This window comes from Enterobacter asburiae, assembly GCA_011754535.1.
Classification (GTDB): Bacteria; Pseudomonadota; Gammaproteobacteria; order Enterobacterales; family Enterobacteriaceae; genus Enterobacter; species Enterobacter cloacae_N.
On sequence record JAAQVN010000001.1, the window covers coordinates 3,971,365 to 4,427,417 of the forward strand.

At 56.2% G+C, this 456,053-nt stretch carries 449 protein-coding genes, 7 tRNA genes, 4 rRNA genes, 2 other RNA genes and 1 riboswitch (1 of these 463 running past the window's edge); of the genes, 201 read left to right on the forward strand and 261 right to left on the reverse strand.

The annotated features are described in order from the left end of the window. The first annotated feature begins 301 nt into the window (after window positions 1-301). Window positions 302-1,111: a hypothetical protein gene (locus HBM95_18790; GenBank protein ID NIH44955.1), complete on the forward strand. Its 810-nt coding sequence runs from the start codon at window positions 302-304 to the stop codon at window positions 1,109-1,111. Window positions 1,112-1,732: 621 nt separating this feature from the next. Here the strand turns inward: HBM95_18790 and HBM95_18795 are convergent. Together HBM95_18795 and HBM95_18800 are read right to left on the reverse strand one after the other, a co-directional pair. Beyond that, window positions 1,733-1,806 (reverse strand) — tRNA-Gly (locus tag HBM95_18795). Between the two features lie 80 nt (window positions 1,807-1,886). Then, window positions 1,887-2,654: a peptidoglycan DD-metalloendopeptidase family protein gene (locus HBM95_18800; GenBank protein NIH44956.1), complete on the reverse strand. Its 768-nt coding sequence runs from the start codon at window positions 2,652-2,654 to the stop codon at window positions 1,887-1,889. 139 nt (window positions 2,655-2,793) lie between these two features. Here HBM95_18800 and idi point away from each other — a divergent pair, with 139 nt between their 5' ends. After that, entirely contained in the window at window positions 2,794-3,336 is a 543-nt protein-coding gene (gene idi, locus HBM95_18805; GenBank protein NIH44957.1) for an isopentenyl-diphosphate Delta-isomerase, read from the forward strand. Window positions 3,337-3,373: 37 nt separating this feature from the next. On the opposite strand, the gene lysS is transcribed toward idi, so the two are convergent. From lysS to xerD, 5 genes are all read right to left on the reverse strand, one after another. Continuing rightward, window positions 3,374-4,891, reverse strand: a complete 1,518-nt coding sequence (lysS, locus tag HBM95_18810; protein NIH44958.1) for a lysine--tRNA ligase — start codon at window positions 4,889-4,891, stop codon at window positions 3,374-3,376. A gap of 9 nt (window positions 4,892-4,900) precedes the next feature. Further along, window positions 4,901-5,999, reverse strand: a protein-coding gene (gene prfB, locus HBM95_18815) for a peptide chain release factor 2 (GenBank protein NIH44959.1) whose coding sequence is annotated in 2 segments (ribosomal slippage) — window positions 4,901-5,923 and window positions 5,925-5,999 — 1,098 coding nt in all. Because the reading frame shifts where the segments join, the coding sequence is not laid out codon by codon here. A 90-nt stretch (window positions 6,000-6,089) separates the two neighbouring features. Beyond that, window positions 6,090-7,823: a single-stranded-DNA-specific exonuclease RecJ gene (gene recJ, locus HBM95_18820; protein NIH44960.1), complete on the reverse strand. Its 1,734-nt coding sequence runs from the start codon at window positions 7,821-7,823 to the stop codon at window positions 6,090-6,092. Between the two features lie 5 nt (window positions 7,824-7,828). Then, the gene (gene dsbC / locus HBM95_18825) at window positions 7,829-8,542 is read right to left on the reverse strand and encodes a bifunctional protein-disulfide isomerase/oxidoreductase DsbC (GenBank protein NIH44961.1); all 714 of its coding nucleotides are present in this window, start codon (window positions 8,540-8,542) and stop codon (window positions 7,829-7,831) included. A gap of 28 nt (window positions 8,543-8,570) precedes the next feature. Beyond that, entirely contained in the window at window positions 8,571-9,467 is an 897-nt protein-coding gene (gene xerD / locus HBM95_18830; GenBank protein NIH44962.1) for a site-specific tyrosine recombinase XerD, read from the reverse strand. Between the two features lie 101 nt (window positions 9,468-9,568). Between xerD and fldB the strand changes: the two genes are divergently transcribed. Further along, entirely contained in the window at window positions 9,569-10,090 is a 522-nt protein-coding gene (gene fldB / locus HBM95_18835; GenBank protein ID NIH44963.1) for a flavodoxin FldB, read from the forward strand. Window positions 10,091-10,096: 6 nt separating this feature from the next. Here the strand turns inward: fldB and HBM95_18840 are convergent, their stop codons facing one another. Then, on the reverse strand, window positions 10,097-10,507 hold the full coding sequence (locus HBM95_18840; protein ID NIH44964.1) for a hypothetical protein: 411 nt from the start codon (window positions 10,505-10,507) through the stop codon (window positions 10,097-10,099). After that, complete coding sequence (sdhE, locus tag HBM95_18845) at window positions 10,488-10,754, reverse strand: FAD assembly factor SdhE (GenBank protein NIH44965.1); 267 nt, start codon at window positions 10,752-10,754, stop codon at window positions 10,488-10,490. The genes HBM95_18840 and sdhE overlap by 20 nt, the downstream gene beginning before the upstream one ends. A 294-nt stretch (window positions 10,755-11,048) precedes the next feature. Between sdhE and ygfZ the strand changes: the two genes are divergently transcribed. Beyond that, the gene (ygfZ, locus tag HBM95_18850) at window positions 11,049-12,029 is read left to right on the forward strand and encodes a tRNA-modifying protein YgfZ (GenBank protein ID NIH44966.1); all 981 of its coding nucleotides are present in this window, start codon (window positions 11,049-11,051) and stop codon (window positions 12,027-12,029) included. Between the two features lie 74 nt (window positions 12,030-12,103). On the opposite strand, the gene HBM95_18855 is transcribed toward ygfZ, so the two are convergent. Beyond that, a complete protein-coding gene (locus HBM95_18855; GenBank protein ID NIH44967.1) occupies window positions 12,104-12,763 on the reverse strand; it encodes a hemolysin III family protein in 660 nt (219 codons plus the stop codon). A gap of 265 nt (window positions 12,764-13,028) precedes the next feature. Here HBM95_18855 and HBM95_18860 point away from each other — a divergent pair, with 265 nt between their 5' ends. Next, window positions 13,029-13,760, forward strand: a complete 732-nt coding sequence (locus HBM95_18860; GenBank protein ID NIH44968.1) for a MurR/RpiR family transcriptional regulator — start codon at window positions 13,029-13,031, stop codon at window positions 13,758-13,760. Window positions 13,761-13,876: 116 nt separating this feature from the next. After that, a complete protein-coding gene (gene bglA / locus HBM95_18865) occupies window positions 13,877-15,310 on the forward strand; it encodes a 6-phospho-beta-glucosidase BglA (GenBank protein NIH44969.1) in 1,434 nt (477 codons plus the stop codon). Window positions 15,311-15,357: 47 nt separating this feature from the next. Here bglA and HBM95_18870 read toward each other — a convergent pair whose 3' ends face one another. From HBM95_18870 to HBM95_18905, 8 genes are all read right to left on the reverse strand, one after another. Further along, window positions 15,358-16,101, reverse strand: coding sequence for an SDR family oxidoreductase (locus HBM95_18870; protein NIH44970.1), 744 nt, complete (start codon window positions 16,099-16,101; stop codon window positions 15,358-15,360). A gap of 68 nt (window positions 16,102-16,169) precedes the next feature. Next, window positions 16,170-19,043 (reverse strand): aminomethyl-transferring glycine dehydrogenase, encoded by a 2,874-nt coding sequence (gene gcvP, locus HBM95_18875; GenBank protein ID NIH44971.1) that lies wholly within the window; start codon window positions 19,041-19,043, stop codon window positions 16,170-16,172. 124 nt (window positions 19,044-19,167) lie between these two features. Continuing rightward, window positions 19,168-19,557 (reverse strand): glycine cleavage system protein GcvH, encoded by a 390-nt coding sequence (gene gcvH / locus HBM95_18880; protein ID NIH44972.1) that lies wholly within the window; start codon window positions 19,555-19,557, stop codon window positions 19,168-19,170. Between the two features lie 23 nt (window positions 19,558-19,580). Beyond that, window positions 19,581-20,675 (reverse strand): glycine cleavage system aminomethyltransferase GcvT, encoded by a 1,095-nt coding sequence (gene gcvT, locus HBM95_18885; protein NIH44973.1) that lies wholly within the window; start codon window positions 20,673-20,675, stop codon window positions 19,581-19,583. A gap of 397 nt (window positions 20,676-21,072) precedes the next feature. Continuing rightward, window positions 21,073-22,275: an FAD-dependent 2-octaprenylphenol hydroxylase gene (gene ubiI, locus HBM95_18890; protein ID NIH44974.1), complete on the reverse strand. Its 1,203-nt coding sequence runs from the start codon at window positions 22,273-22,275 to the stop codon at window positions 21,073-21,075. Window positions 22,276-22,287: 12 nt separating this feature from the next. Further along, entirely contained in the window at window positions 22,288-23,466 is a 1,179-nt protein-coding gene (ubiH, locus tag HBM95_18895; GenBank protein NIH44975.1) for a 2-octaprenyl-6-methoxyphenyl hydroxylase, read from the reverse strand. After that, a complete protein-coding gene (gene pepP / locus HBM95_18900) occupies window positions 23,463-24,776 on the reverse strand; it encodes a Xaa-Pro aminopeptidase (protein ID NIH44976.1) in 1,314 nt (437 codons plus the stop codon). The genes ubiH and pepP overlap by 4 nt, the downstream gene beginning before the upstream one ends. 31 nt (window positions 24,777-24,807) lie before the next feature. Next, entirely contained in the window at window positions 24,808-25,386 is a 579-nt protein-coding gene (locus HBM95_18905) for a YecA family protein (protein NIH44977.1), read from the reverse strand. Between the two features lie 167 nt (window positions 25,387-25,553). On the opposite strand from HBM95_18905, the gene zapA reads away from it, so the two are divergent. The 3 genes from zapA to HBM95_18920 all read left to right on the forward strand — a co-directional run bounded on the left by zapA (window position 25,554) and on the right by HBM95_18920 (window position 26,729). Continuing rightward, a complete protein-coding gene (zapA, locus tag HBM95_18910) occupies window positions 25,554-25,883 on the forward strand; it encodes a cell division protein ZapA (protein ID NIH44978.1) in 330 nt (109 codons plus the stop codon). A 41-nt stretch (window positions 25,884-25,924) separates the two neighbouring features. Beyond that, a non-coding RNA gene (ssrS, locus tag HBM95_18915) (6S RNA) lies at window positions 25,925-26,108 on the forward strand. Between the two features lie 24 nt (window positions 26,109-26,132). Continuing rightward, window positions 26,133-26,729: a 5-formyltetrahydrofolate cyclo-ligase gene (locus HBM95_18920; GenBank protein NIH44979.1), complete on the forward strand. Its 597-nt coding sequence runs from the start codon at window positions 26,133-26,135 to the stop codon at window positions 26,727-26,729. A 102-nt stretch (window positions 26,730-26,831) separates the two neighbouring features. Here HBM95_18920 and serA read toward each other — a convergent pair whose 3' ends face one another. Both serA and rpiA read right to left on the reverse strand, forming a co-directional pair. Then, a complete protein-coding gene (serA, locus tag HBM95_18925; protein ID NIH44980.1) occupies window positions 26,832-28,064 on the reverse strand; it encodes a phosphoglycerate dehydrogenase in 1,233 nt (410 codons plus the stop codon). Between the two features lie 266 nt (window positions 28,065-28,330). Next, window positions 28,331-28,990: a ribose-5-phosphate isomerase RpiA gene (gene rpiA, locus HBM95_18930; protein ID NIH44981.1), complete on the reverse strand. Its 660-nt coding sequence runs from the start codon at window positions 28,988-28,990 to the stop codon at window positions 28,331-28,333. 127 nt (window positions 28,991-29,117) lie between these two features. On the opposite strand from rpiA, the gene argP reads away from it, so the two are divergent. Beyond that, on the forward strand, window positions 29,118-30,011 hold the full coding sequence (gene argP / locus HBM95_18935) for a DNA-binding transcriptional regulator ArgP (GenBank protein ID NIH44982.1): 894 nt from the start codon (window positions 29,118-29,120) through the stop codon (window positions 30,009-30,011). Between the two features lie 48 nt (window positions 30,012-30,059). On the opposite strand, the gene HBM95_18940 is transcribed toward argP, so the two are convergent. From HBM95_18940 to tkt, 7 genes are all read right to left on the reverse strand, one after another. Further along, window positions 30,060-30,800, reverse strand: coding sequence for an oxidative stress defense protein (locus HBM95_18940; protein ID NIH44983.1), 741 nt, complete (start codon window positions 30,798-30,800; stop codon window positions 30,060-30,062). Between the two features lie 92 nt (window positions 30,801-30,892). Next, window positions 30,893-31,528 carry an arginine exporter ArgO gene (gene argO, locus HBM95_18945; protein ID NIH44984.1) on the reverse strand — a complete coding sequence of 212 codons (636 nt, stop codon included), beginning with the start codon at window positions 31,526-31,528 and terminating at the stop codon, window positions 30,893-30,895. 145 nt (window positions 31,529-31,673) lie between these two features. Beyond that, window positions 31,674-32,528 (reverse strand): small-conductance mechanosensitive channel MscS, encoded by an 855-nt coding sequence (gene mscS / locus HBM95_18950; GenBank protein ID NIH44985.1) that lies wholly within the window; start codon window positions 32,526-32,528, stop codon window positions 31,674-31,676. A gap of 186 nt (window positions 32,529-32,714) precedes the next feature. Further along, window positions 32,715-33,794, reverse strand: coding sequence for a class II fructose-bisphosphate aldolase (gene fbaA, locus HBM95_18955; protein NIH44986.1), 1,080 nt, complete (start codon window positions 33,792-33,794; stop codon window positions 32,715-32,717). 92 nt (window positions 33,795-33,886) lie between these two features. Next, the gene (gene pgk, locus HBM95_18960) at window positions 33,887-35,050 is read right to left on the reverse strand and encodes a phosphoglycerate kinase (protein NIH44987.1); all 1,164 of its coding nucleotides are present in this window, start codon (window positions 35,048-35,050) and stop codon (window positions 33,887-33,889) included. A gap of 49 nt (window positions 35,051-35,099) precedes the next feature. Next, on the reverse strand, window positions 35,100-36,119 hold the full coding sequence (epd, locus tag HBM95_18965) for an erythrose-4-phosphate dehydrogenase (protein NIH44988.1): 1,020 nt from the start codon (window positions 36,117-36,119) through the stop codon (window positions 35,100-35,102). A gap of 340 nt (window positions 36,120-36,459) precedes the next feature. Beyond that, window positions 36,460-38,451 carry a transketolase gene (gene tkt, locus HBM95_18970; protein NIH44989.1) on the reverse strand — a complete coding sequence of 664 codons (1,992 nt, stop codon included), beginning with the start codon at window positions 38,449-38,451 and terminating at the stop codon, window positions 36,460-36,462. Between the two features lie 270 nt (window positions 38,452-38,721). Between tkt and HBM95_18975 the strand changes: the two genes are divergently transcribed. Both HBM95_18975 and HBM95_18980 read left to right on the forward strand, forming a co-directional pair. After that, on the forward strand, window positions 38,722-39,480 hold the full coding sequence (locus HBM95_18975; protein NIH44990.1) for a M48 family metallopeptidase: 759 nt from the start codon (window positions 38,722-38,724) through the stop codon (window positions 39,478-39,480). A 210-nt stretch (window positions 39,481-39,690) separates the two neighbouring features. After that, entirely contained in the window at window positions 39,691-40,959 is a 1,269-nt protein-coding gene (locus HBM95_18980) for an OprD family porin (protein NIH44991.1), read from the forward strand. A gap of 54 nt (window positions 40,960-41,013) precedes the next feature. Here the strand turns inward: HBM95_18980 and HBM95_18985 are convergent, their stop codons facing one another. From HBM95_18985 to HBM95_19050, 14 genes are all read right to left on the reverse strand, one after another. Further along, on the reverse strand, window positions 41,014-42,654 hold the full coding sequence (locus HBM95_18985) for a thiamine pyrophosphate-binding protein (GenBank protein NIH44992.1): 1,641 nt from the start codon (window positions 42,652-42,654) through the stop codon (window positions 41,014-41,016). A 13-nt stretch (window positions 42,655-42,667) separates the two neighbouring features. Beyond that, window positions 42,668-44,137, reverse strand: coding sequence for an aldehyde dehydrogenase (locus tag HBM95_18990; GenBank protein NIH44993.1), 1,470 nt, complete (start codon window positions 44,135-44,137; stop codon window positions 42,668-42,670). A 9-nt stretch (window positions 44,138-44,146) separates the two neighbouring features. Then, complete coding sequence (locus HBM95_18995) at window positions 44,147-44,917, reverse strand: aspartate dehydrogenase (GenBank protein NIH44994.1); 771 nt, start codon at window positions 44,915-44,917, stop codon at window positions 44,147-44,149. A 9-nt stretch (window positions 44,918-44,926) separates the two neighbouring features. Then, window positions 44,927-45,721, reverse strand: a complete 795-nt coding sequence (locus tag HBM95_19000) for an SDR family oxidoreductase (protein ID NIH44995.1) — start codon at window positions 45,719-45,721, stop codon at window positions 44,927-44,929. Next, entirely contained in the window at window positions 45,705-46,475 is a 771-nt protein-coding gene (locus HBM95_19005) for an alpha/beta hydrolase (GenBank protein NIH44996.1), read from the reverse strand. Before HBM95_19005 ends, HBM95_19000 begins: the two co-directional genes overlap by 17 nt. Before the next feature lie 9 nt (window positions 46,476-46,484). Then, entirely contained in the window at window positions 46,485-47,015 is a 531-nt protein-coding gene (locus tag HBM95_19010) for a cupin domain-containing protein (GenBank protein ID NIH44997.1), read from the reverse strand. Between the two features lie 10 nt (window positions 47,016-47,025). After that, window positions 47,026-48,282, reverse strand: a complete 1,257-nt coding sequence (locus HBM95_19015; protein NIH44998.1) for an MFS transporter — start codon at window positions 48,280-48,282, stop codon at window positions 47,026-47,028. A gap of 21 nt (window positions 48,283-48,303) precedes the next feature. Further along, a complete protein-coding gene (locus HBM95_19020; GenBank protein ID NIH44999.1) occupies window positions 48,304-49,491 on the reverse strand; it encodes an FAD-dependent oxidoreductase in 1,188 nt (395 codons plus the stop codon). Beyond that, window positions 49,488-50,414 (reverse strand): glyoxalase, encoded by a 927-nt coding sequence (locus tag HBM95_19025; GenBank protein ID NIH45000.1) that lies wholly within the window; start codon window positions 50,412-50,414, stop codon window positions 49,488-49,490. The genes HBM95_19020 and HBM95_19025 overlap by 4 nt, the downstream gene beginning before the upstream one ends. Window positions 50,415-50,492: 78 nt before the next feature. After that, on the reverse strand, window positions 50,493-51,281 hold the full coding sequence (locus HBM95_19030; protein ID NIH45001.1) for an IclR family transcriptional regulator: 789 nt from the start codon (window positions 51,279-51,281) through the stop codon (window positions 50,493-50,495). Between the two features lie 12 nt (window positions 51,282-51,293). After that, window positions 51,294-52,043 (reverse strand): SDR family oxidoreductase, encoded by a 750-nt coding sequence (locus tag HBM95_19035; GenBank protein ID NIH45002.1) that lies wholly within the window; start codon window positions 52,041-52,043, stop codon window positions 51,294-51,296. Then, window positions 52,043-53,065, reverse strand: coding sequence for an aromatic ring-hydroxylating dioxygenase subunit alpha (locus HBM95_19040; protein NIH45003.1), 1,023 nt, complete (start codon window positions 53,063-53,065; stop codon window positions 52,043-52,045). Before HBM95_19040 ends, HBM95_19035 begins: the two co-directional genes overlap by 1 nt. 10 nt (window positions 53,066-53,075) lie before the next feature. Continuing rightward, window positions 53,076-53,384, reverse strand: coding sequence for a hypothetical protein (locus HBM95_19045; protein ID NIH45004.1), 309 nt, complete (start codon window positions 53,382-53,384; stop codon window positions 53,076-53,078). Continuing rightward, window positions 53,381-53,704, reverse strand: coding sequence for a non-heme iron oxygenase ferredoxin subunit (locus tag HBM95_19050; protein ID NIH45005.1), 324 nt, complete (start codon window positions 53,702-53,704; stop codon window positions 53,381-53,383). Before HBM95_19050 ends, HBM95_19045 begins: the two co-directional genes overlap by 4 nt. Window positions 53,705-54,118: 414 nt before the next feature. Here HBM95_19050 and HBM95_19055 point away from each other — a divergent pair, with 414 nt between their 5' ends. Next, the gene (locus tag HBM95_19055) at window positions 54,119-55,330 is read left to right on the forward strand and encodes an MFS transporter (GenBank protein ID NIH45006.1); all 1,212 of its coding nucleotides are present in this window, start codon (window positions 54,119-54,121) and stop codon (window positions 55,328-55,330) included. Between the two features lie 3 nt (window positions 55,331-55,333). On the opposite strand, the gene speB is transcribed toward HBM95_19055, so the two are convergent. The 3 genes from speB to yqgB form a co-directional block, all read right to left on the reverse strand. Continuing rightward, window positions 55,334-56,254 carry an agmatinase gene (speB, locus tag HBM95_19060; GenBank protein NIH45007.1) on the reverse strand — a complete coding sequence of 307 codons (921 nt, stop codon included), beginning with the start codon at window positions 56,252-56,254 and terminating at the stop codon, window positions 55,334-55,336. Window positions 56,255-56,517: 263 nt separating this feature from the next. Next, window positions 56,518-58,494, reverse strand: coding sequence for a biosynthetic arginine decarboxylase (speA, locus tag HBM95_19065; protein NIH45008.1), 1,977 nt, complete (start codon window positions 58,492-58,494; stop codon window positions 56,518-56,520). Window positions 58,495-58,502: 8 nt separating this feature from the next. Beyond that, entirely contained in the window at window positions 58,503-58,634 is a 132-nt protein-coding gene (yqgB, locus tag HBM95_19070) for an acid stress response protein YqgB (GenBank protein NIH45009.1), read from the reverse strand. Window positions 58,635-58,737: 103 nt separating this feature from the next. Here yqgB and HBM95_19075 point away from each other — a divergent pair, with 103 nt between their 5' ends. Further along, window positions 58,738-58,854 (forward strand): hypothetical protein, encoded by a 117-nt coding sequence (locus HBM95_19075; GenBank protein ID NIH45010.1) that lies wholly within the window; start codon window positions 58,738-58,740, stop codon window positions 58,852-58,854. 9 nt (window positions 58,855-58,863) lie between these two features. Then, entirely contained in the window at window positions 58,864-58,929 is a 66-nt protein-coding gene (locus tag HBM95_19080) for a hypothetical protein (GenBank protein NIH45011.1), read from the forward strand. An 11-nt stretch (window positions 58,930-58,940) separates the two neighbouring features. On the opposite strand, the gene HBM95_19085 is transcribed toward HBM95_19080, so the two are convergent. Next, window positions 58,941-59,159 carry a hypothetical protein gene (locus HBM95_19085; protein ID NIH45012.1) on the reverse strand — a complete coding sequence of 73 codons (219 nt, stop codon included), beginning with the start codon at window positions 59,157-59,159 and terminating at the stop codon, window positions 58,941-58,943. A 138-nt stretch (window positions 59,160-59,297) separates the two neighbouring features. Between HBM95_19085 and metK the strand changes: the two genes are divergently transcribed. The 8 genes from metK to ruvX all read left to right on the forward strand — a co-directional run bounded on the left by metK (window position 59,298) and on the right by ruvX (window position 66,370). Then, entirely contained in the window at window positions 59,298-60,452 is a 1,155-nt protein-coding gene (gene metK / locus HBM95_19090; GenBank protein ID NIH45013.1) for a methionine adenosyltransferase, read from the forward strand. A gap of 360 nt (window positions 60,453-60,812) precedes the next feature. Further along, window positions 60,813-62,210 carry a galactose/proton symporter gene (gene galP, locus HBM95_19095; GenBank protein ID NIH45014.1) on the forward strand — a complete coding sequence of 466 codons (1,398 nt, stop codon included), beginning with the start codon at window positions 60,813-60,815 and terminating at the stop codon, window positions 62,208-62,210. A gap of 59 nt (window positions 62,211-62,269) precedes the next feature. Then, entirely contained in the window at window positions 62,270-62,767 is a 498-nt protein-coding gene (locus HBM95_19100; GenBank protein ID NIH45015.1) for a SprT family zinc-dependent metalloprotease, read from the forward strand. A gap of 94 nt (window positions 62,768-62,861) precedes the next feature. Beyond that, a complete protein-coding gene (gene endA / locus HBM95_19105) occupies window positions 62,862-63,569 on the forward strand; it encodes a deoxyribonuclease I (protein NIH45016.1) in 708 nt (235 codons plus the stop codon). Window positions 63,570-63,620: 51 nt separating this feature from the next. Then, the gene (gene rsmE / locus HBM95_19110) at window positions 63,621-64,352 is read left to right on the forward strand and encodes a 16S rRNA (uracil(1498)-N(3))-methyltransferase (protein NIH45017.1); all 732 of its coding nucleotides are present in this window, start codon (window positions 63,621-63,623) and stop codon (window positions 64,350-64,352) included. A 19-nt stretch (window positions 64,353-64,371) separates the two neighbouring features. Further along, window positions 64,372-65,319 (forward strand): glutathione synthase, encoded by a 948-nt coding sequence (gene gshB / locus HBM95_19115; GenBank protein NIH45018.1) that lies wholly within the window; start codon window positions 64,372-64,374, stop codon window positions 65,317-65,319. A 74-nt stretch (window positions 65,320-65,393) separates the two neighbouring features. After that, entirely contained in the window at window positions 65,394-65,954 is a 561-nt protein-coding gene (locus HBM95_19120; protein NIH45019.1) for a YqgE/AlgH family protein, read from the forward strand. Further along, entirely contained in the window at window positions 65,954-66,370 is a 417-nt protein-coding gene (gene ruvX / locus HBM95_19125; protein NIH45020.1) for a Holliday junction resolvase RuvX, read from the forward strand. Before HBM95_19120 ends, ruvX begins: the two co-directional genes overlap by 1 nt. A 10-nt stretch (window positions 66,371-66,380) precedes the next feature. Here ruvX and HBM95_19130 read toward each other — a convergent pair whose 3' ends face one another. Next, window positions 66,381-67,361: a type IV pilus twitching motility protein PilT gene (locus HBM95_19130; protein NIH45021.1), complete on the reverse strand. Its 981-nt coding sequence runs from the start codon at window positions 67,359-67,361 to the stop codon at window positions 66,381-66,383. Window positions 67,362-67,378: 17 nt separating this feature from the next. On the opposite strand from HBM95_19130, the gene HBM95_19135 reads away from it, so the two are divergent. The 6 genes from HBM95_19135 (at window position 67,379) to HBM95_19160 (ending at window position 71,095) form a co-directional block, all read left to right on the forward strand. Continuing rightward, window positions 67,379-68,080 (forward strand): YggS family pyridoxal phosphate-dependent enzyme, encoded by a 702-nt coding sequence (locus HBM95_19135; protein ID NIH45022.1) that lies wholly within the window; start codon window positions 67,379-67,381, stop codon window positions 68,078-68,080. 21 nt (window positions 68,081-68,101) lie between these two features. After that, complete coding sequence (locus tag HBM95_19140; protein ID NIH45023.1) at window positions 68,102-68,668, forward strand: YggT family protein; 567 nt, start codon at window positions 68,102-68,104, stop codon at window positions 68,666-68,668. Beyond that, window positions 68,665-68,961 (forward strand): YggU family protein, encoded by a 297-nt coding sequence (locus HBM95_19145; protein NIH45024.1) that lies wholly within the window; start codon window positions 68,665-68,667, stop codon window positions 68,959-68,961. The genes HBM95_19140 and HBM95_19145 overlap by 4 nt, the downstream gene beginning before the upstream one ends. A 3-nt stretch (window positions 68,962-68,964) precedes the next feature. Then, window positions 68,965-69,558, forward strand: coding sequence for an XTP/dITP diphosphatase (locus HBM95_19150; GenBank protein ID NIH45025.1), 594 nt, complete (start codon window positions 68,965-68,967; stop codon window positions 69,556-69,558). Continuing rightward, the gene (hemW, locus tag HBM95_19155) at window positions 69,551-70,693 is read left to right on the forward strand and encodes a radical SAM family heme chaperone HemW (GenBank protein ID NIH45026.1); all 1,143 of its coding nucleotides are present in this window, start codon (window positions 69,551-69,553) and stop codon (window positions 70,691-70,693) included. Before HBM95_19150 ends, hemW begins: the two co-directional genes overlap by 8 nt. 63 nt (window positions 70,694-70,756) lie before the next feature. Then, the gene (locus tag HBM95_19160; GenBank protein ID NIH45027.1) at window positions 70,757-71,095 is read left to right on the forward strand and encodes an endonuclease domain-containing protein; all 339 of its coding nucleotides are present in this window, start codon (window positions 70,757-70,759) and stop codon (window positions 71,093-71,095) included. Between the two features lie 82 nt (window positions 71,096-71,177). On the opposite strand, the gene HBM95_19165 is transcribed toward HBM95_19160, so the two are convergent. The 3 genes from HBM95_19165 to trmB are packed head-to-tail and all read right to left on the reverse strand — an operon-like array spanning window position 71,178 to window position 72,996. Beyond that, entirely contained in the window at window positions 71,178-71,894 is a 717-nt protein-coding gene (locus HBM95_19165) for a DUF2884 domain-containing protein (GenBank protein NIH45028.1), read from the reverse strand. A 56-nt stretch (window positions 71,895-71,950) separates the two neighbouring features. After that, window positions 71,951-72,277 carry a DUF469 domain-containing protein gene (locus tag HBM95_19170; protein NIH45029.1) on the reverse strand — a complete coding sequence of 109 codons (327 nt, stop codon included), beginning with the start codon at window positions 72,275-72,277 and terminating at the stop codon, window positions 71,951-71,953. Further along, window positions 72,277-72,996, reverse strand: a complete 720-nt coding sequence (gene trmB / locus HBM95_19175) for a tRNA (guanosine(46)-N7)-methyltransferase TrmB (protein ID NIH45030.1) — start codon at window positions 72,994-72,996, stop codon at window positions 72,277-72,279. Before trmB ends, HBM95_19170 begins: the two co-directional genes overlap by 1 nt. 138 nt (window positions 72,997-73,134) lie before the next feature. Between trmB and mutY the strand changes: the two genes are divergently transcribed. From mutY to HBM95_19195, 4 genes are all read left to right on the forward strand, one after another. Continuing rightward, window positions 73,135-74,193 carry an A/G-specific adenine glycosylase gene (gene mutY, locus HBM95_19180; protein NIH45031.1) on the forward strand — a complete coding sequence of 353 codons (1,059 nt, stop codon included), beginning with the start codon at window positions 73,135-73,137 and terminating at the stop codon, window positions 74,191-74,193. A 26-nt stretch (window positions 74,194-74,219) separates the two neighbouring features. Beyond that, window positions 74,220-74,492 carry an oxidative damage protection protein gene (locus HBM95_19185; protein NIH45032.1) on the forward strand — a complete coding sequence of 91 codons (273 nt, stop codon included), beginning with the start codon at window positions 74,220-74,222 and terminating at the stop codon, window positions 74,490-74,492. Between the two features lie 55 nt (window positions 74,493-74,547). Then, the gene (gene mltC / locus HBM95_19190; protein NIH45033.1) at window positions 74,548-75,624 is read left to right on the forward strand and encodes a membrane-bound lytic murein transglycosylase MltC; all 1,077 of its coding nucleotides are present in this window, start codon (window positions 74,548-74,550) and stop codon (window positions 75,622-75,624) included. Between the two features lie 268 nt (window positions 75,625-75,892). Next, on the forward strand, window positions 75,893-77,149 hold the full coding sequence (locus HBM95_19195) for a nucleoside permease (protein ID NIH45034.1): 1,257 nt from the start codon (window positions 75,893-75,895) through the stop codon (window positions 77,147-77,149). Between the two features lie 80 nt (window positions 77,150-77,229). On the opposite strand, the gene citG is transcribed toward HBM95_19195, so the two are convergent. From citG to HBM95_19235, 8 genes are read right to left on the reverse strand one after another with little or no spacing between them, the layout of a single operon-like run. Next, a complete protein-coding gene (gene citG / locus HBM95_19200) occupies window positions 77,230-78,033 on the reverse strand; it encodes a triphosphoribosyl-dephospho-CoA synthase CitG (protein ID NIH45035.1) in 804 nt (267 codons plus the stop codon). Beyond that, on the reverse strand, window positions 78,011-78,550 hold the full coding sequence (gene citX, locus HBM95_19205; GenBank protein ID NIH45036.1) for a citrate lyase holo-[acyl-carrier protein] synthase: 540 nt from the start codon (window positions 78,548-78,550) through the stop codon (window positions 78,011-78,013). Before citX ends, citG begins: the two co-directional genes overlap by 23 nt. 2 nt (window positions 78,551-78,552) lie before the next feature. Continuing rightward, on the reverse strand, window positions 78,553-80,070 hold the full coding sequence (gene citF, locus HBM95_19210; GenBank protein ID NIH45037.1) for a citrate lyase subunit alpha: 1,518 nt from the start codon (window positions 80,068-80,070) through the stop codon (window positions 78,553-78,555). Between the two features lie 10 nt (window positions 80,071-80,080). Then, window positions 80,081-80,956 (reverse strand): citrate (pro-3S)-lyase subunit beta, encoded by an 876-nt coding sequence (gene citE / locus HBM95_19215; protein ID NIH45038.1) that lies wholly within the window; start codon window positions 80,954-80,956, stop codon window positions 80,081-80,083. Next, window positions 80,953-81,246: a citrate lyase acyl carrier protein gene (citD, locus tag HBM95_19220; protein NIH45039.1), complete on the reverse strand. Its 294-nt coding sequence runs from the start codon at window positions 81,244-81,246 to the stop codon at window positions 80,953-80,955. The genes citE and citD overlap by 4 nt, the downstream gene beginning before the upstream one ends. 16 nt (window positions 81,247-81,262) lie before the next feature. After that, entirely contained in the window at window positions 81,263-82,285 is a 1,023-nt protein-coding gene (citC, locus tag HBM95_19225) for a [citrate (pro-3S)-lyase] ligase (protein ID NIH45040.1), read from the reverse strand. 10 nt (window positions 82,286-82,295) lie between these two features. Beyond that, complete coding sequence (locus HBM95_19230; GenBank protein ID NIH45041.1) at window positions 82,296-83,159, reverse strand: fumarylacetoacetate hydrolase family protein; 864 nt, start codon at window positions 83,157-83,159, stop codon at window positions 82,296-82,298. Between the two features lie 17 nt (window positions 83,160-83,176). Then, window positions 83,177-84,538 (reverse strand): 2-hydroxycarboxylate transporter family protein, encoded by a 1,362-nt coding sequence (locus HBM95_19235; protein ID NIH45042.1) that lies wholly within the window; start codon window positions 84,536-84,538, stop codon window positions 83,177-83,179. 345 nt (window positions 84,539-84,883) lie between these two features. On the opposite strand from HBM95_19235, the gene HBM95_19240 reads away from it, so the two are divergent. After that, entirely contained in the window at window positions 84,884-86,509 is a 1,626-nt protein-coding gene (locus HBM95_19240; GenBank protein ID NIH45043.1) for a sensor histidine kinase, read from the forward strand. Beyond that, complete coding sequence (locus HBM95_19245; protein ID NIH45044.1) at window positions 86,499-87,191, forward strand: response regulator; 693 nt, start codon at window positions 86,499-86,501, stop codon at window positions 87,189-87,191. Before HBM95_19240 ends, HBM95_19245 begins: the two co-directional genes overlap by 11 nt. Window positions 87,192-87,293: 102 nt before the next feature. Here HBM95_19245 and HBM95_19250 read toward each other — a convergent pair whose 3' ends face one another. Then, window positions 87,294-89,429, reverse strand: a complete 2,136-nt coding sequence (locus HBM95_19250; protein ID NIH45045.1) for an ornithine decarboxylase — start codon at window positions 89,427-89,429, stop codon at window positions 87,294-87,296. Between the two features lie 181 nt (window positions 89,430-89,610). Between HBM95_19250 and HBM95_19255 the strand changes: the two genes are divergently transcribed. Together HBM95_19255 and HBM95_19260 are read left to right on the forward strand one after the other, a co-directional pair. Beyond that, a complete protein-coding gene (locus tag HBM95_19255; protein NIH45046.1) occupies window positions 89,611-90,324 on the forward strand; it encodes a DUF554 domain-containing protein in 714 nt (237 codons plus the stop codon). Between the two features lie 95 nt (window positions 90,325-90,419). Further along, window positions 90,420-90,495: transfer RNA gene (locus tag HBM95_19260), tRNA-Phe, on the forward strand. A 76-nt stretch (window positions 90,496-90,571) separates the two neighbouring features. Here HBM95_19260 and HBM95_19265 read toward each other — a convergent pair. Further along, window positions 90,572-92,356, reverse strand: a complete 1,785-nt coding sequence (locus HBM95_19265; protein ID NIH45047.1) for a response regulator — start codon at window positions 92,354-92,356, stop codon at window positions 90,572-90,574. Further along, window positions 92,353-92,985, reverse strand: coding sequence for a response regulator transcription factor (locus tag HBM95_19270; GenBank protein ID NIH45048.1), 633 nt, complete (start codon window positions 92,983-92,985; stop codon window positions 92,353-92,355). Before HBM95_19270 ends, HBM95_19265 begins: the two co-directional genes overlap by 4 nt. A gap of 175 nt (window positions 92,986-93,160) precedes the next feature. Here HBM95_19270 and HBM95_19275 point away from each other — a divergent pair, with 175 nt between their 5' ends. After that, a complete protein-coding gene (locus HBM95_19275) occupies window positions 93,161-93,475 on the forward strand; it encodes a lipoprotein (protein NIH45049.1) in 315 nt (104 codons plus the stop codon). A gap of 116 nt (window positions 93,476-93,591) precedes the next feature. Beyond that, entirely contained in the window at window positions 93,592-96,609 is a 3,018-nt protein-coding gene (locus tag HBM95_19280) for an autotransporter domain-containing protein (GenBank protein NIH45050.1), read from the forward strand. 61 nt (window positions 96,610-96,670) lie between these two features. On the opposite strand, the gene HBM95_19285 is transcribed toward HBM95_19280, so the two are convergent. Then, window positions 96,671-97,198: a helix-turn-helix domain-containing protein gene (locus HBM95_19285; GenBank protein ID NIH45051.1), complete on the reverse strand. Its 528-nt coding sequence runs from the start codon at window positions 97,196-97,198 to the stop codon at window positions 96,671-96,673. Window positions 97,199-97,871: 673 nt separating this feature from the next. Between HBM95_19285 and pgaA the strand changes: the two genes are divergently transcribed. The 4 genes from pgaA to pgaD are packed head-to-tail and all read left to right on the forward strand — an operon-like array spanning window position 97,872 to window position 104,017. Then, window positions 97,872-100,310 (forward strand): poly-beta-1,6 N-acetyl-D-glucosamine export porin PgaA, encoded by a 2,439-nt coding sequence (gene pgaA, locus HBM95_19290; GenBank protein ID NIH45052.1) that lies wholly within the window; start codon window positions 97,872-97,874, stop codon window positions 100,308-100,310. A gap of 8 nt (window positions 100,311-100,318) precedes the next feature. After that, window positions 100,319-102,262, forward strand: coding sequence for a poly-beta-1,6-N-acetyl-D-glucosamine N-deacetylase PgaB (pgaB, locus tag HBM95_19295; protein ID NIH45053.1), 1,944 nt, complete (start codon window positions 100,319-100,321; stop codon window positions 102,260-102,262). Continuing rightward, a complete protein-coding gene (pgaC, locus tag HBM95_19300; GenBank protein ID NIH45054.1) occupies window positions 102,255-103,586 on the forward strand; it encodes a poly-beta-1,6 N-acetyl-D-glucosamine synthase in 1,332 nt (443 codons plus the stop codon). The genes pgaB and pgaC overlap by 8 nt, the downstream gene beginning before the upstream one ends. Further along, the gene (gene pgaD, locus HBM95_19305; protein NIH45055.1) at window positions 103,583-104,017 is read left to right on the forward strand and encodes a poly-beta-1,6-N-acetyl-D-glucosamine biosynthesis protein PgaD; all 435 of its coding nucleotides are present in this window, start codon (window positions 103,583-103,585) and stop codon (window positions 104,015-104,017) included. The genes pgaC and pgaD overlap by 4 nt, the downstream gene beginning before the upstream one ends. A 471-nt stretch (window positions 104,018-104,488) precedes the next feature. Here the strand turns inward: pgaD and gss are convergent, their stop codons facing one another. Next, entirely contained in the window at window positions 104,489-106,354 is a 1,866-nt protein-coding gene (gene gss / locus HBM95_19310) for a bifunctional glutathionylspermidine amidase/synthase (GenBank protein NIH45056.1), read from the reverse strand. Window positions 106,355-106,536: 182 nt separating this feature from the next. On the opposite strand from gss, the gene yghU reads away from it, so the two are divergent. Further along, window positions 106,537-107,403, forward strand: coding sequence for a glutathione-dependent disulfide-bond oxidoreductase (gene yghU, locus HBM95_19315; GenBank protein ID NIH45057.1), 867 nt, complete (start codon window positions 106,537-106,539; stop codon window positions 107,401-107,403). 158 nt (window positions 107,404-107,561) lie between these two features. Beyond that, complete coding sequence (locus HBM95_19320) at window positions 107,562-107,894, forward strand: glycine zipper family protein (protein NIH45058.1); 333 nt, start codon at window positions 107,562-107,564, stop codon at window positions 107,892-107,894. 74 nt (window positions 107,895-107,968) lie between these two features. Here HBM95_19320 and HBM95_19325 read toward each other — a convergent pair whose 3' ends face one another. Genes HBM95_19325 through HBM95_19335 form a run of 3 tightly spaced genes read right to left on the reverse strand, consistent with a single transcriptional unit; the run spans window position 107,969 to window position 110,837 of the window. Next, window positions 107,969-108,871, reverse strand: a complete 903-nt coding sequence (locus HBM95_19325; protein ID NIH45059.1) for an alpha/beta hydrolase — start codon at window positions 108,869-108,871, stop codon at window positions 107,969-107,971. Then, complete coding sequence (locus HBM95_19330; protein NIH45060.1) at window positions 108,861-109,757, reverse strand: alpha/beta hydrolase; 897 nt, start codon at window positions 109,755-109,757, stop codon at window positions 108,861-108,863. Before HBM95_19330 ends, HBM95_19325 begins: the two co-directional genes overlap by 11 nt. A 24-nt stretch (window positions 109,758-109,781) precedes the next feature. After that, window positions 109,782-110,837 carry a sugar phosphate isomerase/epimerase gene (locus HBM95_19335; GenBank protein NIH45061.1) on the reverse strand — a complete coding sequence of 352 codons (1,056 nt, stop codon included), beginning with the start codon at window positions 110,835-110,837 and terminating at the stop codon, window positions 109,782-109,784. Window positions 110,838-110,979: 142 nt separating this feature from the next. On the opposite strand from HBM95_19335, the gene HBM95_19340 reads away from it, so the two are divergent. Then, on the forward strand, window positions 110,980-111,573 hold the full coding sequence (locus HBM95_19340) for a TetR/AcrR family transcriptional regulator (protein NIH45062.1): 594 nt from the start codon (window positions 110,980-110,982) through the stop codon (window positions 111,571-111,573). Between the two features lie 54 nt (window positions 111,574-111,627). On the opposite strand, the gene HBM95_19345 is transcribed toward HBM95_19340, so the two are convergent. Then, window positions 111,628-113,175 (reverse strand): HAMP domain-containing protein, encoded by a 1,548-nt coding sequence (locus tag HBM95_19345; GenBank protein NIH45063.1) that lies wholly within the window; start codon window positions 113,173-113,175, stop codon window positions 111,628-111,630. A gap of 257 nt (window positions 113,176-113,432) precedes the next feature. On the opposite strand from HBM95_19345, the gene HBM95_19350 reads away from it, so the two are divergent. Further along, window positions 113,433-114,473, forward strand: a complete 1,041-nt coding sequence (locus HBM95_19350; GenBank protein NIH45064.1) for an aldo/keto reductase — start codon at window positions 113,433-113,435, stop codon at window positions 114,471-114,473. A gap of 108 nt (window positions 114,474-114,581) precedes the next feature. Here the strand turns inward: HBM95_19350 and HBM95_19355 are convergent, their stop codons facing one another. Together HBM95_19355 and HBM95_19360 are read right to left on the reverse strand one after the other, a co-directional pair. Next, the gene (locus tag HBM95_19355) at window positions 114,582-115,070 is read right to left on the reverse strand and encodes a TIGR00645 family protein (protein NIH45065.1); all 489 of its coding nucleotides are present in this window, start codon (window positions 115,068-115,070) and stop codon (window positions 114,582-114,584) included. 81 nt (window positions 115,071-115,151) lie between these two features. Continuing rightward, window positions 115,152-115,655: an RNA helicase gene (locus HBM95_19360; protein NIH45066.1), complete on the reverse strand. Its 504-nt coding sequence runs from the start codon at window positions 115,653-115,655 to the stop codon at window positions 115,152-115,154. A gap of 102 nt (window positions 115,656-115,757) precedes the next feature. Here HBM95_19360 and HBM95_19365 point away from each other — a divergent pair, with 102 nt between their 5' ends. Then, complete coding sequence (locus HBM95_19365) at window positions 115,758-116,162, forward strand: hypothetical protein (protein ID NIH45067.1); 405 nt, start codon at window positions 115,758-115,760, stop codon at window positions 116,160-116,162. Between the two features lies 1 nt (window position 116,163). Next, window positions 116,164-116,613, forward strand: coding sequence for a cytoplasmic protein (locus HBM95_19370; protein ID NIH45068.1), 450 nt, complete (start codon window positions 116,164-116,166; stop codon window positions 116,611-116,613). A gap of 42 nt (window positions 116,614-116,655) precedes the next feature. Here HBM95_19370 and exbD read toward each other — a convergent pair whose 3' ends face one another. Then, window positions 116,656-117,081: a TonB system transport protein ExbD gene (exbD, locus tag HBM95_19375; protein NIH45069.1), complete on the reverse strand. Its 426-nt coding sequence runs from the start codon at window positions 117,079-117,081 to the stop codon at window positions 116,656-116,658. 4 nt (window positions 117,082-117,085) lie between these two features. Continuing rightward, window positions 117,086-117,817: a tol-pal system-associated acyl-CoA thioesterase gene (gene exbB / locus HBM95_19380; GenBank protein NIH45070.1), complete on the reverse strand. Its 732-nt coding sequence runs from the start codon at window positions 117,815-117,817 to the stop codon at window positions 117,086-117,088. A gap of 251 nt (window positions 117,818-118,068) precedes the next feature. Here exbB and metC point away from each other — a divergent pair, with 251 nt between their 5' ends. Together metC and HBM95_19390 are read left to right on the forward strand one after the other, a co-directional pair. Next, on the forward strand, window positions 118,069-119,256 hold the full coding sequence (metC, locus tag HBM95_19385; protein NIH45071.1) for a cystathionine beta-lyase: 1,188 nt from the start codon (window positions 118,069-118,071) through the stop codon (window positions 119,254-119,256). Between the two features lie 143 nt (window positions 119,257-119,399). Then, window positions 119,400-120,059, forward strand: a complete 660-nt coding sequence (locus HBM95_19390) for a DedA family protein (protein NIH45072.1) — start codon at window positions 119,400-119,402, stop codon at window positions 120,057-120,059. 45 nt (window positions 120,060-120,104) lie between these two features. Here HBM95_19390 and HBM95_19395 read toward each other — a convergent pair whose 3' ends face one another. Then, complete coding sequence (locus HBM95_19395) at window positions 120,105-121,004, reverse strand: AraC family transcriptional regulator (protein NIH45073.1); 900 nt, start codon at window positions 121,002-121,004, stop codon at window positions 120,105-120,107. A gap of 195 nt (window positions 121,005-121,199) precedes the next feature. Between HBM95_19395 and yqhD the strand changes: the two genes are divergently transcribed. Both yqhD and dkgA read left to right on the forward strand, forming a co-directional pair. Then, window positions 121,200-122,363 carry an alcohol dehydrogenase gene (gene yqhD / locus HBM95_19400; GenBank protein ID NIH45074.1) on the forward strand — a complete coding sequence of 388 codons (1,164 nt, stop codon included), beginning with the start codon at window positions 121,200-121,202 and terminating at the stop codon, window positions 122,361-122,363. Between the two features lie 105 nt (window positions 122,364-122,468). Beyond that, window positions 122,469-123,296 (forward strand): 2,5-didehydrogluconate reductase DkgA, encoded by an 828-nt coding sequence (gene dkgA, locus HBM95_19405; protein NIH45075.1) that lies wholly within the window; start codon window positions 122,469-122,471, stop codon window positions 123,294-123,296. A 96-nt stretch (window positions 123,297-123,392) separates the two neighbouring features. On the opposite strand, the gene HBM95_19410 is transcribed toward dkgA, so the two are convergent. Continuing rightward, window positions 123,393-125,567, reverse strand: coding sequence for a YgiQ family radical SAM protein (locus HBM95_19410; GenBank protein ID NIH45076.1), 2,175 nt, complete (start codon window positions 125,565-125,567; stop codon window positions 123,393-123,395). A gap of 200 nt (window positions 125,568-125,767) precedes the next feature. Here HBM95_19410 and HBM95_19415 point away from each other — a divergent pair, with 200 nt between their 5' ends. Continuing rightward, window positions 125,768-127,243 (forward strand): potassium transporter TrkG, encoded by a 1,476-nt coding sequence (locus HBM95_19415; protein ID NIH45077.1) that lies wholly within the window; start codon window positions 125,768-125,770, stop codon window positions 127,241-127,243. A 32-nt stretch (window positions 127,244-127,275) separates the two neighbouring features. Here the strand turns inward: HBM95_19415 and ftsP are convergent, their stop codons facing one another. The 4 genes from ftsP to HBM95_19435 form a co-directional block, all read right to left on the reverse strand. Continuing rightward, the gene (gene ftsP / locus HBM95_19420; protein ID NIH45078.1) at window positions 127,276-128,688 is read right to left on the reverse strand and encodes a cell division protein FtsP; all 1,413 of its coding nucleotides are present in this window, start codon (window positions 128,686-128,688) and stop codon (window positions 127,276-127,278) included. Between the two features lie 58 nt (window positions 128,689-128,746). Further along, a complete protein-coding gene (plsC, locus tag HBM95_19425; protein NIH45079.1) occupies window positions 128,747-129,484 on the reverse strand; it encodes a 1-acylglycerol-3-phosphate O-acyltransferase in 738 nt (245 codons plus the stop codon). A gap of 162 nt (window positions 129,485-129,646) precedes the next feature. Then, window positions 129,647-131,905 (reverse strand): DNA topoisomerase IV subunit A, encoded by a 2,259-nt coding sequence (parC, locus tag HBM95_19430; protein NIH45080.1) that lies wholly within the window; start codon window positions 131,903-131,905, stop codon window positions 129,647-129,649. A 118-nt stretch (window positions 131,906-132,023) separates the two neighbouring features. Beyond that, window positions 132,024-132,425, reverse strand: a complete 402-nt coding sequence (locus tag HBM95_19435) for a YgiW/YdeI family stress tolerance OB fold protein (GenBank protein ID NIH45081.1) — start codon at window positions 132,423-132,425, stop codon at window positions 132,024-132,026. 139 nt (window positions 132,426-132,564) lie between these two features. On the opposite strand from HBM95_19435, the gene qseB reads away from it, so the two are divergent. The 5 genes from qseB to lysM all read left to right on the forward strand — a co-directional run bounded on the left by qseB (window position 132,565) and on the right by lysM (window position 136,117). Further along, entirely contained in the window at window positions 132,565-133,224 is a 660-nt protein-coding gene (qseB, locus tag HBM95_19440) for a two-component system response regulator QseB (GenBank protein NIH45082.1), read from the forward strand. Then, window positions 133,221-134,558 (forward strand): two-component system sensor histidine kinase QseC, encoded by a 1,338-nt coding sequence (qseC, locus tag HBM95_19445; GenBank protein NIH45083.1) that lies wholly within the window; start codon window positions 133,221-133,223, stop codon window positions 134,556-134,558. Before qseB ends, qseC begins: the two co-directional genes overlap by 4 nt. Window positions 134,559-134,663: 105 nt before the next feature. Next, window positions 134,664-135,245 (forward strand): NAD(P)H-dependent oxidoreductase, encoded by a 582-nt coding sequence (locus tag HBM95_19450; protein NIH45084.1) that lies wholly within the window; start codon window positions 134,664-134,666, stop codon window positions 135,243-135,245. A gap of 31 nt (window positions 135,246-135,276) precedes the next feature. Further along, on the forward strand, window positions 135,277-135,591 hold the full coding sequence (locus tag HBM95_19455; GenBank protein ID NIH45085.1) for an antibiotic biosynthesis monooxygenase: 315 nt from the start codon (window positions 135,277-135,279) through the stop codon (window positions 135,589-135,591). An 85-nt stretch (window positions 135,592-135,676) separates the two neighbouring features. Next, entirely contained in the window at window positions 135,677-136,117 is a 441-nt protein-coding gene (lysM, locus tag HBM95_19460) for a peptidoglycan-binding protein LysM (GenBank protein NIH45086.1), read from the forward strand. Window positions 136,118-136,134: 17 nt separating this feature from the next. On the opposite strand, the gene HBM95_19465 is transcribed toward lysM, so the two are convergent. Genes HBM95_19465 through HBM95_19485 form a run of 5 tightly spaced genes read right to left on the reverse strand, consistent with a single transcriptional unit; the run spans window position 136,135 to window position 140,796 of the window. Then, window positions 136,135-137,010 carry a MurR/RpiR family transcriptional regulator gene (locus tag HBM95_19465; protein ID NIH45087.1) on the reverse strand — a complete coding sequence of 292 codons (876 nt, stop codon included), beginning with the start codon at window positions 137,008-137,010 and terminating at the stop codon, window positions 136,135-136,137. Then, window positions 137,007-137,957: an iron-siderophore ABC transporter substrate-binding protein gene (locus tag HBM95_19470; GenBank protein ID NIH45088.1), complete on the reverse strand. Its 951-nt coding sequence runs from the start codon at window positions 137,955-137,957 to the stop codon at window positions 137,007-137,009. The genes HBM95_19465 and HBM95_19470 overlap by 4 nt, the downstream gene beginning before the upstream one ends. A 9-nt stretch (window positions 137,958-137,966) precedes the next feature. Next, window positions 137,967-139,007, reverse strand: a complete 1,041-nt coding sequence (locus tag HBM95_19475; protein NIH45089.1) for an iron ABC transporter permease — start codon at window positions 139,005-139,007, stop codon at window positions 137,967-137,969. Then, window positions 139,004-139,987 (reverse strand): iron ABC transporter permease, encoded by a 984-nt coding sequence (locus HBM95_19480; GenBank protein NIH45090.1) that lies wholly within the window; start codon window positions 139,985-139,987, stop codon window positions 139,004-139,006. The genes HBM95_19475 and HBM95_19480 overlap by 4 nt, the downstream gene beginning before the upstream one ends. Further along, a complete protein-coding gene (locus tag HBM95_19485; protein NIH45091.1) occupies window positions 139,984-140,796 on the reverse strand; it encodes an ABC transporter ATP-binding protein in 813 nt (270 codons plus the stop codon). The genes HBM95_19480 and HBM95_19485 overlap by 4 nt, the downstream gene beginning before the upstream one ends. A gap of 384 nt (window positions 140,797-141,180) precedes the next feature. Between HBM95_19485 and HBM95_19490 the strand changes: the two genes are divergently transcribed. After that, window positions 141,181-143,319 (forward strand): TonB-dependent siderophore receptor, encoded by a 2,139-nt coding sequence (locus HBM95_19490; protein NIH45092.1) that lies wholly within the window; start codon window positions 141,181-141,183, stop codon window positions 143,317-143,319. 83 nt (window positions 143,320-143,402) lie between these two features. Here HBM95_19490 and parE read toward each other — a convergent pair whose 3' ends face one another. Genes parE through nudF form a run of 5 tightly spaced genes read right to left on the reverse strand, consistent with a single transcriptional unit; the run spans window position 143,403 to window position 147,811 of the window. Continuing rightward, window positions 143,403-145,295, reverse strand: a complete 1,893-nt coding sequence (parE, locus tag HBM95_19495) for a DNA topoisomerase IV subunit B (GenBank protein ID NIH45093.1) — start codon at window positions 145,293-145,295, stop codon at window positions 143,403-143,405. Window positions 145,296-145,323: 28 nt separating this feature from the next. Then, a complete protein-coding gene (gene yqiA / locus HBM95_19500) occupies window positions 145,324-145,905 on the reverse strand; it encodes an esterase YqiA (protein NIH45094.1) in 582 nt (193 codons plus the stop codon). Then, on the reverse strand, window positions 145,905-146,732 hold the full coding sequence (gene cpdA, locus HBM95_19505; protein ID NIH45095.1) for a 3',5'-cyclic-AMP phosphodiesterase: 828 nt from the start codon (window positions 146,730-146,732) through the stop codon (window positions 145,905-145,907). Before cpdA ends, yqiA begins: the two co-directional genes overlap by 1 nt. Window positions 146,733-146,759: 27 nt before the next feature. Beyond that, the gene (locus HBM95_19510; protein ID NIH45096.1) at window positions 146,760-147,182 is read right to left on the reverse strand and encodes a DUF1249 family protein; all 423 of its coding nucleotides are present in this window, start codon (window positions 147,180-147,182) and stop codon (window positions 146,760-146,762) included. Continuing rightward, complete coding sequence (nudF, locus tag HBM95_19515; GenBank protein NIH45097.1) at window positions 147,179-147,811, reverse strand: ADP-ribose diphosphatase; 633 nt, start codon at window positions 147,809-147,811, stop codon at window positions 147,179-147,181. The genes HBM95_19510 and nudF overlap by 4 nt, the downstream gene beginning before the upstream one ends. A 204-nt stretch (window positions 147,812-148,015) precedes the next feature. Between nudF and tolC the strand changes: the two genes are divergently transcribed. The 3 genes from tolC to HBM95_19530 all read left to right on the forward strand — a co-directional run bounded on the left by tolC (window position 148,016) and on the right by HBM95_19530 (window position 151,486). Then, window positions 148,016-149,497: an outer membrane channel protein TolC gene (tolC, locus tag HBM95_19520; GenBank protein ID NIH45098.1), complete on the forward strand. Its 1,482-nt coding sequence runs from the start codon at window positions 148,016-148,018 to the stop codon at window positions 149,495-149,497. Window positions 149,498-149,657: 160 nt separating this feature from the next. Further along, complete coding sequence (locus tag HBM95_19525; GenBank protein ID NIH45099.1) at window positions 149,658-150,323, forward strand: DUF1190 family protein; 666 nt, start codon at window positions 149,658-149,660, stop codon at window positions 150,321-150,323. 2 nt (window positions 150,324-150,325) lie between these two features. Next, the gene (locus HBM95_19530; GenBank protein NIH45100.1) at window positions 150,326-151,486 is read left to right on the forward strand and encodes a glutathionylspermidine synthase family protein; all 1,161 of its coding nucleotides are present in this window, start codon (window positions 150,326-150,328) and stop codon (window positions 151,484-151,486) included. Between the two features lie 93 nt (window positions 151,487-151,579). Here the strand turns inward: HBM95_19530 and ygiD are convergent, their stop codons facing one another. Beyond that, window positions 151,580-152,368, reverse strand: a complete 789-nt coding sequence (ygiD, locus tag HBM95_19535; GenBank protein NIH45101.1) for a 4,5-DOPA dioxygenase extradiol — start codon at window positions 152,366-152,368, stop codon at window positions 151,580-151,582. Window positions 152,369-152,807: 439 nt separating this feature from the next. On the opposite strand from ygiD, the gene HBM95_19540 reads away from it, so the two are divergent. From HBM95_19540 to HBM95_19555, 4 genes are all read left to right on the forward strand, one after another. Next, window positions 152,808-153,368 (forward strand): fimbrial protein, encoded by a 561-nt coding sequence (locus HBM95_19540; GenBank protein ID NIH45102.1) that lies wholly within the window; start codon window positions 152,808-152,810, stop codon window positions 153,366-153,368. A 73-nt stretch (window positions 153,369-153,441) separates the two neighbouring features. Next, window positions 153,442-155,880, forward strand: coding sequence for a fimbrial biogenesis outer membrane usher protein (locus HBM95_19545; protein NIH45103.1), 2,439 nt, complete (start codon window positions 153,442-153,444; stop codon window positions 155,878-155,880). A gap of 9 nt (window positions 155,881-155,889) precedes the next feature. Further along, on the forward strand, window positions 155,890-156,651 hold the full coding sequence (locus HBM95_19550) for a molecular chaperone (protein NIH45104.1): 762 nt from the start codon (window positions 155,890-155,892) through the stop codon (window positions 156,649-156,651). Next, complete coding sequence (locus HBM95_19555; GenBank protein ID NIH45105.1) at window positions 156,635-157,696, forward strand: type 1 fimbrial protein; 1,062 nt, start codon at window positions 156,635-156,637, stop codon at window positions 157,694-157,696. The genes HBM95_19550 and HBM95_19555 overlap by 17 nt, the downstream gene beginning before the upstream one ends. Window positions 157,697-157,740: 44 nt before the next feature. Here HBM95_19555 and ribB read toward each other — a convergent pair whose 3' ends face one another. Continuing rightward, complete coding sequence (gene ribB / locus HBM95_19560; protein ID NIH45106.1) at window positions 157,741-158,394, reverse strand: 3,4-dihydroxy-2-butanone-4-phosphate synthase; 654 nt, start codon at window positions 158,392-158,394, stop codon at window positions 157,741-157,743. Window positions 158,395-158,499: 105 nt separating this feature from the next. Continuing rightward, a riboswitch (FMN riboswitch) is annotated at window positions 158,500-158,650 on the reverse strand. Window positions 158,651-158,771: 121 nt separating this feature from the next. Here ribB and HBM95_19565 point away from each other — a divergent pair. Then, window positions 158,772-159,068 (forward strand): accessory factor UbiK family protein, encoded by a 297-nt coding sequence (locus HBM95_19565; GenBank protein ID NIH45107.1) that lies wholly within the window; start codon window positions 158,772-158,774, stop codon window positions 159,066-159,068. Window positions 159,069-159,183: 115 nt separating this feature from the next. On the opposite strand, the gene hldE is transcribed toward HBM95_19565, so the two are convergent. Genes hldE through HBM95_19580 form a run of 3 tightly spaced genes read right to left on the reverse strand, consistent with a single transcriptional unit; the run spans window position 159,184 to window position 164,833 of the window. Continuing rightward, window positions 159,184-160,614: a bifunctional D-glycero-beta-D-manno-heptose-7-phosphate kinase/D-glycero-beta-D-manno-heptose 1-phosphate adenylyltransferase HldE gene (gene hldE, locus HBM95_19570; GenBank protein ID NIH45108.1), complete on the reverse strand. Its 1,431-nt coding sequence runs from the start codon at window positions 160,612-160,614 to the stop codon at window positions 159,184-159,186. A 40-nt stretch (window positions 160,615-160,654) separates the two neighbouring features. Then, on the reverse strand, window positions 160,655-163,510 hold the full coding sequence (gene glnE, locus HBM95_19575; protein NIH45109.1) for a bifunctional [glutamate--ammonia ligase]-adenylyl-L-tyrosine phosphorylase/[glutamate--ammonia-ligase] adenylyltransferase: 2,856 nt from the start codon (window positions 163,508-163,510) through the stop codon (window positions 160,655-160,657). Between the two features lie 21 nt (window positions 163,511-163,531). Continuing rightward, window positions 163,532-164,833 carry an inorganic triphosphatase gene (locus HBM95_19580; protein ID NIH45110.1) on the reverse strand — a complete coding sequence of 434 codons (1,302 nt, stop codon included), beginning with the start codon at window positions 164,831-164,833 and terminating at the stop codon, window positions 163,532-163,534. Between the two features lie 229 nt (window positions 164,834-165,062). Here HBM95_19580 and HBM95_19585 point away from each other — a divergent pair, with 229 nt between their 5' ends. Both HBM95_19585 and HBM95_19590 read left to right on the forward strand, forming a co-directional pair. After that, window positions 165,063-165,683, forward strand: coding sequence for an SH3 domain-containing protein (locus tag HBM95_19585; GenBank protein ID NIH45111.1), 621 nt, complete (start codon window positions 165,063-165,065; stop codon window positions 165,681-165,683). A 61-nt stretch (window positions 165,684-165,744) separates the two neighbouring features. Beyond that, complete coding sequence (locus HBM95_19590) at window positions 165,745-166,986, forward strand: multifunctional CCA addition/repair protein (GenBank protein NIH45112.1); 1,242 nt, start codon at window positions 165,745-165,747, stop codon at window positions 166,984-166,986. 13 nt (window positions 166,987-166,999) lie between these two features. Here HBM95_19590 and bacA read toward each other — a convergent pair whose 3' ends face one another. Beyond that, window positions 167,000-167,821 (reverse strand): undecaprenyl-diphosphate phosphatase, encoded by an 822-nt coding sequence (gene bacA, locus HBM95_19595; GenBank protein ID NIH45113.1) that lies wholly within the window; start codon window positions 167,819-167,821, stop codon window positions 167,000-167,002. Window positions 167,822-167,927: 106 nt separating this feature from the next. Further along, window positions 167,928-168,296, reverse strand: coding sequence for a bifunctional dihydroneopterin aldolase/7,8-dihydroneopterin epimerase (folB, locus tag HBM95_19600; protein NIH45114.1), 369 nt, complete (start codon window positions 168,294-168,296; stop codon window positions 167,928-167,930). 107 nt (window positions 168,297-168,403) lie between these two features. On the opposite strand from folB, the gene plsY reads away from it, so the two are divergent. After that, complete coding sequence (gene plsY / locus HBM95_19605) at window positions 168,404-169,018, forward strand: glycerol-3-phosphate 1-O-acyltransferase PlsY (GenBank protein ID NIH45115.1); 615 nt, start codon at window positions 168,404-168,406, stop codon at window positions 169,016-169,018. Window positions 169,019-169,111: 93 nt separating this feature from the next. Continuing rightward, complete coding sequence (locus HBM95_19610; GenBank protein NIH45116.1) at window positions 169,112-170,578, forward strand: MFS transporter; 1,467 nt, start codon at window positions 169,112-169,114, stop codon at window positions 170,576-170,578. A 42-nt stretch (window positions 170,579-170,620) separates the two neighbouring features. Here HBM95_19610 and HBM95_19615 read toward each other — a convergent pair whose 3' ends face one another. Further along, complete coding sequence (locus HBM95_19615; protein ID NIH45117.1) at window positions 170,621-171,043, reverse strand: MarR family transcriptional regulator; 423 nt, start codon at window positions 171,041-171,043, stop codon at window positions 170,621-170,623. Window positions 171,044-171,185: 142 nt separating this feature from the next. On the opposite strand from HBM95_19615, the gene HBM95_19620 reads away from it, so the two are divergent. The 9 genes from HBM95_19620 to ureG all read left to right on the forward strand — a co-directional run bounded on the left by HBM95_19620 (window position 171,186) and on the right by ureG (window position 177,822). Next, a complete protein-coding gene (locus tag HBM95_19620) occupies window positions 171,186-172,199 on the forward strand; it encodes an alpha/beta hydrolase (protein NIH45118.1) in 1,014 nt (337 codons plus the stop codon). 137 nt (window positions 172,200-172,336) lie between these two features. Next, window positions 172,337-173,164: an urease accessory protein UreD gene (locus tag HBM95_19625; GenBank protein ID NIH45119.1), complete on the forward strand. Its 828-nt coding sequence runs from the start codon at window positions 172,337-172,339 to the stop codon at window positions 173,162-173,164. A 10-nt stretch (window positions 173,165-173,174) separates the two neighbouring features. Then, the gene (ureA, locus tag HBM95_19630) at window positions 173,175-173,477 is read left to right on the forward strand and encodes an urease subunit gamma (protein ID NIH45120.1); all 303 of its coding nucleotides are present in this window, start codon (window positions 173,175-173,177) and stop codon (window positions 173,475-173,477) included. 10 nt (window positions 173,478-173,487) lie between these two features. Beyond that, complete coding sequence (locus tag HBM95_19635; protein NIH45121.1) at window positions 173,488-173,802, forward strand: urease subunit beta; 315 nt, start codon at window positions 173,488-173,490, stop codon at window positions 173,800-173,802. Then, entirely contained in the window at window positions 173,795-175,498 is a 1,704-nt protein-coding gene (gene ureC, locus HBM95_19640; GenBank protein ID NIH45122.1) for an urease subunit alpha, read from the forward strand. Before HBM95_19635 ends, ureC begins: the two co-directional genes overlap by 8 nt. 9 nt (window positions 175,499-175,507) lie before the next feature. Then, window positions 175,508-175,972 carry an urease accessory protein UreE gene (gene ureE / locus HBM95_19645; GenBank protein NIH45123.1) on the forward strand — a complete coding sequence of 155 codons (465 nt, stop codon included), beginning with the start codon at window positions 175,508-175,510 and terminating at the stop codon, window positions 175,970-175,972. A gap of 9 nt (window positions 175,973-175,981) precedes the next feature. Then, window positions 175,982-176,521, forward strand: a complete 540-nt coding sequence (locus tag HBM95_19650) for an urease accessory protein UreJ (protein NIH45124.1) — start codon at window positions 175,982-175,984, stop codon at window positions 176,519-176,521. Continuing rightward, window positions 176,521-177,195: an urease accessory protein UreF gene (locus tag HBM95_19655; GenBank protein ID NIH45125.1), complete on the forward strand. Its 675-nt coding sequence runs from the start codon at window positions 176,521-176,523 to the stop codon at window positions 177,193-177,195. The genes HBM95_19650 and HBM95_19655 overlap by 1 nt, the downstream gene beginning before the upstream one ends. 9 nt (window positions 177,196-177,204) lie before the next feature. Further along, the gene (ureG, locus tag HBM95_19660) at window positions 177,205-177,822 is read left to right on the forward strand and encodes an urease accessory protein UreG (protein ID NIH45126.1); all 618 of its coding nucleotides are present in this window, start codon (window positions 177,205-177,207) and stop codon (window positions 177,820-177,822) included. A 42-nt stretch (window positions 177,823-177,864) separates the two neighbouring features. Here ureG and tsaD read toward each other — a convergent pair whose 3' ends face one another. Beyond that, window positions 177,865-178,878 (reverse strand): tRNA (adenosine(37)-N6)-threonylcarbamoyltransferase complex transferase subunit TsaD, encoded by a 1,014-nt coding sequence (gene tsaD, locus HBM95_19665; GenBank protein NIH45127.1) that lies wholly within the window; start codon window positions 178,876-178,878, stop codon window positions 177,865-177,867. 236 nt (window positions 178,879-179,114) lie between these two features. Between tsaD and rpsU the strand changes: the two genes are divergently transcribed. From rpsU to rpoD, 3 genes are all read left to right on the forward strand, one after another. Continuing rightward, window positions 179,115-179,330 (forward strand): 30S ribosomal protein S21, encoded by a 216-nt coding sequence (gene rpsU, locus HBM95_19670; protein NIH45128.1) that lies wholly within the window; start codon window positions 179,115-179,117, stop codon window positions 179,328-179,330. A 115-nt stretch (window positions 179,331-179,445) separates the two neighbouring features. After that, window positions 179,446-181,191, forward strand: coding sequence for a DNA primase (gene dnaG / locus HBM95_19675; protein NIH45129.1), 1,746 nt, complete (start codon window positions 179,446-179,448; stop codon window positions 181,189-181,191). A 165-nt stretch (window positions 181,192-181,356) separates the two neighbouring features. Then, entirely contained in the window at window positions 181,357-183,201 is a 1,845-nt protein-coding gene (rpoD, locus tag HBM95_19680; protein NIH45130.1) for an RNA polymerase sigma factor RpoD, read from the forward strand. A gap of 526 nt (window positions 183,202-183,727) precedes the next feature. Here rpoD and mug read toward each other — a convergent pair. Continuing rightward, window positions 183,728-184,234: a G/U mismatch-specific DNA glycosylase gene (mug, locus tag HBM95_19685; protein ID NIH45131.1), complete on the reverse strand. Its 507-nt coding sequence runs from the start codon at window positions 184,232-184,234 to the stop codon at window positions 183,728-183,730. A 124-nt stretch (window positions 184,235-184,358) separates the two neighbouring features. On the opposite strand from mug, the gene HBM95_19690 reads away from it, so the two are divergent. Continuing rightward, window positions 184,359-184,434, forward strand: a tRNA-Ile gene (locus HBM95_19690). Window positions 184,435-184,601: 167 nt separating this feature from the next. Here HBM95_19690 and HBM95_19695 read toward each other — a convergent pair. From HBM95_19695 to HBM95_19715, 5 genes are all read right to left on the reverse strand, one after another. Continuing rightward, the gene (locus HBM95_19695) at window positions 184,602-185,285 is read right to left on the reverse strand and encodes a porin family protein (protein NIH45132.1); all 684 of its coding nucleotides are present in this window, start codon (window positions 185,283-185,285) and stop codon (window positions 184,602-184,604) included. Between the two features lie 180 nt (window positions 185,286-185,465). Continuing rightward, entirely contained in the window at window positions 185,466-187,553 is a 2,088-nt protein-coding gene (locus HBM95_19700) for a fimbrial biogenesis outer membrane usher protein (GenBank protein NIH45133.1), read from the reverse strand. 91 nt (window positions 187,554-187,644) lie between these two features. Next, a complete protein-coding gene (locus tag HBM95_19705) occupies window positions 187,645-188,064 on the reverse strand; it encodes a DUF1090 domain-containing protein (GenBank protein NIH45134.1) in 420 nt (139 codons plus the stop codon). 62 nt (window positions 188,065-188,126) lie between these two features. Further along, window positions 188,127-191,312 carry a transporter substrate-binding domain-containing protein gene (locus HBM95_19710; GenBank protein ID NIH45135.1) on the reverse strand — a complete coding sequence of 1,062 codons (3,186 nt, stop codon included), beginning with the start codon at window positions 191,310-191,312 and terminating at the stop codon, window positions 188,127-188,129. Continuing rightward, window positions 191,309-191,938: a response regulator transcription factor gene (locus tag HBM95_19715; protein NIH45136.1), complete on the reverse strand. Its 630-nt coding sequence runs from the start codon at window positions 191,936-191,938 to the stop codon at window positions 191,309-191,311. Before HBM95_19715 ends, HBM95_19710 begins: the two co-directional genes overlap by 4 nt. A gap of 344 nt (window positions 191,939-192,282) precedes the next feature. Between HBM95_19715 and HBM95_19720 the strand changes: the two genes are divergently transcribed. Next, window positions 192,283-193,452 carry a DNA repair protein gene (locus tag HBM95_19720; GenBank protein NIH45137.1) on the forward strand — a complete coding sequence of 390 codons (1,170 nt, stop codon included), beginning with the start codon at window positions 192,283-192,285 and terminating at the stop codon, window positions 193,450-193,452. Here HBM95_19720 and HBM95_19725 read toward each other — a convergent pair whose 3' ends face one another. Continuing rightward, window positions 193,453-194,217, reverse strand: coding sequence for a siderophore-interacting protein (locus HBM95_19725; GenBank protein NIH45138.1), 765 nt, complete (start codon window positions 194,215-194,217; stop codon window positions 193,453-193,455). Window positions 194,218-194,364: 147 nt separating this feature from the next. Between HBM95_19725 and HBM95_19730 the strand changes: the two genes are divergently transcribed. Continuing rightward, complete coding sequence (locus tag HBM95_19730) at window positions 194,365-194,859, forward strand: PadR family transcriptional regulator (GenBank protein NIH45139.1); 495 nt, start codon at window positions 194,365-194,367, stop codon at window positions 194,857-194,859. Here HBM95_19730 and HBM95_19735 read toward each other — a convergent pair. After that, window positions 194,856-196,415 (reverse strand): HAMP domain-containing protein, encoded by a 1,560-nt coding sequence (locus HBM95_19735; GenBank protein NIH45140.1) that lies wholly within the window; start codon window positions 196,413-196,415, stop codon window positions 194,856-194,858. The two genes, HBM95_19730 and HBM95_19735, sit on opposite strands and share 4 nt — an antisense overlap. 336 nt (window positions 196,416-196,751) lie before the next feature. Next, entirely contained in the window at window positions 196,752-198,272 is a 1,521-nt protein-coding gene (locus HBM95_19740; GenBank protein ID NIH45141.1) for a PAS domain-containing protein, read from the reverse strand. A 408-nt stretch (window positions 198,273-198,680) separates the two neighbouring features. On the opposite strand from HBM95_19740, the gene ygjG reads away from it, so the two are divergent. After that, on the forward strand, window positions 198,681-200,087 hold the full coding sequence (gene ygjG / locus HBM95_19745) for a putrescine aminotransferase (GenBank protein NIH45142.1): 1,407 nt from the start codon (window positions 198,681-198,683) through the stop codon (window positions 200,085-200,087). A gap of 43 nt (window positions 200,088-200,130) precedes the next feature. Here ygjG and HBM95_19750 read toward each other — a convergent pair whose 3' ends face one another. Then, window positions 200,131-200,733 (reverse strand): helix-turn-helix domain-containing protein, encoded by a 603-nt coding sequence (locus HBM95_19750; protein NIH45143.1) that lies wholly within the window; start codon window positions 200,731-200,733, stop codon window positions 200,131-200,133. Between the two features lie 42 nt (window positions 200,734-200,775). On the opposite strand from HBM95_19750, the gene HBM95_19755 reads away from it, so the two are divergent. Together HBM95_19755 and HBM95_19760 are read left to right on the forward strand one after the other, a co-directional pair. Then, on the forward strand, window positions 200,776-201,462 hold the full coding sequence (locus HBM95_19755; GenBank protein ID NIH45144.1) for a B3/4 domain-containing protein: 687 nt from the start codon (window positions 200,776-200,778) through the stop codon (window positions 201,460-201,462). Between the two features lie 12 nt (window positions 201,463-201,474). Then, a complete protein-coding gene (locus HBM95_19760) occupies window positions 201,475-202,323 on the forward strand; it encodes a dihydrodipicolinate synthase family protein (protein NIH45145.1) in 849 nt (282 codons plus the stop codon). Window positions 202,324-202,362: 39 nt separating this feature from the next. Here HBM95_19760 and lsrG read toward each other — a convergent pair whose 3' ends face one another. The 6 genes from lsrG to lsrA are packed head-to-tail and all read right to left on the reverse strand — an operon-like array spanning window position 202,363 to window position 208,048. Beyond that, a complete protein-coding gene (gene lsrG / locus HBM95_19765; protein NIH45146.1) occupies window positions 202,363-202,656 on the reverse strand; it encodes a (4S)-4-hydroxy-5-phosphonooxypentane-2,3-dione isomerase in 294 nt (97 codons plus the stop codon). Continuing rightward, window positions 202,653-203,540, reverse strand: coding sequence for a 3-hydroxy-5-phosphonooxypentane-2,4-dione thiolase (lsrF, locus tag HBM95_19770; GenBank protein ID NIH45147.1), 888 nt, complete (start codon window positions 203,538-203,540; stop codon window positions 202,653-202,655). The genes lsrG and lsrF overlap by 4 nt, the downstream gene beginning before the upstream one ends. An 11-nt stretch (window positions 203,541-203,551) precedes the next feature. Next, entirely contained in the window at window positions 203,552-204,553 is a 1,002-nt protein-coding gene (lsrB, locus tag HBM95_19775; GenBank protein ID NIH45148.1) for an autoinducer 2 ABC transporter substrate-binding protein LsrB, read from the reverse strand. A gap of 1 nt (window position 204,554) precedes the next feature. After that, entirely contained in the window at window positions 204,555-205,532 is a 978-nt protein-coding gene (locus tag HBM95_19780; protein ID NIH45149.1) for an autoinducer 2 import system permease LsrD, read from the reverse strand. Then, window positions 205,533-206,564: an autoinducer 2 ABC transporter permease LsrC gene (gene lsrC / locus HBM95_19785; protein ID NIH45150.1), complete on the reverse strand. Its 1,032-nt coding sequence runs from the start codon at window positions 206,562-206,564 to the stop codon at window positions 205,533-205,535. Beyond that, complete coding sequence (lsrA, locus tag HBM95_19790) at window positions 206,561-208,048, reverse strand: autoinducer 2 ABC transporter ATP-binding protein LsrA (protein NIH45151.1); 1,488 nt, start codon at window positions 208,046-208,048, stop codon at window positions 206,561-206,563. The genes lsrC and lsrA overlap by 4 nt, the downstream gene beginning before the upstream one ends. Before the next feature lie 215 nt (window positions 208,049-208,263). Here lsrA and lsrR point away from each other — a divergent pair, with 215 nt between their 5' ends. From lsrR to HBM95_19805, 3 genes are all read left to right on the forward strand, one after another. Continuing rightward, complete coding sequence (gene lsrR, locus HBM95_19795) at window positions 208,264-209,232, forward strand: transcriptional regulator LsrR (protein NIH45152.1); 969 nt, start codon at window positions 208,264-208,266, stop codon at window positions 209,230-209,232. A gap of 34 nt (window positions 209,233-209,266) precedes the next feature. Further along, window positions 209,267-210,895 carry an autoinducer-2 kinase gene (lsrK, locus tag HBM95_19800; protein ID NIH45153.1) on the forward strand — a complete coding sequence of 543 codons (1,629 nt, stop codon included), beginning with the start codon at window positions 209,267-209,269 and terminating at the stop codon, window positions 210,893-210,895. Window positions 210,896-211,069: 174 nt separating this feature from the next. Beyond that, the gene (locus HBM95_19805; protein ID NIH45154.1) at window positions 211,070-213,091 is read left to right on the forward strand and encodes an NADPH-dependent 2,4-dienoyl-CoA reductase; all 2,022 of its coding nucleotides are present in this window, start codon (window positions 211,070-211,072) and stop codon (window positions 213,089-213,091) included. A gap of 120 nt (window positions 213,092-213,211) precedes the next feature. Here the strand turns inward: HBM95_19805 and rlmG are convergent, their stop codons facing one another. After that, a complete protein-coding gene (gene rlmG, locus HBM95_19810) occupies window positions 213,212-214,348 on the reverse strand; it encodes a 23S rRNA (guanine(1835)-N(2))-methyltransferase RlmG (protein NIH45155.1) in 1,137 nt (378 codons plus the stop codon). An 83-nt stretch (window positions 214,349-214,431) separates the two neighbouring features. Between rlmG and HBM95_19815 the strand changes: the two genes are divergently transcribed. The 4 genes from HBM95_19815 (at window position 214,432) to sstT (ending at window position 218,705) form a co-directional block, all read left to right on the forward strand. Beyond that, a complete protein-coding gene (locus tag HBM95_19815) occupies window positions 214,432-214,935 on the forward strand; it encodes a M48 family metallopeptidase (protein NIH45156.1) in 504 nt (167 codons plus the stop codon). Window positions 214,936-215,005: 70 nt separating this feature from the next. Then, window positions 215,006-216,004 (forward strand): Gfo/Idh/MocA family oxidoreductase, encoded by a 999-nt coding sequence (locus tag HBM95_19820; protein ID NIH45157.1) that lies wholly within the window; start codon window positions 215,006-215,008, stop codon window positions 216,002-216,004. 252 nt (window positions 216,005-216,256) lie between these two features. Beyond that, entirely contained in the window at window positions 216,257-217,225 is a 969-nt protein-coding gene (locus HBM95_19825; protein ID NIH45158.1) for a TerC family protein, read from the forward strand. Between the two features lie 238 nt (window positions 217,226-217,463). Beyond that, the gene (gene sstT / locus HBM95_19830; protein ID NIH45159.1) at window positions 217,464-218,705 is read left to right on the forward strand and encodes a serine/threonine transporter SstT; all 1,242 of its coding nucleotides are present in this window, start codon (window positions 217,464-217,466) and stop codon (window positions 218,703-218,705) included. Between the two features lie 80 nt (window positions 218,706-218,785). Here sstT and HBM95_19835 read toward each other — a convergent pair whose 3' ends face one another. Both HBM95_19835 and uxaC read right to left on the reverse strand, forming a co-directional pair. Beyond that, window positions 218,786-220,273, reverse strand: a complete 1,488-nt coding sequence (locus tag HBM95_19835; GenBank protein NIH45160.1) for an altronate dehydratase — start codon at window positions 220,271-220,273, stop codon at window positions 218,786-218,788. 17 nt (window positions 220,274-220,290) lie between these two features. After that, complete coding sequence (gene uxaC, locus HBM95_19840) at window positions 220,291-221,703, reverse strand: glucuronate isomerase (protein ID NIH45161.1); 1,413 nt, start codon at window positions 221,701-221,703, stop codon at window positions 220,291-220,293. Between the two features lie 476 nt (window positions 221,704-222,179). Here uxaC and HBM95_19845 point away from each other — a divergent pair, with 476 nt between their 5' ends. The 11 genes from HBM95_19845 (at window position 222,180) to HBM95_19895 (ending at window position 229,472) form a co-directional block, all read left to right on the forward strand. Further along, window positions 222,180-223,478: an MFS transporter gene (locus tag HBM95_19845; GenBank protein NIH45162.1), complete on the forward strand. Its 1,299-nt coding sequence runs from the start codon at window positions 222,180-222,182 to the stop codon at window positions 223,476-223,478. A gap of 115 nt (window positions 223,479-223,593) precedes the next feature. After that, entirely contained in the window at window positions 223,594-224,370 is a 777-nt protein-coding gene (gene exuR / locus HBM95_19850) for a transcriptional regulator ExuR (GenBank protein NIH45163.1), read from the forward strand. Between the two features lie 343 nt (window positions 224,371-224,713). Then, a complete protein-coding gene (locus HBM95_19855) occupies window positions 224,714-225,376 on the forward strand; it encodes a DedA family protein (protein NIH45164.1) in 663 nt (220 codons plus the stop codon). A gap of 2 nt (window positions 225,377-225,378) precedes the next feature. After that, entirely contained in the window at window positions 225,379-225,762 is a 384-nt protein-coding gene (gene mzrA / locus HBM95_19860; protein NIH45165.1) for an EnvZ/OmpR regulon moderator MzrA, read from the forward strand. 143 nt (window positions 225,763-225,905) lie between these two features. Next, window positions 225,906-226,274 (forward strand): DUF1090 domain-containing protein, encoded by a 369-nt coding sequence (locus tag HBM95_19865; GenBank protein ID NIH45166.1) that lies wholly within the window; start codon window positions 225,906-225,908, stop codon window positions 226,272-226,274. A gap of 29 nt (window positions 226,275-226,303) precedes the next feature. Continuing rightward, window positions 226,304-226,609 (forward strand): DUF883 domain-containing protein, encoded by a 306-nt coding sequence (locus tag HBM95_19870; GenBank protein ID NIH45167.1) that lies wholly within the window; start codon window positions 226,304-226,306, stop codon window positions 226,607-226,609. A gap of 1 nt (window position 226,610) precedes the next feature. Beyond that, window positions 226,611-227,009 (forward strand): hypothetical protein, encoded by a 399-nt coding sequence (locus HBM95_19875; protein ID NIH45168.1) that lies wholly within the window; start codon window positions 226,611-226,613, stop codon window positions 227,007-227,009. After that, a complete protein-coding gene (locus HBM95_19880; GenBank protein NIH45169.1) occupies window positions 227,006-227,302 on the forward strand; it encodes a hypothetical protein in 297 nt (98 codons plus the stop codon). Before HBM95_19875 ends, HBM95_19880 begins: the two co-directional genes overlap by 4 nt. Before the next feature lie 245 nt (window positions 227,303-227,547). Then, window positions 227,548-227,940: a DoxX family protein gene (locus HBM95_19885; protein NIH45170.1), complete on the forward strand. Its 393-nt coding sequence runs from the start codon at window positions 227,548-227,550 to the stop codon at window positions 227,938-227,940. Window positions 227,941-228,011: 71 nt separating this feature from the next. Continuing rightward, window positions 228,012-228,998, forward strand: coding sequence for a glutathione S-transferase family protein (locus tag HBM95_19890; GenBank protein ID NIH45171.1), 987 nt, complete (start codon window positions 228,012-228,014; stop codon window positions 228,996-228,998). A 108-nt stretch (window positions 228,999-229,106) separates the two neighbouring features. Continuing rightward, window positions 229,107-229,472, forward strand: coding sequence for a DUF805 domain-containing protein (locus tag HBM95_19895; protein ID NIH45172.1), 366 nt, complete (start codon window positions 229,107-229,109; stop codon window positions 229,470-229,472). Between the two features lie 41 nt (window positions 229,473-229,513). Here HBM95_19895 and yhaJ read toward each other — a convergent pair whose 3' ends face one another. Next, window positions 229,514-230,416: a DNA-binding transcriptional regulator YhaJ gene (yhaJ, locus tag HBM95_19900; GenBank protein ID NIH45173.1), complete on the reverse strand. Its 903-nt coding sequence runs from the start codon at window positions 230,414-230,416 to the stop codon at window positions 229,514-229,516. Window positions 230,417-230,520: 104 nt separating this feature from the next. Between yhaJ and HBM95_19905 the strand changes: the two genes are divergently transcribed. Further along, window positions 230,521-231,222, forward strand: a complete 702-nt coding sequence (locus HBM95_19905; protein NIH45174.1) for a pirin family protein — start codon at window positions 230,521-230,523, stop codon at window positions 231,220-231,222. Window positions 231,223-231,283: 61 nt separating this feature from the next. Here the strand turns inward: HBM95_19905 and HBM95_19910 are convergent, their stop codons facing one another. The 10 genes from HBM95_19910 to garL all read right to left on the reverse strand — a co-directional run bounded on the left by HBM95_19910 (window position 231,284) and on the right by garL (window position 243,911). Next, window positions 231,284-232,585, reverse strand: coding sequence for a serine dehydratase subunit alpha family protein (locus tag HBM95_19910; protein ID NIH45175.1), 1,302 nt, complete (start codon window positions 232,583-232,585; stop codon window positions 231,284-231,286). Between the two features lie 20 nt (window positions 232,586-232,605). Further along, complete coding sequence (locus HBM95_19915; GenBank protein NIH45176.1) at window positions 232,606-233,937, reverse strand: HAAAP family serine/threonine permease; 1,332 nt, start codon at window positions 233,935-233,937, stop codon at window positions 232,606-232,608. Between the two features lie 273 nt (window positions 233,938-234,210). After that, window positions 234,211-236,505, reverse strand: a complete 2,295-nt coding sequence (gene pflB / locus HBM95_19920) for a formate C-acetyltransferase (GenBank protein ID NIH45177.1) — start codon at window positions 236,503-236,505, stop codon at window positions 234,211-234,213. A gap of 15 nt (window positions 236,506-236,520) precedes the next feature. Then, complete coding sequence (gene tdcD, locus HBM95_19925; GenBank protein ID NIH45178.1) at window positions 236,521-237,729, reverse strand: propionate kinase; 1,209 nt, start codon at window positions 237,727-237,729, stop codon at window positions 236,521-236,523. A gap of 30 nt (window positions 237,730-237,759) precedes the next feature. Next, the gene (gene tdcC, locus HBM95_19930) at window positions 237,760-239,091 is read right to left on the reverse strand and encodes a threonine/serine transporter TdcC (GenBank protein ID NIH45179.1); all 1,332 of its coding nucleotides are present in this window, start codon (window positions 239,089-239,091) and stop codon (window positions 237,760-237,762) included. A 9-nt stretch (window positions 239,092-239,100) separates the two neighbouring features. Continuing rightward, window positions 239,101-240,090 carry a bifunctional threonine ammonia-lyase/L-serine ammonia-lyase TdcB gene (tdcB, locus tag HBM95_19935; GenBank protein ID NIH45180.1) on the reverse strand — a complete coding sequence of 330 codons (990 nt, stop codon included), beginning with the start codon at window positions 240,088-240,090 and terminating at the stop codon, window positions 239,101-239,103. 96 nt (window positions 240,091-240,186) lie between these two features. Next, complete coding sequence (gene tdcA, locus HBM95_19940; GenBank protein NIH45181.1) at window positions 240,187-241,107, reverse strand: transcriptional regulator TdcA; 921 nt, start codon at window positions 241,105-241,107, stop codon at window positions 240,187-240,189. Between the two features lie 685 nt (window positions 241,108-241,792). Beyond that, an RNA gene (rnpB, locus tag HBM95_19945) (RNase P RNA component class A) lies at window positions 241,793-242,169 on the reverse strand. Between the two features lie 59 nt (window positions 242,170-242,228). Further along, window positions 242,229-243,119: a 2-hydroxy-3-oxopropionate reductase gene (garR, locus tag HBM95_19950; GenBank protein ID NIH45182.1), complete on the reverse strand. Its 891-nt coding sequence runs from the start codon at window positions 243,117-243,119 to the stop codon at window positions 242,229-242,231. Window positions 243,120-243,140: 21 nt separating this feature from the next. Further along, a complete protein-coding gene (garL, locus tag HBM95_19955) occupies window positions 243,141-243,911 on the reverse strand; it encodes a 2-dehydro-3-deoxyglucarate aldolase (protein ID NIH45183.1) in 771 nt (256 codons plus the stop codon). Between the two features lie 358 nt (window positions 243,912-244,269). Between garL and garD the strand changes: the two genes are divergently transcribed. Then, the gene (gene garD / locus HBM95_19960) at window positions 244,270-245,841 is read left to right on the forward strand and encodes a galactarate dehydratase (GenBank protein ID NIH45184.1); all 1,572 of its coding nucleotides are present in this window, start codon (window positions 244,270-244,272) and stop codon (window positions 245,839-245,841) included. Window positions 245,842-246,305: 464 nt separating this feature from the next. On the opposite strand, the gene HBM95_19965 is transcribed toward garD, so the two are convergent. Then, window positions 246,306-247,109, reverse strand: a complete 804-nt coding sequence (locus HBM95_19965) for a DeoR family transcriptional regulator (protein ID NIH45185.1) — start codon at window positions 247,107-247,109, stop codon at window positions 246,306-246,308. A gap of 239 nt (window positions 247,110-247,348) precedes the next feature. Between HBM95_19965 and kbaZ the strand changes: the two genes are divergently transcribed. The 11 genes from kbaZ (at window position 247,349) to HBM95_20020 (ending at window position 259,449) form a co-directional block, all read left to right on the forward strand. Continuing rightward, on the forward strand, window positions 247,349-248,656 hold the full coding sequence (gene kbaZ / locus HBM95_19970; protein NIH45186.1) for a tagatose-bisphosphate aldolase subunit KbaZ: 1,308 nt from the start codon (window positions 247,349-247,351) through the stop codon (window positions 248,654-248,656). A gap of 20 nt (window positions 248,657-248,676) precedes the next feature. Continuing rightward, entirely contained in the window at window positions 248,677-249,150 is a 474-nt protein-coding gene (gene agaV, locus HBM95_19975; GenBank protein ID NIH45187.1) for a PTS N-acetylgalactosamine transporter subunit IIB, read from the forward strand. 10 nt (window positions 249,151-249,160) lie between these two features. After that, on the forward strand, window positions 249,161-249,940 hold the full coding sequence (locus HBM95_19980) for a PTS mannose/fructose/sorbose/N-acetylgalactosamine transporter subunit IIC (GenBank protein ID NIH45188.1): 780 nt from the start codon (window positions 249,161-249,163) through the stop codon (window positions 249,938-249,940). After that, on the forward strand, window positions 249,930-250,808 hold the full coding sequence (locus tag HBM95_19985) for a PTS mannose/fructose/sorbose transporter family subunit IID (protein ID NIH45189.1): 879 nt from the start codon (window positions 249,930-249,932) through the stop codon (window positions 250,806-250,808). Before HBM95_19980 ends, HBM95_19985 begins: the two co-directional genes overlap by 11 nt. A 16-nt stretch (window positions 250,809-250,824) precedes the next feature. Beyond that, on the forward strand, window positions 250,825-251,259 hold the full coding sequence (locus HBM95_19990) for a PTS sugar transporter subunit IIA (protein NIH45190.1): 435 nt from the start codon (window positions 250,825-250,827) through the stop codon (window positions 251,257-251,259). Continuing rightward, window positions 251,256-252,389, forward strand: a complete 1,134-nt coding sequence (nagA, locus tag HBM95_19995) for an N-acetylglucosamine-6-phosphate deacetylase (protein ID NIH45191.1) — start codon at window positions 251,256-251,258, stop codon at window positions 252,387-252,389. The genes HBM95_19990 and nagA overlap by 4 nt, the downstream gene beginning before the upstream one ends. A 246-nt stretch (window positions 252,390-252,635) precedes the next feature. After that, on the forward strand, window positions 252,636-253,784 hold the full coding sequence (locus HBM95_20000) for an SIS domain-containing protein (GenBank protein ID NIH45192.1): 1,149 nt from the start codon (window positions 252,636-252,638) through the stop codon (window positions 253,782-253,784). A gap of 12 nt (window positions 253,785-253,796) precedes the next feature. Next, on the forward strand, window positions 253,797-254,669 hold the full coding sequence (gene kbaY, locus HBM95_20005; protein NIH45193.1) for a tagatose-bisphosphate aldolase subunit KbaY: 873 nt from the start codon (window positions 253,797-253,799) through the stop codon (window positions 254,667-254,669). Between the two features lie 116 nt (window positions 254,670-254,785). Further along, on the forward strand, window positions 254,786-256,357 hold the full coding sequence (gene malX / locus HBM95_20010; protein ID NIH45194.1) for a PTS maltose transporter subunit IICB: 1,572 nt from the start codon (window positions 254,786-254,788) through the stop codon (window positions 256,355-256,357). Between the two features lie 12 nt (window positions 256,358-256,369). Next, entirely contained in the window at window positions 256,370-257,542 is a 1,173-nt protein-coding gene (locus HBM95_20015; protein ID NIH45195.1) for a putative C-S lyase, read from the forward strand. A gap of 17 nt (window positions 257,543-257,559) precedes the next feature. Further along, window positions 257,560-259,449 (forward strand): enterotoxin, encoded by a 1,890-nt coding sequence (locus HBM95_20020; protein ID NIH45196.1) that lies wholly within the window; start codon window positions 257,560-257,562, stop codon window positions 259,447-259,449. A 67-nt stretch (window positions 259,450-259,516) separates the two neighbouring features. Here HBM95_20020 and rsmI read toward each other — a convergent pair whose 3' ends face one another. Then, the gene (gene rsmI, locus HBM95_20025; GenBank protein NIH45197.1) at window positions 259,517-260,380 is read right to left on the reverse strand and encodes a 16S rRNA (cytidine(1402)-2'-O)-methyltransferase; all 864 of its coding nucleotides are present in this window, start codon (window positions 260,378-260,380) and stop codon (window positions 259,517-259,519) included. Window positions 260,381-260,442: 62 nt separating this feature from the next. Here rsmI and HBM95_20030 point away from each other — a divergent pair, with 62 nt between their 5' ends. Genes HBM95_20030 through yraP form a run of 4 tightly spaced genes read left to right on the forward strand, consistent with a single transcriptional unit; the run spans window position 260,443 to window position 264,140 of the window. Continuing rightward, entirely contained in the window at window positions 260,443-262,590 is a 2,148-nt protein-coding gene (locus HBM95_20030; GenBank protein ID NIH45198.1) for a penicillin-binding protein activator, read from the forward strand. After that, window positions 262,548-262,943 (forward strand): YraN family protein, encoded by a 396-nt coding sequence (locus HBM95_20035; protein NIH45199.1) that lies wholly within the window; start codon window positions 262,548-262,550, stop codon window positions 262,941-262,943. The genes HBM95_20030 and HBM95_20035 overlap by 43 nt, the downstream gene beginning before the upstream one ends. Window positions 262,944-262,964: 21 nt before the next feature. Further along, entirely contained in the window at window positions 262,965-263,555 is a 591-nt protein-coding gene (gene diaA, locus HBM95_20040) for a DnaA initiator-associating protein DiaA (GenBank protein NIH45200.1), read from the forward strand. Window positions 263,556-263,564: 9 nt separating this feature from the next. Continuing rightward, window positions 263,565-264,140: a divisome-associated lipoprotein YraP gene (yraP, locus tag HBM95_20045; protein ID NIH45201.1), complete on the forward strand. Its 576-nt coding sequence runs from the start codon at window positions 263,565-263,567 to the stop codon at window positions 264,138-264,140. A 48-nt stretch (window positions 264,141-264,188) separates the two neighbouring features. Here yraP and HBM95_20050 read toward each other — a convergent pair whose 3' ends face one another. Then, a complete protein-coding gene (locus HBM95_20050; GenBank protein NIH45202.1) occupies window positions 264,189-265,226 on the reverse strand; it encodes a permease in 1,038 nt (345 codons plus the stop codon). Between the two features lie 40 nt (window positions 265,227-265,266). Beyond that, the gene (locus HBM95_20055; GenBank protein ID NIH45203.1) at window positions 265,267-265,911 is read right to left on the reverse strand and encodes an NAD(P)H-binding protein; all 645 of its coding nucleotides are present in this window, start codon (window positions 265,909-265,911) and stop codon (window positions 265,267-265,269) included. Between the two features lie 128 nt (window positions 265,912-266,039). On the opposite strand from HBM95_20055, the gene HBM95_20060 reads away from it, so the two are divergent. Further along, window positions 266,040-266,558, forward strand: coding sequence for a type 1 glutamine amidotransferase (locus HBM95_20060; GenBank protein NIH45204.1), 519 nt, complete (start codon window positions 266,040-266,042; stop codon window positions 266,556-266,558). On the opposite strand, the gene HBM95_20065 is transcribed toward HBM95_20060, so the two are convergent. After that, on the reverse strand, window positions 266,538-266,972 hold the full coding sequence (locus HBM95_20065; GenBank protein NIH45205.1) for a YhbP family protein: 435 nt from the start codon (window positions 266,970-266,972) through the stop codon (window positions 266,538-266,540). The genes HBM95_20060 and HBM95_20065 overlap by 21 nt on opposite strands. 14 nt (window positions 266,973-266,986) lie before the next feature. On the opposite strand from HBM95_20065, the gene HBM95_20070 reads away from it, so the two are divergent. Further along, window positions 266,987-267,316 carry a GIY-YIG nuclease family protein gene (locus HBM95_20070; GenBank protein NIH45206.1) on the forward strand — a complete coding sequence of 110 codons (330 nt, stop codon included), beginning with the start codon at window positions 266,987-266,989 and terminating at the stop codon, window positions 267,314-267,316. Here HBM95_20070 and HBM95_20075 read toward each other — a convergent pair. After that, complete coding sequence (locus HBM95_20075; protein ID NIH45207.1) at window positions 267,303-267,806, reverse strand: N-acetyltransferase; 504 nt, start codon at window positions 267,804-267,806, stop codon at window positions 267,303-267,305. The two genes, HBM95_20070 and HBM95_20075, sit on opposite strands and share 14 nt — an antisense overlap. Then, complete coding sequence (locus HBM95_20080) at window positions 267,800-268,324, reverse strand: SCP2 domain-containing protein (GenBank protein NIH45208.1); 525 nt, start codon at window positions 268,322-268,324, stop codon at window positions 267,800-267,802. Before HBM95_20080 ends, HBM95_20075 begins: the two co-directional genes overlap by 7 nt. Before the next feature lie 211 nt (window positions 268,325-268,535). On the opposite strand from HBM95_20080, the gene HBM95_20085 reads away from it, so the two are divergent. The 3 genes from HBM95_20085 to HBM95_20095 all read left to right on the forward strand — a co-directional run bounded on the left by HBM95_20085 (window position 268,536) and on the right by HBM95_20095 (window position 271,503). Then, window positions 268,536-269,531, forward strand: a complete 996-nt coding sequence (locus HBM95_20085) for a U32 family peptidase (protein ID NIH45209.1) — start codon at window positions 268,536-268,538, stop codon at window positions 269,529-269,531. A gap of 7 nt (window positions 269,532-269,538) precedes the next feature. Beyond that, on the forward strand, window positions 269,539-270,417 hold the full coding sequence (locus HBM95_20090) for a U32 family peptidase (GenBank protein ID NIH45210.1): 879 nt from the start codon (window positions 269,539-269,541) through the stop codon (window positions 270,415-270,417). A gap of 78 nt (window positions 270,418-270,495) precedes the next feature. Next, window positions 270,496-271,503, forward strand: coding sequence for an LLM class flavin-dependent oxidoreductase (locus HBM95_20095; protein ID NIH45211.1), 1,008 nt, complete (start codon window positions 270,496-270,498; stop codon window positions 271,501-271,503). A gap of 95 nt (window positions 271,504-271,598) precedes the next feature. On the opposite strand, the gene mtr is transcribed toward HBM95_20095, so the two are convergent. The 12 genes from mtr to HBM95_20155 form a co-directional block, all read right to left on the reverse strand. Next, window positions 271,599-272,843 (reverse strand): tryptophan permease, encoded by a 1,245-nt coding sequence (gene mtr, locus HBM95_20100; protein NIH45212.1) that lies wholly within the window; start codon window positions 272,841-272,843, stop codon window positions 271,599-271,601. 141 nt (window positions 272,844-272,984) lie between these two features. Next, the gene (locus HBM95_20105; protein ID NIH45213.1) at window positions 272,985-274,880 is read right to left on the reverse strand and encodes a DEAD/DEAH family ATP-dependent RNA helicase; all 1,896 of its coding nucleotides are present in this window, start codon (window positions 274,878-274,880) and stop codon (window positions 272,985-272,987) included. Next, window positions 274,873-274,953 (reverse strand): protein YrbN, encoded by an 81-nt coding sequence (gene yrbN, locus HBM95_20110; GenBank protein ID NIH45214.1) that lies wholly within the window; start codon window positions 274,951-274,953, stop codon window positions 274,873-274,875. Before yrbN ends, HBM95_20105 begins: the two co-directional genes overlap by 8 nt. 107 nt (window positions 274,954-275,060) lie before the next feature. Next, window positions 275,061-275,945, reverse strand: a complete 885-nt coding sequence (gene nlpI / locus HBM95_20115; GenBank protein NIH45215.1) for a lipoprotein NlpI — start codon at window positions 275,943-275,945, stop codon at window positions 275,061-275,063. 108 nt (window positions 275,946-276,053) lie between these two features. Continuing rightward, window positions 276,054-278,192: a polyribonucleotide nucleotidyltransferase gene (gene pnp, locus HBM95_20120; GenBank protein ID NIH45216.1), complete on the reverse strand. Its 2,139-nt coding sequence runs from the start codon at window positions 278,190-278,192 to the stop codon at window positions 276,054-276,056. Between the two features lie 242 nt (window positions 278,193-278,434). Further along, complete coding sequence (gene rpsO, locus HBM95_20125) at window positions 278,435-278,704, reverse strand: 30S ribosomal protein S15 (protein ID NIH45217.1); 270 nt, start codon at window positions 278,702-278,704, stop codon at window positions 278,435-278,437. Between the two features lie 154 nt (window positions 278,705-278,858). Next, window positions 278,859-279,809, reverse strand: coding sequence for a tRNA pseudouridine(55) synthase TruB (gene truB, locus HBM95_20130; protein NIH45218.1), 951 nt, complete (start codon window positions 279,807-279,809; stop codon window positions 278,859-278,861). Then, window positions 279,809-280,213 carry a 30S ribosome-binding factor RbfA gene (gene rbfA, locus HBM95_20135; protein ID NIH45219.1) on the reverse strand — a complete coding sequence of 135 codons (405 nt, stop codon included), beginning with the start codon at window positions 280,211-280,213 and terminating at the stop codon, window positions 279,809-279,811. Before rbfA ends, truB begins: the two co-directional genes overlap by 1 nt. 102 nt (window positions 280,214-280,315) lie before the next feature. Continuing rightward, entirely contained in the window at window positions 280,316-283,003 is a 2,688-nt protein-coding gene (gene infB / locus HBM95_20140) for a translation initiation factor IF-2 (GenBank protein NIH45220.1), read from the reverse strand. Window positions 283,004-283,027: 24 nt separating this feature from the next. Continuing rightward, window positions 283,028-284,530 (reverse strand): transcription termination/antitermination protein NusA, encoded by a 1,503-nt coding sequence (nusA, locus tag HBM95_20145; protein NIH45221.1) that lies wholly within the window; start codon window positions 284,528-284,530, stop codon window positions 283,028-283,030. A gap of 28 nt (window positions 284,531-284,558) precedes the next feature. Beyond that, window positions 284,559-285,011: a ribosome maturation factor RimP gene (gene rimP, locus HBM95_20150; protein ID NIH45222.1), complete on the reverse strand. Its 453-nt coding sequence runs from the start codon at window positions 285,009-285,011 to the stop codon at window positions 284,559-284,561. A 207-nt stretch (window positions 285,012-285,218) separates the two neighbouring features. Then, window positions 285,219-285,295, reverse strand: a tRNA-Met gene (locus HBM95_20155). Window positions 285,296-285,582: 287 nt separating this feature from the next. On the opposite strand from HBM95_20155, the gene argG reads away from it, so the two are divergent. Beyond that, entirely contained in the window at window positions 285,583-286,929 is a 1,347-nt protein-coding gene (gene argG, locus HBM95_20160; GenBank protein NIH45223.1) for an argininosuccinate synthase, read from the forward strand. A gap of 179 nt (window positions 286,930-287,108) precedes the next feature. Here argG and HBM95_20165 read toward each other — a convergent pair. The 6 genes from HBM95_20165 to rlmE form a co-directional block, all read right to left on the reverse strand. After that, a tRNA-Leu gene (locus HBM95_20165) sits at window positions 287,109-287,195 on the reverse strand. A gap of 9 nt (window positions 287,196-287,204) precedes the next feature. Then, on the reverse strand, window positions 287,205-287,537 hold the full coding sequence (secG, locus tag HBM95_20170) for a preprotein translocase subunit SecG (GenBank protein NIH45224.1): 333 nt from the start codon (window positions 287,535-287,537) through the stop codon (window positions 287,205-287,207). A gap of 223 nt (window positions 287,538-287,760) precedes the next feature. Beyond that, on the reverse strand, window positions 287,761-289,098 hold the full coding sequence (glmM, locus tag HBM95_20175; GenBank protein NIH45225.1) for a phosphoglucosamine mutase: 1,338 nt from the start codon (window positions 289,096-289,098) through the stop codon (window positions 287,761-287,763). Next, window positions 289,091-289,939 carry a dihydropteroate synthase gene (gene folP / locus HBM95_20180; protein ID NIH45226.1) on the reverse strand — a complete coding sequence of 283 codons (849 nt, stop codon included), beginning with the start codon at window positions 289,937-289,939 and terminating at the stop codon, window positions 289,091-289,093. Before folP ends, glmM begins: the two co-directional genes overlap by 8 nt. Window positions 289,940-290,037: 98 nt before the next feature. After that, window positions 290,038-291,972 (reverse strand): ATP-dependent zinc metalloprotease FtsH, encoded by a 1,935-nt coding sequence (ftsH, locus tag HBM95_20185; GenBank protein NIH45227.1) that lies wholly within the window; start codon window positions 291,970-291,972, stop codon window positions 290,038-290,040. A 102-nt stretch (window positions 291,973-292,074) separates the two neighbouring features. Then, complete coding sequence (gene rlmE / locus HBM95_20190; protein NIH45228.1) at window positions 292,075-292,701, reverse strand: 23S rRNA (uridine(2552)-2'-O)-methyltransferase RlmE; 627 nt, start codon at window positions 292,699-292,701, stop codon at window positions 292,075-292,077. A gap of 127 nt (window positions 292,702-292,828) precedes the next feature. Here rlmE and yhbY point away from each other — a divergent pair, with 127 nt between their 5' ends. After that, on the forward strand, window positions 292,829-293,122 hold the full coding sequence (gene yhbY / locus HBM95_20195; protein ID NIH45229.1) for a ribosome assembly RNA-binding protein YhbY: 294 nt from the start codon (window positions 292,829-292,831) through the stop codon (window positions 293,120-293,122). A gap of 151 nt (window positions 293,123-293,273) precedes the next feature. Here yhbY and greA read toward each other — a convergent pair whose 3' ends face one another. After that, window positions 293,274-293,750 carry a transcription elongation factor GreA gene (gene greA, locus HBM95_20200; protein ID NIH45230.1) on the reverse strand — a complete coding sequence of 159 codons (477 nt, stop codon included), beginning with the start codon at window positions 293,748-293,750 and terminating at the stop codon, window positions 293,274-293,276. A gap of 228 nt (window positions 293,751-293,978) precedes the next feature. Here greA and dacB point away from each other — a divergent pair, with 228 nt between their 5' ends. Genes dacB through pmrB form a run of 3 tightly spaced genes read left to right on the forward strand, consistent with a single transcriptional unit; the run spans window position 293,979 to window position 297,117 of the window. After that, window positions 293,979-295,412: a serine-type D-Ala-D-Ala carboxypeptidase gene (dacB, locus tag HBM95_20205; GenBank protein ID NIH45231.1), complete on the forward strand. Its 1,434-nt coding sequence runs from the start codon at window positions 293,979-293,981 to the stop codon at window positions 295,410-295,412. Window positions 295,413-295,414: 2 nt separating this feature from the next. After that, window positions 295,415-296,077: a two-component system response regulator PmrA gene (gene pmrA, locus HBM95_20210; GenBank protein ID NIH45232.1), complete on the forward strand. Its 663-nt coding sequence runs from the start codon at window positions 295,415-295,417 to the stop codon at window positions 296,075-296,077. Beyond that, window positions 296,074-297,117 carry a two-component system sensor histidine kinase PmrB gene (gene pmrB, locus HBM95_20215; protein NIH45233.1) on the forward strand — a complete coding sequence of 348 codons (1,044 nt, stop codon included), beginning with the start codon at window positions 296,074-296,076 and terminating at the stop codon, window positions 297,115-297,117. The genes pmrA and pmrB overlap by 4 nt, the downstream gene beginning before the upstream one ends. Before the next feature lie 34 nt (window positions 297,118-297,151). Here the strand turns inward: pmrB and cgtA are convergent, their stop codons facing one another. The 4 genes from cgtA to rplU form a co-directional block, all read right to left on the reverse strand. Beyond that, on the reverse strand, window positions 297,152-298,324 hold the full coding sequence (gene cgtA / locus HBM95_20220; GenBank protein NIH45234.1) for an Obg family GTPase CgtA: 1,173 nt from the start codon (window positions 298,322-298,324) through the stop codon (window positions 297,152-297,154). 15 nt (window positions 298,325-298,339) lie between these two features. Then, complete coding sequence (locus HBM95_20225) at window positions 298,340-299,305, reverse strand: DMT family transporter (GenBank protein ID NIH45235.1); 966 nt, start codon at window positions 299,303-299,305, stop codon at window positions 298,340-298,342. 95 nt (window positions 299,306-299,400) lie between these two features. Further along, a complete protein-coding gene (gene rpmA / locus HBM95_20230) occupies window positions 299,401-299,658 on the reverse strand; it encodes a 50S ribosomal protein L27 (protein NIH45236.1) in 258 nt (85 codons plus the stop codon). A 19-nt stretch (window positions 299,659-299,677) separates the two neighbouring features. Further along, window positions 299,678-299,989 (reverse strand): 50S ribosomal protein L21, encoded by a 312-nt coding sequence (gene rplU, locus HBM95_20235; GenBank protein NIH45237.1) that lies wholly within the window; start codon window positions 299,987-299,989, stop codon window positions 299,678-299,680. Window positions 299,990-300,246: 257 nt separating this feature from the next. Between rplU and ispB the strand changes: the two genes are divergently transcribed. Both ispB and sfsB read left to right on the forward strand, forming a co-directional pair. After that, window positions 300,247-301,218: an octaprenyl diphosphate synthase gene (ispB, locus tag HBM95_20240; GenBank protein NIH45238.1), complete on the forward strand. Its 972-nt coding sequence runs from the start codon at window positions 300,247-300,249 to the stop codon at window positions 301,216-301,218. Window positions 301,219-301,447: 229 nt separating this feature from the next. After that, window positions 301,448-301,735: a DNA-binding transcriptional regulator SfsB gene (sfsB, locus tag HBM95_20245; protein ID NIH45239.1), complete on the forward strand. Its 288-nt coding sequence runs from the start codon at window positions 301,448-301,450 to the stop codon at window positions 301,733-301,735. A gap of 61 nt (window positions 301,736-301,796) precedes the next feature. Here sfsB and murA read toward each other — a convergent pair whose 3' ends face one another. From murA to mlaF, 7 genes are all read right to left on the reverse strand, one after another. Further along, complete coding sequence (murA, locus tag HBM95_20250) at window positions 301,797-303,056, reverse strand: UDP-N-acetylglucosamine 1-carboxyvinyltransferase (GenBank protein ID NIH45240.1); 1,260 nt, start codon at window positions 303,054-303,056, stop codon at window positions 301,797-301,799. Window positions 303,057-303,106: 50 nt separating this feature from the next. Continuing rightward, window positions 303,107-303,361 carry a BolA family iron metabolism protein IbaG gene (ibaG, locus tag HBM95_20255; GenBank protein ID NIH45241.1) on the reverse strand — a complete coding sequence of 85 codons (255 nt, stop codon included), beginning with the start codon at window positions 303,359-303,361 and terminating at the stop codon, window positions 303,107-303,109. A gap of 126 nt (window positions 303,362-303,487) precedes the next feature. Then, entirely contained in the window at window positions 303,488-303,781 is a 294-nt protein-coding gene (gene mlaB / locus HBM95_20260; GenBank protein NIH45242.1) for a lipid asymmetry maintenance protein MlaB, read from the reverse strand. Continuing rightward, window positions 303,781-304,416 (reverse strand): phospholipid-binding protein MlaC, encoded by a 636-nt coding sequence (mlaC, locus tag HBM95_20265; GenBank protein NIH45243.1) that lies wholly within the window; start codon window positions 304,414-304,416, stop codon window positions 303,781-303,783. The genes mlaB and mlaC overlap by 1 nt, the downstream gene beginning before the upstream one ends. A 17-nt stretch (window positions 304,417-304,433) precedes the next feature. Next, on the reverse strand, window positions 304,434-304,982 hold the full coding sequence (gene mlaD / locus HBM95_20270; protein NIH45244.1) for an outer membrane lipid asymmetry maintenance protein MlaD: 549 nt from the start codon (window positions 304,980-304,982) through the stop codon (window positions 304,434-304,436). Window positions 304,983-304,986: 4 nt separating this feature from the next. Next, complete coding sequence (gene mlaE / locus HBM95_20275) at window positions 304,987-305,769, reverse strand: lipid asymmetry maintenance ABC transporter permease subunit MlaE (GenBank protein NIH45245.1); 783 nt, start codon at window positions 305,767-305,769, stop codon at window positions 304,987-304,989. A 7-nt stretch (window positions 305,770-305,776) separates the two neighbouring features. Next, window positions 305,777-306,589, reverse strand: a complete 813-nt coding sequence (gene mlaF, locus HBM95_20280; protein ID NIH45246.1) for a phospholipid ABC transporter ATP-binding protein MlaF — start codon at window positions 306,587-306,589, stop codon at window positions 305,777-305,779. Between the two features lie 227 nt (window positions 306,590-306,816). Here mlaF and HBM95_20285 point away from each other — a divergent pair, with 227 nt between their 5' ends. The 11 genes from HBM95_20285 (at window position 306,817) to npr (ending at window position 314,736) form a co-directional block, all read left to right on the forward strand. After that, on the forward strand, window positions 306,817-307,794 hold the full coding sequence (locus HBM95_20285; GenBank protein NIH45247.1) for a calcium/sodium antiporter: 978 nt from the start codon (window positions 306,817-306,819) through the stop codon (window positions 307,792-307,794). Window positions 307,795-307,807: 13 nt separating this feature from the next. After that, window positions 307,808-308,794, forward strand: coding sequence for an arabinose-5-phosphate isomerase KdsD (gene kdsD / locus HBM95_20290; protein ID NIH45248.1), 987 nt, complete (start codon window positions 307,808-307,810; stop codon window positions 308,792-308,794). 14 nt (window positions 308,795-308,808) lie between these two features. Then, window positions 308,809-309,375 carry a 3-deoxy-manno-octulosonate-8-phosphatase KdsC gene (kdsC, locus tag HBM95_20295; GenBank protein NIH45249.1) on the forward strand — a complete coding sequence of 189 codons (567 nt, stop codon included), beginning with the start codon at window positions 308,809-308,811 and terminating at the stop codon, window positions 309,373-309,375. Next, a complete protein-coding gene (lptC, locus tag HBM95_20300) occupies window positions 309,372-309,947 on the forward strand; it encodes an LPS export ABC transporter periplasmic protein LptC (protein NIH45250.1) in 576 nt (191 codons plus the stop codon). Before kdsC ends, lptC begins: the two co-directional genes overlap by 4 nt. Then, window positions 309,916-310,470, forward strand: a complete 555-nt coding sequence (gene lptA / locus HBM95_20305; GenBank protein ID NIH45251.1) for a lipopolysaccharide ABC transporter substrate-binding protein LptA — start codon at window positions 309,916-309,918, stop codon at window positions 310,468-310,470. The genes lptC and lptA overlap by 32 nt, the downstream gene beginning before the upstream one ends. Window positions 310,471-310,476: 6 nt before the next feature. Beyond that, window positions 310,477-311,202 (forward strand): LPS export ABC transporter ATP-binding protein, encoded by a 726-nt coding sequence (gene lptB / locus HBM95_20310; GenBank protein NIH45252.1) that lies wholly within the window; start codon window positions 310,477-310,479, stop codon window positions 311,200-311,202. 47 nt (window positions 311,203-311,249) lie between these two features. Then, window positions 311,250-312,683 (forward strand): RNA polymerase factor sigma-54, encoded by a 1,434-nt coding sequence (gene rpoN / locus HBM95_20315; protein NIH45253.1) that lies wholly within the window; start codon window positions 311,250-311,252, stop codon window positions 312,681-312,683. A 22-nt stretch (window positions 312,684-312,705) separates the two neighbouring features. Next, a complete protein-coding gene (hpf, locus tag HBM95_20320) occupies window positions 312,706-312,993 on the forward strand; it encodes a ribosome hibernation promoting factor (GenBank protein NIH45254.1) in 288 nt (95 codons plus the stop codon). 82 nt (window positions 312,994-313,075) lie between these two features. Next, a complete protein-coding gene (ptsN, locus tag HBM95_20325; GenBank protein ID NIH45255.1) occupies window positions 313,076-313,567 on the forward strand; it encodes a PTS IIA-like nitrogen regulatory protein PtsN in 492 nt (163 codons plus the stop codon). A gap of 45 nt (window positions 313,568-313,612) precedes the next feature. Continuing rightward, window positions 313,613-314,467 carry an RNase adapter RapZ gene (gene rapZ, locus HBM95_20330; protein ID NIH45256.1) on the forward strand — a complete coding sequence of 285 codons (855 nt, stop codon included), beginning with the start codon at window positions 313,613-313,615 and terminating at the stop codon, window positions 314,465-314,467. Then, a complete protein-coding gene (npr, locus tag HBM95_20335) occupies window positions 314,464-314,736 on the forward strand; it encodes a PTS phosphocarrier protein NPr (GenBank protein NIH45257.1) in 273 nt (90 codons plus the stop codon). The genes rapZ and npr overlap by 4 nt, the downstream gene beginning before the upstream one ends. A 38-nt stretch (window positions 314,737-314,774) precedes the next feature. Here npr and mtgA read toward each other — a convergent pair whose 3' ends face one another. From mtgA to lptF, 5 genes are all read right to left on the reverse strand, one after another. Continuing rightward, the gene (mtgA, locus tag HBM95_20340) at window positions 314,775-315,500 is read right to left on the reverse strand and encodes a monofunctional biosynthetic peptidoglycan transglycosylase (protein NIH45258.1); all 726 of its coding nucleotides are present in this window, start codon (window positions 315,498-315,500) and stop codon (window positions 314,775-314,777) included. Next, window positions 315,497-316,150 (reverse strand): isoprenoid biosynthesis glyoxalase ElbB, encoded by a 654-nt coding sequence (gene elbB, locus HBM95_20345; GenBank protein NIH45259.1) that lies wholly within the window; start codon window positions 316,148-316,150, stop codon window positions 315,497-315,499. Before elbB ends, mtgA begins: the two co-directional genes overlap by 4 nt. A 232-nt stretch (window positions 316,151-316,382) precedes the next feature. Then, window positions 316,383-318,716, reverse strand: a complete 2,334-nt coding sequence (arcB, locus tag HBM95_20350) for an aerobic respiration two-component sensor histidine kinase ArcB (protein ID NIH45260.1) — start codon at window positions 318,714-318,716, stop codon at window positions 316,383-316,385. 135 nt (window positions 318,717-318,851) lie between these two features. Next, window positions 318,852-319,934: an LPS export ABC transporter permease LptG gene (gene lptG, locus HBM95_20355; GenBank protein ID NIH45261.1), complete on the reverse strand. Its 1,083-nt coding sequence runs from the start codon at window positions 319,932-319,934 to the stop codon at window positions 318,852-318,854. Further along, a complete protein-coding gene (lptF, locus tag HBM95_20360; protein ID NIH45262.1) occupies window positions 319,934-321,034 on the reverse strand; it encodes an LPS export ABC transporter permease LptF in 1,101 nt (366 codons plus the stop codon). Before lptF ends, lptG begins: the two co-directional genes overlap by 1 nt. A 266-nt stretch (window positions 321,035-321,300) precedes the next feature. Here lptF and pepA point away from each other — a divergent pair, with 266 nt between their 5' ends. The 5 genes from pepA (at window position 321,301) to HBM95_20385 (ending at window position 327,926) form a co-directional block, all read left to right on the forward strand. Then, window positions 321,301-322,812 (forward strand): leucyl aminopeptidase, encoded by a 1,512-nt coding sequence (pepA, locus tag HBM95_20365; GenBank protein NIH45263.1) that lies wholly within the window; start codon window positions 321,301-321,303, stop codon window positions 322,810-322,812. Window positions 322,813-322,898: 86 nt separating this feature from the next. Then, window positions 322,899-323,342 (forward strand): DNA polymerase III subunit chi, encoded by a 444-nt coding sequence (gene holC, locus HBM95_20370; GenBank protein ID NIH45264.1) that lies wholly within the window; start codon window positions 322,899-322,901, stop codon window positions 323,340-323,342. Next, entirely contained in the window at window positions 323,342-326,197 is a 2,856-nt protein-coding gene (locus HBM95_20375) for a valine--tRNA ligase (protein NIH45265.1), read from the forward strand. Before holC ends, HBM95_20375 begins: the two co-directional genes overlap by 1 nt. Window positions 326,198-326,319: 122 nt before the next feature. Further along, window positions 326,320-326,823, forward strand: coding sequence for a GNAT family N-acetyltransferase (locus HBM95_20380; GenBank protein ID NIH45266.1), 504 nt, complete (start codon window positions 326,320-326,322; stop codon window positions 326,821-326,823). Window positions 326,824-326,906: 83 nt separating this feature from the next. Further along, entirely contained in the window at window positions 326,907-327,926 is a 1,020-nt protein-coding gene (locus tag HBM95_20385) for an NAD(P)-dependent alcohol dehydrogenase (GenBank protein NIH45267.1), read from the forward strand. 46 nt (window positions 327,927-327,972) lie between these two features. Here the strand turns inward: HBM95_20385 and HBM95_20390 are convergent, their stop codons facing one another. After that, on the reverse strand, window positions 327,973-329,610 hold the full coding sequence (locus HBM95_20390; protein NIH45268.1) for a DAK2 domain-containing protein: 1,638 nt from the start codon (window positions 329,608-329,610) through the stop codon (window positions 327,973-327,975). 137 nt (window positions 329,611-329,747) lie between these two features. Between HBM95_20390 and HBM95_20395 the strand changes: the two genes are divergently transcribed. Continuing rightward, the gene (locus tag HBM95_20395) at window positions 329,748-331,250 is read left to right on the forward strand and encodes a DUF853 domain-containing protein (protein NIH45269.1); all 1,503 of its coding nucleotides are present in this window, start codon (window positions 329,748-329,750) and stop codon (window positions 331,248-331,250) included. Here HBM95_20395 and HBM95_20400 read toward each other — a convergent pair. Next, window positions 331,230-332,171, reverse strand: coding sequence for a TIGR01212 family radical SAM protein (locus HBM95_20400; GenBank protein NIH45270.1), 942 nt, complete (start codon window positions 332,169-332,171; stop codon window positions 331,230-331,232). The genes HBM95_20395 and HBM95_20400 overlap by 21 nt on opposite strands. A 687-nt stretch (window positions 332,172-332,858) precedes the next feature. Between HBM95_20400 and gltB the strand changes: the two genes are divergently transcribed. Together gltB and HBM95_20410 are read left to right on the forward strand one after the other, a co-directional pair. Beyond that, window positions 332,859-337,319, forward strand: a complete 4,461-nt coding sequence (gene gltB / locus HBM95_20405; protein ID NIH45271.1) for a glutamate synthase large subunit — start codon at window positions 332,859-332,861, stop codon at window positions 337,317-337,319. 9 nt (window positions 337,320-337,328) lie between these two features. Beyond that, window positions 337,329-338,747 (forward strand): FAD-dependent oxidoreductase, encoded by a 1,419-nt coding sequence (locus HBM95_20410; GenBank protein ID NIH45272.1) that lies wholly within the window; start codon window positions 337,329-337,331, stop codon window positions 338,745-338,747. 29 nt (window positions 338,748-338,776) lie between these two features. On the opposite strand, the gene sspB is transcribed toward HBM95_20410, so the two are convergent. From sspB to HBM95_20435, 5 genes are all read right to left on the reverse strand, one after another. Next, entirely contained in the window at window positions 338,777-339,274 is a 498-nt protein-coding gene (sspB, locus tag HBM95_20415) for a ClpXP protease specificity-enhancing factor (GenBank protein ID NIH45273.1), read from the reverse strand. A gap of 5 nt (window positions 339,275-339,279) precedes the next feature. Beyond that, window positions 339,280-339,918, reverse strand: coding sequence for a stringent starvation protein A (sspA, locus tag HBM95_20420; protein ID NIH45274.1), 639 nt, complete (start codon window positions 339,916-339,918; stop codon window positions 339,280-339,282). Window positions 339,919-340,226: 308 nt separating this feature from the next. Further along, window positions 340,227-340,619 (reverse strand): 30S ribosomal protein S9, encoded by a 393-nt coding sequence (gene rpsI / locus HBM95_20425; protein ID NIH45275.1) that lies wholly within the window; start codon window positions 340,617-340,619, stop codon window positions 340,227-340,229. Between the two features lie 15 nt (window positions 340,620-340,634). Further along, window positions 340,635-341,063 (reverse strand): 50S ribosomal protein L13, encoded by a 429-nt coding sequence (gene rplM, locus HBM95_20430; GenBank protein NIH45276.1) that lies wholly within the window; start codon window positions 341,061-341,063, stop codon window positions 340,635-340,637. A gap of 345 nt (window positions 341,064-341,408) precedes the next feature. Continuing rightward, window positions 341,409-342,533: a cell division protein ZapE gene (locus HBM95_20435; protein ID NIH45277.1), complete on the reverse strand. Its 1,125-nt coding sequence runs from the start codon at window positions 342,531-342,533 to the stop codon at window positions 341,409-341,411. Window positions 342,534-342,722: 189 nt separating this feature from the next. Between HBM95_20435 and HBM95_20440 the strand changes: the two genes are divergently transcribed. The 3 genes from HBM95_20440 to degS all read left to right on the forward strand — a co-directional run bounded on the left by HBM95_20440 (window position 342,723) and on the right by degS (window position 345,819). Then, complete coding sequence (locus HBM95_20440; GenBank protein NIH45278.1) at window positions 342,723-343,121, forward strand: DUF1043 family protein; 399 nt, start codon at window positions 342,723-342,725, stop codon at window positions 343,119-343,121. A gap of 170 nt (window positions 343,122-343,291) precedes the next feature. Next, entirely contained in the window at window positions 343,292-344,659 is a 1,368-nt protein-coding gene (degQ, locus tag HBM95_20445; GenBank protein ID NIH45279.1) for a serine endoprotease DegQ, read from the forward strand. A 92-nt stretch (window positions 344,660-344,751) separates the two neighbouring features. Then, window positions 344,752-345,819 carry an outer membrane-stress sensor serine endopeptidase DegS gene (degS, locus tag HBM95_20450; GenBank protein ID NIH45280.1) on the forward strand — a complete coding sequence of 356 codons (1,068 nt, stop codon included), beginning with the start codon at window positions 344,752-344,754 and terminating at the stop codon, window positions 345,817-345,819. Between the two features lie 56 nt (window positions 345,820-345,875). Here the strand turns inward: degS and mdh are convergent, their stop codons facing one another. Further along, window positions 345,876-346,814: a malate dehydrogenase gene (gene mdh, locus HBM95_20455; GenBank protein NIH45281.1), complete on the reverse strand. Its 939-nt coding sequence runs from the start codon at window positions 346,812-346,814 to the stop codon at window positions 345,876-345,878. A gap of 397 nt (window positions 346,815-347,211) precedes the next feature. Here mdh and argR point away from each other — a divergent pair, with 397 nt between their 5' ends. From argR to yhcN (HBM95_20470), 3 genes are all read left to right on the forward strand, one after another. Continuing rightward, on the forward strand, window positions 347,212-347,682 hold the full coding sequence (gene argR, locus HBM95_20460; protein NIH45282.1) for a transcriptional regulator ArgR: 471 nt from the start codon (window positions 347,212-347,214) through the stop codon (window positions 347,680-347,682). 374 nt (window positions 347,683-348,056) lie between these two features. Then, on the forward strand, window positions 348,057-348,320 hold the full coding sequence (gene yhcN, locus HBM95_20465; protein NIH45283.1) for a peroxide/acid stress response protein YhcN: 264 nt from the start codon (window positions 348,057-348,059) through the stop codon (window positions 348,318-348,320). Between the two features lie 110 nt (window positions 348,321-348,430). Then, window positions 348,431-348,697, forward strand: coding sequence for a peroxide/acid stress response protein YhcN (yhcN, locus tag HBM95_20470; protein NIH45284.1), 267 nt, complete (start codon window positions 348,431-348,433; stop codon window positions 348,695-348,697). 62 nt (window positions 348,698-348,759) lie between these two features. Here yhcN (HBM95_20470) and HBM95_20475 read toward each other — a convergent pair whose 3' ends face one another. The 5 genes from HBM95_20475 to HBM95_20495 form a co-directional block, all read right to left on the reverse strand. Further along, entirely contained in the window at window positions 348,760-349,032 is a 273-nt protein-coding gene (locus HBM95_20475; GenBank protein ID NIH45285.1) for a hypothetical protein, read from the reverse strand. 45 nt (window positions 349,033-349,077) lie between these two features. Then, entirely contained in the window at window positions 349,078-350,532 is a 1,455-nt protein-coding gene (locus HBM95_20480; protein ID NIH45286.1) for an NAD-dependent succinate-semialdehyde dehydrogenase, read from the reverse strand. An 88-nt stretch (window positions 350,533-350,620) separates the two neighbouring features. Beyond that, window positions 350,621-352,588: a p-hydroxybenzoic acid efflux pump subunit AaeB gene (gene aaeB / locus HBM95_20485; GenBank protein ID NIH45287.1), complete on the reverse strand. Its 1,968-nt coding sequence runs from the start codon at window positions 352,586-352,588 to the stop codon at window positions 350,621-350,623. Window positions 352,589-352,593: 5 nt separating this feature from the next. Next, a complete protein-coding gene (gene aaeA / locus HBM95_20490) occupies window positions 352,594-353,526 on the reverse strand; it encodes a p-hydroxybenzoic acid efflux pump subunit AaeA (protein ID NIH45288.1) in 933 nt (310 codons plus the stop codon). A 7-nt stretch (window positions 353,527-353,533) separates the two neighbouring features. Further along, entirely contained in the window at window positions 353,534-353,737 is a 204-nt protein-coding gene (locus HBM95_20495; GenBank protein ID NIH45289.1) for an AaeX family protein, read from the reverse strand. A gap of 179 nt (window positions 353,738-353,916) precedes the next feature. Here HBM95_20495 and aaeR point away from each other — a divergent pair, with 179 nt between their 5' ends. Continuing rightward, window positions 353,917-354,843 (forward strand): HTH-type transcriptional activator AaeR, encoded by a 927-nt coding sequence (aaeR, locus tag HBM95_20500; GenBank protein ID NIH45290.1) that lies wholly within the window; start codon window positions 353,917-353,919, stop codon window positions 354,841-354,843. Between the two features lie 61 nt (window positions 354,844-354,904). Here aaeR and tldD read toward each other — a convergent pair whose 3' ends face one another. The 8 genes from tldD to csrD all read right to left on the reverse strand — a co-directional run bounded on the left by tldD (window position 354,905) and on the right by csrD (window position 367,169). Continuing rightward, window positions 354,905-356,350, reverse strand: a complete 1,446-nt coding sequence (gene tldD, locus HBM95_20505) for a metalloprotease TldD (protein NIH45291.1) — start codon at window positions 356,348-356,350, stop codon at window positions 354,905-354,907. Between the two features lie 84 nt (window positions 356,351-356,434). Then, a complete protein-coding gene (locus HBM95_20510) occupies window positions 356,435-360,232 on the reverse strand; it encodes an AsmA2 domain-containing protein (protein ID NIH45292.1) in 3,798 nt (1,265 codons plus the stop codon). Window positions 360,233-360,274: 42 nt separating this feature from the next. Further along, a complete protein-coding gene (gene rng, locus HBM95_20515) occupies window positions 360,275-361,744 on the reverse strand; it encodes a ribonuclease G (GenBank protein NIH45293.1) in 1,470 nt (489 codons plus the stop codon). Further along, window positions 361,734-362,327 carry a septum formation inhibitor Maf gene (locus HBM95_20520; protein NIH45294.1) on the reverse strand — a complete coding sequence of 198 codons (594 nt, stop codon included), beginning with the start codon at window positions 362,325-362,327 and terminating at the stop codon, window positions 361,734-361,736. The genes rng and HBM95_20520 overlap by 11 nt, the downstream gene beginning before the upstream one ends. Before the next feature lie 9 nt (window positions 362,328-362,336). Next, on the reverse strand, window positions 362,337-362,825 hold the full coding sequence (gene mreD / locus HBM95_20525) for a rod shape-determining protein MreD (GenBank protein NIH45295.1): 489 nt from the start codon (window positions 362,823-362,825) through the stop codon (window positions 362,337-362,339). Next, on the reverse strand, window positions 362,825-363,841 hold the full coding sequence (mreC, locus tag HBM95_20530) for a rod shape-determining protein MreC (GenBank protein NIH45296.1): 1,017 nt from the start codon (window positions 363,839-363,841) through the stop codon (window positions 362,825-362,827). Before mreC ends, mreD begins: the two co-directional genes overlap by 1 nt. Before the next feature lie 61 nt (window positions 363,842-363,902). Continuing rightward, window positions 363,903-364,946: a rod shape-determining protein MreB gene (gene mreB, locus HBM95_20535; GenBank protein NIH45297.1), complete on the reverse strand. Its 1,044-nt coding sequence runs from the start codon at window positions 364,944-364,946 to the stop codon at window positions 363,903-363,905. Between the two features lie 282 nt (window positions 364,947-365,228). Then, window positions 365,229-367,169, reverse strand: a complete 1,941-nt coding sequence (gene csrD / locus HBM95_20540; GenBank protein NIH45298.1) for an RNase E specificity factor CsrD — start codon at window positions 367,167-367,169, stop codon at window positions 365,229-365,231. 182 nt (window positions 367,170-367,351) lie between these two features. On the opposite strand from csrD, the gene HBM95_20545 reads away from it, so the two are divergent. The 14 genes from HBM95_20545 (at window position 367,352) to HBM95_20610 (ending at window position 380,283) form a co-directional block, all read left to right on the forward strand. Continuing rightward, window positions 367,352-368,326, forward strand: coding sequence for an oxidoreductase (locus HBM95_20545; GenBank protein NIH45299.1), 975 nt, complete (start codon window positions 367,352-367,354; stop codon window positions 368,324-368,326). A 77-nt stretch (window positions 368,327-368,403) separates the two neighbouring features. Beyond that, the gene (msrP, locus tag HBM95_20550) at window positions 368,404-369,405 is read left to right on the forward strand and encodes a protein-methionine-sulfoxide reductase catalytic subunit MsrP (protein ID NIH45300.1); all 1,002 of its coding nucleotides are present in this window, start codon (window positions 368,404-368,406) and stop codon (window positions 369,403-369,405) included. After that, the gene (msrQ, locus tag HBM95_20555) at window positions 369,406-370,005 is read left to right on the forward strand and encodes a protein-methionine-sulfoxide reductase heme-binding subunit MsrQ (GenBank protein ID NIH45301.1); all 600 of its coding nucleotides are present in this window, start codon (window positions 369,406-369,408) and stop codon (window positions 370,003-370,005) included. It begins immediately after the preceding gene. Between the two features lie 234 nt (window positions 370,006-370,239). Then, a complete protein-coding gene (gene aroQ / locus HBM95_20560; protein ID NIH45302.1) occupies window positions 370,240-370,692 on the forward strand; it encodes a type II 3-dehydroquinate dehydratase in 453 nt (150 codons plus the stop codon). 21 nt (window positions 370,693-370,713) lie between these two features. Beyond that, window positions 370,714-371,178, forward strand: coding sequence for an acetyl-CoA carboxylase biotin carboxyl carrier protein (accB, locus tag HBM95_20565; protein ID NIH45303.1), 465 nt, complete (start codon window positions 370,714-370,716; stop codon window positions 371,176-371,178). A gap of 10 nt (window positions 371,179-371,188) precedes the next feature. Continuing rightward, window positions 371,189-372,538 (forward strand): acetyl-CoA carboxylase biotin carboxylase subunit, encoded by a 1,350-nt coding sequence (gene accC / locus HBM95_20570; protein ID NIH45304.1) that lies wholly within the window; start codon window positions 371,189-371,191, stop codon window positions 372,536-372,538. A 108-nt stretch (window positions 372,539-372,646) separates the two neighbouring features. Next, a complete protein-coding gene (locus HBM95_20575) occupies window positions 372,647-372,889 on the forward strand; it encodes a YhdT family protein (protein ID NIH45305.1) in 243 nt (80 codons plus the stop codon). Then, the gene (gene panF, locus HBM95_20580; GenBank protein ID NIH45306.1) at window positions 372,879-374,330 is read left to right on the forward strand and encodes a sodium/pantothenate symporter; all 1,452 of its coding nucleotides are present in this window, start codon (window positions 372,879-372,881) and stop codon (window positions 374,328-374,330) included. Before HBM95_20575 ends, panF begins: the two co-directional genes overlap by 11 nt. 11 nt (window positions 374,331-374,341) lie before the next feature. Further along, entirely contained in the window at window positions 374,342-375,223 is an 882-nt protein-coding gene (prmA, locus tag HBM95_20585; GenBank protein ID NIH45307.1) for a 50S ribosomal protein L11 methyltransferase, read from the forward strand. A gap of 138 nt (window positions 375,224-375,361) precedes the next feature. Further along, window positions 375,362-376,102: a carbonic anhydrase family protein gene (locus HBM95_20590; GenBank protein NIH45308.1), complete on the forward strand. Its 741-nt coding sequence runs from the start codon at window positions 375,362-375,364 to the stop codon at window positions 376,100-376,102. Between the two features lie 329 nt (window positions 376,103-376,431). Further along, window positions 376,432-377,397 (forward strand): tRNA dihydrouridine synthase DusB, encoded by a 966-nt coding sequence (gene dusB / locus HBM95_20595; protein NIH45309.1) that lies wholly within the window; start codon window positions 376,432-376,434, stop codon window positions 377,395-377,397. Window positions 377,398-377,420: 23 nt separating this feature from the next. Continuing rightward, window positions 377,421-377,717, forward strand: coding sequence for a DNA-binding transcriptional regulator Fis (gene fis / locus HBM95_20600; protein ID NIH45310.1), 297 nt, complete (start codon window positions 377,421-377,423; stop codon window positions 377,715-377,717). A 179-nt stretch (window positions 377,718-377,896) separates the two neighbouring features. Then, a complete protein-coding gene (locus HBM95_20605; protein NIH45311.1) occupies window positions 377,897-378,061 on the forward strand; it encodes a DUF2556 family protein in 165 nt (54 codons plus the stop codon). A gap of 140 nt (window positions 378,062-378,201) precedes the next feature. Next, window positions 378,202-380,283: an EAL domain-containing protein gene (locus tag HBM95_20610; GenBank protein NIH45312.1), complete on the forward strand. Its 2,082-nt coding sequence runs from the start codon at window positions 378,202-378,204 to the stop codon at window positions 380,281-380,283. Here the strand turns inward: HBM95_20610 and envR are convergent. Beyond that, window positions 380,199-380,915, reverse strand: coding sequence for an acrEF/envCD operon transcriptional regulator (envR, locus tag HBM95_20615; protein ID NIH45313.1), 717 nt, complete (start codon window positions 380,913-380,915; stop codon window positions 380,199-380,201). The genes HBM95_20610 and envR overlap by 85 nt on opposite strands. A 384-nt stretch (window positions 380,916-381,299) precedes the next feature. Here envR and HBM95_20620 point away from each other — a divergent pair, with 384 nt between their 5' ends. From HBM95_20620 to HBM95_20650, 7 genes are all read left to right on the forward strand, one after another. Continuing rightward, window positions 381,300-382,439, forward strand: coding sequence for an efflux RND transporter periplasmic adaptor subunit (locus HBM95_20620; protein NIH45314.1), 1,140 nt, complete (start codon window positions 381,300-381,302; stop codon window positions 382,437-382,439). Window positions 382,440-382,450: 11 nt separating this feature from the next. After that, a complete protein-coding gene (locus HBM95_20625) occupies window positions 382,451-385,564 on the forward strand; it encodes an efflux RND transporter permease subunit (protein ID NIH45315.1) in 3,114 nt (1,037 codons plus the stop codon). A 303-nt stretch (window positions 385,565-385,867) separates the two neighbouring features. Further along, the gene (locus HBM95_20630; protein ID NIH45316.1) at window positions 385,868-386,089 is read left to right on the forward strand and encodes a lipoprotein; all 222 of its coding nucleotides are present in this window, start codon (window positions 385,868-385,870) and stop codon (window positions 386,087-386,089) included. A 472-nt stretch (window positions 386,090-386,561) separates the two neighbouring features. Further along, complete coding sequence (locus HBM95_20635) at window positions 386,562-387,587, forward strand: amino acid ABC transporter substrate-binding protein (GenBank protein NIH45317.1); 1,026 nt, start codon at window positions 386,562-386,564, stop codon at window positions 387,585-387,587. A gap of 67 nt (window positions 387,588-387,654) precedes the next feature. Then, window positions 387,655-388,836, forward strand: coding sequence for an amino acid ABC transporter permease (locus HBM95_20640; protein NIH45318.1), 1,182 nt, complete (start codon window positions 387,655-387,657; stop codon window positions 388,834-388,836). Between the two features lie 9 nt (window positions 388,837-388,845). Continuing rightward, window positions 388,846-389,949 (forward strand): ABC transporter permease subunit, encoded by a 1,104-nt coding sequence (locus tag HBM95_20645; protein ID NIH45319.1) that lies wholly within the window; start codon window positions 388,846-388,848, stop codon window positions 389,947-389,949. A gap of 7 nt (window positions 389,950-389,956) precedes the next feature. After that, window positions 389,957-390,715: an amino acid ABC transporter ATP-binding protein gene (locus HBM95_20650; protein ID NIH45320.1), complete on the forward strand. Its 759-nt coding sequence runs from the start codon at window positions 389,957-389,959 to the stop codon at window positions 390,713-390,715. A 106-nt stretch (window positions 390,716-390,821) separates the two neighbouring features. Here the strand turns inward: HBM95_20650 and rrf (HBM95_20655) are convergent. From rrf (HBM95_20655) to HBM95_20680, 6 genes are all read right to left on the reverse strand, one after another. Beyond that, a 5S ribosomal RNA gene (rrf, locus tag HBM95_20655) occupies window positions 390,822-390,937 on the reverse strand. A 43-nt stretch (window positions 390,938-390,980) separates the two neighbouring features. Next, window positions 390,981-391,056: transfer RNA gene (locus HBM95_20660), tRNA-Thr, on the reverse strand. A 14-nt stretch (window positions 391,057-391,070) separates the two neighbouring features. After that, a 5S ribosomal RNA gene (gene rrf / locus HBM95_20665) occupies window positions 391,071-391,186 on the reverse strand. Between the two features lie 52 nt (window positions 391,187-391,238). Beyond that, window positions 391,239-394,169: ribosomal RNA gene (locus tag HBM95_20670) — 23S ribosomal RNA — on the reverse strand. 183 nt (window positions 394,170-394,352) lie between these two features. Then, window positions 394,353-394,428: transfer RNA gene (locus HBM95_20675), tRNA-Glu, on the reverse strand. A 75-nt stretch (window positions 394,429-394,503) separates the two neighbouring features. After that, window positions 394,504-396,053, reverse strand: a 16S ribosomal RNA gene (locus tag HBM95_20680). The 16S, 23S and 5S rRNA genes sit together here with 2 tRNA genes alongside, the layout of an rRNA operon. A gap of 471 nt (window positions 396,054-396,524) precedes the next feature. Between HBM95_20680 and HBM95_20685 the strand changes: the two genes are divergently transcribed. Continuing rightward, the gene (locus tag HBM95_20685; protein ID NIH45321.1) at window positions 396,525-397,079 is read left to right on the forward strand and encodes a gamma carbonic anhydrase family protein; all 555 of its coding nucleotides are present in this window, start codon (window positions 396,525-396,527) and stop codon (window positions 397,077-397,079) included. Here the strand turns inward: HBM95_20685 and HBM95_20690 are convergent. Genes HBM95_20690 through dprA form a run of 6 tightly spaced genes read right to left on the reverse strand, consistent with a single transcriptional unit; the run spans window position 397,055 to window position 400,838 of the window. After that, window positions 397,055-397,303: a DUF1488 domain-containing protein gene (locus HBM95_20690; protein NIH45322.1), complete on the reverse strand. Its 249-nt coding sequence runs from the start codon at window positions 397,301-397,303 to the stop codon at window positions 397,055-397,057. The genes HBM95_20685 and HBM95_20690 overlap by 25 nt on opposite strands. Beyond that, entirely contained in the window at window positions 397,300-398,118 is an 819-nt protein-coding gene (aroE, locus tag HBM95_20695; protein ID NIH45323.1) for a shikimate dehydrogenase, read from the reverse strand. The genes HBM95_20690 and aroE overlap by 4 nt, the downstream gene beginning before the upstream one ends. Window positions 398,119-398,122: 4 nt before the next feature. After that, entirely contained in the window at window positions 398,123-398,695 is a 573-nt protein-coding gene (gene tsaC / locus HBM95_20700) for an L-threonylcarbamoyladenylate synthase type 1 TsaC (protein NIH45324.1), read from the reverse strand. Next, complete coding sequence (locus tag HBM95_20705; GenBank protein ID NIH45325.1) at window positions 398,688-399,242, reverse strand: hypothetical protein; 555 nt, start codon at window positions 399,240-399,242, stop codon at window positions 398,688-398,690. Before HBM95_20705 ends, tsaC begins: the two co-directional genes overlap by 8 nt. Window positions 399,243-399,268: 26 nt before the next feature. Next, the gene (locus HBM95_20710) at window positions 399,269-399,742 is read right to left on the reverse strand and encodes a DUF494 domain-containing protein (protein NIH45326.1); all 474 of its coding nucleotides are present in this window, start codon (window positions 399,740-399,742) and stop codon (window positions 399,269-399,271) included. Beyond that, window positions 399,714-400,838, reverse strand: a complete 1,125-nt coding sequence (dprA, locus tag HBM95_20715; protein ID NIH45327.1) for a DNA-protecting protein DprA — start codon at window positions 400,836-400,838, stop codon at window positions 399,714-399,716. Before dprA ends, HBM95_20710 begins: the two co-directional genes overlap by 29 nt. 129 nt (window positions 400,839-400,967) lie before the next feature. On the opposite strand from dprA, the gene def reads away from it, so the two are divergent. The 5 genes from def to mscL all read left to right on the forward strand — a co-directional run bounded on the left by def (window position 400,968) and on the right by mscL (window position 405,744). Beyond that, window positions 400,968-401,477 (forward strand): peptide deformylase, encoded by a 510-nt coding sequence (gene def, locus HBM95_20720; protein ID NIH45328.1) that lies wholly within the window; start codon window positions 400,968-400,970, stop codon window positions 401,475-401,477. 25 nt (window positions 401,478-401,502) lie between these two features. After that, window positions 401,503-402,450: a methionyl-tRNA formyltransferase gene (fmt, locus tag HBM95_20725; GenBank protein NIH45329.1), complete on the forward strand. Its 948-nt coding sequence runs from the start codon at window positions 401,503-401,505 to the stop codon at window positions 402,448-402,450. Between the two features lie 52 nt (window positions 402,451-402,502). Then, window positions 402,503-403,789, forward strand: coding sequence for a 16S rRNA (cytosine(967)-C(5))-methyltransferase RsmB (rsmB, locus tag HBM95_20730; protein ID NIH45330.1), 1,287 nt, complete (start codon window positions 402,503-402,505; stop codon window positions 403,787-403,789). Between the two features lie 22 nt (window positions 403,790-403,811). Continuing rightward, window positions 403,812-405,188, forward strand: a complete 1,377-nt coding sequence (gene trkA / locus HBM95_20735) for a Trk system potassium transporter TrkA (protein ID NIH45331.1) — start codon at window positions 403,812-403,814, stop codon at window positions 405,186-405,188. Window positions 405,189-405,333: 145 nt separating this feature from the next. Continuing rightward, on the forward strand, window positions 405,334-405,744 hold the full coding sequence (gene mscL / locus HBM95_20740; protein ID NIH45332.1) for a large-conductance mechanosensitive channel protein MscL: 411 nt from the start codon (window positions 405,334-405,336) through the stop codon (window positions 405,742-405,744). Here mscL and HBM95_20745 read toward each other — a convergent pair whose 3' ends face one another. The 31 genes from HBM95_20745 to rpsJ all read right to left on the reverse strand — a co-directional run bounded on the left by HBM95_20745 (window position 405,745) and on the right by rpsJ (window position 420,574). Continuing rightward, complete coding sequence (locus HBM95_20745; GenBank protein ID NIH45333.1) at window positions 405,745-405,960, reverse strand: alternative ribosome-rescue factor A; 216 nt, start codon at window positions 405,958-405,960, stop codon at window positions 405,745-405,747. It abuts the gene before it with no gap. A gap of 57 nt (window positions 405,961-406,017) precedes the next feature. Further along, window positions 406,018-406,443, reverse strand: coding sequence for a Zn(2+)-responsive transcriptional regulator (zntR, locus tag HBM95_20750; protein ID NIH45334.1), 426 nt, complete (start codon window positions 406,441-406,443; stop codon window positions 406,018-406,020). Between the two features lie 2 nt (window positions 406,444-406,445). Then, window positions 406,446-406,814 (reverse strand): DUF1992 domain-containing protein, encoded by a 369-nt coding sequence (locus HBM95_20755; GenBank protein ID NIH45335.1) that lies wholly within the window; start codon window positions 406,812-406,814, stop codon window positions 406,446-406,448. A 107-nt stretch (window positions 406,815-406,921) separates the two neighbouring features. Next, window positions 406,922-407,305: a 50S ribosomal protein L17 gene (rplQ, locus tag HBM95_20760; protein ID NIH45336.1), complete on the reverse strand. Its 384-nt coding sequence runs from the start codon at window positions 407,303-407,305 to the stop codon at window positions 406,922-406,924. Between the two features lie 40 nt (window positions 407,306-407,345). Next, window positions 407,346-408,335: a DNA-directed RNA polymerase subunit alpha gene (rpoA, locus tag HBM95_20765; protein ID NIH45337.1), complete on the reverse strand. Its 990-nt coding sequence runs from the start codon at window positions 408,333-408,335 to the stop codon at window positions 407,346-407,348. A gap of 25 nt (window positions 408,336-408,360) precedes the next feature. Next, window positions 408,361-408,981, reverse strand: a complete 621-nt coding sequence (gene rpsD, locus HBM95_20770) for a 30S ribosomal protein S4 (protein ID NIH45338.1) — start codon at window positions 408,979-408,981, stop codon at window positions 408,361-408,363. A 32-nt stretch (window positions 408,982-409,013) separates the two neighbouring features. Then, complete coding sequence (rpsK, locus tag HBM95_20775; protein ID NIH45339.1) at window positions 409,014-409,403, reverse strand: 30S ribosomal protein S11; 390 nt, start codon at window positions 409,401-409,403, stop codon at window positions 409,014-409,016. A gap of 16 nt (window positions 409,404-409,419) precedes the next feature. Continuing rightward, complete coding sequence (gene rpsM, locus HBM95_20780; protein ID NIH45340.1) at window positions 409,420-409,776, reverse strand: 30S ribosomal protein S13; 357 nt, start codon at window positions 409,774-409,776, stop codon at window positions 409,420-409,422. A gap of 146 nt (window positions 409,777-409,922) precedes the next feature. Beyond that, the gene (gene rpmJ / locus HBM95_20785; protein ID NIH45341.1) at window positions 409,923-410,039 is read right to left on the reverse strand and encodes a 50S ribosomal protein L36; all 117 of its coding nucleotides are present in this window, start codon (window positions 410,037-410,039) and stop codon (window positions 409,923-409,925) included. A 31-nt stretch (window positions 410,040-410,070) separates the two neighbouring features. Continuing rightward, window positions 410,071-411,402 (reverse strand): preprotein translocase subunit SecY, encoded by a 1,332-nt coding sequence (secY, locus tag HBM95_20790; protein NIH45342.1) that lies wholly within the window; start codon window positions 411,400-411,402, stop codon window positions 410,071-410,073. 7 nt (window positions 411,403-411,409) lie between these two features. Then, on the reverse strand, window positions 411,410-411,844 hold the full coding sequence (rplO, locus tag HBM95_20795) for a 50S ribosomal protein L15 (protein NIH45343.1): 435 nt from the start codon (window positions 411,842-411,844) through the stop codon (window positions 411,410-411,412). Between the two features lie 3 nt (window positions 411,845-411,847). Next, complete coding sequence (gene rpmD / locus HBM95_20800) at window positions 411,848-412,027, reverse strand: 50S ribosomal protein L30 (protein ID NIH45344.1); 180 nt, start codon at window positions 412,025-412,027, stop codon at window positions 411,848-411,850. 6 nt (window positions 412,028-412,033) lie between these two features. Next, a complete protein-coding gene (gene rpsE, locus HBM95_20805) occupies window positions 412,034-412,534 on the reverse strand; it encodes a 30S ribosomal protein S5 (GenBank protein ID NIH45345.1) in 501 nt (166 codons plus the stop codon). A gap of 14 nt (window positions 412,535-412,548) precedes the next feature. Beyond that, window positions 412,549-412,902, reverse strand: a complete 354-nt coding sequence (gene rplR / locus HBM95_20810) for a 50S ribosomal protein L18 (GenBank protein ID NIH45346.1) — start codon at window positions 412,900-412,902, stop codon at window positions 412,549-412,551. Window positions 412,903-412,911: 9 nt separating this feature from the next. Further along, window positions 412,912-413,445, reverse strand: a complete 534-nt coding sequence (gene rplF / locus HBM95_20815) for a 50S ribosomal protein L6 (protein ID NIH45347.1) — start codon at window positions 413,443-413,445, stop codon at window positions 412,912-412,914. A gap of 12 nt (window positions 413,446-413,457) precedes the next feature. Beyond that, window positions 413,458-413,850, reverse strand: a complete 393-nt coding sequence (gene rpsH / locus HBM95_20820) for a 30S ribosomal protein S8 (GenBank protein NIH45348.1) — start codon at window positions 413,848-413,850, stop codon at window positions 413,458-413,460. Window positions 413,851-413,880: 30 nt separating this feature from the next. Then, the gene (gene rpsN, locus HBM95_20825; protein ID NIH45349.1) at window positions 413,881-414,186 is read right to left on the reverse strand and encodes a 30S ribosomal protein S14; all 306 of its coding nucleotides are present in this window, start codon (window positions 414,184-414,186) and stop codon (window positions 413,881-413,883) included. Between the two features lie 14 nt (window positions 414,187-414,200). Then, window positions 414,201-414,740 carry a 50S ribosomal protein L5 gene (gene rplE, locus HBM95_20830; GenBank protein NIH45350.1) on the reverse strand — a complete coding sequence of 180 codons (540 nt, stop codon included), beginning with the start codon at window positions 414,738-414,740 and terminating at the stop codon, window positions 414,201-414,203. Between the two features lie 14 nt (window positions 414,741-414,754). After that, complete coding sequence (rplX, locus tag HBM95_20835) at window positions 414,755-415,069, reverse strand: 50S ribosomal protein L24 (GenBank protein ID NIH45351.1); 315 nt, start codon at window positions 415,067-415,069, stop codon at window positions 414,755-414,757. 10 nt (window positions 415,070-415,079) lie between these two features. Then, a complete protein-coding gene (gene rplN / locus HBM95_20840) occupies window positions 415,080-415,451 on the reverse strand; it encodes a 50S ribosomal protein L14 (protein ID NIH45352.1) in 372 nt (123 codons plus the stop codon). A 166-nt stretch (window positions 415,452-415,617) separates the two neighbouring features. Beyond that, window positions 415,618-415,872 (reverse strand): 30S ribosomal protein S17, encoded by a 255-nt coding sequence (gene rpsQ, locus HBM95_20845; GenBank protein NIH45353.1) that lies wholly within the window; start codon window positions 415,870-415,872, stop codon window positions 415,618-415,620. Then, on the reverse strand, window positions 415,872-416,063 hold the full coding sequence (gene rpmC, locus HBM95_20850) for a 50S ribosomal protein L29 (protein NIH45354.1): 192 nt from the start codon (window positions 416,061-416,063) through the stop codon (window positions 415,872-415,874). The genes rpsQ and rpmC overlap by 1 nt, the downstream gene beginning before the upstream one ends. Continuing rightward, the gene (rplP, locus tag HBM95_20855) at window positions 416,063-416,473 is read right to left on the reverse strand and encodes a 50S ribosomal protein L16 (protein ID NIH45355.1); all 411 of its coding nucleotides are present in this window, start codon (window positions 416,471-416,473) and stop codon (window positions 416,063-416,065) included. Before rplP ends, rpmC begins: the two co-directional genes overlap by 1 nt. Before the next feature lie 12 nt (window positions 416,474-416,485). Further along, window positions 416,486-417,187 carry a 30S ribosomal protein S3 gene (gene rpsC / locus HBM95_20860; protein NIH45356.1) on the reverse strand — a complete coding sequence of 234 codons (702 nt, stop codon included), beginning with the start codon at window positions 417,185-417,187 and terminating at the stop codon, window positions 416,486-416,488. Window positions 417,188-417,204: 17 nt separating this feature from the next. Then, window positions 417,205-417,537, reverse strand: coding sequence for a 50S ribosomal protein L22 (rplV, locus tag HBM95_20865; protein NIH45357.1), 333 nt, complete (start codon window positions 417,535-417,537; stop codon window positions 417,205-417,207). A gap of 14 nt (window positions 417,538-417,551) precedes the next feature. Continuing rightward, on the reverse strand, window positions 417,552-417,830 hold the full coding sequence (gene rpsS / locus HBM95_20870; GenBank protein NIH45358.1) for a 30S ribosomal protein S19: 279 nt from the start codon (window positions 417,828-417,830) through the stop codon (window positions 417,552-417,554). 16 nt (window positions 417,831-417,846) lie between these two features. Continuing rightward, window positions 417,847-418,668 (reverse strand): 50S ribosomal protein L2, encoded by an 822-nt coding sequence (rplB, locus tag HBM95_20875; GenBank protein NIH45359.1) that lies wholly within the window; start codon window positions 418,666-418,668, stop codon window positions 417,847-417,849. 17 nt (window positions 418,669-418,685) lie between these two features. Beyond that, window positions 418,686-418,988, reverse strand: a complete 303-nt coding sequence (rplW, locus tag HBM95_20880; protein NIH45360.1) for a 50S ribosomal protein L23 — start codon at window positions 418,986-418,988, stop codon at window positions 418,686-418,688. After that, window positions 418,985-419,590 (reverse strand): 50S ribosomal protein L4, encoded by a 606-nt coding sequence (gene rplD / locus HBM95_20885; protein NIH45361.1) that lies wholly within the window; start codon window positions 419,588-419,590, stop codon window positions 418,985-418,987. The genes rplW and rplD overlap by 4 nt, the downstream gene beginning before the upstream one ends. Before the next feature lie 10 nt (window positions 419,591-419,600). Then, window positions 419,601-420,230 (reverse strand): 50S ribosomal protein L3, encoded by a 630-nt coding sequence (gene rplC / locus HBM95_20890; GenBank protein NIH45362.1) that lies wholly within the window; start codon window positions 420,228-420,230, stop codon window positions 419,601-419,603. 32 nt (window positions 420,231-420,262) lie between these two features. Continuing rightward, on the reverse strand, window positions 420,263-420,574 hold the full coding sequence (gene rpsJ, locus HBM95_20895; protein ID NIH45363.1) for a 30S ribosomal protein S10: 312 nt from the start codon (window positions 420,572-420,574) through the stop codon (window positions 420,263-420,265). A gap of 380 nt (window positions 420,575-420,954) precedes the next feature. Here rpsJ and HBM95_20900 point away from each other — a divergent pair, with 380 nt between their 5' ends. Beyond that, window positions 420,955-421,428 (forward strand): prepilin peptidase, encoded by a 474-nt coding sequence (locus HBM95_20900; GenBank protein ID NIH45364.1) that lies wholly within the window; start codon window positions 420,955-420,957, stop codon window positions 421,426-421,428. On the opposite strand, the gene bfr is transcribed toward HBM95_20900, so the two are convergent. From bfr to fkpA, 11 genes are all read right to left on the reverse strand, one after another. Further along, window positions 421,412-421,888, reverse strand: a complete 477-nt coding sequence (gene bfr, locus HBM95_20905; protein ID NIH45365.1) for a bacterioferritin — start codon at window positions 421,886-421,888, stop codon at window positions 421,412-421,414. The genes HBM95_20900 and bfr overlap by 17 nt on opposite strands. Window positions 421,889-421,960: 72 nt before the next feature. Then, complete coding sequence (bfd, locus tag HBM95_20910) at window positions 421,961-422,155, reverse strand: bacterioferritin-associated ferredoxin (GenBank protein NIH45366.1); 195 nt, start codon at window positions 422,153-422,155, stop codon at window positions 421,961-421,963. A gap of 179 nt (window positions 422,156-422,334) precedes the next feature. Next, window positions 422,335-423,519 (reverse strand): elongation factor Tu, encoded by a 1,185-nt coding sequence (tuf, locus tag HBM95_20915; GenBank protein ID NIH45367.1) that lies wholly within the window; start codon window positions 423,517-423,519, stop codon window positions 422,335-422,337. 69 nt (window positions 423,520-423,588) lie between these two features. After that, window positions 423,589-425,703, reverse strand: a complete 2,115-nt coding sequence (fusA, locus tag HBM95_20920) for an elongation factor G (protein NIH45368.1) — start codon at window positions 425,701-425,703, stop codon at window positions 423,589-423,591. 96 nt (window positions 425,704-425,799) lie between these two features. Next, the gene (gene rpsG, locus HBM95_20925) at window positions 425,800-426,270 is read right to left on the reverse strand and encodes a 30S ribosomal protein S7 (GenBank protein NIH45369.1); all 471 of its coding nucleotides are present in this window, start codon (window positions 426,268-426,270) and stop codon (window positions 425,800-425,802) included. A 96-nt stretch (window positions 426,271-426,366) separates the two neighbouring features. After that, window positions 426,367-426,741: a 30S ribosomal protein S12 gene (rpsL, locus tag HBM95_20930; protein ID NIH45370.1), complete on the reverse strand. Its 375-nt coding sequence runs from the start codon at window positions 426,739-426,741 to the stop codon at window positions 426,367-426,369. 124 nt (window positions 426,742-426,865) lie between these two features. Further along, a complete protein-coding gene (gene tusB, locus HBM95_20935) occupies window positions 426,866-427,153 on the reverse strand; it encodes a sulfurtransferase complex subunit TusB (protein NIH45371.1) in 288 nt (95 codons plus the stop codon). 7 nt (window positions 427,154-427,160) lie between these two features. Then, window positions 427,161-427,520, reverse strand: a complete 360-nt coding sequence (gene tusC, locus HBM95_20940) for a sulfurtransferase complex subunit TusC (protein NIH45372.1) — start codon at window positions 427,518-427,520, stop codon at window positions 427,161-427,163. Beyond that, on the reverse strand, window positions 427,520-427,906 hold the full coding sequence (gene tusD / locus HBM95_20945; protein ID NIH45373.1) for a sulfurtransferase complex subunit TusD: 387 nt from the start codon (window positions 427,904-427,906) through the stop codon (window positions 427,520-427,522). The genes tusC and tusD overlap by 1 nt, the downstream gene beginning before the upstream one ends. Beyond that, on the reverse strand, window positions 427,906-428,628 hold the full coding sequence (locus HBM95_20950; GenBank protein NIH45374.1) for a transcriptional regulator: 723 nt from the start codon (window positions 428,626-428,628) through the stop codon (window positions 427,906-427,908). Before HBM95_20950 ends, tusD begins: the two co-directional genes overlap by 1 nt. Before the next feature lie 165 nt (window positions 428,629-428,793). After that, on the reverse strand, window positions 428,794-429,615 hold the full coding sequence (fkpA, locus tag HBM95_20955; GenBank protein ID NIH45375.1) for an FKBP-type peptidyl-prolyl cis-trans isomerase: 822 nt from the start codon (window positions 429,613-429,615) through the stop codon (window positions 428,794-428,796). Window positions 429,616-429,853: 238 nt separating this feature from the next. On the opposite strand from fkpA, the gene HBM95_20960 reads away from it, so the two are divergent. Continuing rightward, on the forward strand, window positions 429,854-430,072 hold the full coding sequence (locus tag HBM95_20960; GenBank protein NIH45376.1) for a lysis protein: 219 nt from the start codon (window positions 429,854-429,856) through the stop codon (window positions 430,070-430,072). A gap of 51 nt (window positions 430,073-430,123) precedes the next feature. On the opposite strand, the gene slyD is transcribed toward HBM95_20960, so the two are convergent. The 4 genes from slyD to kefG all read right to left on the reverse strand — a co-directional run bounded on the left by slyD (window position 430,124) and on the right by kefG (window position 433,376). Continuing rightward, entirely contained in the window at window positions 430,124-430,708 is a 585-nt protein-coding gene (slyD, locus tag HBM95_20965) for a peptidylprolyl isomerase (protein ID NIH45377.1), read from the reverse strand. Window positions 430,709-430,802: 94 nt separating this feature from the next. After that, the gene (locus HBM95_20970; GenBank protein NIH45378.1) at window positions 430,803-431,003 is read right to left on the reverse strand and encodes a YheV family putative metal-binding protein; all 201 of its coding nucleotides are present in this window, start codon (window positions 431,001-431,003) and stop codon (window positions 430,803-430,805) included. 13 nt (window positions 431,004-431,016) lie between these two features. Next, window positions 431,017-432,822 carry a glutathione-regulated potassium-efflux system protein KefB gene (gene kefB, locus HBM95_20975; GenBank protein NIH45379.1) on the reverse strand — a complete coding sequence of 602 codons (1,806 nt, stop codon included), beginning with the start codon at window positions 432,820-432,822 and terminating at the stop codon, window positions 431,017-431,019. Next, window positions 432,822-433,376, reverse strand: coding sequence for a glutathione-regulated potassium-efflux system ancillary protein KefG (kefG, locus tag HBM95_20980; GenBank protein NIH45380.1), 555 nt, complete (start codon window positions 433,374-433,376; stop codon window positions 432,822-432,824). Before kefG ends, kefB begins: the two co-directional genes overlap by 1 nt. Before the next feature lie 135 nt (window positions 433,377-433,511). Between kefG and HBM95_20985 the strand changes: the two genes are divergently transcribed. Together HBM95_20985 and HBM95_20990 are read left to right on the forward strand one after the other, a co-directional pair. Continuing rightward, window positions 433,512-435,416 carry an ABC transporter ATP-binding protein gene (locus HBM95_20985; GenBank protein NIH45381.1) on the forward strand — a complete coding sequence of 635 codons (1,905 nt, stop codon included), beginning with the start codon at window positions 433,512-433,514 and terminating at the stop codon, window positions 435,414-435,416. 15 nt (window positions 435,417-435,431) lie between these two features. Then, complete coding sequence (locus HBM95_20990) at window positions 435,432-436,364, forward strand: LysR family transcriptional regulator (GenBank protein NIH45382.1); 933 nt, start codon at window positions 435,432-435,434, stop codon at window positions 436,362-436,364. Window positions 436,365-436,405: 41 nt separating this feature from the next. Here HBM95_20990 and mdcH read toward each other — a convergent pair whose 3' ends face one another. From mdcH to mdcA, 8 genes are all read right to left on the reverse strand, one after another. Then, window positions 436,406-437,302 carry a malonate decarboxylase subunit epsilon gene (gene mdcH / locus HBM95_20995; protein ID NIH45383.1) on the reverse strand — a complete coding sequence of 299 codons (897 nt, stop codon included), beginning with the start codon at window positions 437,300-437,302 and terminating at the stop codon, window positions 436,406-436,408. Then, the gene (locus HBM95_21000) at window positions 437,302-437,919 is read right to left on the reverse strand and encodes a malonate decarboxylase holo-ACP synthase (GenBank protein NIH45384.1); all 618 of its coding nucleotides are present in this window, start codon (window positions 437,917-437,919) and stop codon (window positions 437,302-437,304) included. Before HBM95_21000 ends, mdcH begins: the two co-directional genes overlap by 1 nt. Window positions 437,920-437,921: 2 nt before the next feature. Beyond that, on the reverse strand, window positions 437,922-438,881 hold the full coding sequence (locus HBM95_21005) for an AEC family transporter (GenBank protein NIH45385.1): 960 nt from the start codon (window positions 438,879-438,881) through the stop codon (window positions 437,922-437,924). A 125-nt stretch (window positions 438,882-439,006) separates the two neighbouring features. Continuing rightward, entirely contained in the window at window positions 439,007-439,807 is an 801-nt protein-coding gene (gene mdcE / locus HBM95_21010; GenBank protein NIH45386.1) for a biotin-independent malonate decarboxylase subunit gamma, read from the reverse strand. Then, window positions 439,807-440,640, reverse strand: a complete 834-nt coding sequence (locus HBM95_21015; protein ID NIH45387.1) for a biotin-independent malonate decarboxylase subunit beta — start codon at window positions 440,638-440,640, stop codon at window positions 439,807-439,809. Before HBM95_21015 ends, mdcE begins: the two co-directional genes overlap by 1 nt. Then, window positions 440,633-440,932 carry a malonate decarboxylase acyl carrier protein gene (gene mdcC / locus HBM95_21020; protein ID NIH45388.1) on the reverse strand — a complete coding sequence of 100 codons (300 nt, stop codon included), beginning with the start codon at window positions 440,930-440,932 and terminating at the stop codon, window positions 440,633-440,635. The genes HBM95_21015 and mdcC overlap by 8 nt, the downstream gene beginning before the upstream one ends. A gap of 9 nt (window positions 440,933-440,941) precedes the next feature. Continuing rightward, entirely contained in the window at window positions 440,942-441,799 is an 858-nt protein-coding gene (locus tag HBM95_21025; GenBank protein NIH45389.1) for a triphosphoribosyl-dephospho-CoA synthase, read from the reverse strand. Then, window positions 441,799-443,454: a malonate decarboxylase subunit alpha gene (gene mdcA, locus HBM95_21030; GenBank protein NIH45390.1), complete on the reverse strand. Its 1,656-nt coding sequence runs from the start codon at window positions 443,452-443,454 to the stop codon at window positions 441,799-441,801. Before mdcA ends, HBM95_21025 begins: the two co-directional genes overlap by 1 nt. A 228-nt stretch (window positions 443,455-443,682) precedes the next feature. Between mdcA and HBM95_21035 the strand changes: the two genes are divergently transcribed. The 3 genes from HBM95_21035 to HBM95_21045 are packed head-to-tail and all read left to right on the forward strand — an operon-like array spanning window position 443,683 to window position 445,820. Next, a complete protein-coding gene (locus tag HBM95_21035; protein ID NIH45391.1) occupies window positions 443,683-444,705 on the forward strand; it encodes a hydrolase in 1,023 nt (340 codons plus the stop codon). Next, window positions 444,702-444,920, forward strand: a complete 219-nt coding sequence (locus HBM95_21040) for a YheU family protein (protein ID NIH45392.1) — start codon at window positions 444,702-444,704, stop codon at window positions 444,918-444,920. Before HBM95_21035 ends, HBM95_21040 begins: the two co-directional genes overlap by 4 nt. 30 nt (window positions 444,921-444,950) lie before the next feature. After that, complete coding sequence (locus HBM95_21045) at window positions 444,951-445,820, forward strand: phosphoribulokinase (protein NIH45393.1); 870 nt, start codon at window positions 444,951-444,953, stop codon at window positions 445,818-445,820. 66 nt (window positions 445,821-445,886) lie between these two features. Here HBM95_21045 and HBM95_21050 read toward each other — a convergent pair whose 3' ends face one another. Further along, window positions 445,887-446,291, reverse strand: coding sequence for an OsmC family protein (locus HBM95_21050; protein ID NIH45394.1), 405 nt, complete (start codon window positions 446,289-446,291; stop codon window positions 445,887-445,889). 311 nt (window positions 446,292-446,602) lie between these two features. Between HBM95_21050 and crp the strand changes: the two genes are divergently transcribed. Continuing rightward, window positions 446,603-447,235, forward strand: a complete 633-nt coding sequence (gene crp, locus HBM95_21055; protein NIH45395.1) for a cAMP-activated global transcriptional regulator CRP — start codon at window positions 446,603-446,605, stop codon at window positions 447,233-447,235. A gap of 57 nt (window positions 447,236-447,292) precedes the next feature. Then, window positions 447,293-449,380, forward strand: coding sequence for a hypothetical protein (locus tag HBM95_21060; protein NIH45396.1), 2,088 nt, complete (start codon window positions 447,293-447,295; stop codon window positions 449,378-449,380). On the opposite strand, the gene HBM95_21065 is transcribed toward HBM95_21060, so the two are convergent. The 4 genes from HBM95_21065 to ppiA form a co-directional block, all read right to left on the reverse strand. Continuing rightward, window positions 449,377-450,612, reverse strand: a complete 1,236-nt coding sequence (locus tag HBM95_21065) for an aspartate aminotransferase family protein (protein NIH45397.1) — start codon at window positions 450,610-450,612, stop codon at window positions 449,377-449,379. The two genes, HBM95_21060 and HBM95_21065, sit on opposite strands and share 4 nt — an antisense overlap. Before the next feature lie 71 nt (window positions 450,613-450,683). After that, entirely contained in the window at window positions 450,684-451,247 is a 564-nt protein-coding gene (gene pabA, locus HBM95_21070; GenBank protein ID NIH45398.1) for an aminodeoxychorismate synthase component 2, read from the reverse strand. A 30-nt stretch (window positions 451,248-451,277) separates the two neighbouring features. Next, entirely contained in the window at window positions 451,278-451,862 is a 585-nt protein-coding gene (locus tag HBM95_21075) for a putative adenosine monophosphate-protein transferase Fic (protein ID NIH45399.1), read from the reverse strand. A gap of 105 nt (window positions 451,863-451,967) precedes the next feature. After that, window positions 451,968-452,540: a peptidylprolyl isomerase A gene (gene ppiA, locus HBM95_21080; protein ID NIH45400.1), complete on the reverse strand. Its 573-nt coding sequence runs from the start codon at window positions 452,538-452,540 to the stop codon at window positions 451,968-451,970. Window positions 452,541-452,818: 278 nt separating this feature from the next. On the opposite strand from ppiA, the gene tsgA reads away from it, so the two are divergent. After that, complete coding sequence (gene tsgA / locus HBM95_21085) at window positions 452,819-454,003, forward strand: MFS transporter TsgA (protein ID NIH45401.1); 1,185 nt, start codon at window positions 452,819-452,821, stop codon at window positions 454,001-454,003. A gap of 3 nt (window positions 454,004-454,006) precedes the next feature. Here the strand turns inward: tsgA and HBM95_21090 are convergent, their stop codons facing one another. Continuing rightward, the gene (locus tag HBM95_21090; protein NIH45402.1) at window positions 454,007-455,323 is read right to left on the reverse strand and encodes a cytosine deaminase; all 1,317 of its coding nucleotides are present in this window, start codon (window positions 455,321-455,323) and stop codon (window positions 454,007-454,009) included. Between the two features lie 239 nt (window positions 455,324-455,562). Between HBM95_21090 and HBM95_21095 the strand changes: the two genes are divergently transcribed. Continuing rightward, on the forward strand, window positions 455,563-456,053 hold the start of the coding sequence (locus HBM95_21095) for a nitrite reductase large subunit (GenBank protein ID NIH45403.1). 2,053 nt of this gene lie beyond the right edge of the window; the window shows 491 of its 2,544 coding nt (coding positions 1-491); its start codon is at window positions 455,563-455,565; its stop codon lies off the right edge, out of view.

Below are 456,053 nucleotides of genomic sequence, written 5' to 3' on the forward strand. Positions count from 1 at the left end.
TTCTTACACATCACTTCATTAAGATTATTCCTAATAAAACAACAAATATTTGTTGTTTTTTAAATAATTACAAAATATCAAGCCGAAACAGGCCGTTCCAGCTTTTGAATTGTATATACAGCCTGACTATTCTCTTTCGAGCCTAAAACATTCCGGAAATGAATATGCGTAAAGTGTAATACATATAGATTCATTTATTCGCTTTATCAGGCTGTTAGCCGATGTGAGTCATTAAAAAACTCATTTCGCAAGGACTATCTTTCAATGGCGAAATTGTACGCCACTCTCACAGGAGTCAGACATGAGCGCAAATTTAATCTGGTCAGGAAAAGTTGATGCAAAAAGTGCCGAAGGGATAAATACAGGCCTTTCCCTCAAACGAGGGGAGATCATTACGATTCTGGCCGATGGCTGGGCCAAAAATGGTAGCGAAACTTTTGCTCTGACCGCGCCACAGGGACGTATTCCCAGAGAGGGCGAACCGCTAACGATACGCAATCCTTCACTTCTGGCACGGATTGGGAGTGAAACATATCCGGTTGGCAACCATAAATATCGCTGGTCAATTCCTGCTGAAGGTATTCTGACGCTGATTTATGCCGATGGTAAAGACCAGTACAAAGACAACTCGGGCGAATTCAGCGTTGAAGTGTATCGCGAGGCGGATATTACAGCGACGACAGCACCGTTTGAAGATTTAACCAACTTTGAACGTGATAACTGGAATAGCTGGCAGGCGGGCCCTGCCGGGCACGATCTTTACCTGGTTGACGCCAGCGCCCGCGCCGTCGAGTTTATTACCAGGCCCAATAAAAATCATGCCGGAGAGATCCTCAAAAAGACGCTGACAGGTCTGACTGCCGGGCATGAATATACCTGGACGCTGAAAGCTGCGCGCATTATTGGAAAATATGAAGCGCCAAAAATTTCTCTCCGTGCGGATGGCAAAGACATCTCCGCACCGCTGGAGCTGAAGCAGGCGAATGAATGGGTAGCCCTGAGCGGAAAATTCAAAGCCACGGGCAGTCAGGCTGCACTCGCGGTAGTCAGCCATGTTACAGCAAGTATGGGGAATGATTTCAGAATTAAGGAGCTAAAAATTAAGGGATAATCTAAAGGAGTGTCGGTCTGCTATTCGGCATGAATGCTGGATGGCAGTTCGATGTTCAAAACAGGATTAAAAAATTGTGTAGCGCACATGATCAACATATGCGCTACACCAACAGGCAATAAACACACGGCATTACTCTTTATTATATTGTATATCCTCTCAGTATCGGCTGTGATTAGAAACAAGATGCGTCTCGATTAACGCCACCCTGAAACACAGCACGCTTTCGGTTAGGGTATCTGAGCGGAAGTAACACACTAACTTCATGCCTAATAAACACCAGTGGGGTAATATCGGTTCTGAATACACATTCAGGGCTGCATATTCACGTAATCAAAAAGATCATGGTGCCTGCAAAAGCGCACCATGAAAGAGCCATAATCTGCAATTAGCAAAGCACATCCTTGTTTAATTAAAAGGCAACGTAATTGTACTGCCGGTATATCGCTAAACGATACAAGACCTGTCTGGTTAATTCAGGGGGGAGCAGATCATACCTCTTATTGGTAAAACGTCGTTCAATTGTTGAACGATAACAGACAACGTATGTTAAGTAACTTGTTGATAGCGAAATACATTTAAGCCAATTTTGGGTGGTGTTTTGCAACAAGGGGAGAGATATGGAGCGGGCGAAGGGAATCGAACCCTCGTATAGAGCTTGGGAAGCTCTCGTTCTACCATTGAACTACGCCCGCTTTGAGGTGCGTAAGGCATTATAGACCTTACGCCTTTTCATACAAGCCTCTTCACCACTAAGTGGCGATTAAATAATCACTTAGCACTTCGGTTTGCTGCCGGGCGCAGGAAGATAACGCTGCGGATCGATGGCCGTCGCTTTATAGCGAATCTGGAAATGCAGCTTCACCGAGTCCGTTCCCGTGCTGCCCATCGTGGCAATCTTTTGCCCCGCCTTCACGTTCTGCCCGTTGTTGACCAGCATCGTTTCGTTATGCGCATAGGCCGTGATGTAGTCTTCGCCGTGCTTAATCATGATCAGGTTACCGTAGCCGCGCAGCTGGTTACCGACGTAAACCACCTTCCCTGCCCCGGAGGCATAAACCGGCGTACCGCGCGCAGCGGCGATATCAATACCCTTGTTACCACCTTCAGAGAGTGAGTAAGGAGCAATAACTTTACCGCTGGCAGGCCAAATCCAGCAGCGCTGTCCAACCGGCGGCCATGACGATTGCGGTACCTGATAGGACGGCGTCACTTTGGCGGTTTTGCCTTTCGATGAAGATTTTTTGCCCGAGGACGAACTGCCGTTCACCTTCAGCTTTTGTCCCACTTCGATGGTGTACGGCGGAGAGATGTTATTCAGGCGCGCCAGATCCTTCACGCTGGTCCCCGTTGCGCGCGAAATCCGGTACAGCGTATCCCCGCGCTTAACGGTATAAACCGAACCGGAATAGCTACCCATATCCGATGATTTGCTCCCTGAACAGCCTGCCAGGAATAGCGTCAGCGTCAGGCAAAAGATGGCGATGATGGGGTTTCTCGTCAGGCTTCCTGCAAACAAAACAGATCCTCGGTCAGCGTGAATGGCGCACTATGATACCAGCCCGGAGAGATATGGGTCAGCCCTTTTCCGCTCCAGGAGACAAAACGTTCGTATAAGAATGCCGTATAATGTTCCCTGCTGATGGTGCAAAACCATCCGCATCGTTGGCACTGGAGCATGAATGAGTATTCAAGAACACGTTATTTTGGTAAATGACCAGGGAATGGTGATTGGCACTCAGGAGAAGTACGCCGCGCATACTGCCCAAACCCCTCTGCACCTGGCGTTCTCATCCTGGCTCTTTAACGCCGAAGGCGAATGTCTGGTCACACGACGCGCGTTAAGCAAAAAAGCCTGGCCGGGCGTCTGGACGAACTCCGTCTGCGGGCACCCTCAATCCGGTGAAAAGACGGAAGAGGCGATTATCCGCCGCTGCCGCTATGAAGTCGGTGCTGAAATCACCGCGATTACGCCTGTCGCCTCCGAGTTTCGCTACCGTGAAACCGATCCTTCCGGCATCGTGGAAAACGAAATTTGCCCGGTCTTCGCGGCACGCGTTACCAGCGAACTGTGTATTAATCACGATGAAGTAATGGAATTTGAATGGGTCAGGCTGGAGTCGTTATTCCGCGCGCTGGACGCCGCGCCCTGGAGCTTTAGCCCGTGGATGGTGCTGGAAGCAACCACCGCACGAGAGGCGCTGAGAGCGTTCGCGGCGCAATAAAAAAGCCCCTTTCGGGGCTTTTTTACATCTTAACGCCTTATTTCACCGGACGCATCGCCGGGAACAGGATAACGTCACGGATGGTGTGGCTGTTGGTGAACAGCATAACCATACGGTCGATACCAATACCCAGACCTGCAGTTGGTGGCAGGCCGTGCTCCAGTGCGGTCACGTAGTCTTCATCGAAGAACATCGCTTCGTCGTCGCCTGCCGCTTTCGCGTCAACCTGATCCTGGAAGCGCTGCGCCTGGTCTTCTGCATCGTTCAGCTCGCTAAAGCCGTTGCCGATTTCACGGCCGCCGATGAAGAATTCAAAGCGGTCAGTGATCTCCGGGTTCTCGTCATTACGACGTGCCAGAGGAGAAACTTCAGCCGGGTATTCAGTAATGAAGGTCGGCTGAATCAGGTGTGCTTCCGCCACTTCTTCGAAGATTTCGGTCACGATACGGCCCAGACCCCAGCTCTTCTCCACTTTAATACCGATGCTTTCAGCGATTGCTTTCGCAGAGTCGAAGTTATCCAGATCCGCCATGTTGGTTTCCGGACGGTATTTCTTGATCGCTTCGCGCATGGTCAGTTTTTCGAACGGCTTGCCGAAGTCGAAGACTTCTTCACCGTAAGGGACCTGTGTGGTGCCCAGAATGTCCTGCGCCAGGGTACGGAACAGGGATTCGGTCAGCTCGATCAGATCTTTGTAGTCCGCATACGCCATATAGAGTTCCATCATGGTGAACTCTGGATTATGACGAACGGAGATACCTTCGTTACGGAAGTTACGGTTGATTTCGAACACGCGGTCGAAACCACCGACCACCAGACGCTTCAGGTACAGTTCCGGCGCGATACGCAGGTACATGTCCAGGTCCAGGGCGTTGTGATGGGTTATGAACGGACGCGCAGACGCGCCGCCAGGGATCACCTGCATCATCGGGGTTTCCACTTCCATAAAGTCGCGGTTCACCATGAACTGGCGGATACCGGCCATGATCTGGGAGCGAATTTTGAAGGTCTTACGGGATTCATCGTTAGAGATGAGATCCAGATAACGCTGACGGTAGCGCGCTTCCTGATCCTGCAGGCCGTGGAACTTGTCCGGCAGCGGGCGCAGGGCTTTGGTCAGCAGACGCAGCTCGGTGCAGTGGATAGACAGTTCACCAGTTTTGGTTTTGAACAGCTTACCTTTCGCGCCCAGGATATCGCCCAGGTCCCACTTCTTGAACTGCTCGTTGTAGATGCCTTCCGGCAGGTCGTCACGGGAAACGTACAGCTGAATACGGCCGCCAACGTCCTGCAAGGTCACGAAAGAGGCTTTACCCATGATACGACGGGTCATCATGCGGCCTGCAACGGCCACTTCAACGTTCAGCGCTTCCAGCTCTTCGTTCTCTTTACCGTCGAAGTCAGCGTGCAGTTGGTCTGAGGTGTGGTCACGACGAAAATCGTTCGGGAACGGCACGCCCTGCTCGCGCAGCGCTGCCAGCTTCTCGCGGCGGGTTTTCAGTTCGTTGTTAAGATCGACTACCGCGTCAGCGCCCTGTGCTTGTTGTTCAGACATGTTGGTTCCTCATAACCCTGCTTTCAAACTTGCTTCGATAAATTGGTCCAGGCTGCCGTCCAGCACCGCCTGCGTGTTGCGGGTTTCAACCCCGGTACGCAGGTCTTTGATGCGGGAGTCATCAAGGACGTAAGAACGGATCTGGCTGCCCCAACCGATGTCGGACTTGTTATCTTCCATCGCCTGTTTCTCAGCATTTTTCTTCTGCATCTCCAGCTCATAAAGCTTCGCTTTCATCTGCTTCATGGCCTGGTCTTTGTTCTTATGCTGGGAACGGTCGTTCTGGCACTGTGTTACCAGCCCGGTTGGAATGTGGGTAATACGCACCGCAGATTCCGTACGGTTAACGTGCTGACCACCCGCGCCGGAAGCACGGTAAACGTCAATACGCAGGTCCGCCGGGTTAATTTCGATATCAATATCTTCGTCAACTTCCGGGTAAACAAACGCGGAGCTGAAGGAGGTATGACGACGGCCACCGGAGTCAAACGGACTCTTACGCACCAGGCGATGAACGCCGGTTTCGGTACGCAGCCAGCCGTAGGCGTAATCGCCAATGATCTTGATGGTGACGGATTTAATACCGGCCACTTCACCTTCAGACTCTTCGATAATTTCGGTTTTGAAGCCGCGCGCCTCTGCCCAACGCAGGTACATACGCGTCAGCATGCTGGCCCAGTCCTGTGCTTCGGTACCGCCAGACCCTGCCTGAATATCGAGATAGCAGTCAGCGCTGTCGTATTCGCCGGAGAACATGCGACGGAATTCCAGCTGCGCCAGCTTCTCTTCCAGTACGTCGAGTTCTGCCACGGCTTCGTTAAAGGTCTCTTCGTCGTCGGCTTCGACGGCCAGCTCCAGCAAACCGGAAACGTCTTCCAGCCCCTGGGCCATTTGATCCAGCGTATCTACGATAGCTTCGAGAGAGGAACGCTCTTTCCCCAGCGCCTGTGCGCGTTCAGGTTCGTTCCAGACGTCCGGCTGTTCCAGCTCGGCGTTTACTTCTTCAAGACGCTCTTTCTTGGCATCGTAGTCAAAGATACCCCCTAAGAACGTCGGAGCGCTCCGTGAGGTCCTGAATACGGTTTTTTACCGGATTAATTTCAAACATGGTCTGTTTTCTTTTATGGACTTGTCAAAATGCGGTGATAAGAGCGGGATTGTACCGAATCCACGCCCTTTTTTATAGAGATTACTGCCGCTAAATTGGCCAGATATTGTCGATGATGATCTGAAGGGTGCGGTTACCGCGAAACTCGTTGATATCCAGTTTGTACGCCAGTTCTACCTCGCGCACGCCGTTGTCCGGCCAGATAGAGGTATCAACGTTGAAAGCAATGCCGTCCAGCAGCGGTCCGCCGCCCACGGGCTCGACCATCACTTTCAGGTGACGTTCGCCGACGATACGCTGCTGCAGCAGGCGGAATCGCCCGTCGAACAGCGGTTCCGGGAACATCTGCCCCCATGGACCGGCATCGCGCAGCATCTGCGCCACGTCCATCGTCATTTCGGAGACAGACAGCTCACCGTCAGAGACCACCTCTCCCTGCAGAAGCGCCGGGTCAATCCACTCGGTGACCAGCTCGCCAAACAGGCGCTGGAACTCGTCGAATTTCGCCTCATCCAGCGACAAGCCAGCCGCCATCGCGTGGCCGCCGAACTTGATCATCAGACCCGGGTATAGCGTATCCAGACGCTCAAGCGCATCGCGCATGTGCAGCCCCTGAATCGAACGGCCAGAGCCTTTCAACGTGCCGTCGCCCGCGGGTGCAAACGCAATCACCGGGCGGTGGAAGCGCTCTTTAATGCGCGACGCCAGAATGCCAACCACGCCCTGATGCCACTCAGGATGGTACATCGCCAGCCCGCCCGGCAGCGTATCGCCGCTGCGTTCGAGCTTTTCGCACAGGGTCAGCGCTTCGGCCTGCATCCCCTGCTCAATCTCTTTACGGGTCTGGTTCAGGGCGTCCAGTTCGTTGGCCAGTACGCGCGCTTCGCCAATGTTGTCGCACAACAGCAGCGCCACGCCGACCGACATATCGTCCAGCCTGCCGGCAGCATTCAGACGCGGCCCGAGGGCAAAGCCCAGGTCGCTTGCCGCCAGCTTGAGCGGATCGCGGTTGGCAATCTCCAGCAGCGCCTTAATCCCGGGGCGGCACTTGCCCGCACGAATGCGGCTTAAGCCCTGCCAGGTCAAAATGCGGTTATTGGCATCAAGAGGCACCACGTCCGCGACGGTGCCCAGCGCCACCAGGTCAAGGTATTCGGCCAGGTTTGGTATGGCAATACCGCGGGATTCGAACCAGCCCTTATCACGCAGCAGGGTCCGTAACGCCAGCATCAGATAAAACGCCACCCCCACGCCGGCGAGAGATTTCGATGGAAAATCGCAGTCGCGCAGGTTGGGGTTAATAATCGCTTCCGCTGCGGGGAGCGTATCGCCGGGCAGGTGGTGATCGGTGACCAGCACCGGGATCCCCAAAGCGTGAGCATGATCGACGCCCGCATGGGAGGAGATCCCGTTGTCTACGGTCATGATCATCTGCGCACCGCGGGCGTGGGCCTGATCGACAACTTCCGGGCTGAGGCCATAGCCGTCTTCAAAGCGGTTCGGCACCAGATACGTGACGTTATCGCAGCCCAGCGCGCGCAGGCTGAGCACGCTCAGCGCGGTGCTGGTTGCGCCGTCGGCGTCGAAATCCCCGACCACTACAATGCGCGTTCCCTCGCGAAGCGCGTTGTAGAGCATTTCGGTAGCTTTCTCGATACCGTTCAGCTGCTGCCATGGCAACATCCCTTTCACGCTGCGCTCAAGATCCTCAGCGCGACGCACGCCGCGGCTGGCGTAGAGGCGCTTCAGCAGCGCCGGGAGATCGTCCGGCAAATCAACGGGTTCAACCGCCTCGCGGCGGCGCAATTTGATGGGGGCTTTCACGCGAATTATTTACCACCAAACTGTTTCTGGTGCGCGTCGAGGAACTCTTTCATCTCTTTTGGTCCCTGATAACCCGGAACAACATAGCCGTTACTCAGGACAATCGCTGGCGTACCGCTCACGCCAAACTGCACGCCCAGCGCGTAGTGGTTAGCAATGTCGATGTCGCAGGAGGCAGGCTTAATGCCTTTGCCGTTCATTGCGTCATCAAACGCTTTGTTGCGGTCTTTCGCACACCAGATCGCCTTCATGTCCTGTTCAGGCTGGCTCTGCACGCCCGCGCGCGGGAAGGCCAGATAGCGCACGGTAATGCCCAGCGCGTTGTAGTCTTTCATCTGTTCATGCAGCTTGTGGCAGTAGCCGCAGGTGATGTCGGTGAAGACGGTAATCACGTGTTTTTCCTGCGCCGCCTTATAGACGATCATCTCTTTTTCGAGCGCATTAAGGTTTTTCATCAGCAGCTGGTTGGTGACGTTCACCGGCTGCGCGCCGCTCACGTCGTACAGCGGCCCCTGAATGAAGTGTTTGCCGTCTTCGGTGACGTACAGCACGCCGCTGTTGGTCAGTACCGTTTTCATGCCGGCAACCGGCGCAGGCTGGATGTCGCTGCTGGTGACGCCAAGCTTAGCCAGAGACTGTTTGATAGCGGCGTCGTCCGCATGGGCGAAGCCGGTAAATGAGGCTGCCAGCAGGGTGAGCAGCGCGAAAGACTTTTTCATATGTGATCCTGTTACAATTTGTCGGCACTCACGCACGAGGGTGGTGCTGTTGGTGTAGCTGCCGCAGGCGTTCCGTCGCGACATGGGTGTAAATTTGCGTCGTTGAAAGATCGCTGTGTCCCAGCAGCATCTGCACCACGCGTAAATCTGCGCCGTGGTTTAACAAATGCGTCGCGAAGGCGTGACGCAATACGTGCGGCGAGAGCTTTTCACTGTCGATACCCGCCAGTGTGGCGTAATGCTTGATGCGATGCCAGAACGTTTGCCGCGTCATCTGCTGCGCGCGCTGGCTCGGAAACAGGACGTCGATAGACACGCCATTAAGCAACCACGGACGGCCATGCTCAAGGTACGTCTCCAGCCAGTAAACCGCCTCTTCACCCAGCGGCACCAGCCTCTCCTTGTTTCCTTTACCGATGACGCGCACCACTCCCTGACGCAGGCTGATGTCGCTCATCGTCAGGCCAACCAGTTCCGAAACGCGCAAGCCGGTAGCATACAATAACTCAAGCATGGCTTTATCGCGTAACTCCAGCGGCAGGTCAACAGCAGGTGACTGTAATAATCTCTCAACTTGTGCTTCGCTGAGATCTTTCGGCAGCCGCTGCGGGAGTTTCGGGGACGCCAGCAGCGCGCTGGGATCGTCCCCGCGAATCTTCTCGCGGTAGAGATGCTGGAAAAGCCGACGCATTGCGCTGAGCAAGCGTGCAGAGCTGGTGGCTTTGTAACCCCCTTCTACACGTTCAGCGAGCAGCGCCTGCAGGTCGTCGCTTTGCGCGCTTGCAAGCGATAGCTCCCGACGCGCCAGCCACTCCACCAGCATGGAGAGATCGCGCCGGTAGGCACTGAGGGTATTCTCAGCCAGATTTTTCTCCAGCCACAGCGCGTCGAGAAACTGTTCAACGAGTGTGAGATCCTTTTCCACATCAGCCCCTTTGATTTTGCAGTCAGGCCATTATGCCTGATTGCGACCGGTTTCTGGTACACTACGCGCAATGTCAAAGCATGAATTGAGATAGTTACGCGATGAATATTGGTCTGTTCTATGGTTCCAGCACCTGCTACACCGAGATGGCGGCAGAGAAAATTCGCGACATCATTGGCCCGGAACTGGTGACGTTGCATAACCTGAAAGATGACGCGGTCGCGCTGATGGAACAGTACGATGTGCTGATCCTCGGCATCCCAACCTGGGATTTTGGGGAGATACAGGAAGACTGGGAAGCCATCTGGGATCAGCTCGATTCAGTCAATTTCGACGGTAAAATTATTGCGATGTACGGCATGGGTGACCAGTTGGGCTACGGCGAATGGTTCCTGGACGCACTCGGCATGCTGCACGACAAGCTGGCACCAAAAGGGGCGACGTTTATCGGCTACTGGCCAACCGAAGGGTATGAATTCACCAGTAAAAAACCGATTATTGCCGACGGCGAGCTGTTTGTTGGGCTCGCGCTGGATGAAACCAATCAGTACGATCTCAGCGACGAGCGCCTGCAGACCTGGTGCGAGCAGATCCTCGGCGAAATGGCAGAAAAATTTAGCTAACGCCCCCTACTCCTGCGTCGGCTGTTGCAGCAACATCCGGCGCAGATCCCGCCATTCTGACGCGTCCATGCTGTCAGCCGCCAGCCACAGGTGCTGGCAACGTCCGCCATCAACCTTGCGTAACCGTAACATCATCCCGGAGTTGAGCATCCAGGGCATACCAAGAATATCCCACTCTTTTCCCTGCCAGCGCAGGCGGGAGTCCATCAGTAACTTGATTTCCCCCTGGCGCGCATTAATGCGACGCTGGCTGCGTACGCTGTCAAAAACGACAAACGACAGCAACAGCAGCCACAGCGGCGTATAGCTCAGGGGCCACGGCATCAGCAACACGATGGCCGCAACCAGGCCGTGGAGCAATAAAGACATCCACTGCGAGCGCCACGAGACGCGAAGATCAGATTGCCACAGGACCACGTTCCCGATTCCGTGTTTGAATTAATTGCACCATCCGTTGCAACTCGGTGTCGGCGGGTTTGCCGTGGTTCATCAGCCAGTTGAATAAATCCGGATCGTCAGACTCAAGCAACCGAACAAACAGACGCTTATCATCATCGCTTAAGCTGTCGTACTCATATTCGAAGAAAGGCATGATGGAAATATCAAGTTCACGCATGCCGCGACGGCATGCCCAGTGAATACGGGCCTTGTTGTTAATATCCATGTTCAGTTTCCTGCATTACGTTTGGCACAGTCGGTACCCCGTTCTCTGTTCTTAATTTCTTTACGGGGACACCAGCTAGTGTAACGTGTTTTTGACCGTTTCATTACTGGAATATTGCGATTGACGAGCTGGCTTCCAGAATATTCCCTACAAAGACAGCGGATTACACTATTTTGCTTAGCGCTACGCATAACCGGTTTATGGCACAAATGGTCTGCTGAAAGCGCTTGCAATGCCTGCAGGCTCTTTTACCATTAGGCATTATCAAAGCGTTAAGCAATTCAGGATATCGTTATGGCATTTACACCATTTTCTCCTCGCCAGCCCGCCGCCTCTGCGCGTCTGCCGCTGACGCTTATTTCTCTTGATGACTGGGCGCTGGCTACCCTCTCCGGCGCTGACGCCGAAAAATACCTGCAGGGTCAGGTCACTGCGGATGTCGCGCAGATGACTGAACACCAGCATCTGCTGGCCGCGCACTGCGATCCTAAAGGCAAAATGTGGAGCAACCTGCGTCTGTTCCGCCGTCAGGATGGGTTTGCCTTTATCGAACGCCGCAGCCTGCGTGATGCGCAGCTCAAAGAGCTGAAAAAATACGCAGTCTTTTCCAAAGTCACCATCGCCCCGGACGACGAACATGTTCTGCTGGGCGTGGCGGGCTTCCAGGCGCGTGCAGCGCTGAAAAACCTGTTTGCAGAACTGCCGGATGCAGAAAAACAGGTGGTCAGCGAGGGCGCGACCTCCATTCTGTGGTTTGAACACCCGGCAGAGCGCTTCCTGTTAGTCACGGATGCCGCAACCGCCGAACGCGTGACCGATGCGCTGCGCGGCGAAGCGCAGCTCAACAACAGCCAGCAGTGGCTGGCGCTGAACATCGAAGCGGGTCTGCCGGTAATTGACGCAGCCAACAGCGCGCAGTTTATTCCTCAGGCAACTAACCTGCAGGCGCTGGGGGGCATCAGCTTTAAAAAAGGCTGCTACACCGGTCAGGAGATGGTGGCGCGTGCAAAATTCCGTGGGGCAAACAAACGCGCGCTGTGGACACTGGCGGGCCATGCCAGCCGCGTACCGGAAGCGGGTGAAGACTTAGAACTGAAGATGGGCGATAACTGGCGCCGCACCGGCACCGTGTTAGCTGCCGTACAGCTGGACGATGGCCGTCTTTTGGTTCAAGCCGTCATGAACAACGACATGGAAGCCGACAGCGTGTTCCGCGTGCGCGACGACGCCAATACGTTGAGTATTGAGCCGCTGCCGTATTCACTGGAAGAGTAATCGTCGACAGGTGTCCTCCCTCTCCCTGTGGGAGAGGGCCGGGGTGAGGGCCACCGCCCGCACGGAGGAAAAAACTACACCTGCCCCACGTACAAATAAATCGCCAAAAAGTGGCATACGCTGCCGCCCAGAACAAAACCGTGCCAGATAGCATGATTGTACGGGATGCGCTTGCAGACGTAGAAAATAACGCCCAGCGAGTACACCACGCCCCCCACGGCCAGCAGCGTTACCCCGCCGACCGCCAGCTTAATCGCCAGCTGATACACTACAATCAGTGACAGCCAGCCCATCGTCAGATAGGTGACAAGCGACAACACCTTAAACCGGTGCGCAATCGTCAGCTTAAAAAGGATCCCCAGCAGTGCCAGGCTCCAGATAACTATCATCAGGCCGCGCGACAGCGGTGAATTGAGCCCCACCAGCAGGAAAGGCGTATAGGTACCCGCAATCAGCAGATAGATAGCGCAGTGGTCAAATTTCTTGAGCCATATTTTGGCCCGTTGATGCGGAATCGCGTGATAGAGCGTCGACGCCAGGAACAGCAGGATCATGCTTCCGCCATACAGGCTATAGCTGGTAATCGCCATCGCGCTGGCATTGGTATCTACCGCCTGTACCAGCAATAACACTAAACCGACAATCCCAAACACCAGGCCAATGCCGTGGCTGATGCTGTTGGCTACTTCCTCAGCCAGCGAATATCCCTGTGCGATTAATGGTCTGCTCGCCATACAAAACTCCGGGAAAACTAAAGATGATTATTCATCGCATGACTATGCTAACTGAGAATGATTCCAGTGAACACCTGTTAGCTAAAATAATTTTAACGTAAATTTTTATAATAAAAATCAAAAACATAAACAAACAATTCACCTGACATTTGTTCACATAAAAATTTAAGCGTTACTAATCAATGGCATAAAATTGGCCCGTGCCGTCTGGCTGCATGTTATGATGGATAAATGAGGTCTGAATGAGAGTTTTGCCACAGTGAGTATGTTCACCCACTCCGCCATTGCCAGTCTCAATAACCTGGAGATGATGGTCTACAACTATGTCATCAAAAATCGAGACAAAGTGATGTATATGACCATCCGCGAGCTGGCGGATGCGGCCGGCGTCTCAACCACCACCATCCTGCGCTTTTGCCGCAAGCTCAACTGCGAAGGATATTCGGAATTTCGCGTGCGCTTTAAGCTCTATCTTGAGCAGAATGAGCCCCAGCAGGCGAATTTCGGTGCCAGCGAAATTATCAGCTTCTTTAAAAGCGTGAATAATGAAGAGTTCGACGCGTTATTAAATGACGCGGTAAATATCATCCTCTCTTCAGAGCGCATTATTTTTGTCGGGGCGGGCACGTCAGGCTCACTGGCGAAATATGGCGCACGTTTCTTTTCGAATATTGGTAAATTCAGTAATCATATTGATGACCCTTATTTCCCGGTCACCAATGATATGGCGAAAAATGCGCTGGCCATTGTGCTCTCCGTCTCGGGCGAAACCGAGGAGATACTGCGCTTCGCCAGCCAGTTCAGCCTGCATCACTGTAAGGTGCTCTCCATCACCAGCCATGAGCACTCTCGCCTGGCAAAACTGGCGGACTTTAATCTCTCCTGGCACGTTCCCCAGACGCGAATTGGCGGCGTCTACGATATCACCACGCAAATCCCCGTCATCTATATTCTGGAATCCCTCGGACGCAAGCTGGCGAAGAAACTGACGGAATAAAACACCCTGTTTTTTTGATGTGACAAATCACAATTTCCGCAAATTGTTATATCGTGACATTAAATTTCGCTTTGCTAGACTCAATGCCAATAAGCCATTTATTGAGATTAGCAGCGATGAAAAAATTAACCTTACCAAAAGATTTTTTATGGGGCGGCGCGGTTGCCGCTCACCAGGTTGAAGGCGGTTGGAACAAAGGCGGCAAAGGGCCAAGCATTTGCGACGTCTTAACCGGCGGCGCACACGGCGTGCCGCGCGAAATCACGCAGGAGGTGGTGCCGGGTAAATATTACCCCAATCATGAGGCCATCGATTTCCACGGCCACTATAAAGAAGACATCAAGCTGTTTGCCGAGATGGGCTTCAAGTGCTTCCGTACCTCTATTGCCTGGACACGCATATTCCCGAAAGGTGACGAAACGCAGCCAAACGAGGAAGGGCTAAAATTCTACGACGACATGTTCGATGAGCTGCTGAAGTACAACATCGAACCGGTGATCACCCTCTCCCACTTCGAAATGCCGCTGCACCTGGTGCAGGAGTACGGTAGCTGGACCAACCGTAAAGTGGTCGATTTCTTTGTGCGCTTCGCGGAAGTGGTCTTCGAGCGCTACAAAAACAAGGTCAAATACTGGATGACCTTCAACGAAATCAATAACCAGCGTAACTGGCGCGCGCCGCTGTTCGGTTACTGCTGCTCGGGCGTGGTCTATACCGAACATGACAATCCGGAAGAGACCATGTACCAGGTCCTGCACCACCAGTTTGTGGCCAGCGCCCTGGCGGTGAAAGCCGCGCGCCGCATCAACCCGGAGATGAAAGTGGGCTGTATGCTGGCCATGGTGGCGCTCTATCCGTTCTCCTGCAAGCCGGAAGACGTGATGTTCGCCCAGGAATCGATGCGCGAGCGCTATGTCTTTACCGACGTCCAGCTGCGTGGTTACTACCCGTCCTACGTGCTGAACGAGTGGGAGCGCCGCGGCTTCTCCATCAAAATGGAGGCAGGCGACGAGCAGATCCTGCGTGAAGGTACCTGCGACTACTTAGGTTTCAGCTACTACATGACCAATGCGGTGAAGGCGGAAGGCGGTACCGGTGACGCCATCTCCGGCTTTGAAGGCAGCGTACCGAACCCGCACGTGAAGGCATCCGACTGGGGCTGGCAGATTGACCCGGTGGGCCTGCGTTATTCCCTGTGCGAACTGTACGAGCGTTATCAGAAGCCGCTGTTTATCGTGGAAAACGGCTTCGGCGCCTATGACAAAGTGGAAGAAGACGGCAGCATCAACGATGACTATCGTATCGACTACCTGCGTGCACACGTGGAAGAGATGATCAAAGCCGTCACGCACGATGGCGTGGATCTGATGGGCTATACCCCGTGGGGCTGCATCGACTGCGTGTCGTTCACCACCGGCCAGTACAGCAAGCGCTACGGCTTTATCTACGTGAACAAGCACGACGACGGAACGGGCGACATGTCGCGTTCCCGTAAGAAGAGCTTTAACTGGTATAAGGAAGTGATTGCCAGCAACGGCGAAAAACTTTAACGCAGTGATCCCCTCTCCCCTTTGGGGAGAGGGTTAGGGTGAGGGGTTTATTTCCCACCCGCTAACTCGATAAAACTACCCGTTACGTACGACGCCTTCTCGCTCAGCAGCCAGACAATCGCCTGGGCCACCTCTTCCGGCTGGCCGCCGCGCTGCATCGGCAGCAGCGATTTCACCCGATCCACCCGCCCCGGCTCCCCGCCGGATGCGTGAATATCAGTATAGATAAGCCCGGGCCGCACGCAATTCACGCGGATACCCTGTGCCGCCACCTCCAGCGATAGCCCGGTTGTCAGCGAATCCACCGCCCCCTTGGACGCGGCATAATCCACATATTCACCCGGCGCGCCCAGACGCGATGCCGCGGAAGAGACGTTCACTATCGCCCCACCCTTGCCGCCATGTTTGAAGGACATGCGTTTTACCGCTTCCCGACAGCAGAGAAAGTAGCCCGTGACGTTGGTCGCAAGGACGCGGTTAATGCGCTCAGCGGAGAGATTCTCGATAGTGGATTGCTCAAACAGAATGCCCGCATTATTGACCAGCGCACGAAGCGGCTCGCCTTCACGATCGAGGCTGTCAAACATCGCCAGCACCTGAGCTTCGTCGCTGATGTCCGCACGCACGGCAAACGCTTTACCGCCCGCCTCAACGATCTGGTTGATCACGTCCGTCGCGGCTTTAATGTTGTGGTGATAGTTTACCGCCACGGTGTAGCCTTCACGTGCCAGCTGCAGCGCGGTGGCTTTCCCAATGCCCCGGCTCGCGCCGGTGACCAGTGCAATTGCCATTCACAACCTCCAGATAAAAAAAAGCCGGGTGGCGCTTACGCTTACCCGGCCTACAGTATGGCAAATAATTACTGATATTCGCTCATCGGTACGCAGGAGCAGAACAGGTTACGGTCGCCGTAGACATCATCAAGACGCTTCACGGTCGGCCAGTATTTGTTCGCCACGCCTGCCGGGAAGACGGCCAGCTCGCGGGAGTAACCGTGGTTCCACTCTGCCACCATCTCGTGCTGAGTGTGCGGGGCGTTAACCAGCGGGTTATCTTCCAGCGTCCATTCGCCGTCCTGCACGCGGTCGATCTCCATGCGGATGGCCAGCATCGCGTCGATAAAGCGATCCAGCTCGGCTTTGCTTTCAGACTCGGTCGGCTCCACCATCAGCGTCCCCGCAACCGGGAACGACATGGTTGGCGCGTGGAAGCCGTAGTCGATCAGACGCTTGGCGATATCCAGCTCGCTAATACCGGTCTGCTCTTTCAGCGGACGAATATCGAGAATGCACTCGTGCGCCACGCGACCGTCGCGGCCTGTGTAGAGCACCGGGAAGGCGGACTTCAGGCGAGTCGCAATGTAGTTAGCGTTCAGGATCGCCACCTGGCTCGCCTGCTTCAGCCCTTCCGCGCCCATCATGCGGATGTACATCCAGCTGATTGGCAGGATAGAGGCGCTACCGAACGGTGCCGCAGAGACCGCGCCCTGACGGGTTAGCATGCCTTCAATCTGCACCACGCTGTGGCCCGGCACAAACGGTGCCAGGTGCGCTTTCACGCCGATTGGGCCCATGCCCGGGCCGCCACCGCCGTGCGGGATGCAGAAGGTTTTGTGCAGGTTCAGGTGCGACACGTCCGCGCCAATAAAGCCCGGAGAGGTAATGCCCACCTGAGCGTTCATGTTTGCGCCGTCGAGGTAAACCTGACCGCCAAACTGGTGCACCACTTCGCACACTTCACGGATGGTCTCTTCGTATACACCGTGGGTGGACGGGTAGGTCACCATGATGCAGGAGAGCTTGTCGCCCGCCTGTTCGGCTTTCGCACGCAGGTCTGCCAGATCGATGTTGCCGTTCTTATCGCACGCCACGACCACCACTTCCATGCCCGCCATCTGGGCAGAGGCCGGGTTGGTGCCGTGAGCAGAACTTGGGATCAGGCAGATATCGCGGTGTCCTTCGTTGCGGCTTTCATGATAGTGACGGATCGCCAGCAGGCCCGCGTATTCGCCCTGTGCGCCGGAGTTCGGCTGCATGCAGAGCGCGTCATAACCGGTCAGCTTCACCAGCCAGTCGGAAAGCTGGTTGATCATCATATGATAACCTTCCGCCTGCTCTGGCGGGCAGAACGGGTGTAGTTCGGAGAACTCAGGCCAGGTGATAGGGATCATCTCTGCCGCGGCGTTCAGCTTCATGGTGCAGGAGCCCAGCGGGATCATCGCCTGGTTCAGAGCCAGATCCTTGCGCTCAAGAGAGTGCATATAGCGCATCATCTCGGTTTCGCTGTGGTAGCGGTTGAACACCGGATGGGTCAGGATCGCGTCAACACGCAGCATGCTTTCCTGAATGGAGCGGCTGTCGAGCGCGACCTCTTTGTCGAGCGCATCAATGTCCAGACCGTGCGCGTCACCCAGCAACACGCTGAACAGGTTCAGAATATCGTCACGGGTGGTACTTTCATCCAGCGTAATGCCGACCGCGTTGTGGATGTCGCTGCGCAGGTTGATCTCTGCCGCATTCGCACGCGCCAGCACCGCCGCTTTGTCCGCCACTTCCACACACAGAGTGTCGAAGTAGTGAGCGTGGCGCAGCTTGAGGCCTTTCTGCTGCAGACCACAGGCCAGAATATCGGCCAGGCGGTGAATGCGGCTGGCAATGCGCTTCAGGCCAGCCGGGCCGTGGAACACGGCGTACAGGCTGGCGATGTTTGCAAGCAGCACCTGGGAGGTACAGATGTTGGAGTTCGCTTTCTCGCGGCGGATATGCTGCTCGCGAGTCTGCATCGCCATGCGCAGGGCGGTGTTACCGGCAGCATCTTTTGAGACGCCGATAATGCGGCCAGGCATGGAGCGTTTGAATTCATCTTTCGCGCCGAAGAACGCCGCGTGCGGGCCGCCGTAGCCCATCGGCACGCCAAAGCGTTGCGCAGAGCCGAAGACAATATCCGCGCCCTGTTTGCCCGGCGCCGTCAGCAGCACCAGCGCCATAAAATCGGCGGCAACGCTGACAACCACTTTGCGGGACTTCAGCTCGGCAATCAGCGTGCCGTAGTTGTGTACTTCACCCGTCGTACCTACCTGCTGCAGCAGTACGCCGAAGACGTCCTGGTGATCCAGCACTTTGTCAGCGTCGTCGACGATCACGTCAAAGCCGAAGGTTTCCGCACGGGTGCGCACCACGTCCAGCGTCTGAGGATGCACGTCCGCCGCCACGAAGAAGCGGTTAGCATTTTTCAGCTTGCTGACGCGTTTTGCCATCGCCATTGCTTCGGCGGCAGCGGTGGCTTCATCCAGCAGCGAGGCGGAGGCAATATCCATACCGGTCAGATCCAACGTCACCTGCTGGAAGTTCAGCAGCGCTTCCAGACGGCCCTGGGAGACTTCTGGCTGATACGGGGTGTAAGCGGTGTACCAGCCCGGGTTCTCCAGCATGTTGCGCAGGATAACCGGCGGCAACTGCACGTTGGTGTAGCCCATGCCAATGTAAGACTTATAGCGCTTGTTCAGGCCTGCGATAGCCTTCAGCTCCGCCAGCGCGGCGAATTCCGTGGTGGCTTCCCCCACCTGAGGCGGCGTGGCAAGCTGGATGTCTTTTGGCACAATCTGGCCGATCAGTGCGTTTAATGAATCCGCGCCAACTGTCTTCAGCATCTCCTGCTGTTGCTGAGCATCCGGCCCAATGTGACGTTCAATGAAGGCGCCACGGTTTTCAAGCTGGCTTAAAGTCTGTGTCATGAGCGATGGTTCCTGAAACGTGCAGTGAATTTAAGTTCCCTCTCCCTCTGGGAGAGGGTTAGGGTGAGGGGAAGACTGGCACCCTCACCCCTGCCCTCTCCCAGAGGGAGAGGGGGATAAACAATTACTCGTCTTCTAACAATGCTTCGTACGCGGTCGCATCCAGCAGCGCGGCAACCTGAGATTCGTCGCTGGCTTTGATCTTGAAGATCCAGCCGCCTTCATACGGCTCGCTGTTCACCAGCTCTGGCGAATCACTCAGCGCGTCGTTGACGGCAACGATTTCGCCGCTCACAGGAGCGTAGATGTCAGATGCCGCTTTTACGGACTCCGCCACGGCGCAGTCGTCGCCCGCGCTAACGGTCGTGCCCACGTCAGGCAGGTCAACAAACACCATGTCGCCCAGCAGCTCTTGCGCGTGCTCAGTGATCCCTACGGTGTAAGTGCCGTCCGCCTCTTTGCGCAGCCACTCGTGTTCTTTGCTGTATTTCAGTTCTGCTGGCACATTGCTCATTGAAGTTCTCCTGATAAAAATGATTAGGCGACCGGCTTACCGGCGCGAACAAAAATCGGTTTGGTCACGTGGACCGGCATTTCGCGGTTGCGGATCTGTACCACCGCCGTGTCGCCAATGCCCGCCGGCACGCGTGCCAGTGCAATACTGTAGCCCAGCGTCGGGGAGAAGGTGCCGCTGGTGATCACGCCTTCGAGATGATTGCCGTCGGCATCGGTGAAGCGCACTGGCAGTTCGCCGCGCAGCACGCCTTTTTCCTTCATCACCAGCCCCACCAGCTGTTCGGTACCCTTCTCGCGCTGCATCTCCAGCGCTTCACGGCCAATAAAGTCACGGTCAGCCGGTTCCCATGCGATGGTCCAGCCCATGTTGGCGGCCAGCGGAGAGACGCCTTCGTCCATCTCCTGGCCGTAGAGGTTCATACCCGCTTCAAGACGCAGGGTATCGCGCGCGCCCAGGCCCGCTGGCTTCACGCCCGCTTCCACCAGCGCACGCCAGAAATCAGCGGCCTTCTCGTTTGGCATCGCAATTTCGTAGCCCGCTTCACCGGTGTAGCCGGTAGTGGCGATAAACAGATCCCCCGCCTGCACGCCGAAGAACGGCTTCATGCCCTCTGTGGCTTTGCGCTGCTCGTCGTTAAACAGAGAGGCGGCTTTCGCCTGCGCGTTTGGCCCCTGCACAGCGATCAGCGACAGATCATCACGGACGGTGATGTCGATGGCATAAGGTTCAGCGTGTTGGGTGATCCAGGAGAGGTCTTTTTCGCGGGTGGCGGAGTTTACAACGAGGCGGAAGAAATCTTCAGTGAAGTAATAGACGATGAGGTCATCAATCACGCCGCCCGAAGCATTCAGCATGCCGGTATAGAGAGCTTTACCCGGCGTCTTCAGTTTGGCGACGTCGTTTGCCAGCAGATAACGCAAAAACTCCCGGGTGCGGCTACCGCGCAGGTCGACAATCGTCATATGGGACACGTCGAACATACCGGCATCGGTGCGCACCGCGTGGTGCTCATCAATCTGCGACCCGTAGTGCAGCGGCATCATCCAGCCGTGGAAGTCCACCATGCGGGCGCCGCATAACACGTGCTGTTCGTACAAAGGAGTCTGTTGAGCCATCTTGTCCTCGTTGAAAAATTCACCGTGAAACCCGGTATCGGCCTCGTTCCCGAATGCCGACGCAAACGTTCTCTTTTACCTGAACTTACCACCGAAACCGGCGGTTAACCATAAGGTAAAACGGGTCATCACATTAGCTTATGACCAAAAAACGCTGAAAAGCCTACAGAGTTATTCACTGGAAAAATGCGATTAACCCCGCACAAAATTAACAATGATCTAACAGGATTTAGCACATGGTGATATTTCGTGCGGAAAAACGGGCCGGATTTCCGTAACAAGAAAAACACGACATTAGATTATCTAATGCGAAAAATGACGTGAAATTAGAATATTTCAAACGAGGGGATTTCCCCGGCGCAGAGGCCGGGAAATTATAGTGTGACGGGGGTCAATATTATTTAAGCCAGTCCGGCAGGTCGTTAAGACCCATCGCCTGACGAAGAAGTTGCGGTTTGACGCCAGGAAGGGTATCTGCGAGTTTAAGACCGATATCGCGCAGCAGTTTCTTCGCCGGATTTGCCCCGGCAAACAGCTCGCGGAAGCCCTGCATCCCTGCCAGCATCATCGCCGCACTGTGCTTGCGGCTGCGCTCGTAGCGACGCAGGTAGAGATGCTGACCGATATCTTTGCCTTCACGATGCAGGCGGCGCAGTTCCTCAACCAGCTCCGCCGCGTCCATAAAGCCGAGGTTGACGCCCTGCCCGGCCAGCGGATGAATGGTATGCGCGGCATCGCCCACCAGCGCCAGACGATGCGCGGCAAACTGGCGCGCGTAGCGGCCGGTTAACGGGAACACCTGACGCTCGCTTTCAAGCGTGCACAGGCCAAGGCGGTTATCAAACGCCACGCACAGCACCTGGTTAAAGGCCTCGGGCGTCGCCTCCTGCATCTGCTGCGCTTTTTCCGGCACTAAGGACCAGACAATCGAGCACAGGTGCGGATCGGCAAGCGGCAGGAAGGCCAGAATACCGTCGTTGTGGAAAATCTGCCGGGCCACGCCGCCGTGCGGCTCTTCGGTACGGATTGTTGCCACCATCGCATGATGGCGGTAATCCCAGTACGTCAGCGGGATATCGGCTTTATTACGCAGCCAGGAGTTTGCGCCGTCGGCACCGACCACCAGACGCGCGGTCAGCATGTCGCCGCTTTGCAGGGTGATAAACGCCTCGTTTTCGCCCCACGCCACCTGCTGGATCTGCGCAGGCGCGACCAGCGTCACGTCGCTGCACAGCTCTGCTTTCTGCCACAGCGCGTGATGGATCACCCCATTCTCAATGATATGGCCCAGATGGCTATAGCCCATACTTTCATCATCGAAGGCAATATGGCCAAAGCTGTCTTTGTCCCACACTTCCATGCCGTGATAGCAGCTGGCGCGCTGGGCGACGATATCTGACCAGACGCCGAGACGCGTCAGCAGCTTTTCGCTGGCCGCGTTAATCGCCGAGACGCGGAGTTCTGGCGGGGCATCAGGTGCGACGGGCTGAGGCGGCTTTTGCTCCAGCACCGCCACGCGCAGTCCGCTACCCTGCAATCCACAGGCCAGCGCCAGCCCAACCATTCCGCCGCCAACGATGGCAACATCAACATTTTGCACGGTGATAACTCCTTAACGCGCAACCCAACCCAGGGTCCGCTGCGCCAGCACGTCACGTGCCGGAATGAACAGTTCCATCGCCATCAGCCCGAGGTTGCGGCCAGCAACCAGCGGCGCCCAGCGATTGGCAAAGAGATGGACTAAACCATCGGTGACGCCAATTGTCGCCTCTTTATCGGCCTGGCGTCGCGTCTGGTAATGGCTTAGCACCGGGTAAGCGCCACAGTCTTTTTGTTCGCTCCACGCCTGCGAAAGCGTTTCGGCAAGGCTCATCACATCCCGCAGGCCGAGGTTAAAGCCCTGGCCGGCGATGGGGTGGAGGGTTTGCGCCGCATTGCCGACCAGCGCCACGCGGTGAGAAACAGACTGTGATGCCGTGGTTAACGACAGCGGATAGACCGCACGTTTCCCGGCATGGGTAATACGCCCCAGCCGCCAGCCAAAGGCTTTCTGCAGCTCGCTACAAAAGCGTTCGTCGGACCAGGCCTTAACCTCTTCGGCTTTATCCTGCGGGTGGCACCAGACCAGCGAGCAGCGCCCGTCCGTCATAGGCAGCATCGCCAGCGGACCGTGCTGGGTAAAGCGTTCAAATGCCCGGCCGTTGTGTTCTGCTGCGGTCGAGACGTTCGCAATGACCGCGACCTGCCCGTAAGGCTGCTGTCGCCACTCTACGCCGCACTGGGTGCCGAGCGCCGAGCGCGACCCGTCCGCCGCAACCAAAAGCTGTCCATCGAGCACAATGCCATTATCCAGCGTTACGCTGACCGCCTCTTCACTGCGGGTGAAGCTGGCAACGCGTGCCGGGCAGTGCAGCGTAACGCCCGGCGCGTCCTGCAACAGGCGGAACAGGCGCAGGCCAATATCGTGCAGTTCAACGACCTGACCCAGCGCGTCAATACGGTAATCGTGGGCATCCAGCGTCACAAACCCGGCATGGCCGCGATCGCTCACGTGCACGGTATTAATGGCGGTGGCGCAATCGGCGATGGCCTGCCAGATGCCAATCCGGGACAGCTGCTGGCAGGTGCCCTGCGCCAGGGCAATGGCGCGGGAATCAAAACCAGGGTGATTCTTCGCATGCGGCGCGACGGCTTCAACCAGATGCACCGGAAGCTGCCCCTTCGTTAAATGCGAGACAGCCAGTGCCAGCGTGGCGCCGGTCATGCCGCCGCCAACGATAATCACGCTCATACGCGCGCCGCTGCCATCAGCGCCTCGATATCGTCCGCTTTTTTCACCACGCTCGCGGTCAGGTTTTCGTTGCCGGTTTCGGTGATGACGATGTCGTCTTCAATACGAATGCCGATTCCGCGGTATTCCTCTGGCACGTCGGCATCCGGCGCGATGTACAGACCCGGCTCGACGGTCAGCACCATGCCCGGCTCCAGCACGCGTGAACGTTCAGGGGCGTATGCGCCCACGTCGTGCACGTCCAGCCCCAGCCAGTGGCTCAGGCCGTGCATAAAGTACGGACGATGGGCATTCTCGGTAATCAGGGTGTCCACGTCGCCTTTCAGAATGCCGAGCTTCACCAGCCCGGTCACCATGATGCGCACGACTTCGCCGGTCACCTCCTGAATAGAGGTGCCTGGCCGATACAGCGTGAGCGCCGTCTCAAGTGACTCGAGAACGATGTCATAAATTGCCCGCTGCGCCGGTGAAAATTTACCGTTCACCGGGAAAGTACGGGTGATGTCGCCCGCATAGCCCTGATATTCGCAACCGGCGTCAATCAAAACCAGATCGCCGTCGCGCAGCGCGCTTTCGTTTTCGGTGTAGTGCAGAATGCAGCCGTTTTCCCCACCGCCAACGATGGTGTTGTAGGACGGGAAGCGCGCACCGTGACGGTTAAATTCGTGATGAATTTCGCCTTCCAGCTGATATTCGAACATCCCGGGACGGCATTTTTCCATCGCGCGGGTGTGCGCCAGCGCGCTGATTTCGCCCGCACGGCGCATCACGTTCAGCTCTTCTTCAGATTTGAACAGGCGCATCTCGTGCACTACCGGACGCCAGTCCGTGAGGGTGGCGGGCGCGGACAGGTTCTGGCGCGAGCCTTTGCGCAGCTTATCCAGCGCGGTGAAAACAATCTCATCGGCGTAAGCATATTCGCCCTGCGCGTGGTAGAGCACGTCGAGGCCGTTTAGCAGCTGATAGAGCTGCTGGTTGATTTCGCTAAATGCCAGCGCACGGTCAACGCCCAGCTTTTCCGGTGCGGCCTCTTGCCCTAAGCGGCGGCCAAACCAGATTTCAGCGGTTAAGTCTCGTACGCGGTTGAAAATCACGCTGTGGTTATGGGTGTCATTGCTCTTAATCAGCACCAGCACCGCTTCCGGTTCGTTAAAGCCGGTGAAGTACCAAAAATCGCTGCTCTGGCGATAGGGGTATTCGCTGTCGGCGCTGCGCGTCACCTCTGGCGCGGCAAAAATCAGCGCCGCGCTGCCCGGCTGCATGTTTGCCAGCAGCGCCTGACGACGGCGCAAATACTCTTGTTGCGAGATAACCATGACACCCTCCTGTGCGTTATTTTTCTTAATGTAAGGTTGGCTTGCGAACTTCCGGCGCGGTCGGCTGCGAGCGCGTAAAGTTGTCGTGGCACAGCAACGCCGCCACGCGCACGTACTCGATAATTTCTTCGAGAGACATCTCCAGCTCTTCCTGGTCTTCCTCTTCATCGTAGCCGAGCTGGGCAATGTTACGCAGATCGTCGATCGCTTCACCCGCTTCGCCGGTGACTTTATCAAGCTTAGGCTGCGTCACGCCCAGCCCCAGCAGATAGTGGTTTACCCAACCTGCGAGCGCATCGGCACGATCGAAGACGCTGACATCGTCACCTTCAGGCAGATAAAGCTGAAAAAGGAAGCCATCGTCTTCCAGCGAATCGCTGGTGGCCGCGTGCATTTTTCGCAGCGCTTCCGCCAGTTCGTGGCCAAAAGCCAGCCCTTCGTTTGTGAGGTCGTGGATCAGCGGCTGCCATGAGCTGTCGCTGTTTCCGCCGCACAGTATGCCGCTGATCAGACCGTGCATTTCGGCAGGGGTAAGACCGACTCCCTGCTGGTTCAGTAACTGGTTTAAATCCTTGTAACCAGGCATTTCGTTCTGTATAGACATACGCATTCGTCATCAAAGGGAGGATATTCATGGTATGCTACCACTTTGGACCCTGGTGATACCAGAAAAGGGCTTGTATCTTCACATCAGGGTAGCTATAGTGTCGCCCCTTCGCAGCCCCCGGGGCAGTAAGCGAAGGCAGCGCAGTCAATCAGCAGGAAGGTGGCATGTCTGCACAACCCGTCGATCTCCAGATTTTTGGCCGTTCACTGCGAGTGAATTGTCCGCCTGAACAAAGGGATGCTTTGAATCAGGCTGCGGACGATTTGAATCAGCGGTTGCAAGATCTAAAAGAACGCACTAGAGTCACAAATACTGAGCAGCTGGTTTTCATCGCCGCGTTGAACATCAGCTATGAACTGACTCAGGAAAAAGCGAAGACCCGCGACTACGCGGCTAGCATGGAGCAGCGCATTAAAATGCTCCAGCAGACCATTGAACAGGCGTTGCTTGATCAAGGTCGCAATCCCGAAAGACCGGGACCAAAGTTTGAATAACACTTCTCAGTTGACTATGGTAGAGTAACTGTGAAGACAAAATTTCTCTGAGATGTTCGCAAGCGGGCCAGTCCCCTGAGCCGATATTTCATACCACAAGAATGTGGCGCTCCATGGTTGGTGAGCATGCTCGGTTCGTCCGAGAAGCCTTAAAACTATGACGACACATTCACCTTGAACCAAGGGTTCAAGGGTTACAGCCTGCGGCGGCATCTCGGAGATTCCCTCTTTCTTCTTCTACCCACTACCATGACTCAATTCCCTGAAGTTTCTGCCTCACGCCAGGATATCCGTCAGCTTATTCGCCAGCGTCGTCGCGCGCTTACGTCCGAGCAACAAGCACACTTTGCGCAGCAGGCCGCAGCCCGCATGATGGCGTATCCGCCAGTGGTAATGGCGAACACGGTCGCTCTGTTTCTGTCGTTTGATGGCGAGCTGGATACCCAGCCGCTTATCGACCAGCTCTGGCGCGCCGGAAAGAAGGTTTATCTGCCGGTACTGCATCCGTTTAGCCAAGGTAATTTGCTGTTTCTACACTACCACCCGCACAGCGAGCTGGTGGTAAATCGTCTGAAAATTACCGAACCGAAACTCGACGTGCGCGACGTATTACCGCTGTCCGAGCTGGACGTGCTGATTACCCCGCTGGTGGCGTTTGATGAACAGGGCCAGCGTTTAGGTATGGGCGGCGGTTTCTATGACAGAACGCTGCAAAACTGGCAGGAGTACGGGCTACAGCCGGTGGGTTATGCGCATGATTGCCAGGCTGTAGAGGCCCTGCCGGTGGAGAAATGGGATGTGCCGTTACCGGCTGTGGTGACGCCCAGTAAAATCTGGGTCTGGTAGAACAAAGCCGGGTGGCGGCTATGCCTTACCCGGCCTACATAAATCCTCGGGCATTGTAGGTCGGGTAAGCGTAAGCGCCACCCGACACCACAAACCACACTATCAGTAAAGCAAGCGCGCGCGAATCGTCCCCGGAATAGCCTTCATGCTCTGCAGCGCTTTCTCGGCAACGTCTTCATCGGCTTCAATATCGATAACCACATAACCCATCTGCGAGTTGGTTTGCAGATATTGAGCGGCGATGTTGACGCCCTGCTCGGCAAAGATCTGGTTGATGGCGGTCAGCACGCCAGGACGGTTTTCGTGGATGTGCAGCAGACGGCGACCGCCGTGCAGCGGCAGAGACACCTCCGGGAAGTTCACCGCAGAGAGCGTTGAACCGTTGTCGGAATATTTGCTCAGCTTGCCCGCCACTTCCAGACCGATATTCTCCTGCGCTTCCTGAGTAGAACCACCGATGTGTGGCGTCAGGATCACGTTGTCGAACTCGCACAGCGGAGAGTTAAACGGATCGCTGTTGGTCGCAGGCTCCGTCGGGAATACGTCGATGGCTGCCCCCGCCAGATGCTTACGCTTCAGCGCATCGCACAGCGCAGGGATATCGACCACCGTACCGCGCGCGGCGTTGATCAGCAGAGAGCCCGGCTTCATCAGCGCCAGCTCTTCCGCACCCATCATGTTTTTGGTAGAGGCGTTTTCCGGCACGTGCAGGCTGACTACGTCGCTCATGTTCAGCAGGTCAGAGAGATGCTGCACCTGCGTCGCGTTACCCAGCGGCAGCTTGCTTTCGATATCGTAAAAGTAAACGTGCATTCCCAGCGACTCCGCCAGGATCCCCAGTTGGGTACCGATGTGGCCGTAGCCGATGATACCCAGCTTTTTACCACGGGCTTCGTATGAGCCCGCAGCCAGTTTGTTCCACACGCCGCGGTGCGCTTTGGCGTTAGCTTCCGGAATACCGCGCAGCAGCAGCAGCAGTTCGCCAATCACCAGTTCCGCCACGGAACGGGTGTTCGAGAACGGCGCGTTAAAGACCGGGATACCGCGTTTTGCGGCAGCGTTCAGGTCGACCTGGTTGGTGCCGATGCAGAAACAGCCAATGGCAACCAGCTTTTCCGCCGCGGCAATCACGTCTTCAGTCAGGTGGGTACGGGATCGCAGGCCAATGAAGTGGGCATCACGGATGGCGGCTTTCAGCTCTTCCGTATCCAGCGCACCTTTGTGAAATTCGATATTGGTGTAACCCGCCGCACGAAGGCTATCAAGCGCTTTCTGATGCACGCCCTCGACCAGCAGGAATTTAATCTTGTCTTTCTCCAGTGATACCTTTGCCATTTCCCCGACCCTGTTTTTATCTGAACTGATGTTGTGCTGGATTGAAATCCGCTGTAGCCAACATATCAAAAAAAACTATTGCAGCAATATGAACGTTTGCGTCGGCACTCTGAAGAAAAGTCATACAGGGCTAAATGGCAGAGTAAAATGCTGAGGAAATCTACAAACGTGGCAGGATCGGCAAAAGAGGCGGAAAAGCGTGACACAAGTCACCAAATTTAGCTTTTCAAAAATTTTTTAGCGGGGGGAGCACTCCCCCCGTCAGATCATTTTACGATGGTTTTGACGCCGTCGGCCGTACCTATCAGTGCCACGTCCGCGCCGCGGTTGGCAAATAACCCTACGGTAACAACGCCTGGAATGCCGTTGATGGCGTTTTCCAGGGCAATCGCGTCGAGAATTTCCAGGCCGTGAACGTCGAGGATGACGTTACCGTTGTCGGTGACCACGCCCTGACGGTATTCCGGACGGCCACCCAGCTTCACCAGCTGACGGGCAACCGCACTGCGCGCCATCGGGATCACTTCGACCGGCAGCGGAAAATTACCCAGAATGTCGACCTGCTTGGAGGCATCCGCGATGCAGATGAACTTGTCCGCAACCGAGGCGATGATCTTTTCACGGGTCAGCGCCGCGCCGCCGCCTTTGATCATCTGCATATGGCCGTTGATTTCATCCGCACCATCAACGTAAATGCCCAGACGATCCACTTCGTTGAGATCGAAAACGGTAATGCCGAGGCTTTTCAGCTTTTCCGTGGACGCATCGGAGCTGGAAACCGCGCCCTCGATCTGCCCCTTCATCGTGCCCAGTGCATCGATAAAGTGCGCCGCCGTTGACCCCGTACCAACACCGACAATGGTCCCTGGCTGTACGTACTGGAGAGCGGCCCATCCTACTGCTTTTTTCAGTTCATCCTGCGTCATGATCGTTTTGCCTGTGGTGTGAAAACTCAGGGCGCATTATAGAACACGTCGAATGGATTTCGTCTGCCAGGAAGGGAAAATTGTGTCATAGTGCAGATTAAGCAAAATTAAGGAGCCAGCCAGAGCAATGAAACGTCCGGACTACAGAACACTACAGGCACTTGATGCAGTTATTCGTGAACGTGGCTTTGAGCGCGCAGCGCAAAAGCTGTGTATCACCCAGTCCGCCGTATCACAGCGTATCAAACAGCTTGAAAACATGTTCGGGCAGCCGCTGCTGGTGCGTACCGTGCCGCCGCGCCCAACGGAGCAAGGGCAAAAACTTCTCGCCCTGCTGCGTCAGGTTGAGCTGCTGGAAGACGAATGGCTGGGTGACGAACAAACGGGCTCCACGCCGCTGCTGCTCTCGCTGGCGGTCAACGCCGACAGTCTGGCAACCTGGCTGCTGCCTGCCCTTGCGCCGGTCCTGGCCGACTCCCCTATCCGCCTGAATCTCCAGGTTGAAGATGAAACCCGCACCCAGGAGCGCCTGCGTCGCGGCGAAGTGGTGGGGGCAGTCAGTATTCAGCCGCAGGCGCTGCCAAGCTGTCTTGTCGATCAGCTGGGCGCGCTGGACTACCTGTTCGTGGGTTCAAAAGCCTTTGCGGAGCGCTACTTCCCGAACGGCGTCACCCGCGCAGCGCTGCTGAAAGCGCCGGCCGTGGCGTTCGACCATCTGGACGATATGCACCAGGCATTTTTGCAGCAAAACTTTGACCTGCCGCCGGGCAGCGTGCCGTGCCATATCGTCAACTCGTCCGAAGCCTTTGTGCAGCTTGCGCGTCAGGGCACAACCTGCTGCATGATCCCGCACCTGCAGATTGAGAAAGAGTTGAAAAGCGGTGAGCTGATTGACCTAACGCCGGGGCTGTATCAGCGCCGGATGCTCTACTGGCACCGTTTTGCGCCGGAAAGCCGCATGATGCGCAACGTTACTGACGCGCTGCTGGCGTTTGGGCATAAGGTGTTGAGACAGGATTAATCGCTTGAATTCCCTCTCCCTGTGGGAGAGGGTTAGGGTGAGGGCAAACTACTGCGCCTTAGCCGCCTCAGTTTGCTGAGTTTGAGTTGGCTCCAGCTGGAACACCACATCCACCTGATCGTCGAACTGAATGGTTGGCTGCTCATAGGTTTCCTGAGCGGACACCGGGGCTGCATCAGCCTTCATCATCCGTACCATCGGGCTTGGCTGGTAGTTAGAGACGTGGTAACGCACGCTGTATACCGGGCCGAGCTTGCTCTTAAAGCCGGACGCCAGCTGCTCTGCCTGATGGATTGCATCATTAATCGCGGCTTTACGCGCTTCGTCTTTGAATTTCTCCGGTTGCGCAACGCCCAGCGACACCGAACGAATTTCGTTCAGGCCAGCCTTCAGCGCGCCGTCCAGCAGTGAATTCAGCTTGTCCAGCTGACGCACGGTCACTTCAACAGCACGCACGGCGCGGTAGCCTTTCAGGATGCTTTTGCCGTTCTGGTAGTCGTAATCAGGTTGAGTACGCAGGTTCGCGGAGTTGATATCTTTTTTACCTACACCGTTCTGCTCGAGGAAAGAGAGATATTGCGCAACACGATCGTCCGCCTGCTTCTTGGCGGAGGCCGCATCTTTCGCAGCGACATTGACCTCAATTGCCAGGGTTGCAATATCCGGTACCGCGTCCACGCTTGCGGTGCCTGACGTGACGATGTGCGGGCCATCCGGCAATTCACTTGCCTGCACCGACACCGCACCGAAACTCACTAATGCCGCCAGGGCCATCACTTTAAACTTCACTGTCATTCCTCCATGTTGCGAAGAGTGCCCCAACAACAGGGCGCATGCCAGCAAGCTTAGCGGGTCTTGTTCAATTGTCCATAAGACAACGCTTAGTTGAGCAATCCCTGTACATGATGAATGCCCTCCTTCGCCAGCTGGAAAGCGATAAACCACATCACCAGACCGACCAGCGTGTTAATGATGCGCTGCGCTTTGGCAGTCCGCAGCCGCGGAGCCAGCCACGCAGCCAGGATCGCAAGACCGAAGAACCAGAGGAAAGAGGCGCTGACCGTACCGAGCGCAAACCAGCGTTTGGGCTCAACGTCCAGCTGCCCACCCAGGCTACCCAGCACCACGAACGTATCAAGGTAAACGTGCGGGTTAAGCCAGGTGACCGCCAGCATGGTGACAATGATCTTCCAGCGCCCCTGCTTCATCACTTCGGCGCTCGCCAGCTCAAGATTGCTGCTCATGGCGGTTTTCAGGGCGCCGAATCCGTACCACAGCAGAAACGCCACGCCGCCCCAGGTTACCAGCGCCAGCAGCCAGGGGGACTGCATCAGCAGCGCGCTGCCGCCGAAAATCCCGGCGCAAATCAGCAGCAGATCGCTCACCGCGCAAAGCAGGGCAATCATCAGATGATACTGGCGGCGGATGCCCTGATTCATGACGAACGCATTTTGCGGACCGAGAGGGAGGATCATGGCCGCACCTAAGGCAAGCCCTTGAAAGTAATAGGATAACATGACGAAATTCTCACAGTGTTGTTCTGGAAGCCGACTATACTGCGCGAATCACATTAGAGGAAATTGATAATATTAATTGGGGATTAGCGGCGCTTATAAAAATAAAGCCCGGTGTCACTAGCGCTTACCGGGCCTACGGGTGAAGTTATTCCGCTTCTTTAACTTTTTTGACGTTTACGTCCATCTGCGGGTACGGGAAGCTGATGCCGTTGGCATCGAAGTCGCGCTTAATGCGCTCCAGCACGTCCCAGTAAACATTTTGCAGATCGCTGCTTTTGCTCCAGATACGCACCACGAAGTTAATCGATGACGCGCCCAGTTCGTTCAGGCGAACCGTCTGCTCTTTGTCTTTCAGAATGCGGTCGTCAGAAGCGATGATGTTCGCGATCAGCGACTTCACCTGATCGATATCTGAATCATACGCCACGCTGATGATGAGCTCGTTACGACGCACCGGCTCGCGGGAAAAGTTAATGATATTGCCCGCGATGATTTTCCCGTTCGGCACCACCACGATACGGCCGTCGACGGTACGCAGGGTGGTAGAGAAAATCTGCACCTGCAGCACGGTGCCGGCAATGCCGCCCAGATCAACGTATTCGCCGGAGCGGAACGGACGGAAGGTCACCAGCAGCACGCCTGCCGCCAGGTTTGAAAGCGAGCCCTGCAGCGCCAGACCAATAGCCAGACCGGCGGCACCGAGAACGGCAATAACGGAGGCGGTCTGCACGCCCACACGGCCCAGCGCCGCAATCAGCGTAAAGGCGATAATGCCGTAGCGCACCAGTGCGGAGAGGAAGTCAGCCACCGTGGCGTCAATGTGACGGGCCAGCATTACGCGGTTAACCGCGTTCGATACGATACGCGCCACGATCATCCCGACGATAATGATCGCAATTGCCGCAACGATGTTCACGGCATAGCTCAGCAGCAGCGCCTGGTTGCGCACCAGCCAGTTACCGGCGTGATTGATGCTGTCTACAACATCGAGTTGTTCCATTTATTCTTCCTTTTGTTAAACCAAAACACTAAATCCATCCCCCATGGAGACAGGCAGGTCAGTAAAGGGTAAACAAAAAGCGCATGTTTTGCCAAACAGATCACAAAATCAGATGTTGCAGCATGTTGAAAATGCATAAAAAAAGGCCCGCATTTGCGGGCCTTCCGATGCTGTTAGCAGCTCAAATTACAGAACGTCGATCGCGTTCAGTTCTTTGAAAGCCTGCTCCAGACGAGTCACCATGGACGTCTGCGCTGCGCGCAGCCATACGCGTGGATCGTAGTATTTCTTGTTCGGCTGGTCTTCGCCTTTCGGGTTGCCCAGCTGGCCCTGCAGGTAAGCTTCGTTGGTTTTGTAGTACTGCAGGATACCGTCCCATGTTGCCCACTGGGTGTCGGTATCGATGTTCATTTTCACTACGCCGTAGCTTACGGAGTCTTTGATTTCCTGAGCAGAAGAACCGGAACCGCCGTGGAAGACGAAGTTCAGGCTGTTGTGCGGCAGGTTGTGTTTTTTGGAAACGTATTCCTGAGAATCACGCAGGATGGTTGGAGTCAGAACCACGTTACCTGGTTTGTAAACGCCATGGACGTTGCCGAAGGACGCTGCGATGGTGAAGCGTGGGCTGATTTTGCTCAGCTCGGTGTAAGCGTAATCAACGTCTTCTGGCTGGGTGTACAGTGCAGAAGCGTCCATGTGGCTGTTGTCCACGCCGTCTTCTTCACCGCCGGTGCAACCCAGTTCAATTTCCAGGGTCATGTCCATTTTGGCCATGCGCGCCAGGTATTTAGAGCAGATTTCGATGTTTTCGTGCAGTGACTCTTCAGACAGGTCGATCATGTGAGAAGAGAACAGTGGCTTACCGGTTGCCGCGAAGTGTTTTTCACCCGCGTCCAGCAGACCGTCGATCCACGGCAGCAGTTTCTTCGCGCAGTGGTCAGTGTGCAGGATAACCGGAACACCGTAGTGCTCAGCCATCTGGTGTACGTGATGTGCACCGGAGATAGCGCCCAGGATTGCAGCACCCTGAGGAATGTCAGTTTTCACGCCTTTACCTGCGATGAACGCAGCGCCACCATTAGAGAACTGAACGATAACTGGCGCTTTAACTTTAGCAGCAGTTTCCAGTACGGCGTTGATGGAGTCGGTACCTACGCAGTTAACTGCTGGCAGAGCGAAGTTGTTTTCTTTAGCTACCTGGAACACTTTCTGTACGTCATCACCAGTGATAACGCCAGGTTTTACGAAATCAAAAATTTTAGACATGTTGCTTAGTCCTGTATCTTCGGCCGTTAGAAAAGGTGCGAGCTCTTAGAAGCGCGCTGAAAATTGGGCAGGTTTCCCTGCCCTTGAATGGCTTACTTCTTAGCGCGCTCTTCGAGCATTGCTACTGCTGGCAGTACTTTACCTTCCACGAATTCGAGGAATGCGCCGCCACCAGTGGAGATGTAGGAGATTTTGTCAGCGATACCGAACAGGTCGATTGCTGCCAGGGTGTCACCACCGCCTGCGATAGAGAACGCTTCGCTGTCTGCAATAGCGTTAGCAACGATTTCAGTCCCTTTGCGGAAGTTCGGGAATTCGAACACGCCAACAGGACCGTTCCACAGGATAGTTTTTGCGTTTTTAAGGATTTCAGCCAGTTTCTGTGCAGAAACGTCGCCCAGGTCCAGAATCTGCTCTTCATCTTTGATGTCGTTTACAGATTTCAGGGTCGCGGTAGCGGTTTCGGAGAACTCGGTCGCCACGCGAACGTCAGTTGGAACCGGGATATCACAGGTACCCAGCAGGCGTTTGGCTTCGTCAACCAGGTCTGCTTCGTACAGGGATTTACCCACGTTGTGGCCCTGAGCAGCAACGAAGGTGTTCGCAATACCACCGCCGACGATCAGCTGGTCAGCGATTTTAGACAGGGAATCCAGAACGGTCAGTTTGGTAGAAACTTTAGAACCACCAACGATAGCCACCATTGGACGAGCAGGCTCTTTCAGCGCTTTACCCAGCGCTTCCAGTTCGTCGGCCAGCAAAGGACCGGCGCACGCTACGTCTGCGAATTTACCGATACCGTGGGTAGACGCCTGCGCACGGTGAGCTGTACCGAACGCATCCATCACGAATACGTCGCACAGTGCAGCGTATTTTTTGGACAGGGTTTCGTCGTCTTTCTTCTCGCCTTTGTTGAAGCGAACGTTTTCCAGAACCACCAGTTCACCGGCAGCCACTTCAACGCCGTCCAGATAATCTTTCACCAGGCGAACTGGGTTGGACAGTTTGTCTTTCAGGTAATTAACAACTGGCAGCAGAGAGAACTCTTCGTTGTACTCGCCTTCGGTTGGACGGCCCAGGTGGGAGGTGACCATCACTTTAGCGCCCTGCTTCAGAGCCAGCTCGATGGTTGGCAGAGATGCACGGATACGCGCGTCGCTGGTCACTTTGCCATCTTTAACCGGTACGTTCAGATCGGCACGGATGAAAACGCGTTTACCAGCCAGATCCAGATCGGTCATCTTAATTACAGACATGGTGAATCCTCTCGTTGATTCTTAAAGTTTTGCAGACGCACGATGCGTCTTACCTGAAACCTTGAGCGGCCATTGCTAACGTGGTGTCGAGCATCCGGTTAGCAAAGCCCCATTCGTTATCACACCAGACCAGCGTCTTGATAAGGTGCGCGCCACTGACTCGCGTCTGCGTGCCATCGACGATGGCGCTGTGCGGGTCGTGGTTAAAATCTACTGAGACCAACGGTAATTCCGTATAGTCAACTATACCATGAAATGCTCCCTGTGCCGCTTTTTGCAGCAACAGGTTGACTTCACAGGCTTTTACCGGTTTTTTCACCGTCACGCTGAGGTCAATTGCCGTCACGTTAATTGTCGGGACACGCACGGCAATCGCTTCAAAACGGTCATTAAACTGCGGGAAAATTCGGGTGATCCCTGCCGCCAGCTTTGTGTCCACCGGAATGATTGACTGGCTCGCCGCGCGCGTGCGTCGTAAATCCGGATGGTAAGCGTCGATAACCTGCTGATCGTGCATGGCGGAGTGAATCGTGGTCACGGTGCCGGATTCAATGCCGTACGCATCGTCTAACAGTTTGATGACCGGAATAATGCAGTTGGTGGTGCAGGAGGCGTTGGAAACGATGAGGTGTTCAGCCTTCAGCTCATGCTGGTTGACGCCAAACACGACGGTCGCGTCGAGATCGTTACTGCCGGGATGAGAAAACAGGACTTTTTTTGCGCCAGCGGCCAGATGCGCTTCGCCGTGTTCGCGGTTACCGTAAACACCGGTGCAGTCGAGCACCACATCCACGCCCAGTTCCCGCCAGGGTAGTCCTGCAATACTGCTCTCATGCAGTACGCGAATCGCGTCGTCACCGACAAACAGCTGCTCTCTTTCCTGGCGAACATCCCAGGCAAAACGGCCGTGGCTGGTGTCATATTTCAACAAATGCGCCATGCCCGCAGCATCCGCCAGTTCGTTGATTGCCACCACGGTGATTTCCGCACGACGCCCGGATTCATATAAAGCACGAACCACGTTGCGCCCGATGCGACCGAAGCCATTAATCGCTACGCGTACGGTCATAGATCTCCTGCAAAGCTATCCCTGAGTTTGAGGTGGCTGAAAGAGTAATCCAGCTACGCCCGAAGGGGAATCCTTGCTATCACAAACTGCGATTGATTGGTCAATTGTCGAACATTTAATCGACTGAAACGCTTCAGCAAGAATAAGCGAATCGAGGAATAAAAGGAATGTCTGTCCAGATGAATAAGCGCGCTATATGACTTGCGTCACATTTTTGGTGGAATAATTTACGCCGAGATAAAAGCAAAACGGTAACCGAAAGGTTACCGTTTTTAGTGTTTGCACCCTCTCCCGTGGGAGAGGGCCGGGGTGAGGGCATCAGCCCGCACCGTACAAGCGATTACAGCAGCTCTTTCGCCTTAGCGACAACGTTCTCAACGGTGAAGCCGAACTCTTCGAACAGCTGTTCTGCCGGAGCAGACTCACCGAAGGTGGTCATACCGACGATAGCGCCGTTCAGGCCCACGTATTTGAACCAGTAGTCAGCGATACCCGCTTCCACTGCCACGCGAGCGGAAACCGCTTTAGGCAGTACGGATTCGCGGTAAGCGGCATCCTGCTTGTCGAACGCGTCGGTAGACGGCATGGAGACCACGCGCGCTTTCACACCTTCGGCAGTCAGTTTTTCCCACGCTGCAACAGCCAGTTCAACTTCAGAACCGGTGGCAATGAAGATCAGCTGTGGCTGGCCCGCGCAATCTTTCAGCACGTAACCACCGCGCGCGATGTTCGCCAGCTGCTCTGGCGTGCGTTCCTGCTGCGCCAGGTTCTGACGGGAGAGGATCAGCGCGGTTGGACCGTCCTGACGCTCAACGCCGTATTTCCACGCCACCGCGGATTCAACCTGGTCACATGGACGCCATGTGCTCATGTTCGGGGTCACGCGCAGAGAAGCCACCTGCTCTACCGGCTGGTGAGTTGGGCCATCTTCGCCCAGACCGATGGAGTCGTGGGTGTAGACCATCACCTGACGCTGTTTCATCAGCGCGGCCATACGCACGGCGTTACGTGCATATTCCACAAACATCAGGAAGGTAGAGGTGTACGGCAGGAAACCACCGTGCAGGGAGATACCGTTCGCGATAGCGGTCATACCGAATTCACGTACACCGTAATGGATGTAGTTACCGGCAGTATCTTCGTTGATTGGCTTAGAACCAGACCACAGGGTCAGGTTAGATGGCGCCAGGTCAGCGGAGCCGCCGAGGAATTCAGGCAGCAGAGGACCGAACGCTTCAATCGCATTCTGAGACGCTTTACGGCTCGCGATTTTAGACGGATTCGCCTGCAGCTTTGCGATGAATTCGTTGGCTTTCGCGTCGAAGTCAGACGGCATATCGCCTTTCATACGACGGGTGAATTCAGCCGCTTCCTGTGGGAACGCTTTCGCATAGGCAGCGAACTTCTCGTTCCAGGCCGCTTCTTTCGCCTGGCCCACTTCTTTTGCATCCCACTGGGCATAGATCTCAGACGGGATTTCGAATGCAGGGTATTTCCAGCCCAGCGCTTCACGGGTCAGTGCGATTTCCGCGTCACCCAGCGGTGCGCCGTGGGAGTCATGGGTGCCCGCTTTGTTCGGAGAACCGAAGCCGATGATGGTTTTGCACATCAGCAGGGACGGTTTGTCGGTCACTGCGCGCGCTTCTTCTACTGCACGTTTAATCGAGTCAGCATCATGGCCATCAACGCCACGCACAACGTGCCAGCCGTAAGCTTCGAAACGTGCTGCAGTGTCGTCAGTGAACCAGCCTTCAACGTGACCGTCGATGGAGATGCCGTTGTCGTCATAGAACGCAACCAGTTTACCCAGCTTCAGGGTACCGGCCAGGGAGCACACTTCGTGAGAAATGCCTTCCATCATGCAGCCGTCGCCCAGGAAGGCGTAGGTGAAGTGGTCCACGATGTCATGGCCAGGACGGTTGAACTGCGCCGCCAGGGTCTTCTCAGCAATCGCCATACCCACAGCGTTAGCAATACCCTGACCCAGCGGGCCGGTGGTGGTTTCTACACCAGCGGTGTAGCCCACTTCCGGGTGACCTGGAGTTTTGGAGTGCAGCTGACGGAAGTTTTTCAGCTCTTCGATAGGTAGATCGTAGCCGGTGAGATGCAGCAGGCTGTAGATCAGCATAGAGCCGTGGCCGTTAGACAGCACGAAACGGTCGCGGTCAGCCCATGCCGGGTTCTGCGGGTTGTGGTTAAGGAAATCACGCCACAGGACTTCGGCGATATCAGCCATACCCATAGGGGCACCCGGGTGGCCGGACTTGGCTTTCTGTACTGCGTCCATGCTCAGCGCACGAATAGCATTAGCAAGCTCTTTACGTGAGGACATTTTAACTCCAGATCGGACTGTTAAAGGCCATGCCCTTGACGACAGCGCGTTTTGGGCTACGCCGGAAAAAAGTGCCAACAATGTAACCCAAGCCGCAGGGCATGTACATGGACCATTCTTTTGCAGCTTAAGAAATCTCTGGATCATGCTCGCATGTTGCGCAATCTGCTCGCCCGCGCCTGTAGATATTCCTTATACTTATCCCGCCCCGGCTTCGTTGCTGGTGCACTTTTCGGATTTATTCAGATTAACGAGTACGGAAGCAACTTCATGAAAATGCGTGCAATAGTGCTGGCCCTGGGTACAACGCTCATGCTGAGCGGCTGTCAGAATATGGACTCTAACGGTCTGATGACCTCAGGTGCAGAAGCCTTTCAGGCCTACTCCCTGAGTGACGCGCAGGTTAAAGCGCTGAGCGATCAGGCCTGTAAAGATATGGACGGAAAAGCCACACTTGCGCCGGCTGACAGTACCTACACACAGCGTCTGAATAAGATTGCTTCCGCGCTCGGCGATAACATCAACGGCCAGCCGGTGAACTACAAGGTTTACATGGCGAAAGACGTGAACGCCTTCGCGATGGCGAACGGCTGCATCCGCGTCTACAGCGGGCTGATGGACATGATGACCGACAACGAAGTCGAAGCGGTAATCGGCCACGAAATGGGCCACGTTGCGCTCGGCCACGTCAAGAAAGGGATGCAGGTTGCCTTAGGCACCAATGCCATCCGCGCGGCGGCGGCCTCTGCGGGCGGTATCGTTGGCAGCCTGTCCCAGTCGCAGCTTGGTGACGTAGGCGAAAAGCTGGTTAACTCCCAGTTCTCACAGCGTCAGGAGTCCGAAGCGGATGACTACTCCTACGATCTGTTGCGCAAACGCGGGATTAATCCATCCGGTTTAGCCACCAGCTTCGAAAAGCTGGCCAAGCTGGAAGCGGGTCGCCAGAGCTCCATGTTTGACGATCACCCGGCCTCAGAAGCGCGCGCGCAGCATATTCGCGACCGTATGGCCGCTGACGGAATTAAATAATATTGAAAGGAGGCAATTTTGCCTCCTTTTTATTTCGCATGAATTGCTAACTAAATCGCACGTATCGGTAACACCTCTGAAAACCCCGTCAAATCTGCCCTTTCCTGCTGAAACGTCTGGTCACATATTTATTGCAATCGTTAACCTTTCCGGTAATTATCAAGCGCGCAGTAATTCAATTTAATATATTAAGACAGAGACGTTCCCTCCGTGAAAAAAGAATTATCGTTAATTGCTTTAAGTTTATTCGCCGCATTACCTGCCGCTGCAAGCCAGCAATCTGACAGCATGGGTTTTATCGACGACAGCCATTTAGACCTGTTTTTACGCAATGCGTATATCAGCCGTGATTACCATCAGGGCCAGCAGGATAAAGCCGAATGGGGCCAGGGTATCATCGCCACATTTGAATCCGGATATACCGAAGGGCTGGTGGGCTTTGGCGTGGACGGCATCGCACAGTACGGCGTGCGCCTGGATGGCGGTCGCGGCAAGAGCGGCGCGGGCGGTATCGACTTCTTTAAACAGGAAGACGATGGGAGGGCCAAATCCGATCTAGCGAAATTTGGCGCAACCGCCAAAATGCGCATCTCAAATACCGTGCTGAGCTACGGTAACCAGCGCCCTGAACTGCCTATCGTTAACGCCGATAACTCCCGCCTGCTGTTTGAAAGCTACACCGGTGCCATGCTGACCTCGAAAGAGATCGATGGGCTGGAAGTGAACGCCGGTTATTTCACCGACGAGCAGCGTAAAAGCGACGACCGCCACGACAGCGGCCTGAAAAGCCTGACCTTCGGGGGCGCAAGCTACCAGTTCAACGACCAGTTCAGCGGTGCGCTGTACGCCTCTCATAACGAAGAGGTGATGAACAAACAGTATCTGGGCCTGAATTTCAAACAGCCATTCAGCACCGGGCAGCAGCTGGTACTCGACTTTAACGGCTATAACTCGCGTCTTGATCAGGGTTACGCTGACAGCCTCGACACCGGCCGCAGCAACACCATCTGGAGCCTGGCGGCAAGCTACATCTGGGATATTCATACGTTCAAAGTGGCATACCAGCAGAGCAGCGGCAGCACCGGCTACAACTACGGCGGCTATCGCGACAAGGGCGGCGTGGGTGACGGTGGCAATACCATCTGGCTGGCGAACTCCTACTGGTCTGATTTCAACGGTGAAGACGAGCGCTCTTGGCAAGCGTCGTACGGCCTGGACTTTGGCGGCTTTGGCCTGCCGGGCCTGAGCTGGACCACCGCCTACGTGCGTGGGGACAACATCAAAACCTCTGAAACCAGCAACGGCAAAGAGCACGAGTGGTTTAACCAGATCCAGTACAAGGTGCAGGACGGCCCGGCGAAAGACCTGACGCTGCGCCTGCGCTACTCCGTGCTGCGCGTCTCCAGCAACGCCAGCGAGTACAACGTGGGCGGGGATGAGATCCGCGCCTACGTGGAATACCCGTTTAACGTGTTCTGATTTACCCCCTCACCCTAACCCTCTCCCCTTTGGGGAGAGGGGAAATCTCGCATATCAGTAAAGCGTCTTCTGCGGCGGCCCGGCAAACTTCAGCGCGCCAATCTGTTCCATCCGCACTTCCACCACCGACGGCCCCGGCATCGCAAGCGCCTCCGTCATTACCGCATCAAAATCCTCTGCCCGCTCAACGCTCCACGCCTGCAAGCCAATTGCCTGTGCCAGCAGGGTAAAGTCCGGCGTATGCAGTTCGTTATAATACTGACGCCCGCCGAAATACTTATCCTGGATGCCGCGCATCACGCCGTAGCCGCCGTCGTTCATGATCAGCAGCATCACGTTGGCTTTCTCCTGCGCCAGCGTCGCCAGCTCGCCTAAATTCAGGCTCAGGCCACCGTCGCCCACCAGCCCCACCACCTTACGCTGCGGGTTAGCAATCGCGGTACCGATGGCCATCGGTAGTCCCATACCAATTGCGCCAGCCAGCGAGTGGATATTCATCAGCGGACCGTTAGCGCGGAACAGACGACTGCCCCACAGGCTGCCGGAAACGGTGATATCGCGCACCAGCAGGCCGTCCTGCGGCAGGGCTTTCTCAATGGCGTCGTTAAGCTTCGCGTAGGCGCCGCACTGTTCGCGCAGCCCCTGCTCTGCTTTGGCAACCGCCTGCTGCACCTGCGTATCCCACTGCGCGTCGCCCCACTCCCGGCCCTGGGCTTTGTCGGCCAGCGCGCGAAGCAGCGTGGAGCAGTCGGCTATCAGCGTGTTATCCATCAGGTAATTGCGGCTCGCTGCCGCCGGATCGATATCAATCTGCACGCGCGGAGAGGGCAGCGCCAGCGTCCAGGAGCGGGTTTCGTTGCTGCGCAGGCGTGAACCGGCGATCAGCGTAAAGTCACACTGCGCGATAATCGCCTCCACCGACGGGGAATTATGGAATGCCCGCAGGCTGGCGCGATGGCTGTCCGGCAGCACGCCGCGCGCGTGGGTGCTGGAAATCACCGTCAAGCCCGCATCCGCCAGCGTTTTCACGGCGTCAGCGCTTCCCAGCGCCCCGCCGCCCAGCCACAGCAGCGGCCGTTTCGCCTGCCTGAGCTGTGCCCACAACGCATCGACCGACGCGGGCTCCACGGCTGCAACCGAAGCCGGTTTCACCGGTGCGGTCACCAGCGACATTGGAATTTGGGCCCCCTGAATATCAATCGGGATCTCCACTGAAACCGGCCCGCACGGCGGCGTCTGCGCCTCCTGAATCGCTTTATGCAGAATCGCTATCGCCTGGTTGGCGTTGCTGATGCGGTAGGCCCGCTTTGAGCTGGCCTTCAGGAAGGTCAGCTGGTCGCGGGTTTCGTGGATAAACCCGGTGTCGGCATCCAGCCACGCTTTCTCCACCTGTCCGGTTAAATGCAGCAGCGGCGTGCAGGCGTTCATGGCTTCTACCAGCGCGCCGACCGCGTTGCCTGCCCCGGCGCCGGTGCTGGTCAGCGCCACGCCGAGGCCGGAAAAACGCCCGTGGGCGTCGGCCATGGTGACGGATCCCGCCTCGCCGCGCGCGGGCACGAAGCGAATGTTGCCACGCTGCCCCACCGCGTCCGCGATCGGCAGGTTGTGAATGGAGATGACGCCGTAGATGGCCTCAACCTGATACTGCTCCAGCGTTCTGGCGATGGCGTCGCCGACGGTTATCATTTCACTCATTGCTCACCCTTTCTCAGTCGCACCAGTGGTTGACGCTATTACCCGTCGCCAGATAAATGCTCTTTTGCTGCATCCAGGCTTTAAGCCCCTGAATGCCCTTTTCGCGGCCCAGACCGCTCTCTTTAAAGCCCCCGAACGGGGTCGAAATCGCAAAAACTTTGTAGGTGTTGATCCACACCGTGCCCGCCTCCAGCCGTTCGCTCAGGCGCAACGCGCGCCCGGTGTCGCGGGTCCAGATCCCTGCCGCCAGGCCGTAAACCGAGTCGTTCGCCTCGCGGATAAGCGTGGCTTCATCGCGAAACGGCATTGCCACCAGCACCGGGCCGAAGATCTCTTCCTGGCAGGCGCGGGCGCTGTTCGTCAACCCTTCGATAATGGTCGGCAGGAAGAAGCTGCCGTTTGCCAGGTCAGGATCCGCCGGGATCTCCCCGCCGCACAGCACGCGGCCCCCCTCGCGCTTAGCCAGCTCGACGTATTCCTGCACGCTCTGGCGATGTTTCTCATTGATCAGCGGCCCAACGTGGACGCCGTCGGTGAAGGGGTGCCCCACGCGCAGCCCGCGAGTTAATTCCAGTAGCCGCGCCATCAGCGGCGCGTAGATGCTTTCGTGAATAAACAGGCGCGACCCGGCGATGCACGCCTGCCCTGCCGAGCTGAAAATGCCGTAGCAGATCCCGCGCGCGGCCTGCTCAACGTCGGCATCCTCCAGCACGATGGTCGGGGATTTTCCACCCAGCTCCAGCGAGGCCGGGATCAGCTTTTCCGCCGCCACGTGCGCCAGATGACGGCCCGTAGTGGTGCCGCCGGTAAACGAAATTTTCCGCACCTTTGGATGACGCGCCAGCGCATCGCCAATCACCGAGCCTTTTCCTGGCAGGACGCTCAACAGCCCGGCGGGCAGCCCGGCCTGTTCAAAAATCCGCGCCAACTCCAGCGCCATCAGCGGCGTGGCTTCGGCGGGCTTGAGGATCGCTGCGTTACCCGCGGCAATCGCCGGCGCGATCTTCTGCATCTCGCTGGCAATCGGCGAATTCCACGGCGTGATGGCGGCCACCACGCCAAGCGGCTCGTAGCGGCTCAGGGTCAGCAAATCCGGCTGGCGCGGCGTCGGAAGCTCGCCTTCCAGCAGCTCGCAGGCGGCGGCAAAGTAGCGCGCCGTTCCCGCCGCGCTCATCACCAGCCCGCGCGCTTCCGCCAGCGGCTTGCCGTTATCGCGGCTCTGCATCTGCGCCAGCGCATCCACGCGGGATTCAATCAGATCGGCGACCTTATGCAGGATCTTCGCGCGCATATGCGGCAGACTGTTGCGCCACGCGGGATCGCGCCACGCCCGCTCGCCGGCCTCTATCGCCTCCACGAGATCGTCGGGGCTTGCGGCATTCAGCGTCGCATTGATCGACCCGTCAGCCGGGAAATGGCTCTGCATCGGGTTACCGCCGCCGCGTCGCCACTGGCCGCCGATAAAAATCTTCAGATCATTCATCGTCGCTCCTCAGCTCAGGGACAGCTCGCGGCAAGCGCGAACCGCGCTCAGTGCCGCAAGGGTGGAGGTTTTGGGATTGGACGCCAGCGGCAGCCCGCTCAGCTCCAGATGGAATTCGCCGAACAATCCTTCGACGTGCAGCGTGTGGGTATTACGCTTCGTTACCGGGTCGACCATGAGCTGCACGCGGGTGTCGTCCATCCCCACGCCGCCGAGCGCCACGGTTGCCGCCACGTTGGCGTTCGCCGGGAACAGGCGAGCCGCCTCGCGGGCGCTGCCTTCAAAGAAGACCTTCGCCTCTGAGACCGCGTTAAGATCGATAAGCTGCTCGGCGTAACTGCCGCGCCAGCTGGCCGGGCTTTTGCGCGACTGATAGGTGACGCGCTCAAGCCCGCCCTCTTTCGCCGCCGCCAGCCCGTCAATACCGGCAACCGCGCCGGAGAGCAGCGTCAGCCTGCCGCCCGCCGCGTGCAGGCGCTGCTCCAGCACGCTGTCCGCCAGCGCACCGGTGGAGATCACCGCCAGATGCCAGCCGCGACTTAAAATCGCTTCGCCATACTGCGCCACCGCCTGCTGGCTGGCGCACTCCAGCACCAGGTCGGGCGTTTCCGCGCAGTCCACCGGCGAGGTCAGCGCCGTTACCGCATCACCAAACTGCGCGCGAATGGCAGCGTGGTGGGCTTCACGCGCCACGATCCAGCCGATAGCCACACCGGTGGGCAGACGCTCAATTACCGCCTGCGCCATGGCGCCAAACCCAATTAACATTACCTTTTTCATGATGCGTCCTTACAGATGGCGGCAGAAGCCGCCGGAAACGTCCAGCGCGGCACCGGTAGTAAACGAAGCCAGCGGCGAAGCGAGAAACAGCAGCGCTTGCGCGGGCTCGTGCGGCTTGCCGAGGCGCGCCATCGGAATGCCGCGCTTGCGCGCGATATCCGCCGTCCAGGCAGGCCAGCTCTGGCTTTTATCCGCCCGGTTTTCGAAGCGGCGCTGCCACTGCCCGGATTCCACCATGCCAAGCAAAATGGAGTTGACGCGAATGCCTTTGCCCACCAGCTCTTTTGAGAGAGTGAGCGTCATGTTCAGCAGCGCGGCACGGGCGGCGGAAGTGGCAATCATGTGCTCCTCCGGCTGCAACGCCAGCAGGGAATTGACGCAGGTGATCGAGGCGATGTCGGACCGCTCCAGCAGAGGCTGAAACGCCTGAACCGGGTTGATCACCCCGAACAGCTTCAGTTCGGCCTCGTGCAGCCACGCCTCACGCGGGGTGTCGTGGAAATGCGCCACGTAGCCCTGCCCGGCGTTGTTGATCAGCATATCCGCCGCGCCAAATTGGGCCTGAACGGCATCCGCGAAAGCCTGCACCTCGTCAGCGTTCAGCACGTCGCAGCGGTAAGAGAAAATCTCCCCGTCGGGATAGTCGTTTTGCAGCGTCGCGTGGGCGCTGGCGAGCCGGTCCGGGTCGCGGCCGCAGAAGGCCACTTTTGCTCCCTCGCCCAGCAGCAGGCGCAGCGTTTCAAAGCCAATGCCGGAAGAACCGCCGGTGACTACCGCTACGCGGCCGTCAATGTGTGCATTCATCGCGCACCTCTTCGTTAATGCGTAAAAGCTGTTGGTTAAAAAACGCGTCGTTATCGAGATAGCTGGCGTGCCCGGCTTGCGGTATGGCGGTAAACGGCATGCGGTAGCGCAGCGCCAGCCCCTGTACCAGCTCGGGCTGCGTGATGGCGTCCTGCTCGCCGCACCAGACTTCAAACGTGCCGGAGTGCCGCTTGAGCCAGGTATGAATGTCGTCGTGCGCCAGCATCCACGCGGCGGCAAGGTAGCCTTCCGGGCGCAGCGCGCGCATGCCCGCCGCGACGGTGGCGATATCGTCCGCGCGCGCGCCGGGGCGCAGCAGCTTCGCGGCGCGGGTCTGCGCGAGGATTTCACCGCCGAGCGCCATCTGCTGCTCGCGGCTGCGCCAGACCTGCTCCCGCTGCTCCGGGACAGCATTGCCGTAGCCCTGCGCGGCGTCCGCCAGCACCAGGTGCAGCACGCGCTGCGGATACTTCGCCGCAAATGCGCTGGCCACCAGCGCGCCGAGTGAATGACCCACCAGCACCGTCTGCCAGACGCCCGCGCGGTCGAGCATCGCCGCCAGCGCGTCGGCGTAATCCCCCGCGTTCGCACGCTCAACCGCCAGCATCGGGCTTTCGCCATAGCCGGGCATGTCCCACGCCAACACGCGAAAGCCTTCCAGCGTCATCTGCTTGTGCCAGGAGGCCGCGCCGGAGCTGATGCCGTGCAGCAGCATCAGCGGAATGCCGCTTCCCTGTTCACGAAACCCCGTCATCATGCCTCCTTAGTTCCGCTTCACTTTTGAGAGCGGATGGTCGGCGGGATAGGTCGGGATTTCCGGCTTGTTGGTTCCCAGCATGACGCACATCAGCGCCTCTTCTTCCCCGTGGTTAAACAGGCCGCGATAGATCCCCGGCGGGACGGAAATCAAATCGCGCTCGCGCAGCACGGTTTCGGTGTAGTTGTCGCCGTCCTGGATCATCAGCGTGATCTGCCCTTTAAGCATGAAGAACACCTCTTCCACGTCGTCGTGCAGGTGTAGCGGCCCCTCGCACTTCGACGGCAGCACCATGGTGGAGAAGGTGAAATGGTCCGCTTGTACTGTATTGGTGTCGTTCGCCACGCCGGTTGCGCCGGTGCCGATGTAGCGCATCTGCGCCCGGCGGTATTTCGGGTCAAAATCGGCCTGGAACTTCAGCGCGTTCCAGTCGTATTTACGGCCTTCGAAGCGCGCGATGCGCGACTCGACCCACTCTTCCATCGTCAGGTGGTCAGGCTTGATGCCAGATGTCTTGGTTACGGTTGAATCAGTCATGACACTCTCCTCAGTAACGTCTCAGCAGCGGCAGTAACAGGACGCAGCCCACCGCCGCCATCACCGCCAGAAAAATCAGCCCGGAATCCATGCTGTGGGTGAAGGCGATAAGCGCGCCCATCACCGCCGGCGACAGCGCGCCCGCAAAGTTTCCCAGCCCGTTGAAAATGCCGCCCGCCGTAGCGCTCACCCGGGGATGGGTAGCCTTCGCCAGCAGGGCGAAAATGTTGGGTGCGCCGGTGCCCCACATGAAGGTGCTGAAGCTCATGGCCGCGATAACGGTCAGCGGGGTGTTGAGGTGCATCACCGCCGCAAGACCTGCCGCGGCCCCCGCCATGGAGATAAAGCAGGCCGCCGCACGCTTATCGACCCGATCCGAAAGCCACGCGCCAATCACCTCTCCCGCCAGCATGGCGATAAACGGCATCGACGACAGCCAGCCCGCGTGCTCCAGATGAATGCCTTTGCCCTTGATGAGATAGCCCGGCAGCCAGCCGTTGATGCCCCAAAGGTAGGTCAGGAAGGCAATGTTAAAGATGCAGATGATCCAGAAGTGCGGGCTGACAAACAGCTCGCGGCGCGCGGCGCGGCGCTCGTCCTGCGACGTCTGCGAGGTGCCAGGTTTTGCTTCCAGACGGATCCCGCGCAGACCTACGCGCACGAAAATCAGCACCGGCACGGTGAGCATCGCCATCACGAAGAACGTGCTCTGCCAGCCGAAGGCGTTCAGCAGCCAGAGGGAGAGCGGGAAACCGATTGCCGCGCCCACCGGCGTGCCCAGCAGCCACAGCATGGTGGCGCGCGCCTGCAGATGCTGCGGAAAGTTGTGCCGCACGATGGCGAAGGCCAGCGGGAACAGCGGCCCTTCCGCCACGCCCAGCAGGATGCGCAGGACGATCATCAGCGTGTAGTTACGGGTAAAGCCCATCGCCACCATCAGCACGCACCAGACAACCATCATTCCGGTGAGCAGGCGCAGCGGGGCGATTTTGTCCCCCAGCCCGCTGAGAAAGACCGACGAAAAGCCGTAGCTCAGCAGAAAGGCGCTCATCAGAATGCCGAGGCGCGTGGTGTCGAAATCGATCCCCATCGCCTGCTGGAAATGGCCGTCGGAAAACAGCGCCGCGATGCTGATTTTGTCGAAAAACGCCAGCAGCACGCAGGCCAGCAGCGACAGCGGGATAGCCCAGCGCACCGCTTTTTCAGGCGTGCGGGCTCCCTCACCGCTCGCCTCAACGGGCGCGGTGTTGGTCTCTAATGTGGTCATGTCTCCCCCTACGGGTGCGGGTTATCGCAGTGACATCAGTGAAAAAGTCGGGTCGGCGAGCGGCACGTCGGACAGATCCCGCCCTGCCGCCATCCAGCGCTTCGCCAGCTTGACGGTGCGCGCATCGTTAAACGCCACCAGCTGCGTCAGCCGCCCGCTCTCGTCCAGCGAGAAGAACAGCGACTCTTCGCGCGCTATCGTTGTGCTTCCCGGCTGCGGTATGCCGAGGATCTGGATGTTGTGCTGGTATTGATCCGACCACAGCCACGGCGCGTCGTCGTAGCCTGGCGCATCGGGGTTGAGGATCGCTTTTGCCGTCGCCACCGCCTGATTCTGTGCAAAGGCCCAGGACTGGATGCACAGGCCGTAGTGATGATGCTGGGCCACATCGCCTGCGGCAAAGATGAACGGATCCGACGTTCGCCCCTGGGCATCGACGACGATCCCTCGTTCGGTGCGCAGCCCCGCATCGCGCGCCAGCTCCAGATTAAGATCGACGCCGATCCCCACCACCAGCGCGTCAAAGGTTTCGCGCTGGCCATCGCAGTGGATAACCGGCAGGCCGCTATCGTCCTCCAGCTCCAGCGCGCCGCAGCCGGTACGTATCTCGACACCCTGCCCGCGATGGAGAGCTTCCAGGCGCTGCGACACCTCACCGCTCACCGAGCGCATGCAAAGCGCAGGCTGCTGTTCGAACAGGGTGACCGCCACGCCGCTTTTGCGCGCGGAGGCGGCAATCTCCAGCCCAATCCAGCCGCCGCCGACAATCGCCAGAGTTTGACTTTCCGCCAGCCGACCCTTCAGGCGCCGCGCGTCCTGCCAGTGGCGCAGGGTGTAGACCTGCGGATGGGAAGCCCACGCCTCACCCGGCAGGCGCGCCCGCCCTCCGGTGGCAATCAAGAGAATGTTGTAACTAAGATACTCGCCGTTGCTTAACCGCACCGTTTTCGCCGCTCGGTCGATCTGCTCCGCACGCAGCGGGCGGAACCAGGTCAGGTTCAGCGCCTGCTGCACCTCGTCGGTAAACAGGCGCGGGAGCGCCGCGTCCGGCTCCAGCAGGGACGCCTTCGACAGCGGCGGCCGTTCATAGAAATCCCATTCCTCTTCTGCCACCACGCAAATCTCGCCGTCGAAGCCCTCGTCGCGCAGGGTTTTCGCCGCCCAGCCGCCCGCCTGGCCGCCGCCAATAATGACAATGCGCGACGTCATACCGCCTCCGGCTTTTTCTGCTGGCGGCGCGTGTCGTGGTCAATCCCGCCTTCCACCGCCCATTCGGTAAAGGAGACGAGCGAGTGCTCCAGCTCGCGCGGCTGCCAGTTTTCGGTCAGGTAGTCGTCGTTGGTGTAATACTCAAACGCGCCGCCGGTCGGGCTGTTGACGTACCAGAAATAGGCCGACGACACCGGATGGCGGCCCGGCCCGATAAAGGTGCTCCAGTCGTGTTTATTCATCGCAATCCCGCCGCCGATCACCTCATGAATATCACGTACCGTGAAGGCCACGTGGTTGAGACCGCGCCTGCGGTTCGGCAGCTGCAGCAGAAACAGGTTGTGATGGCCGCCGCGCGCGCCGCAGCGCAGGAACACGGCCCGGTTGATGTAGCGGTCAGAGACCTGGAAGCCGAGCACCTCGCGGTAGAATTTTTCCACCGCCGCCAGCTCTTCCACGAAGAACACCACGTGCCCAACGTTGATGGGCTGGGCGCGATCGTAAACCGGGCTCGGGGTGTCGATGCGGCGGACGTCGCCCCACTGGTTAATCGGCTCGACGTTCAGCTCCACCTCGGTCTGCTGGCTGACCTGCACGCGCAGGGTCATACCGTTCGGGTCGAGGCACTCCAGCGCGTCGCCCACCTCGCGAAAGCCGGGCTGCTGCGCCAGCTTCGGGCGCAGCGCGTCAAGATCTGACTGCGCGGCAACCGCCCAGGTCATGCGGCGCAGGGTGTTGCCTGCTTCAAACGCCGGCGGCAGGTCTGGGCTGTCGATCGGGTTAAGCTCCACGCGCGCGCCGCTCAGGGTAGTAAAACGCTGGCCGCTGGCATCGCCCGTCAGGCCAAAATCACGCATAAATTTGGCGCAGTGCGTCAGGTCCTCCACGCCAAATTCCAGCTTTTCAATTCCAGTTACACTCATCGTTCGTTGCCTCATCTGGCCCAAATTGGGCGTAAACCATGCCCGACGCAGTCAAGCGCCTGGCGTTAACTCACTGATTTAACTGGCCTGTGACAGATACCCTAAGAAGCCAGAAATTCTATCCGCCGCGAGGCGAACCTCGTTTTGCAGGCGTTCGCGGTCGGTCTGCGGGATCTCCTCCGACGGCACCAGAATGCTGACCACCGCCGCCACGCGTCCGCTTCGGTCATACACCGGGTAGACGATGGAGGAGATGCCGTGGCGGAAGAAGGATTCACCGATCACGTACCCACGGGCTTTATCCTGCTGCACCATCTGCCAGAGAGCTTCGCGGTCGTGAAGCTGCCCCGGCGTGTTGCCCGGCAGACGCTCGTGCGGGAACAACTGTTCAAAATCGGCACGGGATACATCGGTCAGCAGCATGCGCCCGAGCGAGGTGCAGTGCACCGGCAGACGGGTGCCAATGCTGACCTGATTGATGCGTGACCCGGCGGCGCTGACGCGGGCGATATAGATAATGTCGCGCCCGTCGCGGATCGCCAGATGGCTGCTGCACTGGCTGACGTCGCGCAGCTGCTCGATCACCGGCTGGCCGACCTGCGCCACGTCCAGCGAAGCGATGTACTCAAAGCCCAGGCGCAGCACGTTCATGCCGAGCGAAAAGGTATTGGTGCGCGCGTTGCGCTCCAGAAAACCCATGTACTCCAGGGTCTGCACTACCCGGTAGGCGGTGGCCTTCGGCATATCCACCAGCCGGTGCAGTTCGGCAAAGGTCAGTTCGCGATGCTGCTCGCCGAAGGCCAACAGCAGCTGCAGGCCGCGCTCCAGCCCCGGCACCAGATACTTCACTTCCCGATCATTTGCCATCATCGCCATACCTCAGTTAAAGACAAAGCCGCCGTTGACCGGGATCAGCTGCCCGGTGACAAACCGCGACAGATCGCTTAACAGCCAGACCACGCTGCCGGTCACATCTTCCGGCTGCTGCGCGCCCGCGAGTGCACGTCCGTTTTCGTAGAGCTGATGCCGCTCGACGGGCACATATTCGGTTGCCTCGACGCGGGTCAGCCCCGGCGCGATAGCGTTGATACGAATGCGCTTTTCGCCCAGCTCGCGCGCCATCGAGCGGGTCATGGCAATCACCGCCCCCTTACTGGCGACGTAGGCCATCAGGCGCGGGGCGCCCCACAGCGCGGTATCGGACGCCACATTCACAATTGCCGCCCCTTCGCGAAGCAGCGGCACGGCGGCGCGCGTCACCAGCCAGGTACCTTTGACGTTCACGCTCATCACGCGGTCCCACAGGTCCGGATCGTAATCGAGCATATTTTTGCCGCCCACGCCCGTCGCCATTGCCGCGTTGTTCACCAGGCCGTCAAACTGCCCCTGCTCGCCAATGGCGCTGAACGCCTGCTCAATGGAATGCGGATCGGCCAGATCGATGACGTGCGGCTCGATCGCATAGCCCTGTTCGCGGAGCGTTTGCGCGCTCTCGGCCAGTTCGCCTTTGAGGATGTCGCACATCACCACCGACGCGCCCTGCTCCGCGCAGGCTCTGGCAAAGTGGTAGCCCAGCCCGCGCGCGGCGCCGGTCACGACGATGCGCTTTCCCCCCAGCAGTCCGTTCATCAGGCGGCTCCCTGCTGCGCTTCGCGCATCGCCAGCTGCTCTTTGGCGGCCTTCTGCATCATGCGGCGCAGGCGAGAGAGCCCAACGTCGTGCTGATAAAGGTACTCATGGTCGCGGGCGTTTGGCGCCAGGCTTTCCAGCACCACGCGGTCCTGCTCCAGCACTTCCCAGTGCAGCTTTTCCAGACGGTTGCGGTACATGAAGCGCCACATGTCGCGCTGCCAGCCCTGCACGCGGCGGATGCGCCAGAAGAAGACGCGGCAGTTGTCGTTATCCTCCGGCACCACCATGCCGACGATAAAGAAGTGGCCGCCCGGTCCGAAGCGCTTCTTATAAGGAATAGAGAGGCGCATCCAGCAGGTGCCGCTGTTGCCCAGCTCTACCCAGTCGAAGTTGACGCCGCTCTGCCCTTTCTTCTCAAAAATGAAGCCGGTTTTGGTCGGCTGGAGCACCATGTCAGCCTTGCGATCCCCTTCAGCCATAGAGTGCGACGACGAATGCAGATAGGTGCCGTGCATCGGGTCCATCACGTTTTCCAGCGCGTACTGGTAGTTGCATTTCCACGCGGCGGTGCAGAGGAAGTTGCTGAAGCTTTCCGTATCGGCAAGTTCATCCGGGAAGGTCAGCTCGTCCGGCTGCTGGTCAGCGGTGACGCCAAACCACAGGAAGATGGCGCCGTGCGCCTCCTGCACGTTATAGCTGCGCACGCACTGCTGACCGACCAGCGGACATTTATCCACGGCGGGCACGTCTTTCACCTCGCCGTTGCCCGCCACTTCCACGCCGTGATACCAGCAGGCGATACGGTCGCCGAGGTTCCAGCCCATGGACAGGCGCGCGCCGCGGTGCGGACAGCGGTCTTCCAGCGCCTGGACCTGGCCATCCTTGTTACGCCAGACCACAATCTGCTCGCCCAGGCGGGTAATCCCCACCGGCGCGGACTGCACTTCCCAGCTCGACAGCACCGGATACCAGAGGCCGCGCAGGCCTTTATCAAGATAATGTTGTACGGTCGTCGTCATCGCGTTGTCCTCAGTAGCCGTTAACCTGTAAGAATGCCTGGAAGCTGGCGTTGCTCCACGGCTCGCCCTGCTGATCGTGCATGCGCACCGCGTTCAGGCCGTTCACCAGCTCCGGTAAGGTTTCAACACCCTGCTCAAAGAGCTCTTCCAGCGTCGCAATGAGGTTCACCTCCCAGTTTTCCGGTTCGCGGCTGCGGGTTTGCCAGATGAGATTCTGGTAATCGCCTGGCTTATGAATGGCGCCGTTACCGCCTTCTGCAGGCGGGGTAAACTGGCGGCTTTCCGGCAGCGCCGGGTTGTAGTTCAGGGTGTTGCTCATGCCACGGTCTCCTCGACGAAGGTAATCTGGATTTGGTTTTCATAGACCCGAACCGGGTAGCGGTTAAGGTTGCGACCGCCGGGGCCGTGCAGGCACTGGCCGGTTTTAACGTCGAAGACCGCCTCGTGCAGCGGGCATTCCACTTTGCCGTCTTCCACGAAGCCCTGGCTCAGGAGGGCATAAGCGTGCGGACATACGTCTTCCAGCGCGTAATACTCGCCGTCAATCAAATAAACGCCGATCTCTTTACCGTCGACGCTACCGCTAAAAGGGAAATCTTCCTGTACTTGTTCTGCGTCACATACGCCTATCCAGCTCATCACGATCCTCCAGGCTTTTGTTTCATATATGAAACTCTGTTTCTTATTTAATACGGTCAATATAAAAGCGATGAATGTTTCGTCAAGCGCCAATGTGAAGAATTTGTTAATCAAACAGCAATTAATTAACTAAGTGTGCAAAGGATCACGAAAAAATGCAGCGATATGAAATTTTCATTATTGCGGCGTGATAAATACGATTTATTAATGCCCTCAACATTTCAATAAAAGATATTGACTTCTTTTCTTTTTGTTCCTTAAAAATAAAGCAGCGTCACATCCTTGTTGTTTCACCTGTGAAACTAAATTTTAATTTACCCTTAATAAACAATAAGTTTCACCAGTGAATCATTTTAGTTCCGTGACAATCACTTTGATAAAAATATAAATAAATGAAAACGTAAGGCGGGCATGATGACGGCAAGATGGCAAGGTACAATTGCACTGTTATTACTGATTATTATTTCCTACGTCGACCGGGTTAATATTTCGGTAATGATTTTAAACCCGGAATTTGCCGAACATTTTCAGCTAAATGAAAACAGAATGTTACAAGGCATGCTCATGACCTGCTTTCTGCTGGGTTATGGTTTTTCGGCTTTATTATTAACACCGGTTATTGAAAGCAAACTTCATTATCGGCAGGGGTTATTAGGCAGTATTGTGATTTGGGCCGCGGTCTGTGCGTTCTCTCCCCTGCTCGGCTCGCTGATGGGGATGCTTATCGCCCGCGTGATTTTGGGCATTGCCGAAGGACCGCTCTTTTCGCTGAAGACGCGTTTTATTAGCGATAACTTTGGCGCGGAAGAGATTGGCAAACCCAACGCCGTGACCGCGCTGGGCGTCTCGCTCGGGCTGGCCGTGGGCTTTCCGCTGGTCACCTGGCTGATCGCGCATCTGGGCTGGGCCGGGTCATTTTATGCGCTCGCGGTGATGAATCTGGTGCTGGGTGGCGGGCTTATCTGGCGCTTTCTGCCTGCGCCACGCAGTCCGGGGAAGATGAAAAAACCGGGGTTTATGAAGACGTTTACCCTGGCCTGGCAAACGCCACTGCTGGGCTGGATCCTGCTGGTTGAAATCGCCACGCTGAGCTATCTGTGGGGAAGCAGCGCGTGGCTGCCCGCATGGCTGCGTGACGAGCATCACTTCTCGCTGCATGCCACCGGCATGCTTGCGGCGATCCCCTTCCTGCTGAGCCTGGGCTCTAAGTTTCTGGGCGGCGTGCTGCTCGACAAAATGCGCCCGGAAAAGGCACCGGTGCTGTTTGTGGTGGGCGGAACGCTGACGGCGCTCTCCGTGGTGGCACTGATGCTAAGCCATCAGCCCGCATGGCTGGCGCTGTTTATGCTGTCCGCCAATGTCTTCTGGGGACTTCAGGGGGCCGCCATTCCTGCGGTGATCCAACATCACGCCGCGCGGGACGCCGTGGGCAGTACGTACGGCATTATCAATGGGATAGGCAATATCTTCGCGGCGTTTATTCCGCTGCTGATGGGGATGGTGATGAAATCGGTGGGGTCGGTCAGTTCTGGTTTTTCGGTGCTGGTCGTCTCGCAGGTCATTACCCTGCTCGCAGGAGGAATGCTGCTGCTGCGCATGCGTCGCGCAGCAGCAGTGAGCGCGTAAGGCTTATTCGCCTTTTTTCGCCGCCTGGATGTAAAGCATTTCCAGCGCCAGGGTCGCCGCGGCCAGCGCGGTGATCTCGGACTGGTCGTAGGCCGGTGCCACTTCCACCACGTCCATACCGACGATGTTCAGATCCTTCAGGCCGCGCACCAGCTTGATCGCGCGGTCTGACGTCAGGCCGCCGATGACCGGCGTACCGGTGCCAGGTGCAAACGCCGGATCCAGACAGTCGATATCGAAAGTCAGGTAAACAGGCATGTCGCCGACGATCTGCTTCACCTGCGCCAGAATATCGTCCACGCCGCGATCGTTAACCTGGCCCGCGTCCAGCACGGTGAAGCCGTTGTCTTTGTCAAACTCGGTGCGGATGCCGATCTGCACCGAGTGGTTTGGGTCGATCAGACCTTCGTTCGGCGCGGTGAAGAACATGGTGCCGTGGTCGAACTCGCAGCCGTTCGCGTAGGTGTCGGTATGCGCATCAAAATGCACCAGCGCCATTTTACCGAAGTGCTTCGCGTGGGCGCGCAGCAGCGGCAGGGTCACGAAGTGGTCACCGCCAAAGGACAGCATGCGCTTACCGGCGGCCAGCAGTTTTTCAGCATGGGCCTGCAGCTTTTCGCTCATCTCACGCGCGTCGCCGAAGGCGTACACCAGGTCACCGCAGTCCACGACGTTCAGGCGCTCGCGCATGTCGAAGTTCCACGGGAAGCGGTTGTGCTCCCAGGCCAGGTTAGTGGAAACCTGACGGATCGCCGCCGGGCCGTGACGACCACCCGCGCGGCCAGAGGTCGCCATATCGAACGGTACGCCGGTGATTACCCAGTCAGCGTCACTGTCGTACGGCTGGAAGTTCATCGGAAGACGTAAAAAACCAAACGCGTTAGATACCAGAGAGTTATCGTACTGATGACCTAAAGTGCTCATGTCCTGACCTCGTTTAAAGTCGATGCGTTAAAAACAGATGAAAAAAAATCCCCTCCGCGTCGTTAAACCCGACGAGGAAGGGATTGATTCGTAAATCGCTTATTGGGACGAATTATCGCCGGTAATGCATACGGGTTCAAGTGAGTATAGGGCATAGTGCGGTCTTTGCCCCTCACCCTAACCCTCTCCCCAAAGGGGAGAGGGAAATTGAACACCCTCTCCCCTTTGGGGAGAGGGCTGGGGTGAGGGGAAAGGCGGATGCCTTACTCGTCTTCCAAATACGTGTACCCGTAAAGACCCGCTTCAAACTCTTCCAGGAACTGCTGCTGGAGCGCGTCGTCCAGACCAGTGTTTTTCACCTGATCGCGGAACTGGGTAAGCAGGGTTTTCGGATCCAGCTGAACGTATTCAAGCATGTCCGCCACGGTATCCCCTTCGTCGGACAGCTCAACTTCCACGCTGCCGTCAGGGAATACAAACACGTCAACCGCTTCGGTATCGCCGAACAGGTTGTGCATGTTGCCGAGGATCTCCTGATACGCCCCGACCATAAAGAAGCCCAGCATCGGCGGGTTCTCCGGGTCGTACTCCGGCATTGGCATCGTCGTTGCGATACCGTCGCCGTCAACGTAGTGGTCGATAGCGCCGTCGGAGTCACAGGTGATGTCCAGCAGCACGGCACGACGTTCCGGCGCGTGGTTCAGCCCTTCCAGCGGCAGAACCGGGAACAGCTGGTCGATACCCCAGGCATCCGGCATCGACTGGAACAGGGAGAAGTTGACGTAAATCTTATCCGCCATACGCTCCTGCAGCTCGTCGATAATCGGACGGTGCGCGCGGTTGCTCGGATCGAGCTGTTTCTGCACCTCATGGCACATGTTCAGGTAGAGTTGCTCCGCCCACGCGCGCTCCTGCAGGCTGAAGGTGCCTGAAGAATAACCCACGTGAATATCATGCAGATCCATCTGGCTGTCATGCAGCCATTCGCGCAGGGAACGGCGCGTGCCCGGCTCATGCATCTCCTGCCAGGTTTCCCACATGCTTTGCAGGGAACGAGGGGCATCATCCTGCGGAGGCGTCGCTTCGGTGATTTCGCTGCGCTCAACGCCAATGATGTTAGAGACCAGCACCGTATGGTGGGCGGTGACCGCGCGGCCAGATTCGGTGATCACCGTCGGGTGCGGCAGGCCGTGCTCTTCACAGGCATCGCCAATCGCCCAGATGATGTTGTTGGCATATTCGTTCAGGCCGTAGTTCACCGAGCAGTCAGACTGCGAGCGGGTCCCTTCGTAATCCACGCCCAGGCCGCCGCCCACGTCGAAGCACTGAATATTTACGCCAAGCTTGTGCAGCTCAACGTAGAAACGGGCCGATTCGCGCACGCCGGTGGCGATGTCGCGAATATTGGCCATCTGCGAGCCGAGGTGGAAGTGCAGCAGTTGAATGCTGTCCAGACGACCGCGCTCGCGCAGAATTTCCACCAGCTGCAGCACCTGGTTCGCCGCCAGGCCGAACTTGGATTTTTCACCGCCGGAGGACTGCCATTTACCGGAACCCTGCGACGCCAGACGCGCACGCACGCCAAGGCGCGGGATGACGTTCAGACGTTCGGCCTCTTCCAGCACGATGGCAATTTCGGTCATCTTTTCGATAACCAGATAGACCTTATGGCCCATCTTCTCGCCAATCAGCGCCAGACGAATGTATTCACGGTCTTTATAGCCGTTACAGACGATCACCGAACGGGTCATGCCCGCATGCGCCAGCACAGCCATCAGTTCCGCTTTGGAGCCGGCTTCCAGCCCCAGCGGTTCGCCGGAGTGGATCAGGGATTCAATCACGCGACGGTGCTGGTTTACCTTGATCGGATACACCAGGAAGTAGTCGCCTTTATAGCCGTAGGATTCACGCGCGCGCTTGAACGCGGCGTTAATGGAACGCAGGCGATGTTGCAGGATCTGCGGGAAGCAGAACAGTGCAGGCAAACGCTGGCCCTGTGCTTCGCGGGCTTTCACCAGTTTGGCGAGGTCCACGCGCGCTTCAGGGACGTCCGGATCAGGGCAGACGCTGATGTGGCCCAGTTCATTGACGTCGTAGTAGTTATTGCCCCACCAGGCAATATTGTAAGTGCGCAGCATCTTGCTGGCTTCCTGGGAGCTCATCGCAACCTCCTGCATAGAACGTAGTACACCCTGTTCGCCCGCTGACGAAGGCGAAAAAGAAGACATGTCGTCAGACATAGCGAACCTCAACTCTTTGTATTAAGTGTAAAACAGTTGACTACTATCGCAGCGTTGTACGGCGATAACAACCCATAAACGGCTCCGTTTCCCAGCAGAGTATGCTGAAAACCAGACCGTGCGACCGGTTTCTTATTCATATCATTGTAAAACACGTATCCGAACTCTGTATGACAAGGTTCGGCGAAACCACGAGAAAACTCTTGTATTAACAAGAGCGCCCTTGTTCAGTTTTCACAAAGCGTGACCGGCCCTGGAATCCTGAGAAGCGCCGAGATGGGTATAACATCGGCAGGTTTGCAGACTAGAAATGCGGGTTGCGGGAATCAATTGCGCGCCAGAACGGCAGCGCTGAATTAGCGGAAAACGATGGTTCATTATCTCGTATCACCTCCACGGCCGCCTCTGCTGAAACGGACCCCAAGCCAAAGCTAAAAGTTCACTGCTTAACCCGGCTGGAAGTGGCGACACGATGAGGTCATCGAGCGCTTTTTTTGTATGAGCCGCGCGCCGCGTTTTATACCGAGAAGGGGGCTAAAAAGCAAAACAAAAATGCGCGGGTTGCCAGCGCCGTCAGGAAAAATTTCCAGCAGACATTTCAACGCAGTGAGAGATGAATCAAAAAAAACTGGAAATCGGGCGAAGAAGTGACCTAAAATAGCCATCCAGATGTTAATCCATCTATACTGATTAACACTCATACTGCCAGTGTCAAAAACCTGCAGGCCTTGGTAGAATTATCTCCTTTGGCTATTCCACACAGCAGCTTGAGCTAACCAAATTCCTCTTAGGTGAAATAAAACATGGCAAAACACCTGTTTACGTCCGAGTCCGTATCAGAAGGACATCCTGATAAAATTGCTGACCAAATCTCCGATGCGGTGCTGGATGCGATCCTGGCGCAGGATCCTAAAGCGCGCGTAGCGTGCGAAACCTATGTCAAAACCGGCATGGTTCTGGTTGGCGGTGAGATCACCACCAGCGCATGGGTTGATATCGAAGAGATCACCCGTAACACGGTGCGTGAGATCGGCTATGTGCATTCTGATATGGGCTTTGATGCCAACTCCTGCGCGGTACTGAGCGCCATTGGCAAACAGTCTCCAGACATCAACCAGGGCGTTGACCGTGCCGATCCGCTGGAACAGGGCGCGGGCGACCAGGGCCTGATGTTCGGTTATGCAACCAACGAAACCGACGTGCTGATGCCGGCACCTGTGACCTACGCACACCGTCTGGTGCAGCGTCAGGCTGAAGTGCGTAAAAACGGCACCCTGCCGTGGCTGCGACCGGATGCGAAAAGCCAGGTAACCTTCCAGTACGACGACGGCAAAATTGTCGGCATCGATGCGGTGGTACTGTCTACTCAGCATGCCGAAGATATCGATCAGAAATCCCTGCAGGAAGCAGTGATGGAAGAGATCATCAAGCCGGTTCTGCCGACCGAATGGCTGAGCTCCGCGACCAAATTCTTCATCAACCCAACCGGACGCTTCGTTATCGGCGGCCCAATGGGCGACTGCGGCCTGACCGGTCGTAAAATCATCGTTGATACCTACGGCGGCATGGCCCGTCACGGCGGTGGTGCGTTCTCCGGTAAAGACCCGTCTAAAGTTGACCGTTCTGCGGCGTACGCAGCACGTTATGTGGCGAAAAACATCGTTGCTGCCGGCCTGGCCGACCGCTGTGAGATCCAGGTTTCCTACGCCATCGGCGTGGCTGAGCCAACCTCCATCATGGTTGAAACTTTCGGTACCGAGAAAGTGCCTTCAGAACAGCTGACCCTGCTGGTGCGCGAGTTCTTCGACCTGCGTCCATACGGCCTGATTCAGATGCTGGATCTGCTGCATCCAATCTACCAGGAAACCGCGGCGTACGGTCACTTTGGTCGTGAACATTTCCCATGGGAAAAAACCGACAAAGCCGCTCTGCTGCGTGAAGCTGCCGGTCTGAAATAATCGACTGACGCGCGCTTTAGACAGGCCAGCCTTTGTGCTGGCCTTTTTTATATCGGGTGCCGGCCAAAAGCCGCGCGACTGGAACCGATTACACCGCACCGAATATATTCTGCTTTCAGAATATTCTCTTTGCATGATCGCCTTTCTTCTGCTGTTACATTTCCTTTCAGTTAAGTCTGAAATGTATTCTTTCGCGATGCATATCACCTCATTTACCTCTATATTTTCAAAGCTTTAATTTTATTTACGGTTACAGGTTAGTGTAACCGATTACACCAATGTGATTAATCTCACATCTTTTTATGGGTCGCTCACCTACCCTAAACATCAATAAAACTGATAACCCAACTGGAGGGCATAATGCCTGACAATAAAAAACAGGGGCGTACGTCCAACAAGGCGATGACATTCTTCGTCTGCTTCCTCGCCGCCCTAGCAGGATTACTCTTTGGCCTGGATATCGGCGTCATTGCCGGCGCTCTTCCCTTCATCGCAGACGAATTCCAGATTAACGCGCATACCCAGGAATGGGTGGTCAGCTCCATGATGTTCGGTGCGGCCGTTGGGGCCGTCGGCAGCGGCTGGCTCTCCTTCAAGCTCGGACGTAAAAAGAGCCTCATGATCGGTGCGATCCTCTTCGTCGCCGGTTCCCTCTTCTCTGCAGCCGCCCCTAACGTTGAAGTGCTTATCCTTTCCCGTGTGCTGCTGGGCCTGGCCGTGGGCGTAGCGTCATACACCGCCCCGCTCTACCTCTCTGAAATTGCGCCGGAGAAAATCCGCGGCAGCATGATTTCCATGTACCAGCTGATGATCACCATCGGTATTCTTGGTGCTTACCTGTCCGATACCGCGTTCAGCTACAGCGGCGCATGGCGCTGGATGCTCGGCGTGATCATCATTCCGGCCATTCTGCTGCTGATTGGCGTCTTCTTCCTGCCGGACAGCCCGCGCTGGTTTGCCGCCAAACGCCGCTTCGTCGATGCCGAACGCGTGCTGCTTCGCCTGCGCGATACCAGCGCTGAAGCGAAAAACGAGCTGGAAGAGATCCGCGAAAGCCTGAAGGTAAAACAGTCCGGCTGGGCGCTGTTTAAAGAGAACAGCAACTTCCGCCGTGCGGTGTTCCTCGGCGTGCTGCTGCAGGTGATGCAGCAGTTCACCGGGATGAACGTCATCATGTACTACGCGCCAAAAATCTTTGAGCTGGCGGGCTACACCAACACCACCGAGCAGATGTGGGGCACCGTTATTGTCGGCCTGACCAACGTGCTGGCGACCTTTATCGCCATCGGCCTGGTGGATCGCTGGGGGCGTAAGCCTACTCTGACGCTGGGCTTCCTGGTCATGGCGATCGGCATGGGCGTGCTGGGCACCATGATGCATGTGGGCATTCACTCTCCAACCGCCCAGTACTTCGCGGTAGGGATGCTGCTGATGTTTATCGTCGGGTTTGCGATGAGCGCCGGCCCGCTGATTTGGGTGCTGTGCTCGGAGATCCAGCCGCTGAAAGGGCGTGACTTTGGTATCACCTGCTCTACCGCGACCAACTGGATTGCCAATATGATCGTCGGCGCGACGTTCCTGACCATGCTCAACACCCTGGGCAATGCGAACACCTTCTGGGTCTACGCCGGTTTGAATATCTTCTTTATTGTTCTGACTATCTGGCTGGTTCCAGAAACTAAGCACGTTTCACTGGAACACATTGAACGTAACCTGATGAAAGGTCGTCCGCTGCGCGAAATCGGCGCACACGACTGATCCTCATTGCGGGAGGCGCCTCTTGCGCCTCCCCGCTTCCCGCTTTATGCTCTGCTCCTATGAAAGCTCCCCGTCTCCCCATCGCCATTCAGCAAGCCGTTATGCGCAGCCTGCGGGAAAAACTCGCTCAGGCGAATCTGAAGCTCGGCCGCAACTATCCTGAACCGAAGCTGGTCTATCAGCAGCGCGGTACCGCGGCAGGCACCGCCTGGCTGGAATCATACGAGATCCGCCTTAACCCGGTGCTGATGATGGAAAACCAGCAGGCGTTTATTGAGGAAGTGGTACCGCACGAGCTGGCGCATCTGCTGGTGTGGAAACACTTCGGACGCGTCGCGCCGCACGGGAAAGAGTGGAAGTGGATGATGGAGGCGGTGCTTGGGGTTCCGGCGCGCCGCACCCATCAGTTCGAGCTGGAATCAGTGCGCCGCAATACCTTCCCCTACCGCTGCCAGTGCCAGCAGCACCAGCTTACCGTCCGCCGCCATAATCGCGTGGTGCGCGGTGAAGCGACCTACCGCTGCGTCAAATGCGGCGAACCGCTGGTCGCGGAGTAATCGCCTGAACTTTCAGGAACTTTCCTGATCTGACTGATTGCATACGGGAACAACATTCGTTACGTTGCGGGCTCGTTTTGACACGGAGTGTAAGATGTCCCGTAATTTCTCTCTCGCGGTCGCTTTTCTGACGACGGCGCTTTCCGGCCAGGCAATGGCCGACGGTATCAACAGTTTTTCCCAGGCCAAGGCAGCAGGCGTGAAGGTGAACGCCGATGTGCCGGGCGATTTCTACTGCGGCTGCAAAATTAACTGGCAGGGCAAAAAAGGGGTCGTTGACCTTGAGTCATGCGGCTATAAGGTGCGTAAAAACGAAAACCGCGCCAGCCGCATCGAATGGGAGCATGTCGTTCCGGCCTGGCAGTTTGGCCACCAGCGACAGTGCTGGCAGGACGGCGGACGTAAAAACTGTGCCAAAGATCCGGTATATCGCCAGATGGAAAGCGATATGCATAACCTGCAACCTGCGGTTGGTGAAGTGAACGGCGACCGCGGTAACTTTATGTACAGCCAGTGGAACGGCGGCGAAGGCCAGTACGGCCAGTGCGGCATGAAGGTGGATTTTAAAGAGAAAGTCGCCGAGCCCCCTGCCCGCGCGCGCGGCAGCATCGCCCGCACCTACTTCTATATGCGTGACCGTTATGACCTCAACCTTTCCCGCCAGCAGACGCAGCTGTTCAACGCCTGGGACAAGCAGTATCCGGTGACGGAATGGGAATGCCAGCGCGACGAACGCATTGCCAGAGTCCAGGGGAATCATAACCCGTACGTCCAGCGGGCTTGCCAGGCGCAAAAGAGCTAACCTACACTACGGCAATTCGCTTATATCGCATGACATATGGAATTTTTGACTATGCGCATTCCCCGCATTTACCACCCTGAACTGATTACCGCAGGCCGCGAAATCGCCCTGTCTGACGACGCCGTTAACCACGTTGGCCGCGTGCTGCGCATGGGGGCAGGCCAGGCAATACAGCTGTTCGATGGCTCTAATCAGGTTTTCGACGCGGAAATCACGCGGGCGGATAAAAAAAGCGTGCATGTAAATGTCTTGCGCGGTGAAGTGGACGACCGTGAATCGCCGCTGCACATCCACCTTGGGCAGGTGATGTCGCGCGGGGAAAAGATGGAGTTCACCATTCAAAAATCCATTGAGCTGGGCGTAAGCCTCATTACGCCACTTTTTTCCGAGCGCTGTGGCGTTAAACTGGATGCTGAACGTCTGAATAAAAAGATCCAGCAGTGGCAGAAAATTGCCATTGCGGCCTGCGAACAGAGCGGCCGCAACCGAATCCCGGAGATCCGCCCGGCAATGGATCTGGAGGACTGGTGTGCAGAAGAAGAGAGCGGGCTGAAGCTCAATCTTCATCCGCGCGCCAGCGCCAGCATCAATACGCTGCCGCTGCCCGTCGAGCGCGTTCGGCTGCTGATTGGCCCCGAAGGTGGGCTGTCGGCGGACGAAATTGCGATGACGGCGCGCTACCAGTTTACTGATATTCTGTTGGGACCTCGCGTTCTGCGCACTGAGACAACGGCACTCACGGCCATCACCGCGCTACAGGTGCGGTTTGGCGACCTGGGTTGAAGTATTAACGGAGAAGAACATGATAAAGCTCGGCATCGTGATGGATCCCATCGCAAACATTAACATCAAAAAAGATTCCAGCTTCGCTATGCTGCTGGAAGCGCAGCGTCGCGGCTATGAGCTCCACTATATGGAGATGAACGATCTTTACCTGATCAACGGTGAAGCCCGCGCGCGCACCCGCATCGTTAACGTCGAGCAGGACTACGACAAATGGTACGAGTTTGGCACCGAGCAGGACTTTGCCCTGGCCGACCTCAACGTGATCCTGATGCGTAAAGATCCGCCGTTCGATACCGAATATATCTACTCCACCTACATCCTTGAGCGTGCCGAAGAGAAAGGGACGCTTATCGTCAACAAGCCGCAGAGCCTGCGCGACTGCAACGAGAAGCTCTACACCGCCTGGTTCTCTGACCTGACGCCGGAAACGCTGGTGACCCGCAGCAAAGCGCAGCTGAAAGAATTCTGGCAGAAGCACGGCGACATCATCATGAAGCCGCTGGACGGCATGGGCGGCGCATCTATCTTCCGCGTGAAGGAAGGCGATCCGAACATCGGCGTGATTGCCGAAACGCTGACCGAACTGGGTACCCGTTACTGCATGGCGCAGAACTATCTGCCTGCCATTAAAGATGGCGACAAACGCGTGCTGGTTGTAGACGGCGAGCCGGTGCCTTACTGCCTCGCGCGTATTCCGCAGGGTGGCGAAACCCGCGGTAATCTGGCGGCCGGTGGTCGTGGTGAACCCCGTCCGCTGACCGAAAGCGACTGGGAAATTGCCCGCCGCGTCGGCCCTACGCTGAAAGCCAAAGGCCTGATCTTCGTTGGCCTGGATATCATCGGCGATCGCCTGACTGAAGTGAACGTCACCAGCCCAACCTGCATTCGCGAAATCGAAGCGGAGTTCCCGATCTCGATCACCGGAATGCTGATGGACGCGATCGAAAAACGTTTACAGAAATAATCTGTGACAGCGCCCGGGTTTATCCCCATACTGGGCGCTGTCGCTTTTTAAACCAGGAAACAGTACCTCTGACAATGAATTTACAGCATCACTTTCTTATTGCCATGCCTGCTCTCCAGGATCCGATTTTTCGCCGCGCCGTGGTTTATATTTGTGAATACAATGAAGACGGCGCAATGGGCATTATCATCAATAAGCCGCTGGAAAACCTGCAGGTTGAAGGGATTCTGGACAAGCTGAAAATCTCGGCTGAAGAGCGCCTGCCGGAAATTCGGCTTGATAAACCGGTGATGCTGGGTGGACCTCTTGCAGAAGATCGCGGCTTTATTCTGCATACCCCGCCGGTTTTCTCGTCCAGCATTCGCATCTCCGACAACACCGTGATCACGACCTCGCGCGACGTACTTGAGACGCTGGGTACCGCAGAGCAGCCTTCTGAGGTGCTGGTGGCGCTGGGCTATTCGTCGTGGGAAAAAGGCCAGCTTGAGCAAGAGATCCTCGATAACGCCTGGCTTACCGCACCTGCGGACATGAATATTCTGTTTAAAACCCCGATAGCCGATCGCTGGCGTGACGCGGCAAAGCTGATTGGCATTGATATTCTGACCATGCCAGGCGTAGCGGGGCACGCCTGATGAGCGGAACACTTCTGGCCTTCGATTTTGGCACCAAAAGCATTGGCGTTGCCGTGGGTCAGCGCATCACCGGTACCGCGCGTCCGCTCACGGCCCTGAAGGCCAACGACGGCACGCCAGACTGGAATCTTATCGAACGTCTGCTCAAAGAGTGGCAGCCGGATGACGTTATCGTTGGGCTGCCGCTGAACATGGACGGCACGGAACAGCCGCTGACCGCCCGGGCGCGTAAGTTTGCCAATAAAATCCATGGCCGCTTTGGCGTCTCCGTGAAGCTTCACGACGAGCGTCTCAGCACCGTCGAAGCGCGTGCAGGCCTGTTTGAGCACGGCGGCTTCCGGGCGCTCAACAAGGGCAGCGTGGACTCCGCTTCAGCCGTCATCATCCTCGAAAGCTATTTCGAACAGGGCTTTTAAACGAAGGGGGCTACAGCCGCCCCTGTGCCCGTCTCTCCGCCAGGCTCTGGTCAAAGTTCTGCATTCCTGCCTGCTGGCCGGTTTGAATAATGCCGGGCAACTGCCACGTTTTTCCTTCACGAATAAGATTCGCCGCCGCTGCGGTGTTCACCAGCAGTTCATACAACGCGACGCGCCCGCCCTGCAGATCGGGAAGCAGCTTTTGCGCCAGCACCGCCCGCAGGCTGCCGGCCAGCTGGTTACGCACCGGATCTTTCTCCTGCGCCGGGAACGTATCGACCAGCCGTTCAATTGCCTGCGATGCCCCGCGAGTGTGGAGCGTCGCCAGCACCAGATGCCCGGTCTCCGCCGCCGTCAGCGCCAGGCGGATTGTTTCGCTGTCGCGCAGCTCACCCAGTAAAATAACGTCCGGGTCCTCGCGTAATGCACTGCGCAGCGCCTCCACAAATGATGGACTGTGCTGGCCTATCTCCCGCTGCTGAATCAGGCAACGTTCACTCTGGTATATAAACTCCACCGGATCTTCGAGCGTGAGGATGTGGCCGTCAGTATGGCGGTTGAGAAAATCGACCATTGCGGCCAGCGTGGTGGATTTGCCGCTGCCGGTCGCTCCCGTTACCAGAACCAACCCGTTGTCGCTGGACAAGAGTTCGGGAATGGCCCGCGGCACACCCAGCGAGGAAAGCTGCGGACAGGTGCGCGGCAACAGCCGCAGAGTGACGGATATCCCCTTCATCTGCTTAAACGCGCTCCCGCGCAGACGCTGGTCTTCCGCCACCGTCACGGCAAAATCGACCTGCCCGTTTGCCCACCAGGTTCCCTGCTGCTCGTCGTTGAGCCAGGCTTTCAACAACGCCCCGACATCAGGCGGCGGAAACGGCGCCGGTTCAAGGCGGCCTAATCTGCGCCAACGGGGTGGCGAATCACTGCACAGGTGTAGATCGGAGACGTTATGCTTTACACTAAGGGCCACAATTTCTTCCACATCCATAGACTACTCCTCGGAAAATGAACGACATTGCGCATAACCTGGCACAGGTTCGGGACAAAATCTCAGCCGCAGCAACGCGTTGCGGCCGTGCTTCAGAAGAAATTACGCTACTTGCAGTCAGCAAAACAAAGCCTGCGAGCGCCATCGCAGAAGCCATTGCGGCAGGCCAGCGGGCGTTTGGCGAAAACTACGTGCAGGAAGGCGTGGATAAAATTCGCTACTTCCAGGAGCAGGGTACTTCTGATCTGCAGTGGCACTTTATTGGCCCACTGCAGTCGAACAAGAGCCGTCTGGTGGCAGAGCACTTCGACTGGTGCCATACCGTTGACCGTCTGCGTATTGCCACACGCCTGAGCGACCAGCGCCCGGCAGAGATGCCTGCGCTTAACGTGCTGATTCAGATCAACATCAGTGATGAAAACAGCAAGTCCGGCATCGCCCTGAGCGAGCTGGATGCGCTGGCCGCAGAGGTGGCCGCCCTGCCTCGCTTAACCCTGCGCGGGCTGATGGCAATTCCGGCGCCTGAGTCAAGTTATGAAAGGCAGTTTGCCGTGGCACAGCAAATGGCTGTAGCATTTGAGGCGCTTAAAGCGCGCTATGAAACGGTAGACACGCTTTCACTGGGCATGTCGGATGATATGGAAGCCGCCATCGCGGCAGGCAGCACTATGGTGCGCATCGGCACAGCCGTTTTCGGTGCGCGCGACTACACCAAATAATAAGGAAACCTGAGGAACGCCATGAAGACGTTGACTTTCCTGCTCTCAACGGTCATTGAGCTGTATACGATGGCGCTTTTGCTACGCGTCTGGATGCAGTGGGCCCGCTGTGACTTTTACAATCCGTTCTCCCAGTTTGTCGTGAAAATTACGCAACCTGTCGTCGGACCGCTGCGCCGTATTATCCCGGCAATGGGGCCCATCGATAGCGCTTCGCTGCTGGTGGCGTTTATTCTGAGCGTGATCAAAGCCATCGTGCTGTTTATGGTCATCACCTTCCAGCCGATTATCTGGATTGCCGCCGTCCTGATTCTGATCAAAACCGTCGGTCTGCTGATCTTCTGGGTGCTGTTGGTTATGGCGATCATGAGCTGGGTGAGCCAAGGCCGTAGCCCTGTAGAGTACGCCTTGATTCAGCTGGCCGAGCCGCTGCTGCGTCCGATCCGCAACCTGCTTCCGTCTATGGGCGGCATCGACTTCTCCCCGATGATTCTGGTTCTGCTGCTCTATGTGATCAACATGGGGATCGCCGAGCTGCTTCAGTCTACGGGCGACATGCTGCTGCCGGGGCTGTGGATGGCGCTATGAGTGCAGTAAGCACCTGCGCTGACGGGCTGGTTTTGCGGCTGTATATTCAGCCGAAAGCCAGCCGTGACAGTATTGTCGGGCTGCATGGCGACGAGTTAAAGGTCGCCATCACCGCCCCGCCGGTTGACGGCCAGGCGAACGCGCATCTGACCAAATATCTGGCAAAACAGTTTCGCGTCGCCAAAAGCCAGGTCATCATTGAAAAAGGTGAACTTGGGCGACATAAACAGGTAAAAATCCTTAATCCGCAATCTATTCCGACGGAAGTCGCGGCTCTGACAGAACAGGACTAAACCATGCAGAAAGTTGTTCTCGCGACCGGTAATGCCGGTAAAGTGCGCGAGCTGGCCTCGCTATTAAATGATTTTGGGCTGGACGTAGTGGCTCAGACCGAGCTGGGCGTGGAGTCCGCCGAAGAGACGGGGCTGACGTTTATCGAAAACGCGATCCTGAAAGCGCGCCATGCCGCGCAGGTCACCGGCCTGCCCGCGATTGCCGACGACTCCGGTCTGGCCGTGGATTTCCTCGGCGGCGCGCCGGGAATTTACTCCGCACGCTATTCCGGCGTGGACGCCACCGACCAGCAGAATCTGGAAAAGCTGCTTGTCGCCCTGAAAGACGTACCGGACGAACAGCGCACCGCGCAGTTCCACTGCGTACTGGTCTATATGCGCCACGCGGAAGACCCGACGCCTATTGTCTGCCACGGCAGCTGGCCGGGCGTGATTACCCGTGAAGCGGCTGGCAACGGCGGCTTTGGCTACGACCCGATTTTCTTTGTCCCGACCGAGGGAAAAACCGCCGCGGAACTGACCCGCGAAGAGAAAAGCGCGATATCCCACCGTGGACGCGCGCTGAAACTGTTACTGGAAGCACTGCGTAATGGCTAATTTGCCGCCTCTGAGTCTTTATATTCACATCCCGTGGTGCGTGCAGAAATGCCCGTACTGCGATTTCAACTCGCACGCGCTGAAGGGCGAAGTGCCGCACGATGATTACGTTGCGCATCTGCTGGCCGATCTGGACGCCGATGTACCTTACGCACAGGGACGTGAAGTTAAGACCATTTTCATTGGTGGCGGTACGCCGAGCCTGCTGTCAGGCCCGGCGATGCAGACGCTGCTGGACGGCGTGCGTGCGCGCCTGAACCTGGCGGCGGATGCGGAAATTACGATGGAAGCCAACCCCGGCACCGTTGAAGCCGACCGTTTTGTCGACTATCAGCGTGCGGGCGTGAACCGCATCTCCATCGGCGTGCAGAGCTTTAGCGAACCAAAGCTAAAACGTCTGGGGCGCATTCACGGCCCGGAAGAGGCCAAGCGCGCGGCAAACCTGGCGACCGGGCTTAATCTTCGAAGTTTTAACCTCGATTTGATGCATGGCCTGCCGGATCAGTCGCTGGAAGAGGCGCTGGACGATCTGCGCCAGGCAATTGAACTGAACCCGCCGCATCTGTCGTGGTACCAGCTCACCATCGAGCCTAACACCCTGTTTGGCTCGCGCCCGCCGGTGCTGCCGGACGACGACGCGCTGTGGGATATCTTCGAGCAGGGTCACAGGCTTCTGACCGCTGCGGGCTATCAGCAGTACGAAACGTCTGCGTACGCGAAGCCGGGCTACCAGTGCCAGCACAACCTGAACTACTGGCGCTTCGGCGACTATCTGGGGATTGGCTGCGGCGCGCACGGCAAGGTGACCTTCCCGGACGGACGTATTCTGCGCACGGCTAAAACCCGCCACCCGCGCGGGTATATGGAAGGCCGCTACCTGGAGCGTCAGCACGACGTCGAAGCGGCGGATAAGCCGTTTGAGTTCTTTATGAACCGCTTCCGCCTGCTGGAAGCCGCCCCGCGCGCGGAGTTTGCGCTGTACACCGGGCTACCGGAGTCGGTGATCCGCCCGCAGATCGACGAGGCGCTGGCGCAGGGGTATCTCACCGAGAGCGAGGAATACTGGCAGATCACCGAACACGGCAAACTGTTCTTAAACTCCCTTCTTGAGCTGTTCCTCACCGAAGATTCCTGAAGGCTGATTCAGGATTTTGCATCCCGTTCTGCCGGCTGAGGGAAAGGCTGGCAGAGTGTGGGGATGGAAAAATCAAAACAACTCCGCAAACAAATGACGCCCGAAGAATTACGCCTCTGGTATTTGCTCAGAGGTCGTCGTTTCTTTGGGTATAAGTTTCGCCGTCAGATGCCGATCGGAACCTATATCGTCGATTTTGCCTGCTTTAAGGCGAAACTGATCGTTGAGCTGGATGGAGGACAACATCAGGGTGAAGAGGACTATGATTCACGTCGTACCGCGTTTTTGAATACGAACGGATGGGAAGTCGTACGGTTCTGGAATAATGAATTCAGGGCTAATGAGGAGGTGGTGTTGATGGCTATTCTGCAACGACTGCAATGCCTGATGCCCTCACCCTAACCCTCTCCCCATGGGAGAGGGAACGATTACACCCTCTCCCATGGGGAGAGGGCTGGGGTGAGGGGCCCAGCGCGCAGAGATCTTACTTAAGCGTCCCCACCAGCGCCTTCCGGCTGTCTTCCAGCGACACCACACGTTTACACACGTCTTTGCCGAACTGCTGGAAATCATTTTCCTGGTTCTTCCACTCGTTCTGAATCGAGGTCTGCAAGCCGCCCAGGCTGCCCAGCACGCCCTGCAGCGGGTTACCGCCGCCTTTCAGCACGGCTTTCGCCCCCATCTCATTGATGCTGTCCTGCAGGATGCCGCCCATGGCCTGATTCACCAGCTGCTGCCCGTCAGCACGGACCTGATCGATCGCCTTGTAGTGGAACGTCAGACCGTCGGTGCGCGTCTCGATAATGCGGTTCATCTGCTCTTTAAGCTGCTTATCGAGCTTCGTCAGGCGGGTGCGCATGTTGCTGCTCTCCCCCACCTCTTTGGTGATGATTTTATCCAGCGCGACGCGGCTTTTCTCAACGCGCGTCAGCGCGCCTTCATTAATCCACGGCAGCGCGGTACGCAAATCGGCCTGGTAGTCTTTCGCCTGCTCGCGCTGTGCGGCAGTCAGGGTGTACTGTTTGCCGTTAAAGGTGACGTTCCCTTCCGGCGTAATCACCAGATTGCCGTTTTCGCCTTTGACCTGCACGGTTTGCGGGCTTAACACCACGTCATCACGCGGGGTGACGCTACATTGATAATCCGCATGGGCGGTGAATCCGGTTGCCATCAAAGCAACAGCCAGCAACGTTTTGCGCATCTTAAACACTCCCTCAGACAAAATGGGCCAGCTAATGCTGGCCCCTTACTGCTTTATTAGTCCCACCAAACGTCGAAAAGTTCGCTGACGCGAACATCTTCCAGCTTGTGGTCCTCAAGCCATTTACGTACCAGCACCTGATGTTCTTCGGTGCATTTACCCACTTCCTGGGTGCAGATCAGACCTTCCCAGGCCAGATAGCCGCTACCGTCGAAGGCCAGTTTGTTTGGCTCGATCACCTCGTTGATGAACGCATCCACGTCCTGATCGATCTGCTCAACGCTGGTGCCTTCCGGGAAACGCCACGCAACGGAGAAGCCCACTTCCTGGAATTCTTCGATGTGCATCTTTTTACGCAGACGACGGCTACGATTCTTTGCCATTATTTCACCCTCTCGAACATTAAGTCCCATACACCGTGACCAAGACGATGGCCACGCTGTTCAAATTTCGTTACCGGACGCGAGTCCGGACGCGGTACATAGTCGCTGCTCGCAGACTGGTTTTTATACCCATCCAGCGATGACATCACTTCCAGCATATGTTCCGCATAAGGTTCCCAGTCGGTCGCCATATGGAAGACGCCGCCCAGTTTGAGCTTGCTTTTTACCAGCTCGGCAAACGGTGCCTGAACGATACGGCGTTTATTATGACGTGCTTTGTGCCACGGGTCAGGGAAAAAGAGCTGAACCATGGTTAAAGAATTGTCAGGAATCATTTTATGCAGCACTTCCACCGCGTCGTGACACATGACGCGCAGGTTCTCAACGCCCTCTTCATGGGCGGTTGCGAGACAGGCGCCCACGCCCGGGGAGTGCACCTCAATACCGAGGAAGTTCTGCTCAGGACGCGCCTTCGCCATGGCCACCAGCGAGGCGCCCATCCCAAAGCCGATCTCCAGCGTGACGGGCGCGTCGCGACCAAACAGCTCGGCAAAGTCCAGAGGCTGCTCGCTGAACTCAACGCCCATCACCGGCCAGTAGTTGTCCAGCGCGTGTTGCTGACCTTTTGTCAGGCGGCCCTGACGGCGGACAAAGCTGCGAATACGGCGCAGCGGGCGACCGTTTTCATCAAATTCCGGTGAAATGACGTCGTTTTTCATAAAAGAGTTGTCTGCTTGTGAGAATGTTCGGGAAACGGGCATTATCCAAAGTTAAGGCTTCTATGCAAGCATGGGAAAGATCCGGTTTACAGCAGATTGACGCTGTGCTGCAATCTGCGTCCCTGATTATGCGAATCGATGACCATGCAAGCCTCTCAATTTTCAGCCCAGGTGCTGGACTGGTACGACAAATACGGGCGTAAAACCCTGCCCTGGCAAATTGAAAAAACGCCGTACAAAGTATGGCTCTCCGAGGTGATGTTGCAACAAACGCAGGTCGCCACAGTGATCCCTTACTTCGAGCGTTTTATGGCGCGCTTCCCGACGGTGACCGATCTGGCCAACGCCCCGCTGGACGAGGTGCTGCACCTGTGGACCGGTCTTGGCTACTACGCCCGGGCGCGTAACCTGCACAAGGCCGCACAGCAGGTCGCGACGCGCCACAACGGCAAATTCCCGGAAACCTTCGACGAGGTGGCGGACTTACCCGGCGTCGGGCGTTCAACCGCGGGCGCCATTCTCTCCCTGTCTTTAGGCAAGCATTTCCCGATCCTCGACGGCAACGTGAAGCGCGTGCTGGCCCGCTGTTATGCCGTCGACGGCTGGCCGGGTAAGAAGGACGTTGAGAAACGTCTTTGGGAAATAAGTGAAACGGTCACCCCGGCCAACGGCGTCGAGCGTTTCAACCAGGCGATGATGGATCTCGGCGCAATGGTCTGCACGCGTTCAAAACCTAAGTGTGAACTCTGCCCGGTAAACAACCTCTGCGTGGCCTACGCCAACCATTCATGGGCGCAGTATCCAGGTAAGAAACCCAAACAGACTCTGCCGGAGCGCACGGGCTATATGCTGCTGATGCAGCACGGCGACGACGTGTTCCTTGCCCAGCGTCCGCCGAGCGGTCTGTGGGGTGGTCTATACTGCTTCCCACAGTTTGAAAATGAAGACTTGCTGCGTGAGTGGCTTCAAAAGCGCAGGATTGCTGCCGATAACCTGACGCAGCTGACCGCGTTTCGCCATACCTTCAGCCATTTCCATCTGGATATTGTCCCGATGTGGCTTCCCGTGTCCTCATTCACCTCGTGCATGGATGAAGGCACCGCTCTCTGGTATAACTTAGCGCAACCGCCATCAGTCGGGCTGGCGGCTCCCGTAGAGCGCCTGTTACAGCAATTACGTGCCGGTGCAATGGTTTAGCATCGACAAGAAAAAGAGGAATGAGTATGGCCAGAACGATTTTTTGTACTTTCCTGCAGCGCGACGCTGAAGGCCTGGATTTCCAGCTTTATCCGGGGGATCTGGGCAAGCGCATCTATAACGAGATCTCCAAAGAAGCCTGGGGACAGTGGCAGAAAAAGCAGACCATGCTGATCAACGAGAAAAAGCTCAGCATGATGAACCCGGAGCACCGCAAGCTGCTGGAGCAGGAGATGGTGAGCTTCCTGTTCGAAGGTAAAGACGTGCACATCGAAGGCTATACGCCGCCGGAAAAATAACAGCGTGCGGGTGAACCCCGCCGTTAAAGCAAACACAACACGCACTCCCGGAATGATGAAAAAACTTTTAGCGCTAGCCCTTGTTGCGCCGTTGCTGGTCTCGTGTTCGTCCAAAAAAGGCGATGATTACAACGAAGCCTGGGTCAAGGACACCAACGGTTTTGACATTTTGATGGGGCAGTTTGCCCACAACATCGAGAATATATGGGGATTTAACGAAGTTCTTATTGCCGGACCGAAGGACTACGTTAAGTACACCGACGCCTATCTGACCCGTAGCCACATCAACTTTGATGAGGGTACGATCACCATTGAAACCATCGCAGGCACTGACCCTGCGGCACGGCTGCGTCAGGCGATCGTCAAAACCCTGTTGATGGGTGACGATCCGGGATCTATCGATCTCTACTCCGATGCCGACGACATCACCATCTCAAAAGAGCCGTTCCTGTACGGTCAGGTAGTTGACCAGACCGGACAGCCGATCCGCTGGGAAGGCCGCGCCACGAAATTTGCCGACTACCTGCTGCAGACGCGCCTGAAGAGCCGCTCTAACGGCCTGAAAATTATCTACAGCATCACCATCAACCTTGTCCCGAACCACCTCGACAAGCGTGCGCACAAGTACCTTGGCATGGTGCGTCAGGCATCGCGTAAGTACGGCGTGGATGAGTCGCTGATCCTGGCGATTATGCAGACCGAATCCTCGTTTAACCCGTACGCGGTGAGCCGTTCGGACGCGCTGGGGCTGATGCAGGTTGTGCAGCACAGCGCCGGTAAGGACGTCTTCCGCTCGCAGGGGAAATCCGGCACGCCGAGCCGCAGCTACCTGTTCGACCCGCAGAGCAACATTGATACCGGGACCGCCTACCTGGCGATGCTGAACAACGTTTACCTTGGCGGCATCGATAACCCGACGTCGCGTCGCTATGCGGTGATTACAGCCTACAACGGCGGCGCGGGCAGCGTGCTGCGCGTCTTCTCGAACGACAAAGTGCAGGCCGCAAACATCATCAACAGCATGGCACCGGGGGATGTCTACTCAACCCTCACCACTCGCCACCCGTCTGCGGAATCCCGCCGCTATCTGTATAAGGTGAATACGGCGCAGAAGAACTATCGTCGCCGCTGATCGGCACACCTTCTCCCACAGGGAGAAGGTGTTCTGTTTCCCCTCTCCCTGTGGGAGAGGGTCAGGGTGAGGGCATCAGGCCGCACCCATCCCCCACCCATACGAAAACGTTATTTGCATCACAATCCAAACTGCAAATTAATGTGGATTGCATTTTTTTGCGGGAGGTAACAAAACATATCGTTGCCAACTGATAGAATTGCATCAAATAACAACCCTGAATGTTCCAAAAACAACATATCTCCCGCTCACTTGTGAGGAAAGTAACATGAACCTTAAGCTGCAGCTTAAAATATTGTCGTTTCTGCAGTTCTGCCTGTGGGGTAGCTGGCTGACTACACTCGGCTCCTATATGTTTGTGACGCTCAAGTTCGACGGTGCGTCAATCGGTGCCGTTTACAGCTCGCTGGGTATTGCGGCTGTCTTTATGCCAACGCTGCTCGGTATCGTGGCGGATAAATGGTTAAGCGCGAAGTGGCTGTACATGCTTTGCCATCTGGTGGGTGCAGGGACGCTGTTTATGGCGGCCGAAGTGACCACGCCGGGGGCGATGTTTATGGTGATCCTGCTTAACTCGCTGGCCTATATGCCAACGCTTGGGCTTATCAACACCATCTCCTACTACCGCCTGAAATCTGCCGGCCTGGATATCGTCACCGATTTCCCGCCTATCCGCATCTGGGGCACCATCGGCTTTATCATGGCGATGTGGGGCGTGAGCTTCGCGGGCTTTGAACTGAGCCATATGCAGCTCTACATCGGTGCAGCGCTCTCCGTGCTGCTGGCGATCTTCACCCTGACGCTGCCAACCATTCCGGTTTCTAACCAGCAAAAAAACCAGAGCTGGAGCACCATGCTCGGCCTGGACGCGTTCGCGCTGTTCAAAAACAAACGCATGGCGATCTTCTTTATCTTCTCCATGCTGCTGGGCGCAGAGCTGCAAATCACCAACATGTTCGGCAACACCTTCCTGCACAGCTTCGATAACGATCCTCTGTTTGCCGGGAGCTTTATCGTCGAGCACGCGTCGGTAATGATGTCCATCTCGCAGATCTCCGAGACGCTGTTCATCCTGACCATCCCGTTCTTCCTGAGCCGCTACGGCATCAAAAACGTCATGCTGATCAGTATCGCTGCGTGGATGCTGCGCTTCGGCCTGTTCGCCTACGGCGACCCAAGCGCGTTCGGCACCGTGCTGCTGGTACTGTCGATGATCGTTTACGGATGCGCCTTCGACTTCTTCAACATCTCCGGTTCGGTGTTTGTGGAAAAAGAGGTGAAGCCTGAAATCCGCGCCAGCGCGCAGGGCATGTTCCTGATGATGACCAACGGCTTCGGCTGTATTCTGGGCGGCGTAGTGAGCGGTAAAGTGGTGGAGATGTACACCACCAACGGCATCACCGACTGGCAGCCTGTGTGGCTGATCTTCGCCGCGTACTCGCTGGTACTGTTCTTCGCGTTCATCGCGCTGTTCAAGTACAAGCACGTACGTGAACCGCACGGTGCGCAGCCGATCGCGCATTGATTGTTGTGCCCGGTGGCGGCTTCGCTTACCGGGCCTGCAAAACCAGACCGTAGGCCGGGTAAGGCGAAGCCGCCACCCGGCTATTTTATTGCAGACAACACCCACCCCACCGACAGCAAATCCGCGCTGCCGCCCGGGCTCAGATTGCGTTCAATCAATGCCTTATCCATCTTAAGCAACGCCTCGCGATCCCAGCCGTTTGCCAGCAGTTCCCGCGCATAGCCCTGAACGTAGCGCAGCCCCTCAATGCCGCCGCGCGAAACGAGGTTGCTGTCCTGATTTATCGCCATCAGGCGTAACAGCAGGCCGTGAAGCGACTGTCCGTTCCACTGCGCCAGCGCCCTACGCGCCGTTGCAAAGCCGCTTTCGGCCTCACCGCGCGCGCCGGTTAAGCCGTACTGCTGAAACTGCCGCTCTCCCGCCGTCGCCCGTCCGCTGCGCGCGGCCAGCTCCCGCGACACCAGCCCGCGGCAGATGTTACTTACCTCACAGCAGAGGCTGTCTGCCGAGATATTTTTCACACGTCCGGCGGCGAAGCAAAGTAAACCCAGGGCAAAAATCCCGCCCTTGTGGGTGTTTACTCCGTTCGTCGCAGCATACATCGCCTGCTCGCAGGCCATCCCCATCGGGCGGAGGATCCGTAGCTGCTCGCCAGCAGATTTATCCGCATGCGAGTTGCCCAGCTCGGCAAAGCGCGAAAACCACGGCGCAATCGCCGCAATGCTGCGGACGAACAGCGCGTGGTCCATATCGCGATGGGAGCCGTTATTGAGCTTGTCCACCAGCCCCGGCTTGGGCGTCAGCTCCAGCTCCTGCCACAGCGCCGCTTCGGCAAGCGCGGGCACGTCAGCCGGGCGCGGTTTAGTCGCGAGCAAACCAGTCATCTATCATCTTCTCCACGCGGGAAACCACCTGCTCAACGGGGTGATTGCGCGAACGAGAGCAGGCGTGGGCGGGCTCGTCGCAGATGAGGCAGCGCCTGAGATTTGCCCCCAGCGACTGACGCCCGACGTGGCCGTGCTGAGGACAGATCACGTCCAGATCCCACAGCCTGCCGAGCGGGTGCATCTGCTCCAGCTCCGCACAGTGCGCTTTGATTTCCGTCGCCGGATGGGCCACGCACCAGATGGCCTCAGGCCCGGTCGGGAGCCACAGCACCTGGCGGTCCAGCACCTGCCAGCGGTTCTCCCACAGCAGCTGGTCGCACATCTGCAGCGCCACGCCCATGGTATTGCGATAGCGCAGGCTGTCTTTGATTTCCCCTGGCGTGACCAGCGTGAGGGAAATCACCGGCTGTTGATAGTGCGTGAGCCAGTCAGCCTGACGGGCTGCGCGGCGCTCTTTTGCCGCCAGCAGTTCGTCCAGGCTGACACCCGTCCGCACGGGTGTCGCAATGGTCATATTCACTCCTTTACCTGTCGAACAGTGTCGATCACGCTGCCGTCGCGGTAGCGGATCACCCCGACGATTTTGTCGGTAAACTCAATCGGTTTCGGTACGCCGGTCAGGGAAATCGCCCGCTCGTAGAGCGCGCTGATGTCCACAACCTTCAGCCCGGCGTCCAGCAGCCGCTCGCGGATCTCCGGGCGCGCCGGGTTGACCGCAATACCGTGATCGGTGACCAGCACGTCGATGCTCTCACCCGGCGTGAGGCGCGTGGTGACCCGCTTCACGACCGTCGGAATGCGGCTGCGCAGCAGCGGCGCGACGACGATGGTCAGGTTCGCCGCGGCGGCCACGTCGCAGTGCCCGCCGGACGCGCCGCGCATCACGCCGTTGGAGCCGGTGATGACGTTAACGTTGAAATCGACGTCAATTTCGAGGGCGCTGAGGATCACTACGTCGAGCTGGTCGCAGCTTGCCGCCTTGCTGCCGGGGTTGGCGTAGACGTTGGTGGAGATCTCCACGTGGTTCGGGTTACGCGCCAGCGAGGCCGCCGCCTGGCCGTCAAAGCACTGTGTGTCGAGCAGCTTTTCAATGAGCCCCTTCTCGTGCAGATCCACCAGGCTGCCGGTGATGCCGCCGAGTGCAAAGCGCGCCTTCACGCCGCTGCGCTCCATCTTCTCTTCCATAAAGCGCGTGCAGGCGGTCGCCGCCGCGCCGGAGCCGGTCTGCATCGAGAAGCCCGGTTTGAAGTAGCCGGAGTGTTCAATCACGTCCGCCGCATAGCGGGCGATCATCAGCTCGCGCGGGTTGCTGGTGACGCGCGCCGCGCCGACGCTGATTTTCGCCGGGTCGCCTACGCTTTCAACCTGCACGATGTAGTCCACCTGGTCCTGCACCAGGCTGGCGGGCATATTGGGGAACGGCACCAGTTCTTCGGTGAGCAGTACCACCCTGCGGGCAAAGTGCGCGTCCACCATCGCGTAGCCCAGAGATCCGCAGCATGATTTACCGTGCGTCCCGTTGGCGTTGCCAAACTCATCGCTGCACGGGACGCCGAGAAATGCCACGTCGATATTCAGCTCGCCGTCCTGGAGCAGCTTCACGCGCCCGCCGTGGGAGTGAATCTGCACCGGCTCGTCCATCAGCCCGTGGGAGATGGCGTCCGCCAGCCTGCCGCGCATGCCTGAGGTGTAAATTCGGGTGATGACGCCGCTTTCGATATGTTCGATCAGCGCGTCGTTGCAGGTCATCAGGGAGCTTGAGGCCAGCGTCAGGTTTTTAAAGCCCATTCGCGCCAGCAGCGCCACGACGGTGTTGATCACCCGGTCGCCTTCGCGAAAAGCATGGTGGAAGGAGATGGTCATCCCGTCCTGCAGGCCGCTGCGCTTAACCGCCTCTTCAATGGAGGCGCAAAGCTTGCGGCCGTGCTTCGCGTCGCTGTCCGCCAGCCAGGGCGTAGCGCTGTGGGCGGTATCAAAGGGTTTTAAGTCCCGCAGATGGGGGTAATTCACGTGGAGAAGTTCTGTCTGATTCATTATCTCATCCTTACCGACGCACGCCGGAGGCCGTCGCGCGCTCCAGCACCACCTGCGCGTGGTTAATAATTGGTGCATCCACCATTTTGCCGTTGAGCGACACCACGCCCAGGCCGTTACGCTCGCCCTCTTCTGCCGCCTCAATCACCCTTCTGGCGTGATCCACCTCTTCCTGAGTCGGGGCATAGGCGTTGTGCAGCAGATCAATCTGGCGCGGATTAATCAGCGATTTGCCGTTAAAGCCCATCTTGCGGATCAGATCGACCTCGCGCAGGAACCCGGCCTCGTCGTTAACGTCTGACCACACCACGTCGAAGGCGTCGATGCCCGCGGCGCGGGCGGCGTGCAGCACGGCACAGCGGGCGTAGAACAGCTCGGTGCCGTCGCCTCGCTCGGTCTGCATGTCCATCACGTAGTCAAAGGCGGCCAGCGCGATGCCGATTAAGCGCGGAGAGCTACGGGCAATCGCCACGGCGTTGATGACGCCAATGGCCGATTCAATCGCCGCCATCACTCGGGTGGAGCCAACCTCGCGGCCGCACTCCCGCTCAATGCGCTCAAGATGGCCTTCCAGCTCGTAGATATCGTCCGGGGTGTCGGTTTTCGGCAGGCGGATCACGTCCACCCCCGCGCGCACGGTGGCCTCCAGATCCAGCAGGCCAAACGGCGTGCTGAGCGGGTTAATGCGCACCACGGTTTCGATATCCTGATACATCGGGTGCTGCAGGGCGTGGAACACCAGCATGCGCGCGGTGTCCTTCTCGCGCAGGGCCACGGCGTCCTCAAGGTCAAACATGATGGAGTCGGGGCGGTAGATAAAGGCGGTGGAGAGCATGGCGGCGTTGGCGCCCGGCAGGAACAGCATGCTGCGGCGGAGTTTGCTCATTTCAGCGCCCCCCAGTTGATGACCTGCTCGTCGGCAGCGCGCATCAGCGCGCTCTGCAGGCGGGCGCGGATCACGCAGTCCAGCGCCCCTTTGTCTTCAATAATGATTAATCCCTGGTGCACGTTCATGGCGCGCAACGTGTCGTTGACCACCTGGCGAATTTGCTCACCGAACTGCTTAATCACTTCACTGTGGATGACTATCTCCAGCTCGCCGTGAGCGGGAGCGATTTTCACCATCAGGTCGCTGGACTCCTGCGTTCCGGCCAGCGCCTCCCTTACAATTTTCATGATAAATTCCTGGTAGTTAAGCGACTTCCGCACTCGCACGGTAATGCGTTTCGAGATGCGCGAAGGTGGAGTCCGGGACAATCTCCCGGATCCGGGAAAACTGCTGTGTCTTCAGTAAGCGGCGCACTTCAGACGCCGAAATGGCGTTGCCGGTGGCCTTGATGCGCGGCATTTCCACCACGTCGATATGCGAGGCCAGCAGGTCGTGCAGCGTCTGGTTGTACTGGCGGGTGATATCGCAGAACGGCTCCGAGCCGATGAAGCGGTGCGTGATGCCGAGCGCCGGGGCGATGAAGTCCCGGAAGATCAGCACGTCGATCTCACTCCACGCCTGCTGCACTTTGCCGGTCTCCTTCAGGAAGTAGGCCGGGAAGGTGGCTCGGGAGATGATGTACTGCGAGCCTTCATGGACCACCACGTTCGGCAGATGCGCCACGCCCGCCCGCACCATCTCAAGACGGGCGCTAAACGGGAAGAACGAGGCGTCTTCACGCACCACGAACAGGTGCAGGGCATCGCACTGCCCCGCCGCCTGCTCCACCAGATGGCGGTGGCCGAGGGTGAACGGATTGGCGTTCATCACTATCGCGCCAATGTTCTCCCCGCACCTGCGCTTTGCGCGCAGGGAACGGCAGTAGCGTTCGATCCCCTGTGGGGTGTTCTCCATCAGCACCGCGTTGTTCCCGCTTTGGGCAATCGGCCAGAAGCCACTGCGGGCAAAGCGCTCCCGGTTGCACGGACGGGTGCAGAGGAAGAGGTGGAAATGGCCGCGCTCCAGCGCCGCATTTTCCACCTCTGCCAGCAGCCGCGCGCTGAGGTTCTCGCCGCGAAGCTGCTCGTTGACCGCCACGCATTTGATGACGTTGGCGGCAAGTCCTGCGCAACCCACCAGCTGCGCGCCAGACCAGGCTTCGACGAACAGCGTGATGTCGTTGTCCAGGCCAAGGCCGCTGTCTGCCAGCAGGTAGCGGATCTGGCTTAAGCGTTCCGGGTGTTTCGCCACAACGGTGTGGCGAAAATCGATGGGTTGACTGTTCATGCCGCCTTACTCAATGTGCCGCCGCAAGCCCAACGGCCGGCGCTTCCACGATCACGTTGCTCAGATGACCGATATGCTCGATCTCCACCTCAATGCGATCCCCCTCTTTCATAAACAGCGGCGGGTTACGCTTTTTACCCACTCCGCCCGGGGATCCGGTGATGATCACATCGCCCGGACTGAGGCGGGTAAAGGTGCTGATGTACTCGATCAGCTCCGCAACCTTGTGGATCATGCTGCTGGTGTTGTCTTCCTGCACCATGCGCCCGTTCAGCCAGGTGCGGATCGCCAGCTGATGCGGATCCGGGATTTCATCCGCCGTCGCCATCCACGGGCCAAACGCGCCGGTCTGACGCCAGTTTTTACCGGCGGTAAACCAGGTGTGCTGCCAGTCGCGGGCGGAGCCGTCCATGTAACAGCTGTAGCCCGCCACGTGGCGCAGGGCGTCGTCGCGGCTGATGTTCTCCCCGCCTTTGCCGATGATCACCGCCAGCTCGCCTTCGTAGTCGAATTCGCTGGAATGGCGCGGCTTCAGCACCGGCTCGTTGTGGCCGGTCTGTGAATCCGGGAAGCGGACAAACAGCGTCGGGGCCGGGTTATGCTGGTCAAACTCCTTGCGCTTGTCGGCGTAGTTCATGCCCACGCAGAGGATCTTTTCCGGCTGCACGATCACCGGTAAGAAGGTGATGGCGCTCAGCGGCACGTCCACCACATCGTTCAGGTAACGGGTGGCCTGCGCCAGCCCGTTGCCCTGCAGCAGCGCCTTGAGGTCGCTGTAGCGGTCGCCCAGACGGCGGCCCAAATCAATCACGCCGTCGGCCTGGACGATGCCGTAGCTGCGTTTTCCCTGGTATAAAAAGCTTGCGAGTTTCATTGTTCTTTCCTGAAAACTTAAACGAGGAAGTTGCCCAGAATCAGCAGTGAGATAGAGACGTTAATCGCCCCGCCGATACGGGTAGCAATCTGGGCGAACGGCATCAGGCTCATGCGGTTGCCTGCGGTCAGGATCGCCACGTCGCCGGTGCCGCCCTGTCCGCTCTGGCAGCAGGAGACGATGGCGACATCAATCGGGTGCATACCAATCTTTTTGCCGACGAAGAAGCCGGTCGCTACCAGTGCGGAAACGGTGCTGACAATCACCAGCAGGTTGCTGACGGTGAACGCCGCCACCAGTTCATGCCACGGGGTGATGGCCACGCCGACGGCGAAGAGGATTGGGTAGGTCACCGAGGTCTGGAAGAATTTGTACACCACCTGAGAGCCTTCCAGCAGGCGCGGAGAGGCGCCGTTGCAGAGCTTCACCAGCACCGCCATAAACAGCATGCCGACCGGGGCTGGCAGGCCAATCAGCTTGTGGCCGAGCATGCCCAGCATGTACAGCAGCACCGCCAGCAGCGCGCCGGAGGCGATGGTGGTGACGTCCGCTTTGCCGGAAAATGCAGGCTGAGAGACGGTGGCATCGGCATTCGCGCGGTTAGGCATCAGCTGGCCTTCGCCGGTCAGGTGCGGGTAGCGCTTACCGAGCTGGTTCAGGCAGCCGGAGATAATGATTGCCGTCAGACCGCCGAGCATGACCATCGGCAGCACGCGGCCGAGCGCCACGCCCTGGTCCATGTGCAGCAGGGTGGCGTAGCCGATGGAGAGCGGAATTGCCCCTTCCCCGACGCCGCCCGCCATGATCGGCAGAATGATAAAGAAGAAAATCTGGAACGGCTCAAGGCCCAGCGCCAGACCCACGCCCATCCCCACCAGCATGCCGACGATCTCGCCACACAGCATCGGGAAGAAGATGCGCAGGAAGCCCTGAATCAGCACCGTGCGGTTCATGCTCATGATGCTGCCGACGATAATGCAGCAGATGTAGAGATAGAGAATGTTGGTGGATTTGTAGAACCTGGTGGTGGACTCGACCACCACGTCTGGCAGCAGGCCGTAATAGACCAGCGCGGAAGGGATGAAAGTGGCGCAAATCGCCGCCGCACCGAGCTTGCCGACAATCGGCAGGCGTTTGCCAAACTCGCCGCAGGCAAAGCCGAAGAAGGCCAGCGTTGCCACCATCACCACGATGTCGCTCGGCAGTTTTCCGCCCAGGCAGTCGATCGCAATCAGCGCGCCCGCCAGAACGAACAGCGGCAGAGGAATAATCCCAATTTTCCAGGTATCCATAATATGCCACCAGCGCTCCTTGAGCGAAGGCCGCTGAATTTCAATCGGGTCGTGGGTAACAGAGAAGGAATCGTCAGTTGTGCTCATAATAAGCCCCTTAGTTATTTTGTCCGTTCAGCTTAGAGTCACAAAGGCTTACTTTATGTGAGGGATGGCATATTAAAAGCGAAGTTTTAATGGCAGCTATGGTTTTAATGGTTTCTTTTATTTAATGTGATTTATGCCTTATTTATTAGCGTGGTTTTTATGGTTTCTTTTCTGAATTGAACAAGCAAATAACATTTAACTTAGCGGCATGAAGTACATAAGCCTTCAGGATAAATCATTTACAGCCCCTGCTGTGCAAGGGATCACAAGTTTCCCGTAAAGCGGGCATCCGCATGAAAAAAGATGATATATTGACGATCTTTGCCGCCACCTTGCGTGATAGTTATGAAAGTCTCTTTCCAGATTAAGCTGTTTATTTCGCTGGTTGCCTTTTTCTCAGTGCTTTTTGCGCTGCTGGGCGGATATTATTATGCCGATGTAGGAAAGCAGCTTTATCAGGAAATGAGCGCGCGCGCTAAAATACAGGCAGAAGAGATTGCACTTATTCCGTCATTGCGCAATGAAGTTGAACAAAAAGATATCAACGCTATCCATGATTTTATGCAGAAAATTGCTGCCCACAGCGACGCCAGCTTTATTGTCATTGGCGATAATACGGGACGGCATCTTTTTCATTCCGTTTTTGCCGACAGGGTGGGCACGACGCTGGTTGGCGGCGACAATGAAGCCGTGCTGCAGGGGAAGAGCACGACAACCATTCGTAAAGGCGGGCTGGGCATTTCGTTGCGCAGTAAAGCCCCCATCTTCAACGACGCCGGGCAGGTGGTTGGCATTGTCTCGGTAGGCTATCTCACCAGCTACCTGGATACCATTACCGTCAGTAAAGTGGTCAATATCCTCATTGCTGCCGTGCTGCTGCTGATCGCTCTCTTTATCTTCTCCTGGTTCTTTACCCGCAGCATTAAGAAGCAGATCTTCTCCCTGGAGCCGCGCGAGATCGGTCTGCTGGTGCGCCAGCAGAAGGCGCTGATGGAATCCATCTACGAAGGCGTGATCGCTATTGATAACGAACGGCGGATAGAGGTGATCAACCAGGCGGCGCGCAAGCTGCTGGGCCTGAGCCAGCCAGCGCGCGAGCTGCGCGGGCAGCTGATAAGCCAGGTGATCGATCCGGTCCCGTTCTTCGACACGCAGACGATGCTGGCGAAAGATACCCATGACGAAATTTGCCGCTTTAACGATCTCACGGTCATTGCCAGCCGGGTACACATTATGCTTGAGGGATCGCTGCAGGGCTGGGTGATCACCTTCCGCGATCGCAACGAGATCGACTCGCTAAGCGCCCAGCTCAGCCAGGTGAAACGCTACGTCGATAACCTGCGCATCATGCGTCATGAGCAGTTAAACCGGATGACCACCCTGTCCGGCCTGCTGCATATGGGCCGCTATGAAGAGGCGATTGGCTACATTCAGGCGCAGTCGGAGCATGCTCAGGAGCTGCTGGACTTTATCTCTTCGCGCTTCAGCTCCCCCACCCTGTGCGGCCTGCTGCTGGGCAAAGCCGCCCGCGCGCGGGAGAAAGGCGTCGAGCTGAGTTTCGACCCGGCCTGTCGGCTGGACAAACCGTTCCTGCCGCTGGGGGAACAAGAGCTGATTTCGATTATTGGCAACCTGCTGGATAACGCCATCGAAGCGACGCAGCGGTCGCCGCTTCCCCATGCACCGGTGGAGGTACTGATAAAACTCAGCGAACAAGAGCTGATTATTGAAGTCGCCGACCAGGGCGTTGGCATTACACCGGCGATCCGTGACCGAATCTTTGAACGCGGCATCACCACCAAAACGCGCGGCGATCACGGGATTGGCCTGTATCTGATCGAAAGCTACGTGACGCAGGCTGGTGGCACAATAGAAGTTGCCGATAACACGCCGCACGGTGCCATTTTCTCACTGTTTATCCCGGCCATGGGAACCGCCCGGCAACTGGAAGATACCGACTATGCAACATGAACTTATCGACGTACTGATTGTTGAAGACGAGAACGAACTGGCACAGCTGCACGCGGAGCTGATAAGCAAACATCCGCGCCTGAGGCTGGTCGGGATTGCCTCGTCGCTGGCCGATGCGCAGGTTCAGCTTGAGAGTAAACAGCCGCAGTTGATGCTGCTTGATAACTATCTGCCGGACGGCAAAGGCATCACCCTTATCAGCAACCCGATGCTGGCCCGCGCCAACTGCTCGGTGATTTTCATCACCGCCGCCAGCGATATGGACACCTGCAGCCAGGCGATTCGCAACGGCGCGTTCGACTATATCCTCAAGCCGGTCTCCTGGAAGCGGCTCAGCCAGTCGCTGGAGCGGTTTGTGCAGTTTGCCGAACAGCAGCGGGTCTGGAAGATTGTCGACCAGCAAAACGTCGATTCTCTGTATCAGCTACAGGCGAAAAACTACCGTCTGGACAACGGCAGCAAAGGCATTGAGGAAAATACGCTGGCGCGGGTGCAGGCGCTGTTTAACGACAAGGCTACCCACTGCTTTTCGGTAGATGAAGTGGTGAGCGAAACGGGGTTAAGTAAAACCACCACCCGACGCTATCTGGAACACTGCGTGGAGGCGGGTTTTCTGACGGTGGAGATGCTGTACGGCAAGATTGGGCACCCGAGGAGGATGTACAAGCGTAGTGCGGTTTGATGATACCCCTCAACCCGGCCCTCTCCCCAGAGGGGAGAGGGTGAAAAGACGGCTCCGTGCCACCCCCTCTCCACTTTGGGGAGAGGGTTAGGGTGAGGGGGCCTACTTCAATACATACCCATACAGCCGCTTGATCCCGTCGGCATCCTTCTCGCTGTACACGCCCTGCAATTCCGGCGAGAAGCCCGGCAGCAGGTTGATGCCCTCCTCCAGCGCCAGGAAGTAACGCTGTACCGCTCCGCCCCAGACCTCACCCGGCACCACGCACAGTACGCCTGGCGGATAGGGCAGCGCCCCTTCAGCAGCAATGCGCCCTGCGGCATCCCGAATGCGAACCAGCTCCACCTCGCCGCGAATATAGGCCCGGTTTGCATCCTGCGGGTTCATTACCACCTCAGGCAGGCTCTCCTTGCGGAACATCGCCTTCTGCAGATCTTTCACGTCAAAGCTGACGTAGAGATCGTGCATCTCCTGGCACAGCTGGCGGAGGGTGTAATCCCGGTAGCGAACCGGGTATTTCTGGAAGATCGTCGGCAGCACGTCCGCCAGCGGCGTGTCGTCTTCAATATGCTGTTCAAACTGGCCCAGCATCGCCACCAGCTGCGCCAGCTTCTCGCTGCTTTCGGCAGGCGTCAGCAGGAACAGGATCGAGTTGAGGTCGCACTTCTCCGGCACGATGCCGTTTTCGCGCAGGTAGTGCGCCAGAATCGTCGCCGGGATCCCGAAATCAGTGTACTCCCCGGTTTCAGCATCAATGCCCGGCGTGGTCAGCAGCAGTTTGCAAGGGTCGACAAAGTACTGCTCGCGGGCATAGCCCTCAAACCCGTGCCATTTGGCCCCCGGCTCGAAGCTGAAGAAGCGAAGCTCGCTGGCGATAGCGTGAGTCGAATGATCCTGCCACGGCCGCCCCGCCACCACCGGCGGGATAAACGGTTTGATCATATGACAGTTGGCAATGATCGCCTTGCGCGCCTCAATGCCCAGCTCGACGCACTCCGCCCACAGCCTGCGTCCACTCTCCCCTTCGTGGATTTTGGCGTTCACGTCGAGCGCAGCGAACAGCGGATAAAACGGGCTGGTGGAGGCATGCAGCATAAAGGCATTGTTCAGCCGCTTGTGCGGGCAGAAGCGCGCCTGGCCGCGAATGTGGTTATCCTTTTTATGGATCTGTGACGTTTGCGAGAACCCGGCCTGCTGTTTGTGCACCGACTGGGTCACGAAAATGCCCGGATCGTTCTCGTTCAGCTCCAGCAAGAGCGGGGACGTTTCCGCCATCATCGGAATAAACTGCTCGTAACCCACCCAGGCGGAGTCAAAGAGAATGTAGTCACACAGATGGCCGATCTTGTCGATCACCTGACGAGCGTTGTAGATCGTCCCATCGTAGGTGCCAAGCTGAATGATCGCCAGGCGGAATGGACGCGCCTCGTCGGCCTTCTCCGGCGCAGCCTCGCGGATCAGGTCCCGAAGATACGCGTCATCAAAGCAGTGCTCGTCAATCCCGCCGATAAAGCCAAACGGATTGCGTGCTGCTTCCAGATAAACCGGCGTCGCGCCCGCCTGAATCAGCGCGCCGTGGTGGTTAGACTTATGGTTATTGCGGTCGAACAGCACCAGGTCGCCGCGGGTCAGCAGCGCGTTGGTCACCACCTTGTTGGCCGCCGACGTGCCGTTTAGCACAAAGTAGGTTTTGTCCGCGTTGAACACTTTCGCCGCGAACTTTTGCGCGTGCTTGGCGGAGCCTTCGTGGATCAGCAGATCGCCCAGCTTCACATCGGCGTTGCACATGTCGGCGCGAAACACGTTCTCACCGAAGAAATCATAGAACTGTCGCCCTGCCGGGTGTTTTTTGAAAAATGCCCCGTGCTGGTGGCCCGGACAGGCGAAGGTGCTGTTGCCCATCTCAACATACTGGCTCAGGGTGTCAAAAAAGGGCGGCAGCAGATCCTCTTCGTAACGGCAGGCAGCACTCTCCAGTTCCAGGAACTCCTGAGCTTTACCCGAGATGATCGCGGTGGCGCCGTCAGGTACGTCCGTTGGCTCCTGCGAAAAAATAAACACCGGTAAATGAAAGCCCGTGCGTTTCAGCAGTGCAAGAATGCCGCTGCGACTCTCAGCTGAAGTAATGACTACGGCCGCCACATCGGTAAAATCGGTGCTGTCCAGCGTCACCTTTTCACGGTGCGTAGAGACGGCGGAGACCAGCTCGCGGCTGACGGCAATTTTCATGGTTTTCATAGGCGCAGTTACCCTTACCGGGCGGTGAGACAGGGAGGAGAAAATTCGCGCAATAATGTCACCTTTTATTTTGAGGTGCAAGAAGGAATCAGTATGCACGAAACCACCCAAAGCTAAGGCCCGCGCAGCCCTGACGTGTCATAATAATGCAATATCAATGAGTAAATAACAGGAGTTAACCGTGGTTATCGGGCCATTTATTAACGCCGGAGCCGTATTGCTGGGCGGCGTACTGGGCGCAGTGTTGAGTCAGCGGCTGCCGGAGCGTATCCGCTCATCCATGCCCTCGATATTCGGCCTGGCATCCTTAGGCATCGGCATCCTTTTAGTGATCAAATGTGCCAACCTGCCCGTCATGGTGCTGGCCACCCTGCTCGGCGCGCTGATTGGCGAGTTTTGCTATCTGGAAAAAGGCATCAATAATGCGGTAGGCAAAGCCAAAAACCTGATAGCCCGACCGGGCAAGGCGAAGCACGGCACGCACGAGTCGTTTATTCAGAACTACGTCGCCATCATCATTCTGTTTTGTGCCAGCGGCACCGGGATTTTCGGTTCGATGCAGGAAGGGATGACGGGCGACCCAAGCATATTGATTGCGAAAGCGTTTCTCGATTTCTTCACCGCCACTATTTTTGCCACCACGCTCGGCATTGCCGTGGCGGCGATTTGCGTTCCTATGCTGCTGATCCAGCTGGCGCTTGCCACCTGCTCCACTTTGATTCTCCCGCTGACCACGCCAGCGATGATGGCGGACTTTACCGCCGTCGGCGGCCTGCTGCTGCTGGCAACCGGGCTGCGCATCTGCGGGATCAAGATGTTTGCGGTGGTGAATATGCTGCCCGCCCTGCTGCTCGCCATGCCGCTTTCCGCGCTTTGGACGCACTTTTTCGCTTAAGAGTACGGCGAAATGGCGAGAGATTGCGCAGTCTGTAACGAAAACAACATTTTTCGTTGACGGCAACGGGCAGATCGGGTTTAATGCGCCCCGTTGCCCGGATAGCTCAGTCGGTAGAGCAGGGGATTGAAAATCCCCGTGTCCTTGGTTCGATTCCGAGTCCGGGCACCAAATTCATATTAACGGACCTCCACGGAGGTCCGTTTTTGCATTCTAAGCCCGCCAGAATCAACACTTCTAAATTCCCTTAACGACACCCGGACCACTGCGTCAGCAGAGCATACAATTTAGCCGGCTCCAGAGGCTTACGAAGCACCAGGTACCCTTCCTGCTCCGCCGCCAGCAGAACCGGCGAGTTAAATTCGCCGCTAACCATCGCGCCGCTCATGTCCGGCAGACGTTCAAAAAGCGCTTTCAGGATGTCGAAGCCGCTTTCGCCGGATCGCAGACGCTGATCGCACAGCACGGCGAACGGCGTGAAGCCGTCGTCGATTATGGCGAACGCTTCTTCAGCGGAGGCCGCACAGCGCACGTTGATCCCCCAGATGCGCATCAGACTCTCCCAGGCAGACGTCACCAGCGGGTCGTCATCGACGACCAGGCAGGAACCGCGCAGCGGCGCATAGCGTACCGGCACGGCGGTGCTGTCATCGGCGGGCGGGATGTCCGGCGCGATCTCTTCTCCAGCATATTGAGTGAAGCGCATCCAGAAGCGTGAGCCTTTACCTTCAATAGATTGCATTCCGTACTTCACCTTCATCAGTTTGGCACAGCGGGCAACCACGGCCAGACCCAGCCCGTGTCCGGCGCTGTCGATCTTCCAGGCCAGCTCGGGGCGGTAGTAGGGAGAGAAGATTTTACCTTTCTCGTCATCGGCGATACCGACCCCCGTGTCCCACACCTCCACCAGACACTCGTCACCGCGCGGTCGAATGGCGACAAGCACGCCGCCCTGCTGCGTGTAGCGAAGGGCGTTTTGAATCAGGTTAATCAGCGATTGTCGCACCAGCAGCGGATCGCCCATCACGTAGATGCGGCGTTTGGGCCGACGGGTGGACAGCCTGAGTGCGCGGCTGTTGGCCTCTTCGCGAAACAGCGTGATCACCGAGTCGAGCAGAGCGCCGATGTCCACTCTGGAAGGTGCAGTGAGCACGTTCCCGGATTCAATCTTGCTGAGGTCGAGCAGAGAATTGAACATCAAATGCACCGAGCGAACGCTCTGCTGCAGGTCAAGCAGTTGGGGCGTCAGGCTGTCGTCGCGGTTTCGGTGGATAATCGCTTCGATCAGAAAGCCCATGGCGTGTACCGGCTGACGCAGATCGTGGCTGGCGGTCGTCAGGAACTGATTCTTATCCAGCAGCGCTTGCTCCGCTTCCTCTTTAGCCTGACGAAACTGTTCTGCCAGGCGTGAGCTTTTTTCCTCAAGCAGCGCTTGCTGAATGAAGAACGCGTGCGACGTTAACGCATGGCGGTAAATGGCGAAGCCGTAAAGCAGGTTCAGCATCAGCACAATGAACATCAGATCATCCAGCCGCCAGATAATGCCGAGGTTCAGTACCCCCCAGGAGGCGAAGAAAAAGCACGTAAAGGTGCTGATGACCGGCGTCAGATGCGTCGCATTGGCGGCGACGATGGCGGCAATACTGATATTAAGTAGCAGGAAAAAGTCAAAGTTCTGCGTCTGCGGCGTAATTAAATAGAGAGATGAAATCCCCAGCCCGTGAATAAAAGCAATCTTATTTATGCGCGGAAGCCAGCGGCGCAGGACGTCCGCTTCATCATGCTCTTTCACTTCGCGCCGGTAGCGTCGGTGCAATATTCGGATTGCCACGGCACATAGCAGGTAAATAATTATCCAGGTAATGGTTGGGGCAAGTTCATCGCCCAGCAAATTAATCCAGATGGCGAAAGGAATACCGACAAATGGCACCGCGCTGAAGCTGAACACCAGCCGCATAAAGGTGTTGTTTAGTAAACGGATCTGCGCGGGAGGAGAGATGCCATCGTTCTGTAAGCTCTGGAAAAACCTCATTCTGATGATTCCCGCTTACCATGCAGAAGCGTGATGGCTTCGACCCGACTGTTAACACCTATTTTTTTCAATATATTGCTGATGTGTTCTTTTACCGTGGGCTCAGAAATTGAAAGCTGCGCGGCGATTCGCTTATTCGGCAGGCCGCGCATAATCATATTTAACACGTCTATTTGTCGCGGCGTTAAGTTAAATTTACTTAACTTCTCACTATTCGATTCAACGGAATATTCATTTCTGTCAGGAAACCAGGTCAAATTATCTGTAAGTGCAAAAACGGCCCGTGAGAACATTTCAGGCGGTTCACTTTTCAATACGAAACCGTGCCCCCCGGCGGCGTGAACTTTCTGCCAGATGTCATTATTGTCATCCCCGCTGACCACCAGAAGCCGTACCTGTGGGTAAAGTTGTTTAACTTCTTTTAGTAATTTCAACGCTGTTCCGGACGAGAGCCAAAAATCGATTACCAGCAAACGTGGCGGGCCATTATCCCTAATTTGACGGTAGCAATCCTCCTCATTCGTCACCACGTACGCCTGCTTAAATTGGCAATGTGTAATCAGAAAATTGGCGATGCCGCTTGCTACCAATGGATGGTCATCAACGACCAACGCATAATTGTGCCCCAAAGGATCCTCCTTTTACCTTCGCATATCTGAGTGTACGGATGATTTATTATCTACCCACCCTACTTTAGGAGGGTTTTATCGATTAGGAAAGGGAAATATATTATTCGCTGATTTGGGTAATTCAAAACATAAATACAATCAGTGAAATTAACTGATTGGATATAAAGGATAATTTATGAAAAAACCACTAATCTTTTTAAGCGTTACGTTGATGCTAGCCGGTTGTTCCACGCTTAAAACCGATCAGGCTATTCCACTCCTGCAGGCGGAGACCGCTAAAATGCTGGGGCTGGGCTCATCGGATGAAATAACCGTGACCAATGTTAATGGCGCCCAGCCGGATGCACTGGGAGGACAGAAACTGTCTTATCGCGCGACGACGGAGAAAGGGCGTATTTTCGATTGCTCATCGATGATGATGCCGGGGATTTTAGGATCAGCACCGACGCTGAGCGCGCCAACCTGTACACCTGTTGTCACACATAAATAATTAACGGCAAATCAAAAGGCGTACATAAATAACGCCTTTTACATTCTCTGACATATCTGAGTTTTCATATAAAAACGATTTTCCAGACATCACGCTAATGAGTACGGAGATAGCCCGTGAATAACTCTACATCGCATTCTTTAGCGGTTAAGACGCCGCTTTCCAGACTTTACCTCGCTCTATTTTCCGCGCCGCTGCTACTGCTTTCATCTGCCGATTTCGCGCGCGCAGCCGATGCTTTTTTTGACGGCGACTCGCGTATTACCGAAACGCTGGGTTACACCGGCGATGTTTACGTTGGACGTAATCAACCCGGAAACCTGCTGATCGATAATGGCAAAATCACCGCCTATAACATCAACATCGGACGGCTGTTCGATGGCCAAATTTATGAAAGCGTGGTCACGGTCCGTGGGCCAAACGCCGAGCTTAACGCGGTGAACGATCAGTATGTCCTGCGCGGCGACCTGAATCTTGGCCTCGGCACCCTGCGAGTCGAAGAGGGTGCGTTGGCCAGCGCAAAAGAGATCGTTGTCGGCACTACCCGCGGCTACGACAGCCACCTTATCGCCACGGGTGCCGGCTCTCGCGTGACCAGTAATTTTCTTAGCGTAGGCACCGATCTGGGCGCACGCTCCACGCTGGCGATTGAGGACGGCGCGGCGCTCAGTACCGCCTACGATGCGCGCATCGGCAACGGTACCGGGCCGGGTGAAACCGACACGCTGAGCCCGAAAGCCACCGTCACGGGGAGCGGCTCACAGTGGAATGTTGGCCGTACGTTAACGCTTTATGGCGACCTGGACGTGCTGAACGGCGGTGCGGTTAACGTTGGCGGCGTACAGGTGGCGGGCGTCTCCGGGGCAGGTAAAACCGCCGAGCTGGTTATTGCGGGCAAAGACTCGCGCTTTACCAGCGGCAGCAGCGTGAGCGTGGGCGATTACGGCAATGGCGTGCTGTCTGTAATTGACGGCGGTTCATTTTCCGCTGGCAGCAATGCGCTGATCGTGGGGACTTCGGGTTCCGGTTCGAATCGGGGTGCACTCATCATCGGCAGCCGCGGCAACATGGACACCGGCACAGGTTTAACTGAGCCAACGCTTGGCACAGCGGGCGGCGCAGGTACTCTCGATGCGAATACGGCAATCAGCCTGCGCGGCGGGCTGTTCGGCAGCTATGTCTACTTCAACCATACCGACGGAAATTACGTCTTCAGCAACAAGATGAGCGGCGAAGGTGAGGTAATCAATACCTCCGGGCAGACAACGCTGAACGGCGATCTTTCAACCCTTCAGGCGAACGTGACCGCACGCGGTGGCAAAGTCATTATTGCCAGCAACATCAACACCCAGCCAGAAGACGATATTTTTGATATTCAGACCCTTAGCGCCGAGAACGGCGGGACGCTGATCCTCAACGCGACGGCGGGAACCGACGTCAGCAACGGGCTGGGCTACAGCAGCGCCGCGTCAATCAAGGCCGGCGGTACACTGGGGGGGAACGGCACGCTGGGCCAGACCGAGATCCTGTCCGGCGGGCATATTTCACCAGGGGATGGCGATATCGGCACGCTGACGCTGAAGCGTTATCTGAATTTTGTGGGTGAGTCTTTCTATGACGTCGATATCGCCGGTGATGGCCGCAGCGACCAGTTGCTGGTAGCGGGCAAAACGACCATCAGCGATCGGGCTCAAGTCCAGGTCACCGCGCTGGATCCGCAAACCAGCTACAAAACGGGCCAAAGCTACCGCATTTTAACCTCCGACGGGGGAATTGACGGTCAGTTCGCGGGGGCGATTTCCAAATCCGCCTTCCTGGACGTGGCGCTCAACCAGAGCACTAACGCCGTCGATCTGACCATCGCACAGAAAGAGACCGGCGGCGAGAATCCTGGAGGCGAAAACCCGGGAGGTGAAAATCCAGGAGGAGGAAACCCAGGCGGTGAGAATCCTGGCGGTGAGAACCCGGGGGGAGAAAACCCTGGCGGTGAGAATCCGGGCAGCGGCAAACCGGGGATTTTCCAGACCGTCGCCAATAGCAGCAACCAGTGGAATACCGCCGGCGCGCTCTCCACGCTGACGCAAAGCGGCCCGTCGCTGGCGCTGTACAACTCGCTGCTGGTGCTGAGCGCGCCGGAAGCGCGCGAGGCGTTCAACCAGCTGTCCGGTGAAGTTTATCCGTCATTACAGTCCAACCTGATCGCCGGCAGCACGCAGGTGTTTAACGTGTTAAACCAGCGAATGCAGCGCGCGTTTGATAACGACAGTCTGCCGATACCACCGTTAGCGATGTCGCTGGTGCAGCAGCCGGAGCCGCAAAACAATGGCGTCTGGGGCCAGACCTTCAGCTCCTGGAGCCGAAACAGCGGCGACGGTAACGTGGGCAAGCTGGACGGTAATACCACCGGCTTTCTGCTTGGGGCCGATCGCAAGCTCGCGGACCATAACGTGCGTGTCGGCGGCTACTTCGGCTACAGCCGGGGCGATTACGACGTCGACAGCCGTCGCTCCTCAACGGATACCGACAACTACCACCTTGGCCTGTATGCAGCCGGTCAAAAGGATGCATTCTCCCTTCGCGGCGCGCTGGGCTACACCTGGCACAAGATCGAAGGCGAGCGCAATGTTGATTTCAGCGGCTTCTCGGATCGGCTGAAGTCGGATTACGACGCCAACTCGCTGCTGGCGTTCACCGAAGCGGGCTACCGTTTCGGCCAGCCTGATATGAATATCGAGCCGTTCGTCAATTTATCGTACATTCGGCTGCATACCGACAGCTTCAGGGAAGACGGCGGTGCCGCCGCGCTGAGCGTGCGTAACGAAACGATGAACACCTTCTATTCCACCCTCGGGGTGCGCGGTGTGACCGAGTTGCCGAAGAACGTTAACCTCTACGGTTCGTTGGGCTGGCAGCACGCCTATGGCGATAAGAATACCTCTTCGCGCATGGCGTTTGCGGGCAGCGACGCGTTCATTACTCAGGGTCAGGCCGTGGATGAGGACGTGATGGTGGGTGATATCGGCGTGAGCGTACAGCTGTCGCGTGCTGCGACGCTGGATGTGGGTTATCAGGGGCAATATGGTGCGGATACCCGCGTCAACTCGGTTAACGCTAATCTGCGCTGGTCGTTCTGACCTATCTGCATTTAAAAAACCCGCCCTCGTGGCGGGTTTTTGCTTTTGGCTTCTGACAATGTCAGGGATCGTTCCCAACCGCGTCCAGCAGTTTATTTTTAAAGATAAATAAACACGCCTCGTTGAAGTTCTCCGCCCCCAGGCGCTCCGACAGCGCCGTTCGTTTGCGGTAAAGGCTTTTAACCGACGTGTTCAGCTCATCGGCAATCGCCTCCATCGACATCCCTGCCCTCAGCAACCGCAGCATGATTGCTTCGTGCGTGCTAAGCCGCAAGTTAAGCAGCCATTTGGTGGACAGGCGCCTGCCCTTCATATTGAGCACCAGGTTAAATAACGACGCCATATCCGGCGCTGTAAGCGACGTGTTCATAAACAACTTCATACTGAGTAGATTCTCCTCGCGATGTCGCATATCCAGCATAACGCAGCAGATCGTTTTTTTTGTTCTGGCCGGATGGCGTATCAGGTAGTCATATAAGCGGAGCGGAGAACGACTATCAATCAACACAGAATATTCATCTGCACCGTTATCAAATATGTTTCTGTCAATCGAGTCGAGCAGGATAATATCCGGGAAAAATAGCCTCATCCCCCTGACAAGATAGCGATCCTGAGTCACTAACACTATTGAAGTTGCCACTAACCATCCCTTTTAGATTAAAGCAAGAACGCGCCTTCAGAAAGAAGGCCGCCTTCGTTTTATAGCGCTGTAATATTAACGACAATATGTATTCTGGCGTTGAACACCCCTCAATACAGACATTGATGAGCAAGACTTCCTGTAGACTTTCATTCAATGGCTGGCATTAATTATAAATAAAAAACAACCTCAGAAAAGACACTTCTCTGAACATTAAGAATTTTTGTCATGAAACTTCCCAAACATGCACCAGAAAGTACTTTAAATGCTACAATCAAACCGCATTTAAAATATAAAAAAGCCAACCACTCAAAAAATAAAAATCAATAATATCAATTAGTTGTAATTATAAGCTCAATTCTCAATAATCACCAAAAGCATCTCATTCCAGAATTATCCCAAAACTTCCCATCAGCTTTTCACCATATTTATCCGGCAACATATCAGGTGTACATTACCTTCCACTCAGCTCACAAAGAGGAGGAACCATAATTACCTTTAAGTAAGTACCCCGTAACGTTAATGCATTCAGATTTAATGTTCTCATTTATGGCCTTTAACGAAGAGTTAAAAGGCGGCCGTGTTATGCAATGGATTCATGATAAACAAATGGCAAATAGATATGGAAAGATCGCTTCGCTTCAATACGTTATTCTTTTATCGCGTCCCAGGATTATTGTTTCTGCTATTTCTGTTTCCTGTTCTCGGTCAGGCAACGGAATCCGTTTATGAGCAACAGATTCAACAGGCGCGTAACGGTAATTACGCGCCGTTTCTCAATTACCTTCAGCGTTATCAGCAACAGCATGCTCTGACGCCTGAGCAAGTCGCGGACTGGTTACAGGTGGCTGCATGGGCTGGTCGCGATGACGAGGTGATTCAGGTCTGGCGGCGTTACGGCATTTATATGCCGCTGCCCGCTCGCGGCGTTGCTGCCGTCGCGCAATCCAGGCGAAATCAAAAAGCATGGCAGCCGGCTCTCGTGCTCTGGAAAGAGGCGCGTAGCCTTGCGCCGGATAATGACGATTATCGTATCGGCTATATTAAAACCCTGGCCGATGCCCGCATGGATACGCTCGCTCTGCATGAAGCCCGTCAGCTGGTGACGGAGGATCCCTCTCCGGCGCATCTTCAGACGCTCTCGTACGTCTGGTTACGCCAGGGAAAAAGCTGGGATCGGCTTTTAGCGGACACGCGCGCGCTGGCCCTCGCGCCGGAGAATAAAGCGCTCCTCAGCGAGCTGATTGATGCGCTAACGGATAGCCGGGTGAGTACCCCCGCGCTGATGCTGTCGCAAAGGGTAACGCTGCCCCCCGCGCAGCGACGCCGTCTTGAGCTTAATGCCGCCGCCGAATGGGTTCGGCTGGCCGATGTTCCTGGCAGAACGGAAAAGGAGCGTCTGCAGCTGGCGCAAACGGCACTGAATCGTTACGACGCCCTGCTCTCCCGCTGGCAAAACGAACCGCAGGCAGCGGAAGACGTCATCCTCGCCCGTATCGACAGGCTTGGCGCGCTGTACGCGCATGGCGATTATCCGCAGGTCATCCGTGAATATCAGGCGCTGAGGGACGCGCAGCATCCCGTGCCGGGCTGGGCCATCGGCTGGGTGATCTCCGCGTATCTGCAGGAGAAAAACGCGGCTGCCGCCTTCGCGCTTCTGCAACGCTATCCGCAATACGCCGCCGATCCGCAGGATGAGGAGCATGCGCTTTTCTACGCCTGGCTGGATACCGGGCAGTATCAGGCCGCCCACCGCTACGTTGAGCGCCAGACCCGCAACGTTCCGTGGACCCGCTACGATTTTGGGTCCCCTGTCCCTCAGCCGAACGATCGGTGGCTTACCGGGCAGTCGCTCAAATTTAACTATTTGCTCTCGACTAACGCCCTTCCGGAAGCCGAAAAGCTGGCACACCGTCTGGCGACAACGGCGCCGGGCAATCAGGGGTTGCAGATTGACTATGCCACCCTGCTTCAGGCACGGGGCTTGCCGCGCGCGGCCGAGAAAACGTTGAAAAGGGCGGAGGCGCTGGAGCCATCAAATCTGGAGCTAGAGCAGCAGCAGGCTTACGTCGCCATGGATCTGCAGGAGTGGCGACAGATGGATTTACTGGCCGACGATGTGCTTGCCCGCGCCCCCGTCGATCGCAGCGCCAGGCGTCTGGACAGACTCCGAACGGTCCACCACATGTCCGAGCTGCGCCTCAACGCGAGCAAGGGTTTGCACTCCGATAACCCCATCAGCGGGACGCACGACCTGAACCTGGACGCCACGCTCTATGGCCCCCCCGTGGCGGATAGCTGGCGGCTGTTTGCCGGCACCCGCTATGCGCAGGGGAATTTCGATGAAGGCAAAGGCACCAGCCATCACCTCCTGGGTGGCGTCGAGTGGCGTCCTCGCGACCTTCAGCTCGAAGCCGAGCTCTCCAGCAACCGCTATCACGGGGCAAACAAGCCAGGCGCTCGCCTCTCAGCAACGTACTTTCTCGATGATAACTGGCAGGTCAGCGGCAGCCTTGAACGCTTATCCCGCACCACGCCCCTGCGGGCCTTACGCAACGGGATTAGCGCCAACCGGGGTGAAGGCGGGGTGCGTTGGTATCAAAACGAGCGCCGTGAGTATCAGTTCAGCGCCGCCGTCAGCCGCTTCTCCGATCATAACCGCCGGCAGGAATACACCCTTGCGGGTAAGGAGCGTCTCTGGCAGACCCCGACCCTGACGCTGGATCTCGAACCGGGGATCGCCGCCAGTAAAAACAGCCTGCGGGACACGCTCTATTACAACCCGGCGCGGGATCTGTCCGTGACGGCTGCCCTGGCCGTTGACCATGAAATGTACCGCCATTACGACACCCTCTGGAGCCAGCAGTTCGTGGCGGGAGGCGGCAGCTACTGGCAGAAAAATCAGTCCGCTGGCGCCATCGCCCTGCTGGGTTACGGACAACGCGTTCAGTGGAACAACGTTATTGATACCGGCGTGATGCTGAACTGGGACAAGCGCCCTTACGACGGCAAACGCGAGAGCAACCTCTCCGTCACGCTTGATGCGACTTTACGCTTTTAAGGATGAATATGCTGAACACACGATTTTCCGCGAGCCTGATACTCATCGGCTGGCTCTGCCTCAGCGCGAGCGTCTGCGCGCAGGCGATTTCGTTCGTTGCGCCCAAAGCGCGGCCGCAGCCGGAGGCGAGCAAACCCTGGCCGCAGAACCAGTTTCTGGTGCTGGCCTACCACGACGTCGAAGACGATGCCGCCGATCAGCGCTACCTCTCCGTGCGCACCAGCGCGTTAAACGAGCAGATAAGCTGGCTTCTGCACAACGGCTATCACGCCATCAGCGTGCAGGACATTCTGGACGCGCATGACGGAAAAAAAACGCTGCCGCCAAAAGCCGTTCTGCTCAGCTTTGACGATGGCTACAGCAGCTTCTACACCCGCGTATGGCCACTGCTCAAGGCTTGGAACGTTCCTGCGCTTTGGGCGCCGGTGGGCAGTTGGGTGGATACGCCAGCAAACCAGAAGGTGAACTTTGGCGGCCTGATGACGCCCCGCGATCGCTTCGCGACCTGGGACATGGTGCGCGAGCTCAGCCAGTCCCCGCTGATTGAAATCGGATCGCATACCTGGGCCTCGCATTACGGCATCGTCGCCAACCCGCAGGGCAGCCGTGAACCGGCTATCGCCAACCGCTTTTATGACAAAGCCACGGGCCGCTATGAAACCGACCAGCAGTTCAGCCAGCGGATCGGCGATGACGTTCGCGAAGTGACTGAAAAAATCACGCAGGTGACGGGCAAGGCGCCGCGCGCCTGGGTCTGGCCTTACGGCGCCGCAAACGGTACGTCGCTCGCCATCGCCAGACAGCAGGGTTATCAGCTGGCCTTTACCCTTGAGGACGGGCTGGGGAATGTGCAGGAGCTGGGCAACATCCCCCGCCTGCTGATCGCCGGGAATCCCTCGCTCAAGGCGTTTGCCAGTACGGTCAGCCAGGTTCAGGAGCGCGATCCCGTGCGCGTCATGCACGTCGATCTCGATTACGTTTACGATCCCGATCCGGCCCAGCAGACCCAAAACATCAACAGGCTGATCCAGCGGGTCTACGACATGAAAATCAGCCACGTTTTCCTGCAGGCGTTTGCCGACCCGCAAGGCGACGGCAGGATCAGGGCGCTCTATTTCCCCAACCGCCGGCTTCCGGTCCGGGCCGACCTCTTTAACTTTGTCGCCTGGCAGCTGCAAACCCGCGCGGGCGTGAAGGTCTTCGCGTGGATGCCGGTGCTCTCGTTCGATCTCGATCCTTCCCTGCCACGCGTGCAGCGTCGGGACGATCGAACCGGTCAGCTGCGCGAGGCCAATGAGCCCTATATCCGGCTTTCCCCGTGGGACCCGCAGGTTCGCCAGCAGGTGACGGAGATCTATGAGGATCTGGCCCGCCATGCCAGCTTCAACGGGGTCCTGTTCCATGACGATGCGGTGCTGACAGACGTTGACGTTGACGCTGCCGGGCAGGACACGACGCGTCAGAAAAGCCGGAGGCTTATCGGGTTTACTCGCGCCCTGGGCCAGGCGGTGAAGCATATCCGCGGCCCGCAGATAAAAACCGCGCGCAATATGTTCGTCTTACCCATTCTGCAGCCCGAAAGCGAAGCGTGGTTTGGGCAGAATCTCGATGATTTTCTTGCGGCCTATGACTGGACGGTACCGATGGCCATGCCGCTGATGGAGTCCGTTCCGGCGAACGAGAGCAATGCCTGGCTGACGCGTTTGATCAAAGCCGTCGCCACGCGGCCCGGCGCGCTGGATAAAACCATATTCGAACTGCAGGCCAGAGACTGGGAGCAGAAACCGCAGCGCGCCGTTTCCGACAGCCAGCTTGCGGCGTGGATGCGCGTCCTCCAGCTTAACGGCATCAAAAACTACGGCTACTACCCTGACGATTTCATCAATAACCAGCCTGATATCTCACGCATCAGGCCCGTATTTTCTTCCTACTGGTACCCTGACAATGACTGATCGCATTATCGCATTCTCTATTTTATGTCTGGTATTCGGGTTGCCGTTAGGCGTGGCAGCCCTCTTTACCGGCGAGCTGATTCTGGATTTTGTCTTCTTCTGGCCGCTGTTTATGTCCGTGCTCTGGGTCACCGGCGGGCTCTATTTCTGGTTTCAGCTTGAACGCCGCTGGTCGTGGAATAAAGACACACCCGCCCCGGTACTTGCCGGCGAGCCGCTCATCTCCATTCTTATCCCCTGCTTCAACGAGGGACGAAATGCCCGGGAGACCATCAGCGCCGCGCTGGATCAGCGGTATGAAAATATAGAAGTTATCGCCATCAATGACGGCTCCTCTGACAACACGGCGGAGGTATTGCAGGCGCTGGCGCAGGAGCAGCCGCGCCTGCGGGTGATCAACCTCGCGGAGAACCAGGGAAAAGCCGTGGCGCTCAAAGCCGGGGCGGCGGCGGCCCGGGGCGATCTGCTGGTCTGCATTGACGGCGACGCCCTGCTCGACCGCGACACCGCAGCTTATCTGGTAGCGCCGCTGATTCATTATCCCCACGTTGGGGCGGTTACCGGGAACCCGCGCATTCGCACGCGCTCCACGCTGATTGGCCGCATTCAGGTAGGCGAGTTTTCGTCCATCATTGGGCTCATCAAGCGGACGCAGCGGATCTATGGCCGGGTCTTTACCGTCTCCGGCGTCATCGCCGCCTTTCGCCGGCAGGCGCTGGCGGACGTTGGGTACTGGAGCCCGGACATGATCACCGAAGACATCGACATCAGCTGGAAGCTCCAGCTGCGCCACTGGGATATCTTTTTCGAGCCGCGGGCGCTGTGCTGGATCCTGATGCCGGAGACGCTCAAGGGCCTGTGGAAGCAGCGTCTGCGCTGGGCCCAGGGCGGCGCGGAGGTGTTTCTGGTCAACCTGCGCAAGATGGTGCGCTGGGAGCATCACCGCATGTGGCCCCTGTTTCTGGAGTACGCGCTGTCAACGCTGTGGGCCTTCGCGTATGCGATAACGGTGCTGCTGTTCGTCATCAGCCACGTCGCGCCCATTCCCGCCAGGCTGACCGTTGAAACCCTGTTTCCCCCGGCGTTTACCGGGCTGCTGCTGGGCGTGATGTGCCTGCTGCAGTTCCTGGTCAGCTTGTACATCGAGCGGCGCTATGAGCGCAAGGTGGCAAGCTCGCTTTTCTGGGTGATTTGGTTCCCGATGGTCTACTGGATGATTGGCCTGTTCACCACCCTCGTCGCATTTCCAAAAGTCATGCTTAAACGTCAGCGTGCCCGCGCGCGCTGGATCAGTCCGGACCGGGGAAAAGGGAGCCTTCAATGAACGAAAATACCTTAATTTTGACTGAACATCGCTTGCTGCCACGTCTTTTCGATGCCACGTTAACCGCGATGGCGTGGGGCGGATTTCTGTTTTTCCTGTATGCCAGGCTGTGGATGCAGTTAACCGAGGAGAGCGACCACCGGTGGAGCGTGATTATTGCCTCCTTTAATACGGTGTTGATCTATTTGCTGTTCGCCGCGCTCAACGGCTGGCTGCTGATTTTGTGGTATCAGTACAACCGCCGCCGCACGCACGCAAGGCGCCGCCAGCCGGGCTATTTTCGCCAGGAGGAGCTGGCCCGCAGCTTTAATGTCTCACCGCAGATCATCTCCGAGATGAGCCAGTACAACCTGCTGACGGTTTATCATGACCAGATTGGACGCATCATCGATCTGAAGATCAGCGAGCAGCTGGAAGAGGAAGAGCAGTAACGAAAAGCCCCCGCAGGATGCCCTGCGGGCTGAGGGATCCACAGTAATTTTTAAGCAGAAGCAATAACCTTGTTTCAGAACGGCTTTAGGCTTTCAGCGATGCCCTGGTCCGGCTGTAAATCGCTGAGGCGTTTGCCTTCCGGCCGGGGCGAGGCGCATGGATGCGCCGAGAGGGCGGGCTTTACAGGGACGTTACCTCCGCCCGTCCCCGATAAGCCGGAAGGAATAAGCCGAGGGCACCGCGAAGCGGCGATTTACCGCCGGGAGCCCGGGTCGCCAGGGTGGTGGCGACTGAGCCACCCTGGCACGTTCACAGGTATTGTCGTTAAAGAGTAGCAAGGAACATACAGTGAACGGAATGACCACCAGAGCCGTATGTTCCCCCCCACCCCAGCCCTCTCCCTCAAGGGAGAGGGGGTCGTCTGTGCAGACATTATGTTGTAGGGAACCCTCAACCCTGCGGGGGGATTTTTATAGCGAGTCTTTAACCACAATCAGCGGCTCAATATCGCTCTCTTTTTTCACCACCAGCGAATCGTCGCCGCGCAGGCAGGTCCCGCCGTAGTTTCCGCCCACGGTAAAAGTGCAGACCTGAATGTACTTGCCGTCGACGTTCGGCAGACACCACAGCTGCTGGTAGATGTTTTTACGGTCAACAAACTTGCCGCTGGATTTATCCAGCAGCTCGTCCTGGGCGCTGATGAGATCGATATTGCTGCCGCAGCGGCCGGCAATCGGCTTAACGGCGTATCCGGTCTGCTTCAGCAGGTCGTTAACCTCAAAATCGGTATCGAGCAGGTAGCGGTGGTTCGGGAACAGCTGCCACAGTACCGGAAGAATCGCCTTGTTTCCGGGAATAACGGTCCACAGCGGTTCGAAGACCAGCACTTCCGGACGCAGCAGAACATCAATCAGGCGCACTTCGCCCTCAGGATGCCCGGTGCGGATCGGCACGGCGGCGTATTCGGTTTCGCTCACCTCGCGGATCTGCTCTATCGCCGTTTCCCACGCCCAGGTTTTCCACACGCAGTTGACGTGGCGGCCCTCGTCGTCAATCAGCTGCCCGGCGGCATCCCAGCTCAGCGCGCCCAGCCCGTGCAGGATTTTGGTCTCGAACCCGGCCTGTATCAGCGAACGCTGAATAAAGAGCGCGTGATAGTCCTCTTCCACATCGTTGTCCTGCATGATGTGGACGAACGGCCGCGCGTGGCTGTGCTTCCATGCGCCGGTCAGCTCTTCCAGCAGCCCTTCTGCCGGGTTATGCCCGTTGCCGCGATAGCCGTTTTTCACCCACTCTTCAAGAATGAGCCCGCCTTCAGTGTGACAGGACGCGGAGTCGGCGTTGTACTCGTAGACCTTAATGCCGCGCTCATCCATACAGAAATCCATACGACCGGTGATCATATGGTGGCGACGCCACTGCCAGGAGAGGCGCAGGCGCGGCCAGAGGATTTTCGGGATGTCGAACAGCGCCAGCAGGCTGTCGTCTTTCAGCACTTTGTCGGTGGCGTGCAGGTACATCAGATGCAGTTCGTTGGTGGCCTTGATAAGCTCCTGCTCGGCGCTTTCGGTGATGGTAAAATACTGGCAGGGATCTTTGTTGATCACATGACCGTTCGCGCGGATATACGCCTGCTGAAGCGCATCGTCCTCGTTGAGCCATTTCCCATCGAACTGACGTTTGTTTTTCAGCCGCGCGCCGCGGATTTTCAGTAGTTCGCCGTCAGGTTCAGGCTGGGGAATGCTGTGCTCCGTGTCATCCGTCTGGATCATCCAGCCGAGAATTTCGGTATCGCTGAAGGTGTCATGGAGGGTGTAGCAGCCGTTTTCCACGGTCATGCGCAGCTCCCGCGTCCACTGCTGCCCGAGCGGCAGTGGGGAGTGAATCACGTTCTGCTCCGCAATACGCACCTTATCGTCCAGAAGCTGGGTAATCACCGCCACGTGGCCGGTCTCGTGAAACTCGCCGCCTTTTTGCCAGATCAGCAGCGCGCCCGCGCGCGGCGCGCGTTTTGAGCCATTGGCAAAAGCCTGAAGGGGCAGAATGTTATCGTTCACCACCTGGCGTAAAAAGCGCAGGGAGAAGATCTCCCACGCCATGCCGACGTCGGTAAACACGAAGCCATAGTTGAGAAACAGGAAACGGCGGGCAAACTCAACGCACTGCCACTTGTGGCCCATGTATTCGTTGCCGATATAGCTGCGAAAATCCGCGTCTTCGGGGTATTTGCGCGGATCCAGACTGCCGTAATTTGAAGAGTAAATCGCCACGCCACCGGGCGCATAGCCTAACAATGTCCCAAATGGCGCATCACTGCTTAACGTTCCTTTACGCATGTATCCAACCTAAAACAGGCAGGCGGCAATTTTTTAAGGGTTGTCGTCGTCTGCACGTTGTAATTAACCTGACAGAGGAGGATTTATCATACACCTACACTGACCGTTGCGCTCACATCGTTAAACGGTCGCTTCATCTCCTGCTAAACTCCCTCAACACATCACTCAAAAGGCAGGCCAACATGTCAGACAACACGTATCAGCCACCCAAAGTGTGGGAATGGAAAAAGAACGGCGGCGGCGCATTCGCCAACATTAACCGCCCAATTTCCGGTGCAACGCATGAGAAAGATCTGCCCGTGGGCTCCCACCCTCTGCAGCTTTACTCTCTCGGGACACCGAACGGCCAGAAGGTGACGATCATGCTCGAAGAGCTGCTGGCGCTGGGCGTGACGGGCGCGGAGTATGACGCGTGGTTGATCCGCATCGGCGAGGGCGATCAGTTCTCCAGCGGGTTTGTAGAGGTGAACCCGAACTCGAAAATTCCGGCGCTGCGTGACCACTCCACGAACCCGCCAACACGCGTCTTTGAATCCGGCAATATTCTGCTTTATCTGGCAGAGAAATTTGGTCACTTCCTGCCGAAAGACCCGGCGGGACGCACCGAAACCCTGAACTGGCTCTTCTGGCTGCAGGGTGCGGCGCCGTTCCTCGGCGGCGGCTTTGGCCACTTCTATAACTATGCGCCGGTAAAAATCGAGTACGCAATTGACCGCTTCACCATGGAAGCCAAGCGCCTGTTCGACGTGCTGGATAAACAGCTGGCGCGCGGTCGCTACGTCGCGGGTGAGGAGTACACCATCGCGGATATGGCGATCTGGCCGTGGTTCGGCTGCGTGGCGCTGGGCAGTGTCTATAACGCCGCCGAGTTCCTGGACGCAGAAAAGTATACCAACGTCCAGCGCTGGGCGAAGGACGTGGCGAACCGCCATGCGGTTAAGCGCGGTCGCATCGTTAACCGCACCAGCGGCGAGCTGAACGAGCAGCTCCACGAACGCCACGCGGCGAGCGACTTCGAAACCGATACGGAAGACAAGCGTCAGGCGTAACGTTCCGCCGGGCGGAGCCCCGCCCGGCAACCGGGATCCTTACCCAGGGCATGATTCGCCTAAAGGTTGAGTCGGTATTGCTGGCACTATCTGGCCGTTTTTCTCCCCTCAGCGTGAGAAACGACGTATCAACCGACAGCAGTCACAAAGGATCTGTTATGAAACTTATTAAAACAACGCTGGTTATCAGCGCCCTCATGTTTTCCACCTCTGGAATGGCCATCGACAAAACCGCTGCCGGCGCGGTAGCAGGCGCTGCCATTGGCGCAGCCACGGGCAAAGATCTGAAATCGACCGTGGGCGGTGCCGTGGTGGGCGCAGGTACGGGGGCGATGTTCAAAAAAGGCGAAAAAGGCAAAGACGCACGTAAGGGCGGTGCCGTGGGTGCCGTCGTTGGCGCGGGCGCGGCTGCGGTGACGGGCAATAGCGTGCTGAAAGGTGCGGCCGTTGGTGCGGGCACGGGCGCGCTGATTGGTGAAGCGACGCACTGATAGGGTGTTCTACCTTGTGAACCGATATGAATAATAAACCCAGCGATCGCGCTGGGTTTTTTGTGTTGTCTGAATCAGATACGCGCACGTTCGAACAACCGACGCGCGGCTGGCGTTAACCCTGTCATATGAATGCAGGCGTGCACCATGCCCGGCAGCCGTTCGCAGCGTACTGGTACCCCCGCCTCGTCAAGCCGCCGCGCATACGCTTCAGCCTCATCGCGCAGGGGATCATATTCGCAGCTGAGGATGGTTGCCGGCGGTAAATCCCTCAGCGAGGCCATATGCAGCGGTTCGGCACAGGGATGACGACGGTCTCCCAGATAGTGTTCCCAGCAAAACGCCATCGCATCACGCGTTAAAAAATAACCTTCAGCAAATTCACAATAGCTTTCGGTCGACATCTCGCGACTTAACGCCGGGTAGAGCAGCAACTGATGCTCTATATGAGGTCCGCCGCGATCCCGGGCCAGCAGCGTTGCCGCGGCAGCAAGATTACCGCCTGCACTGTCACCGCCCACCGCCAGACGGGTTGCATCTATCCCCAGAGCCGCGGCCTGTTCACTGGCCCAGCACAGTGCCTGATAAACATCTTCTAACGGCCTTGGGAAGGGGAACTCCGGCGCCAGACGGTAATCCACGGAGAGTATTTTCCGGCCAGTAGCATTAGCCAGTGCCTGACAGGGCCGATCGTACAGCGACAGCGACCCCAGACACCATCCGCCGCCGTGAGCAAACAGCATTGCAGGCTGCGCGATATCTGCGTTTGAGGCAGCAGGCGTATAGGCGCGAAGGCCGATAGCGTAGCCATCATCGGCGATAACAACATAATGTTGAATGGCGTCACCGGTTTCCTCCTCGCCCTGTAGCCGCAACAAACCCGCGTCGGTGGCGGCACGCAAGTCGGCTAACGACGCTGGCTGTGGCGCGCCCGATGATGCAGCCAGAAAGTCAGCAATGTGTTTATCAAGCGGCACGATCGGTGTCCTCTGAGAGAAAGGGTACAATCAGCCCAATAAACGCCTCATAGCACTCTTCGGTAATAAAATGCCCGCAGTCAGCCACCGTCTCGCCCCGTAGATCCAGGGCATTACCCTGCAGGGTTGTCAGCGGCGCATCACGCGTCGCATGTTCCGCTCCCACCGTCAGTACCGGCATGGTTAAAGGCGTTTGCGCGCGGAACTGGTTTTGCCTGATGGTTTCCGGGATCGCACGATAATAGTCAAAGCCTGCACGCAGTCCTCCCGGTGTCGAATAGGCGTCGATATACACCTGAGCAGCCACCCGCTCCCGGCGATGTGCCCAGCGGTCGAAAATAAAGCTGAGATAGTGTGATTCACGCCCGCAGGTCAGGGTTTCGGGTAAATCCGCCAGCTGATTAAACATGAAGTGCCAAAGAAAAATGTTCTCTTCCGGTGCGACGAAAATCGGCGGCGGAGGAGCCAGGCCTGGGATAACCGCTTCGGTCAGCACAAGACGCTCCACCGCATCAGGAAAATCGCTTGCCATGGCGTAACCAACCCACATGCCAATATCGTGGCCCACTATGCGGTACTGTGAATGCCCCAGTTGCGCCATCAGTGTATGCAGGATGGCGCCAACGCGTCCGGTGTCATAGCCGTCGCGCGGTTTATCGGAATCCCCGATGCCGGGTGGATCAACCGCTATCGCCTGAAACCCCGCCTGCGCCAGCGCCTGCATGACGTAGCGCCACGTATACCAGGTTTGAGGCCAACCGGGTATCAGCAGGACCGGATGACCTTTGCCCGCTACGACGCAGTGAATACGTTGTCCATCCACTTTCGTATAGACATGTTCTGCCCTGAGATCCTGGTTCAGGATCCCATCATATTGTTGTTCCATAAGAATTCCCTGTGATGTGACGGTTTAGCGAATGCCGAGTAATGCGTTGATTTGCTGAGCATTGACCGGAGCACCGGCGAAGTCATCGAAGACTTTATCGGTGATGTGAATAATGTGGTCGCGGATGAACGCTGCCCCTTCTCTGGCACCGTCCTGCGGGTTTTTCAGACAGCATTCCCACTCCAGGGTTGCCCAGCCAGCATAATCGTATTGGGTCAGCTTCGAGAAAATAGCCCTGAAATCAACCTGACCGTCACCCAGTGAGCGAAAACGCCCTGCGCGTTCGAGCCATGACTGATACCCACCATAAATCCCCTGACGACCGGTTGGATTAAATTCAGCATCTTTGACGTGAAACATGCTGATAACGTCCTTATATATATCAATAAATTCCATATAGTTAAGCTGCTGAAGCACCATGTGGCTCGGGTCAAAAAGTATCCGGCAGCGTGGATGCGCCTTCACCCGCTGATAAAACATTTCAAACGTCACGCCATCGTGCAGATCTTCACTCGGATGAATTTCATAGCACAGGTTGATGCCATGTTCGTCGCAGGCGTTGAGCACCGGCATCCAGCGTCTGGCCAGCTCGTCAAAAGCGGTTTCAATTAACCCTTCCGGGCGCTGCGGGAACGGGAACAGATAAGGCCATGCCAGCGAGCCTGAGAATGTCCCCAGATCGCTGAGGCCAAGCCGGGCGGAAGCCTTCACCGCCATCAGCAGCTGTTGCCGTGCCCACTCGCCGCGTGCTTGCGGGTTGCCGTGTATTTCCGGCGGCGCGAAGCTGTCGCACAGGCTGTCATACGCCGGATGGACCGCCATTAGCTGGCCAAAGATATGGCTGGTCAGCTCACTCACGACCAGGCCATGTTCCGCCAGCATGCCGGTAAGATCGTCACAATAGGTCTGGCTTTCCGCCGCCGTCGAAACGTCGAACAGCCGACGGTCCCAGGCCGGAATTTGTAATGCCTTAAAACCGGTTTCCGCGGCCCACCGGGCTATTGTCGGTAAACTGTCAAACGGGGCAACCTCGTCACTGAACTGTGCGAGATGAAGAGAGGGTCCTTTGAGGGTTTTCATCGTAAACTCCTATTGTTTGTCGATTGACAAACAATAGGAGTAAAATCAGTTAACCGCAAGCAAAACTTATAAATTCATTGGTAATCCCAACGAATTAAGCGATCCTGTTTGCAGTGAACAGAAGACAAACCGGAGCAACAAAATGGCAGGAAGACCGCGCCAGTTCGATCGCGACCAGGCGCTTATCAAAGCGCGTAACCTGTTCTGGCGACAAGGGTACGAAGGGACCTCAATGTCAGATTTGGTGGCTGAGCTGGGCATCGCTTCGGCGCGCATTTACAAGGCGTTCGGTTCAAAAGAACAGCTCTTTCGGGAAGCGATTGCTCATTATGAAAACGAAGAAGGCAGCTTCGCGGATCGCGCATTAACCACCGAGGGTGATGTACGGCAGGCAATCAAAACGCTGCTGAGTGATGCCATTACGCTTTATAGCCAACCTGGCAAGCCGCATGGGTGCATGGTGGTTGCTACAGCCGCTAGCGTCAGTGCGGAAAATGACGGCATTAAATCCTGGCTGGCTGAGCATCGCCTGCAGCGCACGCAGCAGATCATTGACCGGCTGCGGCTGGCGGTGCAAAACGGTGAATTGCCCGAAACGACCGATCCTGACAGTCTGGGAGACTTTTTTGCCGTCTTTTTACATGGCTTATCCGTTCAGGCTCGTGACGGCGTGCCGTCATCACGATTGCTGGCGTCCGCTGAGCAGGCGATGAGCATCCTGCCGCCCAAAGAGTGAGATCCAACAGACGAAAAAGCAGAAAGGCCGCACGGAGCGGCCTTAGCAGAAGGCTCACGCCGTCAGGCGGAACTTTTGCACCGAGCGCTGAAGCTCTTCGGTCTGGCGCTCAAGCGCCGCCGCTGCCGCAGAAACCTCTTCAACCAGCGAGGCGTTCTGCTGAGTGACGCCGTCCATCTGGGTAATGGCAATCCCGACCTGCGAAATGCCCTTGCTTTGCTCCTCAGAAGCCGATGCGATTTGCTTCATAATGGTCGTCACTTCCGTCACGTCGCGCAAAATCGCATCCATAGTGGTGCCCGTGTCGCCCACCAGCTGCGCTCCCTGCTCGACGCGGGTAACGGAATCAGCGATCAGCCCCTCAATTTCTTTTGCCGCGTTGGCGCTGCGGCTTGCCAGGTTACGGACTTCACCCGCCACCACGGCGAAACCACGCCCCTGCTCGCCCGCGCGTGCCGCTTCTACGGCCGCATTGAGCGCCAGAATATTGGTCTGGAAGGCGATGCTGTTGATCACGTTGGTGATTTCAGCAATTTTCTTCGAGCTTTCCGAAATACCGCTCATGGTGGTGACTACCTCTTCCACCAGCGAGCCGCCGCGGCTGGCGGTGGTTGAGGCCACATCGGCAAGCTGGCTGGCCTGACGCGCGCTTTCCGCGTTCAGTTTCACGGTAGCGGTGAGCTGTTCCATGCTGGCAGCCGTCTCTTCCAGCGCGGCAGCCTGCTCTTCGGTGCGGGAAGAGAGGTCGTTGTTGCCGCTGGAAATTTCCGTCGCGCCGCGCCAGATATTTTCACTGCCGGAGCGGATGGTGCTGACGGCTTCACGCAGGCTGTCCTGCATAGCGCTCAACAGCGGTACCAGCTGTCCCACACAGTTGCGGCCGAAAGGCTCAATGGGCTGGCTGAGATCGCCCTGGGCAATCTGGCGGAACTGCTGGCGAATACGCTCCAGCGGTTTGACCAGCATCGCCACCAGGTAGCGGTCGGTAAAAAGCAGGATCAGCAGGCCGATAATGGTGGCGACAATAATGACCGTGCGGGTCATGCTGGTCAGGCCGTCGACCACCACGCGGGTGCTGTCGAGCGTCTTCGCCGCGGCATTGTTGAACTCCTCGGCGGCCGCACCGAACGCACGGCTCAGCGGCGGAGTGACGTTGTTGGCCTGCTGGCGGTAGCCGTCCAGGGTCGCCTGCTTCGCCTGCTCCATTTGCGGCGTCACGCCCTGCTCAAGCAGCGCCTGCCAGGCGCCGATCACCCGGGATGAGATCTGCTCATCCATCGGGCCTGGTGAGATCGCCTTCATCTCGACCAGTTTTTTACCCATGTTGTCCAGCGCCTGTTGGGCAGAGGACAAATCCGGCGTGCCGCCAGCGGCTTTGACCTCCATGGCGCGGCTCAGACGGGTGACAAAGCGGAAATACTGATCGTTGCCCTGGCTGAGCACCATCATCTGTTTGACCAGCTGGCGATCGACTTCATTACCATCTGATACCCGTGAAAGGGACCAGGTGCTGTACAGCCCGACGCCCGCCCACATTAAACAAAAGATTCCGAGGATCGTCAGCATGACGAAACGGATCGTGAAATTACGAAGCATATTCATAAGTCTTCCTTGCCGTGAGGGTGAATTCGCCCAGAGGCGAGTGCTACTCTCGTTATCGGCAGGGTGCAGGGAAATTATAACGTTTTGTGATTATTTTTAGTTAGCGTGGCTTCACAGGTGACGCAGTCATGGTTAAGCATTACCTTTCAACATCACAGGGTTTGGGCATGTCGTCGCTTCTCTGCTTAATTTATGATTTGATAAACACAGAATAAAAACGCTGTTTCGAAAATCCATTAAATAAGAAAGGAGACATCATGTCCTGGTACCCTGACGCTACCCGCTACGAGAATATGCAGTACCGCTATTGCGGCAAGAGCGGCCTGCGCCTGCCTGCGCTGTCGCTGGGTCTGTGGCATAGCTTCGGCCACATCCAGCCCTTTGATTCCCAGCGCGCGCTGCTGCGTAAAGCCTTCGACCTCGGTATTACCCATTTCGATCTTGCCAACAACTACGGCCCGCCAGCGGGTAGCGCGGAAGAGAACTTTGGCCGCCTGCTGCGTGAGGACTTTGCCGCGTACCGCGACGAGCTGATTATCTCCACCAAAGCCGGCTACGACATGTGGCCGGGGCCGTATGGTTCGGGGGGATCACGTAAATATCTGCTCGCCAGTCTCGACCAGAGCCTGAAACGCATGGGCGTAGAGTATGTGGATATTTTCTACTCCCACCGCGTGGATGAAAATACGCCGATGGAAGAGACAGCCTCCGCGCTGGCTCACGCGGTTCAGAGTGGAAAAGCGCTATACGTGGGCATTTCCTCCTACTCTACCGAGCGCACACAAAAAATGGCCGCGCTGCTTCACGAGTGGAAGATCCCGCTGCTGATCCACCAGCCGTCCTATAACCTGCTTAACCGCTGGGTCGATAAGACCGGCTTGCTGGATGCGCTGGAAGCAAACGGCACGGGGTGTATCGCCTTTACCCCGCTGGCGCAGGGTCTGCTAACCGGAAAATACCTGAACGGTATTCCTGAAGGTTCTCGCATGCAGCGCGAAGGGAACAAAGTGCGCGGCCTGACGCAGAAAATGCTGACTGAAGCTAACCTGAAAAGTCTTCGTCTGCTTAATGAGATGGCGCAGGCGCGCGGGCAGACGATGGCGCAGATGGCGCTAAGCTGGTTGTTGAAAGATGAACGCGTGACGTCAGTGCTGATAGGTGCGAGCCGTCCGGAGCAGCTGGAGGAGAACGTTCAGGCGCTGGAAAATCTGCGCTTTACTGATGACGAACTCAAGCGGATTGACCAGCACGTTGCGGATGGGGAGTTGAATTTGTGGCATTCGTCGTCGGATAAATAGTGCAGTCCGATGCTTTCGCCCCTCACCCTGCCCTCTCCCCAGAGGGGAGAGGGTATTCAAGTTCCCTCTCTCCTCTGGGGAGAGGGCAGGGTAAGGGGTAAGGTGTCTCTACTTCTTACTGATCTTATCGAGATACCCCATCACAAACGCCGACAGCACAAACGTCAGGTGGATAATCACATACCACATCAGCTTATTATCCGGCACGTTTTTCGCGTCCATAAACACGCGTAACAGGTGGATAGAGGAGATCGCCACTATAGATGCCGCAACTTTATTCTTCAGCGATGATGCGTCCATTTTTCCGAGCCAGCTGAGCTTCTCTTTATGCTCGGCGATATCAAGCTGAGAGACGAAGTTCTCATAACCGGAGAACATCACCATCACCAGTAAGCCGCCCACCAGTGTCATATCCACCAGCGACAACAGAACCAGAATCAAATCTGCTTCCGCCACGGAGAAAATGTTAGGCAAGACGTGGAAAATCTCCTGGAAGAACTTGATCGTCAGGGCGACCAGCGCCAGGGAAAGACCGAAATAGACGGGTGCGAGCAGCCAGCGAGAGGCATACATTGCGTTTTCAAAGAAGCGTTCCATAAAATCCTGTCTGCAAACGAAACCAGCGCTCAGTATATCTCAACGGCGCTGACTGTTTGCAAGAACTAACCCGCGCGTCACTCAGACGTTGTCCGGGTTAACCTCCGGACGCGCATACTCCGGCCAGACCAGCGCCACAAGCTCGGGGTAGGCTTCCAGACTAAACTCGCGAAAACACTGGCGCAAATTTAATACGTCCAGATCGGAACAGGAAACCTTCTCACCGTTAAGACAGCGCTTTTTGATATTGTCATAATATTTATAAACCGCCGAATTGAGGTCGCTACAGCGACGCTGAGCCTCAAACAGACCGGGGGTATCATTAATTTCCGACATTTTCATACGTTTAATTGTCGCGTGTAAGAAGTCGATATATTCATGATTCACCCGCCAGTACCAGACAGGCGTAACGGAGTTCATCAGAACAGAGAAATGGTCTTCTCCTTCCTCTTTTGTCATCAGCTCAGGCTGTGGCGGTTCACTGGTGTCTTTCGACACTTTCGTTTTATTGAACTCCTGCATCAATAAAAGCACACCAGCGGTCAGTAATAGTAATGTGATGACCGTAAAAAAAATGCTGTTCATGGGTTGGCTCCATTTTTTTTGATTTTAAAATTGCCTCATGATATTGTCAACGAATCTCACGCCTTTACCAACCCCACCCTGTTGAAAATAAAGGAAATTAAAATGCTGCCCGACTATCTCGTCCCGGCTAAGTACCACATTGCGCCTGTGGAACAGCAACCGATGGAAGAAGAAAAAAAGGCCAGTTTAACTCAGGGGAAAAGAAAGCTCTCTGATTTCGAGCCAGATATATTAATTGGCGTTTCCCGCACTGGCAAATCCCGTAATATGTTGCTGGAAGAGCACGATCGCCATATAAAAGACCGCTTATTTCGCGCTATAAAAATTGAAGCCTTCGTCCACCTGCTGAATGACCTGCAGGCCGAAGGTGAAATAGATGCCCAGAAACTAAGTCAAATAATGGCTGAAAAAACAAAAGAAATAAATGATGCCGGCAATGAAATTTGGCTTAATCTAATTACGCGAGAAAAAAACAACCCTATTTTTTATACCCTGGGGGAAGATTAACGTGAAACAAGTTAAAGACAATGACGTTTATTTGACTTTAGATGATAAAAAAAGTGATGAATTTATCTTAAAGCAAAATATCGAGGCACTGAGAAATGCAAAAAATGCCGAGATGACGCGTATTACACAAGACATGGTATCGATCCCGGCAACGCTGGTGCGTCTGAAATGGCAGAATCGCCGCGAGATTTATCCGTTACAGGTCAAAGAAGAAATTTACGGTGCCGTGATGAACGCCATCATCGAACAGCAACCAGAATTGAAAGAGAAACTGCTGGGACGTCTTGAGGCCAACTATCAGTATCTGCTTGCCAGAGAAGTCGCCACCCTGCGCCTGACGCGCAAACTGTCAGCCGGTGAATACCGTACGTCAAACGTCACCTGCGTTGCGCTCGATGAGGATGCGCTTGCAACCTCCTCTACCGCACCGACGGACGACAAAAACGCATAAACCGACAGGCATAAAAAAAGCCGGCTTTCGCCAGCTTCTGTATCACTTCGAGGCCGCTTTCTCTTCCCCGACCAGCCCAATCTTCAGATAACCCGCCTGATGCAGCGTGTCCATTACCTTCATCATGGTTTCGTAGTCGACGGTTTTGTCCGCCCGGAAGAAGACGGTGGTGTCTTTCTTGCCGCCGGTAAGCCGATCCAGCGCCGGAATAACGGAAGCATCCGTTACCGGGTCGTTACCCAGGAACATGGATTTATCCGCTTTCACCGACAGATAGATAGGCTTTTCCGGACGCGGCTGCGGCTGGCTGGAGGAGGCAGGCAGATTCACCTTCACGTCGACCGTCGCCAGCGGCGCAGCCACCATGAAGATAATCAGCAGCACCAGCATGACGTCGATAAACGGCGTCACGTTGATTTCGTGCATTTCGCCGTTATCGTCCAGATTTTCGTTGAGACGCATCGCCATACTATTAACCTACGCGCAGTTTAGACGCCGCATGGACCGGCTTCACGGCGCTGGCATTCAGGTCGAGATCGCGGCTTTGCAGCAGCAGAACCTGGGCGGCAACGTCTCCGAGAGTCGCTTTGTAGCTGCCAATCATACGCGCGAAGATGTTGTAGATAACCACCGCAGGGATAGCGGCAACCAGACCGATTGCCGTCGCCAGCAGCGCTTCCGCGATACCCGGCGCAACCACCGCGAGGTTGGTGGTTTGGGTCTGCGCAATACCGATAAAGCTGTTCATGATGCCCCAGACCGTACCGAACAGACCAATGAACGGCGAAATCGCGCCGATGGTCGCCAGATAACCATTGCCGCGTCCCATGTGTCGACCAACGGCCGCAACACGACGCTCCAGACGGAAACCGGTACGCTCTTTAATGCCTTCGTTATCTTCACTGCCGGCGGAGAGTTCCAGCTCGTTCTGAGCTTCATTCACTAACAGGGTGGTCAGGCTTTTCGCGTGGAAGGATGAGGTCATCTCAGAAGCCTGATCCAGAGAGCGGGCTTCAGCCAGCTGCTGCTGTTCCCGCTTGAGGCGACGCTTCTGCGAAAGCAGCTCGGCGCTTTTGCTGAAGAAGATAGCCCAGGTGACAACGGACGCCAGAATCAGGCCGATCATCACAATCTTAACCACGATGTCAGCATGATGATACATGCCCCAAACGGAGAGATCCGTCTGCATCAAATTATTACCCACTCTGTATCTCCAGGACGCAAATCACAAAATCTGAACGTAATAATATCAAAAAGTCGTCGAATTGATAGTCGTTCTCATTAGTATTTACATGGTGCCTTAATTTTCGCTCACTTTCCTTGCGCTTACGCAGTAAAAATTTCTTATGCGCCTTTTTGCTAATATTTTCTGCTTATTCGATAAGCATGCGGGTGCAGTTTTTAACAATCGTGGTAGTCTGGACGTCCAGACGTATAAAAACAGGGTTTGCGATTATGACGAAGAAGCATCTTGATACCACGCTGGTACAGGCTGGACGCAGCAAAAAATATACTCAGGGTTCGGTTAACAGCGTGATTCAACGCGCCTCTTCTCTGGTGTTTGACACCGTTGAGGAGAAAAAAATCGCCACGCGCAACCGCGCGAAAGGTGGGTTGTTCTATGGTCGTCGCGGCACCCTAACCCACTTTTCTCTGCAGGAGGCGATGTGCGAGCTGGAAGGCGGCGTGGGCTGCGCGCTGTTCCCATGCGGGGCGGCGGCGGTTGCCAACACCATTCTGGCGTTTGTGGAACAGGGCGACCATATCCTGATGACCAACACGGCCTATGAACCCAGCCAGGATTTCTGCACCAAAATCCTCAGCAAGCTCGGCGTAACAACCGGCTGGTTTGACCCACTGATTGGTGAAGGCATTGCTGACCTCATCCAGCCAAACACGCGCATTGTGTTCCTGGAATCTCCCGGTTCGATCACCATGGAAGTGCACGACGTGCCGGCTATCGTTAAGGCCGTACGCAGCAAAGCGCCAGAGGCGATTATCATGATCGACAACACCTGGGCGGCGGGCGTACTGTTTAAGGCGCTGGAATTCGACATTGATATCTCGATTCAGGCGGCAACGAAATACCTGATTGGCCACTCTGACGGGATGATTGGCACCGCGGTATCCAACGCGCGCTGCTGGGACCAGCTGCGTGAAAATGCCTACCTGATGGGCCAGATGGTGGATGCAGACACGGCATACATGACCAGCCGTGGTATCCGCACGCTGGGGGTTCGCCTGCGTCAGCATCATGAAAGTAGTCTGAAAATCGCTGAGTGGCTGGCGCAGCATCCGCAGGTTGAGCGCGTGAACCATCCGGCGCTGCCGGGCAGTAAGGGCCATGAGTTCTGGCAGCGTGACTTTACGGGCAGCAGCGGGCTGTTCTCGTTTGTGCTTAAAAAACGGCTCAATAATGACGAGCTGGCGAGCTATCTGGATAATTTTACCCTCTTCAGCATGGCCTACTCCTGGGGCGGTTTTGAATCCCTGATCCTGCCGAATCAGCCGGAGCAGATCGCGGCCCTGCGCCCCGGCGGTGAAGTGGACTTCAGCGGCACCCTCATTAGATTGCATATCGGTTTAGAAAACGTGGACGATTTAATTGCGGATTTATCTGCAGGGTTTGAACGTATCGTGTAGAGTGCGGGCTGAAAATGTACTCCCCGGACGCTTTTGTGAACACTGCAAGCAGAAAAGTCTGCATGAGTTGCGCCTGCGATCAACCCCGGCAGGTAAAATTGGGAGTACAATAGCGTTATCTCTGCTGTTCCACAGGAAAGTCCATGGCTGTTATTCAAGATATTATCGCGGCGCTCTGGCAACATGATTTTGCCGCCCTGGCGGATCCTCACGTCATAGGCGTCGTCTATTTTGTGATGTTCGCAACGCTGTTTCTGGAAAATGGATTACTGCCAGCCTCGTTTTTACCCGGTGACAGTTTGCTTTTACTTGCCGGGGCCTTGATTGGCAAAGGCGTCATGGACTTTACGCCCACGATGGTTATCCTCACCTCCGCCGCGAGCCTGGGCTGCTGGCTGAGCTATCTGCAGGGCCGCTGGCTTGGAAACACGCGCGTGGTAAAAAGCTGGCTGGCGCAGTTGCCCCATAAATACCATCAGCGTGCGACCTGTATGTTTGACCGACACGGCCTGCTGGCACTGCTGGCCGGGCGTTTTCTGGCGTTTGTTCGCACTCTTCTGCCCACCATGGCGGGTATTTCCGGGCTGTCTAACCGCCGGTTTCAGTTCTTCAACTGGCTGAGCGGCCTGCTGTGGGTCGGTGTCGTAACCACGTTCGGCTATGCGCTGAACATGATCCCGTTTGTGAAACATCACGAAGATCAGGTAATGACCTTCCTGATGATCCTGCCGATTTTCCTGCTGGTGGCAGGGCTGGTAGGGACGATTGCGGTGGTGATCAAGAAAAAGTATTGCAGCGCCTGATCCCCTCACCCTGATCCTCTCCCCATTGGGGAGAGGGAAAAAAGCCTAAGCTCCCTGCATGGTTCGGATGCGTGACGCATCTTCTCCCGGCGTGACGCCGAAATAGCGCTTAAACTCCCGACTGAACTGCGACGCGCTTTCATAGCCGACGCGCATGGCCGCCGCGCTGGCCTTCATGCCGTCGTGGATCATCAGCATGCGCGCCTTATGCAGCCGGTAGGTTTTGAGGTACTGCAGCGGCGAGGTGCTGGTCACCGATTTAAAATTATGGTGAAACGCCGAGACGCTCATGTTCGCTTCCGCGGCCAGCTGGTCAACGCTGAGGTTTTCCGTGTACTGACTCTCAATACGCTTGAGCACGCGGCTGATCAGGCTGAAGTGGGTCTGTCGGCTCACCTGGGCGAGTAACGCCCCCCCGCCCGGGCCCAGCAGCACGTGGTAAAGAATTTCGCGAACGATCTGTTTGCCGAGAATACGCGCGTCCAGCGGCCTCTCCATGACATCCAACAGGCGCTCAATGGCGCAGAGGATCTCTTCTGACAGCGTCGCCGAGTTAATCCCGCTGGAGGCCATCGACGGCTGGAAGAGCTCGTCTTCGCCAATCTCCATCAGCAGCTCCTGCAGCTGAAGAATATCAACGTTGACGCGAATACCCGCCAGCGGGACCTCCTCTGTCGCGAAGGTTTCACATTCGAAGGGTAAAGGTACCGTCAGGAGCAGATATTCATTGGTGTCGTAGCGGAACACGCGCTCGTTGATATAGCCAATTTTATGGCCCGAGAAGAGAAAAACGATGCCCGGCTGGTACATCACCGGCGTGCGCGTCCCGGGTTGCGTGCCGTAGAGCAGGCGAATGTCCGGCAGCAGGTCGCTGACGTTATTTTCTTTTTCTATCAGTCTTTTAATCTGCGTCGTGAGCTGGTGGCAGATCGCTTCGCGGTTCATTTTATGTTACTCCGGGTACGGTTTCCGACCCTTACAGTCTGCGCATTTTTCCGAAGTTTCTCCAGCGCTCTGTAGAAATGGGCAAGACATCGACAGGAATGTGCATTGAGGGCCTGGTCCCGGACGGCCACAATGAGCAGCATCAGGTAGCCATCAGCGCCACCACGGTTTTTCACCCACTAAAGGGAACGAGCAATGAACAACTTTAATCTTCATACCCCAACCCGCATTCTGTTTGGTAAAGACGCTATCGCCGATCTGCGCGCGCAGATCCCTGCTGACGCCCGCGTGCTGATCACCTACGGCGGCGGCAGCGTGAAAAAAACCGGCGTGCTGGATCAGGTTTATAGCGCGCTGGACGGTCTGGACGTGCGTGAGTTCGGCGGCATCGAGCCAAACCCGTCTTACGAAACGCTGATGAACGCGGTGAAAATCGCCCGCGAAGAAAATATCACCTTCCTGCTGGCGGTCGGCGGCGGCTCCGTGCTGGACGGCACTAAGTTCATCGCGGCGGCAGCGCACTACGCTGACGGCGTTGACCCGTGGCACATCCTGGAAACCCGCGGCAGCGACATCAAAAGCGCGATCCCGATGGGCTCCGTGCTAACCCTCCCGGCCACCGGCTCTGAATCCAACAAGGGCGCGGTGATCTCCCGCAAAACCACCGGCGACAAGCAGGCCTTTATGAACGAACACGTTCAGCCTGTCTTCGCTATTCTGGATCCGGTGTACACCTACACCCTGCCCGCGCGTCAGGTGGCGAACGGCGTGGTCGATGCCTTTGTTCACACCGTGGAGCAGTACGTGACCTACCCGGTGAATGCCAAAATTCAGGATCGCTTCGCGGAAGGCATTCTGCTGACGCTGATTGAAGAGGGCCCGAAAGCGCTGAAAGAGCCGGAGAACTATGACGTTCGCGCCAACGTCATGTGGGCCGCAACGCAGGCGCTTAACGGCCTGATCGGCGCTGGCGTGCCTCAGGACTGGGCGACCCACATGCTCGGCCATGAGCTGACGGCGATGCACGGTCTGGACCACGCTCAGACGCTGGCCGTTGTGCTGCCCGCGCTGTGGAACGAAAAACGCGACACCAAGCGCGCCAAACTGCTGCAGTACGCCGAGCGCGTTTGGAACATCACCGAGGGTTCTGACGATGCGCGTATTGATGCTGCCATTGAAGCGACCCGTAACTTCTTTGAAAGCCTGGGCGTGCCAACGCGTCTGTCCGGCTACGGCCTGGACGGCAGCTCTATCCCTGCCCTGCTGGCAAAACTCGAAGAGCACGGCATGACCCAGCTCGGCGAGCACGGGGACATTACACTGGACGTGAGCCGTCGTATCTACGAAGCGGCACGCTAAGCGTTTTTGTCCTCCCGACTTTCGTTTTTTGACATTTCGTCCAGACTTAATGCACACCCCATCGTCGTAGTCCCCCTCCGACGATGCGCACCTGAAGGAGGAAAAATGGCAAACCAAACCGTAATCAAGCTGCAGGACGGCAACGTGATGCCCCAGCTGGGGCTAGGTGTATGGAAAGCCGGTAACGACGAGGTCGTCTCCGCCATTCATAAAGCACTGGAAGTCGGCTATCGGTCGATTGATACCGCCGCCGCGTACAAAAACGAGGACGGCGTGGGTACCGCGCTGGCCAGCGCCGGCGTACCCCACGATGAGCTATTTATCACCACTAAACTGTGGAACGACGATCAAAAGCGCCCCCGTGAAGCGTTGCAGGAGAGCCTGGAGAAACTCCAGCTCGATTTCGTCGATCTGTACCTGATGCACTGGCCAGTTCCGGCCATCGACCATTACGTTGACGCCTGGAAAGGGATGATTGAACTGCAGAAAGAGGGGCTGGTGAAAAGCATCGGCGTCTGTAACTTCCAGGTACATCACCTGCAGCGTCTGATTGATGAAACGGGCGTCGCACCGGTGATTAACCAGATCGAGCTGCACCCGCTACTGCAGCAGCGTCAGCTTCATGCCTGGAACGCCACCCATAAGATCCAAACCGAATCCTGGAGCCCGCTGGCGCAGGGTGGTGAAGGCGTGTTCGATCAGAAAATTATCCGCGACCTGGCGGATAAATACGGTAAAACCCCGGCGCAAATCGTCATTCGCTGGCATCTGGACAACGGCCTGGTGGTCATTCCGAAATCGGTCACGCCGTCGCGTATCGCCGAGAACTTTGACGTCTGGGATTTCCGGCTGGACAAAGACGAGCTGGGTGAAATTGCGAAGCTGGATAAGGGCAAGCGTTTAGGGCCGGATCCGGATCAGTTTGGCGGTTAAGTGCAGAAAAAAGCCGGGTGGCGGCTTTGCCTTACCCGGCCTACGCTCTGGCCTGTAGGCCCGGTAAGCGCAGCGCCACCGGGCTTTGTTACAGGTTTATCCGATCTTACGTTTTCCCGCTTTTTTAGTCCCCGCACCACCGTTCGAACGCTGATGCACAATCGGCGTGTGCTTGGTCAGCGCCGGGCGCGTATTGCGGTTCTGGCGACGCGCTTCGCGCATCTCATCCAGCGTCGGGGCCGGTACCAGGCAGTCACGGCGCGAGCCAATCAGGTGTTTTTTACCCATCTCTTCCAGCGCCTGACGGATCAGCGGCCAGTTTTTCGGATCGTGATAGCGCAGCAGCGCCTTGTGCAGACGGCGCTGTTTATCCCCTTTCGGTACCACCACCTCTTCACTCTTGTAGCCAATCTTACTCAGCGGGTTCTTGCCGGTGTAATACATGGTCGTCGAGTTGGCGAGCGGTGACGGATAGAAGTTCTGCACCTGATCCAGACGGAAGCGACGCTGCTTCAGCCACAGCGCCAGGTTGACCATGTCTTCATCGCGCGTGCCCGGGTGCGCGGAGATGAAGTACGGGATCAGATACTGCTCTTTGCCCGCCTGTTTCGAGTAGGTGTCGAACAGCTGCTTAAAGCGATCGTAACTGCCCATGCCCGGCTTCATCATCTTCGACAGCGGGCCTTCTTCGGTGTGCTCCGGCGCAATCTTCAGATAGCCGCCAACGTGGTGCGTCGCCAGCTCTTTGATGTAGCGCGGATCTTCCACGGCAATGTCGTAACGTACTCCGGAGGCGATGAGGATCTTCTTGATGCCCTTCAGGTCGCGCGCGCGGCGGTAGAGGTTGATCGTCGGTTCGTGGTTGGTGTCCATGTGCTCGCAAATGCTCGGGTAGACGCACGAGAGACGACGGCAGGTCTGCTCCGCGCGCGGCGATTTGCAGCGCAGCATATACATGTTCGCGGTTGGGCCGCCGAGATCGGAGATCACCCCGGTAAAGCCCGGCACCGAGTCGCGAATGGCTTCGATCTCATTGATGATCGAATCTTCAGAGCGGCTCTGGATAATGCGCCCCTCGTGCTCGGTAATTGAGCAGAAGGAACAGCCGCCGAAGCAGCCGCGCATGATGTTGATCGAGAAGCGGATCATCTCATACGCCGGGATACGGGCGTTGCCGTACGCCGGGTGCGGCACGCGCTTGTAAGGCAGCGCAAAGACGCTGTCCATCTCTTCGGTGGAGAGCGGGATCGCCGGCGGGTTGATCCAGATAAAGCGCTCGCCGTGCTTCTGCATCAACGCGCGGGCGCAGCCCGGGTTGGTTTCGTGGTGCAGAATACGGGACGCGTGCGCGTAGAGCACCTTGTCGGCTTTTACCTTCTCGTAGGACGGCAGCAGCACGTAGGTCTTTTCCCACGGCTTCGGACGCGGTGGCTGCACAACGATAGCCTTCGCTTCCGCTTTCTTCGGCTCAACCGGCTTGTTATCCGCACACGGCAGATCTTCACCATACGGGTGCGGGATCGGATCGATTTTGCCCGGCATATCGATGATACGGGAATCTACCCCGCTCCAGCCCGGCAGCGCCTCTTTCACCATGATCGCGGTGTTGCGCACGTCACGGATGCTGCTCACCGGCTCGCCCTGCGACAGACGGTGCGCAACTTCCACCAGCGGACGCTCGCCGTTACCATAAATCAGCATGTCGGCCTTGGAGTCCACCAGCACCGAGCGGCGAACGGTATCCGACCAGTAGTCATAGTGCGCGGTGCGGCGCAGGCTCGCCTCGATGCCGCCCAGGATCACCGGCACGTCTTTCCAGGCTTCTTTGCAGCGCTGGGTATAGACCAGGGTCGCGCGATCCGGGCGTTTACCCGCGACGTTATCCGGCGTGTAGGCGTCGTCATGGCGCAGCTTGCGGTCGGCGGTATAGCGGTTGATCATCGAGTCCATGTTGCCGGCGGTCACGCCGAAGAACAGGTTGGGTTTACCCAGACGCATAAAGTCGTCTTTGCTGTTCCAGTCGGGCTGGGAGATGATCCCCACGCGGAAGCCCTGTGCTTCGAGCATACGGCCACAGATGGCCATGCCGAAGCTCGGATGGTCAACGTAGGCATCGCCCGTGACCAGAATGATGTCGCAGCTGTCCCAGCCCAGCTGGTCCATCTCTTCCCGGGACATCGGCAGGAACGGCGCCGGTCCAAAGCAGGCCGCCCAGTACTGGGGCCAGGAGAAGAGGTCACGATCCGGCTGGATCAGGGAGATTGCGCTCATAATGCTTCCGAAGAAAAAATAGACAAAAGGAGCGGGATTATACGCTGTTCATCCGTCAGATTTGAAGAAAAGGATGCAGGAAGCAGGCAGATATTCGTGGAAGTCGTTAAAATACAGCGCCCTGTTAATTTTGCATCATAATTACCCCTGACTCTCCCGGTCTTCAGCCGCCGGGAGGAATTCTGGCGTGGAGTTGCTTTGTGAAGTTCAACGATTCGTTACATGTGTCTCAGCTGCGGGTTGTGCTCCACCTCTGCGGTTTTTTGGTTCTGCTGTACAGCCTGTCGATGCTGCCGCCGATGGTCATCGCCCTGCTCAATAAAGAGCGGACCTACTTTGCGTTCCTGACCACCTTTTTGACCTTTTTCAGCCTCGGAGGGTTAACCTGGCGGGCAACCCGCCACGCCGGCATACAGCTGCGCACCCGCGACGGTTTCGTGATCATCGTGCTGTTCTGGCTGCTGTTTTCATTGATAAGCGCCATGCCGCTATGGATGGATGATGGCCTGCACCTCTCCTTTGCGGACGCGCTCTTCGAAGGGGTTTCCGGGATCACCACCACCGGGGCGACGGTGATCGGGGACGTCAGCGCCCTGCCGAAGTCTTACCTTTATTATCGCGCTCAGCTCAATTTCATTGGCGGATTAGGCGTCATCGTGCTGGCCGTCGCGGTTCTGCCGCTGCTGGGCATTGGTGGCATGAAGCTCTATCAGTCAGAGATGCCGGGTCCGTTCAAGGAGGAGCGCCTGACGCCCCGCCTTGCCGATACCGCACGTACCCTGTGGGTGACCTACTTCGCGCTGGGCGTGGCCTGCACCCTGGCCTACTGGCTGGCGGGGATGTCCTTTTTTGACGCCCTCTGTCACGGGCTTTCGACGGTGTCACTGGGCGGGTTCTCCACCCGCAGCGAGAGCATCGGTTTTTATGACAGCCACGCGATTGAGCTGGTTGCCGGGGCGTTTTCGCTGCTCTCCGCGTTTAACTTCACCCTCTGGTACGTCGCTATTGTCCGACGCACCCTGAAGCCGATTCGCCGCAGCCCTGAGGTGAGATTCTTTCTGAGCGCCGCCGCGGTGATTATCGTCATCACCGCCTGGCAGGTCTGGCACGCGGGAATGTACAACCCTGTCGATAGCCTGGTGCACGCCTTCTTCCTTGCCAGTTCGATGATGACCGATAACGGCCTTTCGACAGCTGACTATGCCCAATGGCCCGCCCACACCATCTTCCTGCTGTTGAGCGCCAGCTTTTTTGGCGGCTGCGTAGGCTCAACCTGCGGCGGGATCAAAGCCCTGCGTTTTCTCATTATGTTCAAGCAGAGTATTCAGGAGATGAACCAGCTGGCCCATCCGCGCGCGCTGCTGAGCATAAAGGTGGGCAAAAGCGTGGTGAATGAACGCGTCCTGCGCTCGGTATGGAGCTTCTTTTTTCTCTACGTGATGATCACGGGCTTTTTTGTCTGGGCGCTTAATCTGATGGGCTACGACCTGTTTACGTCATTCGCCACGGTTGCCGCCTGTATCAACAACATGGGGCTGGGATTTGGTGAGACGGCGTCAACGTTCGGCACGTTAACAGAGGGAGCGAAACTGCTGATGTGCGCGGCGATGATCTTAGGGCGTCTGGAAATTTACCCGGTGCTGATTCTGTTCTCGCGCTTTTTCTGGCGGGCTTAAAACATTCCCGGCGAACCGGGAATGTCAGGGGGTTAAGGCGCGGGGTTAATCAGCATCTGCCCCACGGAGCCCCTGTCCATCATCTCCAGCGTCTGGCTGTGGAACAGGAACGGGAAGTGCGGCCACGAAGGCTGGCCGTAGTAGACGAGCAGTTCAACCTGGCCGTCCACCCAGACGGTATCTTTCCATCCACGGTCTTCCGGGAACGGCATCGCACCGTTAACGTTGCGGATCAGGAAGCTTACCCCTTCAATATGGAACGACTGCGGCATATCTGAACGCACCGTCCAGCGCTCCCAGGTGCCCTGCTGGGCGGTGATATCAATACGGTTCACATCCCACAGCGCGCCGTTAATGCCTGGATCGTCGCCCAGGCTGATATCACGGCTGCGCACCGGCGAACCGCTCACGATCTCCTGCGGCAGCAGACGCATCGGCAGGCTGTCGGTGACCAACGGCAGCAGGCCGGTTGGGCGCAGGGTTAACACCAGCGTGGAGACCAGAATGCTCGACGGCTCAAAGAACCCGCGAATACGATCAACAATGCTCGCGGCTTCACCACAGGTGACGGAGACTTCATCCCCGTTGGTCATATCCACCAGAATTTCACGACGCTCTCCCGGCGCCAGCGCCAGCTGTTTTACGGAGACGGGCGCGGGTAAAAAGCCCTGGTCGCCGGAGATGACGTGCAGCGGGCGGCCATCGCTCATCTGCAGCTGATAACGGCGCGAGTTAGAGGCGTTGAGCAGACGCAGGCGCACCCAGCCACGGGACACTTCCACGTACGGGCTCTGCGCGCCGTTAACCAGCAGCGTATCGCCGACGAAGCCACCGCTGCCCGGCTCGCTGTACTCCGGCGTACCGAAGTTATCCAGACGTTTGTCCTGAATGATGACCGGGAAATCATCCACGCCGTAGTGGTTCGGGATCGGCAGCGATTTGCTCATCTCATCTTCCACCAGCCACATGCCGGCCAGGCCGTTATAGACCTGCTGCGCCGTACGGTTAGGGGTATTGGCGTGATACCACAGGGTTGCCGCGCTCTGGCGGATCGGCAGGACGGGCGCCCAGTCGGCGTTGGGGGACATCATTCGCGCCGCGCCGCCAATCAGCGGGCCAGGAACCTGTAAGCCGCTGATGGTCATGGCGACGTTTTCAGCCGTACGGTTGCTGTAAATGAGCTTAACGTCATCGCCGTTCCACACGCGGACGGTCGGCCCGAGGTAGCGCCCGTTAATGCCCCACACCGGCGCGCGCGTGCCCTGGGTGAACGACCAGTGGCTGCGCTGAAGCGTGAGGAAAAGCGGCTGCCCGCGACGGGATTCAATCAACGGCGGAATGGGTAGCGGCTGTTGCTGCCCGGCGGCGCTGGCTGTCAGCGGCATCGCACCCGCACAAAGGGCAATCCCCGAAGCCTGAATAAACTGACGCCGACTGAGTGACATATAAGCTCCATCTGAAACGACTAACAACGCGGGAATTCGTTTTCCCTTTAACGCCGGATTAAAACTTACCGGCGGCTTCTCTTTCTGCGACTTCTTTGTCCAGCAGCGCAATATGCTGAGCCATCAGCTCGCGGCAGTGGGCTGCCAGCTCGCGCACCTGGTCTTTACCATACTTACTGGTATCGACGGGTGGCAGCATTTCGACAATCACCAGACCATTATTCAGGCGGTTAAGATTAATCTTATTAGAAGTATTGGAAACGCACACGGGAATAATTGGAACACCTGCCGCAATTGCGGCATGAAACGCGCCGGTTTTAAACGGCAGCAGACCGCGACCGCGGCTGCGCGTTCCTTCCGGGAACATCCAGATGGATATTTTGCGCTTTTTAAAATGGTTCACCACTTCCGCAATGGTGCCGTGCGCTTTTGCGCGGTTATTACGGTCGATCAGCAGGTTACCGGTCAGCCAGTACAGCTGGCCAAAAAACGGGATCCACAGCAGGCTTTTTTTCCCCACCGTTACGGTCGGCGGCAGAACAATATTGGAGGCCGTCACCATATCGTAGTTGTTCTGATGGTTAGCGATATAGATGGCGTTACCGAAATTCTCCGCCCCTTCAGGCAGGCGTTTTTCAACCTTCAGGCCAAACAGCGGCGCAAGGCGGCCGAACATATGGCCAAAGGTGGCAACATGCTTAGGATTACGCGGGCTGAACAGGCAGTAAATAGAGCCGAAAATACAGACCAGAATGCAGTAGATAACGGTAAGAATAAGACGAACAATATATAGCATAGCGACCTCTGAAGCCCTGACAGCTGACAATTATACTTCACCTGTGGCCAGGTAAGGACTTTATTACGAGCGCGTATTGTTAATCGCAACGCACGAATTAACAACGATTTTACGGGAAATTTTATTGAAATACCCCCTCCGGACAGAGGGGGTGTCACGGCATTACTCTTCGCTGTCGCCCGCGCTGCTGCGCGCAGGGGAATCAATCTCCACGCGGTCGATACGCTGCAGGCCGCGCATCAGCGAACCGCGACGGCCGCGCTCGCCCACCACTTTCTGCAGCTCTTCCGGACGAAGCTTGATTTTACGCTTGCCGACGTGAATGGTCAGCGTGCTTTGCGGCGGCAGAAGGAAGAGATGCGCCAGGCCATCTTCACCTTTCGCGGCTTCCGCAGACGGTATGTTGATGATCTTGTTGCCCTTACCTTTCGACAGCTCCGGCAGGTCGCTGACCGGGAACATCAGCATGCGTCCGGCAGAGGTGATCGCCAGCAGCATGTCGCTCTCGTTCTCGATCACCAGCGGCGGCATCACGTGAGCGTTGTCCGGCAGGCTGATCAGCGCTTTACCGGCGCGGTTACGCGACACCAGGTCGTTAAAGGTACAAATAAAGCCATAGCCCGCATCGGACGCCAGCAGCAACTTCTGGTCATCGGCCTCCATCAGCATATGGTCAACCGTCGCGCCCGGCGGCAGCGTCAGCTTGCCGGTCAGCGGTTCGCCCTGCCCGCGCGCGGAAGGCAGCGTGATCGGGTCAATGGCGTAGCTGCGGCCCGTGGAGTCGATAAACGCCACCGGCTGGTTGCTCTTACCTTTCACCGCCGCTTTAAAGCTGTCGCCCGCTTTGTAGCTCAGACCCGGCGCGTCGATATCGTGGCCTTTGGCGCTGCGCACCCAGCCGCTCTGCGACAGCACAATGGTCACCGGCTCAGACGGCTGCATGTCGTGCTCGTTCATCGCCTTCGCTTCTTCGCGCTCGTGCAGCGGAGAACGACGGTCATCGCCGAAGGCATCGGCATCCGCCTGCAGCTCTTTCTTCAGCAGGTTATTCATTTTGCGTTCTGACGCGAGGATCGCCTGCAGCTGATCGCGCTCTTTTTCCAGCTCGTTCTGCTCGCCGCGGATCTTCATCTCTTCCAGCTTAGCGAGATGGCGCAGCTTCAGTTCGAGGATCGCTTCGGCCTGGGTTTCGCTGATGCCGAAGCGCGACATCAGGGCCGGCTTCGGCTCGTCCTCGGTACGGATGATCTCGATCACCTCGTCGATATTGAGGAACGCCACCAGCAAACCTTCGAGGATGTGCAGGCGCTTAAGCACCTTCTCCAGACGATGGTTCAGACGACGGCGCACCGTATCGCGGCGGAACGTCAGCCATTCGGAGAGGATCTCCAGCAGGTTTTTCACCGCCGGGCGTCCGTCAAGGCCGATCATGTTCAGGTTGATGCGGTAGCTTTTTTCCAGATCGGTGGTGGCGAACAGGTGGTTCATCACCTGCTCCATGTCCACGCGGTTGGAGCGCGGCACGATCACCAGACGGGTAGGGTTCTCGTGGTCGGACTCGTCGCGCAGGTCGTCCACCATCGGCAGCTTTTTATTGCGCATCTGGGAAGCGATCTGCTCCAGCACTTTCGCGCCGGAAACCTGGTGCGGCAGCGCGGTGATCACCACGGCGCCGTCCTCTTTATTCCACACCGCGCGCATGCGCACGGAGCCGCGACCGTTCTGGTAGATTTTGCGGATTTCCGCGCGCGAGGTGATGATCTCGGCTTCGGTCGGGTAGTCCGGCCCCTGGACGATATCCAGCAGATCGTCCAGCGAGGTTTTTGGCTGCTCAATCAGGGTGATGGCTGCTTTCGCCACTTCACGCAGGTTGTGCGGCGGAATGTCCGTCGCCATGCCGACCGCGATACCGGTGGTGCCGTTCAGCAGGATGTTCGGCAGACGCGCAGGCAGCATTTTCGGCTCCTGCATCGTACCGTCGAAGTTTGGCACCCAGTCAACGGTTCCCTGACCCAGCTCGCCCAGCAGCACTTCGGCATATTTGGACAGGCGGGATTCGGTATAACGCATTGCCGCGAAGGATTTTGGATCGTCCGGCGCACCCCAGTTCCCCTGCCCGTCCACCAGCGGGTAGCGGTAAGAGAACGGCTGCGCCATCAGCACCATCGCTTCATAACAGGCGCTGTCGCCGTGCGGATGGTATTTACCCAGTACGTCACCAACGGTACGGGCGGATTTCTTGAACTTGGCGGTGGCGTTCAGCCCCAGCTCGGACATCGCGTAGACGATGCGGCGCTGAACGGGCTTCAGGCCATCCCCGATAAACGGTAACGCCCTGTCCATGATGACGTACATGGAGTAGTTCAGGTAGGCGTTTTCCGTGAATTCATGTAGCGCGAGGCGCTCTGCCATATCGCTCATTACGTGTGATTCCTCAACTCAGAAACCGAAGGGTTTCAGGCAATATTGCCGCAGATACTACCTCATCTGATGAATTGAGTCACAAAGAAAAAGGGCCGCATAAGCGGCCCTTTTCGGGTTATTTGTTCAGCTTGATGACCTGCTTCACGTCGATTTCAAATTCGTTCCAGTCTTTGTCGACTTTACCCTGCAGTTCGACTTTATCCTGCGGGGTCACGGTCACGCCGTTCCAGCGCTTGTGATCAATCTCGACCACTACCGTGCCGGACTCGTCGCGGAAGGTGTAGCGGTCATCGGACAGGCGCTCGGTAATGTTCCCGCGCAGCTTGACCCAGGCGTCGTCCTTCAGATCTTTGACTTTAGCCGCGGTGGTGAGGTTGGCGTTGTTATCGACAAAACCGCCCTGCTGGGTTTGCGTCTGGGTCTGTGTAGCGGATGGGCCAGTGAAACCGCCCTGAGCAGCAAAGACCGGCGCGGTGGTCATCATCATGATGGCAGCAATTGCAGCGAATTTTTTCATCGTAATCTCTCCCTTTAATGTCGTTTCACAATCCATTAAACAGGGTAAACCTTAACAACTTCTTAAGGGGAAAATTTATTTATTTTTACTGTACAGCAGGCGCTTGCAGAGGGTTTACTGACGGCATCAAGGAGGGAACATGCGCATTTTACTGGTAGAAGACGACAGGTTAATCGGTGATGGCATCAAAGCGGGCTTAAGCAAACTGGGCTTTAGCGTGGACTGGTTTACCGACGGGAAAACCGGACAGGCCGCGCTCGCCTCTGCGCCCTATGATGCCGTCGTGCTTGATCTGACCCTGCCGGAACTGGACGGTCTGGACATCCTGCGCGCCTGGCGCGAAAGCGGGCGCAGCGAGCCGGTGCTGATCCTGACGGCGCGGGATGCGCTGAACCAGCGCGTCGAGGGGCTGCGCCTCGGGGCAGACGATTATCTCTGTAAGCCGTTCGCGCTGATCGAGGTGGCTGCCCGCCTGGAAGCGCTGGTGCGCCGCAGCCACGGCCAGACGCGCAGCGAGTTGCGCCACGGCAAGGTGACGCTCGACCCGGCAAGCCTCATCGCCACGCTGGAGGGCGAAACGGTGACGCTTAAACCGAAAGAGTTCGCCCTGCTGGAGCTGTTAATGCGTAACGCGGGCCGGGTGCTGCCACGCAAGCTCATCGAGGAAAAGCTTTATACCTGGGACGATGACGTCTCCAGCAACGCCGTGGAAGTCCATGTTCATCATTTACGCCGCAAGCTCGGGAGCGAGTTTATCCGCACCGTGCACGGCATCGGCTATACCCTGGGTGACGCATGAAGCTGAGCCTGAAGCTGCGCCTGACGCTTCTCTTTTTAGCGCTGTCTCTGACGGCCTGGTTTGCCGCCAGCCTGGTGGCGTGGCAGCAGACTACCCACAAGCTCGATAAGCTGTTCGATACGCAGCAGATGCTGTTTGCCAAACGGCTGCTGACGATGGATCTTGACGAGATCCGCGCGCCGGAGCGCATGCGCGAGGTGCCGAAAAAGGCCAAACACGGGCATCTGGACGATGACGCGCTGGCCTTCGCTATTTACGCTTCAGATGGCACGATGATCCTTAACGACGGCGAAAACGGGCGCGATATTCCGTATCACTATCGTCGCGACGGCTTTGATGACGGACGGCTTCAGGATGACAACGACGAATGGCGCTTTTTATGGCTGACGTCGCCAGACGGAAAATACCGCGTGGTGGTCGGCCAGGAGTGGGAGTACCGGCAGGATATGGCGCTGGACGTGGTCAGCTCGCAGCTGACGCCGTGGCTGGTGGCGCTGCCGGTGATGCTGCTGTTGCTTATTGTCCTGCTGAGCCGGGAGCTAAAGCCCCTGAAAAAGCTGGCCCAGACCCTGCGTTCCCGCTCGCCGGACGCTACCGACGCCCTGCACACTCAGGACGTGCCTGCGGAGGTGCGCCCCCTGCTCGACTCGCTGAACCATCTTTTTGCGCGTACCCAGGAGATGATGGCCCGCGAGCGCCGCTTCACCTCCGACGCCGCCCACGAGCTGCGCAGCCCGCTGGCCGCGCTGAAGGTGCAAACCGACGTGGCACAGCTTTCTCAGGACGATCCGCAGGCGCAGGAAAAAGCGCTGGCGCAGCTGCACGCGGGTATCGACCGCGCCTCCCGGCTGGTGGATCAGCTCCTTACCCTGTCGCGCCTGGACTCGCTGGATAGCCTGGACGGCGTAGAACAGATAGCAATGGCCGACCTGCTGCAGTCTGCGGTGATGGATATCTACCCTTCGGCGCAGCAGGCGGGTATTGATATTCGTCTGAACATCAACGCGCCGGAGGTGACTCGCACCGGTCAGCAGCTGCTTCTGAGCCTGCTGGCGCGTAACCTGCTGGATAACGCCACCCGTTACAGCCCGTGCGGCAGCGTGGTAGACGTGACGCTGAACACCCGTAGCTTCACCGTGCGCGACAACGGCCCGGGCATTTCACCCGATGCGCTGGCGCGTCTCGGCGAGCGGTTTTATCGTCCGCCGGGTCAGGACGCAACGGGCAGCGGGCTGGGATTATCCATTGTGAAACGCATTGCCGCGCTGCACGGCATGCGCGTCTCGCTGGGCAATGCGCCTGAAGGCGGCTTTGACGTGAAGGTCAGCTGGTAAGGGATTATTGCACTACGCGCAAAAGACTTTGCACATTTTGCTCATTTTTCCGCTCCGCCCTCGCGCGTAGAATACCGGACATACTCTCAGCATCGAGGACAAAAAATGAGCAATATTCTGATTATCAACGGCGCAAAAGAATTTGCGCACTCTAAAGGCCAGCTTAATGACACCCTGACCGAGGTCGCGGACGGTTTCCTGCGCGACGCCGGGCATGATGTTAAGGTCGTACGTGCGGACAGCAACTATGACGTGAAGGCCGAAGTGCAGAACTTCCTGTGGGCCGACGTGGTGATCTGGCAGATGCCGGGCTGGTGGATGGGCGCGCCGTGGACCGTGAAAAAGTACATGGACGACGTATTCACCGAAGGTCACGGTTCGCTGTATGCCAGCGACGGCCGCACCCGTTCAGACGCGTCTAAAAAATACGGCTCCGGCGGCCTGATTCAGGGAAAAAAATATATGCTCTCCCTCACCTGGAACGCTCCTCTGGAAGCCTTCACCGAAAAAGATCAGTTCTTCGAGGGCGTGGGCGTCGACGGCGCGTACCTGCCGTTCCACAAGGCGAATCAGTTCCTGGGCATGGATCCGCTGCCGACCTTTATCGTTAACGACGTGATTAAAATGCCGGACGTCCCGAGCTATATCGCAGAATATCGCAAGCATCTCGCGAAAATTTTTGCTTAACTGGTAGCCTGGAATTAAAGGAGTAGTAACCATGCTTACAGTAATCGCAGAAATCCGTACTCGTCCAGGTCAACATCACCGCCAGGCGGTGCTGGATCAGTTCGCGAAAATCATCCCAACCGTACTGAAAGAAGAAGGCTGCCACGGCTACGCGCCGATGGTTGACGCCGCTACCGACGCGAGCTTCCAGTCCACCGCGCCAGACTCCATTATCATGGTTGAGCAGTGGGAAACCGTCGCGCACCTTGAAGCGCACCTGCAGACCGCGCACATGAAAGCCTGGAGCGATGCGGTGAAGGGTGACGTGCTGGAGACCCACATCCGTATTCTGGAGCAAGGGGTTTAAAACCTGCCTTCCCTCTCCTTCCGGGGAGGGAAATCTCTCTGACCTGCTATGCTTATTCTGACTTCATGATTAACAGGAGGATGGAATGGGTCTTTTTAACTTCGTAAAAGAAGCAGGCGAAAAGCTATGGGATAACCTGACCGACCATAAAGGTCAGAGCGACAAAATCACCGAGCACCTCAAGAAACTCAACATTCCCGGTTCAGACAAAGTTCAGGTTAACGTTACCGACGGCAAAGCCAGCGTGACGGGCGACGGGCTGACCCAGGAGCAGAAGGAAAAAATCCAGGTTGCCGTCGGGAACATCGCGGGCGTCAGCGAGGTGGAGAACAACATCACCACGACCGATGCCAAAGATGAAGCCACCTACTACACGGTGAAATCCGGCGATACCCTGAGCGCTATCTCCAAAACCGTGTACGGCGATGCTAACCAGTACAATAAGATTTTTGAGGCTAACCGCCCGATGCTCTCCAGCCCGGATAAAATCTATCCTGGCCAGACGCTGCGTATTCCTAAAGCGTGATCCGCGAGCCGGGGAAATCAGCTGCTTTTCTTCCCCGGTTTTAACCCACGATGTAACTCGTTGATGCGCTTCATCGACTTGATGGTGCGCTGCGGCTCGGTGGAGGCCACGGATAAAATAATCATCTCCAGACACAGCAACACCGTGCCGTGGAGCGGGATTTTACCTTTCTCGCCGCCGCGTGGGACGTGGATCACCACGCTGGCCTCTTTGCTGAATCGCGAGTCGGTGGCATTGGTCAGCAAAATCGTGGGAATACCCAGCCGTTTTGCTTCGCGCAGCGTGGTTTGCCCTTCCCGGTGCGCGGATTTTTGCGCCATCATGATCAGCACATCCCCGCGCTGGAGCCCGATCAGCTGCTCGGCCAGCCCTATTCCGGTACGGTTAAGCGGCGTGGCGGGTAGCCCCATCCGGCTAAAGAGTCTGGCGGTGTATTCGGCCAAAATCCCGGACGCGCCAATTCCAAATATGGCGACCTGCCTCGCCTGCGCCAGCAGCGAGACCGCCTGCGCCATCGCGAAGCGGTTATGGGGTTCAGACAACACTTCACAGGTATGCTGATGCCCCTCCAGCACGAAATCAATGCTCGCATTGACGTCGCTGGTCAGCGTATTTACCGTGGTGGAGATCTTTTCGCTGGAGGTCACGACCGGGCCAAACCACTGCTCCAGCGTCTGCTTCAGATCGCGCAGCCCGGCAAAACCCAGCGCCTGGATGGCGCGAACGACGGTGGCATCCGACGTTTTCAGCAGCGTCGCGATCTCCATTGCCGTCTGTTCCATCACCGCTTCCCGATTTTCATTGATATAGCGCGCCACCTGCAGCAGCCGAGGCGTGAGCTGGTGCGATCGCGAGCGGAGGCGGTCCCCGAAGAGATCAACTTTACGGCTCATCGTGACGCCTCCGGCAGCGGACGTCCGGCAATGTGCGACTGCACCTGCGCGGCCATCAGCCCTAACGAGGCGAACGAGTTCGAGATGGCCTCTTCACGCGAGATCAGCACGTAATGTCCGGTCCGACAGGCATTCAGGAACTGGCACCAGCCCGGCATCACTGCATCCATTGCTGCCAGCTCATCCTGCGGTTTGCCGCCCGTATCCCCGCGCCAGGTGGCGAAAACGAAATCGGCATCCAGTTCCGGCAGCCGCTCGGCGCTGACGTCAATGCGCCCCCCTTCCGGGATGGACTCAATCAGCGGCGGGAAGGTGAACCCGGCATCACGCAGCACGCGCCCCAGCGAGTGGTAGCTGTGCATGGCGTTGATTTTCCCCTGATTGGCCTGAATTACCGACATGCTCACCTTGCGGGTATCAATCGTCGCTTTCAGCGCCTTAATTTGCTCCTGATAGCGCCGCTCCAGAATCCTGAGCCGCGCCTGCGTTCCTGTCAGCTGCGCCAGCTTGCGGTAGATCTCCGGCGCGCCGCCGTCGAGATGATCGATGCTCACCGTCGGGGCAATTTTCTCCAGCTGTTCCACCGGGGTGTTGCGCGTCGGCTCGGTAACGATCAGGTCCGGTTTTGCGGCGGCAATGGCTTCGATATCGATATCCGCAGTGCCGATAAACTTGATGTCGGAATTATCGAAGTCGACGCCGGTCAACATGCCGCTGGAACGCAAGAAATGGCTGCCGTCCGGCCGGGTACGGCCATGGCTCGCCACCGGCGGTACGCCAAGCTCAATTAACGGAATGGTAATGTCCAGGTCGTGTAACGAGACGATCCGTTTCGGATGCACCGGCACCACCACCTTACGGTTCAGGTCGTCAGTAAACGTCTGCGTCGGCTCGGCCGCGCTCGCCGCAAACCCCACCAGCAACAGCATCGAAAACAGTATGCGCATGTTAACCCTCTAAAATCTGTCCCGACGCTGCCAGAGCAGCAGCAGGAAAAACGGTCCGCCAATCAGTGAAATCACAATTCCCGCCGGCAACTGCAGCGGGAGGAATGCCAGCCGCCCGACGTTATCCGCCAGCAGCACCAGCAGCGCCCCCAGCACGGCGCTACCCGTCAGGAGCGCCGTTTGCCCGCCGCGGAGCAGCAGGCGCGCCATATGCGGCGCAATCAGCCCGACAAAACCAATGCTCCCCACGCAGGAGACGCAGGCCGCCGTCAGCACTACCGGGGCGAGAACCCTTAGAAGCGCCAGCCGCTGTGTGCGCACGCCAAGGCCCGCGGCGACGTGGTTGCCGAGCAGCGCCACGTCGGCAGCGCGGGCGGTAAGCAGCAGCAGCGCAAACGCCGGAAGCGTCCAGACAGCGGCAATGCAAACCAGCGTCCAGTTTGCGGCGTGCAGGCTGCCCGCCAGCCACAGCATTGCCGTCTGCACGTCGCGCACGTCCGCCGTGGTCATAAAAACGCCCATTGCGGCGGCAAAGACCCACGACACGCCGATGCCGATCAGGATGAATCGCGGACGTGAGATATCGCGCGCCAGGGCCATCACCAGCAGCGCGGTGAGCAGCCCCCCGGCCATGCCGACCAGCGGCCGCCAGGCCAGGCCCAGCGCCGGGAACTGAAATATCAGCAGCAGTACCGCCGCGCTACAGCCCTCTTTCACCCCGATAAGCCCCGGATCGGCCAGGCCATTTCGGGTAATAGACTGCATTGCCGCCCCCGCCATACCGAGCATCCCACCGCACAGCGCCGCCATAAGCAGGCGCGGCAGGCGGATATCCATCACGATATAGCGCGCCTCCGCCGTCAGGCTTTCTGGATAAAACAGCGCACGCCCGATGGCGGAAGTCGGGATGGGCAGAGAACCATGCGTCAGGCCAAAACCTACCAGCAAGCAGGCTGCCAGCGTCAGCACGGCCAGATACGCCAACGCCTTTGGACGGACCAACGCCGAGAAGGCGCCAACCCGAAGCGCACGCAGTCCGGCACGGTTCATTTGAACATCCTCGAGGCCATGAAGATAAAGACGGGGGCGCCAACCAGCGCGGTCATGATGCCGGTTGCCAGCTCCCAGGGCGAAAACAGCGTGCGGGCAGCGATATCCGCCAGCAGCAGAACCAGCGCCCCGCACAGGGCGGACAGCGGCACCATCACGCGCAGATCGACCGACACCAGACGGCGGACGAGCTGCGGCACCACGAGCCCGATAAAGCCGATCGGCCCGGCAATGGAGACTGCCGCACCGCAGAGCAGCGCGATGGCCAGCAGAGCGAACAGCCGGGTTTTCAGCAGCGATACGCCAAGCCCCTGCGCCATTCTGTCGCCCAGCGCCAGCATGTTGAGCGAGGGCGACAGCCAGAGCGCCAGCGCAAAGCCCACGCCAGCCACCCACAGGGCAGCGGCAATCGTTTCACCGCTGACCCCCGCCAAATCCCCCGCCAGCCAGGTGCGCATGGCGAGCAGCGTCTGTTCATCCAGGATGAGCACCGTGGCGGTAATTGACGAGACAAATGCCGACATCGCCACGCCGCACAGCGTGACTTTCATCGGCGTAAGCCCGGTGCGTCCGGACGAGGAGAACGTGAGCACCAGCAGAAACAGCGCCGCGGCTCCGGCGGCGGCAATCAGCGGGCGCCCAAACGGCAGCGTCATCCCCAGCGCGCTCGTCAGCACCACAGCCAGTGCTGCCCCGGCGTTGAGCCCCAGAATATGCGGTTCGCCGAGCGGGTTGCGGATCGTGGATTGCAGCAGCACGCCCGCCACGCCGAGCGCGGCGCCCGTCACCATCGCGGCGCAGAGGCGCAGCAGTCTGAGTTTGATAATGACGTTATGATCGAAATTACGCGGATCGAAGTGGAAGAGTGCTTCCACCACCGTTTGCGGGGCGATAAGGCGGGCGCCGATCCCCAGATGGGCAATCGCGCCCGTTGCCAGCAGCACGGCGAAAATCAGGAAAGCCAGAGAGGTGCGCATCATGGCTGTTTTGCGACCTGGCGAAACGGCATAAAGAACGGTTTACCGGTCAGCGGATTGATGGACATATGTACGTCGACATCAAACACCGCTTTAATAAGCTCAGGCGTGCAGGCGTCTCCCTCATGCAGTACGCCCTCAACTTTTCCCTGGCGTAAAAAGACCAGCGAATCGCCGTAGTTTACGGCGAAGTTAAGATCGTGCAGTACCACCACCACGGTACGTCCATGCTCGCGCGTCAGCGTATGCAGCAGTTCGAGGATCTCCACCTGATAGCGAAGATCGAGGAACGTGGTGGGTTCATCCAGCAGGATATACGGCGTTTGCTGCGCCAGCGCCATGGCGATCCAGCAGCGCTGACGCTGGCCGCCGGACAGGCTTTCCACGGGCATGTGGGCAAACTCTGCCGTACCGGTCAGGCGCAGGGCCTCTTCCACCGCCTGCTCGTCCTCGTCGCTCCACTGGCGCATAACGTTCTGCCAGGGAAAACGCCCGCGCGAGACCAGCTCAAAGACGGTTAACCCTTCCGGCAGCAGCGGAGACTGCGGCAGGATGCCAAGCTGGCGGGCGACGGCTTTCGTCGGCTGCGCGTGGATCGCCTTGCCGTCGAGAACCGCCGCGCCGCCAAGCGGCTGGAGCAAACGCGCGATGGTACTCAGCAGCGTGGATTTTCCGCAGCCGTTCGCCCCCACCAGAACGGTGATTTTCTGCTGGGGGATCGCAAGGGAAATATCATCAACGATGATTTTTTTCTGATAACCGGCAGAAAGATTCTCCAGAACCAGTCCCGGTTTTGTCGTGTTGTGAGCCACGTGCATGCCAACGTAATAAAAAAGGGAAACAAATATAAATAAAAATCATTCTCTTTTGAGAGTTTGAGGCCGCGCCATGTAGTAGTCAAGAGAAGAAACACCCTGAATAAACCAGGGGTAACGGAGCGTTACTACACTGACCGGTAAAACATCAAGTGCTTAATTTTCAATTATTTAATTGGTTATTACTACGCTTTTCCGTTACGTTTCATAGATGTAGCCGATTTTTATCTTTTTTCATTTACTACTACATTTCCGCATGATTGAATGATTCTCAATTACATGTTCGATGCCGGTTCTGGCTAACGAGCAGACCATAAAGGGCAATGACTCACACGTTCTTCCGTGAATATGCTTCACGGATATTTTGGGATAAAAGATGTAATGGCTACGTTCACACCTTCACTCTCTGGGGTAAAAGGGCGCGCGCTCTTTTCACTGCTGTTTATGGCGCCGCTGGTGCAGGCAGCAGACACCACGGCTAAAGACGGCGAAACGCTTACCGTCACCGCCGATCCAAATACTACGGCGGAGGCCACCAACGGCTACCAGCCGCTGAACACCTCCACCGCCACGCTGACCAACATGCCGATGCTGGATATCCCGCAGGTGGTGAATACCGTCAGCGATAAGGTGCTGGCGGATCAGCACGCCACCACGCTGGATGAAGCGCTCTATAACGTCAGCAACGTGGTGCAGACCAACACCCTGGGCGGTACGCAGGATGCCTTTGTACGCCGCGGGTTTGGCGCAAACCGCGACGGCTCGATCATGACTAACGGCCTGCGCACCGTCCTGCCGCGCAGCTTTAACGCCGCAACCGAACGCGTGGAGGTGCTCAAAGGCCCGGCCTCGACGCTTTACGGCATTCTCGATCCGGGCGGCCTGATTAACGTCGTCACGAAGCGGCCGGAGAAGACCTTCGGAGGCTCGATTTCTGCCACCTCTTCCAGCTTTGGCGGCGGCACCGGACAGGTCGATGTTACCGGCCCGATTGAGGGCACGCGCCTGGCGTATCGCCTCACGGGCGAGTATCAGGACGAGGACTACTGGCGCAACTTCGGCAACGAACGCAGCACGTTTATCGCCCCGTCGCTGACCTGGTTCGGCGACGATGCCACCGTGACCGTGCTCTATTCGCATCGCGACTATAAGACGCCGTTCGATCGCGGAACGATTTTCGATCTCAACACCAAACAGCCAGTGAATGTCGATCGCAAAACCCGCTTTGACGAGCCGTTTAACGTGACCGACGGGCAGTCCGATCTCGCTCAGCTTAACGCGGAGTATCGCCTCAACAGCCAGTGGACCGCGAAGTTCGACTACAGCTACACCCAGGATAAATACAGCGACAACCAGGCCCGCGTTATGGCCTACGATTCAAAAACCGGCACCCTGACCCGCCGGGTGGATGCGACCCAGGGCTCGACCCAGCGCATGCACAGCACCCGTGCGGATCTGCAGGGCAACGTGGATATCGCGGGCTTTTATAATGAGATCCTCACCGGCGTGTCGTATGAAAATTACGATCTGCTGCGCACGGACATGATGCGCTGTAAGAACGTCAAAGGTTTCAATATCTATAATCCGGTTTACGGCAAACTCGACGAGTGTACAACCGTCTCCGCCGCTGACAGCGACCAGACGCTCAAGCAGGAGAGCTACTCGGCCTACGCGCAGGATGCCCTGTACCTGACGGATAAATGGATCGCCGTCGCCGGGCTACGCTACCAGTATTACACCCAGTACGCGGGCAAAGGCCGTCCGTTTAACGTCAATACCGACAGCCGCGACGAGCAGTGGACGCCAAAGCTGGGGCTGGTTTACAAACTGACGCCAGCAGTCTCGCTGTTTGCCAACTACTCGCAGACGTTTATGCCGCAGTCGTCCATTGCGAGCTACATTGGCGACCTGCCGCCGGAAACGTCGAATGCGTATGAAGTGGGCGCAAAGTTTGACCTGTGCGAAGGTGTTACCGCCAACATTGCGCTGTTTGATATTCACAAGCGCAACGTGCTGTACACTGAAAGCATTGGGGGCGAAACCATCGCCAAAACCGCGGGCCGCGTGCGCTCTCAGGGCGTAGAGGTGGATCTTGCGGGGTCGCTGACGGAGAACACCAACATTATCGCCAGCTACGGCTATACCGACGCGAAAGTGCTGGAGGACCCGGATTACGCGGGTAAACCGCTGCCGAACGTGCCGCGCCACACCGGCTCCCTGTTCCTGACCTACGATATTCACAATGCGTTTGCCGGGAATACCCTGACGCTCGGCGGCGGCGGGCACGGCGTTAGCCGTCGCTCGGCAACCAACGGTGCGGATTATTATCTGCCGGGCTATTTCGTAGCGGATGCGTTTGCGGCGTATAAGATGAAGCTGCAGTATCCGGTGACGCTGCAGGTGAACGTGAAAAACCTGTTTGATAAGACCTACTACACGTCGTCCATTGCGACCAACAACCTGGGCAACCAGATTGGCGATCCGCGCGAGGTGCAGTTTACGGTGAAGATGGAGTTTTGACGTAAAAAAGCCCGGTGTCGCTAGCGCTTACCGGGCCTACGATCCATCCCCTCTCCCTGGGGGAGAGGGTTAGGGTGAGGGCATCAGGCCTCGATATCCGCCATATCGCCTTTCTCCTGCAGCCAGTTACGTCGGTCTTCCGAACGTTTTTTGGCAAGGAGCATATCCATCACGGCGTTGGTTTGCTGTTCGTCTTCGTCGCTGATCGTCAGTTGCACCAGGCGACGCGTGTTCGGATCCAGGGTCGTTTCGCGCAGCTGCATCGGGTTCATTTCGCCCAGCCCTTTAAAGCGCTGCACGTTTGGTTTGCCCTTCTTACGCTTAAGCTGCTCCAGCACGCCCGCCTTCTCTTCTTCCGTCAGCGCGTAGTAAACCTCTTTGCCAAGGTCGATACGGTACAGCGGCGGCAGCGCAACGTGGACGTGGCCGTTTTTCACCAGCGTGCGGAAGTGCTTCACGAACAGCGCGCACAGCAGCGTGGCGATATGCAGACCATCGGAGTCCGCATCCGCGAGGATACAGATCTTGCCGTAGCGCAGCTGGCTCAGATCCTCGCTGTCCGGATCGATACCGATCGCAACGGAGATATCATGCACTTCCTGCGAGGCCAGCACTTCGTCTGAAGAGACTTCCCAGGTGTTCAGGATCTTACCCTTGAGTGGCATGATCGCCTGATATTCACGATCGCGCGCCTGCTTTGCCGACCCGCCCGCCGAGTCCCCTTCCACGAGGAACAGCTCGGTACGGTTGAGATCCTGTGCGGTACAGTCGGCCAGCTTGCCCGGCAGCGCAGGGCCGCTGGTCAGCTTTTTACGCACCACTTTTTTGGCGGCGCGCAGACGACGCTGGGCGCTGGAAATGGCCATTTCAGCCAGCATCTCAGCCGCCTGAACGTTCTGGTTCAGCCACAGGGTAAACGCATCTTTCACCACGCCGGAGACGAACGCCGCGCACTGACGTGAGGAGAGACGCTCTTTAGTCTGACCGGCAAACTGCGGATCCTGCATTTTCACGGAGAGCACGTAGGCGCAGCGATCCCAGATATCTTCCGCCGACAGCTTCACGCCGCGCGGCAGAATGTTGCGGTATTCGCAGAACTCGCGCATCGCGTCCAGCAGACCCTGACGCAGGCCGTTGACGTGCGTACCGCCGAGCATGGTCGGGATCAGGTTGACGTAGCTCTCAGTCAGCAGCTCGCCGCCTTCCGGCAGCCACAGCAGCGCCCAGTCCACGGCTTCGGTATCGCCGCTAAAGTTACCGACGAACGGTTTTTCCGGCAGCGTCGGCAGGCCGTTTACCGCTTCGCACAGGTAGTCGTTCAGACCATCGGCGTAGCACCAGGTCTGCTCGGTGTTGTTGACGTGGTCTTTAAAGGTGATTTCCACGCCCGGACAGAGCACTGCTTTGGCTTTCAGCAGGTGCGTCAGGCGAGAAACGGAAAAACGTGGGCTGTCGAAGAAGCTTTCGTCAGGCCAGAAGTGGACGCTGGTACCGGTGTTGCGTTTACCGCACGTGCCGACGACCTGCAGATCCTGCACCTTTTCACCGTTTTCAAAGGCGATGTTGTACACCTGACCGTCGCGGCGGACGTTGACTTCCACGCGTTTGGACAGGGCGTTCACCACGGAAATCCCCACGCCGTGCAGGCCGCCAGAGAACTGATAGTTTTTGTTGGAGAACTTACCGCCCGCGTGCAAACGGCAGAGGATCAGCTCAACGGCGGGCACGCCCTCTTCCGGGTGGATATCCACCGGCATGCCGCGACCGTCGTCGATAACTTCCAGCGACTGATCGGCATGCAGGATGACGTCAACGCGTTTGGCATGGCCCGCCAGCGCTTCGTCCACACTGTTATCAATAACTTCCTGGCCCAGATGGTTTGGGCGCGTCGTATCGGTGTACATCCCCGGGCGGCGGCGAACCGGCTCAAGCCCGGTGAGGACCTCAATGGCATCAGCGTTATAGGTTTGCGTCATGATTTAAACTAGCAATTCGCATTGATTGTCAGTGGCTGTGCAGTCCAAGAAAATCGACAATCTGGGTGAAATGATTCTCAAAGCCCGTGAAAGCATGGTTTCCGCCCTCTTCTATAGTCTGGCGGCAGGAGGCGTAGTATGCCACTGCCTGGCGGTAATCCAGCACTTCATCACCCGTCTGCTGCAGCAGCCAGATGAGATCCGGCGCTTCAAGCGGGTCGACCTGCATAACTTTGAGATCGTAAATATGGCGTGACTCTAGCACATATTGCTGCCCGGTGTAGGGGTTCTCGTTTTCACCAAGAAAGTCCCTCAGCAACTCAAACGGCCGAACCGCCGGATTAACCACAACGGCCGGCAGCATAAAGCATTGTGAGAGCCAGGTGGCATAGTATCCGCCCAGCGATGAGCCGACCACGCCAAACGATTCACCGCCGTGTTCAAGCACGATCGATTCGAGCATTTCCGCCGCCTCTGCCGGGTATGGCGGCAGCTGCGGGATGATCATCTCAACATGGGGGTGATGCTCGCTCAGCCACTGGCGAAACTGCGTCGCTTTTGCGGAGCGCGGCGAGCTGTTGAATCCGTGCAGATAAAGAAGCGTAGACATCAGTAGCCTTCTGAAGCGGTATCCGGTCGGAACTCTGCGCCCGCCAGGCGGCAGACTTCCGTGGTCAGCGTGCCGTCGGCATGCAGTTCCAGCCAGCGCCAGCCCGGCGCGATGGTATCCAGCGTAAAGTTGGCGCAGTGCGGCTTAAACTGCACGCAGGTCGACGGCGTCGCCAGCATGCGGCGTCCGTTCCAGTCGAGATCCTGTTCCTGATGAATGTGCCCGCACAGCAGATTTTTCACCCGTGGGAATTTCGCCAGCACGCTATCCAGCGCCGCGGAGTTGCGCAGGCTGTGTTGATCCAGCCAGCTGCAGCCCGCCGGTAGCGGATGATGATGAAGTAACAGCAGGGTGTGACGTTCAGGCTCAGCAGCCAGTTTGGTCTCAAGCCAGTCGAGCTGAAACTCGCTTAACTCACCGTGCGGGACGCCAAACACCTGGCTGTCCAGCAGCAGGATCTGCCACTGTTCACCCGCAAAAACACATTTCGCCGGAGAAATTCCCGCATCCTGAAGGGCGCTGTACATCGCGGGCTGGAAGTCATGGTTTCCGGGCAGCCAGACGCAGGGCACGCTAAAGCTCGCGATGCCTTCAGCAAAATGCTGGTAGGCCGCGGAGGATTGGTCCTGCGCCAGATCGCCCGTTGCGACAATCAGGTCGCAGTCGCGATGTTCAGCGTGAATGGCGCTCAGTACCGCCTGATAACTCTCCCAGGTATTAACCCCAAGCAAAGTTTCATGCTTTTCGGCAAAAAGGTGGGTATCGGTGATTTGTAATATCCTGACTGGCGCCCCACCAGCAACAGTCAGGTTCAACAGGCTTTCCAAATGGTGTCCTTAGGTAGGTTTATGACGCTAACAAACCGGAATCGCCATTGCTCCATGTGCTAAACAATATCTTAGCCAGTCGGCTAAAAACTGGTTAATTTGATGCTTTTCGTCGCGTTGATGCAACTTTTTATTCGGATAATCATACCGCGCCTTGAAGCGAAAGATCTGCTGACTTGAACACACTTCAGCGACCATCGCGTCGTGATAGAGACGCACCGTCATAGACGGCAGGCTCCAGTAGCTGATGCTGGGTGCCGTTTGCTCAATGTCCACCAGCGTAGTGTAGCGCGTTGATTCTGTTATCGTTAACCGATACTGCGCGTTGCTCACCTGATAGCTTACCGTTTCGCCGGGTGCGTCGTTTCTCGGCAGCAGGCGGCGCAGCTGGGCGAAATTGGTTTCGCACAGGCGCATCATTTCTGGGAAGTCAGGCGTATAGCGCTTCATTTTTTCCACTCGTTTCGTAATGTCTGATAATGCAGCTGCAGCCATTGCAGGGCGATGACAGACGCTGCGTTGTCGATTAAACCCTCTTCTACCCACTGATAAGCCTGCTCCCGGCTCACCACATGAACCCGAATATCTTCGTTTTCATCAGCCAGACCGTGAATACCTTCTGCGGTCGTGGCGTCCACTTCGCCCACCATAATGGACAAGCGCTCGCTGGTGCCCCCCGGGCTTGCCAGATAACTCAACACCGGTTTTGTGCGGCCAACCACCAGCCCGGCCTCTTCCAGCGCCTCGCGACGGGCGACGTCTTCAACTGACTCGCCCTCTTCGATCATCCCGGCCACCATCTCCAGCAGCCACGGGCTTTCGCTGGTGTCATACGCGGCAATGCGGATCTGCTCCACCAGCACGACTTCGTCACGCACTGGGTCAAAGGGTAGCAAGACAGCCGCATGCCCGCGCTCAAAAATTTCACGTCTGATTTCGCCGCTCATTTCGCCGTTAAACAGGCGATGCCTGAAACGGTAAAGATCCATCGAAAAAAAACCGCTATAAAGCGTTTCTCGTGCAATAATTTCTACATCGTTTTTGGCGAATGTCACGGGCAACTTTTCTGGTTTTTGCATGAGTCGAGTCCTGGTAGCAATGGTGATGAAATTGTGAATTTCAAGGCTGTTTGGCTGCCGTTTGTAAGGCTATATGGTAGATTGGTGCAAATTACCGCCAGATGGCACGTAACGCCAACCTTTTGGTGTGGATGATTCTGTTAGAATCGGCAATTATTTTTTAATTAGATCAGCGCTAATACTGCTTCACAACAAGGAATGCAAATGAAGAAATTGCTCCCCATCCTTATCGGCCTGAGCCTGACGGGCTTCAGTGCAATGAGCCAGGCGGAAAACCTGTTACAGGTCTACCAGCAGGCACGTCTGGGCAACCCTGATTTACGTAAATCAGCGGCCGATCGTGATGCTGCGTTTGAAAAGATTAACGAAGCGCGTAGCCCACTGCTGCCGCAGTTAGGTTTAGGTGCAGATTATACCTACAGCAACGGTTTCCGCGACGCTAACGGCGTTAACTCCAATGCTACCAGCGCCTCACTGCAATTAACACAGACGCTGTTTGATATGTCCAAATGGCGCGCCCTGACCCTGCAGGAAAAGAGCGCGGGCATCCAGGATGTGACCTATCAGACCGACCAGCAGACTCTGATCCTGAATACTGCAACCGCGTACTTCAACGTGCTGAGCGCCATTGACGCGCTCTCCTACACCGAAGCGCAGAAACAGGCGATCTACCGCCAGTTAGATCAAACCACCCAGCGCTTCAACGTGGGTCTGGTGGCGATCACCGACGTACAGAACGCCCGTTCACAGTACGACACCGTGCTGGCTAACGAAGTGACCGCGCGTAACAACCTCGACAACGCGCTGGAATCCCTGCGTCAGGTGACCGGAAATTACTACCCTGAGCTGGCGTCCCTGAACGTGGACAGCTTCAAAACGGATAAGCCGCAGGCCGTTAACGCCCTGCTGAAAGAGGCGGAAAACCGCAACCTGACGTTGCTGCAGGCGCGTCTGAGCCAGGACCTGGCCCGCGAGCAAATCCGTCAGGCGCAGGATGGCCATCTGCCAACTCTGAGCCTGAGCGCGTCGACCGGCGTCTCTGATACCACCTATAGCGGCTCTAAGACCAACTCCGCTCAGTATGACGACAGCAATATGGGTCAGAACAAAGTGGGCCTGAGCTTCTCCCTGCCGCTGTATCAGGGCGGGATGGTTAATTCCCAGGTGAAACAGGCGCAGTACAACTTTGTTGGCGCGAGCGAGCAGCTGGAAAGCGCGCACCGCAACGTGGTGCAGACCGTTCGCTCCTCCTTCAACAACGTCAACGCCTCCATCAGCAGCATCAATGCCTATAAACAGGCCGTGGTGTCTGCACAGAGCTCCCTGGACGCGATGGAAGCCGGTTACTCCGTGGGTACCCGCACCATCGTTGACGTTCTCGACGCGACCACCACGCTGTACAACGCGAAGCAGCAACTCTCAAGCGCGCGTTACCAGTACCTGATTAACCAGCTGAACATCAAGCAGGCGCTCGGTACGCTGAACGAGCAGGATCTGCAGATGCTGAACAGCGCGCTGGGCAAACCGGTCTCCACCTCTCCGGACAGCGTTGCGCCGGAGAACCCGGAGCAGGTTGCCGCCGTTGATAACTTCAACGCTAACGGCAGCGAGCCTGCTGCACAGCCAGCGGCAGCGCGTACTACTACTACGTCCGCCAGCAAAGGCTCTAACCCGTTCCGTAACTAAAGTTGTTATCACGCCCTCTCCCACCGGGAGAGGGCGCATCTGCATCCCCTCGAACGTAAGCCAACGTAAAGATCCCCCTGATTCCGCCTCTCTTCGCTTCATTTTCAACCACTCATCCACTATCCTGAGCGTTATTACCACTGGGTCCTGGAAGACAAACATGAAACGGACAAAAACGATCAATCACGCGTCGTTCCGCAAAAGCTGGAACGCACGTCACCTCACCCCTGTTGCGCTGGCAGTAACCGCTGTCTTTATGCTGGCAGGCTGTGAGAAAAACGACGAAACGGTATCGCTGTATCAAAACGCGGACGACTGCTCTGCCGCAACCGGCCAGGCAGCAGAATGTAAAACCGCCTACACCAACGCGCTGAAAGAAGCGGAACGCACCGCGCCAAAATACGCCTCACGCGAAGACTGCGTGGCGGAATTTGGTGAAGGTCAGTGTCAGCAGACACCGGCTCAGGCAGGTACTGCGCCGGAAAATCAGGCGCAGGCGCAGTCCAGCGGCAGCTTCTGGATGCCACTAATGGCAGGCTACATGATGGGCCGCCTGATGGGTGGCGGTGCGGGCTATCAGCAGCAACCGCTGTTTAGCTCGAAAAACCCGGCCAGCCCGGCTTATGGTCAATATACCGATGCCAGTGGCAAAGGCTACGGCGCAGCGACGCCGGGCCGCACCGTGACCGTTCCGAAAACCGCGATGGCGCCGAAGCCTGCAACCACCAGCACCATCACCCGCGGTGGGTTCGGTGAGTCTGTGGCGAAACAGACCAGCATGCAGCGTAGTGCAACAGGCACTTCTACTCGCTCAATGGGCGGCTGATCATGGAACGAGTCGGTATTACCGAGCGCCCGGACTGGCGCGAAAAAGCCACCGAATACGGTTTTAACTTTCACACCATGTACGGGGAGCCGTACTGGTGTGAAGATGCTTACTACAAACTGACGCTCGACCAGGTGGAAAAACTGGAAGAGGTGACGGCCGAGCTGCACCAGATGTGCCTGAAGGTTGTGGAAAAAGTCATCGACAGCGACGCGCTGATGACCAAATTCCGTATTCCGAAGCACACCTGGAGTTTCGTCCGGCAGTCGTGGAAAACAAATCAGCCCTCGCTTTACTCTCGCCTCGATCTGGCGTGGGACGGCATGGGTGAACCGAAGCTGTTAGAAAACAACGCAGATACGCCAACCTCCCTTTATGAAGCGGCGTTCTTCCAGTGGATTTGGCTGGAAGATCAGATGAACGCCGGAAACCTGCCGGAAGGCAGCGACCAGTTCAACAGCCTGCAGGAAAAGCTGATTGAGCGTTTTGCCGAGCTGCGGGAGCAGTTTGGCTTCAACCTGCTGCATCTTGCCTGCTGCCGCGACACGGAAGAAGACCGTGGTACGGTTCAGTATCTGCAGGACTGCGCTGCTGAAGCTGAAGTGGCGACCGAGTTCCTCTATATCGAGGATATCGGCCTGGGGGAAAAAGGTCAGTTTACGGATATGCAGGATCAGGTGATCAGCAACCTGTTCAAGCTCTATCCGTGGGAATACATGCTGCGCGAAATGTTCTCCACCAAGCTGGAAGACGCGGGCGTGCGCTGGCTGGAACCGGCATGGAAGAGCATTATCTCTAATAAAGCCCTGCTGCCGATGCTGTGGGAGATGTTCCCGAACCATCCTAACCTGCTGCCAGCTTATTTTGCGGAAGATGATTTCCCGCCGATGGAAAAATACGTCGTTAAGCCGATTTTTTCCCGCGAAGGGGCGAACGTCTCAATTATCGAAAACGGTAAAACGCTGGAAGCGGTTGAAGGACCGTACGGCGAAGAAGGAATGATCGTCCAGGAATTCTGGCAACTGCCGAAGTTTGGCGACAGCTATACGCTGATTGGCAGCTGGCTCATCAACGATCGGCCCGCCGGGATTGGCATTCGCGAAGACCGCGCGCTGATCACCCAGGATCTGTCGCGGTTTTATCCGCATATCTTTGTGGAGTAAGACTGCGGCCTGGTGCCCTCACCCCAGCCCTCTCCCACTGGGAGAGGGTGCAAACACTAAAAACGGCAACCTGAGGTTGCCGTTTTGCTTTTATTATCCCACCTGCACCGACAGCATACTCAAACTGCCCATCTCAATGCCGTCAACCGGAATAGTAACCGGCTCCTGACCGTCCCATGCGCCCAGAACATAAAGCAGCGGCAGGAAGTGTTCCGGCGTCGGGTTAGAAAGCGAACCGCCTTCGTGATCCAGATAGTTCACCAGCGGATGCTCCTCAACCGGGCCTTGCCAGGTCAGATTCGCTTTGACGTAGTCGTTAAAAGCGGCCGCCCACGGGTAAGGCGTATTCTCACCGTGCCAGCGCGCCGTGCGCAGGTTATGCACCACGTTGCCGCTTGCCACCAGCATGATGCCTTCATCACGCAGGTTCGTCAGCTTGCGGCCCATCTCCAGATGCCAGGCTGCCGGTTTAGTGCTATCGATGCTCAACTGCACCATCGGGATATCCGCATCGGGGTACATTTTTATCAGCACGCCCCACGAGCCGTGGTCAAAGCCCCAGGCTTCTTTATCCAGCGTGACCGGGACAGGAGCCAGCAAATCCACCAGCTTTTGCGCCAGCTCAGGCGATCCTGGAGCCGGATAATGCGTATCGTACAGCGCCTGCGGGAAGCCGCCGAAATCATGAATGGTCTTTGGTGCTTTCATGGCGGTCACGCCAGTGCCACGGGTGAACCAGTGCGCAGACACCACCACAATCGCCTTCGGTCGCGGCAGCGTCTCGCCCAGATGACGCCAGGTACGGGTATAGACGTTGTCTTCCAGAACGTTCATTGGGCTACCGTGGCCTAAAAACAGGGCCGGCATACGGGAAGAAGACATGGTGGTATCCTTAGAGAAGATGTCAATTTGATGGTTCTACATTACGCGCATTCAGATAAAGATGAACGCAGATAACCATGAAGATCATCATCAGGAAATTTGAATGTTTTCACGTTTAATTAAGGCATTCTCATTAGACTTTACTGTCAGGATGTGACATAAAGATAAAACTAAAATCTTTACCAGTAATTGGTATCAATTATTGTCAATTTTTACCGGCTAAAAAATATGTCAAAAAAAGTAACATTATTATCGCAGACCCGTGCCTAAATAATGAAAACCAGCCTACACTTACATTCATCAGATGCTATATATCAAGATGTACTTAAAATAAGTTTAAGCTATAGTAATCGCATTCTCTCTCCGTCCTCCCGTATACTTAATTTGCATCCTGAAATTAATATTCAGAGTATGAATTCATTTGAAAAAGGATATTTTCATGTATATGGGTAAAAAAGTACTGTTAGCGGTTGCGATGGCTGCCATTGTATCGAGTTCTGCCTTCGCGGAAGAACAGGGTTCCGGCAAAATTAAATTTAAAGGCGTGGTTATTGATGCACCATGCAGCATTGCACCGGACAGCGTTGACAAAGAAGTTGACCTGGGTGAAGTGACCACTGCCGTTATTAATGCCAACAAAAAGTCTACTGCTGTTCCGGTTGATATTAACCTGGAAAACTGCCAGCTTGACGATCCTGCTGATGAGACCGACACGCCAATTACCAAAGTCGATGTCACCTTCACCAGCGCAGCAACAGACGCGACTGACACCAGTCTCATGACCAACACCTATGCCAGCGGCGCACAGAACGTGGGCGTTCGTTTGCTGGATAACGCCGAATCCAACATCACGCTGGGCGCGGCTAATGAAGTTGATCTGCTGGCAGGCTCCACTACTCAAACGCTGCACTTTAAAGCGTTAATGGAAGTGCCTGCAGGTAAAACCGCGACTGCCGGCCAGGTAGAAGCCACCGCCAACTATGTGCTGATGTACAAATAATACTACGCGACAAAACAGACCGACTGGCTTAATGCGTCAGTCGGTCCGCAACATTATTTTGAGTAACAGGATGATGACATATAAATTACAAAAAACAATCATCATTGCGTCCCTGTTAATGACGAAATTCACCTACGCCACTGAATTTAATATCAATGCCATTGATAAAGACCAGCGAGGCAGCGTCGATCTTTCTCTTTTTAAAGATGAAATAGCCGTCATACCCGGAAGCTATTTTGTTACCGTTTCTATTAATGACGTTCCACTGGCGAACGGATGGCAGCTTAACTGGAAAGCGTTTAATGATTCAGTACAGGTATGTATTCCGTCTGAACTGGCTGATACCTTTGCACTAAAAGATGATATTCGTAACGCTTTACCCGAAAAAGACGGATGCATTGATTTCACCTCCCGGCCCGATATTACCTTTACGTTTGAGCAAACAACCCAAACGTTAAAAGTTACCGTTCCGCAGGCATGGCTGCAGTATCGTGCCGCTGACTGGATGCCTCCCTCCACATGGGACAACGGCGTGCCGGGCGTATTGCTGGATTACAACCTGTTCGCCAGCCATTACCAGCCCAATAACGGATCGGCCTCGGATAACGCCAACACCTACGGGACCGCCGGTGCCAATATGGGGCCATGGCGGTTGCGCAGCGATTATCAGTACTCACAAACGCATACTGACGCCGGCTCTGAACATGACGGACGTTTTTCCCGTGTTTACATGTTCCGCCCCTTGCCTTCACTCGGGGCGAAGTTGACCCTTGGCGAAACGGATTTTCAGTCTGCCATTTTTGATGCGTTTACCTATACCGGCGCCTCCCTGATCAGCGATGAACGCATGCTACCATGGTCCCTGCGGGGTTACGCGCCACAAATTATCGGGATTGCGCAAACCAACGCGACGGTCACGGTCAGCCTGGCCGATCGCGTGATCTATCAAAGTAAAGTTCCGCCGGGACCGTTTGTTATTCAGGATCTTAACCAGTCGGTACAGGGCACGCTGGACGTCAAGGTGACAGAAGAGGATGGGCGCGTCAGCACCTTCCAGGTCTCGGCAGAATCGGTGCCGTTTTTAACGCGTAAAGGTCAGGTTCGCTATAAGCTGGCGGCCGGAAAAGCGCGAAAAGACGCGTCTCATGACGTTGAAGATAACGCCTTTATGAGCGGTGAATTATCCTGGGGTATGCTGTCACAAACCTCCCTTTATGGCGGTTCGCTCGCCGATGGCGATCGTTACCGGTCCGTTGCCGCCGGGATCGGACAAAATATGGAGTACCTGGGCGCCCTCTCTTTTGACGTGACGCAGGCGACCAGCCGGTTGCCCAATCAGAATAGCCAGACAGGTTACAGCTACCGCTTTAACTACAGTAAACGTTTCGATACCACCGGTAGCCAGCTTACGCTCGCCAGCTATCGCTACTCAGACCCGCAGTTTCTCAGCTACGCCCGTTTTCTGGATGATGACGATAATGACCGCCAGTCAGAAAAACAGACGCTCAGCGTGACGGCAAGCCAGTACATTTCAGCGCTATCGCTCAACCTCTATGTCAACATGCTGCGTCAAACCTGGTGGAATGACACCCCCTCAACAACGGGCAGCGTGACAGCAGGCTATAACTTTGACATTGGTCGCTGGAAAAACCTGGGCGTCACCGTGTCGTGGAGTAAAACGCACTATGAAGACGAAGACGACGATACGCAGTTCTACCTCTCACTGAGCGTACCGCTCGACCCCGATCATCGTCTGAATTACGACCTGCGTAACGGCGACAGTCTGAGCCAGAACGTTTCGTGGTATGACACATCAGACCGCAACAATACCTGGGGTGTTTCCGCAGGTACCGAGAGCGAGAAATCAGATGCCGGCGCGCAGGTGAGCGGTAACTATCAACATTATTCTCCATATGGCGACCTGAATCTCTCCGGGAGTTATAAGGCTAATGAATACAACTCCCTGAGTGCCAGCTGGAATGGCTCCTTCACCTCAACGGCCAAAGGCGCTGCGCTGCATCGTCGCAGCTACGGTAACGAGCCGCGTGTGATGGTCAGTACCGACGGCGTAGGCAACATCCCGCTGAACATGTCGCGGGATGAAACCAACCGCTTTGGCATTGGCGTTTTACCGTCCATTTCCAGCTATTCGCCCTCCAGCGTGCAGGTCAATATGAACAATCTGCCCGACGGCGTAGACGTGGACACCCGCGTTGTGACTTCAACCTGGACAGAGGGCGCCATCGGGTACCGTCAAATTGCAACCCGCGCAGGCAACGATATTACAGGCATCTTACGTACGCCGTCCGGCGCGCCGCCGCTGGGGGCGATTGTTCGCCTGCTGGATAACGATCGACAGATTGGAATGGTCGCCGATGATGGCCACGTCTGGCTGGGCGCCGTAGAGCCAGAACAGCAGTTCCGCGTAACGTGGGGAGACAATCAGCAGTGTCGCTTCGCGTTACCTTCACAACTCGAAAACAGTATGCAGTTGATACTGCCATGTCAGTAAGAAATCATGATGAAATTCACCCTACTTAAAAACCTGTGCCTGATGCTTATCGGCACCGCATTTGCCAGCCACGCAGCCGTTAACCTGGACCGCACGCGCATTGTCTTCCCGGAAAGCGACAAGGCCAGCAGCCTGAAGATAGAAAACCAGAGCAAAGCGCTACCCTATCTGGCGCTCTCCTGGATTGAAGATGAGAAAGGCCGCAAGGAGGATACGCACTTCATGGCGCTGCCTCCGATTCAACGCATTGAAGCGGGCTCCGCGTCGCAGGTCAGGATCGTTAAGCAAGCGGCCACCGGCCAGTTGCCAAAAGACAGGGAATCCCTGTTCTATTTCAACCTGCGCGAAGTGCCGCCAAAAAGCACCAGCGCCAGCGAAGAGCGCAGCGTCATGCAGGTGGCGATGCAGAGCAGGATCAAACTGTTCTGGCGTCCTAAAGCAATTACCAAAAAGCCCGGCGAGCAGGCAGAAATGCGGATGGAAATTTCAGCCACCGCGAAAGGGCTGACTATACATAACCCGACGCCGTACTACATCACCCTGGCCTGGCTCAGTAAGAATGCCAAAACCATGCTGCCGGGCTTTGACAGCCTGATGCTTGCACCCTTCGCAACGGCAACAACCTCTACCGGTGACTACCACGGTAATTATTACAGCATCGGCTATATCGACGATTACGGTGCGTTGAAAAAGGTCGACGTGCAGTGCGTGGGTACAGCGCAGTGCAAACTTACCGAACGGAAGATCGAAAAAGATGCGAAATCTCGCTAATGTCCTGTTTATTTTGCTGGTTTCTGCACTGCCGTTAAAAGAGGCGCTGGCGCTGGACTGCTATCTGGGCGGCTCCGGCGGTCCCGTTGAGGAGACCAAAACCATCTCGCCGTTCGCCATTCCCAGCAATGCGCAGGTGGGCGAAAAAATTTGGGAATCAGATGACATCAAAATTCCGGTGACATGCAACCACAACGTTGTCGGCGGTTTTGAACAAGAAGATATCTTCGCCTGGGTAAACCCTTATCCTGCCGCATCGGATCCCTATTATGAACTGGGCGTGACCTATGAAGGGATGGATTACGATGCAACCGGCCAGCCTAACGGCGTCGATACCCGCCAGTGTCTGGACAACCAAAACATCACGATTTATACCCCGGCGCAGATCCGGCAGATGGGCTGGGAAAACCTGATCTGCTCCGGTAACCCGGACGATATCCATACCTCGCGCACCTTTGTTGCTCGCCTGCGCTTATACGTCAAAATCAAAGCGATGCCGCCCCACGGCTACGTCAGCTCCCTGGGCGATTACATCGTTGTCCAGTTTGACGGAAAAGGCGGCGTGAACCAGATGTCGGACGCGAAAAACCTCAAATATCACATCAACGGTCTGCAAAACATTACCGTGCTGGATTGTGGGGCGACGTTCAGTATTTTCCCGGAGAATCAGGAGATTGATTTTGGCACCTTCAGCGCGCGCGATATTGTGAATCAGCAGACGCGTAGACGAACCTTTTCGGTGAAGACGACGAAGGTGCAGGATGCACAATGTTCAGATGGGTTCAAAATGGATTCGTCGTTCTATACTACGGAATCGCTCACCGCTGAGGACACGGCATTACTTATTGGGAATGGCTTGCAGTTGAGAATACTCAACGGCACTCAGCCCTACACCTTTAACCACTATGAAGAATATGCCGATTTTACGGGCAGCACGCTGCAATATCAGCAGGATTACACCGCAGAGTTGTCACCCGTAGAAGGAAAAGCTATCCAGTCCGGTCCTTTCGAAACCGTGGTGTTATTCAAAATTAACTATCATTAGCAACAAAAAAGCCGGGTTTCCCCGGCTTTTTCACATCAGCAACTTCAGCTGGCTTTGCGCTCGTGCGCCTGGCGGTACTCCACCAGATCTTCAATCGTCACCACCGGCATGTTGTGCAGACGCGCAAAGGTGATGCACTCCGGCGCGCGCGCCATGGTGCCGTCATCATTGGTGAGTTCGCACAGTACGCCAGCCGGTTTGAAGCCAGCCAGCGTCACCAGATCGATGGTCGCTTCGGTGTGGCCACCACGGGTCAGCACGCCTCCCGGCTGCGCACGCAGCGGGAAGACGTGGCCTGGACGATGGAGATCGGATGGTTTTGCGTCATCGGCAATCGCTGCACGCACGGTCGTCAGACGGTCAGCCGCCGACACACCGGTAGTCACGCCATGGGCCGCTTCAATGGTCACGGTAAAGCCGGTTCCGAAGGCGCTGGTGTTGTTTTCAACCATCATCGGCAGATCGAGCTGCTGGCGGCGGTCTTCGGTAATACACAGGCATACGATGCCGCTGCCGTGACGGATGGTCAGCGCCATCTGCTCAACGGTCATGTTTTCGGCGGCAAAAATCATGTCGCCTTCGTTTTCACGGTTTTCATCGTCAAGCACCATCACACCGCGGCCTTCGCGCAGTGCATCCAGTGCATGTTCAACACGTTGAATTGAAGTGCCAAAAGAGGAAAGTAGCGTCTGATTCATGGTAAAAAAACCTCATTAACTTTATGGTTACCAGAATCAGGGCAGTCTTAGGAGCGCCGAACAAGCGGCAAAAAAATAACGTGAGCGGGCCATGCCCGACTGGATCGTTACTCTCTCCCATCCGGACTCTAACCGTCGGCCCCGGAATTACACCGGATCTGCTGACCTTTGAGAATTCACTCAAAGCGCTCGCGGGCTTTCAGCATGACGCTGATTTACCGCCGGTGGGGAATTTCGCCCCGCCCTGAGAATAAGCAAGATAACTATAACGCTATTGATTAACCTGGGCAATGCATAAGCTTCAAACAAATCTGCTTTATCCTGGGTCATGACGCGCTACAATGTTCATCAACACCGACTTATCAAGGGAAGCCATTATGATTGACCCGAAAAAAATTGAGCAGATCGCGCGTCAGGTTCATGAGTCCATGCCGAAAGGCATTCGTGAATTTGGTGATGACGTAGAAAAGAAAATCCGCCAGACGCTGCAGGCGCAGCTGGTTCGCCTTGATTTAGTCAGCCGCGAAGAGTTTGACGTGCAGACCCAGGTTCTGCTGCGCACCCGCGAGAAGCTGGCGCTGCTGGAACAGCGTCTGACCGAGCTGGAAAACCGTAATGCACCGGAAGAAGTGAAGCCAGCACCGGCTATTCCACCGGTGGACGACCAGGAGTAAGTGCGGCCTGTTGTGCCCGGTGGCGGCTACGCCTTACCGGGCCTACATGAACGCGCAGGTCGGGTAAGGCGCAGCCGCCACCCGACATAAAAAAACGGGCCAACAGGCCCGTTTTTTACTGACTGTCTTTCTGGATCTTCTTGATGATGTTGGTGGTTGAGCACCCGTCCTCAAAGTTGAGCACCATCACTTCACCGCCGTTGGCCCAGACCTCTTCGCTGCCCGCGATTTGCTCCGGTTTGTAATCCCCGCCTTTTACCAGCAGGTCCGGCAGAATGCCGGCAATCAGGCGCTGCGGGGTGTCTTCTTCAAACGACACCACCCAGTCCACCGCTTCCAGCGCGCCGAGCACGATCATACGCTGCTCCAGTGGGTTCACCGGACGCGTTTCGCCCTTCAGGCGCTTCGTCGACGCATCGCTGTTGACCGCCACAATCAGGCGGTCGCCCAGCTTGCGCGCGTTCGCCAGATACGACACGTGGCCCGCGTGCAGAATGTCAAACACGCCGTTGGTCATCACCACTTTTTCACCACGCTTGCGCGCGGCGGCAACGGCCACCTTCAGCTCGTCTTCGGTCATGACGCCAAAACCGGTGTCGGCGCGGCCGCGCACCGCGTTTTCCAGTTCGATTGGCGAAACAGTTGAGGTACCCAGTTTCCCCACCACCACGCCCGCCGCGGCGTTAGCGAAGTAGCATGCCTCTTCCAGGGAGTTACCCGCTGCCAGCGTCGCCGCCAGCACGCCGATCACCGTATCGCCGGCACCGGTCACGTCGTACACTTCCTGCGCCTGGGTTGGCATATGCAGCGGCGCCTTGCCCGGCTGCAGCAGCGTCATCCCCTGCTCGGAGCGGGTCACCAGCAGCGCAGAGAGCTCGAAGTCAGCAATGATCTTCATGCCGCGCTCAACCAGTTCGTCTTCCGATTTACACTTGCCCGCCACCGCTTCAAACTCGGAGAGGTTTGGCGTCAGCAGCGTCGCGCCACGATAGCGCTCAAAATCGGTGCCTTTCGGGTCGATCAGCACCGGTACGCTGGCTTTACGCGCCAGCTGAATCATCGTCTTCACACTGGCCAGCGCGCCTTTGGCGTAGTCGGACAGCACCAGCGCGCCGATATTGCCCAGCGCCTGGTTGATACGCTCGTGCAGCGGCTCGGGGTCAACGCCTTCGAAACCTTCTTCAAAATCGAGTCGGATCAGCTGCTGGTTGCGCGACAGCACGCGCAGTTTCGTAATCGTTGGGTGGGTCGGAACAGAAACGAAGTCGCACTTCACGTTCACGTCCGCCAGCGACTTGCTCAGCGCGCGCGCCGCATCGTCGATGCCGGTCAGGCCCACCAGACGCGAGTGCGCGCCCAGAGAGGCAATGTTCATCGCCACGTTTGCCGCGCCGCCGGGACGTTCTTCAATGGTGTCGACCTTAACCACCGGCACCGGTGCTTCCGGGGATATGCGGCTGGTAGGCCCATACCAGTAGCGATCCAGCATCACATCCCCAACAACCATTACTCCAGCACGTTCAAACTCTGGCAGTGTTACTTTCATTCCTGACTCCAGAAAGATTCACAATTTGCGCGCGATAATATCACACTTGATTTGTTACGCACGGTTCCACCAGCCACTTCTGCCAGCTGGCCGTTACCTGAGCACGTTCATGAACAAAACAGTCCAGCGCCACATGCCCCGGCTGCTCCTGCAATGCCAGGTGATGAAGTTCATCGCGCAGCGTGGTGTAGGCGCGGGTTAAGGCCCGGGCCTCCTGCTCGTCCATGATGTCGTTTTGCGCCAGCAGCTCCAGAATGCGCACATTATCGGACCAGCGCGTCAGCTTCGGCTTGTCATGGGCGTGCAGCAGCACCAGGTACTGAGTGATAAACTCAATATCGGTAATCCCGCCCTCATCGGCTTTGATATCAAAGCGATCGCGGTGTTTATTCCCGAGGTGCGCGCGCATTTTCTCGCGCATTTCGCGCACTTCCGTTTGCAGCGTGCTGCCATCACGCATGGTGGTCATAACCTCCTTGCGGATGACGTCAAACTGCGTTTTGAGCTGCGGATCGCCATAGACCACGCGAGCGCGCACCAGCGCCTGATGCTCCCACGTCCAGGCTTCATTCTTCTGATAATCGGCAAACGCGTCCGTTGAGGTCACCAGCATACCCGCCGCGCCGGACGGGCGCAGGCGCGCATCCACTTCATACAGAATCCCCGACGAGGTGCGGGTGCTGAACAGGTGCATGATGCGCTGGGCCAGGCGCAGATAGAACTGACGCCCGTCAATCTCGCGCTCGCCGTCGGTCATCACGTCCGCCGGGCAGTCGTGCAGGAAAATTAAATCCAGATCGGAGCTATAGCCCAGCTCCCAGCCGCCCAGCTTGCCGTAACCCACCACCGCAAACCCTCGCCCCTCACGGTCAGCGAGGTGTTTCGGCTGGCCGTAGCGCGCCACCATCTGCACCCAAGCCTGATGGACAACCGCATCAATAATCGCTTCCGCCAGCCAGGTTAAGTGATCGCTCACTTTCATCACCGGCAGCGTACCGGCGATGTCCGCCGCTGCGACGCGCAGCATCTGGGCCTGCTTAAACTGACGCAGCGCCTCCAGCTGTTGCTCTTCGTCCTCTTCCGGCACGCGCAGGAGATACTGGCGCAGCTCGTCCCGGTAGGCGTCCGTCGCCGTTGGCTGATACAGCGTGTTCGGGTCGAGCAGTTCATCCAGCAGCAGCGGGTAGCGCGCCAGCTTGTTGGCCACCATCGGCGACGCGGCGCAGAGGGAAATCAGGTGCTTCAGCGCCCCCGGAAATTCGCTCAGCAGCTCAAGATAGGTGGTGCGCGTGATAATCCCGCTCAGCAGCGGCATCATGCGCGACAGCGGCACCGGCGCGTCCTCACGCGAGCAGACCTCGCTCAGCAGGTGCGGCATCAGATGATCCAGCACCTGACGACCGCGCGGGCCGATGGCGCGCTTGTTCAGCTCCAGACGGAAATCAGCAATTAAGGCCACCACGCGATGGCGGGCATCGTCGCTTAAGTGCGCCAGCACCGGCGTGGTGTCATCTTCCTGAAGCGCGTCCTGCCACAGTTCGCGCCAGTGCTCGGAGAGCGCATCGTCCGGCGATTCACTTTCGTCGTCGCCGATCAGATCGTTAAAGATGCGGCGCACGCCTGCCATATGGGCATCCAGCCGTTCGGTCAACGTTGACCAGTCGTCCACGCGCATGCCCCAGGCCAGACGCGCCCGGTTAAGGTCATCGCCCGGCAGGGTCTGGGTCTGTTCGTCGTTGATGCTCTGCAGCAGGTTTTCCAGACGGCGCAGGAACAGATAGGCCTCGCGCAGGGTTTGCGCGTCGCCGTCCGGCAGCAGGTGCAGCTGCTCAATGGCGCTCAGCGTCGGCAGCAGCGAGCGGGACTGCAGCGACGGCTCGCGCCCGCCACGGATCAGCTGGAAGACCTGAACGATAAATTCGATTTCGCGGATGCCGCCCGCGCCAAGCTTGATATTGTCCTTCAGCCCACGGCGGCGCACCTCGCGGGCGATCATCCCTTTCATATTTCGCAGGGACTGGATCACGCTGAAGTCGATGTAGCGGCGGAACACAAACGGGCGCAGCATGGCACGCAGCTCGTTGGCGTAAGCGTCGTCGCTGTCGCCCATGATCCGCGCTTTGACCATCGCATAGCGCTCCCAGTCGCGTCCCTGCTCCTGGTAATAATCTTCCAGCGCGGCGAAGCTCAGCACCAGCGGACCGCTGTCGCCAAACGGGCGCAGGCGCATGTCCACACGGTAGACGAAGCCGTCCTGCGTCGGCTGGTCCAGCGCCTTAATCAGACGCTGGCCAAGACGGGTAAAGAACTGGGCGTTGTCCAGCTCGCGACGCCCGCCGCGCGTGGAGCCGTTCTCCGGCCAGGCAAAGATCAGATCGATGTCGGAGGAGAAGTTCAGCTCGCAGCCACCCAGCTTGCCCATTCCCAGAATTAACAGCGGTTGCGGAACCCTTTCTTCGCTGCACGGCGTGCCCCACTCTTTACAGCAGGCAGCATAGAGCCAGTCCCGCGCGGCGACGATCAGCGTCTGCGCCAGCTCGCTCAGCTGCTGCAAGGTGCTCTCTTCGCTCACCAGCTCCAGCGCCTGCGCCCAGGCAATGCGCACCATTACCCGGCGGCGGAACTGACGCAGAACGCGCATCAGCGTGGCCTCATCCGTTACATCTGCCAGCGCGGTTTGCAGCCAGCTGGCATAATGCCGCCACTCGTCAGCCTGCGGCGGCGCGCTTTCCAGCTCCGCCAGCCATTCCGGGTTAGCGCTGACGCTTTCCTGCACAAAATCACTGAACGTGAGCACGCTTTTCGCCTGCTCGCTTAACGATGACGCGGGTAACGACTCGGGCAGACGTTCGCAAACGGTCTGCCAGTACTGCTGTAACTGCGAAGAAAGCGGCATATCAGGGGTTCCTTGCCAGAATTAACGTTTTCCGCTGTGCAGCCAGTACGGATCCTGCGAAATGGCCTCGTTGCGGAAATGCTCGATCTCAATCTGCTGACGGGTCTCAATGGCATGCTTAAGTCCCTGCCAGTTCTCCAGCCAGGCCTGCGCCTTCACGCCCTCATACGCACCGGACAGCAGCAACATACTGTCGATGTTACGCGCCAGACGGGGAAGCTGATCGCCATACTGATCGCCCAGCGGGTGTGCGAAGGTGGTTCTCAACTCGGCGGCGTGGCGGGAAAGATGGATATCCGCGAAGCGTTTGAAGTTATCCGCGATTTTGGTCTGCGCTTTTGCATCCAGGAAGGTGCGCCAGCCGCGCGTCACCAGAAATTCGGTCAACGCCAGTTTTGCCGCGGCATTTTGCGGGCTGTAAAGCGCGGTTTGCGCCGATACGTCGGAAAGCAGCAGCGTCTCGGTTTGGGTCAGCAGATCGCGTAAGTGAGCGCTTGCTTTACGCGGTACGATACCGCCAAACAGCGTCAGGGTATGACGCACCAGGCCAATAGCGGCCAGCACCTGTTTTTTGGCATTTTTCACGTTACGCGCCCACAGCTCCTCGTGGTACTGCCACTGAGAAAGCGCCAGCTCCAGCGCCGCTTCCATGCCCTGTTCAATGCTGGCTTTCGGCACGACGCGCAGAATAGGGGTCTCTCGCAGCACGCGTGGCGCATTTCCGGCAGCCAGGTGGTAGCCGCGCGCCGCTTTGCTCAGGCTGCCCTGACGTAACCCCGGCTGACTTACCAGCTTACGCGCCAGCTTCAGCACATCGCTCGCCTCCCCTTCAAGAAGTTCCAGCTCCAGCTCACAGATCGGTTCCAGGCTCTCACCCGCCTTCACCTCGCCTAAATCCAGCGCGATCTCAATGCGGCTCTTGCCTTCCGTCACCAGCCATTTCTCGCGAGCGAAATCGGTGCTGAACAGCGGCTGCACCTGTGTTGCCAGCGTGGCGGGCAGTTCGCCTTCCGGCCAGACTTCCGCCGGGAAACGTTCCAGCTCAAGTTCTGGCTTACTGATGTCGATATTATATTCCGGGCGCTGATGCAAACCGCCGACCACGCGGCCGGCGATTTTCATCGTCATCTCGTAGCGCCCGTGTGCGCCGCGGATGCGCAGCCCCATATCGTGGTTGCGCAGCCAGTTGTCCGGCGTTTCGTAGTAGATGTTGAGCAACTGTACGGGTTCATGGTGCTCGCCGGAGAGCGTATTCAGATGCTGACGGAGCGCGTCAACGCTGTCTTTTTCGACGATAAATTTTAATTCGATTTCCTGAGCCATAGCCTTGTACTTTTGCGGGCGTCACAGACGCGTCAATGAGGGCGAACTTCCTCGCCATTTATTTGTCAGTACATAGTATTTTGCGCCAAATTGCCATGCAATGAGCAATTTGTCGGGCGTAAATGTGTAGAGTCGTGACACAGATGATTCTGATTGCTGACGAATGCTTTGCGTAGAGACACTGTTGCCACTACTATCGTTCCACTATTTATGAAAATAACGACTAATGATGCTTAAATTACGCCTGATTGGACTTACTTTACTCGCTTTTAGCGCCGCAACCGCAGTGCACGCTGAAGAGAAGCGTTACGTTTCTGACGAACTGAACACCTGGGTACGCAGTGGCCCCGGAGATAATTATCGCCTCGTGGGTACGGTGAATGCCGGCGAGGAAGTCACCCTGTTACAGACCAACGCGGAGACCAATTACGGTCAGGTTCGCGACAGTTCCGGCCGTACCTCCTGGATCCCGATGAAAGAGCTGAGCACCGTGCCAAGCCTGCGCACCCGCGTGCCGGACCTGGAAAACCAGGTGAAGACGCTGACCGACAAGCTGAACAACATCGACGGGACCTGGAACCAGCGCACCGCCGAAATGCAGCAGAAAGTGGCGCAGAGCGACGGCGTGATCAACGGTCTTAAAGAAGAGAATCAAAAGCTCAAAAACGAGCTGATCGTCGCTCAGAAAAAAGTGAACGCCGCGAACCTGCAGCTTGATGACAAACAGCGCACCATTATCATGCAGTGGTTTATGTATGGCGGCGGCGTACTGGGCGTAGGTCTGGTGCTGGGCCTGGTCCTGCCGCATCTGATCCCAAGCCGTAAGCGTAAAGACCGCTGGATGAACTAATTCGTCTTCTCTGCCAGACTTACGTATTATCTTGCGAAAAGAGAAAACGGGAGTGTTGGGCGTGAAGAGTTATCTGGTCGGTGGTGCGGTACGTGATGCGTTGTTAGGTCTGCCGGTCAAAGATAAAGACTGGGTGGTGGTGGGCGCCACCCCGGAAGAGATGCTCGACGCGGGCTACCAGCAGGTAGGCCGCGATTTTCCCGTGTTTCTGCACCCGAAAAGCCGGGAAGAGTACGCCCTGGCGCGTACCGAGCGGAAATCCGGTTCCGGCTATACGGGCTTCACCTGCTACGCCGCGCCGGATGTGACGCTCGAGCAGGATTTGCTTCGCCGCGATCTCACCATTAACGCCCTGGCCCAGGACGAAAACGGCCATATCATTGACGCCTACGGCGGGCAGGATGACCTGCGCGACCGTCTTTTGCGTCACGTCTCCCCGGCATTTTCTGAAGATCCGCTCCGCGTTCTGCGCGTGGCGCGTTTTGCCGCGCGTTACGCCCATCTGAGCTTCCGTATTGCCGATGAGACGATGGCGTTGATGACGGCCATGACCGAGGCGGGAGAACTGGAACACCTGACGCCGGAGCGCGTCTGGAAAGAGACGGAAAATGCCCTCACCACCCGCAACCCGCAGGTCTTTTTCCAGGTCCTGCGCGACTGCGGCGCGCTGAAGGTGCTGTTCCCGGAAATCGACGCGCTGTTTGGCGTCCCCGCGCCGGCGAAATGGCACCCGGAAATTGATACCGGCGTGCACACGCTGATGACCCTGAGCATGGCCGCCATGCTTAGCCCTGACGTGGACGTGCGCTTTTCCACCCTGTGCCACGATCTCGGCAAAGGCTTAACGCCGAAAGAGTTCTGGCCACGCCACCACGGGCACGGCCCGGCAGGGGTGAAGCTGGTCGAGGGACTATGCCTGCGCCTGCGCGTGCCGAACGAGATCCGTGACCTGGCGAAACTGGTGGCCGAGTTCCATGACCTGATCCACACCTTCCCGATCCTGAAGCCCGCCACCATCGTGAAGCTGTTCGATAATATCGACGCCTGGCGCAAGCCGCAGCGCGTCGAGCAGATTGCGCTAACCAGTGAAGCCGACGTTCGCGGCCGTACCGGGTTTGAAGCGTCCGATTACCCGCAGGGGCGTTTGCTGCGCGAAGCGTGGGAAGTCGCAAAAGCGGTGCCAACGAAAGATGTGGTTGAGGCAGGGTTTAAAGGCCCGGAGATTCGCGAGGAGCTGACGAAACGCCGGATTGATGCAGTAGCGGCGTGGAAGGAAAAACGTTGCCCTCAGCCGAAAGAGTGAGGGCAACCCGTCATCAGAAGAAGACCACGTACACCGCAGCAGCGACGATAAAGCGGTAGATCGCGAACGGAATGAACGAGATACGCTTAATCAGCTGCAGGAAGGTTTTGATGGCAATCAGCGCCACGATAAACGCGGTGATGAAGCCGACGGCGAACATCGGAATGTCGCCAGCCGTCAGGAAGTGATAGCTTTTATAGACATCAAGCACGGTGGCGCCCATCATCATCGGCACCGCCAGCAGGAACGAAAACTCGGAAGCCGCGTAACGGCTTACGCCCATCAGCATCCCGCCTGAAATGGTCGCACCTGAACGGGAGAAGCCCGGCCACAGCGCCAGACACTGGAAGCAGCCAATCATAAACGCCTGGCGATAGGTCATATCGTCCAGACCTTCCGCACGCGGGGTTTTTGGCTTCAGCACTTCCGCGGCAATCAGCAGGAAGCCGCCCACCACCAGCGCGTACATGACGTTAATCGGGTTAAACAGCGATTTAATGGTGTCGTGGAATACCAGCCCCAGCACCACCGCCGGGACCATCCCGAGCAGGATATGAATCAGCGTCAGGCGGCCTTTGCCCTCACCTTCGCGCTGCGGCAGCCGGCCAAAATGAATGCCGATCAGGCCAAACAGACGGCGCCAGAACATCACCACCACCGCCAGAATCGAGCCCAGCTGAATCACCACCTCAAACGTCTTTGCGGTATCGCCTTCAAAGCCCAGCAGATGGCCAACGATAATCATATGGCCCGTACTGGAAACCGGCAAAAACTCCGTCAATCCTTCGACCACACCCAGTATTGCCGCCACCAGCAGCGAGTGCATATCGCTCATCTATAAACCCCTAAAAAAAGATATAAAAAACGGTGTCCACGCGGACAACCGTGAAAGATACAGCTTTAAGACCGATATAACCTAAAATGGTTTAGCAATTATGACGTTAAATCTTTCCTTTCAGATTTGTGCCACGCTCGATAATCACGCCCACATTGGCCGCGCGCGCGACCGCACCCGGCTTGCTCAGCTTGATGCGTACCCACGGTGAGTTGAATTTGGTCAGCAGCAGTTCCGCCACCTCCTCCGCCACGCGTTCCACCAGCGCAAAACGTTGTCCTTCCACGTGGCCGATGACCGCTTCGCTGATGTCGGCATAGCTCAGACAGTCATTCACGTCATCGCTTTTTGCCGATTTGCGGTTATCCCATCCCATTTCGATATCGAACACCAGTTTCTGCTCGATGGTCTGTTCCCAGTCGTAAACACCAATTGTGGTGATTACCGAAAGTTGCTCTATAAATACAATATCCATCACGACCTGCCTGCTTTTTGGCTAAACCGGATACCACTTCCGGCGAATTATGCGTATTATCCACAGATGCTGAGAATACAGATACATTTTCAAAACGGAACAGCGTTATGAGTGCAATCGCGCCTGGAATGATCCTCCTCGCCTATCTTTGCGGCTCAATCTCCAGCGCCATTCTGGTCTGCCGCATTGCCGGGTTACCTGACCCGCGTGAAAGTGGTTCCGGGAATCCGGGAGCGACCAACGTGCTTCGAATTGGCGGCAAGGGAGCAGCCGTAGCGGTTTTGATTTTTGATGTTCTGAAAGGGATGCTACCCGTCTGGGGCGCCTATGCGCTGGGCGTTACGCCTTTCTGGCTCGGTCTTATCGCCATCGCCGCCTGCGTCGGCCATATCTGGCCCGTTTTCTTTGGTTTTAAAGGCGGAAAAGGCGTTGCGACGGCCTTCGGTGCGATTGCACCTATCGGCTGGGATCTCACCGGCGTAATGGCCGGGACGTGGCTGCTCACCATTCTTCTGAGCGGCTACTCGTCGCTGGGCGCTATCGTCAGCGCGCTGATCGCTCCGTTCTATGTCTGGTGGTTCAAACCCCAGTTCACCTTCCCGGTGTCAATGCTTTCCTGCCTGATCCTGCTGCGCCATCACGACAATATTCAGCGCCTGTGGCGTCGTCAGGAAACCAAGATCTGGACTAAGCTCAAGCGCAAGAAGAAAGACGCTAAATAAAGCGTTCGTTATGCCTTATAACCAAATGTGATTTTGGTCACCTTCTGCCTGTGGTAACTGTTAGAGACACAACACAACCACACAAAAAGAAAAATGGCAGAAATCACAGATTCAACTCCCCTTTCAACGGCAGGGATCCCCTCTGATGGCGACATTCAGTGGGTGCGCAGTGCATCGGATGTATCCCGTCTCGTTAATGACGGCTCACAGGGCCGGGCCAACGCCCGTATCGTGGTGGGTATCGCGCTGGGCGGGATTTTCCTCGACGCCTACGATCTGGGCGCGCTGGCGTTCGGCATTAAAGACATCACCCGCGAGTTTAACCTGACGCCCGCCGGTACCGGTATGGTGGCTTCGGCCATTACCTTTGGCGCTATCGTCGGGGCGCTGCTCGGCGGTTACCTCACGGATAAAATCGGGCGCTACCGCGTTTTTATGGCTGATATGGTGTTCTTCGTAGTGGCAGCCATCGCCTGCGCGCTGGCCCCGAACGAATATGTGCTCGCGGGCGCCCGCTTCGTGATGGGGCTCGGCGTGGGGATCGATCTTCCCGTGGCGATGGCGTTCCTGAGTGAGTTCGCCAGGCTGAAAGGCCCGGGAAATAAGGCCTCCAGCGTCGCGATGTGGTGCCCCACCTGGTATGCCGCCATCAGCGTCTCCTACCTGCTGGTGCTGTTCTTCTACGCCGCACTGCCGGAAAGCCACAGCGACTGGCTGTGGCGTTTGATTCTCGGCTTTGGCGCGGTGCCCGCGCTGGTGATTATCGCCATCCGCAGCCGCTATATGAGCGAATCTCCGGTCTGGGCGGCGAATCAGGGCAACCTGAAGGAGGCGGCGTCGATTTTACGCCAGTCCTATAACATCAATGCCCACGTGCCGCAGGATGCGCTCAGCCAGCCTGCACCTGTAGTGAATAAAGCGAAATGGTCGAACTATCTGAACCTGTTCCGGGGCATATACTTACGCCGCACGACGCTCGCCACGCTGCTTTCCGTCGTCTCGTCGTTTGCCTATAACGCCGTGGCGTTTGGCCTGCCGGTTATCATCTCCAGCTTCTTTGTGCAGTCGATGCTCACCACCATTCTCATTTCACTGGTGCTTAACCTGCTGTTTGCCTTCGTCGGCGGACTGCTGGCGGTACGCTACGTGCCGCGCTTCGGCGCCTGGCGGATGTCGCTGGCGGGTTACGCCTGCCAGCTTGTGGCGCTGCTGGGCCTGGCGCTGATTGGCCGCCCTGAAGGCGCTTCTGAAGGCGTGCTCGCCGTCGCGATGCTGGCGCTGTTCCTGTTCGGCCAGGGATTTGGCCCGGGCGCGCATACCATGACGTTCGCCTCGCTGAGCTACCCGACCTCGCTGCGCGGCGTGGGCGTAGGCCTCAACCAGACGCTGATGCGCAGCAGCTCCACGCTGTCGCTGTTCCTGTTCCCGCTGCTGGTTGCGTCTCTCGACACTGCCGTGTTCTGGGTGATTGCGCTGGCGCCGTTTATCGGCCTGGCGTCGCTGCTGGCGATCCGCTGGGAGCCGTCCGGCTATGACGTGGATGCGGAGGACTACCGGTAACGACACATCGCTTCGGTGGGTTCACCCCCCACCGAAGGTTTTTTACAAATCGTCGAGCAGCGTCCGCGAGAGTTTTTTTAGCATCTCAAGCTCATCATCACTCATCCGCATACTGCAGCGAATCTGGTCCGGCAGCGCCATCACCCGTTTTTTTAGTTCTTTCGCCTTAGCGGTCAGTACGACATTTTTCATCCTTTCATCCCCCACAACCGCGATACGGTTGAGGAATTCTTTTGCCTCAAGCTTCTGAACCAGCGGGGTCAATGTGCCTGAATCAAAATAGGTCTTATCGCTGAGATCGCGAAGTGGGATGTTGTCTTTCTCATAAAGAGCCATCAAAACAACAAATTGCGGATAGGTCAGCTCCATCTCCTGCAGCAGGGGGCGGTACTGGCGCACGAAGGCATTGGTTACCGAGTACAGCGAGAAACACAGCAAATCATCTAATGTTTTGTTTTCTTTCATTTTTCTATCTACCTGAATCTGTTGTCTAAAAAAAATTATAAATAATGTTTGACCAAAAGTATCTTGTGCGCAAGTATTACACCAACAACTAAATAGCGCGCTACTTATATATCCAATCAAATACGTTAAAAGAGGTACCACTATGAAAACATTAACCGCCATTCTCGTTTCTTCCGTCTTCGCGTCAGCAGCGGCATCCGCCCAAACCATCAATACTCCGGCCCCGACCGCAGGCGTGCAGGCGTTTCTTAATGTCCTGAACTCTGGCAAAGGGAAACCGATGGAACAGATGACCCCGCAGGAGGCCCGCCAGGTACTGATCGGCGCACAGCAAGGTGCCAAACTGCCGCCCGCTCAGGTTTCTGAGAAAACGATCCAGGTAAATGGCCAGGCCATAAAACTGAAAATAGTGAAACCTGAAAACGCCAGCGGCGCGCTCCCCGTCTTTATGTTCTTCCACGGTGGCGGTTGGGTGCTGGGTGATTACCCAACCCACGAACGCTTGATCCGCGATCTGGTTCGCGCATCAGGCGCCGCAGCGGTTTACGTTGATTACACCCCGTCACCTGAAGCCCATTTCCCGGTAGCAATCAATCAGGCCTATGAGGCGACAAAATGGGTAGCCGAGCACGGCCAGGAAATCGGCGTGGACGGTAGCCGTCTGGGTCTGGTGGGTAACAGCGTGGGCGGCAACATGGTGGCTTCGGTGGCGCTGCAGGCCAAACAGTTCAATGGGCCAAAGATTCGCTACAACGTCATGCTCTGGCCGGTTACCGATGCGAACTTTGATACTGCCTCGTATAACCAGTTCGAAAATGGCTATTTCCTGTCAAAAAACATGATGAAATGGTTCTGGGATAACTACACCACCAGCGCTGCCGATCGCAACAATATCCTTGCCTCTCCGCTTCGCGCCACGAGTGCACAGTTGAAAGGCTTCCCGGAAACGCTGATTCAGACAGCTGAGCTGGACGTTCTGCGGGATGAAGGTGAAGCATTCGGGCGTAAACTGGATGCAGCTGGCGTCCCGGTGACCGTCACGCGCTATAACGGCATGATCCACGACTACGGCCTGCTTAACCCGCTGAGCCAGGAGCCGACGGTTAAAGTCGCCCTTGAGCAGGCAGGTGCAGCATTGCATGAACACCTGAAATAGGATCGTCATGCTTCACGCTGAGCACGGCCCCGGGCCGTGCTTTTTTATTTCCTCTATCCATAAGCGACTCATATGACAGCCTTCATTTCCGCCAGGGCATACTGAAACGACCCCGATGGTGAGCAGATGGATGCAGCATGTTAGCAGCTCAGGTCACTGATAATACTTATAAAGGCTGGCAGGCGTCGCTTGCCCTGCAGTTTTGTCACGCCCCTGAGAAAACCCTCCTGCACTCCGCTCACCACGTCGGGCCGCTTACGGTTCAGCGGCCGTTTTACCCTGAAGGGGAAACGTGCCACCTTTACCTGCTGCACCCTCCCGGCGGCGTCGTGGGGGGCGATACGCTGGACATTTCCGTTCGGCTCGATGCCAAAAGCCACGCGCTTATCACCATGCCCGGCGCCAGCAAGTTCTACCGCAGCCGCGGCCCGCAGGCGCGTCTGAGCCAGCACTTTTACCTTGATAACGACGCCACGCTGGAGTGGCTGCCGCAGGACACCATTATCTTCCCCGGCGCGAACGCCGCGCTGCGCTCCGTTTTTCACCTGAAGGCCTCCAGCACGCTGCTGGCGTGGGAGCTGTACTGTCTGGGTCGCCCGGTTATCGGTGAGACCTTCAGCCACGGCACGATGGAGAGCCGCCTTGAAATCTGGGTCGACGACGGGCCGCGCCTGATTGAGCGCCAGCATCTTAGCAACGGCGATCTCACGCCCGTCGGCGGGCATCCGTGGATCGGCACGCTGCTGTTCTATCCGGCCCGGGAAGAACATCTCGACACGGTGCGCGCGCTGCTCGCCCCGCTGGAAAATTATGCCGGGGCGACGCTTACCGATGACCTGCTGTCGGTGCGTTTTCTCTCCCACGACAACCTGATTTGCCAGCGGGTGATGCGCGACATCTGGCAATCGCTTCGCCCGCTTCTCACAACCAAAACCGCCTGTTCGCCGCGCATCTGGCAGACATAAGAGAAACGTTATGGAACTGACTCCCAGAGAAAAAGACAAGCTGTTGCTGTTCACCGCCGCGCTGGTTGCCGAACGCCGCCTCGCGCGCGGGGTAAAGCTCAACTACCCGGAATCGGTCGCGCTGATCAGCGCCTTCATTATGGAAGGCGCCCGCGTTGGCGAAACCGTCGCCTCGCTGATGGAGGCGGGCCGCCACGTCCTGAGGCGCGATCAGGTGATGGAGGGCGTCCCGGAAATGATCCCGGATATTCAGGTGGAAGCCACCTTCCCGGACGGTTCCAAGCTCGTCACCGTCCACAACCCGATCGTCTAAGGAGCGCGTGATGATCCCAGGTGAATACCAGATCCAGCCCGGCACTATTACGATCAACGTCGGGCGAGAAACCCAAAGCGTGATTGTCGAAAACCACGGCGACAGGCCGATCCAGGTCGGCTCGCACTACCACTTTTACGAGGTCAACCCGGCGCTGAAGTTTGACCGGGAAACCACCAAAGGCTATCGGCTGAACATCCCGGCGGGTACTGCCGTGCGCTTCGAACCCGGCCAGAAGCGGGAAGTGACGCTGGTTCAGGTGACGGGCGCGCAGCGCATTTTTGGCTTTCGCGGCGAGGTGATGGGCGAGGTGAAACATGGCTGACATTTCACGCCAGGCCTATGCCGACATGTTCGGCCCCACCACCGGCGATAAGGTCCGGCTTGCAGACAGCGAGCTGTGGATCGAAGTGGAGGACGATTTCACGGTCTACGGCGAAGAGGTCAAGTTCGGCGGCGGGAAGGTGATCCGCGACGGCATGGGCCAGGGACAGATGACCGCGGACGGCTGCGTGGATCTGGTTCTCACTAATGCGCTGATCGTCGATCACTGGGGGATCGTGAAGGCCGATATCGGCGTGAAGAACGGAAGGATCTTTGCCGTCGGTAAAGCCGGGAACCCTGACATTCAGCCTGGCGTGACGATCCCGATTGGCGCGGCAACGGAAGTGATTGCCGCCGAGGGGAAGATCGTCACCGCCGGCGGGATCGACACCCACATCCACTGGATCTGCCCGCAGCAGGCGGAAGAGGCGCTGGTCTCCGGCGTCACCACCATGATCGGCGGCGGCACCGGACCGGCGGCGGGCACCAACGCCACCACCTGTACGCCGGGGCCATGGTATATCGCACGCATGCTGCAGGCTGCCGATACGCTGCCGGTGAATATCGGCCTGCTCGGCAAGGGGAACGGCTCCAACCCGGACGCCCTTCGCGAGCAGATTGCCGCCGGCGCCATCGGGCTGAAGATCCACGAAGACTGGGGTGCGACGCCCGCGGCGATCAACTGCTCGCTGGAAGTCGCGGAAGAGATGGATATTCAGGTGGCGCTGCACAGCGACACGCTGAACGAGTCCGGGTTTGTCGAAGACACGCTGGCGGCTATCGCCGGGCGCACCATCCACACCTTCCACACCGAAGGCGCGGGCGGCGGCCACGCGCCGGATATTATCACCGCCTGCGCGCACCCGAATATTCTGCCCTCCTCCACCAACCCGACCCTGCCCTACACGGTGAACACCATCGACGAGCATCTCGACATGCTGATGGTCTGCCATCACCTCGATCCGGATATCGCCGAGGACGTGGCGTTTGCCGAATCGCGCATTCGCCGGGAAACCATCGCCGCGGAAGACGTGCTGCACGACATCGGCGCGTTCTCGCTCACCTCGTCAGATTCACAGGCCATGGGCCGCGTCGGGGAAGTGATTATCCGCACCTGGCAGGTGGCACACCGCATGAAGGTCCAGCGCGGCGCGCTGCCGGAAGAGACGGGCGAGAACGATAACTTCCGCGTGAAGCGCTATGTCGCCAAGTACACCATTAACCCGGCGCTCACCCACGGCATCGCCCACGAAGTCGGTTCGATTGAGGCGGGCAAGCTTGCGGATCTGGTGGTCTGGTCCCCGGCGTTCTTCGGCGTCAAGCCCGCCACCATCGTCAAGGGCGGGATGATCGCCTGTGCGCCAATGGGTGATATCAACGCCTCGATCCCAACGCCGCAGCCGGTGCATTATCGTCCGATGTTTGGATCGCTGGGCGCCGCGCGCCACGCCACACGGCTGACGTTTATCTCGCAGGCCGCCAGTGCGAACGGCATCCCGCAGCAGCTCAACCTGCAGAGCGCCACCGCGGTGGTGAAAGGCTGCCGGACGGTGAAAAAGGCGGACATGATCCACAACGGTTTACAGCCGAACATCACCGTCGACTCACAAACCTATGAGGTGCGCGTCGACGGCGAACTGATAACCAGCGAACCGGCCGACGTTCTGCCGATGGCGCAACGCTATTTCCTGTTTTGAGGAGTGATGATGATCTATTTAACCCAACGCCTGGACCACGCGCACCCGATCACCGCCAGCGTCACGCTGCCGATTGACGTGCGGGTGAAAAGCCGTGCCCGCGTGTCGCTGAACGACGGGCGCGAAGCCGGGCTGATGCTGCCGCGCGGCCTGCTGCTGCGCGGGGGCGACCTGCTGACCACCGACGACGGCAGTGAGGTGATCGAAGTGATCGCAGCGGCTGAGTCCGTCTCCGTGGTGCGCTGCGCCGACCCGTTCCTGATGGCCCGCGCCTGCTACCACCTGGGCAACCGCCACGTGCCGCTGCAGGTCATACCCGGCGAGCTTCGCTATCACCACGACCACGTTCTCGACAACATGCTGCGCCAGTTCGGGCTGGACGTAACCTACGCCAGCCTGCCATTTGAACCGGAAGCGGGCGCGTACGCCAGCGATGCCCACAGCCACAGCCATTCTCACGCTCATTCACATTAAGGACTCCTCATGCGCAAGTATTTACCGCTGTTTCTGCTGGCCGTTTCCGTACCGGCGCTCGCCCATCCCGGCCACGGTGCCGACAGCTTTCAGGCCGGCTTTCTCCACCCGCTAACCGGGCTCGATCACCTGCTGATGTTAGCAGGCGCCGGCGTGCTCTCGGCGCTGAGCGGCCGCAAGCTCCTGCTGCCGTTTGCCACCCTCGGCATGATGCTCGTTGGCGCCATTGCGGGCAACCTGCTCGGCGGCTTCAGCGGCATGGAGATGCTGATTATCGCCTCGCTGGCGGTATCCGGCGTGATGATGTTTAAAACTGAAAACCGTCTGCTGCTGGCGGTGCCTGCCCTGGCGATGTTCCACGGCTGGGCGCACGGCGTGGAGATGTCCGGCCACAACTTCTGGCTCTTCACCAGCGGCTTTATGTTCGCCAGTGCCACGATGCTGTGCGCCAGTTTCGCCGCAGGGCTGCTGCTTCGCCGTCACGACGGCCTGCGTAAAACCTTCGGCGGCGGGCTGATCGTCTCCGCCCTGCTGGCGCTGATGAGCTGATGGAGCACGCCCGCCAGAGGCTGCGCCTGATGCAGCTCTCCAGCAGCAGCCTGCCGGTCGGGTCGTTTACCTGGTCACAGGGGCTGGAGTGGGCCGTTGAGGCGGGCTGGGTAACCGACGCCGGGGCCTTTAAACGCTGGCAAATTCAGCAGATGGAGCAGAGCTTTTTCTGCGTCGATCTGCCGCTGTTTATCCGTCTTTATCAGGCCTGTGAGCGTAGCGATCTTACAAGTGCAAAACGCTGGACGGCATACCTTCTCGCCTGCCGGGAAACGCGCGAGCTGCGCGAAGAGGAGCGCAACCGCGGGGCGGCCTTTACCCGTCTGGTTAAAAGCTGGGAGCCGGACTGCCCGGCAGAGTGGCTGTCGCTGTTTGCGCAGAGCCAGCTCTGCGGCATGGCGTGGCTTGGCGTTCGCTGGGGCATTGGCGCGCATGAGCTGGCGCTGAGCCTCGGCTACAGCTGGATTGAGAGCGCGGTGATGGCGGGCGTCAAGCTGGTGCCGTTTGGGCAACAGGCCGCGCAGCAGCTGATTATCGAGCTGAGCGACCACTACGCCGCTGGTTTTGAACAGGCATTTTTACGTCGCGACGACGCGCTGGGGGCAGCAACGCCGCTCTCCGCCATCGCCTCCGCGCGCCACGAAACCCAATATTCACGACTATTCCGTTCCTGAGGAGTCAACATGGCTGATTACAAACATCCCCTGCGCGTGGGCGTGGGTGGCCCGGTAGGGTCGGGAAAAACCGCGCTGCTGGAAGCGCTCTGCAAGGCAATGCGCAACACGTATCACCTGGCGGTGGTGACCAACGATATCTACACCAAAGAGGATCAGCGCATCCTCACCGAGGCGGGCGCGCTGGAGCCGGAGCGCATCGTGGGCGTGGAGACGGGCGGCTGTCCGCATACTGCCATCCGCGAAGATGCCTCAATGAACCTGGCGGCGGTGGAAGCGTTGAGCGAGAAGTTCGGCAATCTGGATCTGATCTTCGTTGAAAGCGGCGGCGATAACCTGAGCGCCACCTTCAGCCCGGAGCTGGCGGATCTGACCATCTATGTGATCGACGTTGCCGAAGGGGAAAAAATTCCGCGCAAGGGCGGACCGGGGATCACCAAATCCGACTTTTTGGTGATAAACAAAACCGACCTCGCGCCGTACGTGGGGGCGTCGCTGGAGGTGATGGAGCGCGATACTAACCGCATGCGCGGCGAGCGTCCCTGGACGTTTACCAATCTTAAAGCGGGAGACGGTTTAGCGACGATTATTGCGTTTCTGGAAGAGAAAGGGATGCTGCGGATGTAGTTGTAAATTTCCCTCTCCCCTGTGGGGAGAGGGTCAGGGGGATTACGCCTCCGGCAGTTCCGCCAGCGGCCAGCGCGGACGCACGGACACGCTCAGGTCGGACGTTGCACCCGCATTCAGGCGCACCATTCCGGCGTAAGCGATCATCGCGCCGTTATCGGTACAGAATTCCGGACGCGCGTAGAACACTTCCCCGCGGCGCTTTTGCATCATCTCGGCGAGCTTCGCGCGCAGCGTGCGGTTAGCGCTGACGCCGCCCGCCATCACCAGACGCTTAAAGCCGGTCTGATCCAGCGCGCGCTTGCACTTGATCATCAGCGTGTCCACCACCGCATCTTCAAACGCGCGGGCGATATCGGCGCGGGTCTGCTCGCTGTCGTCGTTATTACGGATGGTATTCGCCGCGAAGGTTTTCAGCCCGGAGAAGCTGAAATCCAGCCCCGGACGGTCGGTCATCGGACGCGGGAAGACAAAGCGCCCTTCCGTTCCCTGTGACGCCATTTTCGAGAGCATCGGGCCGCCCGGGTAATCGAGACCCAGCAGCTTGGCGGTTTTGTCGAAGGCTTCACCGGCGGCATCGTCGATCGACTCGCCCAGCAGCTCGTACTTGCCAATGCCCGTTACGCTAATCAGTTGGGTATGCCCACCCGAGACCAGCAGCGCCACAAACGGGAATTCAGGCGGATTTTCTTCCAGCATAGGTGCCAGAAGGTGCCCTTCCATATGGTGAACCGGAATGGCCGGAACATCCCACGCGAAGGCCAGCGACCGGCCAACCGTCGCGCCAACCAGCAGCGCACCGACCAGGCCCGGCCCCGCGGTATAGGCCACGGCGTCAATATCGGTTGAGCTTAATCCGGCCTCTTTCAGCGCCGCCTGAATCAGGGGAACCGTTTTACGCACGTGGTCACGAGAGGCCAGTTCCGGCACGACGCCGCCGTAGTCAGCGTGCAATTTCACCTGACTATACAGCTGGTTGGCCAGAAGCCCTTTTTCGTCGTCGTAAATGGCGATGCCGGTTTCATCGCAGGATGTTTCAATACCCAGTACACGCATGACTTGTTTTACCTCGTTTCAATACCGCGCAGTGTAGAGCCTGGGCGGGTTGATGTAAAACTTTGTTCGCCCCAGGAGGAAGGCTCGTGTATACTCCTCACCCTTATTAAAGTCCCTTTCAAAATCGCATCGGTGCTTTACAAAGCAGCAGCATTTGCAGTAAAATTCCGCACCATTTTGAAATAAGCTGGCGTTGATGCCAGCGGCAAACCGAATTTATTAAAGGTGAGAGTTACATGCCGGTAATTAAAGTACGTGAAAACGAGCCGTTCGACGTAGCACTGCGTCGCTTCAAACGTTCATGCGAGAAAGCAGGTGTTCTGGCTGAAGTTCGTCGTCGTGAGTTTTATGAAAAACCAACGACCGAACGTAAGCGCGCTAAAGCTTCCGCTGTGAAACGTCACGCGAAGAAACTGGCTCGCGAAAACGCACGCCGTACTCGTCTGTACTAATCTCTTGAGGGTCAACACCCTCAATTGACAGACAGAGTAGTAGTCGTAAGGCCGTGCTTCCGGAAGGAATGCGCGGCTTGTTTTCGTTTATAAGTCGCTTAAATTTTTGGGGCATATGGCCGGAAGAATCCCACGCGTTTTCATCAATGACCTGCTCGCCAGAACCGACATCGTCGATCTCATCGACGCGCGGGTAAAGCTGAAAAAGCAGGGCAAGAACTACCATGCGTGCTGTCCGTTCCATAACGAAAAAACCCCCTCCTTCACCGTAAACGGTGAAAAGCAGTTTTACCATTGCTTCGGCTGTGGCGCACACGGTAATGCCGTCGATTTTTTGATGAACTACGACAAGCTCGAGTTCGTTGAAACCGTCGAAGAGCTGGCGGCGATGCATAACCTTGAAGTGCCGTATGAAGCAGGCAGTGGGCCAAGTCAGATCGAGCGCCATCAACGGCAAACGCTGTATCAACTGATGGATGGCCTGAATTCGTTTTACCAACAGTCTCTTAAGCACTCTGCGGCTGAGCCTGCGCGTCAGTATCTGAACAAGCGCGGACTGAGCGACGATGTGATTGCGCGTTTCGCTATTGGTTACGCCCCGCCCGGCTGGGACAACGTGTTAAAGCGTTTTGGCGGCAATAGCGAAGATCGTAAATCTCTCATCGACGCAGGCATGCTGGTCACCAACGACCAGGGACGAAGCTACGATCGCTTCCGTGAACGGGTGATGTTCCCGATCCGCGACAAGCGTGGCCGGGTGATTGGTTTTGGTGGTCGCGTGCTGGGTGATGCCCTGCCGAAATACCTCAACTCTCCGGAAACCGATATTTTCCATAAGGGCCGTCAGCTTTACGGTCTTTATGAGGCGCAGCAGGATAACGCGGAACCTCCGCGTCTTCTGGTCGTCGAAGGCTATATGGACGTCGTTGCGCTGGCGCAGTACGACATCAACTACGCGGTTGCGTCGCTAGGTACGTCCACCACCGCCGATCATATTCAACTGCTGTTCAGGGTGACCAACAACGTCATCTGCTGTTACGACGGTGACCGCGCTGGACGCGACGCCGCCTGGCGAGCGCTGGAAACCGCGCTGCCGTATATGACCGACGGGCGTCAGCTACGCTTTATGTTCCTGCCCGACGGTGAAGACCCGGATACGCTGGTGCGTAAAGAGGGCAAAGCGGCGTTTGAAGCGCGGATGGAGCAGGCTCAGCCGCTCTCCACGTTTTTGTTTAACAGCCTGATGCCGCAGGTTGATTTGAGTACCCCTGACGGGCGCGCGCAGCTCAGTACGCTGGCGCTGCCGTTAATCAGCCAGGTGCCCGGCGAAACGCTGCGCATCTATCTGCGTCAGGAGTTAGGCAACAAGCTCGGCATTCTGGATGACAGCCAGCTTGAACGTTTAATGCCTAAACAGGCTGAAAACGGCACGGTTCGCCCCGCGCCTCAGCTAAAACGCACAACCATGCGTATACTGATAGGGTTGCTGGTACAAAACCCCGAGCTCGCGCCGCAGGTGCCGTCGCTGGCGGGTTTGAACCACGAAAAATTGCCCGGGCTTGGCTTATTTTCAGAACTGGTCAACACGTGTTTGTCTCAGCCAGGTCTGACCACCGGACAACTTTTAGAACATTATCGCGGCACAAAAGAGGCCGCTACCCTTGAAAAATTGTCGATGTGGGACGATATAGCTGATAAGGACATTGCAGAAAAAACGTTCACCGACTCGCTCAACCATATGTTTGATTCGATGCTTGAGCTGCGCCAGGAAGAGTTGATAGCTCGCGAGCGCACGCACGGCTTAAGCAGCGAAGAACGCCGGGAGCTCTGGATGATTAACCAGGAACTGGCGAAGAAATAAGTCAAAGACAACAGTATTTAACGGCTTAAGTGCCGAATATCGATCGGGAAGCCCCCGGCAGCCGCACTGAGAGGCAGCGGCAAAAATATAAGTACGCCCTCGCTTTAAAGGTTGGCAGCCCCATCGCCGACACCAATCAAACGAATTAAGTGTGGATACCGTCTTATGGAGCAAAACCCGCAGTCACAGCTGAAACTTCTTGTCCAACGCGGTAAGGAGCAAGGCTATCTGACCTATGCCGAGGTCAATGACCATCTGCCGGAAGATATCGTCGATTCAGACCAGATCGAAGACATCATCCAAATGATCAATGACATGGGCATTCAGGTGATGGAAGAAGCACCGGATGCCGATGATCTGTTGCTGGCTGAAACCTCCAACAACACTGACGAAGATGCGGAAGAAGCTGCTGCACAGGTACTGTCCAGCGTGGAATCTGAAATCGGGCGTACCACTGACCCGGTCCGCATGTACATGCGCGAAATGGGTACCGTTGAACTGTTGACCCGCGAAGGCGAAATTGACATCGCAAAACGCATCGAAGACGGGATCAACCAGGTACAGTGTTCTGTTGCCGAATACCCGGAAGCGATCACCTATCTGCTGGAGCAGTACGATCGCGTTGAAGCGGAAGAAGCGCGCCTGTCTGACCTGATCACCGGTTTTGTCGACCCGAACGCTGAAGAAGATATGGCGCCTACCGCCACTCATGTCGGTTCTGAACTGTCTCAGGAAGAGATGGATGACGACGAAGACGAAGATGAGGAAGAAGACGACGACAGCGCGGACGATGATAACAGCATCGACCCGGAACTGGCGCGTGAGAAGTTTGCCGAGCTGCGCACCCAGTACGAAGTGACGCGTGACACCATCAAAGCGAAAGGCCGCAGCCATGCCGCCGCTCAGGAAGAGATCCTGAAGCTGTCTGAAGTATTCAAACAGTTCCGCCTGGTGCCAAAACAGTTCGACTACCTGGTTAACAGCATGCGCGTGATGATGGATCGCGTACGTACCCAGGAACGCATCATCATGAAGCTGTGCGTTGAGCAGTGCAAAATGCCGAAGAAGAACTTCATCACCCTCTTCACCGGCAACGAAACCAGCGAAACCTGGTTCAACGCGGCTATCGCGATGAACAAGCCGTGGTCTGAAAAACTGCACGACGTGAAGGACGATGTTTATCGTGGTCTGCAGAAGCTGCAGCAGATTGAAGAAGAGACCGGCTTGACCATCGAGCAGGTTAAAGACATCAACCGTCGCATGTCCATCGGTGAAGCGAAAGCCCGCCGGGCCAAGAAAGAGATGGTTGAGGCGAACTTACGTCTGGTTATCTCTATCGCCAAGAAATATACCAACCGCGGTCTGCAGTTCCTGGATCTGATTCAGGAAGGCAACATCGGTCTTATGAAAGCGGTAGATAAGTTTGAATACCGTCGTGGTTACAAGTTCTCTACTTACGCGACATGGTGGATCCGTCAGGCAATTACCCGCTCTATCGCAGACCAGGCGCGCACCATCCGTATTCCGGTGCATATGATTGAGACCATCAACAAGCTCAACCGTATCTCCCGTCAGATGCTGCAGGAGATGGGCCGCGAGCCGACGCCGGAAGAGCTGGCCGAGCGCATGCTGATGCCAGAAGACAAGATCCGTAAAGTGCTGAAAATTGCCAAAGAGCCAATCTCCATGGAAACGCCAATCGGTGACGATGAAGATTCGCATCTGGGTGATTTCATCGAGGATACCACCCTCGAGCTGCCGCTGGACTCTGCGACCACCGAGAGCCTGCGTGCCGCGACGCACGACGTTCTGGCTGGCCTGACCGCCCGTGAAGCAAAAGTTCTGCGTATGCGTTTCGGCATCGATATGAATACCGACCACACGCTGGAAGAAGTGGGTAAACAGTTCGACGTTACCCGCGAACGTATCCGTCAGATCGAAGCGAAGGCGCTGCGTAAGCTGCGTCATCCAAGCCGCTCTGAAGTGCTGCGTAGCTTCCTGGACGACTAATCTGTCCTGACAGTGAAAAAGCTCCCAATCGGGAGCTTTTTTTTGTTTATTCCCTCTCTCTTTGTACTGTGGGCTCCCCAGTAATTTATAAGCAGAAGCAATAACCTTGTTTCAGAACGAGTGAAGACTTTCAGCGAAGCTCTGATCCGGCTGTAAATCGCTGAGGCGTTTGCCTTCCGGCCGGGGCGAGGCGCATGGATGCGCCGAGAGGGCGGGCTTTACAGGGACGTTACCTCCGCCCGTCCCCGATAAGCCGGAAGGAATAAGCCGAGGGCACCGCGAAGCGGCGATTTACCGCCGGGAGCCCGGGTCGCCAGGGTGGTGGCGACTGAGCCACCCTGGCACGTTCACAGGTCATGTCGTGACAGAGTAGCAAGGAAGATAAAGTGAACGGAATGACCACCACGGCCGTATATTCCCCTCACCCTAACCCTCTCCCCGTAGGGGCGAGGGGACTGTTCCGTGCTGCCATAACGTGGTGGGGATCCCTCAGTCATGTGGGGTGAGGGCATCAGGCCGCAGAGGATTACAGCCCCCGCACCATCAGCGCCTCATCCAGTTCCCGATACGCCTCCACCAGCTTATCCAGCGTCGCCCTGTTGAGCCCGCTCGGGTTCGGCAGCACCCACACCTGCGTAACGCCAATCATGATGCTCTGCTTGCCCCACTTCGTTCCACGCTGGCTAAACGCCTGCTCGTAGGCCTGCTTGCCGAGGATCGCCAGCGCGGCCGGCTGGTAGTCTTCAATCTTCTTCACCAGCTCTCGCCCGCCGCTGCGCAGCTCATGCAGGTTTACCTCGCTCGCCTGTACCGTCGGCCGCTCGACCAGCATGGTAATGCCGCAGCGTGTATCCAGCAGGTGCTGCTCCTCTTCGGGCTTGAGTAATCTGTCGGTAAACCCGGCCTGGTAGATCACCTTCCAGAAGCGATTTCCCGGATGGGCAAAGTGAAAACCGGTGTGCGCAGAGGACTTTCCTGGGTTGATACCGCAAAACACGACCCGCAGGCCAGGTGCAAGAATATCGTTGATCATCTTTACTCCCACTGATACATCGTTATGGAAGTATAAAGGATTGATTATGCGTTGTTTATAAAAACAGCAAGCAGGAGTGAATGGCTGGATTGCTGCGGGGAGTTACTTTATAATTCACCGCCACGGCCCCTTAGCTCAGTGGTTAGAGCAGGCGACTCATAATCGCTTGGTCGCTGGTTCAAGTCCAGCAGGGGCCACCAGACACCGCAAGGGCTGACGAGAAATCGTCGGCCCTTTTCTTTTTCCTGGGATACTTTCAAGCGGTAACCATTGTGATTTATGGTTAATATATGACCACTCATCAAAGCCAACGCCGCATTCACGCGGCGTTGGCCCTGTTTTAAAGACAGTAAAAACTTACAACAGGTTAAAAGACATAACGCATACCAAGGGTAAATTCATTAGAGACAATATGCGCTTTCATCTGTTCGTCTTTTAAGCCACGCGCGTTAGTAAAGTTGTTATACCCACTTTCGATCTTACCCATATCGATATAACGGTAGCCCAGATCAACATACAGACGCTCAACCGGCATGTAGCTTACGCCCGCCCCTAACGCATAAGTCAGATTGCTTTGTGTTGTCGAGGCATATTCACGTCCGGCGTTACCCTGCCAGCCGCCCGCTTTGATTTTACTCACGCCAAGCCCAGCAGTACCGTAAACAGACACACCGTAGCCCAATTCATAATCGCGATAGACATTCAGCATCAGACGTTCAGTTTCAGTCTGCAGGTGATTAAAGCTATTAGCGAATGTGCTGGAGCCGCTGGTGTACTCCGTCTTTTGTTTGAAGGTATATTCACCCTCTGTACGCCAGCCGTTGCCAAACTGATAGCCCGCAGCAATCGCCGCGCCGCCAAAGTGCTCTTTCTCTTTACCGCCCACAAACTGCCCTACCCCAGGACGTGCGCTGGTATCCATCTCCTTTGCACGTTGTTCAACCTGGAGATATTTTGCGGAACCGTAATACCCTTCTTCCGTATTTGCCGCCAGAACGGTAGCCGGGATCATCGCGATCGGCAGGGCGACTACAATAGCTTTCATCTTCATCTATACTCCGTTGAAAAAATATTCCGCACGGCGAACTGTCGTCCGTCGATGTCAGGAAAAACAGTCAGTGAGAGGGATAATAAGCAGCCCGGCACAAGCAAACTATTCGTGTGATTACGCATTTTACCAGGTAATTTTACGTAGGGATTGGTCTTGTTTTTTGATCTTTTCAACGACATTTCAATCGCTTACAGATTGTGGGAAACGCAGCAGCACAACCGCCCCCTCCGTCGGCACGGATTCCATTTCCGTCACCTCCAGCGTCGCGTTTTCCGGCATGCTGAGGCTATCGACCGTAATGCGGTTGATTCGCCATGGCGTCAGGTAACTGACCAACAGCTCACCCTTTGCATTCGTCGTTGAACCAAACTGATTATAAAAGCCTACGCCCGGAGAGTCTGGCACCTCCACCAGCGCCACGGTGCTACCGAGCTGCTGCCCCAGCGTTACGCCTCCACTGTGGAACAACAGGCTGCCGCTGGCATCCGCATGATAATCGCGCCGGGTTCCTCCCCGCACCGTACTGAGGTTGACTTCCCCGGCATTGTATTGATAGCCCATGTTCGCCGACAGCGTGTCATTGCCATGCACGGTGTGCATGGCCTGCAGATCGTAACGCAGGCTGTAATCATTGAGCGCGGAACCGTAGACATTGATGCCGTGACTGTCTTCACCCCGGCTTGCCAGTTCGGTGACATAGCCGATATTACTTGTTGTTCCCCACAGGGAAACAGGCACGCTGACAGTGATCCCCACCGTGGTCTCATCTGGATTATTGCCATAGCGGTCATAGCCCCCGTACAGGCTCAGATCAATGTCGTGTACGGTAGTATTCAGACTCAGCGTGGCTCCCTGATTAGCGGAATCAGAGTCGCGCGATCTCAACCAGCGCCAGGACAGACTCAGGCTGGAGTCCTCACTGATGTTCTGATTAAGCTCCAGTTGTCCACGAAGTACGCGCTGGGTGATACCATCATCCCAGCCGTAGCCAGATTGCGCTGACTGCGCGATCTTCTCCTCGAATGACCGATAATGCTCTGCGCGCGGATACCACTGCAACTGCGCATTGAGGCTGGTTTCAGTGGTAAAAAATGCTTTCGCGTAACGCAAACGCCATACCTTACCGCGAAGCGTCTCTTCATTTAGCGTGTATCGTGCCGAGCTGATATCCCCCGAAAATGCGCCCCACCGACCTAAATTCCCGCCAAAACCTGCGACATAACTGAAGTAGTCATCTCCTTGCTGCAGCCCCGAAAACACCGTCACCTGCGGTGCGATCCCCCACGAAACCGTGCTTTGCCAGAAACGATCTTTATCCCTTTCAATACCGTGAAAAGGCTTATAACGTCCCGTGGCCAGCTCATAGCTGAACAACCCCTGATGCACCAGATTAGGCATGCTGGAATAGGGCAGCAGACGAGTACGCTCCGTACCATCACTCTCCTGAATGGTCATTTCCAGATTGCCATCCGGATTTGGTGGATAAAAATCCCGAATGGTAAACGGTCCAGGCGGAACGTGAATACGGTACACGCGCACCCCGTTCTGGTGAATTGTCACCTCCGCTTCCGTGCGGGCATAGCCGTTAATCCAGGGCGAATACGGTCGCCAGCTATCGGGGAACATCGCCTCATCGCTGGCAAGCGTCGCACCGCGAAAAGCGAAACTGTCGAACAGGTTTGAAGAGGTATTACTGTCGCCAAAAGTCAGACGCGAACGCAGCGGCGTAATGCTGCGCCAGAGTGACATAGCATTGCTGTACGAGCCGTGCTGCCCGTCTCTTTCACGCCAGAAGGTGTTTTGATAACGCAGTCGCCATGGGCCGATGTTGAGACCATTATCCAGCGCCAGCATGGCATCGGTTCCGGAATGTTCCCAGCTGTACTGCGCCTGACGGTTATCCGCATCCAGACGATAGTTAACAAACAGCGCATTGATACCATCGTCCCAGCGACTGGTGCTGACACCGTTCTGCTGCGGGTTTATCGCCTCGTCGGGGAACAGCAGCGTGAGCAACTGTGCATCCGGGCGATACCAGTATTTGAGGTTAAATGCCTCAGCAGACTGGGGCGTCAGGCAGCCTTTTGCATCCCATTCCAGACGTGCAATCACTGCATCCCGCACGCCCCACTCCTCCATCAGCGGCTGGCTAAGGCAAGGTCCGGAGGCTGAGACATCGAATGAGATCGACCCTTTATAGACGTTATTGAGGATAATCCACGTCTTTTTAATGGCCGCGTGGCTCTCTGCTGCCGGGAAAAGCAGCATAAATAACAAAATACGAAGTAATGTCATAGCAGCAGGCAATGCAAAAAAGGTGAAGAGGCAAATGCCTCTTCACCTGATTTACATAAAAAGATTATTTTTGCAGGGATGCACGAGCTGCACTCAGCTCCTGCTGGATACCGCTCAGCTCGTTCTGTTTTTCTGACAGTTTACGCTGGTACTTAGCAATCTTCTTGTTGTCACCTTTGGCTTTTGCTTCACGCAGATCGGCCTGAATCTCGGCGATATCGTCACGTTTCTCAGCCAGTTTTTTCTCCAGCTTCTTCACTTCTTTCTGCGCGTCAGCCTGAACGCTTGCCGGGGTGCAGTGTGCTTTGACTTCTGCCAGCGCTTTTTTCAGGCCGTTAACTTTATAGGTATTGCCGTACTGCTGGGCAATACGGATCTCTTTTTCCAGCGCGGCTGCTTTCGCGGTGCAGCTTTCAGCAGCCTGAGCTGAAGTGAACATACCAACAGATGCGATAACAGCCAGTGCAGATGCTAATTTTTTCATTGGGATATCTCCTTTATTTATGAATTTCCTCGAACAAAAGAGTATCCCAGTGGCAGGTAGGCTTACGCTGTACGCCCGTCCTCATTCTGCTGTAGGACGGTCTTCCTCGGTTGTACTCCCGTATCTCGCCAGTGCTGTAACGCTGCACGCAGGTTGAGAATATGCTCCTCAAGCTGGCGAACACCATCACTGTCGACGACCCGCTCCTGCTCAAGGCAAAGCGCTTCCAGCGCCTGTTCCCCGAGCAACTGGATACCGCCCCGCAGCCGATGCAGAGATTCCGCCAATGGCGTATCGGGATCGTTTCTCCAGCGAGCAATATCGCACAGTGTCTCATCGATCACCGCGATCTGGAGTTCCAGAAACGACACCAGATGCTTATCATCGAGCAGCGCTGCGGGCAGCGTCAGTGTGGGATACAAAGCAGGAGATTTACCAGCCGGTCGCAGCGGTAACAGCAGCTCTTCCAGCGCCGCCAGCGTGACCGGCTTAAAGATACAATTACTCATGCCCGCCTCTCGCGCCGCATCCCGGGCAGACTCTCGTGCATCGGCGGTCATCCCAAGTACGATGACATCCGGATAACGCTCATTAATGATGCGTGACAATTCATAACCACTCATCCCTGGCATGTTGCAGTCGCTGATAACGGCATCCGGTTGTAGGGTTGTCAGGTTGTCGAGCAGCGCGTGTGGGCTGTCATAAGGGCTAACCTGATGCCCAAGCCATTCAAGCTGCTGGGTGAGCAGCATCAGTCCAACCGGGTTGTCATCCACCACCATAATGGTCAGCGCGGCGCGTTTGCCTGGTGGTGAAGAAGCATCAACCTCTCTCTGCGGCAACGGATCCATCATCGGCACTTTAAGCGTCACCGTCACCGTAGTGCCTTCCCCTGGTGCGCTGTCTAAATCCAGGCTTCCTCCCATCATATCGGCGAGCTGCCGGCAAATATAAAGCCCCAGCCCGCTCCCCTGCGCCAAATTGCGGCTCGGTCCCTGACTAAAAGGCTGAAAAAGACGCTGCCGGGTCGTTTCATCAATCCCCTCGCCCGTATCCTCTATCGTTAGCGCCAACAGCATAAACTTGCCGTCCTGCCATTGCGGCTGCGCACGTAACGTTACCTGACCGCTGTCGGTAAATTTGATGGCATTGCCCAGCAGGTTGATGACGATCTGACGAAAGCGCACCACATCCATCAGGACATCGCCTTTCAGCTCCGTGTCCATCTCAAGTACAAACTTCAGCGATTTTTGCGCCGCCAGCTCCTCAAACAGCAGTGCGCTGCTTTCTATCAGGGTTCGCAGCGAGGCTCGTTCCGGGCGTAACACCAGACGGCCAAACTCGATGCGCTCCACATCAAGGATGTTGCCGATGAGCAGTAGCAATGACTGCGATGCATCCCAGGCAACCCGTATCGATTGTCGATTTTTCAGGGTATTGTCAGGACGCTTCATGACCAACTCCAGCATGCCGATGATGATGCTAACTGGCGTGCGAATTTCGTGACTCATGGTCGCCAGGAAGGTGCTTTTCCCGCGCCGCAAGCGCTCGGCACGGTGTTTGGCCTCACGCAGCTTCTGGATTAGGCGCAGGATGCGCGCCCGCCGGATGCGTCGCCTCTTATAAATCCACCATGCCACCAGTGCCAGCAGCGCCCCCCCTGTAACCAATAACACCGCCAGCCACGCTTTTGACAGTGCCGACGTTGACACGGAGGCAAACATATTTCCCGCATTGCCGCCGCGCGTCAGGGCATGAAGATCTTCCGGCGGGATATTGATCAGCGCCTTATTGAGGATGGTAATCAGCGGCCAGGCCTGCCGCGATGTGCCAAAGGCAAAACGTAGCGGTTCGGTATCAATGCTGGCTAAAATTTTCAGCGAGGCAAACTCGTTACGGGTGAGTTGAGTATTGGCAACGATCAGCGGCACAACCATCAGGTCGTTTTCATGACGCACCACGCTGGCTAAACCGTGCCACCACGTATCAACTTTCGCCGTCTGACCACTGTTTTGTCGACCCAGCCAGCTATCCGGTGCTTCTCCACGCAGGCTCACCACTCTGGGCTGCCGCGTCTCTTTCCCTTGCTGCTTGCGCCCCACCATCACCCAGGAGTTATACAGCCAGGTTCGGGTCGTGAGCAGCTCCGCTTGCCAGATCCCTTCCTGAGTCACGCCGGCAATCAGATCCGCCTCACCGCGGTTAACCGCCCTGAAGGCAGCATCCTGGCTGGAATAGCGGAGGATCTCAAAGGTGAATCCGGTGCGAAGACGAAGTGCGGTCAGCAGATCGGCAAGAATGCCTCGCAGCTCGCCGCGCTCGTTGAAAAAGGCAACAGGGGCATTATCCTGCGCCACCGCAACGCGTATCCGGGAATGTTCTTTGATCCATTTATGTTCAAGCGAAGTGTAGCGCGGCGGCTCCTCGCTCAGCGAGAGCGGGATCCCCCCGCTCCAGCGGCGGTGGATCTCGACGCTTGCATTCTCCGGCAGCGCCGTGAGCATCTTGTCCAGAATCGCGATCCAGACCGCCATTTTTGGCATAGCGGCGAAGGAAAATCCTGACGCATCGAACGTGCTCGCCACCGACCGAATGCTGACATTGCTTAAGTTAGACTGACTGGCCAGATAGCGTGCGCTGATCGCATCGCTGAAGAACAGATCGATTTTGCGAAAGGCCAGCGCCTCCAGAGCGTGCCGCGAGGAGGAGAAGTTCACAATGCTGGCCCCAGGATAGCGTGCCAGCACATCGCGACTGTTGTAGACAGGCGACACGGCGATACGTTTGACCACATCATCTGGCGAGGCATCCGTATTGACCACCTCCACCGGGATGTTGTCACTGTATAGCACACTCAGCAGTAGCCCCTGCTTTTGCTGGCTCGCTCCCGCCTGGGGAATAAAATCAGCCTTTCCCGCCCGAAGTGCGGACAGCGCCTCATCGTAGCTGAGGTAACGAACGACCTCGATATCTACACCCAAATTTTCCGCCACCAGCCCGGTAAAATCCGCATTAATACCGCCGTAGTCATTAAGCCCGGTCGTGATGTCATAAGGCGGCATCATCGGCCCCCAGACCGCCATGCGGATTTTGCGATGTTCGCGCACCCAGCGCCATTCGCTGCTGCTGAGCCCGGGTTCAATGACCTCTTCATGGCTGCGCGCCAGCAAGCGAAGGGATTCCTCCTGTGGCGCGGCAGACGCAGCAAATGTGAGGCAAAAAAGCAGGATAAAGGAAACAATATTCACGTGTCTGGCTCTGATGGGGAAATAAGATCGAACAGCTGTTCAAACTGTTCAACGCCGCTTTTCTTCATCATCCGCGCCTTATAGGTGCTGATAGTTTTATTACTGAGCGCCAGCCTGTCAGCCACCTCCTTGTTACTCTCGCCCTGTTTCAGATAGTTCAGCACGGCGAGTTCCCGGTCGGAAAAACGGGCCAGGAGCGTTTGGGCTTCATGTTTTTCTACCGACTTTTCAGCCATGCTGGCAAACATCCCTTCAGGAAAACAGTAATAACCATCGAGCAGCAACTGGCAAACAGGTTCAATACGTTCCAGCGCCAGGCTTTTATTAATAAAGCCGCTCGCGCCGGCCTGTAAGGTACGTGGCGCATAAACTGCCGCAGGCTGGTTGGTGTACACCAACACCCGGAGCGCCGGAAAGTGGTGCCTGATGCGCGGGAGAAGATCCAACCCGTCAGCATTTTTGAGTTCAAGGTCAAGGATCAACAGTGACGGAAGTTCACGGTGCAGCAGCGCCAGCAGGTTCTCACCGGAGGAAGTCGTCACGGTAAAAGCCGGATTTTTGTCCAGTAACACCTTGAGTGCAAAGCAGATTGCCGGATGGTCATCCACAAGCAAAATTTTCGTCATTATGTTTATTTCTTACCTAAGGGGTTAACCGTATCATTATGCGGGGTACACCATAGCCGATCGCCCAGGGAATCGAGACAAGGCTTGTCTGTTTTCAGAAATTTTTGTCTGCACAAAGAAATATCTGAGCAGAAGCTCGGACAGTGGTGACAATGCTGGAACTGGAACCGGAATTAATCAAAACCATCCTGCTTTTTTGCTTCCTGCTCACTCCCCCACCTCACAAACTGCGAATCTAAAGAAATCCCCCATCGCGCCGATCATCATCCGTGTGTATTATTTCCTGTAGCTTTTACAACAACTACCCTTAACTCAAATACTTAAGCGCCAAAGCGAAAGGCATCATGAGCACACCGATCAAACGGCTAGAAATCATTAAAAATGCCATTGAACTGGAAGATGACGACATCATCCAGAGCCAGCTGACACGCCTGAAAAATGAAGCGTTTGACGATGAGCTACAGGCAATCGTCGTGATGCTTGAGCAAAAGAACTACACCGCGGCGATGGCGGCCATTACCGCCTGGCTGCAGAGCCAGCGCGCCGTGACCCAATGGCGCGATCCGCAGGTGGCCGCCAGCAAGCTGGAGCTGAAGGCGCTGGAAGAGCGACTGCGCGATCTGATTGACCGCCGCAACGCACGCGTACAGCAGCTTGATGAGTTCAACGATTTGTATTTTTCACGGCTGGGCCCGCTGATGCAGCAGATCCTCGCCCTGCGTAAAACCCTGGCGGAGCTGAACCTGCGTCGTCAGCAGGCGGAGGCGCGTCGTCGCGAGGAAGATTACCGTCGCTGCCAGCGCTATATGGCGCAGGCGGTAGAGGTGCTGGCTACGCTCACCCAGCGCTGGCGCGACCTTCCGGCCGACTCCGTGCAGGCCGCTGAGGCGCGCAAGCATCTTGAGCAGCAAAGTAATCTGATTGCCAACCTGCTGGCCGAAGCGCTTGAGCTGGAGAGCGGCTTAACGCGCGAAGAGGAGCCTACCCGGCAGGCCCGCGACGAGGCCAACGAAGAGTACGAGAAGTATCGCGAACAACATCACGATGCCGAAGTGCGTCTGCGTAAGGGGAAAGATCTCTCGGAAGAGGATCGGAACGAGCTCAAGCGCCTCTGGCGGCAGGCGAGCAAGCTCTGCCATCCGGATTTAGTCGCAGACGATCTAAAAGAGGAAGCCAACGCGATGATGGTGCAGCTCAACCAGGCGAAGCAGCGCGGCGACGTAAAAGCCATTCGCTCGCTGGTGGCCCGCCTGCAGCAGGGCTTCGAGCCATTGATGGCAAGCGACAGGCTGAACGATCTGGAACGTATCCGTAAAAAAATGGCGCAGGTCCGCGAGCAAATCGACACCTTAGTGCACGAGCTGGCGGAGCTGGAAAAAGAGGAGTCCTGGCTGCTGGTCTCGTCGCTGAGCAATATGGAAGCGTACTTTGCTCAGCAGGAAAAAGCGCTGCACGAGGTCCGCGCCTCGCTCGAACATCAGGTGAACGAAGCGCAGCTGGATTCGGCAGCCTGATTATTTAGCGTGCCAGTATGCGCTGGCACGCACCAGCTGCTGGTCAATCGAGTCGGTTTCAAACTGGCGGCTCAGGCTTTTCACCACCTTCCCTTCCCCGGTCAGCCAGATAAAGTAATCCTCAGCCGGAACGGTCAGCGCCGCCAGATGGTCCGCTACCGCCTGCACGTTGTGGCCCACCACCCATTTGATGTTGAATTCGCTCAGGTGCGCCAGATAGCCTTTGTAAGATTCGTCCCCGACCGTCACTACCGCTTGAACCTCCGGGTGAACCGGCAGTTTAACAATGCTCTCTAAGCGCCGACGCAGCGCGGGCATGCCGGACTCGTCGCACACGTACAGCTGCCAGGCGTAATCCTCCGGCACCACCAGAGAACCGCGCGGGCCGCCGATGGTCAGCCTGTCGCCCGCTTTCGCCTCGACCGCCCAGCGGCTGGCAACCCCGCCGTCATGAATGAAGAAATCGAGCAACAGCTCATGATTTGCCTCATCGTACAGCGGCGTATAGTCGCGCGCCTGCGGACGCACGCCGTCGCCCCAGTCGATGCCTTCATCGGTGACCACCGGCGGAACAAACGTGGTGCCAGGTGCCGGGAAAAAGACTTTGGTGTGGTCGTCGAAACCGCGGGAGCTAAAGCCCTCCAGCGCCTCGCCGCCTAAAACAATGCGCTGAAAGCCTGCGCTGATGCGCTCAACGCGGCGCACCGTCAGCTCGCGAAAGCGCAGGTCATTACGCACGCGCTGTGGGTAACGGGTAGATGCCATTTTTAGCCTCTTGTCTTGTGAATACGATATATCGAAACTGATTTTTAAATGATAATGATTACTAATCAGTAAAAATGCAAGATCTTTTAGATTGCATCTGAATATATCTTAGATATATTTTAGATATATCAAATTGAAGAGACTACTATGCGACACGAACACGATGGCGGCGGACGCCGACCGCGCTTTTTCGGCCACGGCGACCTGCGGCTGGTGATCCTGGACATCCTGACCCGCAGCGCGAGCCACGGCTATGAGCTGATCAAAGAGATCGAGAATCTGACGCAGGGGAACTACACTCCGAGCCCTGGGGTGATCTATCCAACCCTGGATTATCTTCAGGATCAGACCTTTATCACCATCACGGAAGAAGAAAGCGGTCGTAAGAAGATTGCGATTACCGCTGAAGGACAACGCTGGCTGGACGAAAACCGGGAACAGCTGGAACAGATCCAGGTGCGTATTAAAGCGCGCAGCGTCGGCTTTCAGCTGCGCAAAAACCCGCAGATGAAGCGGGCGCTGGATAACTTTAAAGCGGTGTTAGATCTGAAGGTAAATCAGGGAGAGCTCAGCGACGCGCAGCTCAAGCAGATTATCGGCGTAATCGACCGCGCGGCGCTGGAGATCTCCCAGCTGGATTAAGCCGGCGCGTGCTCGCTCACGCGGAAGACGCGTACCAGCTCTTTCAGGTGCATCGCCTGCTCGTTAAGGGATGCCGCCGCCGCGACGGACTCCTCCACCAGCGCAGAGTTCTGCTGGGTGGTGGCATCAATCAGGCCAATCGCGCTGTTGATCTGCGAGATCCCTTCCGTCTGCTCGTGGCTGGCCTGGCGGATCTCGCGCAGGATCACGTCCATCTCCTCCACGTTGCCGACCATCCCGTTGATCAGAGCGCTCGCTTTTTCCACCAGGTTCATCCCGTCCTGGGTCTGGCTGGTGGAGCTCTCGATCAGCTCGCGGATTTCACTGGCTGACGACGCGCTCTTCTGGGCAAGCTGGCGCACCTCGCCGGCCACCACCGCAAAACCGCGGCCGTGCTCGCCGGCACGCGCCGCTTCCACCGCCGCGTTCAGCGCCAGAATGTTGGTCTGGAAGGCAATGGCGTCGATCAGGTCGATAATGTCGGACATCCGGTTCGACGTCTCGTTAATCAGGCGCATTTTGCTGGTCACCTGCTTCATCATCTCCCCGTTGTTTTTGACCACCGTGGCGGCATCTGCCGAGAGGTTGGTCGCTTCGCCGGTGTGCGAGGCGGTGTTTTTCACCGTCGCGGTGATCTGCTCCATCGAGGCGGCGGTCTGTTCAACGGAGCTGGCCTGCTCTTCGGTGCGCGCGGCCAGATCCTGGTTCCCGGCGACAATCTGCGCGGCCGCGCTGGAGATATTCTCCGAACCGGTTTGCACCTGCTGCACAATGTCCAGCAGGCGGTTTTTCATCTCCATCAGCGCGTGCAGCAACAGGCCCGTTTCGTCCTTGCCGTGCGGCGTGATGCTGCCCGTCAGGTCGCCCTCTGAAATGGCATTGGCAAACTTCACCGCCTCGCCGAGCGGACGAGTAATAGCGCGCACGATAAACCAGCCAATCAGGCTGCCCGCCGCAACGCTAAACAGGGTGATCAGGATCAGCAGTAGCCGGTTGGATTTAAAGTCACCTTCCACCTGCTTCCCTGCGCTCTGCATCTCATGGTTCTGAATCGCAATCAGCTCCTGCACTTTGGCTTTATAGGCCTGCTGCACGGTGAGGGTGCGGGTCATCATCTCCTGGATTGCAGCCGCGCGATCGTTGTTCTGCACCGCCTGCAAAATGCGATAGCGCGAGTCCAGATACTGCTGACGAACGTCGCGGATCTCGGCAAGGACCTGCTGTGATTTCGGATCCTGCAACACGCTGTTTAGCTCACCCAGAATCAACGTAATATGTTCGCTGATCGTTTTAAGATGCTGCTGCGACTGCGCCGTGTACGTTCCCTTATCATCCAGTAACATGAGCTGCTGAGTGCTAATAAATTCCTGGAAGTTGTCGATTAACTGGTTCGCTTTTACCGTGGTCGGATAATCATGGGTAATGATGGATTGCATCCCGTTGTTAGCCCGGTTCAGACTCAGTAAGGACATACTGGCGCTAACTACCATCAGGACAATAAAGAATCCAAACGCCAGAAATAATTTCGTGCCGATCTTTACGTCATGTAAGAACATATTTTCTCCATCGATGTGATTATTTCTCAGACGATCGCTGTTATCGGTAACGAATCCGCTAACTTTATGACTTTGATCGTTTTTTTATTTCATAACCATCACAATGGATAGGTAGAGGCTATTAATACAGCCTCATCGATCGTTACCAGACCACCAGAACAGGGTTTTACAAAATAGCATCACGGAAAACTGACTTAGGCAGGAATAAATAACTGAGGCACTTTCTTTAGTTATTTAATATCTGATTAACAATAAAACATATTAATAGTCACAAGCAGAAATAAAAAAGCCGTTTATTCCTTACGGTATAAACGGCTTTTCCGGAACACTACTGGCTCAATGGAGCACCGTTACCGCATCCTTAAGACGCCCGGCGCGGTGTTTCACCATGGCAGAAATGTGCGCGCTCTCCTCGACCAGGTCGGCATTTTTCTGCGTGATGCTGTCCAGCTCCGCCACCGCACGGGTTAATTCTGACAGTCCGGTGGCCTGCTCGGACGTCGAGTGGCTGATCTGCGCGATAAGCTGCGTCACGTTTTTCACCTGCTCGACAATGTCATCCATCGTGCGGCCTGCGGCGTGCACCTGCTCAGAGCCGGACTGCACCCTGCTGGCGCTGGCATCAATCAGCTTACGGATATCGTTAGCCGCATTAGCGCTGCGGCTGGCGAGATGGCGGACTTCCCCCGCGACTACGGCAAAGCCTTTTCCCTGCTCGCCGGCCCTTGCCGCTTCAACGGCCGCGTTCAGCGCCAGGATATTGGTCTGGAAAGCGATATCGTTAATCAGGGTGGTAATCGAGCCAATTCGCTGCGTGCTGTCGGCGATGTCGTCCATGGTTTTGACGACGGTCTGCATCGCGTTTCCGCCCTCCGTCGCCGCGCTGCTCGCAGCCACGGAGAGTTTATCCACCTCAGCGGCGGTTTCAGAGTTGCTCTGAACGGAAGCGGCCATCTGGTTCATCGTTGCGACGGTCTGCTGCACGTTCGCCACGGTCTGACGTGTACGATCGTTCAGCGCTTCATTCCCCTGCGCCAGCCTGTCGCTGCCGTCACGGACGCTCATCACCTGGCTTGAGACGTCATTGATGAGCCAGCGGCACATCAGCCCCAGCTGTCCTACCGCGCGAAGGGTCAGCCCCAGCTCGTCGCTGCGGTTCAGATGCTGCACGCTGTTACGCTCGCCGGTCGCCACCTTCAGCGCCTGACGCGCCACGTTCTCGATCGGGCGGACAATCTGCTGCTCAAACAGCAGCGTACCCAGCAGCATTACCACGGCAGCCGCTGCGAGCGGTGCCCAGCCTGCGGAGGCTGACAGCAGGGTAGCGGCAAGCGCGGCAAAGAGTACCGCCATCACGCTGCGTACCCGCCAGCGCAGCGGCATTGCAGGAAGTTTACCCCGCCAGCCCTTACGCACCACCAGCCCTTTGTGAATACGTTTTTTACAGCTCCCGTTATTCAGCGCCCGGTAGAGCGGCTCCACGGCGGCAATCTCTTCCTCCGTGGCTTTGGTGCGGATCGACATATAGCCCGTCACCTGCCCGCGGCGTACCATCGGCACCGCATTCGCACGCACCCAGTAGTGGTCACCGTTTTTGCGTCGGTTTTTGACAATCCCGCTCCACGGCTCGCCCTGCTGCAGCGTGTACCACATATCGGCAAACGCGGCTTTTGGCATATCGGGGTGGCGCACCATATTGTGCGGCTGGCCCGTCAGCTCATCAAGCTGGTAGCCGCTCACCTGCACAAAGGTGTCGTTGGCGTGGGTAATGTAGCTGTGGACGTCTGTGGTAGACATTAAGGTGGTGTCGTCGTCCAGAGGATAATTATTCTGGGTGACAAAGGAGGGAGAAGACATGATGGGCATTCCTTGCAGGTTATTCGAATGTTAATTTTGTGGTTTATTGTTTTTTCGGCGGTAAACAATTTATCTTTAGTTGTTAAAGTTGATGGAGATCGCAGATTTCACTTAAACCGCACTTTTTGTGAGATTTTATAATTCATTGATTTCAAATACTTTCACAAAGAAATTACCTACAAAACATGACCTGTTAACGCCCACTTAAGCCGCAAGCAATGCACTCCTTTAGTGCAATTGCCCTTTTCTGCCCCTCACAACGTATGTTGCCGTGTTCCGCGAAATCCCGTTTCGGTTGTATTGGCATGATTAAATATTGTGCAACAATATTTTAACCTGGCGTTTATCCCGATTTTCGTTAAGTCATCTGAAGTGGCGTAATCCCTGCAATACTTAAACCAGTATCATGTGATACGCGATCCCCGGGAGCACATTTTGAACAGGTTACCTTCCAGCGCCTCGGCTCTTGCCTGTACCGCGCACGCACTGAATCTCATTGAGAAGCGAACGCTCGATCATGAGGAGATGAAACAACTTAACCGAGAGGTCATCGATTACTTTAAAGAGCACGTCAATCCTGGTTTTCTGGAGTATCGCAAATCTGTTACCGCCGGCGGGGATTACGGAGCCGTAGAGTGGCAAGCGGGAAGTCTTAATACGCTTGTCGACACCCAGGGACAGGAGTTCATAGATTGCCTGGGTGGTTTCGGTATCTTCAACGTGGGGCACCGTAATCCAGTAGTGGTTTCCGCCGTACAGAATCAACTTGCGAAACAACCTCTCCATAGCCAGGAACTGCTCGACCCGCTTCGCGCCATGCTCGCGAAAACGCTGGCGGCCTTAACCCCCGGCAAACTGAAGTACAGCTTCTTCAGCAACAGCGGCACGGAATCGGTCGAAGCGGCGATTAAGCTCGCCAAAGCGTACCAGTCGCCGCGCGGGAAATTCACCTTTATCGCCACCAGCGGCGCGTTCCACGGTAAATCCCTGGGCGCACTGTCGGCGACCGCGAAATCCACCTTCCGCAAGCCGTTTATGCCGCTGCTGCCGGGCTTTCGCCACGTGCCGTTTGGCGACATCAACGCCATGCGCACCGTGCTGAGCGAATGCCGTAAAACCGGCGATGACGTGGCGGCGGTGATCCTGGAGCCGATTCAGGGTGAAGGGGGTGTAATCCTCCCTCCGCAGGGCTATCTGCCCGCCGTGCGTCAGCTGTGCGATGAGTTTGGCGCGCTGCTGATCCTCGACGAAGTGCAGACCGGGATGGGACGCACCGGCAGGATGTTTGCCTGCGAGCATGAAAACGTTCAGCCGGACATTCTGTGTCTGGCGAAAGCGCTCGGCGGCGGCGTGATGCCAATAGGAGCAACGGTTGCAACGGAAGAGGTGTTCTCGGTGCTGTTCGACAATCCGTTCCTGCATACCACCACCTTTGGCGGCAACCCGCTGGCCTGCGCGGCGGCGCTGGCCACCATCAACGTGCTGCTTGAGCAAAACCTGCCCGCGCAGGCGGAGCAGAAAGGCGACATGCTGCTGGACGGCTTCCGCCAGCTGGGGCGTGAGTACCCGGACCTGGTGCAGGAGGCACGCGGCAAAGGAATGCTGATGGCGATTGAGTTTGTCGACAACGAAATCGGCTACAGCTTCGCGAGCGAGATGTTCCGCCAGCGGGTGCTGGTGGCCGGCACGCTCAACAACTCGAAAACCATCCGCATTGAACCACCGCTGACGCTGACCATTGAGCAGTGTGAGCAGGTGCTGAAAGCGGCGCGTAAAGCGCTGGCAGCGCTGCGGGTGAGCGTGGAAGAGGCGTAAAAAATGCCGGGCCTACGTTTTGTTTTCTGTAGGCCCGGCTTTTTTAACGGTGGAACTCCGCCACCGTCATGGTAAAGCGCAGCACGTTTTTTCCCTCATTCGCATAGCCGTGCGCGGCTTCGGTTTTCGCCACCGCCGATGCGCCTGCATTAACCTGCGTCACCGTCTCGTCCACCGTCAGTGTCAACACGCCTTCGTTCACGTGCAACAGCTCAAAGGTTCCCGACGGATGCCCTGTCGAGGTGAAATACTCCCCCGGATGCATCTCCCACTGCCATAACTCAATCATATCCGGGCCCGCAGTGCCTGCCAGCAGCCTGGCGTAACCGCCCTGTTCGCCCTGCCACAGCACCGGAATCGCCGCTTCTTCGATAACGTGCACCAGCGGCTCGCTGGAGACGTTGACGATATCCGCCACGGAGATGCCGAGCGCGGCGGCCAGCTTGCACAGGATGGCGATGCTAGGGTTGGCTGCGCCCTTTTCGATCTCCACCAGCATCCCTTTGCTGACGCTGGCCCGGCGGGACAGCTCGTCCAGCGACAGCTTTTTCTCTTTCCGCCAGTTGCGGATGCGGTTCGCCACGGCCAGGCTTACCTGGGCAACATCGGCACCCTGCGCAGTCATTATATTGACTTTATCAGTCATTGGTCACTACCATGGTATAAAACAGTCAATACAGGATTATTTATGTCTCTCGTTACGCCGTCAATAGACTCACGTCTTGCCGGGATTGCCCCGGGCTTTCGGGCACTGAGCATTCTGGTTGAAGCTGCGCCGATTATCCACCCGGAGGTTGCGCCCGCCGCGCTGGCGCAGGCCTGCCGGCAGGTGTTGAATGATGATGTTCCATGGGCTGATGCACACCTTTCAGGCTGGGATGAGGTGTTCAAAGCCTTCGGTGCGAAGCCGAAACGCACGCCCTGTTCGGCCTCTGCCCTGCGCAAGCGGGTACTGAAAGACGGTTCGCTGCCGTCGCTGGATCCGGTCGTGGATATCTATAACGCGGTGAGCATTCGCTATGCCATTCCGGTGGGTGGGGAAAATCTCGCGGCGTACTCGGGTGCGCCCCGTCTGACGCTGGCCGACGGCAGCGAGCCGTTTGATACCTTCAAAGAGGGACTGCCGGTGGTGGAACACCCGGAACCGGGTGAGGTTATCTGGCGCGACGACCTCGGCGTCACCTGCCGCCGCTGGAACTGGCGCCAGGGGATACGGACGCGTCTGGACAGCCAGGCGCAATCCATGTGGTTTATTCTTGAAAGCCTGCCGTCGATGCCGCTTGCGGCACTGGAAGAGGCAGGAGAGGAGCTGGTCAACAACCTGCAGCAGCTGATGCCGGGAGCCACGGCTCAGGTCCAGCTGCTGACGCTGTAAGAGGACAACACGATGTTTCACGGATTAAGCGCGTTTCCGTTAACGCCCCTGAAAAATGGGATGTTTGACGAGCAATCCTTCATCAATCTTCTGCGCCCCGTGGTCGACGCAGGCGTGGACTCACTGGGCATTTTGGGCTCAACGGGAAGTTATGCCTATCTGACCGTTGAAGAGCGCGGCCGAATCACGCGCTGCGCGGTGGAGCATGCTGGTGACGTTCCGGTCATCGTCAGCATCGGCGCACTTAGGCTGGACGATATTCTGCGTCTGGCTGACGACGCGCAAGCGGCAGGTGCATCTGGCGTGCTGATGGCACCCGTGTCGTACCAGCGATTAACGGAAGATGAAGCGTTTAATCTCTATGAAACGGTGACTCGCCAGCTCTCCGTACCGCTGTGTATTTACGATAATCCCGCCACGACCGGTTTTGCGTTTAGCGATGAATTGTTATTTGCTACCGCGGCCCTGCCGAATGTGGGCTCCATTAAGCTTGGCCGCGTGCCGGAGGAGCTGTCGCAGGTACGCGCTCGTCTTCCTGATACCGTCACGCTGGGCATTGCCGGCGACTGGCGGGCAGCATCTGCCCTGCAGGCCGGGTTTGACGTCTGGTATTCGGTCATCGGCGGGTTGTTTCCGCAAACAGCGCTGGCGATTGCGCGTTCGAAAGAGGCGGCGCAATCCGAGCGGCTGGAGCCGCTGTGGGAATTGTTCCGTCGTTACGGCAGCTTACGGGTGGTGGCAGCAGCGGCAGAAATGCTGGGGAAAGTTGAAACACCCGCGCTCCCCTTCCCGCTTCAGGCTATTCAGGGTGAGCCGCGCGAAGCGCTTGCTGCGATTCTTGCGGAGCTGAAGCTGGCCTGAACAACGCCGGGTGGCGCTTGCGCTTACCCGGCATGACCGCTACTGCGGCAACAGCCCCACAAAACTGCGTTTTTTGCGCGGCTCCGACATCAGCTCCTCAAGCTTATCCACGCATGCCAGATAGTGCGGCGTTTGCTTGTGCGCCAGCACCGCCTCTTCGTCTTTATAGGCTTCGTAGATAAAGAACCGGGTTTTCACCCTTGGATCCTGCAAGACGTCAAAGCGCAGGTTCCCCGGCTCCCTGATTGCCCCCTCGTGGTTGGCGCGAAACACCTCCAGAAACTCGTCCACGCGCTCGGGTTTGATGTTGATCTCCACTAACGTCACGTTCATTTCGCTTCTCCCTGTTTCTCTTCCTGCCAGAACTGGAACGCGTCACGGGCGTTCCAGCTCTCGTGAACCACTTTCTTCACCGCCTTCAGCATGGCAAGCGGCGCGCTGGACTGGAAGATATTGCGTCCCATGTCCACGCCGGACGCGCCCTGGTCGATCGCCCGCCAGCACATCTCCAGCGCCTCGTGCTCCGGCAGCTTTTTGCCCCCGGCGATGACGATCGGCACCGGGCAACTGGCGGTCACTTTTTCAAAGCCCTCGTCCACGTAGTAGGTTTTGACGAACTGCGCCCCCATTTCGGCGGCGATGCGGCTGGCGAGCGAGAAATAGCGCGCGTCACGCGCCATCTCTTTGCCCACGCCCGTCACCGCCAGCGTCGGCATGCCGTAGCGCGCGCCCGCGTCTACCAGCTTGATGATATTGTTGATCGACTGATGCTCAAACTCGCTGCCGATGTACACCTGTGCCGCCACGGCGCAGACGTTCAGGCGCAGGGCATCCTCCATCGCCACCGCCACGCACTCGTTCGACAGCTCGCCCAGAATCGAATTACCCCCGGAGGCGCGCAGCACCACCGGTTTGTTCGTCGCGGCGGGCACCTGGCTTCTCAGGATTCCGCGGGTGCACATCAGCACGTCGGTTTCACCAAACAGCGGCGCGATGGAGAGATCGATACGCTCAAGGCCAGTGGTCGGCCCCTGAAAGTAGCCGTGGTCAAAGGCCAGCATCACTGTGCGGTTGCTCTGCGGGTTGAAGATGCGCGAAAGCCTGGACTGCATGCCCCAGTCCAGCGAGCCGCAGCCTTTCAGCGTGAACGGTACATTCTGCTGAGGCGTGCCGATGCCAAAATCCTTGCCGTCTTTGATGTCGTCTAAATCAGCCATTTGCTCCCCCGTCAGAAATCGTATTTATTGATGTTCTCTTTAGTGAACACCACGCGCTCCGGCAGCAGCACAATGCCGTTGCCCTTCGCCTCATACTGGTAGCCCTGCACGCTGTTCGGCTCGACCTTCAGCGCGCCGATATCTTTTACGTCCACGCTGTCGCCGACGTTAAGATCGCCTTTTTTCAGCAGGCGATCGGCGACATTGACCGCAATTTTGCCCTGTTGTACCACGTCCCACAGGCCGAAGGCCTTCACCGTGCCGCGCTCAACGTACGGGCGCATCACGTTCGGCGTGCTGAAGCCGACAATCGCCACCCCTTCGCGCTTCAGGTTTTCCGCCGCCTGTGCCGCTGCCGGCAGCGCGTTGGCGTCCGGGGCAATGATCGCATCCAGATCCGGATACGCTTTTAAGATCCCTTCGGCGGTTTGCAGGGATTTGGTGGCGTCGTTATAGCCAAACTGGGTGGTGACGATCTGCCACTGCGGGTGATCTTTCTCGATTTTGGCTTTCGCCTCTTTCACCCACTGGTTCTGGTCGGTAACGGTGGGGCTTGAGTAGAAGAACGCCACTTTAGCGTTCGGTTTGGTGACCTGCTTGCCCGCCATCTCCACCAGCAGGCCGCCAAGCTGCTCCGGCGTCCCCTGATTGATGTAGATGCTGCGGCACTCCGGCTTAGTGTCGGAATCCCAGGTCAGGACCTTGACGCCGCGCTGCATCGCGCGCTTGAGTGCCGGACAGAGGCCGTCCGGCGACACGGCGGAGACGATAATGGCGTTATAGCCCTGGTTAACGAAGTTATTGATGAGCTGCACCTGGCCGGAGACGCTCGGCTCGGTTGGGCCGTCGTAGGTCACGTCCACGCCGAGGTCTTTCCCCGCCTCTTTTGCGCCGTTGCCGCCGCTGGTGAAGAAGCCCACGCCTACCAGCTTCGGGATAAAGGCAATGCGGTCCGCCGCCTGCGCCGAGGCGAAGCTGAGGGCCATTGCCAGGACAAACAGTTTTGTTTTCATCTTACGCTCCGGATAGTTTTCTGAAGAGAGAACGCACCCACTCGCGGTGCAGACTCAGCGAACGTCCCATCACCACCACAACCAGCAGCGCCCCTGACAGCGCGCTCGACACCTGGTTTGGGATGCCGACCATCTGTAACCCCTGCTGCAGGTAGCCCACCAGCAGCGCCGCCAGCGCCGTACCGACAACCGAACCTGAACCGCCGTAGATATTGGCCCCGCCGAGCACGGCGGCGGTCAGCGCGGGCATGAGCAAATCGCGCCCCAGATCCGAACGCGCGGAGCCGAAATAGGAGACCATCACCAGCGCGGCAATCGCCGAGGCCACGCCCACCAGACCGTACAGCGCGTAGGGCATGCCGTTCACCGACAGCGCCGCATAGCGCGCCGCGCGCGAGTTCTGACCGATTAAAAACAGATGTCGGCCAAAGCGCCCGCGGTGGGTAATCAGCCAGAAGAAGGCGGTAATCACCGCGAACAGCACCAGCGGGATCGGCAGACCCAGCACCGTGAGGTTAGCGAACGCCGTGAAGCTGTCCGGGAAGCCGCCGATGCCCTCATAGCCTGTAGCTCCCGCCATGCCGGAGAGCAGCAGCGCGCCGCCGCCGTAGAGGTAGAGCGTGCCGAGGGTGATAACCAGCGGGCTGATGCCGGTGTAGTGAATAAGCGCGGCATTAAATAATCCGCACAGCAGGCCGAGCAGCAGCGTCAGCGGAACAGCGACCGCCATCGGCCACCCCGCCTGCATCATCACGCCCAGCGCGATGGCGCACAGGCCGATGGTCGAGCCGAGGGAGATGTCGATCCCGCCGCTGATGATCACAAGCGTGAGCGGCAGCGCCACGATGCCGATGCAGATAAAGTCGCTGGTGCTGAACAGCAGCATGTTGACGTCGAGCATGCGCGGGTTGATGGCGCCAAAGAGCAGGATCTCCAGCACCAGTAAAATCAGCAGCGCGCTTTCCCAGTTAAGCCTCATTTACGCCACCTCTTTTTTGCGTTTGGGAAACGGGGTGACATGCTTTCCCCCTTTGTTACCCGGCTGGAAGCGACCGTACTTCAGCGCCCGCTGATGACGCGCCAGCGCCTGGCGCAGGCGCCCGTCGAGCACCAGCACGCCCAGCAGCACCAGCCCGGCGATAAAGTCGTTCCACCACGCCGGGAGCCTGAACAGCACCAGCACGGTGTCGATTTGGGTCAGGAAGAAGGCCCCGAGCAGCGCGCCAACCAGCGTGCCCGTGCCGCCCAGCAGCGAAATACCCCCGAGCACGCAGGCGGCGATGGCCTTCATCTCCAGCCCGCTGCCGGTCTGGTTGGGTACAAAGCCAATCTGCGCGGCAAAGACGATCCCGGCGCAGGCCGCCAGCATGCCGTTCAGGGTAAAGGCAATGATGCGGGTGCGGTTCACCGCCACGCCCAGCTGGCGCGCGGCGGCGAGGTTATCCCCCACCGCGTAAAAATCACGCCCGAACGCGGTACGCGACAGCGTCCACGCGCCTGTGGCCGCGACGATCAATACCAGCATGCCGAGCGGCGAAATGCCGATGGCGGCTGGCTCAGAGAGGGATTTCAGCCCCGGCGGCAGCCCTTCAATCCACTTTCCGCCGGTCCAGAGCAGCATCGCCCCGCGGTACAGCCCCAGCGTGCCGAGGGTGGCGACAATCGCCGGGATGCGCAGCCCCACTACCAGGAACCCGTTGAACGCCCCGGCCAGCGCCCCAATAGACAGCGCGAAAAGAATGGAAACCGGCAGGCTGTAGCCGCTATTCAGCGCCACGCCGACGGCAATGGCGGACAGCCCGACGATGGAGCCGACGGACACGTCGATATTGCGGGTCAGCATCACCAGCGCCGCGCCGATGGCCAGCAGGATCAGGATCTGCGAGCTGGCGAAGATCATCCCCAGCGTCTGTAAACTCAGATAGGACGGGTTCAGCGCCACCAGCACGGCGAACAGCGCCAGAATGGCGAGAAACGTGCTCAGCTCGCGGTTTTTGAGTAAGGTCTTCATGATTGCCCTCCAAACGCCAGCGTCATCATCTTGTCGAGACTGACGGCGTGGCGCGGCAGCTCGCCGCTGAGTACCCCCTGATGCATCACCAGCACGCGATCCGCGAGGCCGGGAAACTCGTCGAGATCGCTTGAGATCATCAGCACCGCCACGTTCTGCGCCGCCACGCTTTTAATGAGCTGGTAGATGTCAGCGCGCGCCGAGACGTCCACGCCGCGCGTCGGTTCATCGACGATCAGCAGTAAAGGGTTGGCCTCCAGGCAGCGCGCCAGCAGTACCTTCTGCTGGTTGCCGCCAGAGAGCGTGCGCACGGTTTGATCCGCATGGTTGAGCTTGATCCCCAGCGCCCGGTGGTAGCGCTCCACCACCGCCGACTCCCGCTTGCGCTGCTGCCAGAGAGACGGCTCGTTCAGCGCCACCGTGTTCCAGCGGATCGGCGCGTCGAGGAACAGGCCGGACACCTGCCTGTCTTCCGGCAGGTAGACCAGCCCTTTGTCCAGACGTGAACTTACCGGCTCGCCTGTAATGTCCTGATTCTCCAGCCAGACGCGGCCCCCGCGCACGGGCCGCAGGCCGTAGAGCGTTTCCGCAAACTCGGTGCGCCCGGATCCCACCAGCCCGGCCAGGCCGACGATCTCCCCGGCGTAGATCTCAAGGCTAAGATCGATAAACCCTTCTCCGGTGAGATCGTCCACCCGCAGTACCGGGAAATCCTGCGGCTGGGTGCGGCGGTTGCCCGGCAGCGCCAGCCACAGCTTTTGCGTATCGCTGAGAGATTTCTCCCGGCTGACCGGCGTCATGGCGGCGATCAGGGCGCCATCGTCAAACTGCGCGGTTTCGCCGCTCAGCACCACCGCACCGTCGCGCATCACCGAGACGTGGCTCGAAAGCATGCGAATTTCCGGCAGCTTGTGCGAGATAAAGACGATCCCGACACCAAGATCCTGCAGGGCGCGGATCTGGCGAAACAGCCGTTCGGTTTCGCCGGGTGTGAGGGAGGCCGTAGGTTCGTCGAGGATCAGGATCCTCGCGTTGCGCATCAGCCCGCGCAGGATCTCCACCATCTGCTGATCCGCCACCTCCAGGGTGCTGGCGGCGGCATCAAGGTTAAGCTGGCACTGCAGCTGCTGGAGTTTCTCCGCCAGCCGCTTTTCCAGATCGCGCTCACGCGGCAGGCGGAACAGGATGTTTTCCCGCACCGTCAGGTTGGGGAACAGCAGCGGCTCCTGCGGCACCAGATAAATGCCTAACCTGTGCGCCTGTACGGGCGTGAGCCGCGCATATGACTGCCCCTCGACAGAAAGTTCACCGCTGTCCGGCGTCTCGACCCCGGCGATGATCTTCATCAGTGTCGATTTTCCCGCGCCGTTTCCGCCCATCAGGGCGTGCACCTGGCCCGCAAACAGCGTGAAATCAATGCCTTTAAGAACCGGCACGCCTGAGAACTGTTTGCTGATATTCCGCGCGTCGAGAAGTGAGGTCATCATCGCTCCGCTATTGAACAAATGATTTTTAGATTTAATAATGTTCAAAAGCGTAGACGGTGAACTATATTTACAACCGTGCAGGGATCACAGTTTTATCGATTGAGATACAGATAAACCAGAAACGATCGAAATGATCCGTTTTGTCGCGTGGCTCACACTTTCCCTCCGCGCCATCACGAACATATGATCTAAATTTTTATAAGAGTTCAACTATGAGCGATAAACGCACTGCGGAAGAAGGACGGTTTGCCGGGCTGGCACTGGCGGAAGAGGAACTCGTGGCGCGCGTGGCCTGGTGCTACTACCACGACGGATTAACCCAGAACGATATCGGCGAGCGGCTCGGGCTGCCGCGCCTGAAGATTTCTCGCCTGCTGGAGAAGGGTCGTCAGTCCGGGGTGATCCGCGTGCAGATCAACTCCCGCTACGAGGGCTGCCTGGCGCTGGAAACCGAGCTACAGCAGCGCTTTGGCCTGAAGCTGGTGCGCGTGATGCCCGCCCTGAATACGCCGCCGATGAACGTGCGGCTGGGCATAGGCGCGGCGCAGTCCCTGATGGGCGTGCTGGAGCCCGGCCAGCTGCTGGCGGTGGGGTTTGGTGAAACCACCATGAGCAGCCTGCAGCACCTGAGCGGCTTTATCAGCTCGCAGCAGATCCGCCTGGTGACGCTCTCCGGCGGCGTCGGGCCGTATATGACCGGCATCGGCCAGCTGGACGCGGCCTGCAGCGTCAGCATGATCCCCGCCCCGCTTCGCGTGTCATCCGCCGAGGTGGCCGGGATCTTAAAACGCGAGACCAGCGTGCGGGACGTGATCCTCGCCGCCACCGCCGCCGACGTGGCGGTGGTCGGCATTGGTTCGGTGAACCAGCGCCGTGACGCCACCATACTGCGCTCCGGCTATATCAGCGAAGGTGAACAGCTGATGTACGCCCGCAAAGGCGCGGTCGGCGACATTCTCGGCTATTTCCTCAATGCCGAGGGAGAATGCGTCGAGGAGCTGGAGATCCATAAAGAATTACTGGGCGTCACGCTCGATGAACTGGCGCAGCTGCCCACCATCGTTGGCGTGGCCGGAGGGGAAGAGAAAGCCGATGCGATTTATGCCGCACTGAAGGGTCGCCGTATCAATGGCCTGGTGACGGAGGAGACGACAGCCCGCGCGGTGCAGGCCCTGACGTAACGGGGTTGCCCTGCGCTAACAACGAGGCAAGCTCATGAGTTACCTTTTAGCGTTAGATGCAGGGACAGGCAGCGTTCGCGCCGTGATTTTCGATTTACAGGGCAACCAGATTGCCGTCGGCCAGGCCGAGTGGAAGCACCTGAGCGTGGAGAACGTGCCGGGGTCGATGGAGTTCGACCTCGAAACCAACTGGCAGCTGGCCTGCCGGTGCATTCATCAGGCGCTGGAGCGTGCGCGCCTGAGCGCGGCGGACATTCAGTCCGTCGCCTGCTGCTCGATGCGCGAAGGGATCGTGCTGTACGACCGCAACGGCGAGGCCATCTGGGCCTGCGCCAACGTCGACGCCCGCGCCAGCCGCGAGGTGGCCGAACTCAAAGAGATCCACGATTACCGTTTTGAATCCGAAGTGTATGACGTCTCAGGGCAAACGCTGGCGCTGAGCGCCATGCCGCGCCTGCTGTGGCTGGCGCACCACCGTCCGGATATTTATCGCAAGGCCGCGACTATCACCATGATCAGCGACTGGCTGGCGGCGAAGCTCTCCGGCGAGCTGGCGGTCGACCCGTCTAACGCGGGCACGACGGGCATGCTGGATCTCTTCTCCCGCGACTGGCGTCCGGCTCTGCTCGACATGGCCGGCCTGCGCGCCGATATCCTCTCCCCGGTGAAAGAGACCGGCACCGTGCTGGGCGCTGTCACCAGAGAGGCCGCGCAGCAGAGCGGCCTGCGCGAGGGCACCCCGGTGGTGATGGGCGGCGGCGACGTGCAGCTGGGCTGTCTGGGGCTGGGCGTAGTCCGCGCCGGACAAACGGCGGTGCTGGGCGGCACCTTCTGGCAGCAGGTGGTGAACCTGCCGCAGGTGCGCACCGACCCCGAGATGAACATCCGCGTGAACCCGCACGTGATTCCCGGCATGGCGCAGGCGGAGTCGATCAGCTTCTTTACCGGGCTGACCATGCGCTGGTTCCGCGACGCCTTCTGCGCCGAGGAGAAGCTGATTGCCGAGCGGATGGGGATGGACACCTATTCCCTGCTGGAAGAGATGGCGAGCCGCGTACCGGCAGGCTCCCACGGGGTGATGCCGATCTTCTCCGACGCGATGCATTTCAAGCAGTGGTACCACGCCGCGCCGTCGTTTATCAACCTCTCCATCGACCCGGAAAAGTGCAACAAAGCGACGCTGTTCCGTGCCCTGGAAGAGAATGCAGCGATCGTCTCGGCCTGCAACCTGGCGCAGATCTCTCGCTTCTCCGGCGTGACATTTGAGAGCCTGGTGTTTGCAGGCGGCGGTTCCAAAGGCGCCCTGTGGAGCCAGATCTTAAGCGACGTCACCGGGCTGCCGGTGCGCGTGCCGGAAGTGAAAGAGGCGACGGCGCTCGGCTGCGCGATAGCGGCAGGGGCTGGCGCGGGGCTGTTTGCGGATATGGCCTCGACGGGCGAACGGCTGGTGAAGTGGAGCCGCGAGTTCACGCCAAACCCGCAGCACCGCGAGCTGTACGACGGCATGATGCAGAAATGGCAGGCGGTGTACGCGGACCAGCTTGGGCTGGTGGACAGCGGGCTGACGACGTCGATGTGGCAGGCTCCGGGGTTAGTAAAAACCCACACCCCTCACCCTGCCCCTCTCCCCAAAGGGGAGAGGGAAAAAACCAGAGCGAGCTGATTCTTTAAGACCGCACCGGACAGTCCCCTCTCCCCTCCGGGGAGAGGGTTAGGGTGAGGGGCATTATTTGAATCCCATCACAATCACCGCATTCCCCTTTTCCCTTTTACTCCCCGCTGGCTAAATTAGTAACTCATCCGACCACATAACAATAATTTTACACTGGAAGAGACTATGAGCCGCTACCCGTCGTTATTCGCCCCTCTCGATCTGGGGTTCACCACACTCAAAAACCGCGTGTTGATGGGGTCGATGCACACCGGGCTGGAGGAGCATCCGGACGGGGCCGAGCGTCTGGCAGCCTTCTATGCCGAGCGCGCCCGCCACGGGGTGGCGCTGATTGTCACCGGCGGCGTAGCCCCTGCGCCTTCCGGCGTGGGCATGGAGGGCGGCGCGGTCCTGAACGATGCGTCACAGCTGCCGCACCACCGCATTGTGACCGACGCGGTACACCGCGAGGGCGGTAAAGTCGCCCTGCAAATCCTGCACACCGGACGCTACAGCTATCAGCCGAACCTGGTCGCGCCGTCGGCTCTTCAGGCACCGATTAACCGTTTTAAACCTCACGCCCTGACCCACGATGAGATCCTGGCGCTGATCGACGACTTCGCCCGCTGCGCGGCGCTGGCGCGCGAGGCGGGCTACGACGGCGTTGAGGTGATGGGCTCGGAAGGCTACCTGATCAACGAGTTCCTCGCCGCCCGCACCAACCAGCGCGACGACGAATGGGGCGGCGACTATGCCCGCCGGATGCGCTTTGCCGTGGAGGTGGTGCGCGCGGTGCGCGAACGCGCGGGCGCAGACTTTATTATCATCTTCCGCCTGTCGATGCTCGACCTGGTAGAGGGCGGCGGCACGTTCGACGAAACCGTGCAGCTGGCGCAGGCGATTGAAGCAGCAGGTGCCACGATTATCAACACAGGCATCGGCTGGCATGAGGCGCGCATCCCGACCATCGCCACGCCGGTGCCGCGCGCGGCGTTCAGCTGGGTGACGCGGAAGCTGAAAGGCAAAGTGTCCGTTCCGCTGGTCACCACTAACCGCATTAACGACCCGCAGGTAGCGAACGATGTGATCTCACGCGGCGACGCCGATATGGTGTCGATGGCGCGGCCGTTCCTTGCCGATGCCGAACTGCTGTCTAAAGCGCAAAGCGGCCGGGCGGATGAGATCAACACCTGCATCGGCTGTAACCAGGCCTGTCTGGATCAGATCTTCGTCGGGAAGGTCACCTCCTGTCTGGTTAACCCGCGCGCCTGTCATGAAACCAAAATGCCGGTGGTTCCGGCGGTCAATAAAAAACGCCTGGCCGTCGTGGGCGCTGGCCCCGCAGGGCTGGCGTTTGCGGTGAACGCCGCCTCGCGCGGGCACAGCGTGACGCTGTTTGATGCGCTGGCGGAGATTGGCGGTCAGTTTAATATCGCCAAACAGATCCCCGGCAAAGAAGAGTTCTATGAAACGCTGCGCTACTACCGCCGGATGATTGAGCTGACAGGCGTCGAGCTGCGGCTTAACCAGTTTGTAAATGCGGCGGATCTGATCGGTTTCGACGAGGTGATCCTGGCGAGCGGGATCGTGCCGCGAACGCCTGCGATCGAAGGTATCAATCATCCGAAAGTATTGAGCTATCTGGATGTATTGCGAGACAAAACGCCGGTTGGCGAGAAGGTGGCGATTATCGGCTGCGGCGGGATCGGCTTTGATACCGCCATGTATTTAAGCCAGCCGGGCGAGGCCACCAGCCAGAACATTGCCGAGTTTTGCGTAGAATGGGGCATTGATACCAGCCTGAGCCAGTCCGGCGGATTACGCCCGGAAGGGCCGCAGCTGCCGAAAAGCCCGCGCCAGATCGTAATGCTCCAGCGTAAGGCCAGCAAGCCGGGCGAAGGGCTGGGCAAAACCACGGGCTGGATCCACCGCGCCACCCTGCTCTCGCGCGGGGTGAAAATGATCCCGGCGGTGAGCTACCAGAAGATCGACGACGAGGGTCTGCACGTCACGATCGGCGGCGAGCCGCAGCTGCTGCGCGTGGATCATGTCATTTTGTGCGCCGGGCAGGAGCCAAAGCGGGATCTGGCCGATCCGCTGCGCGAGGCGGGTAAAACGGTGCATTTGATCGGCGGGTGCGACGTGGCGATGGAGCTGGATGCGCGGCGGGCCATTGCGCAGGGGACGAAATTAGCTCTGGAGATCTAGAGCATTGTCGGGCGGCCAGGGTAAAAGCAAAACGGCAACCCCGTTGCCGTTTTTAGTGTTTGCTCCCTCTCCCTGTGGGAGAGGGTTGGGGTGAGGGCATCAGGCCGCACATACCCAATCTTACCGACGACGTCCCAGCTTCACCGACTTCAGCACCACGAATTTGTTATTGGTGGCAATGGTGACACAGTTGCCGAAAATCTTCTTCAGCTTGTGGAAGTAGTCCAGGTGGCGGTTCGCCACGATGTACAGCTCGCCGTTGATTTTCAGGCAGCGGCGCGCGTGGTGGAACATCTCCCACGCGACGTTATCCGTCAGGGCATGCTTCTGGTGGAACGGCGGGTTGCAGAACACCGCATTAAAGCGGAAAGGCTCTACGCCAGACAGCGCGTTGTTGATCATAAACTCGCAGCGATCCACCGCTTCCGGCATGTTGGTTTCCACGTTCAGACGGCTGGAGGCCACCGCCATCGGCGACTCGTCGCTGAACACCACGCTGGCTTCCGGGTTTTTCGCCAGCAGCGTCAGGCCAATTACGCCGTTGCCGCAGCCCAGATCGACGATTTCCCCTTCCAGGTTTTCTGGCAGGTGCTCCATAAAGAAACGCGCCCCAATATCCAGACCGGTGCGGGAGAAAACGTTCGCATGGTTGTGGATGGTCCAGTCGGTCCCTTCCAGCTTCCAGCTCAGGGTCTCCGGCGCGTCGGCCAGCTCCGGCGCGCTGAACGTACAGTTGATCAGGCGCGCTTTTTTCCAGGCCAGCGTCGTGGTGGTTGGGCCAAGGACCTTCTCGAACAGCTCCAGCGTCGAGGTGTGAATATCGCGCGCTTTGGCACCCGCGATGATGCGGGTTTCCGGCGTCACGACCTTACGCAGCGCGCGCAGCTGCTGCTCCAGCAGCGCCATGGTTTTTGGCACTTTAATCAGTACCACACCCGGTGCCTGCGGGTAGTCCGCGGTGCTGTCGAGGAACTTCACGCTGGACTCGTCGAGGTCGTTATGGCGCAGGTTTTCACGCGTTGCCAGCTCGCTTAAGTAGGAATCGCCGATGCTGTAAGGCGTGTGCTCCGCCAGGGCGCAGCCGAGCGCGCCAAACGCGTCATTCAGGATCAAAACCGGGCCGCGGATTTCAGTCTCATCCAACTGCTGCAGCAGATATTCATCCGCCGCTTCCCACGCCTGAAGCGGGTTAACGTCGTCCGTTTCCGGGAAACGTTTAAGGTTGAGTGAACGGAAACCGTTGTCTAAGTGGCTCATCGGCCCTCCTGAATGGTAAAATTTGGCGTATCCCTGAAAAGGGTGCGTGAGTATACCCGTTTTATTGTCGATTTGGGGCGTTGATGAACCAACTAACTTATCTCCAGGGCTACCCGGAGCATTTACTTTCTCAGGTTCGCACCCTGATTGCCGAGCAAAAGCTCGGCGCGGTACTGGAAAAATGCTATCCCGGCACGCACGATTTCGCGACCGATAAGGCCCTCTGGCAGTATACGCAGGATCTGAAAAACCGGTATCTGAAGAGCGCGCCGCCGATCAACAAGGTGATGTACGACAACAAGATCCACGTGCTAAAAAACGCGCTCGGCCTGCACACTGCGATTTCCCGCGTGCAGGGCGGCAAGCTGAAGGCGAAGGCCGAAATCCGCGTCGCGACGGTTTTCCGTAACGCGCCGGAAGCCTTTCTGCGGATGATCGTGGTCCATGAGCTGGCGCATCTGAAAGAGAAAGAGCACGACAAAGCGTTCTATTCCCTGTGCTGCCACATGGAGCCGCAGTACCATCAGCTGGAGTTTGACACCCGTTTGTGGCTTACGCATTTATCGTTAAATGGTAATGCGGAATAGCGCACTGGTTTTGCAATAATCCCGTGCTAAAGTGGCTTAAGGTTCCCCGCTACGGAGTACGTAAACGTTTATGATACGTTTCGCAGTCATTGGTACGAACTGGATCACGCGCCAGTTCGTCGACGCCGCCCACGAAACCGGCAAACTTAAACTCACCGCAGTTTACTCCCGCAGCCTTGAGCAGGCGCAGAGTTTTGCTAACGACTACCTCGTCGAACATCTCTTTACCTCCCTTGATGAGATGGCGCAAAGCGACGCCATTGACGCGGTCTATATCGCCAGCCCGAACTCCCTGCACTTCCCGCAAACGGCGCTGTTTCTCAGCCATAAAAAGCATGTGATCTGCGAGAAGCCGCTGGCCTCGAATATTGAGGAAGTGGAAGCGGCCATTGCGCTTGCCCGCGAAAATCAGGTGGTGCTGTTCGAAGCATTCAAAACCGCAAGCCTGCCGAATTTCCTGCTGCTGCAGCAGTCCCTGCCGAAAATTGGCAAAGTGCGCAAAGCCTTTATCAACTACTGCCAGTATTCGTCGCGCTATCAGCGCTATCTCGACGGCGAAAACCCGAATACCTTTAATCCGGCCTTCTCAAACGGCTCCATCATGGACATTGGTTTTTACTGCCTGGCCTCTGCGGTCGCGCTGTGGGGCGAGCCGCACGGCGTCACGGCCACCGCCAGCCTGCTGGAGAGCGGCGTGGATGCGCACGGTTTAGTGGTGCTGGACTACGGCGATTTTAGCGTCACGCTGCAGCACTCCAAGGTGAGCGATTCCGTGCTGCCGAGCGAAATTCAGGGCGAAGCCGGGTCGCTGGTCATCGAGAAAATCTCCGAATGCCAGAAGGTGAGCTTTGTGCCGCGCGGCGGGAAAGCGCAGGAGCTGACGCAGCCTCAGCATATTAACACTATGCTCTATGAGGCAGAGGTCTTCGCCCGTCTGGTGGGAGACAACGAAGTGAATCACCCTGGCCTCGCGGTTAGCCGCACCACGGCGAAGCTGCAAACGGAGATCCGCCGCCAGACCGGCGTAGTGTTCCCGGCAGACGGCGTGAGCGCGGAAGCTATCGCGTAAAGGTGTGTAATGAAACGGCGCAGACCATTGACGAAACAAATGGTCTGACATATTTTGTTACCTGCAAAGGGGAGTAACTTCTTCGCCGGTGGATCGTCATTACGATGCGTGCAAAACCGCATCCGGTCGCCGGGCAACCTTCGTGGTTGTAAGTGAGACCTTGCCGGGAGGCGAGGTCTATGCATAAAAAGCTAACGGCTATCGTCTTCTGACCATAGCCGTTTTTGTTTTTTTATGTGTAAGGAAAATAGTATGCATTCTGTCGGCACTCCAATGCTGTGGGGCGGATTCGCGGTTGTCGTGCTCATCATGCTGGCGATCGACCTCTTTTTGCAGGGTCGTCGCGGCGAGCACGGCATGAGCGTAAAGCAGGCCGCCGTCTGGTCGCTGGTGTGGGTTAGCCTCTCACTCCTTTTCTGCGCCGCCTTCTGGTGGTATCTGGCCTCGACCGAAGGCCGTGCGGTGGCCGATCCTCAGGCGCTCGCCTTCCTCACCGGCTATCTGATTGAAAAAGCCCTGGCGGTTGATAACGTCTTCGTCTGGCTGATGCTGTTCAGCTACTTTGCCGTGCCTGCGGCCCTGCAGCGCCGCGTGCTGGTATACGGCGTGCTGGGTGCCATTGTCCTGCGTACCATCATGATCTTCGCCGGCAGCTGGCTGATTACCCAGTTCGAATGGCTGCTGTACGTGTTCGGCGCGTTCCTGCTGTTCACCGGGGTCAAAATGGCGCTGGCGAAAGAAGACGATACCGGTATCGGCGATAAGCCGCTGGTGAAGTGGATCCGCGGCCATCTGCGCATGACCGACAAGATCGAGAGCGAGCACTTCTTCGTGCGTAAGAACGGCCTGCTGTTTGCTACCCCGCTGCTGCTGGTACTGATTCTGGTCGAGCTGAGCGACGTGATTTTCGCCGTAGACAGCATCCCGGCAATCTTCGCGGTGACCACCGACCCGTTCATCGTGCTGACCTCTAACCTGTTTGCGATCCTCGGTCTGCGTGCCATGTACTTCCTGCTGGCAGGCGCGGCGGAGCGCTTCTCGATGCTGAAGTACGGCCTGTCGGTGATCCTGGTGTTTATCGGTATCAAGATGCTGATCGTCGATTTCTACCACATCCCAATCGCTATCTCGCTTGGCGTGGTGTTCGGCATTCTGCTGGTGACGCTGCTTATCAATACCTGGGTTAACCGCCAGCACGATAAGAAGCAGCAGGTGGAGTAAAACGTTCGGTGCGGGCTGATGCCCTCACCCCGACCCTCTCCCACAGGGAGAGGGTGAACACACTTTTGTAACTCAACAGTTAAAAAATATGATGCAAGACGTAAAATCCAGCATTTTACGCTTCCGCCTTTCGCTCCTTTCCCTGATACTCAACCAGGCAAACAAATACTTACATCCGGACACAAATGTGACTTAGAGCACATCCAGGATGGAACGCAATTTCACTCAGGAATAACGTATGAGCACACAATCACGCGGTCTGTTCGCGCGCCTGGCGCAGGGCAGCCTTGTAAAACAAATTCTGGTCGGGTTGGTACTGGGTATTCTGCTGGCGATGGTGTCAAAACCTGCCGCGGAAGCCACGGGGCTGCTCGGCACCCTTTTCGTTGGCGCGCTGAAGGCCGTCGCACCGGTACTGGTGCTGATGCTGGTGATGGCGTCGATTGCCAACCACCAGCACGGACAAAAAACCAACATTCGCCCAATTCTGTTCCTGTATCTGCTGGGAACCTTCTCTGCGGCCTTAACGGCCGTTGTGTTCAGCTTCCTGTTCCCGTCCACACTGCACCTGACCAGCGCGGCCGGTGATATCACGCCGCCGTCCGGCATTGTCGAAGTCCTTCGCGGCCTGCTGATGAGCATGGTTTCTAACCCCATCACCGCGCTGATGAGCGGAAACTACATTGGTATTCTGGTCTGGGCGATTGGACTGGGCTTCGCGCTGCGTCACGGCAACGAGACCACGAAAAACCTGGTGAATGATATGTCGAACGCCGTCACCTTTATGGTGAAACTGGTGATTCGCTTTGCGCCAGTCGGTATTTTCGGGCTGGTCTCTTCCACGCTGGCGACCACCGGTTTCGACGCGCTGTGGGGCTACGCGCAGCTGCTGGTTGTTCTGGTCGGCTGTATGCTGCTGGTGGCGCTGGTGATCAACCCGCTGCTGGTATTCTGGCAGATCCGCCGTAACCCGTATCCGCTGGTGCTGACCTGCCTGCGCGAGAGCGGCGTGTATGCCTTCTTCACCCGCAGCTCTGCGGCGAACATTCCCGTGAACATGGCGCTGGCGGAGAAGCTGAACCTGGACCGCGATACCTATTCCGTGTCGATCCCGCTGGGCGCGACCGTGAACATGGCGGGCGCGGCTATTACTATCACCGTGCTGACCCTGGCGGCGGTGCATACGCTGGGTATTCCTGTTGATCTGCCAACGGCGCTGCTGTTGAGCGTGGTGGCGTCGCTGTGTGCCTGCGGCGCATCCGGCGTGGCGGGCGGTTCGCTGCTGCTGATCCCGCTGGCGTGCAATATGTTTGGCATCCCGAACGAGATTGCGATGCAGGTTGTTGCCGTCGGCTTTATCATCGGCGTGCTGCAGGACTCCTGTGAAACCGCGCTGAACTCCTCTACCGACGTGCTGTTCACCGCAGCGGCCTGTCAGGCGGAAGACGCGCGTTTAGCGAAGAATGCCCTGCGAGGTTAACAGCAAAAAGGCAACCCTGAGGTTGCCGTTTTTAGTGTTTGTACCCTCTCCCCGTGGGAGAGGGCATCAGGCCGCACCGATTAAAGCGTCACACCACTCTTAAAGATCGCCAGCTCGCGGAAGTCGTTCTTCTCATTGCAGGTCTGCCTGCCGTTAGCAAACTCCACGATAGTGTCCACGAACTCCGTCAGCAGCTGCGGCATCGCTTTGCCATGTATCAGCTGGCCTGCGTCGAAATCAATCCAGTGCTTTTTCTTCGCCGCCAGCTCACTGTTGGTGGCGATTTTGACCGTCGGCACAAAACCGCCGTACGGCGTACCGCGACCGGTGCTGAACAGCACCATATGACAGCCCGCCCCCGCCAGCGCGCTGGTGGCGACCGCATCGTTACCCGGTGCGCTCAGCAGGTTCAGACCGTGGGTTTTCAGGCGTTCGCCGTAGCGCAGAACGTCCACCACCTGGCTGGCCCCCGCTTTCTGGGTGCAGCCGAGGGATTTCTCCTCCAGCGTGGTGATCCCACCCGCCTTATTACCCGGCGACGGGTTTTCATAAATCGGCTGATTGTGGGCGATGAAGTACTGTTTGAAGTCATTCACCATGGTAACGGTCTTCTCAAACGTCTCTTCGTCGCGGCAGTGGCTCATCAGAATGCGCTCCGCGCCGAACATTTCCGGCACTTCGGTCAGCACCGTCGTACCGCCGTTGGCGATCACGTAATCCGAGAAGCGGCCCAGCATCGGGTTGGCAGTGATCCCGGAAAGGCCGTCAGACCCACCGCACTCCAGCCCAAACTTCAGCTCGCTCAGCCTGCCCGGCTCGCGCCTGTCGTGGCGCATCACCTCATAAAGCTGGTGCAGCAGCTCAACGCCCGCCTCCACTTCGTCGTCCTGATGCTGGCACACCATGAAGTGCACGCGCTCAGGATCGAATTCGCCCAGCGTGTCGCGGAAGGCACCCACCTGGTTGTTTTCGCAGCCGAGGCCGATCACCAGCACCGCGCCCGCATTCGGGTGGCGCACCATGTTTTGCAGCATGGTGCGGGTGTTGATGTGGTCATCGCCCAGCTGCGAGCAGCCGTAGGTGTGGCTGAACAGATGCACGCCGTCGGTGCCTTCGGCATTGTTGGTCTCTTTCAGGAAACGCGTCTGAATTTGACGCGCAATGCCGTTGACGCAGCCGACGGTCGGCAGGATCCACAGCTCGTTGCGGATCCCCACCTCACCGTTAGCGCGGCGGTAGATCTGCACTTCACGATCCGCCGCCTGCACATTTTCTTCGGGTAAATCAGGTTGATAGCTGTACTCGTCCAGATCGCTCAGATTCGTGCGCGCGTTGTGGGAATGAATATATTCACCCGGTGCAATATCCGCCAGCGCATGGCCGATGGGCAAACCGTACTTCACCACGTTCTCCCCCTTTGCAATGGGGATCAGGGCAAACTTGTGTCCACGTCCAATGGCCTGGCGTAACGTGACCAACTGGTTGTCAAAGGTCACTTCCGTGCCTTCGGTTAAATCTGCCAGCGCGACGGCGACGTTATCCAGCGAATGGATTTTGATGTATTGCATATCAACCTCAGAAGGCCTTAGTTCAGTTCAATGGCGAAGTAGTCACGCGCATTGTTAAAGCAGATGTTTCTCACCATGTCGCCCAGCAGCTGGAGATCCGCTGGCGCTTCACCCGCATGCACCCAGCGGCCAATCATCTGGCACAGAATGCGGCGGAAGTATTCGTGGCGCGTGTAAGAGAGGAAGCTGCGGCTGTCGGTCAGCATGCCGACAAAGCGGCTCAGCAGGCCCAGCTGCGCCAGTTGCGTCATCTGCCGCTCCATACCGTCTTTCTGATCGTTGAACCACCAGCCGGAGCCGAACTGCATCTTGCCCGGCATCCCTTCGCCCTGGAAGTTGCCGACCATGGTGCCCAGCACTTCGTTATCGCGCGGGTTCAGGCAGTACAGAATGGTTTTCGGCAGCAGGTTCTGTTCGTTCTGTTTGCTCAGCAGTCTGGACAGCTCTTCCGCCAGCGGACGGTCGTTGATGGAGTCGAAGCCCACGTCCGCGCCCAGCAGTTTGAACTGGCGCTGGTTGTTATTGCGCAGCGCGCCGATGTGGTACTGCTGTACCCAGCCGCGACGCGCGTATTCCGCACCGAGGAATACCAGCACCGCCGTTTTGAACTGCGCCACTTCATGCTCGCTTAAGCCTTCGCCGGAGAGACGACGCGCCAGGATACTGTCCAGTTCCGCTTCGTTTGATTCCGCAAACAGCACCACGTCCAGCGCGTGGTCGGAAACTTTACAGCCGTGCGCCGCGAAGTGATCCAGGCGTTTAGTCAGCGCGGTTTGCAGGTCAGCGAAACGACGAATATCGGTATCGGACACTTCCGCCAGCTTCGCCATGTAGTCGTTGAAGGTGGCCTGTTCGATGTTGAAGGCTTTGTCCGGGCGCCAGCTTGGCAGCACTTTGATGTCAAAAGAGGTGTCTTTGGCGACAACGGCATGATGTTCCAGGGAGTCAATCGGATCGTCGGTGGTGCCCACCATCTTCACGTTCATCTGCTTCATGATGCCGCGCGCGGAGAAGTTATCCTGCGCCAGCAGCGCATTGCACTGGTCCCAGATCTCATCCGCCGTGGCGGGTGAAAGCAACTTGCCAGTGATGCCAAACGGACGGCGAAGTTCGAGGTGCGTCCAGTGGTAAAGCGGGTTACCGATGGTGTGCGGAACGGTCGCCGCCCAGGCATCAAACTTCTCGCGATCGGTCGCATCGCCGGTACACAGGCGCTCAGCCACGCCGTTGGTACGCATGGCACGCCATTTATAGTGGTCACCCTTCAGCCAGATGTCATACAGGTTTTTGAAACGGTAATTTTCGGCAACCTGCTGCGGCGGTAAGTGGCAGTGGTAGTCGAAAATCGGCTGGTCTTTTGCGTAGTCGTGGTACAGGCGGCGAGCAAATTCGGTATCTAAGAGAAAATCTTCGGTCATAAACGGCGTCATTATCGTCTTCCTCATTACGGGAGCGTCAGAAAGCGTATGTTCATATGCTGCAAAGTTATCACACCAATTTCCACCCGCCGACGTTTTTTTCGTGAGTGAGATCAATAAACGTCGACAAATAAATTACCCAAATTGGGGTAAATCACTCTACAGGCCGCGTCGATACTGGCTTCACCCGCAACGAATAATGACCCTACAAAGGATCATACATTTGTGATGTCACTCACCTTTTAAAGTTGTATGACAAGTTATCTTTTCGCCGTCGCAAACATTCAGCCGACGGAATGCATTACCGGTGTGAGAAACATCGGGTTTAACGGTACGGATACCAACTTATGCACGCTTACTTATGGCAAGGTTCGGGCCGTTCCGGGACATTCTCCCGGTTATGCCCCTCCCGTTACACAGCTGCTCCCGGAAACGGTTGAGAGGTTGCCGTGCTCTGGCGCGGAAATAACATAACGATGAGGTTTTAGATGCGTAAAATTAAAGGGTTACGTTGGTATATGATCGCGCTGGTGACACTGGGCACCGTGCTGGGCTACCTGACGCGTAACACCGTGGCAGCCGCGGCGCCGACGTTGATGGAAGAGCTGCATATCTCCACGCAGCAATACTCTTACATCATTGCCGCCTATTCCGCGGCATACACCATCATGCAGCCAGTCGCTGGCTATGTTCTGGATATTCTCGGAACCAAAATCGGATATGCCTTCTTCGCCATCGCCTGGGCGGTGTTCTGCGGCGCAACCGCGCTGGCAGGCAGCTGGGGCGGTCTGGCGCTGGCCCGTGGCGCGGTAGGAGCAGCGGAAGCGGCGATGATCCCGGCGGGGCTGAAAGCCAGCTCCGAGTGGTTCCCGGCAAAAGAGCGTTCCATTGCGGTCGGCTACTTCAACGTAGGCTCGTCCATCGGCGCGATGATTGCGCCGCCGCTGGTGGTGTGGGCTATCGTGATGCACAGCTGGCAGATGGCGTTCATCATCTCTGGCGTGCTGAGCTTTGCGTGGGCAATGGCGTGGCTGGTTTTCTATAAACACCCGCGCGATCAGAAGAAACTTTCCGAGGAAGAACGCGAATACATTATTGGTGGTCAGGAAGCGCAACATCAGACCAACAACGGTAAGAAAATGTCCGTCTGGCAGATCCTGGGCACCCGTCAGTTCTGGGGTATCGCCCTGCCGCGCTTCCTGGCTGAACCGGCCTGGGGGACCTTCAACGCCTGGATCCCGCTGTTCATGTTCAAGGTCTATGGCTTTAACCTGAAAGAGATCGCGATGTTCGCCTGGATGCCGATGCTGTTCGCTGATCTGGGCTGTATCGTGGGCGGCTACCTGCCGCCGCTGTTCCAGCGCTGGTTTGGGGTGAACCTGATTGTTTCCCGTAAGATGGTGGTGACCATGGGCGCGCTGCTGATGATTGGCCCGGGCATGATTGGCCTGTTCACCAGCCCCTACGTCGCTATCGCGCTGCTGTGCATCGGTGGTTTTGCGCACCAGTCGCTGTCCGGCGCGCTGATTACGCTCTCCTCTGACGTCTTTGGTCGTAACGAAGTGGCAACCGCCAACGGCCTGACCGGGATGGCCGCGTGGACCGCAAGTACCATGTTCGCACTGGTCGTCGGCGCGCTGGCGGATACCATCGGCTTCAGCCCGCTGTTCGCGGTGCTGGCAATCTTTGACCTGATGGGTGCGGTGGTTATCTGGACGGTGCTGAAAAGTAAATCTGCAGAGGAGCTGGCGAAAGAGTCCCTCGGGAAACCGGCTACGCAGAGTTAGCGAAAATACGTTTCACCGAAGCCGCCCGCGGGCGGCTTTTTTAATGGCAAAATCTGGAGAGTATTCCATGAAAGTGGTATAACAAATCATCTGCCGTACCCTGCCTGGAGCGCATATGGAAATCACCGAACCACGTCGTTTATATCAACAACTTGCTGCTGAGCTGAAAGATCGCATCGAGCAAGGGGTCTATCTTGTCGGTGATAAACTTCCCGCCGAGCGCTTTATCGCGGATGAAAAAAGTGTGAGCCGCACCGTAGTGCGCGAAGCGATTATCATGCTGGAAGTGGAAGGCTACGTCGAGGTACGCAAAGGTTCCGGCATTCACGTTATTTCTAATCAGCCTAAGCACTCTCCGGTAGCGGATGAAAGTCTGGAATTCGCCAGCTACGGCCCGTTTGAGCTGCTCCAGGCTCGCCAGCTGATCGAAAGCAATATTGCCGAATTTGCCGCCACGCAGGTGACCAAGCAGGACATCATGAAGCTGATGGAGATTCAGGAAAACGCCCGCAAGGAAAAATGTTTCCGTGATTCCGAGTGGGACCTGCAGTTTCACGTTCAGGTTGCCCTGGCCACCCAGAATACGGCGCTGGCGGCAATCGTTGAGAAAATGTGGACTCAGCGCGTTCACAACCCCTATTGGAAAAAACTGCACGATCACATCGATTCCCGCACGGTCGACAACTGGTGTGACGATCACGACCAGATCCTTAAGGCGCTGATTCGTAAAGATCCCCACGCGGCGAAACTGGCCATGTGGCAGCACCTGGAAAACACCAAGCAGATGCTGTTCAATGAAACCAGCGACGACTTCGAATTTAACGCCGACCGCTATCTTTTTGCTGATAATCCTGTCGTTCACCTCGATACGGCCCCGAGCGGCGCAAAATAGGTGACCTTTCTGCCGGCAGGCGCATCGCTGCGCCTTCCCGCCTGAGTGGGTAAGCAAAACATATATAGTGTCAGCCTTTGTAAAATCCCTCGCTCACTTTCAGGGCTTACGCCAAAATCACCTCACCCTGCAAATTCTGTGACGCAGAACGTCGGGCTTTGTTACAATTGGATTCACTTCGTTATTTTGAAAGTTAGTGCTTGCTAACCAGCCAATTAACAGGGAACAGTGTTGGCCACAACTCAATGTGTCCGCGAGCGACCATAATGAAATCACAACAATGTCGCCGTGCTGTTTGTCCCGGATAACAGGCGAGACGTTAACCGATTTCCAGGAACACTGAATGGAACTTTTGACCCAACTGCTGCATGCCCTTTGGGCGCAGGATTTTGAAACGCTGGCCAACCCTTCCATGATTGGCATGCTCTATTTTGTCTTGTTTATGATCCTGTTCCTTGAGAATGGTTTGCTGCCTGCGGCCTTCTTACCGGGTGACAGTTTGCTGGTGCTTGTCGGCGTGCTGTGTGCCAAAGGCGCAATGGCGTTCCCGCAGACCATTTTATTACTGACCGTCGCGGCCAGCCTTGGCTGCTGGGTGAGTTATATCCAGGGAAGATGGCTGGGCAATACCCGAATAGTACAGAACTGGCTTTCCCATCTGCCTGCGCACTATCACCAACGGGCGCACCACCTGTTTCATAAGCATGGGCTTTCCGCGCTGCTGATTGGCCGCTTTATCGCCTTTGTACGCACCCTGCTGCCCACCATTGCCGGGCTGTCCGGGTTGAGCAGCGCACGCTTCCAGTTCTTCAACTGGATGAGCGGCCTGTTATGGGTTCTGATCCTGACGACGCTGGGCTATGCGCTGGGTAAAACGCCGGTCTTCATGAAATATGAAGATCAGCTGATGTCCTGCCTGATGCTGCTGCCTGTTGTTCTGCTGGTCTTCGGCCTGATTGGCTCGCTGGTTGTCCTGTGGAAGAAAAAATACGGAGCGCGAGGTTAACGATGGTTATCTCACCGCTCGCCATGCGCCGCTTTGCCTGTGCCTTTATTGCACTGGTGATGCTCAGCGCCATACTGCTGGCCTGGAACACGCTTTCACATCAGGACGCTACGCTGGCCATTCGTCCGGTAAACCAGGGGGGCGGTGTGCCTGACGGTTTTTCTGTCTGGCATCATCTGGATGCAAACGGCATCCGCTTTAAAAGCATCACCCCGCAGGACGATGTTTTACTGATTAAGTTTGATTCCCGTGCGCAGAGCGCCGCCGCGAAAGCCGTTCTTGACCGTACGCTGCCGCACGGATATATCATTGCCCAGCAGGAAGACGACAACTCGCCGGCCGCATGGCTGTCGTTGATTCGCGATACGTCGCATCGGTTCGGATAACTTCCAGGATTCCGAATCTTTTCACTCACTTTGGTGAATCCCCCGTTTACTTACTATGCTTAAGTACGCGGAGCACCCCTCGAATGTACTCCGCATAATTTTGGATAGCGGCTAACCCCGCAACACAATGGAAGGTTTCGATAATGAAATTCCGCATTACCCTGGCTCTGGCCCTTTTATCTTTAAGCACAGCGACCTTCGCAAACTCTCTCTGTCAGGAGAAAGAACAGGATATTCAGCGTGAGATCGGTTATGCCGAAAAGCATAACAATCAGCACCGTGTTGATGGTCTTAAAAAAGCGCTGAGCGAAGTGAAAGCGAACTGTTCAGACAGCAAGCTGCGTGCCGATCACCAGAAGAAAATCGCTGAACAAAAGGACGAGATAGCCGAGCGCCGTCAAGACCTGCAGGAAGCGAAAGAGAAAGGGGATGCGGAAAAAATTGCTAAGCGCGAGAAGAAGTTGAAAGAGGCGCAGGACGACCTGAAAGCGCTGGAAGCTCGCGATTATTGAGTTAACGGAAATCTCAACAGGAGAGAATCATGTCAAAAGATACGACGTCTGAACATCTGCGCGCTGAACTGAAATCCCTGGCCGATACCCTTGAAGAGGTGCTGAACTCCTCTGCCGATAAGTCGAAAGAAGAAGTGAGCAAACTGCGCAGCAAAGCGGAGCAGGCGCTGAAAGAGAGCCGCTACCGCCTGGGTGAAACCGGGGATGCGCTGGCGAAACAGACCCGTGAAGCGGCTGCGCGTGCGGACGAATATGTACGTGATAATCCATGGACGGGTGTCGGAATTGGTGCCGCAGTAGGTGTGGTACTGGGTGTCCTGCTGACGCGTCGTTGATATGGAAGATCCTCGTCACGCACAAGGGCCTGCTAATAACGTCCTCGGCATCGGCCAGCGTATTTTAACGACGCTGGTCGGGATTGCCGAAACGCGCGTCCGGCTGGCAGTGGTCGAACTGGAAGAGGAGAAAGCGAACCTCTTCCAGATGCTGCTGATGCTCGGACTGACCATGCTCTTCGCCGCGTTTGGTCTGATGAGCCTGATGGTGTTAATCATCTGGGCCATTGACCCGCAGTATCGACTCAACGCGATGATTGCCACGACCGTCGTTCTTCTGGTCGCGGCGTTGATTGGCGGCATATGGACACTGCGTAAAGCACGCAAGTCCACTTTCCTGCGCCACACGCGCCAGGAGCTGGCTAACGATCGCGCCCTGCTGGAGGATGACAAGCCGTGAGCGATAAAGCGGAACGTCAGAAGCGAAAAGCGTACCTGTTAAGTCAGATCCAGCAGCAACGGCTGGATCTGTCTGCCAGCCGCCGTGACTGGATCGACGCGACGCGACGGTTTGACCGTGGCTGGAATACCTTCCTGAGCCTGCGTTCATGGGCGCTGGTCGGCAGCAGCGTGATGGCTATCTGGACGGTTCGTCATCCGAATATGCTCATCCGCTGGGCCCGACGCGGTTTTGGTGCCTGGAGCGCCTGGCGTCTGGTGAAAGCGACGTTGCGACAACAGCAGCTGCGGTGATAAAAAAACGGTAACCCTGGTTACCGTTTTTTTTCGCCCTCTCCCCGTGGAAGAGGGTTGGGGTGAGGGCACCAGCGCGCACCTGGCCTTACTCAATATCTTTGAAGAAGATTGACAGTTTTCCTTGCTAACAATTGCCACCCGCCCCGTTTATTATCCTCTCCATCGACAGCAGAGCCGCGGTATCTACCCGGAATTGCAGACAAATAATGTTCAGCCGCTGATGTGGTTTCCTGGAGAGTAAAATGAAAAAATTAGAAGATGTTGGTGTACTGGTCGCACGTATTCTGATGCCAATTCTGTTCATCGTGGCAGGTTGGGGCAAAATCACCGGATATGCGGGTACTCAGCAATATATGGAATCCATGGGCGTTCCGGGGTTCCTGTTGCCACTGACTATTCTGCTTGAGTTCGGCGGCGGCCTGGCGGTTCTGTTCGGCTTCCTGACTCGCACCACTGCGCTGTTTACCGCAGGCTTTACCCTGCTGACCGCGTTCCTGTTCCACAGCAACTTTGCGGAAGGCGTGAACTCACTGATGTTCATGAAAAACCTGACCATCGCGGGTGGCTTCCTGCTGCTGGCTATCACAGGTCCAGGCGCATACAGCATCGACCGCCTTCTGAATAAGAAGTGGTAAGCACGCTATACTGATTGAATCCAAAGCGAGGAGATATCTCCTCGCTTTTGCTATCTGACGGAGGAGAAAAAATGGGACAACTCGTAGACGGCGTCTGGCAGGATGTCTGGTATGACACTAAATCCACCGGAGGACGCTTTAAGCGCTCTGTTTCGGCCTTCCGTAACTGGCTGACCGCCGACGGCGCGCCTGGCCCAAGCGGCGAAGGCGGCTTCGCGGCGGAGAAAGATCGTTATCATCTGTACGTTTCTCTCGCCTGCCCGTGGGCACACCGCACGCTGATTGTGCGCAAGCTTAAAGGGCTCGAATCTTTGATTCCGGTTTCGGTGGTCAACCCACTGATGCTGGAAAATGGCTGGACGTTCGACAGCGATTTCCCCGCCGCGACCGGTGATGACCTGTATCACCACGATTTCCTTTACCAGCTCTACCTGCGCGCCGATCCGCACTACACCGGACGCGTTACGGTGCCGGTGCTCTGGGACAAGAAAAACCAGACGATCGTCAGCAATGAGTCCGCGGAAATCATCCGCATGTTTAACACCGCGTTTGACGCGCACGGTGCCCGCGCCGGAGATTATTACCCGGTCGAGCTGCGGGATAAAATTGACGAGCTGAACGGCTGGATTTACGACAACGTTAACAACGGCGTCTACAAGGCCGGTTTCGCCACCAGCCAGGAAGCCTACGACGAAGCGGTCGGGAAAGTCTTTGAATCCCTGGAACGGCTGGAGCAGATCCTCGGCCAGCACCGCTATTTAACGGGCGATCGCCTGACGGAAGCGGATATCCGCCTGTGGACCACGCTTATCCGCTTCGACCCGGTTTACGTCACCCACTTCAAGTGCGATAAACACCGCATCAGCGATTACATGAACCTGCACGGTTTCCTGCGCGACATCTACCAGATGCCAGGGATCGCGGAAACGGTCGATTTTGACCATATTCGCACCCACTACTTCCGCAGCCACAAAACCATCAACCCAACGGGCATTATTTCCGTTGGCCCGTGGCAGGACCTGGATGAACCGCACGGGCGCGACGTTCGTTTTGGATAAATACGGAGGGCATCATCAGATGCCCTTTTTTAATTCACAATCTCCATCTATCCTTATCTCGATCGCTTAAAAAACAAGTGATTGACCGATTATTGAGGCAAGGAAAAAATGGACTGGTATTTAAAAGTACTGCGCAACTACATTGGATTTGGTGGCCGCGCCCGCCGCAAAGAGTACTGGATGTTTGTTCTGGTGAACTTCGTCCTGATTATGGTGCTGGGCATCGTGGATAAAATTCTCGGATGGGAGCGCGCCGGCGGTGAAGGCGTACTCACCACGATCTATGGTTTATTGGTCCTGCTGCCTTCATGGGCCGTGCTGTTTCGTCGTCTCCACGACACCGACCGTTCGGCATGGTGGCTGCTGTTGCTGTTGATCCCGCTTGTCGGCTGGATCGTGATTTTGATTTTCAACTGTCAGAGCGGGACGCCGGGCGAAAACCGCTTTGGTCCGGATCCTAAGATCGGCGCATAAATTCCTGCCCGGTGGCGCTTACGCTTACCGGGCCTGTACGCTTATTTGTTGTGATGCGCAAAGAGCTTAGGTATTTCTCGCAAACACCACGATTTGGCTTCGCCCATGCTGTCGCGGCGCCACGCCATAATAATGTCCACTTCGCTGGTGTACTCCGGGCTCACAACCCGCAGTCGCCCTTCCGCAATATCTTTCTCCACAAACGTATACGGCATCGTCGCCACGCCCAAACCGGCCAGCAGCGCCTGCCTTTTGTCTTCCAGTGACGTGACCGTCAGACGAGGCTGTTTATCCAGCAGCTGAACCGTCAGCACCGGACGTTCACGCGCGGTATCCGCCACCGCCACGCCGCGATACTTCACGCGCGTGACCTCAGAAAGCGGTTCCGGCTCCTGATGAATCGGGTGATCCGGCGCGGCAACGTAGACGTTCATGACGCTGTAAAGCTTGCGGGAGTTGATTTCCGAGGATGAGCGGAAGTGCATATCTGGCGCAATGACGATATCCGCCCTGCCCGTCTCCAGACGCTCCCACGCCCCGGCCAGCACCTCGGTGATGATCGACAGCTGCGTGTTGGCCTTCGCCGCCAGGCGGTCCACCAGCGGGAACAGCGCTTCAGTGGGCACCAGCGCTTCGGTGACTAACGTCAGATGGGTTTCCCAGCCGCGCGCCAGCGCTTCGGCGTCCGTGGTGAGCTTGTCTGCTGCTTCCAGCAGCACGCGGCCGCGCTCCAGCAGCATTCGGCCCACGTTGGTGAATTTTGTTCGATGACCGGAGCGATCAAAGAGCACGACGTCCAGCTCTTCCTCCAGTTTTTGCATGGTGTAGCTCAGCGCAGACGGAACGCGCCCCAGTTCATCTGCCGCCGCGGCAAAACTGCCCCGCCGGTCAATCGCGTCCATGACGCGCAGCGCCTCAAGCGTCAATGCTCTCTCTTTAGCCATCTCGTTCTCATTCAGGAAATTTGAACATACCGGGCAGAATATCTGGCTAACAATGCAGCGTCCATACCTTTACCATTGTTTTAGTGTAAAGAGAGGTCAAGTTTATGATTACGACAAGAACAGCTAAACAGTGCGGACAAGCCGATTTTGGCTGGCTGCAGGCCCGCTACACCTTTTCCTTTGGACACTATTTTGACCCGAAACTCCTCGGTTACGCTTCACTGCGCGTATTGAATCAGGAAGTGCTCGCCCCGGGCGCGTCCTTCCAGCCGCGTACGTACCCGAAAGTCGATATCCTGAACCTGATCCTGGAAGGCGAGGCAGAATACCGCGACAGCGAGGGCAATCATGTCCAGGCAAAGGCTGGCGAAGCATTGTTAATTTCCACGCAGCCGGGCATCAGCTACAGCGAGCATAACCTCAGCAAAGACAAAACGCTGACCCGCATGCAGCTGTGGCTGGACGCCTGCCCTGAGCGGGAAAACCCGCTTGTGCAGAAAATAGATCTGAAGGGCGATAAACAGCAGCTGATAGCGTCACCTGACGGCAGCAAAGGCAGTTTACAGCTACGTCAGCAGGTGTGGCTGCACCATATCGAGCTGAAAAAAGGTGAACAGGCGAGCTTCCAGCTGCACGGTCCGCGCGCCTATTTGCAGTCCATTCACGGTACGGTGCACGCGGTGACGCACACGGAAGAGAAAGAAGCGCTGACCTGCGGCGACGGGGCGTTTATTCGTGATGAAGCGAATATTACCCTGGTGGCGGATACGCCGCTGCGCGCGCTGCTGATTGATTTGCCGGTTTAAAGAACGCCCTCACCCTAACCCTCTCCCACAGGGAGAGGGAACCGATAGAGCCCTGAACTCGCTACACCTTACTCGCCATAATCTCAATAATCTGCCGGTCCGTGGCCTGCATTGCGCGGCACGCCAGCGCGCACAGGTTGGCGATCGACTGCTCCACGTCGTGCGCCACAATGCCCTCGTTGCCCGTCACGGCAGTATCATCCAGTGCCATCATCACGGCTTTCCAGGCGCTGCTGACGCTGGTTGAAACCTTCATGGCGCAGCTGTTAGACGCCCCATCGCAGATCGTCCCGCTGACGTCACCGATCATACTGCCGATCGCCATAGAAATGGTCTGGTAAGAACCGCCCATCAGCCACGCCATCCCCGCCGCAGCGCCCATCGCTGCCGTTGTCGCCGCACAGAGTGCGGACAGGCGCGGAAGCTGATAATGAATATAGATCGCCGACAGATGCGAGAGCATCAGCGCCCGCGCCAGCCGTTCATCACCAGCCTGAACGTGCTCAGCGACTACCACAACCGGCATGGTGGCGGCGATCCCCTGATTCCCGGAGCCAGAATTGCTCATCGCTGGCAGCGTCGCGCCCCCCATGCGGGCGTCCGAGGCCGCGCTGGTGCGGATAACAATGTCTGAACCCAGATCCTGCCCCATCCATCCGCGTGAGCGCTGTTTACTGAGCGTCGCGCCAATGTGCAGACCCCAGCTGCCGCTTAAACCTTCACGGGAGAGCGCATCGTTCAGACGCCCCGCATCGAGAATGAAGCGGATCGCCTCGAATGGCACCTGCTCCACAAACTCAAGGATCTGCGAGAGCGTGGTATTTGACAGAACCGCCAGCGGATCGTTACTTACCTCGGCCTGCCGATCGTCAAGCCTGAAGCGCGTTTCGCTCTGACAAACCACCTCCACCACGCGGGTATGCCCGCCCGCGATGGTCACCATGGCCGAAGCCTCTCCGGCGTAAACGCAGGCACGCGAGTAGAGGATCTCCTCGCACGGCTCCTGCAATTTCACCTGCACCAGACCAGCGTTAAGCATTGCTTTGGCGCGCGCCAGCGCATCGGCGGTGACATCTTTCAGCACCTCCAGCCCCGCCTGCGCATTGCCCCCCAGCGCGCCCAGCGCAGCCGCAATGGGCAACCCGACCATGCCGGTGCCCGGCACCGTTACGCCAAGCCCGTTCTTCATCAGATTCGGCGATACCCACGCCTCAATCTTCGTGACGTCGCCAGGCAGTTGCTCTGCGGCAATCGCACAGGCCAGCGCCAGAGAAACGGGCTCGGTGCACCCCAGCGCAGGCTTAACTTCTTCCTGCACTACGCGAATAAATTGATTCCATAAAGGATGAGTTTGCTTAGACATCGTTACGACCTTAATTACCCTCAGGAGAATGCGAGGAAAGGAGAAACACAAAGCAGCAGTCCGGTGATGACGATTATCACCAGCGATACGCCTTTATACTTATGCAGGGCCGGGACCTTGTAGACCAGCCATGCAGGGATCAGGCAGCCCACCATGCCAAAGATAGGGCTACAGATGGAGGTGAAGCTCAGCACCGGCGCGTTTAACACGATCGCGCTCCAGGCCAGCAGGATAGCGAACAGCATAATCCCGCGCTGGACGGCATTTTCATTGATTTTCTCTGCCGGCATTTTGCGGCGCAGGATGTTCATGACGATCCCCTGCGTGGCCTCGCGGAAGCCGAGGTAGACGCCGAAAAATGCGGTCATCACAGCAAAAATATTGAGGATCACGCTGACGATTTTGACCCAGCCCGCGCCGTCGCCGCTGATAAACTGCGCCGCAATCGCCAGAGCCGAAATGTTCTGCTCGTAGGCTTTGACCGCCTCGTCATGCCCCATCGCTAGCGTAAAGGAGATGGCGTAGAAAAAGACCGTCACAAACAGCACGCCAAAGGCAATATTCATCGCCCGCAGCGCTTTATGGCGCGCCACCTCAACGGACTTTTCCCGTGAACGATACGAAATCACCATCGGGCTTAAGGTCTGAATAAACAGAATGGAAGTTAAGGTAAAGGGCAGCGTGATGATGGCGTTTTTAATCAGCAGCCCCATCGGCGGCAGCATGCCCACGTTGGCTAAATGCCAGAGTCCAATCATCGAAAGACCCAGCGCGGCAACCACGAATAATTTGGTCAGCACCATCAGGCTGGAAACTTTAAACAGCAGCTTTTCACCGCGCGACGAAATAGCGACCAGAATGCAGATCAGGAATAAGCCGTAAAACGGGTTTTCCGAGAGCAAACCGTCGGTCACGCCGAAGGTATGCAAATACGAGGCGCTGTCGTTGGTGATAGCCGTGGAATAGACGAACATCCAGATCACCAGCATCACGAAATAGAGCGCGCCTAATAAGATGCCCCAGTTTTTACCTAAATAACCGCTAATCACGCTCGGGTAGTCTTTACATTCCGGGGATTCCGCCAGCGTATTAATAAATAATCGCTGGAAGAGGTACATGGCCGGATAGCCAATAATCGACGAGAGCAAAAAGACCCACAGCCCCATTAATCCAACCTGAACCGGGAGAAAAACAATCCCCGCGCCGATAGCCATCCCGATACTCATGATGACCCAGCCCGTGTCGGTGCTGTCGAATTTAATCGCCTCTCGCCACTCGCTTTCGCTCATTCCCGCCCGCCTTGCCGCAGGGGAATCACTCACAATCACACTGCTGTTTGTTGCCATATTCATGGGGCACTCGCTTATTTTGTAGGGTAATCAGTTGTTTTTATAGGTTTCCGATCGCCAGCGATTGCGATTCAGAGAGCAGCAGGTGTTTATATTTGGTGTGAGAAAATCATAGCCGGAGCGAGGGAGAAAAAAGTCACAACTTTAATATGGATTTTCTGACGCTGGAGGAAAAGTTGCTACCTGAGGATTAAAAGAGAAGGGTATTTTCTAAATGTGACGACATTCACGAAATTAAAAGCCTCCCCAAAGGAGGAGGCACAATGGCAATCTGAATTACATAGCCTGCGTAAATGTTCGCGAAATCACATCCTGCTGCTGCTCCCGCGTCAGGGCGTTAAACCGCACCGCATACCCTGAAACGCGGATCGTCAGGTTCGGGTAATTCTCAGGATGGGCAATGGCATCGAGGAGCATTTCCCGGTTCATGACGTTGACGTTCAGATGCTGCCCGCCCTCAATGGACGCTTCGTGATGGAAATACCCGTCCAGCAGCCCTACCAGGTTGGTTTTACGCACCAGCTCATCCTTGCCCAGCGCCTGCGGCACGATGGAGAAGGTGTAGGAGATCCCATCTTTTGCATAGGTGAACGGCAGTTTGGCCACCGACGTTAACGAGGCCACCGCCCCTTTTCTGTCGCGACCGTGCATCGGGTTCGCGCCAGGCGCAAACGGCGTGCCGCCGCGGCGTCCGTCCGGCGTGTTGCCGGTCTTCTGGCCGTAGACCACGTTGGAGGTGATGGTCAGGATCGACTGGGTCGGCACCGCGTTACGGTAGGTTGGCAGCGCCTGAATTTTCTTCATAAAGCGCTCCACCAGGTCGCAGGCGATGCTGTCCACGCAATCGTCGTTGTTGCCATACTGCGGGTAGTCCCCTTCTATCACGAAATCGACCGCCAGACCGGTGTGGTCGCGCACCGGCTTCACCGTGGCGTATTTAATGGCCGAGAGAGAATCCGCCGCCACCGACAGCCCGGCAATGCCGCAGGCCATGGTGCGATAGACGTCCCGGTCGTGCAGCGCCATCAGCGAGGCTTCGTAGCTATACTTGTCGTGCATGTAGTGAATGAGATTCAGGGCGCTGATGTACTGCACCGCCAGCCAGTCCATAAAGTGATCGAGGCTCGCCATCACGGTGTCGTAATCCAGCACGTCGCCCAGCAGCGGCTCGGTTTTCGGGCCGACCTGAATCTTCAGTTTTTCGTCCACTCCGCCGTTGATCGCGTACAGCAGCGTTTTGGCGAGGTTGGCGCGCGCGCCAAAGAACTGCATCTGCTTGCCGATCACCATCGGGCTGACGCAGCAGGCAATGGCGTAGTCGTCGCTGTTGAAGTCCGCACGCATCAGATCGTCGTTCTCGTACTGCAGCGACGAGGTGACGATCGACACCTGCGCGGCGTATTTCTTAAACGCGATCGGCAGCTGTTCTGACCAGAGGATCGTCAGGTTCGGCTCCGGCGCAGGCCCCATGGTGTGGAGCGTGTGCAGGTAGCGGAAGCTGTTTTTGGTCACCAGCGTGCGTCCGTCCAACCCCATGCCGCCGATCACTTCCGTCGCCCAGATCGGATCGCCGGAGAAGAGCGTGTCGAACTCCGGCGTGCGCAGGAAGCGCACCATGCGGATCTTCATGATGAAGTGGTCGATAAGCTCCTGGGCCTGGACTTCATTCAGCCGCCCTGCCTGCATATCGCGTTCGATGTAGATATCGAGGAACGAGGCCGTGCGCCCCAGCGACATCGCCCCACCGTTCTGGGATTTTACTGCGGCAAGGTAGGCAAAATAGACCCACTGCACCGCTTCCTGGGCGTTCATCGCCGGGCGTGAGATATCAAAGCCGTAGTTCGCCGCCATCTGCTCGATCTGCAGCAGCGCGCGCTTGTGCTCCGCCAGCTCTTCACGCAGGCGGATCGTCGCCTCCAGATCTTCACCGCGCTCCAGCCTGCCCTGCAGATCCGTAAACTGCAGCTCACGCTCGCGCACCAGATAAGCGATCCCGTACAGCGCCACGCGGCGATAGTCGCCGATGATGCGTCCGCGCCCGTAGCCGTCCGGCAGACCGGTCAGCACGCCGGATTTACGGCAGCGCATCATCTCCGGCGAGTAGACGTCAAACACGCCCTGGTTGTGGGTTTTGCGCAGGTCGGTAAACAGGTATTCGAACTGTGGATCCATCTCCCGACCGTAGGCTTCGAACGAGCTGCGGATCATATTGATCCCACCGTAAGGGTGCAGCGCACGCTTAAGCGGCTTATCGGTTTGCAGACCGACGATCGTCTCCAGATCCTGGTCGATATAGCCAGGCCCGTGGGCCGTAATGGTGGTGGCAATGTTGGTGTCAAAATCCACCGGGGCATGGGTGGCATTCTCCTGGCGAATGCCGACCATTACCTTCTGCCACAACGCCGTCGTTGCTGGCGTCGCCTGCGCGAGGAAAGCTTCATCACCTTCATAAGGGGTGTAGTTATGCTGAATAAAATCGCGGACGTTAACGGCGTTTTTCCATTCTTCACCGCGAAACCCGGCCCATGCGTCGCTGTAGGGCGCGACGCCCGTATCGATAGTTACTTTCATGTGATTCTCGCTTTATCAGGCGTAAGCCGCGGCCGGAGTAACCTTCCCAAGACGGAGAGCGTCCAGCGCGATCATTTTTTCTTCGTTGGTAGGGACAACCGCGCAGACTACGCGGGAGGTATCGCTGCTGATGATGCGCTCACCCGCGCTGCCCGGCAGGGCGTTTTTGGCGTCGTCGAGGTGGATGCCGAACACTTTCAAATGTTCCGCCACCAGCTCACGGACGAGCGTCGAGTTTTCGCCAATGCCGCCGGTAAAGATCACCCCATCCAGACGGTGCAGCGACGCGGCGTGACCGGCAATATGCCGCGCAATGCGGTGAACAAAGGTGTTTATTGCCAGCTGCGCCCGCTCATTGCCTTCGTGCCAGGCTTTCTCCAGCGCGCGTAGATCAGAGGAGATGCCGGATATCCCCAGCAATCCGGACTCTTTGTTGACCACGCGCTCCAGGTCCTCGAACGACTGCCCGGTCTGCTGGGCAATCCACGCCATCGCGCCGAAGTCCACGTCGCCGCAGCGCGTACCCATCACCAGCCCTTCCAGCGGCGTCATCCCCATAGAAGTGTCAACGCTTTCGCCGTTGCGCACCGCACAGATGGACGCCCCGTTGCCAAGATGGGCGATCACCAGGCCGCTGTCATCGGGGGACAGCCCGAGAAGCGTATGCACCTGCCCGGCCACGTAGCGGTGAGAGGTGCCGTGGAAGCCGTAGCGACGCACGCCCAGCTCTTCAAAATAGCGGTACGGCAATCCGTACAGATACGCCTGCGGCGGCAGCGTCTGGTGGAAGCTGGTGTCAAACACCGCGACCTGCTGCACGCCGGGGAACAGGCGCTCTGCGGCTTCCACGCCGCTCAGGTTGGCGTAGTTATGCAGTGGCGCCAGCGGGGAGACCTGGCGGATCTGCGCGACCACCTCTTCCGTGATCAGGGTCGACTCGCTGAAGAGGTCACCGCCGTGGGCAATGCGGTGGCCAATCAAGGCCACGCTGCTCATCAGGTCGCGTTTCTCCAGCTCCAGGGCGATGGCAGCCAGCGCCCCTTCGTAGTCCTGGTGAGCCAGTCTGGCCGGCTGCCCCCCGTTCACGGAAATAAAGGCCTTCCCGGTGTTGATCCCATCTGCAATGCCCGTCATCAGGGCATCGCAGCTTGCTGCATCCAGCACCGAAAACTTAACAGAGGACGATCCGCAGTTAATAACCAGTACTACCGGAAACTCAATCATCATATGACTCCGCTCTTCCTGAGCTTTGGGTTAGAACAGTTTGTAAACGATATTCAGAATGGTCAGCAGGCCCACAACCGTGACGAAGATGTTCTCGGGTTTGCCCTTATATTTCGCCATGGCTGGCGCTTTGCGGATGGCGTACATCGGCAGCAGGCACAGCAGAGAGGCGATGATTGGCGCCCCCATGGCTTCAATAAGGTCCAGAATGTTCGGGTTGGCGTATGCCACAACCCAGGTGGAGCCCATGATGAAGACCATGCTGATGGTGTTCAGCTTGCCAACAGAGACTTTCTTCTTATCGCCCTTGTAGCCAAACTTGAGGATCAGGCCGTTCAGCCCTTCCAGGGTGCCCAGGTAGTGGCCGAAGAAAGATTTGAAGATCGCGACCAGCGCGATGATGGAGGCACCGTATTCCAGTACCGTCGCGAACGTCGATTTGGTTCCGGACATCGAGGCAAAATGGTTCGCCAGGTAGGAGAGCACCGGAATGTTCTGCGCCTTGGCGTCCGCCATGTTCTGCGGAGAGAGCGTAAACAGGCAGCTAAAGGCGAAGAACATCACCACGGCCACCATCAGCAGGCTGGCGCGACCGATGATTCTGGAACATTTCTGCTCGGTGAACTCTTTACCGAACTCAGGTTCGTACTCTTCGCGCTTTGAGACCACGAACGAGGAGACGATAGGCGAGAAGTTAAAGGAGAAGACCATGATGGAGATACCCAGCCACACCGTGACCAGAATGCCGTCATGACCGGTGAAGGCGATATCGCTCAGGTTGACCTGGTCGATCACCGCCGAGTTCCAGTACGGGATCAGCGACAGGGAAATCAGCACCAGGCTGGCGATAAACGGGAACACCAGGAAGCTCATGACCTTCACCATCAGGTCTTTACCAAACCAGATAACAAAGGCCATCAGCAGCAGCAGGAACAGCGCGACAAAGCCACGGTTCAGCGCGGGCAGCTGGAGCTGGTTTTCCCAGAAGGTCATAAAGGTGTTGGTAATGGTGACGCCGTAAATCCACAGCAGCGGGCAAATGGCGAAGAAGTAGAGGAAAGTGATCACCACCCCGCCGGTCTTCCCAAAGTGCTCTTCCACCGTTTCGGTGATGTTGCCGGAAACGTTGCTGCCGGACAGACACAAACGCGCCAGCGCGCGGTGGCAGTAAAACGCAATCGGGAACGCGAGAACCAGCATCAGCAAAATGGGGATCAATCCACCAAAGCCTGCGCGAATGGGGAAGAACAGCACGCCCGCGCCAATGGCGGTACCAAACAGGCCAAGCGTCCAGGTAGTATCAGACTTACGCCAGGAGGACGTTTTGGACTGGCCAACGATAATGCTTTCTGTGTTGCTCATAGGTCACCTTTATGCGTCAACGAAGCCGGTAATTTGGGAAACGCGGGAGAGATCGATATTGCCGCCGGAAATAATGCAGACGGTTTTACGGCCCTGAATATAGTGGTCAAGCTTGCCGCTTAATAATGCCGCGCAGGCCAGCGCACCGGCGCCTTCCGTCACCACTTTATTTCGCTGAATAAGGGCAATCATGCTGTTGCGAATATCGTCTTCGCTCACCAGTACAATGTCGTCGACCAGTTCACGAACAATTTCGAAGGTTAATTTACCCGGACGAGACACATCGCAGCCGTCAGCTAACGTGCCGGTAACGCGATGGTTGGTTATTTCTCCGGCCTGATACGATGCGGCCATTCCGTGAACGTTTTCAGACTGTACGCCGATAATATTAATGGTCGGGTTGATGGATTTAATCGCCGTGGCAATCCCGGCAATTAATCCGCCGCCGCCGATAGGGACAATCACGTTATCCACGTCGTACAAATCTTCGAGGATTTCCAGGCCGATGGTGCCCTGGCCGGCGATCACTTTCGGATCGTCATAAGGCGGGATAAAAATGCGCCCTTCCATCTCGACGATTTCGCTCACTTTGGCGATGGTGTCGTTGAAGTTTTCGCCGTGCAGCACCACCTCTGCCGAGTAGTCGCGCGTCGCGGCGACTTTGGATTTCGGTGCGCCCATTGGCATCACCACTTTGCCGTCGATACCGAGCATCGCACAGGAGAGCGACACTCCCTGCGCGTGGTTTCCTGCGGAGCAGGCGACGACGCCTTTGCGTTTTTCAGCATCGGTCAGCGAGCTTAATTTATTAAACGCACCGCGAATTTTAAACGAGCCGGTACGCTGCATGTTTTCAAACTTGAGGAATATCTCACCTTTACACCGTTCGCTGAGATAATTTGAGCGCGGCATGCCGGTTTTATAGATTTTTCCTGCCAGTCGCTTTCTGGCATCCTGTATATCTTCAATGGTTACCGGGAGATCGTAAGTAATGTGCATAATGTCCTCGTTATAATAATTCATTGTTTTCAGGCAAAGTCAGGGTATCAGAGCGTTAAATAGCGGCGCCCCGGGTGTTTTAAAGCGTGATTATTTTTATCGTCGTCTTTCTATATTCATCGAAGAATATTGTTTTGCCAGTTCGACTAAAACTGATGCCGATTTTTTAATTCTGTAATTTTTCGACCACACGGCGGCATAGCGCGCCACGGGTAATTCGTCCTCCACCGGCAGGACAATAAACTGGTCCGAACCGAACGGCGCAATCATGTCGCGCGGAATCACCGTCAGATAATCGGCATTCAGGACAAGGTTATAAATGGTGACGACGGAATCGGTCTGGACGATGTTTTCAATGCTGATGTGGTTGTCTTGCAGGGTGGTCAGGAGTTCTTTGTAGTAGCCCATATCGGTTTGCGGCATCACCCACTGCTCGTGCGTGAGCGATGCCAATGTCGTCGGGCCGGTGCACGTTCGTGATTTACTGGCGACCAGCACAAACTCGGACTCGAACAGCGGTTCGACGTGCAGATCCTGCAACAGCATTTCATCGCTCAGCGTGCCGATAGCGAAATCCAGACGACCGTCGCGAATGGCCGGAAGGAAAGAGGAGAGCTGGGCTTCATACATGGATACGCGTGCTTTCGGGAACACTTCCCTGAATTTTTTGATCATCCCGGACAGGAAGGTGAAACCAATCAGCGACGGATAGCCAAAGGAGACGTCCATGACGGTGCTAAAACTGAGGCTGTTAATCTCGCTCACCATGTTTTTCATCTCGCGGGTGATCGACTCAGAGTACGAGAGCAGAACCTGGCCCGCGGCAGTGAGTTTTACGCCGGTGTTTTTACGTACCATCACTTCCACGCCGAAGTAGGACTCAATATCGCTGATGATTTTGCTGACGGCGGGCTGCGTCAGGCCCAGCTGTCTTGCGGCAGAACCTATGGAGCCACTTTTAATGACTTCCTGAAATACCACGAGGTGCTGTGTTTTCGGTAGAATAATAGTGTTCATAATATTCTGCGCTTATTTCCCTATGACGGGGTGGATTCTACTCAATAATGTTTCAAGGGGTATGTGCTGTTACTCACAATTTGCTTTTTCACACTATTCACATGAATAATCAAAACCCTAAAAAGACTTTACTAACAATGAGATGAATGCATCAAGGCAGACCATTACGCTGATATTGATCAACAAAAACAGGAGTAATAAATTTATTTTATGGCAATAACCTTGATAAATTTCCTGCATTAAAAAAATCAATAAAGACGATCTTTCAGGCAATTAAAGGCCAATAAATAACCGTTATTCAGTTGAAACATTCTTTCAAATTATCAAATTCTGCAGAGGCTTTTTGGCCAGCTTTTGATAAAGAGTGGAACAGGTCACACATTCACAGCCTGAATGTTTTTGATTTCAATATATCCATATCAACCAGGAAAACATTCAGGATCATACAGATAACAATCATAACAAATTGACAATACTGTAAATTCACTGTTTTTCAGCGTGAAATTTTGTGATGGCGATCGTCTGCAGATTCAGGATAAACATTGAAGGGATAAAAACAGTGAAATGTGCTTAATGTCGCAAATATGAGAATTGATGTCGTTTGTCCGGTGCCGGTTGCCGCTTCGCTTACCCTGACCTACAACCACATAAAGCAAAAACCCCGCCGAAGCGGGGTTTCCTGAGAAGTTGAAGCTGACCGATAAGCCGGGTTCTGTCGTGGACAGTCATTCATCTAGGCCAGCAATCGCTCACTGGCTCAAGCAGCCTACCCGGGTTCAGTACGGGCCGTACCATGTGAACCCCTATTTGGCCTTGCTCCGGGTGGAGTTTACCGTGCCACGGACTGTTACCAGCCGCGCGGTGCGCTCTTACCGCACCCTTTCACCCTTACCTGATCCCGCTTGCGCGGGCCATCGGCGGTTTGCTCTCTGTTGCACTGGTCGTGGGTTTCCCCCCCAGGCGTTACCTGGCACCCTGCCCTGTGGAGCCCGGACTTTCCTCCCCTCCGCCCGTCTCCCCCGAAAAGGACGACGACGAAGCGGCGACTGTCTGGTCAGCTTCGGCGCGCAGTATAGAGGGTTTGCGCGCCGCTGTCACCCTCAGGTGCGGGTAAGATGCTATTAACGCGCCACTTCCACCTTCGCCAGTTTTTCGTAGTAGCACGCAATCGCGCTGTGATCGGCCGTGCCCAGGCCATCGGCACGCAGCGCCTGCATCATCTCCATGACCGCAGCGGTCAGCGGCAGCTGCGCACCCACGCCGTGAGAGGTGTCCAGGGCGTTCGCCAGATCTTTAATGTGCAGGTCGATGCGGAATCCCGGCTTGAAGTTACGGTCCATCACCATCGGCGCTTTGGCATCCAGCACGGTACTGCCCGCCAGGCCGCCGCGAATAGCCTGATAGACCAGATCCGGATTGACGCCCGCTTTGGTTGCCAGCGTCAGCGCTTCAGACATGGCGGCAATATTCAGCGCCACAATCACCTGGTTCGCCAGCTTGGTGACGTTGCCCGCACCAATATCTCCGGTATGCACCACGGATCCCGCCATCGCTTTCATCAGGTCATAGTATTTGTCGAACACGGCTTTATCGCCGCCCACCATCACCGAAAGGGTGCCGTCGATGGCTTTTGGCTCGCCGCCGCTGACGGGCGCATCCAGCATGTCGACGCCCTTCGCTTTTAACGCCTCGCTGATTTCACGGCTGGCAAGCGGGGCGATAGAGCTCATATCAATCAGCACCAGGCCGGGCTTCGCCCCCTCGATGATGCCGTTCTCCCCCAGCGCAACCTCTTTGACGTGCGGGGAGTTTGGCAGCATGGTGATGATGACATCGCACTGCTCGGCAATGGCTTTAGCGGTGGTGGCCGTTTCCGCACCCGCCGCCATCACCTCCGCCACAGACTGCGAATTATGATCGGATACCACCAGTGAGTAACCCGCTTTGATGAGGTTCTTACTCATTGGTTTACCCATGATCCCAAGACCAATAAAACCCACTTTCAGCGTCATAATCTGCTTCCTCAATGATGGTTATTTTTTAAAAGCGTCCGCTAATTTCTGCGTCGCTGAGCGGAACACGCCGAGGTCGCTGCCGACGGCTACAAAGGTGGCCCCCCACTCCAGGTAGCGACGGGCATCGGCCTCAACCGGCGCCAGAATGCCGCACGGTTTACCGTGCGCTTTGGCGCGGGCAAAGATGTGCTGGATCGCGCGCTGCACGTCAGGATGGCTGGCGTTACCCAGATGACCAAAGGCGGCAGCCAGATCGCTTGGGCCGACAAAGATACCGTCCACGCCGTTTGTGGCTGCAATCGCGTCGAGATTATCAACGCCCTGCTGGCTCTCGATCTGAACCAGAATGGTGATGTTGTTATTGGACTGAGCGAAGTAGTCCTTAACGGTGCCAAACATGTTGGCGCGGTGCGAAACGGAGACGCCGCGGATCCCTTCCGGCGGATAGCGCGTTGAGGCCACGGCCAGCGCCGCCTGTTCTTCGGTTTCCACAAACGGGATCAGGAAATTGTAGAAACCGATATCCAGCAGACGCTTGATAATCACCGGATCGTTAGTGGGCACACGCACTACCGGGGCGCTGGGGCTGCCTTTCAGCGCCATCAGCTGCGGAATAAAGGTGCTGATATCGTTCGGCGCATGTTCGCCGTCCAGCACCAGCCAGTCGAACCCGGCCAGGCCCAGCACTTCGGTGCTGATAGGGTTTGCCAGCGCGGACCAGCAGCCAATCTGAATCTGGTGCGCCGCTAGAGCCGCTTTAAACGTATTCGGGAAGATATCGTTATTCATCTCATATACCTTTTTAATTCCGCAGTTTTAGCCCGTATTATTCATTTCGAAACAGATTCTTTTTATATTTATTTCTCTGACTGAATGTTGGCGCAATAAAATCGTCATTCAGTATAATCGGCTCTGTGTGACATCACATTGTCTTAATGCTCAAGTATCACGCCGCATCTCAACGCTATTTTGAGCATACGCACAAAGCAGTGGGCGCTAATGCACAGAATCAAGGATTAGTCCGCCTGAAACGATCGCGATCACATTTTCACTTTTCCCGTCCTGACATGCTTTATTTCTTCGATAAGAAAACGATTATCCAGGAGCTATATTTCATAGCTGAAACTTTGCCGGAGAAAAGTGAATAATGGCCGATATTGCAATTAGAGAGGCATCGCCGACGGCGTTTTATATTAAGGTTCACGATACGGATAACGTGGCGATTATTGTCAACGACAGTGGCTTAAAAGCAGGCACCCGCTTCCCGGACGGGCTTGAGCTGATTGAGCACATTCCGCAGGGACACAAGGTCGCGCTGGTCGATATTCCTGCCCACGGTGCAATCGTCCGTTACGGTGAAGTCATAGGCTATGCGGTACGCGCTATCCCGCAGGGTAGCTGGATTGAGGAATCGCTGGTTGAACTGCCCAAAGCACCGCCGCTGAATACCTTGCCGCTGGCTACCCGCGTTCCTGAACCGCTTCCTCCGCTGGAGGGGTATACCTTCGAAGGCTACCGCAACGCGGACGGCAGCGTGGGAACCAAAAACCTGCTCGGCATTACCACCAGCGTGCACTGCGTGGCGGGCGTGGTGGATTACGTAGTGAAAATCATTGAGCGCGATCTGCTGCCGAAGTACCCGAACGTCGACGGCGTGGTGGGTCTTAACCACCTGTACGGCTGCGGTGTGGCGATCAACGCGCCAGCGGCGGTCGTGCCGATCCGTACCATTCACAATATCGCCCTTAACCCGAACTTTGGCGGCGAGGTGATGGTGATTGGTCTCGGGTGTGAAAAATTGCAGCCAGAGCGCCTGCTGCAGGGCACCGAAGATGTCAAAGCCATCCCGGCTGACGAGGCCAGCATCGTGCGCCTGCAGGACGAACGCCACGTTGGCTTCCGTTCGATGGTCGACGATATTCTTCAGGTGGCGGAGCGTCATCTGGACAAACTCAACCGCCGCCAGCGCGAAACGTGCCCGGCATCGGAACTGGTGGTGGGCACTCAGTGTGGCGGCAGCGATGCCTTCTCTGGCGTGACGGCTAACCCGGCGGTGGGCTATGCGTCCGATCTGCTGGTGCGCTGCGGCGCCACGGTGATGTTCTCCGAAGTCACCGAAGTGCGTGACGCCATCCATCTCCTTACGCCGCGCGCCGTTAATGAAGAGGTGGGGAAACGCCTGCTCGAGGAGATGGCCTGGTACGATAGCTATCTCGATATGGGCAAAACCGACCGCAGCGCCAACCCCTCTCCGGGCAACAAGAAAGGCGGTCTGGCAAACGTGGTGGAAAAAGCCCTCGGTTCGATAGCTAAATCCGGCCAGAGCGCGATTGTGGAAGTGCTCTCTCCGGGCCAGCGGCCAACCAGGCGCGGTCTGATCTATGCGGCTACGCCTGCCAGCGATTTTGTTTGCGGCACCCAGCAGGTGGCGTCCGGCATTACGGTACAGGTCTTTACCACCGGGCGCGGCACGCCGTACGGCCTGATGGCGGTCCCGGTGATCAAGATGGCGACCCGCACCGAGCTGGCAAACCGCTGGTATGACTTAATGGATATCAACGCGGGCACCATTGCCACCGGGGAAGAGAGTATTGAAGACGTGGGCTGGAAACTGTTCCATTTTATTCTGGACGTGGCAAGCGGGCGGAAGAAAACGTTCTCGGATCAATGGGGATTACACAATCAGCTGGCGGTGTTCAACCCGGCACCGGTGACGTGATTCATATTCCCAACTGCACCGAACGGTCCTCTCTCCCTGTGAGAGAGGGATCCCCAGAAATTTCTCAACCCGGAGCGATCAATGTTGCTTCAGGAAAATGAATGACTTGCAGCGACGCCCTGGTCCGGCTGTAAATCGCTGAGGCGTTTGCCTTCCGGCCGGGGCGAGGCGCAGGGATGCGCCGAGAGGGCGGGCTTTACAGGGACGTTGCCTCCGCCCGTACCCGACAAGCCGGAAGGAATAAGCCGGGAGCCCGGGTTGCCAGGGTGGTGGCGACTGAGCCACTCTGGCACGTTCACCGATCATGTCGTAACAGAGTAGCAAGGAACATAAAGTGAACGGAATGACCACCACAGCCGTATGTTCCCCCTCACCCCAGCCCTCTCCCTCAGGGAGAGGGGGTCGTCCGTGCTGGCATTATTTTGGGGGGAACCCTCAGCCCACAGGAAGAGGGGAAAAGCCCCTTAAACCAACACCACATCAATCCCGCTTTTCCGCAGCCCGTCCAGGCTCTCCGCCGGAATGCCTTCATCGACAATAATCATATCAATCCTTTGCGTATCAATGATTTTATGCAGGCTTGAGCGGTTAAACTTGCTGGAGTCCGTCACCACGATAATACGCTCCGCCACCTCGCACATTTTGCGGTTCAAACGTGCTTCATCCTCGTTGTGCGTGCTCACGCCGCGATCGAGATCGATGGCGTCAACGCCCAGGAACAGCAGGTCAAAATGGTAATTCTGTAGCGACTGTTCTGCCTGGTCACCGTAGAAAGATTGCGACTGACGGCGCAGATGCCCGCCGGTCATCAACAGTTCCACCCCTTCCGCTTCCAGCAACGCATTCGCCACGTTCATCCCGTTGGTCATCGCAATGACGTCCGTGTGCTGGCGCAGCATGCGGGCGATTTCAAACGTCGTGGTGCCGGAGTCCAGAATAATACGGTGCCCGGGTTTGACCAGCGCGGCAGCGGCCTGCGCGATGCTGCGCTTCACCGCCGTATTCAGCGAGCTTTTATCCTCCACGGAAGGCTCAGCGCCCGGCATGTTGCCTTCGCAAATCAATGCCCCTCCGTAAGCGCGAACGGCAATGCCCTGCTTCTCCAGGAACGCCAGGTCGTTGCGGATCGTCACCGTCGATACGCCGTACAGATGAGACAGGTCGTTAACCTGCACGCTTCCCTGCGCCCGCAACCGCTGAATGATCTGCTCTCGCCTTTCACTGGTCCCGGTGATGCGCTTTTCTGCGGATGAATCGGTGCTGCTCATACGAGCTCCTTAATAAATAAACTTTCGTTTCATTTCGTTTTGTCTATTAAGGCCTTTCTTTTTCGGGAATGCAAGTCCCGCCTTACGTCCAGACGCAAGCCTACACTGCGCTGAAACCTTTCATTATGTTTCTTTTGTGAAACAGATCGGAAAACTATTATCTTTCGTTTTATTTTTATATCACCATGATGCAGGATTAAATGAAACAAAACGAAAGACAAGTGTCATTGCCATCCGAAATGGAGAGGAAAGTGAAACATCTGACAGAAATGGTGGAACAACATAAACGAGGGAATTCAAACGGGATCTATGCCGTCTGTTCCGCACATCCGCTGGTACTTGAAGCTGCCATTCGTTACGCGCATTCGCATCAGTCGCCGCTGCTGATCGAGGCCACCTCCAACCAGGTGGATCAGTTTGGCGGCTATACCGGCATGACGCCTGCGGATTTTCACGGATTTGTCTGCAAGCTTGCCGAGTCGCTCGGCTTCCCGACGTCACAGCTGATCCTCGGCGGCGATCATTTAGGCCCCAACCGCTGGCAAAATCTCCCTGCGGAACAGGCGATGGCCAACGCCGACGATCTGATCAAAAGCTATGTTTCTGCCGGATTCAAAAAGATCCACCTCGACTGCAGCATGTCCTGTGAGGACGATCCGGTTCCCCTGACCGACGCGATCGTCGCCGGACGCGCCGCACGCCTGGCGAAAATTGCCGAAGCGACCTGTCGCGAGCAGTTTGGTGAATCCGATCTGGTCTACGTTATCGGCACGGAAGTGCCGGTTCCCGGTGGCGCGCACGAGACGCTCACCGAACTTGCCGTCACCACGCCGGACGCGGCACGCGCCACGCTTGAAGCGCACCGCCACGCGTTCGAAAAGGAAGGTTTGAGCGACATCTGGCCGCGCATTATTGGCCTGGTGGTCCAGCCTGGCGTGGAGTTCGACCACGCGCACGTCTGCGACTATCAGCCACAGAAAGCCGTTGCCCTGAGCAAAATGGTTGAAGCCTACGATACGCTGGTGTTTGAAGCGCACTCCACCGACTACCAGACGCCGCAGGCGCTGCGTCAGCTGGTCAACGATCACTTTGCGATTCTGAAAGTTGGCCCCGCCCTGACCTTCGCCCTGCGCGAAGCGCTGTTCTCGCTGGCCGCCATTGAAGAGGAGCTGCTGCCGGCAAAAGCCAGCTCCGGCCTGCGTCACGTGCTGGAAAACGTCATGCTCGATCGCCCGGAATACTGGCAAAGCCATTACCACGGTGACGGCAACGCGCGTCGCCTGGCGCGCGGCTACAGCTACTCTGACCGCGTGCGCTACTACTGGCCGGACAGCCAGATTGACGACGCTTTTGAACGGCTGGTGCGTAACCTGGCAGACGAGCCTATTCCTCTGCCGCTGATCAGCCAGTACCTGCCGTTGCAGTACGGCAAAGTTCGCGAGGGCGCTCTCAAGTCAACGCCACGGGAACTCATCATCGACCACATTCAGGACATACTCCAGCAGTACCACGCCGCCTGCGAAGGCGTAACGACTCAAAACGCATAATTAAAAAAGAGGAAAACGCTATGCCAAACATTGTTTTATGCCGCATCGACGAACGCCTGATCCACGGTCAGGTGGGCGTGCAGTGGGTGGGGTTTGCGGGGGCAAACCTGGTGCTGGTCGCTAACGACGAGGTCGCTGAGGATCCGGTTCAACAGAACCTGATGGAAATGGTGCTCGCGGAAGGGATCGCCGTGCGCTTCTGGTCGCTGCAAAAAGTGATCGACAACATTCACCGCGCCGCTGACCGCCAGAAAATCCTGCTGGTCTGCAAATCACCCGCCGATTTTCTGAAGCTGGTTGAGGGCGGCGTGCCCATCACCCGTATTAACGTCGGAAACATGCACTACGCCAGTGGCAAACAACAAATTGCCAAAACGGTCTCTGTCGACGCGAACGATATCGCCGCGTTCAACGGCCTGAAAGCGGCCGGTGTGGAATGCTTCGTTCAGGGCGTTCCAACAGAAACTGCTTTGGATCTCTTTAAACTGCTCTGAGGGATTCACAATGGAAATCAGTCTGTTGCAGGCGCTGGGGTTAGGCATACTCGCCTTTATCGCCGGTCTGGATATGTTTAACGGGTTAACGCACATGCACCGCCCGGTGGTACTCGGGCCGCTGGTCGGCCTGATTCTGGGCGATCTGCACACCGGCATTTTGACCGGCGGGACGTTAGAGCTGGTCTGGATGGGGCTGGCCCCGCTCGCCGGTGCCCAGCCGCCTAACGTCATTATCGGCACCATCGTGGGTACCGCATTTGCCATCAGCACCGGCGTGAAGCCAGAAGTTGCGGTTGGCGTCGCCGTGCCGTTTGCCGTGGCGGTTCAGATGGGGATTACGTTCCTCTTCTCGGTGATGTCCGGCGTCATGTCGCGCTGCGATCGCATGGCGGCCAATGCAGATACTCACGGTATTGAACGGGTTAACTATATTGCGCTACTGGCGCTCGGCATCTTCTATTTTCTGTGCGCGTTCCTGCCGATCTACTTCGGTGCGGAACATGCGAAAACCGCCATTGACGTTCTGCCAGCGCGTCTGATTGACGGCCTCGGCGTCGCGGGCGGCATCATGCCAGCCATCGGCTTCGCCGTGCTGCTGAAGATCATGATGAAAAACGTCTACATCCCTTACTTCATTATCGGCTTTGTCGCCGCCGCCTGGCTCAAGCTTCCGGTGCTGGCGATTGCGGCGGCCGCGCTGGCCATGGCGCTGATCGACCTGATGCGTAAATCACCTGAACCGACGGCTCCCGCTGCTCAGAAAGAGGAATTCGAAGATGGCATCTAACCAAACCACCCTGCCGGGCGTATCTGAAAGCGAAGAGACGCTGCTGACCGGCGTGAATGAAAACGTCTACGAAGACCAAAACATCGGTGCCGAGCTGACGAAAAAGGATATTAACCGCGTGGCCTGGCGTTCCATGCTGCTGCAGGCCTCGTTTAACTACGAACGTATGCAGGCCTCCGGCTGGCTGTACGGGTTGCTGCCCGCGTTGAAAAAGATCCACACCAACAAGCGGGACCTGGCGCGGGCGATGAAAGGCCATATGGGGTTCTTTAACACCCACCCGTTCCTGGTGACCTTTGTTATCGGCATCATTCTGGCGATGGAGCGGTCCAAGCAGGATGTAAACAGCATCCAGAGCACCAAAATTGCCGTCGGCGCGCCGCTTGGCGGTATTGGCGACGCCATGTTCTGGCTGACCCTGCTGCCCATCTGCGGCGGTATTGGTGCCAGCCTGGCGCTGCAAGGATCGATTCTGGGCGCGGTGGTCTTTATCGTGCTGTTTAACGTGGTACACCTCGGCCTGCGTTTTGGCCTGGCGCACTACGCTTACCGGATGGGTGTCGCGGCCATTCCGCTGATTAAAGCCAACACCAAAAAGGTTGGCCACGCGGCGTCTATCGTGGGGATGACGGTGATCGGCGCGCTGGTGGCAACCTACGTCCGCCTCAATACCACGCTCGAAATCAAGGCGGGTGATGCGGTCGTCAAACTGCAGGCCGACGTCATCGACAAACTGATGCCCGCGTTCCTGCCGCTTGTCTACACCCTGACGATGTTCTGGCTGGTACGCCGCGGCTGGAGCCCGCTGCGGCTAATCGGTATCACCGTGCTGCTGGGCGTTGTCGGTAAATTCTGTCACTTCCTGTAAAAGCAAAGAGGTTGCGATGTTAGGCATTATTTTGACGGGTCACGGCGGGTTTGCCAGCGGGCTTGAGCAGGCGATGAAGCAGATCCTCGGCGAGCAGCCGCAGTTTATCGCCATCGATTTTCCGGAAACCTCCACCACCGCGCGGCTGACCGCTCAGCTTGAGCAGGCGGTGAGCGAACTCGATGCGCAGCACGATATTGTGTTTCTCACCGACCTGCTCGGCGGCACGCCGTTCCGCGTGGCGTCAACGCTCGCGATGCAAAGGCCGGGCAGCGAAGTGATCACCGGCACCAACCTGCAGCTGCTGCTGGAGATGGTGCTGGAGCGCGACGGATTAAGCAGCGAAGCGTTTCGTCTGCAGGCGCTGGAGTGCGGACACCGAGGCCTGACGAGCCTGGTGGACGAGCTGGGGCGCTGTCGCGAGGAAGCCCCTGCCGAGGAAGGGATATGAGCCAGCTGCTGCGCGCGCGACGGATCCTTACCGAACGGGGGTGGCTGAACGACCACCAGCTACGCATTGAAAGCGGCGCGGTTGCGGCGATTGAACCCATTCCGGCGGGCGTTACGACGCGTGATGCGGATCTGCTTTGCCCGGCCTATATCGATACGCACGTCCACGGCGGCGCGGGCGTGGACGTCATGGATGATGCGCCGGACGTGCTGGACATCCTGGCAATGCATAAAGCGCGTGAAGGCGTGGGCGCATTTCTGCCCACCACCGTGACCGCACCGCTGGAGAGTATCCACGCCGCGCTGATGCGGATTGCCCGGCGCACTCGGTCCGGCGGCCCCGGCGCGCAGATCCTGGGCAGCTATCTGGAAGGACCGTACTTTACGCCGCAGAACAAAGGGGCGCATCCGCCGGAGCTGTTCCGGGAGCTGGATATCGCCGAGCTGGACAGGCTGGCTGACGTTTCACAGGGCACGCTACGGGTGGTGGCGCTCGCGCCAGAAAAGCCCGGCGCGCTGCAGGCGATTCGCCATCTTAAACAGCGCGGTATACGCGTGATGCTGGGCCACGGCGCTGCCACGTACCGGCAAACTCTCGCCGCGTTTGATGCGGGTGCCGACGGGCTGGTTCACTGCTACAACGGCATGACGGGGCTGCACCACAGAGAGCCCGGCATGGTCGGCGCAGGGCTTACGGACAAACGGGCGTGGCTGGAGCTGATTGCCGACGGACACCACGTCCATCCGGGAGCGATACGCTTATGCTGCTGCTGCGCGCAGGATCGCGTGGTGCTGATTACCGATGCCATGCAGGCGGCAGGTATGCCGGACGGACGGTACTCGCTCTGTGGTGAAGAGGTCTCGATGCGAAACGGCGTGGTTCGAACAGGCTCCGGCGGGCTGGCGGGCAGCACGCTGTCGCTGGATGCCGCGGTCAGGAATATGGTGGAGTATGCGGGCGTAACCACCGAAGACGCTATCCATATGGCCTCGCTGCACCCTGCCCGACTGCTGGGCGTTGACGGTCAGCTCGGATCCTTAGCCCAGGGTAAACGCGCCAATATCATTGCGCTGGACGGGGGTTTACACCTCCAGCAGATCTGGATTCAGGGCCAGGCTCTCCCCCTTTAGCCCTTTTATTTTGTCTCCTGTTGGCCTTACGGCACCCGATCGTAAGGCCTTTCTTTTCCTTTCCTTAACTCTTCCCTTTCCTTTCACGATCACACTTTTCGTTTTATTTCTTTTCTTTCATTGAAGTTTCGATTTCTTTTCTATAGATTTTATTTAACTGCTTAAGTGAACAAGTGAAACGAAACGAAAGATAGCGACACGATTGCCAGCGTCTGATGTGGAATTCACACGACTAAGGACTGAGTTATGCCACAAACCACTACCGCCGCGACAACCGGCACCTGGACCGAGGAAGAGATCCGCCAGCAGCCTGCCAGCTGGATCCGCTCGCTCAACAACATCGATAACCTGCGTGCTTCGATCGACAGTTTCCTGACGCCGCTGCTGCGCAAGGACGACCTGCGGATCGTCCTGACCGGCGCGGGCACGTCCGCCTTTATCGGCGATATCGTTTCTCCCTGGCTCGCGAGCTACACCGGGAAAAACTTCACTGCCGTCCCGACAACCGATCTGGTCACAAACCCGATGGACTACTTCAGCCCTGGGCATCCGCTGCTGCTGATTTCGTTTGCCCGCTCCGGCAACAGCCCGGAAAGCGTCGCGGCCGTCGAGCTGGCAAACCAGTTCGTGCCGGAGTGCTACCACCTGTCCATCACCTGCAACGAGGCGGGGAGCCTGTACCAGAACGCCGTCGACAGCGATAACGCCTATGCCCTGCTGATGCCAGCCGAAACGCACGATCGCGGGTTCGCGATGACCAGCAGCATCACCACCATGATGGCGAGCTGTCTGGCGGTGTTTGCTCCGCAAAGGATCAATAGCCACACCTTCCGCGACGTGGCCGATCGCTGTCAGGCGATCCTCACTACGCTCGGCGATTTCAGCCACGGCGTCTTTGGCAATGAACCGTGGAAACGCGTCGTCTATCTGGGAAGCGGCGGCCTGCAGGGCGCGGCGCGCGAATCGGCGCTGAAGGTGCTGGAGCTGACGGCGGGCAAGCTGGCGGCGTTTTACGACTCCCCGACGGGCTTCCGTCACGGGCCGAAGTCTCTGGTCGATAGCGAAACGCTGGTGGTGGTGTTTATCTCCAGCCATCCGTATACGCGTCAGTACGATCTGGATCTGCTGGCCGAGCTGCGCCGCGATCGCCAGGCCCTGCGCGTCGTCGCCATCGCCGCTGAAAACGATCCGGTCATTGAAGCGGGTCCGCACATTCTGCTGCCACCTTCACGTCCGTTTATCGATATGGAACAGGCGTTCTGCTTCCTGATGTATGCCCAGGTCTTTGCGCTCACCCAGTCGCTCAGCGTAGGCAATACGCCCGATACGCCATCCGCCAGCGGGACGGTCAACCGCGTAGTGCAGGGCGTTGTTATTCACCCGTGGCAGGCTTAAGAGGATCGGATCATGAGTATTATTTCTACCAAATATCTTCTGCAGGACGCGCAGGCAAAAGGCTACGCCGTGCCGGCGTTCAACATCCACAACGCGGAGACGATCCAGGCGATCCTTGAAGCGTGCAGCGAAATGCGATCGCCGGTGATCCTCGCGGGCACGCCGGGCACCTTTAAGCATATTGCGCTGGAAGAGATCTACGCCCTGTGCAGCGCGTACTCCCACACCTACGACATGCCGCTGGCGCTGCACCTCGATCACCACGAATCGCTGGATGATATACGCCGCAAGGTCAACGCGGGCGTGCGCAGCGCGATGATCGACGGCAGCCACTATCCGTTTGAACAAAACGTGAAGCTGGTGAAGTCGGTGGTCGATTTCTGCCACCTCAACGACTGCAGCGTCGAAGCCGAGCTGGGCCGCCTGGGCGGCGTGGAAGATGACATGAGCGTGGACGCCGAAAGCGCGTTCCTCACCGATCCGCAGGAGGCGAAACGCTTCGTCGAACTGACCGGCGTCGATAGCCTTGCCGTCGCCATCGGCACCGCACACGGCCTGTATACCAAACGTCCGAAAATCGACTTCCAGCGGCTGGCGGAAATTCGTGAAGTGGTCACCGTGCCGCTGGTGCTGCACGGCGCGAGCGATGTGCCGGATGAGTTTGTTCGCCGCACCATCGAGCTGGGCGTGTGCAAAGTCAACGTGGCCACCGAGCTGAAAATTGCCTTCTCTGACGCGGTTAAAGCCTGGTTTGCCGAAAACCCGCAGGGGAACGATCCGCGCTTCTACATGCGGGTAGGCATGGACGCCATGAAAGAGGTGGTCAGAAGCAAGATCGCCGTTTGCGGCTCGGCAAACCGGCTCCTGCTTCCTGCCGAAGCCTGATCCCATCGCGCATTACGTCAATACCTAAAAAATAACTATAAGCCTCGCAAATATGAAGGCGCGTCCTTAAGCCAGACAGCGCCTTCCATTATCCTAAAAATCCGAGGAGTCCCTACATGACACAGGAAAAGTCGTTTAAATCGAAAGCGTGGGAATTTTTCCAAAGCCTGGGAAAGACGTTTATGTTCCCGGTCTCTCTGCTGGCCTTTATGGGGTTGCTGCTGGGTATCGGTAGCTCCGTCACCAGCCCTTCCACTATTAAAAGCTTTCCCTTTCTGGGCGGTGAGTTAACGCAGCTGACCTTTGGCTTTATCGCCATGGTGGGCGGGTTCGCCTTTACCTATCTGCCGCTGATGTTTGCCATGGCTATCCCGATGGGCCTCGCCAAACGCAACAAGGCCGTGGGCGCCTTTGCCGGGTTCGTTGGCTATATGCTGATGAACATGAGCATCAACTACTACCTGACCGCCACCCACCAGCTTGCCGACGCCGCCACCATGAGGCAGGTTGGGCAATCGATCGTACTGGGGATCCAGACCCTGGAGATGGGCGTGCTGGGCGGCATCGTGGTCGGGGTAATCACTTACTTCCTGCACGAACGTTTTCAGGACACCGTGTTACACGATGCCTTTGCCTTTTTCAGCGGCATTCGTTTCGTGCCGATTATCACCGCCCTTACGCTGTCGCTGGTCGGGCTGTTTATCCCGCTGTTGTGGGAATACGTGGCGCTGGGGATTGCCGGAATTGGCCATATCATTCAGAGCACCAGCGTTTTCGGACCGTTCCTGTACGGCGTAGGCGTGCTGCTGCTTAAACCCTTTGGTCTGCACCATATCCTGCTGGCGATGGTACGCTTCACGCCGGCAGGCGGCATTGAGATGGTCAACGGCCATGAAGTGGCCGGCGCGCTGAATATCTTCTACGCCGAGCTGAAAGCCGGACTGCCGTTTAGCCCGCACGTTACCGCGTTTCTGTCACAAGGCTTTATGCCGACCTTTATCTTTGGCCTGCCTGCCGTGGCGTACGCCATCTACCGCACCGCGCGTCCGGAAAACCGCCCGGTAATTAAGGGGCTGCTGCTTTCCGGCGTGCTGGTTTCCGTCGTCACCGGTATTTCAGAACCGATTGAGTTTCTGTTCCTGTTTATCGCCCCCGCGCTTTACGCCTTCCATATCGTAATGTCGGGCCTGGCGCTGATGGTGATGGCCCTGCTGGGGGTCACCATCGGCAACACCGACGGCGGGGTTTTGGATCTGCTGATCTTCGGTGTAATGCAGGGAATGTCGACCAAATGGTATCTGCTGTTCCCGGTCGGTATCGCCTGGTTTGCCATCTACTTCTTCGTCTTCCGCTGGTACATCCTCAAACACGATATCAAGACGCCGGGCCGTGAGGTGGACGCGCAGGGTGCGCAGCAGGCCGTCGAAGCCAACACCCGCGCGCGTGGAAAATCGAAATACGATCACGGGCTTATCCTGCGCGCGCTCGGTGGCAAAGAGAACATCGAGTCGCTCGACAACTGCATCACCCGCTTGCGTCTGGTCGTGAAGGAGATGGGGCTTATCGATCAGCAGGCGCTGAAAGCGGCTGGCGCCCTGTCGGTGGTGGTGCTGGATGCTCACAGCGTTCAGGTGATCATCGGCCCGCAGGTGCAGAGCGTCAAAACCGGCATTGAAGCCTTAATCTAACAGGGGGTTGTTGTGTTTGATTTCGACAAAATCATCGAGCGTAAAAGCGATAAGTGTCGTAAATGGGACCATGCGTTTGTCTGCTCACGCTTTGGTGATGTCCCGCAGGGGTTTATCCCGCTGTGGATTGCAGATATGGATTTCACCTCTCCACCGGCCGTTATTGAAGGTTTCCAGCGCATCGTGGAGCACGGAACCTTTGGCTATACCTGGTGCTTCGACGAGTTTTACGACGCGGTGATGGCCTTCCAGCGCACGCGTCATCAGGTTGAGGTGGAGAAGTCGTGGATCACCCTGACCTACGGCACCGTCTCCACGCTCCATTACACGGTCCAGGCGTTCTGCACGCCTGGCGATAGCGTGATGATGAACACGCCGGTCTACGATCCGTTTGCGATGGCGGCGCAGCGCCAGGGCGTGCGGGTGCTTGCTAACCCGCTGTGCGTGAAGGAAAGCCGCTATCAGCTGGATTTTAATCTGATTGAAGATCAGCTCAAAACCCACCGTCCAAAACTGTGGTTCTTCTGCTCGCCGCATAACCCCTCGGGCAGGATCTGGCGCGCGGATGAGATACGCCAGGTTTCCGATCTCTGTAAACGCTACGGCACGATTCTGGTTGTCGATGAGGTTCACGCTGAGCACATTCTGGACGGCACATTCGTCAGCTGTCTGAGCTCGGGCTGTGCCGCACTGGACAACCTGATCGTGCTGACGTCGCCAAATAAAGCCTTCAACCTGGGCGGGCTAAAAACGTCCTACTCCATGATCCCGGACGATTCGCTGCGCCAGCGCTTCCGCCAGCAGCTTGAGAAGAACTCGATTACCTCACCCAATATGTTCGGCGTATGGGGGATTATTCTCGCCTACCAGCACGGCCTGCCGTGGCTCGACGCGCTGAACGGCTATCTGCAAGGGAACGCCCGCTACCTTGCGGACGCTATTCAGACCCATTTTCCGGCGTGGAAGATGATGAACCCGGAATCGTCGTATCTGGCCTGGATAGACGTAAGCGCCGACGACCGCAGCGCCACAGAGTTGACCCAACATTTCGCCCAGCAGGCCGGTGTCGTGATTGAAGACGGCAGCCACTACGTGCAAAACGGCGAAAACTACCTGCGGATTAACTTCGGCACCCAGCGCTACTGGCTGGAGCAATCCATCAACCGAATGCTGAAGCATTACTAATAAGGAATCTTACCCTGATGAAAAAAGTGCTCACACTCTCGATGCTGGCCCTGTTTGTTTCTCACGGCGCTCTGGCCGCCAACTACGCGCTGGATAACGACAATATTGCTCTGTCGTTTGACGATGCCAGTTCAGCGGTAGTGGTAAAAGACAAGAAAACGAACCACCCCATCGCGCCGCAGGAGCTGTTCTTTCTGACGCTGCCGGACGAGACAAAAATCCACACCGCGGATTTCACCATTAAGCACGTCGAAAAGCAGGACAACGCAATTGTCGTCGACTTTACCCATCCTGACTTTAACGTAACGGTGAAGCTGAACCTGGTGAAGGGGAAATACGCCAGCATCGACTACACCGTTGCCGCAGTCGGCCAGCCACGAGACGTGGCGAAAATTACCTTCTTCCCGACCAAAAAGCAGTCTCAGGCACCCTATGTTGACGGGGCGATTAACAGCTCGCCGATCGTTGCTGATTCGTTCTTTATTTTGCCGGACAAGCCCATCGTTAACACTTACGCCTATGAAGCGACCACCAATCTCAACGTAGAGCTGAAAACGCCGATCCAGCCGGAAACGCCGGTCAGCTTTACCACCTGGTTCGGCACCTTCCCGGAAATCAGCCAGCTGCGCCGCAGCGTGAACCAGTTTATTGATGCCGTGCGTCCGCGACCGTACAAGCCTTATCTGCACTACAACAGCTGGATGGATATCGGCTTTTTCAATCCGTACACCGAGCAGGATGTGCTGGGGCGGATGGACGAGTGGAATAAGGAGTTTATTACCGGGCGCGGCGTGACGCTGGACGCCTTCCTGCTGGACGACGGCTGGGACGACCTTACCGGGCGCTGGCTGTTTGGCCCGGCATTCAGCAACGGTTTTGGCAAGGTTCGGGAAAAAGCCGACAGCCTGCACAGCTCGGTCGGACTGTGGCTCTCGCCGTGGGGAGGCTACAACAAGCCGCGCGACATGCGCGTCTCGCATGCAGAAGAGTATGGGTTCGAAACCGTCGACGGGAAGCTGGCGCTGTCAGGGCCGAACTACTTTAAGAACTTCAATGAGCAGATCGTTAAGCTTATCGAAAACGAACACATTACCTCATTCAAGCTGGACGGGATGGGCAATGCCAACGCGCATATCCAGGGCAGCCCGTATGCCTCGGATTTTGACGCCTCTATCGCCCTGCTGCACAACATGCGCAGCGCCAACCCGAATCTGTTTATCAACCTGACGACAGGTACTAACGCCAGCCCGTCCTGGCTGTTCTACGCCGACTCGATCTGGCGCCAGGGCGATGACATCAACCTGTACGGCCCCGGCACGCCGGTACAGCAGTGGATGACCTACCGCGATGCGGAAACGTACCGCTCCATTGTGCGCAAAGGCCCGCTGTTCCCGCTGAACTCGCTGATGTACCACGGGATCGTCAGCGCGGAAAATGCCTATTACGGGCTGGAGAAAGTCCAAACGGACAGCGATTTTGCCGATCAGGTCTGGAGCTACTTCGCGACCGGCACGCAGCTGCAGGAGCTGTATATCACCCCTTCAATGCTGAACAAGGCGAAATGGGATACCCTGGCGCAGGCGGCAAAATGGTCGCGGGATAACGCCAGCGTGCTGGTGGATACGCACTGGATTGGTGGTGATCCAACCGCGCTGCAGGTTTACGGCTGGGCATCCTGGAGCAAGGACAAAGCGATTCTCGGCTTGCGTAACCCGTCGGATAAGCCGCAAAGCTACTTCCTGGATTTGGCGAAAGATTTCGAAATCCCGACAGGAAACGCGGCGCAGTTTAGTCTGAAAGCGGTGTACGGCAGTAATTCAACCGTACCGGAGGAGTACAAAAACGCGGTGGTGATTACGCTGCAGCCGCTGGAAACGCTGGTGTTTGAGGCGATGCCAGTTAACTAAAAGGCACATAAAGATCTTTAGGCCGGGTAAGGCGCAGCCGCCACCCGGCAAAACAGGCGGCGGGGGATTACTCCCCCTGCTGCTCCAGCGCATGCTTATACAGCGCATTTTTCTTCACGCCGTGGATCTCCGCCGCTAATGCCGCCGCTTTCTTCAGCGGCAGTTCCGCCTGCAGCAGCGCCAGCGTGCGCAGCGCATCGGCAGGCAAGGCATCCTCTTCCGCCTTATGTCCTTCGACAATCAGCACCATTTCACCCTTGCGGCGGTTTTCGTCTTCCTTCACCCACGCCAGCAGTTCACCCACCGGCGCACCGTGAATGGTTTCCCAGGTTTTGGTCAGCTCGCGCGCCAGCACCACGTAGCGACTCTCGCCCCAGACGGTGACCATATCTTCCAGGCTTTCCAGCAGACGGTGAGTGGATTCGTAGAAAATCAGGGTACGCGGCTCGGCCTCCAGTTCCTTTAACACATCGCGGCGGCCTTTGGATTTGGCGGGCAGGAAACCTTCATAGCAGAAGCGATCGGACGGCAGACCCGCCGCGCTCAAAGCAGCAATGGCGGCGCACGGCCCCGGCAGTGGCACAACGCGAATACCGGCTTCACGGCAGGTACGCACCAGGTGATAGCCAGGGTCGTTAATCAGCGGCGTACCGGCATCGGAGACCAGCGCAATGTTCTGCCCCTCTTTCAGCTTCGCCACCAGCGTTTCGGCTTTTTGTTGCTCATTGTGATCGTGCAGAGCAAACAATCGAGCGCTAATTGCGAAATGTTGCAGCAGTAAACCGGTGTGTCGGGTGTCTTCAGCCGCAATTAAATCAACAGCTTGCAATACAGTGAGGGCACGTTGGGTAATATCAGACAAATTCCCGATAGGAGTAGGTACAATATAAAGCTGGCCTTGAGAATTATCTGCCGTTTCGTGTTGTTTCATTGTTTCGTCCGTATTGCCGATTTAATATTGAGCATTGCGTAAAAAAAATCACTGGATACAGTATGGTACCGTTAACGTTTCTTCGAAAAAAAGCCACGCGCAGCGTGCCGCTTCTGCTCGCAGCACTGATATTTGCAGGCTGTGGCACCCAGGCACCTGACCAGAGCACCGCCCATCTTCAGGGCTCCGCTCAGGCTGATTCTGGCTTTTATCTGCAACAAATGTCGCAGAGTACAAATGATACCAGGATCAACTGGCAATTACTCGCCATTCGTGCACTGCTGAAAGAGGGCAAAACCCAGCAGGCTGCCGAGCTGTTCGGCCAACTGCCGAAAGAGCTTAACGATACCCAGCGTCTTGAGCAGAGCCTGCTCTCTGCCGAGCTGAAGGTCGCGCAGAAAGACTATGAGAGCGCGAAAAAGATCCTGGGGAGCATCGACCTGAGCGCGCTGGATAAAAACCAGCAGGCGCGCTTCTGGCAGGCGGGCATCACCGCAGAACAGGGGCGTCCTTCCCTGACCCTGCTGCGCGCCTTGATTGCCCAGGAGCCGCTGCTCGCCGGGGCCGACAAGCAGAAAAACATTGATGCCACCTGGCAGGCACTTGCCTCGATGACCCAGGATCAGGCAAAGGCGCTGGTCATCAACGCGGACGAAAACGTGCTGCAGGGCTGGCTGGATCTGCAGCAGATGTGGTTTAACAACCGCAGCGATCCAAAAATGCTGAAAGCCGGTATTACCGACTGGCAGACCCGTTACCCGCAGAACCCGGGGGCGAAAATGCTGCCAACCCAGCTGGTAAACGTGCAGAACTTTAAGCCAGCATCGACCAGCAAAATCGCGCTGCTTCTGCCGCTAAATGGTCAGGCGGCCGTGTTTGGCCGTACGATTCAACAGGGCTTTGAAGCGGCGAAAAACGGCACCTCGCCGGTGACGGGCAGTGCGGTACCGGTACAGGCGGCCCAGGCGGCCAACGTAAACGACGTTGTCAGCCCCTCCGCCGCAGAGACCAGTGACCTGACCACGGCGCAAACGCCGGCGCAGGGCACAATGCAAAACCCGGTTACCGCACCGACTACCCCACCAGCTACAGCAGCACCTGCGGCACAGCCTCCGGCTGAGACACAAGCGACGCCTGCACCTGAGGCAACAGCAGAACAGCCTCAACAGCAGCCTGTACAACCTGCATCCCAACCTGCCGCTCAGCCGCAGGCCGTGGCGACCACCAGCGCGAATCCTGGCGCTGAGCTGAAAATCTACGACACCAGTTCGAAACCGCTCGATCAGGTGCTGGCGCAGGTTCAGCAGGACGGGGCGAGCATCGTTGTCGGCCCGCTGCTGAAAAATAACGTGGAAGAGCTGATGAAGAGCAACACCACGCTGAACGTGCTGGCGCTCAACCAGCCGGAGCAGGTTCAGAACCGGGCCAATATTTGCTACTTCGCGCTTTCTCCGGAAGATGAAGCCCGCGATGCAGCGCGTCATATCCACGAGCAGGGTAAACAGGCTCCGCTGCTGCTGATCCCGCGCAGTACGCTTGGCGATCGCGTGGCTAATGCCTTTGCCGACGAGTGGCAGAAGCTGGGCGGCGGCATCGTGCTGCAGCAGAAATTCGGTTCCGTCTCTGAACTGCGTGCGGGCGTCAACGGCGGGGCGGGTATCGCGCTTAACGGCAGCCCGGTTTCCGCCAGCCTGCCTCAGCAGCAGAGCGTGACCATTGGCGGGCTGACCATCCCTGCCCCACCTACCGACGCGCAGATTAGCGGTGGCGGTAAAGTGGATGCAGCCTATATCGTTGCCACGCCGCAGGAGATCGCCTTTATCAAACCGATGATTGCGATGCGTAACGGCAGCCAGAGCGGCGCAACGCTCTACGCCAGCTCCCGCAGCGCGCAAGGTACTGCGGGCCCGGATTTTCGTCTGGAAATGGACGGCCTGCAGTACAGTGAAATTCCAATGCTGGCGGGCAGCAACCCGGCGCTGATGCAGCAGGCGCTAAGCTCCGTACGTAACGACTACTCTCTGGCGCGTCTGTATGCGATGGGCGTCGATGCATGGGCGCTGGCGAACCACTTCACCCAGATGCGTCAGGTGCCGGGCTTTGAGCTTAACGGCAACACCGGCGATCTGACCGCGACGCAGGACTGCGTGATTAACAGGAAGTTATCATGGCTCAAATACCAGCAGGGGCAAATCGTCCCGGCCAGTTAAGCCGTAAAGAGACCGGCGATGCGTGGGAGTTAAAAGCGCGTCGCTGGCTTGAAGGCAAAGGACTGCGCTTTATCGCCGCTAACGTCCGCGGGCGCGGCGGCGAAATTGATCTGATCATGAAAGACGGTCAGGTGATTGTGTTTGTAGAAGTCCGCTTTCGACAGTCTTCCCGTTTTGGCGGTGCTGCCGCCAGCGTGACGCTCGCCAAACAACATAAATTATTACAGACTGCCCACTTGTGGCTTGCCCACCATAATGGGAGCTTTGATACTGTGGATTGCCGTTTCGATGTGATAGCCTTCACCGGAAATGAGATCGAATGGCTTAAAAACGCTTTTGGCGAAGACGCATAATTAAGATTTAAAAGGGATAACGTGCTCGAAAGAATTAAAGTGTGCTTCACAGAAAGCATCCAGACTCAGATTGCCGCGGCGGAAGCCCTTCCGGACGCGATCTCTCGCGCTGCAATGACGCTGGTGCAATCCCTGCTTAACGGCAACAAAATCCTCTGTTGTGGCAACGGAACCTCAGCCGCCAACGCACAGCATTTTGCTGCCAGCATGATCAATCGCTTTGAAACAGAACGCCCGAGTTTACCTGCCATTGCACTTAATACCGATAATGTGGTCTTAACAGCGATTGCTAACGATCGTCTGCATGACGAAATTTACGCGAAGCAGGTGCGCGCCCTGGGGCACGCCGGCGATGTGCTGCTGGCCATCTCCACGCGCGGCAACAGCCGGGACATCGTCAAAGCCGTTGAAGCCGCCGTTACCCGCGACATGACCATCGTCGCCTTAACCGGCTACGACGGCGGTGAGCTGGCGGGTCTGCTCGGGCCGCAGGATGTGGAAATCCGCATTCCGTCTCACCGGAGCGCACGTATTCAGGAGATGCATATGCTCACGGTGAACTGCTTATGCGATTTGATCGATAACACGCTTTTCCCTCACCAGGATGATTAAGGAGTTTTTATGAAGGCTTTATCGACCCTCGCAGTCCTTATGTCTGCATTACTGCTTCAGGGATGTATTGCTGCGGCCGTTGTGGGTACCGCTGCAGTGGGCACCAAAGCGGCGACCGATCCGCGCTCTGTGGGCACACAGGTGGATGACGGTACGCTGGAGCTGCGGGTCAACAGCGCGCTGTCGAAAGACGAACAAATCAAGAAAGAAGCGCGTATCAACGTGACGGCTTATCAGGGCAAAGTCCTGCTGACCGGCCAGGCACCGAATACCGAGCTCTCCAGCCGCGCTAAGCAGATCGCAATGGGCGTTGAGGGCACCACAGAAGTCTTCAATGAAATCCGTCAGGGTCAGCCAATCAGCCTGGGGACCGCGTCGTCTGACACATGGATCACCACCAAAGTCCGCTCCCAGTTGCTGGGCTCAGACCAGGTGAAATCCTCAAACGTGAAGGTAACGACCGAAAACGGTGAAGTGTTCCTGCTGGGTCTGGTGACCGACCGTGAAGGGAAAGCGGCGGCGGATATCGCCAGCCGGGTGAGCGGCGTGAAGCACGTCACCACCGCGTTTACCTACATTAAGTAATCCACACCTGACTGAAGGCCCGGTGAGCGCGAGCGCCACCGGGCTTTTTTACATCAACGCAATACCCCCGACAATCACCCCGCTCAGCGCCACCAGCCCCGCCGTCAACCACAGCGCTTTCGCCGGGAAAGATTTACGCAGCATGATGAGCGACGGCAGGCTGATTGCCGGCAATGTGATAAGCAGCGCCAGCGCCGGTGCGGTGCCCATTCCGGCCAGCATCATGGTCTGGACAATCGGGATCTCCGCCGCTGTGGGGATCACAAACAGGCAGCCTGCAACGGCCATCGCAATCACCCACATCAGCGTGTTGTCGATCGCGCCATCCGCATGCGGGAAGAGCCAGACGCGCGCCGCACCCAGAACCAGGACCGCCAGGATATAGACCGGAATGGTGCTCCAGAAAAGCTGCCACAGCGCCTTACCCCAGCGAGTGAAGAAACCGCCCTGCGGTTCGCTGACGCCCAGCCCAACGGCTGCGGGTTCGACGACAGTATCCTTCACCAGCTTTTGCACCAGCGTCGCCACCACCAGCACCGTCAGCAGCCCGGCAACCAGACGGATAACGGCAAAATGCCAGCCGAGCACAAAGCCCATAAACACCAGCGTCGCCGGATTGAGAAGCGGGTTCCCCATCCAGAACGCCAGCGCACCGCCCATGGATACACGCTGGCGGCGCATACCCGCCGCAACTGGTGCGGCACAGCAGGAGCACATCATGCCCGGCAGGGAGAAAATCGTGCCCAGCAGCGTGCCCTGAAAGCGCGGTTGACCGAGAGTTTTCACCAGCCAGTTACGCGGGATAAGCACCTGAATCAGCGATCCCAGGATCACCCCTAAGACGGCAGCTTTCCACACCGCGAGGAAGTAGACCATGGCATAATCCCACGCCGCCTTCAGCGGGCTGGCTTCAGCCTGAACGAGAATAGATTTACCGATGCTGTGCGTTTCGGCGGCGGTGAAGGCTTTGCCGTAGTACGGCTGCCATTTCACATACCAGAGGCCAATGATGACCACGAGAAAGAAGAGTGCGGGCTTCCACCATTGGACAGGTGTTGCCGCCTGAGATGAAGACTGACCAGTCATACCATTCCCCGGAGAGTGTTATTTAATAAGCCGGAGAAGTTTACGCCTCGCCCTGCGCGATTTCACGCAGTTTTGCCGAAGGGATGATATTGACGCCCTCCTGCGACGGTGCCAGCGCCTCTTTCAGCATCGCCTGCGCGACATCCCGCGCCTCAATGGACTTCCAGTTACCCGGCAGGATGCGAAACAGCGGGGCGAAAAAGGATTCGTTAAAACGCCGTTCGTCGCGGTGCCCCATCAGCATCGAAGGCCGCACGATTGTCAGACGCTCCCACTTCTGGGCAATCAGCGCCTCTTCCATTTTGCCCTTCACCTGATTGTAAAAAAACGGCGAGCCGGTGCTGGCGCCGTGCGAGCTGACCACCAGGAAATGTTTTGCCCCCAGCTTTTTCGCCGTCAGGGCTGTGTCCACTACCAGCGTGTAGTCCGCATGAACAAAGGCTTCTTTACTGCCCGCCTCACGCCGCGTCGTGCCCAGGCAGCAAAAGGCGATATCTATCGGGTCCTGCACCTGCGCCAGCGCGTCGGTGAGCTGGGGGTCATGCGGGTTAAAGACGCCGGAGATGTCCAACAGCGGGCGACGCGTCGGTGCGGCGATATAGTTAATATGGCGGTCCTGGATCAGCAGCCGCAGCAGATGCCCGCCCACCAGCCCGGTTGCGCCTGTAATCAGTACCTGACTCATCTTATCCCCTTTACAGAATTGTCCGTTTGCGAACTCAGCGTGGTCGACCACACTTAGAAGTCTGTTACAGGTAAGTATTTACCACAAGCGGAGAAAAATCAGTCTGAAGCCAAAACAACGGAGGAAGCATGGGCAAGAAAATCGCAGTCTTGATTACCGACGAGTTTGAAGATTCAGAATTCACCTCTCCTGCAGAGGCGTTCCGCAAGGCGGGACACGAGGTTATTACCATTGAGAAAGAGGCGGGCAAAACGGTGAAAGGCCATAAGGGTGAAGCGACCGTGACCATCGATGAAACCATCGATAACGTTAGCCCCTCAGATTTCGATGCCCTGCTGCTGCCAGGCGGCCATTCACCGGATTCCCTGCGCGGGGACGAGCGCTTCGTGACTTTTACCCGGGACTTTGTCTCTACCGGCAAACCGGTCTTTGCCATCTGTCACGGCCCGCAGCTGCTCATCAGCGCGGAGGTTGTTCGCGGGCGTAAGCTTACCGCCGTGAAACCGATCGTTATCGATCTGAAAAATGCAGGGGCCGAGTTTTACGATCAGGAGGTGGTCAATGACAACGACCAGCTGATCACCAGCCGGACACCGGACGATCTTCCGGCGTTTAACCGCGAAGCGCTACGCCTGCTCGGCGCGTAACCAGTGCAGCTTCTTGCCAAAGCCCAGGGTGTTGTCGGTAAATTTCAGCTCATCGAGGCGGATTTCCCACACCGGGGCTTTTAGCGCAGCGGCAACCGGGAAGCGGCGCGTGTAGTGCTTACGACGCGCGTCGCTCTCTTCTCCGTCCAGGCGACGGATTTCCCCTTTAAACTGTACCCCACGGATCAGCGCGACCGTTTTCGGCTGGCCATTTACCGTGCCCGCGACTTTTGCCTGCTGACCGGTCATCTGCGCATGACGCGTTTTGTCTTCGCTCATGACGTAAAATGCGACGCGCTCCGGATCGTAGTAGTAAAAGGCGTTGGCGCACCACATCTCACCCTCGTTGTAGACGCACCAGGTGACAACATGCTGCTTCGCCAGCCAGCGGTTAATGGCGGCCAGTGTTTCCATTTTCGTTCTCTCTCATGCTATGGTGCGTTCACCTTAACATACTGAATCTGTTTACTGTGTGCTGGTTTCTCTATCTTGTCCGAACCGCTGATAACGCACTCTACACCGGGATCACCACCGATGTGGCGCGGCGTTTTTTACAACATCAAACGGGAAAAGGGGCAAAAGCGCTGCGGGGGAAAGGCGAACTGCAGCTGGCTTTTTCCGCCGCCGTGGGGGACAGATCGCTGGCGCTCAGGCTGGAGTATCGCATTAAGCAGCTGACGAAGCGCCAGAAAGAGCGCCTCGTAACCGGAGACGGCTCCTTTGAGGCGCTACGCGAGAGCCTGATTAAAAGCGATTGAAATGGTCGTGGTAGTCCACCAGACCATTTACGCCATTCAGGGCATCATCCGCCAGGCGATGTACCTGGAAGGCGGATTCGGTACCCGGCCAGCGGCAGCGCAGATCGTAATGCGCGGCCTGCTCGAAGCCTAAACGGCCATAGAATGCCGGATCGCCCAGCGTGACCACGGCGGCATAGCCAAACTCATTAAGCGAGTCCAGCCCTTCATAGACCAGCTGGCGCGCCAGGCCCTGCCCGCGGTAGTTTTCATCTACCGCCAGCGGTGCCATGCCCACCCACTGAAGATCTTCACCCTGAACGATCACCGGGCTGAAGGCCACATAGCCGACAACCTGACCTTCGTCATCGGTGGCAACCAGCCCCAGCGTGATCAGGCCGTCTTCACGGAGATCGTGGACCAGTTGGGCTTCCGCATCGCTCTCAAAAGCGCGGCGTAATAACGCATCGATACCCGGTGCATCAATCCCAATTTCGACTCGAATCAGCATGGCTCACCTACTGAAGTGTGTTTACTGTCCGGCGGGGATTTCAGCCCCGCCTCAACGAAATCTGCCATTTGCATCAACATCACGCGCAGCGCTTTCGGCATCTGCTCCAGCTCAATGGCATCCATTAAATTCTTAACGTACAGGCCAAGCTCCGTGTCGCCCTCAATCACCAGACGGCGCTGGAAGAAGAGCGTATCCGGATCCTGCTTGCGCGCGGCAATCATCAGCAGGTCGCTGGCGTTGGCGCTAAAGCTCACATCCGCCTCGGCGGACTCACGAACGATCAGCTGGTCGTTCTCAACCGAAGTAAACCAGCGCAGCCCGATGTCACGAACCTCAATGCTTAACCAGCGGCCTTCCAGAAACTCCAGTTCACCGTCCTGCAGCGCCTGACGGAACTGCCAGCTCAGGACCTGCTCCAGTACCTGCCGTTTAAGCGCGAACGGCGCCAGCCTGACCGGCACGCTCAGCATTGATGGACCGAATTGTACGAGACGTGAACGCAGTTTATCCAGCACGAGCTTTACTCCCTGATAGCTATAGTCCCGCTATTTTGCCATATCCGAAGCGCAACATAGCGGCGTAAATCAACAAACCGTCGTCCGACGTACCTCATTATTGGTGCCATCAATACGCCATTAGCTGCCTTAAATCAAAAATTGTCGCGTATGGGTTAATTAAAATCCCAGCTCGTTAACAATTTTGCTATCGACTACATCAGGATAATTTATGGAGCTGCTCTGCCCTGCCGGAAACCTTCCGGCGCTTAAGGCGGCCATCGAAAATGGGGCCGATGCGGTCTATATCGGGCTGAAAGATGACACCAACGCCCGCCATTTTGCTGGCCTCAACTTTACGGAGAAAAAGCTTCAGGAAGCCGTTAACTTCGTTCATCAGCACCGCCGCAAGCTGCATATTGCCATCAATACGTTTGCCCATCCTGACGGTTACGCCCGCTGGCAGCGCGCGGTGGATATGGCAGCACAGCTGGGTGCCGATGCGTTAATCCTGGCCGACCTCGCCATGCTTGAGTATGCGGCAGAACGCTATCCGCATATTGAGCGCCACGTCTCTGTTCAGGCATCTGCCACAAACGAAGAGGCGGTGCGTTTTTACCATCAAAACTTTGACGTAGCCCGCGTGGTGCTGCCGCGCGTGCTCTCTATTCATCAGGTTAAGCAACTCGCTCGCGTCACGCCAGTGCCGCTGGAAGTATTTGCCTTTGGTAGCCTGTGCATCATGGCAGAAGGCCGTTGCTATCTTTCTTCTTACTTAACCGGTGAATCGCCGAATACCGTCGGGGCCTGCTCCCCTGCCCGCTTCGTTCGCTGGCAGCAGACCCCTCAGGGACTGGAGTCTCGTCTGAATGAAGTGCTGATCGACCGCTATCAGGACGGTGAAAACGCGGGCTACCCGACGCTTTGCAAAGGCCGCTACCTGGTCGACGGCGAGCGCTACCACGCGCTGGAAGAGCCCACCAGCCTTAACACGCTGGAGCTGCTGCCGGAGCTGCTGGCCGCCAATATTGCCTCGGTGAAAATTGAAGGTCGCCAGCGCAGCCCGGCCTATGTGAGCCAGGTGGCGAAAGTGTGGCGTCAGGCCATTGACCGCTGCATGGCGGACCCGCAGAACTATGCCCCGCAAGCGGCGTGGATGGAGACGCTCGGATCGATGTCCGAAGGCACGCAAACCACGCTTGGCGCGTATCACCGTAAATGGCAGTGAGATAACCATGAAATATTCATTAGGGCCGGTGCTCTACTACTGGCCAAAAGAGACGCTGGAAGATTTTTACCAACAGGCTGCCACCAGCAGCGCCGATGTGATTTACCTCGGTGAGGCGGTGTGCAGCAAACGCCGCGCCACCAAAGTGGGCGACTGGCTGGATATGGCGAAAAGCCTGGCCGGGAGCGGCAAACAGGTGGTGCTTTCAACGCTCGCGCTGGTGCAGGCCTCGTCCGAACTGGGAGAGCTGAAGCGCTACGTCGAAAACGGCGAGTTTCTGTTGGAAGCGAGCGATCTGGGCGTGGTGAACATGTGCGCCGAACGCAGGCTGCCGTTTGTCGCGGGCCATGCGCTGAACTGCTATAACGCCGTCACCCTGCGCCTGCTGCTCAAACAGGGAATGACACGCTGGTGTATGCCGGTGGAGCTCTCCCGCGACTGGCTGGCAAACCTGCTGAACCAGTGCGACGAGCTGGGCATTCGCCATCAGTTTGAAGTGGAAGTGCTGAGCTACGGCCATCTGCCGCTAGCCTACTCCGCTCGCTGCTTTACCGCGCGCTCGGAAGACCGCCCGAAAGACGAATGTGAAACCTGCTGTATCAAATACCCGAACGGGCGCAGCATGCTGTCGCAGGAAAATCAGCAGGTATTTGTTCTGAACGGCATTCAGACCATGAGCGGCTATGTCTATAACCTCGGCAACGAACTGGCGTCGATGGACGGGCTGGTGGACATGGTGCGCCTGTCGCCGCTGGATACCAGCGTGTTCGCGATGCTGGACGCCTTCCGCGCCAACGAAAACGGCGCGTCGCCGCTGCCGCTGACGGCAAACAGCGACTGCAACGGTTACTGGAAACGTCTGGCCGGGCTGGAACTTCAGGCCTAAAAAAGGCTCACTTTGTTAACAACGGTTATCATTTTTTAATGCAGTATTAAAGATTGACCGTCGACAAAGTGAGCTGTTATGACTGACAAAACCATTCCGTTTTCGGTGCTGGATCTGGCGCCGATCCCACAAGGCTCCTCCGCGCGAGAAGCCTTTTCGCACTCTCTCGATCTGGCTCAGCTCGCCGAAAAGCGTGGCTATCACCGCTACTGGCTGGCCGAGCACCACAATATGGTGGGCATCGCCAGCGCCGCTACCTCTGTACTGATTGGCTATCTGGCAGCAAATACCACCACCCTGCACCTGGGCTCCGGTGGCGTAATGCTGCCGAACCACGCCCCGCTGGTGATTGCCGAGCAGTTTGGCACCCTGAATACCCTCTATCCGGGGCGTATTGATTTGGGTCTTGGCCGTGCGCCGGGCAGCGATCAGCCGACCATGCGCGCCCTGCGCCGCCATATGAGCGGCGATATCGACAACTTCCCGCGCGACGTGGCCGAGCTGGTGGACTGGTTCGACGCACGCGATCCGAACCCACACGTGCGCCCGGTACCGGGCTACGGCGAGAAGATCCCGGTGTGGCTGTTAGGCTCAAGCCTCTACAGTGCACAGCTCGCCGCACAGCTGGGGCTGCCGTTTGCGTTCGCCTCCCACTTCGCGCCGGATATGCTGCATCAGGCGCTGCATCTCTACCGCACGAACTTCAAACCGTCCGAGCGTCTGGAGAAGCCGTACGCGATGGTGTGCATCAACATCATTGCCGCCGACAGCAACCGCGACGCGGAATTCCTGTTTACCTCAATGCAACAGGCGTTTGTGAAGCTGCGTCGCGGTGAGACGGGCCAGCTTCCGCCGCCGGTGGAGAATATGCATCAGCTGTGGTCCGCCTCCGAGCAGTACGGCGTGCAGCAGGCGCTGAGCATGTCGCTGGTGGGCGATAAGGCAAAAGTGCGTCACGGGCTGGAAGCGGTGCTGCGTGAAACGCAGGCGGATGAAATTATGGTTAACGGCCAGATTTTCGATCACCAGGCGCGCTTGCACTCGTTTGATTTGGCGATGCAGGTGAAAGAGGAGTTGGTGGGGTAGTTTTTTGCCGGATGGCGGCTTCGCCTTATCCGGCCTACGGTTTTCTCCCTCTCCCTTCGGGAGAGGGTCGGGGTGAGGGGATCAGGCCGCACGATTTACTGATACACCGGCAACAGATTAAAGCTCGACAGCACGTGGACCACCGCGTTACCTACCCCAAACACCAGGATCAGGGCAATCATCGGCTTTCCACCCCAGACGCGGAATTTTGGACTGCCGAAGCGTTGACGTGATTTACGCGCCAGCAGCGCCGGCACAATCGCAGCCCAGATGGTTGCCGCCAGTCCTGCATAGCCGATGGCGTACAGGAAGCCGTTCGGCCACAGCAAACCGCCCACAATCGGCGGCAGGAAGGTCAGCAGCGCGGTCTTGAAGCGCCCAAGCGCGGAATCATCAAAGCCGAACAGATCCGCCAGGTAGTCAAACAGGCCAAGCGTAACGCCCAGGAAAGAACTCGCCACCGCAAAGTTGGAGAAGACCACCAGCAGCAGATCCAGGCTGCGGCTGTTCAGCACGCCGCTCAGGGCCTGCACCAGCACGTCGATGTTACCGCCCTTCTGCGCAATGCCTATAAATTCCGGACGCGGGATGTTACCCATCGTCCCCAGCAGCCAAATCACATACAGCCCCAGCGCCAGCAGCGTGCCGTAGACCAGGCATTTCACGATGGTGCGCGGATCCTTGCCGTAGTACTTCATCAGGCTCGGCACGTTACCGTGGTAGCCAAACGATGCCAGACAGAACGGCAGCGTCATCAGCAGGTACGGCGTGTAGGAGGTGTTCACTTCCGCGACGTTAAACAGCGTGGCGGGCGTGACGTGCCCCAGCAGGCTGCCGAAGGTCAGGAAGAAGGTGATGACCTTAGCGCCCAGCACGATGGCCGTCATGCGGCTCACCGCTTTGGTACTCATCCAGACGATAAACGCCACGCCCAGGGCAAAGCACAGTCCGGCCAGACGCGCCGGAACGTTCAGCGACATTTCAGCAAAGGTATGATGAAGAATCGAGCCGCTCGCCGAAATATACGCGTAGGTCAGAATGTAGAGCACAAACGCGATGGAAAGGCCGTTCACCAGGTTCCAGCCTTTGCCCAGCAGATCTTTGGTGATGGTGTCGAAGCTGGAGCCAATGCGGTAATTCAGGTTTGCTTCAAGGATCATCAGCCCGGAATGAAGCATGCAGAACCAGGTAAAGACCAGCGCCGCCAGCGACCAGAAGAACCACGCACCGGACATGACCACGGGCAGGGAGAACATCCCGGCACCGATAATGGTTCCGCCGATGATCACCACGCCGCCAAGCAGCGAAGGTGACGTTTGGGTGGTGGTTAGTGTCGCCATACAGCCTTGTCTCCAGTTAATCATGCGGTTCTGCATTTTAGTGTGACGCACTGTACCAGTACAAGAGTACAAAGGGAATAAAAAAAGCCCCGATAGCGTGTATCGGGGCTGTATATTTTACTTTACGTCGGTGCGTTAGACTTACGCGTCACCGAAACGACGACGGCTGGTGCCTTCTTCACGGCGCGGGCCACGGTTTTCGCGGCGTTCGCCGGAGAAACGACGACCTTCGCCACCGCGACCTTCGCTGCGGCCGCCTTCACGACGCTCGCCGCCGAAACCGCGACCACCGCCACGACGTTCACCGCCGCGGTCAGGACGTGGCTGTGCATCGCCCAACAACTGCATGTTCATCGGCTTGTTCAGGATGCGGGTGCGAGTAAAGTGCTGCAGTACTTCGCCCGGCATGCCTTTTGGCAGCTCGATGGTAGAGTGGGATGCGAACAGCTTGATGTTACCAATGTAACGGCTGCTGATGTCGCCTTCGTTAGCAATCGCGCCAACGATGTGACGAACTTCAACGCCATCATCACGGCCCACTTCAATGCGGTACAGTTCCATATCGCCCGCGTCACGACGTTCACGACGTGGACGGTCTTCACCGCCACGCTCTGGACGATCGCCGCGTGGACCGCGATCGTTGCGGTCGCCACGACGTTCGAAACGATCGTCACGGTCACGGAACTCGCGCTTAGGACGCATCGGTGCATCTGGTGGCACGATCAGGCTACGTTCGCCCTGAGCCATTTTCAGCAGTGCTGCTGCCAGGGTTTCCATGTCCAGCTCTTCGCCTTCAGCGGTAGGCTGGATCTGCGACAGCAGCGCACGGTACTGATCCAGATCGCTGCTTTCCAGCTGCTGCTGGACTTTTGCGGCGAATTTTTCCAGACGGCGTTTGCCCAGCAGGTCTGCGTTTGGCAGGTCTGCTTCTGGAATGGTCAGCTTCATGGTGCGTTCAATGTTGCGCAGCAGACGACGCTCGCGGTTCTCAACGAACAGCAGCGCACGGCCAGCACGACCCGCACGACCGGTACGACCGATACGGTGAACGTAAGACTCGGAATCCATCGGAATGTCGTAGTTTACAACCAGGCTGATACGCTCAACGTCCAGACCACGTGCTGCCACGTCGGTTGCAATCAGGATATCCAGACGACCGTCTTTCAGACGCTCCAGCGTCTGCTCACGCAGGGCCTGGTTCATGTCGCCGTTCAGCGCTGCGCTGTTATAGCCGCTACGCTCCAGGGCTTCAGCCACTTCCAGGGTCGCGTTTTTGGTACGCACGAAGATAATCGCCGCATCAAAATCTTCCGCTTCCAGGAAACGCACCAGCGCTTCGTTTTTACGCATGCCGTAGACAGACCAGTAGCTCTGGCTGATGTCCGGGCGAGTGGTCACGCTGGACTGAATACGCACTTCCTGCGGCTCTTTCATGAAGCGGCGGGTAATGCGACGGATCGCTTCTGGCATGGTTGCAGAGAACAGAGCGGTCTGGTGACCTTCCGGGATCTGCGCCATGATGGTTTCTACGTCTTCGATGAAGCCCATACGCAGCATTTCATCTGCTTCATCCAGTACCAGGCCGCTCAGTTTAGAGAGGTCCAGAGTACCGCGCTTCAGGTGATCCAGCAGACGGCCCGGCGTACCGACGACAATCTGTGGGCCCTGGCGCAGGGCGCGTAACTGCACGTCATAACGCTGGCCGCCGTACAGGGCTACCACGTTTACGCCGCGCATATGTTTAGAGAATTCCGTCATTGCTTCAGCAACCTGAACAGCCAGTTCACGGGTTGGAGCCAGGACGAGGATCTGCGGTGCACGCAGGTCCGGATCGATGTTGTTCAGCAGCGGCAGCGAGAACGCTGCGGTTTTACCGCTACCAGTCTGGGCCATGCCCAGCACGTCACGACCAGAGAGCAGATGCGGGATACATTCTGCCTGGATCGGAGATGGTTTTTCGTAACCCAGATCGTTAAGGGCTTCAAGGATAGGAGCCTTCAGGCCCAGATCTGCAAAAGTGGTTTCGAATTCAGCCATGTAGTACGAGTGCCTCAATGTCAATGGCGGCCAGTCTACTTAGCTCATCGTGAAAATGATTAGCAATTTTCATTGAAAAGTGTGAACCGGCTCAAAGTAGGTGTATTGACGAACAACAACGCCCTCACCAGTGAAGGTGATGGCAATCAAAAGATTACGGGCTGATGTTTATGTCGTCAGCTATTGCTGGTCCGATTCTGCCAGGTCGTCTTGCTCCTGGCCCAAGAGCGATAATTCCAACAATGCATAACGGTGCTCAACGAAGTTATGTACGTTGTTAGCAACCGCTAATTTGAACAGTGCCGTAGCGCTGTCCATATCCCCCAGACTTAGGTAGTACTTACCTAAATAGAAGTTGGTTTCACTGAGATGCTCAGCGAGCGAGGTGTTATCCGTTGCGTCCGCCTTGAGGCGTTCCATCAGCGTTGCTTCGCTAATGTTGCCCAGGTAGAACTCGACAATGTTCCATCCCCACTGTTCCTTATCCGATTTATCGAAGCGCTGTTTCAGGGCTTCTTTTGCCTGCTTCTCATCGAGCTTCCGCTCAACGATGTAAAGCCACAGGCTACGGAAAGGATCATTAGGATCGTCTTGATAAAACGCCAGCAGATCATCTTGCGCTAACTTATCACGACCGCCGTAATATAATGCGATACCGCGATTCAAGTGCGCGTAGTTGTAAGTTGGATCAAGCTCAAGTACAGAATCAAACGCTTCATAGGCAGCATCAAAATTGCCTGCCTGCGTTAAATAAATGCCTAAGTAATTGAATACTTCAGGCATATCAGGTCGGATAGCCAGCGCTTGTGAAAAATCATTTCGCGCTAATGCCCTCAGACCGAGACTATCATACAACACTCCGCGCTCATATAAAAGCTGTGCGCGTTCGTCATCGGTTAAAGCCCGACTGGCAAGTATTTGTTCCATGCGTGCCAGAATCACTTCCTGTTGCAAAGTCGGTTGCAATGGCACTGCGAGGACTTCGCTCTTACGCCAGGCAGAGTTGCTGCATCCTGCCAGCGTTAAAGCTGTCGCAACGAAACACCAGCGCAAAAAAGGCTTCATTTCCCACTCCCGAAGACAACTATTGGATGAACGTCCTGTCCCCCGGCGGCTTAACAAGGCGTCCTGCCTGATAACAGGCCCTCCGCGAAGCGGAGGGCAAATGGCAACTTACTCGCCTTGCTGTTCAGCAGCCGGAGCTTCCGGCGCCGCAGCAGGCTGAGACTGCTCGGTTGCTTCTTTAATGCTCAGACGGATACGGCCCTGGCGGTCAACTTCCAGAACTTTAACCGGTACTTCCTGTCCCATCTGCAGGTAATCGGTCACTTTCTCAACGCGCTTGTCAGCGATCTGAGAGATGTGAACCAGACCTTCTTTACCGCCACCGATGGCAACGAACGCGCCAAAGTCAACGATACGGGTCACTTTACCTGCGTAGACGCGGCCCACTTCGATTTCTGCAGTGATTTCTTCGATGCGACGGATCGCGAATTTCGCTTTCTCGCCGTCGGTTGCTGCGATCTTCACAGTACCGTCGTCTTCGATTTCGATGGTGGTGCCCGTCTCTTCGGTCAGCGCACGGATTACGGAACCGCCCTTACCGATAACATCTTTGATCTTGTCTGGATTGATCTTGATGGTGTGAATACGCGGAGCGAATTCAGAGATATCACCGCGTGGCGCGTTGATAGCCTGTTCCATCACGCCCAGGATGTGCAGACGCGCACCTTTAGCCTGGTTCAGAGCAACCTGCATGATCTCTTTGGTGATACCTTCAATTTTGATATCCATCTGCAGCGCAGAGATACCGTCGCGGGAACCCGCCACTTTGAAGTCCATATCGCCCAGGTGGTCTTCGTCACCCAGAATGTCAGACAGAACAACGAAGTTGTCGCCTTCTTTCACCAGGCCCATTGCGATACCCGCAACGGCGGCTTTGATTGGCACGCCTGCATCCATCAGCGCCAGAGAGGCACCACACACGGAAGCCATGGAAGAAGAACCGTTGGATTCGGTGATTTCAGACACCACACGTACGGTGTACGGGAATTTGTCTGCTTCTGGCATTACTGCCAGCACGCCGCGCTTCGCCAGACGACCGTGACCAATTTCACGACGCTTCGGCGAGCCAACCATACCGGTTTCGCCTACGGAGTACGGAGGGAAGTTGTAGTGGAACAGGAAGCTGTCAGTGCGCTCGCCCATCAGTTCGTCGATGATCTGCGCGTCACGTGCGGTACCCAGGGTCGCGGTTACCAGCGCCTGCGTTTCACCACGGGTGAACAGCGCGGAACCGTGAGTACGTGGCAGTACGCCAGTACGCACGTCCAGACCACGGATCATGTCTTTTTCACGGCCATCGATACGCGGCTCGCCTGCCAGTACGCGGCTACGAACAACGTTTTTCTCGATAGCGTGCAGAATTTCGCTCAGCTCGTTAGCGTCCAGCGTTTCGTCTTCAGCGATCAGGGTGGCGATGGTTTCGTCTTTGATCGCGTCAACCTGAGCATAACGCTCCTGTTTGTCGGTGATGCGGTAAGCGTCACTCAGACGAGATTCTGCCAGTGCCGCAACGCGTGCGTTCAGCGCGTCGTTTGCCGCTTCTGGCTGCCAGTCCCAACGTGGTTTACCGGCTTCTTTCACCAGGTCGTTGATGTTCTGGATAACAATCTGCTGCTGCTCGTGACCGAACACCACAGCGCCCAGCATCTGGTCTTCGCTCAGCAGTTCAGCTTCGGATTCCACCATCAGCACAGCCGCTTCGGTACCGGCAACCACCAGGTCCAGCTTACTCTCTTTCAGCTCTTCCTGAGTTGGGTTCAGCACGTACTGGTCGTTGATGTAACCGACGCGCGCGGCACCGATTGGACCATTGAATGGAATACCAGACAGTGACAGGGCAGCGGAGGCACCGATCATGGCAACGATGTCCGGGTTAACCTGTGGGTTAACGGAAACAACGGTTGCGATAACCTGCACTTCGTTAACGAAGCCTTCCGGGAACAGCGGACGAACCGGGCGGTCAATCAGACGCGCGATCAGGGTTTCGCCTTCGCTTGGACGGCCTTCACGACGGAAGAAGCCACCCGGGATTTTACCGGCAGCGTAGGTACGCTCCTGGTAGTTAACGGTCAGGGGGAAAAAGTCCTGACCTGGTTTAGCTTTTTTCTGGCCAACAACGGTAACGAATACCGCGGTGTCATCCATGCTTACCATAACGGCAGCAGTCGCCTGACGTGCCATCATGCCGGTTTCCAGCGTCACGGTATGTTGACCGTACTGGAATTTACGAACGATCGGATTCAGCAAAATTCTGTCCTTTCTTAAATGTATGACAGCACACCACCGGCGTGCTGTCGATTTAACCCGACCTTCTTCGCATCCTCGCGACTAATGACAACCGACACCCCCATGGGTGAAGCCTCTCATTAGCCGCGCGAACCTCTGCAATGAAGATCATTTATAGCAACAATACAATAGTTTCCATTGAATTGCTGCCGTCTGGTTGAAAAAAGGGGCCATCAGGCCCCCTTTTCTGAAACTCGCAAGACTTAGCGACGCAGACCCAGACGCTCGATCAGCGCGGTGTAGCGTGCAACATCTTTACGCTTCAGGTAGTCGAGCAGTTTACGACGCTGAGAAACCATGCGCAGCAGACCACGACGGCTGTGGTGATCTTTTTTGTGCTCTGCAAAGTGACCCTGCAGGTGGTTAATCTGTGCAGTCAGCAGTGCAACCTGAACTTCGGTAGAACCGCTGTCGTTAGTACCACGACCAAACTCAGAAACGATTTTAGCTTTAGCTTCAACGCTTAGAGACATTTTCAAACTCCAAAGTATAAAGAATGTAAGGGTGCCGATCTCTAATTCAGCGACCCCATGTACGCCCTGCAGATTGTTAAACAATTTACCGGACGTTAAGCGGCGATATTCTACTCGTCTCCCCTGCTTATCGCAAGGTGAGCCGTTATCGCCGTCACGCGTCGACCGGATATTCGACGACCAGACGACGCGGCGCAACGCGCCCTTCACCGTCCATTTCGCCCATACCGATGAATTTTCCTTCCTCACCTTCCGTCACGCGCACAAGCCCTTCCAGCGGTGCATCCGCCGTGCGAACCGGATTGCCGTTCTTAAAGTAAACGGACGATGTTAAAGGAAGATTAACTACCGGGAAGTCCGCAGCCGGACTGTCCATTGGCATCAGCAAAGGATCTAACAAATCTGCCGGCGCGATCCCCTGCGCTTCCGCCTGTTCAACCAGCGCGCGCAGCTGCTCAAGCGTCACCATGCGTTCCACCGGATACTTGCTGACCGCCAGACGACGCAGGTAGATCACATGCGCGCCGCAGCCCAGCTTTTCACCCAGGTCGTCGATGATGGTGCGAATATAGGTCCCTTTCGAACAGTGCACTTCCAGCTCAAGCTCATCGCCTTCGTGGCGAATGAACAGCAGCTCATACACGGTAATCGGACGGGCTTCACGCGGAACCTCGATGCCCTGGCGTGCATATTCGTAGAGTTTCTTACCCTGGTATTTCAGCGCCGAATACATCGACGGCACCTGCATCGTGTCCCCGCGGAAGCTCTCCAGCGCCGCATCAAGCTGTTCAGCGCTGAAGGTCACCGGGCGCTCTTCCACCACCTGACCATCCGCGTCGGAGGTATCCGTACGCTGGCCTAGCTTCGCGATAACGCGATAACGCTTATCCGAGTCGAGCAGGTACTGGGAAAACTTTGTCGCCTCCCCCAGGCAGACCGGCAGCATACCGGTCGCCAGCGGATCGAGCGCGCCGGTGTGGCCCGCACGGTTGGCATTAAAAATACGCTTCACTTTTTGCAGCACGTCGTTGCTGGAGGCACCCTGCGGTTTATCCAGCAGCAGCACGCCATGCACGTCACGACCGCGACGACGAGGACGACTCATCAGTCCTCCTTGCTGTCGTCCGTCGGGTTAACACGACGTTCGTCGTCATGTTTCACCACGCTGGTCACCAGGTTGGACATGCGCATACCTTCAACCAGCGAGTTGTCGTAGAAGAAGGTCAGCTCTGGCACGATACGCAAGCGCATCGCTTTGCCGAGCAGAGAGCGGATAAACCCGGAGGCTTCCTGCAGTGCTTTAATGCCGTTTTTCACCGCAGCTTCGTCCTGATCGTTCAGGAAGGTCACGAACACTTTGGCATAGGCCAGGTCACGAGACATTTCCACGCCAGAGACGGTGGTCATCATACCGATACGCGGGTCTTTAATTTCGCGTTGCAGGATGAGTGCGATCTCTTTTTGCATTTCCTGCGCCACGCGCTGTGGGCGACCAAATTCTTTCGCCATAATAAATTCTCCAGACAAAAAAGGGGCTAAAAGCCCCTTTTAAAATTATTGCCGGGTGGCACGAGGCAATCCCGGCCTACATATGGACTGATCCCGACGGGATTAGTCGATGCTGCGTTGGATCTCGATGATTTCGAACACTTCGATCATATCGCCAACGCGAACGTCGTTGTAGTTCTTCACGCCGATACCACATTCCATGCCGTTACGGACTTCGTTAACGTCATCTTTGAAGCGGCGCAGGGATTCCAGCTCGCCTTCGTAGATAACCACGTTGTCACGCAGTACGCGGATTGGGTTGTGACGTTTGATGGTACCTTCGGTAACCATACAGCCCGCGATCGCGCCGAATTTCGGTGATTTGAATACGTCACGCACTTCAGCCAGACCGATGATCTGCTGTTTCAGCTCAGGAGACAGCATACCGCTCATCGCCGCTTTCACTTCGTCAATCAGGTTATAGATGACGGAGTAGTAGCGCAGATCCAGGCTTTCCGCTTCGATCACGCGGCGAGCAGATGCATCAGCACGCACGTTGAAGCCAACCAGGATGGCGTTAGATGCTGCAGCCAGGGTCGCGTCGGTTTCGGTGATACCACCTACGCCAGAACCGATGATCTTCACTTTCACTTCGTCAGTAGACAGTTTCAGCAAGGAGTCGGAAATCGCTTCCACAGAGCCCTGAACGTCGGCTTTCAGTACAACGTTCACTTCGTGCACTTCGCCTTCGGTCATGTTCGCGAACATGTTCTCGAGTTTAGATTTCTGCTGACGAGCCAGCTTAACTTCACGGAATTTACCCTGACGATACAGAGCAACTTCACGCGCTTTCTTCTCGTCACGCACTACGGTCACTTCGTCACCCGCAGCCGGAACACCGGACAGACCCAGGATTTCCACTGGAATGGACGGACCCGCTTCCAGCACTTCCTGGCCCAGTTCGTTACGCATCGCACGAACGCGGCCGTATTCGAAGCCACACAGAACGATGTCGCCCTTGTTCAGGGTACCTTCACGAACCAGAACGGTAGCAACCGGACCACGACCTTTATCAAGGAAGGATTCGATTACCGCGCCGCTCGCCATACCATTGCGAATCGCTTTCAGCTCCAGAACTTCAGCCTGCAGCAGGATAGCGTTCAGCAGGTCGTCAATACCGGTACCCGCTTTAGCAGATACTGGGATGAACTGCGCTTCGCCGCCCCACTCTTCCGGCATAACACCGTACTGAGACAGTTCGTTCTTCACGCGGTCCAGATCGGCTTCTGGCTTATCGATTTTGTTGACTGCAACAACCAAAGGCACCTGCGCCGCTTTTGCGTGCTGGATAGCTTCAATGGTCTGTGGCATGACGCCATCGTCTGCTGCAACAACCAGTACAACGATATCCGTTGCCTGAGCACCACGAGCACGCATTGAGGTGAACGCTGCGTGGCCTGGGGTATCCAGGAAGGTGATCATGCCGTTTTCAGTTTCTACGTGGTAAGCACCGATGTGCTGGGTAATACCACCCGCTTCGCCGGAGGCAACCTTCGTAGAACGAATGTAGTCGAGCAGAGAGGTTTTACCGTGGTCAACGTGCCCCATGATGGTCACAACCGGTGCACGCGGTTCAGCCGCAGCGCCAGTGTCACGGTCGCTCATTACTGCTTCTTCCAGCTCGTTTTCACGACGCAGGATAACTTTGTGGCCCATCTCTTCGGCAACCAGCTGTGCGGTTTCCTGGTCGATAACCTGGTTGATGGTCGCCATTGCGCCCAGCTTCATCATCGCTTTGATGACCTGAGAGCCTTTAACCGCCATCTTGTTCGCCAGATCGCCAACGGTGATGGTTTCACCAATCACAACGTCACGGTTAACCGCCTGAGCTGGCTTCTGGAAGCCCTGCTGCAGAGAAGAACCTTTACGCTTACCGCCTTTACCACCACGAACCGCTGCACGTGCTTCTTCGCGATCAGCTTTAGATTCAGCGTGTTTGTTGCCTTTCTTCGCCGGACGCGCGGCTTTTGCATTACGACCACGGCCACGACCGCCTTCTACTTCACGGTCGTTATCATCTTCAGCCTGACGCGCATGCTGAGAAGTGGTCACGTGATAGTCGCTGGTATCTTCAGTCAGTTCAGCGGTATTCACGCCATTCTTCTCGTTTTCTTCTGCCATACGGCGCGCTTCTTCAGCGACGCGGCGAGCTTCTTCTTCCAGCTTACGGCGGGCTTCTTCTTCCGCTTTACGCTTCAGCTCGGCAGCTTCATTTTCACGGCGGGCTTTTTCAGCCTGGGCGGTTTTGGTCATTTCGTCTGTCTGTTGATTGCTCACTTTGTCTTTTTCCGCAGCGTCACGCTTCACTTTATCACTGGCGTCGCGTTTCGCTTTTTCTGCGGCCTCACGTTCAGCTTTTAATTCTGCTTCACGTTTGGCGGCTGCTTCCGCCTCACGCTGAGCTTGTTCTTCCGCTTCACGCTGTGCCTGCTCTTCCGCGGCAAGGCGCTCTGCCTCTTGCGGATCACGTTTTACAAAGGTGCGCGTCTTGCGGACTTCAATTTGTACCGATTTACTTTTGCCACCGGTACCAGGGATGTTTAACGTGCTGCGCGTTTTGCGCTGCAGCGTTAACTTGTCAGGCGTAGAACCGTGTTCACGGTTCAGATGCGTTAACAAGGTTTGTTTTTCTTGCGCGGTCACCGAGTCATCAGCGGACTTCGGGATCCCTGCATCAGCAAATTGCTGTACCAGGCGGTCCACGGAGGTCTGAATCTCAGCAGCCAGCGATTTTACAGTTACATCAGTCATGCTGTTCCTTCCTGCTACAGTTTATTACGCTTCGTCGCCGAACCAGCAAATATTACGTGCGGCCATGATGAGTTCGCCGGCTTTCTCGTCGGTTAAACCTTCGATATCGGCCAGGTCATCAACGCCTTGCTCAGCGAGATCTTCCAGCGTACAAACACCACGGGCAGCCAGCTTGAACGCAATCGCACGATCAAGACCTTCCAGATTCAGCAGGTCATCAGCCGGCTTCTTATCGCCAAGGCTTTCTTCCTGAGCCAGTGCCAGGGTGGTCAGTGCGTTTTTAGCGCGTTCACGCAGGGCTTCAACGGTTGGTTCATCCAGACCGTCAATTTCCAGCAGCTCTTTCATTGGCACATAGGCCAGTTCTTCCAGCGTAGAGAAACCTTCTTCTACCAGAACAGTGGCGAAGTCTTCGTCAATGTCGAGGTATTTGGTGAAGGTATCGATCGCTGCATGGGCTTCAGCCTGATGCTTAGCCTGCAGGTCATCAACGGTCATGACGTTGAGTTCCCAGCCGCTCAGCTGTGACGCCAGACGTACGTTCTGACCGTTACGGCCAATCGCCTGCGCCAGGTTGCCCGCTTCAACAGCGATATCCATGGTGTGTTTGTCTTCGTCAACAACGATAGACGCCACATCGGCCGGAGCCATTGCGTTGATCACGAACTGCGCCGGGTTGTCGTCCCACAGAACGATATCAATACGCTCGCCGCCCAGTTCAGTAGAAACCGCCTGAACGCGCGCACCGCGCATGCCGACGCAAGCCCCGACCGGATCGATACGCTTGTCGTTGGTTTTCACCGCAATTTTCGCACGGGAGCCCGGATCGCGAGCTGCTGCTTTGATCTCAATGACTTCTTCGCCGATTTCCGGCACTTCGATGCGGAACAGTTCAACCAGCATTTCTGGTTTAGAACGGGTCACGAACAGCTGCGCACCACGCGCTTCAGGGCGCACGGCGTACAGAACACCACGAATACGGTCGCCCGGGCGGAAGTTTTCACGCGGCAGCATATCTTCACGCAGGATCACGGCTTCAGCGTTACCTGGCATCCCTTCGGATTTAATTTCCAGAGAGATGTTGTCGCGGTTCACTTTCTTCACCACACCGGTGATGATTTCGCCTTCCTGATCGCGGAACTGATCGACAACCAGCGCGCGCTCGGCTTCGCGCACTTTCTGCACGATAACCTGCTTAGCGGTCTGGGTGGTGATACGGTCGAAGGTGACAGATTCAATCTGATCTTCAACGTAGTCACCCACGTTCAGACTTTCGTCTTCAAAACGTGCGGCTTCCAGGGTGATCTCTTTGGTCGGCTGGGTCACTTCTTCAACGATTACCCAACGACGGAATGTATCGAAGTCACCGCTTTTACGATCGATTTCTACGCGAACATCGATCTCTTGTTCGTATTTTTTCTTGGTTGCTGTAGCCAGTGCACTTTCCAGCGCTTCGAAAATTTTCTCGCGCGGCAGTGATTTCTCGTTGGAGACGGCTTCAACAACAGCCAAAATTTCTTTGTTCATCGCGGGCTTTTCACCTCAATCCAGACTGTTAAAAGTGGGGAACCAGGTTCGCCTTCTGGATATTACTCAGCGCGAACACTTCATCTTTGCCTTCGACTGTCACCGTGATCATTTCACCATCAACGGCTTTGATAATTCCCTGCCATTTACGGCGGTTCTGTACGGCCATACGCAGAACGAGAGCCACTTCTTCACCGGTAAAGCGCACATAGTGCTCGGCCGTGAACATCGGGCGATCCAGGCCAGGTGAGGAAACTTCCAGGTTGTACGCAACGGTAATTGGGTCTTCAACATCAAGAACCGCACTCACCTGGTGGCTGACATCAGCACAATCATCAACATTGATGCCATCTTCACTATCAATATAGATGCGCAGCGTCGATGTACGGCCGCGAACGAATTCGATGCCGACCAGTTCGTAGCCCAGTGCTTCGACCGGTGCAGTAATCATCTCTGTTAATTTTTGCTCTAATGTGGACAAGCCCACCCCCAAGACATAAAAAAAGGGCGTAAAGCCCAGTTATTCTGTAGTCAGATAACAAAAAACCCCGATAAATCGGGGCTTTAGATAACTGAACCCTATAGCCACAACTGTGGCCTGGAGCACTCTCCGAAAGAATTTTTTCAAATCCAGCTACGAAGGCTCTAAGTCTTCACAGTATATTTGAAAAAGAACTTTATGGGAAAGTGGTTGCGGGGGCCGGATTTGAACCGACGACCTTCGGGTTATGAGCCCGACGAGCTACCAGGCTGCTCCACCCCGCGCCTGAAACGTGGCAAATTCTACGCGTTTTGGACAGAATTTGCAAATAATGCTGGGATTTGGTACCGAAGACGGGACGTAAAATCGGCGTTTAGTATATTGATAGTTGCCCCCACCTGTCAAGGCGACTTCCGCCAGACAGAACAGACCAAAATTTTTACAAAAAACGCACGAGTCTCTTCCGGTATTCGATAAAAGATGATTAAATGAATACTCACTTATTTTGCATAAAAATGCACAAGAGAGCGAAAGCGGTCTCTAATCAGTCAATCAAGCAGGGTTTTATTCTATGACGACGATTCTCAAGCATCTTCCGGTAGGACAACGTATTGGCATCGCTTTCTCAGGCGGCCTGGATACCAGCGCTGCACTGCTGTGGATGCGCCAGAAGGGAGCGGTTCCGTATGCATATACTGCGAACCTGGGTCAGCCGGATGAGGACGACTATGATGCTATTCCTCGTCGCGCTAAAGAGTATGGTGCAGAAAACGCACGACTGATTGACTGCCGTAAGCAACTGGTTGCAGAAGGTATCGCGGCTATTCAGTGCGGTGCGTTCCATAACACTACCGGCGGCCTGACCTATTTTAACACCACCCCGCTGGGCCGTGCCGTCACTGGCACCATGCTGGTTGCCGCCATGAAAGAAGATGGCGTGAACATCTGGGGTGACGGCAGCACCTATAAAGGTAACGATATAGAACGTTTCTATCGTTATGGCCTGCTGACCAACGCAGAACTGCAGATCTACAAGCCGTGGCTGGACACCGACTTCATCGACGAGCTGGGCGGCCGCCATGAGATGTCCGAGTTTATGATTGCCTGCGGTTTTGACTATAAGATGTCCGTCGAGAAAGCCTACTCCACCGACTCCAACATGCTGGGTGCGACGCACGAAGCGAAAGACCTGGAGTTCCTGAATTCCAGCGTGAAGATCGTTAACCCGATCATGGGCGTGAAGTTCTGGGACGAGAACGTGAAGATCCCGGCAGAAGAAGTGACCGTACGTTTCGAACGCGGCCATCCGGTTGCGCTGAACGGCAAGACCTTCTCTGACGATGTGGAACTGATGCTGGAAGCAAACCGCATCGGCGGTCGTCACGGTCTGGGCATGAGCGATCAGATTGAAAACCGTATCATCGAAGCGAAAAGCCGCGGCATCTATGAGGCTCCGGGGATGGCGCTGCTGCACATCGCGTACGAGCGTCTGCTGACCGGCATTCACAACGAAGACACCATTGAGCAGTATCACTCTCATGGCCGTCAGCTGGGCAAACTGCTGTATCAGGGTCGCTGGTTCGATCCACAGGCGCTGATGCTGCGTGATGCGCTGCAGCGTTGGGTGGCAAGCGCGATCACCGGTGAAGTGACGCTGGAACTGCGTCGCGGTAACGACTACTCCATCCTGAACACCGTGTCGGACAACCTGACCTATAAAGCAGAGCGTCTGACCATGGAGAAAGGTGAGTCTGTGTTTTCTCCGGACGACCGTATTGGTCAGTTGACCATGCGTAACCTGGACATCACCGATACCCGGGAGAAGCTGTTCAACTACGTTGAGAATGGTCTGCTCTCCGCGAATTCCGGTAACGGCCTGCCTCAGGTTGAGAACCTGGAACACAGCGATAAGAAGTAATCGCTGATGTAACATGCAAAAGGCGCCCACAGGGCGCCTTTTTGTTTGGCTTTTGTAGGGCGGGTAAGCGCAGCGCCACCCGCCATTTTGCCCGGTGGCGCTGCGCTTACCGGGCCTACGAACGGCAAACGCTACAGACGAAAAAAAAGACGTCTTTCGACGTCTTTTTTCTGGAATATTGGTACCGAGGATGGGACTCGAACCCACAAGCCCGTTAGGGCACTACCACCTCAAGGTAGCGTGTCTACCAATTCCACCACCTCGGTACGGAATACTTACTGCGGGATATCGCTGGTTGGCTTAGCCGGTGCAGCTGGCTGAGTCTGCTCAGTTTTCGCTGGCGCGCTCAGATTTTCCCACTCACTTCCTTTACTGGTCTTGTTGCTGTTGATATTGCCCAGCACCAGACTGATGATGAAGAACAGCGTAGCCAGAATCGCCGTTGTGCGGGTCATGAAGTTCGCAGAACCACTTGAACCAAACAGCGTACCGGAAGCGCCTGCTCCGAAGGAGGCTCCCATATCAGCGCCTTTACCTTGCTGCAGCATAATCAGCGCTACGAGAGCGATGGCTACAATAAGGAAAACAACTAAAAGAGCTTCGTACATAATCAACCTGTTCCTTGCGGATTTGCCGCATACCAATGCTTCGACCAATTAGCAGGATTTTTGTTTCCCACTGAAGCGGGTGTGAATACTAACCAAAGCGAATGGCCTTCGCAAGGGCATTTTCGAGGCATTGTATCAACTGCGGAAAAAAACAGCAAAAAGCCATTAATTGCTTAAAACAAAGGCGACAAAAGTCGCCTTTTTAAACACTTACTCAGAAAATTTATGCAGCTTTCACGGCATCCGCGATACGGTGCGCAAATTCAGTGACCTGCGCTTCGTCTTCACCTTCCACCATCACGCGGATCAGCGGCTCGGTACCTGACTTACGCAGCAGCACGCGCCCACGGCTGCCCAGAGCCGCTTCAACGTCAGCCATTACCGCTTTCACGTTGTCATTTTCCAGCGGATCGCCTTTACCGGCAGTGAAACGCACGTTCACCAGAATCTGCGGGAACATTTTCATCCCGCTGCACAGATCGTGCAGGCTCATATGGTTGCGCGCCATCGCGGCAACCACCTGCAGCGCGGCTACGATACCGTCGCCAGTAGTGGTTTTGTCGAGCAGGATCACGTGACCAGAGTTCTCGGCACCAATACGCCAGCCTTTCTCCTGCAGTTTTTCCAGCACGTAGCGGTCGCCCACTTTCGCACGGACAAATGGAATACCGAGCTGTTTCAGCGCCAACTCCAGACCCATGTTGCTCATCAGCGTCCCAACCGCGCCACCGCGCAGCTGGCCCTGGCGCAGGCCTTCACGGGCAATGATGTAGAGGATCTGATCGCCGTCGACTTTATTACCTTCGTGGTCAACCATGATCACGCGGTCACCGTCGCCGTCCAGGGCAATGCCCAGATCGGCTTTTTCCGCCAGCACGCGCGCCTGCAGGGCACGCACGTCCGTCGCCCCGACTTCTTCGTTAATGTTCAGACCATTCGGCTCGCAGCCGATGGCGATGACTTTTGCACCCAGCTCGCGGAACACATTCGGAGCGATGTGATAGGTTGCGCCGTTTGCACAGTCCACCACAATTTTGAGGTGCGCCAGGCTCAGCTCATTCGGGAAGGTGCCTTTACAGAATTCGATATAACGGCCCGCCGCATCAACGATACGGTTCGCTTTACCCAGCTCAGCGGAATCAACACAGGTGATCTCTTTTTCCATTTCAGCTTCAATGGCCTCTTCCACTTCGTCCGGCAGCTTGGTGCCGTCAATGGAGAAGAACTTGATACCGTTGTCGTAGAACGGGTTATGAGACGCCGAGATCACGATCCCCGCTTCTGCACGGAAGGTGCGCGTAAGGTAGGCAACAGCAGGTGTTGGCATTGGGCCTGTAAAGGAAGCTGAAAGCCCTGCAGCCGCCAGACCTGCTTCCAGCGCAGATTCCAGCATATAGCCCGAAATACGGGTATCTTTACCAATAATGATCTTACGTGAGCCATGACGCGCCAGTACCTTGCCAGCAGCCCAGCCGAGCTTCAGAACAAAATCAGGGGTGATTGGAGCATCGCCTACGCGCCCACGGATACCATCGGTACCAAAATATTTACGATTACTCATAGCGTTTGTTTTCCTTCGCTGCCAGTGTGGCTTCCACCACACGCATGGCTTCTACTGTTTCTTTGACGTCATGGACACGGATAATGTGCGCGCCTTGCATCGCCGCAATTACCGCGCAGGCCAGGCTGCCACTCAGGCGCTCCCCCGGTCCTACATTCAGCAATTGCCCAATCATCGATTTCCTCGACATCCCTACCAGCAGCGGCAGGTCAAAATGATGAAATTCCGATAAGCGCGCAAGCAACGCATAATTGTGTGAGAGATTTTTACCGAAACCGAACCCCGGGTCGAGCAGCAATTTCTCTTTTGGGATGCCTGCACGCTCACAGCGTTCAATATGCTCAATAAAGAAGCGATTCACGTCGGCAAAGACATCATCATACTTCGGTGCTTCCTGCATGGTTTTCGGTTGCCCCTGCATGTGCATCAGGCATACCGGCAGGCCGGTTTCTGCAGCGGCCTCGATCGCTCCCGGTTCGGTCAGCGAGCGGATATCATTAATAATGTGAGCACCCACTCTCGCCACTTCACGGATCACTTCTGGTTTGGACGTATCGACGGAGATCCAAACCTCGAAGCGTTGCGCGATGGCCTCAACCACCGGCACCACGCGCGCCAGCTCTTCCTCCACCGAAACATCTGCCGCGCCGGGACGCGTCGATTCACCACCAACGTCAATGATGGTGGCACCCGCGTTGATCATTAAATTTGCGTGCTTAACCGCGTCGATAAGCGTGTTGTGCGTGCCGCCGTCAGAGAAGGAGTCAGGGGTAACATTCAGGATCCCCATCACATGCGGATGTGAAAGATCGAGATGCGAGTCCTGGGCGAAGAGTTTCATGGTTAAATCCCTGGTTTTAGTATGGTTTAACGGAAAAGAAAAACCCCGGAGCAAGCTCCAGGGTTTGAGGTACAGACAAACGCTTCAACAGCAGTGACTTACTTGTCGCCCAACTGTTCTGACATGGTGTTGCCCGGGTTTGGCGTACGCGGTTCATCGACCGGACGCGGCGCACGCGGGGTGCCATTGTTGTCAGAATTGTTGGAAGCACCTGGGTCTTCCCAGCCTGCTGGCGGACGCACTTCGCGGCGAGCCATCAGGTCGTCAATCTGGGGTGCATCAATGGTCTCATATTTCATGAGCGCATCTTTCATCGAATGCAGGATGTCCATATTGTCGTTCAGGATCTGACGCGCGCGACCGTAGTTACGTTCAATCAGCGCTTTCACTTCCTGGTCGATGATACGTGCCGTCTCATCGGACATATGTTTCGCTTTCGCCACAGAGCGGCCCAGGAATACTTCACCCTCTTCCTCTGCATAAAGCAGCGGACCGAGTTTGTCGGAGAAGCCCCACTGAGTCACCATGTTACGCGCCAGGTTTGTCGCCACTTTAATATCGTTCGACGCACCGGTAGACACGTGTTCTGGCCCGTAGATGATCTCTTCTGCCAGACGACCGCCGTACAGGGTCGAAATCTGGCTTTCCAGCTTCTGACGGCTGGCGCTGATCGCGTCGCCTTCAGGCAGGAAGAAGGTCACACCCAGCGCACGGCCGCGTGGAATAATCGTCACTTTGTGCACCGGATCGTGTTCCGGCACCAGGCGACCGATAATCGCATGGCCCGCTTCGTGGTACGCGGTGGACTCTTTCTGCGCTTCCGTCATCACCATGGAGCGACGTTCCGCACCCATCATGATTTTGTCTTTCGCTTTCTCGAACTCCACCATGGAGACCACGCGCTTGTTACCGCGTGCGGCAAACAGTGCAGCTTCGTTGACCAGGTTAGCCAGGTCCGCACCGGAGAAGCCAGGGGTACCACGCGCAATGATTGCCGCGTCGATATCTGGCGCCAGCGGTACGCGACGCATATGGACTTTCAGAATCTGTTCACGACCGCGAACATCCGGCAGACCGACCACAACCTGACGGTCGAAACGGCCTGGACGCAGCAGCGCGGGGTCAAGTACGTCCGGACGGTTAGTTGCCGCGATAACGATAATACCTTCGTTACCTTCGAAGCCGTCCATCTCAACCAGCATCTGGTTCAGGGTCTGCTCACGCTCATCATGACCACCGCCCAGGCCTGCGCCACGCTGGCGGCCTACGGCGTCGATTTCATCGATGAAGATGATGCACGGTGCTGCCTTCTTGGCCTGCTCGAACATGTCACGCACACGAGATGCACCGACACCCACGAACATTTCCACGAAGTCAGAACCTGAAATAGTAAAGAACGGCACCTTCGCTTCACCCGCGATGGCTTTCGCCAGCAGGGTTTTACCGGTACCCGGAGGGCCGACCATCAGAACGCCTTTCGGGATCTTGCCGCCCAGTTTCTGGAAACGGCTCGGCTCACGCAGGTATTCAACCAGCTCACCCACCTCTTCTTTCGCTTCGTCACAACCGGCGACGTCAGCAAACGTGGTCTTAATCTGGTCTTCCGTCAGCATACGCGCCTTGCTCTTACCGAACGACATGGCACCTTTGCCACCGCCGCCCTGCATCTGGCGCATAAAGAAGATCCAGACGCCGATAAGAAGCAGCATCGGGAACCAGGAAATGAAGATAGAAGCCAGCAGGCTTGGTTCTTCTGGCGGCTCGCCTACCACTTTGACGTTTTTGGTCAGAAGGTTATCAAGCAGCTTAGGATCGTTCACCGGGATGTAAGTCGTGTAACGGTTACTATCTTTCTTGGTAACGTTGATCTCACGTCCGTTGATACGCGCTTCGCGAACCTGGTCCTGATTGACCTCTTGCAGGAAGGTAGAATAATCCACCTTGCGGCCATTCGACTCGCTGGGCCCAAAGCTCTGGAATACTGACATCAGCACAACGGCAATGACCAGCCAGAGTATTAGGTTTTTCGCCATGTCACTCAAGGGATTAACCTCATATTACAACTGTGTTAAAAACAGCGTCAGGATACTCTATATCCAGTTTCATTCAAACTTTCGCCTGAAATCTACCGGTTATCATTTTCGCCCGGTCGCTACAATATACACTTCTCGGGAACGGGCCCGGGAAGAGTCCGGCTTACGAACTTTAACCTTCGCAAACAGGGAGCGAATTTCCTTAAGATACTCCTCGAAACCTTCGCCCTGAAACACCTTCACAACAAAACTACCACCAGGCGCTAGTACATCACGACACATTTCTAACGCTAGCTCCACCAGATACATGGCGCGGGGGATATCCACCGCCGGTGTTCCGCACATATTTGGTGCCATATCCGACATGACAACCTGGACCTTACTGTCACCAACACGATCAAGTAACGCTTTCAGCACTAATTCATCACGAAAGTCGCCCTGAAGGAAGTCGACACCGACGATGGGATCCATTGGTAAAAGATCACACGCGATGATGCGGCCCGTTCCGCCGATCTGCGTTACCGCATACTGGGACCATCCGCCCGGTGCCGCACCGAGGTCAACAACCGTCATCCCCGGCTTAAAAAGTTTGTCACTTTGCTGTATTTCATCAAGTTTAAACCAGGCACGGGAACGTAACCCCTTTTTCTGTGCCTGTTGAACATATTTATCGCTAAAGTGTTCCTGAAGCCAGCGGCTGGAACTGGCAGAACGCTTTTTACCTGTCATTTAACATTTCCGTCCTGGTTCATCGTTGCTTGCCTGTGACATAAATTTCTACGCAGCTATTTGGCGATATAAGGGAGATGGCGGTAGAATGAACCGTTTTCAATCCCAACGTAAGCAAAAATATACGATGAATCTGAGTACTAAACAAAAACAGCACCTTAAAGGTCTGGCACATCCGCTCAAGCCTGTAGTGATGCTTGGCAACAATGGTTTGACCGAAGGGGTGCTTGCCGAGATTGAACAAGCGCTGGAACACCACGAGCTGATCAAGGTGAAAATCGCCTCTGAAGACAGAGACACTAAAAACCTGATCGTGGAAGCCATCGTGCGCGAAACCGGCGCCTGTAATGTACAGGTCATCGGTAAAACGCTGGTGCTCTATCGCCCATCTAAAGAGCGTAAAATCTCGCTGCCACGCTAAGGATATCCTGAATCAATCACATTTTCTGTGTGAAACGAGGGATTTCTTTCAGCAGGCGAGCAAAATGCCATGCTCCTTGAGTTGATAAAAGGCCGCTACGCGGCCTTTTTCTTTTCTTTACAATGTATCAACATCTTAGTAGAGAAGCGAATTACAGGTATTCAACCTTAATAATTTCGTATTCCACTTCGCCGCCAGGGGTGCGGATGGTGACAACATCGTCCTGCTCTTTGCCAATCAGGCCACGAGCAATCGGTGAGTTCACCGAAATCAGGTTCTGTTTGAAGTCGGCTTCATCATCGCCCACGATGCGATAGGTCTGCTCTTCGTCGTTGTCCAAGTTCAGAACGCTGACGGTAGAACCAAAGATCACGCGGCCATTGTTAGGCATTTTGGTGATATCGATAACCTGCGCGTTAGACAGTTTCGCCTCGATATCCTTAATGCGCCCTTCACAGAAACCCTGCTGCTCGCGCGCCGCATGGTATTCAGCATTCTCTTTCAGGTCGCCATGCTCACGGGCTTCCGCGATAGCGGCGATGATTTCAGGGCGACGCACGGATTTCAGGAAATCCAGCTCTTCGCGCAGTTTTTCGGCACCACGTAAGGTCATCGGAATAGCTTGCATTTGTTATACCTCTTAAACATTCCTGTTGGGAGCAGTGTTCCCTGCTCCTGCCCCCCTAAGCGGGCAAGAAGCAAAAAGAAAACCGACCCGGGAGCGACGCCCCAGGTCAGCAGCAATTTTTCAATTTGATACGCATTTTACCGCGAAGTTCACTATGGGTCATCGTTTACTTTGCAGTGCTATGCACCGTAGTATGACGGTTTGTTTTCGGGTTGTTAGCGCGAGATTATGCGATTTTCCAGTTTTATCATCGGATTGACTACCAGTATAACGTTCACCGCCCAGGCCGCGAATGTTGATGAGTACATTAATCAGCTCCCCGCAGGCGCGAACCTTGCCCTGATGGTGCAGAAGGTTGGCGCACAGGCTCCCGAGATTGACTATCACAGTCAACAGATGGCGCTGCCTGCCAGTACCCAGAAGGTGATCACAGCCCTCGCAGCCCTGCTTCAGCTCGGGCCTGACTTCCGTTTTACCACCACGCTTGAAACCAAAGGTAACGTCGAGGATGGCGAACTGAAAGGCGATCTTATCGCCCGTTTCGGTGGCGATCCCACCTTTAAACGCCAGGATATCCGCAACATGGTGGCGGTGTTAAAAAAATCCGGCGTGACAAAAATCGATGGCAACGTGCTGATCGATACCTCCATTTTTGCCAGCCACGATAAAGCCCCAGGCTGGCCGTGGAACGACATGACGCAGTGCTTTAGCGCCCCGCCTGCGGCCGCGATTGTTGACCGCAACTGCTTCTCGATTTCCCTTTACAGCGCGCCAAAACCGGATGATTTAGCGTTTATTCGCGTGGCATCTTACTATCCGGTGACCATGTTTAGCCAGGTGCGTACGCTGGCTAAAGGCTCCCCGGATGCCCAGTACTGCGAACTGGACGTGGTGCCTGGCGATCTTAACCGCTACACCCTCACCGGCTGCCTGACGCAGCGCGCCGATCCGCTGCCGCTGGCCTTCGCGATTCAGGATGGCGCAAGCTATGCGGGTGCGATTCTTAAGGATGAACTGAAGCAGGCAGGAATAACCTACTCCGGCACGCTGCTACGCCAGACGCAGGTCAACCAACCGGGCACGGTCATTGCCAGCAAACAGTCACCGCCGCTGCATGATTTATTGCGGATTATGCTGAAAAAGTCTGACAACATGATTGCCGACACCGTATTCCGCATGATTGGTCACGCGCGCTTCGGCGTGCCGGGAACCTGGCGCGCGGGCTCAGACGCTGTTCGACAGATCCTGCGCCAGCAGGCGGGGATCGATCTGGGTAACACTATCGCCGTCGATGGTTCCGGATTATCGCGCCATAACTTGATTGCCCCGGCCACCATGATGCAGGTGCTTCAGTACATTGCACAACATGACACTGAGCTAAACTTTATCTCAATGCTGCCGCTGGCCGGACACGACGGTTCGCTGCAGTATCGCGCCGGGCTTCACGCTGCGGGTGTGGATGGCAAAGTATCCGCTAAAACAGGTTCACTGCAGGGGGTGTATAACCTTGCAGGCTTCATCACGACCGCCAGCGGACAGCGCATGGCATTCGTGCAGTATCTTTCCGGCTATGCCGTCGAACCGACCGACCAGCGCAACCGTCGTATTCCACTGGTTCGCTTCGAGAGCAGGCTTTATAAGGACATCTACCAGAATAACTAACGATGAAACTACTCATAGTTGAAGACGATCTGTTATTACAGGAAGGACTGGCGCTGGGGCTGGCCAATGAAGGCTATGCCCTGGACTGTGCTGGCACCGCGGCAGAGGCGGATGCCCTGATCCAGAGCGGCGAATACAGCCTGGTGATCCTTGATTTAGGTTTGCCGGACAAAGACGGCGCGACGCTGCTTACCCAGTGGCGTCGCCGCGGCATCGCCAATCCGGTGTTGATCCTGACCGCACGCGACGCCATTGAAGATCGTATTACCGGCCTTGATGCTGGTGCCGATGATTACCTGGTGAAGCCCTTTGCGCTCGCAGAACTTCAGGCTCGGGTGCGAGCGTTAATACGCCGTTATCAGGGCCATAGTGATAACTTACTAACCGACGGGGACATTACCCTGAATCTGCAAACCCAGCAGGTCCTGCGCCAGTCCCAGCCCGTTGAAGTCACACCAAAAGAGTTCGCCTTGCTCACGCGTTTGATCATGCGAAGCGGACAAACGGTACACAGAGAAACCCTTCAGCAGGATATCTACTCCTGGCAGGACGATCCGGGGTCAAATACCCTCGAAGTCCACATCCATAACCTGCGTCGTAAGCTCGGCAAAGACCGGATTAAAACCGTCCGCGGCGTTGGCTACCGTCTGGAGAGCCAGAAATGAACAGCATGCGTCGGCGATTAATGGTGTTGCTGGCGGTCATTCTGTTATTTTTCCAGCTGATAAGCGTCATTTGGTTGTGGCACGAAAGCCGGGAGCAGATTGGCTTTCTGGTGAACGAAACGCTGTCGGCAAAGTCACGCAACAACCACGTCGAGAAAGAGATCCGCGAAGCGATTGCCTCGCTGCTGGTTCCTTCTCTGGTGATGGTTGGCTTTACGCTGTTTTTCTCGTTCTGGGCGGTCACCTGGATAACCCGGCCGCTGAACAAACTGCGCGTGAGCCTGGCTAACCGTTCGGCGGATAATTTAACCCCGCTTCCTATGTATTCCGACATGGAAGAAATCGGCGCCGTGACCACCTCGCTCAATCAGCTGCTCGCCAGGCTGGACAGTACCATCCAGCAGGAGCGTCTCTTCACGGCGGACGCCGCCCACGAACTGCGAACGCCCCTTGCCGGAATCAGACTTCATCTGGAGCTGATGGCGCAGTCAGGCTCCCCGCAGGCCACGGCGTTAATCAGCCGTATCGACCAGCTGATGCACACCGTTGAGCAACTGCTGATGCTGGCCCGTGCCGGCCAGGCGATGGCGAGCGGCCACTATGAAACCATCAACTGGACGGACACGATCATCACGCCTCTTGGTCTTGAGCATGAAGCCAAAGCGCATACGGTGATATGGCCGGACAAAAGTGCGCTCACGGTGCAAGGAGACGCGGTACTGCTGCGGCTGATGCTGCGCAACCTGCTGGAGAATGCCGGGCGTTACAGCCCGACAGGCACCACGATTACCGTAACGCTTACCGAGGTCGAAGGCGGTACGCAGCTCAGCGTTATCGATCAGGGGCCAGGTATCGACGAAGCGCACCGACAGTCGATCACGGAGCCGTTCCGTCGCCTCGATCAGCGTTACGGCGGCAGCGGCCTGGGTCTGAGTATCGTACAGCGCATCCTGCAGCTTCATCACGGTAAGCTGATGCTGGAGAATGGCGCTGAAGGCGGCCTGATAGCAAGCTGCTGGCTGCCCTCAACGCTGGAATGAAAAAAGCCCCCTGGATGGGGGCTTCGGACAGATATTAGTGCTTGTAGATGAACTCGACGCCTTCTTCGTCATCTTCATCCCAGTCATCGTCCCAGTCGTCTTCCTCTTCCGCTTCCAGCTCTTCGAGCTGCTGGCGGTGGTAGTCATCCCACATGAATTCGACTTTTTCTGGCTGTTTCGCTTCTTCAGCCTGAACGACCGGGTTCTCGATGATGAAGGTCATCACATCCCAGCAGAGATCTTTCACGCCAACCTGGCTTGCCGCGGAGATAAGGTAGTATTTATCTTCCCAGCCCATCGCTTCAGCAATCGCTTTGGCTTTCGCTTCGGCTTCCGCTTTGTCCATCAGGTCGATCTTGTTGAAGACCAGCCAGCGTGGTTTACTCGCCAGTTTTTCGCTGTATTTTTCCAGCTCGCCGATGATAATGCGGGCGTTCTCAACCGGATCGGAACCGTCGATTGGATCGATATCAATGAGGTGCAGCAGGACGCGGCAGCGCTCAAGGTGCTTCAGGAAGCGAATACCCAGGCCAGCCCCTTCCGCAGCGCCTTCGATCAGGCCAGGGATATCAGCCACGACGAAGCTCTTTTCGTTATCCATACGGACAACGCCAAGGCTTGGCACCAGCGTGGTAAACGGATAGTCCGCCACTTTTGGTTTCGCCGCAGAGACAGCACGAATAAACGTCGATTTACCGGCGTTTGGCATACCCAGCATGCCCACGTCTGCCAGAAGCATCAGCTCCAGCTGCAGATCGCGCTTATCGCCCGGTGTACCCATCGTTTTCTGACGCGGGGTACGGTTAACGGAAGATTTGAAACGGCTGTTGCCCAGACCGTGCCAGCCGCCTTTTGCGACCATCAGGCGTTGACCGTGCTTGGTCATATCACCCATGGTTTCACCGGTGCCCTGATCAATAACGCGCGTACCGACCGGAACCTTAATGGTCACGTCTTTACCGCGTTTACCGGTACAGTCACGGCTCTGGCCGTTCTGGCCGCGTTCAGCGCGGAAGGATTTTTCGAAGCGGTAGTCGATCAGCGTGTTGAGGTTTTCATCCGCCTCCAGCCATACGTCACCACCATCGCCACCGTCACCGCCGTCAGGGCCGCCACGAGGAATATATTTTTCACGGCGGAAGCTTACACAACCGTTACCGCCATCACCTGCCACGACCAGAATCGTCGCTTCATCAACAAACTTCATTTTACTCTCCGTAACTCATTCGCCTGAGCGGGGGACTACTACGACCGCTTCATTTTTGCGCCAACGTCCCCAAAGACGATGACCAATGGCGGAATACATCGCGCCCGCAACCACGACAAACGCACCGAGATAGCCCAACAGGTTGAGCATCGGTCTGACGAAGACATCGGGCCAGGCCATTGATAACAAATCTGAAAATAACAGCGTAAACAGCGGGGTAAGCGTGATCAACGCGCTCACCTGTGCTGCCTGCCAGCGCGCCATCGCTTCCGCCAGCGCGCCATAACCGACCAGCGTGTTAAGCCCACAAAAAATGAGGCACGCCAGTTGCCAGTCGCTCAGTTGGGCAATGACGCCCGGCTTCGCTAACGGCAATAATGCCACTGTACACAAAGTGTACAGCAAAAAAAGGATCTGCTGTGAGGCCAGGCGACGCAATAACACCTTTTGCGCGACGCCATAGCTCACCCAGACCGTTGCTGCTCCCACGCCGAAGATCACGCCCCAGGTGTAGTCCGTAAGCCGGGTAAAAATCTCGATCAGGCTGGTGTTGAAAAACATCACCAGACCACAAAGCAGCATGGTTGCCCCGATAATCTGCGTCCCGCGCATCTTCTCTTTGAGGATGAACACGCTGGCAACCATCATACCCACGGGTGAAAGCTGGCCAATCACCTGAGACGCCGTAGGGCTTAAATACTGCAGGGAAGAGCTGAACAGGATGAAGTTACCGAACAGACCGCCCGTCGCAATGGCCAGTAACACCAGCCAGCGAGGTTTACGGAAGAGTCGCAACGGTGGAAGCTTACCTTTAATTGCAAGGATGGTCCCGAGACCGATGCTTGCCATCAGAAAGCGATAAAAGACCACCGTAGGCGGCTCCATCACTTCCAGTACCTGCTTCATTGCAATTGGCAGCGCACCCCAGCACATTGCGGTCGTGAGCGCCAAAAGAATACCAATGCCGGCCTGCTGCTTCATGCCCGTTTTCCCTACAGAAAATTTTCCGGGTTTCCAATGTAAAAAGCCCCGCAACACGTTGCGGGGCTTTAATCCGTTACCGGACCGAGAAAACCTTACTCAGCAACGATGCTGATGTATTTACGGTTGTTCGGGCCTTTAACTTCAAATTTCACTTTACCGTCTGCTTTAGCAAACAGAGTGTGGTCACGACCGCAACCTACGTTGTTGCCAGCGTGGAATTTGGTACCACGTTGACGAACGATGATGCTACCCGCCAGAACGGATTCGCCACCGAAACGCTTAACGCCAAGGCGTTTAGCTTCTGAATCGCGACCGTTACGTGTGGAGCCGCCAGCCTTTTTATGTGCCATTTAAATCTCTCCTCAGGTCTTAGGCGCTGATGCCAGTAATTTTCACATCAGTGAACCACTGACGGTGGCCCTGCTGCTTACGGTAGTGTTTACGACGACGAAACTTAACGATTTTAACTTTCTCGCCACGACCGTGTGCAACAACTTCAGCTTTGATAACGCCGCCATCAACGAAAGGAACGCCGATTTTGACTTCTTCACCGTTTGCGATCATCAGAACTTCTGCGAACTCAACAGATTCGCCAGTTGCGATGTCCAGCTTTTCCAGGCGAACGGTCTGACCTTCGCTTACTCGGTGTTGTTTACCACCACTTTGGAAAACCGCGTACATATAAACTCCGCTTCCGCGCACGTCCTCGTATGAATCAGAGTGCGCTATAAATATTCACAATAGGGCGCGAATATTACGCAAAACGCGAGCCTTTGACAAGTGCTACCGTCAATACATGAAGAAAAAAAACACAACACGTACGGTAACGTTTATCTGAGCCGTTTTTTCAGTACAATCAGCACTACTATTGATAAACCGAAACCCTTCGTTACCCCATTGAAGATGGGATCAACAGGATAAAAAGCCCGGCTTTTGCGATGAATTTAGAAAAAATCAACGAGTTAACCGCGCAAGATATGGCGGGTGTAAATGCAGCAATCCTGGAGCAACTCAACTCTGACGTTCAGCTGATCAATCAGTTGGGCTATTACATTGTCAGCGGCGGCGGTAAACGCATTCGCCCGATGATTGCCATTCTGGCTGCCAGAGCCGTTGGCTATCAGGGAAATGCCCACGTGACGATCGCCGCGCTGATCGAATTTATTCACACCGCGACGCTTCTGCATGACGATGTTGTGGATGAATCCGATATGCGTCGTGGCAAAGCCACGGCAAACGCAGCCTTCGGGAACGCCGCCAGCGTTCTGGTCGGGGACTTTATCTATACCCGCGCCTTCCAGATGATGACCAGCCTCGGCTCTCTGAAAGTGCTGGAGGTGATGTCAGAAGCCGTCAACGTCATCGCTGAAGGCGAAGTGCTGCAGCTGATGAACGTCAATGACCCGGATATCACCGAAGAAAACTACATGCGCGTTATCTACAGCAAAACAGCGCGCCTGTTTGAAGCTGCCGCCCAGTGCTCGGGCATTCTGGCTGGCTGTTCCGAGGCGCAGGAAAAAGGATTGCAGGACTATGGACGCTATCTGGGCACGGCCTTCCAGCTGATTGATGATTTGCTGGACTACAGCGCGGACGGCGAAACGCTCGGCAAAAACGTTGGCGATGACCTGAACGAAGGCAAACCGACCCTGCCGCTCCTTCACGCGATGCGCAACGGAACAGCCGACCAGGCGAAAATGATCCGTGAGGCGATCGAACAGGGAAATGGTCGCCATCTTCTGGAACCTGTACTGGAAACCATGGCCATCTGCGGCTCACTGGAATGGACCCGTCAGCGTGCTGAAGAAGAGGCTGACAAAGCCATCGAAGCTCTCCAGGTTATTCCAGACAGCCCATGGCGCGATGCGCTGATCGGTCTTGCCCACATCGCTGTTCAGCGCGACCGTTAATCTTGCCCCACCTCCCCGCCCCCATCGCGGGGAGGTTCAAAAACGCACCAATAAATTCCGTATTCATGTAAATTCATCGGGTTAGAGCCCGCATGAATAAAGCCATGCCTTATTCTGAATATCCCTTCAAGTAACGCGAACTTTTTAGAACACGAATGTGAAATGGGTATAGTAAGCCAGTCGTTTCAGAAGAAACGGCGTAGGTGAATCCGAACTTAAGGACAGCGTTATGGATACGAAATTTATCGACTGGCATACGGCAGATATCATTGCGGCACTGCGCAAAAGAGGTACGTCACTTGCAGCAGAGTCCCGCCGCCATGGTCTGAGTTCTTCCACCCTGGCCAACGCCCTGACCCGCCCCTGGCCAAAGGGAGAATTAATTATCGCGACGGCGCTGGAAACGCACCCGTGGGTGATCTGGCCTTCACGCTATCACGATCCAGTTACTCATGAATTTATCGACAGAACGCGCATGATGCGCCAGAGAAAAGTAAAAACAGAACCGCAGGAATAACGGTTTTTGTGACAGGAATAGCAACCCCCCGGTCATTTCTGGCAGGGGGCTGCCGGAACGATTACTCGCCCTTCACACGCTCGATATTGGCACCCAGCGCGCGCAGTTTGTCTTCGATACGTTCATAGCCACGATCGATGTGATAAATACGATCCACCACCGTAGTGCCTTCCGCGATACAGCCCGCCAGCACCAGGCTTGCAGACGCACGCAGATCTGTTGCCATTACCTGAGCACCGGACAGTTTCTCAACACCGTGGCAAATCACGGTGTTACTTTCGATCTCAGCATGTGCACCCATACGGATCAGTTCCGGGACGTGCATAAAGCGGTTCTCGAAAATAGTCTCGGTGATCACACCGGTACCTTCCGCCACCAGGTTCAGCAGGGTGAACTGTGCCTGCATATCGGTCGGGAATGCCGGATGCGGCGCCGTACGCACGGTTACCGCTTTCGGACGCTTGCCGTGCATATCGAGGCTGATCCAGTCTTCACCGGTTTCAACATCGGCACCCGCTTCACGCAGTTTCGCCAGCACCGCATCCAGGGTATCTGGCTGCGCGTTGCGACATACAATCTTACCGCCAGAGATCGCCGCAGCGACCAGGAAGGTGCCGGTTTCAATACGGTCCGGCAGTACGCGATACACACCACCGCCCAGACGCTCAACGCCTTCGATGGTGATGCGGTCAGTACCCTGGCCGGAGATCTTCGCGCCCAGCGCCACGAGGAAGTTGGCGGTATCCACGATCTCCGGTTCACGCGCGGCGTTTTCGATGATGGTGGTACCTTCCGCCAGCGTCGCTGCAGACATAATGGTGACAGTAGCGCCAACGCTCACTTTGTCCATGACAATGTGCGCGCCTTTCAGACGGCCATTGACGGAGGCCTTAACGTAACCTTCTTCCAGCTTGATCTCTGCACCCAGTTTCTCCAGGCCAAAGATATGCAGGTCAACCGGACGCGCGCCGATAGCGCAGCCGCCCGGCAGAGAAACCTGACCCTGACCGAAACGCGCCACCAGCGGGCCAAGCGCCCAGATAGAAGCACGCATGGTTTTCACCAGATCGTAAGGCGCAGAGAAGTTGTTCACGTTGCTGGCGTCAATCCAGACGGAACCGTTGCGCTCAACTTTAGTGCCCAGTTGGGTGAGCAACTTCATAGTGGTGTCGATATCTTTCAGCTTCGGTACGTTCTGAATTTCTACCGGCTCTTCCGCGAGCAGCGCAGCAAAGAGGATTGGCAGCGCGGCGTTTTTCGCGCCAGAAATTGTGACTTCGCCCTGGAGACGCGTTGGCCCCTGTACACGAAATTTATCCATTGTGTGCTCTCTTATAAATTCAACCGTGCTGCGGGCCTGTCGCCCTCAGCTCAAAAACCGTTTAGTTTGCGATCGCGTGCCCACTCTTGCGGGGTGAACGCTTTAATCGACAGGGCGTGGATGCGGTTATCCGCAATATATTCCATCAGCGGCGCGTACACAGCCTGCTGCTTCTTCACACGGCTCATACCGTCGAACATCTCACCCACAGCAATAACCTGGAAGTGACTGCCATCGCCAGTGACGTGGGCTTCCTGAAGGGAGAGTGCATTCATCAGCACTGTCTGGATTTCATGATTTTCCATGGGCTCTTAATCATCTGATAGTGAAAACAAGCCCAACATCTTAGAGCAAAGTGGCGTCGTCTTAAACAAGCAAAAAGCCCCGACGATGAAACTGTCAGGGCTTTCGGAAGTAACGCACTGAAAATATTAACGAGGCAGTACGTCCTGAGGCAGATTGTAGAGTTGCGCAAGGGTAACGACATTATCGCTCGCGCCATGAAGCATGACGCTTGTTCCCTGCTTTTTCCCCACGGCAACCAGATGGGCAAGCAGCGCAACGCCTGCCGTATCCACCCGCGTGACGTCGGTTAAGTCGATAAGCGTCACGCCCTGCATCGCTTCATGACGTTTGTCCCACAGCGGGTTCAGCAGATCCTGGTCCAGTTCACCGGACAGCTTTAACGTCTCACCTTCACGCGACCAGCGGAGTTGCTGCGACATTACTTCTTCTCGTCCAGAGTAATTTTCTGACGAGAAATAGACTGCAGCTGTGCGGTCAGGCCATCAATGCCCTTGGTGCGCAGCAGGTCGCTCCACTCGTTCTGTTTAGTGGTGATCATGCTCACCCCTTCGGCGATCATGTCATACGCCTGCCAGTGGCCGGTCTGGCTATTTTTACGCCACTGGAAATCCAGACGCACCGGCGGACGGCCGTTAGGATCGTTGATCGTCACGCGGATAGGAATGATGGTGGCATCGCCCAGCGGCTGCTCTGGCGCAATCTGATAGGTCTGACCGTGGTACATCGCCAGCGCCTGGCCGTAGGCCTGTTTCAGGTATTCACGGAATGCAGCAAAGTAGGCTTCACGCTGCGCAGGCGTCGCATCTTTGTAATAACGCCCCAGCACCAGCGCTCCCGCATATTTAATCTGCACATACGGCAGCAGTTCCTGGTCAACCACGTCACGCAGATAATCAGGATTCGCGCGAATTTTTGGCTGTTCGTTTTTGAGACGGTCGAAGGTTTTCTTCGCAGCTTCGTCCATCAGTTTGTACGGGTTGCTCTGATCCGCAGCATGTGCCGCAGTGAGAGGGGCAATGACCAGCATGGCAACCATTAACAGTCGTTTAAACATGAATGACTTCTCCTGAATTAATTCGCAGCACCAGGGGTCGGCGCAACGTTGGTATGGTCTTCACTCTGCGCAGGGGCATCGTCAGACTTTTTATCATCCCCTTTACTGTTGTAAAGGAACTGACCAATCATATCCTCCAGCACCATCGCGGACTTCGTATCCTGGATAACGCTACCGTCTTTAAGGATAGTCGTTCCCAGCTCGGGGTCTTCAAAGCCCACGTTAAGTGCCAGATATTGTTCGCCCAGCAGGCCGGAAGTACGGATAGAAAGGGAACTGGTGTCCGGAATATGGTTGTAACGTTCTTCGATATCCATCGCGACGCGCGGCAGATACGTTTTTTCATCAAGCGTAATGTCAGATACGCGGCCTATCACCACACCGCCAATGCGGACCGGCGAACGTGCCTTCAGCCCACCGATGTTGTCGAAGGTGGCATAGATACGATACGTCGGCTCAGTGCGTACTGAGGTGATATCTGCCGCTCGCAGGCAGATAAAGAGTGCCGCCAGCAGCGCCAGCAGCAGGAACACGCCGACCCAAATTTCATTTTTTCTCGTTTGCATGAACTCAATTCCCAAACATCAGTGCGGTGAGCACAAAATCCAGACCCAGTACGGCCAGCGACGAATGTACGACTGTACGTGTAGTTGCACGGCTAATGCCCGCCGACGTCGGGATGGCATCGTAACCATTGAACAATGCAATCCAGGTGACCGTAATGGCAAATACCACGCTTTTAATCAGACAGTTAACCAGATCCATGCGCAGATCGATGGCGTCCTGCATTGCGGACCAGAAGAAACCGGCATCAATGCCTTTCCAGTGGACCCCAACCAGCGAGCCGCCCCAGATACCTACGGCGACAAACAGAATAGTCAGTAGCGGCAGCGAGATCACCCCCGCCCAGAAACGCGGCGAGATCACGCGACGCAGCGGATCGACCGCCATCATCTCCATGCTGGAGAGCTGCTCGGTGGCACGCATCAGGCCAATCTCAGCCGTTAATGCTGACCCTGCGCGCCCGGCGAACAGCAGCGCAGCCACAACCGGCCCCAGCTCGCGTAAAAGCGAGAGCGCCACCAGCATCCCGAGGCTGGTTTCCGCACTGTAGGTTGTCAGGACGAGGTAGCCCTGCAGCCCCAGCACCATGCCAATAAACAGACCGGAAACAATAATGATGAGCATCGACAGCACGCCGACATTATAAAGCTGACGCACCAGCAGAGGGGCGTGCTTGCTAAACTCCGGCTTGCCGACCAGCGCGTTGAATAACATCAATCCGGCACGCCCGAACGTCCTGATGGTTTTTATGCCACGGTGTCCGAGAGCGGCCAACGCATTTAACAGCATGAGTGGCTTAACTCCCTATTCCCAGTAAATCGTCACGATAGTCGCCCGCCGGGTAGCGGAACGGTACGGGTCCGTCAGCAATACCGTCAAGGAACTGCCGCACGCGCGGATCGCAATTTTCCTGCAGCGCCTGAGCGCTACCGTGTGCGACGATCTTTTTGTCCGCCACGATATAGGCGTAATCGGCAATGCTCAATACTTCCGGTACATCGTGAGACACCACGATACAGGTGACGCCGAGCGCGCTGTTCAATTCAGAGATGAGCTTTACCAGCACGCCCATCGTGATGGGATCCTGTCCGACAAACGGTTCGTCGAACATGATTAAATCGGGCTCTAATGCAATGGCTCGCGCCAGCGCGGCGCGGCGCGCCATCCCGCCGGACAGTTCCGAAGGCATCAGCTTCGCGGCCCCGCGCAATCCCACAGCTTCAAGCTTCATCATCACCGTGCTTTTCAGCAGTTCAGGCGGCAGGCTGGTATGCTCGCGCAGCGGATAGGCCACGTTATCAAAGACGTTCATGTCGGTGAACAACGCCCCCGACTGAAAGAGCATACTCATACGTTTGCGGACAGTATACAGGCGCGAGCGCGACATCTCCGGGACGTTTTCGCCATCGAAGAGGATTTCACCGCTATCCGGTGGGATCTGACCACCTATAAGGCGCAGGAGGGTCGTTTTACCGATCCCGGACGGCCCCATGATGGCGGTGATTTTGCCACGCGGTACGGTCAACGAAATATCATCGAATATCAGACGATTGCCACGTGAAAAACTCACACCGCGGACATCGACTAAATTCGCCATCGTTTGGCTCATTTATAGTTCCTTTCTTACCCTGCTCACGTTAAGGCGTACAGCCTGAATCAGCCCTTAACCCAGCATTTTTACAGAATATTAGCCGTTGAGGTTAGCGAAAGCTGGCATTTGTTTTACTTTTCCGGCGCATAAAGTCAAAATTAGGAATTCGTTACGCCTCAGACCGTATGCAGTCCAGCCATTCCCGCGCGATGGACCGACAAGTATACCTGAAGAAAGGACTTTTGATGCTTTTAGCAACAGCACTGTTAATTATTGGTTTACTGTTAGTGGTCTACAGTGCTGACCGTTTAGTCTTTGCTGCATCTATCCTGTGTCGCCTGACGGGCGTACCGCCTGTTGTCATCGGGATGACCGTGGTCAGCGTTGGCACATCACTTCCTGAAATCATCGTCTCCGTCTCGGCGTCGCTGCATGGTCAGTTAGACCTGGCAATTGGCACCGCGATTGGCTCTAACATTGTCAATATATTACTGATTTTAGGCCTTGCGGCACTTCTCCATCCATTTCGCGTGCATTCTGATGTTCTGCGCCGTGAATTGCCGCTAATGTTAGTCGTAAGCCTGCTGGCAGGGTGCGTATTTTATGACGGTGTACTGAGCTACAGCGACGGCATTTTCCTGCTGGCGCTGGCCGTCATCTGGCTGCTGTATAGTGTTAAAATTGCCCGCCAGGCGGAAAAGCAGGGTCAGGACAGCCTGACGCGTGAGCAGGTTGCCGAACTTCCGCGCGAAGGCACGCTGCCGGTCGCCCTGCTCTGGCTTGGCGTCGCGCTGATCATCATGCCAATGGCAACGCGCATGGTCGTGGATAACGCGACGGTGCTGGCAAACTATTTTGCCATGAGCGAGCTGACGATCGGCCTGACGGTTATTGCTATCGGCACCAGCTTGCCTGAGCTGGCCACCGCCATTGCGGGGGCGCGTAAAGGGGAAGATGACATCGCCATTGGTAATATCATCGGTTCCAACATTTTCAATATCGCCATTGTGATGGGCCTGCCGGCCCTGATTACGCCAGGGCCCTTTAATCCCCTGGCGTTTTCGCGCGACTACGGCGTGATGTTATTGGTCAGCGTGATATTTGCCCTGCTTTGCTGGCGGCGGCAACGACAGATCGGCAAAGGCGCAGGCGCGCTGCTGACGGGTGGATTTATCGTATGGATGGCGATGCTGTACTGGCTCTCGCCTCTTCTCTCTGGGTAAACGGAAACGCATTATGTCGCAAATAGAATTGCAGCCGGGTTTTGACTTTCAGAAAGCAGGCAAAGAGGTTCTGGAGATTGAACGTGAAGGTCTGGCGCAGTTAGATCAGTACATTAATCAGGATTTTAGTCTGGCATGTGAGAAGATGTTCTACTGTGCCGGCAAAGTCGTGGTGATGGGGATGGGTAAGTCCGGCCACATTGGACGCAAAATGGCAGCAACATTTGCCAGCACCGGAACCTCGTCTTTCTTTGTACACCCTGGGGAAGCCGCGCACGGCGATCTGGGGATGGTCACGCCGCAGGATGTCGTTATTGCGCTGTCCAACTCCGGGGAGTCCAATGAAATTCTGGCGCTGATCCCCGTACTGAAGCGACTGCAGGTGCCCCTGATTTGCATGACCAGCCGTCCGGAAAGTAGCATGGCGCGTGCGGCCGATATTCACCTGTGCGTTAAAGTACCGAAAGAGGCCTGTCCGCTGGGTCTGGCGCCGACGTCCAGCACAACTGCCGCGCTGGTCATGGGCGATGCCCTTGCCGTCGCGCTGCTCGAAGCCCGCGGTTTTACGCCGGAAGATTTCGCGCTTTCCCACCCGGGCGGCGCGCTGGGGCGCAAGCTGCTGCTGCGGGTAAACGATATTATGCACACCGGGGATGAGATCCCTCACGTCAGTAAAGAAGCCTCCCTGCGTGATGCGCTGTTGGAAATCACCCGCAAGAATCTGGGTATGACGGTCGTGTGCGACGATCTGATGAAAATTCAGGGGATCTTCACCGATGGCGACCTGCGTCGCGTGTTCGACATGGGTGTAGATGTCCGCACGCTTGGCATTGCCGACGTGATGACGCCCGGTGGCATCCGCGTGCGTCCGGGAACGCTGGCCGTGGATGTGCTGAACCTGATGCAGTCCCGCCATATCACCTCCGTTATGGTTGCCGATGGCGACCAGTTGCTGGGTGTGGTACATATGCATGATCTGCTGCGCGCTGGCGTAGTGTAATAAAGGATAAGACAATGAGTAATGCGGGTGCATCCCTTGCAACCTGTTATGGTCCGGTCAGTACCCAGATGATGGCAAAGGCGGAAAACATTCGTCTGCTCATTCTGGATGTGGATGGCGTACTTTCCGATGGCCTGATTTACATGGGCAATAATGGTGAAGAGCTGAAAGCGTTTAACGTTCGCGACGGCTACGGTATCCGCTGTGCGCTCACTTCGGGTATCGAGGTTGCTATCATCACCGGACGAAAAGCTAAACTGGTAGAAGACCGCTGTGAAACCTTAGGGATTACCCATCTTTACCAGGGTCAATCCGATAAGATGGCAGCGTTCAACGATTTACTGGGTAAACTGGCTATCGCACCGGAGAACGTGGCCTACGTCGGGGACGATCTGATTGACTGGCCGGTGATGGCTAAAGTCGGTCTCAGCATCGCGGTTGCTGATGCTCACCCGTTACTGATCCCGCGCGCTGACTACGTTACCTGCATCAACGGTGGCCGGGGTGCCGTCCGTGAAGTCTGCGATCTGCTTCTGCTGGCGCAGGGCAAGCTTGATGAAGCCAAAGGGCAATCGATATGAGTAAAACCAGACGTTGGGTTATCATTCTGCTTTCGCTTGTCGCACTGGTATTGATTGGCGTGAACCTTGCCGATCGCGACGACACGCAAACGGAAGTGGTCAACAATAACGATCCAACCTATAAAAGCGATCACAGCGACACCGTGGTCTATAGCCCGGAAGGTGCGCTGAACTATCGCCTGATTGCCCAGCATGTTGAATACTTTTCCGATGACGGCGTTTCGTGGTTTACCCAACCTGTCATGACCACATTCGATAAAGACAAAGTGCCGACGTGGTCAATTAAGTCAGATCGGGCCAAACTGACAAATGATCGTATGCTTTATCTGTATGGCCACGTTGAAGTCAACGCCCTGACCGCTGACTCGCAACTGCGAAAAATTACGACGGATAATGCCCAGATCAACCTGGTAACCCAGGACGTGACGTCGCAGGATCTGGTCACACTGTATGGCACAACATTTAATTCCAGCGGTTTAAGAATGCGCGGGAACTTACGCAGCAAGAACGCCGAGCTGATTGAAAAGGTTAGAACCTCCTATGAAATTCAAAACAAACAAACTCAGCCTTAAAGTAATTATCGCCAGCGCGATGCTGGCGGCCAGTCTCCCCGCGCTTGCTGTAACGGGCGATACCGACCAGCCGATCCATATCGAGTCCGACACCCAGTCTCTCGATATGCAGGGTAACGTCGTTACCTTCACGGGTAACGTCGTCATGACGCAGGGAACCATCAAAATTAATGCCGATAAGGTGGTCGTTACCCGTCCGGGCGGCGAGCAGGGCAAAGAGATTATTGATGGCTACGGCAACCCGGCCACCTTCTACCAGATGCAGGACAACGGCAAGCCGGTGAAGGGCCACGCCTCGCATATGCACTATGAGCTGGCGAAGGATCTGGTCATCCTGACCGGAAACGCCTATCTGGAACAGCTGGACAGCAATATTACCGGTGACCAGATTACCTATCTGGTGAAAGAGCAAAAAATGCAGGCCTCCAGCGAGAAAGGCAAACGCGTGACCACCGTGCTGGTTCCGTCGCAGCTGCAGGACAAAGGCAAGGGCCAGGCCCCGGCACAGAAGAAGAGTAACTAATTCGCTATGGCAACATTAACTGCAAAAAATCTCGCGAAGGCTTACAAAGGCCGCCGTGTCGTAGAAGATGTCAGTCTGACCGTCAACTCCGGCGAAATTGTGGGCCTGCTTGGCCCGAACGGTGCGGGTAAAACCACCACCTTCTACATGGTGGTTGGTATTGTGCCGCGCGATGCCGGCAACATTATTATTGACGATGAAGACATCAGCCTGCTGCCGCTGCACGCGCGCGCGCGCCGTGGCATCGGCTATCTGCCGCAGGAAGCCTCTATTTTCCGTCGTCTGAGCGTCTTTGATAACCTGATGGCGGTCTTGCAAATTCGCGACGACCTGACCAACGAACAGCGTCAGGATCGCGCCAACGAGCTGATGGAAGAGTTTCACATCGAGCACCTGCGCGACAGCCTGGGCCAGGCATTGTCCGGGGGGGAACGCCGTCGTGTTGAGATTGCGCGCGCGCTGGCCGCCAATCCGAAGTTTATCCTTCTGGATGAACCGTTTGCGGGCGTTGACCCAATCTCCGTTATCGACATTAAACGCATTATCGAGCATCTGCGTGACAGCGGGCTTGGCGTGCTGATCACCGACCACAACGTTCGTGAAACGCTGGCGGTATGTGAACGCGCGTATATCGTGAGCCAGGGCAATCTGATCGCCCACGGTACGCCGCAGCAGATCCTCGAAGACGATCATGTTAAGCGTGTCTATCTTGGGGAAGACTTCAGACTCTGATAGGGTAGAGGTAACGTAACGCCGAACCGGAGAAAAATGCTCTGAACATGAAGCAAGGTTTGCAATTAAGGCTCAGCCAACAGCTGGCGATGACGCCGCAGCTACAGCAGGCAATTCGCCTGTTGCAGCTGTCCACGTTAGAACTTCAGCAGGAGCTCCAGCAGGCGCTGGACAGCAATCCCCTGCTGGAGCAAGCCGATCTTCATGACGAGGTAGATACCCAGCAGTCACAGGATACAGAAGCGCTCGACACCGCGGATGCACTCGAACAAAAAGAGATGCCGGACGAGCTTCCGCTGGATGCCAGCTGGGATGAAATCTATACCGCCGGCACCCCTTCCGGCACGCGTGCAGACTACCAGGACGACGAGCTACCGGTCTACCAGGGCGAAACCACCCAGTCGCTGCAGGATTACCTCATGTGGCAGGTAGAGCTTACCCCCTTCTCCGATACCGACCGCGCCATTGCCACGTCGATTGTCGACGCCGTTGATGACACCGGTTATTTGACCGTCACGCTGGACGACATTCTGGAAAGCATGGGCGATGAAGAGATTGAGATTGAGGAGATTGAAGCGGTACTGAAACGCATTCAGCGCTTCGATCCGGTCGGGGTGGCCGCGAAGGACCTGCGCGACTGCCTGCTGATCCAGCTTTCTCAGTTCAGCAAAGAGACGCCGTGGCTCGACGAAGCGCGCTTAATCATCAGCGATCATCTGGATCTTCTGGCTAACCACGATTTCCGCACCCTGATGCGCGTGACGCGCCTGAAGGAAGAGGTGCTGAAAGAGGCGGTAAATCTGATCCAGTCTCTCGATCCGCGTCCCGGTCAGTCGATCCAGACCAGCGAACCCGAGTACGTTATCCCGGACGTGCTGGTCAGAAAACACAATGACCGCTGGGTCGTTGAACTGAACTCTGACAGCATCCCTCGCCTGCAAATCAACCAGCAGTACGCCTCTATGTGTACCAGCGCGCGCAACGACTCCGACAATCAATATATTCGCAGCAATCTTCAGGAAGCGCGATGGTTGATCAAGAGCCTGGAGAGCCGGAATGATACCCTGCTGCGCGTGAGCCGCTGCATCGTCGAACAGCAGCAGGCATTCTTTGAGCAGGGCGAAGAGTATATGAAACCGATGGTACTGGCGGATATCGCCCAGGCCGTCGAGATGCATGAATCCACCATTTCCCGCGTCACCACGCAGAAGTATCTGCACAGTCCGCGCGGTATTTTTGAGCTTAAGTATTTCTTCTCCAGCCATGTGAACACCGAGGGCGGCGGCGAAGCGTCATCAACGGCGATTCGCGCACTGGTGAAGAAGTTGATCGCCGCGGAGAACCCCGCGAAGCCACTAAGTGACAGTAAGTTGACCACCATGCTGTCCGATCAGGGTATTATGGTGGCACGTCGTACTGTTGCGAAGTATCGAGAGTCTTTATCCATTCCGCCGTCTAACCAGCGTAAACAGCTGGTCTGACACAACCGATAAGGAAGACACTATGCAGCTCAATATCACAGGACACAACGTCGAGATTACTGAGGCCTTACGTGACTTCGTGAACGCTAAGTTCGCGAAACTTGAACAGTATTTCGAAAGGATCAACCAGGTCTACGTTGTGTTAAAAGTGGAGAAAGTGACTCATATCTCGGATGCGACCCTGCATGTAAACGGGGGTGAGCTCCATGCCAGTGCGGAAGGGCAGGACATGTACGCGGCTATCGACGGCTTGATTGACAAGCTTGCGCGACAGCTCAATAAACATAAAGATAAACTGAAACAACACTAATTGTCCGGGCAGTTAACGGGTGCAGGACGGCCTGTTGTGAAACACAACAGGCCATTTGTACAGTTAGCGCTTAGGTGAAATTATGATAAACAACGATTCCGCTCTTCAACTGAGCAATGTCCTTAACCAGGAATGTACCCGCAGTGCCGTTCACTGCCAGAGCAAAAAACGTGCGCTGGAGATCATCAGTGAATTGGCTGCAAAACAGCTGGGCCTGCCGCCGCAGGTGGTGTTCGAAGCGATTCTGACCCGTGAAAAGATGGGCAGTACCGGTATCGGCAACGGCATCGCGATCCCGCACGGCAAGCTGGAAGAGGATACCCTGCGTGCCGTCGGTGTGTTTGTGCAGCTGGAAACGCCAATCGCTTTTGACGCCATTGATAACCAGCCCGTCGATCTCCTCTTCGCGCTGCTGGTGCCTGCCGACCAGACCAAGACCCATCTGCATACACTTTCGCTGGTTGCTAAACGTCTGGCGGATAAAACCATCTGCCGTCGACTGCGCTCGGCCCAAAGTGATGAAGAGCTTTATCAAATTATCACTGAAGCAGAAGGCAATCAGGATGACGCATAACCAGGTGATGGCCTTCACATCTGTTGTCCTGAGGAGAAACGGAACATGGTGCTGATGATTGTCAGCGGTCGTTCAGGGTCGGGAAAATCCGTTGCCCTGCGTGCGCTGGAAGACATGGGTTTTTACTGCGTCGATAACCTGCCGGTCGTGTTATTGCCCGATCTGGCACGCACGCTAGCGGAGAGACAAACCTCCGCCGCCGTCAGTATCGACGTGCGTAACATGCCCGAATCCCCGGAGATCTTTGAACAGGCAATGAGTAACCTGCCTGACGCGTTCTCGCCTCAGCTGCTGTTCCTTGATGCTGACCGCAATACCCTGATCCGCCGCTACAGTGATACCCGTCGTTTGCACCCGCTATCCAGCAAGAATCTCTCGCTGGAGAGCGCAATCGATGAAGAGAGCGATCTGCTGGAGCCGCTGCGCTCCCGAGCCGATCTGATAGTCGACACCTCAGAGATGTCCGTTCACGAGCTGGCGGAAATGCTGCGTACCCGCCTGCTGGGCAAACGCGAGCGTGAACTGACGATGGTGTTCGAATCCTTCGGCTTTAAGCACGGTATTCCGATTGATGCGGACTATGTTTTCGACGTGCGCTTCCTGCCGAACCCGCACTGGGATCCCAAACTGCGTCCAATGACCGGCCTGGATAAACCCGTCGCGGCGTTCCTCGACCGGCACACAGAAGTTCACAATTTTATCTACCAGACGCGAAGCTACCTTGAGCTATGGTTACCTATGCTGGAGACAAACAATCGCAGCTACCTGACGGTGGCGATTGGCTGTACCGGCGGTAAACATCGTTCGGTCTACATCGCCGAACAGCTGGCCGACTATTTCCGCTCGCGCGGTAAGAACGTTCAGTCCCGTCATCGCACGCTGGAAAAACGTAAAACATGACCGTAAAACAAACCGTTGAGATCACCAATAAGCTGGGCATGCATGCGCGCCCGGCGATGAAGCTGTTTGAGCTGATGCAGGGTTTCGATGCAGAAGTGCTGCTGCGTAATGACGAAGGCACCGAAGCGGAAGCCAACAGCGTGATTGCGCTGCTGATGCTGGACTCCGCCAAAGGGCGTCAGATTGAGGTAGAAGCCACCGGGCCTCAGGAAGAGGAAGCCCTGGCGGCGGTAATTGCGCTGTTTAACGCCGGGTTCGACGAAGACTAACGTTCCCCCCTCGGCGGGTGGCGCTGCGCTTACCCGCCCTACATAAGATTATTACGCTGCATAAACCCCTCTCCGCCCAGCTGATTCATCTGGCGCATGATCCACGCCTGACGGCTTCGCACGTACCCTGACGGGGCGCTGGCCTTAAAGCGGATAGGATTAGGCAGAACAGCCGCGAGCAGCGCCGCCTCCGACATGCTCAGCCTGCTGGCTGGTTTATTAAAATAGCGTTGTGATGCAGCTTCGACACCAAATACCCCCTCGCCAAACTCGGCGATATTTAGATAAACGGTCAGAATACGCTTTTTGCTCCAGACCGTTTCCATTCCCAGGGTGAGCCCCGCTTCCAACCCTTTTCGCACCCAGCTTCGGCCATCCCACAGGAACAGGTTTTTTGCCGTCTGCTGCGACAGCGTTGATGCACCGCGCACGCGGTTTTCATGACGTTCATTGTGGGCCAGCGCCTTTTCAATCGCGGCCACATCGAACCCCCAGTGCTCCGGGAATTTCTGATCTTCCGCCGCGATAACCGCCAGCCCCATGAACGGAGAGATGTCCTCCGTGCTCACCCAGTCAGAATGGGCAACATAGCCGAAATCACCGGAGAACCACGCGCTAAGCTGACGCTCAACCATGACCGCTGAAAACGGTACCGGCAAAATGCTGAACACGGCCAGCCCGCCTCCCCAGAACACCGCCAGCATGAGAAAGGTACGTAGAAGAAGGCGTTTCCCCCATGCGACTGCGGAAAACTGACGCCTCATTCTGTCAGCACCAGCACCCGGGCTACCAGCTTTTCAATGCCCACGGCGGCTTCCGCAATATTCTGCGCCAGCATATACGCGGGCGTGGTGACAACCTTGTTGTCTTCATCCACCACAATGTCATCGACCGGGCACGGAACGTGTTCGCCTCCCATTTCCTCGACAATCTCTGCGGTATCAATATCTGTTCCGATCGTCAGCCGTAACGGGAAATCGAAAATGCTTGGCAGCATGGCCGGTGCGATACAGATAAAGCCCAGCGGCTTGCCCGCCGCATGCATTGCCAGCGTCAGCGCTTTTAAATCAGGGTCCACCCTGCACGCGGCGCCTTCGGCGGCAAAGGTGCTGAGGTTTTTCGCGGCGCCGAAGCCGCCCGGAACAATGAGTGCATCCAGCTCAGCGGCCTCTGCCTGCGCCAGCGGATGAATCTCTCCCCGGGCAATACGCGCGGCTTCAATCAGCACGTTGCGCGTTTCAGCCATCGGCTCACCGGTCAGATGGTTAATCACATCTGCCTGATTTTTATCTGGCGCGAAACAAATAACCTCTGCTTCCTGTTTAGCCAGGGCCAGCAGCGTGATTACGGCTTCATGTATTTCTGAACCATCAAAAACACCGCATCCGCTGAGGACGACACCAATTTTTTTCATCTTGACGATCCTTCTTTGCAACTCGCTGAAGCGCATTAATAATTTTGATTAAAACGCTATGCTTCACACATTTCACTGATTCATGTAACAAACCATTTAAGATTTGCTATCTTATCTGCGTGCGGCCTAAATTTTTCCGGCGGCGCCGATTCGAAAATTACTTTAAAAAACAGGCGCAGCCACGATTTCCCTGGTGTTGGCGCAGTATTCGCGCACCCCGGTCTAGCCGGGGTCATTTTTTTCTGGCGTCCACCCAGGCTTTAAGCACCGCAACGTCGTTCTGCCACTCTTGTTTCATCTCTTCAACCCAATCACCCACGTTATCTTCCCATGCAGGTAAATCAGGCGACTGAATCTGTTGGCCCAGCTGCTGCAGGTGGCGTAATCCGACCGAGCCGGCCGCGCCTTTGATTTTATGCCCTTCTTCGACAATGCCCTTCTGGTCACGCGCCGTCAGGTTTGACTCCAGCACGCTCAGATAGCCCGGCATCATTTTTTCAAACACCGCCAGACCGTCGGTAATCAGTTTCGGGCCCACCAGATCGATGTACTGCTCCAGCATCGCGGTATCGAGTATCGTTTGGGCTTTAGCGCTATCAACAGGCGTCATGGTGCTCTCCTCTTCATCGTGGGTATCCCAGAACTTCTTGATCATGGCGGTCAGAGCAGGCACCGCCAGAGGCTTGCTGAGTACATCGTCCATACCGGCGTCGAGATACTCTTTTTTATCTTTCAGTACGTTCGCCGTCAGCGCCACCAGCGGCGGCAGTTCGTCAGCCGCGTACTGACGCGTCAGCTCACGCGAGATATCCAGCCCGGTCATATCCGGCAACTGGATATCCAGCAGAACGAGGTCATATTCGCCCGGTGTAAACATCTCCAGCGCGGCCTTACCGGTCATCGCGACATCCACGCTGTTGCCCAGTTTTTCCAGCACCGAGCGCGCTACAATCACGTTAAGCTCAATATCCTCCACCAGCAGGACGTGCAGCGCAGGTAGCGGCATATCGTCGTTTTCAAAGGTATCCTCTACCTCTTCCGCAACCGCCGGCGCATGCACCGTCAGCGTGAAGGTTGACCCTTTGCCTGCCTGGCTGGCAACGGTGATGTCACCGCCCATGCTCTTCGCCAGCCGTTTAGACACAGCCAGGCCAATCCCAGTGCCGGTGGCCGGTTTTCCGCCGTTGCTGTCCTTCACCTGGTAGTACATCGCGAAAATTTTGTCCTGCTCCTCCTGCGGAATGCCAATCCCGGAATCCTCCACCTCGAAGTGCAGCATGTCACCTTCGTCATAGCGGATACGCACCGCCACCTGCCCCTTCTGGGTAAATTTCACCGCGTTGCTGATGAGGTTCCACAGGATCTGACGCAGCCGCGTGCCGTCGGTAACGACCTTATGCGGCAGCGGCAGGGTGGGCTCCATGACAAAATTCAGCCCCTTCTGCTGCGCCTGCAGACCAGACAAGTTTTCCAGATCAGCAAGGAAGCTGGTGAAATCAACCGGCTGGTTATCAAGCTGAACCTTACGGCGCTCCATTTTATCCATATCAATAATATCGTTGAAAATATTACCCAGCGTGACCGCCGAGACATGGATAGTCTTGAGGTATTTTTCCTGCTCTGCGGTCAGGTCGGTGTCGAGCAGAATGCGGCTCAGCCCCACAATGCCGTTGAGCGGCGTACGCAGCTCGTGGCTGATGGTGGAGATAAAGGTGGTCTTGTCTCGGCTGGCGCGCTCCAGCGCGTCCTGATAGCGCTTACGCTCGGTGATATCACGGCCGAAGCCCATCAGGCCGTGGCGCTTCCCGACGCGGTCATAGTACGGTACCTTACGGATCTCAAAACAGGCTTTGCGTCCGTCCGGGTAATCCAGCCACTGTTCGTAGGTCAGCGAGACGTTATGGCGGAACACTTTTTCGTCCGTCTCCATGACCTTGGCGGCCGCCTCTTCGGAGTAAACGTCCTGCGGCTTCAGGTGAATCAGCTGCTTCTCGCTTTTCCCGGTCAGGAGCTCCATCGCCCGGTTACAGCCGGAAAACTCTTTATCTTCGTTACGGTAGAACACCAGATCCGGCGACGCGTCCAGGAACGAACGCAGGAAGGAGGATTGCTGCTCAAGCTGGATCTGCGTCACCTCGCGCTCTTTCATTTCGATTTTCAGCTGTTCCAGCGTGGCCTGACGCTCGGCCTCCGCCTTCTCACGATCTGAAATTTCCTGATTCAGCTGCGCGATGTTGTCTTTAAGCTGAACGTTGAGCTTCAGGTCACGCTCGCGCATCTCCTCAAGCTTATCGACCAGTTTTGATAAGCGCTGACGGGACTCCTCCAGCTGTTCAACCACCACGGAAAGGAAATAGACCGCCCAGGGGGTAATGAGCAAGCCAAAGAAGATAGAGCGGATGACGTCGATACTCTCGACCTGGCCATGCAGAACCATGGTGACGGCCATTTGCACGACAATGGCCAGAACGACCAGCGCCAGCGCCAGCAGCATGGAGAAACGCACCAGCCCAAGCTTCATCATCAGGTCGACGTAGTACTGGGCAAGCATTCGAATTTGCTTCATAGAGGATCCCTTCACGACTTTATCGCTCAATAATACTCAAATTCGAGGCGGGACGTTGAGGGTTGTGAGAAAAAGTGCGGGGTGAAACAGGAGATTAGCCTCGCCTCCGGTTCAGCGGAGGCGAGGAGAGGTCAATCAGGAGCGTTTCAGCAGCAGCCAGAGGCTGATCAGGAGGAAACTGGCGCTCGGCAGCAGCGCACCAATAATCGGTGGGATGCCATAAACCAGCGTCAGCGGACCGAAGATCTGATCAAGAACGTAGAACACAAAGCCGAAGCTGATACCGGTCACGACGCGCACGCCCATCGGCACGCTACGCAGCGGGCCAAAGATAAACGACAGCGCCATCAGCATCATCACCGCCACGGACATCGGCTGGAAGATTTTGCTCCACATGTTGAGCTGATAGCGCCCGGCATCCTGCCCGCTCGACTTCAGGTACTTCACATAGTTGTGCAAGCCGCTGATAGAGAGCGCGTCAGGATCCAGCGCCACAACCCCGAGCTTATCCGGCGTGAGGTTAGTCTTCCATGTGCCGGATACCGTCTGCGAACCGGTGATCTGCTTTGGATCGGTCAGGTCAGATTCATCAACCTGCGACAAACGCCACTGTTTATGTTCAGCGTCAAACTTGGCCGAAGAGGCGTGTCGGACAGACTCCAGACGGCGCTGGTCATTGAAAGCATAGATGCTCACCCCGCCCAGTTCATCATTACCCTTTACCCGTTCGATGTAGACGAAGTTTTTACCGTCTTTCGCCCATAAACCTTGCTGAGTCGAGAGCAGTGAACCGCCGTACATTGCCTGAGCACGATAGTTACGCGCCATCTGCTCACCCTGCGGTGCCACCCACTCGCCAATCGCCATGGTCAACAGCACCAGCGGGATTGCGGTTTTCATTACCGACAGCGCAACTTGCATGCGGGTAAAGCCCGAGGCCTGCATAACGACCAGCTCACTGCGCTGCGCCAGCATTCCCAGCCCCAGCAGAGCGCCCAGCAGGGCCGCCATCGGGAAGAAGATCTGCACATCTTTTGGCACGCTGAGCAGGGTGTACATCCCCGCCCCCATCGCGTCATAGCTGCCCTGCCCGGCTTTTTTCAGCTGATCGACAAATTTGATAATGCCGGAAAGCGACACCAGCATGAACAACGTCATCATGATGGTGGTAAAAATGGTTTTACCGATATAGCGATCAAGAACGCCAAACGCCTGCATTAGATGGCTCCTTTACGCGAGAATCGGGCACGTATGCGGCGCACAGGCACCGTATCCCACAGGTTTAATCCCAGCGCCAGTAAGATGTACAGGCTGTTAACGAACCACGTCCAGACCATCGGATCCAACTTACCCTTCGCGCCGTTAGAGCGAATCGAGGTTTGCAGCAGGAAATAGATCAGGTAAAGCAGCATCGCTGGCAGCATAGAGAGCACACGGCCCTGGCGCGGGTTCACCACGCTCAGCGGAACGACAATCAATGCCATCATAAACACGGTGAATACGAGCGTAATACGCCAGTGGAATTCAGCACGCGCTCTGTCGGTATCGGTGTTCCACAGCGTACGCATATCCATTTGCTCGGTATCCGTTGGATCGAGCGCTACCGCCTGATGGCCGATAATAGCCTGATAGTTCTGGAAATCCGTAATACGGAAGTCGCGCAGCATCGCGGTGCCTTCGAAACGGGTGCCTTTGTTCAGCGTGACTATCTGAGAACCGTCTTTGCGCTGAGCGAGCTGGCCCGAGTCGGCAACCACGACTGACGGACGCGCGTTACCTTTGGGACGCAGCTGCGCCAGGAATACATCGTTGAATTTACTGCCGTCAACGCTCTCAATAAACAGCACGGAGTTTCCGTCAGTTGCCTGCTGGAACTGACCCTGCGCGAGCGCCGCCATACCGGGGTTTGCTTTCGCCTCGGCCAGCACTTCGTCCTGATGACGGGAAGACATAGGGCCCGCCCACATTACATTCACCGCCGCAACAATGCCCGTGAACAGCGCCAGTATCATCGCCGCTTTCACCAGTACGGCTTTACTCAGGCCGCAGGCATGCATCACCGTGATTTCACTCTCGGTATACAGCTTACCGAGCGTCATGAGCAGGCCGAGGAATAGGCTCAGCGGCAGAATAAGCTGCGCCATTTCCGGGATCCCCAGACCAAGCAGGGAAAGCACCAGATTCGTTGGAATTTCGCCGTCAACGGCCGCACCGAGGATCTTAACCAGCTTCTGACAGAAAAAAATCAGCAGCAGGATGAAGAGGATCGCCAGTTGGCTTTTGAGCGTCTCCCGCACCAGATATCTTATGATTATCACTTTAAATACGCCCGTAAAAACCCGTCTCTTTGCAGGAATTTCGCTTGTTTCATGGCTTAAACGTCATTTATTCTCTTGAGTCGTCGAAATCATCGCTAAGATTAAAACATCCAGCGGATTCACGCTTCAGGACTTTTTCTGACGTGTCGAAACCGTAGTAACGTAAGATTAACACGAAGTCACCACAACAGCGGACATGAGTTACGAAAGGTTTCAATTCTATCTGTAGCAGCCGCCGTTGTCTTTAAGATTCAGGAGCGTAGTGCATGGAGTTCAGTGTAAAAAGCGGTAGCCCGGAGAAACAGCGGAGTGCCTGCATCGTTGTGGGCGTCTTTGAACCGCGCCGACTCTCCCCGATCGCCGAGCAACTCGATAAAATCAGTGACGGCTATATCAGCGCCCTGCTGCGCCGTGGCGAACTGGAAGGCAAACCTGGGCAGACGCTGTTACTGCACCATGTTCCGAACGTCCTGTCAGAGCGTATTCTGCTGATTGGCTGCGGCAAAGAGCGCGAGCTGGATGAGCGCCAGTATAAACAGGTCATTCAGAAAACCATTAATACGCTGAATGATACCGGTTCAATGGAAGCCGTCTGCTTCCTGACCGAGCTGCACGTCAAAGGCCGTAACACCTACTGGAAAGTACGTCAGGCAGTCGAAACCGCAAAAGAGAGCCTGTACAGCTTCGATCAGCTTAAGACCAACAAAAGCGAGCCGCGTCGTCCGCTGCGCAAAATGGTCTTTAACGTACCAACCCGTCGCGAACTGACCAGCGGAGAGCGCGCCATCCAGCATGGCCTGGCGATTGCCGCCGGCATTAAAGCGGCAAAAGATCTCGGCAACATGCCGCCAAACATCTGTAACGCCGCCTACCTCGCCTCTCAGGCGCGCCAGCTGGCTGATTCCTACAGCAAAAACGTCATCACCCGCGTTATCGGCGAACAGCAGATGAAAGAGCTGGGCATGCACTCGTATCTGGCGGTAGGTAACGGCTCGCAGAACGAATCCCTGATGTCGGTCATCGAATACAAAGGTAACCCGTCCGAAGATGCGCGCCCTATCGTTCTGGTTGGTAAAGGCCTGACCTTCGACTCCGGCGGTATCTCCATCAAGCCTGCCGAAGGCATGGACGAGATGAAGTACGACATGTGCGGCGCGGCGGCAGTTTACGGCGTGATGCGCATGGTCGCGGAACTTCAGCTACCGATTAACGTCACTGGCGTGCTGGCAGGCTGCGAAAACATGCCTGGCGGTCGCGCGTACCGTCCGGGTGACGTCCTGACCACCATGTCCGGGCAGACCGTTGAGGTGCTGAACACCGACGCCGAAGGCCGTCTGGTGCTGTGCGACGTACTGACCTACGTTGAGCGCTTCGAGCCTGAAGCGGTGATTGACGTGGCAACCCTGACCGGTGCCTGCGTGATTGCCCTGGGCCACCACATCACCGGCCTGATGTCGAACCACAACCCGCTGGCGCACGAGCTTATCGGCGCGTCTGAGCAGGCTGGCGATCGCGCATGGCGCCTGCCGCTGGGTGACGAGTATCAGGAACAGCTGGAGTCTAACTTTGCGGATATGGCGAACATTGGCGGTCGTCCTGGCGGGGCTATCACCGCGGGCTGCTTCCTGGCGCGCTTCACCCGCAAGTACAACTGGGCGCACCTGGACATCGCCGGCACCGCATGGCGCTCCGGTAAAGCCAAAGGCGCAACCGGTCGTCCGGTGGCGCTGCTGTCGCAGTTCCTGCTGAACCGTGCGGGTTTTAACGGCGACGAGTAAGCCAAAACGGCAGTAAACCGTAGGCCGGGTAAGGCGAAGCCGCCACCCGGCTTAAGCATTTAAAGTGAGCACAAGAAGCCCCATATATGAAGAATGCAACGTTCTACCTTCTGGACAACGACGCCCATCAGGATGGCCTCAGCGCCGTTGAACAGCTGGTGTGTGAAATTGCCGCAGAACGTTGGCGCGCAGGTAAACGCGTTCTGATTGCCTGTGAAGATGAACAGCAGGCGATTCGCCTGGATGAAGCGCTGTGGGCGCGCCCGCCGGAGAGCTTTGTGCCGCACAACCTGTCGGGCGAAGGTCCGCGAGGCGGGGCCCCGGTCGAAATAGCTTGGCCGCAAAAGCGCAACAGCAGCGCGCGCGATATTCTCATTAGCCTGCGGACAGACTTTGCAGATTTTGCCACTGCTTTCACAGAAGTGGTAGACTTTGTCCCTTACGAAGAATCCTTGAAACAACTGGCGCGCGAACGCTATAAAGCGTACCGCCTGGCTGGTTTTAACCTGAATACGGCAACCTGGAAATAATGGAAAAGACATATAACCCACGCGATATCGAACAGCCGCTTTACGAGCACTGGGAACAGCAGGGCTATTTCAAGCCTAACGGCGATGAAAGCAAAGAGTCCTTCTGCATCATGATCCCGCCGCCGAACGTCACCGGCAGTTTGCATATGGGGCATGCTTTCCAGCAGACCATCATGGACACCATGATCCGCTACCAGCGCATGCAGGGCAAAAACACCCTGTGGCAGGCGGGAACTGACCACGCGGGTATCGCGACCCAGATGGTGGTTGAGCGTAAAATTGCCGCTGAAGAAGGTAAAACCCGTCACGACTACGGTCGCGATGCGTTCATCGACAAAATCTGGCAGTGGAAGGCGGAATCCGGCGGCACCATTACCCGTCAGATGCGCCGTCTCGGCAACTCCGTGGACTGGGAGCGCGAGCGCTTCACCATGGACGAAGGCCTGTCCAACGCCGTGAAAGAAGTCTTCGTGCGCCTGTATAAAGAAGACCTGATTTACCGCGGCAAACGCCTGGTCAACTGGGATCCGAAACTGCGCACCGCCATCTCTGACCTGGAAGTGGAAAACCGCGAGTCCAAAGGCTCCATGTGGCACATCCGCTACCCGCTGGCCGACGGCGCAAAAACCGCAGACGGTAAAGATTACCTGGTGGTTGCCACCACTCGTCCGGAAACCCTGCTGGGCGATACCGGCGTGGCCGTTAACCCGGAAGATCCGCGTTATAAAGACCTGATCGGTAAATTCGTGGTGCTGCCGCTGGTAAACCGCCGTATTCCAATTGTGGGCGACGAACACGCCGACATGGAAAAAGGCACCGGCTGCGTAAAAATCACCCCTGCGCACGACTTTAACGACTATGAAGTCGGTCGTCGTCACGCCCTGCCGATGATCAACATTCTGACCTTTGACGGTGATATCCGTGAAAGCGCAGAAGTATACGACACCAAAGGCAACGAATCCGACGTCTACTCCAGCGAGATCCCGGCTGAGTTCCAGAAGCTGGAGCGCTTTGCCGCGCGTAAAGCGATTGTGGCTGCCGTTGACGCACTGGGCCTGCTGGAAGAGATCAAACCTCACGATCTGACCGTGCCGTACGGCGACCGTGGCGGCGTGGTTATCGAGCCAATGCTGACCGACCAGTGGTACGTGCGTGCCGACGTGCTGGCGAAACCGGCTGTTGAAGCGGTTGAGAACGGCAGCATTCAGTTCGTGCCGAAGCAGTACGAAAACATGTACTTCTCCTGGATGCGCGACATTCAGGACTGGTGTATCTCCCGTCAGCTGTGGTGGGGTCACCGTATCCCGGCATGGTACGACAACGAAGGCAACGTTTATGTTGGCCGTAGCGAAGACGAAGTGCGTCAGGAAAACAACCTGAGCGCGGACGTTGCCCTGCGTCAGGACGAAGACGTGCTGGACACCTGGTTTTCCTCCGCACTGTGGACCTTCTCCACCCTTGGCTGGCCTGAGAACACCGACGCGCTGCGTCAGTTCCACCCAACCAGCGTAATGGTCTCCGGCTTCGACATTATCTTCTTCTGGATTGCCCGCATGATCATGATGACCATGCACTTCATCAAAGACGAAGACGGCAAGCCGCAGGTTCCGTTCCATACCGTCTACATGACCGGTCTGATCCGCGACGACGAAGGCCAGAAGATGTCCAAATCCAAGGGTAACGTCATTGACCCACTGGATATGGTTGACGGTATTTCTCTGGAAGAGCTGCTGGAAAAACGCACCGGCAATATGATGCAGCCGCAGCTGGCGGAGAAAATCCGCAAGCGCACCGAGAAGCAGTTCCCGAACGGAATTGAGGCTCACGGTACAGACGCCCTGCGCTTCACCCTGGCGGCGCTGGCCTCGACCGGCCGCGACATCAACTGGGACATGAAGCGTCTGGAAGGTTACCGTAACTTCTGTAACAAGCTGTGGAACGCCAGCCGCTTCGTGCTGATGAACACCGAAGATCAGGACTGCGGCTTCAACGGCGGCGAAATGACCCTGTCTCTGGCGGACCGTTGGATCCTGGCGGAATTCAACCAGACGGTGAAAGCGTTCCGCGAGGCGCTGGACAGCTACCGCTTCGATATCGCGGCGGGCATCCTGTACGAATTCACCTGGAACCAGTTCTGCGACTGGTATCTGGAGCTGGCGAAGCCGGTAATGAACGGCGGCACTGAAGCGGAGCTGCGCGGCACGCGCAACACGCTGATTACCGTTCTGGAAGGTCTGCTGCGCCTGGCGCATCCGGTCATTCCATTCATCACCGAAACCATCTGGCAGCGCGTGAAGGTCATTGCGGGCATCAACGCCGATACCATCATGCTGCAGCCGTTCCCTGCATTCGATGTGGCTAAAGTTGATGAAGCGGCGTCTGCGGATACCGAGTGGCTGAAACAGGCGATCGTTGCGGTACGTAACATCCGTGCTGAAATGAACATTGCCCCGGGCAAACCGCTTGAGCTGCTGCTGCGCGGCTGCAGCGAGGCTGCCGTTCGTCGCGTCACCGAGAACAACACCTTCCTGAAAACCATGGCGCGTCTGGAAAGCATCACCGTGCTGCCTGCGGATGACAAAGGTCCGGTTTCCGTGACCAAAATCATCGACGGCGCCGAGCTGCTGATCCCGATGGCAGGTCTGATCGACAAAGACGCCGAGCTGGCGCGTCTGGCGAAAGAAGTGGCGAAAGTCGACGTGGAAATTGGCAAAATCGAAAGCAAGCTGGCGAACGAAGGCTTTGTCGCCCGCGCGCCGGAAGCGGTCATCGCCAAAGAGCGTGAGCGTCTGGTTGCCTTCGCCGATGCGAAGACCAAGCTGATCGAGCAGCAGGCGGTTATTGCAGCCCTGTAATGCTTTACCCCTTACGCTTCAGGGCGTAAGGGGTACCCTTCCTGAAAACTCCTCGCTTGCACTCCCTTTTCTGCGGTGCTATTAACAGCAACTGTGTGTCAATTTTTGTAATGAGTAATGCTATGAGCGTGATTACCCCCGTCGCGGCGACGATGCGTCGGATCACTGAGCAGGACAATCCGGCTATCGCCGCCGTTATCCGCACCGTTTCTGCAGAGTATGGGCTGACAGCGGATAAAGGTTATACCGTTGCGGACCCGAATCTTGATGAACTGTTTAAGCTGTACAGCCAGCCGGGTCACGCCTACTGGGTGATTGAGCAGGACGGACAGGTTGTGGGCGGCGGCGGCGTTGCGCCACTGAGCTGCAGCGAGCCAGATATCTGCGAGCTGCAGAAAATGTATTTCCTGCCTTCCGTACGCGGGCAAGGCCTGGCGAAAAAGCTGGCGCTGGTCGCTCTGGAACACGCGCGCGCTCATGGGTTTAAACGCTGTTACCTCGAAACCACCGCCTTCCTCAAAGAGGCCATCGGCCTGTATGAACATCTGGGCTTTGAGCATATCGATGCGCCGCTGGGCTGTACCGGCCATGTTGACTGCGAAGTCAGGATGCTGAAAAGTCTGTAATTTTCGTTCCTGCCCTCTTCTGTTAAGCGGCTGTAAACTGAATGCTCTACACTCTCAGTTCACACCACAACGGGGGAAACACGATGTCGAAGATAAAAAGCTACGCCGCACCGCAGGCGGGTGCAGAACTTGAGCTGTACGAGTACGATGCGGGCGAACTAAAAGCAGAAGACGTCGAAGTACAGGTTGATTACTGCGGGGTCTGCCACTCGGATCTCTCGATGATCGACAACGAATGGGGCTTTTCCAGCTATCCGCTGGTTGCCGGGCACGAAGTCATTGGCCGCGTCGTGGCGCTCGGTAGCGCCGCGCAGGACAAAGGGCTGAAAGTGGGCCAGCGCGTAGGCATTGGCTGGACAGCACGCAGCTGTGGTCACTGCGATGCCTGTATCAGCGGCAACCAGATCAACTGCCTTGAGGGCGCGGTACCCACCATCCTGAATAAAGGCGGCTTCGCCGACAAGCTGCGCGCCGACTGGCAATGGGTCATCCCGCTGCCGGACAGCATTGATATCGAATCCGCCGGTCCGCTGCTGTGTGGCGGCATCACCGTCTTTAAGCCCCTGCTGATGCACCATATCACCGCCACCAGCCGCGTGGGCGTGATTGGAATCGGCGGTCTGGGCCATATCGCCATCAAGCTGCTGCATGCGATGGGCTGTGAAGTCACGGCGTTCAGCTCGAACCCGGCAAAAGAGAAAGAGGTGCTGGCGATGGGCGCGGATAAAGTGGTAAACAGCCGCGATCCTGAAGCGCTGAACGCGCTGGCAGGTCAGTTTGACCTGATCATCAACACCGTGAACGTCGATCTCGACTGGCAGCCGTACTTTGAAGCACTGGCCTACGGCGGTAACTTCCACACCGTAGGTGCTGTGATGAAGCCGCTGCCGGTTCCGGCCTTTACCCTGATCGGCGGGGATCGCAGCGTGTCAGGCTCCGCGACCGGTACACCGTACGAGCTGCGCAAGCTGATGAAGTTTGCCGGACGCACTAAAGTGGCCCCCACCACCGAACTGTATCCCATGTCGAAAATCAACGAAGCGATCCAGCACGTGCGTGACGGCAAAGCCCGCTACCGCGTGGTGTTGAAAGCGGATTTCTGATCTGAATGTGCCGGGTGGCGGCTTCGCCTTACCCGGCCTACTTAAGTTACTGCGCCAATATGTTAAACACTTCCGCTACCGCGACCGCCCCCGGGTCCATTACCCCGTCCAGATTCTCTTTATTCACATACGATGAGCGCCCCGCACCGGCTTTCTGCATTTTCGCCGTTGCCTCTGCCCCCTTCTGTGCCGCCTGCGCCGCTGACTGAAGATCCTTTTTCTGCAATGCCTCCAGCGCCGGCTGCAGCGCGTCGATCAGGGTACGATCGCCGAGATCTGCCCCACCGTACTGCTTCATTTGCGCCAGCCCGCTGAGCAATGCCTCGGGTAGCGACTGACCATCGTGAAGCTTTTGCCCCGCCGCGGTAAAGAAGATCGACATCAGCACCCCGCTCGATCCGCCCATCACCGTGGCCAGCCGCTCGCCCACCAGCAGCAGAAGCTTAGGCACATCATTAAGCGGAAGCGCGTTCTCCTCCAGGCGCTGCGCAATATCCCGCGCCCCTTGCGCAAAGGTGGAGCCGGTATCGCCGTCGCCCACTTTGGCATCCAGCGCGTTCAGGCGGTTTTCCAGCTGTATGAGCGTCTTCGTCACCCGTGAAACAGACTCCTTCACCTGCGGGTTTTCAGATGGGGTATATTCCACGCGATCGTGAATAGCGCTTTGCGGAACGGTACGCAGGGGGGCAAACGCCACGGGTTTTTGCCAGCCCAGCGTTTCCACCTCTTCATGCAGCGCTTTCTCGAACAGGTCGTTGAGCTTCAGCAGCGTCAGAGAAAAGCCCTTCATGTCCAGGGCGCTCACCAGCGGTGCCGGGCCAATAAGATAAGCAATGTTCTCTTTCAGCGCCGAGTGAGCCAACTCTTTGGTCAGCAACGCCATTTCCAGCGCCGAGACGCCGCCGAGGTTGTTAATCAGCACCGCGAAACGCCCCTCGCCCGCCTGCGCTTTGAGCGGGGTAACCAGCGTGTCGATAATCGCTTTGCTGTTTTGCGTATCAACTACCGAGGCCCCCGGCTCCCCGTGGATCCCCAGCCCCAGTTCGACATGGCCCTGCTTGATGCGCCCCTCTTCATCGTCGCTGCCCGGCAGGTTACAGGTTTGCATCGCAACGCCCAGGCTCCAGAGGTTATCGCAGGCCTGCTGCGCAATATCCCGCACCTCGCTCAGGGATTTTCCGTGCTCCGCGGCATAGCCCGCAATCTTATGCACCAGCGCCGTACCGGCAATGCCGCGCGGCTGCTTGTTGTCGGGCAGCGCGATATCGTCCGCCACAATCACCATCTCGACCTTCAGGCCGTAGCGTTTGGCCTTTTCTGCCGCCAGACCAAAGTTCAGGCGATCGCCGGTGTAGTTTTTGACGATCAGCAGACAGCCGCGATCGCCCGTCACCGCCACAATGGCATTCAGTACCGCATCCACGCTCGGGGAGGCGAACAGATCGCCACAGACTGCCGCCGTCAGCATGCCTTTACCGACAAATCCGGCGTGTGCAGGTTCGTGCCCGGAGCCACCGCCGGAGATCACCGCCACGCGGCTTTTATCCCAGTCGCCGCGTGCCACTACGCGGATAGCCGGATCGATATCGAGCTTGACGAGATTCGCGTTTGGCGCAGAAAGGAGTATGCCTTCAATGGCATCGTTGACCAGCTGTTTGCGATCGTTAAAGAAGAATCTGGACATAGTTTCCCACTATTTTGTGAACCGTATGCAAAAGCATAGTCCGCGCTGGATAATGCGCCGCAAAGTCAGGAATTTACTTAACCAAATTGCTATCAGGTTGCCTATACTCCACCCAGGACTAAGAGAGGAAGCGCATCATGAGTACACCATTGTTAATTGCCCGGACGCTGGAAAAAGAGCTGTATTTACTGCCCGCGATGGCGAACCGCCACGGCCTGATCACCGGTGCGACCGGGACGGGGAAAACCGTGACCTTACAGAAGCTGGCGGAGTCACTTTCAGAGATTGGCGTGCCGGTCTTTATGGCTGACGTGAAGGGCGATTTAACCGGCGTGGCTCAGGAGGGTACTGCTTCTGAAAAACTGCTTGAGAGGCTGAAGAATATTGGCATCAAGAACTGGACGCCGCACGGCAACCCGGTGGTGGTCTGGGATATCTTCGGTGAGAAAGGCCATCCGGTGCGCGCCACCGTCTCCGATCTCGGCCCGCTGCTGCTGGCCCGCCTGCTCAACCTTAACGACGTGCAGTCCGGGGTGCTGAATATCATCTTCCGCATTGCCGACGATCAGGGGCTGCTGCTGCTTGACTTCAAGGATCTGCGAGCCATTACCCAGTATATCGGCGATAACGCCAAATCCTTCCAGAACCAGTACGGCAATATCAGCAGCGCCTCTGTCGGGGCCATTCAGCGTGGGCTTCTGACCCTGGAGCAACAGGGTGCCGAGCACTTCTTCGGCGAGCCGATGCTGGATATCAAAGACTGGATGCGTACCGACAGCAATGGCAAAGGCGTCATCAACATTCTGAGCTCTGAAAAGCTCTACCAGATGCCGAAGCTTTACGCCGCCAGCCTGCTGTGGATGCTCTCCGAACTGTACGAGCAGCTACCGGAAGCGGGCGATCTGGAAAAACCAAAACTGGTCTTCTTCTTCGACGAAGCGCATCTGCTGTTTAACGACGCACCGCAGGTGCTGCTGGATAAAATTGAACAGGTCATCCGCCTGATCCGCTCCAAAGGGGTTGGCGTCTGGTTTGTGTCGCAAAACCCGTCGGATATCCCGGATAACGTGCTTGGCCAGCTCGGTAACCGCGTGCAGCACGCCCTGCGCGCCTTTACGCCGAAGGATCAGAAAGCGGTGAAAGCCGCCGCGCAAACCATGCGTGCCAATCCGGCCTTTGATACCGAAGCGGCGATTCAGGCGCTGGGCACCGGTGAAGCGCTGATCTCGTTCCTTGATGCGAAGGGCAGCCCCTCCATCGTGGAGCGCGCGATGGTGATCGCGCCCTGCTCGCGCATGGGGCCCGTTACTGACGATGAACGTAACGGCCTGATTAACCACTCCCCGGTTTACGGGAAGTACGAAGACGAGGTGGATCGCGAGTCCGCGTTTGAGATGCTGCAAAAAGGGGTGCAGGCGACAACCGAATCGCAGGATGCGCCTGCCGCTAAAGGGCAGTCTGTCGCCGTGGATGACGGTATTCTCGGGGGGCTCAAAGACATCCTGTTCGGCAGTACCGGGCCGCGCGGCGGCAAGCGCGACGGCGTGGTACAGACCATGGCGAAAAGCGCGGCGCGGCAGGTTACCAATCAGATAGTGCGCGGCATGCTGGGAAGTCTGTTAGGGGGACGTCGCCGGTAGACGGGGGACCCAGGGGCGGCCAAGCGCCGCCCCCTGCACGCCATTCTCCTGCAGATAGCGGTCGATTTCCACCATCCCCGTCCAGCGGTTCTCGCACCAGAGCGGTGCCAGAAGCGTTGGACGGCGGGCGCTGGCGGAGATACGGTGGTAAACAATCTCCGGCGGTGTGTGACGAATCATCTCCCCCGCCGTCACCGTATATTCCTCAAGCTCAATACCGCTTAACCGCCCGGCCTTCCAGGCTTTCGCCATAATGCTTCCCGTAACGATATGCAGGGGATGCAGTTTGATGCCGTCCACGCCGGTTTCAACCACCTTTTCCAGCGTCTCCAGGCCGTGCTGTCGACCTTCACCAGGCAAGCCGACAATCAGATGCGAGCAGACTTTTAACCCGCGCTCGCGGGCCAGCCGCGCGGTGCGCTGGTAGCAGGCGAAATCATGTCCACGATTAATGCGGTGCAGGGTTTTGTCATGTGCAGTCTGCAGGCCCAGCTCCAGCCAGATCTCGTAGCCCTGCTCTTTGTACTCGCTGAGCAGATCCAGCACCGCGTCCGGCACGCAGTCCGGGCGCGTGCCAACGCATAGCCCGACAATATTGGCCTGCATGACCGCCTGCTGATACATGGAACGCAGCACCTGCACCTCCGCCCACGTGCTGGTGTAGGCCTGGAAATAGGCCAGATACTGCTTTGCACGGTTGACCAGGCTGGCCTGGTGCGCGAGTTGTTCCGCGATAGAGTGATGCTGCTGGGCCTCGTCAGCAAAGGACGCAACGTTACAGAAGGTACAGCCGCCGCGCCCGATGGTGCCGTCGCGATTCGGGCAGCTAAAGCCGCCGTGCAGCGTCAGCTTATGAACCTTTTGGCCGTATCGCTGCAAAAGATCCCCACCAAACATATTGACTAATTTCTGTAACTGCATAATCTGATAGACCGTCCCGAAGAAAGGGGACAAGCCTGCCATTTTTAGCCTCTGTCGGCGATGACCTGGATCAATCGCCCTGGACGGCCTTTATCTATATGAATAAATACTCAGGATTACTGCAATTTCATTCACGCTATCTGTGATTACTTTTCCTTATGTTCTGACTGTTTTTTTCATTTATAGCGGCAACACTGAAAAACAGTGATTTTATGCGGGTTTGAATACGCCACCAGATTATTGTTCTGCTATAAATCAGCATTTCAGCACGCTGCATCAATAATACCGCTTTCATATAGTGAGTCAGATCACACTCCTTCACGGCTCTCCAGGCCTTTAGATGGTTATAAAAATAGTTAAATAGCCTTTAAAAACAAATAGATGATCACCCCTTAGCACATATTTGTATAAATAAGATTGCCATTTGACCTGTGTACCAATTCCCGATAAGTTGGAAATCCGCTGGAAGCTTTCTGGATGAGCGGCCTGCTCATCATATTTATGCAGTAATTGAGATTCCCTCTGAAGCAAGTCCTCAAACTTGTTTACCTGCGCGAAAGGATGAAAAAGAGGGCGAATGCGAGGTCCGCGTATGAAACGCAAACCCCGTCGCCATGCTCTTTCTGCGCCTGTGCGCCACGGTAAAGTTCAGTGGGAAGCCCGACGAGCCTGGGGAGGTTCACTGATATGTTGTACGATAAATCCCTTGAGAAGGATAACTGTGGTTTCGGCCTGATCGCCCACATAGAAGGCGAACCTAGCCACAAGGTAGTGCGTACTGCTATTCACGCACTGGCCCGAATGCAGCACCGTGGCGCTATTCTTGCCGATGGTAAAACCGGCGACGGTTGCGGCCTGCTGCTGCAAAAACCGGATCGTTTCTTCCGCATCGTGTCGGAAGAGCGCGGCTGGCGTTTAGCCAAAAACTACGCCGTCGGTATGCTGTTCCTGAACCAGGATCCTGAAAAGGCTGCAGCTTCACGCCGCATCGTCGAAGAAGAACTTCAGCGTGAAACCCTGTCGATTGTCGGCTGGCGCGATGTGCCAACCAACGAAGGGGTGCTCGGTGAAATCGCCCTCTCCTCGCTGCCTCGCATTGAGCAGATTTTCGTTAACGCACCTGCGGGCTGGCGTCCGCGCGATATGGAACGCCGTCTGTTTATTGCCCGCCGCCGCATCGAAAAACGCCTCCAGGACGATAAAGAGTTCTACGTGTGTAGCCTCTCGAACCTGGTCAACATCTATAAAGGTCTGTGTATGCCGGCTGACCTGCCGCGCTTCTACCTGGACCTGGCGGACCTGCGTCTGGAATCGGCCATTTGCCTGTTCCACCAGCGCTTCTCCACCAACACCGTGCCACGCTGGCCGCTGGCGCAGCCGTTCCGCTATCTGGCGCATAACGGCGAGATCAACACCATCACCGGTAACCGCCAGTGGGCACGCGCCCGTACCTATAAGTTCCAGACCCCACTGATCCCTGACCTGCACGATGCCGCACCGTTCGTGAACGAAACCGGCTCGGACTCCAGCTCAATGGATAACATGCTGGAACTGCTGCTGGCGGGCGGGATGGATATCGTGCGCGCCATGCGTCTGCTGGTGCCACCGGCCTGGCAGAACAACCCGGACATGGATCCTGAGCTGCGCGCGTTCTTCGACTTTAACTCCATGCACATGGAGCCGTGGGACGGCCCGGCGGGCATCGTCATGTCCGACGGCCGCTTTGCTGCCTGTAACCTCGACCGTAACGGTCTGCGTCCGGCGCGCTACGTCATCACCAAAGACAAGCTCATCACCTGCGCCTCTGAAGTCGGTATCTGGGATTACCAGCCTGACGAAGTGGTTGAGAAAGGCCGCGTAGGCCCGGGCGAGCTCATGGTGATCGACACCCGCGGCGGCCGCATTCTGCACTCCGCCGAAACCGACAACGATCTGAAGAGCCGCCACCCCTACAAAGAGTGGATGGCGAAAAACGTGCGTCGTCTGGTGCCATTTGAAGATCTGCCGGACGAAGAGGTGGGCAGCCGCGAGCTGGACGACGATACGCTTGCCAGCTTCCAGAAACAGTTTAACTACAGCGCGGAAGAGCTGGACTCTGTTATTCGCGTACTGGGTGAAAACGGCCAGGAAGCGGTCGGCTCCATGGGCGACGATACCCCGTTTGCCGTGCTCTCCAGCCAGCCACGCATCATTTACGATTACTTCCGTCAGCAGTTCGCGCAGGTCACCAACCCGCCGATCGACCCGCTGCGTGAAGCCCACGTAATGTCGCTGGCGACCAGCATCGGTCGTGAGATGAACGTCTTCTGCGAAGCCGAAGGCCAGGCGCACCGTCTGACCTTTAAATCGCCGATCCTGCTGTACTCCGATTTCAAACAGCTCACCACTATGACCGAGGAGCACTACCGCGCCGACACGCTCGACATTACGTTCGACGTGACCGAAGCGAGCCTCGAAGAGACGGTGAACGCGCTGTGCGACAAAGCCGAGCAGATGGTGCGTAACGGCACCGTGCTGCTGGTGCTGTCTGACCGCAATATCGCCAAAAACCGTCTGCCGGTGCCTGCGCCAATGGCGGTGGGTGCTATCCAGACGCGCCTGGTGGATAAGAGCCTGCGCTGCGACGCTAACATCATTGTTGAAACCGCAAGCGCGCGCGACCCGCACCACTTTGCCGTGCTGTTAGGCTTCGGCGCGACGGCGATCTACCCGTACCTGGCCTACGAAACGCTGGCCCGCCTGGTGGATACCCGCGCGATCGACAAAGATTACCGCACGGTGATGCTGAACTACCGTAACGGCATCAACAAAGGTCTGTACAAGATCATGTCCAAAATGGGCATCTCGACCATTGCCTCCTACCGCTGTTCGAAGCTGTTTGAAGCGGTCGGCCTGCATGATGAGGTCGCCAACCTCTGCTTCCAGGGCGTGGTCAGCCGCATCGGCGGCGCTGGTTTTGCTGACTTCCAGCAGGATCTGGTGAACCTGTCCAAACGCGCCTGGCTGGCACGTAAGCCGCTGGATCAGGGCGGTCTGCTGAAATACGTTCACGGCGGCGAGTACCACGCCTATAACCCTGACGTGGTGCGCACGCTGCAGCAGGCAGTTCAGAGCGGCGAGTACAGCGATTATCAGCAGTACGCCGAGCTGGTGAACAATCGTCCGGCGGCGACGCTGCGCGACCTTATTGCCCTCAATCCGGGCGATGAAGCGGTCAGCATTGACGAGGTTGAACCTGCATCCGAACTGTTTAAACGCTTTGATACCGCGGCGATGTCCATCGGCGCGCTGAGCCCGGAAGCCCACGAAGCGCTGGCGGAAGCCATGAACAGCATCGGCGGCAACTCCAACTCCGGCGAAGGCGGTGAAGACCCGGCGCGTTACGGCACCAACAAAGTGTCTCGTATCAAGCAGGTGGCATCCGGTCGCTTTGGCGTAACGCCTGCGTACCTTGTCAACGCCGACGTGATTCAGATTAAAGTCGCTCAGGGTGCTAAACCGGGCGAAGGCGGTCAGCTGCCGGGTGATAAAGTCACCCCGTACATCGCCAAACTGCGCTATTCCGTGCCGGGCGTGACGCTGATCTCCCCGCCGCCGCACCACGATATCTACTCTATCGAGGACCTGGCGCAGCTGATTTTCGACCTGAAGCAGGTCAACCCGAAGGCGATGATCTCCGTGAAGCTGGTTTCCGAACCGGGCGTCGGCACCATCGCCACCGGCGTGGCGAAAGCCTATGCGGATCTCATTACCATTGCCGGCTACGACGGCGGCACCGGCGCAAGCCCGCTCTCTTCCGTGAAATATGCGGGCTGCCCGTGGGAGCTTGGCCTGGTGGAAACCCAGCAGGCGCTGGTGGCGAACGGCCTGCGTCACAAGATCCGCCTGCAGGTGGACGGTGGTCTGAAAACCGGCCTCGACATCATCAAGGCGGCGATTCTGGGTGCGGAAAGCTTTGGCTTTGGTACCGGCCCGATGGTTGCGCTCGGCTGTAAATACCTGCGTATTTGCCACCTGAACAACTGTGCAACGGGCGTTGCAACCCAGGACGAGAAGCTGCGTAAGAACCACTATCACGGCCTGCCGTTCAAAGTGACCAACTACTTTGACTTCATCGCCCGTGAAACACGCGAGCTGATGGCGCAACTGGGCGTGAAGCGTCTGGTGGACCTGATTGGCCGCACCGACCTGCTGAAAGAGCTGGAAGGCTTCACGGCGAAGCAGCAGAAGCTGGAGCTGAGCAAGCTGCTGGAAACCGCGCAACCGCACCCAGGCAAAGCGGTCTACTGCACCGAGAACAACCCGCCGTTCGATAACGGCGTGCTGAACGCGCAGCTGCTGCAGCAGGCGAAGCCGTACGTGGACGACAAGCAGAGCAAAACGTTCTGGTTTGATATCCGCAACACCGACCGCTCCGTGGGCGCATCCCTCTCCGGTTATATCGCGCAGACGCACGGTGACCAGGGGCTGGCTGCCGACCCAATTACCGCGCACTTCAGCGGTACCGCGGGTCAGAGCTTCGGGGTCTGGAACGCAGGCGGCGTTGAGCTTATCCTTACCGGCGATGCCAACGACTACGTCGGTAAAGGCATGGCAGGCGGTCTGCTGGCGGTGCGTCCTCCGGTCGGCTCAGCCTTCCGCAGCCACGAAGCGAGCATCATCGGTAACACCTGCCTGTACGGCGCGACCGGCGGCCGTCTGTTCGCAGCAGGTCGTGCGGGCGAGCGTTTTGCGGTACGTAACTCCGGTGCCATCACCGTGGTGGAAGGCATTGGCGATAACGGTTGTGAATACATGACGGGCGGGATTGTTTGCGTTCTGGGTAAAACCGGCGTGAACTTCGGCGCTGGCATGACGGGCGGTTTTGCCTACGTACTGGATGAAGACGGTGAGTTCCGCAAGCGCGTGAACCCGGAGCTGGTGGAAGTGCTGGATGTTGATACGCTGGCTATCCATGAAGAACACCTGCGCGGCTTGATTACCGAACACGTGCAGCATACCGGTTCTTCGCGCGGCGAAGAGATCCTGGCGAACTGGCCGGCGTTCTCTGCGAAATTCGCGCTGGTTAAGCCGAAGTCCAGCGATGTTAAAGCCCTGTTGGGTCACCGTAGTCGTAGCGCAGCAGAGCTGCGCGTGCAGGCGCAGTAAGGAATTCAGATGAGCCAGAACGTATACCAGTTTATCGACCTGCAGCGTGTTGATCCGCCAAAGAAACCGCTGAAGATCCGCAAAATTGAATTTGTTGAAATCTATGAGCCGTTTTCAGAAGGCCAGGCCAAAGCACAGGCAGACCGCTGCCTGTCCTGCGGTAACCCTTACTGCGAATGGAAATGTCCGGTGCACAACTACATCCCGAACTGGCTGAAGCTGGCCAACGAAGGGCGTATTTTTGAAGCCGCCGAGCTGTCTCACCAGACCAACACCCTGCCGGAAGTATGCGGTCGCGTGTGTCCTCAGGACCGTCTGTGTGAAGGCTCCTGTACGTTGAACGATGAGTTTGGCGCGGTGACCATCGGCAACATCGAGCGCTATATCAACGATAAAGCGTTCGAAATGGGCTGGCGTCCGGATATGACCGGCGTGCGTCAAACCGACAAGCGCGTGGCCATCATCGGCGCGGGCCCGGCGGGCCTGGCCTGTGCGGACGTCCTGACCCGCAACGGCGTGAAGGCGGTGGTCTTTGACCGTCATCCGGAAATTGGCGGTCTGCTGACCTTCGGTATCCCGGCCTTTAAGCTGGAAAAAGAGGTCATGACCCGCCGCCGTGAAATCTTCACCGGCATGGGCATTGAGTTCAAACTGAACACAGAAGTGGGCCGCGACGTGCAGCTCGACGACCTGCTGAAGGATTACGACGCCGTGTTCCTGGGTGTGGGCACCTATCAGTCCATGCGCGGCGGTCTGGAGAACGAAGACGCGCCGGGCGTATACGACGCGCTGCCGTTCCTGATTGCCAACACCAGGCAGATCATGGGCTACGGTGAAACGGCTGATGAACCATTCATCAGCATGGAAGGCAAACGCGTGGTGGTGCTGGGCGGCGGTGATACCGCGATGGACTGCGTGCGTACCTCCATTCGTCAGAATGCGGCACACGTCATCTGCGCCTACCGTCGTGACGAAGAGAACATGCCGGGCTCGAAACGCGAAGTGAAAAACGCGCGTGAAGAGGGCGTGGAGTTCCAGTTCAACATCCAGCCTCTGGGTATTGAGGTGAATGCCAACGGAAAAGTGAGCGGCGTGAAGATGGCTCGCACGGAGATGGGCGCGCCGGATGCGAAAGGCCGTCGTCGCGCGGAGATCGTGGCAGGCTCTGAGCATGTGATCCCGGCCGATGCCGTGGTGATGGCGTTTGGTTTCCGTCCGCACAGCATGGAGTGGCTGGCGAAGCACAGCGTGGAGCTGGATTCGCAGGGCCGCGTAATCGCGCCAGAAGGTAGTGATAATGCGTTCCAGACCAGCAACCCGAAAATCTTCGCCGGTGGCGATATCGTTCGCGGTTCTGACCTGGTGGTCACGGCGATTGCCGAAGGCCGCAAAGCCGCTGAAGGGATTATGAACTTCCTGGAAGTGTAAAAAAAACAGGCCCGATTGGGCCTGTTTTTTTATTTGACGACACGTAGTGCCGGACGACCACCGCGCGGTGGCGGATCGTCATCAGGATCGTTGTCGTCCTCACGATCGGGCTTGTCGCCATCAATCACGGACATTACCGTTTCGCTTTCGCTGGCGGTGATGCCTTCGTCATCATTCAGGCTGGCAACCTCTTCATCGTATGCCGCTTCCGGCTCGAACATGGTTCCCGCACCGTTTTCACGCGCGTAGATCGCCAGCACCGCAGCCAGCGGTACGGAAACCTGACGCGGCACGCCGCCGAACCGCGCGTTGAAGCGCACTTCGTCGTTTGCCAGCTCCAGGTTACCAACTGCACGCGGGGCAATGTTCAGTACGATCTGTCCGTCACGTGCGTATTCCATCGGAACCAGCACGCCCGGCAACGTCACATCCACAACCAGGTGCGGCGTGAGCTGGTTATCCAGCAGCCATTCATAGAAGGCGCGCAGCAGATACGGACGGCGTGGGGTAAGTTGTGACATTTCCACAGTCATTAGCCTCGGCCGAGACGCATTTCACGTTCCGGTTCAGTTAAAGATGCCAGGAAAGAGTCGCGCTCAAATACGCGAGTCATATAGCCTTTCAGCTCTTTTGCGCCAGGGCCGCTGAACTCAACGCCCAGGGTTGGCAGACGCCACAGCAGCGGGGCCAGGTAGCAATCCACCAGGCTGAACTCATCGCTCAGGAAGAAAGGTTTCTGACCAAACACAGGGGCAATTGCCAGCAGCTCTTCACGCAGTTGCTTACGCGCAGCGTCGGCTTCAGAAGCGGAGCCGCTGGTGATGACGTTCATCAGCGAGTACCAGTCTTTTTCGATACGCTGCATGTACAGGCGGCTTTCACCACGCGCAACAGGGTAAACAGGCATCAGCGGCGGATGCGGGAAACGCTCATCCAGATATTCCATAATGATACGGGATTCCCACAGGGTCAGCTCGCGATCCACCAGCGTCGGTACGCTTTGGCTCGGGTTGAGATCGATCAGATCCTGAGGCGGGTTATCCTTTTCCACATGCTCGATCTCAAAACTGACACCCTTCTCGGCCAGTACGATACGAACCTGATGGCTATAAATGTCAGTAGGACCAGAAAACAGCGTCATTACCGAACGTTTGTTGGCAGCGACAGCCATGAAAACCTCCAGGTATATTCAGAATTTTTACTGCTACCAGCCCAACAGGGGCCAGCCAGATGTTGTATCGCCCATCCCAGAGAAAACACATTGTTCAAGAATCGAACAAAAATCGAGTATTCACCGATATTTGGGCAGAAAATTGGATGATAGTTTACCAGATTTTGATGGCTTTGTGGTGAGGGGATTCTGGAAATGTGGAAAAAGAGAAGATATATGAAATGTTACTGTGGATAACCTGCGCATTATCCATAAAAAAACCCGCCGAAGCGGGTTTTTCGCCAATCGTTCTGCGTAAGCAGAATGGATTAACGTTTGGAGAACTGTGGACGACGACGTGCTTTACGCAGACCCACTTTCTTACGTTCAACCTGACGAGCGTCACGAGTAACGAAGCCAGCTTTACGCAGTTCAGAACGCAGGGATTCGTCGTACTCCATCAGAGCGCGGGTGATACCGTGACGGATCGCACCTGCCTGACCGGAGATACCACCACCTTTAACGGTGATGTACAGATCCAGTTTTTCTACCATATCAACCAGTTCCAGCGGCTGGCGAACTACCATGCGGGCAGTTTCGCGACCGAAGTATTGTTCCAGAGAACGCTGGTTGATTACGATTTTACCACTGCCCGGTTTGATGAAAACGCGAGCTGCGGAACTTTTGCGGCGACCAGTGCCGTAGTATTGATTTTCAGCCATTGCCTATAATCCCGATTAGATGTCAAGAACTTGCGGTTGCTGTGCCGCGTGGTTGTGCTCGTTGCCTGCGTAAACTTTCAGTTTACGGAACATAGCACGACCCAGCGGGCCTTTTGGCAGCATGCCTTTAACCGCGATTTCAATCACACGCTCAGGACGGCGGGCAATCATCTCTTCAAAGGTCGCTTCTTTGATACCACCGATGTGGCCGGTGTGGTGGTAGTACATTTTGTCAGTACGCTTGTTGCCGGTAACAGCAACTTTGTCAGCGTTCAGAACGATGATGTAATCACCGGTATCAACGTGCGGAGTGTATTCCGCTTTATGCTTACCGCGCAGGCGACGAGCCAGTTCAGTAGCCAGACGGCCCAGAGTTTTACCGGTCGCGTCAACAACATACCAGTCGCGCTGTACGGTTTCTGGTTTAGCTGTAAAAGTTTTCATTAAAAGCTTACCCAAATAATAAGTTACACGTTGGTGAACACCCAAACGTTTAGTCAGTTGAGGTTCACACGACAAAGTCCGGCAAACCTACCCCTTCGAATAGCACATGCCGACACATAGAAAGTTTCGGGAAAAAAACCTTCTCGTAACGTGGGGTCGCAAGATTATAGAGAAGTTGAGGTCAAAGATCGACCCTTAAATGTGATTTGGAATGGGTTTTTCGGGGTTAGATATTGTGCGGTCTGGTGCCCTCACCCCCAGCCCCTCTCCCACAGGGAGAGGGTGGCGTTTGTTAAGGCCTGATGCCCTCTCCCCTAGCCCCTCTCCCACGGGAGAGGGTGGCATTTATGGCATATGTTCCAGCTTCAGGTATTCCTCGCTCTGCATCTCCTGCAGGCGCGACAGGCAGCGCTGGAACTCAAACTTCAGCCGCTCTCCCTGGTAGATCTCATATAAAGGTACCTCGGCGCTGACCACCAGCTTGACGTGGCGCTCGTAAAACTCGTCCACCAGCGCAATGAAGCGCCGCGCTTCGCTCTCCATCAGCCGCGTCATCACCGGCACATCCAGCACCATCACGGTATGGAACAGGCGCGAAAGCGCGATGTAGTCGTGCTGGCTGCGGGCATCCACGCAGAGCGTCGCAAAGGAGACCGCCATCGTTTGGTTTTCTACGCCAAGGGTTGGCAACGGACGATGGTTAATCTCCAGCGTCGGGGCGTTTTCGCGTGTTGCACCCGCCAGCGCCAGCCAGAGCTTATCCATCTCGCGGGTGGTCTCTGCATTTAACGGTGAGAGCCACAGGTGCGCCTGAGTCAGCGTACGTAACCGGTAATCTACCCCAGCATCAACATTCATAATGTCACAATGCTGTTTGATGGCGTCAATGGCGGGCAGGAAGCGCGCCCGCTGCAGGCCGTTGCGGTAAAGTTCATCTGGCGGGATATTCGACGTGGCGACGAGCGTGATCCCGCGGGCAAACAGCGCCTTCATCAGGCCGCCCAACAGCATGGCATCGGTGATGTCAGAAACGAAAAACTCATCGAAGCAGAGCACGTCCGTTTCAGCCTTGAACCTGTCGGCCACAATCTCCAGCGGATCGCTTTTGCCCTGCAGCGCAGTCAGCTCTTCATGCACCCGCAGCATAAAGCGATGGAAGTGCAGACGCTGTTTACGCTCACCCGGCAGGCTGAGATAAAAGAGATCCATCAGCCAGGTTTTTCCGCGCCCGACGCCGCCCCACATGTATAAACCGCGCACCGGAGTCTGATCCTGCGGCGTTTTTTTACCGAGCAACCGCCCAAACGCGGCCTTGAGCCCACCACTCTGTTCTACTTCAGCAGGTTTTGCCGTGAGCGCCTGATAAATCATCTCCAGACGGTTTACCGCCTCACGTTGAACGTCATCAGGCTGATGAGTACCCTTATTCAGGGCCAGTTGATATCGCGATGCAGGTGACAGGTTTTGCATAATCTTATTGTTATTCCTTCAATTAACGCTCACCAGCAGGCGTGACTGATGAAAAAAAGGCCGTTCTACACTACGCGATGATACGTCAGGATTCCACTTCTGCGGAAATAGCGGTTATAGTGGCATTATCAGGCACAGGCAGGAGCCGAGCCAACACCCTACGGAACAACAAGACAACGGGAGAAGTTCATGACCTGGGAATATGCGCTAATCGGTTTAGTCGTCGGCATCGTGATCGGTGCTGTGGCCATGCGTTTCGGTAACCGCAAATTGCGTCAGCAGCAGTCACTGCAGTACGAACTGGAAAAGAACAAAGCAGAGCTGGAAGAGTATCGCGAAGAGCTGGTCAGCCACTTTGCCCGTAGCGCCGAGCTGCTGGACAACATGGCGACCGACTACCGCCAGCTGTATCAGCATATGGCGAAAAGCTCCAGCAGCCTGCTGCCGGAAATGACCGCGGAGACTAATCCGTTCCGCAACCGTCTGGCCGACTCAGAAGCCGGTAACGATCAGGCGCCCGTTCAGATGCCACGCGACTACTCTGACGGCGCGTCCGGCCTGCTGCGCGGTGGCGCAAAACGCGATTAACCGCACAACATAAATATATTTTACGGGCGCATCTCTTGCGCCCGTCCTTTCTTCCCGTCCCCAGCTATTATTTAGTCAAACACCTCATTGTTCAGCGGTATAAAATTCAATAACATCATCATGATTTTGGGCCGTTCTTCTTTCATTCCAGGATACGAGAGTCAGCATCAATGAAGAAAAAAAACCAGCTGTTGAGCGCTTTAGCGTTAAGTGTCGGGTTATCTCTCTCGGCGTCCTTCCCTGTCGGTGCGGCGCTGCCTTCGCAGGTGCCGGGGCAGGCAGCCATTCCCAGCCTCGCGCCGATGCTGGAAAAAGTGTTGCCCGCGGTCGTGAGCGTTCAGGTAGAAGGCACGGCGGTTCAAAGCCAGCGCGTACCGGATGAACTGAAAAAATATTTTGGCGATGAGTCCCCCAATCAGCAGGCTCAGCCTTTTGAAGGCCTGGGCTCTGGCGTCATCATTGATGCGGCCAAAGGCTATATTCTGACCAACAATCATGTCATCAGCCAGGCCGATAAAATCAGCGTCCAGCTGAACGATGGTCGTGAATTTGACGCCAAACTGATTGGCGGCGATGACCAGAGCGACATCGCGCTGTTGCAGGTGCAGAACCCAAGTAACCTGACCCAGATTGCCATTGCGGATTCCGACAAACTGCGCGTTGGTGATTTTGCCGTCGCCGTCGGCAACCCCTTTGGTTTAGGGCAAACCGCCACCTCCGGCATTATCTCGGCGCTGGGACGTAGCGGCCTGAATCTGGAAGGTCTGGAAAACTTCATCCAGACCGATGCCTCAATCAACCGTGGAAACTCCGGTGGAGCACTGCTTAACCTTAACGGCGAGTTGATTGGCATTAACACGGCGATTCTGGCCCCGGGCGGCGGCAGTATTGGGATTGGCTTTGCGATCCCGAGCAATATGGCTAAAACGCTGTCGCAGCAGCTTATTCAGTTCGGTGAAGTCAAACGTGGGCTGCTGGGCATCAAAGGTATGGAGATGAGCGCGGATATCGCGAAAGCGTTCAATATTAACGTGCAACGCGGTGCGTTTGTCAGTGAAGTGCTGCCAAACTCCGGCTCGGCAAAAGCAGGCATCAAATCGGGCGATGTGATCGTCAGCCTTAACGACAAGCCGCTGAGCAGCTTTGCTGAACTGCGTTCGCGTATCGCCACCACCGAACCGGGGGCCAAGGTGAAGCTGGGCCTGATCCGTGACGGTAAGCCGCTGAACGTCGAAGTGACGCTGGATAAGAGCACCTCGTCATCTGCCAGCGCGGAGCTTATCGCCCCGGCGCTGCAGGGGGCAACGCTGAGCGACGGGCAGCTGAAAGACGGTACGAAAGGCATTCGCCTCGACACCGTCGAGAAGAGCAGCCCTGCCGCGCAGGCCGGATTGCACCAGGAAGACGTCATCATTGGCGTGAACCGTAATCGCGTGCAGTCCATTGCCGAACTGCGCAAGGTGCTGGAGAGTAAACCGGCGGTCATTGCCCTGCAGGTCATGCGTGGCAATGAGTCTATCTACATTCTGTTGCGCTAAGCATTTGCGATTCCGGACATCACCGCTGCGTGTGATGTCCGGATAACTCATGTTATGCTGCAAACCGTTCCTTTTTTCACGACACGCGCATCATGCTTTTAAAGCTCTTACGTTCCACTGTCATCGGTTTGATTGTCGCTGGCCTGCTGCTGCTGGCGATGCCGTCTTTGCGTCAGTTCAATAAGCTGTCGGCTCCCCAGTTTGACAGCACGGATGAAACGCCGGCGACCTATAACCAGGCCGTTCGCCGTGCCGCCCCTGCCGTGGTTAACGTTTATAACCGCGGCCTTAATAGCTCAGCACATAATCAGCTGGAGATCCGCACCCTTGGCTCCGGGGTGATTATGGACGAGCGCGGCTACATTATTACGAACAAACACGTGATCAACGATGCCGATCAGATCATCGTCGCCCTGCAGGATGGTCGCGTGTTTGAGGCGTTGCTTGTGGGTTCAGACAGCCTCACCGACCTGGCCGTGCTGAAGATTAACGCCACGGGCGGCCTGCCGGTCATTCCGATCAACCGCAAACGCACGCCTCACATTGGCGACGTCGTTCTGGCTATCGGTAACCCTTATAACCTCGGACAGACGATTACCCAGGGGATCATCAGCGCAACCGGTCGCATTGGCCTCAACCCGTCAGGACGGCAGAACTTCCTGCAGACGGATGCGTCAATCAACCACGGTAATTCAGGCGGCGCGCTGGTCAACTCGCTGGGCGAACTGATGGGCATCAACACCCTCTCATTCGATAAAAGCAACGACGGCGAGACGCCAGAAGGGATCGGCTTTGCTATTCCGTTCCAGCTGGCGACCAAGATTATGGATAAGCTGATCCGCGACGGGCGCGTGATACGCGGCTATATCGGTATCGGCGGGCGCGAAATTGCGCCGATGCATACTCAGGGCGGCGGTATCGATCAGATTCAGGGCATCGTCGTCAACGAGGTCGCACCGGGTGGCCCGGCGGCTAATGCGGGGATTCAGGTTAACGATGTCATCGTCTCGGTCAACGGCACGCCGGCAGTCTCTGCGCTGGAGACGATGGACCAGGTGGCCGAAATTCGCCCTGGCTCTATCATCCCTGTGGAAGTCATGCGTAACGATAAGAAACTGACGCTGCACGTGACGGTTCAGGAATACCCGGCCACTAACTGATAAGCATAAAAAAAACGGAGCGATAAGCTCCGTTTTTTTATCGGGTGGCGTGCGTTTTACTTGTTAACGAACTCTTCACCCAGGGTGATATCTTTCTTCAGCGTGTCCAGCATGCCTTCCATCGCGTTTTGCTCAAACGCGCTCAGCGTACCGATAGACTTACGCTCTTCAATACCGTTTTTGCCCAGCAGCAGCGGCTGAGAGAAGAAGCGGGCATGTTCGCCGTCGCCTTCAACGTAAGCGCATTCAACAACGCCTTTCTCACCCTGCAGGGCGCGAACCAGTGACAGACCGAAACGGGCAGCCGCCTGGCCCATAGACAGGGTTGCAGAACCGCCACCCGCCTTCGCTTCCACCACTTCGGTGCCCGCGTTCTGGATACGTTTGGTCAGGTCAGCCACTTCCTGCTCGGTGAAGCTTACGCCTGGGATCTGCGACAGCAGAGGCAGAATGGTCACGCCAGAGTGGCCGCCGATAACCGGCACTTCCACTTCTGTTGGCTGTTTACCTTTCAGCTCAGCAACGAAGGTGTTGGAACGGATGATATCCAGCGTGGTCACGCCGAACAGTTTGTTTTTGTCGTAAACACCCGCTTTCTTCAGCACTTCGGCTGCGATAGCAACGGTGGTGTTCACCGGGTTAGTGATGATACCGATGCACGCTTTCGGGCACACTTCAGCGATCTGCTGCACCAGGTTTTTCACGATGCCCGCGTTGACGTTGAACAGGTCTGAACGATCCATGCCTGGCTTACGCGCCACGCCTGCAGAAATCAGGACCACATCAGCACCCTGCAGCGCAGGACGCGCATCTTCACCGGAGAAGCCTTTGATTTTTACAGCGGTCGGGATGTGGCTCAGGTCAACCGCCACGCCTGGGGTTACCGGAGCAATATCGTACAGGGAGAGTTCTGAGCCTGAAGGCAGTTGGGTTTTCAGTAGTAGGGCAAGCGCCTGGCCGATACCACCAGCAGCGCCGAGGACTGCGACTTTCATCCTAAACTCCTTATTATGGTTAACTTAAGTATCTGTAAATCCGTTGCCGCGACCTTAAATCAGCAAGTCTTTAATTACAATTTTCGAAGCTAAAGAATTTGAGGTCGCACGACTTTATCTCTCACCAGAAAGCTATCTGACGCCAGATGGCAACGAATTAAGAGGTGGTTACAATACACCCTGCCCCGCCACCAAAACAACATCATTTTGATAACATTTAATTTACTTTTAAGCTTATTTGCGCGGCGTGACCCAGGCATGTTTTCTGATAACGAAATCTGATAAAATCTCTCCCTTTCATAACATTATTTCAGCCTGCCGCTGAGCAGATAATTTGCATAAAAATTCATCCACATGCATAATAATGTTGTTTCTTTCGTCATATTCCGGGTGACTTATGCGAAGCTCGTCTAAGCAAGAAGAATTAGTAAAGGCGTTTAAGGCGCTACTTAAAGAAGAGAAATTCAGTTCTCAGGGAGAAATTGTTCAGGCGCTGCAGGAACAAGGCTTCGATAACATCAACCAGTCGAAAGTCTCCCGCATGTTAACCAAGTTTGGCGCGGTGCGTACCCGCAACGCCAAAATGGAGATGGTCTATTGCCTGCCGGCAGAACTTGGCGTGCCGACCACCTCCAGCCCGCTCAAGAATTTGGTTCTGGATATCGACTATAACGACGCCGTTGTGGTCATCCACACAAGCCCGGGCGCCGCGCAGCTGATTGCTCGCATGCTGGACTCGTTAGGTAAAACAGAGGGTATCCTCGGTACCATTGCCGGTGATGACACCATCTTTACCACTCCGGCTAGCGGTTTCTCCGTAAAGGATCTCCACGAAGCGATTCTGGTTCTGTTCGAACAGGAACTGTAATGCTCTCTCCCCGTAGCGCCGCTGCGGGGATCATTCTGCTCTCATATCATTTTCCCCTTTATTTCACTGCCCCTGCTTTGACGATTAGTGCTTTTTACCACTCATTAACATTCACCCAGTGAATAACAATCCCGTAAATCGCACAAAAAATCAAAATGCAATATCCCTATGATTTACTTATAAATATCAGCACATACTGCTCATAAAACACCCAATAATATGCAATTTGGTTATAAAAAATCGGGTGTTTAACACGTAATAACAAGGGAAACCATTAGTCTGGTATTAATTTTTGGCGTTATTAGTGTATACTTGATTTTGTGATGAGGGTCACGAAACAAGACCCCACTAAAAAATTCGACGAGGTAAGAATCATGAAAATCATAACAACTGTAGCGGCGCTGAGCGTCCTGTCTGTCCTGTCCTTCGGTGCTTTCGCGGCTGACGCTATTAATGCTGACCAGGCGCAGTCCCGTGAGGCAATCGGTACGGTTTCTGTCGGCGCTGTTGGCACGTCTCCAATGGACATGCATGAAATGCTGAACAAAAAAGCGGAAGAAAAAGGTGCCTCATCCTATCGCATCATCGAAGCGCGTTCCGGTGACCACTGGCACGCCACCGCCGAGCTGTACAAATAAGTTTTAGTAATCACTGAAGACGTAACTCTCCACTCAACGGCACCAGGCATAAAAATAGCGGTACAACCCTTCTCGCCGTTGAGCAAAAAACCTGTTCAGGAGTAAAGACTATGAAAACCAAATTGATCATCGCAACCCTGGGTCTGGCATCCGTTCTCTCTTTTGGCGCAAGCGCAGCCGTACAGCAAGTGAATGCCGATCAGGCACAAAATCTGCAGCCAATGGGCAGCGTCTCCGTGACGTCAGTCACCGGCTCCCCGATGGACATTCGTCAGGAGCTTGCCGCCAAAGCTGAAAAAGCAGGCGCCAGCAGCTATCGCGTCACCGAACTGAATCAGGGTGACCACTGGCATGCCACGGCTGAACTGTATAAATAAACCCTCGTCGTATCTCATCATACGACTTGCCCCTGGCCTCGTGGTCAGGGGCTTTTTTTCATTCAATGCCGCGCGTTAAAGCGCAGCTGCCCTTCAAGCTCTTCTTCTGCTTCATCGAACAGCAATATCAGCGCGCCAAAACGTCTGCGCAGCTTTTCAGGAAGATGAATAAACTCAATCTCCAGCGGTAGCGGCAACATACTGCCGGTGACCACATCCCAAAGCGTATCCAGATTCGTCACGCTTTCCCGTTCAAGATCAAACGCCCGGATAAATTCCCGATAAAAGTCTTCCTGACTGTCGATTTCGTCAAAATCAAACGTATAAGTTTTCATTGCCAGCCACCCAGTCCAGGCGGGCGGCAGATGCCGCCCTGTCTATTATAATCCCCCGATATGCAGGGTTTTAACTTCCAGATACTCTTCCAGCCCCAGCACGGATCCCTCACGTCCAAGACCGGATTCTTTCACGCCGCCAAAAGGCCCCAGCTCGGTAGAAACGGCGCACTCGTTAATGCCAATCATCCCGCTCTCGATTGCCTGCGAAACGCGGAAAACCCGGGAGAGGTTCTGGGTGTAGAAGTAAGCCGCCAGCCCGTAGGGCGTGTTATTGGCGCGCTGGATGACTTCGTCTTCCGAGGTGAAGCGGAAACAGGCCGCAACCGGGCCAAACGTCTCTTCCTCTGCCAGCTTCATGCCTTCGTGGCAGTCGCCCAACACGGTTGGCATCCAGAAATTGCCGCCCAGAGGATGGGGTTTACCACCCGCCAGCACGGTCGCCCCCCGTGCGACAGCATCTTCAACGTGCTCGCGCACCTTGTTGACCGCCGCAGGTTCGATCAGCGGCCCAACGGCCACGCCCTCTTCAAGACCATTCCCCACCTTAAGGGTATTAACCGCATCAGCGAGCTTATTCACAAACTTGTCGTAGACGGTTTCCTGAATGTAGAAGCGGTTCACGCTGACGCAAACCTGCCCCGCATTGCGGAACTTGTTGGCGATAGCGCCCTTAACCGCTGCGTCAATGTCTGCATCCTCGAAAACGATGTACGGGGCATTTCCCCCCAGCTCCATGGAGACTTTTTTCATGGTTTCCGCGGCGTTACGCACCAGCGTTTTGCCGACGGAGGTTGAACCGGTAAAGGAGATTTTACGCACGTCGTGGCTGGCCATGATCGCATCGCTGATCTCATGGGTGTTTCCGGCCACCGCGTTGAGCACGCCATCCGGCACGCCCGCCTGTTTTGCCAGAGTCAGCAGCGCAAAGGCGCTGAGCGGCGTGTTATTTGCCGGTTTGATGACGCCGGTACATCCGGCCGCCAGCGCCGGGCCTAACTTGCGGGTGAGCATCGCCATCGGGAAGTTCCAGGGCGTGATGGCCGCGACGACGCCGATGGGCTCACGGGTCGCAAGAATGCGCGAGCCGGGCTTGATCGGCGGAATAATTTCACCGTTCGCGCGTTTGGCCTCTTCGGCAAACCACTGGATAAAGCTGGCAGCGTACTCCACTTCCCCTTCCGCCTCTTTCAGGGGCTTACCCTGCTCGGTGGTCATTAACCGCCCGAGCCAACTTTTATTCTCAATAATCAGTTCGTACCAGCGGTAAAGAATGGCCGAACGCTCTTTCGCGGTTTTGGCACGCCATGCCGGGAAGGCTTTGGTGGCCGCTGCAATCGCTTCTTCGGTTTGCGCTTTACCCGCTTTCGCAACTTTAGCGATGACCTCACCGGTCGCGGGGTTCAGCACATCAAACGTTGTGTCCAGCGTTTTCCAGAGGCCGTTAACCAGATAGCCGGTCTGAAAAAGGGTGTTGTCCTGAAGCGCCTGGGTCGTCATGTGTCCTCCCTTCCTGAATGTAAGTACGTGCTGGAATAAGTATAGCCACAAAAAAACCGACGCTTTTGGCGTCGGTTTTTTACGTCGGTCAGTTATCAGTTAGGGCATTCTGGTAGCGATGCAGCATAAACACCAGCCGCCCTACCGGCTCTGTCACCTGTGGCGGCGCCTGCCAGTGTTTGAGCTTTTCCTGATAAATATCGAGTTCTTCAAGCAGTTGGGTAAAGTAACGGCGGCGTTTATCATCGCTGCTGGCGGAAAGCACATGGTCGGCGGTACGACGCAGCTGACGGTGGAAGGCCGAGAGATCGTCGTTGATCGGCACCGGCGCGTTACGCAGACGTTGGTGCGCAATGATCATGGTTAATGCCAGGCGGAACTTCGCGATATCCCCCGGAAACTTGTTCAGCAGTAAAAAAAGCTGCTGATAGAGCGCGGGCAGGTGGTTCTCTTTACGGCGCGCGGTATTGGTGGTCATCGACGACACGGCAGCCGACACGAACTGGTTCAACAGCACGCGCCCCGTCCGGGCCTGCGAGTTATCCCGTACCAGCAGAATCACCATCATCGCCAGGAAACACCCAACCAGCTGACCTAACGCGCTGTCGAGGAACTGGCTGAAATGGAAGGTCATCGGGTTATCCAGCACGATGATATTAATCGTACTCGCCAGCGCCCCCAGCGATCCCAGTCGCCGCTTTTGTACCTCAATGCCGATAAAGAACGCCATTACCGCCAGGCTGATACAGAGCAGCAGCATGCTCTGCTGCGTCGACGGAATGATGACCAGGAAATAGAGCGCGCCTATCGGCAGAGCGGCAATGGTGCCGTAGAGGAAATCAATGGCGACCATGCGCGGGTTAGGCAGACGCATCGCCAGCGCGGTCACGACAGCAATCATCACCATCGCGCCGCTGCCGGACGTCCAGCCCGTCCACAGCCAGAAAAGCGTACCGAGCATACAGGCAAGCGTGGTACGCCAGAAGTTGACCATCGCGTGGTGCCGCTCGGCAGATTCCGCCTTGATCACCACTTCGCCCTGGAGCACCTCTTCTTCCGCCGCGCTGATTTTAGTGTTACTGATTACACCGCGTTTCAGCAGCAGATAGCGCGTCGCGGCGCCAACCCAGGTGTAGATGGTCACCGGCGTGTCACGCTCCCCGGTCCAGGCAATCACACGGCGCATGCGCTTAAGCTGCTTATGCACGTCCTGTACGGTGTCTACCGGCTCGGCAAACAGTTCGCGGAACGTATCGGTAACCGCTTCCGGTCGAGTGTTCTGGATGAGATAGGTTTCGCACGCCTGGGTAATCAGCGTCAGAGAGACGGTGTTAAGGGCTTTAAGGCGACGATTCGCCCGGGCCCAGCGCGACGACTCCATATTGAGGTTGCTGCGCATCCCTTCCAGGGCCTGCGTACGGCGTACCAGCCCGCTCCACGCTTTATCCACCTCTTCGCTATCGCCGTGTTTAATGCACAGCTGCATCAGCTGGTACTGGGCAACGATCAGCGCGTCCAGCTCGCGATCCACCTCTTGCTTGATCGAGCGCGGGGAGAAAAGCAGGTCAGCCACGATCGCGCAGACAATACCAATCACAATCTCGCTGCAGCGCTCCACGGCAAACTGCGGCGCGAGCAAGGGTTCGGACTGGATCGTGATAACAATAATTAGCGCGGTATAGCCCGCCAGCCCCCAGGCGTAGGAGTTCTCCACTTTTACCAGAGACGAAATCCAGGTGCAGAAACCCGCCCAGATACAGCACACCATGAGCATCAGCAGCGGCGTGCGGATCATCAGAATAATAATGGTCAGCGCCGCGAAACAGCCGATAAAGGTTCCGATGATACGCAGCATCCCGCGATAGCGGATCGCACCAGAGTAGGGCTCCCCGCCCGCGGCGAAGGCAGGGCCCGCCGCAACAATCGCGGCGGTGAGCACCGCCCAGCGAGGGGTTTCAAGCTGGAAATGGAAGCCGACAAACAGCGCCAGCACAATGGCGCACGCCAGCTTCACGGCGAAGCGAATGTGCTGGCTGGCGATGGAAAAGATACCCATGGCGATTAACCAAACTCGCGCAGGCGGTGGGCAATTTTACGGAAGAGCGAATCCTGGCTGGCATCCCGATCTTTTTCGCCGGTGATCACCACCGTCGCGGTAGTGCCCGCTGGCCACAAGTTGCCCTGCTGTTCATCCAGATGAATACGTACCGGCACGCGCTGTGCCAGACGCACCCACTCCAGGTTGGAGTCCACCGTCGCCATCCCTTTGGCATCGTTAGAGCTGCTGGAGTTGGTTACCCCTGCGGCAACGCTGTCGACGGTGCCCTTAAAGACGCGGTTGCTGCCAAGCGGCGTGACTTCAGCCCGGTAACCAGGACGAACCCCCTCCAGCTTGGTCTCTTCCATATAGGCGAGCACGTAGAAGGAGTTCTGCTTAACCAGCGCCACGGCGGTTGAGCCGCGGGTAATGAACTCCCCGGCATAAACGTTGAGGTTGGTCACCCAGCCATCGGCTGGCGCGCGGATCACGGTACGCTCCAGGTCGAGCTTCGCCAGATCGCGCGTTGCCTGCGCTTTCGCCAGTTGGTGCAGCACGGTTTGCAGCACGTTGTTGGACTGGTCTATCTCTTCGCGGGACATGGCCTGTACGCCCAGCTGGTTACGACGACCCGCCTCGCGGCGTTTCTCAGCGGCCAGCGCCTGGTAATAGGCCACGTCGGCTTCCGCTTCCTCCAGCGCTTTCTGGTAGCGAGGCTGGTCGATGGTGAACAGGACCTGATCTTTTTTCACGAGCTGGTTATCGTGAACGTTGACAGCCGTGATAAGACCGGCCACGTCAGGGGCTATTGCCACCACGTCGGCGCTGAAGCGTGCATCACGCGTCCACGGTGATTCGGTGTAGTAGACCCAGGCACGGAAAATAGCGATGAAGGCGAGGATAACCAGCGCCATTGTGATGGCAGTGCGGGAGATTTTTCTTGTTAGCGTTTTCACATCAACCTCAGACAAACATGCGCGATATCAGGTAAAACAGGCAGCAATACAGCGCGGTATTGAACAATGCAGGGTGCCAGACAAAATCGTAGATCCCGGTAGGGACCAGCACCTTGCGCACCAGCCAGAAGATCGCCAGTGATAAAAGAAGCTCGAAAAATATCGGTGGGAACGACAGACCGAACACCACGATAACGGGAAACAGACTCATGTTAACCTTGATAAGAGAGAGTGCAGGCTTCAGAATTTTTTAGCGCACGCCACCGCAGGAGAGCAAGAAACGCCGGGCGAGAATGGCGCAGCCGTTATGTAATTAATAATATATTAACGTAACTGTTATGCTGTTATCTATAATATGTGATCTAAATCACTTTTAATCCAGAGTGAACAATGGAACGTTTAAAACGCATGTCGGTCTTTGCCAAAGTGGTTGAACTGGGCTCGTTTACCGCCGCAGCACGCCAGCTTCAGATGAGCGTCTCATCCATCAGCCAGACGGTGTCCAAACTGGAAGATGAGCTTCAGGTTAAGCTGCTCAACCGCAGTACCCGCAGCATTGGGCTGACGGAAGCGGGTAAAATTTACTATCAGGGTTGCCGACGCATGATGCATGAAGTGCAGGATGTTCATGAGCAGCTCTATGCCTTCAACAACACCCCCATCGGCACGCTGCGCATCGGGTGTTCTTCAACTATGGCACAAAATGTTCTCGCTGCCATGACGGCAGACATGCTGAAGGAGTATCCAGGATTAACGGTAAATCTGGTGACGGGCATTCCCGCGCCGGACCTGATTGCCGACGGGCTGGACGTGGTGATCCGCGTCGGCGCTCTGCAGGATTCCAGCCTGTTCTCGCGCAGGCTGGGCAGCATGCCGATGGTCGTCTGCGCCTCGAAAAGCTATCTGGCGCAGTACGGCGTTCCGGAGAAACCCGCCGATCTCACCAACCACTCGTGGCTGGAGTACAGCGTGCGGCCCGATAATGAATTTGAGCTGATTGCACCGGAAGGGATCTCTACCAAACTGCTGCCGGAAGGACGGTTTGTTACTAATGATCCGATGACCATTTCGCGCTGGCTGGTGGCCGGTGCCGGGATCGCCTACGTGCCGTTAATGTGGGTGATCAACGAGATCAACAGTGGCGTGCTGGAGATCCTCTTCCCGCGCTACCAGTCCGATCCGCGTCCGGTGTACGCCCTGTATACCGAAAAAGACAAACTCCCGCTCAAGGTACAGGTGTGTATTAACTATCTGACCGAGTATTTTGTGGACGTGGCGGAGCTGTTTCAGGGGATGCGGGGAAGAAGGAAAGAGTAGGTCTTTCCCCTCACCCTAACCCTCGCCCCTTTGGGGAGAGAGCCGGGGTGAGGGGGGGAAATTACGCCGTGCCGCCCACCGTCAGGTTGTCCACTTTCAGCGTTGGCTGGCCCACGCCAACCGGCAGGCTCTGGCCCTCTTTACCGCAGACGCCCACGCCGTTATCCAGCTTCAGATCGTTGCCGACCATGGAGATCTGCTGCATGGCTTCAATACCGGAGCCAATCAGCGTCGCACCTTTGACCGCTTTGGTCACTTTGCCTTTCTCGATCAGATACGCTTCTGACGTGGAGAAAACAAACTTACCGGAGGTGATGTCCACCTGGCCGCCGCCAAAGTTTGGCGCAAAGATACCGTAGTCCACGGATTCGATAATCTCCTGCGGTGTTGATTTGCCCGGCAACATGTAGGTGTTGGTCATGCGCGGCATCGGCAGGTGCGCGTAGGATTCACGACGGCCGTTACCCGTTGGCGCTACGCCCATCAGGCGCGCGTTGAGTTTGTCCTGCATATAGCCTTTCAGCACGCCGTTTTCGATCAGCACGTTGTACTGGCCTGGCGTACCTTCATCGTCGATAGCCACCGAGCCGCGACGATCGCGCATGGTACCATCATCCACCACGGTGCAAAGCTCAGAGGAGACGAGCTGCCCGATCTGGCCGCTGAACACGGACGTTCCGCGACGGTTAAAATCGCCTTCCAGACCGTGGCCCACCGCCTCGTGCAGCAGCACGCCCGGCCAGCCTGCGCCCAGCACCACCGGGAATGTTCCGGCTGGCGCCGCGACGGCATTCAAGTTCACCAGCGCCATGCGCACGGCTTCTTTTGCCCACGCGTCAGCGCGCGCTTCGCCGTCAACGTCGCCCAGGAACCAGTCATAGCCGAAACGACCGCCGCCGCCGCTTGAGCCGCGCTCGCGTTTGCCGTTGTCATCGACCTGCACGCTGATGGAGAGACGCACCAGCGGACGCACATCGGCCGCGAGCGTACCGTCCGTTGCCGCCACCAGAATCAGTTCATACACACCGCTCAGGCTGGCGGAGACTTCCTGAACACGTTTGTCGGCCGCGCGGGCCACTTTGTCCACGCGGCGCAGAATGTCCAGCTTCTCTTCACGGCTCATGCTCTGCAGCGGATCGATGCTGGTATAGAGCGCAGAGTGCTGCACTTCACCCAGGGTTTTCACGCGACCGTCGCCGGCATCGCGCACAATGGTACGCGCGGCCTGCGCGCTCTGCTCAAGCGCGGCCAGGCTTATCTGGTCGGCATAAGCAAAACCGGTTTTTTCGCCGCTCACGGCACGCACGCCGACGCCCTGGTCGATGTTGTAAGAGCCATCTTTGATGATACTGTCTTCTAAAACCCAGGATTCGTGATAGCTCGACTGGAAATAAAGGTCGCCGTAGTCGAGACGGCGTTCGGTCAGTTGACCAAGAATGGAGAACAGGTCCTGATGGCTCAGGCCGTTCGCTGCGAGCAAATGTTCACTTACCAGGTTCAGACTCATCGTATTGCTACTCGTTCGTTGCCGCCCGTGGCGGTATAAAGATCGTATTTATTGAGAGTGAGGCAATTACCTGCCCACGTCAAATCATTGCTGTGCATCTTTGCGCGGCTGGCGCAGCACCTCGTTAATCTGCGGTTTATCGACCGGACCGGTAATGCGGTAGCGCAAAATGGAGACCTTGCTCCACAGCGGCCCCAGCACTTTACTGGCGGCAAACACCGCCGCCCCGACAATCGGGTTCACCACAAAGGCCGCCGCCACGCCAACGCTCGCAGAAATTTCCGGCGCCACCACGGCTTCCATATCCAGCTCGCGACGCACGAGGTTGACCGAGCCCTTCATGGCGATATCCGCTTCAAGGCCATCCACCAGCGTGTCGTCCGTGTGCAGAACGCCGTCCTTGATCCACGCCGTACTTCTGATTGAATCGTAGTAGAAGCCTTCGCTGAAGGTGTCGCTAAAATCAAAGCGCAGCTTGCGCAGCAGCGCATCAAAACTCAGCAGGCGCAGGATCTGTCCGGCGCGCCCCGTGCTCACGTCGGCGATTTCGCCTTTGCCAAAGTGTGTTTTCAGAATGCCGTTCAGTGACGCTTCGTCCGGCTTCCAGGGGGCATCACGCCAGTGAAGATCGTAATTGATGTTAAATGACGAACCGCGCAGCGGCGTGCTGATGCCAAAGAAGTTGGCTGCCGCATCCAGCTTGTTGCCTTTAATGTCACCCTTCAGGGACGTTCGCTGCTCGCCCGGGTTATTCACCCATTCCCCGCCCGCCGTCATGCGGCCAAAGCCGGTGTCGATCAATCCGCCGGAGAGCTTGAGCGTATTCCCCTGGATGGCAAAATCACCGTCGATACGGCCGTACTTTTGCCCCCACAACCAGCACTCCGCGCAGCGCAGCTGCACATCGGGCCAGCCGCTAAAATCGACGCGGGAAGTATTACTCAGCGGCGAGGCATTCGCCGGTTTATCTTTACCCGCGGCGGCCGGGTTGTAATAGAGATAGCGAATCGCTGCCTGCCACGGCGCGTTGTTGCGCATGGTCAGCGTGCCGTTGATCTCCCGGCCCTGTGCCTCCACTTTTGAGCCGTTAGCGGTTGGCTGAGAGACAATGCTCAGGTTGTTCCATTGCTGTCCGCCCAGCATCAGCGACGGCGTGCGTACGGTAATGGTCTGCGGGAACTGGGCGGCTTCATCAACGTTTTGCCCAACGCCTTTCTGGAACAGCGCCAGCCACTCCGCGCCGTCCATCGGCGGGAGGTTAAGCTCAACACCCGCATGCTCAGGCAACGGCGGCGTGGTTTTGCTGTCCGTCGTCCAGATGGCTTTGTCGAGGGTGAGCTTGCGGTTAAGCAGCCAGCGGCTGTTGAAGTGGTTTGTTCCGCCCGCGCTTCCGGTCAGCGCGAAGCTGTCCAGATTGCCATCCACGTTAAGCTTCACCGGCAGCGACTGTCCGGCCTGTTTATCCAGCGGCGCAGGCAGCTGGCTTCGAATATTCTTCAGGTCACCCGTAATGTCGACCTTATACTGTGCCCCCGCATGATAAGGCAGATCGATTGCCACTTTACCCTGCCAGGCGACCGCACCCGCCACTGACGCCTCAATCGGCTTCGGCAGGACCTCCATACGCGACGGCTGCCAGTTGCCGTCCAGATTGACGGCCACCTGATAAGCCTTTTGCCCCTCGGCTGTCGAGAAGTCGATATTCACGGGCTGATTAAACCAGCTGGCGGTAAGCGGCTCGCTTTTCAAATTACCGTTCACAAAGCTGAACTGTCCGCTGAGGTTTTTGAGGGTGCTATCAAGCGGTTTAATGTACAGGCTGTTGTTCTTCAGCCGGACGTCACCTTTGGCGGTGGTCATCTCACCGTCCAGCGGGATATCAAGATGTAAGCGAGCATTCACATCGCCATCGAGCTGGAGCTGCTGAAGGGTCGCCGCCAGCGACTCTTTCAGTGGCGTCTCCTCAAAGTACGGTCCCACCGCTTTCCCCGGGCCGTTGATGTCGGCATCAATCAGCAGCTTCTCTTTTGAGTAGTCCGGGATGTTGGCCGTCAGGTTGCTGGCCGTCACGCCGCCCAGCGCCACGCTGTCGGACTTCATCCATAGTCCGTCGTTGAGGAAGTTAAGCTCGATATTCAGGTTTTTCAGCGCGGGCCAGCCCGGCTGGAACGCGAAGGTCGCGTTATGCAGCGGCACCAGCACCTGAAACTGGCCTTCATTATGTTTGTACGGGAAAAGATGCGGGTTACCGCCGTAGACCAGCGTGGCATTGTCCGCCTGACCGCCCTGAATTGCGCCGCTCAGATAGTCGACCAGCGCCTTACCCATCAGGTTTTCCGGGAAGTATCGCCAGGCCTGAGAGCCGTCATCGGTGCTGATCCCGGCCAGAATGCCCAGCCACGGCTCATCACCTTCAGGCTGCAGATAGCGGAAATCGCCGCGCGCGTGAACCGCTTTGGCTTTCACATCGATATGGCGGCCATCAAGCTGGAAACCTTTGTCGTTACGTAGCCAGTTAAGCACAGCGCTGCCCTGTTCAATTTCCAGCGGCGCGCGGAAGACCGTCTCGTAAGGCATTTTGGCGTTGTGCATATTGGCCGTCAGCCTGCCGTTATCCACGCTGCCTTCCAGCTTGCCGCTGAAATGCTCCGCACCCGGTAGCATCTTCCACTGCTTCCAGGCAAGGTCTTTCCAGGATGCCTGGAAACGGGTTTTTTCCGTCGCCTGGAGCGGGATATCCAGCGCCAGAGAATCAATATTTCCGCTCGGCTGCGTCGCCAGCCAGATCTCGCCCAGGTCCGGAGAGAGTTTTGCGGCCATCGAGCGCAAGCCTTCAATGGCCGCCAGATCCAGGTTACTGGCGCGGATGCGCAGCTCATCGCTGCGTTTGCTGGCCGCGCCGCCCACGTCCTGCTCTGGCATCCAGGCCAGCGTCAGCGCACCGCGCGGCCACGGCTTGCCGTCCATCGTGATACGCGTATCGGGGATGGCAAACTGCCAGCCCTCTTTCTCCTGCGTCACGTGCGCGGTGAGGTTATCGACGGAAAGCTGATGCTGCTGTTTTTCGCCCTTCCAGCTCGCGCCCCCCTGCTTCAGCCAGATATCGCCGCTGGCAAATTTCCCTTTCGTCAGGGTCATCCAGCCCTCAAGGCTGAAACGGGCGGTTTCCAGCTGCATATTTTGCTGTAACCAGTCGCCGAGCCAGGGCTTCACGTCCACATCGTCGGCCTGCAGCCAGACTTTACCGTTGTTTAGCAGGCCATCATCGTCCCGCAGGTCCATACGCACCTGCATGACGCCGTGCTGGCCGTTCAGGCTGGAAAGATTAACCTGCCCCTCGGCGCGGTGCCGATCCTTACCGTTGAGCCAGGTTAGCTGCGGGATCGCCAGCTCGGCGCGCTGGCCGGAAAGTGTAATAAAGCTCACTTCGCTGTCACGGAGATCGAAATGATCGAACTGGCGGAGAAAGAGATCGCTGAAGCGGTTGGCTTCGAGGCCCTGATTGTTATCACCGCCCGTCAGCGGCGTATTGGTCAGAAACTGGAGTTGATAAAAGGTGAGATCGCGAAACTGCCAGCGCAGATGCAGCAGGCTTTGCCAGACGTCCAGCGCCAGGGTGACGCGTTTGATTTTCAGATAACCGCCGTCTTTCAGGCTTGCGTTGATATCCCGGACATCGAGCGTCGGGCCAAAATTCTGCCAGCTGGCGCTGACCTGGCTTACGTCCACCGGCACGCCGGTGGTGGATTCGATTTTCGCCAGCAACTGCGGACGCCAGCTGTCCAGATGCGGTAAAACGAGGCGTAGCCCGCTCACGAGCAACGCGACAATCACGACCAGCGTTGCCCCTGTAAGCAATAAAATCCCCGGCAATCGCCTCACGCATCTCTCCTTGTCAGCTTTCGTCACGCAGCGAACTGCGTTTTACATCATTACGACGTCAAACTGCTCCTGGTTATAGAGCGGTTCAATTTGTACTTTTACCTGTTTGCCGACAAAGATTTCCACTTCCGCCAGCGCGTGCGACTCTTCGCCTTTCAGCGCTTCAGCCACCGCAGGGGAAGCATAGACCAGAAAACGATCGGAGTCGTAGGCATGATGCACACGGACGATTTCACGCATAATTTCGTAGCAGACGGTCTCAACCGTCTTTACCGTTCCGCGTCCATGGCAGGTTGGGCATTCATTACACAGCACATGCTCAACGCTTTCACGGGTACGCTTGCGCGTCATTTCTACCAGCCCCAGCTGTGAGAAACCGTTGATGCTGGTCTTAACGCGATCTTTACTCAGCGCCTGCTCCAGCGAGTGCAGCACGCGACGGCGATGGTCTTCATTACTCATATCGATAAAGTCGATGATGATAATGCCGCCGAGGTTGCGCAGACGAAGCTGGCGCGCAATTGCCTGCGTGGCTTCGATGTTGGTGTTGAAGATGGTGTCATCCAGATTGCGATGGCCGACAAACGCACCGGTGTTGATATCAACGGTGGTCATCGCTTCGGTCTGATCGATGATCAGGTACCCGCCGGACTTCAGTTCGACCTTTCGCTCCAGGGCGCGCTGGATCTCGTTCTCGACGTCATAGAGATCGAAGATCGGCTGACGCCCGGTGTAATGCTCCAGCAGGCCCGGCATTTCCGGGATGTATTCAGCGGTAAACTCCAGCAGCGCTTCATACGTCAGGCGAGAGTCCACGCGGATGCGGTCGAGCTGCGCATCGGCAAAGTCACGCAGCACGCGCTGCGCAAGCGCCAGTTCACCATAGAGCTGGTAGCGGGTCTGGTTGCGTTTTTTACGCTCCATCACTTTGGTCCAGACGCGCTTCAGGTAAGCCGCATCCGACGCCAGGTCTTCTTCGCTGATCCCTTCTGCGGCAGTGCGGATAATAAACCCGCCCTGTTCATCGCAGTAGGCGCTGACCACTTTCTTCAGACGCTCGCGCTCGCTTTCGCTCTCAATACGCTGCGAAACACCCACGTGCGACGCGCCAGGCATAAAGACCAGATAGCGGGAAGGTAAGGTGATGTCGGTGGTCAGACGGGCACCTTTGGTACCGAGGGGATCTTTCACCACCTGCACCATCAGATCCTGTCCCTGACGCACCAGTTCAGAAATATCGCGCACGGCAAACTGCTTTTGCTCTTCGCCCGCGACGCACTCGGTGTGCGGCATGATGTCGGAGGCATGTAAAAATGCCGCCTTATCCAGTCCAATATCTACAAAAGCCGCCTGCATACCCGGCAGTACACGACTGACACGACCTTTGTAGATATTGCCTACTATTCCGCGCCGCGCTTCACGCTCAATATGAATTTCCTGAAGAATGCCACCGTCAATATAGGCCACACGGGTTTCCGATGGCGTTACGTTTACCAACAATTCAGCCGTCATAATTATCCCTTCCCTCACGCAGTGAGTTAAAATTACTCAGCAACTCATACGTTTCCACCAGCGGTAAGCCGACTACGGCGTGATAGCTGCCATTAATCTTCCTGACAAAACAGCCACCCAGCCCCTGAATACCGTATGCACCTGCTTTATCCATCGGTTCACCGCTGGCGATATAAGCGGCGATCTCGTCGTCGGTTAGCACTCTGAACGTGACATCCGTAACCACCAGGCAATCCAGCACGTGCTGGCTGTCCGCCAGCGCGACGGCTGTCATCACCTGATGCGTTTGTCCGGACATTTTGCGCAGCATGCGCGCCGCATCGGCTGCGTCATGCGGTTTCTCAAGGACTTCACCGTTAAGGATAACGATGGTATCTGCTCCCAGCACGGGCAGATCGCGCGGCACGCAGGCCACTCCCGCCTGCGCTTTCTCGCGTGCCAGGCGAGACACGTACTGCTGAGCACTTTCGCCCTCAGCACGTTTTTCTTCAATGCCGGTCACGATGCGTTCAAAAGAGACCCCTAACTGCGTCAGGAGTTCCTGACGGCGCGGGGAGCCGGAAGCAAGATACAGAGAAGTCATAGAAACCTTTTATTGCACAGCAAACTGCTGGCGAACCTTACGCATCAGCAGGAATAGCCACGGCCAGAGCACACCGTTTACTACACTACTCCAGAACACTTCCGGTCGGAAAGAGACGTTGATCACTAAAAACTCTGCCCAGAAAACAACGATATCCGCAGCAAGCGACAACAGCATCACGACCAGGGCCTGTTGCCAGAGCGCGAGGTTACGAAAGAGCTGGAATTTCAGTGCGACGAGGTACGCAATAATGCTCATGGACAGGGCGCGCACGCCCAGCGTAGAGCCACTAATGAGATCCAGTATGGCACCCATCACAAAACCCGTGCCGACATTTACGCGGTGCGGCAGGGCAAGGATCCAGTAAAGCAAAATGAGCAAGACCCAGTTTGGCCGGAAAACGAGAATGTTATCCGGCCAGGGCATAATCTGCAGCAACAGTGCGATGAGGAACGAGAGCCAGATGACCCAGCGTCCCTGGCTACGATAACTTGCCACTACTGCCCTCCCGAAGAGAGTTTAGGCGGTGGCGGCGCGTCCGGCAGCGGCTGCGTTAAACCGGTTGCCGGCGCGGGCACTGGCGCAGGCGGCCCCATAGAGTCCGCTGGCGGGAGAACTTGCGGCATCATCTGCATCAGGCGCTCGTTCGCCACGCGATGCACCTCTTCAGGCGTCATCGGATTAGCACCGTTACGATCGGCGCCCCAGAGCAGCAGCAGGTAGCGCAGACGCTGTAAACCGGCGGTTGGACGGGCCTGAATCACGGTGTACGCACGCTGAGTATCCAGCTTAACCGAAGAGACCACCGCAACCGGGTAGCCCTCAGGGAAGCGTCCACCCAGACCGGACGTCACCAGCACGTCGCCGACACGGATGTCCGTGTTAGCCGGCAGGTGTTCCAGCTGCAGATCGTCCGTGCAGCCGTTACCGGCCGCAATCACGCGGATATCGTTACGCAGGACCTGGATCGGCAGTGCGTGCGTGGCGTCACAAATCAGCAGCACGCGGCTGGTCAGTTTGGCGACGGCAACAACCTGGCCTACTACGCCCTTATCACTGATGACGGGCTGACCTTCATACACCCCGTTCACGCTCCCTTTGTCGATCACAACCTGATCGCTGTAGGGGTCGTTCACGGTGGAGATCACCTGGGTAACCATCTTCTGCTCGTCCTGACGCAGCGGCGAGCCGAGCAGTTCACGCAGACGCGCGTTTTCCTGCTTGTATTGCCCCAGCATCAGCAGTTCGCTGTTTTTCAGCAGCAGTTCCTGGCGTAATGCCCGGTTTTCAAGTTCGAGCTGGTCTCGTGAAGACAACGTTTGAGAAACGGAGTCGAGCAGTTCACGGGGACCATTTGATATAAAGTAGAAAGGACTGACGGCGGTATCCATGTACGTTCGGATCTGGCTGAACGTACCGAGGCGGCTATCGGCAATAATGACGCCAAGCGCAACCAGAACCGCCAGAATGAGGCGAAACTGTAGCGATGGGCCACGGCTAAAAATTGGCTTCATAGGCTATGCGTATTCTCGTGTCAGAGAGAAAGGGTAGCGATTCGCTACCCTTTCACCATGACTACTCTTCGCTGAACAAGTCGCCGCCGTGCATGTCGATCATTTCCAGCGCCTTGCCACCACCACGGGCGACGCAAGTCAGTGGATCTTCTGCAACTACGACAGGAATACCTGTCTCTTCCATCAACAGGCGGTCGAGGTTACGCAGAAGCGCACCACCACCGGTCAGAACCATACCGCGCTCGGAGATATCGGACGCCAGCTCTGGTGGACACTGCTCCAGCGCAACCATTACCGCGCTCACGATGCCCGTCAGTGGTTCCTGCAGTGCTTCCAGAATTTCGTTGGAGTTCAGGGTAAAACCGCGTGGCACACCTTCCGCCAGGTTACGACCACGTACTTCGATCTCACGCACTTCATCGCCCGGATACGCAGAGCCGATTTCGTGTTTGATACGCTCTGCGGTGGCTTCACCGATCAGAGAGCCGTAGTTACGGCGCACATAATTAATGATGGCTTCATCGAAGCGGTCACCACCGATACGTACGGAAGAGGAGTACACCACGCCGTTCAGAGAGATCACGGCCACTTCAGTGGTACCGCCACCGATATCCACCACCATAGAACCGGTAGCTTCGGAAACAGGCAGGCCAGCACCGATGGCCGCAGCCATTGGCTCTTCAATCAGAAACACTTCACGTGCACCTGCCCCCTGGGCAGATTCACGGATTGCGCGACGTTCTACCTGGGTTGCGCCAACCGGCACACACACCAGAACACGCGGGCTTGGGCGCATGAAGCTGTTACTGTGAACCTGCTTGATGAAGTGCTGAAGCATTTTTTCAGTCACGAAGAAATCAGCGATAACGCCGTCTTTCATTGGGCGAATGGCGGCGATGTTGCCAGGGGTACGACCCAGCATCTGCTTCGCGTCATGACCCACTGCGGCCACGCTTTTCGGCGAGCCTGCACGATCCTGACGAATGGCCACAACAGAAGGCTCATTCAATACGATGCCTTGTCCTTTTACATAAATAAGGGTATTCGCGGTACCCAGGTCAATGGACAGGTCATTGGAAAACATGCCACGAAATTTTTTCAACATACTAAGGGATAATCCTGAAAGCTGGGGCGGAAAACAAAATCCGCTTACTTTACCAACCACACGCAGCAGCGACAAGGCGCAAAAATCATCTGCAACGGTGAAAATTTGTGCAGTACGTTTCCTGATGTTACAAATTCATCCCCTGACTCCCTCAGGGCTGAGTAAACAGTCGTGTTCCTCACTGGCATTTGTAACCCGTTAAAGGTCGTTCACTGGCTTTTTGCTCGACATACTCAAAGCTACAGGCGCGATATTCTACGTGAAAACAACGTAAACGGCAGGTCAAACAGAGTATCTTTGCAAATATTTTTTCACGTTGGTGTCAAGCGGCTGAGAGGCGGCAAAAAAATCGCCCTGACCGCCCGTCACCCCGCGCTCTGTTAACATCTGCCATTCGCCTCTGGAGCGCACGCCTGCGGCAAATACCTGTGTTCGTGTTCCCTTGCACGCTTCAACCAAACTCTGAACCAGCAGCTGGTTTTCCGTGCGCTTTTCAATATTTCTTACCAGCCCCGGATGTAGCTTTAATAGCTCCACATCCAGCTCCTTGATCCAGTTGGTACTAACCAGCGTTAAACCAGCCTGCGTTACCGCGACACGCGCACCGAGCGCGTTGATCAAACGGACCACTGGACGCAACCGGCTGATGTGTTGACCTACATCCGCCTCAGCAAGTTCAAAAATAATGTGTTTGCGTTGCGATTTTTCGCATTGCATTAATGTATCACGCAGCCAGCGCTGAAAACGCGGACGTATTAATGACTCAACGGTGACCTGTAACGCCAGATTCTCTTCCGGCCAGAATGATAAAAACGGAATCAAGCGTGTAATTTGCTGGCGGTCATACTCTTCGGAGAGCCCAAATTGCAGCACCATTGGCAGATATTCCGCAGAAATAACCTCTTCCGTCCCGTCGAAAATACGGCACATCAATTCCCGGTGATGGACATAGCCGTTTTTCATGACCGCCGGTTTTTGATATATACGTGGCCCACCACGACTCAGCATTTGCTCAATCAACGTACGCCAGCGCACGTTTCCGCGGCCTTTTTCTGGCAGCGAATCATCATAGACAGCCCATCCGTTCGCCCCCTGTAGCACGGCGTTGCGGGTGGCCGCTTCCGCATGCTCCATCACCTGTTCTGTCGACTGTCCGCCGCGCCAGGCGCAGATCCCCATATGGACCATATCGTCTCTGTCGAGCATTTTGCTCTGCGGCAGCGCGTCGACGGCCTTCAGCAGCTGGCTGGCAATACTTTCTGATTCCTTCAGCGTGCGGTGCGGCAGCAATACGGCAAAATCGCTGCGGTGGTAGCGGGCCAGCAGCGCCCCCGGGTAGCGCAGAATAAAGGTGGAGAGCAGGTTGATCAGCGTAAAGAGATTTTCTTCCGCCGCTCGCCGCCCCCATGTGTCGCGCAGCAGATCGAAATCAGGCAGGCGAATCATCATCACCACCCCATGCGTGCCCACTTTCTCCGGGTCGTCGAGCAGCGTGGCGAGTTGGTTGTCAAAGAAAAGGCGGTTGTTAAGGCCGGTTTTATTATCCTGCGCGGCATAAGAGCGGATCAGCGTATCCATACGGCTGCGCTGATCGCTGGCAAACTGGATTTCTGAGAGCAGCGTATCCAGCGCGCTGCTGGCGCGTGATGGCCATTCATGGACCGAGCCGCGAACCTGCGGGCCGCGTTCACCGTTCAGGATACGTACGGAGCGGATCTCCAGCAGTTCCTGACCAGAGAGCTGGCGGCGCAGCCAGCGGACCGCGAGGAAAATCAGCAAAATAATGAAGGCGACGGCGACAGTGAGCGGCGCGGTGGTCATCATGGAACGGAAATAGCTGGCCATCGGATCGAGGTAGACCATGCGTATGGTCATGCCCGGATTTTTGAGGGAGTGCACCGTCACTTCCCGATACTGGCTCACCACACCCGCAGGTCGATAGCTGTCCTGCCGTTCATGGCTTAAAACCGGATGCTTTCCCTGCTGAATGTCGATCTGGATAATATCAACCGGCACCATCAACTCATCCAGCTCCCGGGAAAGCTCAGGAAGTGGAGTGGTCAACAGACGCGTATCAATGACCGACGCAACGGACTGCACCCGGTTGACCAGTTTGTCCTGAATGGCGTTATAAAAGCTCAGAGAGCAACCAAGAAGCGTGACAAAGATGGTAAGCCCCGTCAGCAGGGTGATAAAAGCCGAGAACTTCGTCGTTAATCGCATCCTTGAGATTACTCCGTGGGTTGATGGGGTAGCGAGTAAGCGCTAACTTGCATTTCAAATGCGGCATACTACCAAACCTGGCGTATCTGGCAATTTATTGCGTTAAATCGGCATTGCTTTACCCTGAGCGAGTATAGTCTTCAGGAACAATTTTCCAATCATCTGAGCCGTGAGGACCCCGTATGCAGGCTTTAATCTTAGAACAGCAGGACGGCAAAACGCTTGCCTCAGTACAGGCCGTAGAAGAGACTCGCCTGCCGGAAGGCGAAGTTACCGTCGACATCGACTGGTCCAGTTTAAATTATAAAGATGCGCTGGCGATCACCGGTAAGGGTAAAATCATCCGAAATTTCCCTATGGTGCCGGGTATTGATTTTGCTGGCCGGGTTCATAGCAGCGAAGATCCCCGTTTCCATGCGGGCCAGCAGGTGCTGCTCACCGGCTGGGGCGTGGGCGAAAATCACTGGGGCGGCCTGGCAACGCAGGCGCGCGTGAAGGGTGACTGGCTGGTGCCCATGCCGAAAGGCATGGATGGCCGCAAAGCGATGATCGTCGGTACCGCAGGCTTTACTGCCATGCTGTGCGTGATGGCGCTGGAAGAGGCGGGTGTTCGCCCCGAGTCAGGTGAAATTGTTGTGACCGGGGCCAGCGGTGGCGTGGGGAGCACGGCGGTCACGCTGCTGCACAAGCTGGGTTATCAGGTTGCGGCGGTGTCCGGCCGTGAAAGCACGCATGATTATCTGCGTCAGCTCGGTGCCAGCCGCATTCTTGGCCGCGATGAGTTTGCCGAGACCCGCCCGCTGGAAAAACAGGTCTGGGCAGGCGCGGTCGATACCGTCGGTGATAAGGTGCTGGCAAAAGTCCTGGCGCAGATGAACTACGGCGGCTGCGTGGCAGCCTGCGGCCTGGCGGGCGGATTTGCCCTGCCAACGACCGTGATGCCATTTATTCTGCGTAATGTCCGCCTGCAGGGCGTGGATTCCGTGATGACGCCTGCGGCTCGCCGTACTGAGGCATGGGAGCGTCTGGTGCGCGATTTGCCGGGATCTTTCTATACGCAGAGCGCCACCGAAATTACGCTCAGCCAGGCACCTGAATATGCCAGTAAGATTATGGATAACCAGTTCCATGGTCGCGCGCTGGTGAAAATCGCCTAATCTTCAAATTTTCGTGACATATTCGCGCGAATCCTTCTCCTCCGTCATGCTTAGGAAAACGCATGATGGAGGATGCCATGAAAAATCGAAAACTGACGGAAGCCGACGTAACGTCTGAGTCTGTCTTTATGCTACAGCGCCGCCAGATCCTGAAAATGCTTGGCATCAGCGCCACCGCCCTGACGCTCTCTCCAGCGGCACACGCCGACCTGCTCGACTGGTTTAAAGGCAACGATCGCCCGAAGGCTCCTTCCGGCGCCCCGCTTCCCTTCACCAAACCCGAGCAATGGCAGAACAAACTCGCTCTTACGCCGGAAGATAAAGTCACCGGCTACAACAACTTCTACGAATTTGGTCTGGATAAAGCCGATCCTGCCGCCAATGCCGGCAGCATGAAAACCGATCCGTGGACGCTGAAAATCGACGGCGAAGTGGCAAAACCCCTGACGCTGGATCACCACGATCTGACCACACGCTTCCCGCTCGAAGAGCGTATCTATCGCATGCGCTGCGTAGAGGCCTGGTCGATGGTGGTGCCCTGGGTAGGCTTCCCCCTGCATAAGCTGCTGGCGATGGTTGAGCCCACCAGCAACGCAAAATACGTCGCCTTCCAGACGCGCTTCGCCCCGGACGAGATGCCGGGCCAGAAAGACCGGTTCATTGGCGGCGGGCTGGAGTATCCGTATGTAGAAGGGTTACGCCTCGACGAAGCCATGCATCCCCTTACCCTCCTGACCGTCGGCGTTTACGGCAAGGCGCTTCCGCCGCAAAACGGCGCTCCCATCCGTTTAACCGTGCCGTGGAAATACGGTTTCAAAGGGATTAAATCGATCGTCAGCATTAAGCTGACCCGCGAACGTCCGCCAACGACATGGAACCTGGCGGCACCGGGTGAATACGGCTTCTTCGCCAACGTGAACCCGCATGTGGATCATCCCCGCTGGTCGCAGGCGACGGAACGCTTTATCGGCTCCGGCGGTGCGCTGGACGTAAAGCGCCAGCCCACGCTGCTGTTTAACGGCTATGCGGATGAAGTGGCCTCGCTGTACCGTGGCCTCGATTTACGGGAGAACTTCTGAGTGCGATTAACGGCAAAACAGATCGCCTGGCTGAAAGTGCTTCTGCACCTGGCCGGGTTACTTCCTTTTATATGGCTGTTCTGGGCCGCCAGCCAGGGCCTCTTTAGCGCCGATCCGGCAAAAGATATCCAGCATTTTACGGGTCGGATGGCTCTGAAATTTTTGCTGGCTACCTTGCTCGTCTCGCCGCTGGCGCGCTACGCTAAACAGCCACTATTGATACGCACCCGTCGGCTTTTAGGGCTATGGTGTTTTGCCTGGGCGACCCTGCACCTCACCAGCTATGCCTTGCTGGAACTGGGAATTAACAATCTGACACTGCTTGGCCGCGAACTGGTGACTCGACCTTATCTGACGCTGGGTATTGTGAGCTGGGTGATTTTACTGGCGTTAGCGCTGACCTCCACGCAATATGCGCAGCGAAAGCTGGGCCGTCGCTGGCAGCTGCTGCACAACTTCGTCTATCTTGTCGCGATCGTCGCCCCCATTCATTATCTGTGGTCGGTGAAGATCCTCTCTCCGCAGCCGATCCTTTACGCGCTGGCGGCCGTAGCGCTTTTAGCATGGCGTTACAAGAAGTTCCGCCAGTGGTTGCGATAGTTCGCGAAACTGTGCGTTTTCCCGCAGATTACCTCTCAACCGCAAATCTTTTTTGGATTGCGGTTGATAATCTTCCCTGATAAGACCAGTATTTAGCTGCCAAATGCTACGAAATCGTTATAATGTGCGACCTTGGTTCGCCTGACAGCGGTTTTGGGCCTCTGAAAAGGTGACATTTGCGCTTCGACGGTATATTTTGTTTTTTACCCGAGAATCGCAGGAGATAGCGGCATAATGACTGATAAGTTCCATATCTTAGTTTTAAACGGACCGAACCTGAACATGCTCGGCACCCGTGAGCCAGAGAAGTACGGCACGCTGACATTGAGCGAAATTGTTAACCGTCTGAGCACGGAAGCAGAGTCACTGAATGTGGATTTGGATCATTTTCAGTCAAACGCGGAGTACGCAATCATCGACCGTATTCATCAGGCTAAAGACAATGTGGACTATATCCTGATCAATCCGGCCGCGTTTACGCACACCAGTGTTGCTATCCGCGACGCACTGCTCGCGGTGAGTATCCCGTTTATCGAGATCCACCTGAGTAACGTGCACGCCCGAGAGCCGTTCCGCCACCATTCGTATCTGTCGGATATCGCTGCTGGCGTTATCTGCGGACTGGGCGCAGACGGCTATTCATACGCTTTACAGACAGCGGTAAAACGCTTGTCACAATCACACTAAACAAGAGTACGGAACCCACTCATGGATATTCGTAAGATTAAAAAACTGATCGAGCTGGTTGAAGAATCAGGCATCTCCGAACTGGAAATTTCTGAAGGCGAAGAGTCTGTACGCATCAGCCGTGCAGCCCCAGCCGCTAGCTTCCCGGTAATGCAGCAAGCTTACGCTGCGCCAGTGCAGCAGCCTGCGCTTTCCGCAGCCGTTGCGCCAGCAGCAGCTGAAGCCGCACCTGCCGCTGCAGCAGAAATCAGTGGTCACATCGTACGTTCCCCAATGGTTGGTACTTTCTACCGCACCCCGAGCCCGGACGCGAAGGCGTTCATCGAAGTGGGTCAGAAAGTCAACGTAGGCGATACCCTGTGCATCGTTGAAGCGATGAAAATGATGAACCAGATCGAAGCAGACAAATCAGGTACTGTGAAAGCGATTCTGGTCGAAAGTGGTCAGCCGGTTGAATTTGACGAGCCGCTGGTCGTCATCGAGTAACGAGGCGTACATGCTGGATAAAATTGTTATCGCCAACCGCGGCGAGATCGCACTGCGTATTCTTCGTGCCTGTAAAGAACTGGGCATCAAGACCGTCGCTGTGCACTCAAGCGCGGATCGCGATTTAAAACACGTATTGCTGGCGGATGAGACGGTCTGTATTGGCCCGGCTCCGTCCGTAAAAAGCTATCTGAACATCCCGGCTATCATCAGCGCCGCTGAAATCACCGGCGCGGTGGCAATTCATCCGGGTTACGGCTTCCTCTCTGAGAACGCCAACTTTGCTGAGCAGGTCGAACGCTCTGGCTTTATCTTCATTGGCCCGAAAGCCGATACCATCCGCCTGATGGGCGACAAGGTGTCTGCAATCACCGCGATGAAAAAAGCCGGTGTTCCAACCGTACCAGGCTCTGACGGCCCTCTGACCGACGACATGGATGCTAACCGTGCTCATGCTAAGCGCATTGGCTACCCGGTTATCATCAAGGCGTCCGGCGGCGGCGGCGGTCGCGGTATGCGCGTTGTGCGCAGCGATGCTGAACTGGCGCAGTCCATCTCCATGACCAAAGCGGAAGCGAAAGCGGCTTTCAGCAATGACATGGTGTATATGGAAAAATACCTGGAAAACCCACGCCACATCGAAATTCAGGTGCTGGCCGACGGTCAGGGTAACGCGATCTATCTGGCAGAACGTGACTGCTCCATGCAGCGTCGTCACCAGAAAGTGGTCGAAGAAGCGCCAGCGCCGGGCATTACCCCGGAACTGCGTCGCTACATCGGCGAGCGTTGCGCCAAAGCGTGCGTCGATATCGGCTATCGCGGGGCGGGTACCTTTGAGTTCCTGTTCGAAAACGGCGAGTTCTACTTCATTGAAATGAACACCCGTATTCAGGTTGAGCACCCGGTTACCGAAATGATCACCGGCGTTGACCTGATCAAAGAGCAGCTGCGTATCGCTGCAGGCCAGCCGCTGTCCATCAAGCAGGAAGAAGTTGTGGTCAAAGGCCATGCGGTAGAGTGCCGTATCAACGCCGAAGACCCGAACACCTTCCTGCCAAGCCCGGGTAAAATCACGCGTTTCCACGCGCCGGGTGGCTTTGGCGTGCGCTGGGAATCTCATATCTACGCCGGTTACACCGTACCGCCGTACTATGACTCAATGATTGGCAAGCTTATCTGCTACGGTGAAAACCGTGACGTGGCGATTGCCCGCATGAAGAACGCCCTGCAGGAATTGATCATCGACGGTATCAAAACCAACGTTGATCTGCAGATGCGTATCATGAGCGACGAGCACTTCCAGAATGGTGGGACGAACATCCACTACCTGGAGAAAAAACTCGGCCTGAACGAGAAGTAAGAGAGCTGTGTTGCTAAAAGGCCGGATTATCCGGCCTTTTTTATTTCTGGGGATCGCAAAGCCCCATCATGTACAATCCCCGCTTTCTGCATCCACAAGGGACTAAAAATGGACAAACGTTTTGTTCAGGCCCATAAAGAAGCGCGCTGGGCGCTGTGGCTGACCCTTCTCTATCTTGCCGCATGGTTAGTAACCGCTTACATACCTGATTCAGCTATCGGCATTACCGGCCTCCCACATTGGTTTGAAATGGCCTGCCTGCTGGTGCCGCTGGTGTTTATCCTGCTGTGCTGGGCGATGGTGAAATTCATCTATCGCGATATTCCGCTGGAGGACGATGATGCAGCTTGAAGTCATTCTGCCGCTTGTCGCATACCTGCTGGTCGTGTTTGGTTTATCCATCTATGCCATGCGTAAAAGAGCGACCGGCGCTTTCCTGAATGAGTATTTCCTCGGCAGCCGTTCGATGGGCGGCGTTGTACTGGCGATGACGCTGACTGCGACCTATATTAGCGCCAGCTCGTTTATTGGCGGCCCCGGTGCGGCCTACAAGTACGGGTTAGGCTGGGTATTGCTGGCTATGATCCAGCTGCCTGCCGTCTGGCTTTCGCTGGGCATACTGGGCAAAAAATTTGCTATTCTGGCGCGCCGTTATAATGCCGTGACGCTCAACGATATGCTGTATGCCCGCTATCAGAGCCGCTTGCTGGTGTGGCTGGCGAGCTTGAGCCTGCTGGTGGCCTTTATCGGTGCGATGACCGTACAGTTTATCGGCGGAGCACGCCTGCTGGAAACGGCGGCCGGAATCCCTTACGAGACGGGCCTAATTATCTTCGGGGTAAGCATCGCGCTGTATACTGCGTTTGGTGGATTCCGCGCCAGCGTGCTGAACGATACGCTGCAGGGAATGGTTATGCTCATCGGCACGATCGTTCTGCTGGTGGGCATTGTCCATGCCGCGGGTGGACTCACTCACGCGGTGGAAACCCTGGAAGCGATTGACCCGAAACTGGTCTCGCCGCAGGGCGCAGATGATATCCTCTCTCCGACCTTTATGACCTCTTTCTGGGTGTTAGTCTGCTTCGGAGTGATTGGTCTGCCGCATACCGCCGTGCGCTGTATCTCCTATAAAGACAGTAAAGCCGTTCACAAGGGCATCATTATCGGGACAATTGTGGTCGCGATCCTGATGTTTGGTATGCATCTGGCGGGGGCATTAGGGCGCGCGGTGATCCCCGATCTTACCGTGCCGGATCTGGTGATCCCGACCCTGATGGTTAAAGTGCTGCCCCCCTTTGCCGCCGGGATCTTCCTCGCCGCACCAATGGCCGCCATTATGTCGACCATCAACGCCCAGTTACTGCAAAGTTCCGCTACGATCATTAAAGATCTCTATCTGAACCTGCGCCCTGAGCAGGTTGAAAATGAACGTCGCCTGAAGCGGATGTCTGCCGTCATTACGCTGGTGTTAGGAGCTTTACTGATGTTAGCCGCATGGCGTCCGCCGGAGATGATCATCTGGCTGAACCTGCTTGCGTTTGGCGGTCTGGAAGCCGTTTTCCTGTGGCCGCTGGTATTGGGTCTTTACTGGGAACGCGCGAACGCTGCAGGCGCGCTGAGCGCAATGATTGTTGGTGGTGTGCTTTATGCCATCCTTGCGACATTTAAGATTCAGTACCTGGGCTTCCATCCGATTGTGCCTTCGTTACTGCTAAGTTTACTGGCGTTCGTGGTGGGGAACCGTTTCGGTCAGCCCGTCCCACAACCCGCTATGATTTCTCCTGATAAATAAAGAGTTTTGCCATGCCGTGGATCCAACTAAAACTGAACACAACCGGCGCGAACGCCGAAGAGCTGAGCGATGCGCTGATGGAGGCAGGCTCCGTCTCCATTACCTTCCAGGACACGCATGACACGCCGGTCTTTGAACCGCTGCCAGGCGAAACGCGCCTGTGGGGCGATACCGACGTGATTGGCCTGTTCGATGCCGAAACCGACATGAAAGAGGTGGTGGCAATTCTGGAAAACCATCCCCTTCTGGGTGCGGGTTTTGTGCATAAAATCGAACAGCTGGAAGACAAAGACTGGGAACGGGAGTGGATGGACAACTTCCACCCGATGCAGTTCGGCAAACGTCTGTGGATCTGCCCAAGCTGGCGCGAGGTTCCCGATGAAAATGCCGTCAATGTGATGCTTGACCCAGGCCTGGCGTTTGGCACCGGTACCCACCCAACCACGTCCCTGTGCCTGCAGTGGCTGGATGGTCTGGATCTGGAAGGTAAGACGGTGATCGACTTCGGCTGCGGTTCCGGGATCCTCGCGATTGCCGCCCTGAAACTGGGCGCGGCGAAAGCCATCGGGATCGATATCGATCCGCAGGCCATTCAGGCCAGCCGCGATAATGCCGAGCGTAACGGCGTCTCCGATCGCCTGGAGCTGTATCTGCCTGATGCGCAGCCAGAAGCCATGAAAGCCGATGTGGTGGTCGCTAACATTCTCGCGGGCCCGCTGCGTGAACTGGCGCCATTAATCAGCGTGCTGCCCGTTGAGGGCGGTATGCTGGGGCTTTCTGGGATCCTGGCAAGCCAGGCGGACAGCGTTTGCGAAGCCTACGCCGATCTTTTCGCTCTCGACCCTGTTGTGGAGAAGGAAGAGTGGTGCCGTATTACCGGTCGTAAAAAATAAGTATTTAGCGTGGTCCTCTGACCACGCCTTTTCCCCTCTAATATTCCTCCCACCCCCTGTCTGCCTCCGGTAAAATAACCATACAAATCATATTGATATGTTTTGATTTGGATAATAAAAATTCACAGGAAGAATATTATGAAACACGTTTATAGCAAGGCAGCGCTGTTAGCGCTGAGCATGATCTCGGCTTCAGCATGCGCATCACACTGGAGCTACAAAGGTGAAAGTTCACCGGAGCACTGGGGCGAACTGGATGAAGCGTACAAAACCTGTAACAGCGGAATGAACCAGTCTCCCATAAATATTGATTCGACCGCTAACGCCCATCTCACTCCGCTGCAAACGTACTACATTGACGGCCCTGTAACGCTAACAAACAATGGCCATACCATTCAGGCAAGCGAGCAAGCCGACACCCGCGACAGCATCACTCTGGATAAACAATCCTGGACGCTACAACAGTTCCACTTCCACGCGCCGAGCGAAAACACCGTGCATGGCAAGCATTACGCGATGGAAATGCATCTGGTGCATAAAAATGAGAAGGGAGAACTGGCAGTGGTTGCGGTCATGTTCGACAAAGGGGCCGAGAATCCGGAGCTTGATAAACTGTGGAACGTGATGCCTCAGCAGGCTGAGCTGAACGTCTCCATCAAACAGGAGCTCAACATGAATAAGCTGCTGCCGGAAGATAAAACGTACTGGCGTTTTAGCGGTTCGCTCACCACGCCACCCTGTTCAGAAGGCGTCACCTGGATCGTGCTTAAACATCCTCTGACGGTCTCCGCTGAACAGCTTGAGAAATTCACCCACACAATGCATCACGATAATAACCGTCCGGTACAGTCCCTGCATGGTCGTCTTGTGGTCGAATAACCTGCATTTTTGCCCTGAGATCATGTTCTAAAATGCGACGTAGATCGCAAACAAGCGGGATAGTCTGCTGCTAAAAACAGCAGATTATCCCGCTCATATGTCGCATTTCTTCAGAATTGATGAGAAGTTACGGGAAATTGTAAGCGCCCATAAAACAACCATTCACGCATAACCTAATGATTTAAATAATGAATAATTTTCAACGTAAAGATTGAGCGGCGATTCCTTGATCTATAACAGTGGATTGTTCAAAGTTTGGCCTTTCATCTCGTGCAAAAAATGCGTAATATACGCCGCCTTGCAGTCACAGTATGGTCATTTCTTAACTCATGCGCATCGGACACCACCAGCTTAGAAATCGCCTGATCGCAGCCCCTATGGCAGGTATTACCGACCGGCCGTTCAGGACGCTGTGCTATGAGATGGGAGCCGGTTTAACCGTATCCGAGATGATGTCGTCCAACCCGCAGGTTTGGGAAAGCGATAAATCCCGCCTTCGGATGGTGCACATTGATGAACCAGGGATTCGCACCGTGCAAATTGCCGGAAGCGTGCCTGAAGAGATGGCAGATGCCGCGCGTATTAACGTGGAAAGTGGTGCCCAGATTATTGATATCAATATGGGTTGCCCGGCCAAAAAGGTGAATCGCAAGCTTGCAGGTTCAGCCCTTCTGCAATACCCCGACCAGGTGAAAGCTATCCTGACGGCGGTTGTCAGCGCAGTGGACGTTCCTGTTACGTTGAAGATTCGCACGGGTTGGTCGCCGGAACACCGTAACTGTGTAGAGATTGCCCAACTGGCCGAAGATTGTGGTATTCAGGCCCTGACCATCCATGGACGCACTCGCGCCTGTTTGTTCAATGGTGAAGCTGAATACGACAGCATTCGGGCAGTTAAGCAGAAGGTTTCCATTCCGATTATCGCGAATGGCGACATAACTGACCCGCTTAAAGCCAGGGCTGTACTCGACTATACGGGAGCTGATGCTCTGATGATAGGACGTGCAGCTCAGGGAAGACCCTGGATCTTCCGGGAAATCCAGCATTATCTGGACACTGGGGAGCTGCTTGCCCCGCTGCCTCTGGCAGAGGTAAAGCGCTTGCTTTGTTCGCATGTTCGGGAACTGCATGACCACTACGGTCAGGCAAAAGGGTACCGAATTGCGCGTAAACACGTCTCCTGGTATCTCCAGGAGCACGCTCCAGATGACCAGTTTCGGCGCACATTCAACGCCATTGAGGATGCCAGCGAACAGCTGGAGGCGTTGGAGGCATACTTCGAAAATCTTGCGTAATGAAATAAAGAGCTGACAGAACTATGTTCGAACAACGCGTAAATTCTGACGTACTGACCGTTTCTACCGTTAACTCTCAGGATCAGGTAACTCAAAAGCCCCTGCGTGACTCGGTTAAACAGGCACTGAAGAACTATTTTGCTCAACTGAATGGTCAGGATGTTAATGACCTGTATGAGCTGGTACTGGCTGAAGTTGAACAGCCACTGTTGGACATGGTGATGCAATACACCCGCGGTAACCAGACCCGCGCTGCGCTGATGATGGGTATCAACCGTGGTACTCTGCGTAAGAAACTGAAAAAATACGGCATGAACTGATACTAATCAGTTAAATGCTTGTTTAAAAAGGCGCTACCTGGCATGGGGATGCGCCTTTTTTATTGCTTTGTTCTGTCACCGTCAACGCTTTGTAAACCTTCGCTTATCCCGCTTTTAAACCGTTTCTTTTCGTGTATATTTCCACCACTTCAGTGGCTCTCTTCACGCGGAATGACACAATGATTCGTAAATACTGGTGGCTGGTTGTCTTTGCAATCTCGGTTTTCCTTTTCGATGCCCTCCTGATGCAGTGGATTGAACTGATGAGCACCGAAACCGATAAGTGCCGCAATATGAACTCCGTGAACCCGCTGAAATTAGTGAACTGTTCAGAACTCGATTAACGACCTGACGCCGCTTCCTCTCCCCCGTATTACCCACTAAAAACGGGGATTTAAATTCCTTTGAGCCGTTACCTGACGGTGATAATGTCTCGCCCTTCTCAACCTCTCCCGCGTAACGTCACACTCGAGTAGAACCGACCATGCTGGTTAGCCAATACAACCCTATCCTTGTAGTCCTCTCCTTCGTTGTTGCCATCCTTGCGGCTTACACCGCGCTGAATATGGCTGCACGTGTCGCCGGGAGTCAGGGCGTCGCAGCGCGCATCTGGCTGGTGGGAGGCAGCGTTGCAATGGGCATTGGCGTATGGGCCATGCACTTTATCGGCATGCTGGCGATGGACCTCTCCATGAGCATGAGTTACAACGCGAGCCTGACGATGTTATCCATGGTCATTGCCGTAGGGTCGTCACTGTTTGCACTATGGCTCGTCAGCTGTGAACAGCTGCGCTTGCGCCGCCTGCTCCCCGGCGCTCTGGTGATGGGAATCGGGATTGTTGCCATGCATTACACCGGTATGGCGGCACTGGAGGTGATGCCAGGGATCATCTGGGACACGTTGTGGGTAGCCATTTCGGTCGTGATTGCTCTTGCCGCTTCGCTTGCAGCATTGTGGCTGACCTTCCGCCTGCGCCACGAAGCAGCGCAGGTGGTGCTGATGCGCCTGGGAGCCGCCATCACGATGGGAATTGCCATCGCCGGTATGCACTACGCCGGGATGAAAGCCGCGCAGTTTCCAATGTCCACAATGGTTCACCATGAGGGTATTAACGGCAGCTGGCTGGCCGTGCTGGTCAGCGTCGTCGCGCTCTCTATTCTTGGGATAACCCTGCTGGTGTCGATGCTGGATGCTCGCCTGCAGGCACGTACCGCCCTTCTGGCCTCGTCGCTGGCAGAAGCGAACCGGGAACTTGCGCAACTGGCGTTGCACGATACGCTGACGCGTCTGCCCAACCGTATCCTGCTGGAGGACCGGCTCGATCAGGCCATCAGCAAAGCAGACCGTGAAGGTACCCATTTCGCCCTGATGTTCATGGATCTCGACGGTTTTAAAACCATCAATGACGCCTACGGCCATGATGTCGGTGACAGGCTGCTGGTCGCCGTTACGCAGCGTCTGCTGCATCTCCTGAAGGGCCAGTTTACCCTTGCACGTATTGGCGGTGATGAGTTTGTTCTGCTTGCTGAGGGAGAAGGTCCGGACGATGCAGCCTCGCTGGCAAATTCGCTGGTGCGGGCGATCGATAGCCCGTTCACTCTCGACCCCTACGAACTGGTGGTAACGCTTAGCATTGGTATCGCCCTGTACCCTCACGACGGCAAAACCGAACGTGAGCTGATGTTTAACGCCGACGCGGCGATGTACCACACCAAGCATATGGGCCGAAACGGGTATCACTTTTTCCAGCCCTCTATGAACACGCTGGCGCAGACCCATCTTCAGTTAATGAACGATCTGTGGATGGCTATCGATCGCAATGAACTGCGCCTGCTTTATCAGCCAAAATTTCACGCGCCCGCTGGCCCCCTCCTCGGGTTTGAGGCGCTGCTGCGCTGGCAGCATCCGAAGCAGGGTTTACTGACGCCGGATCTTTTCCTGCCGCTGGCGGAAAAAACCGGGCTTATCATTCCTATTGGTAACTGGGCGATCAATGAAGCCTGTCGCCAATTGCGAGAATGGCATCTTCAGGGGCATCGGAACTGGTCAATGGCGGTAAACCTGTCGACGTTGCAGTTTGAACAGCCCTCGCTGGTTAAAACAGTGCTCGACTGCCTGGAGCGTCATCACCTCCCGCCGGAAATGTTGATCCTGGAAGTCACGGAAACCACGGCAATGAGCAACCCCGATGAGAGCGTGCGGGTGCTGACAGAGCTGACGGATGCAGGTGTGAAAGCTTCGATTGATGATTTTGGGACCGGATATTCGAGCCTGCTGTACCTCAAGCGTTTACCGGCCTGTGAACTGAAGATAGACAGAGCGTTTGTGAAAGAGTTAAGCGGGGAAAGCGAGGATGCCACCATTGTCTCTGCGATTGTAGCCCTCGCGAAAACGCTCAACCTGAAAGTCGTGGCTGAAGGTGTGGAAACCGAAGCGCAGCAGGCCTTTTTGACGGAACTGGGCTGTCATACCTTACAGGGTTATCTGTTAGGTAAACCCACCAGCGCGCAGACCATCGAGGCGCTTTGCGCACGGGGTGAAATGTTGCCTGGCGCTGAGCTGTAGTCATCACGAGGCGACACTCGCAAGACAGGGAGTGTCGCCAGAATACTGTCGACCAGGGCTGGCGCCTGCTGATAAAGATTAAAACTGTCGGTATTCATTAACCAGTTTTTAATGATGCCGCTAAAGAAACCGTGGAATACGATCATGGTCAGTTCAACGTTCACCTGCGACGAAACAATGTTCTGAGAAATACAATTCTCCAGAGTGACGCGCAAAAAATCATAATTGAACCAAATGCGTTTCCGAATTTCATTTTCTGAAATCATATCGCTAGTAAATTCACACTTATGATACAAGATTTGTAACAGCGCACATTGACGAGGTTCGTGCGCGATATATTGCAGCGCAGTAATAAATTGCTCACGAAGCATTAACAACGGATCATCACTCTCGGAGAAAGAGAGCCTGTCGCGAATGATGTCACGCAGCGGTAATTGCTGTTCCCAAATGGCATTAAATATTTCTGCTTTACTGTTAAAGTGCCAGTAGACAGCACCGCGAGTAACCTTTGCGGCATCTGCGATATCGGTCAGCGTCGTGCTGGCTACGCCCCGCGTCGCAAACTGCCCGATAGCCGCTTCAATCAACTGCTGTCGGGTTTGTTGAGCCTCTTCTTTCTTTTTACGCGCCATTGGCAGCTACTCTTAACTCACTGGGTATATATGTAACATCAGGTTCGGATGGCTGGAAGTATTCACTAAAAGCCGTTTTATTTTTGCACAAAAAAAGTCAATTTACTTAATCTATAATTAATGCAAATAAATCCTTAAAATCAAATTCATGAAATGAATACTTTATCCATTAAGCTCTATTAACATGATTTACCGGGCAGAAGTATATCCGTATTTTCTACGGGACTGATTCTGATTTTCCTCCAGGGCCTCGTTATTCGCACTTATAAATTAAAAAACATTAAATACCCTCATTATTATACGCAGCTACATTTTATTTTTTCCCTCTGCCCCAACTACCGATCTACGGCAAACATCGGTTAATGGGTATTTAAAGGAACAGTAATGACGAATCATTTCAGACGTTTACCCTTAGCCGGTTTCATTGTCTGCGCTGTGCTGCTCACTGGATGCGATGGCCAGGAAAATCATCAACAACATGCGCAGGCGCCTCAGGTCAGCGTCCATATCGTGAAAAGCGCGCCGCTGGCTGTCACAACTGAACTACCGGGCAGAACCGATGCGTTCCGCGTTGCGGAGGTTCGTCCACAGGTTAGCGGTATTATTCTGCGTCGCAACTTCACGGAAGGTAGCGATGTAAAAGCAGGGGATTCACTGTATCAGATTGATCCTGCGACCTATCAGGCGGCTTACGACAGCGCGAAAGGCGAGCTGGCAAAGGCGCAGGCGGCGGCCAAAATTGCACACCTGACGGTGAAACGTTATCTGCCTCTGGTGGGGACGCAGTACGTCAGCAAGCAGGAGTATGACCAGGCCGTGGCCACCGCTCAGCAGGCAGATGCCAGCGTCGTCGCCGCAAAAGCGGGCGTTGAAAGCGCGCGTATCAACCTTGCGTATACCAAAGTGACATCCCCTGTCGATGGCCGCATCGGTAAATCCAGCGTAACGGAAGGGGCGCTCGTCACGAACGGACAGGCCGCGGCGCTGGCAACGGTCCAGCAACTCGATCCGATTTATGTCGATGTCACCCAGTCAAGCAATGAATTCATGCGACTGAAGCAGACGAGCCTGCAAAAAGGAGATACGGCCAGCAGCGTTGAGCTGCTGATGGAGAATGACCAGCCCTATCCGCTGAAAGGCACATTGCAGTTCTCCGACGTTACGGTGGATGAAAGCACCGGCTCAATCACGCTGCGCGCCATTTTCCCGAATCCTCAACACATGCTGTTACCTGGGATGTTTGTTCGCGCCCGTATAGATGAGGGAACACAGCCAGATGCCATTCTGGTTCCGCAGCAGGGCGTGACCCGCACGCCGCGAGGCGACGCAACCGTGCTGGTGGTTAATGATAAAAACCAGGTTGAATCACGGACCGTCGTTGCGCCCCAGGCCATTGGCGATCGCTGGCTGGTGACGGAAGGGCTGAAAAACGGTGACCGCGTGATCGTCAGCGGATTACAAAAAGTCAGACCCGGCGCTACCGTCGTCGCCACGCCAGATACCACCACGACTCCCGCCGGTTAAGGAACGACGACATGGCTAATTTCTTTATTCAGAGGCCAGTTTTCGCCTGGGTGCTTTCCATCATTCTAATGATTGCTGGCGGCCTGGCTATTCTCAAACTGCCCGTCGCCCAGTATCCAACGATTGCCCCGCCTGCCGTGGCGATTTCCGCAACCTACCCCGGCGCTGACGCCCAGACGGTGCAGGATACCGTGACCCAGGTTATCGAACAGAACATGAACGGTATCGATAACCTGATGTATATGTCTTCCACCAGCGATTCAGCGGGTAACGTCACCATTACGCTGACCTTCGAATCAGGAACGGATCCGGACATCGCCCAGGTGCAGGTGCAGAACAAGCTGCAGCTCGCCATGCCGCTGCTGCCGCAAGAGGTACAGCAGCAAGGGATTGGCGTTGAGAAATCCAGCAGCAGCTTCCTGCTGGTCGCCGGTTTTGTTTCGGACAACAAAAACCTTACTCAGGATGATATCTCCGACTATGTCGCCTCGAACGTCAAAGATACCATCAGCCGAACGACGGGCGTCGGCGACGTTCAGCTGTTTGGTGCCCAGTATGCGATGCGCATCTGGCTCGACAGCAATGCAATGAATAAATACCAGCTGACGCCGCTGGATATTATCAACCAGTTGAAAACGCAGAACGACCAGATTGCGGCAGGCCAGTTGGGCGGCACGCCGTCTGTGCCCGGGCAGCAGCTGAATGCCTCCATCATCGCGCAAACCCGCCTGAAATCACCGGAGGAGTTTGGCCGCGTGACGCTCAAGGTAAATCAGGATGGCTCGATGGTTCACCTGAAGGATGTCGCTCGCATTGAGCTGGGTGGCGAAAACTACAACATGGTGACCAAAATTAACGGGCAGGCCGCCACCGGTCTGGGGATTAAGCTGGCAACCGGGGCAAACGCGCTGGATACAGCGGCAGCCATCAAGAGCAAACTGGCACAACTGCAACAGTTCTTCCCGCAGGGGCTTAAAGTCGTCTACCCCTATGACACCACCCCATTTGTGAAAATTTCTATTCATGAAGTGGTGAAGACCCTGTTTGAAGCGATCGTTCTGGTCTTCCTGGTCATGTATTTGTTCTTGCAAAACCTGCGGGCGACGCTCATCCCAACTATCGCGGTGCCGGTGGTTCTTCTGGGTACCTTTGCGGTTCTGGCGGCGTTCGGTTTCTCTATCAACACCCTGACGATGTTCGGGATGGTGCTGGCGATAGGGCTATTGGTTGATGACGCCATCGTGGTGGTCGAGAACGTTGAGCGCGTGATGGTAGAGGACAAGCTGCCACCGAAAGAGGCCACGCAGAAGTCGATGGGGCAGATCCAGGGCGCGCTGGTGGGGATCGCTATGGTCCTCTCGGCGGTCTTTGTTCCGATGGCCTTTTTTGGCGGCTCGACGGGAGCCATCTATCGCCAGTTCTCACTGACTATCGTTTCCGCCATGGCGCTGTCCGTGCTGGTTGCGCTGATCCTGACGCCCGCACTGTGCGCAACGTTGCTTAAACCCGTCTCTGGCGATCATCATGAGAAAAAAGGGGGGTTCTTTGGCTGGTTTAATGCACTCTTTGACAAGAGCGTGGAGCACTACAGTAACAGCGTGAGCGGTATTTTGCGTAAGACCGGTCGCTATCTGGTGGTGTACGTCATAATTGTTGGTGGGATGGCGGTGCTGTTTCTGCGCTTACCCACCTCCTTCCTGCCCGAAGAGGATCAGGGGGTGTTTATGACAATGGTTCAACTCCCGGCTGGTGCGACCCAGACGCGGACTCAGCAGGTTCTCGACCAGGTTCAGGACTACTACCTGAATAAAGAGAAGGCGAACGTTGAATCCGTGTTTACGGTGAACGGCTTTAGCTTTAGCGGCCAGGGCCAGAACTCTGGTATTGCCTTCGTCAGCCTGAAGCCCTGGGAAGAACGTTCGGGGGAAGAAAATAGCGTTGAGGCAATCGTCGGCCGTGCGACAAAAGCATTCAGCCAGATTAAAGACGGCCTTGTGTTCCCGTTTAACCTGCCGGCTATTATCGAACTGGGAACCGCAACGGGCTTCGACTTTGAACTTATCGATCAGGCAAACCTGGGACATACCCAGCTGACGCAGGCGCGTAATCAGCTGCTCGGCATGGTGAAAGAGCACCCTGATCTGCTGGTTCGCGTGCGTCCTAACGGTCTGGAGGATACCCCTCAGTTCAAGCTGGATGTCGATCAGGAGAAAGCGCAGGCGCTGGGTATTAGCATATCTGACGTCAACCAGACGATATCGACGGCATTAGGTGGTACCTATGTGAATGACTTTATCGATCATGGCCGCGTGAAAAAAGTTTACGTCCAGGCGGATGCGAAATTCCGTATGCTGCCGGGGGACATCAACAACCTCTACGTACGCAGCGCGAATGGGGAAATGGTGCCGTTCTCATCCTTTAGCAGCGCTCACTGGGTTTACGGTTCTCCTCGTCTGGAACGCTACAACGGCATGCCGTCCATGGAAATCCTCGGTGAATCTGCCCCTGGAAAAAGTACCGGTGAGGCTATGGTGATGATGGAAAGCCTGACGGCAAAACTGCCTTCCGGCATCGGCTATGACTGGACGGGAATGTCTTATCAGGAGCGCCTTTCCGGTAACCAGGCGCCTGCACTGTACGCCATTTCACTGATCGTGGTGTTCCTGTGCCTGGCTGCGCTGTATGAAAGTTGGTCCATTCCCTTCTCCGTTATGCTGGTTGTGCCGCTGGGCGTCATCGGGGCCCTTTTCGCGGCGTCGCTGCGCGGGTTAAACAATGACGTCTATTTCCAGGTCGGCCTGCTGACGACGATTGGGCTATCGGCGAAAAACGCCATCCTGATCGTCGAATTTGCTAAAGACCTGATGGAGAAAGAAGGTAAAGGGATCGTTGAAGCCACCCTGGAAGCCTCAAGAATGCGCCTTCGTCCGATCCTGATGACCTCCCTGGCCTTTATCCTTGGCGTCATGCCGCTGGTGATCAGTACCGGGGCCGGGAGCGGTGCGCAAAATGCCGTCGGTACGGGCGTGATGGGAGGCATGCTTTCCGCAACGCTTCTGGCAATTTTCTTCGTGCCCGTCTTCTTTGTGGTGGTCCGGCGACGCTTCACCAGCCATAAAGAGTAATGTATCCCTGAAAGGCACCTTTTGGTGCCTTTTTTATTTTTAATATAAACAATGGATTAGATATTAGAGGGTTGAGTATTAAAAATGCATGAGTTTGCATTAAGTAAAAACGCCATCTTGCCACTTCATAATTTCTCCATAAATTCATCCTGAACCCGACTTTTCTCCATGATTTTTACAAACTACATAATTTGAGATTATTCCTCGTGTAACGGGGACTTACCCTGGTGGTAAAATAATCTCCAGTTCGTTAATAGCCCTCCTGGCTTTGTAGCGAATGAGAAATAATACTGAGGTAACATCATGAAACGATTCATTTCCGTTGCACTTCTCGCTGCGCTGCTTGCTGGTTGCGCGCACGACTCTCCATGTGTACCGGTTTACGATGACCAGGGTCGACTGGTTCATACCAATACCTGTATGAAAGGCACCACCCAGGATAACTGGGAAACAGCAGGTGCTATCGCCGGCGGTGCTGCCGCAGTGGCAGGTTTGACGTTGGGTATTGTTGCCCTGACGAAGTAGCATCTGTTCAGAAAGCGCGGCTCTGGCCGCGCTTTTGCTTTTAATGGGTGCAGTATTTTCAAATAAGTAAAAAAATAGCCCCGTAATTATTCACGTAATTAATCTAAGACTGAAGTCAGTCACAACTTTTTCGCATACTCATTCAAATTACTTATTCTATCGTGATGATTTTCACACATTAATATTATTGAATACCCTGCCAATATTCACCCTGGAAACTATCTCTTCTTTTTCCTGACCCGACTCAAAACTTTTGCTCCGATTTGTGGCACAGGTTGTAATTTCGCACCGTTTCGGGGCGCTCGTTTTATTTAAGCCTGTCTACACTCAGCATTAAGCGTTCACTCGTCTCTTATTTCGTCGAACGCAAAACTGGCATTACGTTTGCTTTATAAACGTTGGCCAACGCCACAGACAGGTTAAGCGCTTAAAACGCTTCTATAACGATAAATTTCGCCACACAGGATGCATTATGAAAAAGACGATGATAGCCAGCCTGGCCGCTGCAGGCATGTTGTTTGCCGTAGCCGGTCAAGCCCATGCGGGAACGACACTGGATGCCGTTAAAAAGAAAGGTTTTGTTCAATGCGGTATCAGTGACGGTTTGCCTGGCTTCTCTTATGCCGATGCGAACGGCAAATTTACCGGTATTGATGTGGATGTCTGTCGTGGCGTCGCAGCTGCGGTTTTTGGTGATGACAGCAAAGTAAAATACACCCCGCTGACGGCGAAAGAACGCTTTACGGCGCTGCAGTCCGGTGAAGTCGACATGCTCTCCCGTAATACCACCTGGACCTCTTCCCGCGATGCAGGCATGGGGATGACATTTACCGGCGTGACCTATTACGACGGCATCGGCTTCCTCACCCACAACAAAGCGGGCCTGAAAAGCGCCAAAGAGCTGGATGGCGCCACCGTGTGTATCCAGGCGGGTACCGATACCGAGCTGAACGTCGCGGATTATTTCAAAGCAAATAAGATGAAATACACCCCTGTTACTTTCGACCGCTCAGATGAGTCAGCCAAAGCGCTGGAATCCGGTCGCTGCGATACGCTGGCCTCTGACCAGTCACAGCTGTATGCCTTACGCATTAAACTGAGCAACCCGGCAGAGTGGGTTGTCCTGCCTGAAGTGATCTCCAAAGAACCTCTCGGCCCCGTTGTACGCCGTGGCGATGAAGACTGGTTCTCCATTGTTCGCTGGACGCTGTTTGCCATGCTTAACGCTGAAGAGATGGGCATCAACTCGAAAAACGTCGATGAGAAAGCGGCGAATCCTTCTACCCCGGATATGGCGCACCTGCTCGGTAAAGAAGGTGATTTCGGCAAGGACCTGAAGCTGGATAACAAGTGGGCTTACAACATCATCAAACAGGTGGGTAATTACGCTGAGATCTTTGAGCGTAACGTGGGATCGGAAAGCCCGCTGAAGATCAAACGCGGCCAGAACAATCTCTGGAATAACGGCGGTATTCAGTACGCCCCACCAGTACGTTAAGTCATAGTTGTAACGGGCACTGCTCGGGCAGTGCCCACTCCAGAGTCATGGTTACTGAGGTTTCTTTATGTCCCATCGCCGCTCAGCCGTAAAAGGATCGCTATCCTTTTCTCATCCCGCGGTCCGCGCCTGGCTATTCCAGATTATTGCTATTGTTGCGGTTGTTCTTATCGCCGTGTATCTCATCCATAACACCATCACGAACCTGAATAATCGCGGTATCACCTCCGGGTTTGCGTTTCTGGATCGCAGCGCGGGGTTTGGGATTGTTCAGCACCTTATTGACTATCAGGAAGATGACACGTACGGACGCGTGTTTGTGGTCGGTTTACTGAATACGCTGCTGGTATCCGCACTGTGCATTGTCTTCGCTTCCATCCTGGGCTTCTTTATTGGGCTGGCGCGCCTTTCTGAAAACTGGCTCCTGCGGAAACTTTCAACCATTTATATTGAGACATTCCGCAACATCCCACCGCTGCTGCAGATATTTTTTTGGTATTTCGCGGTGCTGCGTAACCTTCCTGGCCCCCGCCAGGCCGTCGATGCGTTTGAGCTGTTTTTTCTCAGTAACCGTGGGTTATACATCCCCTCTCCTCAGGTAGCCGAAGGGCTTTACGCCTTTATCGTCGCCGTTGTTATTGCACTCGCCATTTCTGTCGGCCTGTTTCGCTATAACCGTAAGCACCAGATTAAAACCGGGCAGCTTCGTAAAACATGGCCAACTGGCGCTGTGCTACTTGTTGGCTTACCGTTAGTTGCTCACTGGCTTTTTGGTGCGGCCTTGCACTGGGATATTCCCCATCTGCGCGGGTTCAACTTCCAGGGAGGGATGGTATTAATTCCTGAACTGGCCGCATTAACGCTGGCGCTTTCGATTTATACCTCCGCATTTATTGCGGAAATCATCCGTTCCGGGATTCAGGCTGTGCCTTACGGTCAGCACGAGGCGGCACGCTCACTCGGTTTGCCGAATACCGTGACGCTTCGCCAGGTCATTATTCCTCAGGCTCTACGGGTGATTATTCCGCCTCTGACCAGCCAGTATCTTAACATTGTCAAAAACTCATCGCTGGCTGCTGCCATTGGTTATCCGGATATGGTGTCTCTGTTCGCCGGAACCGTGCTTAACCAGACCGGACAAGCCATTGAAACCATCGCCATCACCATGTCTGTCTATTTGATCATCAGCCTGGTGATTTCATTGCTGATGAACCTTTATAACCGTCGTATAGCACTGGTCGAGCGCTAAGGATCTATGATGACAAAAGCGATACTGTCGCACTCCTCGCGCCCTGCCAGCTCGACAGGTGGACGTTTCATTCTCTGGGCACGCAAGAATCTGTTCTCCAGCTGGAGCAACAGCCTGCTGACGATTGTCTGCCTGTGGCTCATGTGGGAATTAATTCCTCCCCTACTGAACTGGGCATTTTTACAGGCCAACTGGGTCGGTTCAACCCGAGCTGACTGCACAAAAGCCGGTGCCTGCTGGGTATTTATTCATGAACGTTTCGGTCAGTTCATGTATGGATTGTATCCCCATGAACAGCGCTGGCGGATTAATCTGGCGCTGGCCATCGGCCTGCTCTCTGTCGCGGTCATGTTCTGGAAAAAGCTGCCTCATCGTGGACGCTATATTGCCGTCTGGACAGTGGTTTATCCGATTATTGTCTGGGTGCTGATGTATGGCGGTTTCCTGGGGCTGGAACGCGTTGAAACACGCCAGTGGGGCGGTCTGACGTTGACATTGATTATCGCTTCAGTGGGGATAGCCGGCGCGCTACCGTGGGGGATTTTACTGGCCCTGGGACGCCGTTCAAAAATGCCGGTCGTTCGCGTGCTCTCCGTTATCTTCATTGAGTTCTGGCGCGGAGTACCGCTCATCACCGTACTGTTTATGTCGTCGGTCATGCTGCCGCTGTTTATGGCAGAGGGTACAACGATAGACAAACTGATCCGTGCCCTGGTCGGGGTGATTCTCTTCCAGTCCGCCTATGTCGCTGAAGTTGTACGCGGTGGACTGCAGGCGTTGCCCAAAGGCCAGTACGAAGCGGCGGAATCGCTGGCGCTCGGTTACTGGAAGACGCAGGGGCTGGTGATCCTTCCGCAAGCGCTCAAGCTGGTTATCCCTGGGCTGGTCAATACGATCATTGCTCTCTTTAAAGATACCAGCCTGGTGATCATCATTGGATTGTTCGATCTCTTTAGCAGCGTGCAACAGGCAACCGTTGACCCTGTCTGGCTGGGCATGTCCACCGAAGGATATGTCTTTGCAGCTCTGATCTACTGGATCTTTTGTTTTAGCATGTCGCGCTACAGCCAGCATCTGGAAAAGCGCTTTAACACCGGGCGTACACCGCACTGAGGAAATTATGAGCCAAATAACTATGACACCCGCCGACGCGATGATTACGCTGGAAAACGTGAATAAATGGTATGGACAGTTTCATGTCCTGAAAGACATTAATCTTAAGGTAAAGCAAGGCGAACGCATCGTCCTTTGCGGCCCTTCCGGTTCAGGTAAATCCACAACCATTCGCTGTATTAACCATCTTGAAGAACATCAGCAAGGACGCATTGTTGTAGATGGCATCGAGCTGAATGAAGATATCCGCAATATCGAACGCGTGCGCCAGGAAGTGGGTATGGTATTCCAGCACTTTAATCTTTTTCCACACCTGACCGTTCTGCAGAACTGTACGCTTGCGCCTATTTGGGTCCGAAAAATGCCGAAACAGGAAGCGGAAGCGCTGGCGATGCACTACCTGGAACGCGTTCGTATCGCGGAGCATGCCAATAAGTTTCCCGGCCAGATCTCGGGCGGGCAACAGCAGCGTGTGGCTATCGCCCGTTCGCTGTGCATGAAACCCAAAATCATGCTGTTTGACGAACCGACATCTGCGCTGGATCCCGAAATGGTGAAAGAGGTACTGGATACCATGATTGGGCTGGCGCAATCCGGTATGACGATGTTGTGCGTAACGCATGAGATGGGTTTTGCCAGAACGGTAGCTGACCGGGTGATCTTTATGGACCGCGGAGAGATTGTTGAGCAGGCGCCGCCGGATGAGTTCTTTGCGCATCCGAAGTCAGAACGTACGCGAGCATTCCTGTCGCAGGTGATTCATTAGCCGTTTGCTCTGCCGGGTGGCGGCTTCGTCTTACCCGGCCTACCGTTTTTTCTGAGCATAAACGCAAAAAGGCCATCCTTTCGGATGGCCTTCTCACTTATTTGATGTCTGGCAGTTCCCTACTCTCACATGGGGAGACCCCACACTACCATCGGCGCTACGGCGTTTCACTTCTGAGTTCGGCATGGGGTCAGGTGGGACCACCGCGCTAAAGCCGCCAGACAAATTCTTTTACTTCTTGCCGAACTTTAACCTAAGTATAAAGTGGTGCTGATACCCAGAGTCGAACTGGGGACCTCACCCTTACCAAGGGTGCGCTCTACCAACTGAGCCATATCAGCACACTAAATTTGATGCCTGGCAGTTCCCTACTCTCACATGGGGAGACCCCACACTACCATCGGCGCTACGGCGTTTCACTTCTGAGTTCGGCATGGGGTCAGGTGGGACCACCGCGCTAAAGCCGCCAGGCAAATTCTGTTAATCTGTATCAGGCTGAATATTGTTTGCGTCTCTTCCGCCAAAACACCTTCGGCGTTGTAAGGTTAAGCCTCACGGTTCATTAGTATCGGTTAGCTCAACGCATCGCTGCGCTTACACACCCGACCTATCAACGTCGTCGTCTTCAACGTTCCTTCAGGAGACTTAAAGTCTCAGGGAGAACTCATCTCGGGGCAAGTTTCGTGCTTAGATGCTTTCAGCACTTATCTCTTCCGCATTTAGCTACCGGGCAGTGCCATTGGCATGACAACCCGAACACCAGTGATGCGTCCACTCCGGTCCTCTCGTACTAGGAGCAGCCCCCCTCAATTCTCCAGCGCCCACGGCAGATAGGGACCGAACTGTCTCACGACGTTCTAAACCCAGCTCGCGTACCACTTTAAATGGCGAACAGCCATACCCTTGGGACCTACTTCAGCCCCAGGATGTGATGAGCCGACATCGAGGTGCCAAACACCGCCGTCGATATGAACTCTTGGGCGGTATCAGCCTGTTATCCCCGGAGTACCTTTTATCCGTTGAGCGATGGCCCTTCCATTCAGAACCACCGGATCACTATGACCTGCTTTCGCACCTGCTCGAGCCGTCACTCTCGCAGTCAAGCTAGCTTATGCCATTGCACTAACCTCCTGATGTCCGACCAGGATTAGCTAACCTTCGTGCTCCTCCGTTACTCTTTGGGAGGAGACCGCCCCAGTCAAACTACCCACCAGACACTGTCCGCAACCCGGATTACGGGTCCACGTTAGAACACCAGCCATTAAAGGGTGGTATTTCAAGGACGGCTCCACGCAGACTGGCGTCCACGCTTCAAAGCCTCCCACCTATCCTACACATCAAGGACCAGTGTTCAGTGTCAAGCTATAGTAAAGGTTCACGGGGTCTTTCCGTCTTGCCGCGGGTACACTGCATCTTCACAGCGAGTTCAATTTCACTGAGTCTCGGGTGGAGACAGCCTGGCCATCATTACGCCATTCGTGCAGGTCGGAACTTACCCGACAAGGAATTTCGCTACCTTAGGACCGTTATAGTTACGGCCGCCGTTTACCGGGGCTTCGATCAAGAGCTTCGCGTTGCCGCTAACCCCATCAATTAACCTTCCGGCACCGGGCAGGCGTCACACCGTATACGTCCACTTTCGTGTTTGCACAGTGCTGTGTTTTTAATAAACAGTTGCAGCCAGCTGGTATCTTCGACTGATTTCAGCTCCACCCGCAGGGGCTTCACCTACATATCAGCGTGCCTTCTCCCGAAGTTACGGCACCATTTTGCCTAGTTCCTTCACCCGAGTTCTCTCAAGCGCCTTGGTATTCTCTACCTGACCACCTGTGTCGGTTTGGGGTACGATTTCGTGTTACCTGATGCTTAGAGGCTTTTCCTGGAAGCAGGGCATTTATCACTTCAGCACCGTAGTGCCTCGTCATCACGCCTCAGTGTTAAAGTGAACCGGATTTGCCTGGAACACACACCTACACGCTTAAACCGGGACAACCGTCGCCCGGCTGACATAGCCTTCTCCGTCCCCCCTTCGCAGTAACACCAAGTACAGGAATATTAACCTGTTTCCCATCGACTACGCCTTTCGGCCTCGCCTTAGGGGTCGACTCACCCTGCCCCGATTAACGTTGGACAGGAACCCTTGGTCTTCCGGCGAGCGGGCTTTTCACCCGCTTTATCGTTACTTATGTCAGCATTCGCACTTCTGATACCTCCAGCAGCCCTCACAGGCCACCTTCGACGGCTTACAGAACGCTCCCCTACCCAACAACACATAGTGTCGCTGCCGCAGCTTCGGTGCATGGTTTAGCCCCGTTACATCTTCCGCGCAGGCCGACTCGACCAGTGAGCTATTACGCTTTCTTTAAATGATGGCTGCTTCTAAGCCAACATCCTGGCTGTCTGTGCCTTCCCACATCGTTTCCCACTTAACCATGACTTTGGGACCTTAGCTGGCGGTCTGGGTTGTTTCCCTCTTCACGACGGACGTTAGCACCCGCCGTGTGTCTCCCGTGATAACATTCTTCGGTATTCGTAGTTTGCATCGGGTTGGTAAGCCGGGATGGCCCCCTAGCCGAAACAGTGCTCTACCCCCGAAGATGAGTTCACGAGGCGCTACCTAAATAGCTTTCGGGGAGAACCAGCTATCTCCCGGTTTGATTGGCCTTTCACCCCCAGCCACAGGTCATCCGCTAATTTTTCAACATTAGTCGGTTCGGTCCTCCAGTTAGTGTTACCCAACCTTCAACCTGCCCATGGCTAGATCACCGGGTTTCGGGTCTATACCCTGCAACTTAACGCCCAGTTAAGACTCGGTTTCCCTTCGGCTCCCCTATACGGTTAACCTTGCTACAGAATATAAGTCGCTGACCCATTATACAAAAGGTACGCAGTCACACCACGAAGGTGCTCCCACTGCTTGTACGTACACGGTTTCAGGTTCTTTTTCACTCCCCTCGCCGGGGTTCTTTTCGCCTTTCCCTCACGGTACTGGTTCACTATCGGTCAGTCAGGAGTATTTAGCCTTGGAGGATGGTCCCCCCATATTCAGACAGGATACCACGTGTCCCGCCCTACTCTTCGAGTTCACAGCCTGTGCATTTTCGTGTACGGGAGTATCACCCTGTACCCTGCGACTTTCCAGACGCTTCCACTAACACACAAGCTGATTCAGACTCCGGGCTGCTCCCCGTTCGCTCGCCGCTACTGGGGGAATCTCGGTTGATTTCTTTTCCTCGGGGTACTTAGATGTTTCAGTTCCCCCGGTTCGCCTCGTTAACCTATGTATTCAGTTAACGATAGTGTGACGAATCACACTGGGTTTCCCCATTCGGACATCGCCGGGTCAAAGGTTCATATCACCTCGCCGGCGCTTTTCGCAGATTAGCACGTCCTTCATCGCCTCTGACTGCCAGGGCATCCACCGTGTACGCTTAGTCGCTTAACCTCACAACCCGAAGATGTTTCTTTCGATTCATCATCAAATTGCGAAAATTTGAGAGACTCGGACACACATTAACTGTGTGTCGTTTCAATTTTCAGCTTGATCCAGATTTTTAAAGAGCAAATATCTCAAACATGACTCGTAAGTCAGTTTTGAGATATGACGGCAGGTGACTTTCACTCACGAACCAGCAAGTGGCGTCCCCTAGGGGATTCGAACCCCTGTTACCGCCGTGAAAGGGCGGTGTCCTGGGCCTCTAGACGAAGGGGACACTGAAGTCTCAATCGCAAGACGCCTTGCTGCTTACTTTTCATCAGACAATCTGTGTGAGCACTGCAAAGGCAGGTTCTTTAAGGTAAGGAGGTGATCCAACCGCAGGTTCCCCTACGGTTACCTTGTTACGACTTCACCCCAGTCATGAATCACAAAGTGGTAAGCGCCCTCCCGAAGGTTAAGCTACCTACTTCTTTTGCAACCCACTCCCATGGTGTGACGGGCGGTGTGTACAAGGCCCGGGAACGTATTCACCGTGGCATTCTGATCCACGATTACTAGCGATTCCGACTTCATGGAGTCGAGTTGCAGACTCCAATCCGGACTACGACGCACTTTATGAGGTCCGCTTGCTCTCGCGAGGTCGCTTCTCTTTGTATGCGCCATTGTAGCACGTGTGTAGCCCTACTCGTAAGGGCCATGATGACTTGACGTCATCCCCACCTTCCTCCAGTTTATCACTGGCAGTCTCCTTTGAGTTCCCGGCCGGACCGCTGGCAACAAAGGATAAGGGTTGCGCTCGTTGCGGGACTTAACCCAACATTTCACAACACGAGCTGACGACAGCCATGCAGCACCTGTCTCAGAGTTCCCGAAGGCACCAAAGCATCTCTGCTAAGTTCTCTGGATGTCAAGAGTAGGTAAGGTTCTTCGCGTTGCATCGAATTAAACCACATGCTCCACCGCTTGTGCGGGCCCCCGTCAATTCATTTGAGTTTTAACCTTGCGGCCGTACTCCCCAGGCGGTCGACTTAACGCGTTAGCTCCGGAAGCCACGCCTCAAGGGCACAACCTCCAAGTCGACATCGTTTACGGCGTGGACTACCAGGGTATCTAATCCTGTTTGCTCCCCACGCTTTCGCACCTGAGCGTCAGTCTTTGTCCAGGGGGCCGCCTTCGCCACCGGTATTCCTCCAGATCTCTACGCATTTCACCGCTACACCTGGAATTCTACCCCCCTCTACAAGACTCTAGCCTGCCAGTTTCGAATGCAGTTCCCAGGTTGAGCCCGGGGATTTCACATCCGACTTGACAGACCGCCTGCGTGCGCTTTACGCCCAGTAATTCCGATTAACGCTTGCACCCTCCGTATTACCGCGGCTGCTGGCACGGAGTTAGCCGGTGCTTCTTCTGCGGGTAACGTCAATCGACAAGGTTATTAACCTTATCGCCTTCCTCCCCGCTGAAAGTACTTTACAACCCGAAGGCCTTCTTCATACACGCGGCATGGCTGCATCAGGCTTGCGCCCATTGTGCAATATTCCCCACTGCTGCCTCCCGTAGGAGTCTGGACCGTGTCTCAGTTCCAGTGTGGCTGGTCATCCTCTCAGACCAGCTAGGGATCGTCGCCTAGGTGAGCCGTTACCCCACCTACTAGCTAATCCCATCTGGGCACATCTGATGGCAAGAGGCCCGAAGGTCCCCCTCTTTGGTCTTGCGACGTTATGCGGTATTAGCTACCGTTTCCAGTAGTTATCCCCCTCCATCAGGCAGTTTCCCAGACATTACTCACCCGTCCGCCACTCGTCACCCGAGAGCAAGCTCTCTGTGCTACCGTTCGACTTGCATGTGTTAGGCCTGCCGCCAGCGTTCAATCTGAGCCATGATCAAACTCTTCAATTTAAGTTTGATGCTCGTGAATTAAACTTCGTAATGAATTACGTATGTTCACTCAGAGACTTGGTATTCATTTATTGTCCGAAGACATTAAGAATCCATGTCACTTTGAGTGCCCACACAGATTGTCTGATAAATTGTTAAAGAGCAGTGCAACGCGGCTTTCAGCTCACCGTTGCGAGGTGGCGTATATTACGCTTTCCTCTTTCAGAGTCAACCCGTTATTTCAGGATTTTTTCTCTTCAACCGACCGGGTTGTCTGTGAAGTGATTCACATCCGCCGTGTCGATGGAGGCGCATTATAGGGATCCCAATTTTTAGCACAAGTATTTTTTAGATCTTTTTTTCCGACTGCTGATTTTCCGCGCTTTTCGCTGAAATCCCGCCCGATCTGCTTAAATATTGACGCATTTTGCCTTGCCTCGATCCAATAATATGATCAAGTCTTCCGTATAGCGCTCATCCTTAGAGGTAGTTATGTCTGCAGTATTACGTCCTTATAAACATCTGTTCCCCCAAAAAGGCGATCGCGTGATGATCGATGCCACCAGCGTGGTCATTGGTGATGTCCGAATGGCCGATGACGTCAGTATCTGGCCACTCGTTGCGATCAGGGGAGACGTTAACTATGTGTCGATTGGTGCCCGTACCAATATTCAGGACGGTAGCGTTCTGCATGTCACCCACAAATCCTCCTATAACCCGCAGGGTAATCCCCTCATCATTGGAGAAGAGGTTACCGTCGGTCATAAAGTGATGCTTCACGGCTGCACTATCGGTAATCGGGTGCTTGTTGGCATGGGATCGATTTTGCTGGATGGCGTCATAGTAGAAGATGACGTAATGATTGGGGCCGGTAGCCTGGTCCCGCAGAACAAACGTCTGGAGAGCGGCTATCTCTATCTGGGAAGCCCGGTAAAACAGATCCGCCCCCTGAAGGAGGCAGAGATCGAAGGACTGAAGTACTCAGCGAACAACTACGTAAAATGGAAGAATGACTATTTGGATCAGGACAACCAAACCCAGCCCTGATCGTCTTCCTGCTGATCGCGAATTAAATCGCTGGCTTCCTCTTCCAGATCCCAGCGATTTTCGCAAAATATGTCTATAGGATCTGAACCGCCAAAGCGACGCAACAGCGTTTCCCCATGAATGGCGCAGGTCAATTGCATACCCTGCACCAGCACCGGGAAACAGACCGCTTGTTTACTCTCATCCCAGTTCTCTCTGTCCGGGAAATGAATAGCCTGATTCACGCCGAAAGCTCCTGCTTTAACTTTTCAATAACCGGTTCGACTGCAGGCAACACGCCATGCCAGAGCAGCACCGCATGCGCAGCCTGACCCACCAGCATCCCCAGTCCATCAGCTAGCTGTTTCGCACCGTGTTGTTCACACCAGTTAAGGAAAGGCGTCTTCCCTTTCTGATAAAACATGTCATAGAAGTATATATGAGGGCTTACCAGAGAAGCGGGGATTGCCGGGATCTCTCCATTAATGCCGCTGGAGGTGGCATTAATGACCAGATCAAATTCACGCCCGGCAAGATCGCCAGGCGCTGCCGCACTTACGCTGCCAGTATGCGCAAACAACGCCGCCAGCGCTTCTGCCCGGGAAAAGGTTCGGTTGGTAATGGTCACCGCACAGTCCAGAGAAAGCAGAGGCAACAGTACTCCCCGCGATGCGCCACCCGCACCAATCAGCAGGACCCGGAAACCGGGTTTAATAAACGACAGTCGTTCCAGATCGCTCAGCAAACCGATTCCGTCGGTGTTGTCACCCAGAAGGCGTCCATCTTCAAGCCGTTTCAGGGTATTTACTGCACCAGCCAGCGAAGCACGCTCGGTAAGCTCATCCGCACGTTCGAAGGCTTCTTCTTTAAAAGGGACCGTCACATTAGCGCCTTGACCGCCGGCGGCGAAAAAAGCCTCCAGCGTTGGAATAAATGCATCCACCGGTGCAAGTACACGACCATAAGGATGATTAATCTGCAGCTGCTTCGCAAATTGCTGATGGATCAGCGGTGACTTGCTGTGCGCAATCGGATTACCAAAAACAGCATAGGTTTCCATGAGATTACCCCTGGCGAAAACGTTCGCCGGTCAAAGCGTCGCGAATTTCAGACGGATTCAGGCGCCCTCCCGTCTCTCCAACAGCAACCGGGAAGTCGTTCCCGAACTGTGCCAGCACTTCTTCGGTTGTACGACAAGGTGGCAATCCGGTCAGGTTGGCGCTGGTTGAGACCAGCGGTTTACCAAATGCCAGACAAAGCTCTATTACCAGCGGGTGGTCAGTTACGCGAACGGCAAGGGAATCAAAGCGTCCGGTCAACCAGCGTGGCGTTGTCGGCTGTGCCGGGAAAACAAAGGTCACTGGCCCGGGCCATGCGGAAAAAATAGTCTCGCGCTGCGCCGGCGTCAGCATAGAGTCATCGATGTAGGGCTTAAGCTGCTCGTAATTCGCAGCTATCAAAATCAGCCCTTTCTCGACGGGTCTTTGTTTCAAGGCAAGCAGACGGCTCACAGCCGTCTCGCTGTCAGGATCGCAACCGACCCCAAAAACAGCTTCAGTTGGATAGGCGATGACTTCTTCATTTTTCAGTACGTCCACTGCATGCGCAATGGAGCCTGATGGCAGGTTATTATTCACTATTTTGATCCGCCGTAACCGGCTTTCCACATTGTTTACTGGCGCAGAAGCGTTTCATACCCTGCGCCGTTTTCTTCTCGATAAGTAGCGGATAGTTGCAATGAATGCAGACGCCCGCTACCGGTTTGAAATTGATAACGAACTGGCATTCAGGGTAGCGATCGCAGGAATGAAAGGTCTTACCATAACGGGAACGGCGTTGTACCAGCTGACCGCGCTGACACTGGGGACACGCAATAGCCGTTTCATCAGGCTTATCAATTTGTTCCGTATGCTCACATTCCGGGTAGCGGCTACAGCCAATAAACATACCGAAACGGCCCTGACGTAGCGCTAATTCACCACCACAAAGAGGACATAGCTGTCCTTCCAGAATTTTGACGATATGTCCATCCGCCTGGCTTTTCAGAGGACGGACATAATCACATTCCGGATAGTGTGAACAACCGAGAAACGGGCCGTGTTTCCCGGATCGAATAACAAGCTCAGCCCCGCACTGCGGGCAGGGCTCGTTTTTATGCACCGTGAATAGTGCTGATTTGGCCATAACAACTCTTGGTGCTGCACATTGAATTAGTGCAGCATACCTTCATTCACTTCAAAGAGTAATTCTTCCATTTGCTGATAGGCATTTTCACAGCCCGGGATATTAAACAGAACCATCAGAATCACCCATTTGAGATCTTCCAGTTCAAATTCTGCCGTATCCAGCGCCATGACGCGCTCTATCACCATTTCTCTCGTTTCGAGGTTTAGCACCTGAATCTGCTCAAGGAATAAGATGAATCCCCGGCAGCTGGCATCCAGCCTTTCACACTCTTCAGCGGTATAAATGCGTACTGACAATGGGTCAGAAGCAAGCTGCATCGGCTCGGCGAGGCCTTCCTGATAATCAGCCAGCTTTTCCAGCCACATCAACGCGTTATAGATATCTTCCCGCTCAAACCCCGCATCGGTAAGATCCTGTGTCAATTTGTCCTGATCCACTCGCATTTCTGCTTCGTTATGGATGTAAGTCTCAAACAAATACATCAGTACGTCGAACATGGCATGCCCTCCTTAATCGGACATAGCCGCCGGGTACAGCTGCGATCCACCCTGCTAACTCCAGTTCGAGTAGCTGTGCTACCGTTACTGGCACAGGTTGGCCGGCACGTTCAGCGACAACGTCAACAGGTGTTACCTCATCTCCTACGTTAGCCAGGAGCTTGGGAAATGGCAATGCCACCTTTCCCTGATCTGATGAATAATGTCGCTTTTCGGGATCTTCCTGCAGACATTGCAAGCCATATTGCAAATTTTCAAGAATGTCCCGCACTTCTGTTACCGGCGTCGCCCCCTGCTTTATCAGCCAGTGTGGTCCTTCGCACCCCGGGTTACCTATCGGGCCGGGTAAGGCGAAAACCTCCCTGCCCTGATCGAGCGCGCATCGTGCCGTGACCAGCGAACCGCTTCGCACTGCCGCTTCAACGACCAATACTCCCTGGCTAAGCCCGCTGATGATTCGGTTACGACGCGGAAAGTTTGCCGGTCGGGGCTGCGCCGAAAGGGGAAACTCAGACACTATCGCCCCGTCAGCTTCGATTAATTGCATAGCCAGCGCCTGGTGCCGACGGGGATAAATGCTAAACAGGCCGTTCCCCAGTACGGCCACGCTACGCCCTTTTGCTGATAGCGCTGCACTATGGGCAACACCGTCAATACCGCAGGCCAGCCCACTGGTGATCGTGAAACCACATTGCGAAAGTTGTTCGCACAGAATTTTTCCCCATCGCTCTCCATACCATGACGGTGCACGGCTGCCTACTACCGCCAGTTGGACAGCATTAAGGGTTTCAGGGTTACCTTTTACGAATAACGCCCCGGGATAATCAGGAATTGCTCGAAGTAAAGGAGGATAAAGTGGATGGTTTGCCGTCAATAAATGATTTCCCGGCTGCTCAAGCCACGCCAGACTACGCTCCAGCTCACTTTCATCTGGGGCAAAGAACCGTTCAACCTGTTTTGCTGTCAGACCGGCGCTTTTGACGACAGGCACGTCGAGGTTTTCATGCTTCTGCAGTTGCACAGCCGCTTCCAGCATTCCATCGCCACATAGTGAACCTGTGTGTATTAGCCGTAGCCATATCTCGATAGACGTCATCCTTTCCCCCCTGCCATAAGCGGCCTGCGCAATCATTGCGATTGGTCACTGATGCTGTCAATCGACCCGGGATTTGTCTAGAATAGAAGTAATATTCTTATCAACTCCTGAACACGACTCTGGAAATTTATGGCAGTTTTGCAAGTGTTACATATTCCGGACGAGCGCCTTCGCATCGTCGCTGAACCGGTCAAAGAAGTGAATGCAGAAATCCAGCGTATCGTTGATGATATGTTCGATACCATGTACGCCGAAGAAGGCATTGGTCTGGCGGCGACGCAGGTGGACATTCACAAACGTATTATCGTGATCGACGTTTCCGAAAATCGCGATGAGCGTCTGGTGCTGATCAACCCTGAATTGCTTGAAAAGAGCGGTGAAACGGGCATTGAGGAAGGCTGCCTGTCCATTCCTGAACAACGCGCTTTGGTGCCACGTGCCGAAAAAGTGAAAATCCGCGCTTTGGATCGTGACGGTGACCCGTTCGAACTGGAAGCAGATGACCTGCTGGCAATTTGCATTCAGCATGAGATGGATCACCTGGTCGGTAAGCTGTTTATCGATTACCTCTCGCCGTTGAAGCAACAGCGTATTCGTCAAAAAGTAGAGAAACTGGATCGTTTGCGCTCTCGCGCATAACGTCCCCCCGGATACAAGGATCATCGTGTCTAAAACACTACGTATTATCTTCGCGGGAACCCCTGATTTTGCAGCGCGTCATCTTGACGCGCTGTTATCTTCTGGTCACCAGGTTGTTGGCGTCTTTACCCAGCCGGACCGTCCGGCTGGCCGCGGTAAAAAAATGATGCCCAGCCCGGTAAAGGTGCTGGCAGAAGAGCATGGGCTTCCCGTTTTTCAGCCCGCATCCTTACGCCCTCAGGAAAATCAGCAGCTGGTCGCTGAGCTGAATGCCGACGTAATGGTCGTAGTGGCTTACGGTTTAATTCTGCCGAAAGCGGTGCTTGATATGCCTCGTCTGGGTTGTATCAACGTGCATGGCTCACTGCTCCCACGCTGGCGTGGTGCGGCACCTATCCAGCGCTCCCTGTGGGCGGGGGATGCAGAAACCGGCGTCACAATCATGAAGATGGACGTAGGTTTAGACACCGGCGACATGCTGCATAAACTGGCGTGCCCTATTACTGCAGACGATACCAGCGCTACGCTGTATGACAAACTAGCAGGCCTCGGTCCGCAAGGGCTTATCGAGACGCTGCAGCAGCTTGCTGACAATACGGCAAAACCTGAGGTTCAGGATGAGGCGCTGGTGACGTATGCTGAAAAACTGAGTAAAGAAGAAGCCCGGATCGACTGGTCCTTGTCTGCCGCTCAACTTGAACGCTGCATCCGCGCCTTTAATCCGTGGCCGATGAGCTGGATGGAGATTGATGAGCAGCCAGTGAAAGTCTGGAAAGCGTCAGTCATTAACGGCAATACGGCTGCTGAACCCGGCACGATTATCGACGCCAGCAAGAACGGTATCCAGGTTGCGACTGCAGAAGGGATTCTGAATCTTGAATCGCTGCAACCGGCCGGGAAGAAAGCCATGAGCGCTCAGGATCTTTTAAATTCCCGTCGCGAATGGTTTATCCCGGGCAATCGCCTTGCCTGAACAAATATATGCTTAAGGCCCGGTGTTTCCGGGCATTTTTATTTTTACGGTTATGAAAAAACAAAATCTACGCAGTATGGCGGCTCAGGCCGTTGAGCAGGTTATCGAGCAGGGCCAGTCATTGAGTAACGTCCTGCCTCCCCTGCAACAAAAAGTATCAGATAAAGACAAAGCCCTGCTCCAGGAGCTTTGCTTTGGCGTTCTGCGCACCCTTTCTCAGCTTGAGTGGCTCATTAATAAGCTGATGTCACGCCCAATGACGGGCAAGCAGCGCACCGTTCATTATTTGATCATGGTGGGTTTTTATCAGCTTCTTCATACTCGCATTCCACCTCACGCCGCGCTTGCTGAAACAGTGGAAGGCGCCGTTGCGATAAAACGTCCTCAGTTGAAAGGATTAATCAACGGCGTACTGCGTCAGTTCCAGCGTCAGCAGGATGAGCTTCTGTCTGAATTTGCGCAAAGCGAAACACGTTTTCTCCACCCGGACTGGCTGCTGAATCGTCTTAAAAAAGCGTATCCGAAGCAGTGGCAAAACATTGCCGAAGCGAATAATCAACGCCCGCCGATGTGGTTACGCGTCAATCGCAATCACCACACCCGTGACGCATGGCTGGCATTACTGGAAGACGCTGGAATGAGTGGATTCACGCATGAAGCCTATCCGGATGCCGTGCGTTTAGCCTCCGCTGCACCGGTACATGCTTTACCTGGTTTTGATGAAGGCTGGGTGACCGTGCAGGATGCCTCTGCTCAGGGTTGTATGACCTGGCTTGAACCCAAAAATGGTGAGCAGATCCTCGATCTGTGCGCGGCGCCTGGCGGAAAAACGACACACATTTTGGAAGTGGCTCCACAGGCCAGCGTGATGGCAGTGGACGTTGATGAGCAGCGTCTTTCACGCGTCTACGACAACCTCAAGCGCCTGGGCATGAAGGCACAGGTTAAACAAGGCGATGGACGCAAGCCTGCGCAATGGTGTGGTGAAACCCAGTTCGACCGCATTTTGCTGGATGCACCCTGCTCTGCAACAGGCGTAATTCGTCGTCATCCGGACATCAAGTGGCTACGCCGCGATCGTGATATTAAGGAACTTGCCCAACTGCAATCGGACATACTTGACGCGATTTGGCCACATCTTAAACCCGGCGGTACGCTGGTTTATGCCACCTGCTCCATACTGCCAGAAGAAAACAGCCAGCAAATCGCAGCCTTCCTTAAGCGTACCCCGGACGCTACGCTGCGCGATACGGGAACGCCTGAATGCCCAGGACAGCAAAACCTGCCGGGCGCGGAAGAGGGTGATGGCTTCTTTTACGCTAAGCTAATCAAAGAGTGATGTTGAGAACAGGTCACGAGATATGAAGATTATCATTCTGGGCGCAGGACAAGTGGGCGGAACGCTGGCGGAAAACCTGGTTGGCGAAAACAACGACATCACAATCGTTGATACCAACGGCGATCGTCTGCGCGTTTTACAGGACAAATTTGACCTTCGCGTTGTGCAGGGTCATGGCTCACACCCGCGCGTGCTCCGCGAGGCGGGCGCCGACGATGCAGACATGCTGGTTGCGGTGACCAGTTCTGACGAAACCAATATGGTGGCCTGTCAGGTGGCCTACTCGCTTTTCAACACGCCAAACCGAATCGCGCGCATCCGTTCACCGGACTATGTTCGCGATGCAGAAAAACTGTTTAATTCAGAAGCGGTTCCCATTGATCATCTTATCGCACCTGAACAGCTGGTTATCGACAATATCTATCGTCTGATCGAATATCCAGGCGCACTGCAGGTGGTGAACTTTGCCGAAGGTAAAGTCAGTCTTGCCGTCGTAAAGGCCTATTACGGCGGTCCGTTGATCGGCAACGCGTTGTCCACCATGCGCGAGCACATGCCTCATATTGATACGCGCGTCGCCGCCATTTTCCGCCACGACAGGCCTATCCGCCCGCAGGGCTCCACCATTGTCGAAGCAGGTGATGAGGTCTTCTTTATTGCGGCCTCTCAGCATATTCGTGCAGTAATGAGCGAATTGCAGCGTCTCGAAAAGCCTTATAAACGCATTATGCTGGTCGGTGGTGGCAATATCGGTGCGGGTCTCGCGCGAAGGCTGGAAAAAGACTACAGCGTGAAATTGATCGAGCGCGATCAGCAACGTGCTTCTGAGCTGGCGGAAAAACTGCAAAATACGATCGTATTTTATGGCGACGCGTCAGATCAGGAATTACTGGCAGAAGAGCATATTGATCAAGTTGATCTCTTTATTGCCGTCACCAACGATGACGAGGCGAATATTATGTCCGCCATGCTCGCCAAACGTATGGGGGCAAAGAAGGTCATGGTACTTATCCAACGTAAGGCGTATGTCGACCTGGTTCAGGGCAGCGTGATTGATATTGCTATTTCACCGCAGCAGGCGACCATTTCCGCTCTGCTGAGCCATGTACGTAAAGCGGACATTGTCGGCGTTTCATCGCTCCGCCGCGGTGTGGCAGAAGCGATTGAAGCGGTGGCCCATGGAGATGAAACCACCTCTCGCGTTGTGGGCCGCGCCATCGACGAAATTAAGCTGCCGCCGGGCACAATTATCGGTGCCGTCGTGCGTGGAAATGATGTCATGATCGCCAATGATAATTTACGTATTGAGCAAGGCGATCACGTAATTATGTTCCTTACCGATAAAAAATTTATTACCGACGTCGAGCGTTTATTCCAGCCAAGTCCATTCTTCCTTTAATATGTCGGGTGCTCTCAATAGAGCACCTGCACTTTACCCCCTTTATTGCTGTGCCTTTTATTTTCATAACGTTTAATTATCCCGAATGGCAATTGGCTAATCATTTGTTAAACTTATAGTCGTCAGCTGGCACAAGGAGAACATAATGAGTTTTATTAAAGAATTTCGCGAATTTGCGATGCGCGGGAACGTGGTGGATTTGGCAGTGGGTGTCATTATTGGTGCGGCATTCGGCAAGATTGTTTCATCATTAGTTGCAGACATCATCATGCCACCTTTAGGGCTGCTAATCGGGGGCATTGATTTCAAACAGTTCGCATTCACGCTGCGTGAAGCACAGGGTGATATCCCGGCAGTAGTAATGCACTACGGCGTGTTTATCCAGAACGTATTTGATTTCGTGATTGTGGCGTTTGCTATTTTTATGGCTATCAAGCTGATCAACAGGCTCAACCGTAAAAAAGAAGAGCCCGCGGCCGCACCAGCACCAACGAAAGAAGAAGTATTGCTGACGGAAATCCGCGATCTGTTAAAAGAGCAGAACAACCGCGTTTAATCAGTAAACAAAAGCAGGAAGGCCAGTGGTAAATAAGTGATTCGCTTGCTTGCCACTGGCCTCCCAGTTACCCCGTTTTGCATGTTTGTCTTTGCGCAGATAACTTCCCTTCCCTTTTTTATTCTTTTCAACGCGCTGTCGAAAAAGCGGGTCGTGAAGTAAAGCCTCAATGGCATTGTCTTTAATTTGTCCCTTAGTGTGCTGATAGCGGCTCATAATTTCTCCTGAGCATGGTTTATGACGACGGAAGTCTAGACCCGGGTAGATTAAAAATCAACATCCCCGAGTTTCTCCACTGGCCCCTTGTTCAAGGGCTTCCAGAATTGAGCAATAAATACTGCTGTGGGCCGTTCCGCAACAGGCATCATTAAGCCTTTGCAGAGAACGCTGCATGGTTTGTAGTTCCTGAATACGGGCTTCAACTTCATCAAGCCGGGCCTGCACGATGCTTTTGGATTCCTGGCAGGTGTGATGCTCAGGATCGATGCGGATCGATAGTAACTCGCGGATCGAATCCAGCGTGAAGCCAAGCTGTCGAGCATAGCGTATGAATCTCAGACGCTGCAGATCGTTATCGGTATAAAGCCGAAAGCCACCTTCTGTGCGTACCTCATGATCGATCATTTGCTGCTTTTCGTAATATCGAATAGTGTCCGGCGTTACGTTAGCGAGCTTTGCAAGTTCACCGATACGGTACATCGCTACTCCTCATTTATCTTCTTCAGCAATCTTTCACTGTATTCCCCATGCAGGAATTCCGTGTTCATTCCTGCCTGGCGCAGCTTGAGCTCGATCAGCGCAAGCCTGCGGCTAAGTTCTGTATGTCGAGGATCGTCCTGACGGATCCTTTTTAGCAGATCGACAAGTTCAACAGCCTCTCTGCGCTGCTCAAGCTCAGGAGGAAGGCAGCCGGCATTTTTTAATAAACGATATCCAGCCCGGAGTTCAGGCGCAATATGCAAATCATCTTCCAGTTCCAGAGGTTCGCCGCTTCCGGCAAGATTGTCGAAATCGCCTTTATTTTGGGCATCGCGGATATGGCGTTCTGCCCACTGGTCAAGCAACCACATCATCAGCTCCAGGGGATGAACAAAATTGATACAGGCATTGTAGAGAAATGGGGATACTGCGGATATAAAAAAACCCGCCGAGGCGGGTTTTTTTACGTTACTGCAGATTACTCTGCAGCAGCTTCTGCTTTCTCTGAACGATCAACCAGCTCGATGTAAGCCATCGGCGCGTTGTCGCCTGCACGGAAACCACACTTCAGAATGCGAGTGTAACCACCGGCACGGCTCGCGAAACGCGGGCCCAGTTCGTTAAACAGTTTTGCCACGATCTCGTTATCACGAGTACGGGCGAATGCCAGACGACGATTAGCAACGCTGTCAGTCTTGGCAAGAGTAATCAGCGGCTCAACTACGCGACGCAGCTCTTTCGCTTTAGGCAGGGTCGTCTTGATGATTTCATGACGAACCAGTGAACCTGCCATGTTGCGGAACATAGCCTGGCGATGGCTGCTGTTGCGGTTCAGTTGACGACCACTCTTACGATGGCGCATGACCTTATCCTTCTCAGTAAAACCTTAACCTGTGATCCGGTTACTCGTCAGCAATGCTTGCCGGTGGCCAGTTTTCCAGGCGCATGCCCAGAGACAGACCACGTGAAGCCAGCACGTCTTTAATCTCGGTAAGAGATTTTTTACCCAGGTTCGGCGTTTTCAGCAACTCAACCTCGGTACGCTGTACCAGATCACCGATATAGTGGATAGCTTCTGCCTTGAGGCAGTTAGCAGAGCGGACAGTCAATTCGAGATCGTCAACAGGGCGCAGCAGGATCGGATCGAATTCTGGTTTCTCTTCTTTCACTTCTGGCTGACGTACATCACGTAAGTCAACGAAAGCTTCCAGTTGTTCTGCCAGGATGGTTGCCGCACGACGAATCGCCTCTTCAGGATCGATTGTGCCGTTGGTTTCCATTTCGATGACCAGCTTGTCCAGGTCGGTACGCTGTTCTACACGCGCTGCTTCAACATTGTAGGCAATACGCTCTACAGGGCTGTAGCATGCGTCGACCAGCAGACGGCCGATTGGGCGCTCATCTTCTTCCGAATGAATTCGGGCAGAAGCCGGCACATAACCACGACCGCGCTGAACTTTGATACGCATGCTAATAGCTGCGTTCTCATCGGTCAGGTGGCAGATCACGTGCTGCGGCTTGACGATTTCAACATCACCGTCGTGGGTGATGTCGGCTGCAGTCACAGGGCCAATGCCAGATTTATTCAGAGTAAGAATAACTTCATCTTTACCCTGAACTCTCACCGCCAGCCCTTTCAGGTTGAGCAGGATTTCAAGGATATCTTCCTGAACGCCTTCTTTGGTGCTGTACTCATGAAGTACACCATCAATCTCAACCTCGGTCACCGCGCAACCCGGCATCGATGAGAGCAGAATACGGCGCAGTGCGTTACCCAGAGTATGGCCAAAGCCACGCTCTAAAGGCTCAAGGGTCACCTTGGCGTGCGTCGAACTCACTTGCTCGATATCTACCAGGCGCGGTTTTAGAAACTCTGTCACAGAACCCTGCATTGTGTCCTCTCTTTGGTACTAAGCTTTACTTGGAGTAAAGCTCGACGATCAGGTGTTCGTTAATGTCCGCAGACAGATCAGAACGCTCAGGCTGACGCTTGAACGTACCTTCCATCTTGCCAGCATCAACTTCCAGCCAGGTTGGCTTTTCACGCTGCTCAGCCAGCTCCAGAGCGGCCTTCACGCGAGATTGCTTTTTCGCTTTCTCACGAATGCTAACAACGTCATTCGCTTTAACCTGATAAGAAGCGATGTTAACAACACGACCGTTTACCATGATTGCTTTGTGGCTAACCAGCTGACGTGATTCAGCACGAGTAGCGCCGAAGCCCATACGGTATACAACGTTGTCCAGACGACCTTCCAGCAGAGCCAGCAGGTTTTCACCCGTGTTGCCTTTCAGACGTGCTGCTTCTTTATAGTAGTTACGGAACTGACGCTCCAGCACACCGTACATACGGCGAACTTTTTGCTTTTCACGCAACTGCACACCATAGTCAGACAGACGCGGTTTACGCGCACCGTGCTGGCCAGGAGCTTGTTCAATTTTACACTTGGTATCGATCGCGCGAACGCCAGACTTAAGGAATAAGTCGGTGCCCTCACGACGGCTCAGCTTGAGCTTAGGACCCAAATATCTTGCCATTTTCTATCTCCAACTAACCTAAAAAACGAGCGTTATACGCGACGTTTTTTCGGCGGACGACAACCGTTATGAGGGATCGGAGTCACATCAGTAATATTAGTGATGCGGAAACCAGCGGCGTTCAGAGCGCGAACAGTAGATTCACGACCCGGACCCGGACCTTTAACCATAACTTCCAGATTCTTGATGCCGTATTCTTTTACGGCTTCAGCGCAACGCTCTGCTGCAACCTGAGCTGCGAACGGAGTGGATTTGCGAGAACCACGGAAACCGGAACCACCGGCTGTTGCCCAACCCAATGCGTTACCCTGACGATCAGTAATAGTAACGATGGTGTTGTTGAAAGAAGCATGGATATGAGCCACGCCGTCAGAGACTTGTTTTCTTACACGTTTACGTGCACGAACTGGTGCCTTTGCCATTATTCAATCACCCCGATTATTTCTTGATCGGTTTGCGCGGACCCTTACGGGTACGTGCGTTGGTCTTAGTACGCTGACCGCGCACTGGCAGACCACGACGATGACGCAAACCGCGATAGCAACCAAGATCCATCAGGCGCTTGATGCTCATGCTGATTTCACGGCGCAGATCACCTTCAACGACAAATTTGGCAACTTCGTCACGCAGCGTGTCGATTTGTCCTTCAGACAGCTCACTGATCTTAACATCTTCAGCGATACCCGCTGCAGCCAGGATGGCTTTAGAACGGGTCTTGCCGATGCCGTAGATCGAAGTTAATGCGATCACAGCATGTTTCTGATCAGGAATGTTAATGCCTGCTATACGGGCCACTATGCACTCCTACTATTTAATATGTACGCACCATGCTGAAAAGCCCGTTTTCAGGATACTCAAATGGAAACGTACAGACATACAAAAGATTGGCTGGCTAATCTAGCCAGCTCAACCCAACTTTGCAAGAAAAATATGCGAAATAATCAGCCTTGGCGCTGTTTATGCTTCGGCTCGGCACTGCAAATCACACGGATGACACCATCACGCTTAACGATTTTGCAGTTACGGCATAATTTCTTGACGGAAGCACGAACTTTCATTTTTACTCTCCGTAACTTCTCAGGCGACCAATTAGCGGCCGTAGCCTTTCAGGTTCGCCTTCTTCAATGCAGACTCATACTGACTGGACATCATCAGAGTTTGCACTTGAGCCATAAAGTCCATAATCACGACAACAACGATAAGCAGTGAGGTCCCACCGAAGTAGAACGGTACTTTCATTGCATCACGCATGAACTCCGGGATCAGGCAGATAAAAGTAATATAAAGCGCACCAACCAAAGTCAGGCGGGTCATTACTTTATCGATATACTTCGCCGTTTGCTCTCCCGGACGAATTCCTGGTACAAATGCACCGGACTTCTTCAGGTTATCTGCTGTTTCACGCGGGTTGAAGACCAACGCCGTGTAGAAGAAACAGAAGAAGATGATCGCAGACGCATAGAGTAACACATAAAGTGGTTGCCCAGGCTGCAAATACAGCGAAATTGTTGTCAGCCAGTTCCAACCAGTACCGCCCCCGAACCATGACGCGATGGTTGCCGGGAACAGAATAATACTGGAAGCGAAGATAGCCGGGATAACCCCCGCCATATTCACTTTCAGCGGTAAATGTGTGCTCTGTGCAGCATAGACACGACGACCTTGCTGACGTTTAGCGTAGTTCACCACAATGCGGCGTTGACCACGTTCAACGAAGACAACAAAGAACGTCACTGCAAATACTAATACTGCAACCAACAGCAACAGGAGGAAGTGCAGGTCGCCTTGACGCGCTTGCTCGATAGTATGGGCGATGGCCGGCGGGAGTCCCGCAACGATACCGGCGAAGATAATGATTGAGATACCGTTACCGATACCACGCTCAGTAATCTGTTCGCCGAGCCACATCAGGAACATAGTCCCTGTGACCAGACTAACAACAGCGGTGAAATAGAATGCAAAGCCTGGGTTTAATACCAGGCCCTGCATACCAGGCATATTCGGCAGACCGGTAGCAATACCGATCGACTGGAATATTGCCAGCACCAGAGTACCGTAACGGGTGTACTGACTAATCTTACGACGTCCAGACTCCCCTTCTTTCTTCAGCTCTGCCAGGGCCGGATGAACGACCGTCAGCAGCTGGATAATAATAGATGCCGAAATGTACGGCATAATACCCAGTGCAAAGATAGAAGCACGGCTGAGAGCACCACCAGAGAACATGTTGAACATTTCAATGATGGTGCCTCGCTGTTGCTCAAGCAGTTTGGCAAGTACAGCGGCATCGATACCAGGGATCGGAATAAAAGAGCCAATACGGAACACAATCAGCGCGCCGATAACAAACAGCAGTCTGCGTTTCAGCTCGCCAAATCCACCTTTGGCACTTTGAAAATCTAATCCCGGTTGCTTAGCCATCTGCTACTTATTCCTCAATTTTACCGCCAGCAGCTTCGATAGCAGCACGAGCACCTTTAGTAACACGCAGGCCACGAACAGTTACCGGAGTAGAAACTTCACCAGACAGGATCACTTTCGCGAACTCGATCTGAATACCGATAATGTTAGCTGCTTTCAGCGTGTTCAGGTCTACAACGCCGCCTTCAACTTTCGCCAGGTCAGACAGACGGATTTCCGCTGTGATCGCTGCTTTGCGAGAGGTGAAGCCGAACTTCGGCAGACGACGGTACAGTGGCATCTGGCCACCCTCGAAACCGCGACGTACGCCACCGCCAGAACGAGAGTTCTGACCTTTGTGACCACGACCACCGGTTTTGCCGAGGCCAGAACCGATACCACGACCCAGGCGTTTACCCGCCTTTTTAGAGCCTTCGGCCGGAGACAGAGTATTTAAACGCATCTCTTACTCCTCAACTTTAACCATGAAGTAAACCGCGTTGACCATACCACGAACAGCAGGAGTATCCTCGCGCTCAACGGTATGACCAATACGACGCAGACCCAGGCCAAGCAGCGTTGCCTTGTGTTTCGGCAGACGACCGATTGCACTGCGGGTTTGAGTGATTTTAATAGTCTTTGCCATGGTCAATTACCCCAGAATTTCTTCAACGGATTTACCACGCTTGGCAGCGACCATTTCTGGAGAATTCATATTTTCCAGGCCATCAATAGTTGCACGAACCACGTTGATCGGGTTGGTGGAACCATATGCTTTAGCCAGTACGTTATGAACCCCAGCAACTTCCAGAACGGCGCGCATTGCACCACCGGCGATGATACCGGTACCTTCTGAAGCTGGCTGCATGAATACACGAGAACCCGTGTGAACACCTTTAACTGGGTGCTGCAGGGTGCCGTTGTTCAGCGCGACGTTAATCATATTGCGACGGGCTTTTTCCATCGCTTTCTGGATCGCTGCTGGAACTTCACGCGCTTTACCGTAACCAAAACCAACGCGACCGTTACCATCACCCACTACAGTCAGAGCTGTGAAGGAGAAAATACGACCACCTTTAACGGTTTTAGATACGCGGTTTACCGCGATCAGCTTTTCCTGCAGTTCGCCAGCCTGTTTTTCGATGTGAGCCATCTTACACCTCTACCTTAGAACTGAAGGCCAGCTTCACGGGCAGCATCTGCCAGTGCCTGGACACGACCATGATATTGGAACCCGGAACGGTCAAAGGAAACATTGCTGATGCCTTTTTCCAGAGCGCGTTCTGCAACAGCTTTACCTACAGCTGCAGCGGCGTCTTTGTTACCGGTGTACTTCAATTGTTCTGAGATAGCTTTTTCTACAGTAGAAGCAGCTACCAGAACTTCAGAACCGTTCGGTGCAATTACCTGTGCGTAAATATGACGCGGGGTACGATGTACCACCAGGCGAGTTGCACCCAGCTCTTTGAGCTTGCGGCGTGCGCGGGTCGCACGACGGATACGAGCAGATTTCTTATCCATAGTGTTACCTTACTTCTTCTTAGCCTCTTTGGTACGCACGACTTCGTCGGCGTAACGAACACCCTTGCCTTTATAAGGCTCAGGACGACGGTAGGCGCGCAGATCTGCTGCAACCTGGCCGATCAGCTGTTTATCAGCGCCTTTCAGCACGATTTCAGTTTGAGTCGGACATTCTGCAGTGATACCGGCCGGCAGCGGATGCTCAACAGGGTGTGAGAAGCCCAGAGACAGGCCTACTGCATTCCCTTTGATAGCTGCACGATAACCTACACCAACCAGCTGAAGCTTTTTAGTGAAGCCTTCGGTAACACCAACAACCATTGAGTTCAGCAGGGCACGCGCGGTACCAGCCTGAGCCCATCCATCCACGAAACCATCACGTGGACCGAAGGTCAGAGCGTTATCTGCATGTTTAACTTCAACAGCTTTGTTGAGGGTACGAGTCAGCTCGCCGTTTTTACCTTTGATCGTAATAACCTGACCGTCGATTTTTACATCAACGCCGGCAGGAATAACGACCGGTGCTTTAGCAACACGAGACATTCTTTCCTCCGATTAGGCTACGTAGCAGATAATTTCGCCACCAAGACCAGCCTGGCGCGCTGCACGATCAGTCATAACACCTTTAGAGGTAGAAACAACTGCGATACCAAGGCCAGCCATAACTTTTGGCAGCTCATCTTTTTTCTTATAGATGCGCAGGCCTGGGCGGCTGACACGCTGAATGCTTTCTACAACAGCTTTACCCTGGAAATACTTGAGAGTAAGTTCCAGTTCCGGCTTGGTGTCGCCTTCAACTTTAAAATCTTCGATAAAACCTTCTTCCTTCAGCACGTTGGCAATTGCCACTTTCAGCTTGGCGGAAGGCATGGTGACCGCAACTTTGTTCGCGGCCTGACCGTTACGGATACGGGTCAGCATATCCGCGATCGGATCTTGCATGCTCATCTGTCTTTACTCCCGTGATTCAATTGGTAATTACCAGCTAGCCTTTTTCAAGCCTGGCACTTCACCGCGCATGGCGGCTTCACGCAGTTTGATACGGCTCAACCCAAACTTGCCCACATAACCATGTGGACGACCTGTTTGACGACAGCGGTTACGCTGACGAGACGGGCTGGAATCACGCGGCAGAGACTGCAGCTTGAGAACCGCATTCCAACGATCTTCGTCGGAAGCGTTCACATCAGAAATGATCGCTTTCAGTTCAGCGCGTTTAGCGAAGAATTTATCAGCTAAAGCTACGCGCTTTACTTCGCGTGCTTTCATTGATTGCTTAGCCATTCAGTAACCCTACCTTACTTGCGGAACGGGAAGTCAAAGGCAGCCAGCAGAGCACGGCCTTCTTCGTCAGATTTCGCAGTAGTGGTAATGGTAATATCCAAACCACGCACGCGGTCGACTTTATCGTAGTCGATTTCTGGGAAGATGATCTGCTCACGGACACCCATGCTGTAGTTACCACGACCGTCGAAAGACTTCGCGGACAGGCCACGGAAGTCACGGATACGTGGAACAGCAATAGTGATCAGGCGCTCAAAGAACTCCCACATGCGTTCGCCACGCAGAGTTACTTTACAGCCGATCGGATAGCCCTGACGGATTTTGAAGCCTGCAACAGATTTGCGTGCTTTGGTGATCAGCGGTTTTTGACCGGAGATTGCTGTCAGATCAGCTGCTGCGTTATCCAGCAGTTTCTTGTCAGCGATCGCTTCACCAACACCCATGTTCAGGGTGATCTTCTCGACCCGAGGGACTTGCATGACAGAATTGTAGTTAAACTCGGTCATGAGTTTCTTAACTACTTCGTCTTTGTAGTAATCATGCAGTTTCGCCATCGTACTACTCCAAATTACTTGATAGTTTCGCTGTTAGACTTGAAGAAACGGACTTTTTTGCCGTCTTCGAATCTAAAGCCTACACGGTCAGCCTTGCCGGTAGCCGCATTGAAGATTGCAACGTTAGAAACCTGAATAGCAGCTTCTTTTTCAACGATGCCGCCTGGTTGGTTCAGGGCCGGAACCGGCTTCTGATGTTTCTTAACCAGGTTGATACCTTCAACGACAAGTTTGCCGGAAGACAGAACATTTTTTACTTTACCGCGTTTACCTTTATCTTTACCGGTTAACACGATAACTTCGTCATCACGACGGATTTTCGCTGCCATGATTCGCTCCTTAGAGTACTTCTGGTGCCAGAGAGATAATTTTCATGAACTTCTCAGTACGAAGTTCACGAGTTACCGGCCCAAAGATACGCGTGCCGATAGGCTGCTCGCTGTTATTGTTTAAAATAACGCATGCATTACCATCGAAGCGAATGACAGAACCGTCAGGGCGACGAACACCCTTCTTGGTGCGCACCACTACCGCCTTCAGCACATCACCTTTTTTGACCTTACCACGTGGAATTGCTTCCTTGATGGTGATCTTGATGATGTCGCCTACGCCTGCGTAGCGACGGTGCGAGCCACCCAGAACCTTGATACACATTACGCGACGTGCACCGGAGTTGTCGGCGACGTTCAGCATAGTCTGTTCTTGGATCATTTTAGTGCTCCGCTAATGTCAACTACTACCTGAGACTCTAAAATCAGAGCCGTTAAAAAGCCCCATATCGAGGGCGCGGCATTATAACACCGCTTCTGCAATATGGGTAGAAAAAATAAACGGCTCATCGCTGAGCCGTTTATTCGTATTGAGAAGGCGTACTGTATTACAGAACCGCTTTCTCTACAACGCGAACCAGCGTCCAGGACTTAGTCTTGGACAGTGGACGGCATTCACGGATTTCAACCTTGTCGCCGATACCACATTCGTTGTTCTCGTCATGTACGTGCAGTTTGGTCGTACGCTTGATGAATTTACCGTAGATCGGGTGTTTCACAATACGTTCGATAGCTACAACAATGGATTTCTCCATTTTGTCGCTAACAACACGACCTTGCAGAGTACGGATTTTATCGGTCATTACGCACCCGCCTTCTGAGTCAGTAAAGTCTTAACGCGTGCAACATTGCGACGCACTTGCTTCAGCAGGTGAGTCTGTTGCAGCTGGCCACTTGCAGCCTGCATACGCAGGTTGAACTGCTCACGCAGCAGGTTCAGCAGCTCAGCGTTCAGCTCTTCAACGCTTTTTTCACGCAGCTCTTTTGCTTTCATTACATCACCGTCTTAGTTACAAAGGTGGTTTTGATAGGCAGTTTCGCTGCTGCCAGGCCGAAGGCTTCACGGGCCAGCTCTTCCGGAACACCGTCCATTTCATAAAGGACTTTGCCCGGTTGGATCAAGGCAACCCAGTACTCCACGTTACCTTTACCTTTACCCATACGAACTTCCAGCGGCTTCTCGGTGATCGGTTTGTCCGGGAATACACGGATCCAGATCTTACCTTGACGCTTAACTGCACGGGTCATTGCACGACGTGCTGCTTCGATCTGACGTGCAGTCAGACGACCACGGCCAACAGCTTTCAGACCGAAAGTGCCGAAGCTAACATCCGTACCCTGCGCCAGACCACGGTTGCGGCCTTTGTGCACTTTACGGAATTTTGTACGCTTTGGTTGTAACATCAGCGACGCTCCTTATTTACGGCCTTTACGCTGCTGCTTTTTAGGTTGAGCAGCCGGTTTTTCCGGTTGTTCAACAGCAGCCATACCACCCAGGATCTCACCTTTGAAGATCCATACCTTAACGCCGATTACACCGTAAGTGGTGTGCGCTTCAGAGGTGTTGTAGTCGATGTCAGCACGCAGAGTGTGCAGCGGTACGCGACCTTCACGGTACCATTCGGTACGTGCGATTTCCGCGCCGCCCAGACGGCCGCTAACTTCAACTTTGATACCTTTAGCGCCCAGACGCATTGCGTTCTGTACAGCACGCTTCATAGCACGACGGAACATAACACGACGTTCCAGCTGAGAAGTGATGCTGTCAGCAACCAATTTAGCGTCCAGTTCAGGCTTACGAACTTCAGCGATATTGATCTGTGCAGGAACGCCAGCGATATCCGCTACGACCTTGCGCAGTTTTTCTACGTCTTCGCCTTTCTTACCGATAACGATGCCAGGACGAGCAGTGTGAATAGTCACACGGATGCTCTTAGCTGGACGCTCGATAACGATACGAGATACAGACGCTTTAGCCAGTTCCTTAGTCAGGTACTGACGTACTTTAAAATCGCTGTCCAGGTTGTCAGCGAATTCTTTGGTGTTCGCAAACCAGGTAGAGTTCCATGGTTTTACAATACCCAGGCGAATACCATTAGGATGTACTTTCTGACCCATTGCTAGTCTCCAGAGTCTCAGCGATCGGACACAACCACAGTAATGTGGCTGGTGCGCTTCAGGATGCGATCTGCACGACCTTTCGCACGCGGCATAATGCGCTTCATGCTTGGGCCTTCATCTACGAAAATTTTCGCGACTTTCAGATCGTCGATGTCAGCGCCATCGTTGTGTTCAGCGTTAGCAATGGCAGATTCCAGTACTTTCTTGACCAATACCGCAGCTTTCTTGTTGGTATAGGTCAGGATGTCCAGGGCCTGCGACACTTTCTTACCGCGAATCAGGTCAGCAACAAGGCGAACCTTCTGTGCAGAAGAACGAGCATGGCGATGTTGAGCTAAAGTTTCCATCTCTTCCTCCTACCTTATTTCTTCTTCGCTTTTTTATCAGCAGCGTGGCCGCGATAAGTACGAGTCGGTGCGAATTCACCCAGTTTGTGACCAACCATTTCGTCGGTAACAAAGACTGGAACGTGCTGACGACCATTATGGACAGCGATGGTCAAACCGATCATGTTAGGAAAGATCGTTGAACGACGGGACCAAGTGCGCAGGGGCTTCTTGTCTCCGCTTTCCACCGCTTTCTCTACCTTCTTCAGCAAGTGCAGGTCAATAAAAGGACCTTTCTTGAGAGAACGTGGCATGGCTTATCCTCTAAAATTATTTGCTACGGCGACGTACGATAAATTTATCAGTACGCTTGTTGCTGCGGGTCTTCTTACCTTTGGTCTGAACGCCCCACGGAGTTACCGGGTGCTTACCAAAGTTACGACCTTCACCACCACCATGTGGGTGATCGACTGGGTTCATCGCAGTACCGCGAACGGTAGGACGAACACCACGCCAGCGTGCAGCACCAGCTTTACCCAGAACGCGCAGCATATGCTCAGCATTGCCAACTTCGCCCAGAGTAGCGCGGCAGTCTGCTTCGACTTTACGCATTTCACCAGAACGCAGACGCAGGGTGACATAAGCACCATCACGCGCAACGATCTGAACGTAAGTACCAGCGGAACGTGCCAGCTGACCGCCTTTACCTGGTTTCATTTCTACGTTATGAACGGTAGAACCAACCGGGATATTGCGCATCGGCAGGGTGTTGCCTGCTTTGATTGCAGCATCAACGCCAGACTGAATCTGGTCGCCAGCTTTCAGGCCTTTAGGGGCCAGGATGTAACGGCGCTCGCCGTCTTTGTACAGAACCAGCGCGATGTTCGCGGAACGGTTCGGATCGTACTCAAGACGCTCAACAACTGCTGGGATACCGTCTTTGTTGCGTTTGAAGTCAACAATACGATAAGCCTGCTTGTGGCCACCACCGATGTGACGAGTGGTGATACGGCCATTGTTGTTACGACCACCGGATTTGCTGTTTTTTTCCAGCAACGGAGCAAAAGGTTTGCCCTTGTGCAGCTCAGGGTTAACCACTTTAACTACGTGGCGACGACCCGGAGATGTCGGTTTACATTTAACAACTGCCATTGTATTACTCCTCCGACTTACTCAGCGCCGCCAACGAAGTCCAGATTCTGGCCTTCTTTCAGGGTGACGTAAGCTTTTTTCCAGTCGCTACGACGACCGATACGCTGTCCGTGACGTTTAACTTTCCCTTTAACTACCAGGGTGTTAACGACTTCGACTTCGACTTCAAACAGTTTCTGCACAGCAGCTTTGATCTCTGCTTTGGTCGCGTCTTTAGCAACTTTGAGAACGATGGTGTTTGTTTTTTCCATCGCAGTAGACGCTTTTTCAGAAACGTGCGGTGCGCGAAGCACCTTCAGCAGACGTTCTTCACGAATCATGCCAGCATCTCCTCAACTTGCTTAACAGCATCAGCAGTCATTACGACTTTGTCGAAGGCGATCAGGCTAACCGGGTCGATACCAGTCGCATCGCGTACGTCAACCTTGTGCAGGTTACGTGCGGCCAGGAACAGGTTCTCGTCCAGCTCACCGGTGATGATCAGCACATCTTCCAGAGCCATGTCTTTCAGTTTCTGTGCCAGCAGCTTAGTTTTAGGCGCTTCAACAGAGAACTTCTCGACAACGATCAGACGATCCTGACGTACCAGTTCGGACAGGATGCTTTTCAGCGCGCCGCGGTACATCTTTTTGTTAACTTTTTGACTGTGGTCCTGTGGACGCGCAGCGAAGGTCACGCCACCTGAACGCCAGATCGGGCTCTTGATAGAACCTGAACGCGCACGGCCGGTACCTTTCTGGCGCCATGGCTTTTTGCCAGAACCAGTTACTTCAGCACGAGTCTTCTGAGCACGAGTACCCTGACGAGCACCAGCTGCATAAGCAACAACAACCTGGTGAACCAGCGCTTCGTTGAAATCACGACCGAAGGTAGTTTCGGAAACAGTCAGCGCGCTCTGCGCGTCTTTCAATACTAATTCCATTGCTATCCCCTTACGCCTTCACAGCTGGTTTAACGATCAGGTCGCTACCGGTTGCACCCGGGACCGCACCTTTAACCAGCAGCAGGTTGCGCTCAGCGTCAACACGTACTACGTCCAGGCTCTGAACGGTTACACGTTCGTTACCCAGCTGACCTGCCATTTTCTTGCCTTTGAACACTTTGCCCGGAGTCTGGTTCTGACCGATAGAACCCGGAACGCGGTGAGACAAGGAGTTACCGTGAGTAGCGTCCTGGGTACGGAAGTTCCAGCGCTTAACGGTACCAGCAAAACCTTTACCTTTAGAGGTACCGGTTACGTCAACTTTTTTAACGTCAGCAAACAGCTCAACGCTAATGTCCTGACCTACGGTGAACTCTTCGCCTTCAGCAAGACGGAATTCCCACAGACCACGGCCAGCTTCTACGCCAGCTTTAGCGAAGTGACCCGCTTCTGGTTTGGTTACACGGTTAGCTTTTTTAGCACCAGTGGTAACCTGAATAGCGCGGTAGCCATCGTTAGCCAGATCTTTAACCTGAGTAACGCGGTTTGCTTCAACTTCGATTACGGTTACTGGGATAGAAACGCCATCTTCAGTGAAGATGCGGGTCATACCCACTTTTTTACCGACTAAACCAATCATTGTTTCAACCTCTCAATCGCTCGATGACCTGATTAACCCAGGCTGATCTGCACGTCTACACCGGCAGCCAGATCCAGACGCATCAGAGCATCAACGGTTTTCTCAGTTGGCTCAACGATGTCAACCAGACGCTTGTGAGTGCGGATTTCGTACTGATCGCGCGCGTCTTTGTTGACGTGCGGGGAGATCAGAACGGTGAAGCGCTCTTTGCGGGTCGGCAGCGGGATCGGACCACGGACTTGCGCACCAGTGCGCTTAGCAGTCTCGACGATTTCCGCGGTTGATTGATCGATCAGACGATGATCAAACGCTTTAAGGCGGATACGGATTCTTTGGTTCTGCATGAGACCAGAGCTCCAATTATTTTATAAACGAAAATGATTACTCCTCAAACCCATTACGATTGATGGGAGAGTGTAACCGTTCTTACGTAGCTCCCCAATTGGGAGCATTGTTGAGTAACAAAATGAGCTACTCTGGTTCTGATTGAACCCGCCGTCAATTACGACAAGCCCGCGCATTATACGTAAATCAGAGAAAGACGCAAGTACCGTTTAGAAATTAAGCGCCAAAGGCTCAGTATGCGTAGGGCTGCGCAACTTTTTACGCCGTGTATCCTTTCTGGATTCTTTATTGGAAGCCGCTACGCAATTGCTGTTTTTGGGCATTGCCGGACAGGCAGATTGGAACGAGTATGCGCTCAAAACCTTTTGAGGCCTGTTCCATGCTAACCACCCTCCCCTTCCTGATGATCTATTTTTCTCTGACGGCCTTACTCGTACGCGCTGATATTCGCGACGGTTTGCTGCCCGATAAGTTTCTCTGCCCGCTGCTCTGGACGGGCCTGCTCTACCAACTCTTTATTCATCCTGATTTTCTTCCAAGTGCAGTGACGGGGGCGGTGGCTGGATACCTTTGCTTTGCCTTGATTTACTGGGGCTATCGGCTTATCTGCCGGCGTGAAGGGATGGGATATGGCGATCTGAAGTATCTGGCCGCACTTGGTGCGTGGCATGGCTGGTGCATACTGCCTACGCTGGCCTTACTCGCCGCGCTTATGGCGCTGCTTTGCATTCTTGTTTTTTCGTTTCTCACCTCTGATAAAGGTGCATTAAAAAACCCACTGCCTTTTGGGCCATTTCTGGCAGCAGCGGGTTTATGCGTTGGAGGGGAAAATCTGATTAATTTTCCACTTTGATCTGGGACTGTAGGTAGTTCTGAAGGCCAATTTTGCTAATGAGATCCAGTTCGGTTTCCAGCCAATCAATATGACCTTCTTCATCTGCGAGGATCTGGATCATCATATCGCGGCTCACATAGTCATGAACGCTGTCCGCATAGGCAATGGCTTCACGAAGGTCTTTCGCACCTTCAAGTTCCAGCCTGAGGTCAGAACGCAGCATCTCCTCGACATCTTCACCGATGCCCAGCTTGCCGAGATCCTGCAGGTTAGGAATACCTTCAAGAAATAAAATACGCTCGATATATTTATCAGCGTGTTTCATCTCATCTATAGATTCATGGTACTCAACGTCATTCAGACGTGTAAGACCCCAGTTTTTGAACATTCTTGCATGGAGAAAATACTGGTTGATTGCGACAAGCTCATTTCCCAATAATTTATTGAGATAACTTATGATTTTAACATCACCTTTCATTATATAGTCCCTCCGCTTCCACTCATTGAAGCGTAGATCGGGCTACGGGGATGTCAAAAAAAAGATGGGCGCTTACGCGATCTCTTTGTATTCCGGGATCTGCATCAGTTCGTCCTGCATAATCTCACGCGCTGCGCGAACGCATTTACCGCATTGATTTCCCACCGGAACAAACTTGCGAAGCTGCTGGAATGACTGTGGCTGAAACTGGCGAACGGCCTGACGTATTTTTTTGTCGCTTACACCATTACATAAACAAACGTACATAGAGACTCCCGTTCAAAATATGCGCAAAGTGTAAGTGAGAATGGTTATGATTACAATAGCACAAGCGCCGGAATACGGGGCGGGAGCGGACAAAAAATGCGAATTTTTATGACAGTGACTTTACGGTAGAAAACAAAAAAGGACGCCGAAGCGTCCTTTTTTTATTCAGGGATAATTAATTAGCCCAGAACTTTAGCAACAACGCCCGCGCCAACGGTACGGCCGCCTTCACGGATTGCGAAACGCAGACCGTCGTCCATCGCGATTGGGTGGATCAGAGTCACAACCATCTTGATGTTGTCGCCTGGCATTACCATCTCTACGCCTTCTGGCAGTTCGATGGTACCGGTCACGTCAGTTGTACGGAAGTAGAACTGTGGACGGTAGCCTTTGAAGAACGGAGTATGACGGCCGCCTTCGTCTTTGGACAGGATGTACACTTCAGATTCGAACTTGGTGTGTGGCTTGATTGAGCCTGGCTTCGCCAGAACCTGACCACGTTCGATTTCTTCACGCTTGATACCACGCAGCAGAACACCAACGTTCTCACCGGCACGGCCTTCGTCCAGCAGTTTGCGGAACATTTCAACGCCAGTACAGGTAGACTTCGCAGTCTCTTTGATACCAACGATTTCAACTTCTTCACCAACTTTGATGATACCGCGCTCTACACGACCGGTAACAACGGTACCACGACCGGAGATGGAGAATACGTCTTCGATTGGCAGCAGGAATGGCTTGTCAATCGCACGCTCTGGTTCTGGGATGTAAGAATCCAGGAAGCCAGCCAGTTCGATGATTTTCGCTTCCCACTCTGCGTCGCCTTCCAGCGCTTTCAGCGCGGAACCACGAACGATTGGGGTGTCGTCGCCTGGGAAATCGTACTGAGACAGCAGTTCACGAACTTCCATCTCTACCAGTTCCAGAAGCTCTTCGTCATCAACCATGTCGCACTTGTTCAGGAACACGATGATGAAAGGAACGCCTACCTGACGACCCAGCAGGATGTGCTCACGGGTCTGAGGCATTGGGCCGTCAGTCGCAGCAACAACCAGGATCGCGCCGTCCATCTGCGCAGCACCGGTGATCATGTTTTTAACATAGTCGGCGTGGCCTGGGCAGTCTACGTGTGCGTAGTGGCGAGTCGGGGTGTCGTATTCAACGTGAGAAGTGTTGATGGTGATACCACGAGCTTTTTCTTCTGGCGCGTTATCGATCTGGTCGAATGCACGAGCAGAACCACCGTAGGTTTTAGCCAGAACGGTAGTGATTGCAGCGGTCAGGGTAGTTTTACCATGGTCAACGTGGCCGATAGTACCAACGTTGACGTGCGGTTTTGTACGTTCAAATTTTTCTTTAGACACGGCTATATTCCTTACTATAGTGCTCTCCCCTCTGGAGAGAGCACGGGACTTAGGTTTTAATCCTGTGGATTACTTACCACGGGCTTCAATAACGGCCTGAGCAACGTTGTTAGGCGCATCATCATACTTCAGGAATTCCATGGTGTATGATGCACGACCTTTGGTCAGAGAACGCAGCTGAGTTGCATATCCGAACATTTCGGACAGCGGAACTTCAGCGTGGATCTTAACGCCAGTTACTTCGGATTCCTGACCACGCAGCATACCGCGACGACGGCTCAAGTCACCGATAACGTCACCGGTGTTCTCTTCAGGAGTTTCTACTTCAACCTTCATGATTGGCTCAAGCAGAACTGGTTTTGCTTTCTTAAAGCCTTCTTTAAAGGCAATAGACGCAGCCAGTTTAAACGCCAGTTCAGAGGAGTCAACGTCGTGGTAAGAACCGAAGTGCAGACGGATACCCATGTCAACAACCGGATAGCCAGCCAGAGGGCCCGCTTTCAGCTGTTCCTGGATGCCTTTATCAACGGCTGGGATGTATTCGCCAGGAATTACACCACCTTTGATGTCGTTGATGAACTCGTAACCTTTCGGGTTAGAGCCCGGCTCCAGTGGGTACATGTCGATCACAACGTGACCGTACTGACCGCGACCACCAGACTGCTTAGCGTGTTTACCTTCAATATCGGTAACTTTCGCGCGAATCGCTTCGCGGTAAGCAACCTGAGGTTTACCCACGTTCGCTTCAACGTTGAATTCACGCTTCATACGGTCAACGATGATGTCCAGGTGCAGTTCACCCATACCAGCGATGATGGTCTGGTTAGATTCTTCATCAGTCCATACGCGGAATGATGGGTCTTCTTTCGCCAGACGGCCCAGAGCCAGACCCATTTTTTCCTGGTCAGCTTTGGTTTTTGGTTCAACTGCGATGGAGATTACCGGCTCAGGGAATTCCATACGCTCCAGAATGATCGGGTGATCCGGGTCACACAGGGTGTCACCAGTGGTCACGTCTTTCAGACCGATAGCTGCAGCGATGTCGCCCGCACGAACTTCTTTGATCTCTTCACGTTTGTTAGCGTGCATCTGTACGATACGGCCAAAACGTTCACGCGCCGCTTTCACGGAGTTCAGGATGGTGTCACCGGAGTTAACCACACCAGAGTAAACGCGGAAGAAGGTCAGGTTACCCACGAATGGGTCGGTAGCAATTTTGAACGCCAGTGCAGAGAACGGCTCGTCATCACTTGCGTGACGCTCAGCCGGAGTATCTTTACCGTCGTCCAGGATGCCGTTGATCGCAGGAACGTCAACCGGGGATGGCAGGTAGTCAACTACCGCATCCAGCATCGCCTGAACACCTTTGTTCTTGAACGCAGAACCACAGGTTACCAGGATGATTTCGTTGTTCAGAACGCGCTGACGCAGAGCTTTTTTGATCTCTTCTTCAGACAGTTCTTCACCACCCAGGTATTTCTCCATCAGCTCTTCAGAAGCTTCAGCAGCGGATTCGATCAGGTTCTGGTGCCATTCGTCAGCCAGGTCCTGCATCTCAGCCGGGATATCTTCGTATTCGAAGGTAACGCCCTGGTCTGCATCGTTCCAGTTGATGGCTTTCATTTTCACCAGGTCGATAACGCCGGTGAAGCCTTCTTCAGCACCAATTGCCAGCTGCAGCGGAACAGGGTTCGCGCCCAGACGGGTTTTGATCTGGCCAACAACTTTCAGGAAGTTAGCACCCATACGGTCCATTTTGTTAACGAACGCGATGCGTGGAACTTTATATTTGTTCGCCTGACGCCATACGGTTTCAGACTGTGGCTGAACACCACCAACTGCGCAATAAACCATTACCGCGCCGTCAAGAACACGCATGGAACGTTCTACTTCGATGGTGAAGTCAACGTGGCCCGGGGTGTCGATGATGTTTACGCGATGCGGTTCGTACTGCTTAGCCATACCTGACCAGAATGCAGTAGTCGCTGCGGAGGTGATGGTAATACCACGCTCCTGCTCCTGTTCCATCCAGTCCATGGTGGCTGCGCCGTCATGAACTTCACCGATTTTATGGTTTACACCGGTGTAGAACAGAATACGTTCGGTAGTAGTGGTCTTACCGGCGTCGATGTGCGCACTGATACCGATGTTGCGGTAGCGTGCGATGGGTGTTGTACGAGCCATTTGATTCCTCGTTTGTTTCTTTAGGCGTTCAGTTAAGTTACCCAGAGCGGGCGGCTTCTCTGAAGCGCCCGCCTGGTGACTAATACTCCGAAGGGATTACCAACGGTAGTGTGCGAACGCCTTGTTGGCTTCTGCCATACGGTGAACGTCTTCACGTTTCTTAACTGCAGTACCTTTGTTTTCTGCAGCATCAGAAAGTTCGTTCGCCAGACGCAGAGCCATGGATTTATCACCGCGTTTACGAGCAGCTTCAACGATCCAACGCATTGCCAGGGCATTACGACGAACCGGACGAACTTCAACTGGAACCTGATAAGTAGAACCACCAACGCGGCGGGACTTAACTTCTACAGTTGGGCGAACGTTGTCGAGAGCGACTTCGAAAGCTTCCAGTTCATTTTTACCAGAACGCTGAGCCAGGGTCTCCAGCGCGCTGTATACGATTGCTTCTGCAGTAGATTTTTTACCATCTACCATCAGGATATTTACAAATTTTGCCAGCAGTTCTGATCCGAACTTCGGATCTGGAAGAATTTTACGCTGACCAATGACGCGACGACGTGGCATGGGAATACTCCGTTGTTAATTCAGGATTGTCCAAAACTCTACGAGTTTAGTTTGACATTAAGATAAATCAGTTTGGCCTTACTTAACGGAGAACCATTAAGCCTTAGGACGCTTCACGCCGTACTTGGAGCGAGCCTGCTTACGGTCTTTAACACCTGAGCAGTCCAGCGCACCACGAACGGTGTGGTAACGAACACCCGGAAGGTCTTTAACACGACCGCCACGGATCAGGATCACGGAGTGCTCCTGCAGGTTGTGACCTTCACCACCGATGTAGGAAGTCACTTCGAAACCGTTAGTCAAACGCACACGGCATACTTTACGCAGTGCGGAGTTTGGTTTTTTAGGAGTGGTGGTATATACACGAGTACATACGCCACGTTTCTGCGGGCAGGCTTCCAGCGCAGGCACGTTGCTTTTTGCAACTTTGCGTGCACGTGGTTTGCGTACCAGCTGGTTAACTGTTGCCATTAAATAGCTCCTGGTTTTAGCTTTTGCTTCGTAAACACGTAATAAAACGACCTCATACAATATGAGGACGCGAAATTTTAGGGCTACGTCGAAAAGGTGTCAAGAAATATACAGCGATCTCAAATCACCAGTTCATTTGACTGGCGTGCGTCACAGTAAGATTGACGAAATCAGTATAGCCAACCACGTCAATTTTGGCTGAAATTTGACCAGAAAGACCCCGCGCATCCAGATCGTCCTTCAGCGCAGAGACAGTTATGGGGGCATTCGTGAGAATTTCAACGAAACGGCCGCCTTCAAGCGCAGCGAGCACGCCATCCTGAATCAGCAGCAGATCGTCACCTTCGCGCAGCATGCTCAACAACGTGTCGATATCACATTGCCATGGTGAATGGCTGAGAATATGGAGCATGGAAGCCTCAGAAAGTCAGAATGGTGTCGTAGTGGGAAAGCTGTTCACGCAGTGCTGCGGCAGGTAAGGTCGTCACATCCAGCACAAAAGGCGTCTTATCGCTTAAACCGCGTACCGTTAGAGAGTCGGCACAGACATAGCAGGTTTCAATATCGTAAAGCGGCAGCACTTTGAAGGTGGAAATGTAGTCGCGTGCCAGAATGGCCTGCGGCTGTTGGCCCGCCAAAAGCTGAAGCACGCCGTCCCCCATAAAGAAGACACCGATATCTTCTGTCAATGCCGATGTCGCAAGCAGCGCATCCAGTCCTTCGCGGCCAGAGGCGCTGCCGTGCGGCGCAGAAGTAAAAACAAATGCCACACGCTTCATCAGAATTGCACCACTCTGTCGCAGGTTAACGCCGCCTGGGCCAATGCGCCCAGACCACTCAACGAAAAACCAGGCTGCAGGTTAGTGCCCGATAACCCCAGGCGTTCGGCTTCGGCTGTATCCGTCACGCCGCGACGCAGCGCCGCCGCTACGCAGATATGCAGCTCTACGCCCTGCTTTTCATTTAACGCCTGCCAGGCGCGGACCAAGTCAAACTCGTCACTCGCCGGTGACGTAAATTGGTTCGCGTTATACACCCCTTCCCGATAGAAGAAGACGCTCGCCAGTTGGTGTCCGGCCGCCAGCAGCGCATGCGCAAACTGCAGCGCGCTGCTGGCCTGCTGAGTCCCATACGCGGGGCCCGTTACCATTAACGCAAAACGCATTACTTATCTTGCCCCACGAAATCGCCGCTTTTGAACTGACGGATGTAGAGGTAAACCGTATGCTTTGAGATGTTCAGACGATCGGCCACCTGGTTGATGGCATCTTTAATATCAAAAATCCCTTTCTCGTAGAGATTGAGAACGATCTGGCGATTCTTGGCGTTGTTCGATACGTTGCGGTCGGCATTGACCTCTTCAATGGTGAACTCAAGCGTCTGCGTCACAAGATCTTCAACGGAGGAGGCAAAGTTAACAGAAGAGCCGACGTCTGGCGTTTCTGGCGGAATAAAGGTGCTCATGATCTGGGAGAAAGGCACATCAAGGTTCATGTTGATGCACAGCAGCCCAATCACACGATGCTCGCGATTTCGAATCGCGATGGTTTCTGATTTCATCAGCACGCCGCTTTTGGCGCGGGTGAAATAACATTTTGAGACGCTGCTGTCCGCGCCGGTCATGTCATGCAACATACGCAATGCAAGGTCGGTAATTGGCGAACCAATTTTACGGCCGGTATGCTCACCATTAGCAATGCGGATGGCGGAACACTTCAGATCTTGCAGGGAGTGCAATACGATTTCGCAGTGGGAACCAATGAGCATCGCTAACCCGTCCACTACCGCTTCATAGGATTTCAAAATATCGAAGTCGGTCTGGTCAAAAGGACGTTGATCCAGCAAATCAAGTTCACTGGTTTCGTTGGTTAAAAGCGACCTGGACATGAAAAAAACACTCCTTTTCAGGAGCCTGTCGTTAGGTTTTCAGGGCAGGCTCATTATCTACACGGACAACTAAATTAATACAGCGTGCCTAACGCTTTCCAGTGTTAATTATATCTGCCCCACAATAAAAAACCGCCGCCTTAAAAGGCGGCGGTTTGCATCACATTACTTCTTCGCGTCTGTCGCAGCTTTCTGATCTGCCTGCGCTTCCGGTTTCGCATCCGCTTTCGGCGCTGGTTTGATGTCCAGCAGCTCTACGTCGAAGACCAGAGTGGAGTTAGCCGGGATACCCGGAACGCCAGTTTTGCCATAGGCCAGATCCGGTGGGATAACCAGCTTGATTTTGCCGCCTTTTTTGATGTTTTTCAGGCCTTCAGTCCAGCCAGGGATCACACCGTCAAGACGGAAGGAAAGAGGCTCACCACGAGTGTAAGAGTTGTCGAACTCTTTACCGTCGATCAGCGTACCTTTGTAGTTCACCACAACGGTGTCGCTGTCTTTAGGCGCATCACCGGTACCTTCTTTCTCAACTTTATACACCAGGCCAGTAGAAGAGGTTTTCACACCCTTCTCTTTAGCAAAGGTATCGCGGTAGGCTTTGCCTTTCGCTTCGTTGTCTTTAGCGTCCGCTTCCATCTTGGTCTGAGCGGCACCCTTCACGCGCGCTTCGAACGCCTGCAGGGTCTGTTCGATTTCCTGGTCAGAGAGCTTGCTCTTATCAGCAAAGGCGTCCTGAACACCCGCGATCAGCTGGGTTTTATCCAGTTTGATGCCCAGTTTCTCTTGTTCTTTCAGAGAGTTTTCCATGTAACGGCCCAAAGATGCGCCCAGTGCGTAGGCGGATTTCTGGTCGTCATTTTTGAACGCCGCTTTGCTGTCTGCAGTGGCAGCAGGCTTCGCAGCAGTATCAGCAGCGAATGACAGCGGCGCGTTCAGTGCAACAGCCATCGTCGTCGCCAGCAGCGTTACTTTAAACAGTGATTTCATCCATATCTCCAGGGCCTGGGGACTCTCACCCCAGCGTTAAACGTAAATGAGTGACGTACTATAAAACGTTGCGGAAGAAATCTACAGACAGACACTTCCAATTCTCGCCACTTTTCAGACTATTTTTGTTTAAATAAGTTTCTTGCCAACGGTATAGAGACTGTACTTAAGGATAAACTCAGTTAAACTGCGCCGCCGCTGGGCCAATATGGCATATCAGATATAAACGAGGTGAATGATGAAGGATACAACGATAGAAGCGAGAATGGCTGAGCTGGAAAGCCGCCTGGCTTTTCAGGACATCACCATCGAAGAGCTTAACCAGACCGTGACCGCGCACGAACTTGAAATGGCGAAACTGCGGGATCATATGCGCCTGCTGACGGAAAAGCTGAAGGCGACGCAGCCGTCAAACATTGCCTCGCAGTCAGAAGAGACGCCACCACCTCATTATTGATGCGTAAAAAAAGCGGGATTATCCCGCTTTTTTATTTTCCGCATGACGGAATTAGTGGCAACCGCAGCCGCCGTTACCGCAACCACCTTTACCATGGTCATGACCATGGTCGTGGCCGTGACCACCGCAGCAGCCGTCGTGGCCGTGATCGTGATCGTGGTCGTGACCGTGCGCACCGTGAACGTGGCCATGAGCCAGCTCTTCTTCGGTCGCTTCACGGATCGCAACAACTTCTACGTTGAACTTCAGGTTCTGGCCAGCCAGCATGTGGTTGCCGTCAACCACAACGTGGTCGTCTTCAACTTCAGTGATTTCAACAGGAACCGGACCCTGGTCAGTTTCAGCCAGGAAGCGCATGCCAACCTGCAGCTCGTCAACGCCCATGAACACGTCTTTAGGAACGCGCTGAACCAGGTTGTCGTCATACTGACCGTAAGCGTCGTTCGCGCCTACAGCAACGTCAAATTTGTCGCCAACTTCATGACCTTCCAGCGCAGTTTCCAGGCCGGAAATCAGGGAACCGTGACCATGCAGGTAGTCCAGCGGCGCACTCACCGGAGACTCATCAACCAACACACCGTCTTCTGTACGTACCTGATAGGCCAGGCTGACCACCAGGTCTTTTGCTACTTTCATGATATCTCCTGAGCGTGGGAAAATTGCTGGCGCAGATTGTAGCGGAAATCTGCACCCGTGTACCCTTAAGCTTAAAAAAACTCAGAGCATATCGCTAGTCTGGATGAAAAATGCCGATCATTTGCTCTTCTTTGCGAACGTGATCGCGTGCTTCTTTGTCGGCCTCACGCATCTGGTGACCGCACTTAACACACTCAACAACATCAATATTATTTTCCCGCCACATCGCCAGGGTATCTTGCGCCTGGCAGGATGGGCACTTTGCACCCGCGATAAAGCGTTTACGTACAGCCATCTTTCGTTCCCCTTTATTCAAATTCATCCCAGCCGTCGAGCTGGCGTCGTTCCTGCTGCATCTCTCTCTGGAAGATCTCCTCCAGCTCGCGACGCGCTTCCCGCACGCGTGAGATCTGCGCCGTATCGGTATGTACCGGCATCAGCTCACGCAGCATTCTCATATCCAGCCGGCGGAAATGCATCTGGGCGCGCTGCGCCTGGTGAGGATGCATCCCCAGGGAAATTAACGCCTTGCGCCCCAGTTCCAGCGCACTGGAGAACGTCTCGCGTGAGAAGTGTTTCACACCCGCCTGCAACAATTCGTGAGCTTCAACACGTCCCCGGGCACGCGCCAGAATATGCAGATGCGGAAAGTGCTGCTGACACAGTTCCACCAGCTTCATCGTATCTTCCGGATCGTTGCAGGTGATGACGATAGACTCTGCGGCTTCCGCCCCGGCCGAGCGCAGAAGCTCAAGTTGGGTCGCATCGCCGTAATAGACCTTATAGCCATATTTACGCATCAGGTTAACCGCGCTGATATCGCGCTCCAGCACCGTAATACGCATTTTGTTCGCCATCAACAGGCGGCCAATCACCTGCCCGAAGCGGCCAAAGCCCACGACAATAACCTGCGGCTTATCGTCTTCCACCCACGGCGCTTCATCTTCATCGTCTGCCGGATTCAGGCGCCGCGACAGGAGTTTATCCACCATCTTCATCAGCAGCGGCGTGGTCATCATCGACAGTGTCACCGTTACCAGCAGCAGCGCCATCTGGTCGTCTTTAAACAGCTTCTGTGAGGAGGCGGTAGAAAACAGCACGAACGCGAACTCGCCTCCCTGACTCAACACGCTGGCAAACTGCATGCGTTCTGAACTGCGCAGGCCGTAGATACGCGCCATGACGTACAGTACCAGCGTCTTCACCGCCACCAGAATGGCGACGCTAACAATGACCCACAACAGATGGGTATAGAGCACGCCAAGATTGAGCGCCATTCCCACAGAAATAAAGAACAGGCCTAACAGCAGTCCTTTAAAGGGATCGATGGCAATTTCCAGTTCGTGACGATATTCGCTCTCCGCAAGCAGCACCCCGGCGATAAAGGTACCCAGCGCCATCGACAGCCCCAGCGCGTCCATAAACAGCGCCGAGCCGAGCACCAGCAGCAGCGTCGCCGCGGTAAATACCTCGCGCACGCCCGAGGCAGCAATAAAGCGGAACACCGGACGTAACAGGAAACGTCCGCCAATCAGCATGCCCGCGAAGGCCAGCACCTTCATGGAAATTTTTGCCCAGTCGAAGTGATCGTCACCCGAGCCCGCCAGCAGCGGCACCAGCGCCAGCGCCGGGATCACCGCTAAATCCTGAAACAGCAGGACCGAAAAGCCCAGCTGTCCGGCTTCATTGCGGTTCATTCCCTTGTCGCGCATCAGCTGCAGCGCCATCGCCGTCGACGACATGGCAAGGCCTATCCCGCCGATGACCGCCGCCTGCCAGGAAAAATGGGTCAACATGAGCAAGCCAGCCAGAATCGCGGCGCTGAAAAGCACCTGCGCGGCGCCCACGCCAAAGATAGAGCGTCGAAGCTGCCACAGCTTCGAGGGGTTCAGTTCGAGGCCGATGATGAACATCAGGAACACCACGCCGAGCTCCGAGAAATGGAGTATTTCATCCACGTCGCTGATGAAACCCAGCCCCCAGGGGCCAATGGCGATCCCCGCGAGCAAATACCCCAGCACCGCCCCGATGCCGATACGAGCGGCAAGCGGCACCGCGACAACGGCCGCAAATAAAAACAGCACCCCGGCGAGGAGCAAATTCGATCCTTCCATTAACGACCTCCTGCCGGAATCGGTGATGCCAGCCATTCGCCGTAGGCTCTGGCGTGGCTTGCCAGTTCTTTCGGATCCTGACGCCGTGCCCAGTAGACAATAATCGGACTCATCCAGTGCATGCGGCACATGGCCGCAGTCAGCTCGAAAGGCCGCAGGATATCGCTCATCGGATAGCGGTTCAGCCCGTCGTGACGGTAAGCGCTTTCGGGTTCACCGGTGGTGATCACACTGCGCCAGTACTTTCCCGCCAGTTGGTTGCCCCCCACCCCGCTGGAGAAACCCCGGCTCAGCACGCGGTCCAGCCACTCTTTCAGCAGCGCCGGGCAGCTATAGGTATAAAGCGGATGCTGGAACACGATCACGTCATGCTGACGCAGCAGTTCCTGCTCGTAAGGAATATCAATAAAGAAATCAGGATAGTGCGCGTAGAGATCGTGCACCGTTACGTTACTGAGCTGTGTGGCCGGCTTAAGCAGCACCCGGTTTGCCACCGAGTCCTGAGATTCCGGATGGGCATACAGCAGCAGCACTTTTGCTGTCTGAGACATCATTCCCCTCCCGGTCTTGTTTCTGTTTTTGTGTATCGTCGTTGTTTTGGGCTACCATGGCGGCCCGGTGCGGAAAACGGCCCACACCTTACATTATCATAATGACAAATTAACATAGTCGGAACATACGGCGCTTCTATGATTGTTTTCTCCTCGTTACAAATTCGTCGCGGCGTGCGCGTCCTGCTGGATAACGCCACTGCTACCATCAACCCGGGCCAGAAAGTGGGTCTGGTCGGCAAAAACGGCTGCGGTAAATCCACCCTGCTGGCGCTGCTGAAAAACGAGATTAGCGCAGATGGCGGAAGCTTTACTTATCCGGGAAACTGGCAGCTCGCCTGGGTGAACCAGGAGACGCCCGCCCTGAGCGAACCGGCGCTCGACTATGTTATCGACGGCGACCGTGAATACCGTAAGCTCGAAGCGGAACTCAACGCCGCGAACGAGCGCAACGACGGTCACGCCATCGCTACCGTTCACGGCAAGCTGGACGCCATTGACGCATGGACAATTCGCTCCCGCGCCTCCAGCCTGCTGCACGGACTGGGCTTCAGCAACGAACAGCTTGAACGTCCGGTCAGCGATTTCTCCGGCGGCTGGCGCATGCGCCTCAACCTGGCGCAGGCGCTGATCTGCCGCTCTGACCTGCTGCTGCTCGATGAACCCACTAACCACCTCGATCTCGATGCGGTTATTTGGCTGGAGAAGTGGCTCAAGAGCTATCAGGGCACTCTGATTCTCATCTCCCATGACCGCGACTTCCTTGACCCGGTGGTGGATAAAATCATTCATATCGAACAGCAAACGATGTTCGAGTACACCGGCAACTACAGCTCCTTTGAGCGCCAGCGCGCGACGCGCCTTGCCCAGCAGCAGTCAATGTATGAAAGCCAGCAGCAGCGCGTGGCGCATCTGCAGAGCTTTGTGGATCGCTTCAAGGCCAAAGCCTCAAAAGCCAAGCAGGCCCAGAGCCGCATCAAGATGCTGGAACGCATGGAAATGATTGCCCCGGCACACGTGGATAACCCGTTCCACTTCAGCTTCCGCGCGCCGGAAAGCCTGCCTAATCCGCTGCTGAAGATGGAAAAGGTCAGCGCGGGCTATGGGGAGCGCACCATCCTCGACTCCATCAAGCTCAACCTGGTGCCGGGTTCGCGCATTGGCCTGCTGGGGCGTAATGGCGCAGGTAAATCAACGCTCATCAAACTGCTGGCCGGCGAGCTTAACCCGGTCAGCGGTGAAATCGGGCTGGCGAAGGGCATCAAGCTGGGCTACTTCGCCCAGCATCAGCTGGAATTTTTACGCGCGGATGAATCCCCGATTCAGCACCTCGCGCGTCTGGCGCCGCAGGAGATGGAGCAGAAGCTGCGCGATTACCTCGGCGGCTTCGGTTTCCAGGGCGATAAGGTGACCGAAAACACCGAGCGTTTCTCCGGCGGCGAAAAAGCCCGTCTGGTGCTGGCGCTGATCGTCTGGCAGCGGCCCAACCTGCTGCTGCTCGATGAACCGACCAACCACCTGGATCTCGACATGCGCCAGGCCCTGACCGAAGCGCTGATCGAGTTCGAAGGCGCGCTGGTTGTGGTTTCGCACGACCGTCACCTGATCCGCTCCACCACGGACGATCTTTATCTGGTACACGGCGGCAAAGTCGAACCGTTCGACGGCGATCTGGAAGACTACCAGCAGTGGCTGACGGACGTGCAGAAGCAGGAAAACCAGCCGGAAGAGTCAGCCAAAGACAACGCCAACAGCGCGCAGTCGCGTAAAGACCAAAAGCGCCGCGAAGCGGAGCTGCGCACCCAGACCCAGCCGCTGCGTAAAGAGATTGCCCGTCTCGAAAAAGAGATGGAAAAGCTCAACGCCACGCTTGCCACCGTTGAAGAGAAGCTCGGCGACAGCGGTCTGTATGACCAGAGCCGAAAAGCTGAACTGACGGACTGCCTGCAAACGCAGGCGAAGACTAAATCGAGCCTCGAAGCGTGCGAGATGGCGTGGCTGGACGCGCAGGAACAGCTGGAAGCGATGCTGCAGGCAGATTAAACCATCGGGAGGGTTATGCGTTTCGATACCACGTGCGACATTACATTCCGTAAGCTCAGCATCTTCATGACCTTCATGGAGAAGGGGAACATCGCGCGGACCGCCGAAACGCTGGGCCTGAGCGGCGTCAGCGTACACCGCGCGCTGCACACCCTGGAAGAGAACGTGCGCTGCCCCCTCTTTACCCATAAGGGGCGTAACCTGATTGCACTCCCCTCCGCCTGGACGCTGCTGGAGTATTGTCAGGAGGTGATGCAGGTGATGGAGCGCGGGCTGGAAGAGTCCCGCAAAATTGCCGGTGTTGGTCAGGGGCGGCTGCGCGTGGGCACGCTCTACTCGCTGACGCTGGAAACCGTGCCGCGTCTTATTATGGGTATGAAGCTGCGCCGTCCCGATCTCGAAATGGATCTGACGATGGGCTCCAACGACACCCTGCTACACATGCTGGACGAAGGCTCGCTGGACGCGATTCTTATCTCCATTTCCGAAAGCGACATCGACCGTAACAGCCTCGAAGTGCTGCCGCTATTCCATGACGACATCTTCCTTGCTGCACCGGCTTCCGCCACGCTGAATACCCGCGGCCCCGCGGATCTGCGTGATTACAAAGACCAGAAATTTGTCGCTCTTGCAGAAGGGTTCGCCACGTATGCAGGGTTTCAGGAAGCGTTTCATATCGCCGGGTTCGAACCGGAGATTGTTACCCGGGTGAATGACATTTTCTCGATGCTGAGCCTGGTGCAGGCTGGCGTTGGTTTTACGCTGATGCCGGGCAGGATGAAGAAGGTGTACGAGAATTCCGTGCAACTCCTCAAGCTGGCGGAGCCGTACCAGATGCAGCAGCTGATCGCGATTGTCTTTGCCCGCAACCGTGAGCATGATCCGAGCCTGCGGGCATTGGCCGCCGAGGGGCGGATGTATGCGCGCAGCTTGCAGGAAAGTGTCTGATATATTGCCCGGTGGCGGCTGCGCCTTACCGGGCTAAAAACTCACGCACGAAGTCGCTTCGCCAGATGCACCGCCACGTCCACCCCGCTGCGCTCCAGCGAAATGGTCTCTCCTTCCCACGCAGCCTGCCGCGTCAGGCAGGTCAGTACGCCGCCGGGCGGCATTTCAATCGCCAGTCGGGCTTCACGTTCGTTAGCGGAAATCACCGCCTCCTGCCAGCGCACGGTTCGCGCCATGTTCATCGCCAGATCGTCAGCGATTTTTTCCGGCTGCCAGAGCACGCGGCCGGTACTGCCGCTCAGGTAGGCGCAGCGTGGACGAGCCAGCGTGACGGACTCAAACGCCGCCGCCAGCTTTTGTGCCGGTTCCGACAGCAGTTCACAGTGGGACGGCACGCTTACCGCCAGCCGTCTGGCCTTACTCGCCCCTTTTGCCAGCGCGCGTGCCGCCACCTGCGCCATCCCGTCATCGCTTCCGGCGATCACGATCTGCGTTTCAGCGTTCAGGTTGGCAATGTAGGTTCCGGTGCCTTCAATCAGCGTTTCCACCTGCGGCAGGGTTAAGCCCATGATTGCCGTCAGGCCGTAGCCGTGCGGGTAAGCCTGCTCCATCAGATCACCGCGCAGCGCCACCAGCTTCAGCGCGTCCGAAAAGTCCAGCGCGCCTGCGATAACCGCCGCCGGATAAGCGCCGATGGACAGCCCGCTGACGATATCCGGCGTCACGCCACGGCGCTCCAGCTCGCGCCCCCAGGCCACACCGGCAATCAGCAGCGAAAGCTGAACCGCGCGGGTATGGGTTAACGCGTCTGCGCCGTCCAGCGTATCCACTTCGGCGCCAAGCATCTCTCGCGCCTGTTCCAGCTCCGCTCCCGGCAGTTTTTGCAGCATCCCTTCATGCTGCGTGCCCTGTCCCGGAAAGGTAAACAATATTTTCATCACTCCTCCCTGCGCCACGGATCCGCCACCAGGCGCGGTCCGCGGCGAGTTTTCAGCAGCGTTTTTCCGTCGCGCAACCACTCCGCCAGCGCGAAGCCTCCTTCGGGCGTATCGACCTGCGTATCCGCCCGGCACAATGCACGGCTCAGCTGCGACTGCCATGCGGTAAAAGCATCAGGGGAAATCGGCTGCGGCGCGCGGATCAGCAGATCAAGATCGCTGTCGGCATGTATAACCGGAATGCCGGTCGCCAGCGCGTAGCCGGTGCTGCCGGTAATACCCCACGTCCACGGCCATGCCTGCTGAGCAAGCTGCAGCGCCACCTGAACCGGCTGCTGGGTGACAAACGGCGAACGCAGCAGATCGGCGGTGGCGCACAGATCTTCAGGCGATATCACGCGCAGCACGTTTTCCGGCTTCACCCATCCGGCCGCACGCTGGTCGCGACGCAGACCGCGCACGCCAACGGGAATGCGGCCTTCACTATCAACATCACGCCGCACCACTACCGGCAGGCCAGTATGCCAGGCCGCCTCCACCCAGGATTCGGTGATGCCTTCCAGCGCGTCGCGCGCGGTAAGCCAGATGAGGTCGTGCGGGCGTAATGTTGTGGTCATGATTACATTCCTGAAGTCAGCGAGATAAACAGCGGCAGCGACAGGATACACAGTACAGAGCTTAACAGCAGCACGGCCTCAGCATCCGGCGACTGCACGCCAAAGCGGTTACCGAACACTACGCCGAAGAAGCCCGCGGAGAGCGCAATCATCAGGATAGCGGTGATCGCCACGGAGCCGTGCAGACCGAAGATAAGCACAATACCCCAGGCAATCGCTGGCTGAATCAGCAGCTTGGCGATGGTGGAGGTTATCACCATGGTGTTGATCTGCAGCTTGCGGGCAGAAAGGATCACCCCGGTCAGGAACAGCGCGGCAGCGGTGGCGGACAGCCCCAGCGGTTTAATCGCCGCAAGCACCAGTTCCGGCATTTTGATGCCGATGGCGGAGAGAATTACACCCAGCAGCGGGCCCATCACAATCGGTTTCTTAATAGAGCGCCACATCAGTACCGGCAGCATGGAGAGCGTTGAGCCGGAATTATTCCCCTCGGCGCGCGCTTTCTCACGCTCCAGGATCAGCAGGCAGAACGGGGTCATCAGCACTGAGCCGCAGGCAATAGAGACCGCGACGGACAGAGACGTAGAAGATCCTTCACCCAGCACGCTGCCCAGAATCGGCAGACCAAGCGCTGCGTAGTTCGGTAAGGCTACCGTCAGGGTCAGCACGGCTGCGTCCTGCGGGGATTTCTTAAAGACGTTGGTAGCGAGGAAGTAGATGGCCGCATAGGTAATCCACATCGCCAGGGTGAGCACCAGGATCAGCGGCGACTGTGCCACGATGCCGGTCCACGGGGTTTGCACGGTGGCGCTGAATAGCGCGGCAGGCAGTGCAAAATCCATCACGAAGATATTCAGCAGGGAAACATTTTTGTTATCGACCATCTTTGCCTTACCGGCCCAGAATCCCAGCAGCATGATGACGAAAATCGGTGCAAGAGCATGAACAATTACGTAAGTCATAAATCACCTGTAGTAAAAAAGTTTAAGCACTGGCGCGATGTTTATTATTTTCAGGATGCAGGCTCCCACGCGGGCGCAGCGTGTGCGCCCACGGAGTTTGCATCTCTGGCAGGTCTTATTTTTACTTACCAGCTGGCTCGCATACGTTCGCGTACGAGCGCCGAGCTGCGGCGGTTGTCAGCCCCCAGACGATTTTTCAGCGTCGCGTCCTGACGAGCATCGCTGATGGCCTGTTGCAGGGTGGATTTCACCTGAGCAAGATCGTTATCGGACGGGGCATCCGGGTTGCTGATGTCCAGCAGGCTGGAGAGCAGCCCCAGCGTCGCGTAGTTGCTGATGTCGTAGGCCATTGGCGGAATGGTCGCCGCCAGTTTTTCCAGCGCCTCGACGGTACGCAGGGTGATACGCGCCGCAGACTCTTTGCCCATCGCGTGGATCAGCACGCCCTTGTCGTTGAAGGCGATCAGACGGTTGGCCTGGTAGCCGTGAGCCAGGAACGCGCCGGACATCGCCTTGCCGACGATCAGGCCAATCACCGGGTGACCAGCCAGGCGCGCGTTAGCATACGCAGCAGCGGCTCCCGCCAGCGCCTGATGAATACCAAACGCCTCTTCGCGACGGCCATAGGCCTGGCTTGGGACGTCAATCACCGCCACTATCGGGCGCTTCACGGCCTTATCGGCATCCGCCGCGACGGTTTCGCTGACCACTTTTGCCAGCGTCCAGCCTTCCAGCAGACCCACTTCGCCTTTCGCCGCCCGCGGGAAGTGGTTGTTGGCATCCGGCACCACGGCCACAAAGCGCACCGCCTCACCGTTCAGCTCGCCGTCTGCCGCCTGTACGGACGGGCAGAGCCCTTCGATACGTTTGGCGTTCGGGGCGAGGGTTTCCAGCCAGAGCTCGCCACGGCTTTTTGAATTACTCATCATTTCACCTCCCGGGCAAAAAGCGCGTTAATCTGTTCGGCATCGGCCTGTTTGCGGGTGTCGAAATTGGTCAGACGGTTCAGGTAATCGTCGTAGTTATCGGTGCGGTGTTTCGCCGGGACGCCTTTGGCAATCGCCTCGTTCATCGCGGCTTTCACCACGTTTACGCCGTCGCCCACCAGGGCATCCACCAGCCTGCTTTGATAGCGCACTTCGCCGCCGGTCATGCTCCAGATAAACGGACGGTCGCGGGAGTCGTACTCTTCAATGCCCGCTTCCTGCTCGATAACCTGCGGACCGTTCAGACCGAGACGTGCTTCGCGGGTCACAATCAGGTAGCTGCACAGCGCCGCCGCGATGGACATGCCGCCGAAGCAGCCCACGGTCCCGGCCACAATCCCGATAACGGGCGTGTAGCGACGCAGGTCTACAATCGCCGCGTGGATATCGGCAATCGCCGCCAGGCCGAGATTAGCCTCCTGCAGACGCACGCCGCCGGTTTCGAGGCACAGCACTGCCTGAGTCGGAATGCCGTTGCGGTTATCTTCCGCCGCCAGCTCCAGCGCCGCCGCCATTTTGGCTCCGGACACTTCGCCCATGCTGCCGCCCTGGAACGCGCCTTCAATCGCGACCACGACCGCAGGCTGACCGTTGATGGTGCCTTTCGCCACCACCATGCCGTCATCGGCCTGCGGGACAATGCCCTGTGGCCCAAGCCACGGGGAGATAATGCCTTCAAACGGATCCAGCAGTTCGCGGTAGCTGCCGTCATCCAGCAGGGCTTGCGCGCGCTGGCGCGCTTTTAGTTCGATAAAGCTGCTGTCATCACGCATGGCTCACCCCCTCAAAAACCTGTTCGATGCGAATGCGGGCTACGCCCGGCGTCGCGCCGAAGTCGTGGATGGTCAGTTTGCCTGCAGGCAGGCTGCTGACGGTGTGCAGGCGGTTGAACAGCGCCTCCCAGCGGCCACGGCTGTTGTCGACGGAGGTGGTGATATCAACGATTAAGGTCTGGCCCGGTTCGGCGGTGAAGAGCACCTCCATATCCCCGGAGCCGACGACGCCTGCCAGCGCCCTGCCGCTTAACGCGCGGCTGGCGGGCATGGTCAATGTAATTTTTTCCATAACATCCTCTTAATGCTTTGAATAAGGCGTTTCGACACGATCGAGAAACAGCGCGGCGGCAAGCAGGTCGGCAGCACCGCCCGGTGAAGCGTTAAGCGCCAGCATCTGACGGTCCAGGTTCGCCAGCGCCTGCTGGCCTTCGGACGTTGCACAGCCTCCGGCGTTCAGTACAGCGCGGGCACCGCTCTGCATGGCGTCCAGCCCCTCCATTCCGGCGCGGGACAGCACGCAGGTATCGGTGAGCGAGGTCATGATGGCCATCAGCGCGTCGAGCCTGGCGTACGTTTCGCTGCTGCCGTTGAGACGGCTGAGGCGAAGCTGCGGCAATGCGCGCAGCATAACGTGCGGGAATGCCTGCTGCGCCTCTTCACGCGCGCCCGGCACGCGGTAGCGGTGCGTGGCTCGCAGGCCTTTGCTGAACACTTTCGGTGCCGCCTCGTCCGGGAGTTTCGCCAGCTGCGCGGCAGTGTTCGCGACGGCCTGCGCAGTTGCATCCCCGCCCAACATCGCCACCGCGCTTACCAGCAATCCCAGCGCCCAGATCGCGCCACGATGGGTATTCACCCCGTCGGTGGCCGCCATCATCTGCTTCTCGCCTTCGCGGCCAAGACGGCCAACGGTTTGTCGAAGCGCAATATCTGCCGGACGCAGCCAGCTTTGCTGCGCCAGCGCCTGAAACGTGGGGGTCAGGCTGCGCGCGGAGCGCTCCATCAGCGCAAGGGATAAATCGTGGTGCGCGCCGTTCCCCCGACTGTCCACCAGACCGGGTTTCGGGCTTAAACGTGCTTCGTCAATCAGACACTGCGTGGCGGTTCGCGCCAGCCATTCGGCACCGCCTTCAGCCTGAATCTGGGGCAGAAGTGTCATTACCAGCTCCGGAATTTCGCAGGTGGGTTATACAGACCGCCGGACCACTCCACGAGGTCAGACACGCTGCCCGCAGCCAGCAGAGAGCGGGTGGCGTCGGTGCGGCGGATCCCCATATCTTCCGGATACACCACCTTGCCGCTCTGGCGCAGTTCCGCCACGCGCCTGGCGTCCACACCCAGGCCGATATCGGTGATCCCCGCAACGGCGGCAACCATGGCACGACGCTCTTCCAGATCTTTCGCCCGGTAGAGGTAGGCAATCCCCTCTTCCGTCAGCACGTGCGTCACGTCATCGCCGTAAATCATCACCGGTGCCAGCGGCATGCCGGAGGCTTTCGCCACGTCTACGGCATCGAGTTTTTCCACGAAGGTTGGCTTCACGCCCGCCTGGAAGGTTTCCACCATCTGCACGACGAGTTTTTTACCGCGCTGCATTGGGTCAGGCTCGGTGATCATGTTCAGCCAGGCCGGCGTGGCGTGGCGGCGACCATGCGGGTCATGGCCCATGTTTGGCGCACCACCGAAGCCAGAAAGACGACCGCGAGTCACGGTTGAGGAGTTGGCGTAACCGTCAACCTGCAGCGTAGAGCCGATGAACATATCCACCGCGTACTGGCCTGCCAGCTGGCAGAAGGCGCGGTTGGAACGCATGGAGCCGTCGGCACCGGTAAAGAACACGTCCGGACGGGCGCGGATGTACTCTTCCATCCCCAGCTCGCCGCCGAAGCAGTGCACGCTTTCGACCCAGCCGCTTTCAATGGCCGGAATCAGCGTCGGATGTGGATTCAACGTCCAGTGCTTACAGATTTTGCCCTTCAGACCGAGCTGTTCGCCGTAGGTAGGTAGCAGCAGCTCAATCGCCGCAGTGTTAAAGCCGATACCGTGGTTCAGGGACTGCACCTGATGCTCCGCGTAGATGCCTTTGATGGCCATCATCGCCATCAGAATATGTTCCTGTTTAATCAGGCGCGGGTCGCGGGTGAACAGCGGTTCGATGAAGAACGGCTTGTCTGCAACGACCACGTAGTCAATCCAGGAGCCTGGAATATCTACGCGCGGCAGATCGCACTCGTCGTCCACCAGCTCGTTCACCTGTGCGATGACGATACCGTCGTGGAACGCAGCGGCTTCCACCAGCGCCGGGGTATCTTCGGTACTCGCCCCGGTGTAGAGGTTGCCTTTGCGATCCGCTTTAAAACCGGCAATCAGCGCCACGTTGGGCGAAAGGTCGACATAGAGGCGTGAGTACAGTTCGATGTAGGTATGGATCGCGCCGATTTCGAGCTGACCATCTTCCAGCAACTGGGAGATCCGCAGGCTTTGTGTCCCGGAGAAGGAGAAGTCCAGCTTGCGGGCGATGCCTTTTTCAAAGATATCCAGATGCTCGCTGCGGCCAACGCTCGGCATGATCATATGCAGGTCGTGGACGATTTGCGGGTTCACTTCGGCAAGCGAGCGGGACAGAAAATCCGCCTGCTTCTGGTTGTTGCCCTCCAGTACGACTTTGTCGCCCGGTGCGATCAGTTTTTCCAGCATGCCGACAATATCGCCGGTTGGCAGTACTTTCCCCTGCACCGGTACGGACGCCAGTCGACGCGCTTTCTCGCTGCGTCGTGTGTTCCATTGCCGCGCGGGTGTTTGCCCAGATAACATTATTAACCTCCTGATTCAGCACATCATTCTGATTTGCTTAACGTTGAGTAAAGTCTGCGCTCTGGCGAGAAAGGCATCAATTAAGCGTAGGGCGGAATCATTAGCCTGAGAGTAATAATCAAGGTAAATATTTGTGATCGGGATCAGTTCCTGGTTCGGAAATCCAGGCTAAACGGGGTACAATTCGGAAAGTATCGTAAATTTCCGACAAGAATCAGCATCGCGCTTATGACCCAAATCATTCCATCAGACTTCGACATTGCGGCCGAAGACAGCACCGAGTTCGTGCCACTGCGCGGCGTGGCCAATCCCCATTTGCAGACCATGCTGCCGCGGCTGATCCGCCGCAAGGTTCAGTTCACTCCGCACTGGCAGCGGCTTGACCTGCCAGACGGTGATTTTCTGGATCTCGCCTGGAGCGAAGCGCCGGAACAGGCGCGTCATAAGCCGCGGCTGGTGGTCTTTCACGGTCTCGAGGGGAGCCTGCACAGTCCGTATGCACATGGGTTAATTGAGGCGGCAAAAGCGCGCGGCTGGCTCGGCGTGGTGATGCATTTTCGCGGCTGTAGCGGCGAGCCGAACCGGCAGAAACGCATTTATCACTCGGGTGAAACCGAAGACGGAACGTGGTTTTTACACTGGCTGCGGAACAACTTTGGCACCGTGCCAACCGCCGCGGTGGGCTATTCGCTGGGCGGAAATATGCTCGCCTGCCTGCTGGCCAAAGAGGGCGACAGCGTACCGCTGAATGCTGCAGTGATTGTTTCCGCGCCGTTTATGCTGGAGCAGTGCAGCTACCATATGGATAAAGGCTTTTCCCGCGTCTATCAGCGCTACCTGCTTAACCTGCTGAAGGCCAACGCGGCGCGTAAGCTCAAGGCCTACCCGGATACCCTGCCGGTAAGCCTGCGCCAGTTGAAAAAGGTGCGTCGTATTCGTGAGTTCGACGATCTGATCACTGCGAAAATCCACGGCTTCGCCGATGCAATTGACTATTATCGTCAGTGCAGCGCCATGCCGCTGCTCAGCAAAATCACGCAGCCGACGCTGATCATTCACGCCAAGGATGACCCGTTTATGGATCACCACTCGATCCCCGCGCAGGAATTCCTGCCCGACAACGTTCACTATCAGTTAACTGAACATGGCGGCCACGTTGGGTTTATCGGCGGCACACTGCGCCGCCCGAAAATGTGGCTGGAGGCGCGTATTCCTGACTGGCTTACTCCTTACCTGGACGGTGCAAAATGATCATTCCCTGGCAAGATCTGGCTCCCGAAACGCTCGATAATCTGATTGAAAGCTTTGTATTACGCGAAGGCACCGATTATGGTGAACATGAGCGTTCGCTTGAGCAAAAGGTCAACGATGTTAAACGCCAGCTGAAAAGCGGCGACGTGGTGCTGGTGTGGTCAGAACTGCATGAGACGGTCAATATCATGCCCCGCAACGCGTTTCACGGCTGATCTTCCAACCTTTTCAGTCAGGGAGTTGCTATGTCTGCCAGACATCCCATTATTGCCGTTACGGGGTCGAGTGGTGCGGGAACCACCACCACCAGCCTCGCTTTTCGCAAGATTTTCGCCCAGCTGAATCTCCGTTCGGCGGAGGTCGAAGGCGACAGCTTTCACCGCTATACGCGTCCGGAGATGGACATGGCGATCCGCAAGGCGCGCGATCTGGGTAAACACATCAGCTACTTCGGCCCGGAAGCCAATGATTTCGGTCTGCTGGAGCAAACCTTCCGCGAATACGGGCAGAGCGGTACCGGGCAGTCCCGCAAGTATCTTCACACCTACGATGAAGCCGTACCCTGGAACCAGGTACCGGGCACCTTTACCCCCTGGCAACCGCTGCCGGAACCCACCGATGTATTATTTTATGAAGGATTGCACGGCGGCGTGGTTACGCCTCAGCACGACGTGGCGCGCCACGTGGATCTTCTGGTCGGGGTGGTCCCTATCGTTAACCTGGAGTGGATCCAGAAGCTAACGCGTGACATGAGCGAGCGCGGCCATTCGCGCGAGGCGGTGATGGACTCCGTGGTGCGCTCCATGGAAGACTACATCAATTACCTCACGCCACAGTTCTCCCGCACCCACATTAACTTCCAACGCGTGCCGACGGTGGACACCTCCAATCCGTTCGCGGCGAAAAGCATCCCGTCGCTGGACGAGAGCTTTGTGGTGATCCACTTCCGCAATCTTGAAGGCATTGATTACCCCTGGCTGCTGGCGATGCTGCAGGGCTCGTTTATTTCGCACATGAATACGTTAGTGGTGCCGGGTGGAAAAATGGGGCTGGCAATGGAGCTCATCATGACGCCGCTGGTTCAGCGGTTGATGGAAGGGAAGCAGATCGCGTAAAGATGTTCCCTCTCCCCGTGGGAGAGGGTTAGGGTGAGGGCATCAACACGCACGATGCCCCGTGAATCACACCTCAATCACTTCATACGAATGCGTAATTTTTACCGCTTTCTCCAGCATTAGCGCCACAGAGCAGTACTTCTCCGCAGACAGGTCCACCGCGCGTGAAACCGCCGCGTCTTTCAGCGCTTTCCCGGTGACAACAAAGTGCAGATTAATGTGGGTGAACAGGCGTGGCGCCTCTTCGCGACGTTCTGAGGTGAGTTTAACCTCGCAATCCGTTACGTCATGACGACCTTTTTGCAGAATCGACACCACGTCAATCGCGCTGCATCCACCAGCCGCCATCAGCACCATTTCCATTGGGCTCGGCGCTTTATCGCCGGAGTTACCATCCATCAAAATCTGGTGTCCTGACGCGGACTCCCCCAGGAACGTTAAACCTTCAACCCACTTCACGCGCGCTTGCATATTCATTAACTCCAACGTTGCATTTTTGGTGACAGATTACGCGTGCGTTACATTTCTCGCAATGGAAGGCGACCTGCATCATGCTGAAGCGAGACACCAGGAGACACGCGGCGAAAGCTATGCTAAAACACTCAGGATGCTACAGTAATACATTGACGTTACACATGTATGCAGAGGACATCAAACTTTACTGGCTGCGAAACGTTACGACAGCCGACTTCCCAGGGTATGGGTAAGAATTCGATTGCAACCCCAGAGTCCGGATGCATCTGATGACTCTGGTGACAGCTTATAACAGAGGATAACAGCGCATGGTGCTTGGCAAACCGCAAACAGACCCGACTCTCGAATGGTTCTTGTCTCATTGCCACATTCATAAGTACCCATCGAAGAGCACGCTGATTCACCAGGGTGAAAAAGCGGAAACGTTGTATTACATCGTCAAAGGCTCGGTGGCAGTGCTGATCAAAGATGAGGAAGGGAAAGAGATGATCCTTTCTTATCTGAACCAGGGCGATTTTATCGGTGAACTGGGCCTGTTTGAAGAAGGCCAGGAACGTAGCGCCTGGGTTCGTGCAAAGACAGCATGTGAAGTGGCTGAAATTTCTTACAAGAAATTCCGTCAGCTGATTCAGGTAAACCCTGACATCCTGATGCGTCTTTCTTCCCAGATGGCGCGCCGTCTGCAGGTGACGTCAGAGAAAGTGGGTAACCTCGCCTTCCTGGACGTGACCGGCCGTATCGCGCAAACCCTGCTGAACCTGGCGAAACAGCCAGACGCTATGACCCACCCGGACGGCATGCAAATTAAAATTACCCGTCAGGAAATTGGTCAGATCGTTGGTTGCTCCCGTGAAACAGTGGGCCGTATTCTGAAAATGCTGGAAGATCAAAACCTGATCTCCGCCCACGGTAAAACCATCGTGGTTTACGGAACCCGTTAATCCTGCTTAAACGGCGTGCCATCGCGAGGTGTCACGCCGTTTTTGTCTCTTTTCCCCATGTGGCGCAGGCTGATCTATCACCCGGAAGTTAACTACGCACTGCGACAAACGCTGGTGTTGTGTCTTCCTGTGGCCGTGGGCCTGCTCCTGGGTCATCTTCAGCAGGGCCTGCTGTTTTCCCTCGTGCCCGCCTGCTGCAACATCGCCGGTCTGGACACGCCGCATAAGCGCTTTTTCAAACGCCTGATTATCGGTGGCTGCCTGTTTGCAGGCTGTAGCCTCGCGGTGCAGCTGTTACTGGCTCGCGATATTCCCCTGCCACTGATCCTGACCGTGCTGGCGATGACCCTCGGCGTCACGGCGGAAATCAGCTCGCTGCACGCTCGCCTGCTTCCAGCGTCACTCATTGCGGCCATCTTTACCCTGAGCCTCGCCGGGAATATGCCCGTGTGGGAGCCGCTGCTGATCTACGCCCTCGGCACGCTGTGGTACGGGCTGTTTAACTGGTTCTGGTTCTGGCTATGGCGAGAGCAGCCGCTGCGAGAATCTCTGAGCCTGCTCTACGTGCAGCTTGCGGATTACTGCGAAGCCAAATACACCCTGCTCACCCAGCATACCGATCCGGAAAAATCCTTACCGCCGCTGCTGACGCGCCAGCAAAAAGTGGTGGATTTGATAAGCCAGTGCTATCAGCAGCTGCATATGCTCGCCGCAAACAAGAACCACGAGTACAAACGGCTGCTGCGTACCTTCCAGGTGGGGCTGGACCTTCAGGAGCATATCTCCGTTAGCCTTCATCACCCGCAGGAGGTGCAAAAGCTGGTTGAGCACAGCCATGCCGAAGCGGTGATTCGCTGGAACGCGCAGACCGTCTCCGCGCGCCTGCGGGTGCTGGCTGACGATATACTTTATCACCGCTACCCCACGCGCTTTAACATGGACAAACAGCTCGGCGCGCTGGAGAAAATTGCCCGTCAGCACCCGGAAAATCCGGTCGGCCAGTTTGCCGCCTGGCACTTCAGCCGCATCGCCCGCGTGCTGCGCACCCAGCGACCGCTTTATCCCCGCGACCTGATGGCGGATAAACAAAAACGTCTGCCGCTGCTGCCGGCGCTCAAAAGCTATCTTTCTCTTAAATCGTCCGCCCTGCGCAACGCCGCGCGAATTAGCGTCATGCTCAGTATCGCCAGCCTGATGGGCATGGCGCTGCACCTGCCGAAACCCTACTGGATCTTAATGACCGTGCTGTTTGTCACCCAGAACGGCTATGGCGCCACGCGGGTGCGCATTCTGCACCGGGCGGGCGGCACGATGGCGGGGCTGATAATTGCAGGCGTGACGCTGCACTTTCACGTGCCCGAGGGCTATACCCTGGCGGGCATGCTGGCTATCACCCTGGTGAGCTATCTAATCATTCGCAAAAACTACGGCTGGGCGATGGTGGGCTTTACGGTAACGGCGGTATATACCCTGCAGCTGCTTACGCTTAACGGCGAACAGTTCATCGTTGCCCGCCTGATCGACACGCTGATTGGCTGTCTGATCGCCTTTGGCGGTATGGTCTGGCTGTGGCCACAGTGGCAGAGCGGGCTGCTAAGACAGAACGCCCACGACGCGCTGGAGGCCGATCAGCAGGCCATTCGTCTGATCCTGAGCGACGATCCGCAGCCTTCCCCGCTTGCCTACGAACGTATGAAGGTCAACCAGGCGCATAACGCCCTCTTTAACTCGCTGAATCAGGCGATGCAGGAGCCGGGCTTTAATTCTCATTATCTGGCGGACATGAAGCTGTGGGTGACGCACAGCCAGTTTATCGTCGAGCATATCAACGCCATGACGACGCTGGCGCGCGAGCACACGATGCTGACGCCGGGTCTGGCGCAGCGCTATTTGCAGTCGTGTGAAATTGCGTTGCAGAGGTGTCAGCAGCGTCTGGAGTATGACGCGCCGGGCGAATCGGGCGACTCAAACATTCTGGAAGCGCCGGAGACGTTAACCTACGGGCCGATGAGCACGCTGGAGCAGCATTTGCAGCGTGTGCTGGGACATCTGAACACCATGCACACCATTTCGTCGGTGGCATGGCGTCAGCGCCCGCATCACGGGATTTGGTTAACGCGCCGGTTAAAGCGAACCGAGTATTAGCCTTTAACGAGCTTCGCGACCGCCGCGGCAAAGCGGGTTAACCCGTCTTCTATATCTTTTTCTTCCACCACCAGCGACGGCGCAAAGCGCATCACGTCCGGCCCCGCGTTGAGCACCATGACGCCTTCATGTGCGGCAGCGTGAAGGAAATCGCGCGCGCGGCCTTTGTACTGCGGCTTCAGCTCGGCGCCAATCAACAGCCCCATTCCGCGGATCTCGCTGAACACGTCGTACTGTTCATCAATCTTTTTCAGGTGTTTCACAAACAGCTCGCGTTTCACGCTAACGCCGTTCAGCACTTCCGGCGTGTTGATGATGTCGAACGCGGCTCCCGCCACGGCGCTCGCCAGTGGGTTACCGCCGTAGGTGGAGCCGTGAGATCCGACGTGGAACGCGGAGGCGATCTCCTGCGTCGTCAGTACCGCACTCACCGGGAAACCACCGCCGAGCGCTTTGGCGCTGGTCAGAATATCCGGCGTCACGTCGTAGTGCATGTAGGCAAACAGGTCTCCGGTACGCCCCATCCCGCACTGTACCTCATCAAACACCAGCAGCGCCTGATGTTCGTCGCACAGCGCGCGCAGCCCTTTCAGGAACTCCGGGGTCGCCGCCGTCACGCCGCCTTCACCCTGAATCGGCTCCACCGCTACCGCGCAGGTGTGGTCGTCCATCACCGCTTTCACCGCGTGCAGATCGTTAAACGGCACGTGGACGATGTCGGCCGGTTTTGGGCCAAAGCCGTCGGAATACTTCGGCTGGCCGCCAACGGAGACGGTAAAGAAAGAGCGTCCGTGGAAGGCGTTATGGAAGGCGATGATTTTGGTTTTGTAAGGACTGTGACGCGTTGTCGCGTAGTAGCGCGCCAGCTTGAAGGCGGTTTCGTTGGCCTCGGTGCCGGAGTTCATAAACAGCACGCGCTCGGCAAAGGTGGCATCAATGATCTTACGGCCCAGGCGCAGCGCCGGTTCGTTGGTGAACACGTTACTGGTGTGCCACAGGGTTTCGCCCTGGGTTTTCAGCGCCTCCACCAGCGCAGGATGGCAGTGACCCAGCGCCGTAACCGCAATACCGCCCGCGAAATCCACATACTCTTTGCCCTGCTGATCCCAGACGCGGCTGCCCTTCCCCTTCACCGGGATAAACTCAGCCGGTGCATAAATCGGCAGAATCACTTCATCGAATGTCGCGCGGGTAATTGCTGGTTGTTCAGTTGCCATGTCATGCCCATCCATTTTATGTCACATTGATTGTGAAAATATAATCACAAAATATGCATAAAAAATCACAGCAAGGCAACAGATATTCAGCGATTGAGGAAATTTGCCAGCAGCGCATGCCCCTGCTCGCTGAGGATACTTTCCGGGTGGAACTGTACGCCTTCGAGCTCCCACTCGCGGTGGCGAATCCCCATGATCTCCTGCGTATCGCTCCAGGCGGTCACGTCAAAGCAGTCGGGCAGCGTCGGCGGGTCAATCACCAGCGAATGGTAGCGCGTCACGGTTAACGGGTTATTAAGCCCTGTGAATACGCCCGTGCCGGTGTGGGTAACCGGAGAGGTTTTTCCGTGCATCACTTTTGCGGCACGCACGATGGTAGCCCCAAATACCTGGGCAATCGCCTGATGACCCAGACAGACGCCCAGGATCGGCAGCCTGCCGGCATAGTGGTGAATAACGTCCAGAGAAATGCCCGATTCCGATGGCGTACACGGCCCCGGCGAAATGACGATTTTCTGCGGAGCCAGCGACTCGATATCGGCCAGGCTGAGCTCGTCGTTGCGGCGGACAACCACCTCTGCACCCAGTTCGCAAAAATACTGGTAAAGGTTCCAGGTGAAAGAATCGTAGTTATCTATCAGCAGAATCATGGCGGCTCCCGAAAAAAATGCCGCCCTATTCTACTCAGATTCCCGCGCTTCGCTCACTACTTTGGCAAAGATAGCGCTCAGTGCGCTCAAATCGCCCATGGCGCCGCTTCGGTTCGCCGCTACCCACTGCTCGGGATCGATATCCCGCCAGCTCAGCGCGTAACCTGCATGGATAGCCAGCTGTTCAAAGAAGACGCGCTGCGCAATGCCATTACCACGGATAAAGGGATGCAGCATGTTGATTTCACAGTAGTAGTGACTCACTTTGTCAACAAACGCCGCTTTTTCCAGACCCACAAGATACTTTTCGCTTTCCAGCGCCGCCATCAGCTCATTACCCATCTTCTCGATGTACTCAAAATGGCAAAAGGGAATGTCACCCTTAAAAATATCGTCGGTACGGAATTCGCCTGCCTGCCTCATCTCTCTGTGATACAGATGACGGTGAATAAGGCACAGATGCGGTAACCCGGGCGCTGAAGGCCCAAGCTCCAGCGTCTCAATGCCGGGCTCTGAAGGACCATTACCTTTTTCAAGGAGACAACTGGCCTGAAAATTGACGTTACGCTGCTGCTCCCAGAGACGGGATTTTTGCTTGTCGGTGAGTTTTTTCACTTAACGCCTCCCTGAATAGTCCGTTTGCCACAAGTATAAGCAGCAAAACGCGCTTTCGCAGGGAGGGGACACAGCACGGGCGAGGATCGCCCGTGTCGAAGAGGCTTATGGCAGAACTTTCGCGGAGAGGATCACGACAGGTTTGGACGGCACATTCTGGTACGGGCCAACGTCATGAGTCGGTACCTGCGAAATCTTGTCCGCCACGTCCATCCCTTTCACAATTTTACCGAAGACCGCATAGCCGAAGTCGCGCTGGCCGTGGTCGAGGAAGGCGTTATCCGCCACGTTCAGGAAGAACTGGCTGGTAGCGCTGTCTTTATCCGCAGTGCGCGCCATGGAGATAGTGCCGCGCTTGTTCAGCAGGCCATTGTCCGCTTCGTTTTTAATAGGCGGGTTCGGCTGTTTCTGCTGCATCTGCTCGTTGAAGCCGCCGCCCTGAATCATGAAGCCAGGGATCACGCGGTGGAAGGTGGTGTTGTTGTAGAAACCACTGTTCACGTAGTCGAGGAAGTTTTTCACAGAAACCGGAGCTTTCTGGCTATTCAGTTCCAGCTCAATGTTCCCGGCAGAGGTGGTCAGCAGAACGTGAGGGTCCCCTTTTGCTGCCAGCGCAGCAGGGGAAACGGCAGAAAGAGCAAACACAGCTGCGACAGCCGCCAGTGTTGATTTGAGCATGAGAATTCCTTAACAAAGCGCAGTATAAAAAGCGAATGGCTTGATTCTAAAGAGCAGTATGAACGTAGACCAGCCTTTTACCTAATTTTACGAAATTGAAACAATTATTACTGCGCAAACGATTGGTTAGACCGTCACTTAATGTGATTTAGATCACATTAAAACCTGCAATGACATAATCATTACCCTTAAAAGATAGGAATGGATCACTTTAGCGACTAAAATCTGCCCGCTCTCAGCGCCCCTTCGGCGCTTTTCTTTTTCTGAACAGGCCAGACATGACTAACAGCAATCGCATCAAGCTCACATGGATCAGCTTTTTCTCCTACGCCCTTACCGGCGCGTTGGTGATCGTCACCGGGATGGTGATGGGAAATATCGCAGACTACTTCCAGCTGCCCGTTTCCAGCATGAGTAATACCTTCACCTTCCTCAACGCGGGGATCCTGATCTCTATCTTCCTGAATGCCTGGTTGATGGAAATTGTCCCACTGAAAACACAGCTGCGCTTTGGCTTTGTGCTGATGGTCGCCGCCGTGGCGGGCCTGATGCTGAGCCACAGCATTGCACTGTTCTCCGCCGCCATGTTCGTGCTTGGTCTGGTTAGCGGGATCACCATGTCGATCGGTACGTTCCTGATTACCCATATGTATGAAGGCCGTCAGCGCGGCGCGCGCCTGCTGTTTACCGACTCCTTCTTCAGCATGGCCGGAATGATTTTCCCGATGGTCGCCGCCGTTCTGCTGGCGCGCAGCATTGAGTGGTACTGGGTATACGCCTGCATCGGCCTCGTCTACGTGGCGATCTTTATCCTGACCTTCGGCTGTGAGTTCCCGGTGCTGGGCAAGAAAGCGCAAACTACTGCAGAGCCCGTCGCGAAAGAGAAATGGGGCATCGGCGTGCTGTTCCTCTCCATCGCCGCCCTGTGCTACATCCTGGGCCAGCTGGGCTTTATCTCCTGGGTACCGGAATACGCCAAAGGCCTGGGCATGAGCCTGAACGATGCGGGTAAACTGGTGAGCGATTTCTGGATGTCTTACATGTTCGGCATGTGGGCGTTTAGCTTCATCCTGCGCTTCTTCGACCTGCAGCGCATTCTGACCGTGCTCGCAGGCCTGGCGACCGTGCTGATGTACCTGTTCATCAACGGTTCACCGGAGCATATGCCGTGGTTCATTCTGACCCTGGGCTTCTTCTCCAGCGCGATTTACACCTCGATCATCACCCTGGGCTCCCTGCAGACCAAAGTGGCCTCGCCGAAGCTGGTCAACTTCGTGCTGACCTGCGGCACCATCGGCACCATGCTCACCTTCGTGGTGACGGGCCCGATCGTTGCCCACAGCGGCCCGCTGGCGGCGCTGCACACCGCTAACGGTCTGTATGCCGTGGTGTTCATCATGTGCTTCGTTCTGGGCTTTGTGACCCGCCACCGCCAGCACAACGCGACAGCGGCGTCTCACTAATCCCTACGCCCCTTTGCGCTCGGCAGAGGGGCTGTTTCTGGCAAAGCTCACCTCTTCTCCCCCGATATCCATCTGGATCCACGTCTGCGCCAGCTGCGTGGTAGCAATCACCCTCCCCTGACGGATTGACCAGCGCACCGGCACCTGGCAGCGCACTGCTTCAAACCCGCTCTCCGCAGGCAGAATAATCAGGTTCGCCGGATTTCCCGTCTCAATACCGTAGTCGCTCAGGCCAAAAGTACGGGCGCTGTTATGGGTGATCAGATTAAGGCCGCTGTCGATCTGCGGATAGCCCATCATCTGGCACACGTGCAGCCCCATGTGCAGCACCTGCAACATGTTGCCGGTGCCGAGCGGGTACCACGGGTCGAAGACGTCGTCATGGCCGAAGCAGACGTTGATGCCTGCCTCCTGCAGCTCTTTCACCCGGGTGATGCCGCGGCGCTTCGGATAATCGTCAAAACGCCCCTGCAGGTGGATATTCACCAGCGGGTTAGCCACGAAGTTAATCCCCGACATCTTCAGCAGGCGGAAAAGCCGCGAAGTGTAAGCGCCGTTGTAAGCGTGCATGGCGGTGGTGTGGCTGGCGGTCACCCGCGGGCCGATGCCGGCCTCATAGGCCAGCGCTGCCACCGTCTCGACAAAACGCGACTGTTCGTCGTCAATTTCATCGCAGTGGATATCCAGCGGGCGGTCATATTTCTTCGCCAGATCGAAAGCGATATGCAGCGACTGCACGCCATACTCGCGGGTGAACTCGAAATGTGGGATCGCCCCCACCACGTCAGCCCCCAGTTTTAGCGCCTCTTCCAGCAACACCGCGCCGTTCGGGTAAGAGAGAATACCTTCCTGCGGGAACGCGACGATTTGCAGCGTCACCCACGGGGCAACCTCCTGCTTCACCTCCAGCATCGCCTTCAGGGCGGTGAGCGTCGGGTCGGAAACATCAACGTGGGTACGCACAAACTGAATGCCGTTGGCAATTTGCCACTTCAGCGTTTTCCAGGCACGCGCTTTCACATCTTCATGGCTGAGCAACGCTTTGCGCTCGGCCCAACGCTCAATGCCCTCAAACAGCGTGCCGGACTGGTTCCAGTTCGGCTCGCCCGCCGTCTGGGTGGTATCAAGATGGATATGCGGCTCAATAAACGGCGGAATAGCCAGACCACCCCGCGCATTTAACACTTCATAACTCTCGGCGTGAGTGTCGTCCATTGGGGTGATGTCACCAAATCGGCCGTTCTCAATGGCAAGCTGCCACAGTCCTTCCCGGCCGGGTAAGCGAACATTCTGAACAAGCCAAAGCGGTGTTGTAGACATTTCATATCCCCTGATAAACGCATCGTTGTTTACGCGTATTTTTGTTTAAAAATCCGCCATTGTTTTGTACACAAAATCGACGACATCGAAAAGCCTGCGATTTCCATAACTTATAAAAATCCTGACAAATCAGCCGCATACCCCCTAAGGAGTAGGCGAAGACGTATTTGATTTACATCAATAAGCGCCCCTGCTGAATCGTTAAGGTAGGCAGTAATAGAAAAGAAATCGAGGCAAAAATGAGCAAAGTCAGACTCGCTATCATCGGTAACGGCATGGTCGGCCACCGCTTTATTGAGGATCTTCTTGATAAAGCCGATGCTGAGCAGTTCGATATTACCGTGTTCTGTGAAGAACCCCGCAAGGCGTACGACCGTGTGCACCTGTCTTCCTACTTCTCCCATCATACCGCCGAAGAGCTCTCTCTGGTGCGCGAAGGATTCTACGAGAAGCATGGCGTAAAAGTGCTGGTGGGCGAACGCGCCATCACCATTAACCGTCAGGAAAAAGTGATCCACTCCAGCGCCGGGCGTACGGTTTTTTACGACAAGCTGATCATGGCGACGGGCTCGTATCCGTGGATCCCACCCATTAAAGGCTCGGAGACTCAGGATTGCTTCGTTTATCGCACGATTGAGGACCTCAACGCCATCGAATCCTGCGCGCGCCGAAGCAAACGCGGCGCGGTGGTCGGCGGCGGCCTGCTGGGTCTGGAAGCGGCTGGCGCGCT

Excerpts from the sequence above, each read along its gene's own strand:
- HBM95_18790 (NIH44955.1), top strand. The coding sequence starts at position 302 with ATGAGCGCAAATTTAATCTGGTCAGGAAAAGTTGATGCAAAAAGTGCC.
- idi (NIH44957.1), top strand. The coding sequence starts at position 2,794 with ATGAGTATTCAAGAACACGTTATTTTGGTAAATGACCAGGGAATGGTG.
- lysS (NIH44958.1), bottom strand. The coding sequence starts at position 4,891 with ATGTCTGAACAACAAGCACAGGGCGCTGACGCGGTAGTCGATCTTAAC.
- dsbC (NIH44961.1), bottom strand. The coding sequence starts at position 8,542 with ATGAAAAAGTCTTTCGCGCTGCTCACCCTGCTGGCAGCCTCATTTACC.
- fldB (NIH44963.1), top strand. The coding sequence starts at position 9,569 with ATGAATATTGGTCTGTTCTATGGTTCCAGCACCTGCTACACCGAGATG.
- sdhE (NIH44965.1), bottom strand. The coding sequence starts at position 10,754 with ATGGATATTAACAACAAGGCCCGTATTCACTGGGCATGCCGTCGCGGC.
- ygfZ (NIH44966.1), top strand. The coding sequence starts at position 11,049 with ATGGCATTTACACCATTTTCTCCTCGCCAGCCCGCCGCCTCTGCGCGT.
- HBM95_18855 (NIH44967.1), bottom strand. The coding sequence starts at position 12,763 with ATGGCGAGCAGACCATTAATCGCACAGGGATATTCGCTGGCTGAGGAA.
- HBM95_18860 (NIH44968.1), top strand. The coding sequence starts at position 13,029 with ATGTTCACCCACTCCGCCATTGCCAGTCTCAATAACCTGGAGATGATG.
- bglA (NIH44969.1), top strand. The coding sequence starts at position 13,877 with ATGAAAAAATTAACCTTACCAAAAGATTTTTTATGGGGCGGCGCGGTT.
- HBM95_18870 (NIH44970.1), bottom strand. The coding sequence starts at position 16,101 with ATGGCAATTGCACTGGTCACCGGCGCGAGCCGGGGCATTGGGAAAGCC.
- gcvP (NIH44971.1), bottom strand. The coding sequence starts at position 19,043 with ATGACACAGACTTTAAGCCAGCTTGAAAACCGTGGCGCCTTCATTGAA.
- gcvH (NIH44972.1), bottom strand. The coding sequence starts at position 19,557 with ATGAGCAATGTGCCAGCAGAACTGAAATACAGCAAAGAACACGAGTGG.
- gcvT (NIH44973.1), bottom strand. The coding sequence starts at position 20,675 with ATGGCTCAACAGACTCCTTTGTACGAACAGCACGTGTTATGCGGCGCC.
- ubiH (NIH44975.1), bottom strand. The coding sequence starts at position 23,466 with ATGAGCGTGATTATCGTTGGCGGCGGCATGACCGGCGCCACGCTGGCA.
- HBM95_18905 (NIH44977.1), bottom strand. The coding sequence starts at position 25,386 with ATGTCTATACAGAACGAAATGCCTGGTTACAAGGATTTAAACCAGTTA.
- zapA (NIH44978.1), top strand. The coding sequence starts at position 25,554 with ATGTCTGCACAACCCGTCGATCTCCAGATTTTTGGCCGTTCACTGCGA.
- HBM95_18920 (NIH44979.1), top strand. The coding sequence starts at position 26,133 with ATGACTCAATTCCCTGAAGTTTCTGCCTCACGCCAGGATATCCGTCAG.
- serA (NIH44980.1), bottom strand. The coding sequence starts at position 28,064 with ATGGCAAAGGTATCACTGGAGAAAGACAAGATTAAATTCCTGCTGGTC.
- rpiA (NIH44981.1), bottom strand. The coding sequence starts at position 28,990 with ATGACGCAGGATGAACTGAAAAAAGCAGTAGGATGGGCCGCTCTCCAG.
- argP (NIH44982.1), top strand. The coding sequence starts at position 29,118 with ATGAAACGTCCGGACTACAGAACACTACAGGCACTTGATGCAGTTATT.
- argO (NIH44984.1), bottom strand. The coding sequence starts at position 31,528 with ATGTTATCCTATTACTTTCAAGGGCTTGCCTTAGGTGCGGCCATGATC.
- mscS (NIH44985.1), bottom strand. The coding sequence starts at position 32,528 with ATGGAACAACTCGATGTTGTAGACAGCATCAATCACGCCGGTAACTGG.
- fbaA (NIH44986.1), bottom strand. The coding sequence starts at position 33,794 with ATGTCTAAAATTTTTGATTTCGTAAAACCTGGCGTTATCACTGGTGAT.
- pgk (NIH44987.1), bottom strand. The coding sequence starts at position 35,050 with ATGTCTGTAATTAAGATGACCGATCTGGATCTGGCTGGTAAACGCGTT.
- epd (NIH44988.1), bottom strand. The coding sequence starts at position 36,119 with ATGACCGTACGCGTAGCGATTAATGGCTTCGGTCGCATCGGGCGCAAC.
- tkt (NIH44989.1), bottom strand. The coding sequence starts at position 38,451 with ATGTCCTCACGTAAAGAGCTTGCTAATGCTATTCGTGCGCTGAGCATG.
- HBM95_18975 (NIH44990.1), top strand. The coding sequence starts at position 38,722 with ATGAAAATGCGTGCAATAGTGCTGGCCCTGGGTACAACGCTCATGCTG.
- HBM95_18985 (NIH44992.1), bottom strand. The coding sequence starts at position 42,654 with ATGAGTGAAATGATAACCGTCGGCGACGCCATCGCCAGAACGCTGGAG.
- HBM95_18990 (NIH44993.1), bottom strand. The coding sequence starts at position 44,137 with ATGAATGATCTGAAGATTTTTATCGGCGGCCAGTGGCGACGCGGCGGC.
- HBM95_18995 (NIH44994.1), bottom strand. The coding sequence starts at position 44,917 with ATGAAAAAGGTAATGTTAATTGGGTTTGGCGCCATGGCGCAGGCGGTA.
- HBM95_19000 (NIH44995.1), bottom strand. The coding sequence starts at position 45,721 with ATGAATGCACACATTGACGGCCGCGTAGCGGTAGTCACCGGCGGTTCT.
- HBM95_19005 (NIH44996.1), bottom strand. The coding sequence starts at position 46,475 with ATGACGGGGTTTCGTGAACAGGGAAGCGGCATTCCGCTGATGCTGCTG.
- HBM95_19010 (NIH44997.1), bottom strand. The coding sequence starts at position 47,015 with ATGACTGATTCAACCGTAACCAAGACATCTGGCATCAAGCCTGACCAC.
- HBM95_19015 (NIH44998.1), bottom strand. The coding sequence starts at position 48,282 with ATGACCACATTAGAGACCAACACCGCGCCCGTTGAGGCGAGCGGTGAG.
- HBM95_19020 (NIH44999.1), bottom strand. The coding sequence starts at position 49,491 with ATGACGTCGCGCATTGTCATTATTGGCGGCGGCCAGGCGGGCGGCTGG.
- HBM95_19025 (NIH45000.1), bottom strand. The coding sequence starts at position 50,414 with ATGAGTGTAACTGGAATTGAAAAGCTGGAATTTGGCGTGGAGGACCTG.
- HBM95_19030 (NIH45001.1), bottom strand. The coding sequence starts at position 51,281 with ATGGCAAATGATCGGGAAGTGAAGTATCTGGTGCCGGGGCTGGAGCGC.
- HBM95_19035 (NIH45002.1), bottom strand. The coding sequence starts at position 52,043 with ATGAACGGACTGCTGGGGGGAAAGCGCATCGTCGTGACCGGCGCCGCG.
- HBM95_19040 (NIH45003.1), bottom strand. The coding sequence starts at position 53,065 with ATGACGACGACCGTACAACATTATCTTGATAAAGGCCTGCGCGGCCTC.
- HBM95_19045 (NIH45004.1), bottom strand. The coding sequence starts at position 53,384 with ATGAGCAACACCCTGAACTACAACCCGGCGCTGCCGGAAAGCCGCCAG.
- HBM95_19050 (NIH45005.1), bottom strand. The coding sequence starts at position 53,704 with ATGAGCTGGATAGGCGTATGTGACGCAGAACAAGTACAGGAAGATTTC.
- HBM95_19055 (NIH45006.1), top strand. The coding sequence starts at position 54,119 with ATGACGGCAAGATGGCAAGGTACAATTGCACTGTTATTACTGATTATT.
- speB (NIH45007.1), bottom strand. The coding sequence starts at position 56,254 with ATGAGCACTTTAGGTCATCAGTACGATAACTCTCTGGTATCTAACGCG.
- speA (NIH45008.1), bottom strand. The coding sequence starts at position 58,494 with ATGTCTGACGACATGTCTTCTTTTTCGCCTTCGTCAGCGGGCGAACAG.
- yqgB (NIH45009.1), bottom strand. The coding sequence starts at position 58,634 with ATGAATAAGAAACCGGTCGCACGGTCTGGTTTTCAGCATACTCTGCTG.
- HBM95_19085 (NIH45012.1), bottom strand. The coding sequence starts at position 59,159 with ATGGCTATTTTAGGTCACTTCTTCGCCCGATTTCCAGTTTTTTTTGAT.
- metK (NIH45013.1), top strand. The coding sequence starts at position 59,298 with ATGGCAAAACACCTGTTTACGTCCGAGTCCGTATCAGAAGGACATCCT.
- galP (NIH45014.1), top strand. The coding sequence starts at position 60,813 with ATGCCTGACAATAAAAAACAGGGGCGTACGTCCAACAAGGCGATGACA.
- HBM95_19100 (NIH45015.1), top strand. The coding sequence starts at position 62,270 with ATGAAAGCTCCCCGTCTCCCCATCGCCATTCAGCAAGCCGTTATGCGC.
- endA (NIH45016.1), top strand. The coding sequence starts at position 62,862 with ATGTCCCGTAATTTCTCTCTCGCGGTCGCTTTTCTGACGACGGCGCTT.
- rsmE (NIH45017.1), top strand. The coding sequence starts at position 63,621 with ATGCGCATTCCCCGCATTTACCACCCTGAACTGATTACCGCAGGCCGC.
- gshB (NIH45018.1), top strand. The coding sequence starts at position 64,372 with ATGATAAAGCTCGGCATCGTGATGGATCCCATCGCAAACATTAACATC.
- HBM95_19120 (NIH45019.1), top strand. The coding sequence starts at position 65,394 with ATGAATTTACAGCATCACTTTCTTATTGCCATGCCTGCTCTCCAGGAT.
- ruvX (NIH45020.1), top strand. The coding sequence starts at position 65,954 with ATGAGCGGAACACTTCTGGCCTTCGATTTTGGCACCAAAAGCATTGGC.
- HBM95_19130 (NIH45021.1), bottom strand. The coding sequence starts at position 67,361 with ATGGATGTGGAAGAAATTGTGGCCCTTAGTGTAAAGCATAACGTCTCC.
- HBM95_19135 (NIH45022.1), top strand. The coding sequence starts at position 67,379 with ATGAACGACATTGCGCATAACCTGGCACAGGTTCGGGACAAAATCTCA.
- HBM95_19140 (NIH45023.1), top strand. The coding sequence starts at position 68,102 with ATGAAGACGTTGACTTTCCTGCTCTCAACGGTCATTGAGCTGTATACG.
- HBM95_19145 (NIH45024.1), top strand. The coding sequence starts at position 68,665 with ATGAGTGCAGTAAGCACCTGCGCTGACGGGCTGGTTTTGCGGCTGTAT.
- HBM95_19150 (NIH45025.1), top strand. The coding sequence starts at position 68,965 with ATGCAGAAAGTTGTTCTCGCGACCGGTAATGCCGGTAAAGTGCGCGAG.
- hemW (NIH45026.1), top strand. The coding sequence starts at position 69,551 with ATGGCTAATTTGCCGCCTCTGAGTCTTTATATTCACATCCCGTGGTGC.
- HBM95_19160 (NIH45027.1), top strand. The coding sequence starts at position 70,757 with ATGGAAAAATCAAAACAACTCCGCAAACAAATGACGCCCGAAGAATTA.
- HBM95_19165 (NIH45028.1), bottom strand. The coding sequence starts at position 71,894 with ATGCGCAAAACGTTGCTGGCTGTTGCTTTGATGGCAACCGGATTCACC.
- HBM95_19170 (NIH45029.1), bottom strand. The coding sequence starts at position 72,277 with ATGGCAAAGAATCGTAGCCGTCGTCTGCGTAAAAAGATGCACATCGAA.
- trmB (NIH45030.1), bottom strand. The coding sequence starts at position 72,996 with ATGAAAAACGACGTCATTTCACCGGAATTTGATGAAAACGGTCGCCCG.
- mutY (NIH45031.1), top strand. The coding sequence starts at position 73,135 with ATGACCATGCAAGCCTCTCAATTTTCAGCCCAGGTGCTGGACTGGTAC.
- HBM95_19185 (NIH45032.1), top strand. The coding sequence starts at position 74,220 with ATGGCCAGAACGATTTTTTGTACTTTCCTGCAGCGCGACGCTGAAGGC.
- mltC (NIH45033.1), top strand. The coding sequence starts at position 74,548 with ATGAAAAAACTTTTAGCGCTAGCCCTTGTTGCGCCGTTGCTGGTCTCG.
- HBM95_19195 (NIH45034.1), top strand. The coding sequence starts at position 75,893 with ATGAACCTTAAGCTGCAGCTTAAAATATTGTCGTTTCTGCAGTTCTGC.
- citG (NIH45035.1), bottom strand. The coding sequence starts at position 78,033 with ATGACTGGTTTGCTCGCGACTAAACCGCGCCCGGCTGACGTGCCCGCG.
- citX (NIH45036.1), bottom strand. The coding sequence starts at position 78,550 with ATGACCATTGCGACACCCGTGCGGACGGGTGTCAGCCTGGACGAACTG.
- citF (NIH45037.1), bottom strand. The coding sequence starts at position 80,070 with ATGAATCAGACAGAACTTCTCCACGTGAATTACCCCCATCTGCGGGAC.
- citE (NIH45038.1), bottom strand. The coding sequence starts at position 80,956 with ATGAGCAAACTCCGCCGCAGCATGCTGTTCCTGCCGGGCGCCAACGCC.
- citD (NIH45039.1), bottom strand. The coding sequence starts at position 81,246 with ATGAAAATTGTAAGGGAGGCGCTGGCCGGAACGCAGGAGTCCAGCGAC.
- citC (NIH45040.1), bottom strand. The coding sequence starts at position 82,285 with ATGAACAGTCAACCCATCGATTTTCGCCACACCGTTGTGGCGAAACAC.
- HBM95_19230 (NIH45041.1), bottom strand. The coding sequence starts at position 83,159 with ATGAAACTCGCAAGCTTTTTATACCAGGGAAAACGCAGCTACGGCATC.
- HBM95_19235 (NIH45042.1), bottom strand. The coding sequence starts at position 84,538 with ATGAGCACAACTGACGATTCCTTCTCTGTTACCCACGACCCGATTGAA.
- HBM95_19240 (NIH45043.1), top strand. The coding sequence starts at position 84,884 with ATGAAAGTCTCTTTCCAGATTAAGCTGTTTATTTCGCTGGTTGCCTTT.
- HBM95_19245 (NIH45044.1), top strand. The coding sequence starts at position 86,499 with ATGCAACATGAACTTATCGACGTACTGATTGTTGAAGACGAGAACGAA.
- HBM95_19250 (NIH45045.1), bottom strand. The coding sequence starts at position 89,429 with ATGAAAACCATGAAAATTGCCGTCAGCCGCGAGCTGGTCTCCGCCGTC.
- HBM95_19265 (NIH45047.1), bottom strand. The coding sequence starts at position 92,356 with ATGAGGTTTTTCCAGAGCTTACAGAACGATGGCATCTCTCCTCCCGCG.
- HBM95_19275 (NIH45049.1), top strand. The coding sequence starts at position 93,161 with ATGAAAAAACCACTAATCTTTTTAAGCGTTACGTTGATGCTAGCCGGT.
- HBM95_19285 (NIH45051.1), bottom strand. The coding sequence starts at position 97,198 with ATGAGGCTATTTTTCCCGGATATTATCCTGCTCGACTCGATTGACAGA.
- pgaA (NIH45052.1), top strand. The coding sequence starts at position 97,872 with ATGGAAAGATCGCTTCGCTTCAATACGTTATTCTTTTATCGCGTCCCA.
- pgaB (NIH45053.1), top strand. The coding sequence starts at position 100,319 with ATGCTGAACACACGATTTTCCGCGAGCCTGATACTCATCGGCTGGCTC.
- pgaC (NIH45054.1), top strand. The coding sequence starts at position 102,255 with ATGACTGATCGCATTATCGCATTCTCTATTTTATGTCTGGTATTCGGG.
- pgaD (NIH45055.1), top strand. The coding sequence starts at position 103,583 with ATGAACGAAAATACCTTAATTTTGACTGAACATCGCTTGCTGCCACGT.
- gss (NIH45056.1), bottom strand. The coding sequence starts at position 106,354 with ATGCGTAAAGGAACGTTAAGCAGTGATGCGCCATTTGGGACATTGTTA.
- yghU (NIH45057.1), top strand. The coding sequence starts at position 106,537 with ATGTCAGACAACACGTATCAGCCACCCAAAGTGTGGGAATGGAAAAAG.
- HBM95_19320 (NIH45058.1), top strand. The coding sequence starts at position 107,562 with ATGAAACTTATTAAAACAACGCTGGTTATCAGCGCCCTCATGTTTTCC.
- HBM95_19330 (NIH45060.1), bottom strand. The coding sequence starts at position 109,757 with ATGGAACAACAATATGATGGGATCCTGAACCAGGATCTCAGGGCAGAA.
- HBM95_19335 (NIH45061.1), bottom strand. The coding sequence starts at position 110,837 with ATGAAAACCCTCAAAGGACCCTCTCTTCATCTCGCACAGTTCAGTGAC.
- HBM95_19340 (NIH45062.1), top strand. The coding sequence starts at position 110,980 with ATGGCAGGAAGACCGCGCCAGTTCGATCGCGACCAGGCGCTTATCAAA.
- HBM95_19345 (NIH45063.1), bottom strand. The coding sequence starts at position 113,175 with ATGAATATGCTTCGTAATTTCACGATCCGTTTCGTCATGCTGACGATC.
- HBM95_19350 (NIH45064.1), top strand. The coding sequence starts at position 113,433 with ATGTCCTGGTACCCTGACGCTACCCGCTACGAGAATATGCAGTACCGC.
- HBM95_19355 (NIH45065.1), bottom strand. The coding sequence starts at position 115,070 with ATGGAACGCTTCTTTGAAAACGCAATGTATGCCTCTCGCTGGCTGCTC.
- HBM95_19360 (NIH45066.1), bottom strand. The coding sequence starts at position 115,655 with ATGAACAGCATTTTTTTTACGGTCATCACATTACTATTACTGACCGCT.
- HBM95_19365 (NIH45067.1), top strand. The coding sequence starts at position 115,758 with ATGCTGCCCGACTATCTCGTCCCGGCTAAGTACCACATTGCGCCTGTG.
- exbD (NIH45069.1), bottom strand. The coding sequence starts at position 117,081 with ATGGCGATGCGTCTCAACGAAAATCTGGACGATAACGGCGAAATGCAC.
- metC (NIH45071.1), top strand. The coding sequence starts at position 118,069 with ATGACGAAGAAGCATCTTGATACCACGCTGGTACAGGCTGGACGCAGC.
- HBM95_19390 (NIH45072.1), top strand. The coding sequence starts at position 119,400 with ATGGCTGTTATTCAAGATATTATCGCGGCGCTCTGGCAACATGATTTT.
- HBM95_19395 (NIH45073.1), bottom strand. The coding sequence starts at position 121,004 with ATGAACCGCGAAGCGATCTGCCACCAGCTCACGACGCAGATTAAAAGA.
- yqhD (NIH45074.1), top strand. The coding sequence starts at position 121,200 with ATGAACAACTTTAATCTTCATACCCCAACCCGCATTCTGTTTGGTAAA.
- dkgA (NIH45075.1), top strand. The coding sequence starts at position 122,469 with ATGGCAAACCAAACCGTAATCAAGCTGCAGGACGGCAACGTGATGCCC.
- HBM95_19410 (NIH45076.1), bottom strand. The coding sequence starts at position 125,567 with ATGAGCGCAATCTCCCTGATCCAGCCGGATCGTGACCTCTTCTCCTGG.
- ftsP (NIH45078.1), bottom strand. The coding sequence starts at position 128,688 with ATGTCACTCAGTCGGCGTCAGTTTATTCAGGCTTCGGGGATTGCCCTT.
- plsC (NIH45079.1), bottom strand. The coding sequence starts at position 129,484 with ATGCTATATATTGTTCGTCTTATTCTTACCGTTATCTACTGCATTCTG.
- parC (NIH45080.1), bottom strand. The coding sequence starts at position 131,905 with ATGAGCGATATGGCAGAGCGCCTCGCGCTACATGAATTCACGGAAAAC.
- HBM95_19435 (NIH45081.1), bottom strand. The coding sequence starts at position 132,425 with ATGAAAAAATTCGCTGCAATTGCTGCCATCATGATGATGACCACCGCG.
- qseB (NIH45082.1), top strand. The coding sequence starts at position 132,565 with ATGCGCATTTTACTGGTAGAAGACGACAGGTTAATCGGTGATGGCATC.
- qseC (NIH45083.1), top strand. The coding sequence starts at position 133,221 with ATGAAGCTGAGCCTGAAGCTGCGCCTGACGCTTCTCTTTTTAGCGCTG.
- HBM95_19450 (NIH45084.1), top strand. The coding sequence starts at position 134,664 with ATGAGCAATATTCTGATTATCAACGGCGCAAAAGAATTTGCGCACTCT.
- HBM95_19455 (NIH45085.1), top strand. The coding sequence starts at position 135,277 with ATGCTTACAGTAATCGCAGAAATCCGTACTCGTCCAGGTCAACATCAC.
- lysM (NIH45086.1), top strand. The coding sequence starts at position 135,677 with ATGGGTCTTTTTAACTTCGTAAAAGAAGCAGGCGAAAAGCTATGGGAT.
- HBM95_19465 (NIH45087.1), bottom strand. The coding sequence starts at position 137,010 with ATGAGCCGTAAAGTTGATCTCTTCGGGGACCGCCTCCGCTCGCGATCG.
- HBM95_19470 (NIH45088.1), bottom strand. The coding sequence starts at position 137,957 with ATGCGCATACTGTTTTCGATGCTGTTGCTGGTGGGGTTTGCGGCGAGC.
- HBM95_19475 (NIH45089.1), bottom strand. The coding sequence starts at position 139,007 with ATGAACCGTGCCGGACTGCGTGCGCTTCGGGTTGGCGCCTTCTCGGCG.
- HBM95_19480 (NIH45090.1), bottom strand. The coding sequence starts at position 139,987 with ATGATGCGCACCTCTCTGGCTTTCCTGATTTTCGCCGTGCTGCTGGCA.
- HBM95_19490 (NIH45092.1), top strand. The coding sequence starts at position 141,181 with ATGGCTACGTTCACACCTTCACTCTCTGGGGTAAAAGGGCGCGCGCTC.
- parE (NIH45093.1), bottom strand. The coding sequence starts at position 145,295 with ATGACGCAAACCTATAACGCTGATGCCATTGAGGTCCTCACCGGGCTT.
- yqiA (NIH45094.1), bottom strand. The coding sequence starts at position 145,905 with ATGTCTACGCTTCTTTATCTGCACGGATTCAACAGCTCGCCGCGCTCC.
- HBM95_19510 (NIH45096.1), bottom strand. The coding sequence starts at position 147,182 with ATGAAGCGCTATACGCCTGACTTCCCAGAAATGATGCGCCTGTGCGAA.
- nudF (NIH45097.1), bottom strand. The coding sequence starts at position 147,811 with ATGCAAAAACCAGAAAAGTTGCCCGTGACATTCGCCAAAAACGATGTA.
- tolC (NIH45098.1), top strand. The coding sequence starts at position 148,016 with ATGAAGAAATTGCTCCCCATCCTTATCGGCCTGAGCCTGACGGGCTTC.
- HBM95_19525 (NIH45099.1), top strand. The coding sequence starts at position 149,658 with ATGAAACGGACAAAAACGATCAATCACGCGTCGTTCCGCAAAAGCTGG.
- HBM95_19530 (NIH45100.1), top strand. The coding sequence starts at position 150,326 with ATGGAACGAGTCGGTATTACCGAGCGCCCGGACTGGCGCGAAAAAGCC.
- ygiD (NIH45101.1), bottom strand. The coding sequence starts at position 152,368 with ATGTCTTCTTCCCGTATGCCGGCCCTGTTTTTAGGCCACGGTAGCCCA.
- HBM95_19540 (NIH45102.1), top strand. The coding sequence starts at position 152,808 with ATGTATATGGGTAAAAAAGTACTGTTAGCGGTTGCGATGGCTGCCATT.
- HBM95_19545 (NIH45103.1), top strand. The coding sequence starts at position 153,442 with ATGACATATAAATTACAAAAAACAATCATCATTGCGTCCCTGTTAATG.
- HBM95_19550 (NIH45104.1), top strand. The coding sequence starts at position 155,890 with ATGAAATTCACCCTACTTAAAAACCTGTGCCTGATGCTTATCGGCACC.
- HBM95_19555 (NIH45105.1), top strand. The coding sequence starts at position 156,635 with ATGCGAAATCTCGCTAATGTCCTGTTTATTTTGCTGGTTTCTGCACTG.
- ribB (NIH45106.1), bottom strand. The coding sequence starts at position 158,394 with ATGAATCAGACGCTACTTTCCTCTTTTGGCACTTCAATTCAACGTGTT.
- HBM95_19565 (NIH45107.1), top strand. The coding sequence starts at position 158,772 with ATGATTGACCCGAAAAAAATTGAGCAGATCGCGCGTCAGGTTCATGAG.
- hldE (NIH45108.1), bottom strand. The coding sequence starts at position 160,614 with ATGAAAGTAACACTGCCAGAGTTTGAACGTGCTGGAGTAATGGTTGTT.
- glnE (NIH45109.1), bottom strand. The coding sequence starts at position 163,510 with ATGCCGCTTTCTTCGCAGTTACAGCAGTACTGGCAGACCGTTTGCGAA.
- HBM95_19580 (NIH45110.1), bottom strand. The coding sequence starts at position 164,833 with ATGGCTCAGGAAATCGAATTAAAATTTATCGTCGAAAAAGACAGCGTT.
- HBM95_19585 (NIH45111.1), top strand. The coding sequence starts at position 165,063 with ATGCTTAAATTACGCCTGATTGGACTTACTTTACTCGCTTTTAGCGCC.
- bacA (NIH45113.1), bottom strand. The coding sequence starts at position 167,821 with ATGAGCGATATGCACTCGCTGCTGGTGGCGGCAATACTGGGTGTGGTC.
- folB (NIH45114.1), bottom strand. The coding sequence starts at position 168,296 with ATGGATATTGTATTTATAGAGCAACTTTCGGTAATCACCACAATTGGT.
- plsY (NIH45115.1), top strand. The coding sequence starts at position 168,404 with ATGAGTGCAATCGCGCCTGGAATGATCCTCCTCGCCTATCTTTGCGGC.
- HBM95_19610 (NIH45116.1), top strand. The coding sequence starts at position 169,112 with ATGGCAGAAATCACAGATTCAACTCCCCTTTCAACGGCAGGGATCCCC.
- HBM95_19615 (NIH45117.1), bottom strand. The coding sequence starts at position 171,043 with ATGAAAGAAAACAAAACATTAGATGATTTGCTGTGTTTCTCGCTGTAC.
- HBM95_19620 (NIH45118.1), top strand. The coding sequence starts at position 171,186 with ATGAAAACATTAACCGCCATTCTCGTTTCTTCCGTCTTCGCGTCAGCA.
- HBM95_19625 (NIH45119.1), top strand. The coding sequence starts at position 172,337 with ATGTTAGCAGCTCAGGTCACTGATAATACTTATAAAGGCTGGCAGGCG.
- ureA (NIH45120.1), top strand. The coding sequence starts at position 173,175 with ATGGAACTGACTCCCAGAGAAAAAGACAAGCTGTTGCTGTTCACCGCC.
- HBM95_19635 (NIH45121.1), top strand. The coding sequence starts at position 173,488 with ATGATCCCAGGTGAATACCAGATCCAGCCCGGCACTATTACGATCAAC.
- ureC (NIH45122.1), top strand. The coding sequence starts at position 173,795 with ATGGCTGACATTTCACGCCAGGCCTATGCCGACATGTTCGGCCCCACC.
- ureE (NIH45123.1), top strand. The coding sequence starts at position 175,508 with ATGATCTATTTAACCCAACGCCTGGACCACGCGCACCCGATCACCGCC.
- HBM95_19650 (NIH45124.1), top strand. The coding sequence starts at position 175,982 with ATGCGCAAGTATTTACCGCTGTTTCTGCTGGCCGTTTCCGTACCGGCG.
- HBM95_19655 (NIH45125.1), top strand. The coding sequence starts at position 176,521 with ATGGAGCACGCCCGCCAGAGGCTGCGCCTGATGCAGCTCTCCAGCAGC.
- ureG (NIH45126.1), top strand. The coding sequence starts at position 177,205 with ATGGCTGATTACAAACATCCCCTGCGCGTGGGCGTGGGTGGCCCGGTA.
- tsaD (NIH45127.1), bottom strand. The coding sequence starts at position 178,878 with ATGCGTGTACTGGGTATTGAAACATCCTGCGATGAAACCGGCATCGCC.
- rpsU (NIH45128.1), top strand. The coding sequence starts at position 179,115 with ATGCCGGTAATTAAAGTACGTGAAAACGAGCCGTTCGACGTAGCACTG.
- dnaG (NIH45129.1), top strand. The coding sequence starts at position 179,446 with ATGGCCGGAAGAATCCCACGCGTTTTCATCAATGACCTGCTCGCCAGA.
- rpoD (NIH45130.1), top strand. The coding sequence starts at position 181,357 with ATGGAGCAAAACCCGCAGTCACAGCTGAAACTTCTTGTCCAACGCGGT.
- mug (NIH45131.1), bottom strand. The coding sequence starts at position 184,234 with ATGATCAACGATATTCTTGCACCTGGCCTGCGGGTCGTGTTTTGCGGT.
- HBM95_19695 (NIH45132.1), bottom strand. The coding sequence starts at position 185,285 with ATGAAGATGAAAGCTATTGTAGTCGCCCTGCCGATCGCGATGATCCCG.
- HBM95_19700 (NIH45133.1), bottom strand. The coding sequence starts at position 187,553 with ATGCTGCTTTTCCCGGCAGCAGAGAGCCACGCGGCCATTAAAAAGACG.
- HBM95_19705 (NIH45134.1), bottom strand. The coding sequence starts at position 188,064 with ATGAAAAAATTAGCATCTGCACTGGCTGTTATCGCATCTGTTGGTATG.
- HBM95_19715 (NIH45136.1), bottom strand. The coding sequence starts at position 191,938 with ATGACGAAAATTTTGCTTGTGGATGACCATCCGGCAATCTGCTTTGCA.
- HBM95_19720 (NIH45137.1), top strand. The coding sequence starts at position 192,283 with ATGAGCACACCGATCAAACGGCTAGAAATCATTAAAAATGCCATTGAA.
- HBM95_19725 (NIH45138.1), bottom strand. The coding sequence starts at position 194,217 with ATGGCATCTACCCGTTACCCACAGCGCGTGCGTAATGACCTGCGCTTT.
- HBM95_19730 (NIH45139.1), top strand. The coding sequence starts at position 194,365 with ATGCGACACGAACACGATGGCGGCGGACGCCGACCGCGCTTTTTCGGC.
- HBM95_19735 (NIH45140.1), bottom strand. The coding sequence starts at position 196,415 with ATGTTCTTACATGACGTAAAGATCGGCACGAAATTATTTCTGGCGTTT.
- HBM95_19740 (NIH45141.1), bottom strand. The coding sequence starts at position 198,272 with ATGTCTTCTCCCTCCTTTGTCACCCAGAATAATTATCCTCTGGACGAC.
- HBM95_19750 (NIH45143.1), bottom strand. The coding sequence starts at position 200,733 with ATGACTGATAAAGTCAATATAATGACTGCGCAGGGTGCCGATGTTGCC.
- HBM95_19755 (NIH45144.1), top strand. The coding sequence starts at position 200,776 with ATGTCTCTCGTTACGCCGTCAATAGACTCACGTCTTGCCGGGATTGCC.
- HBM95_19760 (NIH45145.1), top strand. The coding sequence starts at position 201,475 with ATGTTTCACGGATTAAGCGCGTTTCCGTTAACGCCCCTGAAAAATGGG.
- lsrG (NIH45146.1), bottom strand. The coding sequence starts at position 202,656 with ATGAACGTGACGTTAGTGGAGATCAACATCAAACCCGAGCGCGTGGAC.
- lsrF (NIH45147.1), bottom strand. The coding sequence starts at position 203,540 with ATGGCTGATTTAGACGACATCAAAGACGGCAAGGATTTTGGCATCGGC.
- lsrB (NIH45148.1), bottom strand. The coding sequence starts at position 204,553 with ATGAAAACAAAACTGTTTGTCCTGGCAATGGCCCTCAGCTTCGCCTCG.
- HBM95_19780 (NIH45149.1), bottom strand. The coding sequence starts at position 205,532 with ATGAGGCTTAACTGGGAAAGCGCGCTGCTGATTTTACTGGTGCTGGAG.
- lsrC (NIH45150.1), bottom strand. The coding sequence starts at position 206,564 with ATGAAGACCTTACTCAAAAACCGCGAGCTGAGCACGTTTCTCGCCATT.
- lsrA (NIH45151.1), bottom strand. The coding sequence starts at position 208,048 with ATGACCTCACTTCTCGACGCGCGGAATATCAGCAAACAGTTCTCAGGC.
- lsrR (NIH45152.1), top strand. The coding sequence starts at position 208,264 with ATGAGCGATAAACGCACTGCGGAAGAAGGACGGTTTGCCGGGCTGGCA.
- lsrK (NIH45153.1), top strand. The coding sequence starts at position 209,267 with ATGAGTTACCTTTTAGCGTTAGATGCAGGGACAGGCAGCGTTCGCGCC.
- HBM95_19805 (NIH45154.1), top strand. The coding sequence starts at position 211,070 with ATGAGCCGCTACCCGTCGTTATTCGCCCCTCTCGATCTGGGGTTCACC.
- rlmG (NIH45155.1), bottom strand. The coding sequence starts at position 214,348 with ATGAGCCACTTAGACAACGGTTTCCGTTCACTCAACCTTAAACGTTTC.
- HBM95_19815 (NIH45156.1), top strand. The coding sequence starts at position 214,432 with ATGAACCAACTAACTTATCTCCAGGGCTACCCGGAGCATTTACTTTCT.
- HBM95_19820 (NIH45157.1), top strand. The coding sequence starts at position 215,006 with ATGATACGTTTCGCAGTCATTGGTACGAACTGGATCACGCGCCAGTTC.
- HBM95_19825 (NIH45158.1), top strand. The coding sequence starts at position 216,257 with ATGCATTCTGTCGGCACTCCAATGCTGTGGGGCGGATTCGCGGTTGTC.
- sstT (NIH45159.1), top strand. The coding sequence starts at position 217,464 with ATGAGCACACAATCACGCGGTCTGTTCGCGCGCCTGGCGCAGGGCAGC.
- HBM95_19835 (NIH45160.1), bottom strand. The coding sequence starts at position 220,273 with ATGCAATACATCAAAATCCATTCGCTGGATAACGTCGCCGTCGCGCTG.
- uxaC (NIH45161.1), bottom strand. The coding sequence starts at position 221,703 with ATGACGCCGTTTATGACCGAAGATTTTCTCTTAGATACCGAATTTGCT.
- HBM95_19845 (NIH45162.1), top strand. The coding sequence starts at position 222,180 with ATGCGTAAAATTAAAGGGTTACGTTGGTATATGATCGCGCTGGTGACA.
- exuR (NIH45163.1), top strand. The coding sequence starts at position 223,594 with ATGGAAATCACCGAACCACGTCGTTTATATCAACAACTTGCTGCTGAG.
- HBM95_19855 (NIH45164.1), top strand. The coding sequence starts at position 224,714 with ATGGAACTTTTGACCCAACTGCTGCATGCCCTTTGGGCGCAGGATTTT.
- mzrA (NIH45165.1), top strand. The coding sequence starts at position 225,379 with ATGGTTATCTCACCGCTCGCCATGCGCCGCTTTGCCTGTGCCTTTATT.
- HBM95_19865 (NIH45166.1), top strand. The coding sequence starts at position 225,906 with ATGAAATTCCGCATTACCCTGGCTCTGGCCCTTTTATCTTTAAGCACA.
- HBM95_19870 (NIH45167.1), top strand. The coding sequence starts at position 226,304 with ATGTCAAAAGATACGACGTCTGAACATCTGCGCGCTGAACTGAAATCC.
- HBM95_19875 (NIH45168.1), top strand. The coding sequence starts at position 226,611 with ATGGAAGATCCTCGTCACGCACAAGGGCCTGCTAATAACGTCCTCGGC.
- HBM95_19885 (NIH45170.1), top strand. The coding sequence starts at position 227,548 with ATGAAAAAATTAGAAGATGTTGGTGTACTGGTCGCACGTATTCTGATG.
- HBM95_19890 (NIH45171.1), top strand. The coding sequence starts at position 228,012 with ATGGGACAACTCGTAGACGGCGTCTGGCAGGATGTCTGGTATGACACT.
- HBM95_19895 (NIH45172.1), top strand. The coding sequence starts at position 229,107 with ATGGACTGGTATTTAAAAGTACTGCGCAACTACATTGGATTTGGTGGC.
- yhaJ (NIH45173.1), bottom strand. The coding sequence starts at position 230,416 with ATGGCTAAAGAGAGAGCATTGACGCTTGAGGCGCTGCGCGTCATGGAC.
- HBM95_19905 (NIH45174.1), top strand. The coding sequence starts at position 230,521 with ATGATTACGACAAGAACAGCTAAACAGTGCGGACAAGCCGATTTTGGC.
- HBM95_19910 (NIH45175.1), bottom strand. The coding sequence starts at position 232,585 with ATGTCTAAGCAAACTCATCCTTTATGGAATCAATTTATTCGCGTAGTG.
- HBM95_19915 (NIH45176.1), bottom strand. The coding sequence starts at position 233,937 with ATGAATATGGCAACAAACAGCAGTGTGATTGTGAGTGATTCCCCTGCG.
- pflB (NIH45177.1), bottom strand. The coding sequence starts at position 236,505 with ATGAAAGTAACTATCGATACGGGCGTCGCGCCCTACAGCGACGCATGG.
- tdcD (NIH45178.1), bottom strand. The coding sequence starts at position 237,729 with ATGATTGAGTTTCCGGTAGTACTGGTTATTAACTGCGGATCGTCCTCT.
- tdcC (NIH45179.1), bottom strand. The coding sequence starts at position 239,091 with ATGAGCAACACAGAAAGCATTATCGTTGGCCAGTCCAAAACGTCCTCC.
- tdcB (NIH45180.1), bottom strand. The coding sequence starts at position 240,090 with ATGCACATTACTTACGATCTCCCGGTAACCATTGAAGATATACAGGAT.
- tdcA (NIH45181.1), bottom strand. The coding sequence starts at position 241,107 with ATGAACACTATTATTCTACCGAAAACACAGCACCTCGTGGTATTTCAG.
- garR (NIH45182.1), bottom strand. The coding sequence starts at position 243,119 with ATGACGCTGAAAGTGGGTTTTATTGGTCTTGGGATCATGGGTAAACCA.
- garL (NIH45183.1), bottom strand. The coding sequence starts at position 243,911 with ATGAATAACGATATCTTCCCGAATACGTTTAAAGCGGCTCTAGCGGCG.
- garD (NIH45184.1), top strand. The coding sequence starts at position 244,270 with ATGGCCGATATTGCAATTAGAGAGGCATCGCCGACGGCGTTTTATATT.
- HBM95_19965 (NIH45185.1), bottom strand. The coding sequence starts at position 247,109 with ATGAGCAGCACCGATTCATCCGCAGAAAAGCGCATCACCGGGACCAGT.
- kbaZ (NIH45186.1), top strand. The coding sequence starts at position 247,349 with ATGGAGAGGAAAGTGAAACATCTGACAGAAATGGTGGAACAACATAAA.
- agaV (NIH45187.1), top strand. The coding sequence starts at position 248,677 with ATGCCAAACATTGTTTTATGCCGCATCGACGAACGCCTGATCCACGGT.
- HBM95_19980 (NIH45188.1), top strand. The coding sequence starts at position 249,161 with ATGGAAATCAGTCTGTTGCAGGCGCTGGGGTTAGGCATACTCGCCTTT.
- HBM95_19985 (NIH45189.1), top strand. The coding sequence starts at position 249,930 with ATGGCATCTAACCAAACCACCCTGCCGGGCGTATCTGAAAGCGAAGAG.
- HBM95_19990 (NIH45190.1), top strand. The coding sequence starts at position 250,825 with ATGTTAGGCATTATTTTGACGGGTCACGGCGGGTTTGCCAGCGGGCTT.
- nagA (NIH45191.1), top strand. The coding sequence starts at position 251,256 with ATGAGCCAGCTGCTGCGCGCGCGACGGATCCTTACCGAACGGGGGTGG.
- HBM95_20000 (NIH45192.1), top strand. The coding sequence starts at position 252,636 with ATGCCACAAACCACTACCGCCGCGACAACCGGCACCTGGACCGAGGAA.
- kbaY (NIH45193.1), top strand. The coding sequence starts at position 253,797 with ATGAGTATTATTTCTACCAAATATCTTCTGCAGGACGCGCAGGCAAAA.
- malX (NIH45194.1), top strand. The coding sequence starts at position 254,786 with ATGACACAGGAAAAGTCGTTTAAATCGAAAGCGTGGGAATTTTTCCAA.
- HBM95_20020 (NIH45196.1), top strand. The coding sequence starts at position 257,560 with ATGAAAAAAGTGCTCACACTCTCGATGCTGGCCCTGTTTGTTTCTCAC.
- rsmI (NIH45197.1), bottom strand. The coding sequence starts at position 260,380 with ATGAAACAACACGAAACGGCAGATAATTCTCAAGGCCAGCTTTATATT.
- HBM95_20030 (NIH45198.1), top strand. The coding sequence starts at position 260,443 with ATGGTACCGTTAACGTTTCTTCGAAAAAAAGCCACGCGCAGCGTGCCG.
- HBM95_20035 (NIH45199.1), top strand. The coding sequence starts at position 262,548 with ATGGCTCAAATACCAGCAGGGGCAAATCGTCCCGGCCAGTTAAGCCGT.
- yraP (NIH45201.1), top strand. The coding sequence starts at position 263,565 with ATGAAGGCTTTATCGACCCTCGCAGTCCTTATGTCTGCATTACTGCTT.
- HBM95_20050 (NIH45202.1), bottom strand. The coding sequence starts at position 265,226 with ATGACTGGTCAGTCTTCATCTCAGGCGGCAACACCTGTCCAATGGTGG.
- HBM95_20055 (NIH45203.1), bottom strand. The coding sequence starts at position 265,911 with ATGAGTCAGGTACTGATTACAGGCGCAACCGGGCTGGTGGGCGGGCAT.
- HBM95_20060 (NIH45204.1), top strand. The coding sequence starts at position 266,040 with ATGGGCAAGAAAATCGCAGTCTTGATTACCGACGAGTTTGAAGATTCA.
- HBM95_20065 (NIH45205.1), bottom strand. The coding sequence starts at position 266,972 with ATGGAAACACTGGCCGCCATTAACCGCTGGCTGGCGAAGCAGCATGTT.
- HBM95_20070 (NIH45206.1), top strand. The coding sequence starts at position 266,987 with ATGCTATGGTGCGTTCACCTTAACATACTGAATCTGTTTACTGTGTGC.
- HBM95_20075 (NIH45207.1), bottom strand. The coding sequence starts at position 267,806 with ATGCTGATTCGAGTCGAAATTGGGATTGATGCACCGGGTATCGATGCG.
- HBM95_20085 (NIH45209.1), top strand. The coding sequence starts at position 268,536 with ATGGAGCTGCTCTGCCCTGCCGGAAACCTTCCGGCGCTTAAGGCGGCC.
- HBM95_20090 (NIH45210.1), top strand. The coding sequence starts at position 269,539 with ATGAAATATTCATTAGGGCCGGTGCTCTACTACTGGCCAAAAGAGACG.
- HBM95_20095 (NIH45211.1), top strand. The coding sequence starts at position 270,496 with ATGACTGACAAAACCATTCCGTTTTCGGTGCTGGATCTGGCGCCGATC.
- mtr (NIH45212.1), bottom strand. The coding sequence starts at position 272,843 with ATGGCGACACTAACCACCACCCAAACGTCACCTTCGCTGCTTGGCGGC.
- HBM95_20105 (NIH45213.1), bottom strand. The coding sequence starts at position 274,880 with ATGGCTGAATTCGAAACCACTTTTGCAGATCTGGGCCTGAAGGCTCCT.
- yrbN (NIH45214.1), bottom strand. The coding sequence starts at position 274,953 with ATGAAAATTGCTAATCATTTTCACGATGAGCTAAGTAGACTGGCCGCC.
- nlpI (NIH45215.1), bottom strand. The coding sequence starts at position 275,945 with ATGAAGCCTTTTTTGCGCTGGTGTTTCGTTGCGACAGCTTTAACGCTG.
- rpsO (NIH45217.1), bottom strand. The coding sequence starts at position 278,704 with ATGTCTCTAAGCGTTGAAGCTAAAGCTAAAATCGTTTCTGAGTTTGGT.
- truB (NIH45218.1), bottom strand. The coding sequence starts at position 279,809 with ATGAGTCGTCCTCGTCGTCGCGGTCGTGACGTGCATGGCGTGCTGCTG.
- rbfA (NIH45219.1), bottom strand. The coding sequence starts at position 280,213 with ATGGCGAAAGAATTTGGTCGCCCACAGCGCGTGGCGCAGGAAATGCAA.
- infB (NIH45220.1), bottom strand. The coding sequence starts at position 283,003 with ATGACTGATGTAACTGTAAAATCGCTGGCTGCTGAGATTCAGACCTCC.
- nusA (NIH45221.1), bottom strand. The coding sequence starts at position 284,530 with ATGAACAAAGAAATTTTGGCTGTTGTTGAAGCCGTCTCCAACGAGAAA.
- argG (NIH45223.1), top strand. The coding sequence starts at position 285,583 with ATGACGACGATTCTCAAGCATCTTCCGGTAGGACAACGTATTGGCATC.
- secG (NIH45224.1), bottom strand. The coding sequence starts at position 287,537 with ATGTACGAAGCTCTTTTAGTTGTTTTCCTTATTGTAGCCATCGCTCTC.
- glmM (NIH45225.1), bottom strand. The coding sequence starts at position 289,098 with ATGAGTAATCGTAAATATTTTGGTACCGATGGTATCCGTGGGCGCGTA.
- folP (NIH45226.1), bottom strand. The coding sequence starts at position 289,939 with ATGAAACTCTTCGCCCAGGACTCGCATCTCGATCTTTCACATCCGCAT.
- ftsH (NIH45227.1), bottom strand. The coding sequence starts at position 291,972 with ATGGCGAAAAACCTAATACTCTGGCTGGTCATTGCCGTTGTGCTGATG.
- rlmE (NIH45228.1), bottom strand. The coding sequence starts at position 292,701 with ATGACAGGTAAAAAGCGTTCTGCCAGTTCCAGCCGCTGGCTTCAGGAA.
- yhbY (NIH45229.1), top strand. The coding sequence starts at position 292,829 with ATGAATCTGAGTACTAAACAAAAACAGCACCTTAAAGGTCTGGCACAT.
- greA (NIH45230.1), bottom strand. The coding sequence starts at position 293,750 with ATGCAAGCTATTCCGATGACCTTACGTGGTGCCGAAAAACTGCGCGAA.
- dacB (NIH45231.1), top strand. The coding sequence starts at position 293,979 with ATGCGATTTTCCAGTTTTATCATCGGATTGACTACCAGTATAACGTTC.
- pmrA (NIH45232.1), top strand. The coding sequence starts at position 295,415 with ATGAAACTACTCATAGTTGAAGACGATCTGTTATTACAGGAAGGACTG.
- pmrB (NIH45233.1), top strand. The coding sequence starts at position 296,074 with ATGAACAGCATGCGTCGGCGATTAATGGTGTTGCTGGCGGTCATTCTG.
- cgtA (NIH45234.1), bottom strand. The coding sequence starts at position 298,324 with ATGAAGTTTGTTGATGAAGCGACGATTCTGGTCGTGGCAGGTGATGGC.
- HBM95_20225 (NIH45235.1), bottom strand. The coding sequence starts at position 299,305 with ATGAAGCAGCAGGCCGGCATTGGTATTCTTTTGGCGCTCACGACCGCA.
- rpmA (NIH45236.1), bottom strand. The coding sequence starts at position 299,658 with ATGGCACATAAAAAGGCTGGCGGCTCCACACGTAACGGTCGCGATTCA.
- rplU (NIH45237.1), bottom strand. The coding sequence starts at position 299,989 with ATGTACGCGGTTTTCCAAAGTGGTGGTAAACAACACCGAGTAAGCGAA.
- ispB (NIH45238.1), top strand. The coding sequence starts at position 300,247 with ATGAATTTAGAAAAAATCAACGAGTTAACCGCGCAAGATATGGCGGGT.
- sfsB (NIH45239.1), top strand. The coding sequence starts at position 301,448 with ATGGATACGAAATTTATCGACTGGCATACGGCAGATATCATTGCGGCA.
- murA (NIH45240.1), bottom strand. The coding sequence starts at position 303,056 with ATGGATAAATTTCGTGTACAGGGGCCAACGCGTCTCCAGGGCGAAGTC.
- ibaG (NIH45241.1), bottom strand. The coding sequence starts at position 303,361 with ATGGAAAATCATGAAATCCAGACAGTGCTGATGAATGCACTCTCCCTT.
- mlaB (NIH45242.1), bottom strand. The coding sequence starts at position 303,781 with ATGTCGCAGCAACTCCGCTGGTCGCGTGAAGGTGAGACGTTAAAGCTG.
- mlaC (NIH45243.1), bottom strand. The coding sequence starts at position 304,416 with ATGTTTAAACGACTGTTAATGGTTGCCATGCTGGTCATTGCCCCTCTC.
- mlaD (NIH45244.1), bottom strand. The coding sequence starts at position 304,982 with ATGCAAACGAGAAAAAATGAAATTTGGGTCGGCGTGTTCCTGCTGCTG.
- mlaE (NIH45245.1), bottom strand. The coding sequence starts at position 305,769 with ATGCTGTTAAATGCGTTGGCCGCTCTCGGACACCGTGGCATAAAAACC.
- mlaF (NIH45246.1), bottom strand. The coding sequence starts at position 306,589 with ATGAGCCAAACGATGGCGAATTTAGTCGATGTCCGCGGTGTGAGTTTT.
- HBM95_20285 (NIH45247.1), top strand. The coding sequence starts at position 306,817 with ATGCTTTTAGCAACAGCACTGTTAATTATTGGTTTACTGTTAGTGGTC.
- kdsD (NIH45248.1), top strand. The coding sequence starts at position 307,808 with ATGTCGCAAATAGAATTGCAGCCGGGTTTTGACTTTCAGAAAGCAGGC.
- kdsC (NIH45249.1), top strand. The coding sequence starts at position 308,809 with ATGAGTAATGCGGGTGCATCCCTTGCAACCTGTTATGGTCCGGTCAGT.
- lptC (NIH45250.1), top strand. The coding sequence starts at position 309,372 with ATGAGTAAAACCAGACGTTGGGTTATCATTCTGCTTTCGCTTGTCGCA.
- lptA (NIH45251.1), top strand. The coding sequence starts at position 309,916 with ATGAAATTCAAAACAAACAAACTCAGCCTTAAAGTAATTATCGCCAGC.
- lptB (NIH45252.1), top strand. The coding sequence starts at position 310,477 with ATGGCAACATTAACTGCAAAAAATCTCGCGAAGGCTTACAAAGGCCGC.
- rpoN (NIH45253.1), top strand. The coding sequence starts at position 311,250 with ATGAAGCAAGGTTTGCAATTAAGGCTCAGCCAACAGCTGGCGATGACG.
- hpf (NIH45254.1), top strand. The coding sequence starts at position 312,706 with ATGCAGCTCAATATCACAGGACACAACGTCGAGATTACTGAGGCCTTA.
- ptsN (NIH45255.1), top strand. The coding sequence starts at position 313,076 with ATGATAAACAACGATTCCGCTCTTCAACTGAGCAATGTCCTTAACCAG.
- rapZ (NIH45256.1), top strand. The coding sequence starts at position 313,613 with ATGGTGCTGATGATTGTCAGCGGTCGTTCAGGGTCGGGAAAATCCGTT.
- npr (NIH45257.1), top strand. The coding sequence starts at position 314,464 with ATGACCGTAAAACAAACCGTTGAGATCACCAATAAGCTGGGCATGCAT.
- mtgA (NIH45258.1), bottom strand. The coding sequence starts at position 315,500 with ATGAGGCGTCAGTTTTCCGCAGTCGCATGGGGGAAACGCCTTCTTCTA.
- elbB (NIH45259.1), bottom strand. The coding sequence starts at position 316,150 with ATGAAAAAAATTGGTGTCGTCCTCAGCGGATGCGGTGTTTTTGATGGT.
- arcB (NIH45260.1), bottom strand. The coding sequence starts at position 318,716 with ATGAAGCAAATTCGAATGCTTGCCCAGTACTACGTCGACCTGATGATG.
- lptG (NIH45261.1), bottom strand. The coding sequence starts at position 319,934 with ATGCAGGCGTTTGGCGTTCTTGATCGCTATATCGGTAAAACCATTTTT.
- pepA (NIH45263.1), top strand. The coding sequence starts at position 321,301 with ATGGAGTTCAGTGTAAAAAGCGGTAGCCCGGAGAAACAGCGGAGTGCC.
- holC (NIH45264.1), top strand. The coding sequence starts at position 322,899 with ATGAAGAATGCAACGTTCTACCTTCTGGACAACGACGCCCATCAGGAT.
- HBM95_20375 (NIH45265.1), top strand. The coding sequence starts at position 323,342 with ATGGAAAAGACATATAACCCACGCGATATCGAACAGCCGCTTTACGAG.
- HBM95_20380 (NIH45266.1), top strand. The coding sequence starts at position 326,320 with ATGAGCGTGATTACCCCCGTCGCGGCGACGATGCGTCGGATCACTGAG.
- HBM95_20385 (NIH45267.1), top strand. The coding sequence starts at position 326,907 with ATGTCGAAGATAAAAAGCTACGCCGCACCGCAGGCGGGTGCAGAACTT.
- HBM95_20390 (NIH45268.1), bottom strand. The coding sequence starts at position 329,610 with ATGTCCAGATTCTTCTTTAACGATCGCAAACAGCTGGTCAACGATGCC.
- HBM95_20395 (NIH45269.1), top strand. The coding sequence starts at position 329,748 with ATGAGTACACCATTGTTAATTGCCCGGACGCTGGAAAAAGAGCTGTAT.
- HBM95_20400 (NIH45270.1), bottom strand. The coding sequence starts at position 332,171 with ATGCAGTTACAGAAATTAGTCAATATGTTTGGTGGGGATCTTTTGCAG.
- gltB (NIH45271.1), top strand. The coding sequence starts at position 332,859 with ATGTTGTACGATAAATCCCTTGAGAAGGATAACTGTGGTTTCGGCCTG.
- HBM95_20410 (NIH45272.1), top strand. The coding sequence starts at position 337,329 with ATGAGCCAGAACGTATACCAGTTTATCGACCTGCAGCGTGTTGATCCG.
- sspA (NIH45274.1), bottom strand. The coding sequence starts at position 339,918 with ATGGCTGTCGCTGCCAACAAACGTTCGGTAATGACGCTGTTTTCTGGT.
- rpsI (NIH45275.1), bottom strand. The coding sequence starts at position 340,619 with ATGGCTGAAAATCAATACTACGGCACTGGTCGCCGCAAAAGTTCCGCA.
- rplM (NIH45276.1), bottom strand. The coding sequence starts at position 341,063 with ATGAAAACTTTTACAGCTAAACCAGAAACCGTACAGCGCGACTGGTAT.
- HBM95_20435 (NIH45277.1), bottom strand. The coding sequence starts at position 342,533 with ATGCAAAACCTGTCACCTGCATCGCGATATCAACTGGCCCTGAATAAG.
- HBM95_20440 (NIH45278.1), top strand. The coding sequence starts at position 342,723 with ATGACCTGGGAATATGCGCTAATCGGTTTAGTCGTCGGCATCGTGATC.
- degQ (NIH45279.1), top strand. The coding sequence starts at position 343,292 with ATGAAGAAAAAAAACCAGCTGTTGAGCGCTTTAGCGTTAAGTGTCGGG.
- degS (NIH45280.1), top strand. The coding sequence starts at position 344,752 with ATGCTTTTAAAGCTCTTACGTTCCACTGTCATCGGTTTGATTGTCGCT.
- mdh (NIH45281.1), bottom strand. The coding sequence starts at position 346,814 with ATGAAAGTCGCAGTCCTCGGCGCTGCTGGTGGTATCGGCCAGGCGCTT.
- argR (NIH45282.1), top strand. The coding sequence starts at position 347,212 with ATGCGAAGCTCGTCTAAGCAAGAAGAATTAGTAAAGGCGTTTAAGGCG.
- yhcN (NIH45283.1), top strand. The coding sequence starts at position 348,057 with ATGAAAATCATAACAACTGTAGCGGCGCTGAGCGTCCTGTCTGTCCTG.
- yhcN (NIH45284.1), top strand. The coding sequence starts at position 348,431 with ATGAAAACCAAATTGATCATCGCAACCCTGGGTCTGGCATCCGTTCTC.
- HBM95_20475 (NIH45285.1), bottom strand. The coding sequence starts at position 349,032 with ATGAAAACTTATACGTTTGATTTTGACGAAATCGACAGTCAGGAAGAC.
- HBM95_20480 (NIH45286.1), bottom strand. The coding sequence starts at position 350,532 with ATGACGACCCAGGCGCTTCAGGACAACACCCTTTTTCAGACCGGCTAT.
- aaeB (NIH45287.1), bottom strand. The coding sequence starts at position 352,588 with ATGGGTATCTTTTCCATCGCCAGCCAGCACATTCGCTTCGCCGTGAAG.
- HBM95_20495 (NIH45289.1), bottom strand. The coding sequence starts at position 353,737 with ATGAGTCTGTTTCCCGTTATCGTGGTGTTCGGTCTGTCGTTCCCACCG.
- aaeR (NIH45290.1), top strand. The coding sequence starts at position 353,917 with ATGGAACGTTTAAAACGCATGTCGGTCTTTGCCAAAGTGGTTGAACTG.
- tldD (NIH45291.1), bottom strand. The coding sequence starts at position 356,350 with ATGAGTCTGAACCTGGTAAGTGAACATTTGCTCGCAGCGAACGGCCTG.
- rng (NIH45293.1), bottom strand. The coding sequence starts at position 361,744 with ATGACGGCTGAATTGTTGGTAAACGTAACGCCATCGGAAACCCGTGTG.
- HBM95_20520 (NIH45294.1), bottom strand. The coding sequence starts at position 362,327 with ATGACTTCTCTGTATCTTGCTTCCGGCTCCCCGCGCCGTCAGGAACTC.
- mreC (NIH45296.1), bottom strand. The coding sequence starts at position 363,841 with ATGAAGCCAATTTTTAGCCGTGGCCCATCGCTACAGTTTCGCCTCATT.
- mreB (NIH45297.1), bottom strand. The coding sequence starts at position 364,946 with ATGTTGAAAAAATTTCGTGGCATGTTTTCCAATGACCTGTCCATTGAC.
- csrD (NIH45298.1), bottom strand. The coding sequence starts at position 367,169 with ATGCGATTAACGACGAAGTTCTCGGCTTTTATCACCCTGCTGACGGGG.
- HBM95_20545 (NIH45299.1), top strand. The coding sequence starts at position 367,352 with ATGCAGGCTTTAATCTTAGAACAGCAGGACGGCAAAACGCTTGCCTCA.
- msrP (NIH45300.1), top strand. The coding sequence starts at position 368,404 with ATGAAAAATCGAAAACTGACGGAAGCCGACGTAACGTCTGAGTCTGTC.
- aroQ (NIH45302.1), top strand. The coding sequence starts at position 370,240 with ATGACTGATAAGTTCCATATCTTAGTTTTAAACGGACCGAACCTGAAC.
- accB (NIH45303.1), top strand. The coding sequence starts at position 370,714 with ATGGATATTCGTAAGATTAAAAAACTGATCGAGCTGGTTGAAGAATCA.
- accC (NIH45304.1), top strand. The coding sequence starts at position 371,189 with ATGCTGGATAAAATTGTTATCGCCAACCGCGGCGAGATCGCACTGCGT.
- HBM95_20575 (NIH45305.1), top strand. The coding sequence starts at position 372,647 with ATGGACAAACGTTTTGTTCAGGCCCATAAAGAAGCGCGCTGGGCGCTG.
- panF (NIH45306.1), top strand. The coding sequence starts at position 372,879 with ATGCAGCTTGAAGTCATTCTGCCGCTTGTCGCATACCTGCTGGTCGTG.
- prmA (NIH45307.1), top strand. The coding sequence starts at position 374,342 with ATGCCGTGGATCCAACTAAAACTGAACACAACCGGCGCGAACGCCGAA.
- HBM95_20590 (NIH45308.1), top strand. The coding sequence starts at position 375,362 with ATGAAACACGTTTATAGCAAGGCAGCGCTGTTAGCGCTGAGCATGATC.
- dusB (NIH45309.1), top strand. The coding sequence starts at position 376,432 with ATGCGCATCGGACACCACCAGCTTAGAAATCGCCTGATCGCAGCCCCT.
- fis (NIH45310.1), top strand. The coding sequence starts at position 377,421 with ATGTTCGAACAACGCGTAAATTCTGACGTACTGACCGTTTCTACCGTT.
- HBM95_20605 (NIH45311.1), top strand. The coding sequence starts at position 377,897 with ATGATTCGTAAATACTGGTGGCTGGTTGTCTTTGCAATCTCGGTTTTC.
- HBM95_20610 (NIH45312.1), top strand. The coding sequence starts at position 378,202 with ATGCTGGTTAGCCAATACAACCCTATCCTTGTAGTCCTCTCCTTCGTT.
- envR (NIH45313.1), bottom strand. The coding sequence starts at position 380,915 with ATGGCGCGTAAAAAGAAAGAAGAGGCTCAACAAACCCGACAGCAGTTG.
- HBM95_20620 (NIH45314.1), top strand. The coding sequence starts at position 381,300 with ATGACGAATCATTTCAGACGTTTACCCTTAGCCGGTTTCATTGTCTGC.
- HBM95_20625 (NIH45315.1), top strand. The coding sequence starts at position 382,451 with ATGGCTAATTTCTTTATTCAGAGGCCAGTTTTCGCCTGGGTGCTTTCC.
- HBM95_20630 (NIH45316.1), top strand. The coding sequence starts at position 385,868 with ATGAAACGATTCATTTCCGTTGCACTTCTCGCTGCGCTGCTTGCTGGT.
- HBM95_20635 (NIH45317.1), top strand. The coding sequence starts at position 386,562 with ATGAAAAAGACGATGATAGCCAGCCTGGCCGCTGCAGGCATGTTGTTT.
- HBM95_20640 (NIH45318.1), top strand. The coding sequence starts at position 387,655 with ATGTCCCATCGCCGCTCAGCCGTAAAAGGATCGCTATCCTTTTCTCAT.
- HBM95_20645 (NIH45319.1), top strand. The coding sequence starts at position 388,846 with ATGACAAAAGCGATACTGTCGCACTCCTCGCGCCCTGCCAGCTCGACA.
- HBM95_20650 (NIH45320.1), top strand. The coding sequence starts at position 389,957 with ATGAGCCAAATAACTATGACACCCGCCGACGCGATGATTACGCTGGAA.
- HBM95_20685 (NIH45321.1), top strand. The coding sequence starts at position 396,525 with ATGTCTGCAGTATTACGTCCTTATAAACATCTGTTCCCCCAAAAAGGC.
- aroE (NIH45323.1), bottom strand. The coding sequence starts at position 398,118 with ATGGAAACCTATGCTGTTTTTGGTAATCCGATTGCGCACAGCAAGTCA.
- HBM95_20705 (NIH45325.1), bottom strand. The coding sequence starts at position 399,242 with ATGGCCAAATCAGCACTATTCACGGTGCATAAAAACGAGCCCTGCCCG.
- HBM95_20710 (NIH45326.1), bottom strand. The coding sequence starts at position 399,742 with ATGTTCGACGTACTGATGTATTTGTTTGAGACTTACATCCATAACGAA.
- dprA (NIH45327.1), bottom strand. The coding sequence starts at position 400,838 with ATGACGTCTATCGAGATATGGCTACGGCTAATACACACAGGTTCACTA.
- def (NIH45328.1), top strand. The coding sequence starts at position 400,968 with ATGGCAGTTTTGCAAGTGTTACATATTCCGGACGAGCGCCTTCGCATC.
- rsmB (NIH45330.1), top strand. The coding sequence starts at position 402,503 with ATGAAAAAACAAAATCTACGCAGTATGGCGGCTCAGGCCGTTGAGCAG.
- trkA (NIH45331.1), top strand. The coding sequence starts at position 403,812 with ATGAAGATTATCATTCTGGGCGCAGGACAAGTGGGCGGAACGCTGGCG.
- mscL (NIH45332.1), top strand. The coding sequence starts at position 405,334 with ATGAGTTTTATTAAAGAATTTCGCGAATTTGCGATGCGCGGGAACGTG.
- HBM95_20745 (NIH45333.1), bottom strand. The coding sequence starts at position 405,960 with ATGAGCCGCTATCAGCACACTAAGGGACAAATTAAAGACAATGCCATT.
- zntR (NIH45334.1), bottom strand. The coding sequence starts at position 406,443 with ATGTACCGTATCGGTGAACTTGCAAAGCTCGCTAACGTAACGCCGGAC.
- HBM95_20755 (NIH45335.1), bottom strand. The coding sequence starts at position 406,814 with ATGTGGTTGCTTGACCAGTGGGCAGAACGCCATATCCGCGATGCCCAA.
- rplQ (NIH45336.1), bottom strand. The coding sequence starts at position 407,305 with ATGCGCCATCGTAAGAGTGGTCGTCAACTGAACCGCAACAGCAGCCAT.
- rpoA (NIH45337.1), bottom strand. The coding sequence starts at position 408,335 with ATGCAGGGTTCTGTGACAGAGTTTCTAAAACCGCGCCTGGTAGATATC.
- rpsD (NIH45338.1), bottom strand. The coding sequence starts at position 408,981 with ATGGCAAGATATTTGGGTCCTAAGCTCAAGCTGAGCCGTCGTGAGGGC.
- rpsK (NIH45339.1), bottom strand. The coding sequence starts at position 409,403 with ATGGCAAAGGCACCAGTTCGTGCACGTAAACGTGTAAGAAAACAAGTC.
- rpmJ (NIH45341.1), bottom strand. The coding sequence starts at position 410,039 with ATGAAAGTTCGTGCTTCCGTCAAGAAATTATGCCGTAACTGCAAAATC.
- secY (NIH45342.1), bottom strand. The coding sequence starts at position 411,402 with ATGGCTAAGCAACCGGGATTAGATTTTCAAAGTGCCAAAGGTGGATTT.
- rplO (NIH45343.1), bottom strand. The coding sequence starts at position 411,844 with ATGCGTTTAAATACTCTGTCTCCGGCCGAAGGCTCTAAAAAGGCGGGT.
- rpmD (NIH45344.1), bottom strand. The coding sequence starts at position 412,027 with ATGGCAAAGACTATTAAAATCACTCAAACCCGCAGTGCAATCGGTCGT.
- rpsE (NIH45345.1), bottom strand. The coding sequence starts at position 412,534 with ATGGCTCACATCGAAAAACAGGCTGGCGAACTGCAGGAAAAGCTGATC.
- rplR (NIH45346.1), bottom strand. The coding sequence starts at position 412,902 with ATGGATAAGAAATCTGCTCGTATCCGTCGTGCGACCCGCGCACGCCGC.
- rplF (NIH45347.1), bottom strand. The coding sequence starts at position 413,445 with ATGTCTCGTGTTGCTAAAGCACCGGTCGTTATTCCTGCCGGCGTTGAT.
- rpsH (NIH45348.1), bottom strand. The coding sequence starts at position 413,850 with ATGAGCATGCAAGATCCGATCGCGGATATGCTGACCCGTATCCGTAAC.
- rpsN (NIH45349.1), bottom strand. The coding sequence starts at position 414,186 with ATGGCTAAGCAATCAATGAAAGCACGCGAAGTAAAGCGCGTAGCTTTA.
- rplE (NIH45350.1), bottom strand. The coding sequence starts at position 414,740 with ATGGCGAAACTGCATGATTACTACAAAGACGAAGTAGTTAAGAAACTC.
- rplX (NIH45351.1), bottom strand. The coding sequence starts at position 415,069 with ATGGCAGCGAAAATCCGTCGTGATGACGAAGTTATCGTGTTAACCGGT.
- rplN (NIH45352.1), bottom strand. The coding sequence starts at position 415,451 with ATGATCCAAGAACAGACTATGCTGAACGTCGCCGACAACTCCGGTGCA.
- rpsQ (NIH45353.1), bottom strand. The coding sequence starts at position 415,872 with ATGACCGATAAAATCCGTACTCTGCAAGGTCGTGTTGTTAGCGACAAA.
- rpmC (NIH45354.1), bottom strand. The coding sequence starts at position 416,063 with ATGAAAGCAAAAGAGCTGCGTGAAAAAAGCGTTGAAGAGCTGAACGCT.
- rplP (NIH45355.1), bottom strand. The coding sequence starts at position 416,473 with ATGTTACAACCAAAGCGTACAAAATTCCGTAAAGTGCACAAAGGCCGC.
- rpsC (NIH45356.1), bottom strand. The coding sequence starts at position 417,187 with ATGGGTCAGAAAGTACATCCTAATGGTATTCGCCTGGGTATTGTAAAA.
- rplV (NIH45357.1), bottom strand. The coding sequence starts at position 417,537 with ATGGAAACTTTAGCTCAACATCGCCATGCTCGTTCTTCTGCACAGAAG.
- rpsS (NIH45358.1), bottom strand. The coding sequence starts at position 417,830 with ATGCCACGTTCTCTCAAGAAAGGTCCTTTTATTGACCTGCACTTGCTG.
- rplB (NIH45359.1), bottom strand. The coding sequence starts at position 418,668 with ATGGCAGTTGTTAAATGTAAACCGACATCTCCGGGTCGTCGCCACGTA.
- rplW (NIH45360.1), bottom strand. The coding sequence starts at position 418,988 with ATGATTCGTGAAGAACGTCTGCTGAAGGTGCTTCGCGCACCGCACGTT.
- rplD (NIH45361.1), bottom strand. The coding sequence starts at position 419,590 with ATGGAATTAGTATTGAAAGACGCGCAGAGCGCGCTGACTGTTTCCGAA.
- rplC (NIH45362.1), bottom strand. The coding sequence starts at position 420,230 with ATGATTGGTTTAGTCGGTAAAAAAGTGGGTATGACCCGCATCTTCACT.
- rpsJ (NIH45363.1), bottom strand. The coding sequence starts at position 420,574 with ATGCAGAACCAAAGAATCCGTATCCGCCTTAAAGCGTTTGATCATCGT.
- HBM95_20900 (NIH45364.1), top strand. The coding sequence starts at position 420,955 with ATGCTAACCACCCTCCCCTTCCTGATGATCTATTTTTCTCTGACGGCC.
- bfr (NIH45365.1), bottom strand. The coding sequence starts at position 421,888 with ATGAAAGGTGATGTTAAAATCATAAGTTATCTCAATAAATTATTGGGA.
- bfd (NIH45366.1), bottom strand. The coding sequence starts at position 422,155 with ATGTACGTTTGTTTATGTAATGGTGTAAGCGACAAAAAAATACGTCAG.
- fusA (NIH45368.1), bottom strand. The coding sequence starts at position 425,703 with ATGGCTCGTACAACACCCATCGCACGCTACCGCAACATCGGTATCAGT.
- rpsG (NIH45369.1), bottom strand. The coding sequence starts at position 426,270 with ATGCCACGTCGTCGCGTCATTGGTCAGCGTAAAATTCTTCCAGATCCG.
- rpsL (NIH45370.1), bottom strand. The coding sequence starts at position 426,741 with ATGGCAACAGTTAACCAGCTGGTACGCAAACCACGTGCACGCAAAGTT.
- tusB (NIH45371.1), bottom strand. The coding sequence starts at position 427,153 with ATGCTCCATATTCTCAGCCATTCACCATGGCAATGTGATATCGACACG.
- tusC (NIH45372.1), bottom strand. The coding sequence starts at position 427,520 with ATGAAGCGTGTGGCATTTGTTTTTACTTCTGCGCCGCACGGCAGCGCC.
- tusD (NIH45373.1), bottom strand. The coding sequence starts at position 427,906 with ATGCGTTTTGCGTTAATGGTAACGGGCCCCGCGTATGGGACTCAGCAG.
- HBM95_20950 (NIH45374.1), bottom strand. The coding sequence starts at position 428,628 with ATGTCCAGGTCGCTTTTAACCAACGAAACCAGTGAACTTGATTTGCTG.
- fkpA (NIH45375.1), bottom strand. The coding sequence starts at position 429,615 with ATGAAATCACTGTTTAAAGTAACGCTGCTGGCGACGACGATGGCTGTT.
- HBM95_20960 (NIH45376.1), top strand. The coding sequence starts at position 429,854 with ATGAAGGATACAACGATAGAAGCGAGAATGGCTGAGCTGGAAAGCCGC.
- slyD (NIH45377.1), bottom strand. The coding sequence starts at position 430,708 with ATGAAAGTAGCAAAAGACCTGGTGGTCAGCCTGGCCTATCAGGTACGT.
- HBM95_20970 (NIH45378.1), bottom strand. The coding sequence starts at position 431,003 with ATGGCTGTACGTAAACGCTTTATCGCGGGTGCAAAGTGCCCATCCTGC.
- kefB (NIH45379.1), bottom strand. The coding sequence starts at position 432,822 with ATGGAAGGATCGAATTTGCTCCTCGCCGGGGTGCTGTTTTTATTTGCG.
- kefG (NIH45380.1), bottom strand. The coding sequence starts at position 433,376 with ATGATGTCTCAGACAGCAAAAGTGCTGCTGCTGTATGCCCATCCGGAA.
- HBM95_20985 (NIH45381.1), top strand. The coding sequence starts at position 433,512 with ATGATTGTTTTCTCCTCGTTACAAATTCGTCGCGGCGTGCGCGTCCTG.
- HBM95_20990 (NIH45382.1), top strand. The coding sequence starts at position 435,432 with ATGCGTTTCGATACCACGTGCGACATTACATTCCGTAAGCTCAGCATC.
- mdcH (NIH45383.1), bottom strand. The coding sequence starts at position 437,302 with ATGAAAATATTGTTTACCTTTCCGGGACAGGGCACGCAGCATGAAGGG.
- HBM95_21000 (NIH45384.1), bottom strand. The coding sequence starts at position 437,919 with ATGACCACAACATTACGCCCGCACGACCTCATCTGGCTTACCGCGCGC.
- HBM95_21005 (NIH45385.1), bottom strand. The coding sequence starts at position 438,881 with ATGACTTACGTAATTGTTCATGCTCTTGCACCGATTTTCGTCATCATG.
- mdcE (NIH45386.1), bottom strand. The coding sequence starts at position 439,807 with ATGAGTAATTCAAAAAGCCGTGGCGAGCTCTGGCTGGAAACCCTCGCC.
- HBM95_21015 (NIH45387.1), bottom strand. The coding sequence starts at position 440,640 with ATGCGTGATGACAGCAGCTTTATCGAACTAAAAGCGCGCCAGCGCGCG.
- mdcC (NIH45388.1), bottom strand. The coding sequence starts at position 440,932 with ATGGAAAAAATTACATTGACCATGCCCGCCAGCCGCGCGTTAAGCGGC.
- HBM95_21025 (NIH45389.1), bottom strand. The coding sequence starts at position 441,799 with ATGACACTTCTGCCCCAGATTCAGGCTGAAGGCGGTGCCGAATGGCTG.
- mdcA (NIH45390.1), bottom strand. The coding sequence starts at position 443,454 with ATGTTATCTGGGCAAACACCCGCGCGGCAATGGAACACACGACGCAGC.
- HBM95_21035 (NIH45391.1), top strand. The coding sequence starts at position 443,683 with ATGACCCAAATCATTCCATCAGACTTCGACATTGCGGCCGAAGACAGC.
- HBM95_21040 (NIH45392.1), top strand. The coding sequence starts at position 444,702 with ATGATCATTCCCTGGCAAGATCTGGCTCCCGAAACGCTCGATAATCTG.
- HBM95_21045 (NIH45393.1), top strand. The coding sequence starts at position 444,951 with ATGTCTGCCAGACATCCCATTATTGCCGTTACGGGGTCGAGTGGTGCG.
- HBM95_21050 (NIH45394.1), bottom strand. The coding sequence starts at position 446,291 with ATGCAAGCGCGCGTGAAGTGGGTTGAAGGTTTAACGTTCCTGGGGGAG.
- crp (NIH45395.1), top strand. The coding sequence starts at position 446,603 with ATGGTGCTTGGCAAACCGCAAACAGACCCGACTCTCGAATGGTTCTTG.
- HBM95_21060 (NIH45396.1), top strand. The coding sequence starts at position 447,293 with ATGTGGCGCAGGCTGATCTATCACCCGGAAGTTAACTACGCACTGCGA.
- HBM95_21065 (NIH45397.1), bottom strand. The coding sequence starts at position 450,612 with ATGGATGGGCATGACATGGCAACTGAACAACCAGCAATTACCCGCGCG.
- pabA (NIH45398.1), bottom strand. The coding sequence starts at position 451,247 with ATGATTCTGCTGATAGATAACTACGATTCTTTCACCTGGAACCTTTAC.
- ppiA (NIH45400.1), bottom strand. The coding sequence starts at position 452,540 with ATGCTCAAATCAACACTGGCGGCTGTCGCAGCTGTGTTTGCTCTTTCT.
- tsgA (NIH45401.1), top strand. The coding sequence starts at position 452,819 with ATGACTAACAGCAATCGCATCAAGCTCACATGGATCAGCTTTTTCTCC.
- HBM95_21090 (NIH45402.1), bottom strand. The coding sequence starts at position 455,323 with ATGTCTACAACACCGCTTTGGCTTGTTCAGAATGTTCGCTTACCCGGC.